The sequence below is a fragment of the Pseudomonas sp. BNK-15 genome, from assembly GCF_047456105.1.
In the GTDB taxonomy this organism is placed as follows: domain Bacteria; phylum Pseudomonadota; class Gammaproteobacteria; order Pseudomonadales; family Pseudomonadaceae; genus Aquipseudomonas; species Aquipseudomonas putida_E.
On sequence record NZ_CP179898.1, the window covers coordinates 4570982 to 5026647 of the forward strand.

Consider the following 455666-nt stretch of genomic DNA (forward strand, 5'->3'; position numbering starts at 1 on the left):
GATGTAGGCATCCTGGATGTCGGCGAACTGGGCGTTCAACGCCGCAGCGATGGCCGCTGCCGACTGGCTCGGGTCCTTGCGCTCATCGAACGGCTTGAGCGGGGTGAACACGATGCCGCTGTTGGGGCTGTTGGTGAAACCGTTGATCGACAGGCCCGGGAAGGCTACCGAGTCGGCCACGCCGGGTTGCTTCAGGGCGATTTCGCTCATGCGCTTGATCACCGCCTCGGTGCGGTCGAGGCTGGCGGCGTCAGGCAACTGGGCGAACGCCACCAGGTACTGCTTGTCCTGCGCTGGCACGAAACCGGTCGGGGTGGACGAGAAACCCAGGTAGGTCAGGCCCATCAGACCGGCATAGACGAACAGGGCGATGCCGCTGGAGCGGATGACCCGGCGCACGCCACCGACGTAACTGTGGCTGGCGCGGTCGAAGAAGCGGTTGAACGGGGCGAACAGCCAGCTGCCCAGCAGTTTTTCCAGCAGCCGCGAGAAGCGATCCTTAGGTGCGTGGTGGTCCTTGAGCAGCACGGCGGCCAGGGCCGGCGACAGGGTCAGCGAGTTGAACGCCGAAATCACCGTCGAGATGGCGATGGTCAGGGCGAACTGTTTGTAGAACTGCCCGGTAAGCCCGGAGATGAACGCGGCGGGCACGAACACTGCGCACAGCACCAGGGCGGTGGCGATGATCGGCCCGGTCACTTCGCCCATTGCCTTTTGCGTGGCCTCCAGCGGTTTGAGGCCCAGCCCGATGTTGCGTTCGACGTTTTCCACCACGACGATGGCGTCGTCCACCACGATACCGATGGCCAATACCAGCCCGAACAGCGACAGGGCGTTGAGCGAGAAGCCGAACAGGTGCATCACCGCGAAGGTCCCGATCAGCGACACCGGTACAGCCAGCAGCGGGATGATCGAGGCGCGCCAGGTCTGCAGGAACAGGATCACCACCAGCACCACCAGCACCAGCGCTTCGAACAGGGTGTGCACCACCGCTTCGATGGAGCCACGCACGAAGATGGTCGGGTCATAGACGATGCTGTAGTCCATGCCTTCAGGGAAATCTTTCTTCAGCTCGGCCATCTTCGCCCGTACTTCGTCGGAGATCTCGATGGCATTTGAGCCCGGGCGCTGGAAGATCGGAATGGCCACCGCCGGCTGGTTGTTCAGCAGCGAGCGCAGGGCGTACTGGCTGGAGCCCAGCTCGACCCGGGCGATGTCCTTCAGGCGAGTGATTTCGCCATCGGCACCGGCGCGGATGATGATGTTCTCGAACTCTTCCTCGTTCACCAGCCGGCCCTGGGTGTTGATCGACAGCTGGAAGCTGGTCGAACCGGGGGCGGGCGGTGCACCCAGCTGGCCCGCGGCAACCTGGCGGTTCTGTTCGCGGATGGCCGCGACCACGTCACCGGCGGTCAGGTTGCGCGAAGCGGTCTTGTTCGGGTCGAGCCACACCCGCAGCGAGTAGTCGCCCATGCCGAACAGTTGCACATCGCCCACGCCGCCCAGGCGCGCCAGTTCATCCTTGATGTTGAGGATGGCGTAGTTGGACAGGTAGAGCATGTCGTAGCGGTTGTCCGGCGAAGTCAGGTGCACCACCATGGTCAGGTCGGGCGAAGCCTTGTCGACGGTGATACCGATACGGGTCACTTCTTCCGGCAGCTTGGGCTGGGTGCGCGTGACACGGTTCTGTACCTGCACCTGCGCGTTGTCCAGGTCGGTGCCCAGGGCGAAGGTGATGGTCAGGGTGAGCTTGCCATCGGCAGTGGATTGCGAGGACATGTACAACATGTTCTCGACACCGGTGATGGCCTGCTCCAGCGGTGCGGCGACGGTTTCGCCGATCACCTTGGGGTTGGCACCCGGGAAGTTGGCGCGCACCACCACGGTAGGCGGCACCACTTCCGGGTATTCACTGATCGGCAACTGGAACAGCGAGATGGAACCCGCGATCAGCAGCACCAGCGACAGCACCGCGGCGAAGATCGGCCGGGTAATGAAGAATTTCGAAAAGTTCATCGGTGTTGTCCCTTAACCGCGCGGCGCTTGGGCGCCGGCGACTTTTGCATGGGTGCCGGCAACCTTCGGCGCCGGGTTGCTGGCTTCCAGAGCCTGGCGCTGCTGGGCGAGGGCGGCGAGGGTCTGCTCGCTGGCCATGGGCGTTTCTTGCGGGGTGACTGGCGAGCCAGGGCGTACCCGCTGCAGGCCCTTGACCACGATGCGGTCATCCTTGCCCAGGCCGCTGCGTACGATGCGCAGGCCTTCGAGCTTGGGCCCCAGTTCCACGGTGCGGTAGGTCGCCTTGTTGTCCTTGTCCATGACCAGTACGAACTTCTTGCCAAGGTCAGTGCCCACGGCTTCATCGTTGATCAGTACCGCGTCGTACTGGGCGCTGCCCACCAGTTTCAGGCGGGCATACAGGCCAGGGGTGAACTGGCCGTCGCGGTTGTCGAACACGGCGCGGCCACGGATGGTGCCGGTGCGCGGGTTGACCTGGTTGTCGACGAAGTTCATGTGGCCCAGATGCGGGTTGCCGGTTTCGTTGGTCAGGCCCAGGTAGACCGGGGTGGCCTGGCCGCGCTGGCCTTCACGCGCCAGCTGGGTGTACTTGAGGTACACGCGCTCGTCGGTATCGAAGTAGGCATAGACCTTGTCGGTGGAGACCACGCTGGTCAGTGGCGTGACATCGGCAGTGACGATGTTGCCGGCGGTGTACTGGGCGCGGCTGACACGGCCGCTGATCGGCGCGGTGACGCGGGTGAAGCTGAGGTTCAGGCGGGCCAGGTCAAGCTCGGCCTGGATCGCATCGACCCCGGCGCGGGCCTCGGCGGCAGCGCTGCTGCGCGACTCGGCAAGCTCGGCGGAGATGGCGTTGCTGTCACGCAGACGCTCGCCACGGCGAGCTTCATTGGCGCTGCGGATGGCGGTGGCCTTGGCCTGTTGCAACTGGGCTTCGAGGCGGCGCACTTCAGCCTGGAACGGGCGTGGATCGATCTGGAACAGCAGGTCGCCTTTCTTGACCTGGGCGCCTTCGGTGAAGCCCACCAGGTCGATCTGGCCGGACACGCGCGGGCGCACTTCGACGGTTTCCGGGGCCTCGAGGCGGCCAGTGAATTCGTCCCATTCGTTGATCGGCTGCTCGATCACCTTGGCGACGGTGACCTTGGGCGCGGCGGGAGCCTGCACGGCATCTGGGGTGCGGCCACAAGCGCTGAGCACCACCACTGCCAGGGCAGCGAGGGGGAAGCGCAAGGGTTTGAGTGAGTGGTCCATGGAGAACTCCGCCAAAGTATTAGTAGTGGGCGGAGTGTGAGTGCCTTGCGCGTGACGCACGAATCGAACGCAGCGAAGGTTATTATCACGCCCAATGATATGTCGGGATATTTCATCGATGGCGGGCATGGTAGGGTGCCAGCTTTGATCCTCCCGCGCATGTGACCCAAGGCCCGATAGTGAACAGCTCCCCTCAACTCCCCGGGCCCCTCGGCATCGTCTGCCTGGGCATACTGCAAATCCTGGTCTGGGGCGGTTCGTTCTTCCTCATGGCGGTGATGGCCGAGCCGATCAGCCGCGACACTGGCTGGCCCAGCCAGTGGGTGTACGGTGCGCTATCGCTGAGTTTGATGGTCTCGGCGCTGTTTGCCCCGCTGTCCAGCCGCCTTGTTGCACGCTACGGTGGCCGTCCGCAGATGGCAGCCAGTGGCGCCGTGGTTGCGGTGGGCTTGCTGATCATGGCAGCCAGCCAGGGCCTGGGGCTGTTTTTGCTGGCTTGGGTGGTGATCGGGGTCGGCATGGCGATGGGGCTGTACGAGGCACTGTTCGCCACCCTTGGCGGGTTGTATGGCGAGGGTGCGGGCAAAGCCATTACGGGTATCACCCTGATCGCCGGTTTCGCCTCGACCCTGTCTTGGCCGACCGTGGCCTTGGCCATCGAACACCTGGGCTGGCGCACCACTTGCGGCTGCTATGCGCTCGTGTTGCTGTTGGTGGTGGCGCCTCTGTATTGGCGCGTGTTGCCGGCCGGAGGGCGGGTTGAGGTACGCAAGGCACAGGATCAAGGCACCGCGACCGGGGTCGACCGCCAGCTTTACCTGCTGTTGACCAGCATGTTCGCTATTGGCGCGATCATCATGACGGCAATTGCCGTGCAACTGGTAGCCGTGCTCCAGGGCCTTGGGCACTCGCTGCCGGTGGCAATTGGCCTGGCGGCGATGCTCGGTCCCAGCCAGGTGGCCTCCAGGGTGTTGCAGATTCTGGCCGGCCAGCGCCATCCGATCTGGACGGCCTTGGCTTGGGTCAGCCTGGTGCTGGTCGGTCTGCTGCTGGTGACACTGGTGCCGGCGGCCACGGCCGTGGGCCTGCTGGTGTTCGGTTGTGGTAATGGCTTGCGGGCGATCGTGCGCGGGCTGTTGCCCTTGGCGATGATGCCGCCCGCGCAATACGTGCTGTTGATGGGGCGCATGTCGCGGCCGTCGCTGATCGGCCAAGCGTTGACGCCGGTGGTGGGGGGCTACCTGTTCGAGCACTTTGGCGCGATGGGGGTGCTGGTGACCTTGTGCCTGTTGGCGCTGGTCAATGTGGTGCTGGTGGGGGTGGTGATGCATCGTGTGCGCAGCGGCGCGTGACGGCCGGCTCCCACTGGGTTAGCGCTGAGCTTGAGAGCAGCGGGGTACCTGTAGGAGCCGGCTTGCCGGCGATCACCGGCAAAGCCGGTGCCCTGCACCGCAGCGTCTGCATCGCGGCAAGCCCACACAGGTTACCGATCAACCGCGGGCAAACTGCAGCAGCCTGTCCCCATCCAGCCGGTACCGCACCCACTCATCCTGCGGCTCGGCCCCCAGCGATTTGTAGAACCCGATCGCCGGTTCATTCCAGTCCAGCACACTCCATTCCAACCGCCCGCAGCGGTTCTCTACGGCTTCGCGGGCAATATGCCGCAGCAGGTCGCGGCCCGCGCCGCCACCGCGCTGCTCAGGCGTGATGTACAGGTCTTCCAGGTAAATACCGTTGCGCCCCAGCCACGTCGAATAGCTGTAGAAATACACGGCAAACCCCACTGCCTGGCCATCGCGTTCGCAGATCAGGCTGTGGACCGTACTGCCTTCATCGAACAGGCTGTGCTCGATATCGGCAAGGGTGGCGATCACTTCATGGCGCGCACGCTCGTACTCGGCCAGTTCGGTGATGAATGCAAGGATCTGTGCGGCGTCAGCGCGTACTGCGGGGCGAATGATAAGGCTCATGCTGGGCTTCCTTGGAAAGCAGTGCGTCGTATCGATACAGTCATGTGTATCTGCGTAATTTAATGTAACTGTACCGGTTGTGCGGAAGGCGACTGCCGTAGTGTGACAGCACTAATAACGATTCTGGAATGCCTGCCATGCTCGCCTCTTTCGACCTGCTGATGGCCTTTATGCTGTTTGCCTTCGTTTCCTCGATAACCCCAGGCCCCAACAACACCATGCTGTTGGCATCAGGGGTGAACTTTGGCGTGCGTCGCTCCATCCCTCACGCCCTGGGCATCAGCATCGGTTTCATGGTCCTGGTCCTGGCCGTTGGCCTGGGCCTTGGCGAGGTGTTCAAGGCCTGGCCTGCGTTGTACACCGTGCTGCGTTACGTGGGCGCTGCCTATTTGCTCTACCTGGCCTGGAAGATCGCCACCTCCGGCCCGTTGAGCGCCGATTCGTCCAATGCCCGCAAGCCGCTGGGCTTCTGGGGGGCAGCAGCGTTCCAGTGGGTCAACCCCAAAGCGTGGGTGATGGCGGTAGGGGCGATCACCACCTACACACCGGCCCAGGGCTATGTGCTGAACGTGATCGTCATCGCGGCCGTGTTCGCCCTGGTCAACCTGCCCAGCGTCGGCGTGTGGGTGATGTTTGGCAGTGCGCTGCGCAACCTGCTGCAGAAACCGCGCTGGCTGATGCTGTTCAATGTCCTGATGGCCTTGCTGCTGGTGATATCGCTTTACCCGCTGCTGTTTGTAGAATCGGCGTTTTCGTAACGCGTCGAGTACGGCAAACCCATGCAGTTGATCCCCTGGTCTCACCAATGCTCCGAAGGTTTCACCCTGCGCGGCTGGCGCTCGCCGGCCAGCGGCAAGCCGCTGCTGCATTTTTTGCACGGCAATGGCTTTTGCTGCCTGGCCTACCAGCCGATGCTGGCGCGCCTCGGCGAGCAGTTCGACCTGTGGCTCAGTGATGTTCAGGGGCACGGCGACAGTGACCATGGCGGGGTGTTCCGGGGCTGGAACCGCACGGCTGAGTTGGCAGTGGAGGCGTTCGAAGCGGGCCGTGGCGAGTATGGCGACGTACCTCGCTATGCACTGGGGCACAGTTTTGGTGGCGTGCTCACCGGGCTGATCCTGGCCAGCAGGCCTGGGTTGTTCGAGCGCGCCGTATTGCTTGACCCGGTATTGTTCAGCCGGCGCATGATCGGGGTCATGGGGGCTGCTGCGCTGGTGGGCCTGCACCGCCGGCATGCCCTGGCGCGCAAGGCCGCCAACCGCCGCAGCCATTGGCCCGACCGCGAAGCGGCAACGGCTTCGCTGCAGGGGCGGGGCATCTTCAAGGGCTGGAGCGATGCAGCGCTGCAGGCCTACATCGAACACGCAATCGGCGATTGCGGTGAGGGCGTGGTGCTCAAGTGCCGGCCCAGCCGTGAAGTGGAAATTTTCAGCTCCTTCCCTGCGCGCATGTGGGCGCATCTCGCCGCCATCCAGGTTCCGACCTGTGTGTTGTATGGCGAACAGACCTATCCTTTCGTGCCACATTCGGTGCAGCGGCTGGCCGCGATCAACCCCAGGGTCCAGGCTCGTCAGGTCGCCGGAGGTCACTGCTTCATGCAGGAGGATCCGGCCGCGGCGGCGCAACAGGTACTGGAGCACCTCAAAGGCTGAGCAACGATCACATGGGCGGGGGCGCTCGACGTCATTGGCACTGTTTATGCGCTACCCGCCCCGCGGTCGCCAGCGCTGACCGCCTGTCGTGAAGTGCCTCGATTGGATCGAACGGTAAGAGGGCTTGCCGGTTCTTCCACTAAGGTGCTAGTTGATCTTGCGCATCATCAATTGCCCCGGCGCATGGACGGCCGCCCGGGCATGGGTATTATCAATTGGCACCCTGCCTGCCAAAGGCGTACTCCGATAAACAGGCCATCCACTCAAGAGAGGGTCTTAACATGTCGTTGATAGGTGTTTCGATGCTGGAAATGCGCCAACTGATCGAACAGGCCTGCCTGCCTGATCTTTGTGAAGTGAGTTGCCTGGATGGCACAAGCCTGACCATTCGCTTGGGTCAGGGGCCAAACATGGAGCAGGGTGTGACGCTTACAGGCGTTCCATTGCAGAACCTGAACAGTTGCCGTGACGTGGTGAAACTGGTTGACCAGTTGCATGCGCTGCGTGACAGCCAGCCAGCGTCGCTGAAGGCGATCGCCTGACCACCCAGGGGCACCGGTCAGCCGAAGCTGGCCGGGCGCCATATTCTGCCGTCAGCCCACCTCGCCGTCGTTGATCGGCTCATTGCAGCTCCAGCAGCAGGTTCAGCCCGCCATCACCACACTTGCCTTGGTCACGGACCACACCATGGTAACTGCGGCCATCCCACACGAAGGCCACGCTGTGCGCCCGCTCGACTTTGTCCGGAAGCGGCGGGCAGATGTGCAGGCGCAGGGCAGGGCGCCCCTGCACGTTCAGTGCAGCGAGTTGGCACTGGCATTCAACGCTCATGGCAATCGGGCCGAACAGCGTGTCGCGCACATAGTCCAGTTGCACGTTGGCGTTGGGGGCACGGCCGGGCATCTTCATCGTTGCGGGGCTCCTGGAAGTTGACGTCGATCAGCATGTGGAAAGCAACTGAGTGCGGACGTTCAACTTTTTATGGGGCCTGTTTACAGGTCGTTTACCCACCCCTGCGGCAAACCATGAGTACCCCATTTTCTGGTGACCCACACCCCCCGCAATGACAACGAATACCATCCCCTGATGTGGGGGGCGCAGCGGGGAATCCACCCCAATCCGGTTCGATTGATCGTCCAAGCCATTGAATAAAAAGGATATTTGCTTCTGGCATACACCTTGCTGACCCTCTTGCACAGTTCCTGTGTCCCGGAGGTGCAGCATGTCGACCCCCAACAAAGGCCCCGTCCTCACATCACTTGTACTGGCCCTGCTGGGCTGGACAGCGACCAGCGAGGCGGCTGTGCAATGCCAGCGCACCTTGGTGGCCAACGTGATCGCCCTGGACCAGCCCCTGATGTTCAACCGCCTTGGCGCGCAAAACGCCAACGGCATGATGTTCGCCCTGCGTCAGGATGTGGTGGACGAGCACTTGGTACCCTTGAGCAAGGGGGGCGCCGCAGTGCTGGGCAAGGTGACCCTGCGCCCGGACAAACGCCCACGTCCCATCGTGCTGCGGGTTGCCGTCGGTGATTGCCTGACGGTCAACCTGACCAACCTGTTGGCTTATCAGGCCAATCCCAACAAACACGGTATCGACCATGATGAGAACGAGTTCGAAGGTGTAGAGGGAGAAGAAGCCGAAGAAGGCGATGAAGCCGAAGAAGCCGAAGAAGCTGCAGAAGTGGAGAATGACGGGGGCGAGCACTTCGTCGCCGACGAGCAGGTCACTGATCGCCACGTCGGCTTTCAGGTCAACGGCCTTCAGGCCGTCAACAGCATCGGCGACATTGCCGCCAACACCGGCCGCAATGGCAACTTCCTGATCGCCCCGGGCGCTACCCGCAGCTACACCCTCTACGCCGAGCGCGAAGGTGCCTTCGCCGCCACCAGCCAGGGTGCCACGTTCGGCGGCCAAGGTAACGCCGGCAACGTCGCCAATGGCCTGTTCGGCCAGGTGGTGGTGGTGCCCAAAGGTGGGCGCACCTATCGAAACACCCTGACCGAAGAGGAAATGCGCCTGGCCAGTACCGGCCGTGCCGCCACCGGCCAGCCCGTGGTCGACTACGAGGCCCGCTACCCACAGGTTGAGCCGTGGATAGCCGAAGGCAAGGCCGGCAAGCCGATCATCGCGATGGTCGACGGCAACGAAATCCTCAGCAGTGAAACCGACGCCATTGTCATGGGGCCCAACCCGGACGGCAGCTTCCCGCGTTCCACCTACCCACTGGAAAGCATCAACAAGCGCAACCCGGCCTTGCCCAACCGCTTGGAAGCGTTCCGCGATTTCGCCTCCCAGTTCGCTGATGAAGTGGCGGCCACCCAGGCCTTCCCCGGCTACTGGGCCGACCCGGTGATGGGGCATGTGCTGGAGCCTGCGCGCGACGCGTTCATGATCAACTACGGCTCGGGGGGCATGGGCGCGGAAGTCGTGGCAAACCGCCTGGGGGTCGGGCCGATGCATGATTGCCTGTCCTGCGCCTATGAAGAGTTCTTCCTCAGCGCGCACACCGTGGGTGATATCGGCACCCTGGTGGATGTGCCGGCCAACATCGGCCTGGAACACATTCGCCCAGGCGAAACCCCACCGGCAAACGCCATTGGCGTCAAGGCCAGCATGGCCCTGTACCCGTCGGAGCCTGCCAACGTGCACCACAGCTACATTGGCGACTTCACCAAGTTCCGCAACACCCACAACGGCCATGAGCAACACATTTTCCACCTGCACGGCCACCAGTGGCTGTTCAACCCCAATGACGACAACTCCGACTACATCGACGCCCAGGGCATAGGCCCAGGTGTGGGGTACACCTACGAGATCGCCAACGGCGGCTCGGGCAACCGTAACCGTGTGGCGGGTGATGCCATTTACCATTGCCACTTCTATCCGCACTTCGCCCAAGGCATGTGGGCCATGTGGCGGGTGCACGATGTGTTCGAGGAGGGTACCCGCCTGGAAGTCAGCGGGCAGGGGGAGGGCGGCTTCCATGACACGCCGTTCGCCTTGCGCAGCGGCAAGCCGGCGGCCGGCGCACGTGCGCTGCCGGACGGCGAAATCATTGCAGGTACGCCGATCCCGGCAATCGTGCCGCTGCCAGGCAAAGCCATGGCGCCGATGCCGGGCAAGGTCGTGGTCGTGCCGAAACTGGCTCAAGAACTGATCGCCGAAGATGACGATGATCACGAAGACGAAGAGCATGGCGATGACGATCACAGCGACGCGCCAGGCGCAGCCAAGGCTGTAGGCTCGCTGGCACTGGTCGACCGCAGCGAAACCAACCGCAACGCTGACGGCACCCTGAAAAACCCAGGTTACCCCTTCTGGATCGGCGGCATGGAAAGCAGTGTCGGCCAGCGTCCGCCGACCCCGCCGCTGGACATGCTCGACCCGGCCATGGCGCGCCAGCTCAAGGACAGCGGCGCAGCACTGTGGGCCAACCTCGATGGCAACCAGGTCGACGGTTGGGACGGCGGCCTGGGCCGTCATGCGCTCGATGGTATGTCCGCTGGGGGTGAAGCCGTGACCACCACCACCAAGCTGGATTTCTCCAAGGTGGTAGAAAAGGCCAAGCCGATCTACCTGCCCGAGGAGGGCACCGACGTCGAGCAGGCCGCCATGCAGTTCCACGCCAAGGCCGAGCACCCAAGCTTTGCCCTGATCCCTGGCAGCCAACCGGTGGCCAAGGCATTTCGCACCAATGGTGCACTGCCAACCGCCGGTGCCCCCTTCTTCGAACCCTGCATGGATGACCGCGGCAAACGCCTTACCCAGGCCTCGTCCACGGGCGAATACTTCAGCGGCGAGAGCCTGGGCGGCATCAACTTCCGTGGCGCCTCCACCTTCACCGCCGACCGCCCTCGCATCTACAAGGCGGCCAACATCCAGTTCGACGCGGTGTACAACAAGGTCGGCTATCACTTCCCGCAGGCGCGCATCCTTGCGCTGTGGGAAGACGCCTGGCCGGTGATCACCAAGCAGCGCCCGCCAGAGCCGCTGGTGATGCGCATGAACACCTTCGACTGCACCATGTACCAGCAGACCAACCTGATCCCGGCGTTCTATGAAATGGACGACTACCAGGTGCGTACACCGACCGATGTGATCGGCCAGCACATCCACCTGCCCAAGTGGGACCTGACCGCAGCCGACGGTTCGGCCAACGGCTGGAACTACGAGGACGGTGTGCTCTCGCCCGGCAGCGTGGTGGAACGCGTGAACGCCATCCGTGCGTTCAATGGCTGTTCACAGGGCGACAGCCGCGACGGCACTGCCGCCTGCCCGACGGCCAAGCTGCACCCGTACTTCGGCCGCTTTGGCCGGGCCGACTGGGTGGGGGCGCGCACAGCCATGCAGCGCTGGTTCGCCGACCCGCTGATCAACGTGCACAACGTCGACCGCGGCCTGGGCACCATCTTCACCCATGACCACTTCGGCCCATCGACCCACCAGCAGTTGGGCCTGTATGCCACTGTGCTGGCCGAGCCTGCCGGCTCCACCTGGCACCACGCCGAAACCGGCGAGCAGCTGTACAACCCCGCACTGCGCCAGGACGGTGGCCCGACCTCGTGGCAGGCGGTGATCAGTACCGGCGACAACGACGGTGATGGCAAGAACGACAGCTATCGCGAGTTCTTCCTTGAGTACAGCGACTTCCAGCATGCCTATGAAGCGGGCGTGTATGTGGGCGCCGGCCCCGATGGTGTGCCCAACGCCCAGGCCTACCCAGCCACGGCCGACAGCTTCCGCTACGCCATCAACCCGCCCGTGCGGCAGAAGGCTTCGAACCTGCTGGAGTCGATCGTCGAATCGCGCGGTGGCCTCAACCCTGGTTGCCCGACCCGGCCATGCCCACAGGCGATCTCGGTGGATGACCCGGGCATGTTCGTCGTCAACTACCGCAACGAGCCGTTGGCCTTGCGCGTGTTCGACCCGAACAAGGTAGCGCCGGACGGCAAACGCGGCATGCAGGCCGACGGCCTCGGGGGCGACCTGGGCTATGCCCTGCAGAGCCGTACCGACCGTGCCATCCCAGCCATGAACCTGGCCCCCTCGGCGATCAACTCTGCGGTCGGCCCTACGGGTGGCACCACCTTGTTCCCGCCGCACATCAACACGGCAGGCAGCGAGCCAGGCGACCCGTTCACCCCGATGCTGCGCACCTACTCTGGCGACAACGTGCGCTTGCGCATGCACGCTGGCGGCTATGAGGAGGAGCACAACGTCACGATGCACGGCGTCAAATGGCTGCAGAACGGCACCGGCTACGGCAGCAGCTCCAACTCGGGGTGGAAGGCCTCGCAGATGATCGGCATATCCGAGCAGCTGGGCTTCCTGGCGCCGGTGTCGATGATCTCCAGCTCCGCAGCCACCAATGGCGACTACCTGTATTCGCTGGACGCAGCGCTGGAAGGCTACTGGAACGGCATCTGGGGCGTCATGCGCAACTACACCGCGCAACGTGCCGACCTGTTCGCGCTGCCGAACAACCCGCAGCCGGTGGCCATGCGCAACACCATCAACTTCGATGGCATCTGCCCGAGAACCACGGCCAACCCCAGCGGCGTCGGCAGCCGGCCAACGGTCAAGCGCAACTACGAAATCGTCGCCGCGCTGGCCAACGACATCCTCGAAAACCGCAACGGTGTCAGCATCAACGACCCGGCCGGTATCGGCCAGCACGTCGGCGGCCCGCTGAAGGCCAATGGCGGCACCCTGGTGTTCAACAGCCGTACCACCAGCATCCCGCAGGTGACGGTGACCGACGAGGAGGATGGCACCACCTTCACCGTGGGCGGGCACAGCGCGCCACTGCACGACCCGACCGCCGTGCTGTATGTGCGCAAGGCCGACCTGGACACCAACACCGGCAAGCTCAAGGCCGGGGTGCCGGTCGAGCCTCTGGTGCTGCGCGCCAATGCCGGCGACTGCATCAGCATCACCCTGGAGAACCGCCTGCCGCTGGTGATGCCGGACCTGCCCAGCACGGCGGTGATGCAGAACGTGGTCAAGCGCGACCGCAATGACAGCGAAGGCGCTACCGCCTTCAACAACAACCTGATCCGGCCCTCCAGCCACGTTGGCCTGCACGCACAGCTGCTGGCCTATGACATCACCAAGTCCGATGGCGTCAACGTCGGCCTCAACCCGGAGCAGACCGTACCGCCGCGCAGCGGTAACAGTGGTGCCTACCCGACCAGGGTGTACCAGTACTATGCCGGGCACCTGGAACGCGAAGGCAAGCCGGTGCTGCAACTGGGCCGCACGGTGGACAACATCCGCACCACGGCAATCGAGTTCGGCGCCCTCAACCTCACCCCGGCGGATGTCATCAAGCAACCGCAGAAAGGCCTGGTGGGCGCCATGAGCATCCTGCCGCAGACCGCGACCTTCACCGAGGACGCGGCCAGCCGGGCCCAGGCCACGGTCAAGGTCAGTGGCCAGCCGGACTACCGCGACTTCGTCACCGTCTGGCAGCGTGCGCTGAACATGCGTTGGGCCGACGGCCGCCCGGTGGAGGGTATCGCCACCGAAGGCAACGGTGTGCCAGGTGACCCCAAAGACAACGGCAACATGGCCATCAACTACAAGACCGAGCCGCTGTGGTTGCGCTTCGGCCTGGCACCGGACGCTCCGTTTGGCCGTGCCGATGGCTTTGGCTTCGCGGATGTACCCAACGCGCACATGGCCTACAGCAATGCCCTGGTGGGCAGCGACCCGCAAACCCCGGTGCTGTATGCCAAACCCGGTCAGCCCGTGCGCAACCATGTGGTGATGCCCAGTGGCGGCAGCCGTGGCATCACCTACCAGCTTGACGGGCACCTGTGGCCACTGCATGCCTACCAGGCCGAGAAAAACGACCTCGATGGCTACCCGATGAAGCAGCCTGGGATCGGGTCGGTGCGCTTTGGCTACAACCCGATGTCGATGTACATCGGTGCCCAGGAGAGCGTGCTGCCCGCCGCGCACTTCAGCTTCATGTTGCCCAGCGCCGGGGGCGCCAACGCGGTGCCGGGCGACTATCTGTTCCGAGACTACGCCGCCTACGGCAATACCTCGGGGCTGTGGGGGATTCTGCGGGTTACCGACGACGCACCGCCGGCAACGGCGCCGGCACAATAAGAAAAGGGGCGCACCAATATGCATAACAGGAAAATCCGCCCCGCCGTGCTGGGGGTATTGCTGGGCACGGCGTTGATCGGCCTGGGCGTGGCCTACGAGGAGCTCTGGTGCGACCCGCGCGAGCTGCTGCAGGAGCCTGCCGACCCGCAGGCGCTGCACCGGCTCAGCCGGGATGGGGTGACCGTGGAGTTCGAAGCCCGGCCCCTGGCCGGCAGCGAGCTGCGCGAAGGCGCCTTCGCCAATATCCGCTTCAAGGTCACCGACCAGAACAGCGGCCAACCGCTGTCGGGGATGGCGCCAGGGGCGTGGATCGACCCGGCGCAGTCGGCCCCGCTGGAAAGCAGCCGCGACCAGAGCTGCAAGGCCCGGGTGGCGCTGTTTCTCAAGAGCAGCATCGGTGCCAGGCCGCTGCTGGACCTGAACAGCTACTTCCTGTTGGTGCTGAACAAGGACGCGAGCCTGACCGTGATCGACCCGACAGTCTCGGTGGGCGGTGTTACCAGCACCCTGGCACGCATCGATTTGCCGGGTCGGCCCATGGACTGGGTGGCTACCGGCGATGACAAGCAGGTATTCGTGTCGATACCCGAGCGCGGCGAGGTCGCGGTGATCGACACCGAAACCTTTACCCGCGTAGCCACCTTGGAGGCCGGCGAGATGCCGCTGCGCGTGGCCCTGCAGCCGGACCAGCGCCGGTTGTGGGTCGGCAACAACAGCGACGACCCGGCCAAGGGCGGGGTGACGGTGATCGATGTGCATAGCCGCACCACGCTCAAGAGCTTCGCCACCGGCTCCGGGCACCACGAAATCGCCTTCAGCGCCGATTCGCGCTACGCCTACGTCAGCAACCGCGACGGCGGCACCCTGAGCATCATCGACATCCCCGAGATGCGCCTGGTGAAAACCCTCGAAGTTGGCCCGCATCCGTTGGCAGTGGCCTACTCGGCGCTGTCCCAGGCGGTGTACGTGAGCGATGGTTCAGAAGGCACGGTGCGGGTGTACGATGCCCGCAGCCATCAGTTGCGCCATACCGTCCAGGCCGAGCAGGGCCTGGGGCCGATGCGCTTCAGCAGCGATGGCCGTTACGGCATCGTCCTCAACACCCTGGAAAACCAGGCCCTGGTGATCGATGCCAGTACCGACAGGTTGATCCACCGCATCCCGGTGGCGGCCGAGCCGTACCAACTGACGTTCACCAAAGGTTATGCCTACGTGCGCGGCCTGGCGTCTTCGAAGGTCAGCATGATCAACCTGAGCAGCCTGGGCGAAGGCCGCCAGCCGATCATCCAGGGCTTCGATGCCGGCCCCGCCGCGCCGCGCCAGGCCGGGGACCTGCCATTGGCCCAGGGGTTGTCGGTGTCACGGGACGACAATTCGGTATTCGTGGTCAATCCGGTGGACAACACCACGTACTTCTATACCGAAGGCATGAATGCCCCGATGTCGGGTTACAACAACCGCGGCCACCAGGCCCGCGCCGCCATCGTCATCGACCGCAGCCTGCGCGAACTGGCCCCGGGGGTGTATGGCTCGACGGTGAAGATGCCGGCGTCAGGCAAGTTCGACGTGGCGTTCCTGCTCAACCAGCCGCAAATCATCCACTGTTTCAGCACCGACGTGGCTGCCGCCCCGGATGCGGTCAAGCGCAAGGGCGCGCATGCCGAGTTCATCGGCCTGGACCAGCCCTTGCCACAGCACCGCGCCATCACCGCCAAAGTGCGCATCCTCGGTGACGACGGCCGCCCGCGCCTTGGCCTGGACGACCTGACCCTGCGCTACTTCCTGGCGCCGTCATCGATGCCGCGCAACCTGCGCCTGGAAGAGGTGGGCGAGGGTATTTACCAGGCTGCACTGATGCTGCCTGAAGCCGGCGCGTGGTACCTGCATGTGCAGTCGCCGTCGCTGGGGCACAAGTTCGCCGAAGAAAACTACACCAGCCTGCGTGTCCTGCCGGCTGCAGCGTCTACTGCTTCCCAGACTGAAGTGAGGAATGTGCAATGAACGCCAGACATTCTTGCAAGCTGCTCGCACTTTCCATGGCCATGGCCAGCCAGCTCGCCCTGGCCCACGCGGGCCATGACCACAGTGGGCATGCTCCGCAGCCGCCTGCGGCACATCAGGAGAAAGCGAGTGTGCGCTTTGCCGATGTTTCACTGCTCGACCAGGATGGCATGCCAGTGCGCCTGGAAAAGGACCTGGTCGGCGATCATCTGGTGGTGATGGGCTTCATTTACACCAGTTGCACCACGGTATGCCCGGTAGTGTCTTCGATCATGGGCAAGGTCCAGCAGCAACTGGGTGGCCGGGTAGGCGAGGAAATCCGCCTGGTGTCGATCAGCGTGGACCCGCAGCGTGACGACTCCAAACGCTTGCAGAGTTACGCCAAGGCCTTCCAGCACGGCCCCGGCTGGAGCTGGCTGACCGGCTCGCCCTATGCCATCACCGAGACCCTCAAAGGCCTGGGCAGCTTCAGTGCCGACCTCAGCCAGCACCCCCCGATGATCATGGTGGGTGACGGGCACAGCGGCCACTGGACGCGTTATTACGGCTTCACCGACCCGGCCGTGCTGATCGACGAAATCAACCGCCTCAGCGCCCGTCGGGTGCATGCCAAGAGTACGGCCATAGCCGAGCACCAGGAGGTGCAACCATGAGCAGCCAAGCGTCCTGTCGCGTCGGCATGCGCAGCTTCGACTGGCTGGCCCTGGCCGGTTGCCTGTGGATCTTCGCGTCGGTCGCCATGGCCCACGAAGGCCATGCACCGAGCGCTCCCAGCCCGCAGCCTTCGCCCCCGGTGATGGCCAGTGGCGAAGGCACCCGCGATGCGCACACCTGGTTCACCGACACCGTGCTCCAGGACCAGAATGGCCGCGCGCTGCGCTTTTACAGTGATGTGCTCAAAGACAAGGTGGTGATGCTCAACGTCATCTTTACCCACTGCACCGATGCCTGTCCGCTGATCACCCGCAAGCTGCGTGAGGTGCGCGAGGCCATGGGCCCGGAGCTGGCCAGCCAGGTGACCTTCGTGTCCATCAGCAGCGATCCGCTCAACGACACCCCGGCAGCGCTCAAGGCCTTTGCTGAAAAACAGGGGGTGGACAGCGCCAACTGGCTGTTCCTGACCGGCGACAAGGCCAGCGTCGATCTGGTGCTGGGGCGTATCGGCCAGTTCCTGCCCAGCCCCGAGCAGCACTCGACCCAGCTGATAGCCGGTGACGTGGCGGGCAAGCGCTGGAGCAAGATCCGCCCCGATGCACCGCCAGCGGCCATTGCCCAACGCATGCAGTTGCTGACCCAGCCGTTGGCCGGACGATAAATGCACTGGCAGGATCTGCGCAGCCGCGCAGAACATAGTGGCAGCACTGACAGGATCTGCGCAGCGGCGCAGAACACAGTGGGAGCCGGCTTGCCGGCGATGAGGCCAGAATGAACACAGCGAGATTACTTTGCTTGGCGCTGGGCCTGACCTGCTGCGCTCAGGCGCTTGCCCTTGACCTCACCGCCCACGAGCAAGCCGGTAAACGCCTGTACCGCCAAGGCCTATCCAGCAGCGACGCGCAATTGTTGGCCCGCGTAGGTGCCAGCGACATGCGCGTGCCCGCCAGCGTGTTGCCCTGCGCCAGTTGCCACGGCAATGATGGCCGTGGCCGCGCCGAAGGCGGGGTGCGCCCGCCCAGCCTCGACTGGCAGCGCCTGGCCCAGGGCCAGGGCGCACGCCAGAGCAACGGGCGCAGCTACCCGGCTTACACCGACAACAGCCTGGCCCGCGCCATCCAGCACGGCCTGGACCCGGCCGGCAACCGCCTGGACCCGGCCATGCCTCGCTTTGAACTGACCCTGGCCGACCAGCGCAACCTCACCGCCTACCTCAAACGCCTGGCTGATGAGCGCGACCCTGGCGTGGAAGAAGGGGTGCTACGCCTGGGTACCCTGTTGCCCGCCAGCGGGCCGTTGGCCGAGGCCGGGCAGGTGGTGCGCGCGGTGCTCGAGGACGGGGTGGCCCAGCTCAATCAGCAGGGCGGCGTTCATGGCCGGCGCCTGGAACTGGTGGTGATCGACCCCGGCAGCGACCTGGCCAGTGCCGAGCATGCGCTGCAGCAGTTGCTCGAGCAGCAGCGGGTATTTGCGCTGATCAGCGCGCTGGCACCGATGCTCGACCCGCGCCTGGCCCTGCTGCTCGAACAGCACGGCGTGCCACTGGTTGGCAGTACACCGCGCGGTGGCGGCAGTGCGCAGATATTCGACCCCATGCCAGGTATCGCCACGCAATTGCTGAGCCTGGCCGTGCATGCCCGCGATACCTTGGGCCTGGCGCCAGATGGCTTGCGTGTGGTGTATGCCGGCGATGACCAGGCGGCGCAAGCCGAACAGGTGCGCGAGCGCCTGCAGCAGCTGGGTTGGGCGCCAGCACCGGTCGAGGCCTTCAAAGGCCAGCCGGTGCAGGGGCAGGGCATTGTTTTTCTAGGCCGCGCCCAGGCCTTTGCCGAGCTGGCCACGGCGTTGCAGGCGGCAGGCCGTGCCCCCTATCTGTTCGCCACCTCCAGCCAGGTGGCCGGTGCCGTGGCCTCGCTACCGGCCCAGTGGTCGCAGCGGGTGTTCCTGGCCTATCCGTTCGTGCCCGCCGACTGGACCGAACAGGGCATGGCGACCTTGGCCGGCCTGCAGCAGCGTCAAGGCCTCGACACGCGTCAGGCCTCGCTGCAAGTCAACACCCTATGTGCCCTGCGCCTGCTTGGCGAAGCCCTCAAGCAGATCGGCCGTGACGCCAGCCGCGAGCGCCTGGTTGCGGCGCTGGAGGGCCTGCATGGCGTCGATACCGGCCTGACCCCGCCGCTGGGCTTCGGGCCGGGCCAGCGCCAGGGCCTGGCCGGCGCCCATGTGGTCGCGGTGGCGCTGCCTGGGCCACGCTTTACAGCTGTCGCCCCGTATCGGCCTGTACCGGTCAGCCCTTGAGTGGAGGTTGCCATGCGTATCCTGTTGCTGTGCCTGTTGCTGCTGGTCGCCAAGGCGGGCTGGGCCGATAGCCCGGCGGCGCGGGTCAATGGTGTGGACATCGGGCTGCTGCGCCTGGAGCGCTATTTCAGCGAGTATCTGCAGGCACAGGGGCGGGCGGTGACCAGTATCCGCAACCCTGCGCTGTACAAACGTCTGCGCAGCCAGGCCCTGGACGAACTGATCGACAAGGAGTTGCTGTGGCAAGAAGCCCAGCGCCGCGGCATCGCCATCAGTGATGAACAGGTGTCGGCGCAGCTAGGTGAAGTCGAGGCGGCATTCGCAAGCCCGGCGCTGTTTGAAAGACGGCTTGCAGAGGCAGGGTTCGACCGCGCAGCATACGCTGACTACCTGCACCGGGAGCTGGCAGCGCAACAGGTGTATGCCCAGCTCAGCGCGGTAGCCGAACCCACCCAGGCCGAGGTGGAAGCGTTTTATCAGGCCAACCAACAGAGACTGCAAGGAGCGCAGAACCAAAGTGATAATTCTTCGGTCATACGCGAACAGGGCCTGGTGCTGGCCAGGGCCTCGCTCATCAGCCAGTTGCAGGCACAGTCACGGCAAGCGGCGCGCCAACGTTTGCGCGAATCCGCTAAAGTGGAAATCGCTGACTGAAGCCTGCGATGGCGTTTCCCCAAAGCTGGGGAATAACGGCTTGGCAAAGTGCCATCAGGTGCCCCGGATGTGGGGCAGCGGGCCTGAGCCTGTTCGTAGGGCTATCAAAGGTGCCAGCAAAATCAATAACTTGACGTGGTGCAACATGACTATTCATGCCTGGCACGAAGCCTGCTCAAGCCTTACCAAGGCCGCACTTCGCAGACCGGGTAACCGGGCAGTTCTTGGGAGTCGACCTTGGTGAACAGAGTATTGGTAGTCGATGACGAACAGACCCTTGCGCAAAACCTGCAAGCGTACCTGCAGGCGCAAGGCCTGGAAGTCCATGTTGCCCACGACGGTGCCAGTGGTATCGGCCTGGCTGAGTGCCTGGCACCGGATGTGATCGTGCTGGATTACCGCTTGCCCGATATGGAGGGTTTTCAGGTCCTGGAGACTGTGCGCAAGAACAGGCAGTGCCACTTCGTGCTGATCACCGCCCACCCGACCGCCGAGGTCCGTGAGCGAGCCGCCGAACTTGGCGTGACCCATGTCCTGTTCAAGCCGTTCCCGCTGTCGGAACTGGCGCGCCCGATCTTCGACCTGATGGGCATCGAGCGCCGGCGCAGGGCCACGGACAACCCGGCAGAAGGGTTCGTCGAACGACGCCAGAACAGGAACGAATCGTTCCCCTTGCAGTTGTACGATGGTAGCTGGGTACTGGCCGACCGCCGCCGTAATGGCGCCAAGCCCCCTGGACCCGACGACGACCAACTGCTCACTGGGGAATAGCGGCGCCCGCAGCCCTCACCGAGCCTGCGACGCGCCCCCTGAGCGGAGTCGCAGGCCATGTCCGATGTATTCGACCACAGCGTTTCGGCCTCATCGCCAGTACAGGCTCCGCCAGCCTCAAGCTACCCCCGCGATCTCATGGCCCAGGCCCGCCTGCAAGCCAGCGGCGAGCGCCTGCTCAACTGCCTCGAACGCCTCGCCTGCGACACCCCCGACACCTTCATCCGCCGCCTGGGCAGCACCCTGCATTACCCGGTACTGGACAGCCAGAGCCTGTTGGCCAGCACCCCTCGTTTCGACAAGATCAGCCTGGCCCAATGCCTGAAGCGTGAGTTCGTACTGATAGAGCAGGGCGGTGAACTGCTCGGTGTGTTCGCCGACCCCTTCGACCACGCCCGCCTGGCCTGGATCGACGATGTGCTGCAAGGCGCGCCTTTGTACCTGGCCCACGCCGCTGACCTTGCCACCTTCCTGGCCCGCCACGAAGAAAGCTTTCACGCCGTCGATGCCCTCGATCACGATGCCGAAGCCAGCAGCGAAAGCGACCCGCTGCAACGGCTGTCGCTGACCAGCATCAGCGAAGACCAGAGCAAGGTGGTCAAGCTGGTCAACTCAACCCTTTACGACGCCCTCAAGCAGCACGCCAGCGATATTCACCTGGGCATGACCGGCCAGGGCCTGACCATCAAATACCGCATCGACGGCGTGCTCAACGCGGCCGGCAAGGCCAGTGGCAGCGCCTTCGCCGACCAGGTGATTTCGCGCATCAAGGTCATGGCCGAGCTGGACATCGGTGAAAAGCGCGTGCCCCAGGATGGCCGCTTCAAGGTTGCCGTAGGCGAGCGCCAGATCGACTTCCGGGTGTCGATCATGCCCAGCATCTTCGGTGAAGACGCGGTGCTGCGGGTGCTCGACAAACAGGACCTGTCCGACCGAGTCAGCGGCGTGCAGCTGCAGGCCCTGGGCTTTGCCGATGAAACCCTGCGTGCCTTGCGCCGCCTGGCCGCCGAGCCCTACGGCATGATCCTGGTCACCGGCCCCACCGGCAGCGGCAAGACCACCACGCTGTACGCCATGATCAGCGAGATCAACCACGGTGTGGACAAGATCATCACCATCGAAGACCCGGTCGAGTACCAGTTGCCCGGCGTGCTGCAGATCCCGGTCAACGAGAAGAAGGGTTTGACCTTCGCCCGTGGCCTGCGCTCGATCCTGCGCCACGACCCGGACAAGATCCTGGTCGGCGAAATCCGCGACCCCGACACCGCGCAGATCGCCGTGCAGTCGGCACTTACCGGCCACCTGGTGTTCACCACCATCCACGCCAACAACGTTTTCGATGTGATCGGCCGCTTCAGCCAGATGCAGGTCGACCCCTACAGCTTCGTCTCCGCCCTCAACGCCGTGCTGGCCCAACGCCTGATCCGCCTGGCCTGCCCGCATTGCTGCACGCCGTGCGAGGCCGATGACGAGATTCTGGCCGCCTCCGGCCTTTCCCGTGACGGCGTGCAGGGCTGGACGTTCGTCCGCGCCCAGGGCTGTGGCCAGTGCCGCGGCAGTGGCTACCGCGGCCGCAGCGCCATCGCCGAACTGCTGCACCTGGACGACGACCTGCGGCAGATGATCGTCGAACGACGCCCGCTGGCGCAGATCAAGGCGCTGGCTTGCCAACGCGGCCTGCGCCTGCTGCGCGCATCCGCCCTGGACCTGGTCCGCGAGGGCCGTACCACGCTTGAGGAGATCAACCGTGTCACATTCATTGCGTGATCATGCCTCTACCCGTTACTGCGCCGTGCTCGGCGCCGAAGGCGTCGGCCTGGGCCGCTGGGACGGCAACCAGCACCAATGGCTGGGCAGCCGCGCCTTCACCGGTGACGCCGGGCAACCGGCCTGGGATGCTGCCCTGCAGGCCCTGGCCGCGCTGCTGGGCGAGCATGCCGTGCGCGGTGGCCAGTGCCAGGTGCTGCTGTCGGCGCGCTACAGCCGGTTCTGCCTGGTGCCTTGGAGCGCTGCCATCAGCCATCCACGCGAGCTTGAGGCCTACGCCCGGGCCTGCTTCGAGAACCTCTATGCCCAGCCGCTCGACGACTGGCGCATCGCCCTTTCGCCAGAGCCGGCCGGCGCTGCGCGTATCGCCACAGCGCTGCCTGAGGCACTGCTGCAGGGGCTGCAGGCACTGGCCCGGGAAAATCGCTTGCGCCTGCGTTCGGTGCAGCCGTACTTGATGGCTGCCTACAACCGCTGCTCATCGCAGCTGCAGGCGGGCGATTTCCTGTTTGTCCTCGCCGAGCCACGGCGCAGCGTGCTGCTGCTGGCCGCCGGTGGCGCCTGGCAGCAGGTGCTGACGCAGGGTTGCGCCGACAGCGACCAAGCCCTGCAGGCGCTGATCGAACGGACCTGCGAGCTGTATGGCGAGCACATGCCGCAGGTCTACCTGCATGCCCCGGGCCGGGGCGACGTGCCGCAACTGGCGGCGGTGCAGCTGTGCCAGCCGGCCAGCGAAGCCGACCCGCTGTGCGCCATGTGGCGGGCGGTGGCCTGACATGCGCCGCCTTGACCTGGAATTCCAGCCCCGGCGCAGCAGCCCGCTGGCCTGGTCGCTGCTGGCCCTGGGCGGCGCGGTGGTAGCCGTGCTGGTACTGCTGCAACAGCACCTGCAAGCCGAGCAGGTTCACCTTGAGGCCCGGCTGCACAGCCTGGAGCTGCAACTGGGCCGCCGCCCGGCCACGGTCGCCCCGCAGAACAGCGCCGCCAGCCGCGAGCAGGCTGAACGCCTGGCGCAGATGCGCAGCGTTTCCCAGCAACTGCAACGGCCCTGGCAGCAACTGTTCGCCATGCTTGAAGCGCAACCCCAGGAAGACGTGGCCCTGCTCAGCCTGACGCCCGATGCCCGCAAGGGCCAGGTGCGCATTGCCGCCGAGGCCCGCAACCTGGAAGCGATGCTGCAGTACCACCACCGCCTGGAACAGAGCACCGAGCTCAGCGATGTATCGCTGCTCAACCACGAGGTAGTGGCGGGCCAACCCGAGCACCCGGTGCGCTTCACCCTTACCGCCACCTGGGAGACCGGCCATGCGCGCCCCTGACTCGATAAACAGCCTGATCCTTCAGGAGCAGTTGCGCCGTATCGGCCCGGTCGGCCTGGCCGGTGCCGCAATGGCCGTCCTGGCAGTCGCTGTAGCGCTGGCCGGGGTGCTGCCGCAGTGGCAGGCCCTGCGCGAGCTGCGCGCCAGCGAGGCCGATGCCAGCGCCCAGGTCGAGCGGGTCAGGCGCGGCGAGCTCAAAGTCGCCGTCAAGCCTGAACAGCAAGCGCTGGACAGCCTGCGCCAGCAACTGCCAGGGCAACCTGAAGCCAGCGAGCTGATCGAGCGCCTGTACCACCTGGCCAGCGCCCAACGAATCAGCCTGGCCCGTGGTGAGTACGCCCTGGGTGTCGACCCCAAGACCCAGCTGGCGCGTTACCAGATCGTCCTGCCGGTACGCGGCAGCTATCCGCAGATCCGCGGCTTTGTGCGCGGCCTGCTGGGCCAGTTGCCGACCCTGGTGCTGGAAGACCTGGAGCTGCAGCGCAAGCGCATTGGCGACAGTGAACTCAATGGCCGCCTGCGCATGACCCTTTACCTGTCGAGGTCGTGATGAACACTCAGCGTGCAGTGGTGTGGGTGGGGTTTCTGGGGCTTGCCGGGGCGTTGGCCTGGGCGCCTGGGCACTGGTTCGGCGAGGACAGCGAGGAGGCCCTGATCGCCGGCAAGCCGGCGCCCACACAAGCGGTTTCTGAGAGTGCCGGCGTACCGGTGATGAAGCCAGAACAGGCCTCGCGCGACCTGTTCCCCCGCCAGCAATGGACCAAACCCAAGGCCCTGGCCACGGTCACCGAACAACCTGTGGTCGCCACCTCGGTGGTAGCCGCTGCCCCCGCAGCCCCGGCGCTGCCTTTCCAGTTCGTCGGCCGCCTGGGCGATCGCGATGACCTGCAGGTCTTCCTGCGCAGCGGCGAAAAACTCTACGTCGTGCGCCAGGGCGACGTGATTGACGACACCTACCGCCTCGATCGGGTTTCGGCCAATGAGCTGGGCCTGGTCTACCTGCCTTTGCACCAGTCACAGACTCTGTCTGTCGGGAGCGCACCATGAAGCCATCGAAGTTGTGCAAGCCTGCTCCGTTCATGCTGCTGGCGCTCTGCGTGGCCATTGCCGGCTGCGGTTCGAGCGCGGTGCGCAAGGACAGCCAGGCGCTGATGAAAGAAGGCCAGTACGAGGCCGGTATCGCTCGCCTGGAAGAGGCGCTGCGCGACGACCCGCGTGACACCGACCTGAACATTGCCCTGGCCCAAGGCCGCCAGCACGCGGTCGAGGCGCTGCTTGGCCAGGCCGACAGCGACCGCATCCGCCACGACTTCGCCGGCGCGCGCCTTGGTTATGGCCGCGTGCTCACCCTGGAACCGAACAACCGCCGCGCGCATGAGGGCATCCGCCAGCTGGAACTGATGCGCACCCTCGATGACCGTGTTGCGCTGGGCCAGGCTGCGCTGCGCCAGGGCGACCTGTTCGGTGCCGAGCGTTACATGCGTGAGGTGCTGCGCCTGGACCCGCAAAACCAGAAGGGCATCATGCTGCGCAGCGATATCGAGAACGTCCAGGCCCGCACGGCGCAGCCCTTCCCGCAACTGCGCAGCAAGCTGGAACGCCCGGTGACCTTGGAGTTTCGCGATGCCGAGCTCAAGGTCATTTTCGAAGTGCTGTCCCAGGTGGCCGGCATCAACTTCATTTTCGACAAGGACCTGCGCCCGGACATGAAGGCCACCATCTTCGTACGCGAGGTGCGCATCGAGGATGCCATAGCCCTGTTGCTGGAACAGAACCAGCTGCGCCAGAAGATCGTCAACGACAACACCTTGCTGGTCTACCCCGACTCGCCGCAGAAGACCAAGGACTACCAGGAACTGGTCATGCGCACGTTCTACCTGACCAGCATCGATGCCAACACCGCACTGAACATGGTCAAGACCATGCTCAAGACCCGCGATGTATTCGTTGATGAGCGCCTCAATACCCTGACCATGCGCGACACCCCCGACGCCGTGCGCATGGCCGAGAAGCTGCTGCAGTCGCAGGACCAGTCCAACCCCGAGGTGGTGCTGGAAGTGGAGGTGATGGAGGTGGCCCGCTCGCGCATCCTCGACCTTGGCCTGCAATGGCCCAATACCTTCGGGGTGCTGAGCGATGAGGGCAACCCGGTCAGCGTGCTGGACCAGTTGCGCGGCATCAACTCCGGGCGTATCAGCATCTCGCCGGCGCCCCAGGCCAAGATCAACGCCCAGGACAAGGACATCAACACCCTGGCCAGTCCGGTGATCCGCGTCAGCAACCGCGAGCAAGCGCGCATCCACATCGGCCAGCGTGTGCCGATCATCAGCGCCACCTCGGTACCTTCCACCCAAGGGCCGGTGATCACCGAAAGCGTCACCTACCTGGATGTCGGTCTGAAGCTTGAAGTGCAGCCTACCGTGCACCTGAACAACGAGGTGGCGATCAAGGTGGCGCTCGAGGTCAGCAACGCCACCCCGCTGGAGCCGACCCGCCAGGGCACCATCCCGGTCCAGGTCGACACCCGCAACGCCCAGACCAGCCTGCGCCTGCACGACGGCGAAACCCAGGTGCTGGCGGGGCTGGTGCGCAACGACAAGACCTCCAGCGGCAACAAGATCCCGGGCCTGGGCGACATCCCTGGCCTGGGCCGGCTGTTCGGCAGCAACCGCGATGACATGAGCAAGTCCGAACTGGTACTGGCGATCACCCCGCGGATCGTACGCAACCTGCCTTACCAGAGCCCCTCGGACATGGAGTTCGCCACCGGTACCGAATCGAGCATGCAGGTGCGCCAACTGGCCCTGCCTTTGCCAGCCGGCGCGCTGCCGGCCGATGAGCCGGGCCAGGCGCCTGGCGATGCACCGGTTGTCGACAGCCAGATGGCGGTGGTGCCTGCCGGCAAGGGCCCACGGCCATGAAACGCCGCGTGCAAGGCTTCAGCCTGATCGAGGTGGTGCTGACCCTGGCATTGCTCGGGCTGCTCGCCAGCATGGCTGCACCGCTGACCGAAACCGTGGTGCGCCGCACCAAGGAGCAGCAATTGCGTCAGGCGCTGTACCAGATCCGCGATGCCATCGATGCCTACAAGCGGGCCTTCGACGCAGGTTTCATCGAAAAAGGCCTGGATGCCAGTGGCTACCCGCCAAACCTGCAGGTACTGGTCGACGGGGTGCGCGATGTACGCAGCGCCAAGGGCAACAAGTTCTACTTCCTGCGGCGCATCCCGCACGACCCGCTGGTGGCGGCAAAAGACGATGACGGTGGTGGCTGGGGCTTGCGCGCCTATGACAGCGGGCCGGACAACCCGCGTGACGGCGAAGACGTTTACGACGTGTACTCCAAGGCCCGCGGCAAAGGCCTCAACAACATCCCCTACGGGCAATGGTGATGGCCATGAAACGCAGCCGAGGTTTCACCCTGATCGAACTGCTGGTGGTGATGGCGATCATCGCCACGCTGATGACCATTGCCATGCCACGTTACTTCAACAGCCTGGAAAGCTCCCGTGAGGCTGCCCTGCGCCAGAGCCTGGCGGTGCTGCGTGAGGCGCTGGACCACTACTACGGCGACACCGGCCGCTACCCCGACTCGCTGGAACAACTGGTCGAGCAGCGCTACCTGCGCAACACCCCGATCGACCCGATTACCGAACGCGGTGATGCCTGGCAACTGGTGCCGCCGCCAGAAGGGGTGGCCGGAGGCGTGGCCGACATCAAGAGCGGTGCGACAGGGAGGGCACGTGATGGCAGCCACTTCGCACAATGGTAAGGCCTGCAACGGCTTCACCTACCTGGGTGTATTGCTGCTGATCGCAGCCAGCAGCGTGGCCCTGGCGTCCAGCGGCACGCTGTGGTCCAGCGCGGCGCAGCGCGAAAAGGAGCGTCAGTTGCTGTGGGTGGGTGGCCAGTATGCCCAGGCACTGCGCAGCTATTACCGCGCTTCGCCAGGCCTGGCGCAGTACCCGCAGGCGCTGGCCGACCTGCTTGAGGACAACCGTTTTCCCGAGCCGAAACGGCACATCCGCCGGTTGTACCCGGACCCGGTCACCGGCAGTGATGAATGGGGGCTGTTGCGTTCGATCGACGGGCGTATCACCGGTGTGCACAGCCGCTCCGACGCCACCCCGTTCAAACGCAGCGGCTTCGACACGCAGTGGTCCGGCTTCGAAGGCCTCGAGCACTACAGCGACTGGCAGTTCGTCGCCGAGCAGGCCTTCAACGAAAGCGCCAGTGGCGCACAGACCCACAGCAGCCCGGGGGACGCGCCATGAAACGCCTGAACGTGTTTTGCCTGAGCCTTGGCCTGCTGCTGGCCGCCGGGGTATCCGATGTGGCGCAGGCCGATGCCGAAGACGAGATGAAGGGCTTTATCGTCGACAACACCATCTCGCACATCGGCCACGACTTTTACTACTACTTTGCCGACCGCCTGCGCGCCACCAGCCGCCTGGATTTCAACCTGGTGGTGCGCGAACGCCCGGATGCCCGCTGGGGCAGCCTGATCACGGTGGAATTCGAGCGCGATGTGCTGTACCGCCGCTTCCTGCCGCCCAATGTCACCCAATTGAAAGAAGAGGCCATCGCGGCCGCCGACCTGGTCAAGCAGGAGGTCATTCAACGCAAGCTGCAACGCCTGCTGCAAGACACCACTGATCTGGAGAGGGACGAGCTATGAACACGCGTATACCCCACTGCATCGCCGCCTGTCTCGTGGCCTGCGCCGTTACCGCCCAGGCCACGGAGCTGGTGTACACCCCGGTCAACCCGGCGTTCGGTGGCAACCCGCTCAACGGCACCTGGTTGCTGAACAATGCCCAGGCGCAGAACGACTATGACGACCCCGACCTCAAGGACCGCACCTCCGCCTTTGGCGGTACCTCGGCCCTGGAGCGCTTCAGCAACCAGCTGGAGTCGCGGATGTTGTCGCAGTTGCTGGACAACATCAGCAATGGCCAGACCGGCAGCATGGCCACCGATGCCTTCCTGATCGATGTGATCGATGACTCCGGTGCCCTGAGCATCAAGGTCACCGACCGCGTCACAGGAGAAATTTCGATCATTGAGGTCAGCGGCCTGAACCCCTGAGAGGGACGGGTTGTTATCTGGGGAGAGAACACCATGAAACGTCTGCTGAGCACTTTGCTGATCCTCGCCGCCCTGCAAGGCCTCCAAGGTTGCGGCCTGCGCGAACCGATGTCGGCCGAACAGGACTCGGAAAGCCCGACCCTGACCCCGCGCGCTTCGACTTACTACGACCTGATCAACATGCCACGCCCCAAGGGCCGGCTGATGGCGGTGGTGTATGGCTTCCGCGACCAGACCGGGCAGTACAAGCCGACCCCGGCCAGCTCGTTTTCCACCAGTGTCACCCAAGGGGCGGCGAGCATGCTGATGGATGCCCTCAATGCCAGCGGCTGGTTCGTGGTGCTGGAGCGTGAAGGCCTGCAGAACCTGCTGACCGAACGCAAGATCATCCGCGCCTCGCAGAAAAAGGCCGACGTACCGGAGAACATCCAGACCGAGCTGCCGCCGCTGCAAGCGGCCAACCTGATGCTCGAAGGCGGCATCATCGCCTACGACACCAATGTGCGCAGCGGCGGGGAAGGGGCACGCTACCTGGGCATCGACATCTCCCGCGAGTACCGGGTCGATCAGGTCACGGTCAACCTGCGGGCGGTGGACGTACGCACCGGGCAGGTACTGGCCAACGTGATGACCAGCAAGACCATCTACTCGGTGGGGCGTAGCGCCGGGGTGTTCAAGTTCATCGAGTTCAAGAAGCTGCTCGAAGCAGAAGTGGGCTACACCACCAACGAACCCGCGCAGTTGTGCGTGCTGTCGGCTATCGAGTCGGCGGTAGGGCATTTGCTGGCACAGGGGATCGAGCGGCGGTTGTGGCAGGTGGCGGGGGATGCAGGGGATGGCAAGGCTGGGGTGGACAAGTACCTGAGCCAGTCTCAGGCGCAATGACCATGGAGACGAGATCGTCCCTCGCCGGTACAGCGGCGTCCGAGCGCGCTGTACCTCGAGGTGCCATCCTTGTCCACGTACAGCCTGCCTTCAGGACGTCGCCTTGGCAGGCTCCGGGATCCATGTTTTCTGCGCTTCACACTGAACGCCGATCTGCAGGTTGGTTTCGTCCCTATACGGGTTCCCTTTTTCGTCGATCAGGTAGAACACCTCATGCAGGTACTGCTTACCCTGCTTATCCCGGTAACATCTGAACGCCGTGTTCTCAGGGAAGACCTCGCGAATCTTCGAAAACTCGGTAGCGTGCCCTACCATCGCCTGGAACGCGTCATTGTCAAAACTGACCACCTTTCTCAAGTCGACGAAGTCCTGAAAGTACGCCTGCATATCCTTGCCCGAGCAGGTGCCGTGTTTTTGCCATTCATGCGCCAACATACCCTTGGGCTCGCGGGTAACGATGTCCCGCAGGGCTTTGTTGGCAAGCACTGCACTCATCTCATCGGCCCTCATTGCACAGGCTTCGCCGTTGGTGCAGTCAGGGGACTTGGTGCAGTACTGGGGGTGACGATTGGTGAGGTTGCCAATGCTTTCGCTGTAGGGCCAGACACCGTGGGTGAGAAAGCGTTGCGGTGCCTGGTCACAGCCTGGCGTTGAGGGCCGCATGATGCAGAAAGTTGGTTGCCAAGTGACGGAGTAGACCAGGTACTTGGCGGGCGGCGCATCGGCATAGGCCTCTTCATTGGCATCGAGCGCCATGACGCGGCTTGCCCCGAAGAGGGTCAGCACTAGCAGGATTGTGATCAACATGCGCATGGGTTCACTCCCTTGAACGAGGCCGCTCTGGTAGTGGCGGCGTCAGCCCAATTAACCGGGAACAGGAGGGCGCGCGTCTACTGGCAAAAATGTCGGGTGGCTATTTGACTGCATCACCCCGCCTTGCGCAAAGTCAGGTTGATCCGCCGCTCGCCCATCCGCGGATGCACGCCCGGCTTGATCGGCAGTACGCCATGAAAGCGCAACCGGTCCTCACCTCCCCAGACCAGCACATCGCCATGGCTCAACGCTATTCGCCGGGTCTTGTCCGAGCGCTGGAAACCACCCAGCAGGAACACCGCCGGCAACCCCAGAGATACCGACACGATCGGCTGGCCGAAGTCCGCTTCGTCGCGATCCTGGTGCAGGCTCAGGCGGGTACCGGGCAGATAGTGGTTGACCAGGCAGGCATCAGGTACGAACGCGTCGAAGCCTGCCGCGGCCGCAGCACGCCCGGCCAGGTCAAGCAGGGCTTCAGGCAGGGCTGGCCAAGGTTCGCCGCTGACGGGGTCGGTCGGGCTGTATCGGTAGCCCTTGGCATCGCTGACCCAACCCAGCGAACCGCAGTTGGTCAAGGCCACCGCCATGTGCAGCCCGCCAGGCGTACGCATGTGCCGGAAGGGGGCTGCGCGAAGCACAGGGCGCAGAGCGTCGAGCAGCCGCTCGACTTGCGCAAGGGCAAAGCCGGGCAACAGCACGGTGTGGCTGGCCAGCCGTTGTGGCTGGGGGCCGAACAGGTCGAGATCGGACTGGATCATGGTCGTGATGTCGAGGGATGTGTGTGGCCATTCTAACCCGCTCAGCAGGCAGGCCAGGGTTTTTCACTGCTATAGAACACGGCGAGCCACACGGTATGGGTGCCTTGTGCGGTCCATTCCACGCGATGGCGGCAATGGGCCGGGATGTCCAGGCAATCACCCGGCGCCAGCAGCCGTGTGTAGGCTTCATGCTCGAGGCGCAGGCCGGCACTGCCGCTCAGCAGCACGATCCATTCGCCTTCGGGCTGGTCGTACCAGAACCCGGCAGGGCTGCACTGGCCGCTTGAAACAATGCGCTCGATACGCAGGCCCGGGCGTTGCAGGAGGTCATCGACCCGTTCCGGTGTGGCAGGGTCACACGGTGGGAGGGTGGTCAGCACGTTGGCAGGTGTCATAGCGCATCTCGCTGTATGGGAGGTATTTCACTATGGACTGGATCGAAAGGTCGCGCGCTTCTTGACCACCTATCTCGAATGTAGGGATTTTCTGAGATTTATCGGCCGAACGGCAACGCCACTCCGATCAACGCGAACAAGCCCCCGCAGCACCGATTGAAACCCTTGCCAGCTTTGGCCAGCCAAGGCCTGATACGGAACGCCAACCGAGCCAGCAGGTATTCGACTACGAACTCCACGCTGGCGAAGGTGGCGGCCATGATCACAAACTGCATGAGCAAGCCGCGCTGCGGGTCGATGAACTGCGGCAGGAATGCGCCATAGAACAGCAGCACCTTGGGGTTGGCCATGGCCGACAGCAGGCCCTGGCGGAACAGACCGGCATTGCTCAGCTTTGCGGGGCGCGTGTTCATTTCAAGGTGCAAGGCCGGGCTGCGCCAGAGCGTAATCCCCAACCACACCAGGTAGGCGCCACCTACCCACTTCAATACCGTCAGCAATGCCGCTGACGTTTGCAGCAGGGCCGTCAGGCCGAACATGGCTAGGGCGATCAGCGCGCTGAAGCCGAACACACCGCCAACGATGGTGAACAAGGTACGGTGAGCGCCATACAGCGCGCCATGGGTCAACGCCAGTAAGCTGTTCGGCCCTGGGGTCAGCGACAGGCCGATGCTTGCCAGCAGGTAAATGAGCCAGGTATCCAGAGCCATGCAACGCGCCTTTTTCGATCAGTGTTCAGGTGTCCAGTCTAAGCGACGGCGTGGCTGGGGCAGGGTATGATCTGGACATTCGAAGGTACTTTCTGGACATCCTCGCATGGCCCCCGATATTCGCCTGCTGATCCTGCCCTTGCCGGATTTCGCGTTGCTGCCCTTTGGCGCATTTCTGGACAAGCTGCGTTTCAGCGCCGATGACGAAGATTACAGCCGCCAGCGCTACTGCAGCTGGACACTCGGCGGGCTGACCGGGGAACCTGTGGTTTCCAGCAGCGGCGCGGTGGTGCAGGTGGCGGCGATTACCGATTCGCTGGCGCTGGAGGGTTTCGATTACCTGGTGCTGTTCGGCAGCCGCAACGCGCAGGCAACTGCCGGGTTGGCTCCTCGCTACAAGAGCCTGCTCAAGCGCGCAGCCAGGGCTGGGGTGAAATTGGTCGGCGTCGACAACGCGGTTTTCCTGCTGGCGGCCTGTGGTTTGCTGGAGGCGCACAGGGTGGTTGTGCACTGGCGTCACGAAACCGAGTTCCGCGCATTGTTCCCGCACCTTCAGGTACTGCGCGAGCAGCTGTACTGCATCGACGGGGCCCGTATTACATGCGCCGGTGGCACGGCAGCCATCGACCTGGCGGTGGCGCTGTTGTCAGAGGCCTGTGGCCGCGCTCGCGCGCTCAAGGGGTTGGCCGACATGCTGGTGGATGAGACCCGTGACAGCCGCCATGCCCTGCGCTCGCTGGAGGCCGGCGCAGGGCAGGGGCGCCAGGTGCAGCGTGCGCTGGCGTTGATGCGCCACCATATGGGGGCGCGCCTGTCCATCGAGCGATTGGCGGCAGAGCTGGGGATCAGCCGGCGGCAACTGGACCGCCAGTTCCAGGCCAGCCACGGCATGAGCGCCAAGGCCTGGTGGCTGGAAATGCGCCTGCAACAGGCCCGCTGGCGGCTGTGCAACTCCAGCCATGGCCTGGCACAGATTGCCGAGGAAGTAGGGCTTGGAGATGCCAGTTACCTGGGCAGGCGCGTGCGACAGCGCTTTGGTTGCACCGCGCAGGCGCTGCGCAAGGCGGCTCATTGCGGTGTGCCGAACAACGCCGTCCAATAGATGCCCGCATCGCTCTTGGGGTCCACTGCATAGGCAGCCCCCATTTCGCGGAAGTCTGGGTTCATCAAGGTTGCGCAATGCCCAGGGCTGGCCAGCCAGCCATCTACCACCTTTTGTGCCGAGTCACGCCCGGCTGCGATGTTCTCGCCAATCTGCTGGTACAGGTAGCCGGCCAGTTCGGCACGGTCACCCGGCGTGCGGCCGTCGCGGTCGATGTGGTCGAAGAAATTCTGGTTGGCCATGGCCCTTGTATGGTTGGCCGCCACCCCCGCCAGCACGGTGCTCCAGCCAAGCGCGGGTGCTGCGGCAAAGGGTTGGCCGCCGCATTGTCGTGGGGCCTTGCGCGCAGCGTTGATCGCCTGCAGCACATTTTGCCCCTCTGCCTGCCAGTCGCCCAGGCGCCCGCTGAGCAATGGGCGCGCCAGTACGATGCGCCAGTCGCGGCCTTCCTGGCTGACGCCAATGTCGACGAACTGCGGGTCGAGCACCACCTGGCAGAAGCTTTCCTGGATGGCATGCATCGCGGCGCGGGCGTCGCGCGGGCCGGACAGGCTGATCGCCTGTACGTTGACCATGGGGTAGGCCGCGCGGGTCATGGCCTGCTGCAGGTCGCGCGTACCTTCGGGCGACAGCGCCAGGCGGGTGTCGCTGTTGAGCGGCGGCAGCTCGAGCGATGCTCCATCGCCGCAGGGTTGGGCCTGGCTGCGGTAGGCATTGATCGAATCGATCAGTTGCGCCTCTTCGCCGTTGGCAGCCAGGCTCGAAGTCGAAACGGCCAGGCTTAACGACAAGGCGGCAACGGATGACAGGACGCGCATGTGGATCTCCCTGTGACTGGCAGCGTCTTGGTATGCGCTGCTCATCCTACACAAGCCCAAGGCTTTTGGCCCGGTGTCGTGCAAAGCAATGAAAACAAAACACCAGCAATGGCTTGCAGGCGACAAAAGAGGTGGTAGACCGCGGGTTGCCTGAAAAGTGCGATGCGTTGCCCATCATTGTCGGGGCTTGAGTTTGACTGCGCGCTGTGTGCAAACGTTCGCCGGTGTCAGGGGCTGCGCAACAGTCACCCGGCTCAGCGCGCCAACGCCGGGTTGGGTTTGTAGAACAGAAAGAGCCTTGTCTGGGCGGTCCTGCGGTAGGCTTTGGCCCAGTCGGGGCGCACTGTGCGGTCATGGAAGTAAAGCGCGCCGCCGGTGGTGTCTTTGAGCTGCTGGTTGAGCGCCTTGCGCGCGATCTCCTTGGCGATGTCGTAGCGCTGCGGCTCCTCGACCTGGTCGGAGCGCCCGTCACACCACCAGGAAAACTGGCAGGACTTGCTTTCAACCCCTTGCTTGACCACACCACAGATGGTGTTGGGGAAACCGTCCTTGCCAAGGCGGTTGAGCACCACGCTGGCCACAGCGCTCATGTCTTTTTCATCGGCACCTTTGGCTTCCCAGTAGATCGTGCGTGCCAGGCAGGTGATGCTGTCGTCCAGCGGCGCCTGGCCTGCGGGGTCGACTGCCTTGACTTCACTGGGCGTCAGGGTTTCGGCTTTTTTCGGTGCTGGCGCATCGTCGGCCACCTTCTCTTCAAGCACCTCGGCCTTTTCCTCGGCAACAGTGGCCTTGGCAGTGTCGGCGGCATTCAATGGGCCTGCGAGCAGGGCCGAGGTGAAGCCGATCACCATCCACGATAGGCGCATGGTCCAGGTTCCGAAGTGTTTGCTGATCCTCAGTCTAGCCAAGCGTTTTCAATTGAGCGAAAGCATTAACATCAAGGGTAGGGTCACCGCGGCGGCCACGGTCTGCAAGGCGATGATGGTCGCCATCAACGGTGCGTTGCCGCCCATTTGCCGCGCCATGACATAGGACGACGATGCTGTAGGCAATGCCTGGAACAGCACCGCCACCACCGCCGCCTGGCCGCTCAGGCCGAGCAGGCGGCACAGGCCCCAGGTGGTCAGCGGCATGACCAGGAACTTGAACGTCGAAGCCGCCAGCAGCGGGCGTACCTGTTGGCCGACGCTGGCGCCGCCCAGTGCTGCGCCGACACACAAAAGGCCCAGGGGCAGGGCGGCCTGGCCCAGCGCCTTGACTGTCGGCTCGATGCCGGCAGGGAGCCCCAACCCGGTGACGCGCAGCAGCAGCCCGCCAGCACACCCCACGATCAACGGGTTGGCGAAGATCGCCCGCAGCACGGTGACCGGGGAACTGTGGCGTGCGCTGAAACGGGCGAACACCAGCACGCAAAGCAGGTTCACCAATGGCACGATGGCGGCGTTCGCCACCGCCGCCAGGGCAATGCCCGCACTGCCGTAGAGCCCGGCGGCCAGGGTGGCGCCAATATAGTTGTTGAACCGCACGCCACCCTGGAACACCGAGGTGAAGTCTGCGCCATCGTGGTTCACCGCACCTTGATACAGCACCAGCAGCGCGGCGCCGAGCAAGGTAGAGAGCATCAGCACGCCGACCATGCCCAGCACCGGCACCCCGTCCAGGTTGGCGGTGGCCAGGCCATGAAGGAACAGCGATGGCAGCAGCACGTAGTAGCTCAGGCGCTCGGCACCAGGCCAGAAGGTTTCAGCCAGAAAACCGCGTACGCGCAAAAATGTGCCCAGGGCGATCAGCAGGATGATGGGAGCCAGCGTGGTCAGCAGGAGGTGGAGCATGGGCGGGGTCCGTGGCCGGGTAACGGCCACAGGTTAGCGCGGCTGGCGGGTTGGTAAAAACGCTTATTTGGGCTTTGCAGAATACGCTGACCGGTTCTGGTAGGAAGTATTTCATTCTGTGGCTGGATTGAATGCCTGCCAACCTGTGCAGTCCCACCTGTTATGTGGGTATGACACCCGCTCACCTCAAACCATGGAGATTCATCATGAAAGCACTGGTATTCAGCGCCTTGCTGGCCTCGGCCGGCCTCGCCCAGGCAGCGCAGACCGTGGAACTGAAGCTGGCCGCCGCGGACGGCCCGGGCAAAGTGATCGGCACCGTCAGCATCGAGCAGAGCAAGTACGGCGCCGTGCTCACCCCGGACCTCAAAGACTTGCCACCGGGTGTGCACGGCTTCCACCTGCACCAGAAGCCTTCTTGCGCACCTGCCGAGGAAAATGGCAAACCTGTGCCTGCAGGTGCAGCGGGCGGCCACTGGGATCCGGACTCGACCAATGCACACAAGGGCCCTTACGACGATAGCGGCCACCGCGGCGACCTGCCGGCGCTGTATGTGGGCGCAGATGGCAAGGCCACCTACCCGGTACTGGCGCCACGCCTGAAGGCTTCGGACTTCAAAGGGCACGCGCTGATGGTGCATGCAGGGGGCGACAACCACAGTGACCACCCCGAGAAGCTCGGTGGCGGCGGTGCACGGGTCGCTTGCGGGGTGGTTCAGTAGGCTGCCTCAAGGCTGGCGCTCGGCCACAGCCCGAAGGGTGCGCAGCGTCACTACCGGCGCATCCACCACGAAGCGGTTGGCCAGCCAGCCTGGCACATCCCCGGCCGGATCGGCCTGTAGCTGATAGGTCACCTCGGTCGTGCGCTCGCCCAGCGGCTTCATGACCCACTCGCCACTCAGGTGCTGCACACGGATCAGCCCCGGCTGCTCCGGCAACTTGTTCGGCTCGGCACTCAAGTGGCGTACCAGGGTGCCGTCGTCGAGCCGTTCGCTGGTGACTTTGAGAATGACGTCGCGCGGCAGGGTAGGCCATGGCAAGTCGGTGGTCAGGTAGACCCAGGTGCTGTCGCCCGCGACTTCCAGCAGGCGCATCTGCGCGCAGGCATACAGCCATTTACAGGCGACGCGTAGATTTTCCTGCAGGTCGGTGAGGGTGCGCACGCTGGCCTGCATGGTGCTGACCCCGCGGAACTGCTGATAGGGTGAGCCGGTCACGCCGCGCAGGTACACGCGAATGCCTTCGCGGTCGTAAGCCAGGCTCCAGTCATCAGCAGCTTGCACGCAGGTGAAGGCCAACAGGGCAGCAAACAGGGTACTGCGGTTCATGGCGTGCACCGCGAAGTGGGTAGGCCCTTGAGTATGTGCGGCAAACACAAAGCCCGCCAGGTGGCGGGCTCTGCTACAGCATTCAGGCCTTAACGCTGCGGGTTCAGCGTCAGGTGCACGTGACGGTTCACGTCTTTGTACAGCAGGTAGCTGAACTTGCCTGGGCCGCCTGCGTAGCAGGCTTGCGGGCAGAATGCACGCAGCCACATGAAGTCGCCCGCTTCCACTTCGACCCAGTCCTGGTTCAAGCGATAGACCGCTTTGCCTTCCAGCACGTACAGGCCGTGTTCCATGACGTGGGTTTCAGCGAACGGAATCACGCCGCCCGGCTGGAAGGTCACGATGTTGACGTGCATGTCGTGGCGCATGTCGGCCATGTCGACGAAGCGGGTGGTGACCCAGCGGCCTTCGGTACCCGGCATTTCGATGACGGTGGCGTTGTCGCGGTGGGTAACGAACGACTCAGGGATGTCCAGGCCTTCAACCTTCTGGTAGTGCTTGCGCAGCCAGTGGAAGGTGACGTTGGACTTGCTGTTGTTGCGCAGGCTCCACTCGGCGCCCGGGGCAAGGAATGCGTAACCGCCCTGGCCCAGGGTGTGGTGCTTGCCTTCGACGGTGATGTCGATTTCGCCTTCGACGACGAATACGACGGCTTCGGCATTGGGGTCCAGTTCAGGGCGCTCGCTGCCGCCTTCCGGGGCCACTTCGACGATGTACTGGGCGAAGGTTTCGGCAAAGCCGGTGAGTGGGCGGGCGATGACCCACATGCGCATCTTGTCCCAGAACGGCAGGTGGCTGGTGACGATGTCACGCATCACGCCTTTGGGGATGACGGCATAGGCTTCGGTGAACATGGCACGGTCAGTCAGCAGCTCGGTTTGAGCCGGGTGCCCACCGTGGGGGGCGAAGTAGGAGTGATTCGACATGAACGATCTCGACTTGTTGTTCTCTCCCCATGCCTTGGACCACACCGGCCGGTGCGTGCAGGGGATGCACGGACAGCATAGGGGCCAGCCCCGCGCATCCACAAATTAAATGTTGGAATGCGCGGTATTTAGTTACTGAATGTGAGCCAGCTACGCTGTGCACGCCTTGGCCAAGGGGTTGCCCCTGGCTATGTGCGCAGTCAATCAATCCGATCAGCCACCAGTAGCAATGACTGCGGCCCTGTACTCTGTGGGTGTTGCGGCTCCTGCAGGCTCGCCAACCTGAAACCTGCCATTTCCAGCGCGTTCAACCAGCTGGCCAGGGTGCGGAAGTACCAGGGCATCGGCTGCCACTTGCCGGCAACACCGGCAAACGATTCCTCGCGCCAGCCATCCTGGTAATCACCGTGCGCCTCACTCCAGGGGTGCAGTGTCTGGATCACCAGCGCACCGCCGGGTGCCAGCAGTGCGCCAAGCGCCGCCAGCAGGGGGATGATGTCTTGTTGCAACAAGGCGAAGTTGCTGCAGATCAGGTCGTAACCGCTGCCAATCTCCACCGCGCGATTGCACAGCTGCTCATAGCTTGCCAGGTGCACCTGTGGCGAGCCGGCTACCCGTGCCGCCTCGACCAGCGAAGCATCGCCATCCACCCCGGTGGCGTCGATACCACGCTCGGCCAAGGCGCGCAGCAGCCACCCTTCACCACAGCCCAGGTCGAGAACATGTTCGGGCCGGCGGCCGAGTATGGCCACAAGGATGGCTTGATCGGTAACTTGCCGGCGGCTTTCGATGGCGCCGCTGCGCACGGCTTCGATCCAGGTTTTGGCGTTTTGCTGCCAGCTGAGGCACAGGGCTGTTTCAGGTGAGGGCATGGTGGCCTCCGGGTTTGCCTGCGAAAAAAACGGCGCCTTCAACCTCAATGTCCATACCGGCCAACAAGGCTCTGCGCACCCAAGGCATGCCCTTGCAGCAACTCCATCAGACCATTGCGGTCCAGCCCCTCGGGCAATACGCCGATGGGTATGTCAGTCGCTATCAGTGTCAACGCATAGTGGTGCGGGTTGTCCCCGGCTGGCGGGCACGGCCCACGGTAGGTGAGGGTGCCGCGCGAATTGCGGCCCACGGTCACACCCTTGGTGGTCAAGGCGTACTTGCCTTCTTCCAGGCTACCCAGTTCAGGGTCGATGTTATAAGCGACCCAATGCACCACCCCGATACCCTTGCCGCCGTCCGGGTCGAACATCACCAAGGCCAGCGAGCGCGTGCCGGCAGGCAAGTTCGCCCAGCTCAACTGCGGGGAACGCTGCTCGCCAGCACCGCAGGCCGGGTCGGGCCCGACCTGCTGCAGGGCGATGACGCCGCCATCGGTGAAAGACGCGGAGCTGATCGACAGCGCACCGGAGCCGCTGCCCGCGGCCAGTGCAGTGCAGGGCAGCAGCGCGGCGAACAGCCAGGGTTTGAGGTTCATGGCGATTCCTTGGCAGGGCGACTCGCCGCAGTGTAGCCCAGGCTGCTGTCAGCGGCTGTCCTGGTCTTCGGCGGTGCCGCCGGTACGCCCGGCGCCAGACCCCGTTGCTTCGCCAGTGCTGTTGGAGCCGCCTGCGGCGCCATCGGCCGCATCACCGCCGGTGTCGGCGCTGTCGTTGTCCTGGCTACTGCCGGGGCTGTTGACGCTGCTGCCCTCACCGGCAGTCTTGCCGCCTTGCTGGTCGGTTTTCGGGTAGGTGTCGGTGTTGGTGTTGGAGGTATCGGAAGCAGCGAAACTGGTGGCCGAGCCCAGGCCCAAAGCGAGCGTGAAGAGCAGGGGGAGGGGACGAATGCGGATCATGGCGAATCTCCTGTGCGGATGATCTGTCATTCGTTTGGCTGGCCAGTGATGGCGGGGTGCCCTTGGGGCGACGGGCGGTCACCATCAGGGGCTGCCCGGCAGCCCCCTGGGTTCAGTGTGCGTTGACGCTTGGCGCCTGCGCCTCTGCCGGCTCCAGCGGCGGGTGCTCCTGCGCCGCCTGCTTCAGGTCTTCGGTCACCCGCAACTCGGCACCGGTCGGCGAGAACGTGGTCGAGGCAGTGAACGGTGCCGGGTGCTCCGCCGCCGGGCGTTTGCCCCGGCGCCACAGGAAAAAGCACACCATGCCCAGGTTGACCACGGCAAATGCCCAGAACAGCCCGGCCTCGCCAAACTCGGTCATGGCCGGCGAAATCGCCAGCGGGGCCATGGCCGACCCCAGCGAGTTGATCAGCAGCAGGCCCTGGATCATCGGCACCAGCGCATCGGACGGGGCCCGGTCGGCCGCATGGCTGACCGCCACCGGGTACAGCGCGAACACCCCGCCACCGAGCAGGAACAGCATCACCGGCAGCAACGATGACTGCGACGGCAGGAACACGGTGATCAGCGACAGCACCACGCAAAGCGCTGCCAGGGCGATCAGCACATCCTGGCGGTCCTTGCGGTCGGACCAGCGCCCCACCGGATACTGCAACAGCATGGCGCCGAGGATTACCCAGGCCATCATGTTGCCGACTTCGCCCACGTCCAGGCCGATGCGCTGCAGGTACAGCGGCAGCAAGGCGTAGATCCCGGCAATGGCCACGCCCGAGCCGAAGCAGCCGACCAGCCCGGACGGCGCCACACCGAGCAACTGGCGCGGCTTCAACGGTTCGACCTGGTCCAGCAGCGGCGATACCCGCGGCAGGATCACGATCGGCAGCACCGACAACGCGGCGAGCATCCCGGCCAGCATGAACGGAGCGCTATCACCCAGGTGAGTGATTTCGCCCAAACCGGCCTGGGCAATCACCCCGGCGCCGTAGAAGGCAATCATGTACAGCGCCAGCAACCGGCCGCGGATTTTCGCGTCGCCGGCCAGCAGCAGCCAGCTCTCGATCACCAGGAACACACCGACCGCCGCCCAGCCGTTGATCAGGCGCAGGATCGACCACCAGGTGGTGTCGTAGAAAAGGCCCTGCAGCAGGATGGTCGCGGCGATCAGCGCGGCGAAGCTGGAGTAGGCGCGGATATGGCCGATGCGCAGGATCAGCCGGTCGTTGAAGATCGCGCCCAGGGTCAGGCCCAGGAAGTAGCTCGACGACACGATACCGATCATCGTTGCCGATTCACCGGCAGCGCCAAGGCGCAGGGTCGTCAGGGAAGACATGAAACCGTTGCCCAGGGCAATGATGAAAAGCCCGAGCAGGGGCGCCAGCGCCATGGCCAGCAAACGCGCAGACATACAAACCTCAAGTTGGAGTGGCGGTTGGGAGCGCCTTTTCGAACGCGCACGCCAAACAGGCCCAATGAGGGCCGCAAGGCTGCACGGGTGTGCCTGGGCTGGATGCGACCTGGGCAAGACTCAACCGCTGGCCGCACAAAGAGCTGGGCCGGGCGGGGTCGGTTGAGCCTATTTCACATGGACGGGCATGTGGTCAGGCACGGACTCTGTCGTTGCTGCCGGTTGCCACCGTTCAAGGCGACGGGCGAAAAGGAGGCGCGATTCTACGGCCTGCGAGGGGTTTGCCCAAGGGGGTGTAGAGTGCGACAGGACGCCGCAGGTCGGAATACTTCGGCTTCGTGTCTGGAGCCGACATTGTGTGGGGCTGCTTTGCAGCCCAATCGCTGGCAAGCCAGCTCCCACCCCGACAGCGTGATCCCAAGCATACTGCTGTCCCTGTGTGCCGGCTTGCCGGCGATAGGGCTGCAAAGCAACCCCGCGATGTTGAAGGCTGCGGCATACTGTCGCCCAAACGCTCCAAGGAAGGCCTACCCCATGCTCGCTTCACTGTTCGCCGTTCTGGCCCCGGTCTTCATAGTCGCCGGCATCGGCTACGCCTGGGCCCGCAAGGGCCTGGACTACCCCACCGCATTCGTCGCCCGCATGGTGATGACGGTGGGCACCCCTTCGCTGGTACTGTCGACTCTCAGCCGCACCGAGCTGGATCCGGCAGCCTTCACCAGCATGGCAATCGCCTGCCTGCTGTGCACGCTGGCGATGGCGTTGGGCGGCTGGCTGGTGTGTCGCGCCTCGGGCCAGCACTGGCGCGTGCTGATGCCAGCGTTCATGTTCCCCAATACCGGCAACATGGGCCTGCCCATCAGCCTGTACGCCTTCGGCGAGCATGGGCTGGCGTTGGCGGTAGCGTTCTTCCTTACCCTGTCGATCGTGCAGTTCACCCTCGGCATGGCCATCGCCGGTACGGCGGCCTCGTTCAAGGCGCTGCTGCGCAACCCCATCGTCATCAGCCTGGCTGGGGCCATGCCGATCATCTTCCTGGACTTCGAGCTGCCGCGCTGGCTGGCCAACACGGCAGACCTGCTTGGTGGCATGTCGATCCCGCTGATGCTGCTGACCCTGGGTGTATCGCTGGCGAGCATCCGCGCGCAGCACATCGGCAGCGGCCTGGTGCTGGGCGGCCTGCGCATCGTGCTGGGGGCGGCGGTGGGTTGGGCAGTGGGCATGGCACTGGGGCTGGAGCAGTTGGAGCGCGCGGTGCTGATGCTGCAGTCGGCGATGCCGGTGGCGGTGTTCAACTACCTGATGGCAGTGCGCGCCAACCGGGAGCCGGAGCAGGTAGCCAACCTGGTGATGTGCTCGACAGTGCTGTCGTTTGCCTGGTTACCGCTGGTGCTGGCCTGGTGGCTGTGACGGGACCGGCCCCGCGAAAGGGCCGGTAGGCACCCTCATTTATCAAACAGGCGCTCGTGCACCCAGCCCTTGTTGGTCAGCACCATCGCCCGTGTCTCCTTGGCCGGGGTCTGGTTGGTGGCCACGGCCTCACGCAGCGGGGGGATGTTCGCTTGCACTTCGTTGTTAGCCGCCCAGGCCGGCAGGCCGGTGATCGTGTAGGCATAGGTGACGTTGGAAATCGTCTGGCCCATCACTTCACCCGGCTCGGTGAAACGCTCGATCGCAGTGACCTGCGCCTTGCCGAAACACAGCCCGCCGCGGGTGCTGCCGTTGAGCATCTTCTGCGCATCGGCCTTGTAGTACTTGCGGCCTTCAGCGGTAAGGTCGTAGGCGTAATAGATGTCGGTGCGTGCCGGCTGCCACAGGCGTTCCGGCACTTCGGTGCGGGAGATTTCCTTCTCGCTGACCACGCCGACTTGCGCCAGCGCATGCAGCGCCTTGTTGGTGCCGTTGGTATCGAAGTCCTGGGTCTTGGCGGGGAAAGATGTGACCACGAAGCAATGGGGGTACTGGGTGTCGAGGTAGGCCTGCGCTGCTTTCTGGAAATGGGTTTCGCTGGTGTCCGTGGTGTCCGAGCAGCCGGCCAGAGTGGCCAGTAGCGCCAGCGGTACGAGCTTCCTGTACATGATCAAGCGTCCTTGGATGGCGAAGATAAAACCGGTGGGTCAGAATTAGAACCCACGGGCTAGAGCGGCGCAATCGTGGCAGGACGGCATCTCGACGCGGTTCTCAGATTCACCCCGCGCGGGGCCAGTCATTTTTCATCACGGGTATCGATACTCACCACCACCGACATCCCTGGGCTCAGGCGCCTCGCCGCTGGCTGGTCGGCATCGACAGTGATCCGCACGGGTATCCGCTGGGCGATCTTGACGAAGTTGCCGGTGGCGTTGTCGGCCTGCAGCAAGGCGAACTCGGAGCCTGTGGCCGGTGAAATCTGCTGCACATGGCCCCGCAGCTTCAGGTGGTTGAGGGCGTCCACGGTGAAGGTCACCGGCTGGCCGATGCGCACATTGGCCATTTGGGTTTCCTTCATGTTGGCAATCACCCACACGGTATCGGGCACCAGCGCCATCAGTTGTGCGCCGGAGTTGACGTAGGCGCCCAGGCGGGTGCCGATCTGCCCCAGCTGGCCATCACGCGGCGCAGTGACCCGGGTGTTGTCGAGGTCGATGCGGGCCAGCTCCACGGCCGCCTTGGCGTTTTCAACCGAGGCCTCCAGCGCGGCGCGGTTGACGATGACCGTCTCGCGGTCCTGGCGGGCGATGGCCAGCGCGGCCTTGGCCTGGGCCAGGGTGGCGACGGCGGCAGCCTGGCTGGCGCGGGTAACGTCCAGGTCGCGGCGCGACACCGAGCCATCGCTGACCAGCGCCTGGTTGCGGCTGAGGTCGGCGCGGGCCTTTTCCGCCTGGGCCTTGGCATCGCCAATGGCGGCCTGACGCTGGGCGATGGTGGCTTCGGCGCTATTGCGCTGCTGCAGGTTGTTGGCCAGCGCCGCCTGCTCCTGTTGCAGTTGGGCGATGGCCTGGGCCAGGCGCTGTTTGTAGATGCGGTCGTCCAGTTGCACCAGCAAGTCGCCGGCCTTGACGAACTGGAAGTCATGCACAGGTACATCGACCACATAGCCGCTCAGTTGCGGCCCGATGATGGTGACCTGGCCGCGTACCATGGCGTTTTCGGTACTTTCTATGGCACTGCCGAACGGCGGCAGGCGCCAGGCATAGAGCACCAGCAGGATGCCGGCCAGAGCCACGCAGGCGAACATGACCGAAGACAGGATGCGCACCCTTCGCGTGCGTACCGGGCTGGTCGGTTCGCTGGGCGGTGCGGCGCCTTCCGGGGTTTCGGCAAGGGCAGTGGTGGTGGTTGTGCGGGTTTGGTCGGTCATCGGTTGGCAGTACCGCTGGTGGAGTCGGGTGAAGCGGCCTGGCGGGCTGTGTACCACAGCCAGGAACCGCGGATGCAAATCCAGATCATGGTGAGGATAGCGATGCTGCCGATCAGCATGAACACATCGTTGTAGGCCATGACGTTGGCCTCACGCGTGGCCGCGTTGGCCAATACGCGCAGCCCGGCCTCGCTGCGCAGGGCCGGGTCGGCGAGGATGCCGGCATAACCACCGCCACCGCTTTGCACGCGGGCGTTGACCAGCGGCTCGAGGTAGCTGAGGCGGTCGACCAGGTGGCTGGAATGGAATTTTTCGCGCCAGGTCTGGAAGGTACCCAGCAGCGCGGCGCCGATCAGGCCTCCGAGGTTGTTGCAGATGCCGAACAGCACCGAGAAGCTCACCAGGTTGCGCGGGTTGGCGCGCACGTGGCTGATGCCCAGGGCCATGGACGGGCCGAGGAAGAAGGTGCTGCCAAAGGCCAGCAGGAACTGGCTCAGGTACATCTGCGCCGGCCGCGTGAGGTTGCTTGAGCTGCTGTCCATGAACGCCCCGGTGGCCATGGCCAGCAACGAGATGAACAGCGGGATGACCAGGTGGTTGGGGCTGATGGTCAGCGCGCTGCTGGCCAGGCCCGCCACCGCGCCGAGCAGCATCACCCAGTACAGCGTGCGCATCTGCTCGCTGCCCATGTTCAGCACTTGCAGAAAACCCACGGCGCCGGTGGACTGCTCGGAGGTGACCATGCGGATCAGGATCACGCACAAGCCCAGGCGGATGATGGCGCCGCTGCCCAGCCACCGCGTCATCAGCAGCGGGTTCTGGCGGTTGTGCTCGATGGCCAGGCCACTGAACACCAGGGCGATCGACGCTGCCAGGGCGACCCCGATCCATGGCGCCTCCAGCCACCACTCGATGCGCCCCAGCGACAGGGCGGCGCAGAGCAGGGCGGTGCCGCCGGCCATCAGGGTGAAGGTCAGAAAGTCCAGCGGCTCGAAGGTTTTGAAGCGGTCGCCCGGGGGCAGCTTGAGCAGCAGAACGCAACCGAGCGCGGCCAGCGCCAGGCCCAGTTCGAACAGGTACAGGCCGCGCCACTCAGCGATTTGCAGCAGGTCTTCGGAGAAAATCCGTGCCAGCGGCAGGGCCAGCTGCGAGGCGCCCAGGCCCAGCACCATGGCCTTGAGGCGCCACTGCGCCGGGAACGCCTGGATCATGTAGTACAGGCCCAGCGAACTCAGCGCGGCACCCACCATGCCGTGGGCGGCCCGCACGGCGATGGCCGAGTTGAGGTCGTTGACGAACAGGTGGGCGAAGGTGACCAGTGCGTAGAGCACCAGAAACACTTCGGTGAAGGCGCGCAGGCCGAACTGCTGGCGAAACTTGACCAGCAGCAGGTTGATCGACACGTTGGTCATCACGTAGGCGGCAGGCAGCCAGGCCATTTCTGCGGTGGTTGCGCCCAAGGCACCCTGCAGAAACACCAGGTTGGCGGTGACCAGCGCATTGCCCAGGCCGCCGGTGATCGCCACCAGCAGGCCGACCACACCGAAGGCCAGGCGTTTGGCCGGGGTATGCAAGGGCGTGGAAGGGGAACCGGGCAGGCTCGGCTTTTCGTGCGGGAGCCACTGGTGAGGGGTGTATTTATCCATGGCGCAGACTGTACCCACAGGCCCTACGGCCAGCAAGCCGGCTCACTGGGTTTGCGCTGAGCTTGAGAGCAGCGGGGTACTTGTGGGAGCCGGCTTGCCGGCGATAGGGTCAGTAAAGGCGCTAAAGTGCTCTGGCCAGAAACTCGGCTGTGCGGCTTGCACAACACCCCGCAACATCCCGAGGCGTACCACTCACCACCACCGTGCCCCCCGCATCCCCAGCCCCCGGCCCAATGTCGATCACCCAGTCGCTCTGCGCTACTACGCGCATGTCATGCTCGACCACCACCACACTGTGCCCGCCGTCGACCAGGCGGTTGAGCTGCACCAGCAAGCGGTCGATGTCCTGCGGGTGCAGCCCGTTGGTGGGTTCATCCAGCACATACAGCGTGGCGCCGCGGGCGGTGCGCTGCAGTTCGGTGGCCAGCTTGATCCGCTGCGCCTCGCCGCCGGACAGCTCGGTGGCCGGCTGGCCCAGGCGCAGGTAGCCCAGGCCGATGTCCTGCAGCACCTGCAGGCAGCGCCGGGCCGAGGGCTGTTCGGCAAACACTTCAAGCGCCTGGTCGACGGTCAATTGCAGCACCTGGGCGATGGTCATGCCTTGCCATGTCACGGTCAGCGTCTGTGGGTTGTAGCGTGCGCCGTGGCAGGTCGGGCAGGGCGCATAGACGCTGGGCATGAACAGCAGCTCGACACTGACGAAGCCTTCGCCCTCGCAGGTCGCGCAGCGGCCCTTGGCGACGTTGAACGAGAAGCGCCCGGCATCGAAGCCAAGGGCCTTGGCCTGCTCGGTAGCGGCGAACAGTTTGCGCACATGGTCGAACAGCCCGGTGTAGGTGGCCAGGTTGGAACGTGGCGTGCGGCCGATGGGTTTCTGGTCGACCTGCACCAGCCGCTTGATGCACTCCAGCCCCGCGCTCACGCGCCCGCTGCTGGGCTGCTCGGGCGCGTCTTCAAGGCTCTGTTCCTCGGCCTCGGCCGGCTGTGCGGCATGGCCCAGGTGTGCACTCACCAGCTCCAGCAAGGCCTGGCTGACCAGGCTCGACTTGCCCGAGCCGGAAACGCCAGTGACCGCGGTGAAGCAGCCCAGCGGAAACTGCGCACTGAGCTCACGCAGGTTGTTGCGGGTAATGCCTTCAAGCCGCAACCAGGCCTGCGCCGGGCGCGGCGTGCGGCTGGCCGGCTGTTGCCCGGCGAACAGGTAGGCGCCGGTGCGCGACGCCGCAACCTGTGCAAGGCCCGGTGGCGGGCCGCTGTAAAGCACTTGCCCGCCGTGTTCACCCGCCGCAGGGCCGACATCTATCAGCCAGTCGGCCCTGCGCATGGTGTCCAGGTCGTGCTCCACCACATACACCGAGTTGCCCGCCTGTTTTAGCCGCTGCAGCGCCTCGAAAAGCGCCTCGCTGTCGGCCGGATGCAGCCCGGCCGACGGCTCGTCGAGCACATAGATGACGCCAAACAGCTGCGAGTTGAGCTGCGTGGCCAGGCGCAGGCGCTGCAGTTCGCCGGAAGAAAGCGTCGGTGTGCTGCGCTCCAGGGCCAGGTAGCCGAGCCCCAGGTCGATCAGCGGCGCGATGCGCTCCAGCAACTCGTGGGCGATGCGCTGTGCGGCCAGGCGTTTTTCCAGCGTCAGGGTGTCTTCATGCTGCTCCAGGTAACCGGGTGCCGCCACTGTGCGCAACACCTCGGCCAGTGCCTGCAGCGGCAGGCGCGACAGCTCGCCGATGTCGCGGCCGGCGAAGGTGACTGCCAGCGCTTCACGCTTCAGGCGTTTGCCTTGGCACAGCGGGCAGGGGCTGGGGCGCATGAACTGGGAGACGCGTTTGCGCATCTGCGCACTCTGCGAGTGCATGAACGTGTGCATCACATAGCGCCGGGCACCGCTGAAGGTGCCCTGGTAGCTGGGTTCGAGCTTGCGCTTGAGCGCGGCGCGGGTCTGCGCCGGGGTGAGGCCGGCGTACACCGGTACGGTGGGTGTCTCGTCGGTGTAGAGGATCCAGTCGCGTTGCTCTTGGGGCAATTCACGCCAGGGGATGTCGACGTCGTAGCCCAGGGTCACGAGAATGTCGCGCAGGTTCTGCCCCTGCCAGGCCATTGGCCAGGCTGCCACCGCCCTTTCACGTATGGTTAGCGACGGGTCGGGGACCATGGTCGCCTCGGTCACCTCATAGACCCGGCCCAGGCCATGGCATTCGGGGCAGGCGCCCTGGGGCGTATTGGGCGAAAAGTCCTCGGCATACAGCATCGGCTGGCCCGCCGGGTAGCTGCCGGCGCGGGAGTAGAGCATGCGGATCGAACTGGCAAGGGTGGTGACGCTACCCACCGACGAGCGCGCACTAGGGGTACCGCGTTGCTGCTGCAGGGCCACGGCTGGCGGCAGGCCCTCTATGGCGTCGACATCCGGCACGCCGACCTGGTCGATCAGGCGCCGGGCATAGGGCGCGACCGATTCGAAGTAGCGGCGCTGGGCTTCGGCGTAGAGGGTGGAGAAGGCCAGCGAGGACTTGCCTGAGCCAGAGACGCCGGTGAATACCACCAAGGCGTCGCGGGGGATGTCGACGTCGATGTTCTTGAGGTTATGCTCACGGGCGCCACGTACGCGGATGAAGCCTGGCGGGGTGGGGTGGCGTGGTGGCATGGGGCTTTCCTTCGCGGGGGGCAAGCCTCAAGTTTGCACCATTTGTGCGGGTAGTGCAGGCCTCAGGAGCGCTGCTCACGTGTCCCCAGCACGTCGCGGATGTTGTCCACCACATTACTGTCCTTGATCACATCGCTCAGCCAGCCCTCAAGCGGCATGTTGCCCCACTTGATGGCGCGCTCTATCAGGTACGGTACCGGGCTTTGCGGCTCGGTCTGTTTGAAGAACTGGGCAATGCCGGCGAGCATCGTGAAGGCTTCGTCGCGGGTCAGTGGCGTGGTGCGCATGGGCGCAGGCGCTGCGGCCTGAACGGGCGTATTCATAGGTTCACCTGGCTCGCTGGCTGCGCTGAGGGTGACGGCAGGCTCTGGCTCTGCGGCGACAGGGTGCAGTTCGACGCCGCGGTCCTTGAGCAGTTTCTCTGCCAGTTGGCTGGCCCGCGACAGCATGTCGGCGAGGCTGGCAAAACTTGGCGCTTCGGTACCGAACAGCCGGTCGGTGGTCGCTTGCAGGCGTTGGCAGGCCTGCAGGCTGGCGGCGATCTGCACCGCTTTGGCCTGCAGGTGCTCGGTGTCGCTGAGCACCACCGAGCGCTGGAAGATCTCGGCGTTGATCTTGCCCTCGTTGAGCGCGGTTTGCATCGCCTTGGGGTTCTGCAAGGCAAGGTTTTCTACATGGCGTGATTCGTCGTAACGCAGCACGCCGAAATTCTGCCCTTGGGTAATGGGCAAGCCACCGACAATGTCGGTGAGGGTGGTCTTGAGCCAGGACAGCCGCGCAGCGCGCTCGTCCAGGCCGTCTTCGAGTGACGGGTAGGCACTCTCCCAGAATGTTTCCAGGATACGTTCGCACAGGGTCAGGCCGAAGGTGATGCCTTGGAAGTGATCGCGCTGGGCCAGGCCTTCGTTGAGCCAGGCGACCAGCATCAGGTCCTTGCTCTGCTGCTCAAGCCCTTGGGCCGACAGGTTGATGACCTTTTCCCAGTCGGCGGTTTTCAGGTCGGTCTGCCAGTCGCCCTGGGTCAGGTAGTCAGGGTCTGCCCGGCGCGCCTCCTTGATCTGGTCGAACAAGGCAGAGAAGCTCAAGTCTTCGCCGCTGCCACCGTCGATCGGCGCGGCCAGCTCGGCCAGCGAAAGGCCGTTGAGGAATTCAGGCATAAAACACTCTGATCAGGGGTGAAGAGCAACGTGCCGGGAGGCCCGGCACGCCGCAGGGTATGGGCCGCTTGCGCGGCCCAGGCCAAACAAGTGCTTAGGCAAACACTTTGTTCGCGGTGCGGTCCCAGCCACCGACGATGTTGCCGCCAGCCTGGCCGTCGGTACGGTTCTGCTGGGTGTAGGTGGTTTTGATGCGGGCGAAGTTGAAGCTGATTTCTTCAATCGGCAGGTCGCTTACCGCTTTGTCTTCACCGCCCTGGTTGCCACCGGCGACGAACTTGACCGAGGACACCACCACTTCTTCCATGTCGATGGTCAGGTAGGTGACCTTGTCACCACCGGCACGGTTGACGTTCAGCTTCAGCTTGGCGATGTGCTTGCCGGTGCAGCAGTGCTCGAACAGTTTGGCCGAGGCCTTGTCGACTGCCTTGCGGATCTTGAAGTCGGTCAGCGACACGCGCTCGGAGGATGCACCGCCCGAGGAGCTGGCAGTGGCCGAAGTGGCCTGGGTGGCGCCGTACTCGTAGCCCAGCACTTCGATCCAGTCCTTGTGTTTTTCATCCAGAACTTCGCCCGGGATGCCGTCGATTTGGATATACGCGTCAAATGCCATTGTAAAACTCTCCATTAACATCAATTAAAGGCCGCTCATGCGTCCCTTCGTGTTGACCTCGCCGAACCTGTCAGCAGAGGTAGCTTGCCGCCACCCGGGCCTCCTCCTGTGAGGCCCGGGTGGCCGGTTCTTGCAGCGCGGCCTCAGTTGAGCCCGCGCACTTCGATTTCCACCCGCCGGTTGGGCTCCAGGCACTTGATCAGCTGCGCCCGCGGTTGTTGCATGTCGCAGTTGACCAGCGGTTTGCGGCTGCCTTCGCCCTGTGCACTTACCAGCTCGGCGGGTACGCCCTTGCCGACCAGGTAGGTGCGGATGGTTTGCGCCCGTTGCCGGGAAACCTGCAGGTTGCCTTGGGCATCGCCGAGCTGGTCGGCGTGGCCCGAGATGATGATCTTGCCGATGTTCGGGGTGTTCAGCAGTTTGCTGGCGATAGCGCTCAGCTGGTTCTGGCCTTCGCTCTTGAGGCTCTGGAAGTCGGCGCGGGCAAAGGCGAACAGGGTGTCGGACTCCAGCGTGATGGTTTCGATCGAGCGCAACGACTGGGTCAGCAGGCTGTTGATGTAGTTGCGCGAACTGGACATCAGGAACGCGTTGTCGAGAATGCGCGGCACATCGGGTTCGCGGATCTGGTCGCTGTAGAACACGATCTGGCGGCTGGCGTACAGGTAGTCCTGGTTGGCAGGGCTTTCGCTGCCGGCGGCGTCCATGCGCTTGCCAGTGTGGCGGGCGATGGCCGGGTACCAGTAGTCCGGTAACCTGGCCTTGAGCAATGCCGGGTCGGCCTTTTCCCGCTGGGCAGGTGACAGCATCACGTAGGTGTCCAGCGCTGCCTTGCCGAAGTCGGCGATCGACTGGGCACGGTTGTCATGGGGCAGGGCTTCTGGCTCGACACTGTCGACACCGGTCACCGGCTGCAACTCACGGGTATTGCGCTGGTAGACCTTCAGTGTAGTCAGCAGGTACAGGGTGCGTGTCAGGTTGTCTGCCGTGGGCTTGAGCATCACGTTCTGCAGGGTGGCGAAGTAGCGCGCACGCGCTACCGGCTCGACCGCATGGCCCTGGTACAAGCCCAGGCGCATGCCCAGCGGCACGGCGTGCTCGTGGTGCTGCTGGTAGTAGTGTGCGGCCCAGAAGCGCAGGCGGTCGAGGCTGTGCCAAGGGGCGTACTGGCCAGGGTTGGCCTGGTCTTCGCGCTTGGCCTGGGCCAGTTCGGCGGCCATGGTGTCGAGGGTGTTGCGGTTGTTCATGTACGACCAGCCCCACAGGCTGCACAGCAGCAATCCCGCCAGGCTGGCGGCACCCACCCAGGCGGCCTTGCGCTGGCGTTCACGGCGGTTGCTGGTGTACACCGCCACCAGGTGCTGGTCGGGGATGATCACTTTGCGGAACAGGCTGTTGATGAACAGCGGTGCCGGCTGGCTGTTACCCCCGCTAAGGTCCTGGCCGTGCGCCAGGGCGAAACGCTCGGCGACGTGCTGGCCATGGCTGCCCCACAGGGCGTCGTCGGCTTCCAGCGCGGCGGTGAAATAAAAACCACGCAGCAGTTCGGCGTTCTGGTACGGGTTGGCCCGCAGCAGGCTGTCGACGAATTGCTGCAAGCGTGGCTTGAGCGCAGCCAGTTCGAGCGGGAAGCGGTAGGCGGCATTGTTCTGGCGGGTTACCTGAATATCCTGCTGCATCAGTTGCTGGCTCGCCACCTGCTGCCAATAGCCGGTCAGCTCGTCCATAGCCTTGCCGAAGCGCTGGCCCCAGTCGGCTTGTTCATAGCCTTTGTGCGAGAACGTCTTGCCCATCACCTCGCCGCGCGCTGCGTCATCCAGCTGGCGGTAGAAGGGTGTGAAGCCCGGGATCAGGTCGCATTTGGTGAACACCAGGTAGATGGGCAGGCGTACTTCCAGCAGGGCGCAGCTTTCCTGGATACGCTCGCGCAGGCGCTTGGCCACACGCTCCTGGTCTTCGGCCGAGCCATGCAGGATATCGGCGATGCTGACGCTGACGATCAGCCCGTTGAGTGGCCGGCGCTGGCGGTGCTGGCGTAGCAGCTGCAGAAAACCACGCCACTTGCCGGCTTCCTCGGGGCTGTTCATGTAGCGGCCGGCGGTGTCCAGCAGCACCGCTTCGGAGCTGAAGAACCAGTCGCAGTTGCGCGTGCCGCCCAGGCCTGCAACCCGCGCACCTTCGCGCTCGGCGTAAGGGAAATTGAGCCCGGACTGCAGGATCATGGTGCTTTTGCCGGCGGCTGGTTGGCCGATCACCAGGTACCAGGGCAGGGCGTACAAAGCGTCCTTTGCAGGGGTGGCGCGTGGTTTGTTGCTGTGCAGGCGCTCGATGCTCTGCAGCAGGCGCTCGCGCAGCAGGCTGATTTCTTCGCGGTCGGCCGGGCTGGCGTTGAGTACCGCCTGGTCTGCGTCATCACGCAGCAGCGCCTCAAGGTTGTGGTGCTGGCCTGCGCCACGGTAAAGCAGCAGTACATAGCCCGCCGACAGCAGCAGGAACACGCCAATGCCCGCCAGCAGGCTGTGCAGCGAGGCAAAACCCAGGGCACGGCCCAGGGCCCACACCACGAAGATCGCCAGGAAGAAGGCCAGCCCTAACAGGTAGGGTTGATAGCGCAGGCAGTAGTACTTGATCTTGTTCATACAGGCGTCGCATCCAACGCATCGACAAAGCGGTCGATGACGTGTTCTAGAGGTCGGTCGTAGTCGTGCACGGGCGTTTGTGGCGGCAGCGGGCTGAGCAGGTCCAGGCGTTGGCCGGCTGCCGCCGTGCCGCTGAGCAGGCGATACGCTGTGCCGGTATGGCGCGACGGGAAGCAGTACAGCCGCGGGTGCATGAAATCGTCGGCCAGCAAGGTTACCGCCGGTACGTCATAGCGCCTGGCAATGCGCGTCAGCCAGCTCAGCCACAGGTCGGCGGTGGGGTTTTTCAGGCCACGCTCGGCCGGCAACGGCAGCTCGATACCGCCGTCGAAGTCGCCGTGCAGCGCCAATTGCGTAGCCCGCAAGCGTGCCAGCGCGGTAGCACTGTCGAAGGCCGGCCAGGAGCCCTGCAGCGCACGGGCGATGTCGCTGAAGCTGAAATCATGCAGGAACTTGCCGTGCACACGCCGGAACAGGTCCAGGTCCTGGGCCTGCAGCGGGCGCAGGGCCTTGATGCGTTCGAACAGGCTGGCGCGCTCGGCGCCTTGCACGGCCTGATGCAGCAAAGGCTTGATCTGCGCACTGAACAGCTCGCCGAGGGTGAACGGGTTGAGCAGCGTTTCACCTTCCTGGCCCTTGAGCAGCTGGAAGATGAAGAACGGGTAGCGTCGGGCACTGGCATCGCGGGAGCTGAGCAGGCCGCCCAGCAGCCAGTTGCCATTGCGCGCGCGGTAGCAGAAGAAGCACATCGGCAGTGCATCGAACAACGCCTGCCAGTCCTCGCGGTGGCGCATTGCCGCCAACGAGGCCTGCAGCCAGGCGTCGAACTCGCAGACTTCTTCCGCCGCGCCATGCAGGCTGACGAAGTCCGCGCTCGACGGCAGCTTGCCGAAGCAGCCGATCATCGTGCGCCCCTGCCAGCGTCGTTGAGGGCACTCAGCGCCTTGACGTCGCCCAGGTCGGTGAGTTTGACCCCGCCGAAGTTGCGCACCACCAGGCTGACCCGGCCGTTGGCCGTGTTCCAGCTGAAGCGCTGCTGGATGCCGTCCAGGTCATCGACCCGGGCGCTTTCGTTCATGCGCAGCAGGCCCCAGCGCCCCGGGAAGTCGAACACGGTGATGCGTGCACCGCTGAGGGTGACCACGTCCAGGCGTGCGCCCGGTGCGCTGTTGGTGCCTGGCCAGGCAAAGCGGCTCCAGCTGCTGCGGCCGTTGCGGTAGTGCTGCTCCTGGCCATCAAGGGTGAACACGATGTCGGTAAAGTTGGCCGACGGCTCAAGCATGATCTCGAAGCCGTTGTCGCGGTCCGACAGGCTGGCGATCACCTGACCCACGTTGCTGGCCTTGTCGATGCTGTTGAGCATCCCCGGGTTGACCAGCGCCGGCGCCTTGCCGTTGCTCAGGCCCAGGCCTTCACCGCCGGACAGGTTGCCGATTTCGTTGCGCTTGAAGGTCGGCAGCAGGCCGCTTTCGGGGTCGACGAAACGCTGCAGGTCCTTGACCGAAGCTTCGTTGCGGCTGCCGGTGGCGATCGGGTAACGGTGCGCCATGACCTGCTCCCAGGGCTTGGCGATCTGCTGCTTCCAGGCTTTGGCGATCTGTTGGCCGGCCGGGTCGCGCAGGGTTTCCCAGGCGTACTGGATCGGCAGGCTGAACAGGCCCTGCAGCGAACGCGACAGGCCGTCCTGGCTGGTGTCGACGCTGGTTTCCACGTAGTTGCGCACGGTGGTCACCTCGCTCGGCTGGCCTTCCAGGGTTTCGCTGATCAGCTGCTTGCTGCTTTTACCGACATCCTGCGAGCGCTGGATGTTGTTCATGCGCACCTTGAGCTTGCGCAGCGCGGCCAGGTAGCGGTCCATGATGGTGCTGTCGGCGCCTTCGGCGTTGTTGGCCGCGAACACCCGGGCGACCGGCTCGAAACGCTTGGCCAGGCTGCCGTCGTCCACGGCCGGCAGGCTAGGGGCCATGGCGTCAGGCGCTGCGTCCTTGGCTTCGTCGATCAGGCCGGTGACCTTGCTCCAGAAGCCGTCCGCGCGGGCATTGCCCGTGGGCGTGGCGTCGCGCTTGACCGGCAAGTCCCACTGGGTGTTGTCATTGACCGCTGCCAGCAGGTTCTTCACCGGCGAGTTCTGCACATCGCTGAGCAGCCCGAGGTGTTCTGTGGCCGAGGCCAGGTCGGCGAAGTGGCGCACGCCCACGCTGCTGACCATCTTGTACCAGGCCTGGGTGTAATCGCGTTTGTAGCGGGCCATGAACTCGCGCACGAAGTTGGCTTTCTGCACGATGGCATCGCCGCCTTCGCCGTCGAGCACCCAGTCCGACTCGTTGCGCAGGTTGCCCGACACCAGCTTGATCAGCTCGGGCTTGACGAAGGTGTCCCAGCCCTGGCGGGTATAGATCGCCGGCACGCCGGCAGAGCTGTACAACAGGTTACGGCCAGGCGTTGGCACCAGGTCGTTGAGGCTCAGCGCCGGGAACTGGCGGCTGGACTCCAGTTGCAGGCGCAGGTATTCGCGATCCACCAGCGAGCTGGAAATCATGAATGCCTTGAGGTTCTGCCGGGTTTCGTCGATCAGCTGTTGGTTACGCGGCAGCGACGGCGCCTGGCCTTGCTCCAGCAATTGAACGTACAGAGGGGCGTTTTCGCTGATGACCGCAGCGTCGGTGGGGGAACCTTGGGTTGCGGCGCCTGCCCAGGCCTGCGGCAGGCTGGCGGCGACGAAGGCTGGGTCGGGGTGGGCTTGTGGCTCGGTCAACAGCAGGTACAGCTTGAGGGTGTTGTAGGCCTCGATGATCGACGCCACCTGCTGTTCGTCCAGGCGGCCGAGCATCTCTTCGGACAGTGACAGGCCGCCGGTGGTGGCGGACAACTCGGCCGCGTCGCTGGCCGTGGCCAGGTTGACCTTGGACGCGTAGGCGCCGGCACGGGTTTTGGTCAGGGCCGCCTGGGCCTTGGCCGCCAGGCGAGGCGCCAACGGTTTGCCATTGCGGCTTTTCGGCGCCGGGGTGAACTCCAGCTCCTGGTTGATGCCGCTGGCAAAGGTGTTGAACGCACGCATCTGCATCTGCAGGCTGCGGGCAATCGGCTCCAGTGCCTGGCTGCGCAGTTGCGCCAGGTAGGCGTTGCGGGCCACTTGGTGAATCGCCTCGCCGTGGTACAGGCCGGCGCTCAATTGCAGCGGTACACCCTGCTGGCGATGGGCCTCGACCGTCGCCATCTGCCCGCGCAGCACTTCCAGGCCTTTACCGGCAGCCAACAGCTGTGCGCGGTCATCGGCGCGTTCGATCTCGGCCAGTTGGCCACGCAGGCTGTCCAGCCACTGGCGGTTGTTGGCGAACGATAGCGCCTGCCAGCCGATAAAGGCCACCCCGGCGGCAGCGGCCAGGCCCAGCAACAGGGGGCTGAAGCCTGCCTTGCGGCCCAGGCGCGACTGGTACAGGGTCAGGTCGCGGTCGGGGAAAATCACCTGGCGGAATGTGTCGGTGATGAAGTAACTGCGGTTGCCCTGCGTGTTGCTGGCCGGCTGGGCGCCTTCGTCGTGGGCCGCTTGCAGGGCAAAGTCGTCGGCGATGACGTCTTCGTACACCTGGCCCAGTTGCTGCTCGGTCTGCAGCGCACTGGTGAAGTACAAGCCGCGCAACAGCAGCGGGGCAGCGCCACCCTGGCCGCGGGTGAAGTGCTCAAGGAACTGCTCCAGCACGCCATTGAGTTCTGCGAAGTACTGGGGGAAGTTGAGCAGTGTGCTGTCGGCATCTGCGCCGAGGCTGATCATCTGCGCATCGACGTGGCGGCGGATGTGGCTTTGCAGGTTTTTCAGGCGAGTGTTGAGCACTGCCTGCAAACCGTTGTTGCGGATTTCCGACAGGCCAAAGGTCATGCCCAGCGGCTGCTGGCGCTGGTGCAGGTCCAGGCCTTCGAAGGCCTGGTTGAAGCCGGGCAACTGGTCGGTCTTGCTCAGCATCAGGTACACAGGCGGGTTGGTGCCCAGGCACTCGGCGTATTCCTCCACGCGCGCCACCAACTGCGCGGCAAGCGCGTTACGCCCGTCGCTGTTGGCCGCCAACAGTTCAGGCAGGCTGACCACCAGCACCAGGCCGTTGATCGCTGCCTTGCCGCGTTGCTTGCGTAGCATGCGCAGGAAGGCTGAAAACTCGCTGGCAGACTGATCGTCGCGCAGGTAACGGCCTGCGGTGTCGATCATCACTGCGTCGGGGCTGAAATACCAGTCACAGTGCTGGGTGCCACTTTCGCTGTCATTGGCGGTGGCGATGCTGGCCGAGAGGCCCGAGTGGGTCAACAGCGAGGTTTTGCCTGCAGCCGACATGCCGATCACCAGGTACCAGGGCAGGTCGGACAGGGCCGCCTTGCCACCGCCACCGGCGGAGCGGTCGGTGCGTAGCATGGCGATGGCATGCTTGAGGCGCTCGCGCAGCACTTGCTGGTCGCGGAATTCACCGGTGGCGTTCCACGAGCGATCGACCTCGATCTGCAGCAGGTTCTCCAGGTTATGCTCGGCGCGGATGCGCTGGTACTGGCGCAGCACGATCACCAGCAGGAAGCAGGCGCTGATGATGGCCAGCGCTTCGGGCACATGGTGGCGCAGCCAGGGCACCATCGGTGCCACCAGCCAGCAGATCAACAGGGTCACCAACCACAGCAGTGGCAGGAGAATCCAGAAACTCTTCAACAGACGCAGTAATGTTTTCATGTCTTCCTGACTCGGCTACCTGAGGTGTGCTCAGGCACTGAACAGCTGGCGGATTTGTTCGGAAAGGGCGGCGACATCCTTGTCCAGCAACCAGTCGAGCGTCAGGTACACCGCGACACAGACCAGCGCAATCAACACCAGGTACACCCACAGCGGTACTTCGTGGCGCAGCATCTGCGACACCTGGTCGGGCAGGGCCCAGTCCGGCGAGAGGGTTTTGGGTGGTTTGCGGTAGCGCGCGATGTCCTGGCCCAGGGCGTTGGCCAGGTAGCGCAGCTGGTCTTTCTGGCCGAGGCTGAACTTGCCCTCGAAACCCAGCGCCAGGCACAGGTGGTAGACCTCCAGCACATCGAGGTTCTGTTTGACGTCGGCGCGCAACGCTTCGACCTTCTCGAAGAAGCCTTCACCGGCCAGGTGCACGCCAAAGTAGCGGAACTGCAGCGGTTGCAGCTCGAAGTGCCCGCGCAGTTCGTTGTCGCCGGAGCGCAGCACGCTTTCGTCGAGGAACGCGCATAGGGCGTATTGGGTGTCCTTGACCTGCTCGACGCTGTAGTTGGCGGCGCGGGCATCGCGCTCCAGGTTGGCGAAGAAGCGGTCGACGCTGGCTTCGAAGGCTTGTACTGACGTGACCTGGCGGCCACGGCGGACAATCAGCGCCATGCTGATGAAGTCCTGTACCAGGCCCTTGAGGGTCGGTTTGTCGCTGGCGGGCGCAACGGCGCCCTGTTGCAATACGGCTTCGGTCATTTGAGCACCGCCATCAGTTCAAGCTTGAGGTTGGTAAAGGCGCTGGGCGCATAGAAGCAGATGGTCTGGGCGTTCATCATTCGCTCGTAGACATGGCCATGCGGCTCGATGGCGAAGTACTGGTTGTCCAGGCGTACCGGAATGGCGTTGGGCAACCGCGCAGCATGGTTGAGGGTGACGCCGGGCATGGCGCTGTTGACCACCACTTCGATGTCTTCCGGCGAGCCCACCTTGAACGCCCGTGGCACCAGCTCCAGCAGGCTGGCACCGGGCATGTCGGCGTGTACCGAGATATAGAAGTCGGCCTCGACCAGGCGCGGGTCGCGCAGTTGCCCCTGCCAGTACGACGGCTTGGTCTGGGTGAGGTTGATGACGATGCACTGGTTGGGCACGACATTGTCGAGCATCACCCGGATCATCTCGTCCAGTTTGACCAGTGATGCCGCCGGGTCGTGGTGATCGTATTCGGGGACATCACTAAGCTGGGTGTCGAGGGTGAACGTCAACAGCCCGCCGGCAAGGTCGGCCAGGAACAGGTACAGGCGCTCGGGGTGCAGCCGCGGGTGGGCCAGCAGGTGGGCCAGTTGCGGGTGCGCACGGTTGACCGTGTTCAGCAACCAGAACAGTGTGACGTCGCTGGAGCCGAATTCGGCGATCTGGTCGGCGCGCTCACGGCGCCGGCCCGACAACGCCTTGCTCTTGGCCTGCAGGGCACCGAGCAGGCGCTTGCCGATGCCGGCCAGGGTCTCGTGGCTGCCCAGGTGCAGGGTGGGGTGGACGAAGTGCGGGTCCAGGTTGAAGCCGCCCATGCTGTTGCGGGTGAGTTTGGCCAACGGGCAATGGCTGTAGCCATCGAGGCTGTCGCCATCGACCAGCAGCACCACATTCAGGCGCAGGCTGGTGATTTCGTTTTCCAGTTCACCTTCGTTAAGGTCCGGCAGGGTGTCGAACTGCTTGCGAAAGCGCCGCGCCGCCTTGTGCTCCTGGCCATCTTCGACATAGTTCAGGCCGAAGGGCTCGGGCAGCTTGAGTGCGGCGTAAACCTTCAGGTCGTTGGCCTTGAGCAGGTCCTTGAGGTCGCGCGCGGCCGGCAGCGGGTCGTGCTGCGGCGCGTCGTACAGGCTGCCGTCCGGAAACACCAGTTTCAGGCGCTTGAGCTGCAGCGAACCGTTGGCCAGGGCATCTTCGTCCACCTGCAGCGCCTGCACGCCCCAATGGAACGGGGTGCCGCGCAGGGTGGCCTCGGCCAGCTGGTGCTGGTGGAACTCATCCTGGTATTGGAAGTGCTGGGGCAGCAGGAACATGCCTTCCGACCACATCACCCGGCTCTGCTTGCTCATTTGACGCTGTCCACTAAAGAGTTGAAGGTTGAATCCATGGCGTTGCTGGCCGATTTACCCGCAGCGTCGGTGGCCTTTTCGATCACGGCGTCCTGCACTTTGTCGGTGAGGGCAGGCGGCGCATCGTCGGCCTTTTGCGCAGCAGCCAACTGGTCGGCGGTGGGCGGCTTGTTCAGCACATCGACGCCACGCAGGGCGCTGATTTCGGTGTTGTCCACCAGTACCCGCAGGCCATCGGACGAGAACCAGATACCGTCCTTGCGCAGCGACTCGGCATCGAATGCGACCTTCCAGCGGGCATCCTGCTCATTGCGGAAGAACGCTGCCACGCCGACATAGCGGGCGGTCTTGGCCAGCGGCCACTGGTCGGTCTGGCCGATACCCGGCAGCAGGGTCAGCTCGCGGGCTTCGACCAGCGTGTTGCCCAGGGCTTTCTCCGGTGCGTCCCAAAGCGTCTCGGCGTCGGTGGCTGCAAAGCGCTCGAGGTCGGTCAGCTGGTACACGCGCATCACCACCGACAACGGCTTGCCCTCGGCGTCGGGGTTGAGCTGGTTACCGCCGTCGGAGGTCAGGATGACCTTCTCGCTGTCGGCCAGCATGTCGGCCGCCCAGCTGTCTTCCATGCGCTTGCCGATACGGTCGGTGACGCCGCAACCGGCCAGTGCCAGCAGCAGGGCTGCGACGGTCAGGCGCTTCAGGGCAGTGTGTGTGTGGTACATGACTGGCAAACCTCCGGGTACTCGTTCAGGCCAGGCGATAGGCGAAATCGCCATCGCTGCCCAGCTCGATCGTCAAGCGCTCGATCGGCGCGTCCTGGGCCATGCGCTCGAGAACGTGCTGGGCAAGCTCGGGCATCAGGGTGCGTGACAGGATGTTGTCGATGTTGCGTGCGCCGCTGTCGACCTCGGTGCAACGTGCCGCGATGGCCTTGACCAGGGCGTCGTCGTAGCTCAGCTCAGCCTGGTGGTTGCGGGCGAAACGTTTGGCGATACGCGCGAGCTTGAGGGCAACGATGCGCTCGAGGATCTGGTCCTGCACCGGGTAGAACGGCACGATGTTCAGGCGGCCGAGGAAGGCCGGTTTGAAGACGTGGTTCAGCTCGTCGCGCAGGCCTTCGACGATGGCCTCGGGGGTGGGCAGCGTCTGGGCATTCAGGCAGGTCTGCATGATGCGCTCGGTGCCGGTGTTGGACGTGAGGATGATCACCGTGTTGCGGAAGTTGATCTCGCGGCCTTCGCCATCGTCCAGCACGCCTTTGTCGAACACCTGGAAGAACAGCTCGAGCACGTCGGGGTGGGCCTTCTCCACCTCGTCGAGCAGCACCACGCTGTAGGGCTTGCGGCGCACGGCCTCGGTCAGCACGCCGCCTTCGCCGTAACCGACGTAGCCGGGTGGCGAGCCTTTGAGGCTCGACACGGTGTGGGCCTCTTGGTACTCGGACATGTTGATGGTGATCAGGTTGCGCTCACCGCCGTACAGGGTGTCGGCCAACGCCAGCGCGGTTTCGGTCTTGCCGACGCCGCTGGGGCCCAGCAGCAGGAACACGCCGATCGGTTTGTTCGGGTCTTCCATGCGGGCGCGGGAAATCTTGATGCGCTTGCCGATTTCGTGCAGTGCGTGGTCCTGGCCCAGCACGCGTTCACCGAGCAGCGCAGGCAGGCGCTGCACGGTGTCGATCTCGTCACGCAGCATCTTGCCCAGCGGGATACCGGTCCAGCCGCTGATCACCTGGGCGATGGCGCCGGCATCGACCAAGGCGTGGACCAAGGGCTGGTCGCCCTGCACATTGCTCAGCTCGGCGCGCAGGGCGTTGAGCTGGGCGGCGTCGGTGTCCTTGGCGCTGTCCAGGGCTTTGAGTTGCTCGACCAGGCCCAGCTCCTGCTGCCACTGGGCGCTCAGGCGCTGTTCGTGCTCCTGCTCGGCCTGCAGGGCGGCCTGCAGCTCGGCCAGGCGCCGGGCATGGTCGTGGCCCTTGCCGGCTTCGTGGTCGAGCACGGCGATTTCGGCCTGCAGGTTGTCGATATGGCGGCGGCAGTCTTCCAGCGCGCCGGGTTGTGACGACTGCGCCAGGGCGATGCGTGCGCAGGCGGTATCGAGCACGCTGACCGCCTTGTCGGGCAGCTGGCGGCCGGTGATGTAGCGGTTGGACAGGCGCACGGCCTGTACCAGTGCTTCGTCCATCACCGCCACCTTGTGGTGCTCGCGCATCTTGCCGAGCAGGCCGCGCAGCATGTGGATGGCCTTGTCTTCGTCAGGCTCTTCGACCTTGACTACCTGGAAGCGACGGGCGAGGGCGGCGTCTTTTTCGAAGTACTTCTTGTATTCGGCCCAGGTGGTGGCAGCGATGGTGCGCAGCTCGCCACGGGCCAGGGCTGGCTTGAGCAGGTTGGCGGCATCGTTCTGCCCGGCCTGACCACCAGAGCCGATCAGGGTGTGGGCTTCGTCGATGAACAGGATGATCGGGTGCAGGCTGCGCTTGACCTCTTCGATCACCGCTTTGAGGCGGTTTTCGAACTCGCCCTTGACCCCGGCACCGGCCTGCAGCAGGCCCAGGTCGAGGGTGTGCACGGCGACGTCCTTGAGTGGGGCCGGCACATCGCCCTGGGCGATGCGCAAGGCCAGGCCTTCGACCACTGCGGTCTTGCCGACGCCGGCTTCGCCGGTGAGGATCGGGTTGTTCTGGCGGCGACGGGTGAGGATGTCGACCATCTGCCGCACTTCGAACTCGCGGCCAAGCACCGGGTCGATCCGGCCGTCCCGGGCGCTTTGGGTGAGGTTGACGGTGTACTGGTCCAGGGCCGGGGTCTTGCCGCCAACCTTGCCGGTGCCTGCCACTGGCGCCGAGGGGCTGGCCAAAGGGCTGGCGAGCCGGGATTCGGCACTGCCTTCGACCAGTGCGCTGAGGTTCAGGCGCAGGTCGTCGGCGTTGATCTTCTCAAGCTCCGGTGCGGAGGCGATGACCACCCGGCGCAGTTCGGCGTCATCGAGCAATGCTTGCAACAGGTGCGCACTGCGCACCTGGCCCACACCATACTCGATCGAGGCCAGTACCCAGGCCTGCTCGATCATGCGGGTGATGTGCGGGGACAGCGCCGGGGTGCGGGTGTTGCCCTTCTTGAAGGTACCCAGGGCGGTCACCAGTTGCGCCTGCAGGCGCTCGGCGACCACGTCGTAGTGGCGCAGGATCAGCGGCAGGTCACTGTCGCTGTTGTCCAGCAACTGCAGCAGCAGGTGTTCCACCTCGACGTCGTAGTGGTGCTCCGACAGGCACAGGGCCGCCGCGCTTTCAGTGGCCGTGCGGCTGGTTTCGTTAAGCTTGGCGAACAGAGACTTCAGGTTCACAAGGCGACCCCATCGTAAGGAATGTGGAAGACGGCGCAACGCGAAGGCTCCGCGTCACGGCCAGGGCGTTTGAGCCAGCCCAGCCAGCCCAGCGCGACATTGCCGCTGCGGCCCAGTTGGGCACGGGGCACGGCCTCGCGTTTGAGCAGCGGGGCGATTTCGAAATCGAGCTCGGCGCCTACATAGAAGCGCACCAGCTCGACCAGCTTGCGGTAGTCGTCGGTGCCAGGCTGGAACCGCCGGTAATCGGCCAACGCCAAGGGGCCGAGCTCGATACGGATGCACGACTGGTAGTCCCACACGCGGTTGCCGGCCACGGCGCTGATGCCGAGCTGGGCGTTCTTGCGGCCCAGCTGGGTGCACTGTTCGGGCTGCAGGTTCAACCAACGGCCGGCGAACTGCCTGACCTTGATCGGCAGGGAGAAATAGAAGCCGAGCATCCGCTCCAGGTTCAGCGCGTTGCGTGGCTTCTGGCTGAGCAGCCCGGCAAAGTAGCTGAACAGCTCGCGGCGCAGCACCGGTTGCTGGCGTTCGAACTTCAGCTGCTGGGCGCGCGGGCCCAGGCCGACCAGGTTGAGCAGGTAGCCATCGAAGCCCGAGGTACCGTTGCGCTCGTGCTCGATATGGAATTTGTACTTCTGCCAGGCTTCGTAGAACAGCGTGGTCATGCGGTGCGAGAAGATGTCGAGAAACGCATGGGCGGCATCGTCGCGGTACTGCACGTGGCGCTCGAGCAGCAGCTCGGTGTACGGGCGAGGCAATACGCCCGACGGGCCCACCAGGCCCATGAAAGTGACCTGGACTTCCGACAGCGGCAGGCCTGCCGTCGACACCTTGCCCTCACGCTCGAACTGCAGGTCGCTGACCTCGCTGGCCGGAAACGCCAGCGACAGCTGAGTGCGGAAACGCAGCGGGTCTTCGTGCGGCCGGGTTGCCAGGTCCATGCGCCCGGTGCGGCTGTAGTGCAGGCGAAGCAGGCGCACCAATTGAAAGAATTCGAATCGGTGCGGCTCGGCTCTGGCTTGATCGATCAGACCAGGGGCTGATCGCCAGTACGTGCTGGCCATTGGACGACTCTCTTTTCTCGTTGTTGGGTACGCAGGGTCAGTTGGGTGAAGCTGTTCATCGAGCAGTACTGGCCAAAGAAGTGGTCCAGCACCATGGCGAACAGGAACACGCCGCTACCGGTGAACTGACTTTCGTCGAAGGTCAGGGTGATGCCCACGCCGCGCACGAAATTCGGCCGCGGATGGCCGATGCGCGCTACCACCGGCTCGCTGCTGATTGCCTTGATGCCGTTGATCTGTTTGCGGATGGCCGAGACGTTGCGGTAGTTGTAAAGCGACAGCAGCTCGAGCAGCACTTCGCGGCCCTGGCTCACCAGCGACAGGTGGTTGAGCGACAGGTGCGCGATCAGCCGCCAGATCAGGCCTTTGCCCAGCGGGACGCGCACCGTGGCGGTGGGCTTGCGCAGGCAGCGGATGTCTTTGATCACCGAGTTGGCCGGGATGTTGAAATCACCGCGCTCGCCACCGAACGGCAGCAGCAGGGGTACATCACGGTTGCTGCAGGTCAGGCTGATGCTCAGGGTGTCGCTGGTGCCGTCGATCAACTCCAGGTCGCGGTCGACCACGCGGATGCTCATCGCCGTGGCATCGCCCTGGTTGCGCCGGCGGGCAATCCAGAAGCTGTTGTGCGGGTCTTGCTCGCCACGCGGCTCGAAGAACGGCTGGCAGGTGCCGACGTGGTCGATGCCACCGAGCTTGCGCACGCGCCGCACCCGGTCGATCGACACCACTTCCGCCGCGTTGTGCAGGCGAATGTCCGGGGTGACCGGGTATTCGTGCTGGGTGTGGGTGAGCTTGATCGGCTCGGCCTGCTGGCGGAACAGGTTGATGATCGGCGTGCAGTTGAGCTTGAAATTGTTGCGCCCGATGTTCTGGGCCAGCCGCGCCAGGCGCTCGCTGAGGTCGTAATCGTTGAAGTAGAAGTTGATCTCGACCTGCTCGATGGCCTTGCCCTGCAGGATGCGGGCAAAACCTGAGAGGTCGAAGAACATGAATTTGTCAGGGAACGTGAAGTACTCGTGCAGCAGGCGGTAACCGAGGAACGAGCGCTCGGAGTAATCCACCAGGCCTTCGTCGCGGGCATAACCCACCGCTTTCAGGGCGTCGGCGGGCAGTGCGACTTCACGGCTGCGGCCTTCGTCCTGGAAGCTGAGTGTGGCCTTGGCGAGGTTGTTGAACAGCAGCTCGTAGAGCTGGTGCATCAGCGTTGCTTCGCCGTCGAGGAAGAAGCGCAGGCGGTCAAGCTCCATCTGGCCGAACAAGGCGTCGCCGGTGGCTTGCAGGCGGATGCGCAAGCGCGCCACCAGATCGGCGCTGTGGCCGTTGAAGGCCGAGCGTTCCATCTCGGTGAACGAGGCCTGCTGCACGGCAACCGGCCACAGCTCCACCGGGTAGCAGGTGCGGAACTTGCACACCACGCCTTCAACGGCATTGGCGTGCATCTCGGTGTGCCGCGCCACGCGGTAGGCTTCGGTGACCTTCTCCTGCTTGCCAAGGCTGAGCTCGGCGATCGACATCGACGGGGTAGGGCGCAGGTAGTGCGGGTACAGCACCTCAAGGAACGACTCGACAATCTCCGGGAACTCGTCATCGAGCTTTTTGTGCACCCGCGCCGAGAGGAACGAGAACGCCTCGATCAGGCGCTCGGTATGCGGGTCCTCACAGTTGTCGCCCTCGATCAGTAGCCGCGAGGCAATTTTCGGGTACTGCGCAGCAAACTCCTGGCCGAGGAAGCGCAGGTGCGACAGTTCCTTTTCGTAGTAGGGCAGCAGTTCGTCGAGCATCAGTTGAGGTTCTGCACTTTGTATTCCTGGGTGTTGACCTGCAGCACGGCGTCAAACGACACCTGGCGGCTGATGTCCTGCAGACGCAACACGGCGTCCACGCGGAAGGTCAACATGCGATGGCCGTTCTGCTGGGCCAGCAGCTGTACGCGCACCCGGCGAAAACGCCGGTCGCCGGTACTGATCGCGCGCTCCAGCTGTTGCTGGATCAGCCGCCGGTCGTGCGGGTCGAGCACGCTGCGGCTGATGAAGTCGGGCATGCCGTATTCAAGGATGGAGCCACCGAGCTGGCTGAAACCTTCGATCTGCTCGGCGACCAGGGACTGGCGGGTATTCACCAGCACCTCGAGGTCGCGCACGATGCTGGCCTTGTATTCGGCCAGCGAGCAGCTGCGCTGCACAGCCGGCTCGGCCGACTGAAACGGACGGTCGTCCAGCAGCCGGTCGAGCAGCGAGGGCAGCAGGCGGGCCTGATTACTCATGTGTCATCCTTGAACACGCAGGCCGGTCAGCCGCGAGCGCCTTGCGGCAGCTCTGCGACCAGGCGCAGCGAAGCGGTCAGTTCGTCGAGCTGGTAGTGCGGGCGCAGGTAGGTCACGGCCTTGTACACACCTGGCTTGCCTGGCACCTCGAACACTTCGGCACGGGCTTCGCGCAGCGGGAACTTGGCCTTGGCTTCCTGGCTGGCAGTGTCGTCAAGCAGCACATAGCTGGCCAGCCACTGGTTTAGGAAACGCTCGACGTCCATGCGCGAGGCGAAGCTGCCAATCTTGTCGCGCATGATCGCCTTCATGTAGTGGGCAATGCGCGAGGTGGCGAAGATGTACTGCAGCTGCGCCGACAGGCGTGCGTTGGCATTGGCGATGTCGGTGTTGTACTGCTTCTGCTTCTGCGCCGACTGGGTGCCGAAGAACGCGGCGTAGTCGGTGCCTTTGCAGTGCACCAGCGGGATGAAGCCAAGGTCCGACAGCTCTTTTTCACGGCGGTCGGTGATGGCGATCTCAGTTGGGCATTTGAGGGCAATTTCGCCGTCATCGGTCTTGAAGGTGTGGGTTGGCAGGCCTTCTACCAGGCCGCCACCTTCGACACCGCGGATGGCCACGCACCAGCCGTAACGCGAGAAGGCATCGGTGACGCGGGTGCCCAGGGCGTAGGCGGCGTTCATCCACAGGTACTTGTTGTGGTCACGGCCGTCGACGCTTTCGACGAAGTTGAATTCTTCCACCGGGGTGGTATCAGGGCCATATGGCAGGCGGCCGAGCACGTGCGGCAGGGTCAGGCCGACATAGCGCGAGTCCTCCGAGGCGCGGAACGACTTCCACTTGGCGTATTCGACCGTGTCGAAGATTTTCGCCAGGTCACGCGGGCCGGACATGTCGGTGAACGAGTCCCAGCCAAACAGCTCGGGCGATGCGGCCGAAATGAATGGCGCATGGGCCGCGGCGGCCACGTGCGAGATCTCTTCGAGCAGGTACATGTCTTCGGGGTTGCGGTTGAATTCGTAGTCACCGATCAGCATGCCGAACGGGGCGCCACCGAAGGTGCCGTACTCTTCTTCGTATACCTTCTTGAACAGCGCGCTCTGGTCGAATTCGCTGGCGGCCTTGAGGTCGCGCACCAAGTCCTTCTTCGAGGCGTTGAGCAGGTGGATCTTCAGCGTGGTGCTGGTTTCGGTCTGGTCGACCTGGTACTTCAGGCCGCGCCACGAGGCTTCCAGCTGCTGGAATTCGCGGGCGTGCATGATCTCGTTCATCTGCTCGGAGAGCATCGAGTCGATCTCGGCGATGCGCGCGTCGAGCACGGCGATCAGGTCCTTGCTCGGGGTCATCTCGCCCTCGAGCACCTGGTTGACCAGCTCTCCGATCAGGTCACGGGTGCGGTTGCGCTCGGTGTCGGAGCGGGCCACACGGCTTTGCGAAATGATGCTGTCGAGCAGCGAGGCCTGCGGGGCGAAGGTTTCCACCTCGACCAGGTCGGTGTCCTGTTGTGGCAGTGTTTGCTTGTCGGTCATCGTCTGGCTCCTGCTTACTCTTTGCCATCGGCGGCGGGTACGGCGGCTTCGCGACCGAATTCCTTGCCCAGGGTTTTCAGCTTCTCGGTGTTCTGCAGCACGTCCATCAGCAGCTCTTCGAGCTTGTCGTTGCCGCCCATCTTGTTACGCAGGTCGGCCAGCTTGTTGCGCACTTCCAAGAGCTTGCGCAGCGGCTCGACTTGCTTCACCACGTTCTGTGGCTCGAAGTCTTCCATGCTGTTGAAGTTCAGCTCCACGCCCAGCTGGGTGCCGTTTTTGGCCAGGGTGTTGTCGACGCGGTAGGTCAGGCGCGGCTTGATGCCTTTGAGCACGCCGTTGAAATTGTCGCGGTCGATGAAGACGAACTTGCGGTCCTTGAGCTTGGGCAAGGGCTCCAGCGGGTTGCCGGAAAAATCGCCCAGCACGCCAACGACAAAGGGCAGCTCCTTTTTCTCGATCGCATCACCGATGTCCACGTCGTAAGTGATGTGAACCCGCGGCGCGCGAACGCGGTCGAGTTTGTGCTGGGTACTTTCCTTCTTCGCCATCGTGTTCTCCAGTGCGAGCAATTCGCTGCGAATCATGGCGCGGCCCGGCGGGGGCCTGCGCGTTACAGTCCTTCGATCGTCAGCAGCAGGCGCTGACGGATTTCGTCGTTCATTTCCAGAATGTTGTCGCGGCCCACCAGCTCTTCGAAACTGGTGTTGCCGGCAATTTGCGTGCTGCTACGGATGACCGAATCGTCGGGAAGTTCCGAACGCACCGGCGAGCTGATGACGCAGAAGGGCAGGTCACCCATGCCCTTGAGGCGTTCGAAGCTCAAGCCAAAGCGCAGGCCTTCGAACAGGCGGCCAAGGCCAGGCGACTTGCTCAGGCAGTAGAACAGCACCAGATAGTGCACCACGAAGCGGTACAGCTCGGCGCTGCTGCGGTTGGGGTCGTGGATGACATTGCGAAAGCGCGCCAGCTCAAAGCCCTGAAAACCCACGACCCAGCGCACCGGGCTGGTGATGCGGATGACCTGGCCGCTGGGGACCAGGGCCTTGTCGTATTCCAGGGGGAACAGTTCGGGGGTGGTGCTGATGAGGTTGAGCGGCACTTCCAGCTCGCTGACCAGCTGGAAGGGCGCGGCCGAGCCGATGCGCTCGTAGAGTTCGATAAGCGACTGGAAGTGGCCCTGGGTTTCGCGCCCGCTGCTGCGTTGCGCCCCCTGCAGGTATTCACCGAACAGCGTTTGCGGACGGATCAGCGGCGCCGCGGTGGCGAGGTAATCGGCCGCCTGCGCCTTGAGCGCATCGGAGATTGCCCGCGTTTGGCTACGCAGCTTGATCAGTGCTTCGACATCAAACGTCTGTGTCATCGGTACATCGTCCATGAGCCTTTTTGAATCGTCCTGATACGCCGCTGGCGTGGACTGGAAACTCGGTACTGGCACATGAATATCGTGTTGCCAGTAATGCCGTGTAGGGCACCCTGCTGTAGGAGAAGTTCCCGCCGGGGCAGCGATTTTTTCCCTGTTTGTGACGCGGCGCAATGATGTCGTATTGATATTGGCCAGGGGTTTTGGGTGCGTAAAATCAGGGCTTGGGCCCGTGGGGAAGGGGTTTGAAGCGTGGGAAAACAGCTGAAAAAGAGGTTGGAAAATATTTTTCAAAAGGTGAAGCAGGTCGCATTTCTGGTTGGGTCGGGCGGTGATGCAAGGGCTTTACGGCGGGCCTTCCAATGATGGCAATGCGACGGAATACGCCGCATGTAGCAGGCGGTGGCGAGGTTTTTATGATCCAAGAGCCGGCATATTTGAGCTGCGTGTTCGACAGGATGACTGGCACGGGCTGCGCCCGTGATCGCCGGCAAGCCGGCCCACAGGGAGGGAGGTGTAGGCTTTGGATATTTGACTCAGGCCGCTATTGGCACGCTGGTCGCAACCGCTTGTGCGTCATCAGCGCCGACGATTGTGGCACCGCTTGCCTGGCGCTTTTCCAGTATTGATGAGATTTATCCAAGGGCAGTCCACACCCCTGTGGGAGCAACTGTCTTGCTCAACCTCTAAAAGCTGGCGCGATCCCTGTGGGAGCCGGTTTGCCGGCGATGGGCCGCAAAGCGGCCCCAGATGCTCGCTGGTCCCGTCGAGCGCGCTCGGGCTATTACAGCTCCGCTATGGGGCTGCTGCGCAGCCCATCGCCGGCAAGCCGGCTCCCACCGCGGCCGCGCAGTTCTTCAGCCCTGCGCTTTACCTGTGTAAGCAACCGTCTTGCCCAGTTTCTAAAAGCCGGCGCAATCCATATGGGAGCAACTGTCTTACCCAATTTCTAAAAGTTAACCCAATTCCTGTGAGAGCGGGTCCGCTGCGATCACCGGCAAAGCCGGTGCCATCCCCCTCGATCGTGTCGTTCGGCGGCAGGTTGGGGCGTTGCTACCTACCGTCCACCTGGACGCAAATAGTCTTGTTCCCGACAACTTTGCATGGCCAATGGTCGTTGATGTAGGAATCGGGCGTAAAGCATATGCGCTCATCGTTCACCCAGAACATCTGCCATGCGGAGCCTGAAATACGGAGCTTTGGGCAAGACCAGTAGCCCTTCGCAGAGAGTGTGGCCGTGGTCGCAATGATCATGGCCGGGGCAGCGCAGCACATTATCGCGAACATCAACTGCAACGACCGGATTTCGAACGTGTGAAGCCTGGACTTTTTGGGCGGGTCGAATTTCTGGCCGGTCCATGCCGCGAAGGCGCAGACAACGAGCGAGTAGGGCGTCTCCGGAATCGCCGCGAGTACGAAAAAACTCATGAGCGGCGTTTCCACAACGGGTGCATTTCTGTAGAGGCGGCCATACAGCGGCAGCAGTTCGGCCCACAGTACGTAGAACGCAAGTGCGCACACCGCTAGCATGCACAGCGCAAAGCCGATGGCCACGCAGCGAAAGAGCAGCGGGGATCTGACATGGAGTTCGGGATGAGATTTCATGATGACGTCAGCGTTCCTTGCTGTGCTTGATCGTTGATTATGCCAGATCCTGTCTGGAGCTGTTGTCAGGGGCTGACCAGGTCAGCAAAATGGGCCGATGGATGAGAGCAAGCCTTTGCAAGGAGCCAGCATGATCGACCTGAGAAGTCCGGACGCAGTCCTGAGCGAATACGCCCAGCGCTACATCGACCTGGTCCCCGACGTATCCCCCCAGTTACAGCAGCGCATGGAGTACATATACGATCCAGACGCGCCCATATTGCCACGCATCAAGCCAGCCTGGCTTAGCGACAGGCCTTGCACGCTTTCACGCGAACAAGCACTCGACCGCGCACAGGGCGCACTGCTGGGCCTGGCAATCGGTGATGCGGTGGGGACCACACTGGAGTTTCAGCGCCGCGGTCAGGGCCAGGTTACAGACATGGTCGGTGGTGGCCCATTCCGTCTGGCGCCCGGCCAGTGGACCGACGATACCAGCATGGCGCTGTGCCTGGCGGATACTTACGAGGCCAAGGGCAGGTTCGATTTCGCGACTTTTGCAGACGCACTGGTGCGTTGGTATCGCCAGGGCGAGAACAGCGTCAATGGGCGCTGTTTCGACATCGGCAATGTCACTCGGCGCGCGCTCGAAGGGTGGGAAACTGAGGGGCTTGCTTGGCAAGGGAATGCCGAGCCCTCGGCTGCTGGCAACGGTTCGTTGATCAGGCTTGCGCCCACTGCCATTTTTCGGCGCCACTCGCTCTCGGCGACTTGTTTATGAGTGACGATGCAGCGGGTTGTGGGACCGACCTCGGCAATTTCCTGACGGGCAAAGAATAGAATTATGTTTACTACTGAACGTTTTTTTACCAAGATTTGGGCTGCTTGGTTTTTGATGGTTATGCTCTCCGTATTTCTCGCTGGCGTAGGACCAAAACTACTTACTATTCCAGCGGCTATCGCAGTCGTATTGATGACTTTATGGTGTGTTGAGTGTGCTTATCGTACCGAGCGCTTCGTTAATTACGCTAACCTTCGCCTGTTCTATAATTTGGCAATTGCTCCGTTTTTCGCAACGGTGACGATGGTTGCCATTGCCTACAAAAAAATGAAGTTGGATGCAGCGACTTCGCTTGTTCTTGGTTTGGCTCCCGTCGTGCTGGCGCTGGTGGCGTACGGATTGGCATATTACTGGCGTAGCAAGAGTAGCGTGTTGCAATTCAAGGGTAATCGCGTCGAGTCCAACGAACCGCCGCAAAGTGTTCAATGGTGGCAGGCGGGAGTATCGGCTGCGTTGAGTGGACTGGCTTACCCCTTGATGAAAATTAATGATGTACCTATGACCGGATTGGTCTATGCATTTGTTTTTATTTCCCTATTTATGATTTTTTATAATCGTGACAAGATTTCGGCGCTCAAAGAGCTGAAGGCGCGGGAGGTGCGGGAGAATCGTCGTTATACTTTCATGGATATAGAGGGTCTTCAAAGCATGCGCGCCGCGTCCTGGCTAGGTCGGCTATTTGCAGTGAGGACTCGTTGATGATTTTTTTACAGGGAGTAATCAATGTTAACCGACGTCCTTTCCATGCTGGCTCCTCAGAACAGGCGTCTGTTCAAACTCCACTTATTGTCGCATAGTGCCAGCGACGAGTTTTTGCTAGAGCACTTCTCTGGTAATGAAGCCTTGTCCAAGCTCTATGAGTTCGATCTCGCACTGCTTAGCCATCAGAGCGATGTGAAGCTCAAGTCCCTCATTGGCGTCCCGGCCACCGTTGAGATCGAACTGGCGGATGGGTCATTCATTGCAGCACGCTACTTTTGCCGGGCCGGTAATATGCCAATCCGTACGCCACCAACGCCAGCGCGGTGGTAGCCAAGCCAAGAGCAAGTGCGGGCCCTGCATCCAGGCAATCGTGCCCGAGGCCTCAGACCGTCGCTACTCGTCCATGTTTACGCAAAGTTTTTTGCCGTCTATATTTTTGCAGGGCCATCGATTTTCGGTATAGCTGTCCGGTTTAAAACAAAAGCCGGGATGGTTTATCCAGTAGGTCTGCCATGCCGATCCCGATTTTCTGAGTTGCGGGCAGGTTGTATAGTCTAATGCGTTTAGTGCAATTGTCGTGCTGATAGCAGTGAGTGGTGCAAGGCCTATGAGTGAATAGACTGAGGCCTTCATCAGGCCTGTCTGAAGTTTCGCAAGCGCGGATTTTTCCGGTGGATCAAATCGTTTGCCTGTCCATATGGCGAATGCGCTGGCTACTGTACAGGCAAGCATAACAGGTGGTGCCATGATGAGGCCGAAAGCCATGTATGGGACCTCGATGGCCGAGGCGCGACGCCACATTTGTCCATATATTGGCAGGACATGTGCAATCAACCAGTACGTAGCGAATACCCCTACTGTCGCACAGAGCAAAAGTGTCAAGGCAGCGAGCAGTCTGAATTTAAGAGAGACAAATGTCGGGTTGTTAGAATTCATTTCCAATGCTCAGAGCTTGGGAAGGATCATGGTCAGATCAGCGAGAGTCAGCGCTTGGCCATTGCGCCTGAAGCTAGGCGAGTGGGTCGACTATACGAGTACGGCGCTTTGCTTGGCAGCGACCTGCGATGACGAGTACCGGCCCGATTATGCGGTGCGCGAACTGTTCTTGCGCAGAGCATTAGCCCTCCGGAGCTTCGTAGCCCATCTCCAGAATTAGTTACCGATCCTCAAATTGTACGCATACATTTTTATCCCCGATACGCTTGCATGGTTGGTTGTCGTCAGTGTAGGAGTCAGGTTTGAAACAGTACCGCGCATCGTTCACCCAATACACTTTCCACGCCGACCCGGAGATCAGCAATTTTTGACATGGCGTGTATCCCTTCGCCCATAAACCTAGCGTTACAAGTATCGCCAATGCCGGCGCTATACAAATCATTGACCATAGTGTCAATTTATAAGATTGATACTGGAATCGGTAAAGGCGAGAGTTGATGGGCGGGTCAAATTTTTTGGCGCGCCAGCATGCGTAAGCGGAGGTTATGATAAGTATGGGGCTAACGGTGCACATGGCAATGAGCATAAACCCCAAATAAGGCGTGACTACAATGGGTGTATCTGTAAACAGACTGCCGAATAACGGCAGTATGTCGCTTGCAAGCCAGCGGGCCGAAAGGAAGCCTAAAGCGGCAGTGAATAGGCAGGTAATAAAAGCCACGAGGCGGAAAATATAGGGTGAGCGCTCGTGAAATTCATAGGGGGGATGTGTGGTCATTGTTAGAATTTTGGTAGATTGAAAGTCGGGAGGTCGGGCAGGGATGGTAGCTCAGGCAAAGACGGCCACCCAGAACGGAATACGGCGCATTGCGTGGATCCCAGGCGGCCATGGCTGCTGGACCGCCCCAAGTGTTGTTGACAACCGTATGAGGTAGGCCTTTGGAGGCTGTCTTGATGCTTTGCCCGATGCCGTTGCACCGAACCGCTACCCACGGGATCGGAATGGTAAATGATGTGGGCAGTTCCATGTAGGTATCCTCGTCAAATGCATCCATTTCATTTCTCGATATGCTCGAGCCACGTATTGAATTCGAGGGCTTGCTCAGGCGTATTGAGCTGAGTAATCCAGGTGATTTCTTCCGGCACACTGAGAAAGTCAGAGACTGCGAAGACATAAATGGCGTTGTCAAATGCGCACGTCGTCAGCGGCTTCAAGGCGGCAACACAATGTTCGAAAACGCGCGCGTGGTGGCGTTCATAATCTTCATCGGCAATCGAATCAGTCAAGCCCCACAGCAGGCTGTTCAGCCTGCACGCGCGCCAAGTGATCGGCCGTGTTGAGCGCCGGCACTAGCGTCCGCGCATCGGCGTCTGAATACAAGGCAAACCACATACAGTAGCGGTGGGGTGCGCTTGGCGAAATTGCTCGATGGCCTTCTTGCATGCTACCTGCATATCTCGTTGAAAGTCGTCGTTGATCTGTCCCGCGTCACTCATGCAAAAAACACATGAATTCATCCACAAGCCACTTAGCCCTTGTAGTAAAAGTGCTGCAGAGGGTATATGGAAAGCGTTTGTAAAGTATATTCCCGCTTTAAGCCCCGCCGTTGGTTTTACGACCATGCTCGCCTTCAGCCGGCGCAGGGTAGGGGGCTGGCCACCCGTCAACTCGATACGAAACTCTGCAAAGGCGTGCTCAAGTTCGGTGTACTGCTGCAGCCCTTCTTCGGTGAACAGGTAGCGGCCTGGGATGTCGCGCCATTCCATCGGGGTGTGTATCAGTTCTCGGTCAGTCGCATTCAGCAAGGGCTCCAGTTCGATGCCCAGCTTCAGGGGCGCGGGGGCTTTTGCCTTCAGGCTGTCGATGATCAGGCGAAGTTTCAGTGGCTGCTGTGTGAGCGTTTCGGTGTTCATTTTCAGCCTTGGTTGGAAATCGTGCCTATCAATTTCGGAGTGCCACGTTCGCCACGGTTTGGGGTGAGGTACTGCATCGCCTCGCCCGTGCGCGAGATTGCGTCACTCAGCTCGGTGGGGAGCAGCTTTACTCATAAAAACCTCGGCTGGCTGTAGCGGCGCCAATTCGAAAATCGTGTACCGAGTCGACTCGCTGCCCAGTGGCAAGCCAAAGCTGTCGGCAAGGGTCTTGCCGGACCTGGCTGCCGCCTGCAGTTCTTCGTGGGTTGTGAAGAACGGTCCTTTTTGCCAAGGGTTCTGCATGGCCTATGATCATGATGCTCAACCCTTTGGATGCAGTACTAACCATTTGCCATCATTGCCTGATCGCAATTCCCTGCGGAAAATGCCGCAGCCGGGAAATTTATCTCACGAACGGTGGTCACACATCTGCATAGCGGCCATACGCTATCAATGGCTCCACTTACGCCCCCCCCCTGCAGTGCTTGCCGGGGCACGTGGCAGGCACGCCACTCTTCAAAGGACTGTGATGTAGAAAATGGACCTTTTAGCCAACGTCCCCAACTGGAGCGACATCGAGCGCAACCTCGACCAGAAGTTCAGTGAGGTGAACCAGAGCATCAACCAGGGGTTGCAGAGCGCCCATGACAGTTGGGATGGCTTCACCCGACGCGTCAGTGTTGGCGCCAGCCAGGCCTATGGCTACATGGGTGGCCACCGCATCGACAACGTGCAGCACGCGCTGGCGATGTCGTATCCGATCTTCCAGGAAGACCTCAAGCGCAAGTGGGCCTCGATCGGTATCGAGCAGATCCTGCCAGTGCTGCTGCAGTTGGTGAAGGACGTGTCGATGATCCTCGGTGGCAGCATTGCAGTAGGCTCTGCAGCAGGCGGCGCAATCGGTGCCCTGGCCTTTGGTGTGGGTGCGGCGCCTGGTGCCGTGGCGGGAGCTGGGATCGGCCTGGAAGTTGGCAACCTGATCCTCCTGGCGCTGGGCCTTTCGGCAATCGCCGAGTACTTCATCAAAGGCTTGCCCGCCTGCCTGGCCACGCTTCAGGAGGGGATCGCCACCGCCTGGAATGCCGAAGAAGGCGTCAAGCCTGCCGGGCTGGACCCAACGGGAGGCTCGGCGGCGCTGATCCAGGAGCGCATAGAGCGTGCCGCCCGACAACTGGCTCGTGGCCAGGAACAGTTGGTGCTGCTACTGCTGGTAGGCATCGTCACCTACCTGCTGCGTGGGCAGATGAAGGCCGGCATCATGGGCAGCTTGGAGAGCGTCGCCAGCCGCAGTGCTAGGCTTCAGGCGGATATCGCCAACAAGCAGTTTGGCACCTGGCTGGCGAAGAACGAAGCCAGGCTGCTGGCCCATCCGGACCTGCAGATCAAAGACCCGACCCCTCTCAAAAAGCCTGAACTGCCAGAGCCAGTTCGTCGCCCGGAACCAGCACCTGCGGCCAAGCCCGTCGCCAAGCCGGCGGTCATGTCCTTGCGCGATGCTGTGGGGAGTCAGACCGCAGACCGCTGGATCTCAACGGGGAGGCGTACTGCCGACTTCACTGACCCCAAGCGTTCTGCCATGCTGACGGACGACCAGATCGGCGCGTTGCATGGTTATACAACCAATGAAGGTTACCAGTGGATCAACCCGGCGCTGCGCGGGCAAACCCCGCTCAGCCCGCAGATGGAAGCGTTCGTCGCGCATGCGAACGACGGCCTTGCGAAGCTGCCATCCTACGTGTTGGGTGACACCTACCGCGGTACCACACTACCGGGCGATGTCCTGTCCAGGATGCAGGTTGGGCTGCCAACCAGTGATGCAGCTTTCTTGAGCACATCTGCAGACCCGGCCCTGGCCTTCAGCGGCCATGTGAGGATGACGGTGCAGGGCGTCACTGGCAAAGACATCAGCTTTCTCTCGGGCCACAAGGAAGCTGAGGTATTGTTTGGGCCTGGCACGCGCTTCAATGTTGTCGACAGGGTCGACAATGGCTCCGTTACCCAATTCATTCTCAAAGAAATCCCATGATAGATCTAAGAAGCTCAAACGCATTGCTGGCCGACTACGTGCAACGTTATGCGCATCTGTACCCGGAACCTTCCCGGCAGTTGCAGCAGCGGATGGACTACAGCCTGCAGTCGGATGCGCCTGCGACGCAGAAGGTCAAGCCGCGCTGGCTGCAGTCAAGAATCTGCACGTTGACATCCGAGCACGCTTTGGACCGCGCCAAAGGCGCGCTACTGGGCTTGGCCATTGGCGATGCAGTCGGCACTACGCTCGAGTTCCTGCCGCGTGACAGGGAGCACGTCAACGACATGGTGGGTGGTGGGCCGTTCAAGCTGGCTGCAGGCGAGTGGACAGATGACACCAGCATGGCCTTGTGCCTGGCAGACACCTATGTAAGCCAAGGCAAGTTCGACTACGCCACCTATGCGGATGCGCTGGTGCGCTGGTATCGGCGCGGGGAAAACAGTGCCAACGGCCGCTGTTTCGACATCGGCAGCGCCACACGCAACGCTCTCGAGGGCTGGCTGCGCGAAGGCATTACCTGGCAAGGCAACTACGACCCGTCCACTGCAGGCAATGGCTCGCTCATCCGCCTCGCGCCCACGGCGATCTTCCGACGGCACTCGCTGTCTGCGAGCTGGTGGGAAAGTGTGACGCAGAGCAGCGTGACCCACAATGCCGACGAGGCAACGAACTGCTGCCAGCTGCTTGCTGCGCAACTTCATCTGGCGCTCAACGGTGCAGACAAGGAAGAGACTCTGGCACCGGCCGTGCGGTCGTTGCGCCCCCGCCCGATGATCATCAATGCGGGTGAGTACAAACAAAAGAGCCGCGGGCAGATCCGCTCCTCCGGCTATGTGGTCGACACCTTGGAAGCCGCATTGTGGGCGGTTTGGAGCACCGACAACTTCAAGGACGCGATCCTCATGGCAGCCAATCTTGCCGATGATGCCGACAGTGTCGCAGCCACCGCCGGCCAGCTGGCGGGTGCGCTGTACGGCGTGTCAGGCATGCCGCCGGAGTGGGTGGAGAAGGTTGCCTGGTCGCAACATATCCAGGCATTGGCAGCCAAGTTATTCGAGCTTTCGCCGCAATTGGACGAGCTGGACGGATTGCTTTACGGGCAGCGCTGAAAGTGCAGGCAAAAATGTGAGCTGCGCCACGAATTGGTACATTTTTTTCTGGCGGCTGCGGATGCCGCAACAGTTGCGATGCGTGATTGAAGTCGAACTAATCGACGGCCTTGGCGACGACCGCACAAAGCCATGCAGGTAGCCGCCTAAGCCGGCACAGCAGGCGTGCAAGAAACAGCGCAAGCTGCGTGGATGATGGCTATATGGCATTGCACTGATTGCATGCAAGTCACGGATTTCGCGGCCCGCAGCAAGTTGACAGGGTAGCCTTTGGCGGTGTTTTCTTTGTCCTTTACTGGTCGGCGATGTGCCCGAACGTGACAGGCGTCGCGTTTCTGGCAACGCGGCACGGCACTTTTCCGGGTGCTGACGGTCGCATGAACCCGCGGGACGCGCGCGACTCACGCCCCCGCATGAACATAGTTGTCGCTGAGCATCGCAAGTGCGTGCTGGCCGTGTTTTCAAGGAGATTTCGCATGATCATGGACCTGGCCTCCGCGCTGCTTTCGCCGCAGAACCGCCGCCTGTTCAAGTTTCATAACCTGGCCAATCCAGAGCAGGAACTGCTGCTGGAAACGTTCAAGGGCGTCGAAGCCCTGTCGCGGGCCTTCAACTACGAGTTGCTGCTGGTGTGCGAAGACTCTGGCGTGCCACTGAAGTCGATGATGGGCCAACTGGTCAGCATTGAAATCGAGCTTGCCGAAGGCGGTCCACGGTACATCACTGGCTACCTCACGCGCTTTTCCAACATCGGCAGCGACGGCGGCATGGCCCGTTACACGGCCACCCTCAACCCGTGGTTCTCGATGCTCAAGAATCGCTTCGACACGCGTATCTTCCAGGGCAACACGGTCGAGGAAGTGGTCACCGAAGTGTTCGCCCTGTGCCCGTCATTCTCCCGTCATGAGTTCCGCCTGACCCGCCCACAGAAGCGCTATACCTACATTACCCAGTACCGCGAAACCGACTTCAACTTCGTCCAGCGCCTGCTGGAGGAAGAGGGGATGTTCTACTACTTCGAGCACACCGCCGAAGGCCACACCATGATCATCTGCGATGACTCCAGCACGCTGGTGGACATCCCCGAGCAACCGCAAATCCGCTTCCACAGCGCCTCGGTAACCGAGACCGCCGACTCCATTACCCAGTGGAGCGGCAACCGCCAGTTGCAGGCCGGCAAGATGGCCACGCAAACCTTTGACTACCGCCAGCCGAGCAACCGCCTGCCGGTGGCGATGAACAGCAAGAACAAGCAGGGCGAGGTGGAAAGCTTCGAGGTCTACGACTTCCCCGGCCAGTACACCCACGGCACCTACGACGAAGGCGAAACGCTGCTGCGCCTGCGTATCGAAGCCCTCGAACTGCGCGGCAAGAAGTTCGAAGGCGCCAGTAACTGCCGGGCCATGAAGCCTGGGTTTACCTTTGAATTACTGCAGCACTACGCTCACGACCAAGGCGCCGTTGAAGACCGCCAATTCCTGCTGATGAGCGTGGAAAGTGAAGGCCACAATAACTACCTCAGCGGCCAGCAGGCCAGCTATTTCAACACCTTCACCTGCGTGCGCAAGAAGATCCCGTTCCGCCCGCAGCTGAGCACCCCACGGCCGACCATCTCCGGCCCGCAGACCGCCATCATCGTCGGCCCGCCAGGTGAGGAGATCTTCACCGACGAACTGGGCCGGGTGAAGATCCAGTTCCACTGGGACCGCAACGGCAAATACAACGATCACAGCTCCTGCTGGGTACGCGTCGCCCAGTCCGGTGCCAGCGGCGGCTTCGGCAGCATTTTGATCCCCCGCGTCGGCGACGAAGTGGTGGTGGTGTTCCTCGACGGCAATCCCGACCGCCCGCTGATCATGGGTAGCCTGTACAACAGCAGCAACACCCCGCCCTGGTCGTTGCCGGCGAACAAGACCCAGAGTGGCTTCCTGACCCGCTCGATGAAGGGCGACGGCGGTACCGCGAACTTCTTCCGCTTCGAAGACAAGGCCGGCGCCGAGCAGATCATCATGCACGCCGAGCGCAACATGGACACCGAGATCGAACTGGATGAGACCCATGATGTGGGGAACAACCGGACGATCACGGTGGGGGGCGCACACACTGAGACCATCAAGGACAACACGGTGGTCAACGTCAAGGAAGGGTCATACACCCTGCAGGTAGATAACCAGTTCATTCAGGTGGGCGCCAAGCAGCACATCATCCTCCAGGTAGGGGAAAGCAGCATCAAGTTGACGCCGGAAGGCATAGAAATCAAAGGCAAGGTCATTACCACGACCAGTACCGATACCACGCAGATCACCGGCGCGGCAGTGCGGATCAACGACTGAGGGCAGGCCGATGTACAAACCCTCCATCTACGACCGCATTTCTGCCAAGCGTGAAGCGCAGCAAGAGGCCGCGCGCCTCGCCGAGCTGGCCGAGCTTGCGGCCAACCCTGAGCCAGTGCCAGAGCCCGAACCGGTGCCTGTCGCCTTGCAGGACGTTACCAGCAGCTTCACCTTCGGTGGCTTCAATCTGGCGTTCCCGACGGCTTATCGATTCCGTGATATCCAGACCACCCTCGAGCATGAAGGTGAACCGGTCACGCTCAACATTCGCCGCCGTGATGTGCGCGCCAGGCAAACCTTGGAGCAACTGTTCGACGCCGCGATCCAGGCCTTGCGCGAAATGAACCCGCAGTTGCGGGTGATTCGCCAGCAAGATTGCCGCGTCGCGGGTAACCCGGCCAAGGCCGTGGACTTTCATTTCAACGCTGGGCACGAAACCCGGCACGGTCGCCTGGTGGGGGCGCTGGTACCTGTTACCGGCAGCGACAATCTGCAATGGCTGGACATTTCTTGCGTGATCGACCCGACCAAGCCTGGCCTGAGCCTGTGGCTCGCCGACTTTGACCGCATGCTCGATGGCCTGGCACTGCGCTGACCCATCCCCAATTTTGCTATCAGGAATTTTTATCGCATGGACTATGAGTTGCAAGAAGGCGGGATCTCGCTGCCGGACGGGTTTGATGACCGCACTGTAAACATGTTCGTTCTCGGTGCCAGTGTGCCAGCGCCCTTGAGCATCACCATTTCGCGCGACACGCTGTTGCCCGACGAAGCACTGCAGGCTTACGTCGATCGACAGATCAAGATGCTCACGTCCAAGCTGCGCGGATACACGCGCATGGGCAACAAAGCCGTTGCGCTGTCGACCACCGCACCTATCCCAGGCATCCAGATCGACGCTTACTACATGAACCAGGGCCGCCCGCTGTATCAGCGCCAGGCAGCCTTCCTGATCAGCCCCGGACGTGCGCTGATCTTCTCGACCACCGCACAGGCAGATTTCAGCCCTCAGCAGAACGAGGACTGGGCAAACCTGCTGGCCAGCTTCACCCCGCGCAACCCCGTCGTGACCAGCGCCGAGCCCGGCGAGCAGGAGTAACCCCTCATGTTCGAAGCGGCCAGGTTCGGCGACGATATTTCGCACACTAGCGCTCTGGGGGGCTTCCTGATCGGGGCTGCCCTGGGCATCGCGCTGGTGGCCACGGTGGCCATCGCCACCTTCACCTGCGGGTTCGGCGTGGCCTTGCTCGCCGGCATGGCGGCCGGTATCGGAGGCAGCTTGCTGACTGCGGCCGGGGAGGCGATAGGCAGTATGTTCTCATCCCCCTCAGGGACGATAACCACTGCCTCACCCAACGTCTTCATCAACAGCCGCAAGGCCGCGCGGGTCGAGAAAAGCATCGGTGCCTGTGACAAGCACCCAGGGCCCGTACAGATCGCCGAAGGCTCGACCAACGTCTTCATCAACAGCGTGGCGGCGGCCCGCAAGGGCGACAAGTTGACCTGCGGCGCGACCATCTCCGGCGGCTCGGACAACGTCATCATCGGCGGGGGTACATTCCGCTATCTGCCGGTGGACGACGAAATCCCGAAATGGCTGCGCACGACCGTAGACGTGCTGATGGCCGTTGCCGGTGCCGCCGGCGGTATCGCCCAGCTGATCAAGGCCGGCACCCAGGCCGGCATGAAAGCCGTCATGCCCTGCGCCCTGAAGTTCACCGCAGGCTTTGTAGCCGGCGAAGTCGCCAGCCGCTACGTAGTTGAACCGGTAGCGCAGCGGGCCATGGGCGCCCTGACCGGTAACCCGGTAGACCTGACCACCGGCCGCAAACTCATCCCCGACGAAATCGACTTCAGCCTGCCCGGCCTGATGCCCATCGAGTGGTCGCGTTTCTACGCCAGCGACCTGATGGTCGACAGCGTGCTCGGCCGCGGCTGGGTACTGCCGTGGGAACAAAGCCTGCGCCGCAAGGGCAGCTTCATCTACCTCACCGACAACCAAGGCCGCGAAGTCCCGTTCGTCTCGCTGCAGCCGGGCGAACGCATCTACAACCCGCACGAGCAGGTGTACCTGGTGTGCACCGAGGGCGGCCACTACATTCTGCAGACGCTGGACAACCTGTTCTTCTACTTCGGCGAAGTGCCAGACACCGACACCGACGTGCCGCTGCAGCGCATCGAAAACGCCCTCGGCCACTTCCTGCACTTCACCCGCACCGCCGAAGGCACGCTGACCGACATCAGCGCCACCGGTGGCACCCGCGTGCACCTGCATTACGACAACCCGCTGGGCCGGCTGACCGACATCAAGCGGGTGGTGAACAACGAAGCGGTCGAAACCCTGGCTCAATACCGCTACGACGAACACGGACAGCTCAGCACGGTGATCAACCGCAACGGCGACACCGTGCGCAGCTTCAGCTACGCCGACGGCGTAATGGCAAGCCACAGCAATGCCCTGGGCCTGACCTGCCATTACCGTTGGGAAACCCTCGACGGCCAGCCCCGCGTGGTCGAGCACTGGACCAGCGACGGCGAACACTTCCATTTCCGCTACGACTTCGCCCAGCGCATCAGCTGGGCCACGGACGTACTCGGCCGCGAGCTGGAGGTGCAGTACAACGCCGACCACCGCGTGTTCGCCAGCCGCGACTACGGCGGTGAGCGCTACGCCATCGACCTGGACGATTTCGGCAACATGGTCGGCCTGACCCTGCCGGACGGCAACCAGTTGGGCTTCAAGTACGACGAATACGCCCGCCTGCTCGAAGAGACCGACCCGCTGGGCCGCACCATCGCCTACGAATACCACCAGCTGACCACCCTGGTAACCAAGGTCACCTACCCGGACGGCAGCACCTGGCAGGCGCGCTACGACGACAAGGGCAACCTGCTCGCCGAAACCGATGCCCTTGGCCACCTGACCGAGTACCTCAATGGCGAAGATGGTTTGCCGCACACCATCATCGATGCGACGTACAAGTCCAAGTACCTGTGGTGGAACACCCTTGCCCAGGTCGAGCGGTATCAGGACTGTTCGGGTAAAAACACCTATTACCGCTACGACGACCGCCAGCACCTGGTGGCCGTGACGGATGCGCTGCACCAGACCACCACGCTGGAACGCAAACCGGACGGGGAGGTGGTCAAGGTCAACCATCCGGACGGCACGGCAGAGACGTTTACCTACAACGTCTACGGCCAGGTGCTGACCCACACCGATGGCAAGGGCCAGACCACGCGTTTGCTGCGCACCGCCCGAGGCCTGCCGAGCAGCCGCCAGGATGCCAAAGGTCAGCAAGTTCGCTACGAGTACGACAAGGCCGTGCGCCTGACCGCGTTGGTCAACGAAAACAGCATGCCGTACCGCTTTGCCTACGATGCGTCGGACCGGCTGATTGAAGAAGTGCGGGTGGACAACCTGACCCGGCGCTTCACCTACAACGACGGCGGTCATCTGACTCGGCTGGATGAAATTGGCTACGGTGAGAACGGTGAACAGCCGCAACGCGAAACGCTGTTCGAGCGCGACCCCATTGGCCGGCTGATGGCCAAGCTCAACCGTGATGCGCGACAAGACTATGCCTATGACGATGTTGACCGGTTGCTAAGCATTCAGCGGCAACCCAGCGGCATCGGCAAACAACTCGGCATCACCGAAGAAAAGCTGGAATACGCCTACGACCTGCTGGGGCGACTGACCCAGGAAATCACCCCACAGGGCGTGCTCTGCTACGAATACGACCCACTGAGCAACCTCACTACGCTGACCCTGCCGGACGGGCGCAAGGTCAACCATCTGTACTACGGCAGCGGCCATCTGCACCAGCTGAACCTGGACGGCCAGATCATCAGCGACATGGAGCGTGATGACCTGCACCGCGAGGTGTACCGCACGCAGGGCAAACTCACCAGTTGCTTTGGCTACGACGCCATGGGGCGCAAGGCTTGGCAGTTTGCGTCTACCCTGCCTGCAGAAAAGCTGTCGCAAGTGCAGAACCCCGGCATCAACACCTCACTGCTGGTGGAGCACGCCTACAACCCGATTCACCGTCGCTACCAGTACGACCCGGCGGGCGAATTGGTACGCACGCTGGATAAGCTGCGTGGCGAAATCAAGTACGAATACGAAGCCAACGGCCAGTTGCATAGCCGCGATACCGGCTCGCTTATAGGTAGCGAAGAGTTCCGCTATGACCCGGCCGCCAACCGCCTGGACTTCAATGCGCGGCAGCTGGAGAAGGTCAAGGACAACCGTATCAAGCGTTGGCGGGATCAGGAGTACCGCTACGACCCGTGGGGCAACCTGATCGAGAAGCGCTCGGGACATAGCAAGCTTCAGAGTTTTGCCTATGACTGTGAGAACCGGCTGGTGCGTGCCGAAACGCTGGTCAACGGCAAGCCGGAAAGTACGGGCACTTATCGCTATGACAGCTTGGGGCGGCGGATTGCCAAAACCGCTGAAATCGAAGGCGCGACGGAGCAGAAGCACTTCCTCTGGCAAGGGCTGAGAATGCTGCGTGAGGAGACGCCGGGGCAGAGCATTCTGTATCTCTATGAGCCGGGTAGCTATGCGCCGTTGGCACGGGTGGATCAGGCGGAAGGGGAAGAACAGAAGATCTATTACTTCCATAACGATCAGATTGGTACGCCGCTGGAGCTGACTGATAGTCAGGGCGAGATTGTCTGGCAGGCGACGTATCGGTCGTGGGGGGCGATTGAGCAGCTTGCCGTCCATGAGGTTGATCAGTACCTGCGGTTTCAAGGGCAGTACTTCGATAACGAGACAGGGCTGCACTACAATACCTTCAGATACTATGATGCTGAGAATGGTCGATTCGTTACTCAAGATCCAATCGCACTGTTAGGTGGAGTTAACCTTTATCAGTACGCTCCAAATCCCTGTGTTTGGATTGATCCGTGGGGATGGGCATACAAAGGGGTCGACTTTACTGGGTCTCCTGACTTGTTCCCTGTAAGCGGGAATCAGAAAAATATCGTGACCATAACCATGCAAGGTTCAAGGGGGCGTGATTTTACACAAGCGTTCAAAGAGGCAGGAATCAAGAGTTCAAACCCTGCTGTCGATGATTATACATGGCACCATGTAGATGACTTTGATCCCAATACCGGAAAGACGACGATGCAGCTGGTAAAAACTTCAGCGCACGAAGCGACATTCCCTCACGGCGGGTCAGTATCTCAATTCGAAAAACACTTCGGATTGCGTTCGGGAGAATATGGCAAATCAGAGGCCATTGCGATTTCTCAGGACAAAGGATGGCTAAAAGGTAGAGCGCCAAAAGCAAATGCTGCGACGTGTTAATTTGAGAGGATAATATGCTGCAAGTGAAACTTTCAAGGTCTGAGCGAGAAGTTGATCATAATGATTTGGATCGCCTGGAAGCTCAGCTTTCTGCTCGATTGCCAAGTTCTTTTAAACAATTTTTTTTAGCTAATAATGGTGGGGTATCGGATAGAGACTGGTGGGACAGTGGCGACGATTATGATCCTGTTCGGGTCAAGAGGTTTAAAGCTATTGCTCCTTCTGGAGTTGCAGATGAGTTGGAGACTAAATATATCGGGGGCTGCTATTTGGCGATGACCGGTCGACAAGTTATACCTGTCACCATTTTGCCCTTCGCCATCGATGATGGTGGAAACTTTTTTTGTCTCGATTTAGTAGAAGGTTTTGTATGTTTTTTTGCCGTGGACGGTTTTGATCCTAATTTGTCAGTCGCCGAGAATCACGTGAGAGCCTATCGCTGGCTAACAAGCTCTTTCGAGTTGTTTGTATCGGGCCTCAAAGACGAGTCGGAAGTTGATTTGTAGTGAGTGATCTCAGTCGGCCGAAGGGTTAATTACTTTGAATGCTGTCTAACGGACTCTCAAGCTTCCTGATCTTTAAAAAAAAGTTAAATTTAGGGAGGGGTGCTTCGCCCCTTTCTGAGTAACCACATAGTACCCACAATTATACCCGGGTGGGCGATCACCGCTGCGTAATCGCCAGCCCGACTACGGCGGCGAGCGCTACTCGATCGCGCTGGACGACTACGGCAACATGGTCGGCCTGACCCTGCCGGACGGCAACCAGTTGGGCTTCAAGTACGACGAATACGCCCGCCTGCTCGAAGAGACCGACCCGCTGGGCCGCACCATCGCCTACGAATACCACCAGCTGACCACCCTGGTAACCAAGGTCACCTACCCGGACGGCAGCACCTGGCAGGCGCGCTACGACGACAAGGGCAACCTGCTCGCCGAAACCGATGCGCTGGGCCAGATGACCGAGTACCTCAACGGCGAAGATGGTTTGCCGCATACCATCATCGATGCGACGTACAAGTCCAAGTACCTGTGGTGGAACACCCTTGCCCAGGTCGAGCGGTATCAGGACTGTTCGGGTAAAAACACCTATTACCGCTACGACGACCGCCAGCACCTGGTGGCCGTGACGGATGCGCTGCACCAAACCACCACGCTGGAACGCAAACCGGACGGGGAGGTGGTCAAGGTCAACCATCCGGACGGCACGGCGGAAACCTTCACCTACAACCCTTACGGCCAGGTGCTGACGCACACCGATGGCAAAGGCCAGACCACGCGCCTGCTGCGCACGGCACGCGGACTGCCGAGCAGCCGGCAGGATGCCAAAGGGCAGCGGATTCGCTACGAGTACGACAAGGCCATACGCCTTACCGCGCTGGTTAACGAGAACAACGCGACGTACAGCTTTGCTTACGATGCCTCGGATCGGCTGGTGGAAGAAGTGCGGGTGGACAACCTGACGCGACGCTTCACCTACAACGACGGCGGCCATCTGACCCGGCTGGACGAAATTGGCTACGGCGAGAACGGTGAGCAGCCGCAACGCGAAACGCTGTTCGAGCGCGACCCCATTGGCCGGCTGATGGCCAAGCTCAACCGTGATGCCCGTCAGGATTATGCCTACGACGAAGTCGACCGGTTGTTGAGCATTGAGCGACACCCAACCAGCATCGGTAAGCAGCTGGGCATCGCCGAAGAAAAGCTGGAGTACAGCTATGACCTGCTGGGGCGACTGACTCAGGAAATCACACCGCAAGGCGTACTCGGCTACGAATACGACCCACTGAGCAACCTGACCACGCTGACCTTGCCAGACGGGCGCAAGGTCAACCACCTGTACTACGGCAGCGGGCACCTGCACCAGCTGAACCTGGACGGCCAGATCATCAGCGACATGGAACGCGATGACCTGCACCGCGAGGTGTACCGCACGCAGGGCAAGCTCACCAGTTGCTTTGGCTACGACGCCATGGGGCGCAAGGCTTGGCAGTTTGCGTCTACCCTGCCTGCAGAAAAGCTGTCGCAAGTGCAGAACCCCGGCATCAACACCTCACTGCTGGTGGAGCACGCCTACAACCCGATCCACCGTCGCTACCAATACGACCCGGCGGGCGAATTGGTACGCACGCTGGACAAGCTGCGCGGCGAGATCAAGTACGAGTACGAAGCCAACGGCCAGTTGCACAGCCGCGACACCGGATCATTGGTGGGCAGCGAAGAGTTCCGCTACGACCCGGCCGCCAACCGCCTGGACTTCAATGCGCGGCAGTTGGAGAAGGTCAAGGACAACCGTATCAAGCGCTGGCGGGATCAGGAGTACCGCTACGACCCGTGGGGCAACCTGATTGAGAAGCGCTCGGGGCATAGCAAGCTTCAGAGCTTTAGCTATGACTGCGAGAACCGACTGGTGCGTGCCGAAACTCTGGTCAACGGCAAGCTGGAAAGTACGGGCACTTATCGCTATGACAGCCTGGGGCGGCGGATTGCCAAAACCGCTGAAATCGGCGACACCTCGGAACAGAAGCACTTCCTCTGGCAAGGGCTAAGGATGTTGCGTGAGGAGACGCCGGGGCAGAGCATTCTGTATCTCTATGAGCCAGGTAGCTATGCACCGTTAGCGCGGGTTGACCAGGCGGAAGGGGAAGAGCAGAAGATCTATTACTTCCATACCGATCAGATTGGTACGCCGCTGGAGCTGACTGATAGTCAGGGCGGGATTGTTTGGCAGGCGACGTATCGTTCTTGGGGCGCGATCGAGCAGGTGACGATTAATGAGGTGGAGCAGAATCTGCGCTTCCAGGGCCAGTACTTTGATAGCGAAAATGGTCTAAATTACAACACTTTCCGATATTACGATCCGGAAGTAGGTAGATTTACCACTCAAGATCCCATTGGAATTGATGGTGGATCCAATCTTTACTTCTATGCTCCCAACGCTGTAGCGTAGGTCGATCCATTAGGGTGGGTAGCGGAAACTGCACCTGGTTATTTTGTTTACGCTTTGTATGATAAAGGCGTTAAAGATCCCTACTATATTGGGATTACTGATAACGTAACGAGACGCCGTGGTGAACATGCTGTCAGCGGCAGATTGAATGGCGGAAAGATGAAGGTTCTTGATCGTAATGTAACCTACGGGCAGGCGCGTGGCTATGAGCAAGCCTATATTGAGCATCATGGAACTAAAACTGGTGTTGTAGGTGAGGCAATATCGGATAGCAATAGAGGCAACAAAATCAACTCTTATGATCATCAAAGCAAAACAAGATCAGCGAGTCGACAGCAATATTTCGAAAATAGCTACAATGAAAAGACATCTAGTCTCGGTGGTAAGAAGTCAACGTCGAGCGCCGTTGCCTGTTGAGGAGGTTAATGATGGGATGGTGGAATGTGCCCGGAAATAACGAATTAGTTGTCGGAGATATTCCTTTAGACCGAATTGGGAAGCTGATGGAGGAGCTTCAGGAGCTTTATCTCGAATCCTTGGGTAGACGTCCTGCGCTTGGTGAAGTACGTTATATGATTGAGTTATCTCTCAAGGTTAATGGCCCCGGCTTGTTTGATGATATGGAAACTGGCTCAGATAAATGTGAGGATGCTTTACTGCGCAAAAATAAAACCATCAAATATACTTCGGGCGATATCCTTGCTTTTAAGATTGATGAGAATGAGTATGGGTTTGCGAGGCTGATAAGAAAGATAGAGCTGGGTTATGTCTCTGAAATTTATTGTGAGACTGCTGCGTCGCCCAGTGAGGGGTTATCTGTCATAAAAAAAATAAAAAAATTCCCGGTTATATTAGATACTTTCTCCTTGTTGGAAATGGGAGAGGGGGAATGGTCTGTGATCGGCAATGCGAAAGGAGAAAATGATGATAAAGTAGATGGGTTGAGGTTTGTGTTTGGTACTCCACCATTCGACTTGAAAAGTATTGATGTAAATGAGGATGAGAAAAAAATATCAGAGAATGATTCTTTAGGCCTGCCTCCTTATGAGCAGATGGGCGACGAAGATGTTAAGGAGCTTTTTGAGGTGAGTTGAATTATATTGTTGGCGTGGCGTTTTGAATTATTTCATGGGCGAAATTTAAACTCGAATGCAGTATTGGCCCTGTCTGTAGCTTGATGATGATGGTCTGGTAAATGAGTTGCGATGGTATAAGTTTTTATTTTCTTCACTTCCTGTAAGTCTTTGAGTCTCGGTGTCGATTTAGAGTGATGCTCAGCTGCTGATTAAATACTTGAGTGACGATCTTTAAAATTGTTGAACCGGAGGCGGGTGCCGACTTTGTTTCATTCGCTTCCATTTTTCTTGAGGGCCGTCTGACCGGTCTAACGGGTGGTCAACAAGCAGGCCGTGGAAACCCTGGCTCAATACCGCTACGACGAACACGGACAGCTCAGCACGGTGATCAACCGCAACGGCGACACCGTGCGCAGCTTCAGCTACGCAGACGGCGTAATGGCAAGCCACAGTAATGCCCTGGGCCTGACCTGCCATTAACGCTGGTAAACCCTCGACGGCCCCTGGTTTTGGGTGTTAAAAATATTCAAAGCTGGGCGAGCTCCGGGCTTCAAAACGGGCTGTTTAAGACCGATCCATCTCTTTTAGGTTGCTGTGAGTTCTTATGAAAGAATTTTATCTGCTCAGTGCTGCGGAAGGCGACGATGTTCCGCTTTTCTTTGATGAGAAGTGGATCCCGGAATTGCCGGAGTTCAATCAAGTAATTGCGAATCCTGACGTATTGGATTTTTCAAGCTCCTATGAAATGAAAGCCGACTTGAATAATCTTCACGTCGATGTGATATTTGAGCAGTATCTCGCGTCATCGGAATTCATTCGAATGTGCGAAAATTTTCATTGTAAGTTTCTGAGCATTCCTGTGATGATTTCGCTTCGCGGCTCTGCGAAGCCTAAAAAGGATTATAGATTTTTCTGCGTCCTTAGTAGATGTTCATTGCTAGATGTTGATCGATCTACTTTTGAATTGGTGGGTGACGGACTTTTGCGCCCAGAAAGCGAGCGCCAACATATGTTGCCATTATATGCTCGAATAGATAGGTTTTCCCCGAGATCAGATGTAGAGTATGATTTATTCTACTGTGAAGAATTGAAACAAATGGTCTGTTCTTCTGTGTTTAGAGAGGCATACTTAAAAAATAGTTTCATAGGGCTCTATTTTGAGAAAATTGATGAGGGATTTGTATATGCTCCGTGGGGTTGATTTCGCAAGGTCAAGCACTTCTAAGACCGCACGGGCAGAAGCACCCACTACCGTTACATGAGGAGCTATATAGATTAATTGGAAATGAAAATCATCGCGAGCGTGGAACCTTTAGCATGTAGTGAGCGCGTATTTGATGATGGAGTAACTGAGTTGAAATATGCTCTGGGTACCAGGTCTCCGCTGTAACGAAGACAACCGCGTCGTCGCCAGCCGCGACTTTGGCGGCGAGCGCTACGGCATGGACTTCGATGCGTCCGGCAACATCATCGGCTTCACCTTGCCGGACGGCAATCGCCTTGGGCTCAAGTACGATGACTTTGGCAGGCTCGTCGAGGAAACCGATCCACTGGGCCGCAAGATCAGCTACAAACACCACCTCGCCACGCCACTGGTAACTGAAACCCGCTTCCCCGATGGCAGTATCTGGAAGTCCCGTTACGACGGCAAAGGCAATCTGATTGCCGAGATCGACCCACTTGGCCACAAGACCGAGTACCTCAACGGTGAGGATGGCCTGCCGCACACGATCATCGATGCGAACTTCAAGTCCAAGTACCTGTGGTGGAACACCTTCGCCCAGGTCGAGCGCTTTGAAGACTGCTCGGGCAAGAGCACGTACTACCGCTATGACGAGCGTCAGCACCTGATAGCCGTCACCGACGCGCTGAACCAGACCACCACGCTGGAGCGCAAGCCGGATGGAGAAGTGCTGTGCATCCACCACCCGGACGGCACAGCAGAGAGCTTCACCTACAACACCCTTGGCCAAGTGCTCACCCACACCGACGGCAAAGGCCAGACCACACGGCTGCAGCGTACGTCGCGCGGTTTGCCCAGCAGCCGCCAGGATGCCAAAGGGCAGTGGGTTCGCTACGAGTACGACAAAGCGCTGCGCCTGACCGCCCTGGTCAACGAGAACAGCGCAGCCTACCGCTTTGCCTATGACGCCTCGGACCGCCTGAGTGAAGAAGTGCGGGTGGACAACCTGACCCGGCGCTTCAGTTATGACGCTGGCGGCAATCTGGTTCGCCTGGACGAAATCGGCTATGGCGAAAACGGCGAGCGCCCGGAGCGCGATACCGTATTTGAGCGCGATGCGATTGGCCGCTTGCTGGCCAAGGTCAACCGCGATGCACGCCAAACCTTCGAGTACGACGAAGCCGACCGGCTGCTGAGCATTCAACGCCACCCGACGGATGCCGGCAAGCAGCTCGGGGTCACCGAGGAAAAGCTGGAATATGCGTACGACTTGCTCGGCCGGCTGACGCAGGAGATAACCTCCAACGGCAAGCTGGGCTACGAGTACGACCCGCTCAGCAACCTGACCACGCTGACCCTGCCAGACGTGCGCAAGGTCAACCACCTGTACTACGGCAGCGGGCACCTGCACCAGCTGAACCTGGACGGCCAGGTCATCAGCGACATGGAACGCGATGACCTGCACCGCGAGGTGTACCGCACGCAGGGCAAGCTCACCAGTTGCTTTGGCTACGACGCCATGGGGCGCAAGGCGTGGCAGTTTGCGTCTACCCTGCCTGCAGAAAAGCTGTCGCAAGTGCAGAACCCGGGCATCAACACCTCGCTGCTGGTGGAGCACGCCTACAACCCGATTCACCGTCGCTACCAGTACGACCCGGCGGGCGAACTGGTACGCACCCTCGACAAATTGCGTGGCGAGATCAAGTACGAGTACGAAGCCAACGGCCAGTTGCACAGCCGCGATACTGGTTCCCTCGTAGGCAGCGAAGAGTTCCGCTATGACCCGGCGGCCAACAGGCTCGACTTCAACGCTCGGCAGTTTGAGAAGGTGAAGGACAACCGCATCAAGCGTTGGCGCGATCAGGAGTACCGCTACGATCCGTGGGGCAACCTGATCGAGAAGCGCTCGGGGCATAGCAAGCTGCAGAACTTTGCCTATGACTGTGAGAACCGGCTGGTGCGTGCTGAGACAGTGGTCAACGGCAAGCTGGAAAGTACGGGCACTTATCGCTATGACAGCCTAGGGCGGCGGATTGCCAAAACCGCTGAAATCGAAGGCGCGACGAAGCAGAAGCATTTCCTCTGGCAAGGGCTGAGGATGTTGCGTGAGGAGACGCCGGGGCAGAGCATTCTGTATCTCTATGAGCCGGGTAGCTATGCGCCGTTGGCGCGGGTGGATCAGGCGGAAGGGGAAGGGCAGAAGGTCTATTACTTCCATACCGATCAGATCGGTACGCCGCTGGAGCTGACTGATAGTCAGGGCGAGATTGTCTGGCAGGCGACGTATCGGTCTTGGGGGGCGATTGAGCAGCTGAAGATCAGTGAGGTCGAGCAGAATCTGCGGTTCCAGGGCCAGTACTTTGATAGCGAAACGGGGCTGCATTACAACACTTTCAGGTTCTATGATCCTAATGTTGGCCGATTTTTGACGCAGGATCCTATAGGTTTGGCAGGCGGCTTGAATATATATTCGTACGCTGAAAATCCTATTCAAGAAATCGATCCCCTGGGGTGGTGCTCTACGAAACTGGGCAATAACATGGGGGCCAGAAAGGGCGATGGAATGGCTAATCATCATTTAATCCCCGAAGAAATCATGAAAAAGCCTCGTTACGCGAAAATGTTTAGCAAACTTCGATCAATGGGTTTTAATGATGATGGTGCTTCCAATGGTATATTTTTACCGGGTAGTAAGAAGTTAACGCAAAATATAGATTTGCCTGGGCATTGGTCAAATCATGCTAAATATACTAAGATCGTGGAGACTAAGGTTTCTGCTTTGAATGACGCCTTTAGGGCTGGTAAGATTTCTGATACGCAATTGGTCTTAGGTATAGGTAAAATTCAAAGTTTCGCGAGAGAAAACCTTACAAATAATACATTTGTAGTGGATGCGATCACTGGGAGGCTTTTGTGAGTAGTTCCAATTATTACGTTTTGCGCTATAATCCGAAAGATAGTGGCTGTCCAGTCGTGCTGTCGGGCTTCTTTAATTGTACTGAATTTGAATGGGATCCATTTGAACCAAACCCTATGGGGTTGAGTGTAGAAAAGAAATATGTTTTAAAGCTGTCCGGATTGGAAATGGAGTTATCTGAGTTAGAGTTTGATTACTATAGCATAGGTGATACCTATGTTTCTAAAAGGTTTTTAGAGGTTTGCGATAAGGTCGGGGGAAAGTACAAGGCTATTCCTTTGGAGATAACCTATAAGGAACAGTCTAGAAAAGGAGATTTTTTTATTTTCCTTCCTGGTGAAAGTTTGGCGGCTCTGGATAAGGCTGAGTCGTTGTTCGAGACATCCAAGGACCTGGAAACCGGCCTCGAAATTGAAAGTCATATATATCCTGGGGCTGTGAATATTGATGCTATAAGTAAGTTTGTGGTTTCCCCGGAGCTGCAGTCGGAAATTTTTAGATGCCAGGAAACCTTAGAGCTATTTTGTAGTGAGAGCTTTAAGTCAGCGGCAACTGGCTTGAAGGGTGTTTCGTTTGAAATAGTTGATGATACTTACTCGTATGATGCATGGACTGAGTTGAGAGATATTTGAAGGTTTTGAGTGTGTTTTGCAAGGAGTAAGGTATTTTCTATTGTTGTTCATTACGCCAGATCCTTAAAAATATGCAGCTGGGTTGGTGCGGCCTAGCCAGTGGCAGGGCCAGCGTTGTTTTTTTCTGGCGCTTAATGCTGAAAATTAGCACAACGAGGATAGATTTTGTGGTGCGGGGTCTTAGGAGCTATGGCGCGTTTATTCGGATGTCACGAATTCAGAATTTCATGAGCTGATAGCTCTAAATAAATTAATGTATCCTGGGGTGCGTAAATAAAAAGTTGTGTGGCATGAAAGACAACCAGTTTGTAGAGGCAGTGTTTGGCGAGCTTTTTTACAAAAACTTTGAATAATACAAAGAGGCGCTCCTAAAGCCAGTCAACAAGGATGATGATGCATATGCGCGTGCACGAAATGCTTTGTCACTACTTGACAACACTCAAAAGCAAGATGTTATTGGTTTTCTCAAGCTGGTCATTGCAGATAGCGCCTCCGTCATTCTCGGAACCTTAGATGGGGTTCATTATCCAGATAACCTGGTGGGGGATTTTGTATTAAGTTGCGACAGCGAAGAGATTCAAGGTGATTTGCAAGATATTTTCATTGACAAAGCACAAGAGGAAAATGTTTATGGCTGATCGGAGGTGGTCTGTGCCTCCGGTATGGCTGGCTTAGGTGTCGAAAAGTTCTTGATCAAATGGTGTGGTGTTGCGATATGATCTTTAATAAATGGGGTTATTGAAATTAGAAGGGGCTGTAATGGTCCCTTTTTTGTTTATTTTGTTAGGGCTCAGGTGTAATAGCCAGTCACTGGAATCTCATTTTGAGACGTGCCGCTGCAACGCATCGAAAACGCCCTCGGCCACTTCCTGCACTTCACCCGCACCGCCGAAGGCACGCTGACCGACATCAGCGCCACCGGCGGCACCCGCGTGCACCTGCACTACGACCATCCGCTGGGCCGGCTGACCGACATCAAACGGGTGGTGAACAACGAAGCGGTCGAAACCCTGGCTCAATACCGCTACGACGAACACGGCCAGCTCAGCACGGTGATCAACCGCAACGGCGACACCGTACGCAGCTTCAGCTACGCAGACGGCGTAATGGCAAGCCACAGCAATGCCCTGGGCCTGACCTGCCATTATCGTTGGGAAACCCTCGACGGCCAGCCCCGCGTGGTCGAGCACTGGACCAGCGACGGCGAACACTTCCATTTCCGCTACGACTTCGCCCAGCGCATCAGCTGGGCCACGGACGTACTCGGCCGCGAGCTGGAGGTGCAGTACAACGCCGACCACCGCGTGTTCGCCAGCCGCGACTACGGCGGTGAGCGTTACGCCATCGCGCTGGACGACTACGGCAACATGGTCGGCCTGACCCTGCCGGACGGCAACCAGCTGCACTTCAAGTACGACGAATACGCCCGCCTGCTCGAAGAGACCGACCCGCTGGGCCGCACCATCGCCTACGAATACCACCACCTGACCACCCTGGTAACCAAGGTCACCTACCCGGACGGCAGCACCTGGCAGGCGCGCTACGACGACAAGGGTAACCTGCTCGCCGAAACCGATGCCCTGGGCCACCTGACCGAATACCTCAATGGCGAAGATGGTTTGCCGCATACCATCATCGATGCAACCTACAAGTCCAAGTACCTGTGGTGGAACACCCTTGCCCAGGTCGAGCGGTATCAGGACTGTTCGGGCAAGAATACCTATTACCGCTACGACGACCGCCAGCACCTGGTGGCCGTGACGGATGCGCTGCACCAAACCACCACGCTGGAACGCAAACCGGACGGGGAGGTGGTCAAGGTCAGCCATCCGGATGGCACCTCAGAGACCTTTACCTACAACCCGTACGGCCAGGTGCTGACCCACACCGACGGTAAAGGCCAGACCACGCGCCTGCTGCGCACGGCACGCGGACTGCCGAGCAGCCGGCAGGATGCCAAAGGGCAGCGGATTCGCTACGAGTACGACAAGGCCATACGCCTTACCGCGCTGGTTAACGAGAACAACGCGACGTACAGCTTTGCCTACGATGCCTCGGACCGGCTGGTGGAAGAAGTGCGGGTGGACAACCTGACGCGGCGCTTCACCTACAACGACGGCGGCCATCTGACCCGGCTGGACGAAATTGGCTACGGCGAGAACGGTGAGCAGCCGCAACGCGAAACGCTGTTCGAGCGCGACCCCATTGGCCGGCTGATGGCCAAGCTCAACCGTGATGCCCGTCAGGATTATGCATACGACGAAGTAGACCGGTTGTTGAGCATTGAGCGACACCCAACCAGCATCGGTAAGCAGCTGGGCATCGCCGAAGAAAAGCTGGAGTACAGCTATGACCTGCTGGGCCGACTGACCCAGGAAATCACACCGCAAGGCGTACTCGGCTACGAATACGACCCACTGAGCAACCTGACCACGCTGACCTTGCCGGACGGGCGCAAGGTCAACCACCTGTACTACGGCAGCGGGCACCTGCACCAGCTGAACCTGGACGGCCAGATCATCAGCGACATGGAACGCGATGACCTGCACCGCGAGGTGTACCGCACGCAGGGCAAGCTCACCAGTTGCTTTGGCTACGACGCCATGGGGCGCAAGGCTTGGCAGTTTGCGTCTACCCTGCCTGCAGAAAAGCTGTCGCAAGTGCAGAACCCCGGCATCAACACCTCACTGCTGGTGGAGCACGCCTACAACCCGATCCACCGTCGCTACCAATACGACCCGGCGGGCGAATTGGTACGCACGCTGGACAAGCTGCGCGGCGAGATCAAGTACGAGTACGAAGCCAACGGCCAGTTGCACAGCCGCGACACCGGATCATTGGTGGGCAGCGAAGAGTTCCGCTACGACCCGGCCGCCAACCGCCTGGACTTCAATGCGCGGCAGTTGGAGAAGGTCAAGGACAACCGTATCAAGCGCTGGCGGGATCAGGAGTACCGCTACGACCCGTGGGGCAACCTGATTGAGAAGCGCTCGGGGCATAGCAAGCTTCAGAGCTTTAGCTATGACTGCGAGAACCGACTGGTGCGTGCCGAAACTCTGGTCAACGGCAAGCTGGAAAGTACGGGCACTTATCGCTATGACAGCCTGGGGCGACGGATTGCCAAAACCGCTGAAATCGAAGGCGCGACGGAGCAGAAGCATTTCCTCTGGCAAGGGCTGAGGATGCTGCGCGAGGAGACGCCGGGGCAGAGCATTCTGTATCTCTATGAGCCGGGTAGCTATGCGCCGTTGGCGCGGGTGGATCAGGCGGAAGGGGATGAGCAGAAGATCTATTACTTCCATACCGATCAGATTGGTACGCCGCTGGAGCTGACGGATAGCGAGGGTAGGATTGTTTGGCAGGCGACGTATCGGTCTTGGGGAGCGATCGAGCAGCTGACGATCAATGAGGTCGAGCAGAATCTGCGATTCCAAGGGCAGTATCAAGATGATGAGACAGGGCTGCATTACAACACGTTCCGTTATTACGATCCCTTGGTGGGGCGCTTTGTTACGCTAGACCCGATGGGTATAGATGGTGGGCTCAATCTGTATCGGTACGTCCCGAATCCCACTAGCTGGGTGGATCCGTGGGGCTGGGCTTGCAATAGGCCTGGCGGATACAAAGCTGGTGACGTTGATGCTCACGGCAATTTATCACCTCAAGTGAACAGGGCTGTGGGTAATAAGAATATTGCTGCGGATGATTTCGTGCAGTCACACCACTTTATCCAGCATGAATGGGCTAAGCTCAATGTAAAAGGATATAAGAGGAATAGTGCGCCAGCAATTCTGCTCATAAGTAGTTCTGGCGAGTCGCATGCTATGATCTCTGCCATGCAGCGGGCAAGGCGCAAGTCGTTAGGCTTTAGCGGTACATTAAGGGACGAATTCAATGTTGCGTACAAGGAGATGATCGACGCTGGGGTCCTTCCGGATGCTGCGAAACGGGCAGCGGCTAAATAATATAAATATTACGAAGCTTTGGGAGCATTTAACTGATGGTTGTTTTTACTGAGCGTCACGGGGCTGCTTCTGTTGCGAGCATTGAAGCTTTGCGTAACGCTCTTGGTATTTCCAATAGAGCATGGATTGTTGACTTCTGGAGAAAAAGTGATGGAGCACTCTTGAATGATCAGGTCTTGATTTATTCCGTTAGCGATATTGAAGAGCGCAATAATACATTTGAAGTCGAAGATAATTTTAAAGGAATGATTGCCGTTGGAGATGATTCTGGTGGCCGATTAATACTAATAAATAAATGTGGGGAGGGGGATTTTTTTCTTGTGGATTCAGGGAGCACGACTCTGGACGGATGTGACCGATTCGAAACTATCGAAAAGCTTTTAGATTATATTGAGGAGGATGAGGGAGAGGTCGCGACAGCTGGTTTAGGTGACATCTTCAGTAAGGGAAGCTGCAAGCCAAGCATTGAAGAAGTTGTTGATATAAAGAAAATGCTAGGGCTAAATTATTCGATTGTGCAGCTAAAGGCTATATTGGCTGAATCTGGGCAGGTTGTAATGAAATCTGTTTACGCTCAGAAATACCAGGAGGCCCTAAAAAGATTTTCGCATATTATTGAATTTAGGTGATTTTACGATTCTAAGTTATGAGTTACTTCATGGTCGAAATTTACGCCGTTGGTCCTCAGATCGCGTAATCTTTTGTTGTAAAAGATGGTCCTGCCCATTTGGTCGCTTACGGTGGTGCTCTTCAATTTGCTGATTTATAGTCTGAATTTGCTCATTAAATGGAATTTTTAAGGGAGGCGTTGCTGGTTGGGCCCACACTGCGCATTTCTCAGCTGAATGATACTCCTGCTCCAGATGATCTCGTATATGATTGAAGATGAATAGTTTCAAAGGTGCTACAGGAGCAGATGTAGAGTATAAGTGGCCATCTAGTGATGCTAAGTCTTCTGGAGTTTGGAGCGCTAAGTCGAAAAAGACTCAGAAGGTATCTGGTTCAGGTTGCGGATAGGTAGGTGTAAATATGAGTGAATTTATTGCATCAACTATAGAGTGTTATGAAGAGGACGGGGTGGTTACAATTGCGCTAGGCGATGATCCTATTGATCCCAATGGTTATATTGTCATAACGCGACTAGATGATGAAGATAATATTTATATTGATGAAGGTATTGGGTTTCAAACCGCTCAGTCTAGCCATGAGGTAGCAAATTCTATCGATGAAGTCATTCTGCATAGTGACGGCTTAGAGGTAGTAGTGAAACAGGAGTTTATTGGGCATTGCGGAGCGGGTAGATTCTTTGGAAGATTCCCTGATGAGATAAATTCATCTAAAGAGAAAGTTGCTTTGTTGCGCTCGTATTTAAAGGATATTTTTGATGGTAGCCATGTAAGGCTCATCATGTAGCAGAGGAGTGGAAAGACCTAAGTGCGAATGCTGTTTATTGTTTTTTGGCGTCCGATTGGTCTTAGATGTATTTAAGGCAGTCGATCGCAAGCCTGCAGTGTTGGCGGAAGTTAGACAAGATCAACTGTATCAACCGCTGGCGAAAACAATAGTATCGCTACGACCCGTGGGGCAACCTGATCGAGAAGCGCTCGGGGCATAGCAAGCTTCAGAGTTTTGCCTATGACTGTGAGAACCGGCTGGTGCGTGCCGAAACGCTGGTCAACGGCAAGCTGGAAAGTACGGGCACTTATCGCTATGACAGCCTGGGGCGGCGGATTGCCAAAACCGCTGAAATCGAAGGCGCGACGGAGCAGAAGCATTTCCTCTGGCAAGGGCTGAGGATGCTGCGTGAGGAGACGCCGGGGCGGAGCATTCTGTATCTCTATGAGCCGGGTAGCTATGCGCCGTTGGCGCGGGTTGACCAGGCGGAAGGGTAGGAGCAGAGGGTCTACTACTTCCACACCGATCAGATTGGTACGCCGCTGGAGCTGACTGATAGCGAAGGCCATATTGTCTGGCAGGCGACATATCGGTCTTGGGGCGCGATTGACCAGCTGATGGTTAATGCAATCGAGCAGAACCTGCGCTTTCAAGGCCAATACTGTGACCTTGAGACAGGACTACATTACAATACTTATAGATATTTTAATCCGCAGATTGGGCGTTTCGTAACGCAAGATCCGTTGAGTATCGACGGTGGAATGAATCTCTATGAGTATGCTCTAAATCCGATCCTATGGTTAGATCCACTTGGTCTGTCCTGTGGGTCCGACGCGAAAAACTTGCAGACAGCCTCGGGAGTAAACCAGTAGGCGGAGGGCAGTATGATGCGCATCACATCATTATGTCCAATTCAAAGGACGTCAGAATGATAGCCTTGAGAAAGCAAATGAAAGAACTGGGAATCGATATAAATGACAAGAAAAATGGAATTTGGTTGCCAAATACAGAATCTGCTAGAGTTCCCGGTACACTGGCAACGCCGCACAAGGGTGCCGGCATACATGGGAATGCCTACAAAACATGTATATGATTCGTTGGTTGGTAGAACAACGAAGAAAGAGTTTTTGAGTGGGCTTGCTGAACTGAAAGAGCAATTAAATAGTGGTAAGACTTTTGCTGTTAGGAGGTAGCTGTGGTTCCCGATCAATTTAAGAGCTTACTTAAGATTCTAAAGTCTAAGCTTGAGGCTGATCTTTCTGAAGGCGCAGATATGCAGTACATTGCAAGTGAAGAGATAAAATGGTCTAAAGGTCCAAGCTTTTCTGTATTGCCTTATGGGCTGGAACTGTCTGGGGTGACTCCGTCTCCGATCCTGAGTTCGGAGCCAAAGAGCAAAAAAAATTGTTTTAAATTTTATTCTGCGGAGCAGTGTGGGTTTTATAAGTCTGATGTATATGGTGTGAACTCTACAGTGATAGAAGCTGAGATATATCAGGTGGAGGGGAAGTCGACTTATTCAGTACGTTTTGACGATGACGGGGAGGCGGTTAGGGCATCTGGGGTTGTATTTGAAGGTGGAGTTCCAAATATATCATGTTGCCTGGACGAAGATGGTGAATACTGGTGTTATGAGTATAGGTGTGAAGAAGGGCGGGTAGTGTCCATGATTACATATGCCAGTAATAGTGTTCCTGGTACAGAGATATTCGTAGAGCGAGATGGTGAAAATGTTACAGGGCTATATTTTCGCAATAAAGATTCAAAAGTTTACGTTTATAGAATCTAGCTATTGGGATTGAGTTATCTCTCAAGGTTAATGGTCCGGCTTGTTCCATGATCTGGAAATTGGCTCAGATAAGTGTGAGGGTGCTTTAGTGCGCAAGAATCAAACCATCAAATACACTTGGGGCGATATCCTTGCTTTTAAAGTTGATGAGAAAAAGTATGGGTTTGCGAGGCTGATAAGAAAGAAAGAGCTGGGTTATGAAGCAGGTCCCGCCTTGGCGTTTGGCCCTCAACTCTTGGTTGATGCCCATGATGCAACAAGCTTCGAGGATTTTCTAAGATATCAATCGAGGGCAGTTCCGAGCCCTTGAAGCACAAATTGCAAACCTAGTTAGTAAAAAAGGGGGCTGTCGACGTTGAACTTAACTTTATTTACGGTAATGGCGGTGCTCGACCTACATCGATAACGTATGATGTATATCGTAAGAGTGAGGAAGTTCTCGAAGGTATATTTGGAAACTGATATGGCCAGAAATGATGTTAAAGAAGGTGTTCCCGAAGAGCTTAAAAAATTCATGCAGGAAATGAATGAGTGGGAGTGTGAGTTTTTTGATAAGCGCAAAGATGGCTTAAGTAAGGGTGAGGATGGGTTAGAGTTGAAAAAGGTTTATGCCTTGAAATTGGAGCGGATACTTGATATGTATGCGTTAAAGGATAAGTCGAATTATGGTAGATTGATTGATCTGGTTTGTACAAGGCCGGCAACTTATGACCCAGTAAGCGACGAGGTTCAGTTAGTATCTGATAGTGATGGTAGTTTGGTAGTGCAAGTACAACAAGTGAAAGGGGCAGAAATTTGTTCTAGATTCTATCTGGTTGTCAAGGGAGGGGAGTGGAAGATAAAAAAGAGGGAGATGTTGAGTTTTGATGAGAAGTGGAAGCGGGTTCCTCTTTAGATACACTAGTGCGAGCGCGATGGCATTGGCCGGATGCTGGCCAAGGTCAACGGCGATGCTCGGTAAGCCTGAGGCTCTGTATGGAAGCCCGAGAAATCCAACCGCCACCCCTCAAGCGCTGAGATTTTGTAGAGTCCTATGCCATCGACGGAAAGGAATCCTGTGATGGCAAAGCGTTACGAACTCTCGGGTGAGGCCAGGGCTGTGGTTGCTGATCTCTTCTCCGAAACCCATGGCCGGGGGAGGTCCCGCCTTCAAGCTTTAATAGGTTCTTTGAGGCTGGAAAGCTATCAGATACCCAGCTAGCATTAGAAATTAGTAAGATTCAAAACTTTGCCAGAGAATGGCTTGAAGCCAACAAATTTGTTGTGGATGCAATTACTGGGCGCCTTTTATGAGTTTGTGTGAGAAAAATTATTACGTTATAAGTTATGACTCGACGGATGAGGGATGCCCCGTAAGCATGGCAGGTTTTTTTAACTGCGAGAAATTTGAGTGGGAACCCTATGAGCCAAATCCTGAGAATTTGAAAATAGAGCATGACTATAGTCTCACTTTGAAGAATTTAGATGTAGAGCTAGAAAGTATAGACTTTGATTTCCATCAGGTTGGCGCTATCTATGTCTCAAAAAGATTCTTAAGTGTTTGCGACCGTCTAGGCGCCAAATATAGGGCTGTTCCGCTTGAATTGAAATCAGGGAAAAAAATTAGGCAAGGTGATTTTTTTATTTTCCTTCCGGGCGAAAGTTTAGCTGGCATGGATAAGGATCAGTCTATATATGAATTATCAAAGGACATTCAGGCTGACGGCGTTATTAATAGTCCGCTCTATCCTGGTTCAATAAGCATTGATCGAATAGATCTGTTTGTACTGTCTGATGCTATAGAAAGTGATATTTTTCGATGCCAGGAGACGTTGGAGTTATTTTGCAGTGAACGGTTCTTGCTAGCTGCAAGTGATTTGAAGGGGATTTCGTTTACAAAGGTTGATAGTGCCTACAGATATGATCCATGGGCCGACCTTGAAGATATTTAAATGCTGTTAGGATGCTAGAAGTGGGTGTGCGGGTGGGGGCAGATCACTATGAGATTTTATGATTAATTTCTATGCTAGGGCTATAGAAACTGATGATGTGCCGCTTTTTTGAAGAGGAATGAAATCCTTCGTTACCAGAGCTCAATCAGGTGATCACAAGGCCTCTAACGTCCTCTATAACGTGTTTAAAAATGGTGATCTGGTCGATGAAAATGTCTTCAGTAACTAATTTGCGTGATGATTATCGAGAGGCGCTGCTAGGATTTATGACTGCCATGAATGAGTGGGAGTCATCTGGCTACAAGAAGAGTTTGCAGGCCTTCACGGATGACTCCTTAGAGGATGGCCTTGAGCAGAGTCTGAGAAATGACCTTTTGGTTGTTTTTAAAAAATATGTAGTAGACGAGGGCCGAAACTATGATCGTGTCGAAAATATAGTTTGCGGCAGATCTCCAGAGTACGATTTGGTTAATGATGACGTTGAGATTTACGATGGCAAGGGAAGTGAGGTCTCAGTCATTATCAGAAAAAATACAGGGTTGCGCGCTTGTTTTAAGTTGAGTCTCATTGTGGAAGGGGGTTTATGCAAGGTTAGTAGGCGAGATCTACAGGATGATAAGAAGTGGCAAAGAACTTATGTTTAGTGACTAGCGTATTGCGTGATATTATTTTGCTTTTGCAAGGTTGTCGTGGCTTGCTGTGATATTGGGGGGATGGTTTTGTATGGAATTAGATTGTCTTAAAGAAAAATTTGAAACAATTAACTCCAGTGCTGCTGAGTCTATGGAGGCGTATTTGTCCGAGGCTCTACCGCTAGTTTCAAAAAAAGTAATAAGCAAAGGAGCTTTTTATAATGTGCGCCCGTATGAGATTGAGCGCGCGGGCTTTAAAAAGGGGCGCCTGCTAAAAAAGTTACCTGCAAACATAAAGAATACCCATGTCTACCACCTGGATGAAAGGGAACGTATTGTGTTTGTAGAGGTGTATGGTCAGTCAGAGAATATAGTAAGTAAAGAGTTTTATAAGTACGATGACGTTTCAATTGAACGTACCCATTTCACCAGTGTCGGTAGGCTAAGAAATATTTCGCTTTCAGTTGTAGAGGGTGAGTTGATTTATCGAGGTCTGAATTGGGGGGCGTTTGGCTGCAGTGACTCGGCATACGCATACTCCGGAACGCAACTGGAGAAAATAATGGTGCGCCAAAAAGAGCATGCCGATAGTGAGTTTTCTGAATTCGAAGTTTTTTTGAGTATAGCGGTGATGAGCTGCTCAGAATTGTAAATGTTTTCCCAAATGGTTATCGGGAACAACGATTTCCATCCTGAGTGGTTAATATGCTTCTTGATGTTTTTGGTGATGGTCCTGGTTAAGTTTCGACAGCTCGTTGGCTATGTGAAATTCTCTACTGAGGGGTGGTGTTTGGCATATTGCAGTGCTGGAATATTTTGCCCCAGAGTAGTGATGGTTTGAAGTTGCGCCCTAGTAATGAGCGGCAGTAGTGTCAATGCCGGTTGGGTTGAGCTCTTTAAGAAGTTAATTGGATAAAATTTAAGGGGGCGCCATTAGTATTTTGATATTGTGTCCTCCTTTTTCGCAAGTAGATGCGCGGAAATCGGTGCGCGCCTTGAGCTCGACACCGTGTTCGCGCGAGATGCGTTTGGCGATTGCTGGCCAAGGTCATCCCGCGATGCACGTCGAACCTTCGAGTACGACGAAGCCGACCGGCTGCTGAGCATTCAACGCCACCCGACGGGTGCGGGCAAGCAGCTCGGGGTCACCGAGGAAAAGCTGGAATATGCTTACGACTTGCTTGGCCGGCTGACGCAGGAGACCACCTCCAACGGCAAGCTGGGCTACGAGTACGACCCGCTCAGCAACCTGACCACGCTGACCCTGCCAGACGGGCGTAAGGTCAACCACCTGTACTATATAGTGCTTCTGACATGAAGTATTTGCTTGATGATTTGATTTCTGGAATATAGGTGGGTATATGTCTGTTGCGTTGGCTTTATACGGTGTTGAAAACGTTAATCCTAAGCTGGCCCTGAAATTTGCTAAGCACTTTTTTGCTTGCATGAATCTGTCGATTACAGGTGCGGGTTATTATACATATTTGAGTGATGAGGATCATGTTGGCGATCACGATCTTGTAGCCTTGGAGTTGGCCGAGCTTGAGGCGAGAGTGAATAACGGTACAGCTACTGCGTTTAGGATATACAACGAGTCACCAGGTGCTATCCCTTGGTTTGCATCCTTTGGTTATTCTACGAATGACTTTGGCAGCTTCTATCACTTTGATGGCCAATGTTCTGAGGGTTCTGTGGGGCTAGAGAGCCTGATAAAATTTGTTAAAGATATCAGTGCTGATATTGTAGTGCCTTATGGGATTATCTATAACTGCGAAAAAGTAAGTAAGGCATTTAGTTACGCTACTGGTAATAATATGGTGGCGATATATCCGTACGAAAATTCATCTGCATTTAAAAAAGAAGTGCCTGGCAGATTTCAGGGGCGAGAGCGCTACAAGGAGGATTTATTGAGGATGGTGTATCCCGTTAATCTATTAAGTAGCCGACATTTGGAGGCGTACGTTGAGGGGGTGGTGCTGAGAGATTGGATTGGTGAGAGTGGCGGGCGAGGATCACTCGAGACATTAACCTCCTCGACTTGGCTGTGGTACGTCGAGGCCGACCAGCTTCAAAACGTAAATAAGTCTCTGGGCGAGGCCGGTATCCTAATTTCATGGAAAAAACCGGATGTCAAAAAGCGTTTTTGATTTTTATTTCGAGCAATTTTTTTGCGAAAGGTACTGCCCGGGCCAGTTATTTGCTCGCAGAGCCTAGCTATATGCTTTGCCTATGACGCATCGGACCGCTTGATTGAAGAAGTGCGGGTCGACAACCTGACCCGACGCTTCAGCTATGACACAGGCGGCTATCTGACCCGGTTCGATGAGATTGGCTACGGCGAGAACGGTGAGCATCCTGAACGGAATACGCTGTTCGAGCGCGATCCGATTGGCTGCTTGTTGGCCAAGCTCAACCGTGATGCCCGTAAGGATTATGCATACGACGAAGTTGACCGGTTGTTGAGCATTGAGCGACACCCAACCAGCATCGGCAAGCAACTGGGCGTGAGCGAAGAAAAGCTGGAGTACAACTATGACCTGCTGGGCCGACTGACTCAGGAAATCACACCGCAAGGCGTACTCGGCTACGAATACTACCTACTGAGCAACCTGACCACGCTGACCTTGCCGGACGGGCGCAAGGCCAACCACCTGTACTACGGCAGCGGCCATCTGCACCTGCATGGAACGCGATGACCTGTACCGCGAGGTGTACCGCACGCATGGCAAGCTCACCAGTTGCTTTGGCTACGACGCGATGTGACGCAAGGCCTGGCAGTTTGCTTCGACGCTGCGTGCAGAAAAGCTGTCGCAAGTGCAGAACCGCGGCATCAACACCTCCCTGCTGGCGGAGCACGCCTACAATCCGATTCACCGTCGCTACCAGTACGACCTAGCGGGTGAACCGGTACGCACGCTGGACAAGCTGCGCGGCGAGATCAAGTACGAGTACGAAGCCAACGGCCAGTTGCACGGCCACGATACCGGCTATTTGGTCGACAGCGAAGAGTTCCGCTACGAGCCGGCTGCCAACCGCCCGGACTTCAATGCGCGGCAGTTGGAGAAGGTGAAGGCCAACCGTATCAAGCGTTGGCGCGATCAGGAGTACCGCTGCAATCCGTGGGTCAATCAGATCGAGCAGCGCTCGGGGCACAGCTAGCTGCAGAGCTTTGCCTATGACTGCGAGAGTTGTCTGGTGCGTGCTGAAATGATCGTGAATGGGCAGCTGCGGAGTGTCGGGACGTACCGCTATGACAGCCTGGGCGGCGGATTGCCAAAACCGCTGAAACCGAAGGCGCGACGGGGCAGAAGCACTTCCTCTGGCAAGGCCTGCGAATGTTGCGTGAGGAGACGCCGGGGCAGAGCATTCTGTATCTCTACGAGCCGGGTAGCTATGCGCCGTTGGCGCGGGTTGACCAGGCGGAAGGGGAAGAGCAGAAGGTCTATTATTTCCATACCGACCAGATCGGAAAGCCGCTGGAGTTGACCGATAGCCAGGGCGAGATTGTCTGGCAGGCGACGTATCGGTCATGGGGCGCGATCGAGCAGATGACGGTCAATGATGTCGAGCAGAATCTGAGGTTCCAAGGACAGTATTGGGACGCAGAATCGGCTTCTTGGCGTCCGTTGTCACGGGACAGGCCCAACTTAACCTTTATCGCTATGCACCAAATCCATCATCGTGGCTGGATCCATGGGGCTGGATGGCATTTTGGAAGCCTCTGAAACCAGACGGTATGGGGCATCATCCTTTTCCGCGCGCTCATGCGAGCGTTCACGGATTTCCAGAACTGGGGACTAAGATAAGGCATATGAAGGCTTTCCTCAGAAAGGAACACTAAAAATCCCGCGCACCGGCGAGGTGCTTGCGAAAAACGTAACAATCGGTGAGGTGCTTACCAAGTCTTTAGGCAAGACTCCAAATATTAATTCTTCAGGAGGATGTGGGTAATGAAGCAAAATGCACAGATTGAATTGTTTTCGCCGGGGATTGTATTTTTTGATCCGACGGTTCTGTCAAGCTTTATAAAGTATAACGGTGTGACAGACGCAAACGTTTTTGAGCGGTTCATTCAAAGCGAGAGCTTAGGCAGGTCAGCCATTGAACAAGGTGTGGTATGCCCACTTTATCAAATATCAGAGCAGGATTACTCAATTTTCATTGAGTGTGTGAATGGTGCTGAGTATGAGTTGCCAGTACCAAAATTCTCTTACTCTGGCTTCCCACTAAAAGTCGAATCGGGTGTTTTAATTGTTTCTGATTTGAATGCTCTTTTTGAGTGGGGTGATGACTTTTTTTTGAACTACAAAGAAAATTATGATTCCCGGCTTCCGAGTAATGACTTCCTTGAAGTTGAATCAGGTGTTTACAACTTAACAATCAACGGGTATGTAGGGCTTCGTAAGCCATTGTCCAACTGCGGCTATGGCTTGGGACTTCAAACCGTGGACAGCTTGTCCGGTGTTTCGGAAGATGCCTCTGTAGATGATGTAAGCTTTGAGTTGGGTGGTTGGTAAAAATCATCGCAGTGATGAGTTGAATTTTATTGGAAACATCATTTGCATGAGCCTGATTCGATCAGAGGTCTTTAGTCGAAAGAGTGAACCATAAATCCAATCATGCACTCTATCATCCAACTGGTAAGGGTGGCCGCGATATATGGGTTGGAGGAGCACCTGGGCGGAAAGGAAAACTAGATGGTGCCACAGGAAAAATCTGTTGTGGCTGAGTGATATAGGAGGATTTATGTTGCCTAGAAATATTTATAAGCAGTTTTTGGAAGCTGCGGACATTGGATGTTTAAGAGGTTTACTATGAGCTACATTGATCTTTTGGAGTTGGAGATTAACTCTAGCGGCGAGGACCCCGCGTTTACTGGTGGGGCGACAGATGAGGTTATAATTGATTTTGAGAATGCGTTAGGAGTTAAATTTCCTAGCTCGTACAAAGAATTCCTCAAAAAATATGGCGCTTTGTCGTTTGTAGGCGATACTTATTACGGAATTACCAAGAGTAGCGTTGACGCTGTTGCTATCCCCAGTGTGGCCTTTGCTACTAGAAGCGCTCGGAAAGATGGAGATGCGGACGCTTCGATGATCGTAGTTAAGGCCTCGGGATATGGGCCTATATATTCAATTGATACCTCTATTATTGGGGCTGCTGGTGAGCCGGTAATAGTAGAGACTGGGCTTTCATTCAAAAGGACAAAGGATAAGAAAGTAATTTATCAAGATTTTCAAGAGTTTTTTAGCGATATGATCAGGCAGGCAATAAAAGAGCTATAGTGGTAAAGTATCGGACCTTGGTTGCTGTAGGTGGCGGGTCTCTTGTAATGAGTCCAGGTGTGTCGTCGGCGTTGTGCTAGTTAGCTGTTGCTAGGCGCGACTGATATGGTTGGCTGTCAGTGACTTTAAGGGTCTCATAGGCTTGCTCAGTTTTTGCCGCCGCCTTGCTTTTAAAATTGATGAGGAAGTGTGAGGCCTTTGAGCAGCAAGTTGAGGTTTTTAATCACAAGCCATGATTTCCATAGCCTGAGAGAGACTGCTAAGACCTGACGAGGTGCGAAAATCTATGCAGAATGGACACGTTATAAAAAGGGTGGGATGAACGTTGAACCTGGCTTCAGAAGTAGTATGATGGAGCGAGCGGCCAAATTAGAGGGTGAATTACAGGAACTGATCGCTGGTTTTTTTGCGGGGAAAGTGAAATGATTACGCTTAATGATATTTTTCAAGATGTTAAGGATGCTTTCTCTGATCGTATAATATGCTTCGATCGCAAGGACGTCCCTCCCGGTATTGGCTTGCCTAAAAGCTGGGAGCAATTTGGGCTCAACCTTGAAGGTTCACCTGTTTATCCTCAGGGTTGGAGTGTGTTTTCAAATGAATTTCCATCCGTAATTGCATTGTTCAACGACAGTTTGCTGGGCACGGCGTTGCTGCTAGGGGATAAAGTTGAACTGCTGTATATCTTTCATGATGCCAGCGGATTCTATTATTACGTAGGTGGGATGCCTGTTGAGGGGGGTATTGAGAGTGGAGAATTCATGAATCTTCCTAGCAGACTCCAAGACTTTTATCGCGATGTGCACGATGGGTACACGTTCTTCCCCGCGCGCTCAATGGGTCCGCTAAGCCTAAGTGACCAATTACGTGTTTCGAATTTAGTTGATGAGGAGGACGACTCTTTTGCTGAAAACTGGATTGCGGTGTTTTCAAACGGCGGCGGGGACTTTATTGCGGTAGATGCTAACCACCAGGATGATACGGAAGGTTTGATATGGTGGCATGAAGATCCTATGGCACCAGAAAAAGGGGTTGACATTTTTCAGGTGATGGATGCCTGGATGGCAATGTTTTTGGAAGATACTAAGTCTCGCGATGAGTTGATTGCCAAGCTTCATTGAACATTAACTTCCCGCTAAAGATGGCGATGTCGGGGTGTTGGTCAAGCTTCTTGCTTAGTCGGTTTTAAATGTAGCCAAACTCTAAGCCTGGTATTTATGTTTGTCGATGCTTGCTCTGGATGGTTCAGATTTTGCGTGTGTACACTAGCAGGCTTTCTCAAGTGGGGATCGCGTCAATGTCGCCGGTGGGATGGCAAGTCACGGCAACGCCCTTGGACGTGACCTACCATTCCCGCTGGGAAACCTTTGGCGGCCAGCCCCGCGTGGTCGAGCACTGGACCAGCGACGGCGAACACTTCCATTTCCGCTACGACTTCGCCCAGCGCATCATCTGGGCCACGGACGTACTCGGCCGCGAGCTGGAGGTGCAGTTTCCGGTATTACGATTCTGAGCTGGGGCGTTTTGTCATGCAAGACTCGGTTGCTCTTCTTGGCGGTATTAATCTTTATCAATATGCAGTCAATCCACTTACTTGGTTAGATCCACTAGGTTGGGCTGGGGCTCCTGCTAATGCGGCACACATTACGTACGAAGGTATAAAAGAAGGCAAACCTTACAGTGGCTATGCAAGTAAGCCTGGTTTAGGTCATTCAGCCCAAGAGGTGCTGAATTACAGATACTCAAGCACTGCGCATTTTGATGTGTCGCCTGTGCCGTTCTTAGTAGGTGATGGTCAAGCAGGAAAAAATATTGCGAGGGGTTTGGAGCAGGGGGTGTTTGAGGATAGAGATGGTTTGAAAGGTGCATCAAACAAACAAAATCCTGTGGGTGTGAATAATCCAAATAGAGATCGTTATCTCGCGGCTGCTGATAAACATAGAGCGCCGAGTGGTGAGGAAAAAGCTGGCGGAAAATTAAAAGGGCGACGGCATGTTGAAATCTTTAAAGTGGCAAGACGGTTTGATTTTAAGCATCAAGGTGAAAGAAGATCTGTATGCTATTTCACAAATGAGGACTAATTATCTCTTGGAGGTTTTTGATATTTTTGTGAGTGATGATGATTGGAGTGGGGTGAACTTAAATAAAACTAATGTGTTGTTCACGATTTTTGTTTCGATAAAGAATATTAAAAAAATATTTTCGGCTCTAGTTTCTTGTGAGTATGCTGCACCAAACGAAAGACCTGTGGAAAAGCGTATGCTATCGGCGATATTTGGTACTCCAGGAAACACTGGCGCAAAACTCATAGAGCTATCAGAAAGTTATTCTAATATTGGTGCGCAAGTAATCAAGGAGGCTCTTTCTCCAGATGATGACTTGAAGTTGATTCACCGATACGAACTATGTGGTATGGTTGGAGATCCTGAGAAGATTGTTTTGCGCATTAAGAATTATCGGGAAACGGGAATCAATTGGGATCCATCTAAAGAGTTTTTGTTCCCCGGCATTCAGCGCCCTCAGCGCTAAATGTGGCTTTGACGTTGCAGGCCTTTATGCGGAGGTTTTTCGAGATCACATGAGTATAATAACCCGGTTATTAACGCAGGAATGAACAGGGCTATGATTCTATTCATGCTGCGCGAAATGATTTCTATAAGCGAAACAAATAATATGACTATTCGGTTGCGTTCTCCTAATAGTTCCTATGGTGCTGAAATGGCCGCTGATGGTGTAAGGTATCGGCAGGACGTAGGCCCCGATTATGAGTGAGGTTGGTATGCTTTCTAAGGATGATCTACTGCAATCGTTCGCTAGCGTGGATGAGTACGCTGGTTGCTATTTTTTTCAGCACAAGCTGCCTAAGTCAACTTATGAATATTGTTTGAAAAACGCAGATGAACAAGATTTACTCGTTATATCTGAAAATATAAGTGATAGGGATTTTTCTGTAGCAGTTGCTGATCAAGCACCAGATTGCTTGAGTCAGGATAAGACTGTCGTATTTGCGATTTCGCCCAATAAATATGGGTTTTCTCATGCGTTAGTCGTACCTAATACCTATCACGGTAGTTTAAAAGGTCGCCTGGAAAGCAAGAGAGGGAATCTATACCTTTGTATTCCGATGCATAGATGCGAGTTTTCAGGTGCTGAATCTGAAGCGGAGTTTAAAGAAATGATTCAACGAATGATCCCCATCTTTCGCTGGGATCGGAATGTTTGCCCTAAAATCAAGGTGTATTTTGATAATCCAGTCACGGAGACTGGTGTTGATGAGGCTGGCGTATTGATGAAGTATCCTGCTCTGCTGGCTGAGATAGATAATCTCAGCGGTGTAGTAAGTGGGTTTATTGAAGTCACGAACTCCAACGGGGATGTGGTGGAAGTTCTTTCTGCAAGCAAAGGCGTGTTTACTCTCATTCGTAACAGAAAAGATGAAGAGGTACTGATCCACTCAAAATTGGTCGAGGCTTTGAATAGCTTTGTACTTATGGGGTCATACCCCAATTCGCGTGGTAGCTTTCATTGCTTCGCGCCAAATAAGTAGTGCGCCTGTACACGATTATGTTGTCGTCTTGAGTTTTAATGTCAAAAGTGTGGTGCTAAACGGAGTTGGTTATATGGAAGGCCTGATTGCGCTTAGGCATATGATTCAAAGCAATGGTTATTTTGAATCAGTTGTCGCGGGTGTCGAGAATTGGGAAGTTATTCTCGGGAAGCGAGATAAGCCACCCTTTGATAAATGTTGGATTGATGCATTCAATGCGGTGCAAGGATTGAATTATCAGGATCCTGATGATGAGGCTGCTATCTCTGCCTTGAGGGAGTTCGCATTTAAACAGACGTATCGTGTCACTAGGATCCCAAAGTAGCAGCATAACTGGGCTTGTCCCAGGCAAGGCTATCTGTGCGTGCCAAGCCGCAATAAGTGAAAAAGGAGATTTCAAATGCCTGCAAGGACGAGCAAACGTACGAAAAAAGCGCAGCACCCCGGCGGTGAAGTCCATGACCACCTTGTAGAACTGGACTTTTGGGTGAAGTGTGCCTACCTGTTTACCCCAGCGTTCCTGGCGCTTTTTGGCGGCCTGGATGCCGCAGGGATAGCCGTATTCATTTATCCCCTGATCAGCATCACGTACTTCATCATTCGCTACCGTTTTCTGAAAAGCGTGCCGCCTGAGCGGCTGGTACATGTAGTGCCTTGGAGCCATATTTATGAAGGTCGCAGGATTTCTGCGTTCATTCTGATCGCTTCTGTACTAGCGTGTGGGTACGCGCTGTATAATCACGTTTGGTAGATAAGTTCCCCACGTGAGATCACGTTGGCTAGTACTCCTTTGGTGCCATAATCGGGCCATTTGAGAGCCCATGATCACCCCATCGCCTTATCGAACTGGCCCATCACTTGGCTTTGTATGAAAACTCCTGAAGGCGCTGACAAGCCAGCTCCAACGGTGGCAGCGATACACAACTTTTCGTACGGAGCCAAGTTGTCCTCGATGGGCGAGCCCGCCGCTTGCTGACCTACCGCTGCATCCCCAACTCGGCATCATCCAGCAGCGCCTTGGCCAGCGCGCTCAGGTAATAGGACGCCCAGATCAGTTGCGGGTTTTCTTCCATCAGCCCGGTGATGGTCAGGTCGCGCACACACCCCATCAGCTCCGAGGCTTGCTCCCGGGCATCTTGGCAGGGGATGCCTGGGGCGATGCAGAACAGGGGTTGGGTTTGGCCCTCTGCCTGGTAGAACATGGTTTTACCGGGTGTGGTGTATTCGTTTGTGCCGTCTTTTGGCATTGGTTGGCTCCCTGAAAATGCGGGTGCCTGGGCTGGCCCTTTCGCTGGCAAGCCGGGCCCACACGGGTTCACCGAGCGCCTAAGGGTCGTCTACAACCTCAGGGGCGGCGCCGTGCGAGTGGTTAGCCTTTGAAAGAGCCAGGCCAGGCCTGACGTGATGCGACTTAGTGCAGCGTTCTCGGCTCTGTCGGCATTTGCACTTGCGCCAAGGCCACCTCAAGCAATTTGCGCAAGGTTTCGAGCTCGTGCATGGAGGTCATGATCAACAAGGAGGAGGGCGATTTGGGTTGCATCATCATCGCCTGCTGGGCAACGGCTTCTGCGCAAAGTGCGTAGTCAGCAGCCATCATGAGTGTGTCTTCCAGGGAGTGGGAAGTGTAGGGTGGATCGGGGACTATCTTCAGCATAAAACCCTCTCAGTGCCTGTAGGGCTGCCGCTAATCCGCTGTCAAACGGAAAGGGTGGCAGCTGTTCGTGGGTTGACAGACCGAGGGCACTGAGAATCCCGGCGCACACAGAGGTGCCCCACGTACAGCTGCCATAACAGGCATTGCACATGCTCTCAGTGACTCACGGTCTGTCAAAACCGTATCGCCGATTGGCAGCGACCGGCCGAGACTATGGCCCACGTTTAGCGCGTGCAACGAAAAACAGGCGTCGGCAGTATCTTTGGGAAACGGACTACAAGAAAGGGAATTAATCTGATTTTTTCAGCCGGTTTCTGTAGGAAAACATCCCCGCCCATGTGATGTTCCACCACGTGAAACCACATTCAATTGTGCTCCCGCCCCACTCGCGCTTATCTGTGCGCAACCACGACCTGCCTCAACCGTCGTGATCTCAAAGCGAACAACAAGAACGGGACCCACCCGCGCGAGGAGATTCCACATGCAGCAACACCAGCACATCCTGGCCTGGCTCAACGACGTGGCCAGCGACCTGCACGCCATCCGCCACGATATCCACGCCCACCCCGAACTCGGTTTCGAAGAAAGCCGCACCGCGGCCCTGGTCGCGCAACTGCTCAAAGACTGGGGCTACGAAGTGCACACCGGCATCGGCAAAACCGGTGTGGTCGGCGTGCTGCGCAATGGCAGCAGCCCACGCAAACTGGGCCTGCGTGCCGACATGGACGCACTGCCCATCGTAGAAGCCACCGGCGCTGAATACACCAGCCGCCACCAGGGCTGCATGCACGCCTGCGGCCACGACGGACACACCACCATGCTGCTGGGCGCGGCACGCTACCTGGCGGCCACGCGCCAGTTCGATGGCACGCTGACGCTGATCTTCCAGCCGGCCGAGGAAGGCCAGGGCGGCGCCGAGGCGATGCTGGCCGATGGGCTGCTGGAGCGCTTCCCGTGTGACGCCCTGTTCGGCATGCACAACATGCCGGGGTTGCCGGCGGGGCACCTGGGCTTTCGAGAAGGGCCGATGATGGCTTCGCAGGACCTGCTCACCGTGACCATCGAAGGCGTCGGCGGGCATGGCTCCATGCCGCACCTGACGGTCGACCCGTTGGTGGCCGCAGCCAGTGTGGTGATGGCCCTGCAAACCGTGGTGGCGCGCAATATCGATGCGCAGGAGGCGGCCGTGGTCACCGTGGGCGCACTGCAGGCAGGCGAGGCGGCCAACGTGATCCCGCAGCAGGCGTTGCTGCGTTTGAGCTTGCGTGCGCTGAACGCCGAGGTGCGCGCGCAGACCCTGGAGCGGGTGCAGGCGATCATCCTTAGCCAGGCCCAAAGTTACGGCTGCACCGCCAGCATCGAACACCGCCCGGCGTACCCGGTGCTGGTCAACCACGCCGACGAAAACGCCTTTGCCCACCAGGTCGGCGTCGAGCTGCTCGGCGCCGAGGCGGTGGACGGCAACACCCGCAAGCTGATGGGCAGCGAAGACTTCGCCTGGATGCTACAGCGCTGCCCCGGCGCCTACCTGTTCATCGGCAACGGCGTGCAGCGGCCGATGGTGCACAACCCTGCCTACGACTTCAACGACGACATCCTGCTGACCGGCGCCGCCTACTGGGGCGCCCTGACCGAGCGCTGGCTCAACTAGGGAAGCTTCAAGCTGCAGCCCGCCGCCGTTTCTGGCCAACAGATTGATGGAGTGTTCCGCATGCAGACTTCACACACAGGCGCGTCGCGTACCCGGCAAGTGGTCGCGGCGGTCATCGGTAATGCCCTGGAATGGTATGACTTTATCGTGTACGGCTTTCTGGCCAGCATCATCGCCCGCCAGTTCTTCCCCTCCGACGACGAGTACGCCTCGCTGCTGATGGCCTTGGCCACCTTCGGCGTGGGCTTTTTCATGCGGCCGGTGGGCGGGGTGCTGCTGGGCATCTATTCCGATCGCAAGGGGCGCAAGGCGGCGATGCAACTGATCATCCGCCTGATGACGGTGTCCATCGCCATGATCGCCTTTGCCCCCAGCTACCTGGCCATTGGCATGGGCGCGCCGCTGTTGATCGTGGTGGCGCGCATGCTGCAGGGCTTTGCCACGGGCGGTGAGTACGCCAGTGCCACGGCGTTTCTGGTGGAAAGCGCACCGGCCCACCGCAAGGGGCTGTATGGCTCGTGGCAGCTGGTGGGGCAGTGCCTGGCGGTGTTCAGCGGGGCGGGGATGGTCGCGCTGGTGACCCACCTGTGCACGCCCGAGGCGCTGGACAGCTGGGGCTGGCGGATTCCGTTCGTGATCGGTTTGCTGATCGGCCCGGTGGGGCTGTGGATTCGCAAACACATGGAAGAACCCGAGGAATTCCTGGAGGCGCGCAAGCAGTCCAAGGGCCAGGCGCCCGGCCTGTGGCAGGTGCTGCGGGAGCATCGGCGCAGCCTTTTGGTCTCGATGGGCCTAGCCTGTGGTGCGACGGTGTCGTTTTACGTAGTGCTGGTGAACATGCCCACCTTCGCCCACAAAAACCTTGGCCTGCCACTGGACCAGGTGCTGCTGGTGCAGATGCTGGCCGTGGGGCTGATGACCGTGGTCATCCCCCTGGCCGGAGCGCTGTCGGACCGGCTTGGCCGGCGGCCGGTGCTGATGGCCTTTACCCTGGCATTTTTCGTGATGGTGTACCCGCTGTACGTGTGGGTGGCCGCAGCGCCGTCGATCGAGCGCCTGCTGGTGATGCAACTGCTGCTGTGCACCGCCATTGGCGGCTTCTTCGGCCCGGCGCCAACCGCCCTGGCCGAGCAGTTCCCGATCGAGGTGCGCTCCACCGGGGTGTCGGTGGCTTATAACGTGGCGGTGATGGTGTTCGGCGGCTTTGCCCCGTTGATTGTCACTTGGCTGAGCAAGGTGCTCGGCACCCCGGTGGCGCCGTCGTTCTATGTGCTGTTCGCCTGCCTGTTGACGCTGCTGGGCACCTATTGCCTGAAAGAAGCACCCCGCGCTGGCAAGGCTGTCGCTTTCAACCTTGGAGTTAAACCGTGAACCCGTTAGCCATCGACCCGATCGTCGCCCTCGATGCCCAGGCGCTGTCCGAGGCGATCCACGCGCGCCAGTTGTCGTGCCGTGAAGTGATGCAGGCCTACCTGGGCCATATCGAGCGCTTCAACCCGCAGGTCAATGCGCTGGTATCGCTGCGCGAGGGCGCGGTGCTGCTGGCCGAGGCTGAGGTGCGCGACCGTGAGCTGGCCGCCGGCCAGTCGCGTGGCTGGATGCATGGCATGCCGCAGGCAGTCAAAGACCTGGCGGCCACGGCGGGGCTGCGCACGACGCTGGGCTCGCCGCTGTTTGCCGAGCAGGTGCCGGCGCATGACGCCATCAGCGTGGCGCGGGTGCGGGCGAGCGGGGCGATCATTGTCGGCAAAAGCAATGTGCCGGAATTCGGCTTGGGCTCGCAGAGCTACAACACGCTGTTCGGCACCACCACCAATGCCTACGACCACAGCCGTGTGGCAGGCGGCAGCAGTGGCGGCGCCGCAGCGGCGTTGGCCATGCGCCTGCTGCCGGTGGCCGACGGCAGCGACATGATGGGCTCGCTGCGTAACCCGGCAGCGTTCAACAACGTGTTCGGCCTGCGCCCTTCGCAAGGGCGGGTGCCGTACGGGCCAACGCCGGAGCTGTTCGTGCAGCAGCTGGCCACCGAGGGGCCGATGGGGCGCACGGTGACGGACGTGGCGCGGTTGCTGTCGGTGCAGGCCGGGCACGACCCGCGCGCGCCCCTGTCGCTCAGTGACGGCCCGCGTGACTTTACCGCCGGGTTGCAGCGCGATTTCAAGGGTGTACGGGTTGGCTGGCTGGGTAACTTTGACGGCTACCTGCCGATGGACGAGGGGGTGATGGGCCTGTGCCAGGCGGCGCTGGCAGACTTCGCCGAGCTGGGCTGCGAGGTCGAGGCGTGCCAGCCGGGGTTCGACCTGGGGCGTTTATGGCAATGCTGGCTCACCCATCGCCACTTCCTGGTGCACGGCAACCTGGGGGCGGCGTATGCCGACCCGGGCAAACGCGCCCAGCTCAAGCCGGAGGCGCAGTGGGAGGTGGAGGGCGGCCTGCGCCTGACCGCAGCGGACGTTTACCAGGCCTCGCTGGACCGCAGCGCGTGGTACCAGGCGCTGGGCAAATTGTTCGAGCGTTACGATTATTTGCTGCTGCCGGCTGCCCAGGTGTTCCCATTCGACGCAGCCGAGCCATGGCCGAAGGTGGTTGGCGGGCAGGCCATGGACACCTACCACCGCTGGATGGAGGTGGTGATTGGCCCGACCTTGGCCGGCCTGCCGAGCATGAGCGTGCCGGTGGGTTTCAACGCCGCCGGGCTGCCGATGGGCCTGCAGATCATCGGCCCGGCCCAGGCCGACCACGCCGTGCTGCAACTGGCCTATGCCCATGAACAACTGACGCGCTGGGTAGCGCGGCGGCCGCCTGGGTGTTTGCAGGCGCGCTGAAAGCCCTGGGCAGGCCCGTATCTTGCTGGGCATGATGACCAACCACGCACAGACAGGGAGGTCGAACCCATGGGTATTACCGCAGACAGCGGTGGCGTGCGCTCGGTGGAGCGGGCACTGGCGATCGTCGAACTGCTTGGCGAGCACCAGGCGCTGGGGCTCGAAGAGCTGCACTACCTGACGGCACTGCCCAAGGCCACGGTATCGCGCATGCTTGCCACCTTGCAGGAACAGGGTTGGGTCTACCGTGGCCTGAGCGACCGCCGTTACCGCTTGTGTGCCCGGCGCCTGTTTGGCGACCGCCAGCTGCGCTTGAAGCGCCAACTGGTGGAACGCGCGGCGCCGTTGCTGCTGGAGCTTTGCGAGCGCACCGGGTTGGTGGCGGACCTTTCTTCTTTCGACGGCGAGCGGCTGGAGGTGATGGAAAGCGCCATTCCGCAGGTGCTGCGCAAGCGCTACCCGCACAACTGCCAGCTCGTCGGGCAGCATGCCAGCTTGTTTCACTCGGCCATGGGCCGGGCGTGCCTGAAGGAGCTGGCGCCGGCTGAGGTGCAGCGCCTGGCGACGCATGAGCGGGTGGGCGATGAAGCACTGTTGCGCGATATCGAGGCCGATGGGCACAAAGGCTTTGGCCAGCGCACCGAAGGGTTTTGGGAATACCCCGTGCGCTTGCCTTTCCTGATCCGGGCGATTGCCTTACCGGTGCGGGTGGAGGGGCGGCTGGCGGGCAGCATTGCGCTGCACTGGCCGCTGGACCAGGCACCGGTGGAGCGGGTGCTGAGCTTGCACCTGAACAGCTTGGCGGCGACGGTGGGGCAGGTGCAGCACGCGTTGGTGAACTGAGGCCAGTGAAAACAGCACAAGCCATTTGCCCCAAAGCGGCGTTTGCAGCTATGCCTACAGTCTGACCCGGCAAATAAGGCCCCCCCCAATGTTGGTCGTCGAGAACCTGTGCAAGTCGTTCGCCACCGCCCAAGGCCCGCTGGAGGTGCTGCGCGGGGTGGACGTGACGCTGGCACGCGGCAGCAGCCTGGCCCTGATGGGCGAATCCGGCAGCGGCAAGAGCACCTTGCTGCACCTGCTGGCGGGGCTGGACCGCGCCGACAGCGGGCGCATCCTGATCGATGGCCAACCCCTGGACAACCGCGGCGAAGCTGCCTTGGCACGTTGGCGGCGCGAGGGTATCGGCCTGGTGTTCCAGCAGTACAACCTCATCAGCAGCCTGGACGTGGCCGCCAACCTGGCCTTCCAGGCGCGCCTGGCGGGGCGCCATGACCCGGTCTGGGTGACGCACCTGGCCACCCGGTTGGGGCTGGCCCCGTTGCTGCAACGCTACCCGGAACAACTGTCTGGCGGGCAGCAGCAGCGCGTTGCCATTGGCCGCGCGCTGGCCAGCAGGCCCTTGCTGCTGCTGGCCGACGAACCCACCGGCAGCCTTGACGAGGCCAGCAGCGACGAGGTGTTGGCGCTGCTGCTGCAGCTGGTGCACGAGGCGGGTAGCAGCGTGCTGATGGTGACCCACAGCCAGCGCCTGGCCGCCATGCTGCAGCGCCGCTGCGTGCTGCAGATGGGCCGGGTGCAGGGGTGATGAACAGCTTGCGGATCACCGTGCAGGCCCTGTGCAGCCATTGGTGGCGTCACCGGCTGCAGTGCATCAGCATCTTCACCGGTTTGTGGCTGGCCACGGCCCTGTGGACCGGCGTTCAGGCGCTCAACACCCAGGCGCGCAACGACTACGCACAAGCCAGTGCGGTGCTCGCCGGGCCTGCCCGCCCGCAACTGGTGGCACGCTCGGGGCAGCGCTTCGACCAGGCGCTGTATGTGCAATTGCGCAGGCTGGGCTGGCCAGTGACGCCGGTGCTGGAAGGGCGCTTGCGCCTGGCTGCAGCGCCGCACGTTACGCTGCGCCTGGTCGGGATCGAGCCGCTTGGCCTGTTGCCGGGCATGGCCGTTGCCGGTGCCGATGTGCAGGATTTTGACCTGCAGGCGTTCGTGGGTACGCCGGGGCAAGCGTGGGTGGGCCCGGACACGCTGCGCCAGCTGGGGCGTCAACCCGGCGAGCAGCTGACCACGGTGGACGGGCAAGTATTGCCGCCGCTTACCCTGCATGCGCAGCTGGCACCGGGTGTGGTGGTGGTCGACATCGGCCAGGCGCAGGCCTTGCTCAATGCCCCCGGGCAATTGTCGTGGCTGCTCAGCGACAGTGACCGGCCACTGCCGCGCGACATTGCGGCGAGCCTGAAGCTGCAGCCGCCCGGCGATGATGCCGACCTGCAGCGGCTGACCGCCAGCTTTCACCTGAACCTCACCGCCCTCGGCCTGCTGGCCTTCGTGGTGGGGCTGTTCATTGCCCATGCGGCCATTGGCCTGGCGCTGGAACAGCGGCGCGGGTTGATCCGCACCTTGCGCGCTTGCGGCGTGAGCTTGCAGGTGCTGCTGGCAGCCCTTGCCCTGGAGCTGGGGTTGTTTGCCGTGCTGGGCGGCGTGGCAGGCGTGGCTGCAGGTTACCTGCTGGCCGCACTGATGCTGCCTGATTTCGCCTCCAGCTTGCGCGGGCTTTATGGCGCCCAGGTGGCGGGGGAGTTGCACTTGCCGGCCACGTGGTGGCTGGCAGGCATTGCCGTCAGCCTGTTGGGCGCGCTGCTGGCGGGGCTCGACAGCCTGCTGCGTGCCGCGCGCCTGCCATTGCTGGCCTTGGCGCAGCCCCAGGCCTGGCGCCTGGCGCAAGTGCCGTGGTTGCGGCGCCAGGGTGGCGCCGGCGCCGTGCTGCTGATGGTGGCGGCAGGCTGCGGCTACCTGGGCAATGGGCTGCCCAGTGCATTCGGCATGCTGGCGGCTTTGCTGCTGGCGGCGGCGCTGGTGTTGCCGGGGTTGCTGGCGCTCTTGCTCGGCGGCCTGGCGCGGGTGTGCAAGCGCCCGCTGGCGCAGTGGTTCGTTGCCGACAGCCGCCAGCAACTACCGGCCTTGAGCCTGGCGTTGATGGCGCTGTTGCTGGCCTTGGCCGCCAGTGTCGGGGTTGGCGGCATGACCGAAGGTTTTCGCCGCACCTTCATCGGCTGGCTGGACCAGCGCCTGGCCGCCGATGTGTACGTCACGCCCCGCGACAGCGCGCAGGCGCAGCAGATCTACGCGCGCTTGCTGGCAGACCGTACCGTCAGCGCGGTGCTGCCCAGCTGGCGGGTGGACTGGCGCCTGCAGCAGTGGCCGGTGCAGGTACAGGGGGTGGATGATCACCCTTTCTACCGCCAGCACTGGCCACTGCTGCAGCAGGCACCGGGCGCCTGGCAGGCGCTGGCCGCCGGCCGTGGTGCAATGCTCAGCGAGCAACTTGCCCGGCGCCTTGGCCTGGCTGTAGGGCAGACGCTGCAGTTGCCTGGCGAGCCGCCCCAGGCCATGACCGTGGTGGGCGTTCATGCCGACTATGGCAACCCCAAGGGCCATGTGCTGGTCAACGCCGCCTGGTTGCGTAGCCATGCACCAGCGGCCAGCCTCGCGGGTTTCAGCCTGCTGGTGCGGCCTGAACGGGTGGCTGCGCTGAAGGATGAACTGCAACGGCGCTATGCCCTGGATGACAATCAGGTGGTGGAGCAGGCCCGCCTCAAAGCCTGGTCCAGCGAAGTGTTCAGCCGCACCTTTGCGGTCACGGCGGCATTGAACAGCCTGACCCTGGGGGTTGCCGGCGTGGCGTTGTTCATCAGCCAGCTGACCTTGAGCCAGCGACGCCTGGGGCAGTTGGCGCCGTTGTGGGCCTTGGGTGTACCACGGCGCTGGCTGGCCTGGCTGAGCCTGGGGCAAACGCTGATGCTCAGCTGCTTCACCGTGCTGCTGGCGATCCCCTTGGGCCTGCTGCTGGCCTGGTGCCTGGTGGCGGTGGTGAATGTGCAGGCGTTCGGCTGGCGTCTGCCTTGGCATGTATTTACCGGGCAACTGGTGCAGCTGGCCGTGCTGGGCCTGTTGACCAGCCTGCTGGCCAGTGCCTGGCCGTTGTGGCAACTGGCACGCAGCCAGCCAGGCGCGCTGTTGAGGCAATTTGCCGATGAAAGCTGAAACCTTGCTATTGATGGCCTGCCTGCTGCTGGCAGGGTGCGACCCGCCTGCACCAGAACCCAAGAGTTATGCGGGCCTGGGCGACGATGCGGCGGCGTTCAGGCAGGTGATACCGGGGCATGCGCTGGCATTCCCACGTGACCATGGCGCGCATGGGGGCTTTCGTATCGAATGGTGGTACGTCACCGCCAACCTGCGCGATGCCCAGGGCCGTGACTGGGGTGTGCAATGGACGTTGTTCCGCTCCGCCTTGCGGCCTGGGCCTGAGACCTGGAACTGGAACAGCCCCAACCTGTGGATGGGCCACGCCGCGCTGACCGGCCCGGGCGGCCACCAGGTCAGTGAAACGCTGGCGCGCGGTGGGGTTGGCCAGGCGGGCGTCGAGGCACAACCGTTCCGGGCGTGGATCAACGACTGGTCGTTGCAGGGCAAACCCGGAGTCGACCGCCTGCAGATGCGGGCCAGGGGCCAAGGGTTTGGTTATGACCTGGCCCTCACCAGCGATCAGCCGCTGCTGCTGCACGGTGTGCAGGGTTACAGCGAAAAATCCGGCAAGGGCCAGGCGTCGTACTACTACAGCCAGCCGTTCTACACGGTCAGTGGCGAGGTCGAGCGAGAGGGGCAGCGTGTCGCCGTCACAGGGCAGGCCTGGCTTGACCGGGAATGGAGCAGCCAGCCGTTGGCCGCCGGGCAAAGTGGCTGGGACTGGTTTTCGCTGCACCTGGGCACGGGCGCCAAGCTGATGCTGTTCCAGGTGCGCGAGGATCAGGGGCCGCCTTACCGCGCGGGCACCTGGGTCGATGCCCAAGGGCAGGCGCGTGCGCTGCAGGGCGGGCAGATCGAGCTGACACCGCTGGCCTGGACGCGGCAGGACAATGGCAAAAAGGTGCCCACCCGTTGGCGGGTCAAGGTGCCAGCGATACAGGTGGATGTCGAGGTGGATGCGCTGGAGCCCAAGGCCTGGATGGGCACGCGCTTCCCTTACTGGGAAGGCCCGGTGCGTGTGGGTAAGGAGGGGCGTGGGTATCTGGAAATGACGGGCTATTGAGGTACTGCACCTGCCTGGGTGCAGTACCTGTGCGGGCATCGGTTTGCCGCTGGTGAGGCCCGGGCAGGCCTACTTGAAGCCCGTCACTGCATGCGGCACGTAGGGCGCTTGCAGGCGCTCCACTTCTTCGGCGCTGAGCTCGAACTGCAACGCGCCAATCGCATCATCGAGCTGCGCCACCTTCGACGCGCCCACGATCGGCGCCGAAACCCCTCGCTTGCCCAGTACCCAGGCCAGCGCCACCTGCGCCATGGGCACGCCACGCTCGCGGGCTATCTGTTCGACCACATCGATCACCCGGCCGTCTTCCACTTCGGTTTTTTCATAGAACGACCGGCCGGAAATGTCGGTGCGGGTACGTTCAGTCTGCTGGCCATGCGGGCGGGTCAGCCGGCCGCGGGCCATCGGGCTCCAGGGCATCAGGCCCACGCCCTGGTCCAGGCACAGCGGGATCATTTCGCGCTCTTCCTCGCGGTAGATCAGGTTGAGGTAGTTCTGCATCGACACGAAGCGGCTCCAGCCGTTGCTGGCCGCCACCTGCTGGGCTTTGGCGAACTGCCAGGCATACATCGAGGATGCGCCGATGTAGCGCGCCTTGCCGGCTTTGACCACATCGTGCAGCGCCTCCATGGTCTCCTCGATCGGGGTGTGGTAGTCCCAGCGGTGGATCTGGTAGAGGTCGACATAGTCGGTCCCAAGGCGGGTGAGGCTGGCGTCGATGTTGGCCATGATCGCCTTGCGTGACAGGCCCTGCTCGTTGGGCCGGGTGCTGCCTTCCCACATGTTGGCCGGGAAGAACACCTTGGTGGCGATCACGGTTTCTTCGCGGCGGGTGAACGCCTTCAGCAGCTTGCCCAGGATCAGTTCCGAGGTGCCGGCCGAGTAGCTGTTGGCGGTGTCGAAGAAGTTGATGCCTTGCTCCACGGCGTGGCGGATGATCGGGCGGCTGTCGGCTTCGCCGAGGGTCCAGGGGTGGGTGCCGGCGCCCGGCTCGCCGAAGGTCATGCAGCCCAGGCACAGTTTCGAAACATCCAGGCCGGTGTTGCCCAACTTGACGTACTGCATCTGCTTCTCCTCGGTGGTCGTTTGCGATGGGGGAAGCTTAGCGGGGCTGTGGGCGTGCGGAAATCCCGTATCGGTGCAGGCGAGCTCTGCAGAAATTCACAAGCGCAGCAGTGGCTTGACCTGTTGCTGCAAAAAATCGGTTACAGCCTTGATGCGCGGTGTGTTGCGCACGTCTTCATGCACGGCCAGCCATAGTTCGATGCTCATGGTCTGTGTTTCCTCCCCGATGGCCTGCAGGCCATGCTCCTGGGCCATGAATGCCGGCAGGCAGGCAATGCCGATGCCGCCTGCAGCGGCCTGGGCCTGGATGCGCAAATCGTTGCTTTGCACTACAAAGGGCTGGTGGTGGGTCTGGGCGAGCAGCCACTGTTGCTGCGCCGACTTGGCCTGGGACTGGTCGTAGCCGATATAGCGCGGCGTGCTGGTGCTGCGCAGGTAGCCGGGGGCGGCGTACAGGCGGTAATCCAGGTAGCCCAGCAGGCTGGCCACCAGGGTGGGCTCGCTGGGCCGGGCCAGGGCCACGCTGATATCGGCCTCGCGGCGCGCCAGCGAGGCGCGCGACTTGCTGCCGACCAGTTTCAGGTGCAGCTGCGGGTAGCGGTTGCACAGCGTGGCCAGGCGCCGCGCAATGAGGCTGCCGAGCAAGGCGGGCGGGGCGGCCAGTACCACCTGGCCTTCAACCTGCTGCTGGCCTGCGCTGGCGAAGTGTTCCAGGGCGAAGGAGGCCTGGGTCATCTGCTCGGCGTACTCGCCCACCCGGCGGCCTTGCTCGGTCAGCACGTAAGCCCTGGGGCGGCGGTCGACCAGCTTGAGGTTGAGCGCAGCTTCCAGTGCGGCGATGCGCCGGGCCACGGTGGCGTGGTCGACGCGCAGCTGCTTGGCTGCGGCCGACAGGGAGCCGGTGCTGATGAAGGCGCAGAAATGGCGCAGGTCTTCCCAATCGAACATGGCGGGCCTCTGTGGTGGAGGGCCATGATAAAGCCTCCTGGCGATTCCCACGACCTGAACCGGCCCCAATGCCGGAATACACGTTTCACGTCAATTTCAAAAGCACCGCCATCGCTACGGTCGAGTTTTGAGGGGTTGGGGGCGGATATGAAACCGGTTTCAAAATGTTTCCGAACCAGCTAGATTACGCGGCTTTCTCAGGGCCTCTCCCTGATCCAAACCCAGACGGCGCAACCCAAGGCCGCCCCAATGCTGATGAGGACTTGCAATGCCTGAGCATGCCCCCGACAACCCGCGCCGGGACTTCCTGCGCAAAACGTTGACCCTTATTCCCGTGGTCACCGTGGCTACCAGCACAGGCCTTGGTGCCGGCCAACTGCTGGCCCAGCCGGCCCGCGAACCCAAGGTGCCTGCTACACCGCCCGCTGGCCATTACCAGCCGACTTTCTTCACCGCCGAAGAATGGGCCTTCGTGCAGGCGGCGGTGTCGCGCATCATCCCCGCTGACGAGCTGGGCCCCGGCGCCCTCGAAGCAGGCGCCGCCGAGTTTATCGATCGCCAGATGAACACCCCCTATGCCACAGGTGCCCAGTGGTACATGCAGGGCCCGTTCAAGGCCGACGCCGCGCCAGAGCTTGGCTACCAGCTGCAACTGAGCCCCCAGCAAATCTACCGCCTGGGCATCGCCGCTGCGGATGCATGGTGCAAAAACGCCAGCGGTAAAACGTTTGCTGAGCAAGATAGCGCTACCCGAGACAAAGTTCTCGGCAAGATCGAAGCCGGTGAGATCGTTTTCGAACAGCTGCCTGCCAAGGTGTTTTTCAGCCTGCTGGTGCAGAACACCCGCGAGGGGTTCTTCTGCGACCCGATTCACGGTGGCAACAAGGGTATGGTCGGCTGGACGCAAATCGGCTTCCCCGGCGCCCGTGCAGACTTCATGGACTGGGTCGAGCGCAATGAGCCTTACCCGTTCCCGGCAGTATCGATTCGTGGCGAGAGGGCGTAAGGCATGGCCAATACAATGAAGAAGGTCGATGCGGTGATCGTCGGTTTCGGCTGGGCGGGCGCCATCATGGCCAAGGAGCTGACCGAGGCCGGGTTGCAGGTGGTCGCGCTGGAGCGCGGGCCGATGCAGGACACCTACCCCGAGGGCAGCTACCCGCAGGTCATCGATGAGCTGACCTACAGCGTGCGCAAGAAGCTGTTCGTGGATGTCTCCAAAGAAACCGTCACCATCCGCCACAGCGTCAACGATGTCGCGCTGCCCAACCGCCAGCTCGGTGCCTTCCTGCCCGGCAAGGGCGTGGGCGGCGCAGGCCTGCACTGGTCCGGCGTGCATTTTCGTGTAGACCCGATGGAGCTGCGCATGCGCAGCCACTACGAAGAGCGCTACGGCAAACGCTTCATCCCTGAACACATGACGATCCAGGACTTTGGCGTGAGCTACGAGGAGCTAGAACCCTGCTTCGACTTCGCCGAGAAGGTCTTCGGCACCTCGGGCCAGGCCTGGACCGTGAACGGCAAGGTGGTCGGCGAAGGGAAGGGCGGCAACCCTTATGCACCGGACCGCTCCAACCCCTTCCCGCTGGTGTCGCAGAAGAACGTGGTGTCGGCGCAGCTGTTCCAGAAGGCAACCGCCAGCCTGGGCTACAAGCCCTACAACCTGCCTTCGGCCAACACATCGGGGCCTTACACCAACCCCTATGGGGCGCAGATGGGGCCGTGCAACTTCTGTGGCTTCTGCAGCGGGTACGTGTGCTACATGTACTCCAAGGCGTCGCCCAACGTGAACATCCTGCCGGCGCTGCGCCAGGTACCCCATTTCGAGCTGCGGGCCAATGCCCATGTGCTGCGGGTGAACCTGGACGACAGCAAGCGCAAGGCTACCGGGGTGACCTACATCGATGCCCAGGGGCGGGAAGTGGAGCAGCCGGCAGACATCGTCATCCTTGCCGCGTTCCAGTTCAACAACGTGCGCCTGATGCTGCTGTCGGGCATCGGCAAACCCTATGACCCGATCAAGAACGAAGGGGTTGTGGGGCGCAACTTCGCCTACCAGAACATGGGCACGGTGAAAGCGTTCTTCGACAAGGACACCTACACCAACAACTTCATCGGCGCCGGCGGCAACGGGGTGGCGATCGACGACTTCAACGCCGACAACTTCGACCATGGGCCGCACGGTTTCGTCGGCGGCTCGCCGATGTGGGTCAACCAGGCTGGCAGCCGGCCGATTGCCGGTATTGCCAACCCGCCCGGCACGCCCGCCTGGGGCAGTGCCTGGAAGAAGGCCACGGCCGATTACTACACCCACCAGCTGTCGATGGACGCCCACGGCGCGCACCAGTCGTACCGCGGCAACTACCTGGACCTCGACCCGACCTACCGGGATGCCTACGGCCAGCCGCTGCTGCGCATGACCTTCGACTGGCAGGAAAACGACATCAAGATGAACCAGTTCATGGTCGACAAGCTGAGCAAGATCGCCCAGGCGATGAACCCCAAGGCCATCGCCGTGCTCGGCAAGAAGGTCCAGGAGCACTTCAACACCGCCAGCTACCAGACCACCCACCTCAACGGCGGCGCGATCATGGGCTCCGACCCCAAAACCAGTGCCTTGAACCGCTACCTGCAAAGCTGGGACGTGCACAACGTGTTCGTCCCGGGCGCATCGGCGTTCCCCCAGGGCCTGGGTTACAACCCCACCGGCCTGGTGGCTGCGCTGACCTACTGGTCGGCGCGGGCCATCCGGGAGCAGTACCTGAAAAACCCCGGCCCGCTGGTTCAGGCTTGAGGAGCGATGGCATGAAAAAACTGTTGATCGCGACCCTGCTGCTGGGCACGGGCCTGGCTGCCCAGGCTGATGAAGCTACCGATGCGCTGGTGAAGAAGGGCGAGTACCTGGCCCGCGCCGGTGACTGCGTGGCCTGCCATACCGCCAAGGGCGGCAAGCCCTTTGCCGGTGGGCTGCCGATGGAAACCCCCATCGGCACCGTGTACTCCACCAACATCACCCCGGATGCCACCGGCATCGGCCAGTACAGTTTCGAAGACTTCGACCTGGCCGTGCGCAAAGGTGTGGCCAAGGACGGCAGCACGCTGTACCCGGCCATGCCGTACCCGTCCTATGCGCGGGTCAAGGACGAGGACATGCGCGCCTTGTACGCCTACTTCATGCAAGGCGTGCAACCGGTGGCGCAGCCTAACAAGGCCACCGACATCCCTTGGCCCGTGAGCATGCGTTGGCCGCTGGCGATCTGGCGTGGCGTGTTCGCACCAGAGGTGAAAGCCTGGCAAGCGCCGGCCGGTGCCGACCCGGTGGTCAGCCGCGGCGCCTACCTGGTGGAGGGTTTGGGCCATTGTGGCGCGTGCCATACCCCGCGTGCCCTGACCATGCAGGAAGAGGCCCTGAGCCCCGCGGATGGCAAGCAGTTCCTGGCCGGCAGTGCGCCACTGGAAGGCTGGATCGCCAAGAACCTGCGCGGTGACCACAAGGACGGCCTGGGCAGCTGGAGCGAGGAACAGCTGGTGCAGTTCCTTAAAACCGGCCGCAGTGACCGCAGTGCCGTGTTCGGCGGCATGAGCGATGTGGTCGAACACAGCATGCAGCACTTGAGCGATACCGACCTGACGGCCATTGCCCGCTACCTCAAGACGCTGCCGGCAAGCAACCCACACGACCAGCCGCATGTGTACGACAAGCACGTGGCAGAGGCTTTGTGGAATGGCGATGACAGCAAGCCGGGTGCGGCGGTGTACATCGACAACTGCGCTGCTTGCCACCGTACCGACGGCCAGGGGTATACCCGCGTGTTCCCGGCGCTTGCCGGCAACCCGGTGGTGCAGACGGCCGATGCCACCTCGTTGATCCATGTGGTGCTGGATGGCGGCACGGTGCCGGCGACGCATACCGCGCCGTCGAAGCTCACCATGCCAGCGTTCGGCTGGCGCTTGAGCGACCAGGAAGTGGCTGAGGTGGTGAATTTCATCCGGACCAGTTGGGGTAACCAAGGCAGTGCTGTTTCGGCCAGTGATGTGAAAGCCATCCGATAACGCTGGCGCCTGGCGCCATACGTTGTGGGGCTTGCCGGCGATGCAGGCGCTGCGGTGTAGGGCACCGGCTTTGCCGGTGATCGCCGGCAAGCCGGCTCCTACAGGGTTGGCGTCGGCTGTAAAAGTTGAGTATGTCAGTGCCACGGAAGGTGGTTAAACCGCTTGGATGCCACTCGATCAGGCCGGTGCAGTACCTTTTGTGGGCCGGCTTGCCGGCGATGCAGGCGCTGCGGTGTAGGGCACCGGCTTTGCCGGTGATCGCCGGCAAGCCGGCTCCTACAGGGTTGGCGTCGGCTGTAGACATTGAGTATGTCAGTGCCACGGAAGGTGGTGAAACCGCATGGATGCCATTCGATCAGGCCGGCGCAGTACCTTTTGTGGGAGCCGGCTTGCCGGCGATGCAGGCGCTGCGGTGTAGGGCACCGGCTTTGCCGGTGATCGCCGGCAAGCCGGCTCCTACAGGTGGGGTGCCGGCAGTGCGCCGGGAAAGGTAGAATCCCGACGAACGGTAGGTGACGAAACCGCGCGGTTTTGATGTATTGAAACCGGTTTCAGTCACCGTCACCGACAATAATCACAAGGGACCGAAATGACCGACTTGCCTGCCCATTCCCGCGAACGCGTGACCATCAGTGAGGTCGCACGCGTTGCCGGCGTCTCCAAGGCCACCGTGTCGCGCTACATTGGCGGCGATCGCCAGTTGCTGGCCGAAGCTACCGCCAAGCGCCTTGAAGAAGTCATCGAGCGCCTGGGCTACCGGCCCAACCAGATGGCCCGCGGCCTCAAGCGTGGCCAGACGCGGCTGATCGGCATGCTGGTAGCAGACATCCTCAACCCCTATTCAGTCGCGGTGATGCACGGCGTTGAAACCGCGTGCCGTCAGCACGGCTACAGCCTGGTGGTGTGCAACACCAACCGCGACGACGAGCAGGAGCGCCATCACCTGGCGGCCCTGCAGTCTTACAACGTCGAGGGCCTGATCGTGAATACCCTTGGCCATCACCCCGGCGAACTTCTCAACCTGCAGCGCGACATGCCCATGGTCCTGGTAGACCGGCAACTGCCGGAGCTGAACGTAGACCTGGTAGGGCTGGATAACGCCCAGGCCATCGAGCAGGCCCTGGACCACCTGCAGGCGCGTGGCTACCGCGACATCCTGGCGGTCACCGAACCACTGGACGGCACCAGCTCCCGGCTCGAACGCACGCAGGCGTTCACCGCCTCGATCAGCCGTCGCGCCGGCATGCGTCAGCAACTGGTGGAGATCGACGGCAACCTGCACGCCCGGCTTGATGCCTTCCTCGGCAGTAATGGGCACGGGCCCCAGGCTATTTTCACCTTCAACGGCGTGGCCACCCTGACGGTGACCCGTGTATTGCACGACGCGGGTTGCAACCTGTTCCAGGACGTCGGCCTGATTGCGCTGGACGAACTGGACTGGTACCCGCTGGTCGGTAGCGGCATTACCGCGCTCGCCCAACCCACCGAACGCATCGGTGTGGCCGCCTTCGACTGCCTGCACGACCGCCTGCGCGGCGAGAGCGGGGCGCCACGGCGCCTGGACTTCAAGGCAGAGTTGATCGTCCGAGGTTCCACTCAACTACGCGAATGAAGAAACGGCCGGCAACGACGCCGGCCATTGTTGCAGCCAAAAAATGAAACCGGTTTCATAAGGACAAGAACAATGCACGAGAACCCCGTTTCCATCAGCCTCTCCAGCTACGGTGCCAGCTTGGTCCGGGAGCGTGGGCAGGAGAGTTTCCTTGAACTGCTGGCCGCTGCCGGCGTGATATGTGTCGAACTGCGCGAAGAGTTGTTCGACGAGGCCCCGGACGCCGCCGCGCTGTCGGCGGCAATCAACGCGCTGCAGTTGCAGTGCCTGTATTCCTCGCCACTGGAGCTGTGGACCCCTGAAGGGCAGCTGGACGCGCGCTTGCCTGCCAAGCTGGCGCTGGCCCGCGCACTCGGCGCCGTGGCGCTGAAGGTGTCGTTGGGGCATTACGCTTGCGCATGCGACCTGGCGGCCTTGCAAGCGCAACTGCGCCCTGGTGACCCGCTGTTGCTGGTGGAGAACGACCAGACCACGCAGGGCGGGCGCATCGCGCCGCTGCTGCAGTTCTTTGAGCGCTGCGAGGCCCAGGGGCTGGCGCTGGGCATGACCTTCGATATCGGTAACTGGCAATGGCAGGGCGAATCCGCCGCGCAGGCAGCGCGGTTGCTCGGCCGCTGGGTGCGTTACGTGCATTGCAAGGCAGTGCAGCGCGAGGCCAGCGGGCGCCTGGTGGCCGTTGTGCCGCAGGCCCGGGACCTGATGGCCTGGGAGGCAATGTTCGCCGAGTTCACCCCCGGGCTGATGCGCGCCGTGGAGTACCCGCTGGCCGGCGCTGACTTACTGGCTTTGACCCGCGCCCAGGTCAACAACCTGGCCCGCATCGGCATGAGCGAGGAGGTGAGCCATGCCTGAGCATGACGTGCTGTGTTTTGGCGAAACCATGGCCATGTTCGTTGCCGAGCAGGCCGGTGACCTGGCGGCTGTGGGGGCGTTTACCAAGCGCATTGCCGGCGCCGACAGCAATGTGGCCATCGGCCTGGCCCGGTTGGGTTTCCGGGTGCGCTGGCTGAGCCGGGTGGGCAACGACTCGCTGGGCCGCTTCGTGCTCGACACCCTGCAGCAGGAGGGCCTGGACTGCAGCCACGTGGAGGTCGATGACCACCACCCGACAGGCTTCCAGCTCAAGGGCCGTTGCGACGATGGCAGCGACCCTGTGGTGGAGTATTTTCGCCGCAACTCCGCGGCCAGCCACCTATCGCTGGCGCAGTTCAGCCCGGCGTTGCTGCAGGCCCGCCACCTGCACGCCACCGGTATTCCGCTGGCGCTGTCGGCCGGCTGCAGGGCGCTGGCCCATGAGCTGGTCGAGCGCATGCGCAGCGAGGGGCGCAGCATTTCCTTCGACCCCAACCTGCGCCCGTCGCTGTGGCCTGACCGCGCCAGCATGGTCCGTGAAGTCAACGCGCTGGCGATAAAGGCGCCCTGGCTGCTGCCAGGGCTCGAGGAAGGGCGGTTGTTGACCGGCCTGCAAACCCCGGCGGACATCGCCGCGTTCTACCTCGACCGTGGTGTCGAGCACGTAGTCATCAAGTTGGGCGGTGAGGGTGCCTACTACCGCAATGCCCAGTGCCAAGGGCAGGTCGCCCCTGTGCCGGTGGCCAAGGTGGTGGACACCGTCGGTGCCGGCGACGCCTTTGCCGTTGGCGTGGTCAGCGGCCTGCTCGAAGGCCGCCCGCTCGCCGAGGCGGTGGCTCGCGGCAACTGGTGCGGCAGCCGCGCCGTGCAATCGCGCGGCGACATGGAAGGCTTGCCACTGCGCCGGGAGCTGGAAGCGTACGCATTACCCAAGAGTGCCTGAAACTTTGATCGCCGGTACGCCGGCCGGTTGCTACAAAAACAACAAGCTCAGGAGCCGCATCATGCAATCGACAAGCCTCGCCCCACGCCGTTGGTGGTACATCATCCCGATCGTCTTCGTCACTTACAGCCTGGCCTACCTCGACCGCGCCAACTACGGCTTCGCCGCCGCCTCGGGCATGGCCGATGACCTGAAGATCACCCCGGCGCTGTCGTCCCTGCTGGGGGCGCTGTTTTTCCTCGGGTACTTCTTCTTCCAGGTGCCTGGTGCCATCTACGCGCAAAAACGCAGCGTCAAAAAGCTGATTTTCGTCAGCCTGATCCTCTGGGGCAGCCTGGCGACCCTGACCGGCATGGTCAGCAATGTCTACCTGCTGATCGGCATCCGCTTCCTGCTCGGGGTGGTCGAGGCGGCGGTGATGCCGGCGATGCTGGTGTACCTGTGCCACTGGTTCACCCGCGCCGAACGCTCGCGCGCCAATACCTTCCTGATGCTGGGCAACCCGGTGACCATCCTGTGGATGTCGGTGGTCTCGGGGTACCTGATCAAGCATTTCGACTGGCGCTGGATGTTCATCATCGAGGGCCTGCCAGCGGTGCTCTGGGCGTTCATCTGGTGGCGCCTGGTGGACGACCGGCCAGCCCAGGTGGGCTGGCTGAGCGAGCAGGAAAAAGCGGCGCTCGAACAGGCCCTGGCCGCTGAACAGCAAGGCATCAAACCGGTTAAGAACTACCGCGAGGCGTTTCGCTCGCCGCAGGTCATCGTGCTGTCGCTGCAGTATTTTTGCTGGAGCATCGGGGTGTACGGCTTCGTGCTGTGGCTGCCGTCTATCCTCAAGCAAGCGGCGAACGTCGACATCGTCGAGGCCGGTTGGCTGGCCTCGGTGCCCTACCTGGCGGCGGTCGTGGCCATGGTCGGGGTGTCGTGGGCCTCTGACAAACTGCAGAAGCGCAAGCGTTTCGTCTGGCCACCCTTGCTGATCGCCGCGTTGGCCTTCTATGGCTCCTACGCCTTGGGCACCGAGCATTTCTGGGCGTCCTATGCGCTGCTGGTGCTTGCCGGGGCTTGCATGTACGCCCCCTATGGCCCGTTCTTCGCCATCGTGCCGGAGATCCTGCCCAGCAACGTGGCCGGTGGGGCCATGGCCCTGATCAACAGCATGGGCGCGCTGGGTTCGTTCGGTGGCTCGTGGCTGGTCGGCTATCTCAATGGCGCCACCGGTGGCCCTGGCGCTTCTTACCTGTTCATGTGCGGTGCGCTGCTGACGGCAGTGGCGCTCACGGCTGCGCTGAAAACATCACAAACCTCCGGCCAGGCCAAGCCCCGCAGCCAGCGCCTGGCAATGAGCCAATAGGAAACGGCTATGAAAAAGCGAATCGTCCTTTACAAGCGCCTGCCCGAGGCCCTGCTGGCGCGCCTGCAACAGCAGGTCGAGGTGACCTGGGTGGATACCTCCGGCAGTGATGGCCTGGCCCGGCTGCGCGATGCCTTGCCCGGTGCCCATGGCCTGCTGGGCGCCAGTTTGCGGCTGGACAGCAGCCTGCTGGACCTGGCGCCACAGCTTGAAGTGGTGGCCAGTGTGTCGGTTGGCGTCGACAACTACGACATTGCCGAGCTGACCCGCCGTGGCGTGATGCTGACCAACACCCCTGATGTATTGACCGAGACCACCGCCGACACCGGCTTTGCCTTGATCCTGGCCACTGCCCGGCGGGTGGTGGAGCTGGCCGGCTGGGTACGTGACGGCCACTGGCAGGCCAACCTTGGGCCGGCGCATTTTGGCAGTGATGTGCATGGCAAGACCTTGGGCATCGTCGGCATGGGGCGCATTGGTGAGGCCTTGGCCCGCCGTGGTGCGGCCGGGTTCGGCATGCGCGTGCTGTACCACAGTTCGCGAGCCAAGCCAGAGGTGGACGCCCGCTATGGTGCCCGGTATCGCACCCTGGACGAGCTGCTGAGCGAGGCGGATTTTGTCTGTTTGACGGTGCCCTTGAGCGCCAGCACCGAAGGCCTGATCGGCGCACGGGAGCTTTCGCTGATGAAGCCCGAGGCGATCCTGGTGAACATTGCCCGCGGGCGTGTGGTGGATGAACAGGCACTGCTTGCGGCGTTGCAGGCCAAGCGCATCCGCGGCGCCGGGCTGGATGTGTTCGTACAGGAACCACTGCCGGCCCACTCACCACTGTTGCAACTGGACAACGTGGTGGCCACGCCGCACATCGGCTCGGCGACCCACGAAACCCGTGAGGCCATGGCGCGCTGTGCGGTAGAGAATCTGTTGAGCGCGTTGGCGGGCGAGCGGCCGGCGAACCTGGTGAATGAGGTGGCTATGGGGGGGTAACGCCTGATTTTTTCAGCGTCGGTGAAAACGAGCGCCGCCCGTGCGGCGCTCGATAGGCGGTAGGCTCCTACTGGCCGCCCTTCATCCGCCGTGCCACCGCATATATCCCCAACCCGACCAGCGCCGCAGCGGCGCCGATATAGCCGGTGCTGGTCCAGCCCAGCCCGGCACTGATGGCCATGCCGCCAAACCAAGGCCCCAGGGCATTGGCCAGGTTGAAGGCTGCATGGTTGGAAGCCGCTGCCAGGCTCGGCGCTTCGTGGGCAATGTCCATCAGGCGGATCTGCAAGGGGGCGGCCAGGGCGATCATGGTGCCGACCAGGCCGATGCCCAGCAGCAGTGTCCACAGCGCATGGGCAGCGATGGTGAAGAACAACAGCACGGCGGTCGACCACACCAGCACGATGCCCACGGCGCGGAACTGCAGCCGGTCGAACAGCTTGCCGCCGGCAATGTTGCCGATGATGCCGCCAATACCGAAGGCGGCCAGGCCAAAGGGGATCCACTGGGGAGCGACCTGAGTCACCTCCAGCATGGTCGGCGCCAGGTAGCTGAACACACAGAACATGCCGGCGAAACCGATCGAGGCGATGGCCAGCGCCATCCACACCTGCGGCAGGGTGAACGCTTGCAGCTCCTTGCGTGGGTCGCTGCGTGTTTCATCGCGCCGCTGCGGCACGTACTGCCAGACCAGCGCGATGGTGCACACAGCGATCAGGCCCACCAGCAAAAACGCCGAGCGCCAGCCGAAGTACTGCCCCAGCAAGGTCGCCACAGGGTTGCCCAGCAACATGGCCAGCGTGAGGCCCATCATTACCCGGGCCACGGCACCGGCGCGCTGGTTGCTCGGCACCATGCTCGAGGCAACCACCGCGGCGATGCCGAAGTACGCCCCATGGGGCAAGCCGCTGATGAAGCGGAAGGCCACCAGGCCTGCGAATGACGGGGCGAACGCGGTAGCCAGGTTGCCGACGGCATACAGCGCCATCAACAAAAGCAGCATGTGCTTGCGCAGCAGCTTGGCGCCGAGAATGGCCAGCGCCGGTGCACCCACCACCACGCCCAGCGCGTAGGCGCTGATCGCATGGCCTACCTGCGGTTCGCTCAGTTGCAGGTTGCCGGCGATGTCCGGCATCAGCCCCATGATCGCGAATTCGCCGGTGCCAATGGCAAAACTGCCCAAGGCCATGGCGGCTTCCATCTTGCCGATTTCGCCTTTGGAGAGGGCGAGCGGCGGTATTTCCTGAACAGACATTTGAGTCCCTATTGAAACATGCTGAAACGTTCAAGTCGGGATCATAGTCAATTCGCGCCCTGAGCGTCGAGGATGACGGCTTGCCGGATCAGTCCGTCATCTGCAGGTCGGGCAGCTTCACCCGGAAGGCGCGGGTCAGCCCCAGCAGGCAGACGAAGCCTGCGGCCATCCAGCACAGGCCGATGGTGAACGACATGCTCGACAGGCTGCTCCACAGCCACAGTGTGCTCAAAAAGCCCAGCGCCGGCAGCGCGCCATATAGCAGGCAGTTGCGTGTGCCACGCAGCTTCTGGTCGACCAGGTAATGCTTGACCACCGCCAGGTTGACTGCAGAGAAGGCGAACAGCGCGCCGAAGCTGATCATGTTGGCGACGGTGTCCAGGGTGATGAACAGGGCGACCAGCGACAAGGTGCTGACCAGCATGATTGCCGTGGCCGGCACGCGCTTTTTCGTCACCAGGCGGCCAAAGGCCCGCGGCAATGCACCGTCGCGGCCCATGGCGAACAGCACGCGGGACACGCTGGCCTGGGACACCATGGCCGAGGCGAAGCAGCCGGCCACGTAGGTGGCGGTAAAGCCGGTCACCAGCAGTTCGCCACCGACATGGCGCATCACATCCACCGAGGCGGAGTCCGGGTCAGCGAAAGATGTCCAATCGGGGAAGACCATCTGGGCGCAGTACGACACCAGCAGAAACAGCAGGCCACCGATCACCGACACTGCCATGATGGCCTGCGGGATACGCCGGGTCGGGTCGCTGGTTTCCTCGGCCATGGTCGACACGGCGTCGAAGCCCAGAAAAGACAGGCACAGCACCGCAGCGCCGGCCATGACCAGCGCAACGCTGAAGCCCTCATGGTGGAACGGTGCCAGCAATGACACCGGCGCGCTCTGGTCGCTGAGGTTGCGCACCGACAGCGCGACGAAGACGACGATGAACACCAGTTGCGCAACCACCAGTATCCAGTTGACCCGTGTGATCGACTCGATGCCGATCAGGTTGAGGAAGGTGACCAGGGCGATTGAGCCGAGCACCCACACCCAGGCAGGCACCGCCGGGAAGTACTCGGACATGTAGATGCCAATCAGCAGGTAGCTGAGCAAGGGCAGGAAGATGTAGTCGAGCAGCAGGGTCCAGCCGGCGATGAAACCAAAGTGGCTGCCGAAGGCTTTGCGGGTGTAGGTGTAGACCGAGCCGGAGTAGGGGTGGGCCTGGACCATGCGGCCGTAACTGTAGGCGGTGAGCAACATGGCGGCGAGGGTCAGCAGGTAGGCGGTGGGCAGGTGCCCTTTGGTCATCTGGGTGACCAGCCCGTAGGTGGTGAACACGGCCAGGGGGACCATGTAGGCGAGGCCGAACAGCACCAGCGCGGTCATGCCCATGGATTTTCTGAAGCGGCCTGAAGCGGTGGGGTGCGACGCAGGGTGGGGCGGATGGGCTGTATTTGTTGTTGTATGCATTGCTGACTCCTGGTTCTGGATGCAGGACGCCGCAATATGCGAGCAGGCTCGATACTGTTGATGGCGTTGGATCAGGGGCAGAGCTTGAGGTGGGACGTGGGAATGCTCCCACACTCGCGGCGCACCCGAAATCACCCTTTGGGGGGAGCCTGTACGGTACCCACACGCAGGTGACGCGCTAGGCCAGCAGGCTTTCCAGGTTGTGCAGGATCGAGGCTGCGTCGTAGGGCTTGCGCACCACCGGCACATGCTTCAAATGGTCGGGGATGTTCATGCTGTCGCCATAGCCGGTGGCGAACAGGAAGGGGATGCCCAGGCTTGTGAGCGCTTCGGCCACGGCAATGGAGGTGCCGGTGCCCAGGTTGATGTCCAGTACTGCGACATCCGGCGTGTGGCTGGCAATCAGCTTCAGGGCTTCGGCTTCAGAGCTTGCGGTGAGCACATCCTGCACCTGCGCATCGGCCAGAATCTGCTCAAGGCCAACCGCAATCACCAACTGGTCTTCGAGTATGAGCACACGCGCATTGACCAGGCTGCTGCAGTCTACCTGTGGCTGCTGTGCAACCGCCGGGGTATCGCTGGCGAGCTCTTCGGCCAGCGTCAGGTGCTTTGCCGGAATCCGGAAGAACCCTTGCAGGCCCTCTGGTCGGTATTCAAGGGTGCTGCTGCCACCGAGGTCGAACGGGATGCTTCGTTCGATCAGAACCGAGCCGAAGCCGCTGCGCGTCGGTGCCCGTACGGTTGGCCCGCCGCTTTCGCGCCATGTGATGTCGCAGGCCCCGCCCGTGTCGACAACCCAGTTGACGGTCAACTTGCCGCCCGCCCTGGACAGGGCGCCGTACTTTGCCGCATTGGTCGCCAGCTCATGAAGCACCAGAGCCATCACCGAATAGGCGCGGGCATCGAGCAGCAGCCCCGGGCCCTTGATCACCAGTGCATCGGCGCTGGTGCGGTACGGCGACAGCTCAGCCTCCAGCAAGCTGGCAAAACGGCCGCCACCGTCACCCCGGACCACCTGATCATGTGCCAGGGACAACGCCTGGATACGCCCCTTGAGCGTCGCCACATAACCACTGAGCGTCTGGTTTTCCGAGGTGGGGTGGGCGACCAGCGCACCGATGAGCGCAAGAATGTTCTTCACCCGGTGGTTGAGCTCCTCGTTGAGCATCCGCTGGCGAACATCCGCCCTGGAACGCTCATCGGCCAGCAGCTCACTGTTATGCAGCGCGACCTCGACCACCGCCGCACGGATGGCTTCGCCAAACTGGCGGTCTTGCTCGGACCAGGGCAGGCAGTGGTGGTGGACTGTCTGCTTCCACACGGCGAAGCTCTTGCGGGGGGTGAGGCGGTCACCCAGGGGGCCGTTCTCGTAGGTCTTGTTGGGGTCACCGGCCCAATCCAGGGTTTCGATCACCTCCTTGCGAAACAGCATGAGGTAGTCCCGTGGGTGCTGCGACATCGGGATGATCAGTACCCCCGAGACCTCCGTGGCATAGTCCTGGGCTGCAGGGTGCGCCAGCGACAGGCAGTTCGACGCCCAAGTGCGGCCTTCGGCGACACCCTCGGCGAAGCTGAGCAGCCCGGGCACCGCCTGCCTTGGCGGCGTCAGCCCGGCTACGGTCCATTGGCCTTGCAACGACATGCCAATGCCATCGCAGGGGATGAGGGCCTGGAAGTCGCTCAGGCGAGCGCGCAGCAGTTCATCGATGGCCGTTGTGCGGTGAGCATCGTGCAGCAGGTTGTCCAGCACCTGCCGGGCGTGGGCAGCGGCCTCCAGGGTTTGCCTGGCCTGCAGTGTCTGGATATGCAGGGAAAAGAACTCGCCGAACATTTCTGCGGCCACCCGTTGGCCCATGCTCAGCGTGCGTGGTGCGTAATGGTGGCAGGCGATCAGCCCCCAAAGGGCACCGTCGACGATCACTGAAATGGACATGGATGCGCCCACGCCCATGTTGTTCAGGTATTCGCAGTGAATCGGTGAAACGCTGCGCAGGTGCGCGTAGGACAGGTCGAGCGGCTCGCCAGACAAATCCAGCACCGGCTCGAGCGGCACGGTCTTGAAGTTGGCGTCGGCAATCACCCTCACAGGGTTGCGCAAATACAGTGCACGGGCCTGCTGGGGAATATCCGATGCCGGAAAGTATTGCCCCAGAAAGCTTTCAAGCCCACTACGCCGGGCTTCGGCTACAACCTTGCCCGCGCCGTCGGCGCCGAGCTGATAGATCATCACGCGGTCGTAACCCAGCAGTGCACGAACACGCTTGGCGGTATCGGCCACAAGCCTGTCGGAGCGGTCGATCTCGCGCAACTGGGCGATGACCGTGCGCACCAGTTCGATCGGTTCGGCGATGCTCTGGCTGGCGGGCTCGAACTCGAGGATGACAGTGCCCTTGAACAGGTGGGCAGACACATCGAACGCCTGGCCTGAAGCCAGCGGCACGCCGAATGACAGCGCTGGCCGGGAAGCTTCCTTCACACGTGCCAGGGAGTTGCGAACCGTGTGGGCAGCCTCTACACCGATGATCGCCTCCAGTCGTTGACCATTGACGCCGCCGGCCACGCTAAGCATTTGGGGGGTATTTGCGGAGTGGCGCAGGACCAGGCTGGCAGAGGCGTCGCAAGCGAGCAGACAGCCGTGTGGCTGAATGCTGCCCGGTATCTGGATCGGCTCGCGATCACAATTGGTCAAGTTGACGTGAGGTTGCAAGGTCATGGGTTCCCGCCGGCAGTGCATAGGCCGGCTGCCTGTGTGACCGCCGAGCATGTTCAAGCAAACGCAGTGTTTACAGTCGTATTCATGGGCGAGTCTAGCCTGCGCCTATGGCTTAGTCACCTTGGCGTCGTAGAGGTTTCGCGAGCTTTTGCCCAAATGGCCATCAGTGGGCACCGGTGTATTGGCGTGGATGTGCAGGCTTGAGCCAAGGACGCCGGGGCGGGCCTACTTATGCCAGAAAGTGCGGTTCGTTGGGCGCATCATTGTGTGCATCCTGGCGGATGTCGAGATATACGGCAGCTGCGCACACGCCGACCAGGCCTACCGTGGCGATCACGATGTCACCCAGCAACATGCCAGCGAGCAGGGTCAACAAACTCAGCCTACAGAACAGCGCCATGGCCACCTCCTTGGCAGTTGGGTTGCGCAATGCCCCGTACCTTACCGCCCAAGGCTCAAGGATGCAGCCTGGCCTGGCTGCTGTGGCACTCCTTGCGCCTGCTTTGGCAGAACAAGCGCCTTCGGGGCACAGCAGTGATGCTCCCATGTGATCCGGTATCCGGGTGGCCAACACGCCGATGCACATCATCACCGGGTGCTGCAGTTTTGCCATGAACCTTTGGTTCAGAAACCTTCCAGCACGACCTTGCCGCGGGCCTTACCGCTTTCGAGCAGGGTATGGGCGCGCCTGAGGTTGTCAGCGTTGATCGTGCCGAAGTGCTCGCCTACGGTGGTTTTGAGCACACCCTCGTCGATCAGGGCCGATACGCGCTCGAGCAACTGATGCTGCTTGATCATGTCTTCGGTGGTGTAAAGCGAACGCGTGAACATCAGCTCCCAGTGCAGGGACAGTGACTTGCGTTTGAGCGGCACGACGTCAAGCTGTACGGGGTCATCGATCAGCGCAAGCTTGCCTTGCGGCCGCAGCACTTCCACCAATTGCGCCAGGTAAGTGTCGGTGTGCGTCAGGCTGATCACGTAATCCACTGGCTCCAGCTTGAGTGCCGCCAGCTGTTGTGGAATCGAAACCGAGTGATCGATGACGTGGTGGGCGCCCACTTCGCTGACCCATTGCTGGGTTTGCGGGCGGGAGGCCGTGCCGATCACGGTCAGTTGGGTGAGCTGCCTGGCCAGTTGCACCAGGATCGAGCCGACGCCGCCAGCGGCGCCAATGATCAGCAGGCTTTGCCCCTTGCCACCGTGCTGCTCGACGCTCAGCCGGTCGAACAGCAACTCCCAGGCGGTGATGGACGTCAGCGGCAAGGCTGCAGCGCTGGCATTGTCCAGGCTGCGGGGTTTGCGCCCGACGATGCGCTCATCCACCAGATGATACTCGCTGTAGCTGCCAGGGCGGTCGATGGCACCGGCATAGAACACCTCGTCACCTGGCTGGAACAGTGTCACGGCATTGCCGACCTCGCGCACGATACCTACCGCATCCCAGCCCAGCACCTGGGGTTGGTCGGCGCTGCGTGACGCGCGCACTTTGGTATCGACCGGGTTTACCGCAATGGCCTTGATTTCGACCAACAGATCACGGGCACCCGGGGTTGGGTTGGGCAGGTCTGCCTCATACAGCGACTGCGGGTCTTCAATCGGCAAACCGGGTTGGGTGAAAACAATGGCCTTCATTGCCATTACCTCGATAGGGAAGGAGTGCTGGTCAGGCTATCTGCATTGTGTTGAGTCAAAAACAGGGGAAATTGGATAAGACTTTCACTTTTCCAGTGAAAGTCAGGCGGGCCCCGCATGTTTCGGTCGGTGCGGATCAAAGCCTCTGCAGTGCCGGCGTTGGCTCACCGCAGAGTGACAGCACCCCTCGTTCTGGCGAGTTGAACATCGACTTGAGGTTGCTTTCGATATTGCGGCAAAAGTCTTCGGTGCGGATGCGGTGCTGGCTGTTGCCGAAAGGCGCCTGAAGGTCCGTGCCGATGCGCTCCATGGCCAGCAGCATGCAGCCCACGACTGTCGACACGACCGGTGTGAACCAGCCCAGGGACGGGACTAGGCTCAGCGGCATGATGATGCAGAACAGCGTGCCAAACAGTCTTGGGAAATACACATAAGGGTAGGGCAGCGGTGTATTGGCGATACGCTCCATGCCACCTTGCCAGTTCGAAAGGTCTACCAGCGTCGACTCGATGCGCGCCAGCCTGATGCTGTCCAGCCGGCCTTCGTTGAACTCGCGCGTGATCAGTTCTGCCGAACCGCTGAGAATGTCGTTGGGCAAATTGCTGGTTCCCGCCAGGCGGGCCCGTTCACTTTCAGTGAGCAAAGCGGCCAGCGCTTCAGGGTTCTTGTCACCGCCCAGGTGCATGCGCAGGGCATGCAGGTAAGCCACATGCCGCCGCATGAGTTGGGCTTTTACCGGGTTCAGGTCATGGGTATCGTCGATGAGGGTAAGTACCTGCCTGCCCAGGCTGCGGGAGCTGTTGACCATCGAGCCCCACAGTGTCCTGGCCTCCCACCAGCGATTGTACGCACTGGAGTTGCGAAAGCTGATAAGCACCACCAGCGCGGAACACAAGAGCGTCAGGGGCATCAGGGGCAGCTCGAGCTCGTAGCCTGTGACCAGCATGGCATCAAACGTAACAACTACGTCCCACAGCAATAACCAGAGCAGCGACCAGCCGACGTATGTCACCGTCCTGGCCAGGCATTTCCATTTCATATCCAGTGCATGGGTCATGGCAGAACTCCTTGTAAGCCCAAAAAAGACGGGGGAAAGCGCCTTTGCTGGGGACAGGTTAAGGTGCCAGACTTAATCGCAGCTTAATCTTGAGCCTAAGTATGGTGAGCCTTCCGGCGCTTGGCGCAGGTATGCGACCATGGCCGACAGTTGCCATTAAGAGACAGGTTATGGATCGCGAACGTCCTGGCATTTACAGCCCTACTGGCGCATCTGCAGCGCAGAGCCAGGAACATGCGTTTCCAACCAATACTGCCGAGCGATTGCAGCTGGCGCTCGATGCAGGCGCGATCATCGGCACCTGGTTATGGGATATCCCCAATAACCAGGTCACAGCCGATGAACGCTTCTCCCGATCCTTCGGGCTGCCCGCCGACAGGTGCATGGCGGGCATACCGATCGAAGAAGCGTTTGCCTCGATTCACCCGCACGACCAAGAGCGTGTCTGGGCCGACATCCAGCAAGCGATGGGCCGCGGTGGTGCGTTCAGGTGCGAATACCGGGTTAGACACGATGATGGCGGCTATCGATGGGTCGAGGCCAATGGCCGTGCACAGCTCGACCCACAAGGTGTGGCAGTGAGGTTCCCTGGCATACTCATGGATATCGAATCGCGCCGCTCGGCAGAGGCTGAGCGCGACAGGATGTCGGCCCTGCTGCGAACATTCACGGCAGCGGTGCCAGGGGTTGTCTATGCCAAGGACCTGGCAGGACGCATGCTGGTGGCCAATCATGGTGCCACGCAACTGATCGGCAAGCCGCCGGAGTTCTACCTGGGAAAGACCGATATCGAGTTCCTGGAGGACAAAGCCCAGGCTCGCCAGGTGATGGAAACAGATCAGCGCATCATGCATGGTGGGGTAGCCGAGCAGATCGAAGAGCAGGTGGACATGCCCGATGGCTCGGCAACTTACTGGCTTTCCATCAAGGCCCCGCTGTTGAGCGACACCGGAGAAGTCATGGGGCTGATCGGGTCCTCTATCGATGTAACGGCCCGGAAAAATGCTGAATCCAAGTTACTTGAGCTCAACCGCACGCTGGAAGCACGCATCGAGCAAGCCGTTGCCGAACGTGAAGCGGCGCAGGCGGCACTTCGTCAGTCACAAAAGATGGAAGCGGTCGGCCAGCTGACCGGGGGGATTGCCCACGACTTCAACAACCTCCTGGCAGGTATCACCGGCAGCCTCGACCTGATCAAGCTGCGCCTGAAACAGGGTCGAGTCGCCGATGTGGAGCGCTACTTGTCGGTGGCGCAGGGGGCGGCGCAGCGGGCTGCCTCGCTCACGCACAGGTTGCTGGCCTTCTCTCGTCGGCAGACGTTGCTGCCCGAGCATACAGATGTGAATACGTTGATCAGCGACATGGAAGAGCTGATTCGTCGGACGGTCGGCCCTTCGATTCACCTTCAGGTGGAATTGGGTGCCCAGGCAAGCACCTGCCTGGTTGACCCGGCGCAAGTCGAAAATGCGCTGCTCAATCTTTGTATCAATGCCCGTGATGCCGGTGGCAGCGAGATAGCCGTCACTACTTCAAACCAGTTTCTGCCGCAGGGGCCTGGGCTGGATCCAGAGCTCAACGCCGGAATGTTCCTGACCATTTGCGTGGCCGACGATGGTATCGGCATGAATGCCGAGACACTCAGCCGCGCATTCGAGCCCTTTTTCACGACCAAACCAGTTGGCGCAGGCACCGGGCTGGGCTTGTCGATGATCTATGGGTTCGCCAAGCAGTCCGGGGGCCAGGTCAAGATTGAATCGCAGGAGGGCGCCGGCACACGCGTCTTCCTTCAGTTACCCAGCCACGCCGCCCAGGTCGACAGGGAGGTGTGTGAGCAAACACCGGTCAAGGTGCCAACAGCGTTGTCCGGTGAAACGGTATTGGTGGTCGACGACGAGCCCTCGGTGCGCATGTTTGTCAGCGAAACCCTGGGCAGCTGTGGTTACGTAGTGATTGAAGCCGCCGACAGCTTGGCGGGCCTGCAACTGCTGCGCTCGGATACCCGTATCGACCTGTTGGTGACGGACATTGGCTTGCCGGGCGGTATTGACGGTCGGCAGATGGCGCAGACCGGCCGCCTTTGCAGGCCGGGGTTGCCGGTGTTGTTCATGACCGGGTATGCGCAACCGAATGTGCTGAGCGACACGCCGATGGAGGCGAATACGGCGGTGCTCACAAAACCGTTCGCGCTCGACGCGCTGACACTGAACGTGAATGTTTTGCTGAAACAGACAGGCCGGTAGTTCTGCACTCGGGCAAACCAGGCTGAGTTATTTTCCCATGCCGACTTTTCTTGCCCGGGTTGTGCGCTAGTCTGATCACGCAGATGTAGGTGAATGGGATGTCACAAGAGTTCAAGGGGTAACACCAGTCAGCCAAGCGATTTGGGCCGCTCTGCGGCCCATCGCCGGCAAGCCAGCTCCTACATGTATAACGCAGGCCTCAAGAACTGCGCGCTCCGGGTGGGAGCTGGCTTGCCAGCGATGGGCTGCGTAGCAGCCCTGATAACCCTGACTGACTGGCATAGCGCCCAACGGGCCGTTTTGAGCATTGACCGTGGAGCTTAAGGATGGGGCGTTGCAACGAAGGGGAAGGCGCGTTTTGGTATTTTGGTATTGGCTGGTGTTTGGCTGTTGTGATCACGCTGTTGCTCGGCCCGAACGCGATAGCGGTTGCGGCTGAAGGCCCTGGCCAGTTACCGGGGCCTGCAAAGGAAACCGAAGGCTATGTGGCGACCGCTACATGCCTTGGCTGCCACACCACGCAGGCCCAGGCCTGGAAAGATTCGGACCACGGCTGGGCCATGCGCGAGGCTACCGAGACCAACGTGCTGGGCAACTTCAAGGACGCCGCCTTCGATGAGGCTGGGGTAAAGGCCCGCTTCTTTCGCAAGGCAGACGGTTTTTTCGTCAATACCGAGGGTGAAGATGGGCAGCCGGCAGACTTCCAGATCCTCTACACCTTCGGCCACTACCCGTTGCAACAGTACCTTGTGGCGCTGCCCAGAGGGCGCCTGCAGGCTCTGACCATCGCCTGGGACAGCCGGGCACAGGGCGAGGGCGGGCAGCGCTGGTTCTCACTGTATCCAGGGCAACGTTTTGCCCCCGACGACCCCTTGCACTGGACCGGCCGCTATCAGAACTGGAACGGTATGTGCGCTGACTGCCACTCCACGCAGTTGCTGAAAAACTACGATGATCGGCAGGACAGCTTCGCCAGCACCTGGAAAGAGCAGAATGTCGGCTGCCAGAGCTGTCACGGGCCTGGGCAGGCGCATGTCGACTGGGCGAAGCAGGCCGCGCCGGGCGACCATGCCCAAGCGTCGGCCAAGGACATGGGCCTTGCGGTGGACTACAAGGCATTGGGCAGCCAAGGCCAGGTCGAACAGTGCGCATTCTGCCATAGCCGCCGGCAAACGCTGGGCGTTGGCCAGCTGCCCGGCCACCCGCAGCTTGACCAGAGTTTGCCGGCCACCTTGCGCACCGGCCTCTATCATGCCGATGGGCAGATTGACGGTGAGGTATACGAGTTCGGCTCGTTCACCCAAAGCAAGATGTACGCCGCCGGGGTGGGGTGCACCGATTGCCACAACCCGCACACCAACAAGGTGAAGGTCGAAGGCAACGGCCTGTGCCTGCAATGCCACAACGGCAATCCACCGGTGGCGCGCTTCGCCTCCCTGCAAGCCAAGGACTACGACACGCCGGCTCACCATCATCACGCGCCAGGCAGCCCTGGCGCACAGTGCGCGAGCTGCCACATGCCGACCAAGACCTACATGGTGGTCGACCCACGGCGCGACCACAGCCTGCGCATCCCGCGGCCGGACCTGGCAAGCAAGGTCGACAGCCCCGATGCCTGCACCGCCTGCCACACGGACCAGCAACCGGCCTGGGCGGCCAAGGCCATCGAGGGGTGGTTTGGCGAGCCGCGTCGGCCGGTGCTGTTTGGCGAGGCTTTCCAGGCGGTACGTAATGGCGACGGCATCCCGTTGAGCCTGTTGGGCACGGTGCTGGCCGACAAGGGCAAGCCAGCCATCGTGCGCGCCACTGCTGCCGAACAGATGGCCGACCTCGGCCCACAGGCTCTAATCAGTCTGGGCTGGGCGTTGAAAGACCCGAGCCCGCTGGTGCGTGCCTACGCGGTGTCGGGGTTTGTCAGCGTGCCTGCGGAGCAGCGCCTCAAGCCGCTGTTGCCATTGCTTGAAGACCCCGCCCTGGCGGTACGCGATGAGGCCGTCCGGGCGTTGGCCGATGTGCCTAAGGCGCAGGTGCCTGCCCAGTCTCTGGACGCGTTCAGCACTGCTCTGGCCGACTATGAGACGCGCCTGCGTGGCAATGCGGACCTGCCCGGCGGGCGCTTGAACCTGGCGGTGCTGCTGAGCAGGCAGGGGCGGCAGGGCGAAGCCATGGACCAATACCGGCAGGCTTTGAGGCTGGACCCGTACTTTGTGCCTGCGCGCGTCAACCTGGCCAACCTTGCAACGGGCGAAAATCAGCTGGATGAAGCGGAAAAGGTCCTGCGCGCAGGCGTGGCACTGGACAAGATGCCGGCCACCGATCGGGGCAACCTGGCTTACATGCTGGCCTTGCTGCTGGTGGAGCGACGCCAGCCCGAAGAGGCGCTGGGCTGGATGGAAACCGCGGCTGTCGCGCTGCCGGGCAACACGCGCATTCGCTACAACCAAGGCCTGTTGCTGTCACGCATGAACCGTCGGGATGAAGCGTTGGTGGCTTTGGAACGGGGCCTTGAGCAGGCACCGGACAACGCCGACCTGCTGTACTCGCTGATCTACCTGCATGCCTTGGCCGGTGAGCGCAGTGAGGCCTACGCCTATGTGCAGCGCATGCGCAAAGTGGCCCCCGATGACCCGCGCCTGCAAGGCATCGAGCCCTATTGGCAAAAATATGAAAGTACCAACTGAACTGGCGCGGGCGCCGCAAGCGTCTAGCTTTACCTCGTCACCTGCAGCAGTTGCAAACATCCAGGGGCCTCCTGCCGAGGCCCCGACTGACTAGGATCGGATCAGTGGATATACGTGAGCAGATAGCAGCGCTTGAAGCCAGTGTGGCGCAAAGCGTACTGGGCCAGGCAGATACCATCCGCCATGTGATCCTCGGCTTGCTGGCCAACGGTCACGTATTGCTGGAGAGCCTGCCGGGGCTGGCCAAGACGCGCACGGTCAAGGCCTTGGCCACGCATCTGGAAGCCAGCATGCGGCGCATCCAGTTCACCCCCGACCTGCTGCCATCGGACATCACCGGTGGCGAGATTCTGCAGCAGACCGCGCAGGGGAACGAAATCAAGTTTCAGCCCGGGCCGTTGTTCGGCAACGTGATTCTTGCCGACGAAATCAACCGCGCACCGGCCAAGGTCCAGGCTGCATTGCTGGAGGCCATGGAAGAACGCCAGATCACCGTGGCCGGGCAGAGCTACCCGATGTCCGGGCTGTTCATGGTGCTGGCAACCCAGAACCCGATCGAGCAAGAGGGCACGTACCCGTTGCCCGAGGCGCAGATGGACCGGTTTCTGATGAAACTGCAACTGGACTATCCCAAAGTCGAGGACGAGACCCAGGTGCTGCGCCTGGTGCGCAACGAAGAACAGCAGGCCGGCCGCCCGCATCAGGCGCCTGAGCGCCTGGCCCAGGAGGTGGTGTTCGCGGCGCGCAGCGCTATTGCTGGCATACAGGTAGCGCCTGCGCTCGACCGTTACCTGATCGACCTGATCAATGCCACACGCCACCCCGCTGAGCATGACCCTGACCTGGCGCGCTGGATCAAGATCGGCGCCAGCCCGCGTGGCGGCATCAGCCTGGACCGGGTGGCCCGGGCCCATGCCTGGCTGGCTGGGCAAGACTTCGTCACCCCTGATGACGTGCGTGCGGTGGTGCACCCGGTGTTGCGCCACCGCCTGCAACTTTCTTACGACGCGGTGGCCGATGGTATTGGCCCCGACCAAGTGATCGACCGGTTGCTGGACACAGTGGCGATCCCGGCCTGAACGGAGCAAGCCGATGCAATCGACCCAGGACGGCTTCGTCCATGCCTCGCTCAGCCAGTTGATGGCGTTCGAACACCACGCGCGCGGCTTGAGTTTCGTTGCCCGCCAACCGCTGGCAAGCATCCTGGCGGGCAACCATGCTTCGCGCCTGCGTGGCCGGGGCTTGAGCTTCGACGAGCTGCGCCGGTATATCCCGGGTGACGACCTGCGCCATCTGGACTGGCGTGCGTCGTTGCGTTACGGCAAACCGTTCGTGCGCACCTTCACCGAAGAGCGCGACCGGCCAACGCTGCTGCTGGTCGATCAACGCATGAGCATGTATTTCGGTTCACAGCGCAGCTTCAAGTCGGTCACCGCCGCAGAGCTTGCGGCGTTGTCGGCATGGATTGCCCTGCAGGCCGGTGACCGGGTAGGCGGGCTGGTGTTCGATGATCAGCAGGTGGTGCACATCAAGCCCTTGCGCAGCCGCGCACGGGTACAAGCGCTTTGTGCGGCCGTGGTGCGCAGCAACAACCGCCTTAGCGCAGATGGCCCGGACAGCGAGCATGAGGGGCAACTCGACAACATGCTGCGCACGGCCATCGGCATCGCTGGGCATGATGCCCTGGTCTGCATCATCAGTGACTTTGCCGGGGTGTCGGAGCAGACCTTGAAGCTGCTGCGACAGTTGAGTGCGCACAATGATGTGATCGCCATGCAGGTGTACGACCCTATCGCGCTTGATGTGCCGGACAAGGGGCGGTTGAGCGTGACCCAGGGTGAAATGCAAGTCGAGCTTGAAGTCGGGCGCCGCCAGGTGCACCGGCCATTGGGCGATTTCCTCTCCGGGCGCCTGCAGGCAGTGGCCCAGTTGCTGCGCCGCAGCCAGATCCCCCTGATGATGATCAGTACCGGCGAAGAGGTGCTGGGCCAGGTGCGACGCGAACTGGGGCGGCTGTCCGGAGGTGCCCGATGAGTGTCCGGCCGCCGCCTCCCGCCATCGACCAGCTCAAGGAGCTGCCACTGCCGGTGCCGCCGTTCAGTTATACCCCGCAAACCTGGGGCTGGGCGGTAGTGCTGGCGATCGTGTTGGTGGCCGGGCTGGCCTGTGCCGCCTATGCCTGGCGCCGTTGGCAGCGCAACCGTTATCGGCGTGAAGCGTTGCTGCGGCTGGACGCGCTCGTGGCGGCACTCAACACCCCCGAGCAGCGCTTGCCGGCCCTGCGTGAGTTGCCGGAACTGCTCAAGCGGGTTGCGCTTTCCATGCCTGATGCGCCGCCGGTGCAAAGCCTGTCAGGCCAGCATTGGCAGGGCTTTCTTCAGCAAAGGGCACGTTTTGCCTTGCCGGTGCAGTTTGCCGCGCAACTGCACACCTTGGCCTATGCACCTGACCTGCAGGTGCAAGCGATTGACGATCAAGAACTCAGCACCTTGGTGCACACCTGCAGGCGCTGGATCGAGGTGCATCATGTGGCAGTTTGACTACCTCTGGGTGTTTTTGCTGCTGCCCTTGCCCTGGCTGGCCTACCGTTTCATGCGGCCTTATCGCGAAGCGCACAGCGCACTGCGGGTGCCGTTTTTCTTCGCCATGAGCCGTGCCGTGAACCAGTTGCCGGGCACCTCGCGAAGGTCGGGCGGGCGCTGGCAGGCGCTCATGAACCTGCTGGTATGGGGCCTTCTGGTGGCGGCCTGCGCGCGGCCGGTGCTGGTGGAGAAGGCTATCGAGCATAATCAGCCGATCCGCGACATGCTGCTGGCGATCGATATTTCTCAATCCATGCAGGCCAAGGACTTCACCGATGCCAATGGCCGGCAGGTGGACCGGTTGACGGCAGTCAAAGCGGTGGTGCGCGACTTCATCGCCCAGCGCAAGCAAGACCGCATTGGCCTGATCGTCTTTGGCACCGGTGCCTACCCGCAGGCACCCTTGACCCTGGACCACGCCAGCCTGTCGCTGCTGCTGGATGAGGTCGGGGTCGGTATGGCCGGGCCGAATACCGCGATCGGTGATGCCATTGGCCTTGCCATCAAGCTGCTGGACCAGGCCAAGGAGCAGGAAAAGGTGATGGTGCTGCTCAGCGATGGCAATGACACCGGCAGCGCGATCACGCCCGAACACGCAGCGGCCTTGGCCCGAGAACGGGGTATCGTGGTACATACCATCGGTATCGGCGATCCGCAGGCCAGCGGTGAGGACAAAGTCGACCTGCAGGCGCTTGAAGGCATCGCACGCACCACCGGTGGCAGGTTCTTCCGTGCCGATGACCGGGGCGCGCTGGCCCAGGTATATGCCACGCTCGACCGGATCACCCCGCACACGGTCAAGACCTTCAGCCATCAGCCCAAGCGTGACCTGTTCTGGTGGCCGCTGGGCGCCGCCCTGCTGTTGCTGGCCCTGAGCCACAGCCTGGCTGCGATAGCCAGCACTGTGCGGGCGCGGCCTGCGCAGGGGAGGCCGTGACATGGACATCGACCTCAGTGCATTGCATCTGCTGCGGCCATACTGGTTGTTGCTGTGGATTCCGGCGGCGCTGTTGCCTTGGGCCTGGCAGCGGCGCCATGACCTGAAACGGCAATTGCAAGGCGTCATCGCCCCGCACCTGGTGCAGCATTTGATCATCACGCCTGAACAACGCCAGCGCGTGCGGCCTGTGCATTTGCTGGCAACACTGCTTGGCCTGGGCGCCTTGGCCGCTGCCGGGCCGACATGGCAGCGGGATATCCCGGCGTTCGTCGACAACCGTGCGCCGTTGATTCTTGCGCTGGACCTGTCGCCGTCGATGGACGCCGACGATGTCCCGCCGAGCCGTCTGCAAGCGGCCAAGCACACCCTGCACGACCTGGTGATGCGCAGGGCGGGTGCGCGCACGGCGCTGATCGCCTATGCCGGCAGCGCGCACCTGGTACTGCCGGCTACCGAAGACCCGCACTTGCTCGACACGTTCTTGCAGGCGCTGAGCACTGATTTGATTGCCAAGCCCGGCAAGGACGTGGCGGGGGTGATCGAGGTAGCCAAACGCTTGCTGGCGGCCGAGCAGGTACCCGGCACGCTGGTATTGCTCACCGATGGCGCTGATGCAGGGCAATTGCCAGTGCTTGCGGACGCGCTCAAGGGCAGCGACCTGCAGGTGATGGTGTTGGCAGTCGGCAGCCACGACAGCGGTGTGCTGCACGACGCCCAGGGCCGTGCCCGAATTGCCGCCGACGGGCGCCCGCTGCAGGCCGATTTCGACCAGGATGGCTTGCGCCAGTTAGCCAAGGCTGTCAGCGCCCCGTTGGGTAGCCTGACCTTGAATGACGATGACCTGGACTGGATCGAACTGCATGCGCAGCAGCATTTTCAGGCGGCCCAGGGCGACCCGCAGCAGGTGCACTGGAAGGACGCCGGGTACTGGCTGTGCTGGCCACTTGCACTGATTGCACTGTTGTGCCTGCGCCGTGGCTGGCAGGTGCACTGGATGGCCACTGTGCTGCTGGCGCTGCTGTTGGGCACTCAGCCGCAAACGGCGCGGGCCGGGCCTGTTGCCGATGCGTTCTTCACCCCTGACCAGCAGGGGCGCTGGGCCTTTGAGCATGGTCATTACCCGCAGGCTGCCGCGCACTTCAGCGATCCCTACTGGAAAGGCCTGGCCGCCTACAGCGCCGCCGACTATGACGTTGCCTTGGCCAGCCTGGGCAAGCTCGATACCGCACAGGCGTTTTTCTACCGGGGCAACATCTACGTGCGCCAGTTCAAGTTTCCCCAGGCGGTCCAGGCGTATGAGCAGGCATTGAAACGGCAGCCGAGTTTTGCCGAGGCCAGTGCCAATCTTGCGTTGGCACAGGCGCTGCTCAAAGACTACGAAGATCAGCAAAAGGCGGGCACGCCGGACGAAAAAGCCGACAAGGTGGTGGAGGACCAGACGCCGTCCACAGGCGCCAAACAGAAGCAGCAGCTAACCCCGCAGGCGGCGTCAGATCAGGTTTGGCTGAATAACCTGACCACCTCGCCGGCACAGTTCCTGCGACGCAAGTTCCTGCTTCAGGATGCTTCACGGCAAGCTGCGGAGGGCACACCATGAGGCGCTTGCTATTGCTGTTCACGCTCTGCCTGCCATTGCTCGCGGTGGCAGCACCCGAGGCGCGGGTGCAGGCTCGCCTGGTGCCGGCCGGCGACACGGTGGTGGGTGCGACGCTCGAGTTGCAGGTCGACCTGCTGGTCGACACCTGGTTCACCCAGCCGGCGGTGCTGCCGGCCATCGGGTTGCCGGGTGCCGTGGTGAGCGCGCCTAGCGGCGAAGCGCAGCATTTGAACGAACAACTCGATGGCAAGACCTTCTTCGGCCTGCGTTATACCTACCAGATCACCCCGCAAACGGCCCAAGCCTTCACATTGCCTGCTCAAGCTTTTCAGGTATTCCCGGGCCAGTCGGACACGCCGGTCACGCTCACCAGCGAGCCGCTGGCATTCGTTGCCAAGGCCTTGTCCGGTGACGCTGCCGTGCACCGCCTGGTCGCGCGCAAGGTCAGCCTTGAGCAACAGACGCAGCTGTCGCATTCACCGTTGCGTGCAGGTGACAGCATTACCCGCCGGGTGCTGACGCGTGCCGAGGGCGCCCAGGCGATGCTGATACCGCCGCCGCCACTGGTGGAGATCGAAGGCCTCAAACGCTATGTGCAAACCCCCCGTATTGCGCCGCTCAGTGATGGCAGAGGGGGCTCGAACGGTGGCCAGCGTGAAGACAGCGTGAGCTATGTGGTAGCCGCCGCCGGTGACTACCAGCTGCCCGCGATCGAGCTGCAGTGGTGGGACGCAGCGACCGGTGAGGCCAGGCACGCGACGCTGCCCGCGATCGATGTCACCGTCATTGACGGCGGCTACAAGGCACCGTTTTCCATCGACCAGGACCTGCGCGCGCTCGGCCGCCAGGCACAGTTGCGCCTTTCCGTCCACTGGCTGTGGGCAGTGGGTTTGCTGGTACTTGGCGTGGGCCTGAGCTATTTCGCACGGCCTTGGCTGCAGGTGGCATGGCGGCATTTCAAGGGCTGGCAAGCCGCGCGGCGCGAGGCGCGGTTACAGTCGGCGGACTACGCCTGGCAACTCGCCCGCGATCAACTTGCAGAAAACCCGCCTCAGCTCGGCGGACTGTACTTGTGGATCCGGCGCGTTACGGGCCTGCGCACAATGTCAGAATTTTCCTCAACTTTGCCGTACTCATTGCGAATACGTCTACTAGACTGGCTCCAGAACCGCTACGGCAAAGGCCGCGAAGGCCAGCAGGCCAAGCCGTCGCTGAGCCCGATTCTGCCAGCGCTGCGGCGAGTGCCAGTGAGTGAACGGCAAGTCAGTCATCGCAACGGTTTGAAACCACTCAACCCATGAGCCTTTGGGCTGGACAGGGTAGGCAGCACCGAGGAGGGATACTTCATGCTCGACCTGCAACGCACACGCTGGTGGATTACGCTGTTGCTCCTGCTGCCCTTGGCGGTGCAGGCTGCGAACCCGTTGCCCTCCTGGCGCGAAGGCACTTCACGCCAGGCCATCGAAGCCTTCGTCACCGCCGTGACCACCGAGGGCAGCAAGGATTATGTGCCTGAGGCCGAGCGCATTGCCGTGTTCGACAATGACGGCACCCTGTGGAGCGAACAGCCGCTGTATTTCGAAGTGCTGTACGCTCTCGACGAGGTCAAAAGGCTGGCCCCGCAACACCCGGAGTGGGCCACTCAGCAACCGTTCAAGGCGGTGCTGGATGGCGACCAGAAGGCCCTCACCGACAGCGGTATGGATGGCATTCTGAAGATCGTTGCGGCTACCCATGCCGGGGTCAGTACCGAAGACTTCATCGCCAACTCCCGGCGTTGGCTGGCAACGGCCGTGCACCCTCGCAGCCACAAGCCGTACACCGAAATGGTCTTCCAACCCATGCTCGAACTTCTGCAGTACCTGCGGGCGAACGGCTTCAGGACTTATATCGTGTCGGGCGGTGAAGTGGCCTTCATGCGTGCTTTCGCTCAAGAGGTCTACGGCGTGCCGCCCGAGCAGGTGATCGGCACCACACTCGATGCCCGCTTCATCGATGACAACGGCAAGCTGTCCATTGAACGGCTGCCCAAGCTGCTGCACAACGACGATGGCCCGGGCAAACCGGTGAGCATCGACGCCCGCATCGGTCGCCGCCCGATATTTGCCTTCGGCAATTCCGACGGCGACCTGCAGATGCTGCAGTGGACCATGGCCGGTGACGGCAAGCGCTTTGCCGGCCTGGTTCACCACACCGACGCAACACGCGAATGGGCCTATGACCGTGACAGCCAGATAGGGCGCCTGGACAAGGCCCTTGACGCTGCCAGGGCCGGTAACTGGACCGTGGTCGACATGGCCCGGGAATGGCAGCGCATCTACCCATTCGATAGCAACCAGGCTCAGTGACAAAGAAACCGCAGGGGCACAGGGACCAGCCGAGCAGTAGGTCGAACGTGCACGTAGTCGTGGCACATGCCAGCAAACGTGATACGGAGAGATCGCCTAATGAAGTCCAGCAGAAGATGGATAACCACATTCGCACTAGCCGCCACAGCGGCGATGGGCGTGTGTACGGCCAATGCCGCGGAAAAACCCAACATCCTGGTGATATTCGGTGACGACATCGGCCAGACCAACATCAGCGCCTATGGCAAAGGGGTAGTCGGTTACCAGACGCCGAACATCGACCGCATCGGTAAAGAAGGCATGATGTTTACCGACTATTACGCAGAGAACAGCTGCACCGCCGGCCGGTCGAGCTTCATTACCGGCCAGACGCCTTTGCGCACCGGGCTGTCCAAGGTGGGCATGCCGGGCGTGCCGGTGGGCCTGCAGGACCGTGATGTGACTATCGCTCAGGCGTTGAAGGCGCAAGGTTATGCCACCGGCCAGTTCGGCAAGAACCACCTGGGTGACCGCGACGAATACTTGCCTACCAACCACGGTTTCGATGAGTTTTTCGGCAACCTCTACCACCTCAATGCCGAAGAGGAGCCAGAGCGGCCATTCTGGCCCAAGGATGACCCGGACTTCGTCAAGGCCGCCTCACCACGTGGGGTGATCAAGTCCAGTGCGGACGGCAAGATCGAGGACACCGGTGCCTTGACCCGCAAACGCATGGAGACCATCGACGATGAAACCACCCAGGCGGCGATCAATTTCATCGACAAGCAGGTCAAGGCCGACAAACCGTTCTTTGTCTGGATGAACACCACACGCATGCATGCCTTCACCCATGTGCGTGAATCGATGAAAGGCCAGAGCGGGATGATCGGCAATGAATACGCCGACGGCATGCTCGAGCACGATGGCGATGTGGGCAAACTGTTGAAGACCCTGGACGACCTGAAGGTTACCGACAACACCATCGTGGTCTACACCACCGACAACGGGCCAAACCAGTGGTCGTGGCCGGACGCGGCAACCACGCCGTTCCGCAACGAGAAGAACTCCAACTGGGAGGGCGCCTATCGCGTGCCGGCGATGATTCGCTGGCCAGGCAAGGTCCAACCCGGGACGATCTCCACCCAGATGTTCTCCGGGCTGGACTGGTTCCCGACACTGCTGGCAGCAGCAGGCGATACAGGCATCAAGGACCGCCTGCTCAAGGGCACCGATGTGGGAGGCAAGAACTTCAAGGTTCACCTCGACGGCTACAACCAGCTCGATTACCTGACGGGCAAAACCGACAAGAGCGCGCGTAAAGAGTTCTACTACTTCAACGATGACGGTGTACTGGTTTCCATGCGCTTTGCAGACTGGAAACTGGTGTTCTGCGAGCAGCGGGCACCCGGTGGGCTGCAGGTCTGGAGCGAACCGTTCACCTGCCTGCGTGTGCCCAAGATGTTCAACCTGCGTATGGACCCTTACGAGCGTGCTGATATCGTCTCGGACCAGTACTACGATTGGCTGACCAAGAACGACTATCTGATCTTCCAAGGTACCCGCAAGGCTGCAGCGTTCCTGCAGACGTTCGTGGAATACCCGCCTAGCCAGCGTCCGGCGAGCTTCAGCATCGACCAGATCCGTGCTGACGTGGACAAGAAAATCGAAGAGAAAATGAAGAAGTAACGGCAATGCCCCGCGCCCGCCCTTGGCGGGCGCATTCTTTCCTATCCATTGCGGACCGGGTTTCAGGTCCGCTAAGGCTTATCGATGCCAGCAGCTGTGAACTCCGCTCGCGCTCATGCCCCTGAAACCACGGTAAAACAGACGCCGCTACAGCTGATGCTGCCAGCGGCGCTGTTGTTCGTCTCTGGCGGCGCGGCGCTTATCTACCAGGTACTGTGGGTCAAGCAGCTGTCACTGGTGGTGGGCGTTGAGGTGTATGCCATCACCGCTGGTATCAGTGCATTTTTCGCCGGGCTGGCCCTGGGCGGCCTGGTGTTCGGGCGCTGGGCCGACCGGTTGCGTCGCCCGGTCAAGCTCTATGCTGGCCTTGAACTGGCGGTGGCAGTGCTGGGAGTAGGGGCAACCCTGGCCCTGGCGCACAGCGCCGCGACGTTTGCCCGCCTGGAGGCAAGCGCAGGCCTGCTGGCCTGGTTGTTGCCCTTCACCTTGGTAGGGCTGCCGGCCTTCTTGATGGGCGGCACCTTGCCGGTGCTGGTGCGTGCGCTGACGCCCACCGAGGGGCAGATGGGCGAGGCGGGCGGTTGGCTCTACGCCGCCAATACCGCCGGGGCAATCTGCGGCACCCTGTTGGCAGCGTTCGTCCTACTGCCGCTGCTGGGGGTTTCCGGGGCGGCGTGCGTGGCCGCCGTGCTGAACCTGTTGGCCGCACTGGGCGCCTGGCTTGGGCGCGCGAAGGATGAGCGTGCCCTGGCCCCTGGCGCAGCGGCATTGCAACCGCGCACGTCCAAGGCCAGGCTGGCCATCGCCCTGTACTGCGTGGCAGGCGGCGTGGCACTGGGGTACGAGGTGGTGTGGACGCAATCGATCGTGCAGTTCATGAGTACCCGCGCTTTTGCATTTTCCGTGGTGCTGGCCACCTACCTGACCGGGCTGGTACTGGGAAGCGCCGTGTACGCCCGGCGAGCGGACCGTATTCGCGACCCTTGGGGGTTGTTCGGGCTGCTGATCGCCGCCGCAGGCCTGCTGGCGTTGCTGCAGATCGCCGGGCTCGGGCGTTGGCTGATCGTGCTGCAGACCACCCTGGAAGCACAGGTTGTGCAACTGACTGGCAATCAACTGGCAGGCATGTGCGCGCGCTTCGCCGCGGCGGCTCTGTGTGTGGTGTTCGTGCCTACCACGCTGCTTGGTGCGGCATTCCCCCTGGCCTTGCGCCTGGCCGTGGACAGTGGCCAAGTGGGCCGAGACGTGGGGGCGGTCGTGGCGCTTAACACGCTGGGCGGTATCGCCGGGGTCATGCTCACCGGCTTTGTACTGGTGCCTGAAGTTGGGCTGGTACGCACGCTGTTCGTGCTCGCCGTCGTGGCCGCAGCCGTCGGTATGGTGGCGGTGTGGCGTGGCCAGGCCGTGGGCAAGGGAATGCGGGTAGCGGTGCTGGTGGTCGGTGCAGCAACCGTGCTCACTGGCGTGCTGACCCCGCCCCAGCGTTTGGCGCACCTGTTGCCCGGAGCCCGCAGTGGCGAGTTGGTGTTCTACGAAGAGGGCCGGGGAGGCACGGTGGCGGTGGTCAACCAGCAGCGCCAGGGCCAGGCCTTCAACCGTTTGTACATCCAGGGGGTATCCAATACCGGTGATGCCATGCCTTCACTGCGCTACATGCGCCTGCAGGCATTGCTGCCGCTGCTGATACACCGCGGCGAACCCCGCTCGGCGCTGGTGATCGGTTTTGGCACTGGCATCACTGCCGGGGCAATGTTGCGCTACCCCGGCCTGGAGCACCCGGTGGTGGCCGAACTGTTGCCGCAGGTGCTGGCAGCGGCGCCGTTGTTTTCCGGCAATTACGATGCGGTCAACGACCCGCGCCTGGACATCCGCCTGCGCGATGGGCGCCGCGAACTGCTGCGCAGCGCACAGCGCTACGACCTGATCACCCTGGAGCCGCCACCGCCGTCCGCAGCCGGGGTGGTGAACCTGTACTCGCGTGATTTTTATCAGTTGGCGGCATCGCGCCTGGAGCAGTACGGCCTGGTTGCCCAATGGTTGCCGTTGCCTACCCAGAACGACGAGGATAGCCGCTCGCTGGTGCGCAGTTTCCTTGATGTTTTCCCCCATGCGTCGTTGTGGACCACCGAGTTTCACGAAATGCTGCTGATTGGCTCGGCATCGCCGATGGCACTGGATGTGCCGCGCATCCGCCAGCGTTTCGAACAGCCTGAGGTTGCCGCTGCACTGGCGCAGGTCGGCGTGGGCTCGGTCGATGCGTTGCTGGCCACCTGGGTGACCAACCGAGAGGGCCTGGAACGCTACGCGGGTGATGCCCAGCCGGTTACCGATGACCGGCCGCGCATCGAATATGCACCGTGGGTCCGTCCGCGGGAGATCACGCGGGTGCTCCCGGCGTTGCTTGCACTGCGCGTACCGCCGCCGCTGGAAAATGCCGGCCGCGCCCAGCAGGGTGCGGTGGAAGATGAGTGGCAGCTGCTTCGGCGGTTCTATGGTTTGTCATTGCTGGCCTACAACGGTAACCGCCAGGCCTGGATGCGTGAGGCGCGGGCATTGGCGCCGATGACCGCGCAGAACCCCTACATGCGCTGGTTCACCGGCGGTGAGCGTTAACGCACCGCCGGTGCCTCAATGGCTATCAGCGTGAGGCGGGGCAGCCAGCGTTTGGCGACATGGCCGCCTGGCTGATCATGGCCACCAAGCGCTTCACGTTGGCCTGCTGGGCGATCACCACCTCATCGATGCTGCCGCCAGATGCGGTTTGCAGGGTGCTGCGACAGGTCAGCTGAATATTGGCCTCCCGGGCCCGCAGGCGCCACCGGGCGTCCAGCAGCGCATACTGCCCAGGCACCGAATCGAAGCGCTGTACATCCACGCGCAAGGACAGCTTGTGTGCGGCGCGCACAGTGCTCAGCTGGTCGACCAGGGCGCTGCGCAACTCATCCACCAGGGTGGCGCCCCACCATTGGGTTTCCAGGATGGCCAGGCTGCTGTCGCCTTGACGGATGACCAGTTGGGGCCGGTCAACCTGCGGCGGTACGCTGACACCTTCGATGAGGATCTCGTCTGGGGCCGTGTGAGAGGAGGGTGCCGGCTGTGCCGGCGTGAGGGTGTGGAACTGGATAGGGTCACTGCGGCAGGCGCCCAGCGCCATCAGCGCGACCAGCAGGGTAATCCTTGGCAACGGGGTCATGCTCAACACTCCTGTGGTCATTTGCGTGGCGGCCCTTGCAGGTCCATTGGCGCGGCGTTGTCCGGGCGGCCACGGATCAGCGACTCGGGGTTGCGGCCTAGGTAGTCGGCGAGTTCGCGCAGCGAGCGCGACATACGGCCGAGCTCGTCGAGGGTTTGCGTCAGTTGCTCCCGTTGCGGCGAATCTTCGGCCAGGGTCGAGTTGGCCGATTTGAGGGTAGTGCTGACTTCGGCCAAGGTGCTCTGTACCCCCGGCAATGTCTTGCCATTGAACTGTGTCAGGCTCTTGCGCAGCTCGACCAGGTTGGCGTCCAGGTTGCTGGCGATACGTTCCAGTGGCAGCCGGTTGACCTTGTCGACCATGGTCTGCAACTGCTCCTGCAGCAGCTCCAGGCTGCCTGGAACGGTAGGGATCATCACAGGTCGCGCAGTCGGGTCGAAGGCCACTTTCTCCGCTTTGGGGAAGAAGTCCAGGGCAATGTACAGCTGGCCCGTTAGCAGGTTGCCACTGCGTGCCTGGGCTCGCAGGCCGTTGTCGATGAACGTCCCCATCAGTTTGGCGGCGGACGCTTCGTCATTGGGATCGTGCTGCAGGGCCTTAAGCATCTTCTCGTGCGCCCGGCCCAGGCGCTGGGGGTAGATCACGATGCCGACATTGACCGGGAAGCTGCGCTGCTTCGCATCGAAGTCTAGGTTCACCGATACGACGCGGCCAATCTCTATGCCCAGAAACTCTACCGGTGCCCCCACTTTAAGGCCGCGCATCGCCTGGTCGAAACGCAGTGCCAGGTACTGCGCCTTGCCAGCAGGCGGTGCCAGCGCGCTGGTTTGGTCGGCGAACAGCTCGAAGCGCTGGTCTTCGCTGGCGACGGTGTCGTTGGGGTTGAAGTCCGGTGCACGGAAGGCGATGCCGCCGACCAGAATGGAAGACAGCGATTCGGTCTTGAGTGCGAAGCCGTTGGCGCCGACCTCTACGTCAATCCCACTGGCGTTCCAGAAGCGGGTATTGGCGGTCACGAAGGCATCGTTGGGTGCGTGGATGAAGACCTCTACGTCAACCCCTCTGCCTTCCTTGTCCAGGGCGTAGGCGACCACCTGGCCGACCGGGATCTTGCGGAAATACACAGGGGAGCCGATGTCCAGCGAGCCCAGGTCCTGGGTGTGCAGGGTGAAATGCTTGCCGGGCTCGCCGTAGGTGATGGCGGGTGGGTTTTCAAGCCCGGTGAAATGTTTGACGCGCGTGTTCGACTGGCCAATGTCGGCACCGATGTAATCGCCCGAGAGCAGGGTGTCTATGCCCGACACACCACCGGCACCGATGCGCGGCCGGACCACCCAGAACTTCGAGTCTTCACGGGTGAAGCCTTCGGCCTGCTTGTCGAGTTTGACGGTGGCGTTGACGTTCTTCTGGTCGTTACTGAGCGCCACCTCGGTAACATGGCCGATCACGACGTTGCGATAGCGCACTTCGGTTTTGTTGGCTGCAAGCCCGGCACCGGTCTTGAAGGTGAGGGTGATGGTCGGGCCTTCCTGCATAAGGTTGTGCACCACCAGCGAGAGGCCGACAAGTACCGCCACGATCGGCACGATCCACACCAGTGAGAAGCTGAACCGACGGGTTTTAACAGGTGCCTTGCCCGGCACTGCTGGGCTGTCATTGCTGGATGGATTCATCCATGAGCTCCTTGTCAGGTGGCGTATCCCAGATCAGGCGGGGGTCGAAACTCATCGCAGAAAGCATGGTGAACACCACCACCAGGCCAAAGAACAGAATGCCGGGGCGCGGCTCGATGTCACCAAGCGCCTGGAACTTCACCAGCGCCGCAACCAGTGCAACCACCAGCACATCGAGCATCGACCAATAGCCGATCAGTTCAACGAACCGGTAGAGCTTCGAGCGCTGCTGTTGCGCCCAGGTGCTGCCACGCTGGACCGTGATCAACAACATCGTCAATGCCATGAACTTCACCCCTGGCACGGCGATGCTGGCAATGAAAATGATCAGCGCGATATCCCAGGCGCCGTGCTCCCAGAACTCGATCACGCCGCTCATGATGGTGCTGTCGGCACCGCTGCCGAGCATCGTGGTGTTCATCACCGGCAGCACGTTGGCCGGTATGTAGAAGGCCAGCGCAGCAAACAGGTAGGCCCAGGTACGGCCCAGGGAGTTGGTCTTGCGCCGATGCAACGGGGCTTCGCAGCGTGGGCACTGATGCGGTTCGTCGCGCATGTCGCAGGCCAGCCCGCAGCTGTGACACAGGCACAGGTTGAGCTCGGTAGCGGTTGGCGGCCGGTTCATGGCATGTCCCACAGGTCGCGAATGTCACGCCCGGCAATGCGGATCATCAGCAGGCTCAGTGCGGCCAGTGCAAGCAGGCCGATACCCGGCAGCACATCGAGCATGCCGGCGAGCTTGAACACGGCCACCATCGCGCCGAGCAGGCAAACTTCCAGCATGCTCCAGGGGCGCAGCGTTTCCAGCCAGCGCATGCACAGCTTGAAGGCCGGTGAACGGCGGGCGGTGAGGGCGTAACCCAGGACCCAGATAAGCAAAAGCACTTGGAAAGCCGGGGCGATGATGATCGAGATGGCCGCGACCATTGCCATGAACGTGATCGGCCCCTGGCTCAGTGCCAATACCGAATCCCACAACGTGGCGCTGTTCTTCAGCCCTTTCAGGCTGATGCTCATCACTGGGTAGAAGTTGGCGAACAGCCACAGCACTGCGGCCGTGAGCGTGAGCGCCAGGCGTTGCTCCACCGTCAGGCCGTTGTGCCGCTGCAGCACACCGCCACAGCGCGAACACAAGGTCTTCTGATGCTTGGCGAGCAAGGCTTTCTCATACACACAATCGCAGTGCTCGCAGATGATCAATTGCTCGGGTGGGGGCATCAAGACGCTCTGGTCAACTTGAAATCAGGCCTTTGTGAATATAGAAGCGCTCCTGTATTAGGCAAATGTTCAGCTAACAATCTGTAAATCTGTCGGCCAGTTCATTGCGCCGGGTCTATAACTACCCTTGCTTGATTGCACTGCATCAGTGGTAGGAAGTGGCCACTGCCACGTTACATTTTCATGTCTGTCACGGCTTGCGCACGTGCGGCCATACAGGAGTTTCGGGAATGAGATTAGCGTTTTTGGCAAGTACGCTGTGTGTCGCTTCGCTTACGCTTGTGGGGTGCTCCAGCAAGTTGACCCAGCCGGATGAATATTCAGGTTTTCTAAAAGACTACAGTCGCTTGAAAGAAGCGGAATCACCTTCAGGCGCGCCGGTGATGCGCTGGGTCGATCCTCAGCTTGATATCAACAAGTACACCGCCTTCTATGTCGAGCCCAGCCAGCTGTATCCCAAGCCGCAACCAACCGAGAAAATCCCCCAGAGCACGCTGCAAGGCATCACCAGTTACTACGACACGGCGCTCAAACGTGAACTGGGCAAATCATTGCCGCTGGCCACTTCACCGGGTGCCGGCACCATTATCGTGCGCCCGGCCATTACCGGGGTAAGCAGCAAGACCAAGGGGTTGCGGCCCTACGAAGTGATTCCGATCGCCCTTGTGGCGGCGGGGGTCAGCGCCGCTACCGGTATTCGCGACCAGGACACGACCATTGCCACGGAGGTGGCTTTCATTGACGCCCAGACCAACAAGGTCATCGCCCAAGGGGTGCGCAAGGGGGCTGGGCAGCAACTGGACAACAGCAGCCAGGTCATGCAGGCCTCGGATGCCAAGAAAGTGCTGGACAGCTGGGCATCCGACGTCCATCAGTACTATCTGCAGATGAAAGCCAAGGCCAAATAGCCCGCTGTTTGCAGTGTACCCAGGCCTGTACTTGGACGCCGTCAATGGGTGTTGGAGTGCAGGCCTTTGCGCTTCCAGGGAGGTGCGGCAATGATCGAATTCATACTTCACGCCTTGCGTGCAAACCCGGAAATTGCCGTGTTCCTGGCCATTGCACTGGGTGTGCTGATAGGCCGGATACGCCTTGGCAGCTTCCACCTGGGCTCGGTGGCCGGCGCTTTGCTCATGGGCCTGGCCATTGGGCAGATCGGACTGGACGTTCCGCATGAGCTCAAATCGGTATTCTTTGCGTTGTTCATCTACGCGGTGGGTTTCAAGAGCGGCCCGGAATTCTTCGGCAGCCTCAACCGCGGCACCTTGAAGCTGGTGCTGCTGTCTGTGGTGTTGTGCGGCACGGCGTTGGCCACCATCCTTGCTGCGCACAGTCTTTATGGTTTCGATGCCGGCTTTACTGCCGGGCTTGGCGCTGGCGCGCTGACCGACACGGCGATCATGGGCACGGCCAGCAGCGCCATTGCCCAGCTCGCGCTCGACGAAGCCGCCAAGGCACAACTGAACAGCCACATGGCGGTGGCGTATGCCATCACCTATGTATTCGGCACGATTGGGTTGGTGGTATTCGTGGGCAGCATCGCACCGCGCCTGCTTCGCGTAGACCTTGCCGCCTCTGCCCGTGAGCTTGAGCGCTCGCTGGGTATCGAACAGGAGGACGCTGCTTTGGGCGTGCCCTACACGCGGATCGTGGTGCGGGCCCACAAACTGGCGGTGACTGAGGCGGAGGGCATGAGCATTGCCGATATCGAGGCCTTGCACCGCAACCTCAGTGTCGAGCGGGTGGTGCGCGACGGTCGGGTGCTTGAGCGCGAAGCACACGTGCGCCTGCAGCGTGGCGATGTGCTGGGCGTTTACGCATTGCGGGAGGCCGTGCCAGCGCTCAGTCAGTGGATAGGCCCGGAGGTGGATGACCCGCTATCGATGTCCTTCGCTACCCGTACGGCGCAGATTGTGCTCACTTCGCGCACCTTTGCCGGCAAAACCCTCCGCCAGATCAAGCAAGAACTGGTCGGCGCCACGCGAATGGGCTGTTACATCGTAGACATCACGCGCCAGGGCCTGGAGCTGCCGCTGTTGCCCGAGACGGTGCTGCGCCGTGGCGATGTGATTACCCTGACCGGGCGCACGAGCAGTGTCGAGGCCCTGGCGGGGCAGGTAGGCCGGGTGCGCCAGAACCTTTACAAGAGCGATATCGCCATTCATGCGCTTGGTCTGGTCGTGGGGTCATTGCTCGGCATGCTGTCCACGCACATCGGTATCATCCCTGTCGAACTCGGTGTGGGTGGCGGGGTATTGCTGGTTGGCCTGCTGATCGGCTGGTACAACTCGCGCCACCCTGACTTCGGTGCGTTACCGCCGGCGGCGCAATGGGCATTTTCGGAGTTCGGCCTTACCGCGTTTGGCGCTGTGGTAGGGTTGCTGGCCGGCCCGGCCGCACTGGCCGCGATCGAAACGCAAGGCCTTGCGTTGCTGGTTTCGGGCGCGGCAGTAACCTTGATCCCGCCCCTGGTGACCTTGTACTTCGGTTATTACGTGCTTCGTTTGCACCCGCTGATCCTGTTTGGGGCCTTGGCCGGGGCGCAAACCGAAGCGGCGTCGATGAACAAGATCCTTGAGCAGTCTGGCAGCAACACACCCGTCATCGGGTTTACTGTGTGCTATGCCATTTCCAATGTGTTGCTCGCGGTCTGCGGGCCGGTAATCATTGCGCTGACGGTCAGCTGACCGGGCCTTGCCCAGGGATTTGGGGATTGGCCGGGGCGGTATGCCACTGCTCTTTGGGTACCCATTTGGCCTGTTCCGGGTCGCCCAGGTAATGCGGCGACATGATCTGCACGCCATATTCGTTGAACACGTCCTGGATGTTGGCGTGCAACAGGCTCAGCAACAGGGCGCGTGGCCGGGGTTCAGAGGGAATGGCCTGCGCGACCAGGCGGTACTCGGGGTAAAAATCCGACAGGGCCGTCTGGAACACCTGTGGTTTGGGCTCCTGTAGTACGCCTTCGGTGCGCCGTGCGGCTTCCAGCAGCATGGCTTCTACTTGGCGCCAAGGCGTGTCGTAGCCGATGGTGACAACCGTGTCCACCACATAACCTTGCCCTTGCACGATACGTGAGTAGTTCTTGGTCACCGCCCCAGTAATCATGGAATTGGGCAGCGTCAGGACCTCACCAAGCCCGGTTCTGATCGTTGTGGTGAACATCCCCACTTCGGTCACTGTCCCTTCGTATTCGCCCACCCGGACGAACTCGCCGACCCGAAGCGTACGGGTGTAGGTAAGGATCAAACCGGCTGCACCCTGGCCGATGACGCTGGTTGCACCCAGTGAAATCATCAAACCGATCAACACAGACAGCCCTTTGAAGGCATCGGTGCCCGAGCCGGGCAAATACGGGTAGGCCATCACCAGCGCGAACAGCCAGATGGCCAGCGAGGTCAGGCGCATGGTGGGTTGTAGAGTTTCGGCTGTGAGCCACGACAAGGTACCCGGGCGGGCCATGCGCCGTAGTACGCGCTTGGAGAAGGCGCTGATGCCGCGGGCGATGAAGAAGATCGAGACGGCCACGGCAAGGCCCGGCATGGCGCGCAGAATGCCGCTGACCAGATAATTGAACAGCTCCATCAAATGGACATTGAGGCTTTCGCCCCAGGAACGGGTGTACGGGAACTGCGACAGCACGAAACCCAGCCACTGGTAGCAGAGCAACAGCACGACCAACCAGTACAACAGCCACAGTGAGCGGTCGATCAGGTAGTAGAGATTCTGCATGTCGAACAGCTGGGTATGGCCGACCTTGAGGCGTTCGGAGTGCTTGCCCATCAGCTTGGGCAACAGCCCCAGAAGCTTGCGGCGGCTGAGCCCTGCGGCCTTGAGCAACAGGAAAAACACCAGGGTGGCGGCCGCCGAGTAGCCAAGGGCCGTCAACAGAAACCTGAGGCTGCGTGCCTGGCGCGTTTCCTCGACCACCAGGCGCAGGTTCTCGGCAGCACGTTCGGCAGCCTCCCTTGGCGTGATGTCGTCGGCAGCGGCATCGAGCGGAGTAACGATGAATGCCCGACGGCCGCCCAGCAGCACCAGATAGCTGTTCAGGATAGGGTCGGTCCTGACCTTGAGATCGTCGTTCTCCTGCAGGGTTTCTTCGATCAGGCTCTTTGCGCGCTGGGCGCGTGCCTTGGGAGTTTCACCCAGCAAGGTAGACCGAAAGACGAACACAGTGCGGTTGATGACCGTGAGTGCGGCTGGTTCGGCGATGACGCCCTCGACGCCTGTGGCGGGCTGAGCGCTATCCGCATGGAGGAGGGGAGAGACTATCATGTGCAACCCCAGAATCAGCCAAGCCGACCATCCTGAACAACGCTTGATCCCCATGCTCCACTCCCGGCGCCCGCGTGCGAATTGCTTCCAGCATAGTCGGATTCGCGCAACCTTCAGTGGTGTTGCAAAGGGGCGGTTTTATTGACTGATGCGGACGTCACCACGCTATAGAATGTTCATCACTGTCTTACGTGAAGGAATCAAGATGCCGTTGCACGATATGCCCCCTGCAAGCGCTGCTTGTCACGCGTTGTGCGAAGCATGAGCCGCTCGCTGTTCATTTCCATGGACGGCCCCAAGGGCACCGGCAAAACCACACTGTTGGAGGCCGTCACCCAAGCACTACGGGCTGACGGCCTGAAAGTCATCCGTATCTGTGAGCGCAAGAGCGATCCCTTCAGGGCGCAAACCATGGCCCTGGTCAACCAGTTCGTCAGAAGCCCCAGCCCGGACCTTGAGCTGGCGGTTTGTGAGCGCTTTGCCCAGAGCCGTGCCTGGATATCCCAGCAGGTGCTGCCCAGACAACCGCCGGGCAGCATCATCCTGATCGACCGCTGGTACCCGTCGGAAGCCGCGTTTCGCCGGCTGATCCCGTTCCCTGAGATCCTGCGCCTCAACATCGCCAGTAATGTGCGTGTACCCGACCTGAGTGTGGGGGTCGTCACCGCCCCGGATATTTCATGGGCGAGGGCGACGGCACGCACGCGCGGGTTGAGCAGCACGGTGATGCACAGGTTCGAAGAGCATGTGGCCTGTACCCAGGCCTTCGAGCGAGCCGTCGCAGAGAACGGCTGGCTGTTGTGCCGCAATGAAGGGACGATCGAAGACGCTACGCTGCAGGTGGTTTCAGCGATTCAAGGCGTGCTTCGATGCCCTTAGAGCGTGCCTGCTTTCAGGCGTCCAGCACCAGGCGCGCACTGCGCGACGCCGAGACGCACGGCGTGATCCATTCGCCGCTGCTGCGTTGAACTTCAGTCAGACACTCGTCACGGTGCTCTGGCTCGCCCTCGATAACCCGGCACATGCACGCACCGCAAATGCCCATGCCGCACGAGATGGGCAGGTCCACCCCGACCCGCGCAGCGGCCTGCAGCAGGCTTTCGCCGGCTTGCACCTGGACCTCACGCCCGCTGCGCTGCAACACCAGTGTGCAGCTGGAGTCGGCCTGGGCTGCAGGTTCGGCAGGCTTGAAGTGCTCGCGGTACAAGGCCGACGCTGGCCAGCCATGGGCGAAAGCGGCCTGCTCCACACTGTCCATGAACCCTGCGGGCCCACAGCAATACAGGCTGGCTTGGGGCTGCCAAACGGGCAAAAGCCCGCTCAAGGCTTGCTTGACCTGCGCGGCGCGCAAGCCGCTGAACACTTCGATCGGCAGGTTCTGGCGCTGGATCAGCGGCAGCTGTCGCGCGTCCTTGGTGAAATACAGCAGGCGCACCGCCCGCCCTTGCGCCAGGCATTGGCGGTACATCGGCAGCAGGGGCGTGATGCCGATCCCGGCCGCCAGCAATGTCACTGGGCCCGCCCCCGGTTGCAGGGCAAACAGGTTGCGCGGGGTGCCGACCTCGATCCGTGCGCCCAGGCGCAGGTGCTCGTGCAGCCACTGTGAACCGCCGCGAGAAGCAGGCTCACGTTTGATGCCCAGGTACAGATGGCCCTCTTCGGGCAGGCTGACCACGGAGTATTGGCGGACCAGGCCGTTGCCCAGGCGCAGGTCGACATGGGCGCCGGCCGCCCAGCTCAGCGGCAGCGGTGCGCCGCCCGGTGTGCCAAGTTCGACACCCAGTACGTCGTCAGCTTCCAGGCGCAAGGCGCGTACTTGCAAGGAGGTCCAACTCATGCGCGCACCCCCGCAGCCCGCTGCAGGCGCAGCACGGCTTCACGGGCCTGGCTACCCAGTTCGGCGAGGTCCAGGCCAGGGATCGTGTCGTTGTCCACGCTCAGGCGCCCACCTACCAACAAGGCGCGCAAGGTCGGCCGGCCACCGCCCACCACTGGCGCAATTCCCGGGTCGTGCAAGCCGAAGTAGCGGGGCTGGTCCAGGCGGTAAACTGCCAGGTCCGCTGCCATGCCAACCTCCAGCGTGCCAAGCGCGTTCAGCCCCAGCACCTGCGCGCCACCGGCGGTTCCCCAACGCACCACGTCTTCCACGCTGGCGGCATGGGCGCCGCCTTCCAGTTCGCCGCCTGCATAGTCGGGCAAAGCCCGCTCGCCGGCCTTGGCCCGTTGCATCAGCCAGGCGGCGTGGGTTTCGCTGATCATGTCGCAGGCTTCGTTGGAGGCTGCGCCGTCCACACCGATCGAGATCGGCATGCCTGCCGCTTCCATGGCCAGGATATCGGCAATGCCGCTGCCCAAGCGCCCGTTGCTCTGCGGGCAGTGGGCAATGCCGGTGCCGGTGGCGCCCAGTAGCCGGATTTCCTCGGGGCTGAGCTTGACCAGATGGGCGAACCACACGTCTGCGCCGAGCCACTCGTGCTCCGCGCAGAACGCCACAGGTGACAGGTTGTAGCGGCGCTGGATTTCGTTCTGGTACTCCACCGTTTCGCTCAGGTGGCTGTGCAGGCGGATGCCCAGCTTGCGTGCGGCGCGGGCGGTTTCGCGCAGGTGCTCTGGCGGCATCGAGTAAGGCGGGCTGGTGGGCGCCATCACCACCCGGCGCCAGGCGTCGGGGGCGGGGTCGTGGTAACTGCGCACCAGCCGCCCGACGTCATCAAGGTATTGTTCGAGGGTTTCTGGGCCGGCACTGGCGGCGCCTTCGGCCTGGCGCACCTGGGTTGCGCCGCCCCGGCAGAGCACGAAGCGCAGGCCCAGCCGTTCTGCCTCCTCGAACAGAATCTGCGCACTGTCGAAGGCCATGCCTGGCAGGTACAGGTAATGGTGGTCGGCGACCGTGCTGCAGCCGGAGCGGGCAAGCTCTACCAGGCCGATACGCGCGGCCAGGCGGAAACTGTGCTCATCGAACAGGCCACGGTAGCGATAGGGTACCGCGCCCAACCACGCTCCAAGGCTTTGATCGATGCCCGCCGGGATCCCCTTGAGCAGCGACTGGAACAGGTGGTGGTGAGTATTCACCCAACCTGGGTAGACCACGCAGTCGGTGGCGTCGAGCACCTGCTCACCCGCCAGCGGTTGCAGGGCACCGAGGGCAGCGATGCGCCCTTGGCTGATACGGATGTCCGGCCCGGCGTGGCGGGCGGCTGGCCCGCGCAGGCCGGTGAGGATGGCACTGGCATTGCGGATCAGCCAGCTGTCGGAATGCTTCATAGGGGGCTCCAAGGGCTTAACCCAGTTCACTTTCGTGCCAGTGGCGCAGGCTCAAACGTGCCAGCAGGGCCATCAGGCTGAACAATGCGACGCCGGTCAGGGCGATCAGCACCAGGGCGGCGAACAGCCGCGGAATGTTGAGCTGAAAGCCCGCTTGCAGGATCTGGTACGCCAGCCCGGCGCCGGTGCCCCCGGTGCCGGCCACGAACTCGGCCACCACGGCGCCGATCAAGGCCAGGCCACTGGCGATCCGCAGGCCGGCGAAGAAGCACGGCAAGGCACTGGGAATACGCAGGCGCAGCAGTACCTGCCAGCGGCTTGCGCGATTGAGGCGGAACAGGTTGAGCAGCCCCGGGTTGACGCTGCGCAGGCCCAGCACGGTGTTGGCGATGATCGGAAATACCGCGACCAGGGTGGCGCAGATCACCAGCGCCAGGGTGGTGTCGCTGCACCAGATGATGATCAGCGGTGCGATCGCCACCACGGGCGTCACCTGCAGCAGTATCGCGTAGGGGAACAGGCTGGCTTCCACCAGCCGGCTCTGCACGAACACGAATGCGGCCAGTGTGCCGATGACGACTGCGAGGGCGAACGAGAGGAAGGTGATCTTCAGGGTCATCCACAGTGCACCGAGCAACATGGGGCCGTCGCTGATCAGCGTGCGGCCAATGTCGGCGGGTGACGGCACCAGGTAGACCGGTACTTGCCAGGCGATGCAGGCCAGCTGCCAGAGGCCCAGCAGCACCGCGCCGACCAGCAGCGGCGAAGCGATGCGCAGTACCGTGGGGTTGTGTAGCCAGGGGGTAGAAGGTCGACTCATGTCAGGGCTCTCAGGTTGTGCTCTGAAGTTGGGCGCTCAAGCAGGTTCGCCGTTGGCCTGGGCCAGCAGCCGGGACAGGTGGGCGCACTGCGCGATGAAGGCCGGGGAGGTGCGGTAGGCCTCGTCCCGCTCCAGCGGGCCGTCGATGGGCACATCGGCGATCACCCGCCCGGGCCGCGCGCCCATCACCACCACCCGCGACGACAGATACACCGCCTCGAAGATGCTGTGGGTGACGAACACCACGGTCAGGTCGCGTTGGGCCCAGAGCTGGCGCAGGTCGCTGTCGAGCTTGTTGCGGGTGAACTCGTCCAGGGCGCCGAACGGCTCGTCCATCAGCAGCAGGTTAGGTTCGGTGGCCAGCGCCCGGGCGATCGATGCGCGCATCTGCATGCCGCCAGACAACTCGCGCGGGTAGGCCCGGCCGAACGCGCCCAGGCCTACCAGTTCCAGCGCAGCCTGTACCTTGGGCTGGCTGTGGGCTTTGGGCGTGCCCGCCAGGTCCAGCGGCAGGCGCACGTTGTCCTGCACCCTGGCCCAGGGCATCAAGGTCGCCTCCTGGAACACCATCGCCAGGCTGCGGCCAGCACCGCTGGCCTGTGGATCGCTGCCTGGGGCATCCTTGCCCCACCAGCGCACATGGCCGGCCGAGGGTTGTTCGAGGCCGGCGAACATTTTCAACAAGGTGCTTTTGCCGCAGCCGGAGGGGCCCAGCAACGACACGAACTCGCCGCGCTGGATCGCCAGCTTGACGCGGTGCAAGGCGACGGTGCCGTTGCTGTAGGTCTTCTCGACCTGGTTGGCGAACAGTGGCGTGTCGCTACCCAAGGCGTCGGCGTTGGGTGGTGCCTGCAGCTGGGCGCAGGTTTCGGACAGGGTCTGCATCAACATGGCGCTCTCCCCAAAGGTCATGAGCGGTTGTGTATGCCCCGGTACACCGGGGCGCCGAACAGGCGGTCAGTGGCTGGCGAACACTTCGCTTTCGCCATGGGCTTCGAGCAGGCCCAGCAGTTGCCGGCGGATCACCAGGCCTGGCTTGTCCGAGGGCATGTGCAGCTCGACACGCCGCCGGGTATCGACGCAGGCGTCCGGGTCGGTGGCCTCGAGGATGTCACGGTCTTCGGCGGTGATCGCCGCGTCCCAGTCGATCAGCGCCTGGGTCGGGCAGTCAGCCTCGCTGTCGTTGCGATAGAGCCACTGCACCAGCATCAACCGGCCGTCATCGATCGGTGTGGCGCAGTTGTAGATGATGTGGTGGATGCCGCTGTCCGGGTACATGCAGCCAAAGCGTCGGGAGAACGGCAGGTAGTAGCGATTGACCAGGTGACGCTCGGTGATCGGCGCACGGGTGCCGGTAATGGCGAAGCTTTCTTCAGGGTTGCGGATAGGCACGCGGGTTTCGGCTTCAAAGCCGTAATCGGTTTCGCGAAACTCATAGCTGGCCGGTTGCGGCTGGTCGAACAGGCCGAAGTTGGCCTTGTGCACGAAGGAGAAATGCGAGTTGTCGAAAGAGTTTTCCATCACCCGCAGCGGGCTGGTTTTCCACTCTTCGTAGAACTGGAAGATGCGCCGGTAGCCGGGGGCGCCGTCTTCCGGGAAGTCGGGGATCGGCTGCAGCGGATCGTCCAGCGCGACCCAGGCATAGCCATACTTTTCCTGGCAATGGTAGGCCTTGACGGCCGCGCCCGGCGGGATCGCCCCAGTCGGGTTCTGCGGGATCTTCACGCAAGTGCCGCTGCAGTCGTATTCCCAGCCGTGGTAGCCGCAGGCGATATTGCCGTCTTCGCTGACAAAGCCCTTGGACAATTTGGCGGTGCGGTGGCAGCAACGGTCGCGCATCGCTACCGGGGTGCCATCGGGGCGCTTCCAGAGGACCAGGGCTTCACCGAGCAAGGTGAAGGGTTTTGGCCCGTCGTCCAGGGCTGTCATGGGCAGCAGGGCGTACCAGAAGCGTCGCAATACAGGTTGTTTGGTGACCAGCATGATCCAGTTTCCTCACGGTATTAAGTGTTGTTGTAAGGCTCAGCGGCTGGCGGCCTGGACGGTGTCGGGCTGCACGTTCAGGCCTTGCACGAAGCGGGTGGTATAGGCCTTTTGCCAAGGGGCGGCGGCGCCGAGCAGGCCGGCCTGGACCATGAAGTCGCGGGTGGCCTGCCAGCGGGCGTCGTTCATCGTGCCGATGCCGTGGCTGGCAGCGTCGCCCCCTGTGACCAGTTGGTATTGCTTGAGCGTCGAGACGCCCCAAGCCAGCAGCTCATCGCTCATGTTGGGGTTGTCGCGCTTGATCAGCGCATTGCCCGCTGCGGGGTTGTCCAGGTAGCGTTTCCAGCCCTCGAGCGAGGCGCGGACAAACCCGGCGACGCGCTCGGGATGCTGGTCGATGACGTCCTGGCGGGTGACCACGGTGGAGCCGTAGGGCGGGTAACCTGCATCGGCGAACAGGAAGAAGTTGGGTTTCTGGCCTGCCTTGATGGCCTGGAACAGTTCCGAACTGGCGTAGGCTTGCTGGGTGGTGTCGGCGCCGGCGAGGAAGGGCTGCAGGTTGAAGGTGTAAGGCCGTGCCTGGCTGTCCTGAAGCTGGTACTTGCCTTTGAGCCAGGGCCACCAGGTTTGCTGGCCGGACGTGGACACCAGCACCTGCTTGTTTTGCAGGCCGTCCAGGCCGTTGACATCGGCGTGCGTCATCAAGCCCTGCGGGTCGCCCTGGAAGGGCGCAGCCACCGCGACCACCGGCAGCCCTTGCTCCACGCTCTTGAGGATCTGCAGGTCGTAGTTGACGATGAAGTCGGCTTGCTTGCTGACCAGCAACTGCATGCCATTGACCTGCGGGCCGCCCATGCGGATGGACACATCCAGGCCTTCTTTCTCATACAAGCCATCGGCCACAGCTTGGTAAAAGCCGCCCTGTTCTGCCTGGGCGTACCAGGAGGTGAGCAACACGACCTTGTCGTTGGCCATGGCCAGGGAGGCGCAGCTGAACACTGCTGCGCCAAGCAGCGAGCGAAGCGGGTAAGTCAAAGCAAAGCGGTTTTTCATGATTGTTCTCCACCTCGATTCGAAATGCGCCAGGTGTTGGGGAACACGCCAGCGAAAACCGAGCGGAGAGAGAACGCAGCAAGAGGAGGGTGCACACAGCATGCAGCAGCCACGGCCGACATTTCTCTACTTGCCCAAGGCCGTGAGGCCGCGCGCAAATCATCCGCTCGGATGTACGCCCAATTCAAGGCGCAAGAGCAATGCCCCATGCCATTTCTGGCACTGACCGCTTCTACTCGAAGGCAGATGAAGCGAGAAGCGTGCCAATGTACGCAAACCGCCAAAGCCGGGCTGTTCAGGGCCGGGCGGGTATTGCAAGGGCAGAGCAGTGATCCGGGAAGGTGCAAGGCAGGAGCGCTCGGCGCCATTAAAGTGCGCAATGCTGAGCCGGCTTGGTGCTCACTAATTTATTAAATTGGCCACAATCACTGAGCTAGACTGTATTCGATCAGTTGGCACGCCCCCTGCTAGGGCACAGTCGAGTAGAAGCGGTCAGTGCCGAAATGGCATGGGACATTGCTCTGGCGGCATCACGCCGCACACCCGGCAAGGGTGGCGCCACGGTTTGCAACGTGGCCAGAGGAGAGGTCTGTCCGCTGAATCCCTTGCTGGTGAACCTCACCGACCTCGACCCAAGGGATGCACATGAAACTCAACCCTCTTGCCTGCCTAAGCTACTGCTTCCTGCCCCTCTGTGCCCTGGCCAGTTCCGGCGCGCAGGCCGGCCCGCTGATGTGGTACGACAACAGCCTGAGCTACCTGTACGGCCACAACTACAAAGTCGACGGCACCGGCAACGACATTCAGCAAACCGTCACCTTCGAACACGCCAGCGGCTGGACTTGGGGGGATGTATTTCTGTTCGTCGACAACAAGTGGTCCAACGGCTTGTCGGGCAATGACGGGCACAGCTACTACGGTGAGTTCTCCCCGCGGTTGTCGCTGGGTAAGGTCAGCGGGCAGAACCTGCGCTTTGGCATCGTCAAGGATGTACTGATTGCCGCTACCTACGAGCGCGGCGAGGGGCGCACTCGCAGATACCTGTTGGGGCCTGCCGTGGACTTGACTATCCCGGGGTTCGATCGCTTCTCGCTCAATACCTATTACCGCAAGCCTGACGGGATTACCGGCAAGGCATCGGGGCAATGGCAGATCAACCCGACCTGGGCAATGACCCTACCGCTAGGGCGATCGGACATCCTGTTTGACGGGTACCTGGAGTGGTATGTGAATGACGTTGGCAGCAAGGGCACGTCGGATTACGTGGCCAAGAGTTTCCACTTCAATCCGCAGTTCAAGTACGACGTGGGCAAGGCCCTCGGGCACACGCCGAAGCGGCTTTATGCGGGGCTGGAGTGGGATTATTGGTCGGACAAGTACGGGATCGAGGATAGCCACGGATTCCCGACGGATCAGAATGCGGTGAGTGTGTTGGTCAAGGCGCATTTCTAAGCAATTACATCAGAATATTACTGTATCTCCATGTTTTTATAGGATATGAAGATCGAGCGTCGTCCGTGCGGCGCTCGATGCCTGCCACCGCAAAACCAATAATGTTCGATTATCGGGCGCTAACTCCCTTCAAGCACTCAACATTGGCCTCTGCATGCCGAACGTAATGGGTAGTACATCCCACTGCCACCCGGATATGTCCTCATGCGCTTGCGCCATCTCAACATCGCTACCCGCTCTTACCTGAGTTTCAGCCTGATCGCCGCCCTGGTCGTGGTGCTCGGGCTGTTTTCCATCAACAAGATCTCCAGCATGCGCGAAGCCGTGGTGTACACCGAGCAGGTGACCAACGTCGGCACCCGCTACCTGGGTGAAGTCCGCAGCCACATGCTGGGCCTGCGCATCATCACCCTGCGCATGGCCATTGCCCGCGAGCCCGCGCAGTTGACGCCTACCCTGGCGCGCCTGGAGGTGCTCAAAGGCCTGCTCGACAAGGGCGTCGAGGGCTACGGTGCGGTAGTGCCGGCGGCGGGCAAGCCGGCCTTTGCCGAGATGCAGCGGTTGATCGACCAGTACCGTGTGCTGCTCGACCAGTACAAGGGGTTGTCCGAGCAAAACCAGGTACCGCAGATGCAGGCGATGCTCAGCGGCGCCATGCAGGACATCTCCAACCGAATCGGTGAGCTGTACGACAACCTGGTCAAGTTCAGCAGCGACACCGCAGAACAGCACACCGCGCATGCCCGCGCCGAGTACCAGCGTGCCCTGTACCTGACCTTCAGTGTGATCGGCCTGGTGCTGGTGCTGACCATCGGCCTTGCCTGGTTGCTGACCCGCAGCATCGTCAGCCCGCTGCGTGAAGCCATTGGAGTGGCGCAGAACATTGCCGACGGCGATCTATCCCATACCGTAAATGCCACCGGCCGCGACGAGGCGACCCAGTTGATGCATGCCCTGGCGGCCATGCAGGCCAGCCTGAAGGATGCCCTGCGGCTGATCGGCGATTCTTCTCATCAGCTGGCCGCGGCCAGCGAGCAGATGTCGGCGATTACCCAGCAAACCTCCCGCGACCTCAACCGCCAGAACGACGAGATCCAGCAAGCCGCTACCGCCGTCACGCAGATGAGCGTCGCGGTGGAAGAAGTGGCGCGCAACACCGTCAGCACCTCCGAAATCTCGCGTCAGTCCGAAGACGCGGCGCGTCGCGGCCGTCAGCGGGTGGGTGAGGCGATCAGTTCGATCGGCAAGATGAGCCACGATGTACATGAGGCGTCGCGGCAGATCGAAGCGCTGTCGGTGCAGTCCCAGGAAGTGGGTAAGGTGCTGGATGTGATCGGTGCAATTGCCGGGCAGACCAACCTGCTGGCGCTCAACGCAGCGATCGAGGCGGCGAGGGCAGGTGAAGCGGGCCGCGGCTTTGCTGTGGTGGCGGATGAAGTCCGCGCGCTGGCGGCGCGTACCCAGAGCTCGACGCTGGAGATCGAGGAAATGATCAATGCCATTCGCAGCGGTACGGCGCGGGTGGTGGAGTCGATGCACAGCAATAGCCAGCAGGTGGGGCATACCCTGCAGGTAGCTGAGTTGGCCGGGCAGGCACTGGATGAGATCACCGATGGTGCGACAACGATTCACGAGCGCAACCTGGTGGTGGCCAGTGCCACTGAAGAACAGGCACAAGTGGCTCGAGAAGTCGATCGTAACCTGTTGAATATTCGGGATCTTGCGGTGCAGACCTCCGAGGGTGCGGGCCAGATCAGCACGGCGAGCCAGGAGTTGGCCAGCTTGTCGATTGGCTTGAACGGGATGATGAAGCGGTTTCGGCTGTGACTACTGCGCAATGATGTCGGCCTGAGTCGAACCATATGCTGACCCTCTGGTCAGGATACTTACCTATCCAGCATCATTGAGGTCAGCATGCACACGTACAACCTGACGTACCTTTTCAAGGGCGAACCGCGTGACCACTCGTTCGAGCTCAAGCAGAGCGGGCTCCCCGTTCACGAAGCAGCGTTGCACTTGATCGTGCTGCATTACGGGGATGGTGAGAATAGCCTCGTGATGCCTGCCGCGCACGCCTCCCCGAAGGAGATTCTGCAGCAGGCCAAGGCGCTGGAAATTACCAAGGTCGAAGTACATCCTGGCAAGTAGGCCTTGTGAGCGGGTTACGGGAGAGCAGGGTGGTCAGCCTGCCTTCAACCCGGCCAGCTGCTGCTGTAGCTCGCCCAGCAACCGTCGACCCGCTGCTTCCAACAGGTCACCATACTGGGCGATGGCATTGCACTCCCTGCAGGTGATAATCGACTTTCTGTGGAGCCTGCCCGGCTTTACCAGATCTTGCCCATCGCACTCGAGGCATTTCAGGGTGACACTCATGATCTTCCTCTCCATGGAACACGCGCAGGATCCTTCATCGCGCCTTTGAATCGACCGGCAATGATGGCGCGGTACATGGAGTGGTCAAGTGGGTAAAACGTTCATTCCGGGGGCAACGAAAACAGGGTGGCGCCTTCAAGAGTTGCCGGCGGACGCCCTGCACGTCTCTAAACCCCCAACAGAATCGGAGATCGCGAAGTGATTGACCATCTGGACCACCTGGTGCTGACCACTGTCGATGTCGACGCTTGTAAAGACTTCTATATCCGCGTGCTGGGCATGCGCCTGGAGACCTTCGGCCAAGGACGTTTGGCGTTCTGCTACGGCAATCAGAAGATCAATGTTCATGTACGGGGGCATGAGTTCGAGCCAAAAGCCCATCTGCCTGTTCCTGGAGCATTGGATTTGTGCTTCATCGCCAGTGTCAGCCTCGAAGAGGTTATCGAGCACCTTGAGGGTCAGCATTGGCCAATTATTGAGGGCCCGATTCAGCGAACCGGTGCGACAGGCCCTATCCGTTCCGTGTACGTACGCGACCCGGATCTCAACCTGATCGAGATTTCCGAGCAGTTGTGACTGGACGTGGCAGTGGTTGAGGACGGCCTCAGCAAGCGTGACGAGACCAACGCCCGGCAAGGGTTTGAAGCGGTTGAAAAGGGTCGCTGGAATAGCGCAGTAGGAAACCGCTTTGGCGGCCATGGGCATTTTCGGCCCCTTCGCCGCCAGGCGGATGCAGACAGTTTGCGTGGCTTACTTGATCAGCGGCACACCACTGAGCTTTTGCAACTCGTCGAAGTCGATGTCAGCGCAGATCTCTACCACTTTCAGGCCGTCGGACGTCACTTCCAGCACGGCCAGGTCGGTATAGATGCGGCTGACGCAGCCGATGCCGGTCAGCGGGTAGGTGCACTCAGGCACGATCTTGCTTTCGCCGGACTTGGTCAGGTGGTCCATCATCACGAACACCTGGCGCGCGCCGGTGGCCAGGTCCATCGCGCCGCCTACGGCCGGGATCGAACCTTCGGCGCCGGTGTGCCAGTTGGCGAGGTCGCCCTTGACCGACACCTGGAAGGCGCCCAGTACGGCGATGTCCAGATGGCCGCCACGCATCATCGAGAAGGAGTCGGCGTGGTGGAAGAAAGCACCACCGGTGAGCAGGGTCACGTGCTGCTTGCCGGCGTTGATCAGGTCATCGTCTTCCTCGCCCGGCGCGGGGCTCGGGCCCATGCCCAGCAAGCCGTTTTCGCTGTGCAGAAACACTTCCTTGTCACCCAGGAAATTGGCCACCAACGTAGGCGCGCCGATGCCCAGGTTCACGTATGCGCCTTCCTGGATGTCTGCGGCCACGCGCTGGGCCATCTGGGTGCGGGAAAGTTTTGTGGTAATGGTCATGGCAGGCCTCAGACAGCGTTGGCGATCGAAGAAGCAGCAGCGCCGGTAACGGCGACCACGCGCTGCACGAAGATGCCCGGGGTGATGATGTGTTCCGGGTCCAGTTCGCCGAGTTCGACGATCTGGTCGACCTGAGCGATGGCGGTCTTGGCGGCCATGGCCATGATCGGGCCGAAGTTACGCGCGGCCTTGCGGTAGATCAGGTTGCCCCAGCGGTCACCCTTGTACGCCTTGATCAGCGCGAAGTCGGCGTGCAGCGGCATTTCCAGCACGTACTGGCGGCCATCGATCTCGCGGGTTTCCTTGCCTTCGGAGAGCAGAGTGCCGTAGCCGGTCGGCGAGAAGAATGCACCGATACCCGAGCCCGCTGCGCGGATGCGTTCGGCCAGGTTGCCTTGCGGCACCACTTCCAGCTCGATCTTGCCGGCTCGGTACAGTTCGTCGAAGACGTAGGAGTCGGACTGGCGTGGGAAGGAGCAGAACACCTTGCGCACGCTGCCTGCCTTGAGCAGGGCGGCCAGGCCAATCTCGCCATTGCCGGCGTTGTTGCTGATGATGGTCAGGTCGCGGGTACCGGTATCGATCAGAGCATCGATCAGCTCGGACGGCATGCCGGCAGTGCCAAAACCACCGACCATGATGGTCGACCCGTCGGTGATGCCTTCCACCGCGCTGGCGATGGACTCATAGGTTTTATTGATCAAAGCGAGCTCCTGGTTGTTCCTGGAGTATGGGTTGTGGGCCTGCCTGGCGCGCCCTTTGACATGGGGGCCAGTCAGCGCTTGGGAAATGTTTGCTGACTGTGCTAAGCGTGCCGCAAGATCGGGCACAAGTAGAGAGGGGGGAAGCGGATGGTGTGCGATTATCGAACTATTGTGCGATCTACGAGCGGTTGTTTGCATCGCGTAGTGGACGGTTTCCTGAGCGCTGGGCTCAGGGCACGCTGGGTGTGGAGGCAGCTGATCTTTCCGCGCTCAGGCGCAGTTCTGCGATATCGCGCTTTGGCGGTGTGCCGAACTGGCGCCCGTACTCGCGGCTGAACTGCGAGGGGCTTTCATAGCCGACCTTGAAGGCCGCGGTGGCGGCATCCAGATGCTCGTTTAGCATCAACCGTTTCGCTTCGTTCAACCTCAGCCACTTCTGGTACTGCAGGGGGCTCATAGCGGTCAGCTGACGAAAATGCTGGTGGAAGGTCGAGAGTCCCATCTGCACCTGGGAAGCCAGCTCGTCCACCCGCAGCGGCGCGGCGTAGTTCAGCTTCATCCAGTCGATGGCCTTGGCGATCCGGTGGCCCTTGCTGCCCACGGAGGCGATGTAGCGCAGGAGGGGGGCCTGGTCACTCAGCAGCAAACGATAGTGGATTTCCCGCTGAATGAGCGGCCAGAGCACAGGTATCGCGTCAGGCTCCTCGAGCAGCTCGATCAGGCGGCTGAAGCTCTCCAGTAACTTCGGGCCTAATTCACCCACTCCAGCGCTGGTGTGAAAGGACTGACCACTCACCGCCAAACGACCATCTTGTGCGATCAGTTCCGCCAGTGTGCGCAGGTCGAGCTTGAATACCAGGCCGAGGCAAGGGGCTTGCTCGCTGGCCATCGTCACCGCCGAGTTAGCGGGGATGTTCAGCGAGGTGACTAGAAAGCGGCTCGTGTCGTAGGGGAAGACCTCGCTACCGATGACCATTTCCTTGGCGCCCTGTACCACCAGCACGACACTCGGCTCGACGATACAGGTAATCGGTGGGGCCGGTGCGTTACGTCGGTAGACGCTGAGATCTGCGATGTGTGTCGTGAAGTCGCCAGCTGTGGGCGCGTGTGCGCCTATTACCTCGCACAGCGTGGCCAGCGGGTTCGCAGGGGGGCGCGGTTGTGTGGTGGCAGGCATAGGAAGCTTCCGATCATCTTGTGGAAAACATTACGGTCGCGTTGCGTCATCTGTCCATGCCCAGCCGGTACGAGCTGGAGATTTAGGCAATAAAACTACCCGTTTGCTCTACTGATGAAGCGGTTTGTGCGACGAAGATGGCTATAGGCGAGGTGGCCAGGGTGCTTAGCAGAGCCTGCCCCTCGCACCATTTCCATTTCGAGCAGACAGGAATGAGTGCATGAAGTCTTTGTTCGTAGCGTTTGCCTTGATGGCCTGTTCACTCACTGCAGGAGCCGCCGATATGTCCCATGGAGCCGACAATTTCTATAAGAGTGACCAGGTATCACTCGAACGGGTTTCCTTCAAAAACCAGTTTCAGATGAATACGGTTGGCAACCTGTTCGTTCCTGAAAACCTGAAACCCAATACCCGTTACCCTGCCATCATCGTCGGCCATCCGATGGGGGCGGTTAAGGAACAAAGCGCGAATCTCTATGCCCAGAAGCTGGCAGAGCAGGGCTTCGTCACCCTGGCCATCGATCTATCGTTCTGGGGTGAAAGTGAGGGGCGTCCGCGCAACCTGGTAGCCCCGGACATCTACGCCGAAGACTTCAGTGCGGCGGTCGACTATCTCGGCGCTCAGGGTTTCGTTGATCGCAACCGGATCGGCGTGCTGGGCATCTGCGGCAGTGGCAGCTTTGCCATCAGTGCGGCGAAGATTGACCCGCGAATGAAAGCCATTGCCACGGTCAGCATGTACGACATGGGCGCCGCCAATCGCAACGGCCTCAAGCACGCGGTCACGGTCGAGCAACGCAAGAAGGCCATAGCTGAAGCAGCAGCTCAGCGGGATGTCGAGTTTGCCGGCGGTGACACCCTGTACACCAGTGGCACGGTCGACAAGCTGACCGAGCACTCCAATGCCATCGAACGCGAGTTTTACGACTTCTACCGCACGCCCCGGGGTGAGTTCACGCCCAAAGGGTTGTCGCCGCTTGTGACGACGCATCCCACGCTGACCAGTAATGTCCGGTTCATGAACTTCTACCCGTTCAATGACATCGAGACGATCTCGCCACGCCCAATGCTGTTCATCGCGGGAGAGGACGCACACTCCCGTGAGTTCAGTGAAGAGGCGTATCGCCTTGCCGGCGAACCCAAGGAACTGGTGATCGTACCGGGCGCTGGCCACGTCGATCTCTATGACCGCGTCGCATTGATTCCCTTCGGCAAGCTGACGTCGTTCTTTGGCGAACACCTCAAGTAACTGACGCCATCGCCAGGCCCAGCCTCTGCCCTGGGCCTGGGCACCTGCGTCTTTGAAATTGTTAAACCGAGATCCGTTATGAGCAGCCCTGCAATACACCTTCAACATACAAGCCGTCAGGTCTGGAGCGCTGTCCTGGCGATGTCGCTCTGTGCCTTCGCCCTGGTGGCTTCGGAGTTCCTGCCAGTGAGCTTGCTCACTCCGATAGCGTCCGATTTGTCACTGACTGAAGGCCAGGCTGGGCAGGCCATTTCCATCTCGGGTTTCTTTGCCGTCGTCACTAGCCTGATGCTGGCGTCCATGACCCAGGGGATCGACCGTAAGCCTGTCCTGTTGGCCACGACCGCGCTGATGCTGATTTCCGGGGGGATGGTGGCATTCGCCCCGAACTACCTGACATTGATGGTGGGGCGCGCCGTGCTAGGAGTCGCCATCGGTGGCTACTGGTCGATGTCCACCGCGGTGATGATGCGCATCGCCCCCGAACCGCTCGTTCCCAAGGCTATTGCCCTGATGCAGGGCGGTACCGCGTTGGCTACGGCAATCGCGGCGCCGGTCGGAAGCTACCTGGGCGGCATGATTGGCTGGAGAGGGGCGTTCTTTTGCGTTCTGCCGTTGGCCGCCTTGGCGTTGATGTGGCAAGCCTTCACGCTGCCAGCGATGCCAAGCGAGCGCAACGCGGCGTCAGCAACCGGATCCCTGCGTTTGCTGGCAGACTCCAGGGTCGCCCTCGGCATGGCGGCAGTTGCATTCCTGTTCATGGGGCAGTTCACACTGTTCACCTATCTGCGGCCCTTCCTGGAAACGGTCACGCATGTGGACGTGCCCAGGCTCTCGCTTCTGCTGCTGATAATCGGCGCCGCAGGGCTGGTCGGTACGATGGTAGTTGGCACGCTCGTTGGTCGACACCTGAACCGCGTTCTTCTGGGAGTACCGTTGATAATGACTGCCATCGCTTTCGCCGTGATCACGGTCGGTAGCTGGGTCGTTCCAGTCGCTGTCTTGCTCGGTATCTGGGGACTGGTCTCCACCTGTGCTCCCGTGGGCTGGTTCACCTGGTTGGCCAAGGCATTGCCGCACCAGGCAGAGGCCGGAGGTGGCTTGATGGTCGCCGTGATTCAGTTGGCCATCACGGCGGGCGCAACTGCGGGCGGGGTGCTGTACGACGGATTCGGCCATCAAGCCACTTTCCTGGCCAGCGGTGTATTTTTGCTGGCGGCAACCGCGCTAAGCGTTGTTACTAATCGAGCGTTGCCTGGTACAAGCCGTACACCCCATGGCACAAGCCAGTGAGACGATCCCCCGGCAGACGGCATGTGCATTGGGTAAACCCTGTCAACTGATCAAGCAGGCCGAGAGTGGGCTCCTTGCGTCCTCTTTGACGCAATTTTGTTCTTCCGCCAGCCCCTAAGGTTCATGAGGCACAGCACGAGCTGCAGCACGATCAAAGCCCACGCTTGAGCGTGCAAGCCCCAGGCCGACCACAGCAGGTTACTGGCGATGAAGCAGCAGAATCCCACTTTACGCCGGCCGGGACGGCGCGAGCCTATACACCAGGCTGCCAATACCGTGACAGCCATGGCAGGCCATTCCAACAAATCGATCCAGTCTTCCATCAGGCACAATCCCAATCGTTTCGCTGCTGTTCACACTCTGCGCAGGTACGCGAAACTCAGCCTGCCAACGCTTTGATCAACTGTTCATTGAAGGCGGGGATATCGTCCGGCTGGCGGCTGCTGATCAGGTTGCCATCCACCACTACCTGTTCATCCACCCACGTGCCGCCGGCGTTGCGAATATCATCCTGCAAGGTCTTGTAGCTGGTCATCCGCTTGCCTTTGGCCAACCCGCTCGATACCAGCAGCCAGGCACCGTGGCAGATGACAGCCAGCGGTCTGCCTGCTGCGTCGTGGCTTTTCACCAGCTTTTGCGCGCCGGGAATCAAGCGAATCGTGTCTGAGTTCTGAACGCCGCCGGGCAGCACCAGGGCATCGTAAAGATCGAGATGGGCACCCTCGAAAGTCGCGTCCACGGCGAATTCGTCGGCGGGCTTGTCATGGTTCCAGCCACGTACCGTACCTTCCTTTTCCCCCAGGATGTCGACCACCGCACCGCTGTTTTCCAATGCGTCGCGAGGGCCGGTCAGTTCCACCTGCTCGAAGCCGTCGGTGACCAGAAAGGCCACGCGTTTACCGTTCAGTTGTGCACTCATCATTCATCTCCTTTACCGATAGACCTTAAATAGGGGCCCGCAATGGCGAGCAAAGTTCCTGCTCGTTGCTCGGTGGTGCGCTTAACGGCGCCTGCGTTGCGAGCGGGTGACGGCCAGCCCGGCGATGACCCCGAGGGCTGCCGCCACGACCCACAACGGCATGTTGCCTTTGCTGGATTTCCAGCCACCGTCCACGCTGCGTCGGCCACTCGGTGGCTCGAACAGGTTGCCGGAAGAAATCTCTGCGTTGGGGCTGCGGCTCAAGGCCTTGCGTGTGAGCCACCCTGAAACCAGCGCCAGGCGCGGGACGACGTAGCTTGCCAAGTGGGCAAGGCGAGCGGCAGCGCCCACCGTGGTGTTGGCGCGTGGGGAGATAGCGCTGGCTACCATGGCCTTGGCTACCCGCTCCGCATCGTAGATCGGCCCGGGTGGTGTGAGCGCATGGCCAGTGTAATTGCCGCCATCCCTGAAGCCTGGGGTGTCCATGACCGCTGGATAAATGTCGCAGACGTGGATGTCGGGGAACTCCGTCAGTTCTCCGCGCAGCGCCTCGGTCAGGCCGCGCAGGCCGAACTTGCTCGCCGAATAGGCGGCCGCGTAGGGCTGGGCAACCCAGCTTCCCAGTGACAGTGTGTTGATGAGGATGCCGCTGCGTTGGGCCTTGAAATAGGGCAGGGCCACGTGGGCGCCGCGCAGGTAACCGATCAGGTCGGTCTGAATGACCTGTTCATGTGCCTCCAGGGGCGTTTGCTCGAAGTTGCCCACCGCGCCAACGCCTGCGTTGTTGACCCAGATATCGATCCGGCCATGGCCAAATTCGGCCGCCTGGGTGGCCAGCGCTTGCACCTGGTCGCTACGGGTGACGTCGGTAATGATTGCCACGGCGTCTGTTCCACAGTCGGTGCATTCGTCCAGCACGTCGAACAACGCCTGCTCATCGCGTGCGGCGAGCACCAGCCGCGCGCCTTTGCAAGCGAAGGCATGCGCGGCAGCCCTGCCTATACCACTCGATGCGCCAGTGATGACCACGACCTTGCCGCGCAACGGGCCCTTTACCGGTGCTGGAGCTTCAGGTTCGTCAGGTTGTGAGGCTTGCTCGATGTTGCCAGCCGTAGGTAGGAGGGTATCACTGGCTGCTATCTTCGAGAGCTGCAGTGCAGTGCCGTCGACCAGCACCAGCTTCATGCCCTCAATGGTGCCCGCCACCCGCTCCGGGAAGACCGGTTCACCTTGCGCATCCAGACTGTCATAGATGAACTTCGTCCCTTCAAGCCAGCCGACTGCCGTGAGCAGCTCGGGGCCAAGGTAGTACTTGCCGTCTTGAAAGAAGCCAGGGAACTGATGAGCGCGCTCGACGTTCTCCACGCAGTAGCGTTCGCCTGGTTTCATGCCTGTCGCTTGATCGATCATGGTAGAAACCCCTTCTCATGAATGCCTGCAATGTGTTGCGTGACTAAGGCAGCTGAATGCTGCAGAGGCAGCAAAGTTCAGAGGAGAGGGCAGGCGGTATCAGCTAACGGTTGCGCAGCGTGTGCAGTGCTGGAGACCAGACAGCATGGCTGCAGCGTTCACACGCGATCGAATCGTGCGACTGATGGTAGGCAGGAAAGCCACAGCCCACACAACAATAGAGGCCAGCCTGGGGCGGTGTTGTGTATTCCGGCCGATGCTCGAATGGAAGTACTGACAGGCCGGCCCTGGTGTCCTCCGGCCCATAGAAATACACGCTGAGTTCTCCGTCGGTTTCCAGCAGACCTAAACGTACCTGGCCCAAGTGCTCGACACCTCGCTGGCGTAGCTCCATGAAGAGCTCGTTCGACGAAATGTTCATATTGCGCAGCGAGTGGATTTCGTACATGCCGTCCTTCACTACTGTTATTGGCAATCCATCAATCAAGGCTTCGCAAGCCTTGCTTCGTTTCATGAGGAAGACGATACCCCGATACAGCAGCAGGAGCGTCAGGAACACCAGTCCCACCGGGAGCAGGGGAACATCCTCGTAGAAGGTCACATCGCCGGCAGCGGAGCCAAGGGTCAGAATGACGACCAGCTCGAAGCGGGAGAGCTGTTTGATCCCGCGTCGGCCACTGAATTTGAGAAAGAAGAATACGGCCGTAAAAGCCGCCAAGACCCTGAAGGCGACTTCGAGAAGAAAGGCGAGAGGCAGCTCGCCGAGGAGCATCCGTTGAAGGTCGAACGGTACCATTCGAGTTCCTTTCCTGCAGGCTGGTGGGTCAAAGGTTTACGGTAAGGGCATCATCACCCATCCCTACCTGAGACACTTCAATGAGGATCAAGATCCCCACCGGGGTTCCAGCGAAGAACTGTAGAACTTTGGGAAAACTATACAAAGTATTGAGATTGTATAGTTTTTCTGCCGATAGTCAGATTCAGTTCTCAATTCACGGACTTTCGATTGTCTGCCTGAACAGGTTCGCTATTTTAAGTATCTAGTAAGAAGGACAGGCCGAATACCGAGGGAGGCTTTATGAGAACTCGAGGACATGTGTAGTGGGACTGGGCAGACCCTAGTCTTCACAATCGCAGCCATGACGAAATTCTTGACGATGGAACTCACATCGACGTGCAAGTCCGGTTATCCCGCACCGGAAACACGCAGATGTTCATAGGCGTCTACGCACCCTCTGGGGCCGCGCTGCACGAAGAAGCTTTCGACTCTCGGCCTGGAGAGTCGATGACCCGGGCATTGGCCTGGGGTGTGGGACGTGCCCGCAAATTTGCTTGCGAACCATCGCTCCTCAAACCTGAGTCAGCTTCGGCGAGTGGACGATGAACTACCTGCTGCCAATCCACGCGCGGGATTGTCGATTCAATTGCTGACGCGCGATTTCATTTTTTCAGGTCTGACTGTAGTACCGGCCCTGAGACGGACAGAGTTTGTCCTCGACGGATTCTGATCGGCGCCTACGGGCCGGAGTCTCTTGCACCAGGCGTGTTGGCGAGGCCGACATGCCATGGCTTGAACTTGCCGAATATTCAGGTAGTCCACCGTTACTCAAGAATGGGTAAAGGAGGTGACCATGCCTAAACAAGGCGAGCTTCGAGCAAGAGCTACAGTGCTTTGCTTTCGCAGCGGCAGGCTATTGCTGGTGCGCCGCAAATCGCGCAAATGGAATTTCCCGGGGGGCGGCGTCAAACCGCACGAGCTTCCCCACAATGCGGCCATTCGCGAACTCCAGGAGGAAACAGGTATTCACCGCCGGCGTCTGGTAGCACTGTGCACTGTCCGTGCAGGTCGTATTGTCCATCACATCTTCACATTGCAGATCGATGAACAAGACCACCCTGTGCCGGGAAACGAAATCGTGGCGTGCAAGTGGGTGCCGCGCGACAAGTTGGCACCGTCCCGCCTCAAGCCTTCAGCTGCCGAACTGCTGGCACGCCAGCTTCCGGCCTTGATCGCCTGACCCGATTCATGGGCTTGAACGACTGTTCGAATCGTTGGCTGTCGGAAGGGCAGCCGGGGCATGATCGTGTTGGCCGGTCGGGTCGGTGATCTGGATGATATTGCCATGCTGCCAGCCATCCGCTGCGGGATCGGCTGGAGGAATGGGGATGTCGGCGCGTAGGGCCTTGCTTTTGCGCATATCCAGCTGCAATCGCTGATTGCGTTGGCGAACCATGGCGGGGTCGGCTTGGCCATCTGCAGTGAAACCCATCATCAACTGCGGCACACCAAGGGGCAGTCGCTTGCCCTGATCGGTGTGCCAGGTATGCCACGTCTTGCCATAGGTGTGGGCCAAGCGTTTCATCAAGGCATGCTCGGCGCTCGCGGGTATCGCCGGTGCGCTCAACTGGCCGGAGGAGACCTCATAGCCATGGCTGTGCCACATGGGCTTTTCAGCGGCAGGCAGTTTGGCGAACAGGCTGGCGTCAATGATGTATTCGACGCCCATGATCTTGGCTGTCTGGGTATTGCCGTCGTAAATCACACATTGAATGACGTCTTCGTTGAGAATCGCGCAGTAGTGATGAGCCTCCATTTGGGCGTCTGGCTGACCGTTATAAAAATGAAACCCGTTGAGGTAGGCGTTGAGCGCATCTATCGGGGGCTTGGCCTGAAGCACCGCAGCGCCTGTTTCAAGCAATTGAGTGCCCGTCGTTGTAGGCCTACCAGGTGCCTCTACGGGGGATTTGGTAGTGGCAGCGCTGCAGCAACATAAACCAAGGCCGCAAGCAACCGGTAACACAGCGTAAAAGACTCTGAGTGCGCGCATGGAACATTTCCCAGGGGACAGGTGATCAGCCATCAGACTGTTCTTCAGGTGGTACCTGACCTTCAGGCCAGTCAGGCGCATCTTCGTCAGGGCCGGGCTCGGGAGCTGGCTCACCCGGGGTCTGAGGGACTTCGTCGACATACGGGTCGTTTTGATCGGAATCTGACATGTCATGGCTCCAGTGCGGTGGGGTTACCTCTGATTAGGCAGCGGTCCCCCAGAGCTGTTCCATTTGAAATTGCCGGCGATCCAGAGCTACCGACCCGCAGGCCGTAGCATGAGCGGAGCGCAGACCACCGGTTGTCACTTTTAGCGATCATTCCGGTGTCAGTTCAGTCAATCGTAAAACTCCCTGGCATCCGGTGACTGAATGGACGCAATCAATCTCTGATGTGCAGGTAGAGCGCCTGGAGCATGACCAGGAGCCCGGCACATCGTCGGGCCATTACCAACAGCCTTGAACCGAACCGGCTTCCCGCAGTAGGCGCAGGCATCAGCGGGTGCGCCAGAAGCCTGCTGGAGTATCTGCTGCGGCCCGGTCAGTCTTGAGGGATTATCGAAATCTTGCCGTTGCGTTCGACGATGGCAAATTTGATCTTGGCGACAGTTTCTATGCCTTGGCTGTCGCGAGCAGACTCAAGTACGTCGTCTTCTGTCAGCCGCGCTTTGCGCATGCGGTGATGAAGAAAGCGTCCTTGTTCAACCACCAGCGTAGCGTGCCCGTCTAGCAGGCGCGCCAGCCGTTTGGAATTTAGCTTGGCCAGCGACAAGCCGACATCCAGCGCGATCAAGGTGGCGATGACCAGCATGGCGTTGGTGAAGGAGAAGTCATCGCCCAGCAAAGCCTGCTGAGTCGCCTCGCCAATTATCAGCAGCAACACGAAGTCAAAAGTGGTCAAGTCCGCAAGTGAACGCCGGCCAGCCACGCGAAACAGCAACATCAGAGCGAGGTACATGCCTGCCGCGCGAAGAATGGAGTCCATGGTCGCTCCTACGGATAAACGAAGGTGGAGAAATGCACTGCGCTTTGCGGGCCGGCGCTGACGATCCCTTCTAGGGGGCCGACGTGTTCGCTGCGCAAGGTGAGGTAGAGCGTGGCCACTCCATCCTTGCTGGTGCCCAACTGCAGCAACAGCGACTCGCCGTGAGAGAACGACTTCTGCGGTTGTGGTTGCAGCATTTCGATACTCGCTTCGCGCAGCAAGTCGCCCCCGAGCAGTATCATCACCGGCTGCCCGGCAATCCCGCGAACAGTGATGCGCACGTTTTCAGATGTACCGCTGCGGCTGAGCCGCTGATACGCCACTGCCACTCGCCCATCTGTACTCACGAGTTGGGCATCACTGAGCGGGCCATTGCCGAACAGCCCCGCAAGCGCCATCAGCACGATCAACACCAGCGCATACCAGCCGACCCGTTCGAAGCGCCACACGCGTTGCTGCATAGGCATGTCTTCCTCGACGGGATGACGCCTGGAAACGCGCTCATCGTCGTTCATGGTGGTGCCCTCACGCGCGCTCACCGCGAAGCCAGCGCTGGTGATAATGCGCCAGACGCGTCAACCCGTAGAGCGCCCCCTCACGCATGACATCGGCGCGCTCACCAAAAAACCGTTGGCTGCGGGTGAACACCGCCAATGGCTCACCCGCAAATGCCCAGGCGAAACAAAGGGTGCCAGGCGCGATACCGTCATGAGGTTCCGGCCCGCTGATGCCGGTGGTGGCGATAGCAACGGTCGCGTCGCTGTGCCCGAGCGCGCCCAAGGCCATTTCCCGAGCGACCGCTTCGCTGGTCAATCCGTAGCGCTCGATGGTTTTCGGGCTCACGCCGAGCAGGCGCTGCTTGGCACTGGGTGAGTAGACTACATAGCCGCTTTCCAGCACCTCTCCGGTCCCCGGTAACGTGGCCAGCAGGGCGATCATCGTGCCAGCCGTACAGGATTCGGCGGTAGTCAGCAGCAATTTGTGCGACTTGAGGTATTCAAGCGTTTCGGACAGGGGAGCGGTAGCCATTGCGCAGCTCTCGTTGCTGTTTTTCGGTGGACGTGCTGGATGCGATGTTGGTTCATTGCCGATGGCCTCCGCTTATCCCGACCGCACAACATCGCCTGAACTTTGCCACGCGCGATGGCTTCTTTTGAGTAAGGGCCGTGATGTACGCGAAGACGGTGCGGCCTGTTCCCCAAGCAGAGGAGAGGCGATCATGACCGAGCCTGTGACATATTTCTGGATTGCGGTGGCGGCGATCATCCTGCTGGTTGATCTATGGGCGATCGTCAGCGTGTTTCGTAGCGACAAGCCCGATGTGACGAAGGCAATGTGGGCGTTGCTGCTGCTGGCGCTGCCAGTTATCGGCCTGGCTATCTGGGGTGTTTTTGGGCCCCGGGGCATCAAGCGCGGTACGGGGCCATCGTCACCTGAACATAGCAAGGGATAGTCTGGATTTTCGACTAATGACTTGCACTCGCATTTCAATACTCGCTGGGTAAAACCTGCAGAATTTGAGAGATACTCAAGACGGCTATCGTGTCACTTAAGGATGGTCTGAAGTAGACCGCTATTTTTCGGCTATTGAGGCATCGGCGCTTTCGAGTAACGGCAGTCGTTCACAATTGATCAAGTCTGCTTCATGTTTCATGCTTTTAGGCTGCTGCGAGCGCCTCACAGCAGCCATTTGTCTCACTAAGGGCGCACCTCTCCTGCGCTGGAGAGCAAATGTCGTCGCGCCAGCCACCGGTTCGACAGGGCGAACAGTGTCACCATCTGGGCAGTGTTGTTCGCCAAGCCTCGGAAGCGCACTATTTAAAAACTGCATGAGGGGCAGATCAGGCGAACAGGCGTATTGCAACGCATTCGGAGTTTAACCGGAGTTTCACGGAAGGACATACGCTTATCACAATTTGATTGAGTACGTCGCGAGAACCCCCAGTTGGTACGGCATGGTCTATCATGAATCTACAGCAGTTTCTGACCAGAAATGGCTTGGCCATTGTGTTTAATGGGTATGTACGGAGATCATCGAATCCAGAGGCGTTTTACGATCGGCTGTGAGGAATGCTGTTCCAGCTTAAAACTGAAAAGGAGTTCTAAAAATGACTGTACGCTTTACAAATCGGCAGAGTGCTACCGAGCAGAGTCAACCCATACCTCTCACTATGAAAGCCCAAACAATCAGACCTGAGCGTTATGGGCAACCACAAAGTGCATTCGCGCTGGAAACGGTGCATGTACCGTCGCTCGCGGCAGATGAATGTCTGGTCAAGGTAATGGCTGCTGGCGTAAATTATATTGGTATTTGGGCGGCGCAAGGTCGGCCAATAGATGTTGTCGCACTTCAAGAAAAAAATGGAGAGAGCCATGGTTTCCATATTGCTGGCTCTGATGCATCGGGCATTGTGGTAGCGGTCGGCGCGGCGGTCGATGATGTGGTTGTCGGAGATGAAGTAGTACTGCACTGCGGTTGGTGGGACGAGGATGCCGTGTCAGATCAGATTATGGATATTTCGGCCAAAATCTGGGGGTATGAAATCAATTTTGGCGCCTTTGCCGAGTACACGCGGGTTAAGCGTCAATCGGTGTTGCCTAAGCCGAAGCATCTAAGTTGGGAACAGGCTGCGTCGTATATGCTTTGCGGTGCCACAGCCTATCGCATGCTCTATGGTTTTGAACCTCATACGCTCAAGGCTGGAGATGTCGTGCTGATCTGGGGGGGCAGCGGTGGTATGGGGTCGATGGCTATTCAATTAGTCAAGGCAGCCGGCGCAATACCTATCGTCGTCGTTAGCAGTGAACACAAGGCAAAATATTGTATGAGTATCGGAGCGAAGGGCACGATAAATCGCAAGGAATTTGCCCACTGGGGCGCTCTCGATAACATTGAAGACTCAGAGAACTACGCATTATGGCTGAGTGAAGCACGACGCTTTCAGGCAGAAATATGGCGACTCGTAGGTGAGCGCAGAAATCCAAACATTGTGATTGAGCACCCTGGTGAAGACACCTTTCCTACATCTACATTTGTCTGTGCTCCGGGTGGCATGGTTGTTATTTGCGCGGGCACCAGCGGATATAAAGGAACCTTTGATATACGTTATCAATGGATGCGGCAAAAAAGATTGCAGGGATCTCATTTTGCTAATCACCAGCAATGTGTGGAGCTCAATAGGCTGATCACGTCGAAGTCAATAAGCCCTTGCATGACTCGGACTTTTGACTTTGAGGAGTTGCCGGCCGCCCATCAAATAATATTGGATAATAGAGAGTCGGTTGGTACGTTCGTCATTCGAATTGGGAGTCGCTATTGTGACTAAAAAAACAGGGTCGCGCGGGAAGAGGTCCACGTCAGACCACATGTTATAGCTATTGAGAATGGTTCGCACTCCATTAGATGAAGCACTTTTACGCACCACGCGCGATGGGTTCTTTATTTTGCGGACAAAAGAAAGCCCGCTGCTAGGCGGGCAAGGTCTATCACACATAGGGGTAGCTTTAGGTTCGCTCGAGCCCTGTGAAATTTAAGTGAAAGAAAAGTCCCCGCAATGTGATGCCCGATAAACAACGGCTCGGTTCACAGGGCAGCTGAAGATGAGGCGATCAAATCACTGAAAACCTCATCCGGCACGCCAAACACCACTGTCACGCTGCTCTTCTTACAGTCACCTGCAGGCAAAGGCCTTTGCCCCGAAAGGTTTTGATCTCGACCGGCGCGTCCAATGTCTTCAGCAGCTTTCTCAGATAACAAATCTGCACGTCGATGATCTTGGTACCAGGATCGAACTGGTACCCCCAGATTTCTCTGTAAATCGTCGGTCTGCTCACGACATGCCCTTGGTTGCGCAAGAGCAATGTCAAAATCCGGCTGGGCGTAGCTTTGACGGGGAAGTGAAGCTGATTGAAGCTCACCACACGGCGGCTGACGTCCACCGTCAGCATCTTAGCTGGCGCCGTAAAGATTGGCAGACCATCGGCAAATCACGCTTCTTGCCCGAACAGCAGGGGAACATTACATGACGCACTCAGCCGCTGCATGTAACCGAGTACCTGTGCCGGAAATGCTATCTGTTGGACGATGGACAGCGATCGCAACACTGGCCAGAGGGTAATGTCGTTGATTCCAAGTGTCGCTCTATCTGCTACCAATGGCGCCAGTGCATCAAGCAGGGGTTGCATTTCAGCGGCCAGTTTCGGCGTTTGCTCCCGTAGCACCTCCAAGTCACCGAAGGCTTGCTCTTCCCGCCGGCGGTAAGCCTCTCTCGCGGCTGGCGTGGCGATCTCCGCAAACTGCCCGTTTACGAACCGCGGAATAAAAAGTTTGAGCGCTGTCGGCCAAGCTTCCTTGACCCATGCGTCGAGTGCGCGATCTTGTGGTGCGACCAGGGCGGTTGGGCCGATGCCGTCCAGATACCGAACAATGTCCAGGCTCTCGCCGATGTGACTGCCATCCTCCTTCTGCAGGATCGGCACGGCTTTCTTGCCGATCAGGCGGGTAGGTGTCTCAGCATCACCCTCCATGATGACTTCAAGCCTTACCGGAAGACGCTTGAGCCCAACGATCATGCGGGCGCGCGTACAGAAGGGGCAGTGTTCGTAGATATAAAGTTTCATCACGTCGATCCTCGCTCCTAGAGCCAATACCGAGGCGGGCACTCAGAACTGCACTGAGCGCGTCAGGCCGCCATCGACCAGAAGGTTGGTACCGGTTGTGAAACTTGCCGCGGGACTGGCCAGGAACACCACCGCTTTAGCGACCTCTTCCGGAGTAGCCATACGCCCCATCGGGTTTTCGGCCAGGCATTTGGCGAAGGTATCGGGTTGTTCTCGTTCGATATCTCCCCACACGCCTTCCGGGAAATACACATTGCCTGGAGAAACGGAGTTAACGCGGACGCCCTCATGGGCATGGCGCACCGAGAGGGTCTTGCCGTAGTGAAGCAAGGCTGCCTTCAGAACGCCATAGGGTTCTGCGAACATATCGACCTCGCGGCCCGAGACGCTCGAGATGAGCACGACCGCTGCCGCTTGTGATTGACGAAGAGCGGGCAGGGCGGCTTTGACCATCGTTGCACTGCCCAACAGGTCGGTGTCGAAGGCTCGCCGCCAGGTCTCCAGGTCATCACCCCCAGCCAAAGCACTGACGTTGGGCACGACGATATCCAGCCCGCCCATATGCTGCGCTGCTTCATTGACCCAGGCCCGAACATGCTCGGGCTGGGTAACATCCACCGCAGTGCCCCAAGCGCGCTCGCCAAACTCGAGCTGCGCGCTCTGAACGCCTGTTTGCCCCCGAGCACAGAATGCGACTTGGGCGCCTTCCTCGAGAAACAACTTCACGATAGCTCGGCCAATGCCCCGGGAGGCGCCGCTGACCAGCACCCGCTTACCCTGCAAGCCTAAATCCATGTTCAATCTCCTTTAACGATTTTGGCGAAGCGGGGCCTGAACAGGCCCCGCCTTGGCGATTACTTGCGCAGCTTGTATGCGATGATTTCGTCGCTGGTTCCGGTTTCCATGAAGGCATGCCCGGAAGCAGAGACAAGGACATACTGCTCACCGTCGACTTCATAGGAAATCGGGTTTGCCTGGGCACCCACCGTCAGCACGTCCTCCCACAGCACCTCACCGGTCGTAGTATCAATGGCACGGAACAGGTTATCGGTTGCCGCCCCGACGAACGTCAATCCACCCGCAGTCACCACAGTTCCGCCGTTGTTCGGCAAGCCGATGTTCAGCGGCAAATGCGATGGGATGCCGAATGGCCCGTTGCGGCGCGCGGTACCCAGCGGCTCGTCCCAAACGGTCTTGCCTGTGTCGAGGCTGATTGCGCGGATTCCACCATAGGGCGGTGCCGAGCATGGGACGCCGGTACCCCAGTTGCGCCAACCCGCATTCACGCTGATCGCGTATGGGGCGTTGACTTGCGGGTAGGTCGAGGCACCGCCTTCGCCTTTGCCTGACTTGCTGCCTGCTTTGTTCAAGGCGGTTTCATCGGGCTTCGGCGCGTAGATGGGTTTGAGCCCCATCTTGTCGGCCTGCTCGCGCGGTATCAGCTGGTTCAGGTTAGGAATGTCGTTGTAGTTGGCAATCAGCAGTCGGCGTACCGGGTCAATGGCTACCGACCCCCAATCCGACCCCCCGTTGTAGCCGGGGTACTGAATCCAGGGACGATCCACTGACGGTGGGGTCAGGTAGCCCTCGTAGTTGGCCTGACGGAACTGGATACGGCACATCAGTTGGTCAAGCGGCGAGAAGCCCCACATGTCCGCTTCTGTTTTCGGTGCCTTGCGCAGGGTGTGCCATTCGGAGGTAGGCTGGGTATCAGCCAAAAACGCCGGCTCCACCGATCCCCCTTTAGGCGCCTTGACCTCACCGATCGGAATCAGCGGCTCGCCGGTGGCACGATCCAGGATGTAGATGTCACCTTGCTTGGTCGGCAGCAACACCGCGGGTACCGGCTTACCGTCTTTGCCTGGGTAATCAAGCATCGTCGGCTGGCTGCCCAGATCATAATCCCACACATCGTGCCGGATGGTCTGGAAGTGCCAGACGTCCTTGCCGGTCTTCACGTCCACGGCCACCAGCGAGGTCGAATATTTGTTCTCGGCCTCACTGCGGTTGGAGCCGTAATAATCGATCGAGGAGTTGCTGATCGGCAGATAGACATAACCGAGCTGCTCATCGCCCACCGCCGCCGTCCACATGTTCGGCGTGCCGCGGGTGTAAGTGCTGCCTTCGGCAGGGCCATGGACATTGTCCGGGTTACCCAGGTCCCACGCCCAAGCCATTTTGCCGGTGACCGCATCGTAGCCACGAATCACGCCCGATGGAGCATCCTCATCCTGACCATCACGGATCTGCGCGCCGGTGACTACGACACCGTTCACGATGGTCGGCGGCGCGGTCACCGCGTACCAGCCAGGAACCTTTTTGCCCAAACCTTCCCAGAGATCGACAGTGCCGTTCTGGCCAAAGTCCTTGCAGGGCTCACCGGTGCCGAGGTCGACTGCTACCAGCCGGGCATCCAGGGTGGCCTCAACCACTCGGCTGCGGCACTGAGCCGTTTCGGGTAGCTGCGGTGCGGTATACACCGCCACGCCCCGGCAGGCTGCCGCGTGAGGAATGGCCTGATCCGGTACGCCCGGATCGTGACGCCAATTCTCTTTACCGGTTGCCGCATTGATCGAAATCAGGATGTTTTTGGCAGAGCACATCAGCAGATCGTTGCCGACCTTAACTGGCGTAGTTTCAGGAGAATAACGGCTCCCAGGATTCGGTAGATCCCGGGTGTGGTACACGAACGCACGCTCCAGGCGACCGACGTTCTCTGGAGTGATCTGCTTGAGGGGGCTGAAGCGCTGGGCGTTATGATCGCCCCCGTAGAATGGCCAGTCGCTTCCGACCTGGGGAATTTCCTGAGCCTTCGCGAACTGCATCTGGAGCGCGCAAGAAATCGCGAGGGCGAGGGCGCCCCCGTATTTGACGGATGTGAACATTACTAACCTCGTTACGCAGCAGTGCGGGTAGTGCGGCGTAGCGCCGGAGATACGATCAGGATCAAAAACAGGATGACGGTCATGGCCACCAGGCGTGGCACCAGGCCCCACCAGTTGAGGCCGACTTCCCAAAGCGCCCAGATCACCGTCAATACCCATATGAGAGCAAACAGGTAAAGGGCGCTGCGGCGTTGACGCCATATAAGGATGGCGCTCAGTACACAACCTGCACCTGTCAGGCCGTAATACCAGCTGCCACCTAGCGCGATCAGCCAGACCCCACCCCCGAACAGAGCCAGGCCAAATACTCCAAGGGTCAACGCCAGCAGAGCAATTGCCAGGCGCCATTTACTGCCGGTACGTAAGTCAGGCTGCGCCTGGAGCTTGCTGGGGGACACGCTACTACGTTGATTCATGACGCTACTGCTTCCTTCATTTACAAGTAATTCAAGCCATGGCCTGTCGACCAGGCGTGGCTATCCCGATCGGGCGACGGGTACAGAACATCGACAGGACGGCGCCAACAACCAACAGCGCGCCTACCACTACGAAAGCCAGGGCAAAGCTCCCCGAACCCGCCACCACGTAGCCGGTCACGATCGGAGCCAGCAGGCCAAAGAGATTGCCGACGGCAGTGATGAAGCCCGCGGCGGTGCCAACATCGTCTTCCGAGCGCACCAGATCGTTCACCAGTGAGAGGTTCAACGAGATCGCAGAAGCGCACGTCGCCAATGACAGCGTGATCACAAAAAGAATGGCCCAGGTGCTGTCGATCGCCGGTACCAGGAAGATCACCGAGGATGCGAGCAACACGCTGGCCACTACCAGGCGGCGTTGGCCCGTCTCGGCAGCGCCGGGGCGCATGGCCTTGTCACTCAGGCGGCCAATGACGATGGCAAGGATGGCCGCGCCCAGGTATGGGATGGCGGTATAAAGGCCACTCGACATAACCGTCAGGCCTTTCTCGGCCTGCAGGTAGCTCGGCAGCCAGGTGAGAAAGAAGTAGGTCGCGTAGACGGCACAGCCGTGCGAGAGCGCGATTGCCCACATGCTGCTCGAACGGGCTAAGCCCTTGAGGCCCAGCGATACCGATTTTTCCGGACCATCAGCGGATCGCGTGCCACCCTCGGCGATTTCAGCGCGCTCGACATCGTCCAACCAAGGCGCTTTTGACGGGTGGCTGTACCATTTCAACCAAGCCGCCAACCAGATGAAGCCCAATGCACCGGCAACGACGAAGGCGATGCGCCATCCGAAGGCGCTGATCAACCAGCCAAAACCGATGGCGCCGATGGCAGGGCCGACCAGGCTACCGCTATGGAATACAGCGGTGGCCAAACCACGTTCATTGAGCGGCATCCATTCACGAATGACCCGGGCGCCAGCGGGGTAGGTAGTCGCTTCGCCCATACCCATGATGAGCCGGCAACTGAGTAACGAGATGAAACCCGTCGACAATGCCGTGCAGGCTGTGGCCACCGACCAGACGCCGATGCCGTAGCCATTGACCTTTTTCGGGCCGAACCTGCCTACGAGATACCCCATGGGAATGAGTGCAAGAAAGTACAGCCAGACGAAGGACGAGAACAGATAGCCCATTGCGACCGGCGAGATATCGAATTCTTCCTTGAGAACTTTGGACGCCACCGAGAGCGAAACGCGGTCGACATAGTTGATCAATGTCAAAGTGAAGAGAAACGCGTAGATCCATACGCGTTTTTTCTTAAGAAAATGGTTGTCTTTTTGCATCGCCATCACCTTGTAGTTATTGGGACGATCCAGGGAAGAAAAGAGTGGTTTCCAGCTCGAAGGGCCACTCACTTCACTCGGGCAGCGTCTATCGCGAAGTGAGCGGGGGTCGCACTACACGAGCGTGCCGTCAGGCCAGCCAACGCTGAATGTTTGCAACCATGACGTCTTTGGATATGCCGTAGCGGTCATGCAGCGTTGGCAACGCCCCGGCATCGAGGAACTGATCTGGCAGCGCCACATGGCGAACTTCCGGTTGCACACGGGCTTGCAGCAAGGTCATGGCGATGGCTTCACCCAGGCCGCCAATCTGCGTGTGGTTTTCCGCAATCACCACCAACCGGCCTTCACGACGGCATTGTTCAATGATGGCCTGGACATCGAGTGGCTTGATTGTCGGCACGTGCAGGACAGCTGTGCCGATCTTGCTCTTGATCAGTTCATCAGCGACTTCCAGGGCACGCATGGTCATAAGGCCCGAGGAAATGATCAGCACATCATTGCCGTCTCGTAGCAAACGGGCTTTGCCGAGCTCAAATTTGTAGTCGTATTCGTCGAGTATCAGCGGTACGCGCCCGCGGGGGAGGCGCATGTAGACAGGGCCATCGTGCTCGGCTATTGCGGCAACGCACTGTTCAGTTTCCAGCGCATCACATGGGTCAATAACCATCATCTGAGGAATGGCTCGCATCATCGCCAGGTCTTCCGTGGCCTGGTGACTTGGGCCATAACCAGTCGTGAGCCCCGGCAGGGCCGCGCAGATCTTCACGTTCAGATTTTCTTCTGCGATCACCTGGTGGATGAAGTCATAGGCGCGACGGGTGGCAAACACCGCATAAGTGGTGGCGAAAGGTACAAAGCCCTCCTTGGCCATACCGCCCGCAGCAGCCATGAGCAGCTGTTCAGCCATACCCATCTGCAGGAAGCGCTCCGGGTAGCGCTGCGCAAAGATATGCATGTCAGTGTATTTGGCAAGATCTGCTGTCATGCCCACGACGCGTGGATTCTTCTGGCCTGCCTTCACCAAAGCATGGCCGAACGGGGCAGGGGTAGTACGCTGCCCTTCAGTGGCGATGGAGGCGATCATGGACGAGGTGGTGAGTTTCGGTTTTGCAGCGCAAGCGTTGGTCATTGTGGGCTCCGGGTCGCGTAGATCTCGTCGAGGTTGGCAAGTGCTTGCTGCCACTCTTCGGGCTCGACCCGGATGAAGTGGTTCTTGTCACGCTGCTCCAGGAAGGGCACGCCCTTACCCATCAGGGTGTCGAAGAGAATCACCCGAGGTTTATCACCGGGTACCGCCCGTGCGATATCGAAGGCAGAGATCACGGCCCGCAAGTCATTACCGTCGACACGTTGCACGTGCCAACCGAACGCCGCCCATTTGTCGATAAGCGGCTCGAACTGGAGGATGTCGTGGGACGGGCCGTCCGCTTGCTGGCGGTTGATGTCCACCAGGTTGATGAGGTTACCCAGCTTGTGATGCGAGGCCGACATGGCTGCCTCCCATACCGCACCCTCGTCCAGTTCGCCATCGGACATTGAGTTGTAGACGAACGCAGCGTTGCCCTTTAAGCGCAGGCCCAGCGCCTGGCCGACGGCAATGGCCAACCCCTGGCCGAGGGAGCCGCCAGAAATTTCCATGCCGGGTGTGTAGGTGGCCATGCCGGACATTGGCAAGCGGCTGTCGTCGCAGCCATAGGTTTCCAGCTCATCTTCCGGCAGAACCCCGGCTTCCAGCAGGGCGGCATACAGCGCGATCGCGTAGTGCCCATGGGAAAGCAGGAAACGGTCACGGCCTTCCCATTCAGGTTGATCTGCGCGGATGTTCATGGCGTGGCAGTAGGCAACAGCCAGTACGTCGGCCCAGCCCAGCGCCTGGCCGACATAACCTTGGCCCTGTACTTCACCCATGCGCAGGGCGAAACGTCGGATTCGCCAGGCATGGGTCGACATCCGGGCAAAGTGCTCATTGCGACTCTCGGTCATATTATTCTCCATTGGTGACCAGCGATCCGGGGCTACTGACGCAGCGAATTCATCAGTAACCAGCCGAATTGAGTTACCCCGAGATGATCATGTAAAAATAAAGGCTCGACAAAAGGTTTAAATTCGCCAGTCAATGATTTGGATTCATCAATGAAGATCTTTAAAAAGGTACCTCTCTCAGCCCTGAGGGTTTTCGAAGCGGCGGGGCGTACATGCTCTTTCGTGGAGGCAGCGAAAGAACTGGATCTCTCCTCAAGCGCAGTCAGCCATGCAATACGCAAACTGGAAGTTGCAGCAGGGGTATCGCTGTTCACCCGCAGTACGCGTCACACGGCGCTGACGTCTGAGGGCTCCATGCTGCTGGATCATGTTCAACGGGGCTTCGAGGAGATGAGCCGTGGGTTGGCGATTGCGACCAATGAGCCCGCAGTGCCGCTGCGCCTTCACGTTGCGCCGACGTTCGCCAGTCAGTGGTTGGTTCCTCGCCTGGCGGGCTTCCTGCACGGTCATCCCGGCATCGACCTGCGCATATCCGCCAGTACTGACTACGCGCGGTTCGACAACGATGATTTCGACCTGGATATCGTTTACGGCGAGCCCAGGCCTTCGTCACACGAAAAGACCCCGCTGCGGATCGAAGAGCTGACGCCGCTGTGCAGCCCTGAGGTTGCCAGGCATCTTCGTTCACCGCAGGACTTGTATTCGCTGTTCCTGATCCAGAGCGACGGGCAGTCAGTGCAGTGGAAAGGCTGGTTCGCGGCCAACGGCATGCAGCCACCGAAAAGCTACGGCTTGGCGTTCGATCGAAGCTCCATGAGTATTTCAGCGGCGGCTGGCGGCCTGGGGGTGGTGCTCGAATCTGACTTGTTAGCTGAGCAGGAGCTGGCCAGCGGTCAGCTGGTCAGCCCGCTTCGGCATGTCAGCAACAGCGTTCGCTACGTTGGCCATTATCTCGTGCATCCTCGGCGGCATCGACAACCGCATGCAGTGACTCAGTTCAAGCAATGGCTGTTCAAGGAGTTGGCTGTGCAGTGAAGAGGAGGGGCAGGCGAAGTCTTCTTCATCGATCTTGCGGTGAGCATCTGCTGTCCGCGCCAATGCTAAGCGGGTGTGCACCGTGAGTGGTAATGAAAACTTCCGGTGAGGGGTCAGCAAGCGAAGAGCGAACATACACGATTTAACATAATATGCATTATGCGCATCTTCGTATGGAGCTTCCGGGCCCGTGGTGGCCAGAATTGTAGCCAGGTGCACGGCCCCGGCTCGCCGCTGGTAACCAAATTCCCGTAAACCTGGACGAAATCCACGACCAATGTTTGCAACATCCGTGCGGCACGGCATGAAGCGCTTCAACTGATCGTGCACGTCACGGCGTTATCTACCACCACCAATCAATGATAGAAAGAACATAGATCCGCCCAACACAATCAGCCCCGCAGCGCAGCTATGCACAATGAAGGTGTCGTATGTAGGCCCCTTGGATTTCCACGGCCTGGCCCATCCGGCATAAACCAGCAAAAGGACGATCGCGATCAGTTCAGCTTGCGCAGTCATGAACCATACATTCGCAAACGCCATACCCGCTGATAACGATTTTTCGTGGCCCAGCAAAATAGTAAATAAGCTGGCTACACCGAGCGGCAACCAGATAGCTATCCCAGCGGCCACCAGCAGGCAACGCTGCCCGAGGTGTGTTAATCGATGTGCGGTGGTGCTCATTCCTTGATCTCCATAAGGTGGCCGCTTTCCCGGGCCATCAACTTCCATTTACCTAATGGGCGTTGTTTCAATTACCTTGGGTGTGTGATAACCATCAATCATTGCATAGTCGGAGTAGATCGCCCAACTGATTGACCTTAATCAGGTGGTGGCCAGGCCTGATTTGCACGGCGCCTACCCTTTACGATATTCTTTAAAGTTATAACTACACTAAATATTCATTTAGTTTAGTTATAAAAAGGGGCTGAGGGAGGATTGTAAAGCGCCTGCCCGACCTGTTTGCTCCAGTGCGCGATGAAAGTTGTGCCAAACTCCCTGTCAAGCATCCGCCTGCACTCTCCAAGGAACTTATGCCATGCGAGCAATGAAGGACCTTAGGCGCAACTTCGTCCGTGAGTTCTGGCGCGGACTGGCCATCGTCTGGCCAATCGTCTCGCTGTTACTGATATTCATGGCCCTGCTCGGCTGGGTTGTTGGGATGCGGGAAGGCTGGCCCTTGGGAGATGGCCTGTATTTTTCCTTCGTGACAGGTTTGACGATTGGGTATGGTGACTTGGTACCTAAAGATGGGTTGGCTCGTAGCCTGGCTGTTGTGATCGGAATGGCTGGCATCGTAATGACTGGATTAATCGTTGCGGTGGGCGTCCATGCGTTGCGCAAAGCACTGGAAGATCAAGGCATTCACTAACGGCCGTTGCCCGGCCGACTTTCACAGCAGTCAGCCAGCCGCTCTTGGTCCGGCAGGCTCAAGCGCCCTCCTCGCCTTTGGCCCTCAAGCCGCGATCCCCCCAACAGCATGGTTTTGATTGCACCGGCAATTGCGCCGCAGCCAACAAGCCAGGTCGCGCCCATGGGCAATGACCCATTGGTCGGTATTTTCAGGACGCAGGCTGATCATCCGTAGCTCAATCACACTCCAAACTGCATCTGACGCCAAGGAGAACCGTGATGAACCAACTAATGAAAATGGGTGGCGGTAATGTCCAGGATGACTGGCCTGAGCTGGATCCGGGCCAGCCTGACGATCGGGTGGACGACCCGGATGCTGACCCGAATGTCACCGACAATGAGGAAAATCGTCCAGGCGTACCAGCAAGCGATCCCGAGTCAGGCGCTTGACCTTAGGGAGCGGGCAAAAGCCCGCTCCTTTCCCCTCAACTGCTAATCGCAGAGTCACTGATCGGCTGGTTGGGTTTTCCCCCGGACAGCCGCCAACTCACTGCGGTAATCCCATAGCGCTCAGCCATTGGCCTGCTGACTTTCTTGATTTTTTCGCGACCGAACTTGGGAATGATGCCAATACCCGCATCACAACTGGCCCAGTGCCAGGCTTCGGTGTTGTCCATCCGCTCCATGCGGATGATGAAACTGCGTGGTTCGCCACGCAGTTGGTAGTCAATGATGTACAGCTGGGGGTTAGGCATCACGGGGCCCTCCTCTTCTCCATGGATGACTCATTCATTGAGTGATGCCCGCCAGGAAAGATTCAAAATAATTGTCCAACAATTCACCCCACACCACTCCCCTCAAGGCAACGGTTCGAGTGCAGCGCCAGGTACCAGGATCACCTTGCGGCAGCGCTCCTGCTGCTCATCGAACAGTTCGTAGCCTCGCGCGGCATCTTCCAGCGCCAGCCGGTGAGTGATGATCGCTTGCGGGTTGAGCCGGCCTGCCTCGATGTGTTCGAGCAACTCCGGCAGGTAGCGATGGACATGCGTCTGGCCCATGCGGAAAGTCAGGCCCTTGTCGAAGGCGTCGCCGAACAGGAAGCCGTGAATGAAACCGGCATAGACCCCCGGCACGCTTACCACGCCACCACGGCGAACCGCAGCGATGCTCTGGCGTAACGCCTTGCCGCTGCTACCTTCGAGTTTCAGGGCCGTCAGCACGGTTTCGGTGGTGCTGCCTTTGGCTTCGAAGCCCACGGCATCGATCACTGCATCGACGCCCCGCATGCCGCGCGTCTGGCGAATGATGGTGTCGGCAGGATCGTCGTCGTGGGCAAAGTCGATAGGAATTACGCCGTAGGCCTGATGAGCATAATCCAGGCGATAGCCGCACTCATCGACCATGAAAATCTGCTCTACCCCCAGCATTCTTGCACAGGCCGCCGACAGCAGCCCGACCGGCCCTGCGCCATAGATGGCCAGCGAAGCGCCCTGTCCGACCTCTGCGTTGAGCACCGCCTGCCAGGCGGTGGGCAGGATATCGGAAAGGAACAGCAGCTGATCATCGGCCAGGTGCCCCGGTACCTTGAACGGCCCGGTGTTGCCTTTGGGAACGCGTACGTAGTCGGCCTGGCCACCTGGCACCCCACCATACAGGTGGCTGTAGCCGAACAAGGCTGCACCCGGCGGGATGACTTTCTTGTTGAGAATCGCCCCGTGGCCCGTATTGGTGGTTTCACAGGCCGCGAACAGCTGGTGCTGGCAGAAGAAGCAGCCGCCGCACGCGATCACGAACGGGATCACCACCCGGTCACCGGGGCGTACGGCTGTCACTGCGCTACCAACGTCTTCGACGATCCCCATGAACTCGTGGCCGAGTATATCGCCCGTCTCGACCAAAGGGATCTTGCCACGATAAAGGTGCAAGTCCGAGCCGCAGATGGCCGTGGCGGTCACACGCAGAAGGATATCGTCATCTTCCTGCAGGTCCGGTTCTGGCACGTTGTCGACACGGACATCGCCAGCGCCGTGATAGGTCAATGCGCGCATGCTTGAGTCTCCCTAAGAGGACATCGGACGAGGCCGACAGGCCTCGGCTAACGCGACTGTTCAATTCGGCTGGCGGCCTCCACCATGGCTGTTCTGCCCGCCCTTGCGGCCAGCTTGCGAGGCGCGCTCTCTATCATTGGCAAAGTTGCCGCCCGACGCCTGCCCGCCCTTCTGGCCTGCACGGGAGGCCCGTTCACGGTCATTGGCAAAATTGCCGGGGTTGGTTTCCTTGGTGCCGCCACGTTGTCCAGTCCGCTCTTGATCACGAGCCATGTCGTTTCTCCTTGCGATGGAATGGTTGGACGCATGAATCTTTGCCATGCCCTTTTTCCGAACCGCCGATGCGCAGGAATGCTCAATTCAATCGCGGGCAGGCGACCGGTGGCACGAAACACCGCCCGGAGAAATGTTTGCGCGCTCCCTTCTTGCCGGTGCTGCGAGCCTTACGCATGCACACTCCACTGTGTCACTTGCGCCTCGATCGGCATTTCATCGATGGCATGGATCAGGCCGCTCTTCAGTGCCTCCTGAGGATCCAGTATTCGCGGATAAGCCATCAGGTAGCGTTGAACGTCCAGTGCTTCGGCGCTGCCAGCGGTTCTTTCAGTGACGATCTGGGCATACAGCCGCAAATCATAATCCAGGCTCATCGCATACTCGGCCATGCGCGCATGGTCCACTGCGCCATGCAGGGTCCAGTGAAACGGGTGAAACAGGAACTTGCTCATGGCGCAGGCGGTACGGTGCTCGCCCGCCAGAAACAGGATGTTGCCCATCGATTCGACGGTGCCGAGGTTGTGCGTGTGCACAGGTACAGGCAAGGCACGCAGGAAGTTGTACAAGGTAAACCCATAGCTGCATTCGCCGCCCATCGTGGCGATGTTCAACTGAAGCACATCGCCCCCCTGCTGCATCACCTTGGAGCAGGTACTGATCAGGTTGCCGCAGGTGGATGAGTTGATCGGGCCGGTGAAGTGAATGATGTGTCGGGCCATGTTTGCCTCCAGGTTAGCGGGTCATTCCCGTGTGCCGAACAAGCCTCCCATTGCGCCATCGCAACGTATTCGTCAGGTCTGCTTTTCGGTGGAAACGTGCGCGGGTGCAAAGTTCCCAGGACAGAGCCAGCCACCACTGGTCAACCATCCTGAACCGTTTGTGATCGCTGCGTGTCGCTAATGAAGGGACAGCAATGAGGACCACAGTGTGAGCGAGATCCGCATCGGCATATCCGGATGGCGCTATGGCCCCTGGCGCAAGGACTTCTACCCCAAGGGCCTGCGGCAGGACGATGAATTGGCATTTGCCTCGCGCGCCGTCAACAGCATAGAAATAAACGGGTCGTTCTACAGCCTGCAGACACCGGAACGCTATGAGCGCTGGCGGGACGATACGCCGGAAGACTTCGTCTTTTCAGTCAAAGGGCCCCGCTATATCACGCATGGCCGGCGCCTCAATGACATCGAAGAGCCGCTGGCGAATTTCTTTGCATCGGGCCTTTTGTTGCTGGGGGACAAGCTGGGGCCGATTCTGTGGCAGTTCCCGCCGAACATGAAATTCGATGAGGATCGTTTCGAGCGGTTCCTCGCGCTATTACCTCACGACCGCGAGGCGGCGCACGCCTGTGCCCGCAACTGCGCTGAGCGTTTACGGGGTAATGGCGGCACTGCCATCGAAGGCAATGCACGTATGCGCCACGCAGTAGAGATTCGTAATGAGAGCTTTTTGTGCGAGGCGTTCGTGCGCATGCTGCGCAAGTACCGGGTGGCGCTAGTAGTCGCCGACAGCGCGGGAAAGTGGCCCTCTGTCGAGGATGTAACCGCTGATTTCGTCTACCTGCGTCTGCACGGGGATGTCGAGCTTTACAGCAGCGGGTATACCGCCCGCGCCTTGCGCCGCTGGAAGCAGCGGATCGAATGCTGGAGTCGCGGCGACCAGCCGAACGATGCCCACCTGATAGTCGATCAGCCGCCACCCCGGCGTGCGTCACGGGATGTGTATTGCTATTTCGACAACGACCAGAAGGTACATGCACCTTACGACGCACGCCGTCTTCTGGACAAACTGGATCTGAACGGCCACTTGGTGACAGAACCGGGTGTGACACCGCAGGTGCAATTGTGAACAAGACACTGCAAACACCCGCCAGCATCATCGACCAGGCCACCGCGGTACATCGTCTCAATGTATTGACGATCAACGTGCACAAAGGCTTCACCGCGCTGAACCGGCGTTTCATCCTGCCCGAGTTGCGCGAGGCGGTTCGAGCCACCGATGCCGATCTTGTGTTCCTGCAGGAGGTGCACGGCAGCCATGAGCACCATGCCGTGCACCATCCCGCGTGGCCCGAAACCCCGCAGTATGAATTTCTCGCCGACAGCATGTGGCCGCAGTTCGCCTATGGCCGCAATGCCATTTACCCGCATGGCGATCATGGCAACGCGCTGCTCTCGAAATTCCCTATCGCCGAGCACCGCAACCTCGATGTATCGATCCATGGCAACGAACAGCGCGGCTTGCTGCACTGTCGCCTGGAGGTGCCGGGCCACGAATCGGTTCATGCAGTCTGCGTGCATCTAGGGTTGCGTGAAGCCCATCGGCAGCGCCAGGTAAGCCTGCTGTTCGACTTGCTCGACAGCTTGCCCGCCGATGCACCGGTGATTGTCGCCGGGGACTTCAACGACTGGCGCTTGAAGGCCGACGCTGTGCTCTCGCAACGCCTGGTAGAAGCGTTCGGTGAGCACTTTGGTAGCCCGGCCCGCAGTTTCCCCGCGCGCCTGCCGCTGCTGCGGCTGGACCGTATCTACTTGCGCAATGCCAAACCGGGCAAGGCGCAAGTGTTGTCCCATTATCCCTGGTCGCATTTGTCTGACCATGCCCCATTGGCTGCGGAGATCAACCTGTGAACAAACCTTGGGTGGATGGCAACAGTGTCGAGCTGTTGATCAATGGCGAAGGCTTTTACCCCCGCGTGTTCGAGGCCATGGCTCAGGCGCGCGAAGAAATCCTGCTTGAAACGTTCATCATCTTCGACGACAAGGTCGGCCAGCAGCTGCAACGGGTGCTGATCGATGCGGCGCGCCGCGGCGTGCGGGTGGAACTGGCGGTGGATGGTTACGGCACAGCCGATCTGCCGGATGCCTTCATTTCGGCGATGACCGAAGCGGGTGTGCGGTTTCACGCCTTCGACCCGCAACCACGGGTAGCCGGCATGCGGACCAACCTGTTCCGCCGCCTGCACCGCAAGATCGTGGTGGTGGATGGCGAACGGGCATTCGTTGGCGGGATCAACTACAGCGCCGATCACCTGGGCGATTATGGCCCGATGGCCAAGCAGGACTACGCGGTGGAGGTTCGTGGCCCGGTGGTCGCGCAGGTGCACGCTTCCAGCCGACGGCTGATGGCCCCGGTCCTCGAACCGCCCAGTCAGGTACAGCCGCTCACCCAGCCCGCAGGCCAAGTAAGCGCCGTGCTGGTCGAGCGGGACAACACGCGCCACCGTAGCGATATCGAGGCCTGTTACCTGCAGGCCGTGCGTACTGCCCGTCAGCGCATCGTGGTTGCCAATGCTTATTTCTTCCCCGGTTACCGCCTGTTGCGCGAGTTACGCAATGCAGCGCGCCGTGGTGTGCAGGTAACCCTGATCCTGCAGGGCCAGCCGGACATGCGCTGGGTACGTGCGCTGTCAAGACTGTTGTACAACTACCTGTTGCGCGACGGCGTGCATATTCACGAATACTGCCAGCGCCCTCTGCACGGCAAAGTGGCGTTGGTGGACGATGAATGGTCGACAGTGGGCTCCAGCAACCTCGACCCGCTGAGCCTGTCGTTCAACCTTGAGGCCAACCTGCTGATACGTGATCGGGCGTTCAACCAGCACCTGTACCAACACTTGGCCTCGCTTGCCAGTGACCAATGCAAGGCGGTGACGCTGGAGCGGATGATCCGCGGCTACTGGTGGCGGGCGCCGCTGATTTTCATCGGCTTTCACCTGACCCGCTACTTTCCGCGCATTGCCGGCTGGTTCCCGGCGCACCGCCAACGCCTGAAATCTGTCCAGCCTGAAGCGCAGGCCCAGGGCGACCTTCACGAGGGCAATACCTGATGAAGCACAAAGCCTGGCATACCTGGGGCAAGCGCCTGCTGACCCTGCTGTTCATCGTGCTGATACCGGCGCTGCTGTACATGCTGGCGCGCAACCTTGACTGGAATGAGGTTCGCCAGTCACTGGTCGCCTACAAGCCAAGCACCCTGATCATCGGCTTGGGCCTGGCGCTGTGCAGCTACCTGACATTCGCCGGCTACGACCTGCTGGCCCGCGCCTATACCGGCCACCACCTGCCAGCGCGGCAAGTGCTGCCGGTGGCCTTCGTCTGCTATGCCTTCAACCTGAACTTCACCACCTGGGTCGGCGGCGTTGCCTTGCGTTACCGGTTATACGGACGGCTGAGCCTGGACACGGGGACCATCACCAAGATCCTGACCCTGGGGCTGCTGACCAACTGGATGGGCTACATGCTGCTTGCCGGTACGGTGTTCGCCCTGCGCCTGGTCAAGTTGCCGGAAAACTGGGCAGTGGGCGTAACCGGGCTGCAGATGATCGGTTTTCTGCTGCTGGGTGTGGCACTGGCCTATCTGCTGGCCTGCGGTTTTGCCAAGCGTCGTACATGGCGGGTGCGCGAGCATGAAATCACCCTGCCCTCGCTGCGCCTGGCGCTGTGCCAGGTGGCGCTGGGGGCCAGCAACTGGGCATTGATGGCAGCACTGATTTACTGGCTGCTGCCCGGTGACCTGTTCTACCCCTCTATTCTCGGCATCTTGCTGATCAGTTGCGTGGCTGGAGTCGTCGCCCACATTCCGGCCGGGCTGGGTGTGCTCGAAGCCGTGTTTCTTGCGCTGCTGCACGGCCAACTGGGCCAGGGCAGCCTGGTGGCGGCGCTGCTGGGCTACCGCACCCTTTACTACCTGATCCCGTTGCTGCTGGCGGTGATTACCTACCTGATACTGGAAAAACGCGCCCGCGCTATGCGCCAACGCGGTGAAGCGACATTACGCAAGACCTGAACACGGGCCCAAGGCCCGGGAGGTGGCACATGCGTTTATCTCTGCTGATGGTGGTGCTGGGCAGCCTGGCCAGCACGCAGGTACTGGCCGACGCGTGCGAGGTGATGACCCGCTCCGCCAGTGAAGCGGTCAAGCCAGTAGAAGGCCGGACCTGCTACAGCTACAGCAACATGCCGGCTGAAGCGATCAATTGGTCGTGCAGCAATGAGAGCAAGGAGATGCTCAGCACCGAGAAGCACAAGGTCCCGCGCTGCGCCGATGGCAGTGTGGGCAGCTGCATCGCGCCGTTGACCCAGGAGACCCTTGCCAACCCGAAATCGGCAGGGCGCGACGAGCCCTCCACACGCCCGACGCTGCCCAAGGACGCTCAGGTAATCACGTATTACTACGACACTCCCAGCCTCGGCCAGGCCCGTACCGACTGCGAGCGCAATAACGGGATCTGGCAGACGCATTGAGGCCCAGGCCTGCCGCGCCCCGGGAGCCGGCATTGCCAGCTCCCGGGGCGCGTGCTGCAGCAGATATCAAGCTGTTCAAAGGGTCAGGGGGAAATCGGGTCGCTGGCCGGGAAGGTTTCATCCAGGGCATTGTCGACCTTGTTTTCATCGGGCTGAGCCGCTTCACCGCACTTGCAATCAGTCATGCGGCACGGCTCACCATTGCGGTGCCCTGATGCACAAGCCTCACAGCAATAGGCTTTGTCATTCTGCATGCGGGCATTCTCGTCCACCGTGCAAGAACAGTTCGCACACGCACATCGTCGCTCATTCGTGGTCATTTCCTCGGCTCGTTATCAACCACTTCATCAGTCCAGGGTTCACCGTCCAGCGGAGCGGACCGTGCCAGCTCAGCTTCGTCCAGGCCAATGCCACCACCGATCTCCTGCTCATCGACCTCACGCAGGCTCTCGTCCGCTGGGCCGTCGTCATCGCCCGGTTCGTAAGGGTCGCGCGCGCCAGTTTCATCCAGCAGGGTGCCGGGGCTAAGGTCATCGTCGGTGACGTTGTCTTCCTGCACGCTGTCCGTCAGTGTCTCACCGCCGGTCATGCCGCCTTCTGCGACGCGCCGCGCAGGGAACTCCTTCGCTACTTCAGCCGCCGGGCGTTCATCCCCTATGCGCCCCTCGGGGCGGTCGTTGAAGTCCAGCTCGTGCACGCTGCCCATGCGGTCCTCGGTGTCATCGATTTCGCTGGGGGTATAGGGGTGGCGATCATCGGGTCGGCTCATTTGGGCTCTCCATCAGGGGTGTGTCCGGTCGACTGTGAGTGGCCCTGGAAAATTCAGAGTTTTTTCGCCCGCCAGCGTGCAATCGATTTTTTGAACTACCGCCCGGCCCGCTGCCTCCCAAATGAGAGACCGCGACCCCTGGGAGCCTTAGATGACGGCCAAGCCCCTGCAGGAATATGAGCGCAAGCGCGACTTCAATGCCACACCCGAGCCCAGTGGCAAGCGCGGCCGTGCAAAACGTAATCATGCCCTGCAGTTCTGCATTCAGAAGCACGACGCCAGCCACCTGCATTACGACTTCCGTCTGGAACTGAACGGTACGCTGAAAAGCTGGGCCATCCCTAAAGGGCCCTCCCTGGACCCCAAGGTGCGACGTCTGGCGGTGCACGTAGAGGATCACCCGCTCGACTACGCCGATTTCGAAGGCAATATCCCGCAGGGTCACTATGGCGCCGGCGATGTGATCGTCTGGGACCGTGGCATCTGGGAGCCAGAGGGTGACGCAAACCAGGCCTATGCCAAGGGCAAGCTGCGCTTTCGCTTGCAAGGGGAGAAGCTGAGCGGCGTGTGGAACCTGTTCCGCACCCGCATGGCAGGCAAGAAAGAGCAGTGGATGCTGGTCAAGTCCCACGATGCTCAGGCACGCAGCGAGGCCGACTACAGCATCGTTGAAGCTCAGCCTGACAGCGTGATCAGCGATCGCACGCTGGTGCCGCGAAGCAGTGCCAGCGCCAAACCTGTGCAACCGCCCAAGCGCAAGCGGGCCGGCGCGGGCAAGAAAGCGACCTTGCCCGGGCAACTGCAACCGCAGCTTGCGACGCTGGTCGATTCACCCCCCGCTGGGGACTGGCGCTATGAAGTCAAGTTCGACGGTTATCGCGTGCTCGCTCGTATTGAAGGCGACGACGTGCGGCTGTTCACCCGCAACGGCCATGACTGGAGCCACAAAATGCCAAGGCAAGTGGCTGCGCTTCGCGCTTTAGGCCTGGACAGCGCCTGGCTTGATGGCGAGATGGTCGTCAACGGCGAGGACGGGGTGGCCGACTTCCAGGCGTTACAGAATGCCTTCGACACCGCCCACGACGAGCGGATCGTCTATTACCTGTTTGACCTTCTTTTCCTGGGTGGCCAGGACCTGCGCGAGCGGCCCCTGGAAGACCGGCGCAAAGCATTGGGTGAACTGCTTGAGCATGACCAGTCCGAGGTTCTGGAGTTTTCTGCCGACTTCGAGCAACCGGTGGAGTCGCTGCTCGACAGCGCCTGCCGCCTGCAGCTCGAAGGGTTGATCGGCAAGCGCGCCGGTAGTCCCTATACGGGCCGGCGCAGCGCGGACTGGATCAAGCTCAAGTGCAAACAGCGCCAGGAGTTCGTCATCGTCGGGTTCACCGACCCCAAGGGGAGCCGCAGCGGCTTCGGTGCCCTGTTGCTCGCCCTGCATGACCCGGACACCGGTGAGCTCCGTTATGCCGGCAAGGTCGGGACCGGCTTCAGCGCCACCACACTCGACAGTATCCATGCGCGCCTCAAACCCCTGGAAATCGGCAAACCCGCCCTGCCCCGGCCACCCACCGGAGCTGAAGCCCGAGGAGTTCATTGGCTCAAGCCGAAACTGATGGCAGAAGTTGCGTATGCGCAAATGACCCGGGACGGCGTGGTTCGCCATTCGGTCTTCCATGGGCTGCGCGACGATAAACCTGCCAGCGCCATCGACCTGGAGCGTGCCATGCCTGCCAAGACCGTGCCCAAAGCCAAGCGTGCCAAAGCTACAGAAGGCCTGGGCGACCTGCGCCTGACGCATCCGGAGCGCATCATCGACGCCAGCATTGGCGCCACCAAGCGCCAGATTGCCGAATACTACGCAGGCGTCAGTCAGTGGATCCTGCCGCAACTCAAGGACCGCCCGGTGGCGCTGGTAAGGGCGCCGGAAGGCCTCGATGGCGAGCTGTTCTTCCAGAAGAACGCCGGCCAGTTGCATATCGCCAATGTGCTCAGTTACGACAAGGCCGAAGCCGGCCAGGCGGCGATGGTCATCAATCGCCCTGATACGTTGCTCGGTGCCGTGCAGATGAACATGCTCGAGCTGCACACCTGGAATGCCACCGACAAGGACTTCGACAAGCCCGACCGTTTTGTGCTCGACCTTGACCCGGACCCGGCACTGCCCTGGAAGGCCATGCTCGAAGCCACTCAGCTCGCCCTCACGCTGCTCGACGAACTGGGCCTCAAAGTGTTCCTCAAGACCAGCGGCGGCAAAGGCATGCACTTGGTGGTGCCATTGACCCGCCGTGCGGGGTGGGACGAGGTGAAAGACTTCAGCCATGCCGTAGTCAATTACCTGGCCAAGCTGTTCCCCGACCGGCTCAGCGCGGTGTCCGGGCCAAAGAACCGGGTTGGGCGGATCTTCATCGATTACCTGCGCAACGGTAAAGGTGCGACCACTGCCTGCGCTTACTCCCTGCGTGCCCGGGAAGGCCTGCCGGTGTCGGTGCCGGTCTGGCGCGAAGAACTCGGCCAGCTCAAGGGCGCCAACCAGTGGCACATCGGCAACCTGCACGAACGCTTGGCCGAGGTCGATGACCCGTGGGCGGACATGGGCAAAACCCGACAGTCGATCACAGCGCGCATGCGCAAACAGATGGGGATGACATGAGCATCATTCAGGATTTTGACCTGAACACACTCGACAGCCTGTTGCGTACGTTCAGCGAGCGCCCGCAGCCTTTGAACCTGGACACCAAGCTTTCGCAACTGATGCAGGCGCTGTTGGCGGACCATCTCGACCTGCTCCCGCTGCCGGGCCAAGGGCATACCTTGCAGCGTTGGCAGACCTTGGCGCGCATTGCCGGCTGCGACCTTGCACTGGCCAAAGTGTACGAAGGCCATACCGACGCGCTGGCGATTCTGGCTGAATGCGGCGCTGCTCACCTGGTGGGGGATGCTGTATGGGGCGTGTGGGCCGCAGAGCCCCCTGAAGCGCGGGCGCGAATCATTGCCCGTGACGGCGACCAGGTGCACCTTGCCGGTAGCAAGGCCTGGTGCTCAGGTGCCTTGCAGATCGACCGTGCGCTGATCACCGCTTGGGCTGAAGATGACCAGCCGCAACTGGTGGCGATCGAACTGGCCCACCCCACCCAGGGCTTGCAGGTCGATCACTGGCAAGCAGTGGGTATGGCCACGACCGCCAGCATTGAAATCACCTTTGAGGGTTCGCCTGGGATCGCCGTAGGCCAGCCAGGGCAGTACCTTTCACGCCCCGGTTTCTGGCACGGCGGTGCGGGGATCGCTGCCTGCTGGTACGGCGCCGCAGAGGCGCTGGCCGATTATTTACGTGAACGTTGCCGCAAAGCACGCCCCGATCCGCACGCCCAGGCGCACCTGGGGGCAGTGGATGCGGCTTTGTACGGTGCCCGTGCAGCACTGCGTGAATGTGCTGCGTGGATAGATCGCCAGCCCAGCGCCGACGCCAGCTTTGAGGTACGCCGTGTGCGTGCCCAGGTAGAGCATGCTGTGGAGCAGGTGATCCACCATGTGGGGCGTGCGTTGGGCGCAACGCCGTTCTGTCGCAGCAGCCATTTTGCACGGCTAAGCGCCGACCTCCCGGTCTTCATGCGCCAAAGCCATGCTGAACGCGACCTGGCCGAACTTGGCCAACAGCTGGCCCAGGTGCCGGCAGGAGCCTGGCAACTATGAGTGAGAACCTGATCAAGGCCAGTGAAGGCAGGCCGTGGGCCGCGTGGCAGCAGTCTGCACACCTGGCGCGGGCGAGCTGGATCACGCCGGACCAGTTGCTACCCGCAGGCCGGCGCTTGGTATTGCTGGCTCCGCACCCCGATGACGAAATCCTCATGGCCGGCGGACTGTTGGCAGGGCTGCACGGCCGCGAGCAGGACGTGCTGCTGATTTCCGCTACCGATGGTGAAGGGAGCCACCCTGAATCCGCGACCTGGACCGAACACCGCCTGCGCCGCCAACGGCCACTTGAAAGCCGGCACGCCCTGCAACAGCTGGACCTGGACCTCAACCGGCTGGACTGGCGGCGCCTGCACCTCAAAGACGGTGCGCTGCCACGAGACGAAGCGTTTCTGCTCAATCACCTTAACCAACTGCTCGAGCCGGATGACGTGCTGATGACGACCTGGCGCGGCGACGGCCACTGCGACCACGAAGCGCTTGGCCGGGCGGCAGCGCAAGCCGCCCTGGCGCGCCAGGTGCAATTGGTGGAAGTGCCCGTGTGGGCCTGGCATTGGGCTCAGCCTGACGACCCGCGCCTGCCCTGGTCGCGGGCGCATCGCATTGCGCTGGATGAAACACGGGTTGCGCGCAAGCGTCTGGCCTTGGCGGCGTATCACAGCCAGCTGGAGCCCGACCAGGGGCGTGCGCCGGTACTGCCCGCCCACCTGCTCGATTGCCTGCTGCAACCCTTCGAACTGGTGTTCCTGTAAAGGAGTTGTCATGAGCCCCGATGCGCAATATTTCGCCGACCTGTATGCCAACAATGACGACCCCTGGGCGTTTCGCACCCGTTGGTACGAGCGCCGCAAGCGCGACCTGCTGATGGCCAGCCTGCCACGCCAGTGCTACCAGCGGGTGTTCGAACCCGCCTGCGCCAATGGCGAGCTGAGCGCCGCGTTGGCGGAGCGCTGTGCCGAGTTGCTGTGCCATGACCTTGACCCTAAGGCAGTGGCACTGGCTCGCCAGCGCCTGGCGGGGTTGCCCAATGCTACCGTCGTCGCTGGGCGCTTGCCGGCGGACTGGCCTGGTGGCAGCTTCGACCTGATCGTGCTCAGTGAAGTGGGTTACTACCTGAACGCTACCGACTGGTTGCAGGTGATCGAGCAGTCGGTAGCGAGCCTGACCTATGACGGCGGGCTGTTGGCCTGCCACTGGCGCCACCCGATTGCTGGGTGCCCACAGGATGGACGTGAAGTGCATCAGTTGTTGGCCAAGCACGTGCCGTTATACCCGGTGTTTCGCCATGAAGAGGCGGATTTCCTGTTGGAATACTGGTCATGCCAGCCCAGCGTGGTCGACCTGGACGAGACATGCCCATGATTGCTGTCGTCATTCCCGCCCATAACGAAGCGCGTCGCCTGGGCCGCTGCCTCAAGGCCATGGCAGCGGCGGTGGCCTTGGCCAGGCAGGCAGGCCATCAGGTCGAGGTATTGGTGGTGCTGGACCGTTGTCGTGATGCCAGTGCCGCTGTGGCCAAGCGTTTCGGTGTGCGCACGCTGGCGGTGGAGGCTGGCAGTGTCGGCATGGCCCGCCGCCTAGGCGCGGCGCTGATGCTGGACCGTGGCGCCCGCTGGCTGGCCTGTACCGATGCCGATAGCCAGGTGCCCTCGCACTGGCTGCTCTGGCAACTGGCCTGCAGTGCAGAGGTGGTCTGTGGCACGGTGCATATCGAGCACTGGCAGCCCTGGCAACGCGCTGCGCTACGCAAGCTGTACCGCAGCGGTTATCAGACATGTGAGGGCCATCGGCATATTCATGGTGCCAACCTGGGTGTCTGTGCCCGCGCTTATGAGCGTGTGGGGGGCTTTCAACCGCTGGCGGCGCATGAGGACGTGCAACTGGTGCGTGACCTGGAGGCTAGCGGCGCACAGATCGTATGGACAGCCAAACACAGTGTGGCAACCAGCAGTCGACGCGACAGCCGGGCTCGGGAAGGGTTTGGGGATTTTCTGGCGGGTCTGCAGGTTCGTCTGGACGGGTGATGGCATGGTGTATCAGTGTTATCGAGATCGAGTACCGCGCCGGCGGCGCTCGATCTCAACGACGCCACAATATTCTAGGCAAGCGCCCCGCCCCCTACAGTCATGAAGCCTTACGCGTACGCTTGCCAGGCTTCTTCTCGGCAGGCGCTTTCTTCGCAGCCTTGCCGCCCAGGCTGCGCTTGAGCAGTTCGGTGAGGTCGATGATATCGGCGCTTTTTTCGGCTTCGCCCCCTTCGCCCTTGTCCACCACGCTGATCTTGCCTTTGCTGGCCTTTTCTTCCACCAGGTCCATGATGGTCTGGCGGAACGCATCATGGTACTCATCCGGAGCCCACGAGCCGCTCATGTCTTCGACCAGCCGCTTGGCCATGTCCAGTTCGCGCTTGTCGAGCTTGGTGTCGGTCACGCTCTTGTCCAGCTCAAGCGTCTCCAGCCCGCGCACCTCTTCCGGCCAGCGCAAGGTGATCATCACCAACGCGTCGTCCAGCGGCCGCAACAATGCCAGGTGCTGGCGTGTATGCAGCACCACCGTGGCCAACGCCACCTTGCCAGTGCTCTCCAGTGTTTCACGCAGCAACGCATAAACTTTGCCGCCGCGACGATCCGGGCTCAGGTAATACGGTGTATCGAAGTGCTGCAAGGGGATCTCGCTGGCAGCGACGAACGAGAAGATATCGATGGTCTGGGTCGCTTCGGGCCGGGCCTTGCGGATCTCTTCCTCGCTGATCACCACATAACGACCTTTCTCATGCTCCACACCTTTGACGATGTTGTCCTTGTCGATTTCCTTGCCGGTCACCTTGTTGATCCGTTTATAACCCACCGGCTCCATGCTGCGTTTGTCCAGCCAGTCGAAATCCACACGCTCGGTGCGCACTGCCGTGTTGAGCGAGACCGGGATATGCACCAGGCCGAAACTGATCGCGCCTTTCCAGATTGCCCTGGCCATGGCGTGCCTCCTATGGTTGCAGGGAATGGCCCGGCTGGCAGTAGCGCAAGGCGCCACAGCGTTCGCAAAGCTGGCATTGCAGCCCGGGCACTTCGGTTTGGGTCATGGCGCGCCAGTGGCAGCCACGCAGCAGACAGACAAAGGTCATCAGCCACCTCCTTGGCCCGGAAATATCGGGCGCTTACCTGAAATGACTGCACGGCGCGCTGAAGGTTTAGCCCGAATGCCCTACGGCTGTCGAAACTACAGTGGCTTGATCGTCATGGCTGATCAGGGTTCGATGGCGAAAAGCACGCGCTTGAACGCCTCGGCGGCCAGATGTACCTGCACAGACCAGTCCTGGGCCGCATCGCTGCCGGCATCATCGGAAATGTATTTCAGGCAAACGAACGGAATGCCTTCATTACGGGCGATCAGCGCCAGAACGTACGCTTCCATGTCGACGATGTCGTATGGAGCATCGCCGTGGCTGACCTCAAAGCTGTCGCCGCTGCCGCAGATGCCCAGCGGCAGCCCATCTATCGGCTGGCCATGCTCGAGCAACACCGGAATATCCGACAGCGGCGTCTCATAGCGGGCGAAGCCCAGCGCAGTGACATCCATGTCGCGTTGCACGAAGCGCGTGCAGCACACCACCTCACCCTTGCCGTATCGCTGGCTGCCCGCCGAGCCGAGGTTGACGATCAGTTTGGGCCGCTGCCGCTCAACCGCCTTGGTCAGGGCGATGGCAGCATTGACCTTGCCGATGCCGGTGAAAACGGTATTGACGTCGGCGAATACCGTGCCGGCTTCCGCCTCGAGGGCGAATACGAACAGGGTGTCGGCCAACGTAATGTCGGGGAATTGCTGGGTCAGCATCATGGCGCAGGGCGTTCCAAATGGCTTGCAAAGGGCGCTGCCATTGTCGGTGAACGCTAACTGATTGCAAGCCCCACCGTGGTGGCAAGTTGCAATAGCGCGTCATGCACTGCGGTTGACAGTCAGCGCCACTGCGGCAATACGCTCGACTTGTTCATAACCTGGCTGCAGCAATTGTTCACCGAATACGTCCGGGTCGACCTCGCGGTACACCCAGGCCCATTCAGGCCCCGCCAGGCGCAGGCGAATGGCCTCGAGCAATGGATCACGACCTTCGACAATCGCCACGCCGGTGTACAGCAGCAGTGACCCGCCTGGGCTCAGACGCTCGCGCGCCTGTTCGATGATGCGCAACGACAGATCGGCGCCCAAAGTATCGCCACCGTGGCGATACGTGCGCTGGCCATGATCGAGCATGTAGGGTGGGTTGGCCACGATGAGGTCGAAATTGCCACTGACCCCGGCAAGCAAGTCACTGTGCGCAATGGACACATTGCTCACCCCCGCCAGCGCAGCATTGATCGCGGTATAGCGCAGTGCCAGAGGGTTGATGTCCACGGCGCTGACCTGGGCATGTTGCGCCGCGCGGGCGATCAGCAAGGCACCGACGCCGCTGCCGCAACCAATGTCCACAGCGTGTTCGACCCGTACCGGGCTGCGTTGTAGATGGTCATGGATGACCTGGGCAAAGCGATAGCTGTCGGGGCCGAAGAACACCGCATCAGCAGCCTCGGTCGGGTAGGCGGAATGCACCAGCAGCAAATCGTCGAGGCTGGACCAGCGTACCTGGCTGCGCAGCAGTGCGCCGTCCTCGTACAGCACCTGCGCGGTGCTGAGCTGGTCCAGTTCGTCGGCGCTGATCAATGACGCCGGGAACGGGCGGCTCCAGCCGAATACGTCGCGCAGGTTGCCGGCCCGCTCTGCACCCTGGCGGGCGTTGTTGCGTGCATGGGTGGCGGGCGTCACGCAGGTGAACTGGTAACCGTCAGCACGCAGGCGCCGGCCAAGTTGCAGCAAGGCTTCATCGGCCTGGGTTCGTTGCGGGTTGAGTATCATCAGTGCGGCCCCTCCTCGCCAAGACCTGTGGCATGCAGGTACGCCCGAGTGGCGGACAAACCCTGCGGCAAGGCGTGCTGATTGCCCGCCATGCGCTCGATCAACGTTTCGATATCAGCGCTTTCATGGCTTTCTTCAATACGTGGTTGCTGGTGCAGGGCAGCTTCCCAACTGCCTGGCGGCAAGCGACGCACTGCGCCCTGCCAGTCGCCGGCGATCCAGTCGTGCCACAGCTGCTTCTCGTAGGCATTGAAGACGCCGAACATGGGGGCGCCAGGCCCATCGATCAGCGACCACCAGCGGCTGTCGGCCGGATTCTGCCCGCGCTTGATCCAGCCCTGGGCCACAAGCGCCTGCAAAAATGCCGGTAGCGCAGCGGGTTCGGACAGCCATTGGTTGACCGTGCGCTGCTGCAATCGGCAGCGGTCAGCGTGCATGAACTGCCCGAACACGCGCTTGCGCTCCAGGGCAGCCAGCAATTGGGCCTCAAGGTCGAAGCCGCCGATTAGCGTGGGCGTGTCAATGCCAAGATCATTGAGGCGGTAGCCATGCCTGACCCGACGGTAGAACACCTCGGCGTCCTGCGCCGGGCACAGTTGCTGCACCGCCTGGATGGCCTTGCTGGCATGGCCGCTGGCAGCATTGTCGATCGTCACGTGAAGCTGGAAATAATGACCGTCGATGCCGAGCTCGGCCAGCTCGTGGGTGGTGATCAGCAGGTGTAACGGTGGCTGCTCGTAACCCAGGTTGTAACCAATGACCTCAGGCAGAAACCACTCCGCGCAGCTGCCCAGCGCCAGTTGTACTGCCCCTTGCAGGTAGCGCTCATCATCCAGAGGCATGCAATCCAAACAACCCAGCCTGCCCAGCAACCTCTGGTAGATAAGCACGTGGTTGCAATGCGGATCGCCGTCACCCAGCTCCTCAAGGTAGGTCCGGATCAGGCCGTGGTAGCGAGGGTCTTGCCAGCGGCGCAGGGCACCGTGAAGCCAGGCACCATCAACGACCTTGGTCGGCGCCACCTGTTGCAGGAACCACAAGGCGTGGGCGCGGTTGGCAAAATAACGGCGAGGCGCGCCTTGACGGCGCTGGGCCAGATAGGCGGCGTGCTCGGCGGCAACCTGTGCGGCGTGTCGTGCACTCCAGTCCTGTAGTTGATCAGGCGTGTCCGGCAGGTCATCGGTCATGGCGTTCGCCTTCGCGAACTGCTCGGCGAGCCACTGGCGCGCAGTGGTGTAGTCGCCGGACAACATCGCGTGGTAGCGGCTGCTCAATGGCCGATGCACAGTCGGCGCCGGCGTCCTGGATGGGTTGTTGCGCATCAGAACCGTCATGCCTCGCTCCTCTCTTGACTATTGGCTCTGGCCTTCCCGTGGCATGGGCTCAGGGTCAGGTGCAGGCTGTGGCGCAGGCTTTTCGTCGGGTTGCTGCATTTGCAGCGAAGGTTTGCTCTGGTCTGCATCCTTGGCCGGATGCTCGGCGTCACGATCGAAACAACCGCCGAGCAGCGTCAGGCTGCTCAACAGAACGATGATGGCTGTAGTGCGCATGGGACGTCCTCTTTACCCGCTTAGTAATCGCGGTGCCGAAGGACCCGGCACCGCGTTCTCGTCAGTTACGAGCGGCCGCCTTTCTGGCCCGACTCGCGGTCCTTGTGCATATCGGCATCCTTGCGGCCCGACTCACGGTCTTGAGCCATGCCGCCGCCAGAGGACTGCCCGCCCTTGCGGCCAGCTTCGGAAGCTTTTTGCCGGTCGTTGGCGAAGTTGCCGGGGTTCTTGGTGCCACCCTGGCCGCCCTGGCTGCCGGTGCGGCTGTTATCTTTGTTAGCCATGGTCTGAAACCTCATATGACTGCTGGATGCACGGCAAGCGCCGTACATAGGTTCGGAGTTCGGTGATATCGAGGGATTCGTTTTATCGCCAGGCGTTCGGACCGGCGGCGTTAAATAACCGGAGGCGATGTATTTTGTGCGCTAGCCGATTGCGTGACGCGGCTATCCAGCAGCCGCTGCCGCCGCCCCAGCCAACCACCCGTCAGGGCCCAGCCCAGAGCGATCGCGGCCCCTAGCAACATCGCCAGTTGCGGATGGTCACCCAGCACATCCAGGGCTCTTTTGACCCACCCGCTCAAGGCGTCGCCGCCACGGTAAACCACGGTATCGATGAAGTTCTTGGCTTTGTATTTGTCTTCGGCGGGCAATACGGTGAACAACATTTCCCGACCCGGCCGCACCAAGGCATATTCGCCTGCGCGGCGCACTACCATCACCACCACGAACACCGCAAATACCGGGGCCAGGGCCAGCCAGACGAAGCCGGCTGCCATCACCAGCGGCACTGCCACCAGCAACACCCCTACCCCCATGCGTTTGGCCAGCCGACCGGTGATGAACACCTGGGTGAGGATGGCCAGGGCCTGAACGACCGTATCGATCAGGCCAAATACCTGAGTCTGACGAGTACGGTCGGTGAACGTTTCGCTGACGATGCGCGCCTGCTCGAAATACAGAAAGGTACTGACACTGGCCAACAGCACCACGAACAGGGCAATACCCAAAAGGTACGGCGAACGCATTACAGCGGTTGCGCCCGCGAACGGGTTACCCCCCAATGGCCGCGACGCTGGCTGCTCGCTCAGCGCAGGCATTGGGTGGCAATCACGCCAGCGCTGCAGGTACGCGGCAGCGGCAATGCTGCCCAGTAAAAACATGGCGGCCAGCGAAACCAGCCCGGCGTGCCCCAGCGGGGCGACCAGCAGCGTACCCAGTAACGGCCCGCTCAAGCCGCCCAAGCTGGCCCCGGCTGCCAGCAGCCCGAACAAGCGCTTGCCTTGCTCGGTTGAGAACAGGTCGGTCAGGACGCTCCAGGCCAGTGAGATGGTCAGTAGGTTGAACACCGACAACCAGATGTAAAACGCCCGCGCATTCCACAAGTCGTCTGGTTTGCTGGCAAACAGCAGCGCAAACAGCAGCAGGTTGCTGGCAAAAAAACCATAGGTCCAAGGCAGGATATGCCGCCGGCGCACCTTGGAGGCCAGCCAGCCGAACAGCGGCAGGCAGCTCAGCGTAGCGATGAAGGTGCCGGTGAACAGCCATTGCAGGTTGTCCACGCCCCCTGCCACGCCCATGGTCTCGCGCACCGGGCGCAGCATGAAGTAACCGGTGAACAGCAGGTAGAACAACGCCAGACCGCCGGCCACAGCCGGCCCCTCGCCGGGCTGGATGTTCAACCCTTGGTCCAGCCCCTTGCGCCAGCTGGCCATGGTGTCAGGCGAACTGCTCGATCAGCGCTTTCTGCTGCGCCTGGGTGAACAAAGGCTCGTGGCCGGCCTTAAGTTGATCGAGTTGGCGGTCAGGACGGCCGGTTGCCGGGATGACCGTTGTAACAGCCCGATGGCTGAAGGCGAACTTGAGGAACACTTGGGCCCAACTGCTGACTCCCGCTTCTGCGGCCCAGGCAGGCAGTGGTTTGTCCTTGACCTTGGCGAACAGACGGCCGTCATCGAATGCGCGGTTGATCAGCACCGCCACGCCCTTGTCCTGGCACAACGGCAACAACTCACTTGCCGCTTGCGGCGCGTTGACCGAATAGTTGATCTGGATGAAGTCCAGCGGTTCGCTGCGCACCAGCCGGGCGACTTCGTCATGACCGCTGTTCAGGTAATGGGTAATGCCTATGTAGCGGGTCTTGCCCTGCTGCTTGAGTTCGCGGGCATAGGGCAACTGTGTCTTCCAGTCTCGCAGGTTGTGGATCTGCAGCAGGTCGACCTTGTCAGTGCGCAGGCTTTTCAGGGTACCCGCCCATTGTGCCTCGGCGTCGGCCCGGCTGTCGGCCGCGATTTTGGTGGCGATGAAGCACTGCTGGTGCCAGCCCCCCTCCTCCAGCAATTGGCCAAGAATACGGTCTGCCCCGCCATAGTTGGGCGAGGTGTCGATGACTTTGCCGCCGCCCTCGAAAAACGCCTTCAGTACGGCCTTCAGCTGCTGGTAATCGGCCGAGCCGGCCTCGACTTCGAAACTGCCGGAGGTACCTGCGCCAATGACCGGCAAGGCCTCGCCTGTGGACGGCACCTTGCGGGTCAGCAAGCCAGTGCTGGGCGCAGCCCGCAACCAAGGGCTGCTGGCCAACAGCCCCAAAGCCGCGCTGGCGCGTAGGACATCGCGACGTGCATACATGGCAAAGCTCCCGTCATAAGTCGGAAACTTTCAAGGCTAGTCGCCCTACCCCCCGATTGCAGGTGATTCTGTTTCTGGATGTTTAGTGTTCAGGCCTTCAGCAGAAGGCTCAGGTCCAGGCCGACGTCGGTCATCGGTGGGCACCAGTAGTAACCACCCGTCAGCGGCCGGCTGAAGCGGTACAGGCCATCGATAATGCCGTCTTCCAGCCCGCTCATACGCCGCAGTTGCACTTCGAAGGCATCGAAGCTTCGACCCAAAGCGACAAACGCCAGGCCTGCGCCACGGTGGTCGGCCCAGGACACGGAGCGACGCACCATGAATGCCTCAGGTGCGAAGCTTTCCTGGGCAGTGCGCTTGACGTGGGCTGAGGCTGGCGCATCGTCGAGCTCTTCGTTATCGCTCAGGCGGCGGCCCATGATGTTGTCCTGGTCTGCCTGGGGCAGCGACTTGAAGTACCCCAGGTCATGCTTCCACAACTGGAAAGCAGCAAAACTGGAGCCTGCCAGGCCCGGCTGCTCGCCCGCGACTACCGCCGCGTCGACGGCATCCTGATCAACCGGGTTTTCAGTACCGTCCTCGTAACCAGTCAGGTCATGGCCGCCACGGTGCAGGAAGCCGTCGATGCTGTCGGTCAGGCGCAGTGCCGGTGCCAAGGCCTGCTCCAACGCCTGGGCCTGCAGCAGCAGGTCACCACGCTCGTTGCCACGCAGCCACAGCCACAAGGCATGCTGGGTGCTCGGGTTTTCCACCGCTGCATCCAACTGAGGGAATGCGCGCAGGCCAGGCACTTCACGGCCCAAGGCCTTTGCCAGAGGCGCGCCTACCCCCACGATCAGGCGCTGGCCATCCACATGGGGCAGCAGCGCATCCAGGGCTGCTGGCAGTGCCTCGGGCGATTGTAGCGTGAAGAACAGGTGGCGGGCTTGGGCCGGCACCGGGGTGGCAAGCAGACCTTGCTGGAACGGCATGACAGGCGAATCCTCGGTAAAAGCGCGAATGCTACTGCGCGCAGCGGCCCGTCGCAACGCGCGATGCAGTCACTTTGCCAGCTGGCATCGTGGCGCTGCCGTAACAAAAGGTTACCAAGTGGTGGCTCATTGCAATTAGCGATCGTTCAGGCCGAGCCTAGACTGGCTTGATCCCTTGCCCGAGTAGCCGCCATGACCGCCTCGCCCTTGCTTACCGCCTTCCTGCCTTTGGCCCTGGGCATCATCATGCTTGGCCTGGGTTTGTCGCTCACATTGGCCGACTTCGCTCGCGTGGTGAAGTACCCAAAGCCGGTGGTCATCGGCCTGGCCTGCCAGATTCTTCTACTGCCGCTGGTGTGTTTCCTGATCGCCAACGGTCTTGGGCTGGAAGCGGCCCTGGCGGTCGGCCTGATGCTGCTGGCCGCGTCCCCGGGCGGCACCACCGCCAACCTGTTCAGCCACCTGGCCCATGGTGACGTGGCCTTGAATATTACCCTCACCGCGGTCAACTCCCTGATCGCCATCCTGACCATGCCGTTGCTGGTCAACCTGTCGCTGATGTGGTTCATGGCGTCAGACCAGGCCATCCCGCTGCAATTTGCCAAGGTCATGCAGGTGTTCGCCATCGTCCTGCTGCCGGTTGCCCTGGGCATGATGATCCGCCGCTGGGCGCCAGGCTTTGCCTCACGCATGGAAAAGCCCATGAAACTGGTGGCGGCGCTGTTTCTGGCATTCACCATTGTGCTGGCCCTGGCCAAGGATTGGCAGACCGTGGTTGCGTACGCCCCCGTGGTTGGCCTGGCCGCACTTCTGTTCAACGTGATCAGCCTGGCCGTCGGCTACTGGGTGCCGCGCCTGTTGAGCATTCCCAAGCGCCAGGCCATTGCCATCGGCATGGAGATCGGTATCCACAATGGCACCCTGGCGATCGCCGTCGCCTTGAGCCCATCGCTGCTGAACAACGCCACCATGGCGGTGCCAGCGGCGCTCTATAGTCTGATCATGTTTTTCACGGCGGCGGGGTTTGGCTGGTGGGTCAGCCGTGGGCATGGCGCAGTGCAGGGCGAAACTGTGAATTGACGCCTTCAGCGGCGATTGCGCCGAGCCTGTAACTGGCGTTTGAGCACCTTGAGGGGAGGTGCGTAGAAAAAGCCGAACGACACGCTGCCCGTGCGCCCCTTGACCGCATGGTGCAGGCGATGGGCACGATGCAGGCGCTTGAGGTAGCGGTTGATCGGCCGCGGCTTGCGCGGCCAATGCCGATGGAAAAACCCGTCGTGGGCCAGCACGTACAATATTCCGTAACTCGCCACACCGCCGCCCACCCACTGCAACGGTGCGTGCCCGGCCTTGCCCAGGGCCACCAGTACCGCAGCAATGATGCCCAGGGCCAGCAGATAGAGGTCGTTGGTTTCCAGCATGCCCAGCTGAGGCTCATGGTGCGAACGGTGCAGCCACCAGCCCCAGCCATGCATGATGTACTTGTGTGCCAGCGTGCCGACACCTTCCATGGCCACCAGAGTGCCGATCAGCACAACAAAATTGAGCAGCATGTAACGGTCCGAGGGATGACAAAGAGTGGCGCAAGGGTAACGAGTACCGGTGTTTTTTGCCATGCGGCCGTGACTTGCTGTAGGGCATTTCCTTATGAAGCCATTGTCATGTTTTCGCCCTTGACCCTGTACAAGCTGCGGCGTATGGTCCACCCGCAATTTCGCATCCCTGAACAGGAGTCCTGCATTGGACAGTAGCCCCAGTCGCTTGCGACAGGCCCACACGGCGAGCTAGTCCGGCAGCTTCCTGCCACTGTCTCGCTATTGGCCAGACGGTGGATTTCTCAGCCCCTGCGGCTTGAGCCCTCCTCGTTCCTCCTCTTGTGGTCCTGCGCATTTCTGGTTTTTAAGCCGCGCCATTTTCGATGGCGTCAGAGCGGGCATGTGCCCGCGCAAGAGGTTCGCTATGGATTGGAAAGTATTTCTGCTGCGTGTCAGCATCGCCTTGCTGCTTGGCGCCCTGATCGGTGCCGAGCGCCAGCTGCGCCAACGCATGACCGGGCTGCGCACCAATGCGCTGGTCAGCACTGGCGCCTGCCTGTTCGTGCTGATGACCCAGGCGGTACCGGGTATGGCCCCCACCGATGCCTCAAGGGTTGCCGCCTATGTGGTATCGGGGATCGGCTTTCTGGGGGGCGGTGTGATCATGCGCGACGGTTTCACGGTGCGCGGCCTGAACACTGCAGCCACACTGTGGTGCACGGCGGCTGTTGGTGTGCTGTGCAGCCTTGGCCTGCTGCTGGAGGCCACGCTGGGTAGCCTGGTGGTGCTGTGTGCCAACATACTGCTGCGCGATATCGCCCAACGCCTGGACCGCCAGGGCGTGGTGCCGGCCAGCGAGGCCGAACAACGCTTCGAGGTGCGCGTGGTTTGCCGTGCCGAAGATGAAATTCAGGTACGCAGCCTGATGCTGCACAGCCTGGGCGACCCGGAACTGCGCCTGCAGTCGCTGCACAGCGAAGACTTGCCCAACCCCGCGCGCCTGGAAGTACGTGCAGAGTTGCTCGGTAACCCACAGGCACCGGCACAACTGGAGCGCCTGGTCAGCCGGGTAAGCCTGGAAAAAGGCGTCAGTTCGGTACGCTGGCAGCTACAGGCACAAGTCATGGCCACCGATTGAGCGCGTCCTGGCTTAGTTACCGGCACTCATCGCCATGCCACCGGCAACGGCATAGCCATCGCGCCCTTGGCGCTTGGCCTGGTACAACGCCCCGTCAGCCGCAGACATCAGGCTTTCGGGGCTGCTTGCGTCCACTGCCGGATGCCCCACAGCAATCCCGGCACTGGCAGATACACGGCCTAGCGGGCTGCCGGCATGCTCGATCATCAGGCGGCGCAACAGTTGCAGAATTTCTGCGACCACTTGTTCGGCGCCCTGTGCGTCAGTGTCAGGAAGTAAAACCGTGAACTCCTCGCCACCGTACCGCACCGCCAGATCCGCCGGGCGCTTCAACACCTGCTGCAGCAATTCGGCAAAGCGGCGCAAGCATTGATCTCCCGCAGGGTGGCCATAGCGGTCGTTGTACAGCTTGAAGAAATCAAGATCGACCATCACCAGCGCCACCGCATGCACCAGTCGCCGGGCCCGGCGGATTTCCGCATCCAGCACCGCATCCAGCCTGCGGCGGTTGCCCAGCCCGGTCAGGCTGTCGGTCAGGGCCAGCGACCTGAGGGTCTGGTGGGCCTGGTGCAACGCCCTTTCGATAGCGATCCGCTCACGCAACTGGCGCAATACCACCCAGCCGAAGCCACTCAATCCAACCAGCAAAAGCAGCAGGATCGCGGCTGACTTGATGACATCGTGCCGCCAGGGCGCAATGATCGACTCACGCGACAAGCCCGCCTCTACCACCAATGGATATCGCGCCAGGGCGCGATAGGCATACAGGCGGGGCGTACCATCAACGACCGCCACCGCTTCAACCAGCCCTTCGCTCGCATGAGGCAGGTGATGTCGGAAGACTTCGCTGTTTGCCAGGCTGTGGCCGACTACGTGTTCCACGAACGGCCGGCGTACCAGGATGGTGCCGTCTCGCTTGGCCAGCACCAGGGCGCCTCGCTCGTCGATCTTGAAATCACCGTAATAGCGCACGAACCAGTCCACCTTGATGGTGCCAAGCAACACCCCGGCAAAGCTGCCATCGCGATTCTCCAGCCTGCGCGAGATTGGAATGATCAGGTCACCGGTGGAGCGGCTGCGTACCACCGAACCGATACGCACCTCACGGTCAGTGTGGGCCTGGTGGTAAGCGAAGTAGTCACGGTCGGCATTGTTGGCCTTTGCCGGGATGGAAGCCTGGTCGGTGACGATCCAGCTGCCATCGGGCCCGTACACGAACAAACCGTGCAGTTGCGGCATGATCGTTTTCTGTTGTGCCAACAGGGCGTGCAAGCGTGTGCGATCGAGATGATCGAAACCATCGCCTTCAAGGCGCTCCGCCAGCACAGCGGTAATCGCGTCCACTTGGCGAATGGCATCTTCGGCGTGCTGCGCCGTAGCCCTGGCCAGGTTGCTGACCATGTTTTCGGCATTGGTGAAAGCTTGCCTGTAGTCGCGCCAGATCCGCCACCCTTCGATAGACACGAAAGTCAGCAGCACAACCGCCATGAACGACAGCACCAGGCGAAACAGCGCCACGGCGCGCCCTTCACCGGTTACGGTGAATAGCCCGTCTTCGTCGTGCTTACCGGCCGCACCCATGGAAGTCCTTGCCCTCAAGCGTTTGCCGCCTGTCACTATAGATCACTGCTACTTTCGCGTACCCAGTTCGATCCATGCCGGTGCATGGTCGCTGGGCTTGGGCTCGTTGCGCACCCACGCGTCTACGCCGCCGGCCTTGAGGTGCGAAGCGATGTCCGGGCTGAGCAACAGGTGGTCGATACGCAATCCGGCATTGCGTGCCCAGTGATTACGGAAGTAGTCCCAAAAGGTGTAGATGCGCTCATCGGGATACAGCTGGCGAATGGCATCGGTCCAGCCCTGCTCGAGCAAGGCCTGGTAGCAGTTGCGGGACTCGGGTTGAAGCAAAGCATCCTTGAGCCAGGATTTGGGGTTGTAGATGTCGAAGTCAGTCGGCACGACATTGAAATCACCGGCCAGCACAGTAGGATGGCCACGGCCCAGCAAGTCGCGCGCATGCGCTACCAGGCATTCGAACCAGCGCAGTTTGTACTCGAATTTCGGCCCCGGTTGCGGGTTGCCATTAGGCAGGTACAGGCAACCTACCAGCACGCCTTGTACCGCGGCTTCCAGATAGCGGCTCTGGCTGTCACCTTCCATGCCTGGCAGGCCGCGCCGGACTTCCAGCGGCTGGCAGTCGCGCGCCAGGATGGCCACCCCGTTCCACGAGGGCTGCCCCATGTACAGGCAGCCATAGCCTGCCGCTTCGATGGCCTCACGGGGAAACTTCGTGTCGGCTGCCTTGAGCTCCTGAAGGCAGGCGACATCGGGCTTTTCCCGCTCCAGCCAGGCGAGCAGCGCCGGCAGCCGGCTGCCGATGCCGTTGATGTTGAACGTGGCGATGCGCAATGGCTTCATGTGCCAGGGTCATCCACATGGCTTTGTACCGCCTCCTGCAGCGCCCCCACATGGGCCTCGTCTGCCAGAGCCTTGAGGGCCAGCCAGTCATCCCAGTCGATGGCCCCGTCATCGCGCAGCGCTTGGGCGGTGCGCAGCAGTTCGTGATGATAGGCATCCGGGGACTCGCGGCGGTAGCTGCCATCGTCATATTGCGCGTACCAGGCCTCAAGTTCGGGAATGCTGCGTTCGATGCTCATGCCCTGCTCCTTCGCGGCAACCTTTGAATGTGTGAGCGCAACTGCTGCGCATCGTTCAACCTTGGGGTCGCGGTGGCCACCTTGCCTGACAAAAAGGCCTGAAAAAAATTAAACCTATACCCACGCCCCAGGCTCAACCGTACGCGACACTGAGGTCGCGCCACCGATAGCAAGGAGTGAAACATGAGCAATCTGTTCATAAAACGCGCAGGTCTGTCGCTGGTGCTGGGCATGGCATCGCTGCAGGCACTGGCGGCTTCCTCCGATGACTTCGTCGATGCAGCCACAGAGGCTGGTATCGCCGAGGTGGTCACCGGCAATCTGGCCCTGGAAAAGAGCCAGAACGCCGACATCAAGACCTTCGCCCAGCATATGGTCACCGATCACACCAAAGCCAACCAGCAACTCGGCGACATCGCCCGCAAGCTGGACATCAGCGTGCCCGATGAAGCGGCGCTGACCGACAAGGTCAAGAAGATGATCCTCGAATGGCGCGAGGAGTCGTTCGACAAGTCCTATGTCAACAACCAGGTCGATGCCCACGAAAAAACCGTGGAGCTGTTCAAGAAGGAAGCGGCATCGTCTGACAAGCCGGAACTGAAGGCTTTCGCCAGTGAAACCCTGCCAACGCTCGAGAAGCACCTGGAACAGGCCAAAGCGCTCCAGGCCAAGCATGGCAAGTGATCGGAGGACACACATGACTAACGATACTTTGCGTAGCGAAATACTGACGCGTCTGCTGCACGCCCACCCACAGGGCTTGGGCAAGGAAGTGCTGGACAATTACCGCGGTGAAAATGCCGTTGCCGATGCACTCAAGACGCTGCAGGAACATGGCCTGATCCACGATGGCAGCGTAACGGTCGACAGTAACCAGCAGTTCAGCGTCAGCTATCCGATCAAGCTTTCAGCTGCGGGTGTCGAGGCTGCCAAGCGGGTGGAAGGCTAACCAACTCTAGCGCCCCATCTTTCGATCCTTTGAGCGTGCGTTGCGGGAGCCGGCTTGCCGAAACCCGCAACGCTTCTTTTAGCGTGTGGTTTGACCCTCCCGAAGCACCTTCAGCGCTTCATCGCGCCTGAGCAGTTCCTCTTCCAGAAACTGCAATTGCCTGCCCTGCTCTGCACAAAGCGCACGTTTGTCTTCCAGGCTTTGGCCCTGCGCCTGCAATTGCCTGCGCATTTCGTCACTGGCCCCCTGCGCTTGCGCCAGGATCGTGCGCAAGCCCTGGATCTGCGTATCACGCTGCTCCAGCAATTCGTCCAGCGCCTTGCGCTCGCTGCTGGCCTGGCGGTGCTCGCCAAGCAATCGTTCGTTGTCCCGATGCAGGCGCGTCAGTTCATCCTGCTTGACGATCATGCCTTGTTGAAGCTGGCGCAGTTCGAGCTGCAACTGTTGCACCTGTGCCTCATGGCGACGCAGGTCCTGCTCGCGCTGCTCGCGGCTGGCGCTTCGGTAATGTTCCAGAGCATCCCTTGCATGCTGATGTTTTTCTTCCAGCGAGCGCACCTGTTCGTCCTTGTCGGCCAAACGCAGCTGCAGTTCACCCAGCGACTGGTTCAGGCTGGCGCCACGCAATTGCTCGGCTTGCAGCGTGCTCTGGGTGGCACTGAGCCGCTCCGACTCGGCGGCCAGCGCTGCGGCCTGGATCTGTTGTTGCTGATGCGCTGCGGCCAACGCCTGCTGAGCCAGTTGCAGCTGGCTCTGGAGCTGCTCCTGTTGCTCTTTGAAGGTCGCTTCAATTTGCTCGATACGCGCATCGGCCTCTTCCTGAAGCTGCTCTGCCAGCTGCGCGACCAGCTTGGCCAGTGTATCGCTCAGTGCCGGCGCGCCTTGAAGCGCCGCAGGCTTTTGGCCTTCCAGCTCTTTCAGGTAACGATGAATGGTGGTTTTCGAGCCCGTATTGCCCAGTTCGATACGTACAGCATCGATGCTGGGGTACTCGCCCCGGGCTATCAGCACTTGCCTTGCCTGCTGCACTACCGCCTTGTTTATGCCGCCCCGGGCCATGATTGCTCCTACTATTTCGTATCATGGTACGTACCATGTATTTACGTATGAATTTTGTCTTTTTTAAGACGCTGACTCAAGGTATTTCTAAGGCGTAATAATCACGGCTTATCGCATGAGAGGGAGTGCGAAGCGGGTTTTAAGTGGGCTGGCGCTGAACTGGCAGTACGAAAGGTGCTGAAAAGTGATTCCTGAAGGTGCCTTGAAGTTGGATAGCGCTTGAGTCCACCATGGACAAAACGGCTATCTGCCAAATCAAGTACCCACGCCCGGCTCAAGATGAACATCGAAAACTACAAGGCAATCGCCGACAGCATCGCGCTGCTGCTCTTCCCCCACGCCGAAGTGATCGTCCACGAGGTACAAAGTCAGACGGTCGTGCACATCGCCAATAATTTTTCCAAACGCAAGATTGGCGATGACTCGGCACTGGACCTGGAGCTGGGCGATTTTCGCAACGCCGCCAAGCTCGGCCCTTACGAAAAGCTCAACTGGAACGGCCAAAAGATCCGCTCCATTACCACGGTGCTTTACAACCAGAACGGTGAAGCCGAACACCTGCTTTGCATCAACCTGAATTTCTCGGTACTGGAACAGGCACGCGAGGCGCTGGATGCGTTTTTCCAGATAAGCCGCCTGGTGCCGCAGCCCGATGCGCTGTTCAAGGATGACTGGCAGGAACGCATCAATACCTTCCTGCACGCCTGGCTCAAGGAGCGCAATTTGTCACTGCGTACGTTGAAGATGAAAGAAAAGCGCGCGCTGGTGGAGGCGCTGCATACCGAAGGGGCATTCGAGGGGCGCAGCGGGGCGGACTATGTCGCCAATGTGCTGAGCATGGGCCGAGCGACTGTTTACAAGTACCTCAAGGAACTGAGGGACCACCCCGCCTGAATGAATGGTCAGCGCTTGTCTCTTATGGATATTGAGTCTATTGTGGAACGCAAATCCACGAATGGACACTGCCACGATGCCTGCCGATGCCACGAACCTGTCTTCCCTCTACCAAGCTATCGCTGATGCACACCAGGCACTGCGCCCTGAGGTGAATGTCACCCCGCTCAATTTCAGCGTCGGGCTTTCGGCAATGACCGAATGCAGCGTGTATCTGAAATGCGAGCACCTGCAACACACAGGTTCGTTCAAATTCCGCGGTGCCAGTAACAAGCTTCGCCTGCTGCCAGCCGAGCAGCGCAAACTGGGCGTCATCACGGCCTCCTCCGGCAACCATGGGCAAGCGCTTGCGCTTGCTGGCAAGGTGATGGGAGTGCCAGTCACCGTTTACACCACCACTTCGGCGTCTGCCTACAAGCTGGGTGCAATTCGCGCGCTCGGCGCCGAAGTGGTAAGCCTCGACCTGGACCCTTTGGGTGTGGAACTGGAAGCGGCGCGTCAGGCTGCCCTCCAAGGCAAGCCTTTTGTATCGCCTTACAACGACCTTGAAGTGATCGCCGGCCAAGGCACCATCGGGATGGAGCTCTTTGAACAGGCACCGGACCTGGACGCAGTGTTCGTGGCGGTCGGCGGCGGCGGCATGATTTCGGGTATCGGCGCGGCACTGCGGGCTCTCAACCCGGGCATCGAGATCATTGGCTGCTGGCCGGCGAATGCCCCTACCCTGCAGCGCTCGCTCGAAGCCGGGGAAATCATCGACATGCAAGAGCAAGACACGATCTCCGACGGTACAGCCGGTGGGGTCGAGCCAGGCTGCATCACCTTCCCCCTTTGCCAGACGCTGCTGTCGCGCACCGTGCTGGTCAGCGAAGAAGAGATAAAGGCGGCGATGCGCGATGTCGCCAACCATGAGCGCTGGATCATCGAGGGTGCTGCCGGTGTGGCGGTGGCCGGCATGCAGAAGATGGCCAAGGCATACCGCGGCAAGCGCGTCGCGGTCGTCATTTGCGGTCGCAACATCGTGCTCGATAAATTCCTCGAGGCTGTTCAATGAAAGTGTTCAGCAAGCAACAGATCACCGCCCGGCTCGATATGGAGCTGGCGGTGCAATGCCTGGAGCAAGGTTTCATCGCGTTCTCCCAAGGCAAGGTCCAGGTGCCACCGGTACAGGCATTCGCTTTCCCCCAGGCCAACGGTGACTGCTGTATCAAGTCAGCGCATGTCGAGGGTAGCGCCACGTTCACGGTGAAGCTGTCGACCGGCTTTTACGACAATCCTTCAAAGGGGCTGCCAAGCAACGATGGCTTGATGCTGGTGGCCTCGGCCAGTACCGGGCAACCCCTTGCCTTGTTGCAGGATGAGGGCTGGCTGACCTGCATCCGCACTGCGCTGGCCGGGCGCATCGCCGCCCGCCTGCTGGCCCCTGCCACCGTGAAAGCGATTGGTATTCTGGGCACCGGCACCCAGGCGCGCATGCAGCTGGAGCAACTGGGTGCAGTCACCCCCTGCCGCAGCGTGGTGGTGTGGGGGCGCGGTGAAGCTGAACTGGCTGCCTACAAAGCCTTCGCCAACGGCCTGGGTTATGAGGCGCGGGTAACGCGTAACGCCGAAGAGGTTGCACGCGCCGCCAACCTGATCGTCTGCGCAACACCTTCACGTGAGCCGCTGTTGCAGCGTGAATGGCTGCAACCTGGCACCCATATCACCGCCGTTGGCGCCGATGCGCCGGGCAAGCAGGAGCTCGACCCCGCGCTGGTTGCACGGGCCGACCTTATCATCGTCGACTCCCTCTACCAGTGCAGCCAGTACGGCGAAGTCTCCCATGCGCTGAAGGCCGGCCTGATCAAGGAGCAGCAACTGGCCGAGCTTGGTGCCCTGCTTGAGGGCCGCGCCACCGGCCGTGAGCATGACGAACAGATCACGCTGGCCGACCTGACCGGGGTCGCCGTGCAGGACGCGCAGATCTCAAGCTGCGTGTTGGCGTCCCTCACCGCGGGTTGACGTACGTAGCCGAGCCCGGTCAATCATGGCTCCGTCACCTGGGCCTTCCTGGAGGCCGGCTTGAGCGAGGATTTCTACTCTTGCACCACGATGTAGAACTCCTCGCCGTGCTTGACTGCGCCATACAGCACCGCCTTTTCGATCAGCTCGCTGCCGCGCAGGTGGCGTAGCATCATAGGGTCCTTGCGCAGGTCACGGTACAGCGCCAGGCACAGCAGCACCATGATCACCACAAACGGCAAGGCCACGACGATGGTCAGGTTCTGCAGGCCTGTAAGCGCCTCCCCGGGGTTACCTGGGTCACCCAGCGCGAGCATGATGGCCGCGACGGTGCCGGTCAGTGCCCCCCAGAAAATCACTGTCGCACGGGACGGTTGCGTGGTGCCGTGCTCGGACAAGGTACCCATCACCAGCGATGCTGCATCGGCCCCAGAGACGAAGAAAATTGCCACCAGGATCATGACCAGCACCGAAGTGGCCCAAGCCCAGGGGTAGCTGTCGAGCAACTGATACAGGGCATGGTTGCTGTTCACTGCACCGTCGATGAGAGCGAAACTGCCTTCGCGCAGTGCATCGATGCCGGCGCCGCCGAAAACGCTGAACCACACCAGGCTGACCAGGCCTGGTACCAGCAACACGCCGCTGACGAACTGGCGGATGCTGCGCCCGCGGCTGATACGGGCGATGAACATGCCGACAAAGGGCGTCCAGGAAATCCACCAGGCCCAGTAGAACACGGTCCAGCCGGCCAGCCAGCTGTCCATCGCATCACCGCCACTGGCGCTGGTACGCGCCATCATCTCGGGCAGTAACTTGATGTAGACCCCGATCGATGTTGGCAACAGGTTGAGCATCAACAGCGTCGGCCCTACCAGGAAGACGAACAGCGCCAGTGCCAAGGCCAGCACCATGTTGGTATTGGACAGCCACTGAATACCCTTGCCGATGCCGGACACGGCCGAAGCGACGAAGGCAATGGTCAGCAAGGTGATGATGGCGATGTAGAACAGCTTGCCCGGGTGATCGATCCAGCCGTTGTATTCCAGCCCACCCGCAATCTGCAGGGCGCCGAGCCCCAGCGAAGCCGCTGAACCGAACAGGGTGGCGAAGATGGCCATCATGTCGATCACCCGCCCGACAGGGCCGTTGGCATGCTTGCCGATCAAGGGCCGGAACGCGGTGGAAATCAACTGCGAGCGGCCACGGCGGAACGTGCCATAAGCGATTGCCAGGCCGACGATGGCGTACATCGCCCAAGGGTGCAGCGACCAGTGGAACAGCGTGGTCGCCATCGCCACCTGCAGTGCCTCGTCAGATTGGCCAGCGGCAGTGCCGGGCGGTGGTGAAACGTAGTGTGACAGCGGTTCGGCGACGCCGAAGAACATCAGGCCGATGCCCATGCCCGCGCTGAACATCATGGCAACCCAGGAGACCGTGCGAAATTCCGGTGCTTCGCCGTCGCGCCCCAGCGGGATTCTGCCGTAGCGGCTGGCAGCCAGCCACAGCACGAAGATGACGAACACGGTAGAGGTCAGGACGAAAAACCAGCCGAAGTTGACGATGACCCAGGATTGCGCAGAGGTAGCGCTCGCGGCGAGGCTGGCTTGGTTGACAACACCCCAGGTGATGAAGGCGATTGCCAGCAGACTGGTGAAGCCGAACACCGCCCAGTCGAGCTTGCCTTCAAGGTGGCGGTCCTGCCTGGCCTCAGCAGTCTTGGACGGGTCGGTGACGCCGAGCGGCGGTGTTTCAACGTTCTCTTGCGTTGCCATCGATGGGCCCTTTTCAGTTTTTGCTGCAGGCTTTTGTTGTTGTAATTGCTAGCGATGCCTGCGCAATAACCGGGGCGGCCGCGCTGAAGGCCCCGTGATTATCCTGTGACCGAAACAGTAGCCCCTATTCCAGGACCGTCCTGGCACATCCTCTGAACGACCTGCCGGTCACATTGTGCCGGCTCCTATCGAACCAGCACAAAACCTGAATTGGCTCAGGCAGCCCCATCCAGCCCCATCTGCCAGAAGTCGGCCTCCAGCCGCGAAGCCTGGCCAAAAATTGCCGCCAGTTCCACGAACCGTTGCTCGGTCATGCTGCGCGCTGCCAGTTCATCAAGGTGCTTGCGTGCTGCGGATGCCACGCTCTGGTAACCCTCGCCGGCGTATTCGCCAATCCACTCACGGTAAGGGTGATCACTCAGGTCACCGATGTGCGCAGCCAGCGTGCGGCCGATTTCGGCGTAGCCGATCACGCAGGGGGCCAACGCCACATGCAGTTCGAGCAGGTCACCGGCGGCGCCGCAATCGAGCACGTAACGGGTGTAGGCGACTGTGGCCTGGTGCTCCGGCGCGGCCTCGATATCGGCCTGCGACAACCCCCAGCGGGCGCACAGGCGCAGGTGCAGTTCGGTTTCGTCGAGGATGGCAGCCAGGCCAGCCTGAGCCGCGCGGATGTCGGCCGGCAGCCTGCTTTTATAAGCGGCAAGCGCCCAGGCACGGGCGAACTGGATGAGGAACAGGTAGTCCTGCACCAGGTAAGTCCGGAACGCGTCTTCGCTCAAGGTGCCCTCACCCATCTGCCGAACGAAGTCGTGGTCCACATAGCTCGACCACTGGGGCGCGGTGGCGGCCTTCAGGCGCTGGAAGATATCCATGCTCAGGCCTCCTGGTCGTAGATGGCGTCGAAGAAGGCCAGCTCAAGCGCCACGGTGCGCTGGTAGAAGTCACTGGCCAGTGCCGGCTCCTGCGGGCCGACGCGGTCCAGTTCGGCCTGGAGGAAGGCGACGAAGTCCTGGAATGCCGCGTTGTCATGCAGGGTGATCCACTCGGCGTGGACGAAGTTGTCCGGCATTGGTTTTGGTGCCTTCAGCGCCCAATCCAGATACAGGCCTTCGGCAACGTTGAGCACTGCCAGCGCCGCCGCATAGGAACGGGTCGCTGCGGCTTCGCGCAGGATGGCCTTGAAGCCTGCGGTCGGCACGGTGTCCTTGGGTTCGGCGCGCTGCTGCGTGCTTACATCCAGCGCCTGGAAGGCACGCAGGAAATAGGTGTTTTCATCGCTACTGATCATCCCGGCAAAACGGCCGAAACGCAGGCGTGCCTCGAAGGTATCGGCAGTGGCGATGGCGGCGCCGAGCAAGGTCAGGAAGCTGTCGAGAAAACGGTGGTCCTGTACCAGGTAGCGGACCATGACCGGGTCCGCCACACTGCCGTTGCACAGTTCAGTGACGAAGCGGTGGCCGACTGCAGCCGACCAGGTCGCCTCGTTCTGGCGGCGCAAGGTTTGGGAAAAACGTTCGGTCATGATGCTGCACTCCATAGGGTGACAGCGAGGCCGTTACGGTGGGGCATGGAGCGGCCTCGCAGTGAGGCCGGCAAAAAGGCAGGTCGGCAGTCCCATCCCTTCGCCGGCATGATCCGGATCAGGTTCTAAGGGTCACCGCGCTGCAATGCCAGCGGTTTCTCAGCCCGTTGCCGGGCTCCCCTTGGTGGTGAGCAGGTATACCGCACCTTCAAGGGCATTGTCACGAGGCAAAACGCCTGGGCTGGAGGCCAACGCTCAACAGGGAAAATCATAGAGGCCAATAGCCACCAGTCATTAGCCTGTCATTTTACTGTCGTATTTTCGGGCTTCACCCAGGGTCGGGAATACCAGTCGTGATACGCCGTTTTCTCTCGTCAGCAGGCCTTCTGCGCCTTTTGATCCTGATGCTCTGCGCAGCCACCCTGACCTTTCTCTGGGGGTTGCACTTCAGCCAGAAGACCGCCGCACGCCAGGATGCGCTGACGGCCAAGGCAGCCGAGCACCAGAACCTCGCCAACATTGTCGCTGAAAGCCTGCGCCAACTGGTCGATCGTGCCCAGGCCGTAGGCCGTGTCACCCAGGACGACATGAAAATGATGCGCCAAGGCAGCCTGAGCCTGGCCCGGGTGCTGGCCGAAGACCCGGTATTCAAACGGATGAGCCTGTATGACAGCCACGGTCAATTGTTGTCGGCGAGCCATACCGATGAAGCTCCCCACCTGCCGGAAGAGTGGTTGCAGCAGCTGAAGCTGCACGTCGCGCATTACGGCTTCAAACCCTTCCTGCCACGCGTCGAACCGGGCTTCACCCCGCCCGCCATGCCGAGCTGGCGCCTGCCCTTCCTCTTGCCGCTGCCCAATGTACCAGGCCGAGAAATCGACAACATTCTGGTAGTGCAGCTCGACATTGGCTATCTCGCCGTGCTGTTCCAGCACATCGACCTGGGCGATACCGGGCTGATGCGCCTGCAGCAGGACGATGGCCAGGAACGCTTGCGTATCGATACCAGCGGTGTGGTCGTGGCCGGCGACGATTTCGAACCCGGCCTGCCAGCACCGGGCAGCGAGACGGGCCGGCTGGTGCAATTTGCCGCAGGCCACTCGTATCAGAGCCTTTACCGCCGTATCGACGAGCGCGGTTTCAGCATCATCGTCAGCCAGCGCATCGACGAAATCCTCGCGGCCTCTGCCCTGGCGTATTCGCGCCAGTTCTGGCTGAACCTGAGCATGACCCTGATGATCCTTGCCAGCCTGGCCTGGACCTTGCGCCTGCTGCGCAAGCGCCAGGAAGCCTTCAGTGCCCTTGAGCACGCACAACAGGTCAACCAGCAACTGATCGGGCGCCTGGAAGACGAACACCGGCGTAGCAGCCATGCAGCCGCCACCGACCATCTCAGCGGGTTGCATAACCGCCGCCAGTTCGTCGAAATAGCAGGCCTTGCACTGACCCACCAACGTGGCAAGCGCCGGCTGATGGCGATCCTGTTCATCGACATGGACCGTTTCAAGTCGATCAACGATTCGCTCGGCCACAAGATCGGCGACTTGCTGCTGCAGGCCGTGGCCGGGCGCATCCAGCGCCTGCTTGAGCCTGGTGATGAGGCCTCGCGCTTCGGGGGAGACGAATTCGTGGTGCTGCTGGCCGGTGAGCGCAGCGAGGAGCAGATCAATGTTTGGGTACGCGAACTGGTGCTGAAACTGTCGGCTACCTACGCCCTCGATGGCCAGGAAGTCAATACCAGCCCCAGCGTGGGCGTCAGCATCTGCCCGCGCGACGGTCAGGACATCGACAGCCTGATCCGCTGTGCCGATGCGGCCATGTATTCGGCCAAGCAGGCCGGGCGCGCCCAGTACCGCTTCTTCGACCCATCGTTGAACCTCTCCGACATCCAGGCCTTTGCCCTGGAACAGGCTTTTGGCTGCGCCTTGACCGAGCGCCAGTTCGTGCTGCACTACCAGCCGCAGATTCGCCTGGATACCCAGCGCGTGCTGGGGTACGAAGCCTTGGTACGCTGGGAGCACCCGGAATTCGGCCTGCTCTACCCGGACCGTTTCATAGACCTGGCCGAGCGCAGTGGCTTCATCATCGAACTGGGCTGGGAAGTATTGCGCCTGGCCTGCGAAGAACTGGCGCGCTGGGATGCTCACGGTCGCGATAACCGCCTTGCGGTGAATGTGTCGGCATTGCAGTTGCGCCAAGCCGATTTCAGTACCCGCCTGCTGGCCAAGCTGCAGCTCTACGGCATCGCCCCGCAACAATTGGAGCTGGAGATAACCGAGACCACCATTCTCGACCCTGAAGGAACGGCTGTCGGTCACCTGCACCGTTTGCGCGCAGCAGGTCTGGGCATCAGCCTTGACGATTTTGGCCGCGGCTACGCCGGCTTCGCTCACCTGCAATCACTGCCACTGAGCAAGCTCAAGATAGACCGCTCGCTGATCGCACCGTTGTCCAACAGCTACGACGACAGCCCGTTCGTCTCATCAACCATCATTCTGGCCAAGCGCTTGGGCCTGGAGGTTGTCGCAGAAGGCGTAGAAACCCGCGAACAGGTGGTGTGCCTGAAACTCGCCGGCTGCGATATCGCCCAGGGCTACCACTTCAGCCGACCGTTGTCGCCGGCCCAACTGCGCGACTACCCACCCTTCAACAACAGGGAGGAAAAGCCATGCGCGCTCTGACGGCCCTCGCCGGCCTGTTGTTTGCCCAGTTGCTGGCAACCAGCGTGCTGGCCGACTGTACGCCCCACAGCTTGCGCCTGGCCGTCATTCCGATCAAAAGCAGCGAAGACATGATGCGCGAGCATCAAGTGTTGCTGCAACGACTGAGCCACGCAGCGGGGGTGCCGGTGGAACTGGTGATCGCCGCGTCCTACGAAAGCGTGGTCGATGCCATCGTTTCCGGCGGTGCCGACATCGCCCGCCTCGGCCCTGCGTCCTATTTGCTTGCCCAACGCCGCGACCCACGTATAGAACCCTTTGCCACCTTCACCTTGAGTGGCGGGCCTTACACCGCTGCAGGCAGCCATTACCAGGCACTGCTGCTGACCCGCGCCGGCAGCCTTGAGGGGATCGAGCCTTTGCGGGGCAAGCGCGTGGCCCTCAGCGACCCGGCCAGCACCTCAGGCAGCCTGGTGCCCAGCGTCGAATTTGCAGGCCAGGTGGGGGCGCCATTGCAACAGTTCTTTGGCTCGCTGGTGTATGCCGGTACTCATGACAAAGCGCTGGACGCGTTGCTGCAGGGCCGTGTCGATGCCGCGTTCGTTGCAAGCGAGCGGGCCGATGCCTACCTGGCCCGGCATGGGTTGGCACCAGACAGGCTCACGGTGCAGTGGCGGTCGCAGCCGATCTACTACGACCCATACGTGTTCAGTGCCCGCCTGTGCCCGGCCCTGAAAAGCCGAATCCGCAAGGCGATGCTCGATGACCCCGAAGCCCTGGCGGCCTTCGTTACCGCCCAGGGTGCCAGTGGGCTGGTGCCGGTGAGCCAGGCCCAGTACGCGCCGCTGCGCCAGATGATGGATGCCGCGATACCGCGCTGAGTCAGAGGACAGATCAGTCATTAGGGTTTATTGTGTCGGCAACACACGCTGACACCCCCTCACATGACCGACATCGAGCGCTACGTCCGCGCCGCCACCCGTGACAACACCCGGCGCAGTTATCAGGCTGCCATCGAGCATTTCGAAGCCCACTGGGGCGGGTTTCTCCCGGCCACTGCCGACAGCATTGCCCGCTACCTGGCCGATCACGCCGGGCAGCATGCGGTCAGCACCCTGCGCCAGCGCCTTGCGGCCCTCAGCCAATGGCACATCAGCCAAGGTTTTCCCGACCCGACCAAGGCACCGCTGGTACGCCAGGTACTGCGCGGTATCCGCACCTTGCACCCGACGCCGCCGAAACAGGCCGCACCGCTGCTGTTGCAGCACCTGCAGACGGCTGTCGAGCGTTTTGAAGAAGAGGCCAGGCTGGCCCGCGAGCAGCATGACCTGCCAGCACTGCGCCGCGCCCGGCGTGACACTGCACTGTTGCTGCTGGGCTTCTGGCGTGGGTTTCGCGGTGACGAACTGGCGCGCCTGCGCGTGGAGCACATCAAGGCCGAAGCCGGCGTGGGTATCAGCCTGTTCCTGCCGCGCAGCAAAGGTGACCGTGAAGCGCTCGGCGTGCAGCACCGCACCCCGGCACTCAAGGCGCTGTGCCCGGTCGCAGCCTACCTGCAGTGGCTCGAAGTGGCGGGCATTGCCCACGGCCCGGTGTTTCGCAAGCTCGACCGCTGGGGCAACCTGAGCGACACAGCGCTCAACAGCAACAGCCTGGTCGGCCTGTTGCGGCGCATGCTCGAACGGGCCGGCGTGCCGTCGGCGCTGTACACCGGCCACTCCCTGCGCCGCGGTTTTGCCACCTGGGCCACGGCCAACGGCTGGGAGTTGAAGTCGCTGATGAGTTACGTGGGCTGGAAGGATGCCAAATCGGCGTTGCGCTATATCGACTCGGCTCAGCGTTTTGGCGAACTGGCCGTATTACCGGCCAGCCAGGGGCAAGTGCTCATTCCTTGAACGCATAGCGGGGAATGCCGCCCACTTCCGGGCGAATCGCATACAGGTCGCCAGCGTCCGGGTAGTGGCGCAGTTCAGTCGGCGACATGCCGACCCGTGCCGTGGTGATGTACAGCGTACTCATACCATCGCCACCGAAACAGCAACTGGTCGGGCGCGGCACCGGCATCACCACCTGTTCGGTCAAATGGCCGTCGCGGTCATAGCGCAGCAGGCAGCTGCCATTGAACTGACACACCCATAACCCGCCTTCACGATCCAGCGCGATACCGTCAGGGCGCCCCAGTTCGGCAGGCGTCTCGGCGAACAGGCTGACCTGCTCCAGGCGCCCTTCGGGCAGATACTCGGCGCGGTAGATCGAGCGTGCAGCGGAGTCGACGAAGAACACGGTCTGGCCATCGGCCGACCAGGCAATGCCATTGGGCAGCGCCATGCCGTCATGGATCACCACATCGTGCAGTTCGCCGTCGAAACGCAGCAGCGCACCGGTCTTGCCACTTGGCCCCTCATCCATCAGCCCGGTGACGAAGCGCCCCTGCGGGTCGCAGGTACCGTCGTTGAAGCGGTAACTCGGGCGGTGATGCACCGGCGCCGAGTACTGGCGCACCTTGCAAGACGACATATCCAGAATGGCAACGCTGGCATCTTCGGTGAAGATCAGGTTGCCCTGGTCGGTCAGTGCCAAGGCACCGATACGTGCAGCGGATTCATAGAGGTTCTCGACCTCGCCATCCGGGAGCAACCGGTGAATCCGCCCGCCGGTGATATCGACGAAATACAACGCGCCCGTGCGCGCATCCCACACAGGGCTTTCACCCAGGTCGGCACGGGTGTTGGCGACCTTGGTCGGCACGTAGTGACATTCCTTGATGAGGCTCCAGCGTTCGGCCACTTCGCCCAGGCTGGAAGCCTCTACCCGCGCCAGGTCACGCGGGTAGCTCACCCCGCTGTTCTCGCTGAAACGCGTGGCGGTGAACTGGCCATTGCTGGCACGCAGGATGTACCCGGTATCCCGGCAAAGCGGGCTGGCCAGGTACAGAACGCCCGGTGTCACCCATTGCGGCTTGAGCTCTTCCGGCGGCTGGGTCACGCCCCACATCCGGGTTTTGGCCACCGGCGAGACCGCATTGACCAGGATGCCGTGTTCCTGCCCTTCCATGCTCAAGGCGTTCATGATGCCCACCTGGGCCATCTTGCCCGCCGAGTAGGCGACCAGGCCTGGCTGGGCATAGCGTTGATACATGGCGCGGTCCGAGGTGGTGAGGACTATGCGTGGTGCCTCGGCTTGCTTGAGGTGCTTCCAGGCATGCTTGGCGAGCCACACCGGGGCGTGCACGCTGATGCCCAGTGCGCGATCGAGAAACGCCTGTTCCTGTGTCTCGATGCCTTGGTAATCGACCCAACCGGCGTTGTGGATGAGAATATCCAGCGCGCCGAAATGCGCGATGGCCAGCTCCACCAGTTCGCGGCATTCTTCTTCGTTTTCCAGGTGGCCGACATGAGCGACCACATCGAAACCCTGGCCCCGCAGGGTTTCGAGTGCGACGCTGACCGCCGCCGGGTTCTGACCTTCGCCCGAGCGGTCAGTGCCCAGGTCGCTGATGACTACCCGCGCTCCCCGCGCGGCCAGCGCCATGGCGTAATCCAGGCCCAGGCCCTGGGCGGCACCGGTGACGATGGCGACTTTATCTTTGAATGGGTCTGTGCTTGGCATTGTAGAGCCCTTCCGATTCTCCTTTTTTACGATAACAATAAAAAAATCAATGACTTAATATTAAAAGCATGCAACTTTGATATCTGCTGGATATCACCTGAGACCCGCCACCTTCCGATGCACCCCGACCGGCAATGTCAAGCCCGGATGAGCCGTTTACAGCAGAGGCTTTGTCGCCGCGATGCCACGCACTATCATGGCCGCCTTGCAGGGTCGGCCGCCGGAGAACGCTTTCCCGGCCCCCGTTCGACTCGATGAAGGAACGTAGAATGATCGAGACACGTTTGCTCAGGCAGTTCATTGCCGTGGCCGAGGAGCTGCACTTTCACAAGGCAGCCATCCGCCTGCACATGGCACAGCCGCCCCTGAGCCAGGCGATCAACCGACTCGAAGAGAAGCTGGGCTTCAGCCTGTTCCTGCGCAACAAGCGCGGGGTCAAGCTCACTGCCGCAGGCATGGCCTTCCTGGAAACCGCCTACCGTACCCTCAAGGAGCTGGAACAAGGCATCGAATACGCCCGCAATGTGTCCGAGGGCATCTGCGGCAAGCTGACCATCACCGCCATTTCCATCGCTTACTACGAGTCGCTGCTCAATACCCTGAAGAAATTCCGCGAAATCTACCCGAACGTGCGGCTGACCATCCGCGAAATGCCTTCGGCCTCCCAGGCCAAGGCATTGATGGCCGGTGAAGCGGACATCGGTTTCATGCGCAAGCTGCCGATGCCCCCAGACACCATCGAATCGAGATTGCTGCTCAACGAGCAGATCGTCATGGCGCTGCCCGCCAGCCACGCCAAGGTGCACCAACCTGTGGTCGACCTGCGGGATTTTGCCGAAGAGGACTTCGTCTTCACCCCGCAAGCGCTTGGCAGCGGTTACCACAGCCAGTTGATTGCGCTGTGCGAATCGGCAGGCTTCTACCCCAAGGTGGTGCAGGAAGCGGCGCAGATCCATACCCTGATCGGGCTGGTGGCCTGCGGTTTCGGCGTTGCCCTGGTGCCTGAATCGATTGCCTACTCGACGCTGCGCGAGCGCGTGCAGTTTCGCCCTCTGCGGCCGATCAAGGACCAGCCCACGCCGACCATGGGGCTGTACATGAACTGGAACATACAGAACGCCTCCCCAGCCCTGGGCAGTTTCATATCCATGCTCGACCTGGGGGCGCCACGGCGGTTTGTCGATACCATCCAGCAACCGTTGATTCTGGATGGCAGCGACAAGCACGAACTACACCGCTAGGCGGTATTCGCGCAGCCAGGCATCCAGTGCCAGAGCGGTCTCCAGGTTGTTACGGCGCAGCTGTGAATTGAAATACCCTTCAGGCTGGCGCAGCTCAGCGCCCAGCCGCACACGGTCGATCACCTGGAACACCGGGCTGCCCGCCTGCTCCACCAGGTGCCGGGCCCGCTCACGCAGGAACCGTTCATAGGCAAGGTTCGCCGAAGTCGGATAAGGGCTCTTGCGTCGCTGCAGTACGGCCGCTGGCAGGATATCGGCGCAGGCCTGCTTGAGCAGCCACTTTTCCACACCATCCTTGCCCTTGATCGACCACGGCACGTTGTACACGTACTCGACCAGCTCATGGTCGGTGAACGGCACGCGCACTTCCAGGCTGGCGGCCATGCTCAGGCGGTCCTTGCGGTCGAGCAGAATCGGCAGCCAGCGCTGCAGGTGCATGTGGCAGATTTCACGCATGCGCCGCTCTTGCGGGCTGTCGCCCGGCAAGTGCTCGACGCTGTCCAGCGCCTGGTGATAGCAACCGTCCTGGTAACTGGCAAAGTCGCACAGCCTGTTAAAGTCCGGGTTGATCAGCTCGGGCTGCAGCAACTGCATGCGCGAAAGCCACGGGAAACGCTGCGCCGCCAGCGCCTGCGGGTCGCGGAACCAGGCGTAGCCGCCAAACACTTCATCGGCTGCCTCGCCGGAAATGGCCACTGTTGAATGGCGGCCGATGGCCTTGAACAGCAAGTACAACGAGGTGTCCACATCGCCGAAGGTGGCCGCCGAATCGTTGGCCCGGTACACCGCGCTGCGCGCAGGGTCGGCCACCAGTTCGCCGTTGTCGATGAGGATGGTCTGGTGGTGGCTGCCAATGTGTTCGGCAGCTGCCAGCGCGTAGGGCTGATCGCGTTCTGGGCGGAAGGTATCGCTCTGGAACTGCTCGGCCTGGCCGACGAAATCCACCGAGAACGAATTGACCCTGCCCCCCTGCTCCGCCGTCAGGCGCTGTTGCGCCATGGCCGTGAGGATGGTCGAGTCCAGCCCGCCGGAGAGCAGCGAACAGACCGGCACATCGGCATGCAACTGCTCGCCCAGCGCTTTGCCGAGTAGCGCTCGGGTGCGCGCCACGGTGCCGGGCAGGTCATCTTGGTGCTCGCGCCGCTGCAACTGCCAGTAGCGGCTGAGTTTGGGGCGCCCGTTTGGGCGCCAGGACAAGCGATGCCCCGGCGGCAGTTCGCTGACCCCGCGCAAGGCCGTGCGCGCCGTGCCGCGAGAAAGGCTCAGCGCGTCCACCAGCCCGACCACATCCAGCGCACTGGCGAACTCCGGGTGCGCCAGGATTGCCTTGATTTCCGAGCCGAACAGCAGCCCCTGCTGGTGGTGGGCGTAGTACAGCGGCTTGACCCCCAGCCGGTCACGCACCAGCAGGAAGTGGCCGTCGCGTCCGTCGAACACAGCGAAGGCGAACATGCCGCTGAGGTGCTCACAGCACTGTTCACCCCATTCCAGGTAAGCGTGCAGCACCACCTCGGTGTCGCTGCGGGTATGGAACTGGTGGCCCGCCTTGCGCAGGCGCTCACGTAGAGCGTCGTGGTTGTAGACCTCGCCGGTGTAGATCAGCGCGACTTCCTCGCCACTGGCGCAGCGGTAGGTCATCGGCTGTACGCCACCGCTGAGGTCGATGATCGCCAGCCGCCGGTGGCCCAGCAGGGCATTGCGATGCTGCCAGCTGCCACTGGCATCCGGCCCGCGCAGTGCCAGCGTATCGGTCATGGCGCCGATAACCTCGCCAGCTTGGGTCAGGTTGCGGGTGTAGTCCACCCAGCCTGTGATTCCGCACATGCTGTGCTCCTTACACCTGAAGACGACGGGTTGGAAGCAGACCGGTCAGGGCCTGCAGGCGCTTGGCGATATCCAGCAACTGCCGCTCGCTGTCACGCCGGCCCATGATCTGCACGGCCAGTGGCGCCTTGCCGTCGGCACTCAGGCAAATCGGCACGGTAATGGCCGGCAGGCCGCTGAAACTGGCCAGCGGGGTGAAGCTGATCTTCTGCTCATAGCCGTCGTCTGCGGGCGAAGGGATGGTCGAGTCCCCTGGCTGCGGGTTGCGCCGGTCGAATGGCCGGTTGGGGTCCATGGGGAATACCACGAAATCCACTTGGGCGTTGTCGAACCAGGCGTCGATACCCGAACGGATCTTGTCCATGCGCTGGTGGATGCGCCGGTAGTCAGCGTCGCTAACGCCCTCACCCACTTTCAGGGCGCTGAGTGTCGACCAATGCAGCTCGCAGTCGAAGCGCCGGGCCCAGGCAGCCGAGGCCAGCCACGCATCCCGTGCGCACAGCTGCCAGGCGTCGCCACGGCAGGCCCACAGGTCCGGCATGGCAACCTCAGCGGGCGCCATGCCCAGGTCTGCCAGTGCGCTGCGTGCCTGGCCCAGCATGTCGAGCATGGCCGCACTGGTCAGCGCCGGGTCCAGCGCGTGCTCCAGCATGGCGACCCGATAGCGCTCTTTGAGTGGCTGTTGCTGGCCGAGCAGTGGCTCCAGGCCCAGCAACGGGAACAGCAGGTCGAGGTCATCGGCGCTGCGGGCGACCCAGCCCAGTGCGTCCATGCGCGGTGACAGCGGAAACACCCCGGCCAGGCTCTCGGCCTTCTGGGTCATGCGCAGGCCGACCATGCCGCAGTGCGAGGCCGGCCAGCGCACCGAGCCGAGTACATCGGTGCCCAACGAGATATCGCAGAGCCCTGCCGCCACCGACACCGCCGAACCGGTACTGGAACCAGACGGATCGATGCTCGGGAAGCGCGGGTTACGGCACCCGGCGCCAAAGGCAATGTTCAGCTCGGTAGTGGCGACCTTGCAGGTCAGGGCGATGCGCGGGTCGAGGAAGGTCAGCGCCTCGGCGCTGCGCTGGGGGTAGTGGCGGTAGCTGCGCAAGCCCAGGCGGGTCGGCAAGCCTTGCACGTCGACAGTGTCCTTCACCCCCAGGCGGTACCACGGTGCCTCGACCTCACGGGTGCTGGTCAGGCAGCGGTAGTGGCTGTCGGCATGCACGGACCATTGTGCGTACTGCGCTGCCCAGTCTGCGGCCATGGCGGGGTTGCGCTGCAGTATTTCATGGCGTTTGCGCAGGCTCAGACCGAGGTATTCGGGCTGCTCGCGGCCGTGGGTGGCGTCGGCGCCGCAGTTGCTGAGGTAGTGGGCGATGGCATCTTGGGTGTCAACGTGGTTCATGGGGTGTATTCCTTGACAGAAGTGGAAGCCGCCCACGGCAGAGGCTTGCCGGTGGCGGACAAAGGCAGCTCGGTGACACGGCGTACCGCAACCGGCCATGGATGGCCCGGCGATAGTTGGCGCAATGCCTCCAGCACCGCGTGTTCGGTGAGGGTGTCGCAGCTGTACAACACCTCGAACGCTTCGACGCGCAGCGCATCGGCCACAGCAACGCAGGCCAGCGCCGGGCAATCCAGGCGCTGAGCAAGGTCACTGGCCAGACGGGCCAGGTCGACGCGCAGCCCATTGACCTTGATCAGGCTGCTGGCCCTGCCCAGCCACTGGAAGCGCCGTGCGTCCAGCGCCAGTACCTGGTCATCGCAGCAATGCGTGGTTGCGGCGTGTGCCTGGCACGGCTGGCGGGCGATGCGCGGGCTGGCCACGTTCAGCGCACAGGGCTGGCCCGGGGGGCTGAGCAGTGTCACATCGCTCAGCAGCGTCCAGGGCTGCTCTGCATCACTGTGCGCATCCAGCTCGCGGTAAGCCATGGCGCCGGTTTCGGTGGAACCGAGCAGTTCGACGAAACGCACCTGTGGCCCGGCATGGCGCTGCACCGTGGCCAGAGCCCCCGGCGGCAGCAACGAGGCGCTGTGCACCACCAGTACCGCACGCTGGGCGCTCAGCCGGGCCAGCAGCGCCGGCAGCACGCGCCAGGTACTGGCAATGGCGAGAATCACGCACGGCCCGTCGCCATCGAGCGCTGGCAGGCGCTGCTGCTCCAGCGAACAAGGGTGCAGCTGCGCGTTCAAAACCCGCGCACCGACCTGGCCAAGGATCATGCCGTAGCTGTGGCTGACTGGCGCAAACGAGAATATCTCCCGTGCATCGGGCGCCCAACGGCCGAGAATCAGCGTTGCCTCGCGCTCCATCTGCACCTGGCTGCGCAGCCATTGCCGGGGCGCACCGGTTGAGCCGGAGGTGGTAAACAGATGCTCGGCGCTCACTCGGTGGCCTGCAGGGTCAGTTGGTCTTCCAGTTTTTGCCCGACGAATTGCTCCATCTTTTCCAGGGTTTCGAACCAGAAGCGCACATCATCGCTGAGGTAGTCCACTTCGATGGCGAAGCAGCCTTCGATGGCGGTGATCACTTCCACAGCCATGAGGCTGTCGAAGCGTTCGCCGAGAAAGTCACGAAAACTGTCGCGTTTATCGATGGCGTCGACGTGCTCGCCAAGCAGCTGGCCGAGGGTGTGGCGGATACGCTGTTCAATGCTGAGGTCGTTCACGAGCCGGTCTTTCCTTGTTGATGGGCAGCGTTGGTCAATTCCGCTCCGGCACTGAAGAACACGTGCTCGGGCAGGATCGGGTCGAAGTGCAGGTAGATGAAGGCATTCGGGTAATGCGTGCGCAGGCAGCCGTGCAGGCCTTCAGCCAGCGCCTGGTGAGCCTGCCGGTCGCGGGCCTGTGACAGGGTGATGCGCACATGGAACTGCGCCGGTGCACCGTCGCGGTCGGCAACGGGCATCGGCATGCCGGCGCTGAACACACTGGCCTCAGGTAACGGGTTGAAGAACACCATGCAATGGGCGGTGTCTGCGCCCAGTTGCTTGAGCTGGCGGGTAAAGGCCAGCGCCAGGCGCTTGCGCTCCAGCGCTTGCAGCGGTGCACAGCAAACAGTGAGGGTGGGCATGGCGGCTCCTTACGACAGCTGCAAGCTGGGCAGTTGCTGGCGCTGGCCTTGGGCAAAGGCGTCAAGCAGGCGGCCCAGGCAGGTGGACAGCGCATCGACCCCTTGCAGAAACAAAGGCGACCAGGCATGGCCGGCAGCGCCGCGCACCTTGTCGAGGAAAAAGCGCAGGTGGGCAAGGTCCACCGGCAGGCCCAGGTCGGCAGCCAGTGCCACGGCCTGGTAGGTGCTGAGCAGGTCGGGAATGCGCTGCCCCTGGTTGGCGAAGCCGCCCTGGCGCACTTTGTGCGCAGCCAGTAACCGGGCGGCAGCGTCAGTGACGTCGTTGCCGATATGGGCCAGGCAGGCCAGTGCCTGCAAACCGGCGCGCAGTGACACTTCGCCACGGGGGAACGATGCGTAGCCATGGGCTTGCCGGCAGCTGAGGACGTAGCGTTCGATGGCCGCGAGGTCTACGCCGCTGTCATCGCCCAATTGCCGCAAGATCGACACGGCCGATGCGGTGGACACCATGTCCGAGCCGCGCCCCTCCCAGAAACCGAAGCCGCCGTCAGGGTTCTGCAGCGAGGCCAGCCAGCGGCCGATCGCCTGGCGGGGCCCTGGCTGGCCAGCGAAGGCGCCCGCTGCAAGGCCCCAATTGGTGCAACGCACCTCGGCACCACGGCCGGGCATGTACATGATCCCTGGCTCGTTGGGCATTTGGCAGCCTTCGATCCAGCGCAGGGCCGCACCGCGCTGCTGCGGCGCCAGGCATTCGCCCAGCACCGCGGCCGCAGTAGTCAGCACGTCGGCGGCGGTATCTGCCCGGCGATAGGAATAGCCGCCTTGGGGCATCGATAACGTGGTGATGAACGCAGCCACGCCGTCGGCCAGATGCGCCACCGGCTCTCCCAGTGCCTTGAGCGAACCCACTGCGCAGAACGCCGCCCAGACGTCCTCACCGTCATAACCGGCCCAGCGCACGAAGGCGCCGGTCGGACCGCGCAAGGCATCGATCCATTCAGCGCAGCGCTGACGGCCCTGCGGTTGCGCCTGCAATGCAGCAAGGCTGGCCGTGGCGCGATAGGTCGCCCACAGGCACGGCACAGCCGCCGCTTCGCTGAAGCGGAAACCACCGCAATCCATCTGCTGTGCCTGTAGCCAGCCGATCAGGCGTGGCAGGTTCCACTGCGGCGCCGGCAAGCCCTGGCGAGCCAGCGCTCGCGCAGCCATCACGCCATAGAAGCAGGCACGGGTGTCGGCCAGGTTGCGTCGGGCGAAATCAGCCGACCAGCTCAGGCCACCATTGGCACACTGCAACCCCTCGAGCCAGGCATACAACGGCCCGGTGTCCCGCACCTGGCCCTGGCACACTTCGATCAAGGTGCGCAGCGCATAGTGGCTGGCCCACACGTCCGCCGTCTGGCCCGGGCACATGGCATAAGCGTCGCCATCGAACAGCGTAGCGATCCAGGCCGCTGTTTCGTCGCACTGTTCAACGGCAACGCCGAGGTCGTGCAGGGTTTCGGTGCAATAGAAAGTGGCCCAGGCATCGGAGGGCATCCCCTTGCTCCAGGCAAACCCGCCATCGCGGTTGCGCCGAGACAGGATGTAGGCCTGTAATACCGGTACATCAACCTGCTCAAGGCGCCCAACCCAGGCCAGGCTGCGTATGGCCGCATAGGTGCACCACAAGTCCGGTTGGCCGTTGCCCAGGCCCTGCCCCAGAGGGAATCGTGGCGGCGTCATTGCTGGCCACCGACAAAGCGCAGGTTGGTCTTCTTCCAGCTCTTTTGCGACCCGCCACTCTTGTTCAGCGCCGACAGGTTGTTGACGAACAGTACGCGGCTCCAGCGCAGCCCCATGTGCTGCTCGCAGCGCTCCAGCAACTGCGCTTGCAGGCGCGCTTCCTGGCTGCTGTCCCAGACGACGTCTCGCTCGAGGATAAGCGCGGCGCTGTCAGCCTGGCGGTCCACTTCGATGACATAACCTGTGGCATCGCAACTGCCGTAGACCACCTCCTCGACCGCGCGGATCTCAAGGCCTACGCCAGCCACGCGGACGCTATCGCTGTCACGCCCGTTTATCAGCAAGGCCGGGCTGACCTGGCCTGGCTGCCAAGGCGAGGTGATGGTCACGCTGTCACCGGTGTCCAGACGCAACAGCGGGCGTGCATACAGGTTGAGCGGTGTAACGACGAGGCGGCCCGTGAGGCCCTCGGCCGGGGTGACCAGCTTGCCGTCGGGTAACAGCAGTTCGAAATAGTTGGTGGCAGTGGCCAGGCGCATCTGCAGGTCTTGGCCCACTGCGGCCAGCGTGCCGGTTTCGGTACTGCCGTAGCTGGCATCGAAAACATCGCATTGCCACCAGCGCGCCAGGCGTTCGCGCAACGGCTGGGTGTTGACCTCGCCAAGCAGCATGATCGAGCGCACCGACTTGGCGAAGGCGTGCAGCAATTCGCGCTGTTTCAGGTAGCGGGTCAGTTGCACCAGCACACCGGGGGCAATGAACAGGACCGTAGGCCGATACGTGTCGAAGGTGTTGCACACCCGCTCCCAGTCGGTAATACCGGTGGTGAAGGGATAGAGGCGCACGTGGGAAACGTCCAGGTACTCGCAGACATTGGCGATCAGGTCACCTACCGGCACGATGTCCGATGGCATCAGGTTGGCCACCCGCGAACCCGGGCGCAGCACTGCCCGCCAATAGCTGGCGACACTGACGGCATTCCAGATGATGTCTTCTTTCAAACGCGGGGTCGGGGTCGGCTCGCCAGTCGTGCCGGTGGTGGCGTAATACTTGGCCGCCTCGCCCAGTTCCACCGTGCAGAACTCGAGCGGCTGGCCTTTGAGCAATGCCTTGGCGGTTACAGGCAACTGCTGGAAGGCCGGGAAACTGTAAGGACCTATGTTTGCGTAATGGGCGCTGTGTTGTGCTCGCGTCCAAATTGCTTGCAACTTGCGTTCATAAAATGCGGCGTCGGGGACATGCCCCGCCTGCAGCTGAAGCTCGCGTTCCGCGGCCTTCAGCACGCCGTAATCCTGGTCGCTGTGAACTAACATCGACTCGCCCTCTCGAATAAACAGCGCAGAGAATTGGCGAGCGTCCGGCTCAAGTAAAATACTTATTTGAAACCGCCGGTGATAGTCACGAGGTATTATTCAGCAACTTCAGCGGGTAAAACCTGATCAGCAAGTGCGATTTTTCCGAGCGCTATTCATTCCTCGCGCCGTGGATCCGGTGGGATATCAGACAAAGATGTTTTGGGTATTTCCGGGGCATGCCACGGGCTGTTTTCAGCAACCTTGAGATCGAGCGCCGCACACGCGGCGCATCGCCATGGGTTTGCCGCAGACGCTTCAGCGCCCGTGGGCGCAACGCCATACCCGCGCAACATCACTGGCCCGGGCCCGCAACAAGTGCGCGGCATCGGCGCAGGCCTGCTCCAGGGTCATCGGCCCGCTGGCCAGGGCGAATGCCGCATCGATACCGTGCGCATACAGCTGCTGATAGCCTTCACCCAAGGTGCCCGCCAGCACCACCACCGGCACCCCATGGCGCTTGGCGACACGCGCCACACCCATCGGCGTCTTGCCCCGCAGGGTCTGGGCATCGAAGCGGCCCTCACCGGTAATCACAAGGTCGGCACCTTTCACCAACGCATCGAGGCCGGCCAACTCCGCCACCACTTCCACGCCCGGGCGGAACTGCGCCCCCATGAAGGCTTTGGCCGCGAACCCCATGCCGCCGGCCGCACCACACCCTGGCTGTTCCCGAACATCTTGGCCCAGCACCTGCGCACAATGGTCGGCAAAGTGGCCCAGCGCTTTGTCCAGGGCCTGGACCTGCTCGGGGCTGGCACCCTTTTGTGGCCCGAAGATCGCCGAAGCACCATTGGGCCCACACAGGGGATTGTCGACGTCGGCCGCCACTTCGACCTGAACCTGCGCCAGGCGCGGGTCCAGGCCGCTGGCATCGATACGTGCCAGCCCGGCCAGGGCCAGGCCGCCCTCTTCCAGTGGCTGGCCATCGGCGGCCAGCAAACGCAGCCCAAGGGCACGCAGCATGCCGCTGCCGCCATCGTTGGTAGCACTGCCGCCGATTGCCAGGACGATGCGCTGTGCCCCTGCGCTGAGCGCGGCGTCGATCAGTTCGCCGGTGCCCCAGGTGCTGCTGCGGCAGGCATCACGCTGCGCACTTGGCACCAGTTGGATACCACTGGCCTGGGCCATCTCGATGATCGCTGTGCGGCTGTCGGCCAGCCAGCCCCAACCGGCCCGCACCCGCTGGCCCAGCGGCCCGCGAACGGTCTGCCGGCGCAGTTCGCCGTGGCTGGCAGCGACAATCGCCTGCATGGTGCCTTCGCCACCATCGGCCATGGGGCACTCGAGCAGCTCAGCGGTCGGCAGCGCCTCGGCCAGACCGGCGGCGATGGCACGGGCGACACCGGCAGCATCAAGGCTGTCCTTGAACGAATCGGGGGCAATGACGATTTTCATGGGGATTCTCCTGTCCAGATGGCCGCATGCTGACAGTTGGCCGGCGTCGGGGCCTCGGTCGGATGCACAAACCGGCCGACAGGTTGTTTGGGCAAATGCCTTTTTGCCCAGGTCAATCCGCTGGTAACAGCTGCAACCCCAGATACAGGCTCAACATGCCCTCCAGGCGCAACGGGTCGACCTCGCCCAGCTCGGCAATGCGCTCCAGGCGGTAGCGCAGGCTGTTGCGGTGAATCCCCAGGGCATCGGCGCAGGCCTGGCTCTGGCCATCATGCGCGCACCAGGCACGCAGGGTGGCGAGCAACTGCCCGCTGGCATCCTTGGCACGCACGCGGTGCAGCGGCTCAAGCAGCTCATCCAGCGCATCTTCATTGCGGTGGCGCCACAACAACGCCGGCAGACGGTAACGCGCAAGGCTCAACAGCTGCTCGCCTGGCAACACTTCGCGGCCATAGGCGAGCAGGTCACGAACCCGCCGGTAACCGCGGCGCAACTGCTCAAGGCTCTGCGCCGGGCTACCCAGCGCCATGCGCTGGATCTGCCAGCCGCTGCGCTGCACGCGCTCGAGCAGGCGCACCTCATCCAGCGCCACCCCGGCCGGGCGGCACCACAGCAAGGAATCGCGTGCCGGGCTCACGCACCAACTGTCCGGGTAACGGCTCATCAACCAGCCAGCCAAGGCCTCGGCCGCCGGGCCGGCACGCAGTTCGAACAAACACGGCACCCGTGGCAACTGCGGCTTCAGGCCCAGTTGCTGCGCTTCGTCCAGCAGCCGCGGCGAGTCGCCCGTACCACCGAGCAGCAACGCCAGCAGGTCATCACAACGCTGGCGCCGCCATTGCTGTTCAACCTGCAAATGGCGCTGGGCCAGCAGCATTTCAGCGGTCATGCGCACCAGTTCGCCGTAGGTGCGCAGTTGCTGTGGGTCACCCGTCAGCCCCAGCACGCCGATCAGCCGCCCATCGAGCATCAGCGGCAGGTTGACCCCCGGCTGCACGCCTTTGAGGCACTTGGCGGCGTCTGCATCCAGCTCGACGATCCGGCCATTGGCCAATACCAGCTGCGCACCTTCGTGGCGGGTGTTGATGCGCCCTGGCTCACCACTGCCCAGGATCAGCCCCTGGCTGTCCATGACATTGACATTGCACGGCAGAATGGCCATTGCCCGATCGACAATATCCTGCGCCAAGTCATGGTCCAGTTCGAACATTCGGTGGTCCTTGAGGGTATTGGGTTGGTCGCGAGCAGGCGCGACACAGGCGACCTTGGCGCAAGAAGCCCGATCATGGCACACGGCTCTATCGCTGACCAAGGCCGAACACGCCCCTCATGAAGCATGGCGCTCCTTCCGGCCGTCAGATCACTGCATCACCCTGTCATCCCAGGCGTCAAATGGTTCCAAGGCCCCCTTTGGAGAATATTCATGACTCAGCACGCCGTGGCTCGCCTCGAGCAACTCGACCCCAAGCGCCCCCTTCGCGTACAAGCCGGCAGCGAAGAAGTGATCCTGATTCGCAGCGCCGGGCAGGTCCGCGCCTATCAGGCCAATTGCCCGCACGCCGGAGCGCCGCTGGAAGAGGGCGTGGTATGCAACGGCCTGCTGGTCTGCCCCTGGCACAAGGCCGCTTTCGCCGTTGACGAAGGCGTGGTTTGCGAGCCGCCGGCCCTGGCAGACCTGCGCCGTTACCGCGCATGGGTCAAGGATGGCGAAATCTGGGTCGATGACCAGCCTCTGCCGCACCCCGAGCCACCGCGTCACAGCGATGCGCGCTGCTTCGTCGTCATCGGCGCCGGTGCCGCAGGCTCGGCGGCGGTTGCCACGCTGCTGGCCCATGGGTTCGGCGGTCGCCTGGTGTGGCTCGACCAGGAGCGGCAACCGGCGTATGACCGTACTGCACTGAGCAAATTCGTGATTGCCGGCGAAATGCCGCCTGACGAAGTGCCAGCGCTGCTTGACGCTGACCAGTTGCGCACAGGCCAACTGGAACGGCGCTCGGGCAAGGTGCGCCTGCTGGATGCCAAAAAGCGCCAGATCACCCTCGCCGACGGCCAGCGTATCGATTATGACGCAGCCTTATTGGCCACTGGCGGCAAGCCGCAACGCCCTGACCTGCCCGGTGCAAGCCTGGCAGGCATCGTGACGCTGCGCTCGCGCGAAGATGCGGCGCGCCTGCTCGATGCCGCCGAACCCGGCCAGCCCGTGGTGATCGTCGGTGACGGGTTCATCGGCCTGGAGGCCGCATCGGCATTGCACACGTACGGCGCACAGGTCCACGTGGTGACCCGCCACGAGGTTCCGTTACGCATGCAGTTGGGTGAACGCATTGGCCGCTCGATTCGTGCGCTGCATGAGCGCGAGGGCGTGATGTTCCATGGCCCGACCGACGTCGAGCGGTTCATCGGTGCGCAACACGTCGAAGCCGTGCTGCTGAGCAATGGCGATAAGATCGAAACATCACTGGTCTTGCTCGGCACCGGCGTCACGCCGGCCACTGCCTTCGTGCAGGGCGTGCAATTGGCCGAGGACCACTCCATAGCGGTCGACGCCGAGCTGCAGGCCGCCGACCGGCTGTGGGCGGCCGGTGATATCGCGACCTTCCCCCTCACCGGCCGCCCGGTGCGCATCGAGCACTGGCGCCTGGCCCAGCAACACGGTGTCATAGCTGCCGCCAACATGCTGGGCGAGCAACGCCGGTATGAAGACGTGCCGTTCTTCTGGACTTATCAGCATGGGCGTACCTATGAAGTACTGGGGCATGCGCGCGGCTGGGACCGCATCGAGTTTGTCGGGGCGCCGGAGCAAGGCGATTTCATTGCCTTGCAATGTGCAGGTGAGCGGGTGGAGGCTGTGATCGCCAAAGGCTATTCGGATGCCATGGCGCAGTTGTCGCAGCGTATGAAGCGGTCACTGAGCCTGGCTCAGGCGCTTGAGCTGATCGGCTGAACGCATTCGCCCCGCACCAGGCCGGCTGCCGATCATGCAAAAATCAGCTATGGTTTTCCCCACCTCAAATAACAAGAATTTCGTGGAGCGCCCATGGCCGCGCACACCGCCTCACCCCATGCCAGTGAGCTGGCCGCGTTCGTCGATTGCCATTTCGCCGAACGTGGCCTGATGCCCGAGCCTGTGATCGCCGAATCCTGGTACCGCAGCATCAACCAGCATCACCTGGACCCTGAACTGCGCCACGTCGACAATATCCTCAGCGCCGCCGAAATCCGCCAGCACCAGGCCCAGCATGAGGCCTACCTGGCCATCGCCAGCCAGGGTGTCAGCGGCCTGGCGCGGCGCGTAGTGGATGCAGGCTTCGCCGTGCTGCTCAGTGACGCCGAGGGTATTACCCTCGATTCCCGCTTGCCGGCCGACCCGCAACGCTATACCCGTTCCGGGCTGATCGTTGGCGCGCGCTGGGACGAGTCGGTGGCCGGCACCAACGGCATCGGTACCGCTCTGGCTAGCCGGCAGGCCCTGACCATCCACCGTCAGGAGCACTTCCTGGCAGCCAACGCCCGCCTGAGCTGCTCGGTGTCGCCGATCTTCGATGCCCACAATCAACTGCTCGGTTGCCTGAATGCCACCTGCCTGTACAACGACGGTCCCAAGCAAGCACAGCACCTGACCTTGCAGTTGGTGACCCTGTACGCACGGCTGATCGAGAACAGCCATTTCCGCGAGCGCTTTCGCGACCGCCTGACCCTGGCGCTGAAACCGCGTGACGAGTTCTCGGACCTGGCGGCCGAGCAGTTGCTTGCGCTGGATGAAGGTGGCCGGGTGATCGGTGCCAATCGGGCGGCCTTCCTTGCGCACAGCGGCAAGTTGCTGGGGGCGCCTGTCGAGCAACTGCTGCACGCCGATATCGACCAACTGCTCGACCTCACCCGTGGCGGCGCCCGCGGTACCCAGTTGCGCGCCCATGCTCAAGCGCTTTTGCTGGACGTCGGCCTGCGCGTCCCCGCCGGCTATCGCCCGCTGCCGGCTGTACCGCCGATGCCCGCACGGGCTCGCCACCCCGGCCTCGAACAATTGGCAGGCCAGGACGCGCAACTGCAACAAAGCGTGCGTCGGCTGCGCAAGGTGCTGGACAAGGACATCGCCATCCTCCTCGACGGCGAAACCGGTACCGGCAAGGAAGCTTTCGCCCGCGCCCTGCACCAGGCCAGCCAGCGCCATGCCAAGCCGTTCGTGGCGCTCAATTGCGCAGCGATACCCGAGTCATTGATCGAAAGCGAACTGTTCGGCTACCGCGCCGGCAGTTTCACGGGTGCCAGCCGCAAAGGCATGAAGGGCAAGCTGGAGCACGCCAATGGCGGCACGCTGTTTCTCGATGAAATCGGTGATATGCCTGCACACCTGCAAACGCGCCTGCTACGGGTGCTGGCCGAACGTGAACTGGTACCACTGGGTGCAGAAACGCCAGTGGCGCTTGATATCCAGGTGATATCGGCGACGCACCAGGACCTGCAGGCCATGATTGGCGAAAAGCGTTTTCGCGAAGACCTTTACTATCGCCTGTGCGGGATGCGCATGAGGTTACCGGCCCTGCGTGAGCGCAGCGACCGCCGCGAGCTGATCGATGCGCTGCTCTCTGGCTTGTCGGCCGGGTCGGGGTTGCGTTTGAGCGCCGAGGCGCATCGTTGCCTGCTGGGCCATGCGTGGCCGGGGAATGTGCGCCAACTGCTCAACGCCCTGCGCCAGGCGGTAGCGCTGGCCGAGGGCGGTGTGATCGAACTGGCCGACTTGCCCCAGGAGTTGCTGGACGGTGCAGCGCCTGCCCAGCCTGCAGCGCTCGAGCAACAGGTGGAAGACCTTCAGGCGCGGCATTTGCTGAAGATCTTGAAGCGTGAGCACTGGAACATGAGCGCAGCGGCGCAGGCGTTGGGCATTTCGCGCTCGACGCTGTACCGCAAGATGAAGCGATACGCGATCGTGCAGCCAAACCTGTTGGGGTGACCGGTGCGCCCCTATCACCGGCGAAGCCGGTGCCATGCACCCCAGCGTCTGCATCGCCGGCAAGACAGGGACGCTGGGGTGAAGACTTACCCCTGGATGTACACCACCTGGGTGCGCGTGTACTCATACAGCCCGTGCTTGCCATCCGCCCCGCCGATGCCGGACTTGCGCGCACCGGCGTGGAAGCCCTGCATGGCTTCGAAGTTCTCGCGGTTGATGTAGGTCTCGCCAAAGTCGATCTCGCGGCAAGCCTTCAGCGCTGCATTCAGGTCACGGGTATAGAGCGATGAGGTCAGCCCATACTCACTGTCATTGGCCAAGGCAATCGCTTCGTCCAGATCGTCGACCACCTGGATCGGCAATACCGGTCCGAAGATCTCCTTGCGCATGATCTCCATGTCCGCAGCACAGCCGGCGAGCACAGTCGGCTGATAATGGAACCCGGCGCCGAGGTCGGCGACCTGCCCCCCGGTCACCAACTGGGCGCCCTGCCCTACGGCCGTGCGCACCATCTGCGCCACCTTGTCGAGGCCGGCCTGGTTGATCAGCGGCCCCATGTCCAGATCGGCCTGGCGCGAGGGGTCGCCATAGCGGATGGCCGCCATGGCCTGGCCTACCTTGTCGACGAAGGCGTCGGCCACCTTGCGCTCCACATACACCCGTTCGGCACAGTTGCAGACCTGGCCGGTGTTGATCACGCGCGAGGCGACGATGGCTTTCACCGCAAGGTCCAGGTCGGCGTCAGCCAGCACGATCGCCGGGGCCTTGCCGCCCAGTTCGAGGTTGAGCTTGGTAATGTTCGGTGCGGCCGCGGCCATGATCCGCGCGCCGGTAGCCACGCTGCCGGTGAAGCTCACCAGGTCGACACCAGCATGGCTCGACAGCCCGTGACCAACGCTCGCCCCTTTGCCACCCACCACGTTGAACACGCCTGCGGGCAAGTCTGTCTCGGCCACCAACTGGGCGAACGCGTAGCAATTGATGGGGGTTTCCTCACTGGGCTTGATCACGATGGTATTGCCGGTGAGCAGCGCCGGCGCCATCTTGCGTGCGATGAGGAAGAACGGGAAGTTCCACGGCAGAATCCCCGCCACCACGCCCAGTGGCTTGCGCATCAGGAAGATGTGTTCGTGGGCGCGGTCGCTGCTGAGTACCTCGCCCTCCAGGCGGCGCGCCCATTCGGCCATATAGTCAAGGTAGTCAGCGGTAAAGTTGACCTCGACCTGGGCCAGCGCCGGCACCTTGCCGCCCTCCTGGGTAATGATCCGCGCCAGGCGGTCGGCATTGGCCCGCACCTTGCTGGCGATCTGGCGCAAGTAGCCTGCCCGTTCAATGGCTGTCTTCGCCGCCCAGCCCTTTTGCGCCTTGCGTGCTGCTGCGATGGCGCGCTCCACCTGTTCGGCCGGTGTTTCTGGCACCCGCCCGAGCAACTGGGCGTTGGCCGGGTTGTAGACCTCGATTAGCGCCTCGCTGGGTACAAACGCGTTGTCGATGAAGTTCTGGTAGGTCGTGTCTGTCATGCTCGTGTCACTCCTGTGGTGTGTTGTCGGCCAGGGGCGGCTGGGCGACGGGCTTGGCGCTGAACCGCTGCCACGCATCGCCTTCGGCCTTCAAGTCATGGGCGCGCTTGATCAGGTACTGGTGCACCTGCTCGACCTGCTCGGGTTTGAGGTTGTCGGCGAACGAAGGCATGCCATCGGGTACCCTGCCGCCATAGAGGATGCCGAGGAACATCTGGTGCTTTTCGGCAGTGAGCTTGCGCAGGTCGGGCAGCACACCACCACTGACGGCGTGGATACCGTGGCATTGCGAGCAGTTGCCGTCATACAGGGCGGCCCCGGCAGCGACCGTTTGCGCATCGGCGGTCAACGCGGGCGGCTCCGGTGCGTCGGCCGGTGGCGCCGGCTCACGCAACTTGGCGGTACCGCCGATCTTGTAGGTCAGCACCTGGGCGAACGGCTGCACCCCGGCGCGCAGCGACAACGCGCCGGCGAAGGTGGAAAACGCCCCGCCCCAGCCGGCCATGAACGTCACGTACTGCTCGCCGTCCACCGAATAGGTGATCGGGGCAGCCATCACGCCGCTGGCGGCGGGCGACTCCCAGAGCTTTTTGCCCGAATCGGCGGCATAGGCGATCACCCGGCCATCGGCGCTGCCTTCGAACACCAGGTTGCCGCCAGTGCTCAGGGTGCCGCCGTTGAAGATGGTGATGTACGGCACCTCCCACGCCGGCGCCTGCTTGACCGGGTCCCAGGCGATCAGCTTGCCCGACCAGCTCTTGGCCATGTCCAGCAGGCCTTCGGCGCCTTCAGGCATCATGCCGGTGCGCAGCCCCAACTGGTAGACGCTCTTGAACGGGTTGCGCTTGGGCGCCTCGGGGATGTGCTCGTAGTAGGCCGACATGATATGCGCCGGGATGTACACCAGGCCCGTGTCGGGGTTGTAGGACATTGGGTGCCAATCATGGGCGCCCCAGAAAGCCGGGGTCACCAGCTTGCGCTTGCCGTCCTTCCAATAGGCCGCCGCCTCATCGTCGATGATCGGCCGCCCGGTCTTCATGTCGATGCCTTTGGCCCAGTTGACCGGCACGATGTTCTTCGCCGACAGCAGCTCGCCGGTGGCACGGTCCAGCACATAGAAGAAGCCGTTTTTCGGCGCCTGCATCAGCACTTTGCGCGGTTTGCCGTCAATGGGCAGCTCGGCCAGGATCATGTGCTGGGTGGCGGTGAAGTCCCAGGCATCGCCTGGCGTGGTCTGGTAGTGCCAGGCGTATTCGCCGGTGTCGGCATTGACCGCGACGATCGAGGAAAGGAACAGGTTGTCGCCCTTGGCCTGGCTGCGCCATTTCGGGTCCCACATCGAGCCATTGCCCACGCCGATATACAACAGGTTGAGTTCCGGGTCGTAGGCGAACGAATCCCAGGCCGTACCGCCGCCACCCCACTCGACATACGCGTCGCCGTGCCAGGTCTTGCTGGCGATCTCCATGGCTTTGTTCTCGGGCGGCAGCTTGGGGTCGCCCGGCACGGTGAAGAAGCGCCAGGCCTGTTTGCCGGTTTCGGCGTCATATGCGGTCACGTAGCCGCGCACACCGAATTCGGCACCGCCATTGCCGATGATCACCTTGCCGTTGACCACCCGCGGCGCCCCGGTGATGGTGTAGCTGCGTTTGTCGTCATCGCGGGTGTCCACCGACCACACGCGCTTGCCGGTCTTGGCATCGATCGCCTCCAGGCGGCCATCGAGCACACCCACGTAGACCTTGCCCTGCCACACCGCCACTCCTCGGTTGACCGCGTCACAACAGGCCTCACCGGCGCGGTGGCGGTCAGACTGCGGATCGTACTTCCACAGCAGCGTGCCATTGCGCGCGTCCAGGGCGTACACCACCGAAAACGGCCCGGTGGTGTACATCACGCCGTCAACCACGATCGGTGTAGCCTCCACGCCACGGTCAAGGTCGAGCTTGTAGCTCCAGGCAAGGCCGAGCTGGTTGACGTTGCCCTGGTTGATCGCCTTGAGCGGGCTGTAGCGCTGCTCGTCGTAGGTACGGCCGTGGCTCATCCAGTTGCCGGGTTCCTTGTCGGCCTCGATGATGCGCTGGCCGTCGACTTCGGCGGCGAAGGCAGGTGCGCTGCACGCCAGGCTCAAGGCCAGGCAGCTCAGCAAGTGCGGCAGAGGCCGACGGTGCGGGCCTGTTCGATTCATGCTCGGTTCTCCGTTCTTGTTATGGACACCGCATCAGGCGTCGCTAACACACAGAGCAACGGCTGTGCCATTGGCACAATGAGCTTGCCAAACCGCCATGCCAGAGCGGTTCGACGCTGCACTGCCGGCAATCGCCAGGCAGCACGGACTGGCGCAACGATGAAACAGCTGCTGCAGACATGACACAGGTGTGCCAGCCGCTCCCTCGGCCCAGAAAAGTGTGTTGACCTGCGTGATCAAAGCCATTGGGGAGCCTGCCGCCGGGGTGCCGGTCCCCCCATTCCCCAATCATCCCGGTATCGTGCGCGCCATTGGTTCTTTCACCTTCGGAGCGGCAATGAAACTCTTCCAACCCTTGCAGATCGGCCCACTGACGTTGCCCAACCGCGTGTTCATGGCGCCCCTCACCCGCCTGCGCAGCCTGGAGCCTGGGGATGTACCCACCCCGATGATGGCCGAGTACTACGCCCAGCGTGCCAGTGCGGGCCTGATCATTACCGAGGCTACGCAAATCTCCTTCCAGGCCAAGGGCTACTCGGGTTCACCAGGCATTCATACCGCCGAGCAGATTGCCGCGTGGCGCCTGGTAAACGAAGGCATTCATGCTGCAGGCGGCCACAGCGCCGTGCAGGTCTGGCACACCGGCCGTGTTTCGCACACGACCTTGCAGCCTGGTGGCCAGGCGCCAGTGGCGCCCTGCGCCCTACCTGCCAATGCCCGTACCACGTTGCGTGACGAGCAAGGCAACCTGCTGCGCACTGAGACCTCCGTACCGCGTGCCCTGAGCGAGGAAGAGATCGCCGGCATCGTCGCCGATTTCGGCCAGGCAGCGGTCAATGCTCGCGAGGCCGACTTCGACTTCATCGAATTGCATGCCGCTCACGGCTATCTGTTGCACCAGTTCCTCACCCCCAGCGCCAACCAGCGCGAGGACCGTTATGGCGGCAGTGTCGAGAACCGCGCCCGTATTGTGCTCGAAGCGGTGGATGCCGCCATTGCCGGTTGGAGCGCCGAGCGCGTGGGTATCCGCATTTTCCCGTTGGGTGGTTTCAATGGCGTGGACAATGGCGAAGATCAAGAGGCAGCAGGGCTGTACCTGATCAAGGAACTGGCCAAGCGCAACCTTGCCTACCTGCACCTGTCCGAGCCGGACTGGGCTGGTGGCAAGCCGCTGCGCGATACGTTCCGTGAGGCTATTCGGGCGGCTTACCCAGGGGTAATCATTGGCGCAGGTGCCTATACCGCAGAGAAAGGCGAAGACCTGATCGGGCGTGGGTTGATCGATGCCGTGGCGTTCGGGCGCAGCTTCATCGCCAACCCGGACCTGGTGGAACGCCTGCGGGTTCAGGCGCCACTGAATGAGCATCGGGCGCAGTTCGACTATGCAAACGGGCCTGAGGGGTATACGGATTATCCGTTCCTGAAACAGGCTTGATGGCATGACGGGCCCCGCGCCTGCGGACCAGACGCTGTAGGTGTGCCGGGAATGAACCCGGCATCAGGGGCCTGACATTCGCGATCACTGCTCCCAAGGCACTCCCTGCTCCCAACTCGCCACCAGCAGGTCGATGAACCCCCGTACTCGCGGAGACAGGTGGCGTTTGCTCGGGTACACCACGCGAATAGGGTCCGCCGGTGGCCTGTAGGCGTGCAACACCTCCACCAGCGTGCCCGCGCGAAGGTCCTCCCCGGTGATGTAGGTGGGCAGGTGAATCAGCCCGAACCCTGCCCGTGCGCCATCGAGCATGGCTTCGGAGCTGTCGATATTGAGCCGCCCGGGCTCCTCGCACAGGTGCAGGCCCTCTGGCGTGTGAAAGCGCCAGGGCATGGATTTTTCACCTGTCAGGAAGGCGATCTTGTCATGCCCGTAAAGGTCTGCCGGCACCTGCGGCACCCCGTGCTGGCGCAAATAATCGGGCGAAGCACAGGTGACGAACTGCTGCCAGGCCACAGTGCGAGTGAGCAACTGTGAGTCTTCCTTGGGTGCGCCGATCCGTACGGCCACGTCCACGCCCTCCTCGACCAGATCGACGAAACGGTCGGTAAAACGAATGTCAGCGCGCAGTTCCGGCCACTGCTTGAGGTAAGCATCGAGGACCGGCAGCACATGCCGCTGGCCCAACGACAGCGGGGCGGTCAGGCGCAGCGTGCCGGTGGGCTTGCCACGCCGCTGGGCCATGGTGCTTTCCACCTCGTCCAGGTCATCGAGAATCTGCCGCCAGCGCTCATACGCCACCAAACCCTCATCGGTCAGGCTCAATTTGCGCGTGGTACGGTTGAGCAGGCGTACCGCCATACGCGCCTCCAGGCGCGCGATGCTCTTGCCCACGGCTGAACGGGTGAGCCCCAGGCTCGCCGCTGCAGCGGTAAAACTGCCCGCCTTCGCCGCACTGACGAAAGCGGTGATGTCGCCGAAGCGGTTGGGTTCCATGTCAGGTTCCTGCGGATACTGAAGACCCGCTTAAATGGGTGCGTATTGCAGTATTGCAAGGGCCTCGTTACAGCATCCACTGCAGTGCCTTGATGACCAGCAAGTGCAACGGGTAGAACAGATACCCCCAGCGCCCCACCGCAGGCACAGGCCAGTGGTCGTGGCGCAGCAACATGCACCCGACAGGTATGGCCAGGGCCGCAGCGGCCATGGTCAGCAAAGTGACCGGTGCCAGCAGGTGCTCGAACAACCAGCTGTTGGTCAGGTTGCCCGCCACAGCCAACAGGCACGGCAGCAGCCAGGCCACTCCCCCTCGGCTGCGAGCCATCAGCCAGGCCGCAGGCAGCAGTACGCCGGGCAACCCGTACATCAGTTGCGCGCTGCACCCGGTTGCAATCAGTACGGCGCCAAGGCCGATTAGCCGCGCTGACGCCGGGGGGTGGTGCACAGCCCAGGCCACCAGCAGCCCCAAGGTCAGAGTGGGGATCACGCTGAAGGTCTGGGTAGCAGGGTCCAGCCAACGATAGGGCCCTTCAGACAGCACCATGAAAGCCAGCATCCAGCCCAGGTAGCGCAGGTTGGCACGGGTAAACAACCGGCCCGGTGGGCTGCGCCCGACATTCACTGCGATCGCCAGGCAGAACAATGGGAAGGCCAGGCGACCGACAATGAACAGCCCCTCGGCAGCCGGCCAGAGGAAACGTACGTGGTCGGCAACCATGGTTACGATGGCCATCCACTTGACCAGGTCCAACCCCGCTGAGCGCACGCCTCAGCGCCCGGGGCCGTCGGCCTGGTGCAGGTATTGGGTGGTCCAGGCGGCCAATGGCAACGGTGGTTGCTGATCCAGGATACGGCGCCAGATCAACGCCAGGTCGTGGCGGTTGAACATCGAGCCTGCTCCGCTGCCGCGCCACGCAGTGGGCGTGTCGGCAACCCAGTGCCCCTTCGCATCGCGATGGCCCATGTTGAAGCGGAAGGTGTAATTGCCCGGGATCCCCATGCGCAGGTCCGTGACTACCAGCGCACCGCCCACCTCGTCGTAGCGCAGCCAGTCATCGGTAAACCAGCGCAGCCGCTGCAACAGGGGGTTATCGGCCAATGCAGTTGCAAGCTGCAGGTTACGCGGCAGTCGCTGCATTTCCGGTGGCGCACGGTCGAATACGCTGCTGACGCCTTCGTAATAATCGCCATCCGGGGTCTTGGCCAGCACGCGCCAGACCAAGCTGTTGAACGCGATCGGTACCGCGCGCACCTCGTTTGCGACAATCCCCTGCTGCTCGAGAGCAGCCTGGAAACGCTGCTCGGCGGCCATGCGGCCGGCCAGGCCGAACCCCAGGTAAGCCGTGCTGAACACCAGGGCCAGGCTCATCAGGCGCAACGCCTTGCCGCTCACGCCCCTGATAGCGGCGTAGAGCACGGCCGCCAGCAGCGGCACGGTGTAGACCGGGTCAATGATGAACACGCTGGCCCAGCTTTGCGGGGTGAACTGCAACGGCCAGAACAGCTGCGTGCCGTATACCGTGAATGAATCGAGGATCGGGTGGGTCACCAGTACCAGCCAGAACGCCAGGAACAGCCTGGGCAAGGTGTAGCCTTTGTCAGGCCAGCGCGTGCGGCCCAGCCGGTTGACCAGCCAGGCGAGCAACAGGGCCAGGCCGGTCAGCACGAAGATCGAGTGGGAGAAGCCGCGGTGGTAGGTCATTTGCGACACCGGGTCGGCGTAGCGGATGACCACGTCCAGGTCCGGCACGGTGCCCAGTGCGGCGCCGTAGATCAACGAGCGGCGGCCCTGGATACGGCCAAGCACTGTGCCTTGCAGCGCGGCGCCGAGTACGGCTTGGGTAATGGAGTCCAAGGGAAGGTTTCCTGAGTGGGCAATACAGGAAACCTAACCCTGCGAACCCCGGTGATGCAATTGCTGCTGTGTGACAACGCGTGGCCGGTACGGGCTTAGAACAGCTGCCAGGTGTACACCAGGATCAACCGGTTTTCATCGATATCGCTACGGTAATTGGACCGCGCCATGGCATTCCTCACCCGAATCCCCAACCCTTTGAGCACACCGCTCTGCACCGCATAACCCAGATCAATATCACGTTCGCGATCCTTGCCCTCGTACCCTTGGCCGGTATCGACGTTGTTACCGGTGAGGTAGCGCACCGTCGCCGTCAGCCCCGGGATGCCCATGGCTGCGAAGTTGTAGTCATAGCGCAGCTGATAGGAGCGCTCATCGGTGTAGGCAAACTCATACGTCGGCACCTCATTGCCCAGCGGCGAAATGTTGGCGAACACCCGAGGGAACGGACTGTCGCCGTACATCGCCTGGTACCCCGCGTGGAAGCTGTGCCCCCCTCGCCTAGCGGTGAGCAGCGAAAAGAAGGCCTGGTTGTCGATGGTGCCCAGCAACGCATCACCTTGCTCACGGGCGGTGAAATAGCCCAGGTTGGCACTGAGCACCCAGTCCCCTATCGGCTTGCTGTGCTTGAACCCGACAAAGCCCTGGGCGTAAACGTCTTGCAGTTGCCCGTACCAGAGGCTGGCACTGCTCTGGTTGCCGTTGAACGCGTAATCGCCCCCCGCATAGTTGAACGCATCGCTCTCGACCTGGCGCTGGGGCACATGGCCGAGCATCGCGTTCATCTTGCCGTCGCCGCCTTCGTTACGTAGGTGCGAGCTACTGAGGTGCCCGGCCTGCACCGTCAGGCCGTCCAGTTCGGACGTGCTGAGGCTGACGCCCTGGTAAGTGGGCGGCAACAGCCGGATATCGCTGAAAGTCAGCACCGGCAGGTTGGGCTGCAGTTCACCGACGCGCAATTCAGTTTTGGATACCCGTGCCTTGAATGTAGGTGCCAGGCGGCTGTATTCGTCGGCGGCCCTGCCATCACCGTGCACGGGCAGCAGCCCTGTATTGGCCCGGTCAGGGCTGCTGTCGAGCTTGATGCCCAGCACGCCCAGCGCGTCGACCCCTACGCCTACGGTGCCTGGCGTGTAGCCGGACTTGAAGTCAAGGATGAAGCCCTGCGCCCACTCCTGGGCCTTGGACTGCTGATTGGCGCCGACGATGTCGGAAAAGTCACGGCTGAAGTAGTAGTTGCGGGCGCTGAGGCTGGCTTTGGCATCCTCGAAGAAACCGCCTTCGGCGGCGGATAACGGTTGGCTGAGCAGGGTCAGCCCGATGGCGACGCAAGGGGTTTGGTTCATTCCGAAGCTCTCTTGATCTTGTTGTTATGGGTAAAGCGTTGGTAATACGAGTTTCAAGGTGAACGGCGCAGGGCCTCCTGGGCATGCGGGCGACGCAGCCTGAGCAGCGCGTGTGCCAGCAGGCCGAACAGCAGCCCCCAGAACGCTGCCGAAAGGCCAAGGAAAGACACCCCCGAAGCGGTGACCAGGAAGGTGAACAAGCCGGCGTCGCGCTCTTGCGGCTCAGCCAGGCTGCGGGCCAAGGCGTCGCTGATCGCGCCATACAGCGCAAGCCCGGCCAGCGCGGCTATCAAAGCAGCAGGAAAGGCGGCGAACAGCGACATCAGTGTCGCCCCGGCGATGCCCAGCAACAGGTACAGCGCACTGCCGGCGACTGCCGCGACATAGCGCCGGCGCGGATTGTCATGGGCCTCGTGGCCCGTGCACAGGCTGGCGGTGACGGCAGCGAGGTTCAGGCCATGGCAACCGAACGGCGCCAACAAGGCTCCGCCGATGGCACTGGCGCTGATCAACGGGCTGGCGGGCGTTGCATAGCCTGCGTTGCGCAGCACCGCCATGCCCGGCATGAATTGCCCGGTCAGCGCCACCAGCACCATCGGCAGTGCCAGGCTGAACAGCGCCGCAAGGCTGAACTGCGGGGTGATCCACTGCGCCGAGGCCAGTTCCAGCACCAGTGCCTCGCTGCGCAGTGCGCCACTGGCAAAGGTGACAACGGCACCCACACACAACACCGCGGCCACGGCGTAGCGCGGTTGCAGCCTGCGCATCAGCACATAGGCAACGAACATCGCCAGCACCAGCCCCGGCTGCACCGGCAATGCCCGGAACACCTCGGTGCCGAAGCTGAACAGAATGCCGGCCTGCATGCCGGCGGCGATCGAGCCCGGCAGGTGCGCAATGATGCGGTCGAAGGCCCCGCTGATGCCGATCAGCAGCAGGACCAGGTTGGCCACCAGATATGCCCCTACTGCCTGCTCCAGTCCCAGTTGGGGCAAGGCCGTGACCAATAGTGCCGAGCCCGGGATGGACCAGGCGATCACTATGGGTACCCGGTAGTACAGGCTCAACAAACCGCCGAGTACAGCGCTGCCCATGGAGATGGACCAAACCCAGGAAGACAGCAGGCCCGGGGCCAAGCCGGCGGCTTCGGCGGCGTGAAAGATGATCACCAGCGGGCCGGCGTAGGAAATCATCGTCGCAAGGCACCCTGCGACGATGGCGGAAAGGGAGCAGTCCTTGATCAGGTTTTTCATGGGCCTCTCGCTGCAGTAGTGGGTTGCAAGGGCTTTGCGCTTGATCGCCGGCAAGCCGCTCCCCAGACACCGCTGAGTTCAGTGCCTGCGCTGTTCCTGCAGGCGCCGGCGTGCCCGCGATCCAGACTTAGCCTTCCTGCAAGGCCCGAGGCCGCCCGCTGCGCTGCTCATCCGCGCCTTGCAGCGCCTTCTGCAACTGGAAGTCGAACTTGAGTTCGGCATAGCGCCCGTCGGCCCCCTCACGGAACACCACCTCACCGACCAGCCCATCGCGCGTGGCATAGGCAAAGTCATCCCACAGGTACTTGTCGCCAGACAGGTTGATCTGTGTGGTCAGGTGCCGGTGCCCCGGCGCCGAGATGAAGAAGTGCACATGCGCCGGGCGCTGGCCATGGCGGCCCAGCAGGTCCAGGCATTCCTGGGTCGGCCCCTGCGGGTCGCAGCCATAGCCCGAGGGCACGATGGAGCGCGCGCGGTAGCGGCCTTCGGCGTCGGTGACGATGCGTCGGCGCAGGTTGTACTCGGACTGGCTCGAGTCGAAGAACGAGTACGTACCACGGGTGTTGGCATGCCACAGGTCAACGGTGGCACCGGCCAGCGGCTGGCCGTGGGGGTCGAGCACCTGGCCTTCGAGGAACATGACCGTGGCCACGCCCTCCTCGCTGCCGTCATCCATACGCACCTCGCCTTGGGCGATGGGCGCGCCGGCAACGTACAGCGGGCCTTCGATGGTGCGCGGGGTGCCACCGCTCAGGCCTGCCTCGGCATCCTTGGCATCCTGCAGCAGGTCGAGGAAGTGCTCGATGCCCAGCCCCGCTACCAGCAGCCCGGCCTCGCCACGGCCGCCGAGGCGGTTGAGGTAGTCCACAGCCAGCCAGAACTCGTCTTCGCTGATTTCCAGGTCTTCGATGAGGCGGGCGGTGTCCTGCAGCACACGCTGAACGATGCGTTTAAGGCGTGGGCTGCCGTTGTCGTTACCAAAACCTGCTGCTTCCTCGAAAAACTTCTGGGCGTCGGCAGTGTGGGAAATTTTCACGGTCATGATGGTTATCTCGTCTTGTTCTTGTGCGAAAGGCGTGTTTCAGCGGTCGTCGGCGTGGATCGATGACGGGTGACGGCACAGGCCGTCGACCTCGATATCCATGTACGGAAACAGCGGCAGCAACATCAGCGTGTCGTGCAGCGCCTCGACGCTGGGCACGTCGAACACGCTGTAGTTGGCGTAGTGCCCGGCGATGCGCCACAGGTGACGCCAGGTGCCCTCGCGCTGCAGGCGCTGGGCAAGTTCCTTCTCGTCGGCCTTCAGTTGCCTGGCCTTGGCCGGGTCCATGTCGACCGGCAGCTTCACGGTCATCTTCACGTGGAACAGCATGGGGTTTCTCCTTTGATGTCAGCGGCGGGCGAAGCGCGCCAGGCGGTGTTCGTCGAGTGTCAGGCCCAGGCCTGGGGTACGTGGCACGTGCAGCTGGAAGTCGTGGTACTGCGGCGGCTCGTTGACGATCTCTTCGGTCAGCAGCAGCGGCCCGAACAGCTCGGTACCCCAGGTCAACTGGCGTACCGTGAGGAAGGCGTGTGCCGAAGCCAGGGTGCCGATAGAGCCTTCGAGCATGGTGCCGCCGTACAGGGCGATGCCGGCCGCTTCGGCAATCTGTGCGGTGCGCAGCACGGCACGCGGGCCGCCGTTCTTGGCGATTTTCAGGGCGAAGATGCTGGCGGCACCGTCCGCAGCCAGGCTGAACGCGTCCTCCACGCTTTCGATGGACTCGTCGGCCATGATCGGCGCAGGGCTGCGCTGGTTCAGGCGCACCTGGCCGCTGCGGTTGATGCGTGAGATCGGCTGTTCGATGAGGTCGATACCGTTGTCACCCAGCACCTGGCAGGCGCGAATGGCCTGGGATTCGTCCCAGTACTGATTGACGTCGACCCGCACACTGGCGCGCTCGCCCAGCTCACGCTTGATCGCCACCACATGTTTCAGGTCCTGTGCCAGGGGGTTGGCGCCGATCTTCAGCTTGAACACCCGGTGGCGGCGAACCTCCAGCATGTGCTCGGCCTCGGCGATGTCACATGCCGTGTCCCCGCTGGCCAGGGTCCAGGCCACCTCAAGGCTGTCGCGCACGCGCCCGCCCAGCAGCTCACTGACCGGCAGCCCCAGGCGTTTGCCCTGGGCATCGAGCAAGGCGCTCTCGATACCGGATTTGGCGAAGGTGTTGCCCTTGGCCAGCTTGTCGAGCTTGAGCATGGCGGCATTGATGTTGTCGGCAGCCATGCCCGCCAGCGCCGGCGCCAGATGCGCGTCGATATTGGCCTTGATGCCCTCGGGGCTTTCGTAGCCGTAAGCCAGGCCGCCGATGGTGGTGGCCTCGCCGATACCTTCCACACCGTCGCTGCAACGCAGGCGCAGGACTACCAGGGTTTGCTGCTGCATGGTGTGCATGGCCAGCTTGTGCGGGCGGATGGTGGGCAGGTCGACGATGATCGCCTCCAGCCGTTCAATGGTTGGGCTTGTCATGAAAAGCTCCCGTTCAGTCAGTAGTAAGGTCAGGCCGTCGCGGCCAGGGCGTGACGCCGGCTGCTGGCCAGGTGCACGGCCATGGCCAGCGCGGCGATTGCACCGGGAATGGCGAAGGCGATGAAATTGAGTTGCAGCGGCAGGTTGATCCCCATCAGCGCACCGCCTAGCAGCGGCCCGACGATGGCGCCATTGCGGCCGATGCCCGAGGCCCAGCCCAGGCCGGTGGAGCGCACCGCAAGGCCGTAAAGCTGCGCAGCACCGGCGTACAGCAGGATCTGCGTGCCGATGGTGGTGGCGCCGGCGATGAAGATCAGCAGGTACAGCACCGGCATCGGGCTGTTGACCCCGAGCAGGCTGATCGACACGGCAGCTGCCAGGAAGAACGCGACTTTCACTTTCACCAGGTTGTAGCGGTCGCCCAGCCAGCCACCCAGAATTGCCCCGGCCATGCCGCCGAAGTTCAGTGCCAGCAGGAAGGACAGGCTCGAGCCCAGGCTGTAGCCGGCGTTGGCCATCAGTTTCGGCAGCCACGAGCTGAGCGCGTAGACCATCAACAGGCAGCAGAAGAACGCCAGCCACAGGGCCAGGGTGCGGGTGGCCAGGCCATTGCGGAACAGGTCCAGCACTGAACCGCCGTTACCTTTGCGGTCAGTCGCCTGCAATTGGTCGTCAGCCTGCACATCGCAGTGCGGGTCCAGGCGCTTGAGCAACGTGCGCGCCTCGTCGGTACGGCCCTGGCGCACCAGAAAGCCGATCGACTCGGGCAGGTAATACAGGATCACCGGCAACAGCAGCAGCGGCACTGCGGCGGCGAAGAACATCGACTCCCAACCGAAGCGTGGCAGCATGAAGATACCCACGCCCGCCGAAAGCATGCCGCCCAGCGAATAACCGCTGAACATGATTGCCACCAGCGTGCTGCGCAGGCGCTTGGGCGCGTATTCGTTCATCAGCGCCACGGCATTGGGCATCAAACCGCCGCAGCCAAGGCCGGCGATGAAGCGATAGATGCCGAACTCGCTGGGGCTGCTGGCAAAGCCGTTGAGGATGGTCGCCCCCGAGAACAGGGCGAAACAGATGGCAATCCCTTTCTTGCGCCCGATCCGGTCGGCCAGGCTGCCGAAAGCCAGGGCACCGAACATCATGCCGAACAGCGCATAGCTGCCCAGGGCACCGGCCTGCAAAGGGGTCAGGCCCCATTCTTTCATGATGACCGGCAGCACCACGCCGTAGATGAACAGGTCATATCCATCGAAGACCAGTAGCAGGCCACACCAGGCCATGACCATCCAGTGGAAGGCGGTGAAACGGGCGTTGTCGATGATCGGGTGAACGTCAAGGGTTCGCATGGCATCTGTCTCTGTTGTTTTTTTTGTGGAGGAAAACTGCCTTTGGGGTGCTGCTCAGCCGAGGTCGCCGCCCCCCACCGGCAGGGTCACGCCGGTGATGTAGGAAGCCTCGTCACTGGCCAGGAAAAGGATCGCGCCAACCTGTTCGTCAATGCTGCCGTAGCGGTGCATCAGGCTGCTGTCCAAGGTCTGGTCGACGATCTGCTGATACCAGCGTTTGTCTTGTTCGCTCTGCTCGGCCTCATTGCGTGGCACGCGCCGTGGCGGCGCCTCGGTGCCGCCGGGGGCGGTAGCGTTGACCCGGATGCCGCGGCCGGCGGTTTCGAAGGCAAGGCACGCGGTCAGTGCATTGACCCCGCCTTTGGCCGCGCCGTAGGGCACGCGGTTGACGCCGCGGGTGGCAATCGAGGAGACGTTGACGATGGCGCCGGTGCCGCGTTCGAGCATGAACGGGAGCGCCGCGTGGCAGCACCACAGGGTGGGAAACAGCGAGCGGCGAACTTCGGCCTCGATCTGCGCCACTTCATAGTGTTCGAACGGCTTGGCCCAGATGGTGCCGCCAACGTTGTTGACCAGAATGTCGATGCGACCGAACGTTTCTACCGCCGAGGCCATGACGCGGGCACAGTCGGTGTATTGCTCAAGGTCGGCGATCAGCGTCAGCACGCCCTCCCCGGCCAGTTCGTGGACCAGTTCGGAGCGGTCCACGGCCACCACCTGCGCGCCTTCGGCCTTGAGCCGCCAGCACACACCACGGCCGATGCCTTGGGCGGCGCCGGTGACCAGGGCTACTTTGTTATGGAATCGGTTGTTCATCTGCTACTTCCTTATCCTGTTATCAGGCACAACCTTGCCTGGCCTGCACTGGACCCATCGCCGGCAAGCCGGCTTCCACAGGTACAGCGGTGCTCTCAGGCCCAACTGCCGGCTTTGGAAGAAAAGGAGGCCACCTTCACCCGCACGATGGGGCGGCCCCAAGGAAACTCAGGCCGCCGCTGCCGCGAACTTCTCGTAGTAGAAGTTGGCCGGGGTGATGCCCTGCTCGCGGATGTACTGGCTGACCGCCTCGACCATCGGTGGCGGGCCGCACAGGTACACGTCGACATCGCCATCATTGAGGTGGCGCGGCTCGATGTGCTGGGTGACGTAACCCTTTTGCGGGTAATGGCTTTCGGGGTTGGCCACACAGGCGCTGAAGGTGAAGTTGGGGATGCGCGCAGCCAGGGCGTGCAAACGGTCCAGCTCGACCAGGTCGAAGTCGTTGGTCACCCCATAGATCAGGTGCAGGGGGTGCTCGCTACCCTGTTCGGCGACCTTCTCCAGCATCGCCGTGAACGGGGCCAGGCCCGTGCCACCAGCCAGCAGCAGCAAAGGGCGCTGGATCGGGCGCAGGTAGAAGCTGCCCAAGGGCCCGGCCAGGCTCATGTTGTCGCCGGCCTTGGCCAGGCTGGTGAGGAAGCTGCTCATCAGCCCGCCCGGCACGTTGCGAATCAGGAAGCTGACTTCACCGTCCTTCTGCAACGAACTGAAGGAGTAGGCGCGGCTCTGGTCGCTGCCGGGCACCGTGAGGTTGACGTACTGCCCCGGCAGGAAAGCCAGCCTGTTCAGCGATTCACCCTTGATCGACAGGGCGATGGTACTGGCCGACAACTGGCGCACGTCACTGATGGCGGCCTGGAAGCTCGCTTGTTCGGTCTTGCACAGTTGCGAAGACGCCGGGATGCGTACCACGCAGTCGCTTTCGGCGCGCATCTGGCAGGTCAGTACATAGCCTTCGGCGATTTCGTCTGCACTGAGGGCGTCTTCGATGAAGTTGTCGCCCAGGTCATAACGGCCGGATTCGGCCTTGCACTTGCAGGTACCGCAGGCGCCATCGCGGCAGTCCAGCGGGATATTGATGCCCTGGCGGTAGGCGGCGTCGGCGACGGTTTCATGGCCGCTGGCCTCGATGAAGCGGGTTACCCCGTCTTCGAAATTAAGCGCGATCTGGAAGCTCATGTTGCACCTCGCGGGCGAACCTGGCCACGGCGCGCCATGGGGCACACCGGGCCGTTCGCGTAACCTCGGTTCAGATGTGGTAGATGTCGATGACCTGGCGCACGTAGTCGTTCTTCAGCACCACCTTCTTGGCCTTGATAAGCGGCTGTTCGCCGCGCAGGTCCAGGGTGTAGAAGCTCGTACCGAAGTAGCTGTCGGTGGTCTTGTAGCGAAAACTCAGCGTGTGCCAGTTGAAGCGCACCTGGCAGTAGCCCTCACCCTGCTCGACGATCTCGATGTTGCTGATGTTGTGCGAGGTGCGGGTGTCGGGCACGGTCGCACTGGAACGCTCGGTCTTTATGCGGAACACCCGGTCCTCGAGGCCGCCACGGTTGCCGTACCAGATCAGCGAGATCTCGCTTTGCGGGTCGGTGGTGAGGCAGTCGTCGTCATCCCACGCGGGCATCCAGAAGCTTGCATCGCTGGCATACATTTCCAGCCACTGGTCCCACTGTGCATCGTCCAGGTAGCGCGCTTCGCGGTACAGGAAGTCGCGCACGGTCTCATGAAGACTCATTGCACGGCCTCCACGGGGATCAGTTGCTGCTCGTCTTCCAGAGCCTTGAGCATGGTGTCCTGCCAGTACTTGTGCTGCAGCACGAATAGGCCCTCGTCCTCAGTGCGCACGCCAGACAGCAGCGGGCTGAGCTCGATTTCGCGAGCGGCTTCGTCGGCCCCCTCGACCCAGTGCGCCGCGCCGCGTGACATGTCGTTCCAGCCGGTACCACCGCCGTAACCGGTCTGGCAGGAGCGAAACTCCTCGAGATCGTCGGGGGTGGCCATGCCACTGACGTTGAAGAAGTCTTCGTACTGACGAATGCGCCTGGCACGGGCCTCGGCGCTCTCGCCCTTGGGCGCGATGCAGTAGATGGTGATCTCGGTCTTGTTCACCGATATCGGCCGAGCGATGCGGATCTGCGAGCTGAACTGGTCCATCAGGTAGACGTTGGGGTACAGGCACAGGTTGCGCGAGTTCTCGATCATCCAGTCGGCACGAGCCTGGCCGAAGTCTGCGGCGAGTTGTTCGCGGCGTTCGAAGGCCGGGCGGTCTTCGGGGTTGGCCCAGCGGGTCCAGAGCAGCAGGTGGCCGTGGTCGAAGGAGTAGAACCCACCCCCCTGCTTGGCCCATGCACCAGCGCTCATGGTCTTGATCTCTTCACCCGCCTCGCGCTGCTTGCGCTGGTTCTGGGTGGCGGCGTAGTTCCAGTGCACGGAGCTGACATGGTAGCCGTCGGCGCCGTTCTCGGCGGTCAGCTTCCAGTTGCCTTCGTAGATGTACGAACTGGCCCCGCGCAGTACCTCCAGGCCCTCGGGGGACTGGTCAACGATCATGTCGATGATCTTGGCCGATTCGCCCAGGTGTTCGGCCAGCGGCTTGACATCGGCGTTGAGGCTGCCGAACAGGAAGCCGCGGTAGGATTCGAACCGGGCAACCTTGGTCAGGTCATGGGAGCCGTCGCAGTTGAAACTGTCGGGGTAGCCGGCGTTGCCCGGATCTTTGACCTTGAGCAGCTTGCCGCTGTTGTTGAAGGTCCAGCCATGGAACGGGCAGGTATAGCTCGCGCGGTTTCCGCGCTTGTGCCGGCAGAGCATGGCGCCGCGGTGGCTGCAGGCATTGAGGAAGGCATTGAGCTCACCGTCCTTGTTGCGCGCGATGAAGATCGGCTGGCGCCCCATGGTCAGGGTGAGGAAGTCGTTTTTCTCGGGGATCTGGCTTTCGTGGGCCAGGTAGATCCAGTTGCCCTCGAAGATGTGTTTCATCTCCAGGTCGAACAGGCGTGGGTCGGTGAACATCTCGCGCTTGCAGCGGTAGATGCCCTTTTCACGGTCGTCCTCGAGCATGGCATTGAGGTAGTCGAATCCCAGGGACATGGCCAGGGTCTCCATTGTTATTGTTCAGACCGGCTCAGGTTAGGGCGTGCCGGCGGGCGGCAATATCCGCTGGGTGCAAAGCGCTATCCGTTTTCTGCAAGGCAAAAGAAATTGATCAGGGGCATGGCAAATTATTCATTGAACGGTGCCTGCCACCTGAAGTAAGCTCGGGCTCATCAACTGGAGAGCAACATGCCGAAACACACCCGCAACCACGCCAACCACACCGGTCGCAACCTGCGCCCTGTGCTGGCCGTTGCCGGCTGCAAGGCTGCTGCCTGCTTTTATTTTGGGTATTGGTTTAGCCACTAGGCGCCGCTGATACCTACACGGCGCCCACCTTCGAGGGGCCGCCGAACATGAGAATACTCAAACCCCCGGTCGGCTCCCCGACCGGGGGTTTTGCTTTTCAGGCCTTTGAACATTCCCGATTCACACTGAGGACACTTTCATGAACTACGCCACCTATTACTACGCAAGCACCTACGCCTGGCGATTTAGCCAATCCCGCTCGGGCCAGCCTGCCGCCTCCGACCGGTCCGTCCACGGTGGCAATGCTGCAGCCAATCTGAATTCAACGATCAGTCGAACACCTCGATAGGGGCCGACTGCGCGGGTCAGAACCCGCCGTCCGCCCAGGGAACCTACGCCATGCAAGCCTCGAACCTCGCTCTGCCCCTGACCCAGCCAAACGCTGCCAACACCACTGTCAGCCGTCGCCTGCCCAGCCCGCACCTGCTCAAGCAGCAGATGCCGCTTTCAATCGAACACGCCCAGCAAGTCCAGGCCCAGCGCCAGGCCATTCGCGCCATCCTCGAAGGCCGCGATCCGCGCCTGCTGGTGGTCGTCGGCCCCTGCTCGATCCACGACCCACGCTCGGCCCTTGAATATGCCGACCGCCTGGCGGCCCTGAGCCGCGAAGTCGACGACAAGTTGCTGTTGGTGATGCGCGCCTACGTGGAGAAACCGCGCACCACGGTGGGCTGGAAAGGCCTGGCATACGATCCGCACCTCGATGGCAGCGACGACATGCATGGCGGCATCGCCCTGTCCCGTGGCTTGATGCTGAACATGATCGAACGCGGCCTGCCGATCGCCACAGAGCTGCTGCAGCCGATGGTCGCCGGTTACTTCGATGACCTGCTGGGCTGGGCGGCGATTGGCGCGCGTACCACCGAATCGCAGGTTCACCGTGAGATGGTCAGCGGCCTGGAGTTACCGGTCGGGTTCAAGAACGGTACCGATGGCGGTGTCGCCATCGCGTGCGACGCGATGCGCAGCGCTGCCGCCGCGCACCGCCATTTCGGTATGGATGCGCAAGGCTACCCGGCGATCATCGAGACCTTGGGCAACCCGGATACCCACCTGGTGCTGCGCGGCGGCCACAAGGGCCCGAACCACGACAGCACCAGCATTGCCCAAGCCCGCCAAGGGCTGGCCAAGGCGGGCCTGCAGGCGCGGATCATGGTCGATTGCAGCCATGCCAACAGCGGCAAGGACCCGGCACGGCAGCCCGCAGTGTTCGAGGACGTGCTGGCTCAGCGCCTGGCCGGCGACACATCGATTGTCGGGGTGATGCTTGAAGGCCACCTGTTCGACGGTTGCCAGGCCTTGGGCAAGGGCCCGCTGAAGTACGGCGTGTCGATCACCGATGGCTGCCTGGGCTGGGAAGCGACACAAACCCTGCTGCGTGAGGCCGCAGCGCGTATGTAGGAAGCGTACAGCAAGCCTTGCGAGACATTTCCCAAGCAAGTGCGCTAGGCTTGCCCTTTTCACCCAAGGAGTAGTACCCATGGCACGCGCCACTGCCCGCCACATCCTCGTCAGCAGCGAAGACAAGTGCAACGAACTCAAAGCCCAGATCGAAGCCGGTGCCGACTTCGCTGAAATCGCCAAAGCCAACTCCACCTGCCCGTCCAGCCGCCAGGGCGGTGACCTGGGCTCGTTCGGCCCAGGCCAGATGGTCAAGGAATTCGATACCGTTGTGTTCAGCGCCCCGATCAACACCGTGCAGGGCCCGGTCAAGACCCAGTTCGGCTACCACCTGCTGGAAGTGACCAGCCGCCAGGACTAAGTCCACGCTGACCATGACCACCTCTGTGGGAGCGGCTTTGCCCGCGAATGCGCCCGTGCAGGCAACGCCGTTGCCTGGCCGGGCCTCTTCGCGGGCAAGCCCGCTCCCACAGATGTTTCTGGGGATCGTGCTGGCCTGCATGGGTTTTACCGCCCTCGCCGAACCGACCCACGCCCTCACCGTTTACGGTGAAGCCCCGCGCTACGCCCAAACGTTCCGCCACTTCGACTACGTCAACCCCGATGCCCCCAAGGGCGGCATCCTGCGCCGCTCGGCCACCGAAATCGGTCAGTTCGACCACATCCTGCCGTACATCGACAAAGGTATCGGCGTCAGCCAGGTCGATGGCTGGCTGTACGCCCCTCTGGCCGTGCGTTCATTCGATGAGCCCTACACCGTCTATGGCCTGATCGCCCGGCGCATGGAACGCGGCCCGCAAGACGCCTGGCTACGTTTTAACATCGACCCCAGGGCCACCTTTGCCGATGGCAAACCCGTGCGTGCCGAGGATGTGCGCTTCAGTTACGACAAGCTGATGAGCGAGGGCAGCCTCAAATACCGGACCCAGTTCGCCGATGTGGCGGGTGTCACTGTCGAAGGCCCGCACCGCGTGCGTTTCGATTTCAAGCAACCCCACGGCCGCACCCTGCCCCTGGACCTTGCCAGTTTGCCGGTCCTGCCCGAACACGACTGGAACAGCCGCGACTTCGCCAACGGCGCCGGCTTCGACACACCGGTCGGCAGCGGCCCCTACCGCATCGGGCGGATCGACAATGGCCGCAGCGTCACCTTCGAGCGTGACCGGCACTGGTGGGCCAAGGACTTGCCCGTCAGCCGCGGCCGTTTCAACTTCGAACGCATTCGCGTCGAGTACTTTGGTGATACCGAGGTGGCGCGCCAGGTACTCAAGGGCGGTGGCTACGACTACAACCGTGAGTTCTCGGCCACAGCCTTCACCCTCGGTTACAACGGTGCACAACTGGATGACGGCCGCCTGCAACGCGCCCACCTGGGCCCGGCCAAGCCACAGACCGCCCAGGGGTTCGTGTTCAACCTCGACCGGCCGCAGTTCAAGGACCGCCGCGTGCGCCAGGCGCTGGCCATGCTATGGGACTTCGAGTGGAGCAACCGCCAGATGATGCGCAACCTGTACATCCGCCAGCAGAGTATTTTTTCCAACACCCCGCTGGCGGCGCGCGAATTGCCGGATGCCGATGAACTGAAACTGCTTGAGCCGCTGCGCGGCAAGGTACCGGGCGAAGTCTTCAGCCAGGTGTTCACAGCCCCCACAACCGACGGTTCGGGGATTATCCGCACGCAGCAACTGCAGGCCCTGGCCCTGCTGCAGCAGGCGGGTTGGCACCCTAAGGGTGATCACCTGGTCAACGCCGAGGGCCAGCCGCTGACATTTACCTTCCTCAACGGCCAGGCCGGCCTTGAGCGTTTGCTGCTGCCGTGGAAACGTAACCTGGCACAGATCGGCGTTACCCTGAACATCCGCAATGTCGACTCGGCCCAGTACGTCAATCGTCTGATGGCCCGCGACTACGACATGCTCGTCACCGGCTACCCGGCCACCCTCTCACCGGGTGCCGAACTCTACAATTACTTCGGGTCTGCAGCAGCCAACGACCCAGGCTCGAACAACCTGATGGTGCTCAAGGACCCTGCGGTGGACAGCCTGATCGACGGGCTGGTGCGCGCCGACACCCAGGCTGACATGCTGCGCCACGCCCATGCGCTGGACCGTGTGCTGCAGTGGAACTACTACTGGATCCCCAACTACTACCCGCCAGGCAGTTCGACCGTGTGGTGGAACCGCTTCGGCCTGCCCAAGGTCCAGCCTGCTTATGACGAAGGGCTGGACAGCTGGTGGGAAATCAGCCCGAACGCCCTGACCAGCGCGCAGATGGCCGAGCGCCAGAAGGCTGCGCCATGACGTCCTATATCCTGCGCCGCCTGCTGCTGATCATCCCCACGCTGCTGGCGATCCTGCTGGTCAACTTCGCCATCGTCCAGGCGGCCCCCGGTGGCCCGGTGGAGCAGGCGGTGGCCAGGCTGCAGGGCATCGGCGGCGGGGCACCGGGCGCCCGGGCCGACGTGGTTCATGGCGAATCCCGCGCCACCCGGGGCCTGGACCCGAAACTGATCGAGGAGATCAAGCGCCAGTACGGCTTCGACAAGTCGGCCCCTGAGCGCCTGTGGCTGATGCTCGGCCAGTATGCACGGCTGGATTTCGGCCAGAGCTTCTTCCGCGGCGCCAAGGTCACCGACCTGATTCTGGACAAGCTGCCGGTGACCCTTTCACTGGGGTTCTGGGCCACGTTGATCACCTACCTGGTGTCGATCCCGCTGGGCATCCGCAAGGCGGTGCGCCACGGCAGCCGTTTCGATGCCTGGAGCAGTGCGCTGATCGTGATCGGTTACGCCCTGCCCTCCTTCCTGTTCGCCTTGCTGCTGATCGTGCTGTTCGCCGGTGGCACCTCGCTGAACTGGTTCCCGGTACGCGGCCTGGTCTCGGAGAACTTCGACCAGCTCAGCCTGCTGGGCAAGGTCGCCGACTACTTCTGGCATCTGGTGCTGCCGGTGGGGGCACTGGTGGTCGGCGGCTTCGCCACGCTGACATTGCTGACCAAGAACGCCTTCCTCGATGAAATTTCCCGTCAGTACGTGGTCACGGCCCGCGCCAAGGGCCTGAGCGAGCGTCGCGTCCTGTATGGCCACGTGCTGCGCAATGCCATGCTGGTGGTACTGGCAGGCTTGCCGCAGGCGCTGATCACGGTGTTCTTCGCAGGATCCCTGCTGATCGAGGTGATTTTTTCACTCGATGGCCTCGGGCGCATGAGCTACGAGGCAGCGGTGTCGCGTGACTACCCGGTAGTGTTTGGCACACTGTTCATCTTCACCCTGGCCGGCCTGCTGATACGCCTGATCGGCGACTTGTCGTATACCTTGCTCGATCCGCGCATCGACTTTGACGCGAGGGCGCACTGATGCTCTCGCCGGTTTCGCGTCGCCGCCTGCAACGCTTTCGCCGCAACCGCCGTGGCTGGGTGTCGTTGTGGCTGTTCGCAGGCCTGCTGCTGCTCAGCCTTGGTGCAGAGCTCGTCGCCAACGACAAACCCTTGCTGCTTGGCTACAAGGGCGAGCTGTACATGCCTGCGCTCAAACGCTACAGCGAGCAGCAGTTCGGTGGCCAACTGCCGTTCCAGCCGGACTACCGTAGCGCGTATGTCCGCCAGCTGATCGAGGGCCAGGGCGGCTGGATGCTGTTCGCACCGATTCCGTTCAGTGCCGACACACCCAACTACGACCTGCAAGTACCCACCCCAAGCCCACCGAGCAGCAGCAACTGGCTGGGTACCGACGACCAGGGCCGCGACGTGCTCGCGCGGGTGTTGTACGGCACCCGGGTATCGCTGCTGTTCGCCTTTGCCCTGACGGTGGTCAGCGTGCTGATCGGCGTGATCGCCGGGGCCTTGCAGGGCTACCACGGTGGTTGGGTGGACCTGCTCGGGCAACGCGTGCTGGAGGTGTGGTCGGGGTTGCCGGTGCTGTACCTGCTGATCATCCTCAGCGGTTTCGTCGAGCCGGACTTCTGGTGGCTGCTGGGGATCATGGCGCTGTTCTCGTGGTTGACCCTGGTGGATGTGGTGCGGGCCGAGTTCCTGCGTGGGCGCAACCTGGAGTACGTGAAGGCCGCCCGCGCGCTGGGCCTGCCTGACAGCCAGGTGATGCTGCGGCACATCCTGCCCAATGCGATGAACGCCACGTTGACCTACGTGCCGTTCATGCTCACCGGGGCCATCACTACACTGACCGCGCTGGACTTTCTGGGCTTTGGCATGCCGGCCGGGAGTGCTTCGCTGGGTGAGCTGGTCACCCAGGGCAAGCAGCACCTGGAGGCCCCTTGGCTGGGCTTCACAGCGTTCTTTGCGCTGGCGGTGGTGCTGTCATTGCTGGTGTTTATCGGGGATGCCTTGCGCGAGGCCTTCGACCCGAGAGTTTAGGCTGGTACTGCCATCACAGGTTTCAGGGAACTGCCATGCAAGAAAGCAATACCCTCAAGGACTATCCTCAGGTACGGCAACTGGCGATCCGCTCGCTGTTCGAAATCATCGAGCAGTCCAGCGAGGGCACGGTGATCGTCGACCGCGAGGCGCGAATCGTGTGGATGAACGAACGCTATGCCCGCCGTTTTGGCCTGGCCGATGCCGCCAGTGCCATCGGCCAGCCATGCGAAACGGTGATCCCAGGCAGCCTGATGCGCGAGGTGGTGAGTAACGGCCGGCCGATCCTGCTGGACATGCTCGACACCGCCAAGGAGCCACTGGTGGTCATGCGCCTGCCGATCCACGATGCCCAGGGGGCGCTGATCGGTGCCATCGGCTTTGCCCTGTTCGACGAATTGCGCAGCCTGTCGCCACTGCTCAAGCGCTATTCGAGCATGCAGCAGGAACTGGCCACGACACGCTCGCAACTGCGCGCGCGCCAAGCCAAATACAGTTTTGCCCAGTTCGTCGGCAGCAGCGCGGCGAGCCTTGAGGCCAAGCGCCGTGCCAGGCGTGGCGCGGCCAGCGAATCGCCGGTGTTGTTGCTCGGCGAAACCGGTACCGGCAAGGAGCTGCTGGCCCATGCCATTCACACAGCCTCGGCACGTGCGCACAAAGCCTTTGTCAGCATCAACAGTGCAGCGATCCCCGAGGCGCTGCTGGAAGCCGAGTTCTTTGGCACGGCCCCGGGCGCCTTTACCGGCGCTGACCGTAAGGGGCGCAGCGGTAAGTTGCAGTTGGCCGAGGGTGGCACCTTGTTCCTCGACGAAATCGGCGACATGCCCCTGGCCCTGCAAAGCAAACTGCTGCGCGTACTGCAGGAGAAGGAATACGAACCGGTGGGCTCGAACCAGATGCTGCGCAGCGACGTGCGCATCATCGCTGCCACGTCAATCGATTTGCAGGCGGCCATGGCCCGCGGGGCGTTTCGCGCCGATCTGTATTACCGCCTGAATGTACTGCCAATCCAGGCACCGCCGCTGCGCGAGCGCCTCGAAGACCTGCCCGCGTTATGCGAGGCGATCCTGGCCGAACTGGGCAGCCAGTTCGAGCTGGAGCCCGATGCGCTGCAATTGCTGGCACGCCATGCCTGGCCAGGGAACATCCGTGAGCTGCGCAACGTGCTGGAACGGGCAACCCTGCTGGCAGACCAGCCGCGCCTTACCGCCTTGGACTTGCGCGAGGCACTAGGGCCGGTGGCGCCGCTTGCCACGACTACCGTTAGGCAAAGCTACCGCGATGCCTGTGCGCAATTCGAGCGCAAACTGATTGCCGACACGTTGGCCGAACACGCCGGCAATGTGGTGGAAGCAGCCAAAGCATTGGGTTTGGGCCGTTCGACGTTCTACAAGAAGCGGGTGGCTTTGGGCGTCTGAGTCTCTCATCAGAGACTGATGTTTCGCAATGGAGACTACTGCGGGCGCTCTGCCCTGAAACGCGGTTGGGAGCAATAGCTGCCGCAGCTAATCTCAAATGAGAGACACAGCAATCTTCCACTTGTAAAAATACTATATAAATCAACAGGTTAAATATTGGCACGATTCCCGCTATCTCCCGGTCACCGATAACAAAAAGACCTACCCAGGAGATCTACCCGATGACCGTGCTCATCGCCCTCGCCGCTTTGGCCCTGCTGATGCTGGCCGCCTACCGCGGTTACAGCGTGATCCTCTTCGCTCCCATCGCCGCCCTCGGCGCGGTGCTGCTGACCGACCCCGCCGCCGTGGCGCCCGCCTTTACCGGGGTGTTCATGGAAAAGATGGTCGGTTTCATCAAGCTGTACTTCCCGGTGTTCCTGCTTGGCGCGGTGTTCGGCAAGCTCATCGAACTGTCCGGTTTCTCGCGCTCGATCGTCGCCGCAGCCATCCGCCTGCTCGGCACCCGCCAGGCCATGCTGGTGATTGTGCTCGTTTGCGCTTTGCTCACTTATGGTGGGGTATCGCTGTTTGTGGTGGTGTTCGCGGTGTACCCGTTCGCCGCCGAAATGTTCCGCCAAAGTGATATTCCCAAGCGCCTGATCCCGGCAACCATCGCCTTGGGCGCCTTCTCGTTCACCATGGACGCCCTGCCCGGCACCCCGCAGATCCAGAACATCATCCCCAGCACCTTCTTCAACACCACCGCCTGGGCCGCGCCCTGGTTGGGGCTGATCGGCACGGTGTTCGTGTTCTGCAGCGGCATGCTTTACCTGCAACGCCAGCGTAACAAGGCCCAGCGCGCCGGCGAGGGCTATGGCAGCAACCTGCGCAACGAACCGGAAACCGCCGCCGATCTGACCTTGCCCAACCCATGGCTGGCGCTTTCGCCGCTGGTACTGGTGGGTGTAATGAACCTGCTGTTCACCCACTGGATCCCGCAGTGGTATGGGGCCAGCCATACCCTGCAGCTGCCGGGCATGAGTGCGCCGGTGAACAGCGACGTGGCCAAGCTGACGGCGATCTGGGCAGTGCAGGCCGCGCTGCTGGTGGGCATCCTGATGGTGCTGGTGTGCGCCTTCGGCGCCATTCGTGAGCGCCTGGCCGAAGGCACCAAAAGTGCCGTCGGGGGCGCCTTGCTGGCCGCCATGAACACGGCCTCCGAGTACGGTTTTGGTGCTGTGATCGCTTCGCTGCCAGGCTTTCTGGTACTGGCCGACGCCCTGCGCGGCATCCCCAACCCACTGGTCAATGAAGCGATCACCGTGACCTTGCTGGCCGGCATCACCGGCTCCGCCTCTGGCGGCATGAGCATTGCCCTGGCGGCCATGGGCGACAGCTTCATCGCCGCGGCAAACGCCGCCAACATACCGCTCGAGGTGCTGCACCGGGTGGCCGCGATGGCCAGTGGCGGCATGGACACCCTGCCGCACAACGGTGCGGTGATCACCTTGCTGGCTGTCACCGGCTTGACCCACCGCGAGGCCTACAAGGACATTTTCGGTATTACCCTGATCAAGACCCTGGCGGTCTTCGTGGTCATCGCCACGTTCTACGCCACCGGCATCGTCTAAGGAGCTTTTGCATGACCCTCAAAGGCAAGACTGCACTCGTCACCGGTTCCACCAGCGGCATCGGCCTGGGCATCGCCCAGGTGCTGGCCCGCGCTGGCGCCAACATACTGCTCAACGGTTTCGGCGACCCGGCACCGGCTCTGGCCGAGGTTGCGCAGCATGGGGTGAAGGCTGCGCACCATCCGGCCGACCTTGGCGAGGTGGCCCAGATAGAAGCATTGTTCGCGTTCGCCGAGCAGACCTTCGGCGGCGTCGACATCCTGGTCAACAATGCGGGCATCCAGCATGTGGCGCCGGTCGAGCAGTTTCCGCTGGAAAGCTGGGACAAGATCATCGCCCTGAACCTGTCGGCGGTGTTCCATGGCACGCGACTGGCGCTGCCGGGCATGCGTGAGCGTAACTGGGGGCGAATCGTCAATATCGCCTCGGTGCACGGGTTGGTCGGCTCCATCGGCAAAGCCGCCTATGTGGCAGCCAAGCACGGCGTGGTCGGCCTGACCAAGGTGGTGGGGCTGGAAACAGCGACTGGCAATGTCACCTGCAACGCCATCTGCCCGGGCTGGGTGCTGACCCCGCTGGTGCAAAAGCAGATCGACGAACGCGCCGCCAAGGGTGTCGACCCGCAGCAGGCGCAAGCGGATTTGCTGGCCGAGAAGCAACCTTCATTGGCCTTCGTCACTCCTGAACACCTGGGCGAGCTGGTACTATTCCTGTGCAGCGAGGCCGCAAGCCAGGTCCGCGGCGCCGCCTGGAATGTCGATGGTGGCTGGCTGGCCCAGTGATGGGCGGCCTGGGCCTGGTGCGGGTCTTGCCATCGTTCAACTGCAAGGAGGCCCTATGCGCCCAACCCCCCTGTCCGCGATCCTGGCCCTGACCCTGGCGGCCACTGCCCCAGCGATGGCCGCCAGCCTGAAGGACATCGCGCCTTACCCCGAGGCTGAAAAAGGCTTTACCCGGCAGGTCATCCACCTGCCCGCACAACCCGACGAGCAAGCCTACAAGCTGGAAATTCTGGCTGGCAAGACGCTGCAGGTGGACTGTAACCGCCAGCGCCTGGCCGGCAGCCTGGAGGAACACACCCTCCAAGGCTGGGGTTACAGCTATTACCGCCTAGACAAGGTCGGCGGGCCGGCCAGTACCCTGATGGCCTGCCCGGATGGCAAAAAGACCGAGGCGTTCGTGCCGGTGGTCGGTGAAGGCTTCCTGCTGCGCTACAACAGCAAGTTGCCTGTCGTGGTGTATGTGCCTGATGGCGTGCAAGTGCGTTACCGCGTGTGGTCGGCATCGCAGGACGTGCAACAGGCCAAGGTGGAGTAAATTGAAGCGTAGCGGTGCTTGATCGCCGGCAAGCTGGCGATCAAGCGCGTCTTGGCAATGGGAGGTATGGCATGAATGATGTGCTTTGGTGTCCTGCTGCGGCGCAAATCGAGGCCAGCCGAATGGATGCCTTTCGCCGCTGGATCAACCTGCGCTACAACCTGCAGCTCAATGATTACGCAGCACTGCACAGCTGGAGCATCGAGCAGCGCGCCGCTTTTTGGGAATCCATTGCCGACTATTTCCAGGTGTTGTGGCATAGCCCACCCAGCCAGGTACTGAGCGAAGGTGCACAGATGCCCGATGCTCGGTGGTTCGCCAAGGCCACCCTCAACTTCGCCGAACACCTGCTACGCCGGCGTGACGATCACACTGCGGTGACGGCCGTGCGCGAAGACGGCGAGCGCCGCTCACTGAGCCACGCGCAACTGGCCGCTGAGGTAGCCGGGCTGCAGAAGGCCTTCAAAAATGCCGGTATCGAGCCAGGTGACCGCATTGGCGCAGTGATGCCCAACACCTGGGAAACCCTCGTGGCCATGCTCGCCTGCACCAGCCTAGGCGCCGTCTGGTCGACGTCATCGCCGGAGTTTGGCCTGCACGGCATCATCGACCGTTTCGGCCAGATCGAGCCCAAGCTGCTGATCGTCTGTGCCGGTTACCAGTACGCCGGCAAGCAGATCGACCAGGTCGACAAGATCAACCAGGTCTGCGCGCAGTTGCCCGGGCTGCAGCAACTGATCGTGGTGCCCTACACGCGGCCGGACACCCAGGCCGACGAATTCAGTACCCCTGCCAAGGTCAGCCTGTGGGGCGACTTCTACCACGCAGGAGGTGAGCCAGGCTTCACCCCCTTACCGTTCGATCACCCGCTGTACATCCTCTATTCCAGCGGCACCACGGGCGTGCCCAAGTGCATCGTCCACAGCGCCGGCGGTGTCCTGCTGCAACACCTCAAGGAACACGGCCTGCACAATGACCTCAAGGCCGATGACGTGCTGTTCTACTACACCACCTGCGGCTGGATGATGTGGAACTGGCTGGCCAGTGGCCTGGCAGTAGGGGCCACTCTGGTGCTGTATGACGGCTCCCCCTTCCACCCGGGGCCTGAGCGCCTGCTCGACCTGATCGACGCCGAAGGCATCCAGGCCTTCGGTACCAGCGCCAAGTACCTGGCCGCACTTGAACAGGAAGGCCTGGAGCCGGCACGCAGTCATCGACTGGCCAGCCTGCGCCTGATCCTCTCCACCGGCTCACCGCTGTCGCCGCACAGTTACGACTACGTTTACCGCAAGATAAAGGCCGATCTGTGCCTGGCGTCCATGTCCGGTGGTACCGATATCGTGTCCTGCTTCGTGCTGGGCAACCCGACGCTGCCGGTACGCCGTGGCGAAATTGCCTGCAAGGGCCTGGGCATGGCGGTAGAAGTGTGGAATGAGCACGGCCAGCCGGTGACCGGTGAAAAAGGCGAGTTGGTGTGCACCCGCCACTTCCCGTCGATGCCCCGGGGGTTCTGGAACGACAACGATGGCAGCCGCTACCGCGAGGCCTACTTCAGCCAGTTTCCCGGTGTCTGGGCGCAGGGCGACTACGCCGAGCAGCTCACCACAGGCGGCATGGTGATCCATGGGCGTTCCGATGCCGTGCTCAACCCCGGTGGTGTGCGTATCGGCACGGCGGAAATCTATCGGCAGGTAGAAAAGGTCGAGCAGGTGCTGGAAAGTGTCGCCATCGGCCAGCAATGGAAAGGCGATGTGCGCGTCGTGCTGTTCGTGCGTCTGCGTGATGGCCTGGCGCTCGATGAGCCGTTGCAACAGCGCATTCGCCAGGTGATCCGCCAGTACACCACGCCGCGCCATGTACCGGCGGTGATCCTGCAGGTCAGTGATATTCCACGTACCATCAGCGGCAAGCTGGTGGAGCTGGCGGTGCGTAATGTGGTGCACGGGTTACCCGTGAAAAATACCGACGCGCTGGCCAACCCGGAAGCACTTGAGTTTTTTCGTGACCGCACGGAGCTGCACGTTCAGGCATAATGGCGCCCTTTTTTCACCCAGAAGCACAGGTGTCCCATGAAAGCTCAAGCCCGCCACATCCTGGTCAAGACCGCTGAGGAGGCCGAAAAGCTCAAACAGCGCATCGCCAATGGCGAGGCCTTCGACGTGCTGGCCAAGAAGTTTTCTACCTGCCCTTCAGGCAAGCGTGGCGGCGACCTGGGCGAAGTGCGCCCGGGGCAGCTGGTGGGGGCGATCGACCAGGTAATTTTCAAGAAACCCCTGCGTGTGGTGCACGGGCCGATAAAGAGCAAGTTCGGCTATCACCTGGTGCAGACCTTCTACCGCGACTGAACAGCGCCGTTAACGGCGTGCGGCCAGCAAACCGAGGCCAGCGCAACCGAGCAGGCAGGCGCTGACCCGGTTGAACAGCCGGCGCGGCCCCGGCTGGCTGAACCAGCGCTGCAGGTAGGCGCCAAGGCCGGCATAGATGGCAATCGCCGCCCACTCCAGGAGCAGGAACAGTACCCCCAGCCAGAGGAACTGCTCACTGACCGGGGTGGGGCTGCCCACCGAGACGAACTGCGGCAGGAAGGCGGTAAAAATCAGGATTGCTTTCGGGTTGCCTGCGGCCACCCAGAACTCCTGCCGCGCCAGGCGCCAAACGCCACGCGGTTGCTCGCTCGCCACCAGCGCCTCGCCCACCGGAGCGCGCCACAGCTGCCAGGCGATGTAGAACAGGTAGGCCGCACCCACCACCTTGATCACCAGGAACAGGTACTCACTGGTGTGCAGCACCACCGCCAGGCCCATCGCCGCCAGGGCAATCATGCCGCTGAAGGCGAGAATGCGCCCGCCACCTGCCACGCATGCGGTACGCAGGCCATAGCGGCTGGCATTGTGCAACGACAACAGGTTGTTCGGCCCCGGTGCCATGTTCAGGGCGAAGCAGGCGGGGATGAATAACAGCAGGCTCGACAGGTCCATTTCGTTCTCCTGGAAATCTGCCACCAATGTCGATGCTTGAGCGGTACCGGTCAAGGTACAGCCACAGGGAAAAACTGTACGGCAGCGCGTTCGGCGCTGTTAAGCTGCCAGCCTCAACGAGGGCTCCAGCATGCACCCTACCCGCTCCTCACTCTGGCGCGATCCGGCCCTGCCCTGGGTGGAAAGCCGCCGGGCCTGCCACAGCCGCGCCTGTTACAAGGCTCATAGCCACCCGACATTCTCCATCGGCGCGGTGGATGCGGGGTGCAGCGTCTTCACTGGCGCAGGTGATGGGCAGCAGCGGCTGACCCCAGGCACGCTGGTGTTGGTGCCGGCGCAGCGGGTGCATGCCTGCAACCCCGAGCCCGGCCAGGCATGGAGCTACCAGATGCTGCATGTCGAGGCCCAGTGGCTTGCGCAGCTGCGCCTGGAGTCGGGGCTCGACGCGGCCGGGCCGGGGGCGCCGGCGCGCATCAGCCGGCTGCCTGCGTTGTACCGCGCGTTCTGCGGGTTGAATGAATTGCTGTTCTCGGGTGCGAGCAGCGGCGAAAAGGAAGCCGCACTGATCGCCTTCATGGGTGATCATGATTTTGCCCAACATCCTCACCTGGCGGCTGCGCCAGCGCCAGCATTGGGCACGCCGGCCCTGCGTGGCCTGATCGAGTGCATCGAAGCTCAAGACCCGGCCCGCTTGAGTCTTGAAGTGCTTGCCCGGCAAGCAGGGCTTGGCCGTTATCAGTTGATCCGTGCGTTCCGCGCGGCCACCGGGCTGACGCCGCATGCCTACCTGATCAATGCCCGCATCAACCGGGGCCGGCGGCTGCTGCGCGACGGGCTGGCGCTGGCCGAGGTGGCCTATCGACTGGGGTTTGCCGATCAGAGCCATTTTCAGCGGGTATTCAAGGCGCATGTGGGCGTGACGCCGGGGCAATATCGGCTGAGTCTGGATTAGAGTCCCTGGGCCACCTGCAATAATCTTCAATACCTGGTCCTGCCCCGCCTCCACACTGCGGCTTTATCACTCGAGATAGCCCGCACCATGGAGCAGTTTCTGATCGTCGCCCTCGCCCACTTCCTGGCCCTGCTTTCCCCAGGCCCGGACTTCTTCCTGGTCGCTCGTACCTGGATCAGCGCCGGTTGGCGCGTCGCCAGTGGCACCTGCCTGGGCATCGCTCTGGCCAATGGCCTGTTCATCAGCCTGGCCTTCGCGGGCCTGGCGGTACTGCAAGAAGGCAGCCCGGTGTTCATCGCCTTGCAGTTGGCCGGCGCGGTTTACCTGCTTTATATAGGCGCGCTGTTCCTGCGCCATGCCGGGCAGTCCGGCCTGGCTGCGGTGGATACCCTAGGGGCAGTGAGCGGCTGGTGGCGAGGGCTGGGCATGGGCCTGGTATCAGGCGGTCTCAACCCCAAGAACGCACTGTTCTACGCCAGCCTCGCCAGCATGGTCGCCAACAGCGGTGCTGCCTGGAAGTGGGCCTATGGCGCCTGGATGTTCACCATCGTTCTGCTGTGGGATTTGCTGGTGGCAGCGGCCATCGGCAACAAGCGCCTGCTACGGCGCTTTTCTCATGCCCTGCCCTGGCTGGAGCGGGCCTCGGGGATGATGCTGATTGCACTGGCAGGTGCATTGCTTTTCAGCCTGGTGCAGGGTTGAGCAGCGCCAGGCTGGCCAAGTCCATCAGGCTGAAATGGCCACTTGCCCAACCACCGGTGTCCAGGTGCCAGACGTTACCCAACCGTTTGGCCTGGAGCACCGGCGTATGGCCCACCAGCAGGGCACGCACGCCTTCGACGGCGCCGGTATCCCCTTCTTTGAGCCGCCGGCGCGACCACTGGCAGACTTCACGCACCCCCGGGTCATCATCCTCCAACAGACTGGCGCGCAGCTCGGCCCAGTCTGCAAACGGGGTGTCGGCATGCAGCACGCCAATCAACCCGGCCTCTGTCTGTACTTCCATGGCTATCGGCAACTGCAGGAACTGTTCGACGAAAACCGCCTGCTCATCCTTTGGCAGATCGAGAAACCAGCCACCGCCCGCTGCCCGATACATGTCCAGATCCAGCCGCCCACCGTACAGGCAGGTGATGGCCAGCGACTCATGGTTGCCCTGCACGGCATGGAACCAAGGCTTGGTCAGCCACGTCAGGGCCTCGATACTGTGCGGCCCGCGGTCGACCAGATCACCAACACTGAATAGCCGATCCACCGCAGGGTCGAACCCTACCGCCTCCAGGCACTGCTCCAGGCGCCGAAAATGCCCGTGAATATCGCCAACAGCCAGGTCACGCCCGTGGCTGTTGGCGGCTACCCGCCGAAACCGGCTCATTGCATTGTTCCTCTGTTGCCGCACGTTGGGGAGCGGATGATGGCTACCGCTCTCGTGCATGACGTGCTCATGGCCCTATCAACCAACAGCATGGCACAAGGCACAGCACCTGCGCAGTTCGAACTGGTTTCGCCAATGTTTCGCCACGCCCGCGGCCTCCTGAAATACCCTTCACTGGAACAGGTGATCCTGCCGATAGTATGCTCGGCCTTTCGATCTGTACCAGGGAAGGGAATTACCCATGAAACTCTGTGCCGTACAGCTGGCATCAGTCAAAGGCGAACTACAAGTCAATCTCGACCGCCACCTGCACTGCATAGAGCAGGCCGCAGACCTGGGCGCCGAACTGGTGGTGTTCCCCGAGCTGTCGCTGACTGGTTACGAGCCTACCCTGGCAAGGCAGGTGGCCTTGCCGCTCACCTCTGCCCGGCTCGATCCGCTGCAGCGAATCTGCGACCGCCTGGAAATCTGCGTAGCCGTGGGCCTGCCACTGCCCACCGCAGATGGCATTCAGATCGCAATGCCGATCCTGCGCCCCGGCCAGCCGCGGCTGGCCTACGCCAAACAACGGCTGCACGAGGACGAGCTGGCGTTTTTCTCGGCCGGTGACCAGCCCTTGGTTTTCACCGCAGGGCAACTGCAGATAGCACCCGCCATCTGTTACGAGTCGATGTTCTTCGCGCATGCAGCACGAGCCCGCGACAGGGGCGCAGAGCTGTACCTGGTGAGCGTGGCGAAGACGGCGAAGGGCATCCGTGAAGGCAATGAGCACTACCCGCAAGTCGCTCGCACTTTGGGTATCCCGGTATTGATGGCCAACTGTGTGGGCCCGGCCGACAACTTCGTGGGTGCCGGCGGCTCGGCGGCCTGGGACAGCCAGGGTAACCTGCTGGCGGCGCTGGATGGCCGCCAGGAAGGCATCATCTTGCTGGATACCGCGAACTCCAGCGCCATCGGCGTACCGCTGAGCGTGCCTTCTGCATGAAGTATCTGCTTTTGATAGTGGCCAGCTTTGCCAGCACCTATCATCTGGTGGGGCTGTTGATCAACAGCCAGCTGAATGAGCTGGCCGAGGGGTTGCGCCATCGCCCGGATGCGCCACCGCCCGGGCAGTACCTGCGCGAAGTAAGGCCACAGGCCCGCCGGGCGCATCAGCAGTACACGCTGATGGCGGGCTCGACGTTGGCAGTGGTGGTGTGCCTGGCCGTGTATTGGGTCAGTTGAGTTTTCAGGTTCAGTCGCGACCTTTGCGGACAATGCATGGCTAAAGGTCCAAAGTCAGGCTTTGTTGCCCCTCAAGCGCCAAGAGGTACTGCTTGGCCGGCATCCCCCCGGCAAAGCCGGTCAGGCTCCCGGATGCGCCAATCACCCGGTGGCACGGGGCAATGATCGAGATCGGATTACGGCCGTTGGCCGCACCGACCGCGCGTACGGCGCTCGGGTTACCGATCTGCCGGGCGATATCGCTGTAGCTTCGGGTCTGGCCGAACGGAATGGTGAGCAACGCCGCCCACACCTGGCGCTGAAAGGCGGTGCCGGCAAAATCCAGTGCCAACTCGAACCGTTGGCGCTTGCCGGCAAAGTACTCTTCCAACTGGCGAGCGGCTTCGCGCAGTATTGGCTGCTCATCATCCCGATGCACCTCACCCAGGCGAACGCGGTTTTCCCGCTCCTCTTCCCACAGCACGGCGGCCAGGCGCTCGCCGCGGGCCACCAGGGTCAAGGTGCCGACCGGGGACTGCATCAGGGTGAAGGCGCTGGACATGCTTGTTTCTCACTGCAGGGCTAGGTCCGGGCACTTTAGCGCCGGCCCACACCTCGCGCATCCGCTTTCTTGCTCAGGCAATCACTCAGCTCGCGATGCGGCGGGCTTGGGCCAGGTCGATTTTGGGGATCAACGCCGCAGGTATGCGAGAAACCTCGGACAGGTTGTAAACCCGGAATCGCTCGCTGACAACCTGCTCGGCCATCAGCGTCAGCGACGGCAGTATGCGGCTCTCCCAGTGCTGGTCGAGCCCACAGGGGGAAGGCTGCCCCTCACCGTTCTCGTAAAAGCGCCCTAATGACTGGTCCAGGTCAACACCCACCAGCAACACCTGCTCGAACCCCAGGTGATACGCCAGTTGCAGGGCGACATAAACCACTGTCCGGGCATCGAAGTAGCCGCTTGAGAGGTCTTTGCTGAAGGCGATCGACCGCGCCCGCTTGCTCCACAACGCCCTGCTGCAGACATGGGTTGCGCCGTGCCCCCGCAACCCGTCGAGCATGCCGGGGTTGTCGGCTTTATGCAGCGGATAACACTCGGTGTCGGGCGGGATGTCAGCGCCGACGAACTGCTCTGGCCACAGTGCCAAGCGCTGGCTATCGCGCAACGCCAAGGCAAACAGCTCTGGCTGCTGTGTGCGAAAGCTTTTGTCGGTGCAGATGTAAAAGAACGGCTTCACGGCACACGCAGCGGTGAGGGAAACCGAACCATTCATGGCAATCACAGGGAGGTGTGAAAATTCAAGCAGGGGGAACTGTTTGGCAGAAGCGCCCGACGCAAGAATCACCACCGGCCCTTTCTGGGTGTTTCGGCACGCCTCGAAACCTGAGAACGCGCCGCGCTCGGCATCGAGCTGTGACGGAGATATATTCATCGCGCCATCATCGGTTTGGAGTACCTAAAACACAATACCCCTCGGACACCGAACGATCCCTTTTACAAAGCCCTTACACAATCTGACCAACGTCTTGCCGTTCGTTTCACGCGACGACTCTCTTTTATGCATGAGTCGCCTTGCCGGTTACCCCTGGCGGTACTAATACTTAACTCTCTGCCTGGGGAGGCACGAACAATGCAACCAAGATTCGTTATCGTTCCCGCAGTGCCTATCGAAAGGGAATCCTTCCGCGTCGCTGGTCGCTATTACGCAGCTACCGTCTGCGGCGGCTACGACATCTACGACAATCAAGCAAAGGAGCGTCTCAAGCCCAGTTACTCCTGCAAAGAAGATGCGCAGGTGCAATGCCGTCAGATGAACCTGAAAGCGTAGAAGCCATGGGACTGCCAGGGGGCAGGCATCACCTCAATCCAGGCATTCCCGGGCCGCCAGCCGCAGCTTGTTGCCCGAGAGGAAACTGCCTTTGTAGAAAGTCGCCCGGCTGCCCTCACCGGACTCCAACACTTCCAGGACTTCATCAGAGGTCACTGCGCTGGGTGCGGTCAGGCGGTAGCCATGTGAAATGGATTTTTGCGTCGTGAGTGGCGCCAACGCTTGCCACTTGGGCAATACACAGGCGGCATAGACTTCTGGCGATTTGCGGGTCAGCTTGCTGGCTGTTGGCTTTCCTGGGTTTGCACAACCGGCCAGGGTGACGACCAGTGCGTAGCAAAAAGAGATGCGAAAGTTAGGCATTTGCATTTGACTCAAGTGGACAGGATGCATTTTAACCATGGTTTTGCATGACAAAAAGCCCGCGCATCTGGGGCGCGGGCTTTTGTACTCAGGTTTTGCCGCGGGCTGGCTAGGCCTTCGAACACATGAGGGCTGCATCGAGCAGCCGCCCGTGGTCATACCAGGCATCGCGCTGATAGGCCATGAACTGCTGACGCGTGCCGTAGCTGCGCAACTCTACAAGGCCATTGGCTGTGTTGGGGTCAGTACTGTCGACGAACAGACGCACCGAATCACCACTACCCACCTCATAGGTGGTTGCACTCCCATGCATCTCTTCCTTGACGCACCCTAGATAATCCGGCGGGCTCTTCTCGGTGATACCGGAGGTATGATCATGCCCATCCCGAACATCGGGGTTCTGTGCACACCCCGTCATAAAAGTTGCAGCCAACGCTGACATCAGTATTGCGCTTGCGAGCGATCTAGAGTTCTTCACGCGACACACTCCGGCGCCCCCTTCAACAACCCTTTGAAAATAGCTAACGAGCAACGCCCTTTTTCGTTTTTTTGGCCAATCCCATATTAACCCTCAGTCATAACCGAGCAATATTCTTCTTCGCTATAGGGGATGTGGCAACGCCCTACCCTATTTGCAAGCTGACGGGAACACGCCATGCCGCTTTGCCATTAGCACCGCTCAATCTTGCTCGGCCACCTCACAAACGCCATTTGCACGCCCCTTGCCGGTGTACGAGACCCCCACAGACTCATCCGGGTTGACCATGATAGAGACGGTAACCCCATCGCCCTTGGCTTCGTAGTACGCGTCACTGAATTTCTTCAGTTTTGCCTCCTTGGCATTAATGTAGACAGGGCCGCCTTCATCCGCGTGCACTTCGATTCCGCCCGGGCATGTGGCATTCACCAATGGGATGCCTGCGTTGGCCATCCCTGCAACAGAAATCAGAACAACGCCCAGCACTCGCCTCTTCATTCAAACCTCCTGATCCGGTTAATCCTTATATACAGTGATAGACGAAGGCCCTGGAACCGGACCATTGCCGGCCAGAAATGCTTTCGCATCGAGCGGTGAGCATCATGCTCTGCCCGCCTGGCTCTGCACATACTGCTCAGCCATCACTTTGCCTTCGAGTATGGCCTCCGTCGAGGACGAAAATGCCCGACTCACTCGCAGCGTTCTCGAGACGCTGCCGGGCCGGCCGACCTCCACCAGCATTCCGGTCGGTGAGTCAGTGCACGACTCCCACAGAACGTAAATGGATGCCTGGTAACCAAGGTACGAATGCACATAAAGATCATGACTGGTGGACTGAAGGTTCATCTGATTCTCCAACGGGGCGCCCTGATTGCACCTTTGCTGCAAATACGACTGGTGCGTTCACGCGTGCGTTCCGTTGTCCTCGTCAAGTTACCTGCCCCGGTGAAGCCGGACCAGCACGTCAGAGTACATCTGTACTCCTGCGCAATCCTTACTATTTCAAGCAGGTTGCGGGCCTACCCATAGCAACCAGACCCTCGGTGGCAATTCGGCGTGCACGCCCCACGCCCCACGCCAGCGCTCTGGTCATCGACTCGCCGGGCCTCGAGTCGAAAGCCTCCTCGTGAAGCGCGGTACCAGCGGCCGCATAGACGCCGATGAACATCTGCGTAGCGCCTGTGCGCGACAGCCTCACCTGAACATCGATAACCGTGCCGTTATAAAGAGCCTCATCGTGCTCCCGGTGATGCAGGGTCGGGTCCGCCCACAGCCAATAAGTTTCTCCGCGAATTCGCATGCCGCCTCCTCCGACTGATGTCTATTTGGAATGGCCAAATACCACCATAGCGAAGCGGTACGACCGCACAACCGGTACACGCGCAACTGTGGGCTGAATCGGACCACCGGTTAAATAACCGTTACAAAATCAAGGATTTGTACAACTTCAGGCCGGGCGCGGCAGCTCGATGATCGCCGAGGGCTTTGCAGGGAAAAATTCTGGTGGTTCGCTGCGACGGACAGGAACGACCACAGCTAAGCGCCGTGGCCAACCTTCTCCATCATTTGATAAAGCGAACCTGTGAGTTGATTTTTTCGATCACCGAGCCTTTGCGCTCGTTGAAGCGCAGCTTGTTTTGCTCGAACAGGTTATTACCCTTGGTATCGATGGAGATAATCAACGGGCCAAACTCCCGTACGCGATTGACCCAAAGCGTTTCGGGCATCCCCAAATCTTGCCACTCAGCCCGCTCGATCTCTTCCACCTGGGTTGCGGCGAGTACTGCACAACCGCCGGGGAACACCGCATGCACAGCCTTGTTTTCCAGGCACCCAGTGGTGGTTTCGGGGCCCATGCCGCCCTTGCCGACGATCAGCTTTACGCCAGTCTGCTCAATGAATTCCTTCTCGAACTTTTCCATCCGCATGCTGGTGGTCGGGCCGATGGAAACCATCTCGAAGGTGCCATCGTCTTTCTCGCGCACGATCGGGCCAGCATGAAATATGGCCCCACCGCGCAAGTCGACCGGCAGTTCACGCTTGAGCTCGATCAGGCGACGGTGTGCCACGTCGCGACAGGTGACCAACTGCCCTGTCAGGTAAATCACATCACCAACGTTAAGGTCTGCGAGATCTTCGTCCTTGATCGGGGTGCTGAGGATCTTTTTCACAGAACAACTCCTTCGTGGGACAGAATGTCGTAAGACAGGTCGGCGTTGATACGGATCTTGCCGCGCCGGTGTGCCCAGCAACCAGTGGACACGGCCACGCCAATGGTTGATGGGTGGCGAGCGGACGATTCGATGTTCACGCCCATGACGCTGCTATTGCCGGTCAACCCTTGCGGACCGATACCAATCTCGTTGAGGCCCTCTTCAAGCAACTGCTCCATCAAGGCCGCACTTTCATTGGGGTGGCTGGAGTCCACCGGGCGCAGGATTGCCCGCTTGGACAGACGCGCAGCGGTTTCCACTGATGTTGACACGCCGACGCCAACCAGCAACGGCGGGCACGCGTTGATGCCCCGCGAGGTGATCACATCAAAGACAAATTCGGTGACGCCTTCATATCCTTGACCCGGCATCAACACTTTGGCCGAACCAGGCAGCGTGCAACCGCCACCGGCCATGTACACGTCCACGATTGCATAATCGGCGTTGGGGATGATCTCCCAATCCAGCCATGGAATTTTCGAACCGGTATTGGTACCCGTATTCTTTTCGATAAAGGTCTCTACCGCGTTGTGACGCAGCGGGCCCTTGATAGTGGCTTCCTTGGTGGCGTTCTCGAGGATGCCCTCAAGCTCGCTGAGCAAGGGGAAGCTCGCGCCTGCCGAGATGAAGTACTGGATCACGCCGGTGTCCTGGCAGCTCGGGCGGTCGAGTTTGTCGGCGTAGTCCTGGTTCTCAGCCATTGAGTCATAGACAGCAATGGCGAGCGGGTTGGTTTCCGCGGCCCGCAATTGCGCGGTTTTTTTCTTCACGTCGGTTGGCAGGCGTTTGCCGATATAGGCGGTAAACTTCGCCATCGTCTCGGTAAGCGATAGTACAGCTGACTCTTTATCCATCATTTTCTCCTCACAGCATCACTGGGCTATTCGTGCGGGCTCAAAAGGCCAGCTATTGGTGTTTGCACTGCTCGATTCGATGCACCTGATTGTTGCTCAGTCGAGTCTGGCGCCGCGGCTGGCTGAGTATTCAGGGCCAGGTCCATTTGCTTTTTATCGAGTGCTCCGACCCATTTGGCGATCGCCATGGTGCCAACTGCATTTCCGATCGTATTGGTGATAGCGCGGGCTTCGGACATGAAACGATCCACCCCGAGCAGCAGCACCATGCCGGCTACCGGAATCTTGTCCATCGTCGCCAGGGTGGCTGCCAGTGTGATGAAACCGGACCCGGTGACACCCGCAGAACCCTTGGAAGTCAGCAACAACACGCCCAGCACGATCAACTGGTCCATTAGGGTCAGAGGCGTGTTGGTAGCTTGGGCGATGAAGATGGCTGCCATGGTGTAGTAGATGCACTGACCATCGGGGTTGAACGTCAGCCCGGACGGAATCACCAGGCCGACTACCGGCTTGGACACCCCTGCCTTTTCAAGTTTGTTCATCAGTTGCGGCACGACCGACTCTGAAGAACTGGTACCCAGGACAGTGAACAGTTCTTCCTTTAGGTACTTGAGAAACTTCCACAGGCTGAAGCCGGACAAGCGAGCGATGAAACCGAGCACGACCACGACAAACAGGAAACAGGTGACATACATAGTCGCCACCAACTTGCCAAGCGATACGATCGAACCCAGACCGTACTTGCCAATGGTGAAAGCCATGGCGCCAAACGCCGCCAGCGGTGCAAGCCGCATGATCATGCCGACAATGTAGAACATGCCGTGGGAGAAAGACTCCAGCACATCGACCATGGGTTTGCCACGCGGCCCCAGATGCGCCAACGCGATACCGAACAAGGTAGAGAACAGCAGAATCGGTAAAATCTGGTTCTGCGCAAACGCATCGGTGATACTGGCCGGGATGATTTTCATCAAGAACTCAGTGATACCGTCGCCACCCTGTGCAGCCGAGGTGTAGGTAGCGATGCTGGAGGCGTCGAGGTGCGCCGCATCAATGTTCATTCCGGCGCCTGGCTTGACGAAGTTGACAACCAGCAGGCCCAGGATCAGGGCGAATGTAGAAAGCACTTCAAAGTAGATGAGCGCTCGAGCGCCCACACGGCCGAGCTCCTTCATGTTCTCCATCTTGGCGATGCCCAACACCACCGTGGCGAAAATGATGGGTGCGAATACCATCTTGATCAGCTTGATGAACGCATCGCCAAGCGGTTTCAGGTCAGTGCCGATATCCGGCCAAAAAACACCTAGCAATACACCGGCGGCCACCCCGATCAGTACTTGGACATATAACTTACCCAGAATGCTTTTCATGACAGGACCCCTGAATTTTTATTCTTGTCAGGTAATACCGAGAAGACAGATCAACGACCCGTCTCTCGGCGCATTGTCTAAATTACGGTTCTGTTCAATCAGCGATCAATCAGCGCGATGACCGCATCGGTGATCTGGCGAGTAGTCGCTGTGCCGCCCAGATCGGGGGTTTGCAGGCCACTTTCGGTGACTGCTTCGATGGCCGACATCAACTGCCTGGCGGCAGCCCCCTCACCCAGGTGCTCGAGCATCAATGCCGCAGTCCAGAAGGTCGCAATCGGGTTGGCTACGCCTTTGCCGGTGATGTCGAAGGCAGAACCATGGATAGGTTCGAACATCGAAGGGAATTGACGCGACGGGTTGAGGTTGGCGGTCGGTGCGATGCCCAAGCTGCCAGACAACGCGGCGGCCAGGTCGGACAATATGTCGGCGTGCAGGTTGGTGGCGACAATCACGTCCAGTGTGGACGGTTTTAGGACCATGCGCGTGGTCACTGCGTCAACCAGTTCCTTGTCGATCTTCACATCCGGGAAGTCCTTGGCGACTTCGTAGAAGATCTCGTCCCACAGCACCATGCCATGACGCTGAGCGTTGGACTTGGTCACCATGGTCAGTTGCTTGCGTGGGCGACTCTGTGCCAGCTGGAAAGCAAAACGGTGAATGCGCTCGACACCGGCACGGGTAAATACCGATACCTCGGTAGCCACTTCTTCTGGCAGGCCGCGGTGCACGCGGCCACCATTACCGGAGTACTCACCCTCTGAGTTCTCACGCACGACGACCCAGTCGATCTGGTCGCCGTTATGCAACGGGCTTTTCACGCCCGGCAGTACACGAGCCGGACGCACGTTGGCGAACTGGTCGAAACCCTGGCAAATCGGCAGACGCAGGCCCCATAGGGAAATATGGTCCGGTACATTCAGGGCACCCACGGCACCGAAGAAAATAGCGTCGAAGCTTTTCAACTCCTCCAGCCCACCCTCAGGGATGTAATGGCCATTCTTCAGGTAGCTCTCCGAGCTCCAATCAAAGTCTTTGAAGGAGATTTCGAACCCACATTTTCTTGACAGCGCTTTCAGTACTTCAACGCCTGCGGCAATAACCTCAATACCAATTCCATCGCCTGGGACAGCTGCAATGTTGTACGCATGCATGAGTAGACACCTTCATTTGGATATTCTTGTTTTCCCTGCCGATCACACCAAGGCGACAGGATGTGAGCAGAGTGTAAGCAGAAATCCCAAGGAAATAAGCTACTCAAAATAACTTCAAAAGTTACTTGAGGTTATCAATCATGGGGCACATTCTGTACGAGCCCATCGTCGCTTCGAGCCAGCCATGAATCAGACATTTGACCTTTCGTTTTTCCACCTGCTCGCCACCCAGGGCAGCCTCGCGGCCACGGCACGCGAACTCGGCGTAACCCCCCCGGCAGTGAGCAAACGCCTGGCAGCGCTGGAGGCACGGTTTGGTGTTCGCCTGGTCAACCGCACCACCCGCTCGATGAGCCTGACCTCGGAGGGCGAGCTTTACTTTTCTCACGCTGCGCGCATCCTCACGCAAATCAATGAGGTAGAGCAGATGGTCGTCAGTAGCCGCGCGACGCCCAAAGGCCTTATCCGCGTGAACGCCTCCCTCGGCTTTGGTCGACGGCATATCGGGCCGGCCTTGGCAGCGTTCTTCAGCCGTTATCCGGAGGTGGAAATTCAGCTGGAAATCACCGACCATCCCTTGGATCTGGCAACCCACGGTTTTGACCTCGGGATCCGCTTCGGTACACTGCCGGATGCCGCATTCCACGCCCGCAAGATCGCCTCCAATCGCCGACTGGTGTGCGCCTCGCCGCTTTATCTGGAAAAGCACGGCACGCCGATGCGCCTGTCTGATTTGCAACAGCACAACTGCATCTTCATCCGGCAGAACGAAACGCCTTATGGCGTATGGAGTTTCACCACTGGCAGCCGTACGCAGAACATCAAGGTCCGCGGTGCCCTGGGCTGCAATGACGGGGAGGTGGCCCTGAACTGGGCGTTGGAAGGTTACGGGATACTGATGCGCGCCGAATGGGATATAGCCCGCTATGTACGCAGCGGCCGGTTGCGCCTGGTGCTGGAAGACGAAACACCAACCCGGGCAGATGTCTATGCGGTTTATCCTCAGCAGCTACACCTGTCAGCGCGGTTGCGCAGCCTTATCGACTTTCTCGTGGAGCGCTTCGCTCATATTGATCATGTGGAAGATGCCGAGTGAATGGCAGATGGCCTTGCAGCACCACCGGCTTACCGTTCATGCGTCGGCTTGGATGCCCCTCGATAAACGCAAAAACCCCTTTGTGAAGCGGGCAACTGGCCTTGTCGCCCAGCACCGCTGGCGTTTTACCGTTGACGGTGTGGGTGCCAGCCAGTTGGCATGACAGCACGCTGCCCCCGCTGCTGGTGGGGTCGCCCAGGCAGATGGGAGGGTTCATGCCTTGGGTCGCCCGACACTTGGGAGGCCATACTTGAAGGGGTCAGCACCACGGTTGCGCTGGTTCTTCACTTTGCGTGCCTCATCTGGCGGGCTGATCATCTGCACGGTGAGGCTGCCGTCGCTGCCGGCGTACACCACGGCACTGGCACCGCCGTCGTGGTAGCTGGCGATGGTGGCCAGGTTGATTTCCACCAGCGCGCTGCTGACGCCGGTATTGCCCAGGCGTCGACCGATGTCATAGCCCTCGTCGACATTGCTCACATCCAGGCCTTGGCCGTCGGTATTGAGGCTGTGCAAGGCGTTGGTCAGGGCGATTTCTGCCTCAGCGTTGTTAGTGGTGTCGTAGAACACGCGCACCGGTTTTTGCCCATCGGGCAGCGTGTCGAGGGCCTTGAGCCAACCTGCCTGCAAGGCCTTGGCCTGCAACGCGGGTTTGAGGCGCTTGCCGTGCTCGTCCTGCATGGAAACCTTGATTGGACGGTGCAAGTAGCCCAGCACTGGCGCTGCGTCGAACTCCTTCAACTGGTGTTCGGTCCAGCGCACGGGCAGCCAGGGCGACGGTTCGAAATGGCCTGGGCCGCGGTTATTGAGGGTTTTCCACAAGGTGGGTAGTTGCGATGATCATCTGAGAAAACCCGGTGCAGCGAACCGCTCGAAAAACAAAGTTAACCAGGAGTTTTGGGCCAGCACCTCGGTGTATTGCTGGCACATTGGACTATTGATAAGGTGGTTTCATCGTCCGCTTGTCAGATTAATATTGCCTCCAACGTGTCCTGGCAGGTGCGAGGGCGGGCATAACTATCTCATGCAGTGGCCATACTTCGGTGTGTTTCAATCAGACGAAGTACAACCCCTGGATCGGCAAGCGTCGAGATGTCTCCTAACCCCTCATACTCCGCAGCCGCGATCTTGCGCAGGATTCGCCGCATGATCTTTCCCGAGCGGGTCTTGGGCAGCCCTGGCGCCCACTGGATCACGTCCGGCGAGGCAATCGGGCCGATCTCCTTGCGCACCCAGTTCTTCAGCTCCAGGCGCAGCGCCTCGTCCGGCACCTCGCCAACGTTGAGGGTGACATACACGTAGATGCCCTGCCCCTTGATGTCGTGCGGCACGCCCACTACCGCCGCCTCGGCGACTTTCGGGTGCGCGACCATGGCACTCTCGATCTCGGCGGTACCCATGCGGTGGCCGGAAACGTTGAGCACGTCGTCCACCCGGCCGGTGATCCAGTAGTAACCGTCCTCGTCGCGGCGAGCACCGTCACCGGTGAAATACATGCCACGGAAGGTCTTGAAGTAGGTGTCGACGAAACGGTCGTGGTCGCCATACAGCGAACGCGACTGGCCCGGCCACGAGTCGAGGATTACCAGGTTGCCCTCGGCGGCACCTTCGATCAGGTTACCCAGGTTATCCACCAGTGCCGGCACCACACCGAAGAACGGACGGGTCGCCGAGCCCGGCTTGAGCGCCGTGGCGCCGGGCAGCGGGCTGATCAGGACACCACCGGTCTCGGTCTGCCACCAGGTGTCGACGATCGGGCAACGCTGCTTGCCGACAGTCTGGTAGTACCAGTTCCAGGCCTCGGGGTTGATCGGCTCGCCCACCGAGCCCAGCAGGCGCAGGCTCGAACCGTCGGCACCGGCCACGGCGGCCTGGCCCTCGGCCATCATGGCGCGGATCGCGGTCGGCGCGGTGTAGAGGATGTTGACCTTGTGCTTGTCGACGATCTTCGAAACCCGGGTGATATCCGGGTAGTTCGGCACGCCTTCGAACAGTAAGGTGGTCGCACCGTTGGCCAGCGGGCCGTAGACGATGTAGCTGTGGCCGGTGACCCAGCCGACGTCGGCGGTGCACCAGTAGGTTTCGCCCGGGCGGTAGTCGAACACCCGCTCATGGGTCAGCGCGGCATACACCAGGTAGCCGCCGGTGGTGTGCAGCACACCCTTGGGCTTGCCGGTGGAGCCGGAGGTGTAGAGGATGAACAGTGGCTCTTCGGCGCCCATTTCCTTCGGCGCACAGTGGCTGGAGGCCACTTTCATCAGGTCTTCGTACCAGATGTCGCGGTGCTGGTGCCAGGCAATGTCGCCACCAGTGCGCTTGCACACGATGATCTTCTGCACGCTGCTGGTTTCCGGGTTGGTCAGCGCCAGGTCGACGTTGGCCTTGAGCGGGGTACGCCGGCCACCGCGCACGCCTTCGTCGGCGGTGATCACGATCTTGGACTTGCAGTCGATGATACGGCCGGCCAGCGCCTCGGGTGAAAAACCGCCGAACACTACCGAATGGATCGCACCGATACGGGCACAGGCGAGCATGGCGACCACGGCCTCGGGGATCATCGGCATATAGATGGTGACCACGTCACCGCGGTGCACATCCTGGCCACGCAGGGCGTTGGCGAACTTGCAGACTTGCTCGTGCAGTTCGCGGTAGGTGATGTTGCGGTGCTCGGAAGGGTCGTCGCCTTCCCAGATGATGGCCAACTGGTCGCCGCGCTCTTCGAGGTGGCGGTCCAGGCAGTTGGAGGAAACGTTCAGAGTGCCGTCGGCGAACCATTTGATATCGACGTGATGGTCGTCGAAGGAGGTCTGCTTGACCTTGGTGAACGGCTTGATCCAGCGGATGCGCTGGGCCTGCTCACGCCAGAAGCCGTCCGGGTTGATCACCGACTGCTGGTACATGGCCTTGTAGGTGGCCTCGTCGGTCAGGGTGGTGGCCGCAACCTCGGGACGAACGGGATACAGTGGAGCCGCACTCATCTGTGTTACCTCGGTGTCAAAATTGTTTTTGTTGGATCAGCTGAAGCTGCACACGAGCTCACGCAAAGCGATCAAATACTGAATCGCCCCAGCAGCCTATCTTGCTCCCCGACATGCTCGACCATGGCCGAGCACTGGTTGGCCTGCTGTTCCGCGCTACCGGAAACTTCAACGCTGATATCGCGGATCGTTGTGGTATTCCGGTTTATTTCCTCGGTCGTAGCACTCTGCTGTTCAGCCGCCGCAGCGATCTGCAGGTTCATCTCGTTTATCCGGTTGATCGCTTCCCGTATGCGTTCAAGCATCCCGTTAGCAGCGATCGCGTCTTGCGCCGTTTTGCTGGCTGTGTCCCGGCTGAATTGCATACGTGATTGCGCTTGTTTAACGCCCGACTGCAACTGGTCGATCATCTGGCGTATCTCCTGAGTGGAGTGCTGGGTTCTCGACGCAAGCGACCACACCTCATCGGCAACCACGGCAAAGCCGCGCCCGGATTCGCCCGCGCATGCCGCTTCGATGGCGGCGTTGAGCGCGAGCAGATTGGTTTGATCGGCGATGCTGGTAATCACCGAGAGAATCGACTCAATGTTCTGGCTGAGCAGGGACAACTCATTGATGGCACAGCCGGTAGCGTCCATTTCCTCTGCCAGACGCAGAATTGCGTTGGTCGAGCGCGAAACAAGGGCAACGCCGTTGACAGTCTGCTCATCAGCGGTCACCGCCGCCTGCGCATTGCCGGCGACCTCTTCCGCGGTGGAAGCCATCTCCTGCATGGCCGTGGCCAATTGCTCCAGTTCCTGCAGTTGCGTCTGCACGCGGTCGGCCGTCTGGCTGGCCTCCACCGAGGCCACCGTCGTGCTTTCACGCACGTGCTGGGCACTGCTCACCACATCGCCAATGAGCGTCCGGAGATTTTGCAAAAACCGGTTGAACTGTGCCGAAACCAGCGATATTTCATCGTTGCCGGTAACGGGCAGCTCACGGGTTAGGTCGCCTTGCCCGTCATTGATGTCTATCAACGAGTCTTTCAGGCGGTCCAGTGGACGCAGCAACATTTTCACCCAGACCCCGAGGAGCAATAGGCTGATCAACACGCCAAGGCCGGTGCCGACAACCGCGCGCCAGCCCAGAACACGGGCAGCGGCCATCACCACCCCTTCATCCAGAACGATGCCAATGTACCAGTCCATGCCCTTGAGTTGGCTAAGGGGAATGAAAGCGACGAGAAGGGTCTTGCCGTCGTGGTTGATCTCGCGCAGCTTGCTCTCAAGAGGCGGAAGATCACCGGCAAAAACCTCACCGTAGGACTTGCCATTCAGTTTGGTTTGCGGGTGCGAAATAATGTTGCCGTCCTTGCTTAGCAGAAAGGCATAGCCGGCACCACCGAAGTCTAGGGTGTTTATAGCGTCTGCTACCGCCTTCAAATGAATCTGCCCGCCGAACACGCCGATAGTCTGGCCAACATCACTGACCTTGCTCACCGCAGATATCAGAATCTCGCCGGTGGTGGAATCGGGGTAGGGCTCAGTAAACACGGCATGATTGGCAGCTTTACCCACCCCATACCATGGCCGCGTACGCCCATCATAATCAGCCTGGGGGTTCCAGGAAGCGCTGGTAATCAGCGGCTTTCCGGTGGAATCGTAGGCGCCGAAGACAATTTTGAATTCTGTGTTGAGCACCGGCGAATCGAGAACGCGTTGAGTGGCCTCGGGACTGTACTGGCTATTGATGGCCTGGCCAGCCAGATCAATCAACAGCAATTTGCCATTGAGCCAGTTCTCAATCTGCCTGGCCATGGTATTGCTGGTTTCCGCGATGTTCGCCTCTACCTGCTCGCGCAACAGTTCGCGCACTTGAGTAATCTGCAGCAGCGACAACAGGCCAGTGGTGACGAACAGCACACAGGCGGCCACAAGACTTACCTTGTAACGGATCTTCATCAAGAACTCCAACGAGGCGGGCTGATCGCATTGCCCGCGCCCGGCAGCGCGTGCGAATGGCTGCCGAGAGCGCTTACCAAGGGATTAGAAGAAGCCGAGCGGATTGATGTCGTAGCTGACCAGCAGGTTCTTGGTTTGCTGATAATGATCGAGCATCATTTTGTGGGTTTCGCGACCGACGCCAGACTTTTTGTAGCCACCGAACGCGGCGTGAGCCGGGTACAGGTGGTAGCAGTTGGTCCATACGCGGCCCGCTTTGATGCCCCGGCCCATGCGGTAGGCGCGGTTGATGTCGCGGGTCCACAGGCCTGCACCAAGGCCAAACTCGGTGTCGTTGGCAATCGCCAGGGCTTCCGCTTCGTCCTTAAAGGTAGTGACGCCGACGACCGGGCCAAAGATCTCCTCTTGGAACACACGCATTTTGTTGTGGCCCTTGAGCAGGGTCGGCTGGATGTAATAACCCGCCGACAAGCTGCCCTCGAGCTTCTCCACCGTGCCGCCAGCAAGCAGTTCAGCGCCTTCCTGTTCGGCGATTTCCAAATAGGAAAGGATCTTGTCGAACTGCTGCTCGGACGCTTGGGCGCCGACCATGGTGTCGGTGTCCAGCGGATCGCCGCGCTTGATCTGGTTGATCTTCTTCAACACTTCAGCCATGAACGCCGGGTAGATCGACTCTTGAACCAAAGCTCGCGATGGGCAGGTGCACACCTCGCCCTGGTTGAAGAATGCCAGCACCAGGCCTTCGGCGGCTTTTTCAATAAAACTGGGCTCAGCCTGCATGATGTCTTCAAAGAAGATATTCGGCGACTTGCCGCCCAGCTCTACCGTAGAAGGAATGATGTTCTCGGCAGCACATTTCATGATGTGCGAGCCCACTGGGGTAGAACCGGTGAAAGCGATCTTGGCAATGCGCTTGCTGGTGGCCAGTGCCTCACCGGCTTCACGGCCGAAACCATGCACGATATTGAGCACGCCAGGCGGCAGTAGGTCGCCAATCACTTCTAGCAGGACAGTGATGCCCAGCGGCGTTTGCTCCGCCGGCTTGAGCACGATGCAGTTACCCGCAGCCAGGGCGGGTGCCAGTTTCCAGGCAGCCATCAGGATGGGGAAGTTCCACGGGATGATCTGTCCGACTACTCCGAGCGGCTCGTGAATGTGGTAAGCCACGGTGTTACCGTCGATCTCAGCAGCACTGCCCTCTTGGGCGCGTAGGCAACCGGCGAAGTATCGGAAGTGGTCGGCGGCCAACGGAATATCGGCGTTGAGCGTTTCGCGGATCGGCTTGCCATTGTCCCAGGTTTCAGTAATGGCCAGCAGCTCAAGATTCTGTTCGATGCGATCGGCAATTTTTAACAGTATGGTCGAGCGTGTCAAAACCGACGCACGCCCCCAAGCATCTGCAGCGGCATGCGCCGCATCCAGAGCGCTTTCGACATCGTCAGCGCCAGAGCGCGGAAACTCGGCAATCGGCCGGCCATTGACCGGAGACGTGGTAGTGAAATATTCAGCGTTGATCGGACCGACGAACTCGCCGTTGATAAAGTTGCCGTAGCGAAGCTTGAAGGAAACCTTGGAACCTTCAGTACCGGGATGTGCGTAGCGCATTATTGTTTCCTAGTTATTGTATTTAGCTGGAGGAGCCTGGGACGGGGCGTGTCAGGTAAAACTTCCGCCTGGATTAGCGGGTGGCCCACCGCCATCGCGTTGGTGCCGCTATAGAGTTATCAGGTGTTGGCTCAAGCTCAAATCGATTATTCGAAGGGCTTGAACGGCTGGAGCGATACGACGGCAAAAGGGTGCGAGCTACTGGACCGGTGGCTGGGCGCTCTCCTCAAACAGTTCGGAAATCATCGGCCGGTTGCGACGGGTTTGCAGGCAGCAGAGGTAATAGCTGATGGTAAAAGGTTGTTCGACAAAGGCGATCGCCTTGGTCCCGGGCCGATCTGCATACTCCACTGATGATACGAATCCCACCCCGATGCCATGAACGACCGCATGAACAATGGCTTCTCGACTGTTTAGCTGCATCGTGCAGTTAAGTTTTACGTCATGAGCCGCGCAGCCCTCCTCCACTAATTGCCTTGTGCGCGAACCCTCCTCCCGTAGTACTACAGGTTGGCCAACAATATCTTTTACACTTACTACGTCCTGGCTTGCCCACGGGTGGTCATCTCGCACTACCGCCAGAATCGGACAGGTCCGATACAACTGGGTACTAAGGCGAGGGTCAAACTCGGACAACGCCAATATGGCAATATCAATATCAAAGTTATACAGCCGGTCAAGCGTTCCCGTTTCCGTTGTGAACGAAGTTTCCAATTCTACGTCTGGATGCTTCTGCATCAGCGAATAGGTGAGGCTCATGGCAATCGGCGGTGAAACGGCACCAATCCGCAACATCCCGTGCTTGCGCTGACGAAAACTCTGCAACAACTGGATCGCTTCATCTTCCTGCCCAAACAAGCCCTGCGTTATATCGTATAGCATATGTCCGGAAGCACTTAGCTCGATATATCGGCCGCGCCGGTGAAACAGCTCTACGGAAAATTTTTTCTCCAGTGCGCTGACTTGCTCACTGATGGTAGATTGGCCCACGCTCAAGTATTCCGACGCCAGGGTAAAACTTCCTGTACGTGCGACAGCATGAAACGAACGTAGCCATTTATGATACTGATACATGTTTAATCTCTTTGTTAGAGCATCTGATCGTCAATCCAAAAGGCATATACCCGCAAGGGCCAGATGATAGGGTCCTTGCCTATAGCATAGACCGTTTTTCTGATTAAAAAGAGGTCGCCGACCATCCACGTATTTTCTACGAGGGGGGATTGGCACGCAAAGGGTCGACGACCTAGAGGGAAACGTTTGTTTTACAGCAGCACGCGGCCAATGCATGCAAAGCAGAATCGACAGCCCATAATTTAGAAATTTATCACATAACTGGCGATCACCCGGTTTTCATCGCCACTGTCCGCATAGTTTGAACGATTGGTCGCGTTTCGCCACCGAAGCGAAAAATTCTTCAGTGGACCGGATTGAACAACGTAGATGATATCGGTGCTGCGCTCCCACTCATGCCCCTCTTCATCCAGGGCTCGCAACGCGGCAGACTTGGATGTCTTGATGTTGGTCGGGTCAACGCCGTCACCCTTGACATAACGCAAGTTGAACGTCAGGCCAGGGATACCCAGTGCAGCGAAGTCGTACCCGTACCCCGCGTAGATAGCCTGTTCATTGGCCAACGAGAAGGTGCTCACTAGCATTTCGGCAAACAGGTAGGTATCGGTACCGGAAATATAGGGAAACGCAGTATCGCCAGAGCTCTTTTGATAACCACCGCTCAGGGTGTGCCCAGCAATGGTGTAGCCCATGTTGCTACTGAATGTGCGGTTCTCCACCTCGCCGACAAGCTTGCGTCCGGTTTCACGAGCGTCAAAGTAGCGGGCTTCGACAAAGGCTTTACCTGCGCCTAGCGGCGTGTGGAACTTTATCCCCAGATAGTCCCGGCGAACAATATCATCAAGCTCACTCAGATGATAAGAAAGTGTCAGGTTGGGGAGCACCTGATAGTCCAGGCCACCATAGGAATAGTGGTCACCAGTTACTGCAGCGTAACCTCCAAACTGGGAGGTCAATGTGAGATCATCGGAACTGGATGAATCTCGCTGCTTAACTGAGTCGACCTGTCCCGCCGTAACGTTCAGGCCGGTAATGTCCTTAGAGACAAGATGGGCACCATTAAATACCTGGGGCAACAAGCGGCTATTGTTCGACGACAACAGTGGCAGTACCGGATTCAACCCACCAATACGCAACTCTGATTGCGCAAAGCGTGCCTTGGCGGTTACTGCCAGCTTTGAATAATCATCTTCAGCGCGTTTCTCGGACCCACGCGGCAGCAAACCTGTGCCGGTGCGGGCTGGGCTGGAATCAAGTTTCAACCCGAGCATCCCGATCGCGTCGACACCAAAACCAACCGTACCATCGGTAAAACCCGACTGTAGGTTCAGGATAAAACCTTGAGCCCACTCCTCGCGCTTTGATTGACTCGGAGCACCATCGCGAAAGTCGCGGCTGTAATAAAAATTTCGCAGCTCCAGTGAACCTTTACTGTCACCGATAAAGTCCGCGAAGGCGCTAGATGCACATGGCACCAGGGTTATGCACGCTGCGGTTTTCAGGTAGTGATGAGGTCTTGCTTTCATTATTGTTTGATCTCTACGTTGAGTAATACACCCAAGCACACGGGTGCGCTGGTGGCAGCCCATACAATCAGGTTTCGGCGAACAAACGGTTGAGTAAGGCAAATAAAGATTTTCGGCGTTCACAAGCATGTTAGTTGCTGCATTACATCTACAGCCAGGTCAAACACGTGATAATAATTTAGAACACGCGCCGCAGCACGCATGCGGTATTTTATTGTTCAGCGGGCGATTGATAATCACAGGGAAAGTGGCTTCGGACAATCCACCCTGGGCACATTACCGGTGCCATGCAAACCCTCCAGATTTGTTCAAGATTGGTTCAACCCCGTCGATGGCGCCGATCCTTGCCATGATGGCTTCTGGACTGGCGTTGCCACGGCACTCGGTTTTTCATGCAAGGTGCAGGGGCGTGCGGCTTCTGCGGAAAAACTGATTTGGCCAGGGCCGGCAGTTAGGCCTTTGCCCAGCTGTCGACGCCATTTTTCTTCGGCGTTGACGGACACCACAGTGGCGCCGGCGTGAGCAAAGCCGGCAAGAACGGTGTCGCAACGCAGCAATTCCGGGCCGGCCTTCACCACAGGTCGCCACGTCTCGATATCCAGATAGTAGTTACCGGAAATGCCGTGTTTGGGCGGAGGTCTCCCCGTGATGATAGACATGTTGCTTGTGCAGGTGAATAAAGATATCAAACCATTAACCGCCCTGGAAAAGCCTTGTTTGATAAAGTTTTGAATGCCGGGTATCGAGGCCTGTCCGAGACAACGCTGTAAGTAACTCTGATCGCTGCCATCGATGCAAATAACGACAATCGGTCGCTTTGGCCAGCTATATTTGGTTCCATTGACACTTACAGCATTGGTCATGTGAATGTCCTTCTGTAAAATGCTGCCTGCTGCTGCCAGGAGCAGAAGCAGGCAGCGCCCTGCGAACTAATTCACACTTAGCTCGATTGTGGCATTTCACCGCGTTCCAGACGCTTGTTGATGTCTTCGATCACTGCCGGCAGGTCGGCGATGGTGTCGATCAGGTAGTGCGGACGCGAGCCTTCGAACATCTTGACAATACGCGCGCGCTCTTCTGCCAGGACCTCCAAAGACAAGGATTTGTATTGGTCATAGGTCAAGCCGAGAGCGTTACCCGAACAGGTCAGCGCCACCGTCCACATGCCTGCGCTGCGACCTTCGAGGATACCTGGCCAGGTGTCGTCAACCTTCACGCAGGCCGCGACGTCGTCGATACCTAAGGCGATCACGTTAGCCAGCGCTTGTGCGGGATAAGGACGACCGTTCGGCACTTCGTCGGTAGCTACCACATGGTCAGTGACATAGCCGTTCTCACGGGCCAGATCGACGACCTTCTGCATGACCACCGCGGGATAACCGGAGCACGAACCGATTTTCAGACCTTTGCTACGCAGCGTGGCGATGGCATCCAGAGCGCCTGGAATCAATGCCGAGTGCACCGCAATCTTTTCGATCTGCAGCGGCATGAAGCGCTCATAGATGGCGGTCACGTCGTCGTCAGTCGGAGTACGTCCGAAGGCCGCGCGATAACGTTCGGCAATTTCCGGCACATCGCAAAGAGTACGGATATGATCCCATTTGCCCATGCCCATTGGGCCACGGGCTTCTTCAAGAGTAACTGCAACACCGAACTCGCCAAAGGCTTCGACAAAAATCTGAGTCGGCGCGAAAGAGCCGAAATCTACAACAGTGCCAGCCCAGTCCAGAACGACAGCTTTAAGTTGATTCGGTTGTTCGTAGTTCATATTGATACTCCACTTAGTTTTTAATGATCAACCCCGAAGATCATTAGCCATGCTACAGGGCTGTATACAGGTTTTAACGCAATAGCTGTTCAGCACTCGCATCACTGAAAAGTTTTCAATCAGTGATCGTTGACGACAAATGCGCAGACAGCATAAGTAGTACTCAATATGTAGCGGCTCATTGATAAAGCTCACCGGACATGCTCCGGGTAACGCGATATATTCCACAACAGAGACGAAACCGATACCAATGTTTTGCATGATCGCGTGAGTTATCGCCTCACGACTGTTCAATTGCATCACGCAGTTGAGTGTTACACCGTGCTGCTGGCAATAGTCTTCGAGCCGCTGCCGGGTCCGCGATTGTGATACGCGCAACACCAGCGCCCGTCGCGGTGGAAAAGCTCCACCGCGAATTTCTCCTCAAGAGCACCGACTTGTTCGCTTACAGTCGGCCGACCGACGCTGAGGTACTCAGCGGCGAGGGCGAAACTGCCCGTACTTGCCACGGTATGGAAGGAGCGGAACCACTCATTGTGTTGATACATATGAGGCGCCTAGATAAGCGAGTCAGCGTACAAGTTGCAAGCTTCAGCGCCGGATGAACAGGGCTACGGTTGCGCTGGAAAGACAGGCCGCAGTCACTACGATAAAGATCAGCGAAGTGTTACCGGTGCTGTCGAGCATTGAACCAATTAGCGGCTCTGCCAAGCCTGCGAACAGGTAGGAAGAAAAGTTCATGATCCCGGTGGCTGTGCCAGCACGTTTGGCACCGACTAGATCAGGGCACAGTGCCCAGAAGCTGGAAGCAGGGCCGTAGACGAAGAAGCCGCAAAGGAACAGGGCTACCAGACCAATACCGCTGTGGGAAGGCAGACTCCACATCCACAGGCTGGTTGCAGCGCCGAGGAACATGTAGAGCATGATCGCCAGATAACGCTTGGAGCCAAACAGCTTGTCGGATACCCAACCATTGCTCAGTGCACCGACTGCCATGCCTACCGGCAATGCAACGGTGATCCATTTAGGGTCGATGAAGCCGTCACCATGTTTCCAGTCAGCGCCCATGAAGTGCACCGGCACCCAGACGATCAAGCCATAGCGGGCGGCGTTCTGGAAGCCAAGGGATACAGCCGCAATAATCAGACGGAAGTTTTTCAGCACAGCTTTGTAACGCTGCGCCGAAGTTTCCACTTCACCGTCGGCAACTTCGTGGTCCTTATCGCCAGCATTGGCCACACCGGTGTCGGCAAGTGGTTCAAAGCCGAGGTCCTGCGGACGTTCACGAGCGACCAGGTAGAACAGGATGCCACCTGCCAGCATCAACAATACTGGCAGCCGGAAGATCCACCGCCACTCGAGCTGGAAGACCTCCAGGACAACGATCGAGGTGATGTACGACAGTACCGATGCACAGCCGGCGGCGAATACATAGAAGCCATAGACCTTGCCGCGTTCGCCGGCGCTCCACCAGTTCGACAGCAAGCGGCTACCCGGCGCCCAGCCCAAAGCTTGGAAGTAACCGTTGATACCCCATGGCAGGATCAGGCTGGCGAGGCCGCCGGCGAAACTGGTTACCCAGTTGGCGCCACAGGACAGTACCGCGCCCAGACTCATGATGCGCCGGCCGCCGAACTTATCGGCGAGATTGCCATTAATGGCCTGACCGATGGCATACGCCCATAGCATGACGGCCGATGCCCAGCCCAGGGTTTCTTTGGTAAAACCAAACTCAGCCTGAATGCCGGGGATGGCAAAACCGAAGGTTTGTCGCCCGGTATAGAAGAATAGGTAGCACAACATAGCAGCCAATAGCATGCGCCATTGAGCCACGCGGAAGGATGACGTCGGCACTGCAAGAGCGGACAGGGTGTCGGCACGATTCATGATGTTTTCCTTTTTGTTCGTTCCCACCAGCCGTTAACAGGCGGGGGTGGCACTCTTTTTTGGTGCATCAGGAAACCGCTGCAACAAACGCCGCAGCTAATGGAAATTCGTTCCTAGGCGGCTTGAGCGCCGATGAAGTTCTTGCCTCGCGCGCCTTGCATGGCAAACGCGATAATTTCTTCCGCCTCCTTGGCCGACACGCCATAGTCGGTAAACTCGGTCTTTACCTGCAAAGCGTGAAGGAACGCACGCAGTTGCGACTGCGCGGTACTGAGGTCGCTGCCAAATACTTGTTGCAGGGTACGGTCGCGCGCTTCATCCCGGCCCCAGGCCAAGCCCAGGACCAGCGGCAGTGTGAAGGAACAGGCGATGCCATGAGGTAGCCCATAACGCAGGGTCATTTCGTAAGAAATGGAGTGGGCAAGTGCCGTTTTGGTATTAGAGAAAGCCATACCAGCCTTAAGCGCAGCCAGCGCCATGCGCGAACGCAACTCCTTATTGGAGAGATCGCGATAGAGCTGCGGCAAGCACTCAAGGATGTCGTGGATGGCGGAAATGGCGAAGTTATCCGAGACTGGATTGGCATTGACATTCCAAATCGATTCCAGCGCATGAGACAACGCGTCTAAGCCGGTTGAGACAGTAACGCCAGCCGGCACGGTCAACATCAATTCTGGGTCAACGATAGCAACCTTGGGCCAGGTGCAGTCCAGGTGCAGCGAGTACTTCTTCTGGCTCGCGTTATCCCAGATCGTCGCCCACGGGGTTACTTCACTGCCAGTTCCCGCGGTAGTAGGTACTGCGATAAGTGCCTTAGTCCAAGCAGGCACGAAAGGCTTACCTGTTGCCAGCAATCGCAGCAACTCATCAAAGGTGCCGCTTTCGGTGCCTACGATCAACGCTTTCGCAGTGTCAATGGCGCTACCCCCACCAACGGCGATTACGGTTTCACAGTCTGCAGCCTCGCGCCAGAAGCGCTCATAAGTGCCGCGCAACTGAGCCACATCTGGGTTAGGCTGCACATCTTCGATGAGGTATACCAAGCGATCGCCCAGCAGACCCTGAATACGTTCCAAGAGACCCAGGCTACGAGCTTCCGGAAAAATGACCAGCGCGACTTTTTGATGGTCTGTGAGGGAAACCAGTTCCTTCAGGCTGCCATAGCCGTAGCGCGTATCGACCGGGTTGTGGAAACGAGCAGTCATGACGACTCCTTGGTTTTATTGTTGTTGGAAGGTGTGGTCATATTCAGCGCCACGGTTATATAGCTCAAATCGATTGTTTGAAGGTCGCTATCGGCTCAACCGATTACATGGTGCAGCCCTAGCTGCGCGGCTTCCGGAAACGTTACTAAAGCGACTTTGCTTGGGCACAGCTCGGCGATGCGTGCCAGCGCCGAATACGGTCGAGACAGGATTGTGGAAACCGGCACGCATAGGCAGTTCCTTGTTGTTGGTGGGGAGCGGAAAAATCAGTGACGAGCCGAGCCCTGGATGGCTTGGCGCAGGCGGCTGGAAAGCAGGTCGGCGAGCACCACCATCAAGGTAATCAGCAGAATACAGGTGGCGGTTTCCTGGTACTTGAACAGCTTCAGGCTGCTTACCAGCTCAAAGCCGACGCCACCCGCGCCGACCATGCCCAGCACCGTCGCCGAGCGTAGGTTGACCTCGAAGCGGTACAGCACCACCGCAATCCAGGCTGTAATCACTTGCGGTAATACACCGAAGACAATCACCTGCAGCGGTCGAGCGCCCGTTGCCTGCAATGCCTCGATCGGGCCCTGGTCGATTTCCTCGATACTTTCCGCGAAGAACTTACCGAGCATGCCCACACCGTGCAGCGCTAGGGCCAGCACGCCAGGGAACGGGCCTAGGCCCACCGCGGAAACGAACACAAGCGCCAGGATCAGTTCGTTAATGCTACGAATCACGTTGAGCAGTTGCCGGGTGCCCTGATACAGCCAACGCTTGTCGTGAAGGTTGCGCGCGGCAAGCAAGCCCAGCGGGATGGCACCGATAATCCCCAGCAGGGTGCCCCAGAGCGCGATCTGCAGGGTTTCCAGCGCTGGACGCCAGAGGTTTGGGAGGATACTCAGGTCCGGCGGCAGCGAGCGGCCGAGAAAGTCGCCAATCTGCGGCAGGCCGCTGGCCAGCTCGCCCCAGCTCAATTGCGCACCTTCGGCGCTCCAATGCAGCACGCAAAGGACCACTGCCAGCAATACAGCGCTGACCAGCCACCCGCGTGATGTCGTCGGCGTACGCACCAGCCATTGGTGAGTTCGTGGATTCATGTTCAGGCCCTCGTGCCAGCCGCGATGACAGGATGTTCAGCCACTGGGGAATCGCCTGCCTGACGAGGCCCGCCACTGTGGTAGATGCGCTGCAGTGCGGCGTCATCCAGGGTCTGCGCCGGGCCGTCGAATACCAGACGGCCACTGGCCAGGCCCACGATGCGGTCGCCGAATGCCCGTGCCAAGTCCACTTGGTGCAAATTGCACACCACCGTGATGCCAAGTGTGCGGGTTGCCTCGCGCAGATAACGCATGACCAGGTGTGCCGTGTTTGGGTCTAGGCTGGCCACCGGTTCGTCAGCCAGGATCACCTCCGGACGCTGGGCCAGCGCCCGGGCGATGCCGACGCGCTGCAGTTGCCCGCCTGATAGCGAATCTGCGCGCGCACCGGCCTTGTCGCTCAGTTCGACGCGGCTCAGGCAATCACGGGCCAGCTCTATGTCCTCTCGACGAAAGAGCTGCAGCAGCGAGGCCAGTGTGCTGCAGTGGGCCAGGCGTCCGGTCAGCACGTTCTTCAACACTGAAAGGCGCGGCACCACGTTGTGGTGCTGGAAGATCATCGCTACGCGCCGGCGCAGTTCGCGCTGCTGTGAAGCTTGCATGGCGTCCACCCCGCCGACTTCCAGCACGCCACTGTCAGCGTGAGCCAGACGGTTGATACAGCGCAACAAGGTGGACTTGCCGGCACCGGATTGGCCGAGGATCACCACGAACTCGCCTGCCGCGACCTGCAGGTCGATACCGCGTAATACCGGATTGTCGGCATAGCCCTTGACCAATTGCTGGATGCGGATCATTTCAGCCTCCGCAAGTCGAGGTCGAGCACCTTGGCGGTATCACGAACCACGTCATAGGCCGCGTCGCTGGTGGGCTGAAACCCGTCGAGCATGCCCTGGTCGCCCCATGGGACATCCTTGATCGCAGCGAATGCATTGCGCAATTTGGCCTGCAACTCAGGATCGAGGCCTTTGCGCCAGACCATCGGCGACTCGGGAATGTCCGGCGAGGTCCACACCACGTGGAAGTCCTGCTGCTTGACCTGTCCGTTGTGCGCCGCGCTCGCGAGGATGCGATCGGCCACCGCTGCGGCGTCCACTTTGCGGTTTTCCACCGCGAGGATGCTCGCGTCGTGGGATCCAGAGAAAATCACCCGTGAGAAAAGCGTTTTAGGGTCGTGGCCAGCCTGCTCCAGGCCCGCCTTGGGAAACAGGTGCCCCGAAGCCGAGCTGGGGTCGACAAAGGCGAATGTCTTGCCGTGCAGGTCTTGCAGGCTGCGGATGCCACTGTCGTTACGGGCGATGATCAGGCTGTGATAGGCGCTGCTGCCGGTTTTACGGGTCACGGCCACGGCAAACGCCTCGGCATCAGCCATCTGCTTAGCCAGCACATAAGAGAACGGCCCCAGGTAGGCAACATCCAATTTGCCCGCACGCAGGGCTTCGATCACGCCGTTGTAGTCTGTGGCAACGAAGGGTTTGACCGGCATGCCCAAGCGCTGCTCAAGCTGGTCGAGCACCAACTGGCTGCTTTTGATCATCGCTTGAGAGTCTTCGGAAGGTATCAGGCCGACGGTCAGGATCTCCTGGGCCTGTACGGCTGAAGTAAACATCAGAGGCAGCAGGATAAAGCGGGCAGAACGGCACAGGCTGGCAAAAGAGATCATGGCGTCACCGCAGGGTTGTTTTTGGTGAGGCCAAAGCTAGGGCTGTCATGTGACAGTCAACGCATCAGTTCAATATGGTTTTCGAGCGCTTTCCATTCAAAGGATCTATAGATGTCATCTGCCCGACTGCGTACGTTTCTTGCCGTTGCCCGCCATGCCAGCTTCAGCGCTGGAGCGAGAGCCATCGGCCTGAGCCAGCCGACAGCCACCAATCAGGTTCAGGCCCTGGAACGCGAATTCAACGTCGAGCTGTTCCACCGGCGCGGACGGCGTATCGAACTGACCACAGTGGGCCGTGCATTGCTGCCCATCGCCGGTCAACTGGCGCTGCTAGAAGCCGAAGCTGCCAACCTGCTGCGCGATGCTGGCAAGCTCAACCGCGGGCAACTGCGCATCGGCGCGGTCGGCCCGTTCCATGTGATCGAAATGGTTGACCGTTACCAGGCCCAGTATCCGCAGATCGATGTCTCTATTCGTGTCGGCAACTCAGCCTCAGTGCTGGCCGATCTGGAAAACTACGTGAGCGACATCGGTGTACTGGCGGGGCTGCAGGACGATCCTGCATTCGTCGCCCAGCGCTACGCGCGTCATCCGGTCATTCTCTTCGCCCATGTCGACCACCCGTTTGCCCGGCATGATGAGGTGCCGCTGCAAGCCCTGCAGGGGCAGCCTCTTCTACGTCGCGAGCAAGGATCGACCACCCGATTGGCACTGGAACAGGCTCTGGCCGAGGCTGACGTCAGCCCACGAATTGCCATGGAAATCGGCAGCCGCGAAGCATTACGCGAAGCGGTCATTCGTAAGCTCGGCATCGGCGCAGTGTCGGAAGCGGAATACATTGCCGACCCGAGCCTGAAAGTCATCCGCATCGCTGGCGACGCAGTTTTCACTGAAACCTATTTGTATTACTTAGCCGAGCGTCGCAGCAGTCGAGTCATCGACTCCTTCCTATCGATTGCCTTGCAGTGAAAGTGGAAAGTTGGCGCTCCATCGACTTCAGTGCCACTGTGCCACTGTGCCACTGTGCCACTGTGCCACTGTGCCACTGTGCCATTAGCATGACGTCTTAACGTCCAAGGCGAGTGCAGGACGTTCCGGGCATCGAACCCCTATCGGTTTTCCAAGGCAGGTGGTCGAGCCGAGACAGTGGTGACGGGCACGTTTTTCAAAGGACTTTGGCCGGGGGGAGAGCCTTGGCGCCGGCCAAAGGCTGGTTCGAATGGATACCCGATCCAGCGGAGCCGAAGCGCAAGCAGCCGTACTACATTACCAGCGCTGATGGAGGGCCACTCTACTTCGCAGCGCTCGCTGAGGTGCATCAGAGCATTGAGCCGGATGAGCGCGATGGGTTCGTTATCATCACCGCAACTGCGGACGAGGGCCTGATCGACATCCACGACCGAAAGCCCTTGGTGTTGACCCCTGAGCTTGCCCGGGAATGGATCGCCCCAAGCACATCACCAGAGCGGGCTTCGGCGATCGTGGAACAGGGCTGCAGGCCGGCAGCGGACTTTCGTTGGTTTCCAGTAGACAAGGCGGTGGGCAATGTCAGGAATGAGGGTGCATCGTTGGTTGCACCGATAAACAGCGAAGACCGGCAGGGTCAGCTAGAGTTTTGATATGTTCAAGCACCGTGAGATAACGATCATGCTAAAACAAGAAGCAGACGACGTGATTGAGCGTATCAGGGACGATCTGAAAAGGCATGGTGTGCTGATCGGCTACGATCCAGAGTTTACCACTGCCGATTTCGGTTGCGACCTGGACCACCACGTCGCTCAGGTCAGAGAGGATCCGGAAAACCGCGTCGTGTGTATCGTGATACATGACGAAGGCTTGTGGGCACAGCTCAGGCAGGGGTCCGTTTATCGCTGCGTCGTCAGTGAATGTAAAGGGAAGCTATTCGGCATGCCGATTACCATTGACCCTCAAACGGATGCGTCGTACACCATTCAGTACAAGCCCTGAAGTGTCTGCAGGGCAGTCTGCCAGCCAGGGTCACCCTCTGCCTGCCAAGTAGAACATCCCTCCGGCGAGCGTCGTTAAAACGATGCCGTCGAATACATCGCCAAAAGCGGCTTTATCCGAGAGCCATGCGTCGATCTGCGCGACCAGAAAGCAGACCGCGATGAATAAAACGGCGCCCGCGATGCGCCAATGCCGCCGCACCTATGCGACAATACGCTCAATGTCTGGTCTCAACCCCACATTTATCGCCCAACAGCTCGGGCATGGCGTGCAGATGCTCTCATCGACTTATGCGCGCTGGATTAACTCGTCCAACGACTGGCAGGAGCGGGAAACGCTCCAGATTGGTCCAAAATTGGTCCGCAGCTGCGAAGAAGCCACGTAAGTTATTGATAGGTAAGCTCCTTGATCTCCACCGCTAACATCACCATGCAGTTCGGCTCCAAGCCCCTGTTCGAAAACGTCTCGGTCAAATTCAACAACGGCAACCGCTATGGCCTGATCGGCGCCAACGGTTGTGGCAAGTCGACCTTCATGAAGATCCTCGGCGGCGACCTGGAGCCTTCCGGTGGTCAGGTCATGCTCGAGCCGAACACCCGCCTGGGCAAGCTGCGTCAGGACCAGTTCGCCTACGAGGAATTCACCGTTATCGACACGGTGATCATGGGCCACGCCCAGCTGTGGAAGGTCAAGGCCGAGCGTGACCGTATCTACTCGCTGCCGGAAATGACCGAGGAAGACGGCATGGCCGTCGCCGAGCTGGAAACCGAATTCGCCGAAATGGACGGCTACACCGCCGAATCGCGCGCCGGTGAACTGCTGCTGGGCCTGGGTATTCCGCTGGAACAGCACTTTGGCCCGATGAGTGAAGTGGCCCCGGGCTGGAAACTGCGCGTGCTGCTGGCCCAGGCGCTGTTCTCCGACCCGGACGTGCTGCTGCTCGACGAACCGACCAACCACCTGGACATCAACACCATCCGCTGGCTGGAAACGATTCTGACGGCGCGTAACAGCACCATGATCATCATTTCCCACGACCGGCACTTCCTGAACAGCGTGTGCACTCACATGGCCGACCTGGACTACGGTGAGCTGCGCCTGTTCCCGGGCAACTACGACGAGTACATGACCGCGGCCACCCAGTCGCGCGAGCAATTGCTGTCGGACAATGCCAAGAAAAAAGCCCAGATCGCCGAACTGCAGACCTTTGTCAGCCGCTTCTCGGCCAACGCCTCCAAAGCCAAGCAGGCAACCTCGCGTGCCAAGCAGATCGACAAGATCCAGCTGGCCGAGGTCAAGCCTTCGAGCCGGGTCAGCCCGTTCATCCGTTTCGAGCAGACCAAGAAGCTGCACCGCCAGGCTGTCGTCGTGGAAAAAATGGCCAAGGCCTTCGACGACAAGGTGCTGTTCAAGAATTTCGACATCACTGTCGAAGCCGGCGAGCGCGTAGCGATCATCGGCCCCAACGGTATCGGCAAAACCACCCTGCTGCGCACCCTGGTCGGCGAGATGACGCCGGATGCAGGCTCGGTGAAGTGGACCGACAGCGCCGAAGTGGGCTACTACGCTCAGGACCATGCGCACGATTTCGAAGACGACATGACCCTGTTCGACTGGATGGGCCAGTGGACCTCGGGTGAGCAGGTCATCCGTGGCACCTTGGGGCGCATGCTGTTCTCCAACGACGAGATCCTCAAGTCGGTCAAGGTGATTTCCGGTGGTGAACAGGGCCGCATGCTGTTCGGCAAGCTGATCCTGCAGAAGCCGAACGTGCTGGTGATGGACGAACCCACCAACCACCTGGACATGGAGTCGATCGAGGCGCTGAACCTGGCGCTGGAAAACTACCCGGGCACTTTGCTGTTCGTCAGCCATGACCGCGAGTTCGTGTCGTCGTTGGCGACCCGCATCATCGAACTGTCGCCGGACGGTGTGGTGGACTTCAGCGGCACCTATGACGACTACCTGCGCAGCCAGGGTGTGCTGGTCTGAAGTCGCTAGCCGGCCTGGCCCTTTGAGGTGACCAGGCCGGCCTCTTTATATGGCGACCACGCTCCACAGGTACTACGCAGTAACTGTGGAGCGGTTTCCCTTTGAATAACTCGTTAGCCTGCTTTCATTTCCTTCGCGCAACGGCCATGATGGGGCCACGCCCACCGCCCGCCCGCGAACGAGCCAATGACCGCGCCACAGCCCGCCCCCGCCAGCAGCAACGCCTCCATCACCCTGCAGATCCTCTCGATCGTTTTCTACACCTTCATCGCGTTCCTCTGCATCGGCCTGCCGATCGCGGTGCTGCCCAGCTATGTACACGACCAACTGGGCTTCGGTGCGGTGGTTGCCGGGGTAACCATCGGCCTGCAGTACCTGGCTACCCTGCTCAGCCGGCCTTTCGCAGGCCGTGTGGCCGATACGCTGGGCGGCAAGCAAGCGATCCGCTACGGTTTGCTGGGCATCGCGGCCTGTGGAATATTGACGCTGGCCTCGGCCTGGACCTTGAATGCGCCCTTGCTGAGCCTTGCGCTGCTGCTTGGCGGGCGCGTGCTGCTCGGGCTTGCACAGGGCCTGATTGGCGTTGCCACCCTTAGCTGGGGTATCAGCCAGGTGGGGCCTGAACATACAGCCAGGGTCATATCCTGGAACGGCATCGCGTCATATGGTGCCATCGCCATCGGGGCCCCCGTTGGCGTGCTCGCAGTCGATAGCCTGAATTTCAGCGTGCTCGGCCCAGCCTTGATACTGCTCGCCGCCCTGGCAATGCTGGTGCTGCGCAAACGCCCGGACGTGGTGGTGGTGCGCGGTGAGCGCCTGCCGTTCTGGTCTGCGTTCAGCCGTGTGGCGCCTTGCGGCCTTGGGCTGACCCTGGCTTCGATCGGCTATGGCACCCTGACCACCTTCGTCACGCTTTATTATCTGGAACGTGGATGGGCAGGCGCCGCTTTGTGCCTGAGTGCCTTCGGTGTGTGTTTCATCATTTCGCGGCTGTTGTTCGTCAACGCCGTCAACCGCTTTGGCGGTTACAACGTGGCGGTTGCCTGCATGGCCACAGAAGTGCTCGGCCTGAGCCTGTTGTGGCTTGCGCCCTCCCCGCTCTGGGCGCTGGTGGGGGCCGGCCTCACCGGTTTCGGCCTGTCGCTGGTGTACCCAGCCTTGGGCGTTGAAGCCATCAAGCAGGTGCCCAGCAGCAGCCGGGGTGCCGGGCTGGGGGCCTATGCGGTGTTCTTCGACATGGCATTGGCCATCGCCGGCCCGGTCATGGGCGCAGTGGCGGCACACCTTGGCTATGCGTCGATATTCTGCGTCGCGGCCCTGCTGGCCCTTAGCGGGGTTGGCCTGACGTTGTTGCTGGCGCGGCGCAGCCATCGCGGCTGAGCGTTACCCATGAAAAACGGCCGCCGCGCAAGCGACAGCCGTTCGTTTAATACAAGTTGTTCATGCCGTGGCGAACAGCTCACTGGCAATCTGCGCCTGAGCAGCATCGATGGCTTTGCTGCGGTGCTCCGGGCCATAGGCCAGGCCGTGGGCGCGAACGATCTCCAGGTCGGTGATGCCGATGAAGCCCAGGAACACCTTGAGGAAGTCTTCGTGGCCCGCGCCGGTCGGCTGGCCAGCGTGCAGGCCGCCAGCGGTGGAAACCAGTACTACTTTCTTGTCACCGCACAGGCCTTCAGGGCCTGCCTCGGTGTAGCGGAAGGTCTTGCCGGCCACTGCAACGCGGTCGATCCAGGCCTTGAGCTGGGTCGGTACAGTGAAGTTGTACATCGGCGCACCAATCACCACGGCGTCGGCGGCAAGAAACTCGTCCAGCGTTTCGGCGCTGAGCTTGGCTTCGAAGGCAAGGGCTGCATCGCGAACGTCTTCCGGCGTGCCGGCTGCAACCAGGGTGGCAGCAGAGAAGTGGGCAATGGCGTCGGCGGCGAGGTCACGATAGACCACTTCGATGCTCGGGTCAGCGGCTTTCCAGGCCTGGACCACTTCACGGCTCAGTTGGCGCGAGGCGGAATTGTCGCCCAGGATGCTCGAATCGATGTGCAACAGTTTCATGGGACTCTCCTGTGAATGAAGACCGCAGCATTGGGCGATCACGATGGAGAGAATCCTACCGGACCGTCGAATAGCTGAAAAGCCAGCAAAAATGCGTTAGTTTGTCCCACAGATAGAACAGTGAGACAGCCCTCATGCAAGACCTCAACGATCTCTTCTACTTCGTTCGCGTAGTCGAAGCCGGTGGCTTCGCCGCCGCCGGGCGCCAGCTGGGCATCCCCAAGTCGCGTCTGTCGCGGCGCATCGCCGAACTGGAAGAGCGGTTGGGCACGCGGTTGCTGCAGCGCACCACGCGCCAACTGAAGCTCACCGCGGTGGGTGAACGCTATCTGCACCATTGCCAGGCCATGCTGCTGGAAGCCGAGGCCGCTGACGAGGCGGTGGCCAGCATGAGCAGCGAGCCGCGGGGGCGCTTGCGGGTGTCCTGCCCGGTAGCGTTGGCCCATGCGTTCCTGCCGGACGTCATCAGCCGATTTCTGGAGCTGTACCCCCAGGTGCAACTGGACATGGTGTTGCTCAATCGCCGTGTCGACCTGATTTCCGAAGGCATCGACGTTGCCCTGCGCGTGCGAGAGCTGGGCGACGAAGACCCGGCGCTGGTCACGCGCCGGCTGCGCCAGGCGCAGATGCAACTGGTGGCCGCGCCCGGCTTTGCCGATCATGTCCGTGAGCCGTCCGAGCTGGCCTCCTTACCGGTACTGGGCGCTGCTGAAGCAGACAGGCTGGTGCATTTGCGCCTGCTGGGGCCCAATGGTCGCCAACAGGAAATCGCCCTGGAGCCACGGTTGGCCATCGATGATTTTGTGGTGCGCAATGCCGCCGTACGTGCCGGGCTGGGATTTACTGCGTTGCCGAGCATGTTCTGCGAGCATGAACTCGAACGCGGCGAGCTGGTGCGGCTGCTGCCGGACTGGTCGCTGCCGGGGGGCTATCTGCAGGCGGTTTACCCGCATCGGCGTGGGTTGCTGCCTGCAGTACGGGTATGGATCGATCATCTGGCAGCATCGTTCGAAGCGTGTGGAGACCGTTATGTCTAGACAGACCATGACCGCGGAACAGGTGGCGGCGTTTTGCCTGGCGCTGCCCGGCGCACGGGAAGACTACAAGTGGGGCGGAATCCGGGTATTTTCGGTTGCCGGTAACAAGATGTTCGCAGTACTCGACCTGGCGGGGGCTGGCTTGTCGTTCAAGGTGGCCGATGAGCTGTTTCTGGGCTACTGCGACAGGCCAGGCGTGCGCCCGGCACCGTATCTGGCACGGGCGCGGTGGATCAGCATGGCGCCGCCCTACCCCATGGGCCGGGAAGAATTGTGTGACCTGCTGCAGCGCTCGCACCAGTTGGTGGTGCGGCGGCTGGCGAAGCGCTCGCAGGTTGGCCTGCTGATGTGAGGGCCCGCGAAGGGCAGTAAGAGGCCATCACCCCAGAGACAGTACATGCCCACCCAGAAACAGGTGATCAACCCAGAACACCTGATGCAGCAATACAATCGCCCAGAACACCATCTGGTATGAAGCCTTGTGGGTCTTGTGCCGGTAAAGCTGCTGGGCGATCAGCGCACCTGGCCAGCCACCCAGTAGCTCACTGGCATGCAGTACCTTCTCTGGCGTGCGCCAGGCCTGGGTACGGGCCTGCTGCTTGTCCTGCCAATACAGCAGAACTGTAACCAGGCTTACAGCGGGATAAATCGCCAACGGCAGCCATGACTGCCCGCTCCACGCCATCTGCGCCGCGCCCGCCAGCGGCAGCAGGCACAACACCCCAAGCATCAGCAGCTTGAGGCGTACATTGCGTACGCCCTCTGCCTTGCGCGCAGCACGCCGTTCTGCCGTTTGTGTCCGAGCCATATCAGCCGTGCGCCGTCGACCAGTCGACCCAGCCGAACTGCCAGGTGGCCAGGATCAGCAAACCGAAGGCTATGCGGTACCAGGCGAAGGCCGCATAACTGTGGTTGGCGATGAACTTGAGCAGGCCGCGCACTGCGATCATGGCGAAGATGAACGAAGTCACGAAGCCAATCGCGAACACTGGCAGATCGCTCGGCTGGAACAGGTCACGGTATTTGTAACCCGAGTACACTGCCGCACCGACCATGGTCGGCATTGCCAGGAAAAACGAGAACTCGGTGGCTGCCTTGCGCGACAGGCCGAACAGCAGGCCGCCGATGATGGTCGAGCCGGAGCGCGAGGTGCCCGGGATCATCGCCAAACACTGCACGAACCCGATCTTCAAGGCATGCGACCAGCGCATGTCATCGACGTGGTCGACCGCCACGCTGTGGGTGCGGCGCTCGGCCCAGAGCATGATCACACCGCCGATCACCAGCGCCGTCGCCACGGTGATCGGGTTGAACAGATATTCATGGATCAGGTCGGCGAACAGCACCCCCAGCACCACCGCCGGCATGAACGCCAGCAGCAGGTTGGCGGTGAAACGCCGCGCCGCCGGCTGGCTTTTCAGCCCGAACACCACATCGAGGATCTTGCGCCGAAACTCCCATACCACCGCCAGGATGGCCGCCAACTGAATGATGATGTTGAAGGCCATGGCCCGTTCGCCACCAAAGCCGATCAGGTCAGCAACGATGATCTGGTGACCGGTACTGGAGATCGGCAAAAATTCTGTCAGTCCTTCGACCACGCCCAAGATGATTGCCTGAAAGGCAGTCCAAAAATCCATCATTCCCCCGGTTGGAGCGCTGCTGCTTGCAGGCCCCTTGTTCTTGATTTGCTTGTGATTGCCGCATGCGGCGCGGCCTTTTTACAGCGTCAGTTGGGACCCGTGCCAGTAGAAAAGTTCACGTGGCCTAAAGGTTTCATCTCGCGCGGCCGAAATCCTAGCAGAGCGGCTTTGCAAAGGCTTGCCCGGCATGCGGCATCACAGCCATTAACTAGCACTTAGCCATTAGTCGGGTTTGGCCAAGCGCCAAAGCATGCTTGGATGCACCTTCATAAAAAGAACAATGCGGGAGTGCCGTTCATGAAGACCTTGAGGTCAATGTCGATCAGCCGCCGTTTGTGGCTGATACTGCTGGTTGCAGTGGCAATGCTGGTGATGCTCGGCCTGCTGATGCTGCGTCAGATCCATGGCGACCTGTACCAGGCCAAGGCGGAAAAAACCCGCCATGTGGTGCAGACCGCTGCGGGCGTGCTGGCGTATTACCAAGGCCTGGAGGCCGCAGGCACGCTCAGCCGCGATGCGGCCCAGCAACAAGCCCTGCAGGTGGTGCGCGCGCTGCGCTACGACCAGAACGACTACTTCTGGATCAACGACCTGGCGCCGAAAATGATCATGCACCCGGCCAACCCCAAGCTCGATGGCCAGGACCTCTCCGCCATTCGCGATCCTGACGGTTTCGCCGTATTCAACGAAATGGCTGCCCTCGCCCGCAGCCAGGGCGCAGGCCCGGTCAATTACCGCTGGCCCAAGCCTGGTGCCAGCGAACCGGTGGCCAAGACTTCTTATATTCAGCTGTTCAAGCCATGGGGCTGGATCATCGGCTCTGGCGTGTACATCGATGATGTGCAGGCTGAATTCGCCCGCCAGTTGCGCCATGCCTCGCTGGTGGGCCTGGGTATCGCCCTGCTGATGGCTCTGGTGGTCATGCTCATCGCCCGCAGCATCGCGCGCCCGTTGCAGGAAGCGGTACAGGCGATGGGCAACATCGCCAGCGGCGAAAGCGACCTGACCCGACGCCTGGATACCCATGGCCGTGACGAAATCACCCACTTGGGCGAGCACTTCAACCGTTTCAACGGCAAGTTGCAGCGTGTGGTCGGCCAACTGCAGGGCGCGGCGCACTCGTTGGCGCAGTCCGCCGGGCATGTCGGTGACAATGCCGGTGCCGCGCAACAACGCAGCGCACAGCAATCGATGCAGATGGACCAGGTGGCAACAGCGGTCAACGAGGTGACCTACGCGGTGCAGGACGTGGCCAAGACCGCGGAGCAGGCTGCAGGCGAAATGCGCGCAGCGCAGCAGCAGGTGGAGCACGGGCAGCAAGCTATCCATGGCAGCCTGCAGCAGATCGACCGGCTTTCGGCAACTATCGAGCAGGCGGTACAAGTGATCCGTGACCTCGCCGGGCACAGCACGAAAATCGGCGGGGTGCTGGAGGTGATACGCTCGATCGCCGAACAGACCAACCTGCTGGCCCTCAATGCGGCCATCGAAGCGGCCCGCGCCGGCGAGCAGGGCCGTGGCTTCGCGGTGGTGGCTGATGAGGTGCGGCTGCTGGCCCAGCGCAGCGCGCAATCGACGGCAGAGATACACACCATGATCGAGCACCTGCAAGGTCAATCGGACGCCGCGGTCAAGGCCATCGACACCAGCAGCGAAGCTTCGCGCCAGACAGTCGAGCAAGCCCGGGAGGCCGGCTCCAGCCTGGACGCCATCAGCCAGGCGCTGCACAACCTCACCGTGCTCAATGCCACCATTGCCAGCGCGACCTTGCAGCAGTCGCATGTGGTTGAGGAGATCAATCGCAATGTGCTGGACACCGCCGGGTTGTCGCAACAGACCGCCGATGCAGCGCGCCAGTCCAGTGATGCCGGCGTGGCGCTGGGGCGCCTGAGCGAAGAGTTGGAGCAACTGCTGCGCCAGTTCCGGGTATGAGGACACTCGTGGGAGCCGGCCCGTCGGTTCCTACTGGCATGCGCCAGCACGTGCTGCTGGCCTTCTACTCCTTCCTGCGCCCACACGCTACAATCGCGCCCCTTACCCTCTCCAAGGATCGCCGATGTCCGGCCTCGAACTCATCGCCGCCGTGCTTGGCGTCACTGCCGTCTGGCTCACCGTCAAACAGAACGCCTGGTGCTGGCCTATCGGCCTGGTGATGGTGCTCATTTATGGCTGGCTGTTCTTTGAGGTGAAGCTGTACTCAGGGATGCTGCTGCAACTGGCCTACGCCGGTTTGCAGTTGTACGGCTGGTGGCAATGGAAACGACCAGACCGGGTAGAGGACGCACGCGCAGTGTCGCGCCTGCCCGTGAAGGCTGTGTTCACCGGGCTGGCAGCGGGCCTGGTGCTCAGCGTTGCCCTTGGCGCAGCCATGGCCCACTGGACCGACGCCGCTCTGCCCTGGATGGACGCTACGCTGACGGGCTTGAGCCTGGTCGCGCAGCTGTGGATGGCGCAAAAGCGCCTGCAGTGCTGGCCACTTTGGTTGGTGGTCGACCTGTTCTATGTTGGCCAGTACCTGCACCAGCAACTGTATTTCACGGCGGGCTTCTTTGCCGTGCTGACCCTCATCGCCGTGCGTGGCTGGCTGGAATGGGGCCGTGATCCGGCGTTGCAGCCAAGCAAGGTGCAACCATGAAGGTCCTGGTACTGTGCGGCCCGGAGTCCAGCGGCAAAAGCTGGCTTAGCGGCGAAATCCAGGCGCACTTTGGCGGTGTGGTGGTCAGCGAGTACGTGCGGCATTTCATCGACCAGCACTGCCGCGACACCTGCTACGCCGATATCACCCCCATCGCCCGCGGCCAGTTGGCCTGGGAAGACCAGGCCCGGGAGATGGCGCCGCCGTTGCTGATCCTCGATACCCACCTGCTCAGCAATATGCTCTGGAGCCAAGCGCTGTTCCAGGATTGCCCACCCTGGCTTGAACAGGCATTGCTTGCACGCCACTACGACCTGCATCTGCTGCTCAGTCCGCAAGGGGTTGACTGGGTTGCCGATGGCCAGCGCAGCCAGCCCGACCTGGCTGACCGCCAGGCATTCTTCGATGACAGCCTGCAATGGCTGCAACGCCATCGGCAAAAGCTGCAAATCATTGATGGCCACTGGCCCCAGCGTAGCGGCTCAGCATTACGTGCCGTGCAACAGCTGCTGCTGGGCACAGCGCCGCACTGCCCCACCGAGTGTTAAACCGGTGATACACCACGCTGGGCGTTGACCCCCGTATTTGCGCACTTCCCCACCAATTGCGGGGGGAGTGTCAAGCAGGTGAGACATTGTTGAAAAGAGCGCTGCAGGCAATGTGCATAGCGGGCAAAACGGCGAGCGGCGGCAAATCTGTCTCAGCGCTGATACAACAACTTCCAGCCGCTCCCAGCTAGATTCTGCAACCCACTGAATTCAAAGCCTTTTCCAAAAGCGGCACGCCTCCTGCTCTCCTCCTCGCAACGCTGAACTAGGCCAGCGCTCGAAGAAGGAATCGCCGTCGTGAGCACACTGGATAAAGGCATTACCCGCCTCTTGCTTGTCGGTTGCGTACTGGGGGCAAGCATGGCGCTGCCGGTCCAGGCCGACAACGGCATCATCGTCATCACCCGCGATGTACAACCTCGGATGGCGATACGTGCGCCACTGGCGCCTGATCCCAACCCCACTACCGCCAACGCCAACCCATCCGCATACGTGCTCAAACAGAGCAACGAATTGAGCGATGGCGACTTCGCCAACATCACCAGTGGCACGGGAATCTCTTCGCTGATCACCCAGCAGACCGACAACCTGGGCGGCAACATCAGCAACCAGAACCAGCTACCGAACCTGGCAGCAGGCCGTGGCACAGGCTCGGGCAACGGTATTTCCAACATGGTCAACTCAAGTGTTCAGCGTGGCCTCGCCCCTCTGCAGATCCTTACCGGAGGCAAATGAGATGAGGCAGACGCTGTCTATCATGGCCGTGTTGTTCAGTGCATCGGCCCTCGCCCAATCCCCCGTTCCTGTGCTCAACCATGCCACCATCGACAGCTCCGGCGCGCAATACCAAGGCAACTTCAGCGTAAACCAGGCCGCCGGCGACCGGCAGCAACAGGCCAATGCCCGGGCTTTTGCGATGGGCCACGGGGCAGATGCAACCACGCAGATTCGCCAACGCCAGCAGTCGATCGTCGACCCCAACATGGGAGCCACCGCCAGCATTCAGGGCGACGCCTTCAGCCATGGCAGCGGCGCTCTTGGCGTCAACCAGAGCGCAGGCGCCAGCACCCAGCAGGCCAATGCCCTGCGCATCAGCATCAGTACACAACCGCAAAGCATCGATGACAGCGTCCTGTTGCAGCAGAACGTGGCGCTGATCAACAGCTCCGATCCAACTGATACCTCACCCGGCTATCGCCAGGTCACTACCGGTGACCAGGCATTCACCGGTAGTCGCGGGGTCATCCAGCTGAATCAGAGCGCCGGGGTGGGCAACCAGACGGCAAACACCCTGAGCGTACGGGTCGCGAACTGACCCAAACAGGTGAGAACAACACTTAACCTAAAAAGACGGAGAAACACCATGAAACCCTCGATGGCAATCAAGCCTCTGGTTTTCGCAATTGCTGCGGTCATGGCTGTTGCTGCACAAGCGGATCAGAACGACAGGCGTGGCAACGGCCACAACCACAACTACACACCACCGGCAAAAGCCGTGTACACCAGTGCCACTGCTGAAGCGACCGACATTCAGAGGAGCACTAACAACAGCATCCGCAACGAAGGCACCATCAACGAAGCCGAGATGAGCAGCTCCGGTACTGGCGCAAGTGGCAACGTGGGCGTCAACGTGGCAGCCGGTAACGGCAACCAGCAGGACAACGCCGCGGCCATCGCCAACACGTCGTCCGACAATGCCGACATCGACAACAGCTTCGTCTTCGGCACAGCCACCGCAACCGCCGATGTTGTCCAGCGCAGCAACAATAACACCGTCAACAACTGGTCGACCCAAAGCTCTGCGGTCATGAGCGGCTCGGCCGATGGCAGCAGCGGCAACATTGGTATCAACGTGGCTGGCGGCGACCTGAACCAGCAGAAAAATACCATGGCCATTGCCAACAACAGTGCCGGTATCGGTAACTCGACCGCCACCGCTTCGGCCGATCAGAATGGCCCTGGCCTGGAAGTCAACAACCGCGCCGACCGTACCTATACCGTCGATACGTTGACCTTCACCACCAGCAAGAGCGGGTCGTCCTCGCGTAGCGGCTCGTTCGATGCGAGCGTCGACAAGAGCTCCAGCTCGAGCTTCAGCGTGGCTGGCTCCAACAGCAGCAGCGCCAGCGGTTCGAAGAGCAGCAGCTCCAGCGGCTCTAGCAGCATGAACGCCAGCGGCTCCAACAGCAGCAGCGCCAGTGGCACCAACAGCATGGCTGCCAGCGGCTCCAGCGGTTGGGATGCCAGTGGTTCGGCCAGCCGGGACCACAGCTCTTCGTCTAGCGCTTCGCTGAACGCCTCGCTCGATGCCAGCATTGAGGGCAGCGCCTCTTCCTCCGAAACGTTTGGCCGCTTCGAGCGTTCTCGCAGCTCCGACTTCGATGCATCGCTCAATGCATCGCTTGACGCCTCGGTGGACAAGTCGCATGACTCGGCCAGCAACTCGTCGTTCGACAAGTCCTACAACTCGTCCTTCGACAAGGCGTATGACTCTTCGTATGACCGTACCCGTGACTCGTCCTATGACAAGTCTCGCGATACCGCCTACGAGAAGGCACACGATTCGGCATGGGAAAAAGCGAGCGCTTCGGCCTACGAGAAAGCTGGCGAAAAAGCGTCGGAATCTTCGGACAGCATCTCGAAGAGCTTCAGCGAGTCTAGCGAGTTTGCGCTGAGCAACACCGTGTCGTTCCAAGTGCTGACCCCGACCGGCTGGGCCAACCCTGTGACCAACACCGCGACCCTGAGTGGTTCGGTCAATGGTGGCAGCGGCAACCTGGGCGTCAACGTGGCAGCAGGTGTGGGCAACCAGCAAAGCAACTCGCTGGCCATCTCCAACACCTCGATGTAACAACTGCGGCCTGGAGGCCCCCTTCGGGGGGCCTCTTTCTAACAAGAAAAAGCAGGGGGCGTCGAACATGCGCATGATCGCCTTGGCAATGTTGCTGAGCATGGCCGGTGTCAGCGAAGCAGCCCAGATGCCATTGTCCGTGCTACCGGGTGGCGCGGTGATCTACAAACCCATCCAGAGCATCCGCGAGCGCAAGTTCGCTGACCTGGTACAGCAGAAAACCGACTTCAGTTGCGGCGCCGCATCTCTGGCAACCATCCTGCGCCAGGCCTACTGGCTTGACGTCGACGAACAACACGTGATCGAGGGGATGCTGGCACACGCTGACCAGGATCTGGTCCGCACCCAAGGCTTCTCGATGCTCGACATGAAGCGCTACGTGGAAAGCCTGGGCATGCGTGCCCGCGGCTACCGGGTAGCCCCGGACACCTTGCACAGTATCCGCATACCGGTAGTCGTGCTGCTGGACATCCGCGGCTACAAGCACTTCGTGGTGATGCAAAAAGTCGATAAAGGCTGGGTATACGTCGGCGACCCGGTACTAGGGCACAAGCGCTTCAAGATCGATGACTTCGTCAAAGGCTGGAACGGCATCATCTTCGCCGTCATCGGCCAAGGGTACGACAAGAACAATATCCTGCTCGATCCGCCGCTGCCGCTGAGCGCCAAGAACCGTGTCAGCAACTTCACCCCGGTGCAGGACGCCGAGCTGATGGACTTCGGCTTCATCCAAAGCGATTTCTTCTAATGACAATGGGCAAGACGCTCCGGGAGCATCCCATGAAGACTTCAACCTGGCTGGCCGCCATTTGCCTGGCCGCCAGCCTTCCGACACAGGCAGAAACGTTCAAACCGATCGAGCTGAAGGATCAGGAACTGGCCAACCTGCGCGGGCGCTACGTTATGCCTGGGCGCATCGTCAGCTTTGGCATCGTCATGACCAGTACCTGGCAGAACGCCAACGGTGAAGTGATTGGTGCAACCTCCGCGATGCAGATCCAGCAGTCGACCATCAAGCCGCAGTTCTATGTGTCGATGATCAATGAAAAAGGTACAGGCAGGCCGCAATCGGGCAGCGCCGGCACCGGTACCGTCACCGGCGGCGGTGGCCTGAACAGTACCGAAGGCGTAACCCAGGTCGTGCGTGCTGCCGGCGATTACAACACCGCCCATAACAATGTCGACATCAATGTCACCAAGGCCAACGAAGCGTCAGCGGCACAACCCCAAGGCCAGGCCCTGGCCGCAGGTACCACGCTGGTCGGTGCCAATGGCGCAGGCTCGCTGAGCGTTACCTCCAGTGGCCGCGGCGTGCAGCTGAACATCATCGCCAGCAACAACCAGGGCAACACCGTGCAGCGCCTGGGTCAGGGTGGCCTTATGCAGAACACTACCCTGCTCGGCACCAGCAACCGCGTCAGCAACCTGACGTCGCTCAATGTGGTGCTGCGTGATGCGCCCACAGCCGGATCGATGGCCCCAAACCTTGATCAGCTCAAAGGCCTTCGTAATCTCGGATACTGATCTACGCTCAGTCTCATCGTATGTAGTCAGAAGGGACGGCTAACCCATGCACCGTTTGTTGACGTTCAGAGCTATCGTTTGTTTGACAACCTTGGCCCCGGCCACTCTGCTACAGGCGGCAACCGACCCACAGGTCGAAACTCTCAAACAGGAACTGATGGCGCTCAAAGAGCGCTATGAAGCCCAACAGAATGCACTGATGGTACTGGAACAACGCCTGCGCCAGGTGGAGGAGGCGCCGCGAGCGCCAGCGCCCAAACGCCTGACAAAGTCCCCCGCCGAGGGCGTCAAGGGTGGGCAGACCGTGGCATCGGGCGCTCCCGGGACCACCGGCAGTTCCTATGGCCAATCGCTGCAGGACGACTCGGAACCTGCGCAAAGTGTGTCCAACCTGTACGACGAAGCCAGCGGTTTCTTCGGCGGCGGCAAGTTCAGTGTCGAAACCGGGCTGACCTACACCCACTACGACACGCGCGCCTTGACCCTTAACGGCTTCCTCGCCCTCGATTCGATCTTCCTCGGCAACATCAACATCGACCGCATCAAGGCAGACAACTGGACGCTGGACCTGACGGCACGCTACAACGTCGATCAGCGCTGGCAGTTCGACATAAACGTTCCCATTGTCTACCGCGAATCGACCTACTCTTCCGGCGGTGCGGGGGGTGCTGCCGGTGTCAGCTCCGATGGTACCGTTACCCGCGACCCCGCCCTCGGTGATATCAACGTCGGCGTGGCCTACAAGTTCCTGGATGAGTCGGAGAACTGGCCCGACGCAGTCGCCACATTACGCATCAAGGCGCCCACCGGCGACGACCCCTATGGCATCAAACTCATCCCGGTCGCCGGTAATGACAACCTGGCTGTCCCTGAGGACCTGCCGACCGGCAACGGTGTCTGGGCGATCACGCCCGGCATCTCGCTGGTCAAGACCTTCGACCCGGCCGTGCTGTTCGCCAGCCTGTCCTACACCTACAACATGGAGGACTCGTTCAGCGACATCAGCCCCACGGTCAACACCAAGGTGCCTGGTGACGTGAAACTCGGCGACTCTTGGCAGATCGGCGGCGGTATTGCGTTTGCCTTGAACGAAAAAATGAGCATGTCGTTCTCGGTCACCGATCAGTTCTCGAGCAAGAGCAAGATCAAACCCGACGGTGGTGACTGGCAGTCAATCACCAACAGCGACTACAACGCGGCGAACTTCAACATCGGCATGACCTTCGCGGCCTCCAACAACCTGACCATCGTCCCGAACCTTGCCATCGGCCTGACCGATGATGCCCCTGACTTTTCCTTCAGCCTGAAGTTCCCTTACTACTTCTGACGTCACTGTAACCGGGCTCCCGGCGGGCCCGGCTTTTGGTAACCAACCCTTAAGTCAGCCGCTTTCATGACCCCACCCTGCTATGATTGCCCATACATTTGTGACGTTTTAACGGCAATCAAGGAAAGTTTTCGTGAAAAACCCGCACGGCCATCCGCATACCCGGCTCGTAGCCCTTGCGACCCTGGTAATAGTGATACCCCTGGCTGCGCGCACCCTGCTGGGTTGGTCCAACCCGCTTGGCTACCTTTCGGACCTTGCCTTGGGCAGCCTGCTGGTGCTGCTGTTGTACCGCAGGCCCTGGTGGCTGGCCACGCCCGTGCTGCTGGCGTGGGCTGCATTGTGGGTCGCTTCGGCAGAGCTGGTCAGTGCAGTGGGCCGGCTGCCTACCAGTGCCGACCTGAGTTACCTGTTCGATACACAGTTCATGGAAAACTCCACCGACGGCGGGCTTGCCCATGCCTGGCTGCCGTGGGTCATGGGCGCTGGCTTGCTGGTTTGGGCGCGCTCTGCCTGGCGCAGCCGCACAACGCCTGACGCACCGCTGGACCCCAAGGCGCTGGCCATACCGTTGACGTTGTTTGGTTTGCACTGGGGCGCTCAGCATCTGGCGCCGTCCGACGCCGATCAGTGGCGCCAGTACAACCTTCCCCATCAGCTCCTTTCCGTCGGCGTCGGTACGCTGCAGCACAAGGCACTGAGCTGGGCCGGGCAAACGCAACCGATCACCCCCCTTCCCACTGCCGGCCTGACCCAGTCAGACCTGAACGGCCAGAAGTTGCCAAGCGGGCGTGCCCGCAACCTGCTGGTGATCACCCTCGAAGGCATCCCCGGCGCCTACGTGCGGCCCAACCGTCAGGCCCTGCACAGCCGTTTTGATGAAAACCTGATGCCCAACCTCAGCCGCTGGGCAGAGCGTGGCATGAACACGCCAGACTACGTATTGCATACCCACCAGACCATTCGTGGCCTGTATGCGATGCTTTGCGGTGATTACGACAAGCTGGCCAACGGTACCCCAAAGGGCATGGAACTGCTCACCCAGCATCAGCGCAACCAGGCTTGCCTGCCAGCCCAGCTGCGCCAGGCCGGCTTCACCACGCATTACCTGCAAGGCGCTGGCCTGCGCTTCATGGCCAAGGACCGCATCATGCCGCACATCGGTTTCGACTCGGTGCACGGCCTGGAATGGTTCAGCAACGAGAACTACCTGCAATTCCCCTGGGGCAAGGATGACCGCGCGTTCTTCGAGGGCGCGCTTGACTACGTGGGCCAGCTCAGGCAACAGGACCGCCCCTGGATGCTTACCCTGCTGACCGTGGGTACCCACCAGCCATACTCGGCGCCCGCTCAATACCTGGAGCGGCATGACACAGCCAAGCAGGCTGCGGTGGCTTATCTGGATGACGCAATCGGTGCATTTCTCGACAACCTCGAACGCCAAGGCGTGCTTAAAGATACGCTGGTCGTAATAACCTCCGACGAGTCCCACGGTATCGACGGCGTGCGCCTTGCCTCCTCTTGGGGCTTCAACCTGACCTTGGCCCCGGAGCAGGCGCAGCTACCCCATATCAAACATGGCACCTATGGCCATATCGATCTGGCAACGTCCTTGCTCGATTATTTCGCCCTGCCAATACCTGCCGCCTTGGGCGGCCGCTCGCTTTACCGCGATTACGATACGGGTCGCGAGATGATTTCCTACACCAACGGCATGTTGCGCTACCACGATGGCCGGGGTGTATTCACCGAATGTGACTTCCAGCAGCGCTGCCGCCGCTATGCCAGCGAGGGCTTCATTGCCGAAAAGGCCAAGTACCTCGGCGCTGGTGACAGCCGACTCGGTGCTCAACTCGGCGCGCTGGCCGGCGTGCTGGATCAGTCCTTGCTGCAGACGCCGCTCAACCTGCGCTATCAGTTCGGCGGCCCCTCGCCCATCCAGTTGCAAGCGCGAATTCGCGATGACTGGGCCGATAACCTGATTGGCGCGCAGTACCTGGAGATGCCTGGGGGGTCACGCACACGAGTACGGGTCAAGGTACGCGCACTCGATCCACAGCATGCCGCCTATATTCAACTCAAGGCCAAGGAACTGGAGCAGGATGTGCCATTGGGGCTGCCTGACGAAATTCGTGTGACTGCCGCCGAGCCGCTGGAGATGGAGTTCGGCTTCGACAACCCGACGCAGCGCAAGGCGTTTTCGTTCCACCTGCTGGGGTATGGCGCAGGGGAAGTCGAAGTCAGCGATTTCAGTGTGATCACGGCGCTGCCAGGCGAAGAGGAGACGGCCGAAGAGGGTTCGGACGGGCATATCGCTCAGTCGAGCTGATCGGCTCTCTGTGGGAGGCGCCTCCCAAGGTAGGCGCCGCTACAAAAAAATTCAGCGAATCTGGTGCTTGTGCAATAGCCGATAGAACGTAGGCCGTGATATTCCGAGCACCTTTGCGGCAAAGCTCAGGTTGTTGCTGTGCCTGTTGAGCACATCACACAAGGCCTGACGTTCTGCCCGATGCTTGTAGTCTTCCAGGGTACCCAACGGCAGATCTTCCTGTTCCAGTACATGCAGGCCAAGGTCTTGAGCCTCGATCTGTCGCCCTTCTGCCAGCACCAGCCCCCGACGCACGCGGTTGGCCAGCTCCCGCACATTGCCCGGCCAATTATGGCGGCCCATTGCAGCCAAAGCGTGGTCACTGAATGTGCGCGGCCTGCGGCCTGTTTCCAGGCTGTAGAAATGGGAAAAATGGTTGGCCAGCATCGACAGGTCACCATGCCGGTCTCGCAAAGGTGCTGTCACTACCTGCAAGACATTGAGCCGGTAGTACAGGTCTTCGCGAAAGCGGCCTTGTTCGATGGCACGCTCCAGGTCCACGTGCGTCGCCGCCAGCACCCGCACATCGACCGGTATCGGCTGGCTTCCACCTACCCGCTCGATGTGCTTTTCCTGCAAAAACCGCAGCAGGTTAGCCTGTAGTTCCAACGGCAGGTCGCCAATTTCGTCGAGGAACAAGGTGCCGCCATGGGCTGCTTCGATACGGCCGACCTTGCGCTGGTGGGCGCCAGTAAAAGCGCCCTTCTCATGCCCGAACAGCTCCGACTGGATCAGGTGCTCGGGTATCGCACCGCAATTGATGGCGATAAACGGCATTTCGCAGCGCTGCGACTGCCGATGCAGGGTGCGAGCGACCAGTTCCTTGCCTGTACCGCTTTCCCCACGTATCAGCACCGGTGATTCGGTTGGGGCCAGCTTGCCCAGCAGTTTGCGCAATTCGAGAATCGGCCGGCTGTCGCCGAGCAGCTCGTCCTTGAGGCCATCGATCGGCACGGTGCCCTTGCCCCGCAAGCGGGCCATGCCAAACGCGCGCCCCAAGGTCACCAGAACCCGAGACACATCGAACGGCAAGGTATGGAAGTCGAAGAACCACTCGCAAACGAAGTCACCCACATTCTGAATTCGCAGTTGTTCGGCGTTGAGCACCGCGATCCATTCGGTGTTGCTGCGCTTGATCATGTCCTTGACTGCATCCGGGTGTCGCAAATGCGAATCCTGCAAGCGCAGCAGGCCAATATCGCAACGGTGCTCCAGCGCCAGGTCAAGGCTACAGCTGTGAACATCCCAACCGGCGTTTTCAAGGCCTGGCAACAGGCGGTGGCAATCGTCGCAGGGGTCGACGATGAGCAAGCGACGAAGGGATGCGGTTTCGTGCATGACCGTTCCTTGGCGCCAGATTATGGTTTTTTACGAGAAAACAGTAAGTTGCGGCGCCCATTTAACAGTAGCAACGAACTTGACGCTGCCCACTACCGTCTGTCCGCCCATTTCTGACGGTTTTCGGGCATTCGGGAATTTTTCGTAATAAACGGCGTCACAGGCGGCGCAGGAAACAAAAAATGTGTGCGTCGTAAAAAAATTTACAACCACTGTGTGACTTCACCCCTAACTTGGAGCATCAGTACAAATAACCCCGCGCTGCGTATCGCGACAACCTGAAGCGATAGCAGTTACGCGGACTTGAATTTCGATGTTTGGGACCATAGAGAGACCGAACCATGAATGCCCCGCTCCGTGTCAACGAAGCACTGCTGATCGCCGACCACGCCTTCGAACCCTTCCAGTGCGTCGCCTGGGATGCACCCAACGGTACTGGTGAGCTGAGCCTGGCAGTGATCGACCGGACCAGCACCCGTATCGGCAGCAAGCAAGTGTCTTCGCGCATCTATTCCGACCCGGCCCAGTGGGCCAGCCTGATCGAAGAAGTGCGTGCCGAACTGTGCCAGAAAGGCTATGCCCTGCAACCCTGGTCGATGCCGAAGTAATATCAGAGTTTGCGTGCAAGTGCGTGTTCGGCACGCACTTGTGCAACTTTCCAGTACCACTCAGGCAACTTGCACAACTGCGACAAAGTGTCGCCCCACCCTCGCGCAGTGCATCACTCTTTTAGCTTGAATTGCTCGATATGCTGATAGCGTGCTTGCAATTGCATGGCAAGTTGCTGTGCCCGCCCCAGACGAACCGGCGCCATTTCCATGTCCACCAATAGTGTGGCACAGGGCATCGGCTGCAGATCATTTGAGCGCTGCAGACGTCCATCGGTGAATACCAGGCAGCGCTGCTGCTCCTGTGGGTGGGCTTTTTGCCTTGCCTGCAGCCAGCGCCTGCCCTGCTCCAGGGCTGCGATCAGCGGCGTACCGCCGCCAGCACCCAATGCGTTCAACCAGGGTTGCAGTGACGCCGAGGCTTTCAGGCCATGACGCTGCCACTGCGGTGCACCGCCGCTGGCGGTCAGCAAGGCTAGTCGCGCACGCTGGCGGTAAGCCTGGTCAAACAACTCTGCCAGCAGCCCTTTACTCTGTGCCAGTGCCTTGTGCCGGCGGGTGGAGGCCGAAGCATCGACGATCACCAGCCACAGCTGGGCAGCACTGCCTTGGCGCTGTTGCCAGCAAAGGTCTTGGCGCACGCGTGGTCGCCCTTTCAGCAAAGTAGACAGCCAGGCCACGCGGCCCTTCCCCGCTGCACGCACGCGGCCACGGCTGGCACCGCTCAGCTTACCGACCCGGGGCAAGGCATCCGCCACATTAGTGCCTGGCGGGCGGATGCTCAGGGCTTTTTTGCCCAGTTCGGCACCTCACGCCGGGCACCGCTGGCCACAGGCTGCGCAGGCAGCGCGCCCCAATCACCCTGCCCGCCCTGGCTATGCCCATCGCGACCGCCTGCCTCGGGGGGATTGGAAGGTGGTGCCACCTCTGGCGGTACGCGGCGTCGATGGCGCAATGCGAATTCCGCGACCGCATCGACATCAAGCTCCTCGATCGCCTCGCCACCGCGCCAGGCACAATGGGCGCGGGCGGCACGTAGCCAGACCAGGTCTGCACGCAGGCCGTCGACCCCAGCGGCGAAACAGCGCTCGGTGATCCAGGCCAAGGCCTGATCGTCCAGCGCTATCGCTGCCAGCCCCTGACGCGCCGCATGACAGCGTTCGCGCAACTGTGCCTGAGCAGCGGCCCACTGTTCACAGAACGCCAGGGGGTCGGTGTCGAATGCCAAGCGACGACGAATGATCTGCTGGCGCGCCTGTGGCGCGGGCAAGCCATCGAGCACCACATTCAGACCGAAGCGGTCGAGCAACTGCGGACGCAACTCGCCTTCTTCGGGGTTCATGGTGCCAATCAGAACGAAACGGGCACTGTGGCGGTGGGAAATGCCGTCACGCTCTATACGGTTGGTGCCGCTGGCAGCCACATCGAGCAAAAGATCGACCAAGGTGTCGGGTAGCAGGTTGACCTCATCGACGTACAGCACGCCGCCATCAGCCTGGGCCAGCACCCCTGGCGAAAATTGCGCCTTGCCCTGCCCCAGTGCCGCATCGAGGTCGAGCGTGCCGACCAGCCGTTCCTCACTGGCGCCCAGCGGCAGGGTGACGAACGGCCCCTCACCGAGCAGGTCGGCCAAGCCGCGAGCCAAGGTACTTTTGGCCATGCCACGCGGGCCCTCGATCAGCACGCCGCCGATTTTCGGGTCGATTGCGGTCAGGCACAGCGCCAGCTTCAGGTCGTCTGCACCGACCACGGCCGCCAGGGGAAATTGCACGGGTTCACTCATTTCAAGCTTGTTCCTCGCCGTCGAGCAACTGCTCCTCAAGGGCTTCGCGGTATTCACCAGGCGCTTCCCAGAGCCCGCGCTGCTGGGCCTCCAGCAATCGCTCGGTGAGGTCTCGCAAAGCCTCGGGGTTATGCTCACGCATGAAGTCGCGGGTCGCCGGGTCGAGCACATAGGCATCGGCCAGCGACTGATAATGATGGTCATCGATCAGGTGTGTGGTGGCATCGAAAGCGAACAGGTTGTCGACCGTCGCCGCCAGTTCGAAGGCCCCCTTGTAGCCGTGCCGCTTGGCCCCGTCGATCCATTTGGGGTTGAGGGCTCGGGCGCGAATGACCCTGTTCAGTTCCTCTTTGAGGGTGCGGATACGCGGCCGATCGACCTGGCTGTGGTCGCCGTGATAACTGGCCACCACCGCACCGGACAAGGTTTCGGACGCCGCCAGCATGCCACCTTGAAACTGGTAATAGTCGTTGGAATCGAGCAGGTCGTGCTCATGGTTGTCCTGGTTCTGCAGCACCGCCTGGACCTGGCCCAGCCGCCTGGCGAACTGAACACGCGCCGGGGTGCCTTCGTCACTGCCACCGTAAGCGTAGCCGCCATGGTTGAGGTACACCTCGGCCAGATCGTCCCGGCTATGCCACAGGCGGCCATCGATTGCATTCTGCACCCCGGCCCCGTAGGCGCCGGGCTTGGCGCCGAATACCCGCCAACCGGCCTGGCGTGCAGCCTGTTCGGCCTCCACCCCTTCAGCCTGCAGCGCCGCTCGCTCGGCACGCACCCGCGCCGCCAGGGGGTTGAGGTCATCCGGTTCGTCCAGCGCCGCTACCGCCTGTACCGCGGCATCGAACAGGCGGATCAGGTTGCCGAAGGCATCGCGGAAAAAGCCCGAGACACGCAGGGTCACATCCACCCGTGGGCGATCGAGCAGGCTCAACGGCAGGATCTCGAAATCGTCGACACGCTGGCTACCGGTAGCCCATACCGGGCGCACGCCCATCAGCGCCATGGCCTGGGCAATATCGTCACCGCCGGTGCGCATGGTTGCAGTGCCCCACACCGAAAGGCCAAGCTGGCGCAGATGGTCGCCGTGGTCCTGCAAATGGCGTTCAAGGACCAGGTTCGCTGAGGCGAAACCCAGGCGCCAGGCAGTCGTGGTGGGCAGGTTGCGTACATCCACCGTATAGAAGTTGCGGCCCGTGGGCAGTACATCCAGGCGACCGCGGCTGGGTGCCCCGCTGGGGCCGGCTGGTACGAAGCGCCCAGCCAATGCTGCGAGAAGGCCATTGATCTCGGCCGGCCCGCAGGCATCCAGGTCTGGAGCAACCTGCTCCTGTAAGGCCTGCACCACCTGACGTACCGGCTGCCATTGCGCCTCGTCGGGCAATTGCAGAGCGCCGCCCAAAGCTTGCTCGATCACCTGCAGTGCCAGCAGTTCAAGGCGTTCCCGGCTGTCGCCAAAGGTACGCCACGGTGCTTCGCTGACGGCCTGCAGTAGCGCCGGGCGCGGCTCCGCCCAGTTTTGCCCCAGGTCACAGTCCAATGGGTCGAAGCCCAGCACCAAAGCCTTGGCGAGTGTGCGCAACAAACTGGCGTTACCACCCCGACCATCACCGCGCTCGACCCGAAGCAAAGCCAGCAAGGTGTCGATCCGCAGGCGGGCTTGCGGAGACTGGCCAAATACGTGCAGGCCATCACGGATCTGGGACTCCTTGAGATCGCACAGGTAGGTATCCAGGCGTGGCAGCCACACGGCGGCGTCGTCCAGTTGCCCTTCCAGTTGCAGCTCGCGGTCGATGTGGTTGGCCTTGACCAGCTCGAGGATGTCGCGCTGCAGTTCACGGGCGCGGCGCGGGTCGAGCATCTGCGCTTCATAGAACTCATCAGCCAGCTGTTCAAGCTCGCGCAACGGGCCGTAGGTTTCGGCTCGGGTCAACGGTGGCATCAGGTGGTCGATGATCACTGCCTGCGTGCGGCGCTTGGCCTGGGCTCCCTCGCCCGGGTCGTTGACGATAAACGGGTAGATGTTCGGCAGCGGGCCGAGTAGCGCATCCGGCCAGCACTGGTCAGACAGGCCGACGCCTTTGCCGGGCAGCCACTCCAGGTTGCCATGTTTGCCCACATGGATGACCGCATCGGCGGCAAAGGCGTGGCGCAGCCAGAAATGGAATGCCAGGTAGCCATGCGGCGGAACCAGATCCGGGTCGTGGTACACCGCACTGGGGTCGACCTGGTAACCGCGTGCCGGCTGGATGCCGACGAAGGTCAGGCCATAGCGCAGCCCGGCCACCATCAGGCGGCCGCTGCGGTACATCGGGTCCTGCTCGGGCGCCCCCCAGCGTTCCAGCACAGCCTTGCGGTTGGCTTCGGGCAGGCGCTCGAAAGCGGCCTGATAATCTGCCAGGCTCAGGCTCTGGGCGCAGGGGCGCTGGTCGAGGTGATCGAGATCGTTGGTGACGCCGCCGAGCAATTGGTGAATCAGTTGGGTGCCGCTGTCCGGCAATTCGCCCAGCGGGTAGCCTTCAGCCTGCAGCGCCTTGAGAATGTTAAGCGCCGCCGCAGGGGTATCGAGCCCAACACCATTGCCGATGCGCCCGTCCCGGGTCGGGTAGTTGGCCAGCACCAGCGCAATGCGCTTTTGCCCATTGGGCAGGCGCGCCAGCGCCACCCAGCGCCTGGCCAGCTCGGCGACAAAATCCATACGCTCCGGATGGGCGCGATAGCACACCACGTCAGACTGGCTGCGCTCGCTGCGCCAAGCCATGTCCTTGAAGCTCACCGGCCGGGTAATGATGCGCCCGTCCAGCTCGGGCAAGGCAATGTGCATGGCCAGATCGCGAGCGCCCAGGCCTTGCTCGCTGGCTTCCCAACCGGGTTGGTTGTCTTGTGCACAGATGGCCTGCAGCACCGGTATGTCCCGGCGAAACGGCCGCAGGCTGGGACGCTCCGGACTGGACATGGCAAAGCCCGTGGTATTGATCAGGACCTCGGCGCCCGCTTCGTCCAGCCAGTTTTCGACCTGTTCCAGGCAGGCGCTTTCCTTGAGGCTGGCAACGGCGATCGGCAGCGGATTGAGGCCGGCCGCCTGCAGGCGCTGGCAAAACACGTCGATGAACGCGGTATTGGCTGCCTGCAGGTGCGAGCGGTAGAACAGTAGCGGCGCTACCGGGTGCTCCGGGTGCCACTGGGCGTACCAGTCCTGGAGCGTGGCATTGGGAGTACCCGGGTGATACACCGAGGTGCGTGGCAACGGTTGCGGTGCATCCCAGCTGTAATCACGGCCCAGCCACTGGCTGGCCAGGTACTTGAACAGATTGACGGCGTTGGCCTTGCCGCCCTGACGCAGGTAGTGCCAAAGGCGCTCGGCTGGCTCTCCAGTGACGGTGCCAAGCCCGGTCAATTCCGGATCGGGGCGGTCGTCACCGGGCACCAGGATCAATTGCACGCCGCGTGAAGCCAGTTCGACCAGTTGTTCCACCCCATAGCGCCAGTAGCCGACGCCACCGTGCAACGACACCAGGATCACCTTGGCGTGGCGCAGCACCTCGTCGACATACAGGTCGACGGAGGCATGGTTCTGCACCTGCATGGGGTTGGCCAGGCGCAGGCTGGGGTAGTCGTCCGGCAGTTGCTCGGCGGTTTCGGCGAGCAACGCCAAATGCGAGTCGCCGCTGCAGAGGATCACCAGCTCGGCGGGTGTCTGGCCGAGGTCGGCGATGCTGTCGTCCGGCACGAAGCCGCCGGGCTGGGTCCGCAGCAGGTGCATGGGTCAGGCGCCCAGTGCCTGGCGCAGACGCGCTTGCAGATGCGCGGCATCAAGGTCTTGGCCGATCAGCACCAGGCGGGTGCTGCGCGGCTCATCGGCACGCCAGGCGCGGTCGAAGTGCTTGTCGAAACGGGTGCCTACACCCTGCACCAGCAGGCGCATCGGCTTACCGGGAATGGCCGCGAAGCCCTTGGCGCGGAGGATGCCGAACTCCACCACCAGTTGGGTCAGGGCATCGAGCAGCAGCGCTTCGTCGGCCTCTGGCAGGTCGATGGAGATGGAGTCGAAGGCATCGTGATCGTGATCATCGTGGCCTTCACCGTCGTGATGCGAATCATGGTGAGTGCGGCGGCCATCGATGTGCGCCTCGGACTCTGCCCCGACGCCCAGCAGCACGTTCAGCGGCAGGCGGCCGCTGCTGGCCTCGATCACCTTGACCGCAGGCGGCAATTCTTCGGCCACTTCGGCGCGCACTTTGGCCAGGCCTTCGGCGTCGATCAGGTCAGCTTTGTTCAGTACCACCAGATCGGCACTGGCCAGTTGATCGGCGAACAATTCGTGCAGCGGCGACTCATGGTCCAGGTTGGGGTCGAGCTTGCGTTGGGCGTCGACCTGGTCCGGGTAGGCGGCGAAGGTACCGGCGGCGACAGCTGGGCTGTCGACCACGGTGATAACCGCGTCGACGGTGCAGGCGTTGCGGATTTCCGGCCACTGGAAGGCTTGCACGAGCGGTTTTGGCAGTGCGAGGCCGCTGGTTTCGATGAGGATGTGGTCGAGGTCGCCACGGCGCGCCACCAGTTCACGCATGACCGGGAAAAATTCTTCTTGCACGGTGCAGCAGAGGCAGCCGTTGGCCAGTTCGTAGACGCGGCCGCTAGCCTCTTCTTCAGTGCAGCCGATGCTGCACTGCTTGAGGATTTCACCATCGATGCCGAGTTCGCCGAACTCATTGACGATGACTGCGATGCGGCGGCCTTGGGCGTTGTCGAGCATGTGCCGGAGCAAAGTGGTCTTGCCCGAGCCGAGAAAGCCGGTGACGATGGTGACGGGGAGTTTGGCCAGTGTTTTCATGTCGCGTTGCCCTTGGCAGGATGGCGCGGGCATGCGGGACGAAAGCCGCGGCCAGGTCGGCCGGGCTCGTTCGCCACCGGATCACCCCGCCCGGTTGATAGTCGAAAACGTTGCGAGGCAGGTCTCCTGGCTTGCACCGTTGCGGCCCTTTCGATCACGGGGCTGGCGGGATGACGCCTTCCCGCGCTTGGGCGCAGTGGCTGTGTCGATCCGTTACCGGTGCTTACAGTTGCGGGGGCAGCCGCGGCTTGTACCGCGTTCCCGTCTTAGCTTCGGCCTGGCCGAAGAACCTCGAAGCGGCAAGGCTACGCGGGGGGTGGCAGGTGGTCAACTGTTGGCGTGCACCACCCACGCCCCTCTCCAATTAACCCTGCTCTTGCTGTTGCTGTTGCTGTTGCTGTAGCTCTTGCTGTTGCTCTTGCTGTTGCTGTTGCTGTAGCTCTTGCTGTTGCTCTTGCTGTTGCTGTTGCTGTTGCTTTTCTAGCGCGCAAGTACAGGCACCACAGATCGCGACTTCAGGAGGCCGAGCGCAGGTCTTGCGAAGGGAGGTGACGGGCATGGATGCCCGTCAAGCGCTGCGGCCCATGGATGGGCCGTCAGCGCGGTCCTCCCGGGAGCAAGGCCGGAGCGAGGGAACCCCGGAGCGTAGCGTAGGGGCCGGATGATAGGAGCCAGCCTTTTTTGGTTACTTTTTGGGGCGTTTGCCAAAAAGTGACCCGCCGTAAGGGCGGAAAGGTGAGTGAGCGCCGCCATAGCAAATGGATATGCCCGCATGAATCAAAGCCCTCGCATGAGCTTTTGGCTTTTGGCTGGCGTGAATATCCATTGGCCGTGGCGGCGCTCACTCACCTTTCCGCCCTTACGGCGGGTCCCTTTTTGTCTTGGCAAAAAGGAACCAAAAACCGCCCGCTCCCATCATCCGGCCCCTACGCTTCGCTCCGGGGTTCCCTCGCTCCGGCCTTGCTCCCGGGAGGACCGCGCTGACGGCCCATCCATGGGCCGCAGCGCTTGACGGGCATCCATGCCCGTCACCTCCCTCCGCAAGACCTGCGCTCGGCCTCCTGAAGTCGCAATCTGCGGTGTCTGAACTATCGCGCTCTGAAAAGCAAAAGCAAAACAACGGCAACGGCAACGGCAACCAAACAATGACCTGCGATAAGGCCTGCGATTGACGCAAACCCTGCCCCGTGCTCTCCTTGCACCTTGCGTTCAGGTGCCCCCTCTGGGGGTGAAACGGGAAACCGGTGCGTCGCAGGCCCTCGATCAGGGCCGGACAATCCCGGTGCTGCCCCCGCAACGGTAAGCGAGCGAAGCGTCTAGACCACTGTGCCACATCGTACGGCATGGGAAGGTGACGCTTTACCAGGAGCCCTGCTCCTCCTCGCAAGCCCGGAGACCGGCCTGGCGTTCATGAACACCCCGCGGTGGGCGGGCGCTGTCGCATTTCCCTGGGCCATTCAAGCCCGGGGTTGCCGCGCTTGCCTGTTGCTCAATCGGCACAATGCCCTACAAAGCAGAGGAACGCGTCATGCCCGTCACCAGCGCCAAACACGGTATCGCCACCCCCGTCACCCTCAGCCAGCGCGTGGTCATCGCCGCCGCTGCCAGCCTGTTGGGCCTGTGCCTGATCTACTTTGCCGGCTTCTCACACATCGAAGCCGTGCACAACGCTGCCCACGACACCCGCCACAGCGCCGCGTTCCCTTGCCACTGAGACCGCCCCATGATCAAGCGCATTGCCCGCACCGCCGGGTTCAGCGGGCTGCTCGCAGCCTTGTTGTTGACCCTGCTGCAAAGCTTCTGGGTCGCACCGCTGATTCTTGAGGCGGAAACCTATGAATCGGCAGCCCCCACCACCGAGCACCACAGCCACGATATCCAGGCAACCGTTGGGCATGAACATGCTGCGGCGCACGAACACAGTGCCGATGCCTGGTCACCGGAGGACGGCTGGCAGCGCATCCTCGCCACCACCGGTGGCAACCTCGTCGTAGCCGTCGGCTTCGCCCTGATCCTTGCCGCGCTGTACAGCCTGCGTGAGCCCAACCGCGTCACCACCGGCGCATTATGGGGCTTGGCCGGGTTCGCCGTGTTCTGCCTGGCACCCACCTTGGGCCTGCCGCCAGAGCTGCCAGGCACCGCAGCCGCAGACCTCGGCCAGCGCCAGAACTGGTGGATTGGCACCGCCGCCACCACCGCGCTGGGGCTTGCATTGCTGGTGTTCGCTCGTCATTGGCTGCTCAAGGCCCTCGGGGCAGTATTGCTGGTAGTGCCGCATGTGATCGGCGCTCCGCAACCCGAAGTCCATGAAAGCCTGGCCCCAGAAGCCCTGGAAACACAGTTCAAGATCGCTTCGTGGGCAACCAACGCTGCCTTCTGGCTGGCTCTGGGCCTACTCAGCGCCTGGCTGTACCGCCGTTCCAGCCAGGCTTGATGGCAAGCCACCACCCGCTGCCGGCGCTTTACGCCGGCTTTGGTTGCCGCCGGGGCTGCCCGGTTGAGGTCCTGGACGAGCTGCTGCACCAGGCACTTCATGGCCACGGGCTGACGCTGTCGGCGTTGCGCGGCATCGCCAGCATCACGTCGAAAGCCGACGAACCTGGCCTGCGACAACTCGCCGAACGTCACAATTTGCCCCTGCTGGTGTTCGACGCCTCGCAACTACAGGCTTACGAGCCACAACTGAGCCATCGCTCTGCGGTGGCATTCGCCCACAGCGGTTGCTGGGGCGTCGCGGAGAGCGCAGCCCTGGCAATGGCCCATCATGAACGCGGCAACGCCTCGCTTGTGGTGACGCGGCAAACGCTCGGCGCCGCTACCCTGGCCCTTGCCTGCGGCGGATAATTGGCCCACCCATTCACCTGCAAGGATTTTCCATGACGGTCTACTTCATCGGCGCCGGCCCCGGCGACCCGGAATTGATCACGGTCAAAGGGCAACGCCTGATCCGTCAGTGCCCAGTGATCATCTACGCCGGCTCCCTGGTGCCCGCGGCAGTGCTCGACGGGCACCAGGCCGAGACCGTGATAAACAGCGCGGAACTGCACCTGGAGCAAATCGTGGAGGCCATGCACGCGGCCCATGAAAAAGGCCAGGATGTCGCCCGTGTTCACAGTGGCGATCCCAGCTTGTACGGCGCAATCGGCGAGCAGATCCGCCATCTGCGCGAGCTGGGTATCGATTACCAGATCATTCCGGGTGTAACCGCTACCGCTGCCAGTGCCGCGCTGCTGGGCTGCGAGCTGACGCTGCCTGAGGTGGCGCAGACGGTCATTCTAACCCGCTACGGGGACAGCTCACCCATGCCAGCAGGCGAGCAACTGGGCGACCTGGCGCGTCATGGTTGCACCTTGGCGATCCACCTCGGCGTGAAACACCTGGCTCGAATCGTCGATGAGCTTGTCCCCCATTACGGCGCAGACTGCCCGGTGGCCGTTGTTCACCGCGCCACTTGGCCCGATCAGGACTGGGCACGGGGCACCCTCGAGGATATCGTCGAGAAGGCAGCCGCGAAGGGTTTTCGTCGCACCGCGCTGATTCTCGTCGGGCACGTACTGGGCGATGCTCCGTTCGCCGAGTCAGCCCTGTACCGCGCCGGGCATGCGCACCTTTATCGCCGGGGCAGTTGAACATTGCCAAGCTGATACAGACCGTAGCAGACTCCAGGCTCCATCCCGCGGACCGGAGTCGCGCCCATGCTGGAACTACGCCCCAATTGCGAATGCTGCAATAGCGATCTGCCGGGCGACAGCCCTGACGCGCTGATCTGCTCGTTCGAATGCACATTCTGCAAAAGCTGTGCTGAAACCCACTTCAATGGCCGCTGCCCCAACTGCTCAGGTCAATTGGTCGCACGCCCCACCCGGGTTGGTACGGCCTTGAGCAACAACCCACCTGCCACTGAGCGCGTGCTCAAGCCCCACGCCCGCTGTGCTTGAACAACTTGCAGCCACAAGCATCGGCGAAAAAATACCCTGGCGATGCTTGTACTCAGACGATTTTGTAGGACTTTTCAACAAAGTCGTCCTCCTAACTCAACAGATCTATACTCGCCATTACCAAGGAACCGGAATGGACGTATCGTGCTGCGCTGCAGAAAGACCTTGCAGACGTATTCCTGATTAGCCTTAGGAAACGGACCACATTCCGACAGGAGTTAGCCTCATGACAACCGTGCTGATCGTTGACGATCACTCTACCGTTCGATTCGCGCTGCGCATGCTGCTTGAGCGCGAGCGCTTCAAAGTTGTGGGGGAAGTCGAGAACGGTAGCGAAGTGGCGCAGGTAGCACGCAACCTGCGACCCGACGTCGTGATCCTGGATATCGGGCTTCCTGGCCTCGACGGCATGGAAGTCATCAAGCGCCTGCAGCAACTCGAACAGGTCCCCAGGATCATGGTATTGACCGGACAGGCCACCGAGTTGTACGTCCGCCGTTGCCTGGATGCCGGTATAGGCGCATTTGTAACCAAAGATGAAGATCTCGATGCCGTCGTCTTTGCCATGAAAGCCTTGGTCAAGGGGTATTCGACCTTCCCGCAGATGTCGGTGAACAGCAACACTCTGGACAGCGAGCACGGGCGCCTGGGCAGCCTGTCAAATCGGGAGATGGAAGTGCTTCGGCGTCTGGCCCGTGGTGAAAACAACAAGAACATAGGCCATTGCATGAACCTCAGCGCCAAGACCATCAGCACCTACCGTGGCCGCATCATGGACAAGCTCAAGACTGAATCATTGGTAGAAATGGTTGATCTGGCCAAACGCAATAACGTCAATTAGGCGCGTGATCGGCATGAAGTGCGTACTGGTTGCGCTGTTGCTGGCCATTGGCATGGCTGGCTCCGCGCTCGCCGCACCGGCAGATGTCGAAACGCGGCGCTTGTTGGCACGTGCTGTCAGCACCGCTTCGCCACTGCAACTCGATGCCCAGGACCGCCAATGGTTGCAGCAGCGCAAAGTTCTGTTGCTGGGCAGCTCGCGTCCCGATTATCCCCCGTTCGAGATCAACATCAGCCCGAGCGACTATGAGGGCCTGAGCGCAGACTATGCCGGGCTAATATCCGAACTTCTGGAGATACCGATAGAGGTCAGGCGCTTTCCCAGCCGCCATGCGGCGATTGCAGCCTTGCGCGACGGCAAAATCGATTTGCTGGGCAGCTCCAACAGTTTCGAAGCGGCCGATGCCCAGCTGAACCTGAGCCAACCCTACGCAGACGATTTGCCAGTCATCGTCACCCGCGAAGGGCGCACCCTGAAAAACAACACAGACCTCACAGACGTGCGCCTGGGCATGGTCGATCACTACCTGCCGAGCGAAACGGTCCGCTCGCTCTACCCCAAAGCACAGTTGAGCCTTCATCGCTCAACGCTGGCAGGGCTGGCAGCGGTGGAAATGGGAGAGGTGGACGCCTATCTGGGCGACGCTATCAGCACCGATTTTCTTATTGGCAAAAGCTACCAGGGTACGGTGAAGATCGACCATTTCTGCCGTGGGCCAGCGGGCACCTTTTCCTTCGCCCTGGCCAATGACAACCCGCGCCTGCGCCGCCTGATCGACATGGCCCTGGCAAGGATCACAGAAAGCGAGCGTTTGAACATCCTGCGCCGTTGGACAAGTGGCAACACCAGCCTGTTGCTCGAACGCCATCTGTCAGCACTTACCGCGGAAGAACAGACGTGGATAGACCAGAATCCTACTGTCAGTGTACTGATCGACGCCGCACTTGCGCCGCTGACCTTCAACGATGCCCAGCAGCAGCCCAGCGGGATTACCATCGACCTGCTCAAGCAGATAACCCTGCGCACCGGGCTGACATTCAAGCTCATCGAGCGTAACGCCGTGCAGACCATGATCGAACAAGTGGCACGCGGCGAGGCGCAGATGATCGGGGCCCTGGGTTATGGTGCGAAGCGCCAGACGCAACTGCGCTACACCCGCCCCTACCTCGTCAGCCCGAGGGTTCTGGTCACACGCAGCCAGACGCCCTGGCCGCCACAGTCCAGGGGGCTGGAGGGCAAACGTATCGCCCTGCTGCGGGGCTCACCCCTGCGAGCAGAAGTGCAACGCCAGCACCCCAAGGCGGTAGTGGTAGAAGTGAACAATCCGCTAGGTTTGATGGAAGCAGTCGCCAATGGCAATGCTGACGTCGCCTACAGCAGTCATATCAACGCGAAGTACTACATCACTCATGTTTTCAAGGACCAGCTACGCATAGCCACAGTGCTCGGTGATGACCCGGCGACCGCGGCATTCGCCGTCGCCCCTGACCAGCCGCAGTTGCAGGCCATTCTCGACAAAGCCCTGTTGAGCATTCCTCCTGAAGAACTCGACCAACTGATCAATCGCTGGCGTATCAGCACCGTGGTCAGCGACAGCCCATGGCGCAACTACCGCACACTGGCATTGCAAGTGCTGGTGCTTTCTGCGCTGTTGCTGGCCGGCGTGGTGTTCTGGAACAGCTACCTGCGCAAACTGATAAACCAGCGTACCGAGGCGCAGCGCGCCTTGCAGGAACAATTGTCGCTGAGCCGCGGCCTGCTCGAACAGCTGCGCCAGGCCAAGGACGATGCTGAACGGGCCAGCCATACCAAAAGCACCTTTTTGGCGACCATGAGCCACGAGATCCGCACGCCCATGAATGCGGTGATCGGCCTGCTCGAACTGGCGCTGGAAGATAGCCGTAAGGGCCGTTGCGATACTCAGGTCCTGCAGACCGCGCATGATTCGGCCATTGGCCTGTTGGGGCTGATTGGCGACATCCTCGATATTTCCCGCATCGAATCCGGCCACATGAGCCTGCAGCCAGAAGCCACCGACCTGGTCGAACTGGTCCGCACCACCCTGCGGGTCTTCGACGGCAATGCACGAGTCAAGGGCCTGCGCCTGCACTGCGAACTACCCGAAGGGCCCGTCTGGGTGTTGGCAGACGCCCTGAGGATCAAGCAAATCCTCTCCAACCTGCTGAGCAATGCAATCAAGTTCACCGATCGGGGCGAGGTTCACGCAACCTTGGCACTTGAGCCGATAACCGCCGGCAACAGCGTGCAAGTGCAGCTGAGCGTGCGCGACACCGGTATTGGCATTGGTTTGACAGACCAGGCTCGTCTCTTCAGCGCTTTTGCCCAGGCTGATGGCCCGCGGGCGCGACAGGGCGCAGGGCTGGGTCTGGTGATAAGCCGCACCCTTGCCAAACTGATGGGCGGCACCCTTAACCTGCAGAGCGTCGAAGGTGTAGGCACCAAGGTATCGGTCGAGCTGCAGCTGCCGACCTGCAAAGCCCCGTTGCCTGCCGAGCACGCTGTACCCAGCCAAGGTAGTGAAAGCGGGCCCCTGAACATCCTGGTGGTGGATGATTACCCGGCCAACCTGCTGTTGCTGGAGAAACAGCTCAATACTTTGGGCCATCGAGTGACGTTGGCCGAAAATGGCCAAACGGCGCTGGCCCTCTGGCAGGCTGAAGAGTTTGACCTGGTCATCACCGACTGCAGCATGCCAGTGATGGACGGCCACCAACTGGCCCGCAGCATTCGTCTGCAGGAGCATGAATTGGCCAGGTCAGCCTGTACGATCATCGGGATCACCGCCAACGCCCAGGCCCAAGAACATGAGCGTTGCCTGGCCAGTGGCATGGACGACTGCCTGTTCAAACCTGTCGGCCTCAGCGCCCTCAAAGCCCATTTGCCGCAGAACCAAGCCACTCCTATTGCGCCGCAGCCAAAGGCCAGCGGCTTCAACCTCGACGAGTTGCGCCACCTGACCCAGGACGATGAACAGCTTGTCCGCCGCCTGCTTGAACAGCTTTCGCAAAGCGCCAGCGAAGACCTTGCGGCGCTACGCGGCCTGGGCAGTACACCAGACGGCGATGCGGTGCGCGCCGTCGCCCACCGTATAAAGGGCGGCGCCAAGATGCTCAAGGTGCGCGGCGTGGTCACGGATTGCGAAGCCATCGAACAGGCCCAGGCGCGGGGCGTGCCCACCGACGCCCTGCGCCTGCAACTGGAAACCAGCCTGCAGACCCTGCAGCGCGAACTCTCCGACGCCCTCAGTGCAATTGCAACGTAGAATTGATCTGGCTGATCGCGTCAACCACGTGGCGTGACCCCTGCTGGATCTCCATGATCACAGTCCCTGCCTCGTTAGCCAGGGCAACACCTCGCCCCGTGCGTGTCAGGCTCGATTGCATGCTAGCCACTGCCGTGAGCGAAAGATCATGGTTCTGCCGTACCACATCGACGATCTCCAGGGTCGCCTTGCTGGTGCGTGCGGCCAGGCTGCGCACCTCGTCGGCGACCACAGCGAAACCGCGCCCATGTTCACCAGCACGTGCCGCTTCGATCGCGGCATTCAAGGCCAGCAAGTTGGTCTGATCGGCGATGCCGCGAATGGTCAGGACAATCTGCCCGATCACGTCCGATTGTTTGCTGACGGCATCGATGCTGCGCGCCGCGTCATTGAGCTCCTGGGAAATCTGCTCGATGACTTGCACGGTTTGCTGTACCACTTCGGTGCCCTTCCGTGCGCATGCATCAGTCTGTACCGAACTGGCATGGGCCGCTTCAGCGGCGCTTTGCTGCGTACTGACCTGCGCGGTGATGTCGCTGGCGAACTTGACCACCTTGTATAGCCGGCCCTTGCTGTCGAAGATCGGATTGTATGAGGCCTCGAGGTATACCGTCTGGCCTTGCTTGTTGACCCGTTCGAAACGATGGGAGTGATACTCGCCACGGTTCAGCGAAGCCCAGAAATCGCGGTATGCAGACGACTCCCGCTCATGGGCCAGACAAAACAAGCCGTGGTGGCGGCCCACTACCTCTTCCAGGCGATAGCCCATGGTAGTCAGGAAATTCTCGTTAGCCTTGATCACCCGCCCCTGCGGCGTGAACTCGACCACCGCCATGGAGCGACCGATGGCCTTGAGCAGGCTTTCGCTCTCGTGCTCATCCTTGATCCGCTGACTGATATCGGAAGCCACCTTGATCACACTGATGACCTGCTGACGCTCATCGAGCACCGGCATGTAGCTGGCCTCCAGCCAGACTTCACGGCCGGCCTTGTCGATACGCTCGAACGTGCCGCTGATTGGCTTGCCCTCGCCCAACTCGCGCCACAACTGCTGATATTCGGCACTTTTGCTGTAGTCGGGGTCGCAGAACAATCGGTGGTGCTTGCCCCGCAACTCATCGACGCCATAGCCCATTGCCAGGCAGAACTGCGCATTGGCATCGAGAATGGTGCCGTCAGGGCCAAACTCGATCATCGCCATTGAGCGGCTGATCGCCGCGAGTTTTGCCTGGGTTTCTGCCAGAGCCTGGCGAGCGCGCTGAATCTCGAGCAAATCTGACTTGCGATGGAAATCGAACATGGCGCCGGGGTCCTTTATGCGCAGGGTTTTCTGAGCATAGATCGGCGCCGACAGCGTGCAAGCAAACTGCTATCACTTAGTGATTAGTGTATTCGTGCGGCCCATTCCCGCCCCATGCGTGCGGGCTCAGGAACTTTCTCGCACCATCAGCTCAAACCCCAGATCCTGCTGCTCGGTAGCCACTCGCTTGCCATCGAGCAACGCCAGCAGCGCCTGTGCCGCGCCCCGACCAACGGCGGCACGCGGTGTGCGAATGGAGGTCAGACGGGGAACCATATGCGCCGAAGCCGGCAGGTCATTGAACCCGACCATGGCTACTCTCCCTGGAACTTCGATACCTTGGCGCAAGGCCTGCAGCACAGCACCCTGGGCAAGGTCGTCGTTGCAGAAAAAAATGCCATCCACATCCGGTGCCTGCGCCAACAATTGGCTGAACAGTTCACTGCCCAGTGCAATGGACGAGGGTTGCGGCGACAGGACCTCCAGTTCGGTAGCGTGCATGCCGGCTTCAGCCAGCGCCTGGCGGAACCCTTCGGCACGCTGCATCACCCGTGGGTCAAGTTGCGCGGCGATGAACGCCAGGCGCCGCCGGCCTCGCTCGAGCAGGTGCCTGGCAGCAGCCCGACCAGCCTGCTGCTGGGAAAACCCTACCGACAACATGCCAGGCGTGCCACCCAGCTCCATCATGTGGACGCAGGGCACGCCGCTGGCCACCAGCATCTGCCGAGAAGCCTCACTACGCTCGAAACCGGTGAGCAATATGCCGCACGGTTGGTACGCCAGGTAATTGCGGATCAGATTCTCTTCTTCGTCGATATCGTAGTGATAGTTACCGATCAGCACCTCGAGCCCGCGGGGGCGCATCACTTCGTGGATGGCCTCCAGAGTGTCGATGAACAGCTGGTTGGACAACGACGGAATCAGCACAACCACCGACTGGCTGCGTGCAGAAGCCAACGCCCGGGCAGCGGGGTTGGCGATATAGCCAAGGCTCGCTGCCGCGGCCACCACCTTTTCCACCAGTGCCGGAGCCACGGTGCTGACACCGCGCAAGGCGCGGGAAGCGGTAATCGGGGAAACCCCGGAGAGCCTGGCCACTTCTGCCAGGGTGGGTCGACCGGTAGTGCGGGAGCCTGAGCGGGACATGAGTGTTGTAATTTTACTACTTGCCAAGGGAGGGGAACGGCCACTAAGGTAGCGCTGTCTCAGGACGCAAGCAATGTAATCTTTGGTGGTGGCCACTACGCGCCTTCTGCCGAGCGTCCATACTGCGTAACGACAAGATCAACAACACCGGGGAGTTCGCGTTTCGTCAGCGACGAGACAGCGCTATCCCACCCCGCAGGAGGTACTGATGAATTCTCCCCTGTCCGCCATCGTGGTGATGGGCGTGGCCGGTTGCGGCAAAAGCTGCATCGGCGCTGCCATAGCCGCCAGAAGCGGCGGCCGCCTGATCGAAGGCGACGCGTTTCACCCTGCCGAAAACATCCGCAAGATGAGCGCGGGCACGCCGTTGAACGACGACGACCGAGCCGGTTGGCTAGTGCGCTTGGGCCAAGAGTTGCAAGCCACGGTGCAGGCGGGCGAACGCCCGATCCTCACCTGCTCCGCACTCAAGCGCCGTTACCGCGATACCTTGCGCCAGGCCATGCCGGAGCTGGCATTCGTGTTTCTCGAACTCACCCCTGCCGAAGCCGAGAAGCGCGTCCTCGCCCGCCCCGGCCATTTCATGCCGGCGAGCCTGATCGACAGTCAGTTCGCCGCCCTCGAGCCCCCGCATGGCGAGCCTCTGACCCTGCCCCTTGATGCCACGCAGCCGATAGACACGCTGGCCGAGACGGTAGACGCCTGGCTAAAGCCCTGCGGTGAGCGGAACCTGGCGCGGACCGCATGAACCTGGCGGTTTTTCCGGCTCACCAAAGACAGCGCTGTCCCGACGCCTGAAAGCGCCGATAGTTCAATTTCAAGCAACGCCAAAAAACAACGATAAGACCGAGGCCTTAAAACCATGTTCGGACTGGCTACAGATACCTTCCTGCTGCTCGACGCCCTGGTGACCATCATCGGGCTGATCCTGCTGATCACCCATTTCAAAGTCCACCCCTTCGTCGCCCTGACCATCGCCGCCGGTTTCCTCGGCCTGACTTCCGGTATGCCGGTGGCCAAGGTCATGAAGTCATTCCAGGATGGTTTCGGTGGGGTACTGGGCTTTGTCGGGATCGTCCTCGCCCTGGGGACCATGCTCGGCAAGCTGATGGCCGACTCCGGTGGCGCCGACCAGATCGCGCAAACCCTCATTCGCGCCTTCGGCAAGAAGAACGTGCATTGGGCCATGATGTTTGCCGCGTTCCTGGTCGGCATCCCGCTGTTCTTCGAAATCGGCTTCGTACTGCTGATTCCGCTGGTGTTCATCGTCGCCAGGCGCTCGGGTGTATCGCTGATCAAGATCGGTATCCCCCTGCTGGCGGGCCTTTCGGTGGTGCACGGCCTGGTGCCTCCGCATCCGGGCCCACTGCTGGCGATCGGCATTTTCAATGCCGACATCGGCAAGACCATCTTCTATGGCCTGCTGGTGGCACTGCCCACTGCCATCATCGCCGGCCCGCTGTACGGTAACTTCATTTCCCGCTATATCCCGGGTAATCCGTCACAGGAACTGATGGACCAGATCGCCAAGGAGTCCGATCAGGGTAACCTGCCGAGCTTTACCGTCACCCTGGTCACCGTGCTGCTGCCGGTGGTGCTGATGTTGCTCAAGACGTTCGCTGACGTCGTGCTACCGGCCGAGCACATCGTTCGCCAGTGGATGGACCTGATCGGCCACCCGATTACCGCCCTGCTCGCTGCCCTGCTGCTGGCCTTCTACACCTTCGGCTCGGCGCGCGGCTTCAACCGCCAACAGATCATGAAGATGCTCGACCAGAGCCTGGCGCCGACGGCTGCCATCGTGCTGATCGTCGGTGCAGGCGGCGGTTTCAAACAGATGCTGGTCGATACCGGGGTCGGCAATGTGATCGGCCAGATGGCGGTACAGGCAGAAATTTCACCGATCATGCTGGCCTGGCTTGTGGCTGCGGTCATCCGCATCGCCACGGGGTCGGCGACGGTTGCCACCATTACCGGCGCAGGCATCGTTGCCCCGGTGATCGATCTGGTGCCCGGCGTCAACCGTGAGCTGCTGGTGCTGGCCACCGGCGCCGGCTCGCTCATTCTGTCCCATGTCAACGACGCCGGCTTCTGGCTGGTCAAACAGTACTTCAACATGACCGTGGCCGAGACCTTCAAGACCTGGAGCATGATGGAGACCATCCTGTCGGTGGTCGGCATCATCTTCATCATGATGCTGTCAACGGTGGTGTGACCGCTTATCGGGGTAATGGCACCTTGGCGTTTTGAGTAGGGCCCAACGCAAGTACGTGCCCTACCTTCGCAAAGGAGCCTGCCCATGATACGCACAAGCCTGTTACTCGCTGCCCTGTTCGCCTCCCCCCTGGCCCTGGCGGTCGGCACCGGGCCGACCCATCCGGATGATCCGCACAACCCGGCGCCCCAGCCGGGCGTGGACAGCACCCTCAACCCGATCGAGGAGCCCATGCCACGGGATACCGACCCGCGAATACAGGGCAGCGACCCAGAAAGCCCGCCCGCCAGGCAGAATGACAATCGTGATTTGCCTGGGATGGAAGGCAGTGGGTCGGAGGGCGCGGGTGGCCAAGGTGGTAACGGATCGGACGGCGGTCAGCGCTGAGCGGTACCGCCCTCTTCCCGGGCTTGCCCCGTGAAGAGGGCGCAATTGACAACGCAGGAACGCCGCTTCGAACCGCTCACCACTGGCGCTTTTCAGGCCGCGTCAGCCCCAGCTTTTCTATCTTGTAACGCAGCATATCGCGCGATAGCCCCAGCATCCGCGCCGACTTGGTCACGTTCCAATCAGTACGGTCCAGCGTCCTGCACACCAAATCCCGTTCCATGTCCGGCAAACTGGTCCCAGGCTCAGGCTCATGCCGCGGCATCTCGTACACCGTGGCCATCGGCTGCGTGAGGGGTTCATCGACCAGGGTCAGGCACAGATTCAACTGGTGCGCCTGCACCACTTCATTAGGTGCCAGCAACACCGTCTGCTCCAGCATGTTGCGCAACTCGCGCACGTTGCCAGGCCAGCTGTAATTGAGCATCAAGTTCTGTGCCTCGGTACTGAAGCGCAGGTTCGGTTTACCGTACCGACGCCCGTGATGGGCCAGGAAGTGCCGCGCCAACAGCAGGATGTCCTGGCCGCGGGCGTGCAAGCGCGGTACCTTCAGCGCGATGATGCGCAGCCGGAAGAACAGGTCCCGGCGAAACTTGCCCTGCTGCACCATCTGTTCGAGATTGCAGTTGGTGGCGCTGATCACCCGCAGGTCAACCTTGCGCTCCTTGACCGCACCTATGCGGCGGATACTGCGATCCTCCAGCAGTTTCAGCAGCTTGGCCTGTAGCACCAGGTCCATTTCGCCGATCTCATCGAGGAACAGGGTGCCGCCGTCCGCGGCCTCCACCAACCCCACGCGACGTTCCTTGGCGTCGGTGAATGCCCCCTTCTCATGGCCAAACAACTCAGCCTCCAGCAGGTTGGCCGGGATCGAGGCGCAGTTGAACTCGATGAACGGGCCTTTGCTGCGCGAACCATCGAAATGCAGGGCACGCGCAACCAGTTCCTTGCCGGTACCCGTCTCGCCTTCGACCAGCACCGGCGGCAGGTCGTCATTGGCCATGCGGCGTTCAGCATCGAGCACCTGGCGCAGCGTGTGCTTGAGGGTGAGCATCACCGGCGAGTCGCCAATCAGCGCCTGCAGCCCGGACTTCTGCGCCTCGCGCTCCTGGTAGAACGACAGCGTGCGCTCCATCCGCTCGGTGGCCAAAGCCTTTTCCAGTGTCAGTTTGAGCTCGGCCAGCACCACGGGCTTGGTCAGGTAATGGAAAGCCCCCTCTTTCATCGCTTGTACGGCATCCTCTACGTTACCGTAGCCGGTCATCATGATTACCTTGAGCTCCGGCATCTGCGCCACCAGCGTGCGCAGCAGGTCATGCCCATTCATGCCGGGCAGCGAGTTGTCGGTGAGTACCGCGTCGGGCTGGAACCGCTTGATCTGCTCAAGCGCAAGCTCCGCACTGTTACACACCGTCACCTCAAAGCCCTTCAGGTTCAAATAGGTGCGAATGTTGTTGGCAAGGATTTCATCATCCTCGACTACCAGGATGCTGTGCTCCATGTTCCCCTCCCGCTGCGATATTGAAAGTGAGGCTGACGCGGGTTCCTTCCTCTTCACGGCTGCTCAGGCTGACCGAGCCGCCAAAACGTTCCATGATGCGCTGAACCAGCGCCAGGCCTACACCGAGGCCGCCCTGCTTGGTGGTGAAAAACGGTTTGAAGACCATGCGTTGCTGCTGCCTGGTCATGCCCTTGCCTGTGTCACTTAGCAGCAATGCAGCGCGCTGACCTTCCTGTATGCAGACCATGGCACGCAACTCGCCACCCATTGGCATGGCTTCGATGGCATTGGAAAACAGGCTGTTGAGGATCTGCGTCAACTGCAGAGGCTGGCTGGCTACCCACTGCGTCTGGGGCCCGTCGAAGGAAAAGCGGATGCCGTTACGCTCGATCTGCTGGGCAAACGCCAGGCGGGTATCCTTGATGGCGGCTACCAGGTCCACAGCCTCGGGCATATCGCTGGTCGGGCGCAGTGACACCAGCAGTTCGCGCACCCAGCGTGACATGCGGTCCACCTGGCTAATGATGTCGACAATGTTCTGCTGGGCCTGCGGATTGGCGATTTCCTGTGCCAGCTCTGCGCTGGAGCGGATATTGGCCAATGGGTTTCGCAGGCTGTGGGCCACCGCCGAGGACATCTCACCAAGGGCAACATAGGTTTCACTCGCCACCAGCCGATCCTGTTGCTGGTGCAGCATCGACGCTGCGCGACGCACGATCCAGAACAGGCCGAAGTAGATCAGCGCCCCGCCCACCAGGGTCGAGGCCCAGATCAGCACATAACCGCGCTGAATGCGTCGAATGAGGTCCTGTGGCTCTTTGTAAATCTCGACCATAGACAGCACCTGCTCACCTTGGCTGTCGAACAGGGGAATGTAGTTTTCGATGAACAGGTAATTGGGCTCACGCTCGAACTTCTGTTCCTCGCGGTGCTCTTCGACCTTGTGGTAGCTGGCGGACACCGCCTTGCGCGAGCGGAAGGCGTGATCCAGGTCGCCGTCGGCCTCGATGCGCTTGCCAACCAGATCGGGGTTGGTGGACCAGACGATGGTGCGGTCACGGGCATAGACATTGGCCAGCAGCGTGTCCGGAAGATGCTCGACATGATCGAGGAACTCGACCCGAGTCGCCATGGCCAGCCGCGGGCTCACCTGCAGATGCTGCTGGTCCAGGCGCGGATCGAGCAGCTCACCCATGGTGGTGCCAGGTGGCAATTGCGAATGGCGCACTTCGGCCTGGGCCATGGCCTGGATGAATTGGGCGGTGAGCATGGCGTCTCGCTCCACGCTATCGCGGACCACGAAGCGGGTCGATACATAGCCCAGACCACCTGCCACCGACGTGATGATCAGCAAGCTGATCACGGAAAACCAGCGCAGCAGATTGAATTCGCGAAGGGGCGTAGCCAGACCACTGCCGGGCTGGGCGAGGAGCTTGTCGGGAACATCGGTTTCCAGCGTCTGCATCGCGAGGTTCCCGCGCAAGGATTCCGTTCAGAAGGCTGTCACTCATTGCCGTGCGTAGCTAACCGATAGCACTTCGCCACGCCGGCCGCAGCCGCCATTTATCGCCTATGTCTTCCTGCAAAAAGTCAGCCACGGATTTATTTCGAAACTAATTTGAAGATAATCAATCGGTTAGAAACAGAATCTAATCCTTAATCTAGAATAGATCCCCCAGTTTTGGGGAATTTGTACCCAATAATAAAATGTTCTTTTAGAACAATATCTTAGCGTCTACTTCTAGATTTCTACGAAGCTCGCGCAAGCCGAAAGTTGAGCGAAACCTGAGTGCCAAGGCCTTCGCGGCTACTCAACCGAACCGACCCACCGAAACGCTCCATGATCCGTCTGACCAATACCAACCCCACCCCCAGCCCACCTTGTTTGGTTGTAAAGAAGGGCTTGAACGCCATGCGCTGCTGCTGTTCATTCATGCCTTTTCCGGTGTCGGTCAGGCGCAGGGTGACGCTGCGCCTGTCCTGCTTCACCACCTCGACACGCAGCCGCCCACCCTGCTCCATCGACTCCAGAGCGTTGGCGATCAGGCTGTTGAAAATCTGCCCGAGCAATTCCGGCTGTCCCATCACCTGCAGTGCCGGAAGCGGCTTCAGGTCCAGGGTCACGCCACTGCGTGCCAGCGCTATGGCAAAGGTCTGCAAGCTGTCCTGTAGGACTTGGGGAAGGTCGACCGGTATCGTCTTGTCATCCAGTGGCCGCAGCGACTGCAGCAACTGGCGGATCCACTGCGACATGCGGTCGACCTGGCTGATGATCTCGTTGATATTGCGCTGCGCCGGCCCTTCGTCGTACACCTGAGCCAGTTCGGCGCTGGAGCGGATACTGGCCAACGGATTGCGCAAGCTGTGCGCCACGGCCGAGGACACCTCGCCAAGGGCCACATAGGTTTCATTGCTGATCAGCCGCTTCTGTTGCACCGCCATCACCCGGGCGGCGCGGCGCATGATGCCGTACAGGCCGATGTAGACCACCCCGGCACCCACCGTGGTGGCCAGCCAGATGAGGACCAGGCCATGTTCGATGCGCACGATCAGGTCATGGGGTTCCTTGTATATCTCCACCATCGCTACGACGTGTTCGCCATCTGCGTCGAACAGCGGAATGTAGTTCTCGATGAACAACTGCTCAGGTGGCGTCACGAACTTCTGCTCGGAGCGGGCCTCTTCGAAGCCGTGGTAACTGGCCGAGACCCGCATTTTGTGCTCGAACGCCCGATCCAGGTCGTCATCGCCCTGAATCAGCTTGCCCGTCAGCGCCGGATTGCTCGACCAGATCACTGTGCGGTCCGGGGCATAGATGTTGGCCAGCAGCATGTCTGGCAAGTGCGCGATGTGGTCAAGGAATTCGCCGCGGGCCTTGCGCCGCGCCACAGGGTCAACGCCTGGCAAAGGATCAAGGTCCGTACGCGGGTCCAGCAGTTCGCCCATGGTGCGCACATTGGGGATCGCCACATGTCGTACTTCAGCGTCGGCGATCGAGGTGATGAACTGCGCGGTAAGCAGCGCGTCACGCTCGACGCTTTCGTCGATGATGAAACGGCTGGATATCAACCCCAGGCCGGCGGCCACCGACAGGATGATGGCCAGGCTGACCCAGGCGTACCAACGCAGGAGGTTGAACGGCTTGCGCGACGTGCCAGCGTCAGGGCTGGCGGGTGACTCGAGTGGGTCGGAACGGGAGGCGATGTCCATGGCGGCTACCACTGCTGAGCACCTTTGAAAGGTTATAGCCCAGAGTTGGGGAACCCATGGCATTGATTTTCGCAAGGCCGATGCAAGGCTGCCTGCCATCAGGTGCCCATCACAACGGCGAGTCCGCTGCCAGCCCCTGTAACTTGCGGTATTCGCGCAGCACATTGGGCACATACCGTCGGGTTTCGGCGAAGGGCGGCACCGCGCCACGTCGGCGCACAGCATCCGGGCCGGCATTGTAGGCGGCCACGGCCAGGGTGATGTCGTTGTCGAACAGGTTCAGCATGCGTTTGAGGTAGCGAGCCCCGCCCTGCACGTTGTCCTCCGGATCAAGCACATCCTCAACACCCATCTCCTTCGCCGTACCCGGCATCAGTTGCATCAGCCCAAGCGCCCCGGCGGCCGAGCGGGCCTTTGGGTTGTACCCCGATTCTGCCTTGATCAGCGCATGCAGCAATGCCTGCGGCACGTTGTGCATGCGCGCCGCTGCTGCCACCAGGTCGGCGTAGGGCCGCCCGGTGATCAATTGCGCATTGGCCGGGCCAGCCTGCGCAACCGGTTCGCGAATGACCCGTTCATAGTTGCGCCCGGGCCGGTGGACGTTGGTCAGCACGTAACCGCCCTTGTCATCGATGGCAATGTACACATCAGCCTGGGCGGTAGCCCCAGCCAGCCAGATCAGTCCCAGGATAATTCCACGCATGTCGGTCGCCTCCCCGCCGTGCCCCCCGATATGGGGGAAATACCCCGGAAAACCCGGGCTTTTCTGCTACGACGCAAGCACTGTGCCGCTTGCCATGGCGCATGGCGCAAGGCCCCGAGGCAGACGTGCACGGCTGTTGCATGGCAGATGAAAACCTGAAAAGGCATGTCCCCATGCAGGAGGGCTTCACCATGCAGCGCAAACCCAATCGCCAATGTGGCTTCACCCTGCTCGAACTTCTGGTGGTCCTGGTGGTGCTCGGCTTGTTGGCCGGTATCGTCGCCCCCAAGTACTTCAGCCAGCTGGGCCGTTCCGAGGCCAAGGTGGCACGGGCGCAGATCGAAGGGCTGGGCAAGGCCTTGGACCTTTATCGCCTGGAAGTCGGCCACTACCCCAACAGTGAGCAGGGCTTGCAGGCACTGGTTGCCGCCCCCAGTGGCGAAGCCCGCTGGTCAGGCCCTTACCTGCAGAAAGCAATTCCACAGGACCCGTGGGGCCGTGCCTACATCTACCGCCAGCCAGGTGAAAACGGCGGCGAGTACGACTTGCTGTCCATGGGCAAGGACGGCCAGCCCGGTGGCGATGGTGAAAACGCCGAAATTACCAGTTGGCAATGAGGAGCAAGGCCATGCGCTACAGCCTCAAGGCCCTGGGTAGAGAGGGCGTGGTTCAATTGCACATCGATGCCGAGGATGCCGAACAGGCTCGGCGCAAAGTGGAAGACCAGGGCCTGCGTGTCGTCAGCGTACGCAGCCAAGGCGGCACTCTGGTCGGTGTGCCCTGGCGACGCCAGGTCGCCTTTGACCTGTTGCTCTTCAGTCAGGAACTGACCACGCTGCTGCACGCCGGCCTACCCTTGATCGATGCGCTGGAAAGCCTTGCGGAAAAAGCCCCGACCGCGGCAACCCGTAAAGTGCTGGCGGCGCTGGTTGGCCAGTTGTACGAAGGCCGCTCGCTGTCCCAGGCCCTGGCCCAGCAGCCGCGGATATTCCCGCCGCTATACGTGGCCCTGGTGCAGTCCAGCGAGCGTACCGGGGCGCTTGGCGACGCCCTGCACCGCTATATCGGATACCGGCAGCGCTTGGATCTGGTCCGGCAAAAACTGGTGGGGGCTTCGGTCTACCCGCTGCTACTGCTACTGGTGGGCGGTGGCGTCGTGCTGTTCCTGCTCGGCTACGTGGTGCCACGCTTCAGCCTGGTGTTCGAGGGCATGGGCAGCGAACTGCCCTGGCTTTCGCGCATGCTGATGCAGATCGGCCTGTTCCTGCATGCTCAACAGTTGCCCCTGGCCCTGGCAACGGCAGGCGGCATCGGCGCCTTGGTGCTGCTGCGGCGTAACCCCGTTCTGCGGCGTTGGGTGTCGCGCCAGATACGGCGAATGCCAGCCTTGCATCAGCGCCTGATGATGTATGAGCTGGCGCGTTTCTACCGCTCGCTGGGCATTCTGCTGCAAGGCGGCATACCCATCCTGACGGCCATGGGCATGGCCCGCGGGCTGCTGGGAAGCGCTGCGGCACAAGGCCTGGAGCAGGCCAGTCGCGGGGTGGGTGAAGGCCTACCGTTGTCGCAAGCGCTGGAAGCCGGGCAGTTGGTGACACCCGTGTCGCTGCGCTTGCTGCGGGCGGGTGAGCAATCGGGGAACCTGGGCGAGATGCTTGAACGCTGCGCAGACTTTCATGACCAGGAAATAGGGCGCTGGGTAGAGTGGTTCGTGAAGCTGTTTGAACCGCTGCTGATGACCTTCATCGGGTTGCTGATCGGAGTGATCGTCATTCTGATGTACATGCCGATCTTCGAGCTGGCGTCGAGTATCCACTAGCCGTCACCGACCGCGTTGACGGCCGGCTTGCCGACGATCAACGGCGAGGCTGGTGCCATCTGATACGGTGCTGGCCTGATGGGTGAGCCCGCTCGCTCAATAGTCGAACCGGTCCACCGCCCGCCGCCGCTCATTGTCATCGCGCCGATCGTAGCTGGCAGTGGTCTGGATGTTGGCGTGATGCGCCAGCTTCTGCGCGATCGACAGGTCGTGCTCTTCGATCACCCGGGTGATGAACGCCCGGCGAAAATCATGCGGCATGATCTTCACCCCCACCTGCGCCCCGCGCTGACGGGCGATGTAGTAGATCGCATGCTTGGTGATGCGCGCACGGGTAATGTGGTTGCCACGGCGGATGCGGTTGAACAGGAAGGGGTCGTCCGAGGCGCCCTCTGGCAGCGACTGCCGTCGCAGTTCAAGCCAGGCCTGCAGTTTTTCGAAGGCCCAGGGCGGGGCATACTTGATCAGTTGCCGGTTGCCTTTGCCCAGCACCTGCAGGCTGCGCGCCTGGAAGTCGACTTGCTCCAGGTCGATGTCCACCGACTCCGATTTGCGCATGCCGGTGCCATACAGCAGCGCGATGATCGCCGCATCACGAACACCCTGCGGGCGCGGGTCGGCGGTGCACACATCCATCAATTCGCGAATCAGGCTACGGCGCAGGTTGCGCCCTGGCGGCAGGCGGCTGCCGGTTGCCGGCTTGACCTCACGAATACGCAGCAACTGCTCATGATCGATCAGGCCCTGGCGCCAGGCTTCATTCATCACGCCGCGTATTGCGTTGACATAAAGCGACGAACTGTTGGGCGCATAGCCATCGGTGCGCAGTGCTGCAACCAGGCCGATCACATGTCCCGGCTCAAGCTTGTGCCATGGCACATCGGCGAGGTTGCAATCAATGAAACCCAGCCGGTCGGCAGCGTCCTGCAAGATGTAGCGCATGGTTTGCTGGCTGGAAGGCGCCAGCCTGGCGAGGTACTGCAGCAGCGGATTTTGCGAAAGGTCGGACAAAACGTGAATCCTGTAGCGAAGCCCGGAGCGCCATCGGGCCCTCCAGGCGTAAAGCGGCCTGCGTCATTGCCTTGAAGATCAGGGATCTTGGCCACTGACATGAGCTGAAATGGGGGCACATAGGCTATCACTGGTAGGCCTCGTGTCCAACTCGGCAATCCTCGGCTTCACCTTCGATATCCCTGGCGGCCTGCTCGGCCAGTACACGCCTGGCGCAGGCAGCGATGCGGCAGCACACTTCTTCCAACTGTTCGACCGCAAGCACCAGCCCCATGCGCACATGTCCCGTTGCGCTGGGCCCGAATGCATCGCCCGGCAGCAGTGAAACGCCCTCCTCAATCAACAGCCGCTGGGCGAAAGCCTGGGCGCTCAGCCCGGTTTCGCGGATATCAAGCATCACGAACATGCCGCCCGCCGGCCGGTGAGGGCGCACCCCGGGGCAATCGCGCAGGGCCCTGCACACCAGATCACGCCGCTGACGATAGGCCTCGCGCATCTGTTGTACCGCAAGCAGGTTCTGCTCCAGCGCTACGCAGGCCCCCTGCATGACAAACTCCGGCAAGCCAAACAGCATGGCCATTGCCAGATTGGCCAAGTGCGCGATCAGCGCCGGGGGGCCGACCACCCACCCCACGCGCCAGCCGCTCATCGCATGCGACTTGGACACACTGTCGATGATCACGCAACGCTCGCGCATGCCGGGCATTTGCGCCGGGGCAACCGCTTGGCCGTCGTACAGCAGGCCACTGTAGACCTGGTCGCACACCAGCCAAAGATCATGGTCGCGACAAAGCTGCGCGAGTTGCACCATGTCCTCAGGGGAGATGGCGCTGCCGGTCGGATTGTGCGGTGTGTTCAGCAGCAGCCCTCGGGTACGCGGGGTTATTGCTTGCGCCACGGCTTGCGGGTCGAGCCGAAAGCCCTGCTCCGGGCTTACCGCCACCTGTACCGGTTGCGCCCCGCAAGCGCCGAATACAGCGTGGTAAGTGACATACATGGGCTCGGCGACGATCACTTCGTCCCCCGCTCCAAACAGGCATTGGCAGACCGCATACAACGCACACTGTGCGCCAGCGAGCACCATCACCTGCTCGACACTGACCTCAGGGCCACCACGGCGTGCAATCGCCTGGCGCAGCGCAAGGTTGCCACGCACATCACTGTAGTGGGTGTCGCCGCGGCGAAGGCTGAAGACCGCAGCTTCGACAACGGCCGTTGGCGTATCGAAGTCAGGATCGCCCACCGACAGCAGGAAGATTTCGCGCCCTTCGCGACGCAGGGCCTGTGCCTGGTAGTGGATATCCCAGGCAGCAGCGCCATCACCGGCAATGCGTTGGGTGAGCGTGGAATAGCGCATGACTGTCTCCCTGTCTGCCCAACTCGCACCACTGGTCTGAAAACGCTGTGCGCCGAATGAGGTTAAAAATAGCAGAACCCTTCTGCAGCTCTGGCAACACCCGCCAACGAAAACGTTTGCTTGGCCATTTGCCGCCAAACGGCGAAGGAGCCATGTTTGTGACCGGGGTCAAGCGTAGGTGCATTTATCGTTTTTTCGGCAGAACACCAGCCTGACGGATGCTATCTTTAGTTTCCCGACGGCCGCGCTCGCGGCGCCCCGTTCACCGCGTCCGGGTACGGACAAGGAGGCTGGCATGAACAAGATGACGTTCCCCAACGCCTGCCAGGTGATGCGCTGGCACTTCCACCCGCTGGGCTTCGAGGCCACCATGGATGCGCCACGCAGCATGATCGCCCGCCTGTTCGACCGTGCCACGGGCGAAACCTTGCTGGCGATCGCTGGCATCCCCTGCACTGCGATAATGGCGGCAGCCGATGTCGAACGTATCATTGAGGCGGTAGAAGCTGAAATGGATGCTTTCTTACCGGTTCTCGCCCTGCGTGACGCCAGCTAGGCGACCGCCTCGGGGCTTTTGCGCAATACCTGCAATGTCCCCATGAACTGCTCGGCCGGTACCGGCTGGCCCAGCAGGTAACCCTGTAGCGAATCACAGCCCAGACGGGTCAGGAAATCCTGCTGCCCGCCGGTCTCCACGCCCTCGGCAACAATACGCAAGCCCAACGCCTGGCCCAATGCAACGATGGCCGAAACAATGGCTGCATCGTCGCTGTCCTGCTCCAGGTCACGGACGAAACCTCGGTCGATCTTCAGCTCATTGGCGGGTAAGCGCTTGAGGTACATCAGGCTCGAGTAGCCGGTGCCAAAGTCATCGATGGACAGGTCCACGCCCATATCGGACAGGCGCTGCAAGACTGCCAGGCTGGCATCGGCATCGTGCATTGCCGTCGTTTCGGTGATTTCCAGCGTCAGGCGGTTGGCCGGCAAACCGTTCTCGCGCAGGGCGCGGGCAACGCTGTCAACCAGGCCGGCATGGCAGAACTGGATCGCGGACAAGTTGACCGCCATGCGCCAGTTTTCATACCCCTGATCAAGCCACTGGCGCATCTGCCGGCAGGCCTCGTCCAGCACCCATTCGCCAATCGGGATGATCAGGCCGGTTTTTTCCGCCAGGCCAATGAAGCGGTCCGGCAGCAGCAGCCCGTGCTGCGGATGCTGCCAGCGCAACAAGGCCTCGGCGCCGATCGGCTGGCAAGCCTGCGCGGCGAACTTGGGCTGGTAATGCAGGCGGAACTGGCGTTGCTCCAGGGCCATGCGCAGGTCCTGCAGCAGCTGCAGCTGCTGGCGGGCGTTGCTGTTCATGGAAGCATCGAAGAAACTGTAGCCATTCTTGCCGGCGCTCTTGGCGTGATACATGGCAGCATCCGCGTTGCGCAGCAACTCCAGCTGGTCTTGGCCATTACCCGGGTACAGGACAATGCCCAGGCTCGCCGTCAATTGCAGGTCATGCTCGGCCACGCGGAACGCCCGCGACACCAGGTTGACCTGTTTGGCTGCCACATCCATGGCATCCGCGGGCTCCTGCAGTTCCACCAGCAACACAAACTCATCACCGCCAATGCGCGCCAATGTGTCCTGGCTGTGCAAGTGGCCGCGCAAGCGTGTTGCCACTGCCTTGAGCAGCAGGTCGCCCACATGGTGACCAAACGCATCATTGACCGGTTTGAAGCCGTCCAGGTCGATGAACATCAGCGCAAAACAGCCGCCCTGCTCCGCCACCTTGCCGATCGCCTGCTCGATACGGTCAGAAAGCAGCGTGCGGTTGGGCAGGCCGGTCAGCGTGTCATGCAGCGCCAGCTGGGTGAGTTCCTGGTTGGCGAGGGTCAGCGAACGCGCAAGCTCCGCAGTGCGTGCCTCCAGGCGAGCATCGAGCACCGAGGTCAGCAAGGCCACTGCGAGCACCGCCAGGGTAGTGATCAGAACCAGATAGACCAGCCCATCACCTTGCAACCCGCCTGCCAGCGCGCCGCAGAAACTGCCTTGGGGGAAGTTGGCTGCGGCCATGCCGGTGTAGTGCATGCCGACGATGGCGACGCCCATCAGCACAGCCGCCAGTCCGCGGATCTGGCGAACGTAAGGGGTATGCTGACGCAGCCGGAAGGCTATCCACAACGCTGCCGCCGAAGCGCCCACCGCGATCGCCAACGAGGCACCGAACAGCGTTGGGTCGTAGTCAATGCCCGGCAGCATACGCAACGCCGCCATGCCGGTGTAATGCATGCAACTGATGCCAGCACCCATGAAGAGCGCGCCAAACACCAGTTGCAGCCACGGCAGGCTCGGTTGGCTAACCAGCCATAGGGCAAACCCCGAAGACAGCACGGCGATCAGCAATGAGAAGGCGGTCAGGCCAATGTCATAGCCCAGTTCGACCGGCAGGCTGAAGGCGAGCATGCCGATGAAGTGCATCGACCAGACGCCAGTACCCATCGCCAGCGCCCCACCGCCCATCCACAGGTGCACCGCCCTGCCCTGGGCGCTAGCGATGCGGCCGGTCAGGTCGAGGGCGGTATAGGAGGCTAGGATGGCCACGCACAGTGAAATCAGCACCAGCGAAGCAGAGTAACTACCGGTCAGCATTGAGAGTTCCAGCGACGGGACAGGGGCCCGAAAAAGCCGACGATTGTACTCAAGCTTTGGCGAAACGCACGGGATTTCTGAGCGCTCAAATGGATCTGTAATTATCTGCGAGAGTCCACCAGCCCCGCGATAGAGCCCCCCGGCGAACCACTGACATCAAATTGCCATTGGTCGGCTTTTGTCGCGCCTGAAGGGCAGGTGAAAAAAGGTGTTGGCTCATGCCTGAGCGGGCATTTTTTCCACACTAGACCGCGCCTTCACTCCTGACTGGCAAACGCTTGCCCGGCATCCCAGCCGCCGCCCAACGCAGCGATCAGCTGCACACTGGCCACCAGACGCCCCTGTAACAGGTTCAACACACTGCGCTCATTGCTCAGCGCCGTGGTCTGTACATTGACCACGTCCAGATAGCCGATCAGCCCGGCCCTGTACTGGTTGTCGGTCAGGCGCAACGACTCACGCGCGGCATCCAGAGCTTCCTGGCGCACGAGCGCCTCTTCGCCGTAAACCTTGAGTTGCACCAGGTAATTCTCGACCTCCTTGAAGCCGTCGAGCACGGTCTGGCGGTACTGCGCCACGGTCTGGTCGTATACCGCGACAGTGCGGTCAACCTCGGCGCTGCGTTTGCCGGCATCGAAGAGTGTCAGCGCCAGTTGCGGCCCTACCGACCAGTAACGATTGGGCAACTGAATCCAGTCATTGAAGGTACTGCTGGAATAACCACCGCTCATGCTCAGGCTCAAGTCAGGGAAATAGGCGGCCCGTGCCACGCCGATGTTGGCGTTGGCCGCCATCACGTTGCGCTCGGCCGAAGCGATGTCCGGGCGGCGCTCCAGCAGTTGCGACGGTAGGCTTACCGGAATCTGCGGCAAGGCCGGGATGCTTTTGCTGTCGGCGAGGGCAAACTCGGCGGGTGCCTTGCCCAGTAGCACGGCAATGGCGTTTTCGAACTGCGCACGCTGCCAGACCAGATCTATCAGGTCGGCTTGGGTAGTCTTGAGCTGGGTACGTGCCTGGGCCACTGCGTCGGGGCCGGAGACGCCTGCACGGTACTGGTTCTCGGTCATGCGCAACGAACGTTCATACGTCGCGACGGTGGCTTCCAGCAGGCGCTTCTGCTCATCGATTACGCGCAACTGCAGGTAATTCTGCACCAGCTCAGACTGCTGGCTGAGGCGGATCGCGGCGAGGTCGGCGAAGCTCGCTTGAGCACTGGCCTCGTTGGCGTTCATGGTCTCGCGCAACTTGCCCCACAGGTCGATTTCCCAGCTCACCCCAAGCTGCGCGTTGTAAGTGTTGCGAATACCGCTGCTGTTGTTGGAAAGGCTGGAGCTCGAACTGCCTGTGCCCTGGGCCGAGCGGTTCTTGCTGGTGGTCAGGTCCAGGCTTGGGAACAACGACGCACGGCTGCTGCGCACCAGCGCTTGGGCCTGGCGGTACTGGGCTTCGGCCTGCGCCACACTCTGGTTGCTGCGGTTGAGCTCCTCGACCAGAGCGTTGAGCCCCGCGTCACCATAGATTTCCCACCAGGCGCCACGGGCGATGGCATCGGACGGATTGGCCTGGGTCCAGCCCTCGGCCTGTTTGAACTGCGCCGGTGTGCTCAGCTCCGGGCGATGGTAGTCCGGGCTCAGGGTACAGGCGCTTAGCAGCGCCGCACACAGACCGGCACCGACCAGGCGTGAGCCACGCCCGCGGGTCAGCAGTTGCAGGGCGCGGTGGAGTGGGGACTGGGCAAAATTCATAGCGGGGTATCCAGAGCAGCATCGGTGCGCACGCCGCGCCAATGGTTGAATCGGTGGCGCAGGCGGTCGAGGTACAGGTACACCACCGGCGTCGTATACAGGGTCAGGACTTGGCTGAAGACCAGGCCGCCAATGATGGTCAGGCCCAGCGGTTGGCGCATTTCCGCACCCTCGGCGCGGCTGAGCAGCAGTGGCAAGGCGCCGAGCATGGCCGCCAGCGTGGTCATCAGGATCGGCCGCAGGCGCAGCAGGCAGGCACGGCGGATCGACTCTTCCGGTGTCAGCCCCTGATGGCGCTCCAGTTGCAGCGCCAGGTCGATCATCAGGATGGCGTTCTTCTTCACCACGCCAATCAGCAGGAACAGGCCCAGCAGGGATATCAGGCTGAATTCGCCCCCGGTGACATAGAGCGCAAGCAAGGCACCGACGCCAGCCGAAGGCAAGGTCGAAAGGATGGTCAGCGGGTGAATGTAGCTTTCATACAGTATGCCCAGTACCAGATACACCAGCACCAACGCGCCAAGGATCATGAACGGCTGGCCCTGCTGGGTCTTGGCGAAGGCGTCTGCCGTGCCGCCCAGCTTGGCAATCACCTCCTCGGGCAGGCCCAGCTTGGCCACCGCCCGCTCCACCGCCGCCATGGCCTGGTCGGGGCTGTAGCCTTCGGCAACGTCGAAGGCGATGTCTTCGGCAGCGAACTGGCCCTCATGGCTGACCCGGTCGTTTGCCAGGCTGTTCTCGTAATGGGCGATGGTCGACAAGGGCACACGCGCCCCGTCACTGGTGATCACCTGCACCTGCTCCAGGCTGCTTGGGTCCCAGGCGTATTTCGGGTTGATTTCCAGCACCACCTGGTACTGGTTGAGGCTGTCGTAGATGGTCGAGATCTGCCGTTGACTGTAAGCGTTGTTCAGAACGGTGGTGACCATGTCCATGTCGATACCCAGGCGCTTGGCCTGGTCGCGATCGACTACCAGTGTCACCTGCTGGGTACCGGAGCCGTCGCGAGCATCGATGGCGGTCAGCTCGGGCAGCGCGCGCATGGCTGCGACCACCTTGGGGAACCACTGGCGCAACGCTGCCAGATCGCCGCTCTGCAGGGTGTACAGGTACTGCGACGAGGTCTGGTCACGGCCACCGCCGCCCAGCTGCAGGTCCTGGTCAGCCATCAGGAACAGCCGTCCGCCAGGGACCTTGGGCATTTCCTTGCGCAAACGCTCGATGACCTGCTGCGCATCGATCTTGCGCTCGCTGATCGGCTTCAGGCGCACCAGCACCATGGCGTTGTTGGTACCACTGTTGCCACCAATGAAACCGGCAACACTCTGCACGGCCGGGTCGGCCAGCAAGGCACGGCGGTAGATTTCCATCTTCGGCTGCATCACGGTGAACGACAGCCCGTCGTCACCGCGGATGAAGCCCATCAGCTGGCCGGTGTCCTGCTGCGGGATCAGCGTTTTCGGCACGACCACATACAGCACGATGTTCAGGCCGATGGTCGCCAACAGGCTGATCAAGGTCAGGCGCTTGTGGCGAAGGGCCCAACTCAGGCTGCGATCGTAACCTTGGACCATGCGCTTGTGCACATTGTCGCTCCAGCGCTGCAGGCGCGTCTGTTCGGCGCGGTGGGGCTTGAGCCAACGGGCACAGAGCATCGGGGTGAGGGTCAGCGAAACCACCAGCGAGACGATGATCGCCGCCGCCAGGGTAATCGAGAACTCCTGGAACAGGTTGCGCACGATGCCGCCCATGAACAGGATCGAAACGAACACCGCTACCAGCGAGACGTTCATCGACAGCAAGGTGAAGCCGACTTCCTTGGCGCCGAGGAACGCCGCACGCATCGGCGGCTGGCCGTCCTCGATATGCCGCGAAATGTTTTCCAGCACCACGATGGCATCGTCCACCACCAGGCCTGTGGCCAGGATCAACGCCATCAGCGACAGGTTGTTCAGCGAAAAACCGCACAGGTACATCACCGCGAAGGTCCCCACCAGCGATACCGGTACCGCCAGGCTGGGGATCAACGAGGCGCGCAGGCTGCCGAGGAACAGGTAGACCACGAGGATCACCAGCACCACGGCGATCAGCAGTGTGTGCTCGGCTTCCTTGAGGGTGGCCTTGATGACCGGCGAACGGTCCATGGCCACGTTCAGTTGCACGCTGGCCGGCAGCAGCGACTGCAGGGCCGGCAACTGCGCGTGGATCTGGTCGACGGTCTCGATGATGTTGGCGCCGATCTGACGGTTGACCACCAGCAGCACGGCACTCTGATCGTTGAAAAAGCCGCTGTTGTAGCGGTTCTCGACGCTGTCTGTGATGGTCGCCACGTCGGACAGGCGCAGTATCGTACCGTTCTGCTGCCGGATCACGATCGGTTCGTAATCCTTGGCTTTTTCCAGCTGGTCGTTGGCCCGTACCTGCCAGTTGCGCTCGCTGTCCTCGACGAAACCCATCGGCCGGCGCTGGTTGGCGTTGGCCACCGCAGTGCGCACTTCGTCCAGGGACAGGCTGTACTGGTTGAGCAGTTGCGGCTCGACGGAAATGCGCACAGCCGGCAGCGAACTGCCGCCGATCTGCACTTCCCCTACCCCACTTACCTGAGCCAGGCTCTGCGACAGGATGGTGTCAGCCAGATCGTACAACTGGCCTTTCTGCAGCACATCAGAGGTCAACGACAGCACCATGATCGGCGCCTGCGACGGGTTGAGCTTCTTGTAGGTCGGCATGCTGCGCATGCCGCTGGGCAGCAGGTTGCGGGTGGCGTTGATCGCCGCCTGCACCTCGCGCGCGGCGCCGTCGATGTCCCGGCCTTGCTCGAAGCCGATGATTACCCGGGTCGAGCCCTGGTTGGAGCTACTGGTCAGGGTGGTGACACCGGCGATACTGCCAAGCTTGCGTTCCAGCGGCGTGGCTACCGTGGAGGCCATCACCTCGGGGCTGGCGCCAGCCAGGTTGGCTTGAACCACGATCACCGGGAAGTCCATCTGCGGCAACGGCGAAACCGGCAGCAGGCCGAAGCTGACGCCACCAAGCAGCATGATTGCCAGGCTCAGCAGCATGGTCGCCACAGGCCGGCGAATGAAAGGGCCGGACAGGTTCATGCCTCGGCCTGCGTGGTGTCAGCGGCTGGGCGCCAGCGCCGTGCCAAGCGGTCGAAGTACAGGTAGATGACCGGCGTTGTGAACAGGGTCAGCACCTGGCTTACCAGCAAGCCGCCGACCATGACCAGCCCCAGCGGCTGGCGCAACTCGGCACCGGAACCTGTGGCCAGCATCAGCGGTACTGCGCCGAACAGCGCAGCCAGGGTGGTCATCAGGATCGGCCGGAAGCGCAGCAGCGCCGCCTGGTAGATCGCGTCGTGCGGGCTCATGCCTTGGTTGCGCTCGGCCTCGAGGGCGAAGTCGATCATCATGATCGCGTTCTTCTTGACGATGCCGATGAGCAGAATGATGCCAATGATGGCGATCATGCCCAGGTCGTTGCCGCTGAGGATCAACGCCAGCAAGGCACCGACCGCCGCCGACGGCAAGGTCGAGAGGATGGTGATCGGGTGAATGTAGCTCTCGTACAGCACGCCGAGCACGATGTACATGGTCACCACGGCGGCAAGGATCAGCAGCAAGGTGCTCGACAGGGACGCCTGGAAGGCCTCGGCAGCGCCCTGGAAGCGGGTCTGCACGCCGATGGGCATGCCGATTTCCTGCTGGACCTGCTCGATCACCTTGACCGCTTCGCCCAGCGACGCACCATGCGCCAGGTTGAACGACATCATCACCGCGGGGAACTGGCCGATGTGTGAAATCGCCAGCTGCGCCTGGCGCTGCTCGATGCGCGCCAGTGCCGACAGGCGTACCTGACCACCGTCACTGGCCTTGACGTGGATCGACTCCAGCGCCTGTGGGCCGATGCTTGCTGCATCGCGCGACTGCAGCACCACCCGGTACTGGCTGGCCTGGGTATAGATGGTCGAGATCTGCCGCTGGCCGAAGGCGTCATACAGGGCGTTGGTGATTTGCGACACATCGATGCCCAGGCGGCTGGCCATGTCACGGTCGATCACCAGGTACACCTGCAGCCCCTTGTCTTGAAGGTCGCTGGCCACATCCTGCAGTTCCGGCCGCTGTTGCAGCGCATTGACCAGCTTGCCGCTCCACTGCGCGAGCAGGTCGGCGTCGGGCGAGGACAGGCTGAACTGGTACTGCGTGCGGCTGACCCGATCCTCGATGCTCAGGTCTTGCACCGGCTGCATGAACAGGCGGATGCCGACCAGCTTGTCGAGCTGAGGCTGCAAGCGGCTGATCACCTCGCCGGCCGTCACGTCGCGCTCGCCGTGGGGTTTGAGGTTGATCAGCAGACGGCCACTGTTGAGCGTGGCATTGTCACCGTCCACGCCGATGTAGGACGACAGGCTCTGCACGGCCGGATCCTGCAGGATGATCGTGCTCAGCGACTGCTGGCGTTCGCTCATGGCGGCGAACGAGGTGGACTGCGGGGCTTCGGAGATACCCTGGATCACCCCGGTGTCCTGCACCGGGAAGAAGCCCTTGGGCACCACCATGTACAGGAAAACGGTCAGTGCCAGGCTGGCGACCGCCACCAGCAAGGTCAGCGGCTGGTGCCGGAGCACCCATTGCAGGCCACGGCCGTAGTAATCGATCAGCCAGTCGATCCAGGCACCACTGGCTCGGTAAAAACGGCCTTGCTCTTCTTCTTTGGGTTCACGCTTGAGCAGGCGTGCGCACATCATGGGTGTCAGGGTCAGCGAGACCACCAGGGAAATCAGGATAGCCACCGCCAGCGTGATGGCGAATTCGCGGAACAGCCGGCCCACCACATCGGCCATGAACAGCAGCGGGATGAGCACGGCAATCAGCGAGAAGGTCAGGGAGATCAGGGTGAAACCGATCTGCCGCGCGCCCTTGAGCGCAGCCTGCATGGGCGTTTCGCCCTCCTCGATGTGCCGCGAGATGTTCTCCAGCATGACGATGGCGTCATCGACCACAAAACCGGTGGCGATGGTCAGGGCCATCAAAGTCAGGTTGTTGATCGAGAAGCCGGCCAGGTACATCACGCCGAAGGTGCCGATCAGCGACAGCGGCACGGCAATCGACGGGATGATGGTGGCACTGATGCGGCGCAGGAAGACGAAGGTCACCATCACCACCAGGACGATGGCGATCAGCAGTTCGTGCTGCACATCCTTGACCGCGGCGCGGATGGTCTGGGTGCGGTCGGTCAGCACCGACACCTCGAGGCCGGCGGGCAGGTTGTCGGTGATCGACGGCAGCAGGTCCTTGATGCGGTCGACCACCTCGATGACATTGGCACCGGGCTGGCGCTGGATGTTCAGCAGTACCGCCTGGTTCTGGTTGGCCCAGGCAGCGAGGCGTTCGTTCTCGGCTCCGTCGACGATTTCGGCGACGTCCTTCAGGCGCAGCGGCGCACCGTTGTTGTACGCCAGGATCAGGTTGGCGTACTCCTCGGGGGAACGCAGCTGGTCATTGGCATCGAGCATCGACACCCGGGTCGGGCCATCGAAGTTGCCCTTGGGCTGGTTGACGTTGGAGGCGCCAACCAGGGTACGCACGTCATCGAGGTTCAGACCATTGGCGGCCAACGCATCGACGTTGACCTTGATGCGTACAGCCTGGCGCTGGCCACCGGCGATGCTGACCATGCCCACGCCGCCGATCTGCGCGAGCTTCTGCGCCACGCGGGTGTCGACCAGGTCGTTGAGCTTGGGCAGCGGCATGGTTTTGCTGGAAATGGCCAGGGTCAACACCGGGGTATCGGCAGGGTTGACCTTGTTGTACACAGGTGGTGCCGGCAGGTCGCTGGGCAGCAGGTTGCTGGCGGCGTTGATCGCGGCCTGTACCTGCTGCTCGGCAACGTCCATGTTCATGTCCAGGCTGAAGCGCAGGGTCAGCACCGAGGCACCGCCAGAACTGGTCGATGCCATCTGGGTCAGGCCCGGCATCTGGCCGAACTGGCGCTCGAGCGGCGCGGTCACGGCGCTGGTCATCACCTGCGGGCTGGCGCCCGGATACAGGGTCATGACCCTGATGGTCGGGTAATCGACCTGCGGCAAGGCCGAAACCGGCAGCAGCTTGTACGCGATCAGGCCGGCCAGCACGATGGCCAGCATGCTCAGCGTGGTGGCGACCGGGCGAAGGATGAACAGGCGCGACAGGTTCATGCGCCCGCCTTGCCTGCCGTTTCACCGGTCTGGGCCGAGCCTTTGCCGTCCTGCCCCTGCAGGTGCTGGCCGGGGGTGGCCGGTACTTGCGAGCTGTCTTCGACCACTTCGACCTTGGAACCTTCGCGCAGGCGGTCGGTGCCTTCGAGCACCAGGCGGTCACCGGCCTTGAGGCCTTCGAGGATCACACTGTTCTCACCGTCACTGGGGCCCACCTTGAGCTTGCGCACATTGACCGTGTTGTCGGCAGTGACGACATAGGCGAAGGTGCCGTCGTTGCCGAACTGGATGGCCGCCGCCGGTGCCATGACGACCTGCTTGAGGGTGTCGGCCAACAGGCGCACGTTGACGAACTGGTTGGGGAACAGGGCCATGTCCTTGTTCTCGAAGCGGCCTTTGAACTTCAGGGTACCGGTGGTGATGTCTATCTGGTTGTCGATGCTGGCCAGCACGCCAGTGGACTGCAGCTTGCTGTCGCCGCGGTCCCAGGCCTCGACCGGCAGGCTGGCACCGCTGCGGTAACGTTCCAGCACGGTAGTCAGCTCGGTTTCCGGCAAGGTGAAGGCAACGCTGATCGGTTCGGTCTGGGTGATGACCACCAGGGCGGTAGTGTCATTGGCCGCCACCAGGTTGCCCAGGTCGAGCTGACGCAGGCCCACCCGGCCACTGATCGGCGCGCGGATCTGGGTGAAATCAAGGTTCAGGCGGGCATCATTGACCTGAGCCTGGTTGGTTTTCACCAGCCCCTGGAACTGCGCCACCTGGGCTTCGGAGGTATCGAGCGTCTGTTTGGCGATGCTGTCTTCGGCGTACAGGCCTTTATAGCGCGCCAGGTCGACTTGAGCGTTCTTGAGCTGCGCCCGGTTTTGCGCCAGCGTGCCTTCGGCCTGCTGCAGCGCGATGCGGTAGGCGCGCGGGTCGATCTCGGCGAGCAAGTCGCCAGCCTTGACCTGCTGGCCCTCCTTGAAGTGGATTTTCACCAGCTCACCGGCAACACGGCTACGCACGTTGACGGTATTGGTCGCGGTAACCGTGCCAAGCGCCTTGTAGTAGAGCGGAAAGTCGCCCACCCGTGCAGGTTCCACACGCACTGGCACCGCTTCGGTGGAGCCGCCGAAGCCGGGACGGCCCATACCGATGCCCATGCCCTTGCCCGGGCGCCCCCCGCCCGCTTCTTTTGGGGCAGGCGTTGCAGCGGGCCACAACCACCAGGCCAGCAGGGCCACCAGCAGCAGGATCAGCAGGCCAACGAGCCAGCGACGAGGGGATCGGGAGACGGAAACTCGCATGGGTTGAACGAACCTTGTTCGGAATGACGACTTGGGAAGGTGAACGATAAGCACTGGCACTCTTTTAGCAAAGGCCCTTTACCAGAGGTTTACCTTTGCCTGACGTTGCCAAGAGGCTGAACTTTAAATGAAAACGGCCCGGAAAGCGTTCCGGGCCGTTACAGGGTGTTGCTTGGAGAGGCAGCGTACTGAAGAGTTCCGAGGCCGAAACCTTCGATAAAGGCCTTCGTTACGCTCAATGCCAGCCAGCTAAGCGATTTAGGGCCGCTTTGCGGCCCTGACAAGCCCAACTGACTGGCATCAGCCCTGCACCATTCTTTACTTCAACACCGCCAGTGCCGCGTCATAGTTCGGCTCGTCAGCGATTTCGCCTACCAGCTCGCTGTGCAGCACCTTGTCGTTTTCGTCCAGCACTACCACGGCGCGGGCAGCCAGGCCGGCCAGCGGGCCGTCGGCAATGGCAACACCGTAGTTTTCGAGGAACTCGCGACCACGCAGGGTCGACAGGTTCTTCACGTTCTCCAGGCCTTCGGCGCCGCAGAAGCGCGCCTGGGCGAACGGCAGGTCGGCAGAGATGCACAGCACCACGGTATTGGCCACATCGTTGGCCTGGGCGTTGAACTTGCGCACCGAGGTAGCGCAGGTCGGGGTATCGACGCTTGGGAAGATGTTCAGCACCTTGCGCTTGCCGGCGAAGTCCTTCAGCGACTTGTCGGCCAGGCCTTCACCTACCAGGGAGAAGGCCGGAGCCTGGGCACCGGCTTTTGGCAGCTCGCCGTTGACCTGAACCGGGTTGCCTTTGAGAGTCACTTGAGCCATGGACGAAATCCTTATGCGGGGTTTGAAAAGGACACTGAGTTAAGCATGAAGGCGGCCGGGTGCCTATGGGGTTCAGTGAAATTGTTCTATTGCCTGACAGTTTTTGTGGACAAAAAAATGTCCGGGTTGCTACAAGCAGCCCGGACATTTCTCAAAGCGAACGATGGATCAGCCCAACAGGCCGTACACCACAGAAGTCAGCGCAACCAGGCCAACCACCACTACAAAGACGTTGGACAGCGCGCCACTGTACTTGCGCATCGACGGCACGCGGCGGATGGCGTACATCGGCATCAGGAACAGCAGCACGGCGATGATCGGGCCACCCAGCGACTCGATCATACCCAGGATGCTCGGGTTCAGGGTGGCGACGATCCAGCACACCACCAGCATCAGCGCGGCAACCACACGGTCCAGCGCCTTGGCGCCCGGGCGTGCACCGGTTTTGGCGATGATGCCCTTCAGGCCTTCGCTGGCACCGATGTAATGGCCCAGGAACGACTTGGCGATGGCGATGAAGGCGATCAGCGGCGCGGCGAAAGCGATCGTCGGGTTGCTGAAGTGGTTGGCCAGGTACGACAGGATCGACAGGTTCTGCGCCTTGGCCTCAGCCAATTGAGCGCTGTCGAGGGTCAGTACGCAGCTGAAGACGAAGAACAGCACCATGGCCACCATCAGTAGGTGTGCGCGTGCCAGGATCTGGCCGCTGCGCTCGTCGGCGTGTTCGCCATACCGGCGCTTCTGGTCCACGGCAAAGGCCGAGATGATCGGCGAGTGGTTGAACGAGAACACCATCACCGGGATCGCCAGCCACACGGTGTGCAGGAAGGCCGAACCCGATGGCAGTTGGGAAGCGCCGTCGAGGATACCCCCGGTCCAGTGCGGGACCAGGTAAAGGCCCAGAAGCGCCAGGGCGACGATGAACGGGTAAACCAGCAGGCTCATGACCTTCACCGTGGCCTGCTCACCGCAGCGCACGATGGCCAGCAGGCCCAGGATCAGCACGAACGACAACAGCGCCCGCGGCGGCGGGGTCATGTGCAACTGGTGTTCCATGAAGCTGGTGACCGTGTTGGTCAGCGCCACGCTGTAAATGAGCAGGATCGGGAAGATGGCGAAGAAGTACAGCACGGTGATCAGTGCACCGGCCTTGATGCCGAAATGTTCTTGCACCACCTCGGTGATATCCCCGCCACTGCGCCCGGACAGGACGAACCGGGTCAGGCCGCGGTGGGCGAAGTAGGTCATCGGGAAGGCCAGCGCGGCGAGGATCAATAGCGGCCAAAAACCACCGAGGCCGGCGTTGATCGGCAGGAACAAGGTACCTGCACCGATGGCGGTGCCAAACAGGCCCAGCATCCAGGTAGTGTCATGACGGGACCAGCTGCCAAGGGCAGCCGGGGTCGATTCGAAGCGTTGTTCAACGCTTGGGGCCTGCTCGTTCATTCCGGGTGCAACTCCACTCGCAAGACTGCAACAGGGCTGGGAGTGGCGAAACAGAGGCTTCGAGCACCCCAACCAGAAAAGAGGGGCGCGATTGTGCACTGAAAGTGGGCGGTTGCGAAGCCCCGCCCGAGGGACGGTTGCACTTGTCTTTACAAGCGGGGTTGCACTATGGGGCCGCCTTGCGGCCCTTTCCGACCGGTCCGGCGCCCCGGCAAGGCCGCTCAGACGTTCGCGAAGCCTTGCAGGAGCGGCACTGTGCGGTGTTACTTCTGAACGGCAGCGAACGCCTCGGCAACCCGTTGCAGGTTGGCCGGGCGCAGGCCGGACATGCACACCCGGCCGCTGTCGATCAGGTACACACCGAACTCGTCGCGCAGGCGGCGGACCTGCTCGACGCTGAAACCTGTGTAGCTGAACATGCCACGCTGGCGCAGGAAGAACTGGAAGTCCTGGCCTGGCAGCAAAACGGCCAGCGCATCGACCAGGGCCTGGCGCATATCGAGGATGCGCTTGCGCATCACCTCGACTTCAGCGGCCCACTGCGCATTCAGCGCAGCATCGCCCAGCACGCCGGCTACCAGCTGTGCGCCGAAGTTGGGCGGGCTGGAGTAGTTGCGGCGCACAGTCGCCTTGAGCTGGCCAAGCACGCTTTGGGTGGTGTCTTCATCGTCACAGACGACCGACAGGCCCCCTACCCGCTCGCCATACAGCGAGAAGATCTTAGAGAACGAGTTGCTGACCAGGCACGGTACGCCGGCACGGGCCATTTCGCGGATGGCGTAGGCGTCTTCCACCAGGCCCTCGCCGAAGCCTAGGTAGGCGATGTCGAGGAACGGGATCAACTGGCGCGCCTTGACCACTTCCACCACGTGCTGCCACTGCTCCTGGGTAAGGTCGGCACCGGTGGGGTTATGGCAGCACGGATGCAGCAGCACGACGCTGTTGGCCGGCAGGGTCTGCAAAGTCGCCAGCATGCCATCGAAGTCCACGCCACGGCTGGCCTGGTCGAAGTACGGATAGCTGTGCACCTTGAACCCGGCACCTTCGAAGATGGCGCGGTGGTTGTCCCAGGTCGGGTTGCTGACCCAGACTTCGGAGGCAGGGAAGTAACGCTTGAGGAAATCGGCGCCGACCTTGAGCGCGCCGGAGCCGCCGACGGTCTGCACGGTCGCCACGCGCTTGCCGGTGACGGCTGGGTGATCGGCACCGAACAGCAGTGCCTGGATCGCCTGGCGGTAGCTGGCCAGGCCTTCCATCGGCAGGTACAGCGAAGCCTCGTGGGCCACGCCGGCGATGCGTTTTTCAACCGCATCCACCGCTTTGAGCTGCGGCACCACGCCGGCCTCATCGTAATAAAGGCCGATACTCAGGTTGACCTTGTCGGCGCGCGGGTCGGCCTTGAAGGTTTCCATCAACGAGAGGATCGGGTCGCCGGCATAGGCATCGACATGTTTGAACACAGCGTGCAGCTCCTTGGATCAGGACAGTTCGGAAAGGCTCAGGTGAGGATACCCGGACTCGGCGGGCAGGAACATCACCTATTGTGCAAGGTTGTCTATGCAAGATTGCACAGCGGGCATTTGCAGCGTGTCAGCCGGCCAGCGCCTTGAGCTCCTGCAGCTCAACCTCAGTCACCGCCACCCCTTCACGCTGTGCAATTTCCCGCTCCCGGTAGCGCCGCTCGCCCGGCATACGCGACAACCCCACCGCCTGCATCTGCTCGACCAGCTCCCGGCTGCGCTGCGCAAACCGGTCGCCTTCGGCTTTGCTCGGGTCGATGACGATGATCAGTTGCCCGGTCCACGGCGTTTTCGCCCCAGGGTGGCTCGCCCAGTCGAATTCCCAAGAGAAATGCCCACCGGTCAGCGCCGCCGCCAGCAACTCGACCATCATCGACAGTGCCGAGCCCTTGTGCCCGCCGAAGGGCAGCAGCGCACCGCCTTCCAGGATGGCCTTGGGGTCGGTGGTCGGCTGGCCATCGGCGTCCACGCCCATGCCCTCCGGCAGCTGCTGTCCAGCCCGCGCAGCGATCTGCACGTCACCATGGGCCATGGCGCTGGTGGCCATGTCAAAAACGATAGGGTCGTGCCCCGCACACGGCGCGGCAAAGGCAATCGGGTTGGTGCCGAACAACGGCTTGCGCGCACCGTGTGGCACGACACAGGTCATGCTGTTGACCACGCTCAGGGCTACCAGGCCCTCATCGGCAAACGGCTCCACATCGGGCCACAGCGCTGCGAAATGGTGGGAGTTGTGAATCGCCAGTACCGCGATGCCGGCACTGCGGGCCTTCTCGACCAGCATTGCACGCGCCGCGGCCAGGGCCGGCTGGGCAAAGCCCCCGCCAGCGTCTACCCGAACAAAGCCCGCCGCCACGTCAGTCACCTGCGGTATGGCACAACCGTTCACCCAGCCGCTGGCCAGGGTCGAGACATAGCCAGGCATACGAAACACCCCGTGGCTATGGGCACCATCGCGCTGAGCGCTGGCGCAATTGTGGGCGAGCACGCCGGCCACCGCTGCACTGCAGCCGTGACGCTGGAAGATCGATTGCAACAACCCCTGCAGTTCGGCAAAAGGCATGCGCACGACGGGGTGGGTGGAAGGTGCAGACATCTGAAGCTCCTTTCTTGGAATTGGAATGGCAACAGCGTGGGCCGCGACAAAAACTTTCCCGCATGTGACAGCTATCTGTCAAATGTTGACTCTATGACAGAAAACATTCATTTTCTATTCACGCCTCGCCTGGAGCAACAGCATGAGCCAACCGATCAAACAACGCCTGGAACACAGCCTGCAAGCCGCGACTGCTTCAGGCCACAAGATCGCCAGCTACATGCTCGCCAATCTCCAGGAATTGCCGTTCCAGACCTCAGCCAGCATTGCCGCCAAGCTCGGCGTCAGCGAATCCAGTGTCGGGCGTTTCTGCCGCTCACTCGGTTATGCCCATCTCAAGGCGCTCAAGCAAGACCTTCAGAGCGACCTGGGTGATGGCCCATGGCTGGTGGGAGACCGCCTGCAGGAATACCGCCAGCAGCACGACGACAACACCCGCGCAGGCAGCCTTGAGCTGGAAATTGCCGCGTTGGTACGGGTGCACGAATACAGCCGCAGCGAGGCCTGGCACATAGCCGCCCAGCGCCTGGCAGACAGGCCGCGGGTATTCATTGCCGGTTTTCAGACCGAGCGTGGTGTGGCCCAGTGCATGGCCCACCTGCTGCACTACCTGCGCGACGGCGTCCAGGTGGTCGATGGCAGTGCCGGGCACTTCGGCGAGGTGCTGCTCGGGCGCCCGGAAAACAGCGCGCTGGTGGTGTTCGAGGCACGCCGTTATTCCCGCCATGCCTTGCTGCTGTGCCAGAAGGCACGCCAGGCCAGTATCCCGGTCACGCTGGTGACCGACACCTTCTGCGACTGGGCCGATGCCAATGCCGACGAGGTGTTCCGCATCCCCACCGAATTCAATCTGTTCTGGGAGTCCACCTCGGCAATGCTGTCGTGGGTGCACCTGATGGTCAACGAGGTCTGCAAGAAGCTCGGGCCTGATGTTGAAAAACGCTTGGAAGCGACTGCCGCTCTACATAACGAATTCGTCGGCTACACGACGGGAAAACAACAATAGCAAGAGTGCAAGAGGTGCGAGATGAACAAGACCATGGCTATGGTGGGTGCATGTGCCCTGCTGCTGGCGGCTAACGCCAGCGCCGAAACCCTGCGCTTCGCCACCGAAGGGGCCTACCCGCCCTTCAACTATGTGGATGCCGACAACCAGTTGCACGGTTTTGACATCGACATCACCCACGCCCTGTGCGAGCAGATGAAAGTCGAGTGCACCCTGGTGGCGCAAGACTGGGAAGGCATCATCCCGGCCTTGATGGCACGCAAGTACGATGCGGTGGTGGCTTCGATGATCGATACCGAGGAGCGCCGCAAGAAAATCGCCTTCACCGACCATTACTACCGCACGCCGCTGACCGTCGCCGTGGCCAAGGACAGCAAGATCAGTGATGCGCAGAACACCTTCGAAGGCTACACGGTGGGTGCCCAGTCGTCCTCGACCCAGGCGATCTATGCCGAAGATGTGTATGCCAAGGCGGGCGCTGACGTGAAGCTCTACCCGACCATGGACGAGGCCAATGCCGACCTCGCCGCCGGCCGCCTGGACGGGGTGATCGCCGACAAGTTCCCGCTGCACGAGTGGATGAACAAGAACGGCCAGGAATGCTGCAAGGTGCTGGGTGACGTGGCCGGCACCAAGGCTAATGCCGCCATCGCCGTGCGCAAGGACGATGAAGCACTGCGCCAGCGGCTGAATACCGCGTTGGCGCAAATCGTCGCCAACGGTACCTACCAGAAAATCGCCAGCAAGTACTTCGACTTCGATATCTACAACTGATTCCGCCTGCAACGACGCGCTCTCCCGAGCGGCCTTGTGTCGCGAAAGGACCGCAAAGCGGCCCCAGGCTTGTGCAGCGCCACCAGAACCTGTGGGGCTGCTGCGCAGCCCTTTCGCGACGCAAGGCCGCTCCTACAGCGCTTGCGCGTGGAGCAGTCAATTCTAGGGATATGTCATGCTCGATCAATTGTCCTTGCTGTCCTTCGCCAGTGGTGGCTGGGGCCAGGCGCTGCTGGCAGGCGCGCTGGTGACCGTGTCACTGGCCCTCGCCTGCCTGCCCATCGGCTTGCCACTGGGCCTTGTCGTGGCCCTGGCGGCGCGCTCGCGCAAGCGCCTGCCGCGTGCCTGGTCAACCACATTTTCCACCGTGTTCCGCGGCCTGCCCGAGCTGCTGACCCTGCTGATCATCTATTACGGTTGCCAGATCGCCGCACAGCAACTGCTGGCCGCCATGGGCTATCAAGGTGAGTTCCTGATCAATACGTTCCTCGCGGCGATGATCGCTTTCAGCCTGGTGTTCGCCGCCTTTTCCAGCGAGATCTGGCTGGCTGCTTTCAAGACCCTGCCCAAAGGCCAGCTGGAGGCCTGTGCGGCACTGGGCCTGGGCAAGCGCACCGCCTTCTTCAAGGTGGTACTGCCACAACTGACGCGCATCGCCCTGCCGGGGCTCTCCAACAACTGGCTGTCGTTGCTCAAGGATACCTCGCTGGTATCGACCATCTCGCTGGTCGACCTGATGCGCCAGACCAACCTTGCGGTCAGCGTGACCAAAGAGCCGATGTTCTTCTACGGGGTGGCCTGCCTGGGTTACCTGCTGTTCTCGGCGCTATCGGGGCGGGTGTTCGCCTACATCGAACGGCGCAGCAACCGCCACCTGCAAGGAGCACGCGCATGAGTGCCGAACAATGGCTGAGCCTGGTACTGGACCCCGACCTGCTGGAGCGCTACGGGCCACGGTTCATCGACGGGCTGCTGGTAACTGCCAAGCTGGTAGCGATTTCCTTCACCCTCGGCGCCATGCTCGGCCTGCTGCTGGCGCTGGCCCGGATGTCGCGCAACCTGCCGCTGCAGCGCCTGGCGGCCGGCTACATCTATTTCTTCCGTGGCTCCCCCCTGCTGGCACAACTGTTCCTGCTGTACTACGGGCTTGGGTCGTTGAAGGGGTTCTGGCAGGACGTCGGCCTCTGGTGGTTCTTCCGCGAAGCCTGGCTCTGCACCCTGCTGGCCTTCACCCTGAACACGGCCGCCTACCAGGCCGAAATCTTCCGCGGCAGCCTGATGGCCGTGGCGCCAGGGCAGTATGAAGCAGCCAGGGCTCTGAACCTCAAACGCTCCACCACCTTCTTCAAGGTCATCTTGCCGCAATCGTTGCTGGTGGCCATCGGCCCGCTGGGCAACGAACTGATCCTGATGATCAAGGCCAGCGCCATCGCCTCGCTGGTGACCATCTACGACCTGATGGGCGTGACCAAATTGGCGTTCTCGCGCAGCTTCGACTTCCAGATCTACCTGTGGGCCGCCGTCCTCTACCTGGTGATCGTCGAACTGGTGCGGCGCCTGCTGAAACACCTGGAGGCCCGCCTGGGCCGCCACCTGAACTGACCGAAGGATACAATCATGCATTGCCAGACCCTTGTCCTGGGCGCCGGTATCGTCGGCGTCAGCACCGCGCTGCATCTGCAGGCACGCGGGCGCCAGGTAATCCTGATCGACCGAAATGAACCCGGGTGCGGCACCAGCCATGGCAACGCCGGGCTGATCGAACGCTCTAGCGTCATCCCCTATGCGTTCCCCCGCCAATTCGGCAAGCTGCTGCGCTATGGCCTCAACCGCCAGCCGGACGTGCGCTACAGCCTGCTGCACTTGCCCAAGGCCGCGCCCTGGTTGCTGCGCTACTGGCGGCAGTCGGCACCGGGGCGGCTGGCCGGGGCCGCGGCCGACATGCTGCCGCTGGTACAACGCTGCGTAGAAGAGCACGACGCCCTGATCGCCGCCGCCGGCCTCGAAGGGCTGGTGCAGGCCAAGGGCTGGATCGAGGTGTACCGCGACCCGGGGCTGTTCGAACAGGCCAAGGCCGAGGTCAAGGGCCTTGCGCGCTATGGCCTGCACTACGAACTGCTCGAACGCGGGCAACTGCAGGCACGCGAGCACCAGCTCGACAGCACCGTAGTCGGCGGCATCCATTGGCTCGACCCCAAGACCGTGAACGACCCCGGCGCCCTCACCCGTGGTTATGCTGCGCTGTTCGTCCAGCGCGGCGGGCAGTTCCTGCACGGTGATGCGCGCAGCCTGCGCCAGGTCGGCAGCCAATGGCGGGTCGAAAGCCAGCGCGGGCCAGTCACCGCCGACGAAGTGGTGGCGTGCCTTGGGCCACAGTCGGCCGACCTTTATGAGCGCCTGGGCTACACGATCCCGCTGGGTATCAAGCGCGGCTACCACATGCACTACGCCACCCGTGACGGCGCTCAGTTGCAGCACTCGATCTGCGACACCCAGGGCGGCTACGTACTGGCGCCGATGGCCGCCGGCATACGCCTTACCACCGGCATCGAGTTCGCCGCCAGCAGCGCCCCAGGCAACGAAATTCAGCTCAAGCGCTGCGAAGCGCTGGCGCGCACATTGTTCCCTGCACTGGGTGAGCGCCTGGACGACACCCCCTGGCTGGGCCGTCGCCCCTGCCTGCCGGACATGCGCCCCGTGATCGGCCCGGCGCCACGGCACAAGGGCCTGTGGTTCAACTTCGGCCACGCGCACCACGGCCTGACGCTGGGCCCGGTCAGCGGTCGCCTGGTGGCTGAACTGCTGACCGGCGAGCGCCCTTTCACCGACCCTGCGCCTTACAGCGCGGCACGTTTCAACTGACACCACGCGGGAGAACAACAACATGACCGCCCCTTTGAGCGTTGCCAGCCTTGCCCCTGAAAACGACCCACGCCCGGTGCTGATCCGCATCGAGGGCCTGAACAAGCACTATGGCGCTTTCCATGTATTGCGCGACATCGACCTGCAGGTGCGCGAAGGTGAACGCATCGTGCTGTGCGGCCCCTCCGGCTCCGGCAAGTCCACCTTGATCCGTTGCATCAACCGCCTGGAAATTGCCGAACAAGGCAGCGTCCAGGTAGCTGGCACCGATCTGGCCGGCAACACGCGCCAGGCCGCCCAGGTACGCAGCGACATCGGCATGGTGTTCCAGCACTTCAACCTGTTCCCGCACATGAGCGTGCTCGACAACTGCCTGCTGGCTCCCACCAGCGTGCGCGGCCTGTCCCGCAAGGACGCTGAGGAGCGTGCCCGGATGTACCTGTGCAAGGTCGGCATCGAAAGCCAGGCGCACAAATACCCCAGCCAGCTCTCTGGCGGCCAGCAGCAGCGGGTGGCGATCGCCCGCGCCTTGTGCATGAAGCCGCGGATCATGCTGTTCGACGAGCCGACCTCGGCGCTGGACCCGGAAATGGTCGCTGAAGTGCTGGATGTTTTGGTGCAACTGGCGGGCACCGGCATGACCATGCTCTGTGTTACCCATGAAATGGGCTTTGCCAGGCAGGTTGCCGAGCGGGTGCTGTTCCTTGAAGGCGGGCAGATCATCGAAGACAGCCCGCCGCAGGTGTTCTTCAACCAGCCGCGCACTGCACGTGCCAAAAGTTTTCTGGCGCAGATCCTTCATTGAAGCCACTGCCCCCTTCATTGCACGGCTGCAATGACCCAACTGCGTCGTTAAATATAATTGACCTCGCCCCCTGTCAAACCCTTGCCGCCTGAGGCTCGCAAGGGTTTCAGCCCCCGAATTCAGGCGCTTCAGCCCATTTCAGTCGTTTGACATATCGAACGGCTCTGGCAAGCTATCTACAAGCCCCGACCGGCATCGTCGCCTCTGACGAGCCGGCAGTGCTCGGGGCTTCAGGTAGCACACCAGGCCCCGCGCCGTGCACCTGCACAACAACGGCAGGTCGAACCTGCCATAAGGTGACATATGTCCAACAGCAACATTGGCAACAAGCAACCTTCCCTGCGCAAACCCGTCGTCCTGATGACCATGGGCAGCCAAGAGCGCAAAGGCCATGACTACCAGGTCATGACCCACAAATACATCACCCCGCTGGTCGATTTCGCTGATTGCGTCCCGGTACTTGTGCCCACCTGCTGTGGCACCGAAGACCTCGAGACCTATCTGGACATGGCCGACGGCGTATACCTGACCGGTGCCGGCAGCAACATCGAGCCGAGCCTGTATGGCCAGGAAAACCAGACACCAGGCAAAGGCCAGGACGTCAACCGCGACCTGTTCGATATTCCGCTGGTCAAGGCCGCGCTTAAACGTGGCCTGCCCATCTTCGGCATCTGCCGCGGCATGCAGGAAATCAACGTCGCCCTGGGCGGCGATATCTACCAGAAGGTTTACGCCGAACCAGGCTACAACGACCACCGGGAAAACCCGGAAGATCCGGTCGACGTGCAATACGCTCAGGTGCATGGCGTGAAGATCAAGCCGGGCAGCTGGCTGCACGACGCCCTTGGCACCGACGAGATCCGCGTCAACTCGCTGCATGGCCAGGGCCTGCGCACCCTGGGTACAGGCATCGAACCGATCGCCCACGCCGAAGACGGCCTGGTCGAAGCGATTCACGCCCCGAGCATTTCGCCGTTCCTGTTCGCTGTACAGTGGCACCCGGAGTGGCAAGCGGCCAAGAACCCTGATTCGATCAAGATCTTCCAGGCCTTCGGCGATGCCTGCCGCGCCCAGGTGCGCAAATCCCAGATCAAGCGCCAACAGGCCGCCTGACACTCAGCTTCGTCAGTTTTGATCGCGGGGCGGCGCAAGGCCGCCCCCCGCTTCCCCGGTCACCCTCTGCTGGTCCCAGAACACTTCCCGTGGATGCGGGCGGCGGGCTTGCGCCTGTCTCCGCGATCGTTTTTCCCCTCCCGAGAGATACGATGACTGTTTAGATGGTTGTCGTCAGGTTTTCTGCGCCTGGGATATCGCGCGACGCCGCGCCCTACAATCCCGAGCCGCGCGCGATTCCGCCCCACCACAAATCCCCGATTGGCCACGTGCCCCAAAAATTTTCCACGGATGGACTAGTCATCACGCTAGTTGTACGATAACTTACCTCCAACGCAAAACAACACCCTTCACCCAAGCGCCACAGGATGCCAATAACAATGAATCCACAAGAACTGAAATCCATCCTCTCCCACGGGCTGCTGTCTTTCCCGGTCACCGACTTCAATGCCCAGGGCGACTTCAACCAGGCCGGCTACATCAAGCGCCTGGAATGGCTTGCCCCGTACGGTGCCAGCGCCCTGTTCGCCGCCGGTGGCACCGGTGAGTTCTTCTCCCTGGCCGCCAGCGAGTACAGCCAGGTAATCAAGACCGCCGTCGACACCTGCGCCACGTCTGTACCGATCCTCGCCGGCGTCGGTGGCTCCACCCGCCAGGCCATCGAATACGCACAGGAAGCCGAGCGCTTGGGTGCCAAGGGCCTGCTGTTGCTGCCGCACTACCTGACCGAAGCCAGCCAGGACGGTGTCGCCGCCCACGTCGAAGCGGTGTGCAAATCGGTCAACATCGGGGTGGTGGTATACAACCGCAACGTTTGCCGCCTGAACGCCGACCTGCTGGAAAAGCTTGCCGAACGCTGCCCTAACCTGATCGGCTACAAGGACGGCCTGGGTGACATCGAACTGATGGTGTCGATCCGTCGCCGCCTGGGTGACCGTTTCAGCTACCTGGGTGGCCTGCCGACCGCCGAGGTGTATGCTGCCGCTTACAAAGCCCTGGGTGTGCCGGTGTACTCCTCGGCGGTGTTCAACTTCATTCCGAAGACCGCGATGGACTTCTACCACGCCATCGCCCGCGACGATCACGCCACCGTTGGCAAGCTGATTGACGACTTCTTCCTGCCGTACCTGGACATCCGCAACCGCAAGGCCGGTTATGCCGTGAGCATCGTCAAGGCAGGCGCGAAGATCGCCGGTTACGACGCAGGCCCGGTGCGCACGCCGCTGACCGACCTGACTGGCGAAGAATACGAAATGCTCGCAGCCCTGATGGACAAGATGGGCCCGCAATAAGCGGCCCCCGCGGCCTGCCATCGCCGCACCCGGAGTGGGCCACCCCACTCCGGCTACAACTCGTGAGCCCGCACAAAAATAACTAGTGGGAGTATTACCAGCATGCAAGCGACTAAAAAGACGCATGTGCGCTACCTGATCCTGTTCATGCTGTTCCTGGTGACCACGATCAACTATGCCGACCGCGCCACCATCGCCATTGCAGGCTCCAGCCTGCAGAAGGACCTCGGCATTGACGCCGTAACCCTCGGTTATATCTTCTCCGCCTTTGGATGGGCTTACGTTGCCGGCCAGATTCCTGGTGGCTGGCTGCTGGACCGCTTCGGCTCCAAGAATGTCTACGCCTTCAGCATTTTCACCTGGTCGCTGTTCACCCTGCTGCAGGGTTTTGTCGGCGGCCTGCCAGTGGCTTGGGCGGTCGTCACCTTGTTCACCCTGCGTTTTCTGGTTGGTTTTGCCGAAGCACCATCGTTCCCGGGTAACGCCCGCATCGTTGCGGCCTGGTTCCCCACGGCAGAACGCGGCACAGCATCGGCGATCTTCAACTCCGCGCAGTATTTCGCCACCGCACTGTTCGCCCCGATCATGGGTTGGATCGTGTTCAGCTTCGGCTGGGAACACGTATTCGTGGTGATGGGTGCACTGGGTATCGTGTTCTCCATGGTGTGGCTGAAGACCATCTACAACCCGCGCCAACACCCGCGCATCAGCCCGCAAGAACTCGAGCACATCGAGCAGAACGGCGGCCTGGTGGACATGGACCAGAAGCGCGGCAACGACGGCCCGAAATGGGGGTACATCAAGCAACTGCTGACCAGCCGTATGCTGCTGGGCGTGTACCTGGGCCAGTACTGCATCAACGCCATCACCTACTTCTTCCTGACCTGGTTCCCGGTGTACCTGGTGCAGGAGCGCGGCATGACCATCCTCAAGGCGGGCATCATCGCCTCGCTGCCGGCAATCTGCGGCTTCATCGGCGGAGTGCTCGGTGGGGTACTGTCTGACTGGCTGCTGCGCCGCGGCAATTCGCTGACCTTCTCGCGCAAGCTGCCGATCGTCTGTGGTCTGCTGCTGTCGACCACCATGGTCTTTTGCAACTATGTCGAGGCGGAATGGATGGTGGTCGGCTTCATGACCCTGGCCTTCTTCGGCAAGGGCATCGGCGCACTGGGCTGGGCCGTAGTTGCCGATACCTCGCCCAAGCAGATCGCAGGGCTGTCCGGCGGCCTGTTCAACACCTTCGGCAACATTGCTTCGATCACCACTCCTATCGTCATTGGTTACATCATCAGCGCAACCGGCTCGTTCAAGTGGGCGCTGGTGTACGTGGGCGCCAACGCCCTGGTAGCGGTGTTCAGCTACCTGGTCATCGTCGGGCCGATCAAGCGTATCGAGTTGCGTGAGGATGCAAAGCCAGACGCTGAGCCTGCCGCCCCGGGCGAACTGGCCAGCGCACGTCACTGAGTGAACACGCCCGCGCCGGCAATCCCGGTGCGGGCGGATGTACAAAGCCTGAGACCATCACAAACAGGGCCCGAACATGCAGTTGATCGAACATTCCGACTCGCCCCGCTACGTCCGCCTGCACGACGACGATAACGTCGTGGTAGTGGTCAACGATGGCGGCCTGGGCGAAGGCGCGCGCTTCCCCGATGGGCTGACCCTTGTAGAAGGCGTGCCGCAGAGCCACAAAGTGGCCACCGTACGGATCGCCAAGGGCGAGCCGGTGCGGCGCTATGGGCAGATCATCGGTTACGCCCTGGAAGACTTGCGCCAGGGCAGCTGGGTGCAGGAGAGCCAACTGGCCATGCCGTCTGCCCCGGAACTGGACAGCCTGCCGCGCTGCGATGCCGTACCTGCGCCCCTGCCTGCGCTGGATGGCTTCACCTTCGAGGGCTACCGCAATGCTGACGGCACCGTCGGTACCCGCAACATCCTGGGCATCACCACCACCGTTCAGTGTGTGACCGGTGTGCTGGAACATGCAGTCAAGCGCATCCGCAGCGAATTGCTGCCCAAATACCCCAATGTCGATGACGTGGTCGCCCTCACCCACAGCTATGGCTGCGGCGTGGCGATCAACGCCCGTGATGCCTACATCCCGATCCGCACCGTGCGCAACCTGGCACGCAACCCCAACCTGGGTGGCGAAGCGCTGGTCATCAGCCTGGGCTGCGAGAAACTGCAGGCCGGCCAGGTGATGCACGACAACGACCCTTCGGTAGACCTCAGCGAGCCCTGGCTGTATCGCCTGCAGGATGCCAGCCTTGGTTTCACTGAAATGATCGAGCAGATCATGGGCCTGGCCGAGACGCGCTTGCAGAAGCTCGACAAGCGCCGCCGCGAGACCGTACCGGCCAGTGAGCTGATCCTGGGCATGCAGTGTGGCGGCAGCGATGCATTCTCCGGCATCACCGCCAACCCGGCGCTGGGCTATGCCGCCGACCTGCTGGTGCGGGCCGGCGCTACTGTGCTGTTCTCGGAAGTGACCGAGGTGCGCGACGCCATCTACATGCTTACCTCCCGCGCTGAAAACCAGGCAGTCGCGGATGCGCTGGTGCGCGAAATGGACTGGTACGACCGCTACCTGCAGCAAGGTGCGGCCGACCGCAGCGCCAACACCACGCCAGGCAACAAGAAAGGCGGCCTGTCCAATATCGTCGAAAAATCCCTGGGCTCGATCGTCAAGTCCGGCAGTGGCGCCATCCAGGGCGTGCTCGGGCCGGGCGAGCGGGTAAACCGCAAGGGCCTGATCTTCTGCGCAACGCCCGCCAGCGACTTTGTCTGCGGCACCCTGCAGCTGGCGGCCGGGATGAACCTGCACGTATTCACCACTGGCCGCGGTACCCCGTACGGCTTGGCCATGGCGCCGGTCGTCAAGGTGTGCACCCGTACCGAACTGGCCCAACGCTGGCCGGACCTGATCGACATCGACGCCGGGCGCATCGCCAGTGGCCGCTCAAGCATCGAGGAATTGGGCTGGGAGTTGTTCCACTACTACCTGGACGTGGCCAGCGGCCGCAAGCAGACCTGGGCAGAACAACACCGGCTGCACAACGACATCACCCTGTTCAATCCGGCGCCAATCACCTGATGGTTCGGCCTTGCCCGGTACTTCAATGGCACACGCCCGCCTGTGGGAGCCAGCTTGCCGGCTTGCACAGGTCATGCGACACCCACTGATCAACCCTTCCACACACAGGAGCACACCATGCCTGAGATTCTTGGCCACAACTTCATCGCCGGCCAGCGCAGCGCCGCTGGCGAGCAACGCCTGCAGAGCCTGGACGCCACCACTGGCGAGGCCCTGCCCTACAGCTTCGCCCAAGCCACCGAGGCCGAGGTGGATCAGGCGGCCCAAGCGGCGGCAGCGGCCTTTGCCGAATTCCGCCAGCTGGCCCCGGCACGTCGTGCCGAGTTCCTCGACGCCATTGCGGCGGAACTGGACGAGCTGGACGACGCCTTCGTCGCCGTGGTCTGCCGTGAAACCGCCTTGCCCGCCGGGCGCATCCAAGGTGAGCGTGGCCGCACCAGCGGTCAGATGCGCCTGTTCGCCCAGGTGCTGCGCCGTGGCGACTACCTCGGTGCACGCATCGACCTGGCCTTGCCCGAACGCCAGCCGTTGCCCAGAGTTGACCTGCGCCAGATGCGCATCGGCGTGGGCCCGGTCGCCGTGTTCGGCGCCAGCAACTTCCCGCTGGCCTTCTCCACCGCAGGCGGTGATACCGCTGCAGCCTTCGCCGCCGGTTGCCCGGTGGTGTTCAAGGCGCACAGCGGGCACATGGCCACGGCCGACCTGGTCGGTGCGGCCATCGTCCGCGCTGCCGAACGCACCGGCATGCCCAAGGGCGTCTTCAACATGGTGTTTGGCGGTGGCGTCGGTGAGTGGCTGGTCAAGCACCCGGCTATCCAGGCAGTCGGCTTCACCGGCTCGCTCAAGGGCGGGGACGCTCTGTGCCGCATGGCCGCCGAACGCCCGCAACCCATCCCGGTATTCGCCGAGATGTCCAGCATCAACCCGGTGATCATTCTGCCGGGCGCGCTGGCCAAGCGTGGCGACGCCATTGCCCGCGAGCTGGCCGGCTCCGTGTGCCTGGGTGCTGGCCAGTTCTGCACCAACCCTGGCCTGGTGATCGGCCTGCAATCGCCACAGTTCAGCCAGTTGCTCGCCGACCTCGGCCAGCACCTGGACCAGCAAGCCGGCCAGACCCTGCTCAACGCCGGTGGCCTGCGCAGCTACGTGGGCGGCCTGGAGCACCTGCAGGCCCACGCTGGCATCGAACACCTGGCAGGCCAACCTCAGGAAGGTAGCCAGGCGCGGGCACAACTGTTCAAGGCTGATGCCCGTTTGCTGGTGGACGCCGACCCGCTGCTGCAGGAAGAAGTGTTCGGCCCGACTACCGTTGCCGTTGAAGCTCAGGACAACGCGCAGCTGCGCGCCGCCCTGCTCGGCCTGCGTGGTCAGCTGACTGCCACGCTGATCGGTGAGCCTGAAGACTTCGAAGCATTTGCCTGGCTGGTACCGCTGCTGGAGGAAAAGGTTGGCCGCATCCTGATCAATGGCTACCCGACCGGTGTGGAAGTGTGCGACGCCATGGTCCACGGTGGGCCTTACCCGGCCACCTCCGATGCCCGTGGTACGTCCGTCGGCACCCTGGCCATCGACCGCTTCCTGCGCCCGGTGTGCTACCAGAACTACCCGCAGTCGCTACTGCCTGAGGCACTGCGTGACAACAACCCGCTGGGCCTGCGCCGGTTGGTGAATGGGCAGTGGAGTGACGGGGCGATCTGAACGCCCTGATGCGATGAAAGCCCCGTATTTGCGGGGCTTTCTTTTGAGTCTTGCATTGGATTTACCGGCCCTGTCGCCGGCAAGCCGACGCCCACTGGGTTAGCGCTGAGCTTGAGAGCAGCGGGGTATCTGTGGGAGCCGGCTTGCCGGCGATAGGGCCAGCACAGCCACCGGTGAATTCAAACCCCTTGCGCCTCAGCCTCCGCATGCGCCTGGCGCAACCGCTCACGGCTGTTGCTCAGGTGCATGCGCATGGCCATCTTGGCCCCTTCGCTGTCGCTTCGGGCGATGGCTTCGTAGATCGCCTCGTGCTCATGCATCAATCGGCCCATGTAGTGCGCCTGGTCATCATGCGCCAGGCGTGCCGAGTTGAGCCGGGTACGCGGGATGATGCTGGTACCGAGGTGGTTGATGATGTCGGCAAAGTAGTGGTTGCCGCTGGCCTGGGCGATACGCAGGTGGAACTGGAAGTCCGCAGACACCGCATCGGTGGCATGGGCGGCACCCTCGTTGAGTTCGTCCAGCGCCGCACGCATGCCTGCCAGCTCTTCATCGCTGCGCCGTTGCGCCGCAAGGCCTGCCGACTCGATCTCCAGGGCGATGCGCAGCTCCAGTACCGCCAGCACCTCACGCAGCGTGACCACGGTGGCCGGGTCGATGCGAAAGCCCCCCGTGGCAGGCGTGTCCAGCACAAAGGTGCCGATGCCATGGCGGGTCTCGACCTGACCGGCGGCCTGCAGCCTCGAGATGGCCTCACGCACTACGGTGCGGCTGACGCCCTCCTCGGCCATGATCTGCGATTCGGTCGGCAACTTGTCGCCGCGCTTGAGCTGGCCGCTGCGAATACGCTCGGTCAGCACCGTGACCAGTTCCTGGGCCAGACTGCGCGGCTTGCGCCGGGTCTTTGCCTGTACCTGTTGCTCTGTCATGCCCTGTTTTTCACCTTGAAAGACAGCCGTCATGATAGCGCAAGCAGTTGTACGATCACATACACCAGACGCGGTATTTATCAACACAACGTCCCCGGCATAGGGGGATGGCAGAAATAAGGAGTGCGGCAGCGGACCTGCCTGCGAAGAGGCCAGGACAGACGGCATCCATCTCGGTACTGTATACGCATCGATTGGTCACTCCATGGAAGGAAAACCGCTGATGAAAACCTTCGACCGCTGCCTGCTCTGCTGCGGGCTGATCATCCCGCTCTGGCTGCTGCTTGGCGTTTGGTTCACCGCCCAAGCCTACCCGGGCTACGATCATCTGCAGCAGGCCATGAGCCAGCTAGGCGCGGTGGGCGCCCCAACCCAACGCTGGTCACCCCTGCTCAACAACTTCCCCCTCGCTGTGCTGTTTACCCTGTTCGCCTGGGGTCTGGCCCGGCGCTGGCGGGGCTCGAAGCTCGCCCTTGCCAGCGCGGCACTGGTACTGCTGCATGGGCTCGGCAGCCTGGGCACCGGCTTTTTTCCCTGCGATCAAGGCTGTGCGCCTGCGCAACCCTCCCTGTCTCAGCAACTGCACAACGTGTCCGGCTTGCTGATGTTTCTCTCGTTGACCCTGGCCAGTGCGCTCTGGGTATGGGGCGGGAAAGGCGTGGCCGGCTCGCGTGCGTTAGGGGCATTTTCCCTGATTTGTGTGGTGGCTGCGGTAGCCACTGTTGTCCTGATGGCCCAGGCGGCGCAGAGCGGTCGACTGTTCGGCCTGTTCCAACGGCTGAACTATGCCGTTTCCGTGCTCTGGGTCACCGGACTTGCCCTGCACAGTCTGCGGACCACGCTGGCAAATCGCCTGCGCATCGCCACCACCTGACCTGAAAAATACTGGCCCCCCGGCACTTGAAGCGAAGGCAAACTCCGTTCCTCTTCAGATGCTTAGGACAGCAACATGCGAGTATTTCTAGCGATGGTGGCCGGCTGCCTGCTGGCCACGACTGCCTTCGGCGCCCAGGCCAGAGCGCTGAGCCAGAACGACCGCCATGTTTGTGGCTGGGGGTCGCAGATCGCCGCCGAGGCCCAGCAGGCCAAGCTTTCCGGTGTGACCTTGTATGCCACGCGAAAGAAACTTCAAGTACGCCGGTTCGCCAAACCATGGATGCGCATGACCGCCTTCGGCATCACTGAACAGACGTACAACAGCCGCTCGCGGCTCAAGCCGGCAGCCATCAAGCAGACCTACTACGAGCAATGCGTACAGCATGCAGTTGCAAAGCGCTAAAACTATATATATCAGTAATTTATATAGCTTATTTAATGCTTTATCTGAAGCAGGCCAGCCCTAGCGCCGCCATGGCGGGCCCTCCTTGAACTGCTCCGCGACCCATACCTTGAACGCCCCCAACGAGGCCGTGTTCAAGCGTGCCGATGGTCGCACCAGATAGATCCCGGCCGCCGCATCCAACTCCCATTGCGCAAGTACCCGCAGCAGGCGACCGGCGGCCAGGTCCTCACCCATCAACCAGTCACCGCCAGCGAGGATGCCCACGCCCCGGCGCGCCGCCTCTAACAGGGCTTCGTTGTCATTGCTGCGCAATGACCCACTGATCTTCACACTCACCTGATGGTTTCCACGGGTGAGCCGCCATTCAGGAAATGATCGTAAGCCGCTGAATCCCAAGCAATTATGTTTTGCCAAGTCTTCTGGTTTTGCCGGTTCGCCTTGGCGCGCCAAGTAGTCCGGCGAGGCACAGAGGATGCGTACGTGGTCACAAAGCTTGCTGGCCACCAGGCGGTTGTCGGCCAGTTCACCGATGCGTATGGCGGCATCAAAACCTTCCCCGACCAGGTCGACGAAGCGATCGGCATACTCGGCTTCCAGTGTCACCTGCGGATGGGCCAGGACAAAGTCCGCCAGCATGCCGCTCAACCAGCGTCGCCCCATCGCCGCAGGCAAGGCCAGGCGCAGGCGCCCGCGCACCGACGCCGCACCCTCGGTAGCCTCCTGCTCTGCCTCTGCTATCAGCCGGCTGGCCTCGCGCACACGCACCACCAGGCGTTCGCCCTCATCGGTGAAGCGCAGTTGCCGAGTGGTGCGTTCCACCAGGCGAATGCCAAGGCGCTGTTCCAGTGCGCTGAGGCGTTTGGACAGTACTGTGGGGTGGCGCGCCAACTGGCGGCCGGCGGCCGAGAAAGAGCCCTGCTCGTGCAGGGCCAGCAAGGTGGCAAGTTCATCGGCGCGGCGGCTGTCAAAGGCGTCCATGGCAAGGCTCTGTGGCTGGGTCAGTCAAGTGGTGAGAATCAGCGCCCCTTCCGACAGCCCCTGTTCCAGGTCTTCGTGGGCCCTGGCTGCTTCGGCCAACGGGTAGCGGCGCCATACCCGTGGCTGGATGATACCTTCGGCGACTGCCGACAGCACGTCGCCTGCGCGCTGCTGGTATTCCTCCACTGTGCGGGTATGGGCGGCCAGCGATGGCCGGGTCACGTACAACGAGCCTTTAGCGTTGAGGGTGCCAACCTCGATCGCTGCCGGGGTGCCCGTGGTCGCACCGAACGATACCAGCAGCCCACGCAGGCGCAGGCTGTCCAGGGACGCTTGCAGCGAGACCTTGCCGACACTGTCATACACCACATCCACGCCTTGGCCCCGGGTGAGTTCATGCACCTGACCAGCCAGCGTCGAAGCATCGAACACCAGCACATGGTGACAACCCGCTGCCTGCGCGCGCGCCATGCTTTGTGGTCGGGATACCACGCCAATCACCGTTGCGCCCAGGTGCCGCGCCCACGGTACCATCAGCTGGCCGAGCGCGCCGGCGGCGCCATAAAGCAGTATCTGGGTGCCGGGCCCGACCGGGTAAGTCGTCTTGAGCAGGTATTGTGCAGTGATCCCCTTGAACAGGATGGCAGCGGCAGCTTCATAGCTTACCTCCTCCGGCAGATGCACCAGACGCTCGGCAGGATACAACCGGCCGCTCGCATAGCCGCCCACGGGGCCTGTGGCATAACCGACACGGTCGCCGACCTTAACATTGTGTACACCCTCACCCATCGCGACGACGCGCCCGGCACCCTCCAGGCCTAGCCCCGATGGCAGTAGCAGCGGTGCACCGCCTTGACGCTGCAGCACATCCAGCGGGTTGACGCCTATGGCGGCTTGCTCCAGCCAGACCTCGCCAGGCCCTGGTCGTTGGATTTGCAGGGGTTGCAGGCGCATGACGTCGGTAGCGCCGGTAGCGCTCAACACAATTCGGGTCGCCATGTTCGATTCCTTGAGGGAGTGAAAGACCGACTCAGGCTAATTAGTCGGCAGGAATCGAACAATCAGGTTGGGTGCAGATGATTCCTGCACCCGATGAAGCAAAGTGTTATCAGCAGCCCGTCAGCGCCGCTGGCCGGCGCTCACCGGCAAAGAACAATGGGCGCAGACGCACGCCAATGATGTTCCCGGTGTAGGCCGCAACCAGCCACAGCCAGCCATGCACGCTACCCGAAGCGATGCCGCTGAAGTAAGCGCCAATGTTGCAGCCATAAGCCAGGCGCGAACCGTAGCCCAGCAGCAGGCCACCGAGCACTGCGGCTATCAGCGAGCGCAACGGGATGTTCAGGCTCGGCGCAAAACGCCCGGCCAGGCCAGCCGCCAGCAGCGCACCCAGCACGATGCCAAGGTCCATGACGGTGGTCACGTCTTGCCACAACGGGGCTGCCAGCGCCTTGGCGTTGGCCGGCGACTGCCAGAACACCCAGCTGCCGACGTCCACACCCAGGCTGGAGAGGGTCTTGGCGCCCCACAGGGCAAATGCGGAGGTAATGCCCCACGGGCGCCCGGCCAGGGCCAGGGTGGTGTAGTTCAGCAAGGCCAGGGCAATAGCGCCCCACAGCAACGGCCATGGGCCACGCAGGAAGCGTCGCAGGCCTTGGTGCTCACTGCTCACAGGGGCTTCGAGGCCGCCGTGGCGGCGCTTTTCCAGTACCACCGTGGCCAAGGCGATCAGCGCGAACACCGCCACGCTGGCCAGCAGCGCCGGCGCTACCCCCCAGGCCTGGACGATCGAGGTGGCCGGCAACGATGGCAAGGCGAACCACCAGTCAGCATGGTGCGTGGCAGCGACCGAGCCGATGATGAAGAACAGCAGCGTCACCAGCATTCTGGCGTTGCCCCCGCCGACGGTGAACAGCGTGCCCGAGGCACAACCGCCGCCCAGTTGCATGCCGATACCGAAGATGAACGCGCCAAACACCACAGAAACCCCGGCTGGCGCCACCAGCCCGGTCACCGGGTTGCCAAACAGGCTGCCAGCCGACAACGCCGGGAAGAACAGCAGCACGGCCAGGGTCAGCATGACCATCTGCGCACGCAGGCCGGCGCCTCGTCGTTCGTTGATGAATACGCGCCAGGCCGAGGTGAAACCGAACGCTGCGTGGTAGAGCGTCAGCCCCAGGGCGGCGCCGACGATCAGCAGCAGTACCTGCTTGAACCCGGCATTGAGGTTGAGGAACCAGGCACCAGCCAGCAGCAGGGCCAAGGCAATCAAGGGGGCGCCCAGGCGGCGCGGTTCGGGTGTTGCGGTTGCGGAAAGACCCATCGGAATGCTCGGATTACTGTAAAACGGGGGGCGATTATAGCGCCGGGGTTCGATCAATGCTGCTTTGGGTGGCTTTCATAAGTGGCAGCGGGCTGCCCGCTCAGCAGTGCGCACATCTGTTAGGCTGATACGACGCCCCCAAAAGCCACCCTGGCCATTCGCACCATGGATGAACTGCGCAAGATCGACCTCAACCTGCTGCTGGCCCTGCATGCGCTGCTCAGCGAAAAACACGTAACCCGCGCTGCCATCCGCCTGCACCGCAGCCAACCGGCAGTCAGCCATGCCTTGGCGCAACTGCGCGCACATTTCGACGACCCGCTGCTGATCCGCCAGAACGGTCACATGGCCCTGACCGCACGCGCCCAGTCCCTCATCAAACCCTTGCAGGACGCGCTGGGCAGCCTCAACAGCCTGCTGGCCACACCACGCTTCGAACCCGCTCTGGCTCAGCGCAGGTTCCGCCTGTCGTTGTCCGATTACGCCTCGCGGATCATCCTGCCGCCACTGGTCCGTCACCTGCGCCAGGCAGCACCGGGCGTAGACCTTGCCATCAGCCAGGCCAGCCGCGAGGCGATGATGGCGCAGTTACTCGATGGCGAACTTGACCTCGCCTTGGGCATCTTCCCCGAGCTGCCGCAGGGCATTACCGCGCAGACACTGTTCGAGGACAGCTTCGTCAGCATCGCCGACCGTCAGGTGCTGCCGGCCAAAGGTGGCCTTGCACTGGATGACTGGTTGGCACGGCCGCACGTGCTCATGGCCATGCGCCCGGACGCCCATGACGAGATCGAGCGCGCGCTGAGTGAACGGGGCCTGCGCCGGCGCATTGCCCTGGCGCTGCCGCACTGGAGCGCCGCCGTCGAAGTGCTCGGCGGCACCGACCTGATCCTTACCGTGGCCAAGCGCGCGGTGGGCCCAATGCGGCCACACAAGGGCCTGCGCCAGTTCGCTCCGCCCTTGCCAATTCCGAACCTGGCCTATCAGCAGGCATGGCACACCAGAAAAGACAGTGATCCAGGGCATCGCTGGCTGCGGGAGGCGGTCTGGGCCTGTTGCCAGCCCGGTCGCTGATCAGCCTTCGGGCTGTTTGACGATGGCCGTCTTGGCAGCCGCCGGGCCTGCAGCCCAGGTGCTCTGCACCAAGAACACTCCGACGAGTATCAGAACCACCCCCGCAAGCCTTGGCAGGCTCACCGGTTTGCTGGCAACGCCCATCAGGCCGAAGTGGTCGACAATCACCGACGTTAGAATCTGCCCCGCCACCACCAGCACCAGAAAGCCCGCAGTGCCCAGCTTGGGGGTCAAGGCGGCGGCAGCGGCGACGTACAGTGCGCCAAGCACCCCGCCGATCCACAGCCACCATGGGCCTTGCAATGCTTTGCCCAGGTCAGGCAGCGGTACCCGCAAAACCAGCAAGGCTGCGATGACCACAATGGAACTGACCGTCAATGATGTGAACGCGCCCCAAAGCCAGTGCCCGAGCGCACGACCGACGGCCGCGTTGCTGGCGGCCTGGTAGGGCAGCACGACTCCGGCGAGCAGCGCCAAAACCAAGGGAAGAAACGCAATAAGCAGGGCCTTGTTAGGCATGGATGCACTCATCTGAAGACAGGGTCGGTACATCATCTGAAAATCGACGGGCGTTATGGAAATCGAAATCCTGCACTCGGATTATTCGCCACATGAATGATGGATACCGATCGATGACGCCGACCTTTTCGCGGGGTCGCCCGCGAAAAAGCCGGCGAGAGGTCAGCGGGATGTCTCGATCCGCAGTACTTCGGTGTAGATCGCATCGACCGTCTGGTCGACCTTGAGGTTTTTCATTCGGGCCTGCAGTTCAGGGTCCTCGACCTTGACCACCTGCAACTTGCCTTCCGGCGGTAGCAGGCTCACCTCATGGGTCTTGAGGTCGATCTTCTTGATCTGCGACGTTACCCGCACCTGGCGGAATGCCTCACCGCCCGGGTTGGGGTTGTCCTTGGTGGCGCGGATGGTTCCAGACTCATCGCTGGCTTTGGGCGCCCCGCCCACCTCTGTGTTGAGTACATAGGCCACCGCACGGGTCACGTAGATATCGACCTGGTCACCGACTTTGAGGTTGGGCAGCGCCTTGGCCTTTTCCGTGAGCTGGAACGTCACGTCCTTGTCGTCAGGGCCTTTGACCGTGACCTGCCGGTTGGCCTGGTCGATGGCGGTGACCTGTGTGGTCACATGACTTTCCAGTGCTTCATTGGCAATGGGTATATCGGCAGCCTGCACCGTGTAACTGGCGGTACCGACGAGCGTGGCAAGCGCAACAGCGCGAGCGAGTGTACAAAGAGCATTCATAGGCCTGCTTCCCTGTGTTCAAGACCGGACAGGCGCGTGAACGCTTCACGCGCCGCTCCTACACCATAGCTGGACTTACCGATTGCGCGTGACCCGCCATACGGTATTGGCCAAATCATCGGCGATGATCAGTGCCCCCCGAGGGTCAACCGTCACACCGACCGGCCGGCCGCGAGTCTGGCCATCCTCGGCCCGGAAGCCGGTGGCGAAGTCGATCGGTTCACCGGCAGGCTTGCCGTTGCTGAACGGCACGAAGATCACCTTGTAGCCCACAGGGTTTGGCCGGTTCCAGCTGCCGTGCTCGCCCACGAACACGCCGTCGGCAAAGCGCTCGCCCATGGCCGGTATGGAAAAGTCCACGCCCAGCGCGGCCACATGCGAACCGAGGCTGTAATCGGGCTTGATTGCGGCAGCCACCTTGTCCGGGTTCTGCGGTTTCACCCGCTCATCGACGTTCTGCCCCCAGTAGCTGTACGGCCAGCCATAGAAGCCACCTTCGCGCACCGAAGTGAGGTAGTCCGGCACCAGGTCCGGGCCCAGTTCATCGCGCTCGTTGACCACGGTCCACAGCTGCCCGCTGCCAGGCTGGATGGCCAGCGCCGTCGGGTTACGCAAGCCGGTGGCGTAGGGTTTGTGCGCACCGGTGGCAGCGTCGACCTGCCAGACCATGGCGCGATCGACTTCGGCTTCCATGCCCCGCTCGGTGATATTGCTGTTCGAGCCGATACCCACATACAGGTAGCGGCCATCGGGGCTGATGGTCAGCGCCTTGGTCCAGTGGTGATTGATCTGGGCCGGCAGGTCGGTGACTTTGGTCGGCGGGCCGCCCGCCTGGGTCTGGCCTTCCTGATAGTCGAAACGCACCAGCGCGTCCTGGTTGGCCACGTACAGCTTGCCATCAGCAAAGGCCAGGCCATAAGGCGCGTTGAGGTTTTCGGCAAACACCGTCTGCACCTCGTAGGTGCCATCGCCGTCGGCGTCTCGCAGCAGTGTCAGGCGGTTGCCACCCTTGACCTGGGTATTGCCCTTGGCCTTGATCTGGCTGGCGATGACGTCCTTGGGCTTGAGCTTGGCCGCACTGCCGCCCCGGCCTTCGGCCACCAGAATGTCACCGTTGGGCAGTACCAGGCTCTGCCGCGGAATTTTCAGGTCAGTGGCAATGGCTGTGATGCTGTAACCCTCAGGCACGGTCGGCTTCTGCTCGCCCCAGTGTGCGGGCTGGGCGATCTTCATGCTCGGCAACAGGCCACGCTCGGGGGCCGGCAATTTCGGGTCGGGGCCCAGGGCCTGGGTGGCCTCGCCTTCCCCACCGCAGGCGCTCAACAACAGCGCTACACTCAATACAGGCAATGCATGCAAAGGTTTCATGCCGCACCTCCCGAACGCAGGTTGCTCATACCCAGCCAGGCCGCCACGCAGGCCAGCACGGTCACGATCAAAGACAGCACCAGGCCCGCTGGCATCACTGCCCAGGCATCCTTGGCGTGCTCGAAGGCATTGACCAGCCCTAGTACCCAAGTCACCAGCAACAGCAAAAAGTACAGCGTCGGCCGCCCGCCCTTGCGCTCGGCGCGGACCAGGTTGGCCAGCGCGAACAGCAACGTCAGCCCGCAGAACAGCAGGCCGCCGGCAATCAACCAGGAGGCGAAGTTGCTCCACTGGATCTGGTAGCTCTTGAAATAGGCAATGTCACTCAGCAATGCGCCAAGAAACAGCGGGACCGTGCCGGCCAGCAAGATTGCGTGCAGCGGGCTGGGCGTGCATCGGTAGAGGGTTTGCTCGGTAGCGGTCACGGCGCCTCCTTACTCAGTCAGTGACCCGGGGCTGGCGGACAGGCGCGAGTGCCCGGTCCGTCAGGCGTGCGCGGGGTGCGCTTAGCAAAGGATCACCTTGACGTCCGGTTAGTTCACCGCTTGGCTTGATAGAAATATCCTGAAAGACTTCACCCCCTTTCCACCAGAGGCAAATGGCATGAGCGCTGATAAAGCACGACCGTACGCGTTGTGGGCCGCATATGCCCTGCTTAGCCTCAGCATGGCACTGACTGCCGGATGTTCGAACAAGCACAGCCAGGCTCGCTACCAGACAGCGGCATTGGGCTCGAACTGTTTCGCCAAGGCCGTGCCCACTATGGGAGAAGGCGGCCTGGCGTGGGGCGATACCTTGAGCATGGCCCGCCACAAGTCGATGAACAATTGCATCCGCTATGCCGGCCGGTCCGGCGGAACGCCCAGGACCTGCCAGGTGGTCATGGCCAAGTGCAAGAACTAGCGGCTGCCGGGTTCCGCCCCCTCAAGCCGGGCGTCCAGCACGGCTTCCAGATCCGCCAGTTCGATTTCACCGCCGGCCTCCAGCAGCGCACACCGTTTTGTACAGTCGATGATCACGCGTATGCCGTCGCGCGCGCGGTGGCTTGGGTACTTGCGCAATGCCAGTTCGACGGTCGAGCCGCTATGCCAGGTGCTGACGTCCGCTGACCAACAGGTATCCTGGAAGCTCAGCAGGCAAGTGCCTTGGTGGGTATCGAGAACACGCGGGGAATAGACCCAATGCGTATTTCCAGCCTCCCACGGCCTCACCATTACCCGGTAGTGGTCATCCGCTGAGCGGGACTGCACCTCGTCTTCGACTGCAGGCTGGCCATTGGCGGCCACGTAGCGGTCGAAAGCATTGACCTGTCCCGCCGTACGGCAGCCTTCCGAGTAATAGGCCACGTGCCGCCTGTACCGGGCAAACTCGGCGCACTGGGCGCCATCGGCGAACAAGGAGGCGATAGCAGCGCTCTGCACCAACCAGTAGATCTCATCCGAACCTTCGTGGGCTTTGCTGCTGCCCAAGGTGATTGCCTGGCCCAGCAGATCGCTGGCCAGGCGCCGGCCTTCATGACGCACTGCGTCATCGGCCAGCGGCGCGGACCTATTAGCCGCTTGCGCCATTAAGGCCGCGTAGCGCAGGTACAGGGCCTCGCCAATCAGGCCCGGTGCGGGGTAATCGGGAAGAGGCAGGTCGAGCGGCTCGAGCCTTGTCACACCGCCTTGGCCCGGGCGGCATGCAGTTTCTTGTAGCTCTCGATCAAGCGCAGGTGGCGGTCCAGCCCCTCCAGCTTCATGCTGGTCGGGGTCAGGCCATGGAAGCGCACGCTACCGTCCACCGAACCCAGCACTGCATCCATGCGCAGGTTGCCGAACATGCGGCGGAAATTGGCCTCGTAGTCCTCCATCTGAAGCTCATCATCCAACACCACTTCCAACACCACATTCAGGGCCTGGTAGAACAAACCGCGCTCGACAGTGTTGTCGTTGAACTGCAGGAACGCCTCGACCAGCTCCTTGGCGTCCTCGAAACGCTTCAGCGCTAGGCAGATCAGCAGTTTCAACTCAAGGATGGTCAACTGGCCCCACACCGTGTTGTCATCGAACTCGACACCGATCAGCGTGGTGATGGTGGTGTAGTCGTCCACCTCACAGTTGTCCAGGCGCTTGAGCAGCGCCCGCAGTGCACGGTTGTCCAGGCTGTGCAGGTTGAGGATGTCGGCACGGAACCCCAGCGCACGGTTGGTGTTGTCCCAGATCAGGTCCTCGACCGGGTAGATCTCCGAGTAACCCGGTACCAGGATGCGGCAGGCGTTGGCGCCGAGGTTGTCGTACACAGCCATGTACACCTCCTTGCCCATGCCCTCGAGGATGCCGAACAGGGTCGCGGCTTCCTGGAGGTTGGAGTCTTCGCCATGGCCGGAGAAGTCCCACTCGACGAATTCGAAGTCGGCCTTGGCGCTGAAGAAGCGCCACGACACCACACCACTGGAATCGATGAAGTGCTCGACGAAGTTGTTCGGCTCGGTCAGCGCGTGGCTTTCGAAGGTCGGCTGCGGCAAGTCGTTGAGCCCCTCGAAACTGCGGCCCTGCAGCAGTTCGGTAAGGCTGCGTTCCAGCGCCACCTCCAAGCTTGGGTGCGCGCCGAACGAGGCGAACACGCCGCCGGTACGCGGGTTCATCAAGGTCACGCACATGACCGGGAATTCACCGCCCAGCGACGCGTCCTTGACCAGCACCGGGAAGCCCTGCTCTTCCAGCCCCTGGATGCCTGCGACGATGCCTGGGTACTTGGCCAGCACCTCCTGCGGCACATCCGGCAGGCACAACTCGCCCTCAAGGATTTCACGCTTCACGGCCCGTTCGAAGATCTCCGACAGGCACTGCACCTGCGCTTCGGCCAGGGTATTGCCTGCGCTCATGCCGTTGCTGAGGAACAGGTTTTCGATCAGGTTGGACGGGAAGTACACCACCTGCCCGTCCGACTGGCGCACGAACGGCAGCGAACAGATGCCACGCGCGGTATTGCCCGAGTTGGTGTCATACAGGTGCGAACCACGCAGCTCGCCGTCCGGGTTGTAGATCTGCAGGCAGTATTCGTCGAGGACCTCGGCTGGCAGCGCGTCCTTGGGGCCCGGCTTGAACCACTGCTCGTTGGGGTAGTGCACGAACGGCGCGTTGGCGATGTCCTCGCCCCAGAACTGGTCGTTGTAGAAGAAGTTGCAGTTCAAACGCTCGATGAATTCACCCAGCGCCGAGGCCAGCGCGGCCTCTTTGGTCGAGCCCTTGCCGTTGGTGAAGCACATCGGCGACTGCGCATCGCGCACGTGCAGCGACCAGACGTTGGGCACGATGTTGCGCCACGAGGCGATCTCGATCTTCATGCCCAGCCCGGCGAGCAGGCCCGACATGTTGGCGATGGTCTGCTCCAGCGGCAGGTCCTTGCCGGCGATGTAGGTGGTGGTGTCGGCCACCGGCATGAGCAGGCCCTGGGCGTCGGCATCGAGGTTGTCCACCTGCTCGATGATGAACTCGGGGCCGGTCTGTACCACTTTCTTGACCGTGCAGCGGTCGATGGAGCGCAGGATGCCCTGCCGGTCCTTCTCAGAGATGTCCTCCGGCAGCTCGACCTGGATCTTGAAGATCTGGTTGTAGCGGTTCTCGGGGTCGACGATGTTGTTCTGCGACAGGCGGATGTTTTCGGTAGGGATATCCCGGGTCTGGCAGTACAACTTGACGAAATAGGCGGCGCACAGGGCCGATGAGGCAAGGAAATAGTCGAACGGCCCCGGGGCCGAGCCATCGCCTTTGTAGCGGATCGGCTGGTCGGCGATCACCGTGAAGTCGTCGAATTTGGCTTCAAGACGAAGGTTGTCGAGAAAGTTGACCTTGATTTCCATGCGGGAACACCGTGATTTAAGCGTGCAAAACGAAATTGGCCGGCATTATCCGGTTTTTTCGGCTGGAAGTCCTGTTTGTCTGTGCCGCCCACCGCTGCGGCACTTGATTGCGCATTTCGCCGGATTGCTTGCCTGATTCTCTGAACCTGCCGTACACGGCAGGCCGCCGCTCACCCCGCTGTGCTAGCGTTTGCGGATTGGGGAACAACGTATTCCCTGCACGGCAACATAATCACAACCGATGATCAGCAGGTGAGCCATGGAACTTCGAATCAACCAGAAGACCTACCAGGTCGAGGCCGACGCCGACACGCCGTTGCTGTGGGTGATCCGCGACGACCTCGGCCTGACCGGCACCAAGTACGGCTGTGGCCTGGCACAGTGCGGCGCCTGCTCGGTGCTGGTGGACGGCAATGTGGTGCGCGCCTGTGTCACGCCGGTGGCCGGAGTGGTCGGGCGTGAAGTGACCACCATCGAAGCCATCGAGGCCGATGCGGTGGGCAAGCGCGTGGTGGCCGCGTGGGTCGAGCATCAGGTGGCCCAATGCGGTTACTGCCAGTCCGGGCAGGTGATGGCGGCCACCGCGCTGCTCAAGCACACCCCGCAACCGAGCGATGCGCAAATCGATGCGGCGATGGTCAACCTGTGCCGCTGTGGCACTTATAACGCCATCCATGCCGCCGTGCACGAACTCGCCCAAGGGGAGAAGGCCTGATGAATACGCCTGTCGATAACCCTGCAGCGCTGCTCGACCTGCCGCCGGGCGAAACGGTCAACCTGTCGCGTCGGCGTTTTCTCGCCGGTACCGCCGTAGGCGCCCTGGTCCTGGGCTTCGGCCTGCCGCTGGGCGTCAGCCGGGTCCAAGCGGCGACGGCCGCTGCCCAGGAACGCGGCACCCAGGTACCTGCATTCCTGGAAATCCGCCAGGACGGCACGGTACGCCTGCTCTGCCCGTTCATGGAAGGCGGCCAAGGCACCTACACCGCCATGGCGCAGATCGTCGGCGAAGAACTGGACGCGGACCCTGCCACGTTCGTGGTCGACAGTGCCCCGCCGGGCGAAGCCTACGTAGTGATGGAAAACGGCATGCGCATCACCGGCGGCAGCATGTCGGTGCGCATGAGCTACCCGACCATGCGCCGCCTCGGCGCCCTCGCCCGGGCCATGCTGCTGCAAGCCGCCGCCGAGCAATGGGGCGTACCGGTGAGCGAACTGTCCACCGAACCTGGCAAGGTGCTGCACGCCGCCTCGGGCCGTTCGCTGGCCTATGGCGAGCTGGCTGAACGGGCCATGGACCTGCCGGTACCGAACCCAGCGGGCATCACGCTGCGCGACCCCAGCCAGTTCCGCTGGATCGGCAAGCCGGTGCGCCGTGTCGATGCCTACGACAAATCCACCGGCAAAGCGCTCTACACCATCGACATCACGCTCGACGGCATGCTCCACGCCGCCGTGCAGCATGCCCCGCGCCTTGGTATGACCGTGGGCAGCCTGCGCAACGAAGACCAGGTCAAGGCCATGAAAGGCGTGCACTCGGTGCATCAATTGCCAGGCGCCGTTGCCGTGGTGGCCGAACGCTGGTGGCACGCCAAGCGTGCGGTCGAGGCGCTGCAGGTGGACTGGCAGGAGCCGGGCGCCGACAGCCAGGTACGCGCGATGCCCGCCGACTTCTCCAGCGATGCCTGGCGCGAGCACCTGGCCGCCCAGACAGGCCCCGCCAAGGACGACGAAAGCGAAGGCGATGTGGCCGCTGCACTGGGCAATGCCAAAACCAAGGTCGAGGCCACCTACCACAACCAGTATCTCAACCATGCCCAGCTGGAGCCGCCGTCGGCACTGGCGTGCTTCAACCCCGACGGTTCGCTGGAGGTCTGGCTGCCCAACCAGGCGCCGGACATGTTCCGTGACGACATCGCCAAACGCACCGGCCTGGATCCTGCACAGATCACCCTGCACTCGCCGCTTCTGGGCGGGTTCTTCGGTCGCCACTTCCTGTATGACTCGGCCAACCCTTACCCGCAGGCCATCTTGCTGGCCAAGGCCGTCGGCCGCCCGGTCAAGCTGATCTGGAGCCGCGAGGAAGAATTCCTGCGCGATGTGCTGCGGCCGGTTGCGGTGGTCAAGTTCCGCGCAGGGCTGGATGCCGATGGCCTGCCAGTGGCTATCGAAGCGGTGAGTGCCACAGAGGGGCCGACCGAGGCCCTGGCGGGCAAGCAAGGCGAGAAAATCGACCCGACGGCGCTCGAAGGGCTGTCGGGCAAATCCTACGCCATCGCCAACAAGCGCATCGCACAGATCTACGTCAAGGGCCCGGCCATGCTGGGTTACTGGCGCTCGGTGGGCAACTCGCTGAACGATTTCTTCTATGAGTCCTTCCTGGACGAGCTGGCTGACAAAGGCGGTAAAGACCCCTTTGAGTTGCGCCTGCACCTGCTGCGCGACAACCCGCGCCTGACCAACCTGCTGCAAGCGGTGGGTGAACTGTCCGGTGGCTGGAAGCGCGGGCCGTTCACCGCTGCAGACGGCAGCAAACGGGCGCGTGGCGTGGCCATGGCTTCGCCGTTCGGCTCGGAGGCCGCCGTGATCGCCGAAGTGTCGATCGAAGATGGCCAAGTGAAAGTCCACGACATCTGGCAGGCGATCGACCCCGGCAGCATCGTCAACCCAGCGATCATCGAAGCCCAGGTCAACGGCGCCGTGGCCCTTGGCCTGTCGCAGACGCTGGTTGAGGAAGCCGTATACATCGATGGCAAGCCGCGCGCGCGCAACTACGACCTGTATCCGATCCTGCCTGCCTCGCGCATGGCCCGGGTGCATGTGCGCATTGTCGAAAGCGGCGCGAAGATGGGGGGCATTGGCGAGCCGCCGTTGCCTGCGGTGGCGCCAGCAGTGGCCAACGCGGTGGCGCAACTCACAGGCCAGCGCATCCGCAGCCTGCCCATGAGCCGCCATACCTTCAGCTGACCGGACAAGGACCGCCCCATGACCCACAGTCGATTCGCAAGAACCGCAGGCTGGCTGGCGCTGCCGTGCCTGGTCGCTGCAGGCCTGCTGGCCTGGTATGTCACCCGTGAGCCCGCTTCGCCCTTCGTCACCGAACAGAACGCCAGCTTCGACCCGGCGCTGGTCAGCCGTGGTGAGTACGTGGCCAGGCTCAGCGACTGCGTCGCCTGCCACAGCCTGCCCGACGGCAAGCCATTTGCCGGTGGGCTGGAAATGGCCACACCGCTGGGGGCGATACACGCCACCAATGTAACTCCCGACCCCGCGACCGGTATCGGCCATTACAGCCTTGCCGACTTCGACCGCGCTGTGCGCCACGGTGTCGCACCGGGGGGCAGACGGCTGTACCCGGCCATGCCCTACCCCTCATATGCCAAGCTCAGCGATGACGATGTGCGGGCGTTGTATGCCTTCTTCATGAAAGGCGTACAGCCTGCACAACAGGCGAACATCCCCAGCGACATTCCCTGGCCACTGAACATGCGCTGGCCGATCGCGCTGTGGAACGGCGTGTTCGCAGCAGACGAACCTTATGCGGCCAAACCGGCGCAGGACGCGGTGTGGAACCGAGGCGCCTATATCGTTCAGGGCCCCGGCCACTGTGGCAGTTGCCATACCCCACGGGGCCTGGCCTTCAACGAAAAAGCCCTGGATGAAGGTGGCAAGCCGTTTCTGGCCGGCGCGCTGCTCGACGGCTGGTACGCACCCAGCCTGCGTAACGACCACAACACCGGCCTGGGCCGCTGGAGCGAGGCCCAGATCGTGCAGTTCCTCAAGCACGGGCGCAACCAGCATGCGGTGGTCTATGGGTCGATGACCGAGGCGTTCAACAATTCCACCCAGTTCATGAGCGATGACGACCTGGCAGCGATCGCCCGCTACCTCAAATCGTTGCCGGCCGACCCCCAACGTGACGGCGCGCCGTGGCAGTATCAGGCAGTGTCTGCCGGTGAACGCCTGAACAGCCCCGGCGCCCACACCTACGTGACCCGCTGCGCTACGTGCCATGGCCTGGATGGCAAGGGCCAGGCAGAGTGGATGCCGCCGCTGGCGGGGTCCACCTCGGCGCTGGCCAAGGAGAATGCTTCGGCGATCAACATCACCCTCAATGGCTCGCAACGTATCGTCGCCGCCGGGCTGCCGGATGCCTACCGCATGCCTGCGTTCCGCGAGCAGTTGTCGGACCAGGAGATCGCCCAGGTGCTGAGCTTTGTCCGCAGTACCTGGGGCAACCACGGCGGTGCGGTCGACGCGCAGGCCGTCAGCAAGCTGCGCGGGGATACCGACCCGGCCAGCAGCAGCCCGATCATCTTGCACATGCGCTGAGGAAACACTGTCAATGGAAAGCATCGACCTGTTGGTCCTGCGCACCACCCGTGACTGGCTCCAGGCCGGCGAGCGGGTGCTGCTGGCGACCGTAGCCCGCACCTGGGGTTCGTCGCCCAGGCCGGTGGGCTCGATGATGGCCCTGCGTGGCGATGGCAGGGTCATTGGCAGCGTCTCCGGTGGCTGCATCGAGGATGACCTGGTGCACCGCTACACCACTGCCTACAACGGCGAAGGCATGCCGGAAGGGCCGCCGCGCGTGGTGCGTTATGGCGTCAGTGCCGACGAGGCTCATCGCTTTGGCCTGCCCTGCGGCGGGACCCTGGAGCTGATACTCGAGTTCAGCCCTTCATTGCCCAGCCTTGAGCAGCTTCTGCCGCAGCTGGACGCTGGCAACCGGGTCCGTCGCGAGCTGGACCTCGGCACCGGTGGCGTAAGCCTGGCCGCCACGCACGCACCCGAGCAGTTCAGCTTCGATGGCCAACGCATGGTCAATACCCTGGGCCCCGGCTACCGCATGCTGCTGATCGGTGCCGGGGTACTGGCCGAGTACCTGGCGACCATGGCGCTGTTCAACGGCTTCAAGGTGGCCGTTTGCGACCCTCGCCGCGAATACATGGATGGCTGGAATGTCGCGGGCGTGGAGAAGATAGTCGGCATGCCGGACGATGTGGTCAGGGCCTTTGCCCCCGACCTGCGCAGTTGCATCATTGGCCTGAGCCATGACCCCAAGCTGGACGACCTGGCCTTGCTCGAAGCCTTGCACAGCACAGCCTTCTACATCGGTGCGATCGGTTCCCGGCGTAACAGCCAGCTGCGCCGCGAACGGCTGATCGAGCACTTCGGTGAGACGCAAGCCTCACTCGAACGCCTGCATGGCCCCATCGGTATCTATATCGGCAGCAAGACCCCTGCAGAGATCGCGGTCAGCGTCATGGCGCAGGTTCTTGCCATCAAGAACGGCGTTGCCTTGCCCAGCGCGGTCGATGTGACCAAGGCCAAACGGGCTCGGGAAGCCAGTGCATGAGGTGAACGTGCGCCAATGCCAGCACACCGTGCCTCAATGCTGCCCGCCCGCTTGCTCCTGCTTCCAGCGCTCCAGGTTCTTCGCCAGCAGCTGCCCAGGCAGCGGGCCAGAAACGATTTCCTTCATTTTTTGCGCCAGTTGCTCACGCAGCCTGGGCTGGTTGCACGGCGATGCATGGGACAGCGCCAGGTACAGGCCTTCACTGGACACCGGCGGATCGAGCACCTTCAATTGCTTGTCCATACCCAGCGTGCGCGCCAGCGCCATGCCGGGGTACTGCTCATAGATCAGGTAGTCGTTGCGCTTGTGCAGCAGCTTCTCGAACGCCTGCCTGGCACCGGGAACGGCTTCGAGCGTTAGGTTGGCCCTGGCGTAATCGTCGAACTCTTGGCCGTGGCTGTTGCTGACCAGGGTGCCGCCCTTGCGCCCCTTCAGGTCTGACCAGCCACGGTAGGCAAAGGCAGCGTCCTGGCGCACCCAGACAACACTTGGCGTATGCAAGAACGGCGGGCTGATGAAGTCCGCCTCCTGCTGACGCGCCTGGGTCAGGAAGTAACCGGCCATCAAGTCGATACGGCCTTTGCGCACCTGTTCCTGAGCCCGCGACCATGGCCCGCCGTAGACCACCTGCATTTTCACACCGAGCGCCTGGCCCAGGTAGTCAAGCAGGTCGGCGTTGGCACCGATCAGTCGCTGGGGGTCGTTCGGGTCGCGCCACAAGTAAGGGGGATATTCCGGATTGCCGGTGGCCGTCAGTTGCCGACACACATCCTCCGCTGCCCAGGCCTGAGGCAACAGAATCAGGGAAAACGAAAGCAGCAAAGACCGGCCGGACCACCGCTCGACCATCTACAACCCTCGGTGCATGCGGCCTTAGGCGGCCAGCCGTGGTCGCGAAAGGCTGCCACATCCTGTGCACGTCTGCTGTACTGCTGCCCGCATGCTCTACAGAGTCTGGACGAGAATCCGCTGGCTGCCAGAAATTTATCCGGGCATGCGCGCCAAAGACCGCTTGGCGGCCGCCTGGAACACGCCGCGCAGTGCCTTGACTTGCTCTTCGGTGAGCGTTTGCGCGCAGCTCAGCCCCTGCAGGAAGCCTATGCCCCAGTTTTTGGTCTGATCCAGTTGCTGACGGTTTTCCGCTTCGGCGATATCGCCCAGATGCAGCGCGGCGTGGTGTTCGTAACGGTCACCCAGTGCCAACTTGCGCAGTTCACCCAGAGCGACCTTGAATTCAGCGGCGGCAACATCGTCCAGGCCCAGGTGCTCATACTGAAGCAGGCTCAGACGGTCGGTGGCGGTCATCTTCGAATCTCCGTTTCTCTATAAAAGGAGCAGTTGCAGGAAAGTCACCGACCAACCCAGAACGCTTCCAGGCGCCAGGTGATGGTGGTGTGGTAATGAGGGTTGTATACCATAGGTGGGGCCCATCGCCCTAGCGGTGTGCGCCGTCCGGTTGGCTGTAGCCACCAGGGGCGACTACCAGGCCCCTTTCACCGCCAGGTAGATACCCACGTCGCGCACGTCCACCGGAAAACGCCCGCTCGAGTACCTGAGGTTGATACTCGGCTCGTCGTCGACTTGGTCGAGGGCCGCAACCGGCAGCTATGCTGTCAGATGCAATTCCCATTCAGTGGAGGTGTGTCATGCGTCCGTTCACAGGGAGTTTCCTGCTGGTGCTGCTTTGCGTAGCCCCGGCACTGCAGGCCCAGTCGGTAACCCCATTAAAAGGTCAGAGCAGCCAGCAGATGCAGCTGGATATCAATGAATGCAATACCGTGGCAGCCAACGCCGCGAACAACGCCGCAACCACCTCCAGCTCCAATGTCGGTGGCCGGGTCAAAGGCGCGGCTGTGGGTGCTGCAGCCGGTGCCGCTGGCGCCCAGGTACGCAGCAACCAGCATGAAGCGTTGTCTGACCGGGCCGGCGACGACGCCAAAGAAGAGTATCGGCAGAACCGTGCTGGGGAAGTGGCCGCTGCCGGAGCGGTCGTCGGTGGTTCCCGGCAACGCCAGGATCGCCGCGAGGACCGGCGCACCGAGGATCAGGCACAAAGTTCGGCGCAAGCCAGCGCCTACAGCGGTTGCCTGCAAGGGCGGGGATATCAGGTCAATCCTTGATCTGGGGCTGCCGGTTGGTTGGCAGACGAACATTGCCTAACCAACCGTGCGTCGCTTCACGCACGTGTTTCAACCGGTTTTCACCGCGAAGCGTTACCGACGGCGTTTCCACACTCACCTGCACATCCGTCGGCAACACCCCCATCAACGCTGCCAGTGGCAACTGCCCCTGCCCCGGCAATAACCGCCCTTCACGCGCCTCCTGGATAATCAATGCCTCAGCCGGCGCAGTGAGCGGCGCATCGCACAGTTGCACCGCTCGCAGGTAGCGCGGGTCGACTTCGGCAAGTGCCGCTACATCCCCGCCCGAACGGAACAGATGCAGCGCATCCACCAGTACCGCGCTGTTGTCCTGCCCAGCCATGTTCAACACAGCCAGCGCCTGCTGCAAGGTCGCCACCGGTCTCCAGCGCATGAACTCCAGGTCTACACGCAAACCATACTCCTTGGCCATTTCACACAGCGCCGCGAAGTTGTGCGCAAGCCGCACACCGTCTTCATCATCCCCGGATACCGTGAGGCTGGTGGCACCCAGTTCAGCGCCTGCCGCCAGCAACATCGCACAATCGCCAACCTGCACCTGCGGCGTCAGCGAGACGAACTCTATGTCGGCAACGCCTACACCCTCACCTGCCATCACAGCCTTCAGTTCCCGTAGCGCCTGGCCACCAACCGCAAGCGGATACGCTTGCGCACCCGGCATCACCGGGTGCAGCCGCAACCCAACAGTGCTGAAACCGGCCCGGCCGGCTTCACGCACCAGCGCTTCAGGCGCAAGGTCCAGCGCTGTCAGGTGGGCAATCCCTAGCGGCTTCAATAAGTCGCCCTCCCGCCACTGAGGTCGAATACGAAGCCTGTGGTAAAGCTGCATTCCGGCCCGGCGATCCAGGCCACCATGTTGGCAATCTCCTCAGCCTTGAGGAAACGCCCCATCGGGATCTTGGCTTTGCTGGCCGCGATATGCTCCGCAGTCATCTCGGCCATCAACGGGGTTTCGACCATCGCCGGGGCGATGCAGTTGAGCGACACGCCATCCTGCGCCAGTTCCTTGGCTGCGGCCTTGGTGAAGGCGATGACCCCGGCCTTGGCAGCCGAGTAGCCGCTTATGTACTGCACGCCATCCTTGCCCGCCATCGACGCCACGTTGACGATCCGCCCATAGCCGCGCTCGCGCATATGCGGGATGGCCGTTCGACAGCAGTAGAAGACGCCGTTCAGGTCGATGGCGATGACCTTGTCCCAGGCTTCTGGCGGGTATTCCCAGGACGGTACCACCGGCCCATTGATGCCAGCGTTGTTGACCAGGATGTCGACCTGCCCCACACGCGCCAGTACGTCAGCGAATGCCGCCTCGACCGAGGCCAGCGAAGCGACATCCACAACCTGGCGCAGCACTGGCTCGAAACCGTTGTCGACGCTGTCCCAGCCATCCACCGCGAGGTCCCAGATCACCACCTGGGCACCGGCGGTGTGCAGCCGTTGGGCGATGGCCAGGCCGATGCCACGCATGCCGCCAGTAACGATTGCAGTTTGCCCTTGCAGGGGTTGGCTCATTGTTCAGCTCCTTTTTCAACACAGGGAATATCCGGCAGGCGACGCAGGTCGCGCACCATGAACAGGTAACACAGCGCGCCCAGCGCGGTGATCGAGGACACGAACACCAGGGCCCAGACGAATGACCCGGTGGCCGTCACGATCAGGCCGATGGTCAACGGGGTAACGATGCCGGCGGCGTTGGCGAACAGGTTGAACAGCCCGCCACTGAGGCCCAGCAAGCCTTTGGGCGCGATGTCGGAAACGATCATCCAGGCCAGGGCCGACATACCCTGGGCGAAATAGGCAATACAGAGGATGGCGATGACCAGCACGTCCGACTCGACATAGTTGGCCAGGACAATGACCGACGCGGTCAGCAGGCCGGCGATCACCGGCAGCTTGCGCGCCACATTTAGCGAGTAGCCGCGGCGCAGCAAGGCATCGGAGAGCCAGCCGCCGACCAGCGTGCCCAACGAAGCGGCGATGAACGGCAGCACCGCCACCCAGCCGACCTTGAGCCACGGCATATGCCGCTCGGTGACCAGGTAGGTCGGGAACCAGGTGAGGAAGAACACGTTGGTCGAGTTGCAGGCGAACTGCCCCAGGCAGATACCGAGCATGTTGCGGTGCTTGAGCAGCGCCGGGATCTGTGACCACTGGAACACCGTGGCTTTCTGGCCACCATCGACCACGCCACCGCCGGCAGCGATATGGTCCAGCTCCGCCTGGTTGGCGGTGGTCGACTGGTGTGGCTCATGGTATTTGCGCCACCAGACCACGCCGTAGAGCACGCCCAGCAACCCGACCGCCATCAGCAGAAAGCGCCAGCCATAGGCGTGCAAGACCCAAAACAGCAACGGTGTCAGGAACGCAAGGCCGGTGTACTCGGCAAAGGTGTAGATACCCGTCGCCCTAGCCCGCTCGCTTTGCGGGAACCAGGTCGCCACCACGCGGCTGTTGGTGGGGAAGCACGGCGCTTCTGTCACACCGACCAGAAAGCGCATGCCCAGCAAGGACAGAAACCCTTGGGCCAAGCCCTGCAGGCCGGTGAACAGCGACCACAACGTCAGTGCCAACCAGTAGGTGAGCTTGGTGCCCAGCCGGTCGATCAGTATGCCGCCGGGGATCTGCGCCGCGGCGTAGGTCCATGAGAACGCGGAGAAAATCACCCCCATCATCGCCGCATTCAGCCCCAGATCGGCGCTGATGCTTGGCGCGGCGATGCCCATGACGCTGCGGTCCAGGTAGTTGATCATGGTGCCGCCAGAGATCAGCGCCAGGATCATGAAACGGGTACGGGTACGTTGCTGCTGGCGCGCAGGCGTGTCGAACACCCCGGCGCCGCTAGGCTGATCAGCATTCATGACAATTGCTCTCTTGTTATCGGAATGGCGAATGCGCAGGCGTCAGGCGAACCCGAACAGGCGCCTGGGGGTATCCCACATGACGGCCCGCCGCAGGTGCGGGTCTGGCATCAGGCGCTCGGCCAACTTCAGCAAGGGGCCGTAATCCACCCGGGTGTGTTGGCGGATGAACGGCCAGTCCGAACCCCATACACAGGCTTGCGGGCCAAAAGCGTTGATCAACTCGTGCACGTAGGCGCTGCTCTGCTCATGCAGGGCAGCAGCGTCGGCGAATTTCTGCATGCCCGAGAGCTTCACGCAGGCCCGCCCATGCCGGGCCAGCCTGAGCAATGCCTGGAAGCCGGCCTGTTGGGTACCGGCCGCCGCATCCGGGCGCCCGCAGTGGTCGATCAATACCCGCACCGCACTGCGCTCGATCAGGCCGAGCAGTTCGACGAGCTGGTCTTCGCACACCTGGATCTGGGCGAACAGGCCAAGTTCAGCAAGCTTGCCGAACAACGGCCCGACGTCTTGCAGGCTCGCCACGCCATACATTGCCGGGTTGAAGGCCACACCGACCACGCCCTGCTCACGCAGTTGGGCCAGTTGCTCGAGGCTGACCTGACGATCGACCACCGCTATGCCCTTGAAGCGCCCCTGACCGCTGGCCAAGGCATGCAGCAGGCAGCGGTTGTCAGTGTGGTAGCCACTGTTGGGCCCCACCAACAAGGCGTGACGCACGCCATAGGCATCCATCACCTGGTTGAACTGCTCCAGCGGCGCGACCTCCTGACCGGATGGCGCGTACGGCGCATCGGGGTGGTAAGCGAAGCGTGCAGGGTCAAACAAATGGTTATGGCAATCGATCTTCGGTTCATCAAAGATGTTCAAAAGCGGTTCCTTCAAGCGCCACTGCGCTTGCCTGCAGATCTTGTTATTGTTCGCCACCAGGGGCGATTTGCCTGGGTTCACGATACTGCGGGCGTAGCGATAGCGCTCATACACAGATGGCGAAGACCATAACCTAAGGTAATACTCATGCTTCCCGGCAAAGAAGGCAGCGACGCCAGTGCACTGGTGTTCAAACTGCGGCACATGGAGGTGTTCAGGGCGGTGATGCTGACCGGCTCGATCAGCGCCGCCGCGAAGATGCTCTACGTCTCGCAGCCGGCGGTCAGCAAGCTCATCGGCTACATCGAGGGGCGGCTGGCCTACCGCCTGTTCGAGCGCATCAACAACCGCCTGGTACCCACCGCCGAGGCGCAGATCCTGTTCCGTGAGGTCGAACGGGTGTATCAGGCGGCGTTGCAGGTCAATGAGTGCGCAGTGGGGCTGGCCACCGGCACCCAGCGCAAGCTGCGGATTTCCTGCAGCGCCTCGTTGTCGACGGTGGTGATCCCGATCGCCCTGGCCCAGCTCAAGCGTGAGGCGCCCGCACTGCAGATCGAATGGCAGACCTCGCTGATGGGCGAGATGCCCAACCAGATCCTGTCAAAAAAGGTCGACCTGTCGATCGCCGCCCTGCCGGTGGTGCACGATCATTTGCATTCCCAGGCCTTCATGCGTGGGCGCATGGTCGTTGCAATGCCCGTCGATTACCCCCTGGCACAGCAGCCCTCACTGACCCTGCAGCAGCTGGAAGGCCACCCGCTGTTACTGTTCCGTCCGGATATGCCGTTCGGCAAGCTGCTGGCCGAGGAGATAGCGCGCCGCGGCCTTCACCTGGACTCGCTGTTGTCGTTCACCAATGCCAACGAAGCCGTGGCACTGGTCAAGCAAGGCATGGGCATCACCTTGATCGATGAGTTCGTGGCACAGGACAGCGGCCTGGCCGTAGTGCGCTTGGCTGACGAAATTCACTTCGATATCAGCTTCGTCCATTCGCGCTTTGAACCGCCGTCGCAGGCGGCGCTGCACCTGATGCGCGTGCTGCATGGCCAGGCGCTCAAGCTGGGGCGGCAGATCCCCGGGTTCGAGTTGCCCAGCATGTGAAGCCGGCGGGTCTGGATTTACCTTCACTGCCAGATTGGATCCGCAGGCTGGAAAACGCTAACCTTGCACCGCCGCGCAGCGCGTGACGGTGCGCAGGCCTACCCATGCACTCAGGAGATTCACCGACATGAACGTCTCATTCCAGCCCCGCTGGCTGCTCGCCCTCGCCCTGCCCCTGGTACTCGCCGCCTGCGGCGACAGCGAACCCAAGCAACGTGCCGCCTTCAGCGAATTCCTGCAGACCCGTATCGTCGACAAGCCAGGGGTGCATGTGCCCAAGCTGAGCGCAGACGAAACCAAGGCTTTTGGCCCCTACAGCGATCACTATGCAGTCATCACCCAGTTCAACGGCGCGATGGATGCCGCCGTGCAGCCTCTGGGTAACCTGCTGCAAAAAGGCGCGGTTCGCTCGCTCAATGATGTCACTGCCCGCCGTGACGACATAAAAGCGGTGCAGACCGGCCTGAACGACATGGGCAAGCAGTTGCAGGAGCAAAAGGCCAAGGCGGACACCGCCCATGCCCAGCTCAAGCAGCCGCAAGACCTCAAGGTGGTTTACGACAAGGCCTTTGAGCGCACCGTCAGCGTCCCGGCCGACACCTTCCTGGACGTGCTGCCGCAAATCAACGGCACCCTGGACAGCAGCCTGAAGGTGGCCGACTACGTGGATGCGCACAAGGAAAAGATAGAAATCAACGGGGCCATCGTGAAGGTGTCCGACCCGACCGTTCAGGCTGAGTTGAATGCCTTGCTGGCGGACCTGAACAACCAGGCCAAGACCGTGCAGCAGGCGCAGGCAAGGCTGAAGACGGTGATGCTCGGGCGCTAGTCGGCTGCGATTGAGGCGGCGGGTGAGGGTTTGCTCATACCCGCTGCGGCAATTGGATGTTCACCCGCAATCCCCCTCCCTCTCCCGCCTGGGCGGTGATCGTGCCCTGATGCAGCGCGATTGCCCGACGGGCGATGGCCAAGCCCAGGCCAAAGCCATCGCTGCCGCTGTCCATACCCCGGTCGAACGGCTCGAAAATGCTCTGCAGGCGCGCCGGGTCCACACCTGGCCCTTGGTCGATGATGGTCACTTCCAGCTGTTCACCGTCGTCGGCCAGCAGCGCCAGCACCCGTACTTCGGTACCCGCAGCGGTGTAACGCACGGCATTGCGCACCACGTTCTCAAAGGCGCGATACAGCAGCTCCTCATGCCCGCGGGTAAAAAATGCGTCATCCGCGCTCAGCGAAACCTGGCATTGCTTCATGCCGGCCTCGAAACGGGCATCTTCGACTATTTGCGCCAGCAACTCGACCACATCCAGCGCTTCGCAATTGCCATCGCACGGCTGTGACTGGGCACGCGCCAGGGTCAGCAGTTGCTCGATCAGGTCATCCATGCGCCGTGATTCGCGCTCGATGCGTTCAAGCATTTCACCGCGGTCCGGCTGCTGGCGTATCAGGCCGATGGCCGCGTGCATACGGGTCAAAGGCGAGCGCAGCTCGTGAGAAATATCATGCAGCAGTTGCTGCTGGGCCTCGACCAGCGCCTTGAGCTGGCTGGCCATGCGGTCGCAGTCTTCGGCAAGGTCGACGATCTCGTCGCGGCGCTTGCCCAGGCGTGGCTTGACGCGCACTTCGAACCGGCCCTGGGCGACCTGCCCCATGGCCTCGCGCAGCCAGGTCAAGGGCCTGGTCAGGTACAGGCTACACAGCAAGGCAAACAACGCGCTCATCAACGTACCGGTGAGGAGCGGGCCCATGGCGCGGGGGCGCGGCGCCTCGTCAAGGGAGGTTGCCACCGAAGCGCGCAGCACCAGGGCCTGGCCGCCCTGGTCGAGCAGCGCCCGCTCGAAACGAGGCATGGCCACAGCCCTGCCGGCCAGCAAGTGGCCGGTGCCGTCATACAGCCCCACCTGCACACCTTCTGGCTGGGGCGAAACCTGCAACAGCTGGCGGCCGGCCTGCTCGCCGTAGCGGTGCAACATGTTCAGCTCGGTAACCAGCAGCGAACGCAGCGCCGGGGTGTCGCCACGCAGGTCGTCGAGCATGAAGGCCCCCGCGCCCACCAGGAACGTCAGGCTATTGGCCAGCCAGAAGGCCAGAAACAGCTTCCAGAACAGGCGCCGACGCATCATTCGACGATCAGCATGTAGCCCATGCCCCGTACGCTCTGGATCCAGCTGCTGCCGTCGGCGCGTGGGCCGAGCTTCTGACGGATGCTGCTGATGTGCACATCGATGCGTCGATCGTAACGGGTCAGCGGGCGGCCCAGGGCGTTGAGCGACAGGTCTTGCTTGCTCACCAGTTGGCCCGCCTGGCGAGCCAACGCTTCGAGCAGGCTGAATTCAGTCCCGGTCAGTTCCAGAGGAGCAGCGGCCCACTGGGCCTTGCGGCGCCCTGGCCACAACGTCAGCGCCCCACTGCCGATGGCTTCGCCAGCCTGGCTTTCAGCCAACGCGTGCGGTTGCACCCGGCGCAGGATCGCGCGCAAGCGCGCCACCAGTTCGCCCGGGGAGCTGGGCTTGGGCACGTAGTCATCGGCACCCAGCTCCAGGCCGGCAATGCGGTCGATGTTGTCACCACGGGCGGTGAGCAACAGCACCGGAACCTGGCTACGCGCACGAATGCGCCGCAACACTTCGATCCCTGAGATGCCCGGCAGCATCACATCCAGCACCACGATGCGAAAAGCCCCACTCAAGGCTTTGGTCTCGCCCTCTTCGCCGCTAGCCACGGCGGTCGCCTGGAAACCTTCGCGAGCCAGGTAAAGGGCAAGCATTTCGGTGAGTTCGCGGTCGTCATCGACCAACAGCACAGGAATCATGGTGGGTACGCTTAGGCAGGGGTTACAAAGCGCTCATGATCGCCCTGCCGCGCCAGGCTGTCACCGCAAGCTGGGCGAACTTTACACATCTTTACCCTGGGTTAACCGCGCCAAACACAGCCTGCCCTTATCCTCATCGCCCGCTTGCCTGGCAGCCGCCGCGCGCCTTCGCCGAGCCTGCTCAGCCACCCTTACGCCCGCCTGGAACCCCCGATGAACTACCCGCGTCTGTTGTTCTCCATCCTGCTGCTACAAGCCTGCGCGGCCCAGGCGGCGCCGTTCAGGATCGCCGACATCAGGGTCAACGGCCTGCAGCGGGTATCCGCCGGCAGCGTTTTCGGTGCCTTGCCCCTGAACGTGGGCGATCAGGCCGATGACCGGCGCCTGGTGGAGTCCACCCGTTCGCTGTTCAAGACCGGCTTCTTCCAGGATATCCAGCTGAACCGCAACGGCGATGTCCTGATCATCAACGTGGTCGAGCGCCCGTCGGTGTCGAGCATCGAGATCGAAGGCAACAAGGCGATCAGCACCGAAGACCTGATGAAGGGCCTGAAACAGTCGGGCCTGGCCGAAGGCGAGATCTTCCAGCGTGCCACCCTCGAAGGCGTGCGTAACGAACTGCAGCGCCAGTACGTGGCCCAGGGCCGCTACTCGGCCGAGGTCGACGCCGAGGTGGTGCCGCAGCCGCGCAACCGGGTTGCCCTGAAGATCAAGATCAACGAAGGCACCGTCGCTGCCATCCAGCACATCAACGTCGTCGGCAACACCGTGTTCGACGATGAAGAACTGGCGCAGCTGTTCGAGCTCAAGACCACCAACTGGCTGTCGTTCTTCAAGAATGACGACAAGTACGCCCGCGAAAAACTCTCCGGTGACCTGGAGCGCCTGCGTTCCTACTACCTGGACCGCGGCTACATCAACATGGACATCGCTTCCACCCAGGTGTCGATCACCCCGGACAAGAAGCACGTCTACATCACCGTCAACGTCAACGAAGGCGAGAAGTACACCGTTCGTGACGTGAAGCTGTCGGGCGACCTGAAGGTGCCGGAAGACCAGGTCAAGTCGCTGCTGCTGGTGCAGCCGGGCCAGGTGTTCTCGCGCAAGGTGATGACCACCACGTCCGAGCTGATCACCCGCCGCCTTGGTAACGAAGGCTATACCTTCGCCAACGTCAACGGCGTGCCACAGCCCAATGACGAAGACCATACCGTCGACATCATGTTCGTGGTCGACCCGGGCAAGCGTGCCTACGTCAACCGCATCAACTACCGCGGCAACACCAAGACCGAAGACGAAGTGCTGCGCCGCGAAATGCGCCAGATGGAAGGCGGCTGGGCTTCGACCTACCTGATCGACCAGTCCAAGACCCGCCTGGAGCGCCTGGGCTTCTTCAAGGAAGTCAACGTCGAGACCCCGCCAGTGCCGGGTACCGACGACCAGGTCGACGTCAACTACAGCGTCGAAGAGCAGGCATCCGGCTCGATCACCGCCAGCGTGGGCTTCGCCCAGAGCGCCGGCCTGATCCTGGGCGGTTCGATCAGCCAGACCAACTTCCTCGGTACCGGTAACAAGGTGTCCATCGGCCTGACCCGTTCGGAGTACCAGACCAAGTACAACTTCGGCTTCACCAACCCGTATTTCACCGAAGATGGCGTGAGCCTGGGCTACAACCTGTTCTACAGCAGCACCGACTACAGCGATTACTACGATGACGGCGTTTCCTACTACGCCATCAACAGCTATGGCGCGGGCGTGAGCTTGGGCTACCCGATCAGCGAAACGTCGCGCCTGACCTACGGCCTGACCCTGCAACACGATGACATCTCCCCCGGCACCTATAGCGCCGACGAGATCTATGACTTCATCCAGCGCGAGGGCGAAAGTTTCAACAACCTCAAGGCTTCGATCGGCTGGTCCGAGTCGACCTTGAACAAGGGGGTGCTGGCGACCCGTGGCCACTCACAGAGCCTGACGCTGATGGCCACTACGCCAGGCAGCGACCTGTCCTTCTACAAGCTCGACTACAGCGGCCAGACCTACCTGCCGCTGAGCGAACGCACCACATTGCGCCTGCATACCAGCCTGGGCTACGGGGATGGCTACGGCTCCACCGAGGGCCTGCCCTTCTATGAGAACTACACAGCCGGTGGCCAGGGTTCGGTACGCGGCTTCAAGGATGGCTCGCTGGGCCCGCGCAATACGCCGGCGACCGGTACCTATGCAAGTGCCGGTCAAGCCTATTACTCCGACCGCGATACCGATGCACTGGGCGGCAACATCCTGGTGACCGGCGGCGCCGAGTACATTTTCCCGATGCCCTTCATCAAGGACCAGCGCCAGCTTCGCAGCTCGGTGTTCGTGGACGCGGGCAACGTGTTTTCCGACACGTGCTACCTGTCCACCACGCAGGGTTGCGGCAGTGTGGGCCTTGACCAGCTGGCGGTGTCGCTGGGCGTCGGCGTGACCTGGTACAGCCCCATGGGGCCGCTGACGTTCAGCCTTGCCACACCGGTAAAGAAGCCGGAGAACGCCGAGACGCAGATATTCCAGTTCTCGCTGGGGCAGACCTTCTGACTTATCCAGGAGCGGGGTTGTGTCGTGCCGGCAGCGGTCGCGAGCAGGCCGCTTCACGGGAAGCGGGTCTTACCCGCTTTTACCCCGGCTTAACCCAAGTTGACAGTCCGTTTGCCTAAGCTGACTCCCCTAGAACTCGCCTGGCAGGTACCCCTTCATGTTGCAAGAACAACTACCCACCCCGCTGCTGGAGCAGGTGCAGCAACGCCTGGCCAGGTTGCTCGGCCCAAGCTGCATCGTGACGCTGGCCAGCAGCGTAAACGACCAGGGCGTGAGCCACTACCATCTGGCGATCCAGCACGAAGGTCATGGAATATCCCTGGAAGACAGCGGCATCATCAGCGCAGATTTCGCCGATCGCCTGCTTGCCATGGTCGGCCAGGTAAGCACCTTGCTCGATTCAGAAACACTCAAGCGCATGGCCAGCGCTGAGCCATCGCGCCCGCTCGTGTGGATCAGCGACCGGTCAGGACCGTGTCAGACGCAACCTTCGGCCAGCACCTGAGCCCGGGTGATGACATTACCGAAGTGATGCTTCCACAGCTCGATGCCCATTTTCCCTGAACGATCCAGGGAAGACCCCACCGTCAGGTCGGTAATCAACGTCGGCATGAGCCCTTCGTCGAACAGGGCAAAGCCGGCGGCAAGCACGCACGTCTCGGTCTGCAACCCGCAGACCAACACCCGCTCCGCGCCCAGCCCCCTGATGTACTCGATGGTCTCGGCAGTCTGCCTGTAACCCTGTTTGACAAAGACCTTGTCAGCCTCGACCAGGCACTCGTCTTCTGCTGCAGGGTGCCAGCCAAGCTGCCGCTCGAACGGCGTGACCTGTTCATCATGCAACTGGAGCGAGGCAATGGTCGGGATCGTCGCAGACAACGCGCGCACACCATCGACCAGCCACTCGGGCGGGCTGAAGGTGGACTGTATATCGACGATGAGTAAAACCTGCCGCATGGCTGTCTCCGGGGCGCTGGCAAAGGTACGGAGTATACCGTTGCTGGTGGCCGATGACGCCCTTGAACCAGCACCCCGCGTTGCACCACTGATGAGTCAAGTTGCGGTTTTCTAGAACTTTTTTCGGTTTGAAGGTCTATGTGAACAGGCAGATGAAGATTGCCGGCTCCCTCAGGGTTTGCCCGCGACGCCATGGCCCAACGTCCCAATGTCTATCAGAGGTTGTCTTCGCTCATGAAAATCCATGTCCCACGGATAGTGCTCCTGGGCCTGTTCGCGTTCGCGGCAATGGGCTCGGCATCTGCAACACCGGCGAAGGCGTCAATGCCGCTGCTCGCAACCAAGGCCACCTCTTCTCAGGCCCACATCGAGGGCGCCAACAGCCCTTGGCCGAGCCTGGCGAGCGTAGCAGCCGCGCAACCCGCTACGCTGCTGGCCCATGATGACCGTTACCGGCGCGACGGCCACTGGCACGACCGTAGAGACGACTGGCGTCGTGACCAATGGCGGCGCGACCAATGGCGCCGTGAGCAGGCGCGCCGTGAAGCGGAACGCCGCCGCGACTGGCAGCGCCGCCATGAGCGGGCCATGCACCACCGCTACGAAGCCGATCACCACTACTATCGCCGCTGATTCTGGTTGGAATCAAAGCCTCATGGGTCTTTCGTGCAGGGTGGTCCCGAGCACCACGCCTTGAGATTTGAGATTTATCAACAGTTCAAGTCCCAAGGTTTCAATGGTGCCCGGTTCGATGCCGGCACGTGCTGCCAACCCCGCCAGGTGTTCACGCCCGCTCACTTGCCTTTCCTGCAAAGACACCAGCAACGCATGGGCCAGCGGCGCAAGGCGCGAGAAATGCACCTTGTGGTCTGCGCCGCGGCAGGCCAACAGAAGGGTCGGCGTTGTCGGCACCTGCGATGGAATACGCCCAGGGCCGATATGGCTGACCGGCCACGCGTAGGCAAGTGGTGCAGCAAGGCAGGACAATAACGGTACGCCCTGAAGCAGGTCACCGTTCGGGTCATGCGCCAGGTCTGTGCCATCACTGAGCATCAGCACCGTCTCGATCCATTCATAATGGGCCAGTTCGGCCACCCAGCCCGGCTGGTCGGCACGGTTTTGCAGGTATTCGACCAGCTCGCCAGCCACTTCGGTGAACAGCGGCGTCTGGCAGCGATGGTTGGCGTAGAAGCTTTCAATCAGCGCCAGCCACCGCTCAGGTCCCAGGCTAGCCTGCAGCACCGGAAAGCTGCCGGCCAGCAGCGACTGCACATTGCCGAAGAACAGCCGCCGATACACCGCCAGGCGCCGCGCCTCGATGCCCGGTGGCGGCGGGTTGGACTGCGGGTCACGGATGAACCGGGCCATCCGCATCTGCTGCTCGCGCAAGGTATCAGCCATGGCGCACCTGCGGCGCGCTTGCAGCGGTTTGCAGGTCGCGAATGTAATCCACCTCAAGCAACAGTTCGGCCAGCGGCGGCAGGTTGAAATCGCGCTCCAGCAGGGTCGGCACAGCACCCAAATGCTCATAGGCACGGGCCAGCAAGCGCCACACGTCCTCCTTCACGCTCGCACCGTGGGTATCGATCTTCAGATCCGGTGCTTCATCGTAGTGCCCGGCCACGTGCAGGCACACCACCCGCTCGGCCTGCACGCGGGCGAGGAAATCGGCAGCGTCATAGCGGTGGTTGCAGGCATTGACGATCAGGTTGTTGATGTCAAGCAACAGGTCGCAGCCGGCTTCTTCGAGCACGGCGCTCAGGAACTCGATTTCGCTCATCGCCTGGTACGGTGCAGCGTAATAGGAGATGTTTTCCACCGCGATGCGCCGGCCGAGCGCGTCCTGCACCTGATGGATGCGCTCAGCGGTATGGCGCACGGCTTCGTCGGTGAAGGGCATGGGAATCAGGTCGTAGAGATGACCGTCATCGCTACAGTAGCTCAGGTGCTCGCTGAACAGTGGCACGCGATAACGGTCGAGAAAATCGCGGATCTGCCGTAGAAAAGCGCGATCCAGAGGCTCAGGCCCGCCCAACGACAGGGACAAACCATGACAAGCCAGCGGGAAACGCTCAGCCAGGCGCTCCAGGCCTTTGCCATAACTGCCGCCTACACCGATCCAGTTGTCAGGGGCGCATTCGAGAAAGTCCACGGCACCGGGGGCCATGGTCAGCAACTCAGGCAGCAGCGCCCGGCGCAGACCAAGGCCGGCGCCTTGCAAGGGAAGGGATGTGCTCATGGCGTGCTCCTTGAAGCGACCACCCTCCCGGGCCTATCAGCGCAGGGAGGATAGCGCTGGTGGTCAGTCCTGGCCTGGCTCAGTCAGCTACAGATGGGGCGCGCGAGGCATCGCCACACTTGCCTTCACCACACTTGCCTTCGGCCTGGGTAGCCTTGGCCTTGGCATCGCTGGCGCCACATTTGCCCTCGCCGCATTTACCTTCGGTCTGGGTGGCCTTGGCATGGGCGCTGTCGGCGCCGCACTTGCCCTCGCCACATTTGCCCTCCCCGGCCTTTTCGGCAGCAGCGAGCTGGTAGCCCTGCGGCAGTGCTTCGACAGCAAAGGCCGATGCGGTCAGGTTGATGCCGCCCACCAGTGCGATGCTGAGCAGGCCAAGGCGGGTCTTGTTGGGGAACTGGATACGGGACATGGTGCTTCTCCGGATAGGTGCGCGGCCAAGCCGCACGGTCATGCCTCAAGGGCGATTGCGCCAGAACTACAGGCCGTCGGGCTGTTCATTCGGGTTGGCTCATTTGGCCTGAGGCATGTATCCGTGACGTATCGGCAGAACGAGGCATTTGTAAGCAAGTGGCTTGGCAAAGCGCCTTGATACAGAGTGATACACAGGCGTGTCTGCCAAAGCGAAACCGACAGGCCACGTCAGGTCTCACAACACCCATCATCGAGTGCCTCTATCAAACCATCCAGCCTATCGATTTGACTGCGTCAAATTGCCTCAGATAACGTGCGCCGCTCTACGAAGTCGATCGAGCTTGTCTGTTTTGCCCTTCTTCTGAATACCTCGCTAACTGCCCTGCGCGCTCTCTGTTAATCCCGACCCGCTGCATGCCTCACGGCGTGACCGTCGTCCTTGTGTTCGAGTTACTGAAATGTCCGTCAATACGCCCTCCCGCATCACCGAGCTGGTCATCGAAGCCGGCACCCGCAAAGCCCACCTGCCCGCCCGCGCCACGCTCATCCTCGGTTTTCTGGCGGGCGCATTCATTTCAATGGGGTTTCTGCTGCACATCCATGTCAGTACCATGATTCCTGCCCCCTGGGCCTCGTTGGGCAACTTGCTGGGCGCTGCGGTATTTCCGATCGGGCTGATCCTGGTCATCCTGGCCGGCGGCGAATTGCTCACCGGCAACATGATGAGCCTGCCCCTGGCGATGTTCGCCCGGCGCATCCGCCTGGTGGACGTCGCGCGCAACTGGCTGCTGGTGACCGTGGCAAACCTGCTGGGTGCGCTGTTCGTGGCGTACTGTTTTGGCCACTTGCTCGGGCTCACTGAAGGTGCCTACCTGAACAAAACGCTGGCAGCGGCAACCAGCAAGACCAGCGCCGACTTCCTCCACGCATTCGTTTCGGGCATCGGCTGCAACTGGCTGGTGTGCCTGGCAGTGTGGCTGGCGTATGCCAGCCGTGAGATGAGCGGCAAGATTCTCGGCATCTGGTTCCCGATCATGGCCTTCGTCGCCATCGGCTTCCAGCACGTGGTGGCCAACATGTTCCTGATCCCGGCTGCGATCTTCGCCGGTTACCTGAGCTGGGGCCAGCTGGTGCACAACCTTGCAGCAGTCTTCCTGGGCAACGCCGTGGGTGGGGCGATCTTCGTGGGGTTGGCGTACTACGTCTCCTTCGGCACCTCGGTAGAAGAACAAGCCGCCACGCGTTAAGCCCACCGTTTGCCATGGGTGGCGCAGCCTGCGGTCAAGCAGTGGCCGAGACTGCACACTGCCGCAAGCCCCGAATAAAACCTGAACGTTTGCCGAAAGCCTCCAGTCGCAGGAAATAGACGCACTTGATTGCGCGAATGCATTCCTGACCGTGAGGTTTTCCCATGAACACCAACCCCCAACAGGGTGTCGATGGGCATCCCATCAGCCTGACACTCAACGGCGAACGCACGTCGCTACACGTCCAGCCCTGGACGACCCTGCTCGATCTGCTGCGTGAGCAACTCGATCTGATCGGCAGCAAAAAAGGTTGTGACCATGGCCAATGCGGCGCCTGCACGGTGCTGCGCGACGGCAAGCGGATCAATGCCTGCCTGACCCTTGCCGTGATGTGCGACGGCGCCGATCTGGTCACGGTCGAGGGACTGGCCCAAGGCGAGCAACTGCACCCCATGCAGCGTGCCTTCATCGCCCATGATGCTTTCCAGTGCGGCTATTGCACACCTGGCCAGATCTGTTCGGCAGTCGGCCTGGCCCATGAAGGCCGCGCCGTTACCCGTGAAGCCATTCGCGAGCACATGAGCGGCAATCTGTGCCGCTGCGGCGCCTACAGCAATATCCTTGCTGCGGTCGAAGAGGCATTGCCGCTGGTGCAGGCGACCGCCAAGCCTCAGGGAGGGCCGAACCCATGACCCCTTTCAGCTACTGCAGGCCTGCATCGGTCAGTGAAGCGGTAAACATGGCGGACGAATCCACCCGCTTTATTGCCGGCGGCACCAACCTGGTCGATCTGATGAAGGAGAACGTGGTTAACCCGCAGCGCTTGATCGACATCACCGCCCTGGACCTGCACGGCATCGAGCCCACCGCCAACGGCGGCGTTTTGATTGGCGCATTGGTCAGCAACGCCGACCTTGCCTGGAATGCGGTGATCGAACAGCACTACCCGTTGCTGTCACAAGCCATCCTTGCGGGCGCATCACCGCAGCTGCGCAACATGGCAAGTACCGGGGGCAACCTGTTGCAGCGTACGCGCTGCTATTACTTCTATGACACCGGCACCCCCTGCAACAAACGTGAGCCAGGAAGCGGTTGCCCTGCCCGCTCGGGTCTCAACCGCATCCACGCCATTCTCGGCGCCAGCGATACCTGCGTTGCCACGCACCCCTCGGACATGTGTGTGGCGCTGGCAGCACTCGATGCCGTTGTGCACGTGCAAGGCCGCGCCGGCTCACGGCTGATCCCCTTTACCGACTTCCATCGCCTGCCAGGCAACACGCCGGAGCGTGACAACCAGCTGTCAGCCGATGAGCTGATTACCGCGATAGAACTGCCACCTGCTGAGTTTGCGCAGCACTCTCACTACCTGAAGATTCGCGACCGTGCCTCGTACGCGTTTGCACTGGTATCGGTCGCTGCCGCGTTGAAGTTCGATGGCGACGTCATCCAGGAAGCCCGGGTGGCTCTGGGAGGCGTAGCGCACAAGCCTTGGCGAGACACAGCTGTGGAGAAGACCTTGCAAGGTCAAAGGGCTTCCCACGCCCTCTTCGCGCGCGCGGCCCAAGCATGGCTGCAGATGGCAAAACCGCTGAGCCACAACGCTTTCAAAGTGGAACTCGCCAAACGTGCGATCGTCCGTGCGCTCAGTGAAGCCGCAGGCGACGCCAGCATTCAGAGGACGACGCCATGACCCAGACGACCAATGTGGTGGGCAAACCCCTGGACCGCGTGGATGGCGTTGCCAAGGTGACTGGCAAGGCGCGGTACGCCGGTGAGTACCCCGAGGCCGGGCTGCTTCACGCCAGTGTGGTATCGAGCACCATCGCCCGCGGCCGGGTGCGCTCGATCGACGCTAGCCAGGCACTGCAGTTACCCGGCGTGGTCGCGGTGCTGCACCACGCCAATCGCCCACGCATTTCCAGCTATGACGACGACTACAGCGATGCCGACTCAGCCGAAGGCTCCCCGTTCCGGCCGCTATTCAACGACCGTGTGCTGTATAGCGGGCAACCGTTGGCACTGGTGGTCGCCGAGAGCCTTGAACTGGCCCGCCATGCCGGCGCCCTGGTGCGCATCGACTACAGCGAAGAGCCGCACCAGACCGACCTGTTCGCGGTGCTCGACCACACGCACCCGGCACCCGCCCAAACGCCAGAGCCGCGCGGTGATTTCGCAGGGCATTACGCTCAAGCCGCAGTACGTGTCGATGCCACCTACGACACGCCCATCGAGCATCACAACCCGATGGAGCCCCACGCGTCGACCGTTTTCTACAAAGCTGGAGACTCCCTGGAAATTCATGACAAGACCCAGGGTACGCAGAACTGTCAGGACTACCTGCACAAAGTGTTCGGCCTGCCCAAACAGAACATCAGGGTGCTCGCCGCCTTTGTCGGCGGTGCCTTTGGCTCCGGGCTGCGGCCGCAATACCAGTTGCCGTTGGCAGTCATGGCAGCCCTGCACCTGAAACGTTCGGTGCGCCTTGCCCTCACACGCCAGCAGATGTTCACCTTCGGCTATCGTCCCCGTACGCAGCAGCGGCTGCGCCTGGGTGCGGCGACGGATGGCAAGCTGCTGGCAATTGCCCACGACGCGCTCGGCCAGACATCGCGCTTCGAAGACTTCACCGAACACCTGGTGGAGTGGAGCGGCATGCTCTACCACTGCGACAACGTTGCGCTCGATTATCGCCTTGCGCCGCTCGACGTCTATACCCCGCTGGACATGCGTGCGCCGGGTGCCGCGTCCGGCGTGCTCGCACTGGAGTGCGCGATGGATGAGTTGGCATGCGCTGCGAACCTCGACCCGCTCCAATTGCGTCGACGCAATTTTGCCAGCCACAATGGCAACGACGGCAAACCCTATTCCAGCAAAGAGCTGTTGGCCTGTTATGACCAGGGCGCCGCGCGCTTCGGCTGGGGCAAACGCACCCCAAAGCCTCGCAGCATGCGAGAGGGCAACCAATTGATCGGCTGGGGCGTGGCCGGCGGGGTCTGGGAAGCGCTGCAGATGAAGGCCAGCGCCAAGGCCTGCTTCGACAGCCACGGGCATTTGACTGTCAGTAGCGCCACCACTGACATAGGTACCGGTACTTATACCGTGATGACCCAGATTGCTGCGGACGCTGCGGGGGTCTTGCCCGAGGATGTGACCTTCCTGCTGGGCGACTCCTCACTACCGACAGCGCCGTTACAGGGCGGCTCGTTTACGGTGTCTTCGGTGGGTTCGGCAGTGCAGCAGGCCTGTCAGATCCTGCGCACCAAGGTGCTGGAACTCGCGCGCCAGAATTTCCCCGAAATAGCGGCGACGCCGGCAGAGAATGTGGCGTTCGCGCAAGGCTACCTGCAAGCGGGGAAACACCGTATTGCCATCGCCAGCATCGCCGCAACGGCCAAGGACGGCGAGCTGCAGGTGCAGATCGACGCCGAGCCCGGTGCCGGACGCCAGCCGTTCTCCACCGCTACCCATTCGGCCGTCTTCGTAGAGGTACACGTTGACGAAGACCTGGGTACGATCAAGGTCATGCGGGTGGTCAGCGCGGTGGCCGCCGGGCGTGTGGTCAACCCGAAAACCGCCCGTAGCCAGATCCTCGGAGGCGTGGTCTGGGGGTTGGGCATGGCGTTGCAGGAAGAGACGCAAACCGATCATGAACTCGGTCGCATCCTCAACCACAACCTGGCCGAGTATCACATCCCGGTGCATGCCGATATCGCTGACATCGAGGTGATGTTCGTGGAAGAGCACGACGATATCGTCAATGACCTAGGCTCCAAGGGGGTAGGCGAGATCGGCGTCGTTGGAGTCGCGGCGGCGGTTGCCAATGCCGTTTACCATGCTACCGGCAAACGCGTGAGAGCGTTTCCGATATCGCTGGACAAAGTGCTCTAGCAGCGGGCGGGGTTTGCGGGATCGGGCGCCACGCAGGCGGCGCTCGAGTCAAGGGTAGCGAAGATCTCCAGGCATACCTCCACCGCGCCTGAACATCAGAGTTTAAAGCGAACGTGAATGGTGCTTTTATCTGTGCCCCCATCAATCGAGATCGCCGAGCTGCCATAGCCTGAATAACTTCTGACAAGCCGCATGCCAAGGCCCGTTCCGCTAGGTTTGGGATAATTTTCGGGAAAACCGTCACCCTCGTCAGTGACGGTGATCAACGCGTGGTCACCTGCATCCCGCACGCTGACCTCGATGGTGCCTTTGCCGTATTTCAAGGCATTGGTGATCAGCTCGGAGATGACCAGGCCCAACGGCGCCATTCTTGCTGGCAGCAGGGTGAATGCGTCAGCGTCAAGGACGATCTTCCGGTCGGCCAGTGCCCTCCCCAGGTCACCGAGCAAGGCTCCGAGGTAGTCGCCGGCAAGCACCTCTTGATCGGCCGTCTGATAGAGCCGTTCATGCACGCTGGCAATGGTCACAACCCGACCCGCTGCCGTTTCCAGTTGCAGCTTGACCGCGGCATCCGGCGTCAGGTTCGCCTGCAATAGCAACAGGGTATTGACCAGATGCAGGCTGTTCTTGACGCGGTGATGGATTTCTTCGAGGTGCAGGTCGTTCTTGTTGAGCCTGGAGTTCTGTGCATCGATCAGCGACAGCAACTGAGCCTCATAATGGTGCCGTTCGGTGATGTCCCTGGATACCGCAATGAGTTTTTCGACCTGGCCATCGGCGTTCAACACGGGGGCAACGGAGACATCCCACCATTTAGGCGCCTGCTGACCGGTAGGGCAGAACCCTTCGAAGCGGGTCGACTCGCCTCTGGCGACTTTTTCCAAGGCCTCCTGGACGACCGGGCCCGACTCGGCAGGCCAAAGCTGCAACCATGGCTGCCCTTTGATCTCTGCCAGGTCGGCGATATGCATCAACGCCAACCCGGCGTCGTTCATGAACTCGATGTGACCGCTGCTGGACAACACGTTCACACAGTCCGGGCTGGCGTTGAGCATGCTTTCCGAATAGGGGTCGGCCAGCTGAGGATCATCCCCAGCGGTCAGCCGCTCAACCGCCATGGAGATAACGTTGGAGATCCCTTCCAGGAACACCAGATCGCTTTCGATGAAATCCTCACCATCGCTACTGTCTGCCTCAAGTACCCCAAACGGCATCAATGCGCCCCTGATAGGCACGTTGATGGCACGCTCGATACCATACTTTTTCAGCAATTCTGGCGTTCTGAAGCGCTGTTCCTGGCCCAGGTGGTTCGAAATCACAGGCCGATAGGTTTGAATGGCAAACCCGGCAGGGCTGGCCTCGTCGGCCCCCACTGTCGCGTGGCCAATATCGGACTCATCCCACCCTACCCCATGCGACAGCAGAAACCTGTCGCTATCGGGAATCGGCATCAGGACCTTGGCGAATCGGGTGTGCATGCCTTTGGCCACCAGTGTGCAAGCCTGGTCAAGCACGTCATCCAGGTTGGTGGATTTAAGCGACATGACCGCGTACTCGACCACCAGCTCGTGCTGCCTGTGCAGCCGGGCTTGGGATTTCCTGAGTGCGGCACGAATGGTCTCGTCAGGGGGCAGCTGCTGCATCAATAGTCTTCCAGGGCGCTGAGAAATGCCGTTCTAAGGTTAGCCTTTGCAGAAACGGCCGTAGGCTACATCAGATCTGGTGTAACACCGCTGATCGCTTCGGTGCAACCACCAACATTGATGTACGCATGCCCCTTGCCTGCGCTTTGATCATGCAAGCTGGATATAAACCGAATAACTGCCCAGCAACAGCCAGAACCCAAGAAAGATCCAAGGCGTACGCAGCGAAAAAAGCAGGGACTTGCGATGCCCTGCACGGGAGGTTTCCGCCTCGCAAAACAGCGGAGATTCGTCATAAGCCAGGCCCATCATGGGTTCACTGAGCAGAAGATGGCTTTGCTTGAGCTGCCAGTGATCGATGATCCGATAGGCCGCGCGAATGCCAGGCCATGCATTGAGCGTACTCATCACGCCCAGCAATGCGAGAAAGGCGGGCACCAGCAATGTGAACATCTCACCCCAGCTCTGGTTCAGGTTGCCCATGGACGACACGTAAGCGATGACCAGAAACGACTGGGCGGCCAGGTAGGCATCGGTGCGGTTGGCCAGGATGGTGGTCTCGTACTGAATTTCCCTGCGGTAGAAGTCCAGCCGCTCCTTAGGCGAACCGAACATCCTCGCATTGTGTTCATCGATCTCGTGTTCAGGGGTGGTAGGGGTGATGATTCGAGGCACGTGGCGACTCCTGGTGTTCGCTGAGCCATACCGGGTGGCGGTAGGCGCTTGAGCGGTAGAACAGCGCGCACAACGAAAATTCAGTCGCCATGCCCAGGCCAACCGTCCGTCGTTCAAACACCGGATCCCGTCCAACAAACCCTTGTCACATCTTTCGAACAGGTATGAGCCTTCCAACTGCAGGAGCTTGCACCATGCGTGACTACCCTACCCCTCCGTTTCCCTCACAACCGCAAAGCGTCCCGGGTTCGCAGCGCAAGATGGAACCCTCCCCGGACTGTGGCGAGCACACCTACACCGGCAACGGCCGACTCAACGGCAAGATAGCGCTGATCACTGGCGCCGACAGCGGAATCGGGCGTGCAGTCGCCATCGCCTACGCCCGCGAAGGCGCAGACATTGCCCTCGCCTACCTTGATGAGCACGACGATGCGCAGGAAACCGCCCGTTGGGTCCAGGCCGCTGGCCGGCAATGCCTGCTGCTGCCCGGGGATCTGGCGCGCAAACAGCACTGCTACGACATCGTCGACAAGACCGTGGAGCAGTTTGGTCGTATCGACATTCTGGTCAATAACGCCGCGTTTCAGATGGCGCACGACAGCCTCGATGAGATCGACGATGACGAATGGGTAATGACATTCGACGTCAACATCACGGCCATATTCCGCATCTGCCAGCGGGCGCTGCCATCGATGCCCAAAGGCAGTTCGATCATCAACACCAGTTCGGTCAATTCCGATGACCCATCGCCCAAACTGCTGGCCTATGCCACCACCAAAGGCGCCATCGCAAACTTTACCGCCGGGCTGGCCCAATTGCTGGGAGACAAAGGGATTCGGGTCAACAGTGTGGCACCAGGCCCGATCTGGACCCCACTGATCCCTGCCACTATGCCCGATGAGGCGGTGAAAAACTTCGGGTCGAGCTATCCGATGGGCCGGCCGGGCCAACCGGTTGAGGTAGCTCCGATCTACGTCTTGCTCGGCTCCGATGAGGCCAGCTACATCTCTGGCTCACGCTATGCCGTTACGGGCGGCAAACCCATTCTTTGACCCGCAAGGCCGTGATTCCACAACCGCGATGAGGTGCACCATGAACGCTATCGATCTACTGATTCAAGACCACAAACTGGTTAAAAAGCTGCTGGACGAACTGTCTTCAACCACCGAGCGCGCCGTCAAGAAGCGTGCCGAACTCCTGCATCGGATCGAGCAGGAGTTGCAGATCCACACCGCGCTTGAAGAAGAGATCCTGTACCCGGCCATCAAACAAGCCGGGGGCAAGGAAGAAGCGAAGATGTACTACGAGGCAAAAGAGGAACACCGCACGGTCGATGCGCTGGTGTTGCCGGACCTGCTGCACACCGAAACCGGCACCCTCGAATTCGCAGGCCGCGTCAAAGTGATGAAAGAGTTGCTTGAACACCATATCGAAGAAGAGGAGGACGAGTTGTTTCCCACGGCGAAAAAGCTGCTGAGCAAAGATCTGCTGGAAGAAATGGGCCAAGCCATGGAAGCGCATAAAAAGATGCTCAAGGGTGAGCAGCGTGCCGCTTGAATTCAAAGCAGCCAAGCAAAAGGCATGAAATGCCACTGGCAGATGCTGCAAGGAGCCGCGGGCAGGACTATGGCCCCATACGCCTGCCCTGGCCTCAACGTTTGCCTAGCATTCTTGCCAACACGAAGGTTGCCAGCACGGCCAGCACCACTGCGCCAGTAATGGACGGTACCGTACCCAGCGGCTCGATCGAGCTTTTCACCGCCAGGTAAAAGCCCAACACCCCCACAGCGCCAATGGCATTGCCACGCACGATCGCACCCAGCTCCTGGTGACCGCCCTGAACATGGGCGAACACCGCCAGCGGCCAGGCAATCACCGGGATGGGTGCCAGCAGGCCGCTGGCCACCGGCCCAAGCCATTGGGCACTGGCAGTGATCGCCACCAACAGCAGGGTTGCCGTGAGCATGCGCATGGGGATCACCCAGCGAGGCAGCGGCACAACCTTCGCGGCACCGGCCTGCGCATTGTTCGAGGTAAGGATGATGATCAGCGTAAGCAGGAGCAACGTCACGCCGACTGACACCGTCACCATGCCCAAGCGGCTCATTACAAAGGCGGTGACCGCGTAAACCGCCACGCCCGTGATGCAGCCGATAAAAGCGGACACATGCCGGGTCACCAGGTAGTAGAACAGGTAGGTTGCCTGTACGGCGGCCAACCCCGCCAATGCGCCAGGCACCGCCTGCAACGCAAAACCAGGCCCCTGTTCGAGGCTGAGAAACAACATGACCAGGGCCGAGGTGACCGGCAGCCCGGAGAGCAGCCCACCGATCTGGGTACCCCAGCGCCTGGCTGCCAGCGAGATGGCCAGCATGAGGGTCGGGGTGATCAGGAACTTGAGGTAGAAGGCGGTCATTGAGGGCGGCATCGGGTTCAAAAGACAGGAGTGGGCTTATCGCGCCTGGCAGGCGACAGATCGGCACCTCATGCTAATGGAACCGGTGTGGCTTTACTCAGGTTTTTAGCGGACTGCCCTGTACCAAGGGCTTGCAGACGCACAGGGTCATCTTGTGCCAGCCAAGTGCATCTGCCCCTGCAAGAACATCATCAATCCCTGAGCCGCCGGCGACAGGCTGCGCCCCTTACGAGTGAGCATGCCTATGTGCCGCTCGACCTTGGGTTCAGCCAACGGCAGGAACGCGAGCCGTTCGTTTTCTTGTGGAAACGCCAGATACGGCAAGGTACTGATGCCCACACCCTCTTCGAGCATCGCAATCAGCGAAATCATGTTGGAGACAAACAGCCGGCTGTGCGCCAGCAGGCTTTCTGCATCGGTACCCTCAAGCAACCGCGACGTGCCATTGCGGATCATCGGCAACCCTTGCAGCTGCGACCAGTGCAACGTCGCCTCAGCCTGGACCAACGGATGATCGGCCCGGCACACCACGCCTACCTGATCATTGATGATCGGCGCGAAGGCAATCTGCTCATCGAGCGTCCACAGGCTGCTGATGCCAAAATCCACCAGCCCCTGGGCCAGCAGTTGCTGCACACTTTCGGCGGTACCGTCCTGGATGCTGACCTGCACGTTCGGGTGCTCGGCTACAAAACGCGCCAGCGGCGCCGGCAGCAGCCGGCTGGCAACTGACGGCACGGTGGCGATGCTGACCTGTCCGATCTCGTGACGGGCCAGCAAGGTCGCTTCGCGGGCAATGCGGTCATGGTGCTCAAGCAAACTGCGAAACAGCGGCAGGCAATGCTCGCCAAAAGGCGTCAGTTCAACCCGGCCACCGCCCTTCTCCACCAGCGCCTGGTCCAGCTTCTGTTCCAGCTCACGCACTGCCAAGGATATCGCGGGTTGGGTACGGCAGGCCTGACGGGCAGCGGCGTGGAAGCTTTTCAATTCAGCGACCAGGACGAAGTAGCGCAACTGAGTGATCTTCAGCTCGGGCAACATGGTTAGCAATCCTTATCAAAGCATTTTTTTTATTAATTTTTATTTGCCTCATATTGCTCGCAAGATGATTGCCAGGCAAACAGAGGCGTTCATCCATGTCACACCAGACCTACAAGAACTACATCGATGGCCAGTGGTGCGAAGGGCCGACCACCCTCGCCAACCACAGCCCCTCGGACACCCGCGACCTCATCGGTCACTACCACCAGGCCAGCGCCGACCAGGCTCACCAGGCCATCCAGGCAGCCGGCGCCGCGCAACCGAAATGGGCCGCCAGCGGCCTGGAAGCGCGCCAGCAGGTGTTGATGGCCATCGGTGACGAACTGATCGCCCGCAAACAGGAGCTCGGTGAACTGCTCTCGCGTGAAGAAGGCAAACCGCTGGCCGAAGGCATCGGCGAAGTCAACCGCAGCGGCCAGTTCTTCCATTACTATGCCGCCGAAGTGCTGCGCCAGATGGGCGAAACCGCCACATCGGTGCGCCCAGGTGTCGAGATTGAAGTACTGCGTGAACCCGTGGGTGTCGTTGGCATCATCACTCCGTGGAACTTTCCCATGGCCACGGCGGCCTGGAAGATCGCTCCGGCGTTGGCCTTTGGTAACAGCGTGGTGTTCAAGCCGGCCAATCTGGTACCCGCCAGCGCCTGGGCGCTGACCGAAATCATCAGCCGCCAAGGCCTGCCAACCGGCACTTTCAACCTGGTCATGGGCAGCGGTGCCAGCGTCGGCGAAACCCTGGTGCAGTCCGCAGACATCAGTGCCCTGACCTTCACCGGCTCCCTGCAGACCGGCCGGCACGTGGCGGTCGCCACCGCCGGCAACCTGGTGCGTTGCCAGCTGGAGATGGGCAGCAAGAACGCCTTGGTGGTGATGGAAGACGCCGACCTTGATCTGGCCGTGGACTGCGCGCTCAATGGTGCCTTCTACGGTACCGGCCAGAAGTGCACCGCCTCCTCACGCTTGATCGTCTGCGACGCCATTCACGACCGCTTCGTCGAGGCCCTGCGCCTGCGCATGCGCCAGCTCAAGGTTGGCCACGCGCTGCAGGCCGGGGTGCAAATCGGCCCGGTGGCCGAGGCGCGTCAACTTGAGCAGAACCTGGAATACCTGCGCCTGGCCCAAGCCGAAGGCGCCACCCTGATAGAAGGCGGCGAACGCCTGCAACTGGAAACCGACGGCTTCTACATGCGCCCTGCGCTGTTCATCAACAGCCACAACCACATGCGCATCAACCGCGAGGAAGTGTTCGGCCCGATTGCCTGCGTGATTCGGGTCCGCGACTTCGAAGAAGCACTGGCAACGCTCAACGACACCGAGTATGGCCTCACCGCCGGCATCATCACCCAGTCGCTGCACTACGCCAGCGCCTTCAAGCGCCGTGCCCAGACCGGCTGCGTGATGGTCAACCTGCCCACCGCCGGCACCGACTACCACGTCCCGTTCGGCGGCCGCAAAGCCTCAAGCTTCGGCCCGCGTGAACAGGGCCAGTACGCCCGTGATTTCTACACCGTGGTCAAAACCACCTACCTGCGGCCCTGAAGGAGTTCAGACCATGAGCGACATCCTGATGATCGACGGCCTGCAGTATTCCAACTGGAGCCCGGAGATTTTCCAGCAGATGCAGGCCGGTGGCCTGAGCGCCGTACACGCCACCATCGCCTACCACGAAAATGCCCGCGAGACGCTGTCACGCCTGGGCGAATGGAACCGCCGCTTCGAGACCTGGCCCGAGCTGATTCGCCCGGTGCGCTCGGCCGCCGACATACGCCTGGCGCGACAGGAAGGCCGGGTGGGTATCTTCTTTGGCTTTCAGAACTGCTCGCCAATCGAAGACGACATTGCCCTGGTCGAGGTATTCCGCCAACTGGGGGTGTTCGTCATGCAGCTCACGTACAACAACCAAAGCCTGCTGGCCAGCGGTTGTTACGAACGCCAAGACAATGGCATCAGCCGTTTCGGCCGCCAGGTGATCGCCGAAATGAACAGGGTCGGCATGCTCATCGACATGTCGCACAGTGCCGAACGCAGCACCCTGGAGGCCATCGAGCTGTCCAGCCGGCCGGTCATCATTTCCCATGCCAACCCGGCGAGCTTCCATGCTGCCAAGCGCAACAAGTCCGATGCGGTACTGCGCGGCATCGCCGAATCCGGTGGCCTGTTGGGTTTCAGCACCTACCCCTTTCACCTCAAGGGCGCCTCGCAGTGCAGCCTGGAAAGCTTCTGCGACATGGTGGCGCGAACCGCCGACCTGATGGGTGTGGAGCATATCGGCATCGGCACCGACCTGTGTCAGGCGCAACCGCTGGCCGTACTCGAATGGATGCGCAACGGCCGCTGGAGCAAGGACAAGGACTACGGCGAAGGCTCCAAGGACAACGCCAACTGGCCGGCACCCTTGCAGTGGTTCCGCGACAGCCGCGACTTCCCCAACATCGCCCACGGCCTGCGTGCCCGGGGCTTTGCCGAGCAGGACGTTGAAAAGATCATGGGGCTCAACTGGTTGCGCCTGCTGGAGAGCGCCACCACGGCGCCCATCTGAGCCCACTGCACGGACAGCATCAACAATAACAACAATTGCAGGCTCCGGAGGCTTCATGAAAAACCCTACCACCCTGCCGGCCGACGGCCAGGACTTGCGCCTGCCACTGGCACGGGACATCGACTGGCCGCTGTTCCTGATCAGCGGCGGCTTTCTCGGTGCATTCCTGCTTGCGGCGCTGGTCGACATCGATGCGGTTTCGGCCTTGGTCAACACCTTGTTCGGCTGGTCGACCCGGTTCTTTGGCCTGTACTGGCAGTTACTGATGCTAGCGACGTTTGCCGTCAGCCTGGGCATCTGTTTCACCCGTTGCGGACGGGTGCGTCTGGGCGGTGTGACCCAGCGCCCAGACATCAGCACCTTCAACTGGATCGCGGTGATCATGTGCGCCCTGCTGGCAGGCGGCGGCGCCTTCTGGGCCGCGGCCGAGCCACTGATGCACTTCGCCAGCCCGCCGCCGTTGTTCGCAGGCGTGCAACCGCACAGCGAAGCGGCAGCCACCGCAGCGCTGGCACAGGCCTTCGTGCACTGGGGCTTTCTGGCCTGGGCCGTGCTCGGCAGCCTGCTGGCGATCGTGCTGATGCACCTGCACTACGACAAGGGCCTGCCACTGGCACCTCGCACACTGCTCTACCCCTTGTTCGGCCAACGCGCACTGAAGGGCCCGATCGGCACCCTGGCCGACGCCACATCGATAATCGCGGTGGTTGCCGGCACGATCGGCCCGATTGGCTTTCTCGGCCTGCAGATCAGCAGTGCCCTGCACGCCGTCTGGGGCGTGCCCAACGATGTTCTCACCCAGTCGCTGACCATCGTCCTGGTCACGCTGATGTACACCGTGTCTTGCCTGGTAGGCCTGAAAGGCATCCGGTTCGTCAGTGAGATCAACGTGTGGCTCATGATCGGCCTGGCATTGTTCATGGTGGTGTTCGGGCCGACCCTGTTCATACTCGGCGGCTTCCCCGAAGCCTTCGCCCTGCATGTGGAGCAGTTCATCCCCATGACCCTGTTCCGCGACGACCCCAAATGGCTGGACTGGTGGACGGTGTTCTACTGGGGCTGGTTCATCGGCTACGCACCCATGGTGGCGCTGTACGTCGCGCGGATCTCGCGGGGCCGGACCATTCGCGAGATCATCATGACGCTGTCGATCATCGCGCCACTGGTGACCATGTTCTGGTTCACTGTGGTCGGTGGTACAGGCATCGGCCTGGAATTGCAGACACCCGGCATCGTCACTGCCCATGGCTCCCAGCCTGAAGACCTGCTGCTGGGCGTGACGCAAAACCTGCCCTTGGGTGGCCTGATCAGTGCACTGTTCCTGTTCCTGAGCTTCATCTCGGTAGCCACCAACGGCGACGCCATGGCCTTCACCGTAGCCCTGGCGATGTCCAGCAACGACAAGCCGAAGAAATGGCTGTGCGGCTTCTGGGCCATTGGCATGGGCCTGGCAGCGGTGGTGCTGATCACCATCGGTGCAGGTGGGGTCACGGCCTTGCAGTCCTTTATCGTCATTACCGCCGTGCCGGTATCGCTGGTGATCCTGCCGGCGCTGTGGGATGCGGTGCGTATCGCCCGGCACATGGCCCGTGAACAAGGCGTCTGAATCATGATGCATGCAGGTACAACAACAATGTCCAAACCCGCTTTTGCAATGACCGCGCTACGCCCGGCCGAACAGGTCATGGACCTGGCGCGGCTGGGCAGCCAATTCCAGAGCCCTTTGAGCTTCGTGCGCAGCAGCATGCGGCGGATGATGAACCAGCGCTGGCAAGTCCTGCGCACCCGCTTCGACCTGGACGGTGCAGGCTTTGGCACCGCCATTTACCGGATAGAAACACCGAACGCCCATTACCATTGCGTGATCTTCTCGGCCTATCTGCCCCCGGAAAAACGCAGCGACCGGGTTATCGCCGACCAGTGGGATGTAAGCTTCGTGCTGGTTGCCGGCGATGTCGACGATAAGCAACTGGCCGACTTGCAGCGCAACGTGCCCCTGCAGGAAGCCGGGCGCTTCGACGCCCGCGTACTGGTGCTGTCGCGGGCCAACCGCAGCCTGCGCAACTTCGACAAGTTCCTGGCGGCGCTGGCGGAAGGCAACCAGCCTGATCCGTGCCAATTGGCCGAGGTCGGCTACCTGTATCGCACTACCGCCGTGTACGGCAACGGCAAGTTCGGCATTGCCGACTTCGCCTGCCTTCAACGCAACCCGGACTTCAATCAGCCGTTCAGCGCACAGATGTTCACCGTATACCTGTTACGCCACTTCAGCATCCAGCAGGTCGAGCACATGGCGCGCGCCCTGAACCCGCAACGGGCGGTGCCACTGGCCACCGAACTGCAGCGCTACCTGGGCGTCGGCAACGCGACCGGGCTGGGCATGGCGCCATTTCTGATCAACCACCCGCAATTGATCGAACGCTGGATCAGCACACGCGAAACCGC

Annotated in this window: 415 protein-coding genes, 18 pseudogenes and 3 riboswitches (2 of these 436 running past the window's edge); of the genes and pseudogenes, 217 read left to right on the forward strand and 216 right to left on the reverse strand. The window is 61.5% G+C overall.

Annotated elements, in window-relative coordinates; genetic code table 11:
* Both ACMGF5_RS20915 and mexE read right to left on the reverse strand, forming a co-directional pair.
* Positions 1-2016, reverse strand: partial view of an efflux RND transporter permease subunit gene (locus tag ACMGF5_RS20915; RefSeq protein WP_012314307.1) — the 5' portion only. The gene continues 1164 nt to the left of window position 1, outside the view; the window shows 2016 of its 3180 coding nt (coding positions 1-2016); the start codon lies at positions 2014-2016; its stop codon lies beyond the left edge, outside the window.
* Between the two features lie 12 nt (positions 2017-2028).
* The gene (mexE, locus tag ACMGF5_RS20920; protein WP_115275000.1) at positions 2029-3270 is read right to left on the reverse strand and encodes a multidrug efflux RND transporter periplasmic adaptor subunit MexE; all 1242 of its coding nucleotides are present in this window, start codon (positions 3268-3270) and stop codon (positions 2029-2031) included.
* Positions 3271-3500: 230 nt separating this feature from the next.
* Between mexE and ACMGF5_RS20925 the strand changes: the two genes are divergently transcribed.
* Positions 3501-4622: an MFS transporter gene (locus tag ACMGF5_RS20925; protein ID WP_187306346.1), complete on the forward strand. Its 1122-nt coding sequence runs from the start codon at positions 3501-3503 to the stop codon at positions 4620-4622.
* A gap of 138 nt (positions 4623-4760) precedes the next feature.
* On the opposite strand, the gene ACMGF5_RS20930 is transcribed toward ACMGF5_RS20925, so the two are convergent.
* The gene (locus ACMGF5_RS20930; protein ID WP_115274999.1) at positions 4761-5240 is read right to left on the reverse strand and encodes a GNAT family N-acetyltransferase; all 480 of its coding nucleotides are present in this window, start codon (positions 5238-5240) and stop codon (positions 4761-4763) included.
* A gap of 128 nt (positions 5241-5368) precedes the next feature.
* On the opposite strand from ACMGF5_RS20930, the gene ACMGF5_RS20935 reads away from it, so the two are divergent.
* The 3 genes from ACMGF5_RS20935 to ACMGF5_RS20945 all read left to right on the forward strand — a co-directional run bounded on the left by ACMGF5_RS20935 (position 5369) and on the right by ACMGF5_RS20945 (position 7434).
* Positions 5369-5998 (forward strand): LysE family translocator, encoded by a 630-nt coding sequence (locus ACMGF5_RS20935; RefSeq protein ID WP_187306330.1) that lies wholly within the window; start codon positions 5369-5371, stop codon positions 5996-5998.
* Between the two features lie 21 nt (positions 5999-6019).
* Entirely contained in the window at positions 6020-6892 is an 873-nt protein-coding gene (locus ACMGF5_RS20940; protein ID WP_414157151.1) for an alpha/beta fold hydrolase, read from the forward strand.
* A gap of 281 nt (positions 6893-7173) precedes the next feature.
* Positions 7174-7434: a DUF1652 domain-containing protein gene (locus tag ACMGF5_RS20945; protein WP_046787672.1), complete on the forward strand. Its 261-nt coding sequence runs from the start codon at positions 7174-7176 to the stop codon at positions 7432-7434.
* Between the two features lie 79 nt (positions 7435-7513).
* Here ACMGF5_RS20945 and ACMGF5_RS20950 read toward each other — a convergent pair whose 3' ends face one another.
* On the reverse strand, positions 7514-7801 hold the full coding sequence (locus ACMGF5_RS20950; protein WP_046787671.1) for a hypothetical protein: 288 nt from the start codon (positions 7799-7801) through the stop codon (positions 7514-7516).
* 313 nt (positions 7802-8114) lie between these two features.
* Between ACMGF5_RS20950 and mnxG the strand changes: the two genes are divergently transcribed.
* From mnxG to ACMGF5_RS21045, 19 genes are all read left to right on the forward strand, one after another.
* Complete coding sequence (mnxG, locus tag ACMGF5_RS20955) at positions 8115-14012, forward strand: manganese-oxidizing multicopper oxidase MnxG (RefSeq protein ID WP_414157152.1); 5898 nt, start codon at positions 8115-8117, stop codon at positions 14010-14012.
* Between the two features lie 18 nt (positions 14013-14030).
* A complete protein-coding gene (locus ACMGF5_RS20960; RefSeq protein WP_125923065.1) occupies positions 14031-16013 on the forward strand; it encodes a cytochrome D1 domain-containing protein in 1983 nt (660 codons plus the stop codon).
* Positions 16010-16666 carry an SCO family protein gene (locus ACMGF5_RS20965; RefSeq protein ID WP_174141509.1) on the forward strand — a complete coding sequence of 219 codons (657 nt, stop codon included), beginning with the start codon at positions 16010-16012 and terminating at the stop codon, positions 16664-16666. The genes ACMGF5_RS20960 and ACMGF5_RS20965 overlap by 4 nt, the downstream gene beginning before the upstream one ends.
* Complete coding sequence (locus tag ACMGF5_RS20970; protein WP_046787667.1) at positions 16663-17328, forward strand: SCO family protein; 666 nt, start codon at positions 16663-16665, stop codon at positions 17326-17328. The genes ACMGF5_RS20965 and ACMGF5_RS20970 overlap by 4 nt, the downstream gene beginning before the upstream one ends.
* Before the next feature lie 110 nt (positions 17329-17438).
* Complete coding sequence (locus tag ACMGF5_RS20975; protein WP_414157153.1) at positions 17439-18965, forward strand: ABC transporter substrate-binding protein; 1527 nt, start codon at positions 17439-17441, stop codon at positions 18963-18965.
* 12 nt (positions 18966-18977) lie between these two features.
* Entirely contained in the window at positions 18978-19619 is a 642-nt protein-coding gene (locus ACMGF5_RS20980) for a SurA N-terminal domain-containing protein (protein ID WP_119688960.1), read from the forward strand.
* Between the two features lie 237 nt (positions 19620-19856).
* Positions 19857-20390 carry a response regulator gene (locus ACMGF5_RS20985; protein ID WP_042111969.1) on the forward strand — a complete coding sequence of 178 codons (534 nt, stop codon included), beginning with the start codon at positions 19857-19859 and terminating at the stop codon, positions 20388-20390.
* 57 nt (positions 20391-20447) lie between these two features.
* Complete coding sequence (locus tag ACMGF5_RS20990; RefSeq protein ID WP_414157154.1) at positions 20448-22157, forward strand: GspE/PulE family protein; 1710 nt, start codon at positions 20448-20450, stop codon at positions 22155-22157.
* Positions 22138-22932, forward strand: a complete 795-nt coding sequence (locus ACMGF5_RS20995) for a hypothetical protein (protein ID WP_125923069.1) — start codon at positions 22138-22140, stop codon at positions 22930-22932. Before ACMGF5_RS20990 ends, ACMGF5_RS20995 begins: the two co-directional genes overlap by 20 nt.
* Position 22933: 1 nt before the next feature.
* Entirely contained in the window at positions 22934-23476 is a 543-nt protein-coding gene (locus ACMGF5_RS21000; protein ID WP_012314325.1) for a PilN domain-containing protein, read from the forward strand.
* Positions 23463-24026 carry a type 4a pilus biogenesis protein PilO gene (pilO, locus tag ACMGF5_RS21005; RefSeq protein WP_046787662.1) on the forward strand — a complete coding sequence of 188 codons (564 nt, stop codon included), beginning with the start codon at positions 23463-23465 and terminating at the stop codon, positions 24024-24026. The genes ACMGF5_RS21000 and pilO overlap by 14 nt, the downstream gene beginning before the upstream one ends.
* On the forward strand, positions 24026-24523 hold the full coding sequence (locus ACMGF5_RS21010; protein ID WP_414157155.1) for a hypothetical protein: 498 nt from the start codon (positions 24026-24028) through the stop codon (positions 24521-24523). Before pilO ends, ACMGF5_RS21010 begins: the two co-directional genes overlap by 1 nt.
* A complete protein-coding gene (locus ACMGF5_RS21015; RefSeq protein ID WP_125923071.1) occupies positions 24520-26397 on the forward strand; it encodes a secretin N-terminal domain-containing protein in 1878 nt (625 codons plus the stop codon). The genes ACMGF5_RS21010 and ACMGF5_RS21015 overlap by 4 nt, the downstream gene beginning before the upstream one ends.
* Positions 26394-26867 carry a type II secretion system protein gene (locus ACMGF5_RS21020; protein WP_039601768.1) on the forward strand — a complete coding sequence of 158 codons (474 nt, stop codon included), beginning with the start codon at positions 26394-26396 and terminating at the stop codon, positions 26865-26867. The genes ACMGF5_RS21015 and ACMGF5_RS21020 overlap by 4 nt, the downstream gene beginning before the upstream one ends.
* 5 nt (positions 26868-26872) lie before the next feature.
* Positions 26873-27247, forward strand: coding sequence for a type II secretion system protein (locus tag ACMGF5_RS21025; protein WP_039601767.1), 375 nt, complete (start codon positions 26873-26875; stop codon positions 27245-27247).
* Positions 27222-27749, forward strand: coding sequence for a type II secretion system protein (locus ACMGF5_RS21030; RefSeq protein ID WP_046787659.1), 528 nt, complete (start codon positions 27222-27224; stop codon positions 27747-27749). The genes ACMGF5_RS21025 and ACMGF5_RS21030 overlap by 26 nt, the downstream gene beginning before the upstream one ends.
* Positions 27746-28153 carry a curli production assembly/transport protein CsgE gene (gene csgE, locus ACMGF5_RS21035; protein ID WP_115274982.1) on the forward strand — a complete coding sequence of 136 codons (408 nt, stop codon included), beginning with the start codon at positions 27746-27748 and terminating at the stop codon, positions 28151-28153. Before ACMGF5_RS21030 ends, csgE begins: the two co-directional genes overlap by 4 nt.
* Positions 28150-28563 (forward strand): curli assembly protein CsgF, encoded by a 414-nt coding sequence (locus ACMGF5_RS21040; RefSeq protein WP_012314333.1) that lies wholly within the window; start codon positions 28150-28152, stop codon positions 28561-28563. The genes csgE and ACMGF5_RS21040 overlap by 4 nt, the downstream gene beginning before the upstream one ends.
* 33 nt (positions 28564-28596) lie before the next feature.
* Positions 28597-29448, forward strand: a complete 852-nt coding sequence (locus ACMGF5_RS21045) for a CsgG/HfaB family protein (RefSeq protein WP_046787657.1) — start codon at positions 28597-28599, stop codon at positions 29446-29448.
* Between the two features lie 90 nt (positions 29449-29538).
* Here ACMGF5_RS21045 and ACMGF5_RS21050 read toward each other — a convergent pair whose 3' ends face one another.
* The 4 genes from ACMGF5_RS21050 to ACMGF5_RS21065 all read right to left on the reverse strand — a co-directional run bounded on the left by ACMGF5_RS21050 (position 29539) and on the right by ACMGF5_RS21065 (position 32124).
* A complete protein-coding gene (locus ACMGF5_RS21050; protein WP_115274981.1) occupies positions 29539-30261 on the reverse strand; it encodes a ribonuclease T2 family protein in 723 nt (240 codons plus the stop codon).
* A 113-nt stretch (positions 30262-30374) separates the two neighbouring features.
* Positions 30375-31019: a DNA oxidative demethylase AlkB gene (gene alkB, locus ACMGF5_RS21055; RefSeq protein ID WP_281868822.1), complete on the reverse strand. Its 645-nt coding sequence runs from the start codon at positions 31017-31019 to the stop codon at positions 30375-30377.
* A 41-nt stretch (positions 31020-31060) separates the two neighbouring features.
* The gene (locus ACMGF5_RS21060; protein ID WP_115274980.1) at positions 31061-31414 is read right to left on the reverse strand and encodes a cupin; all 354 of its coding nucleotides are present in this window, start codon (positions 31412-31414) and stop codon (positions 31061-31063) included.
* A gap of 98 nt (positions 31415-31512) precedes the next feature.
* Positions 31513-32124: a LysE family translocator gene (locus ACMGF5_RS21065; RefSeq protein WP_115274979.1), complete on the reverse strand. Its 612-nt coding sequence runs from the start codon at positions 32122-32124 to the stop codon at positions 31513-31515.
* A gap of 106 nt (positions 32125-32230) precedes the next feature.
* On the opposite strand from ACMGF5_RS21065, the gene ACMGF5_RS21070 reads away from it, so the two are divergent.
* Positions 32231-33226: a GlxA family transcriptional regulator gene (locus tag ACMGF5_RS21070; RefSeq protein ID WP_119688966.1), complete on the forward strand. Its 996-nt coding sequence runs from the start codon at positions 32231-32233 to the stop codon at positions 33224-33226.
* On the opposite strand, the gene ACMGF5_RS21075 is transcribed toward ACMGF5_RS21070, so the two are convergent.
* From ACMGF5_RS21075 to ACMGF5_RS21085, 3 genes are all read right to left on the reverse strand, one after another.
* Entirely contained in the window at positions 33193-34044 is an 852-nt protein-coding gene (locus ACMGF5_RS21075) for a CAP domain-containing protein (RefSeq protein WP_115274977.1), read from the reverse strand. The two genes, ACMGF5_RS21070 and ACMGF5_RS21075, sit on opposite strands and share 34 nt — an antisense overlap.
* Before the next feature lie 254 nt (positions 34045-34298).
* Positions 34299-34910 (reverse strand): cell wall hydrolase, encoded by a 612-nt coding sequence (locus ACMGF5_RS21080; protein ID WP_046787649.1) that lies wholly within the window; start codon positions 34908-34910, stop codon positions 34299-34301.
* 48 nt (positions 34911-34958) lie between these two features.
* Positions 34959-35876: an AEC family transporter gene (locus ACMGF5_RS21085; RefSeq protein WP_046787648.1), complete on the reverse strand. Its 918-nt coding sequence runs from the start codon at positions 35874-35876 to the stop codon at positions 34959-34961.
* A gap of 206 nt (positions 35877-36082) precedes the next feature.
* On the opposite strand from ACMGF5_RS21085, the gene sodC reads away from it, so the two are divergent.
* Positions 36083-36598 (forward strand): superoxide dismutase family protein, encoded by a 516-nt coding sequence (gene sodC / locus ACMGF5_RS21090; protein WP_046787647.1) that lies wholly within the window; start codon positions 36083-36085, stop codon positions 36596-36598.
* Positions 36599-36604: 6 nt separating this feature from the next.
* Here the strand turns inward: sodC and ACMGF5_RS21095 are convergent, their stop codons facing one another.
* From ACMGF5_RS21095 to ACMGF5_RS21120, 6 genes are all read right to left on the reverse strand, one after another.
* Positions 36605-37204, reverse strand: a complete 600-nt coding sequence (locus tag ACMGF5_RS21095) for an START domain-containing protein (RefSeq protein ID WP_046787646.1) — start codon at positions 37202-37204, stop codon at positions 36605-36607.
* An 89-nt stretch (positions 37205-37293) separates the two neighbouring features.
* Positions 37294-38130 carry a bifunctional allantoicase/(S)-ureidoglycine aminohydrolase gene (locus ACMGF5_RS21100; protein ID WP_012314347.1) on the reverse strand — a complete coding sequence of 279 codons (837 nt, stop codon included), beginning with the start codon at positions 38128-38130 and terminating at the stop codon, positions 37294-37296.
* Positions 38131-38330: 200 nt separating this feature from the next.
* Complete coding sequence (locus ACMGF5_RS21105; RefSeq protein WP_414157156.1) at positions 38331-39002, reverse strand: class I SAM-dependent methyltransferase; 672 nt, start codon at positions 39000-39002, stop codon at positions 38331-38333.
* Between the two features lie 44 nt (positions 39003-39046).
* Positions 39047-39598 (reverse strand): YbhB/YbcL family Raf kinase inhibitor-like protein, encoded by a 552-nt coding sequence (locus ACMGF5_RS21110; protein ID WP_125923078.1) that lies wholly within the window; start codon positions 39596-39598, stop codon positions 39047-39049.
* Between the two features lie 48 nt (positions 39599-39646).
* Complete coding sequence (locus ACMGF5_RS21115) at positions 39647-39958, reverse strand: hypothetical protein (protein WP_125923079.1); 312 nt, start codon at positions 39956-39958, stop codon at positions 39647-39649.
* A 112-nt stretch (positions 39959-40070) separates the two neighbouring features.
* Positions 40071-41363: an MFS transporter gene (locus ACMGF5_RS21120; RefSeq protein ID WP_204917874.1), complete on the reverse strand. Its 1293-nt coding sequence runs from the start codon at positions 41361-41363 to the stop codon at positions 40071-40073.
* Positions 41364-41897: 534 nt separating this feature from the next.
* Here ACMGF5_RS21120 and ACMGF5_RS21125 point away from each other — a divergent pair.
* On the forward strand, positions 41898-42773 hold the full coding sequence (locus ACMGF5_RS21125) for an AEC family transporter (RefSeq protein ID WP_115274973.1): 876 nt from the start codon (positions 41898-41900) through the stop codon (positions 42771-42773).
* 35 nt (positions 42774-42808) lie between these two features.
* Here the strand turns inward: ACMGF5_RS21125 and ACMGF5_RS21130 are convergent, their stop codons facing one another.
* The 20 genes from ACMGF5_RS21130 to ACMGF5_RS21225 form a co-directional block, all read right to left on the reverse strand.
* The gene (locus ACMGF5_RS21130; RefSeq protein ID WP_115274972.1) at positions 42809-43441 is read right to left on the reverse strand and encodes a hypothetical protein; all 633 of its coding nucleotides are present in this window, start codon (positions 43439-43441) and stop codon (positions 42809-42811) included.
* Positions 43442-43569: 128 nt separating this feature from the next.
* On the reverse strand, positions 43570-44703 hold the full coding sequence (locus tag ACMGF5_RS21135) for an HlyD family secretion protein (RefSeq protein WP_115274971.1): 1134 nt from the start codon (positions 44701-44703) through the stop codon (positions 43570-43572).
* Complete coding sequence (locus ACMGF5_RS21140; protein ID WP_251962795.1) at positions 44700-46349, reverse strand: MFS transporter; 1650 nt, start codon at positions 46347-46349, stop codon at positions 44700-44702. The genes ACMGF5_RS21135 and ACMGF5_RS21140 overlap by 4 nt, the downstream gene beginning before the upstream one ends.
* 121 nt (positions 46350-46470) lie before the next feature.
* On the reverse strand, positions 46471-48987 hold the full coding sequence (uvrA, locus tag ACMGF5_RS21145; protein WP_414157157.1) for an excinuclease ABC subunit UvrA: 2517 nt from the start codon (positions 48985-48987) through the stop codon (positions 46471-46473).
* Positions 48988-49049: 62 nt separating this feature from the next.
* Complete coding sequence (tssA, locus tag ACMGF5_RS21150) at positions 49050-50144, reverse strand: type VI secretion system protein TssA (RefSeq protein ID WP_039602990.1); 1095 nt, start codon at positions 50142-50144, stop codon at positions 49050-49052.
* A gap of 94 nt (positions 50145-50238) precedes the next feature.
* Positions 50239-50757 carry an Hcp family type VI secretion system effector gene (locus ACMGF5_RS21155; RefSeq protein ID WP_012314358.1) on the reverse strand — a complete coding sequence of 173 codons (519 nt, stop codon included), beginning with the start codon at positions 50755-50757 and terminating at the stop codon, positions 50239-50241.
* Between the two features lie 143 nt (positions 50758-50900).
* Complete coding sequence (gene tssM / locus ACMGF5_RS21160; RefSeq protein WP_404602204.1) at positions 50901-53396, reverse strand: type VI secretion system membrane subunit TssM; 2496 nt, start codon at positions 53394-53396, stop codon at positions 50901-50903.
* Complete coding sequence (gene tagF, locus ACMGF5_RS21165) at positions 53393-54301, reverse strand: type VI secretion system-associated protein TagF (protein ID WP_414157158.1); 909 nt, start codon at positions 54299-54301, stop codon at positions 53393-53395. The genes tssM and tagF overlap by 4 nt, the downstream gene beginning before the upstream one ends.
* Positions 54298-58104, reverse strand: a complete 3807-nt coding sequence (locus ACMGF5_RS21170; RefSeq protein WP_414157159.1) for a type VI secretion protein IcmF/TssM N-terminal domain-containing protein — start codon at positions 58102-58104, stop codon at positions 54298-54300. The genes tagF and ACMGF5_RS21170 overlap by 4 nt, the downstream gene beginning before the upstream one ends.
* Positions 58105-58134: 30 nt before the next feature.
* A complete protein-coding gene (gene icmH, locus ACMGF5_RS21175) occupies positions 58135-58851 on the reverse strand; it encodes a type IVB secretion system protein IcmH/DotU (protein ID WP_012314362.1) in 717 nt (238 codons plus the stop codon).
* Positions 58848-60191 (reverse strand): type VI secretion system baseplate subunit TssK, encoded by a 1344-nt coding sequence (gene tssK, locus ACMGF5_RS21180; RefSeq protein ID WP_174141527.1) that lies wholly within the window; start codon positions 60189-60191, stop codon positions 58848-58850. Before tssK ends, icmH begins: the two co-directional genes overlap by 4 nt.
* Positions 60188-60910: a type VI secretion system lipoprotein TssJ gene (gene tssJ, locus ACMGF5_RS21185; protein ID WP_161871231.1), complete on the reverse strand. Its 723-nt coding sequence runs from the start codon at positions 60908-60910 to the stop codon at positions 60188-60190. Before tssJ ends, tssK begins: the two co-directional genes overlap by 4 nt.
* Positions 60911-60935: 25 nt before the next feature.
* A complete protein-coding gene (gene tssH, locus ACMGF5_RS21190) occupies positions 60936-63533 on the reverse strand; it encodes a type VI secretion system ATPase TssH (protein ID WP_174141528.1) in 2598 nt (865 codons plus the stop codon).
* Positions 63530-64600: a type VI secretion system baseplate subunit TssG gene (gene tssG, locus ACMGF5_RS21195; protein ID WP_174141529.1), complete on the reverse strand. Its 1071-nt coding sequence runs from the start codon at positions 64598-64600 to the stop codon at positions 63530-63532. The genes tssH and tssG overlap by 4 nt, the downstream gene beginning before the upstream one ends.
* A complete protein-coding gene (gene tssF / locus ACMGF5_RS21200) occupies positions 64564-66384 on the reverse strand; it encodes a type VI secretion system baseplate subunit TssF (RefSeq protein WP_046787630.1) in 1821 nt (606 codons plus the stop codon). Before tssF ends, tssG begins: the two co-directional genes overlap by 37 nt.
* Complete coding sequence (gene tssE / locus ACMGF5_RS21205; protein WP_174141530.1) at positions 66384-66866, reverse strand: type VI secretion system baseplate subunit TssE; 483 nt, start codon at positions 66864-66866, stop codon at positions 66384-66386. The genes tssF and tssE overlap by 1 nt, the downstream gene beginning before the upstream one ends.
* Before the next feature lie 26 nt (positions 66867-66892).
* Positions 66893-68395 (reverse strand): type VI secretion system contractile sheath large subunit, encoded by a 1503-nt coding sequence (gene tssC / locus ACMGF5_RS21210; protein ID WP_012314369.1) that lies wholly within the window; start codon positions 68393-68395, stop codon positions 66893-66895.
* A 14-nt stretch (positions 68396-68409) separates the two neighbouring features.
* Positions 68410-68943: a type VI secretion system contractile sheath small subunit gene (gene tssB, locus ACMGF5_RS21215; RefSeq protein WP_012314370.1), complete on the reverse strand. Its 534-nt coding sequence runs from the start codon at positions 68941-68943 to the stop codon at positions 68410-68412.
* Between the two features lie 62 nt (positions 68944-69005).
* Positions 69006-69755, reverse strand: coding sequence for a hypothetical protein (locus ACMGF5_RS21220; protein ID WP_012314371.1), 750 nt, complete (start codon positions 69753-69755; stop codon positions 69006-69008).
* 1053 nt (positions 69756-70808) lie between these two features.
* Positions 70809-71360: a hypothetical protein gene (locus ACMGF5_RS21225; RefSeq protein ID WP_414157160.1), complete on the reverse strand. Its 552-nt coding sequence runs from the start codon at positions 71358-71360 to the stop codon at positions 70809-70811.
* Between the two features lie 130 nt (positions 71361-71490).
* Here ACMGF5_RS21225 and ACMGF5_RS21230 point away from each other — a divergent pair.
* The 3 genes and pseudogenes from ACMGF5_RS21230 to ACMGF5_RS21240 form a co-directional block, all read left to right on the forward strand.
* Positions 71491-72111, forward strand: a pseudogene (locus ACMGF5_RS21230) (ADP-ribosylglycohydrolase family protein); the annotation flags it as partial.
* Between the two features lie 72 nt (positions 72112-72183).
* Positions 72184-72879 (forward strand): hypothetical protein, encoded by a 696-nt coding sequence (locus ACMGF5_RS21235; RefSeq protein WP_174141532.1) that lies wholly within the window; start codon positions 72184-72186, stop codon positions 72877-72879.
* A gap of 24 nt (positions 72880-72903) precedes the next feature.
* Complete coding sequence (locus tag ACMGF5_RS21240; RefSeq protein ID WP_231386201.1) at positions 72904-73212, forward strand: contractile injection system protein, VgrG/Pvc8 family; 309 nt, start codon at positions 72904-72906, stop codon at positions 73210-73212.
* Positions 73213-73275: 63 nt separating this feature from the next.
* Here the strand turns inward: ACMGF5_RS21240 and ACMGF5_RS21245 are convergent, their stop codons facing one another.
* The 4 genes from ACMGF5_RS21245 to ACMGF5_RS21260 all read right to left on the reverse strand — a co-directional run bounded on the left by ACMGF5_RS21245 (position 73276) and on the right by ACMGF5_RS21260 (position 76035).
* Positions 73276-73647: a hypothetical protein gene (locus ACMGF5_RS21245; RefSeq protein WP_414157161.1), complete on the reverse strand. Its 372-nt coding sequence runs from the start codon at positions 73645-73647 to the stop codon at positions 73276-73278.
* A gap of 1227 nt (positions 73648-74874) precedes the next feature.
* Entirely contained in the window at positions 74875-75105 is a 231-nt protein-coding gene (locus tag ACMGF5_RS21250) for a hypothetical protein (protein ID WP_414157162.1), read from the reverse strand.
* 63 nt (positions 75106-75168) lie between these two features.
* On the reverse strand, positions 75169-75732 hold the full coding sequence (locus ACMGF5_RS21255) for a hypothetical protein (RefSeq protein ID WP_414157163.1): 564 nt from the start codon (positions 75730-75732) through the stop codon (positions 75169-75171).
* Positions 75733-75834: 102 nt separating this feature from the next.
* On the reverse strand, positions 75835-76035 hold the full coding sequence (locus ACMGF5_RS21260; RefSeq protein WP_414157164.1) for a hypothetical protein: 201 nt from the start codon (positions 76033-76035) through the stop codon (positions 75835-75837).
* A 235-nt stretch (positions 76036-76270) separates the two neighbouring features.
* Here ACMGF5_RS21260 and ACMGF5_RS21265 point away from each other — a divergent pair, with 235 nt between their 5' ends.
* From ACMGF5_RS21265 to ACMGF5_RS21445, 37 genes and pseudogenes are all read left to right on the forward strand, one after another.
* Positions 76271-77758, forward strand: a complete 1488-nt coding sequence (locus ACMGF5_RS21265) for a DUF6861 domain-containing protein (protein WP_414157165.1) — start codon at positions 76271-76273, stop codon at positions 77756-77758.
* Entirely contained in the window at positions 77755-78870 is a 1116-nt protein-coding gene (gene tri1, locus ACMGF5_RS21270) for an ADP-ribosylarginine hydrolase Tri1 (protein ID WP_414157166.1), read from the forward strand. Before ACMGF5_RS21265 ends, tri1 begins: the two co-directional genes overlap by 4 nt.
* 476 nt (positions 78871-79346) lie before the next feature.
* On the forward strand, positions 79347-81203 hold the full coding sequence (tssI, locus tag ACMGF5_RS21275; protein WP_414157167.1) for a type VI secretion system tip protein TssI/VgrG: 1857 nt from the start codon (positions 79347-79349) through the stop codon (positions 81201-81203).
* A gap of 10 nt (positions 81204-81213) precedes the next feature.
* Positions 81214-81798, forward strand: a complete 585-nt coding sequence (locus tag ACMGF5_RS21280) for a DcrB-related protein (RefSeq protein WP_039602379.1) — start codon at positions 81214-81216, stop codon at positions 81796-81798.
* Between the two features lie 36 nt (positions 81799-81834).
* Positions 81835-82302: a DcrB-related protein gene (locus ACMGF5_RS21285; protein ID WP_039602378.1), complete on the forward strand. Its 468-nt coding sequence runs from the start codon at positions 81835-81837 to the stop codon at positions 82300-82302.
* A gap of 6 nt (positions 82303-82308) precedes the next feature.
* The gene (locus ACMGF5_RS21290) at positions 82309-86529 is read left to right on the forward strand and encodes an RHS repeat-associated core domain-containing protein (protein WP_414157168.1); all 4221 of its coding nucleotides are present in this window, start codon (positions 82309-82311) and stop codon (positions 86527-86529) included.
* 14 nt (positions 86530-86543) lie between these two features.
* On the forward strand, positions 86544-87035 hold the full coding sequence (locus ACMGF5_RS21295; protein WP_414157169.1) for an SMI1/KNR4 family protein: 492 nt from the start codon (positions 86544-86546) through the stop codon (positions 87033-87035).
* Positions 87036-87216: 181 nt separating this feature from the next.
* Positions 87217-89478: pseudogene (locus ACMGF5_RS21300) on the forward strand (RHS repeat-associated core domain-containing protein); the annotation flags it as partial.
* A gap of 159 nt (positions 89479-89637) precedes the next feature.
* A complete protein-coding gene (locus ACMGF5_RS21305) occupies positions 89638-89895 on the forward strand; it encodes a hypothetical protein (protein ID WP_414157170.1) in 258 nt (85 codons plus the stop codon).
* A gap of 8 nt (positions 89896-89903) precedes the next feature.
* Positions 89904-90572, forward strand: a complete 669-nt coding sequence (locus ACMGF5_RS21310; protein WP_414157171.1) for an Imm26 family immunity protein — start codon at positions 89904-89906, stop codon at positions 90570-90572.
* A gap of 297 nt (positions 90573-90869) precedes the next feature.
* Complete coding sequence (locus tag ACMGF5_RS21315; RefSeq protein WP_231386198.1) at positions 90870-91034, forward strand: hypothetical protein; 165 nt, start codon at positions 90870-90872, stop codon at positions 91032-91034.
* Between the two features lie 124 nt (positions 91035-91158).
* Entirely contained in the window at positions 91159-91755 is a 597-nt protein-coding gene (locus ACMGF5_RS21320) for a hypothetical protein (protein WP_174141382.1), read from the forward strand.
* A gap of 187 nt (positions 91756-91942) precedes the next feature.
* Positions 91943-94654 (forward strand): annotated as a pseudogene (locus ACMGF5_RS21325) (RHS repeat-associated core domain-containing protein); the annotation flags it as partial.
* Positions 94651-95286, forward strand: a complete 636-nt coding sequence (locus ACMGF5_RS21330) for an imm11 family protein (protein ID WP_196914422.1) — start codon at positions 94651-94653, stop codon at positions 95284-95286. The pseudogene ACMGF5_RS21325 and the gene ACMGF5_RS21330, both read left to right, overlap by 4 nt.
* A 290-nt stretch (positions 95287-95576) precedes the next feature.
* Positions 95577-95924, forward strand: a pseudogene (locus tag ACMGF5_RS21335) (hypothetical protein).
* A gap of 192 nt (positions 95925-96116) precedes the next feature.
* A complete protein-coding gene (locus tag ACMGF5_RS21340) occupies positions 96117-99251 on the forward strand; it encodes an RHS repeat-associated core domain-containing protein (RefSeq protein ID WP_414157172.1) in 3135 nt (1044 codons plus the stop codon).
* A gap of 35 nt (positions 99252-99286) precedes the next feature.
* Positions 99287-99880, forward strand: a complete 594-nt coding sequence (locus ACMGF5_RS21345) for an SMI1/KNR4 family protein (protein ID WP_414157173.1) — start codon at positions 99287-99289, stop codon at positions 99878-99880.
* A 256-nt stretch (positions 99881-100136) separates the two neighbouring features.
* The gene (locus tag ACMGF5_RS21350; RefSeq protein ID WP_404601726.1) at positions 100137-100268 is read left to right on the forward strand and encodes a hypothetical protein; all 132 of its coding nucleotides are present in this window, start codon (positions 100137-100139) and stop codon (positions 100266-100268) included.
* Between the two features lie 12 nt (positions 100269-100280).
* On the forward strand, positions 100281-100664 hold the full coding sequence (locus ACMGF5_RS21355; RefSeq protein WP_161872486.1) for a hypothetical protein: 384 nt from the start codon (positions 100281-100283) through the stop codon (positions 100662-100664).
* Between the two features lie 122 nt (positions 100665-100786).
* Positions 100787-101470, forward strand: a pseudogene (locus ACMGF5_RS21360) (RHS repeat domain-containing protein); the annotation flags it as partial.
* Positions 101471-101550: 80 nt separating this feature from the next.
* Positions 101551-101739 carry an AHH domain-containing protein gene (locus tag ACMGF5_RS21365; protein ID WP_231386197.1) on the forward strand — a complete coding sequence of 63 codons (189 nt, stop codon included), beginning with the start codon at positions 101551-101553 and terminating at the stop codon, positions 101737-101739.
* A gap of 102 nt (positions 101740-101841) precedes the next feature.
* On the forward strand, positions 101842-102435 hold the full coding sequence (locus ACMGF5_RS21370) for a hypothetical protein (protein WP_174141380.1): 594 nt from the start codon (positions 101842-101844) through the stop codon (positions 102433-102435).
* 40 nt (positions 102436-102475) lie between these two features.
* Entirely contained in the window at positions 102476-102745 is a 270-nt protein-coding gene (locus ACMGF5_RS21375; RefSeq protein WP_174141379.1) for a hypothetical protein, read from the forward strand.
* A 153-nt stretch (positions 102746-102898) separates the two neighbouring features.
* Positions 102899-103330: an NTF2 fold immunity protein gene (locus tag ACMGF5_RS21380; protein ID WP_231386196.1), complete on the forward strand. Its 432-nt coding sequence runs from the start codon at positions 102899-102901 to the stop codon at positions 103328-103330.
* A gap of 463 nt (positions 103331-103793) precedes the next feature.
* Complete coding sequence (locus ACMGF5_RS21385; RefSeq protein ID WP_174141378.1) at positions 103794-104366, forward strand: imm11 family protein; 573 nt, start codon at positions 103794-103796, stop codon at positions 104364-104366.
* A 206-nt stretch (positions 104367-104572) separates the two neighbouring features.
* Complete coding sequence (locus tag ACMGF5_RS21390) at positions 104573-105010, forward strand: NTF2 fold immunity protein (protein WP_174141377.1); 438 nt, start codon at positions 104573-104575, stop codon at positions 105008-105010.
* A gap of 79 nt (positions 105011-105089) precedes the next feature.
* Complete coding sequence (locus ACMGF5_RS21395) at positions 105090-105650, forward strand: hypothetical protein (RefSeq protein ID WP_414157174.1); 561 nt, start codon at positions 105090-105092, stop codon at positions 105648-105650.
* Between the two features lie 327 nt (positions 105651-105977).
* Positions 105978-106298: pseudogene (locus ACMGF5_RS21400) on the forward strand (sugar-binding protein); the annotation flags it as partial.
* A gap of 61 nt (positions 106299-106359) precedes the next feature.
* Entirely contained in the window at positions 106360-107145 is a 786-nt protein-coding gene (locus ACMGF5_RS21405; protein ID WP_174141376.1) for a hypothetical protein, read from the forward strand.
* A gap of 75 nt (positions 107146-107220) precedes the next feature.
* Positions 107221-108607: pseudogene (locus tag ACMGF5_RS21410) on the forward strand (RHS domain-containing protein); the annotation flags it as partial.
* Between the two features lie 341 nt (positions 108608-108948).
* Positions 108949-109515 (forward strand): hypothetical protein, encoded by a 567-nt coding sequence (locus tag ACMGF5_RS21415; RefSeq protein ID WP_174141375.1) that lies wholly within the window; start codon positions 108949-108951, stop codon positions 109513-109515.
* 297 nt (positions 109516-109812) lie between these two features.
* Positions 109813-110283: an SMI1/KNR4 family protein gene (locus ACMGF5_RS21420; protein ID WP_174141374.1), complete on the forward strand. Its 471-nt coding sequence runs from the start codon at positions 109813-109815 to the stop codon at positions 110281-110283.
* A 422-nt stretch (positions 110284-110705) separates the two neighbouring features.
* Positions 110706-111404, forward strand: a complete 699-nt coding sequence (locus ACMGF5_RS21425; RefSeq protein ID WP_174141373.1) for an SMI1/KNR4 family protein — start codon at positions 110706-110708, stop codon at positions 111402-111404.
* Between the two features lie 184 nt (positions 111405-111588).
* Positions 111589-111778, forward strand: a pseudogene (locus tag ACMGF5_RS21430) (hypothetical protein); the annotation flags it as partial.
* 34 nt (positions 111779-111812) lie between these two features.
* Entirely contained in the window at positions 111813-112364 is a 552-nt protein-coding gene (locus tag ACMGF5_RS21435; protein ID WP_414157175.1) for an RHS repeat-associated core domain-containing protein, read from the forward strand.
* Between the two features lie 7 nt (positions 112365-112371).
* A complete protein-coding gene (locus ACMGF5_RS21440) occupies positions 112372-112812 on the forward strand; it encodes a hypothetical protein (RefSeq protein ID WP_414157176.1) in 441 nt (146 codons plus the stop codon).
* Positions 112813-113047: 235 nt separating this feature from the next.
* On the forward strand, positions 113048-113830 hold the full coding sequence (locus tag ACMGF5_RS21445) for a hypothetical protein (RefSeq protein ID WP_174141369.1): 783 nt from the start codon (positions 113048-113050) through the stop codon (positions 113828-113830).
* A 127-nt stretch (positions 113831-113957) separates the two neighbouring features.
* Here ACMGF5_RS21445 and ACMGF5_RS21450 read toward each other — a convergent pair whose 3' ends face one another.
* From ACMGF5_RS21450 to ACMGF5_RS21460, 3 genes are all read right to left on the reverse strand, one after another.
* Positions 113958-114476 carry a hypothetical protein gene (locus ACMGF5_RS21450; RefSeq protein ID WP_174141368.1) on the reverse strand — a complete coding sequence of 173 codons (519 nt, stop codon included), beginning with the start codon at positions 114474-114476 and terminating at the stop codon, positions 113958-113960.
* Between the two features lie 331 nt (positions 114477-114807).
* Positions 114808-115077, reverse strand: coding sequence for a DUF3077 domain-containing protein (locus ACMGF5_RS21455; protein WP_115274966.1), 270 nt, complete (start codon positions 115075-115077; stop codon positions 114808-114810).
* 164 nt (positions 115078-115241) lie between these two features.
* On the reverse strand, positions 115242-115484 hold the full coding sequence (locus ACMGF5_RS21460; protein ID WP_042111452.1) for a hypothetical protein: 243 nt from the start codon (positions 115482-115484) through the stop codon (positions 115242-115244).
* A 481-nt stretch (positions 115485-115965) separates the two neighbouring features.
* Between ACMGF5_RS21460 and ACMGF5_RS21465 the strand changes: the two genes are divergently transcribed.
* The 7 genes from ACMGF5_RS21465 (at position 115966) to ACMGF5_RS21495 (ending at position 125055) form a co-directional block, all read left to right on the forward strand.
* A complete protein-coding gene (locus ACMGF5_RS21465) occupies positions 115966-117135 on the forward strand; it encodes a M20 aminoacylase family protein (protein WP_115274964.1) in 1170 nt (389 codons plus the stop codon).
* A 60-nt stretch (positions 117136-117195) separates the two neighbouring features.
* On the forward strand, positions 117196-118506 hold the full coding sequence (locus ACMGF5_RS21470; RefSeq protein ID WP_174141367.1) for a citrate-proton symporter: 1311 nt from the start codon (positions 117196-117198) through the stop codon (positions 118504-118506).
* Positions 118503-119960: an amidase gene (locus ACMGF5_RS21475; protein WP_414157177.1), complete on the forward strand. Its 1458-nt coding sequence runs from the start codon at positions 118503-118505 to the stop codon at positions 119958-119960. The genes ACMGF5_RS21470 and ACMGF5_RS21475 overlap by 4 nt, the downstream gene beginning before the upstream one ends.
* 69 nt (positions 119961-120029) lie before the next feature.
* Positions 120030-120803, forward strand: coding sequence for an IclR family transcriptional regulator (locus ACMGF5_RS21480; protein WP_115274961.1), 774 nt, complete (start codon positions 120030-120032; stop codon positions 120801-120803).
* An 88-nt stretch (positions 120804-120891) separates the two neighbouring features.
* On the forward strand, positions 120892-121548 hold the full coding sequence (locus ACMGF5_RS21485; protein ID WP_414157178.1) for an ABC transporter ATP-binding protein: 657 nt from the start codon (positions 120892-120894) through the stop codon (positions 121546-121548).
* The gene (locus tag ACMGF5_RS21490) at positions 121548-124007 is read left to right on the forward strand and encodes an ABC transporter permease (protein WP_414157179.1); all 2460 of its coding nucleotides are present in this window, start codon (positions 121548-121550) and stop codon (positions 124005-124007) included. Before ACMGF5_RS21485 ends, ACMGF5_RS21490 begins: the two co-directional genes overlap by 1 nt.
* Positions 123997-125055 carry a lipocalin-like domain-containing protein gene (locus ACMGF5_RS21495; protein ID WP_414157180.1) on the forward strand — a complete coding sequence of 353 codons (1059 nt, stop codon included), beginning with the start codon at positions 123997-123999 and terminating at the stop codon, positions 125053-125055. The genes ACMGF5_RS21490 and ACMGF5_RS21495 overlap by 11 nt, the downstream gene beginning before the upstream one ends.
* 69 nt (positions 125056-125124) lie before the next feature.
* Here the strand turns inward: ACMGF5_RS21495 and ACMGF5_RS21500 are convergent, their stop codons facing one another.
* Together ACMGF5_RS21500 and ACMGF5_RS21505 are read right to left on the reverse strand one after the other, a co-directional pair.
* Positions 125125-126120, reverse strand: coding sequence for an aldo/keto reductase (locus ACMGF5_RS21500; RefSeq protein ID WP_039601454.1), 996 nt, complete (start codon positions 126118-126120; stop codon positions 125125-125127).
* 96 nt (positions 126121-126216) lie between these two features.
* A complete protein-coding gene (locus tag ACMGF5_RS21505; protein WP_414157181.1) occupies positions 126217-127068 on the reverse strand; it encodes a LysR family transcriptional regulator in 852 nt (283 codons plus the stop codon).
* A gap of 268 nt (positions 127069-127336) precedes the next feature.
* Here ACMGF5_RS21505 and ACMGF5_RS21510 point away from each other — a divergent pair, with 268 nt between their 5' ends.
* From ACMGF5_RS21510 to ACMGF5_RS21545, 8 genes are all read left to right on the forward strand, one after another.
* On the forward strand, positions 127337-128074 hold the full coding sequence (locus tag ACMGF5_RS21510) for a gluconate 2-dehydrogenase subunit 3 family protein (RefSeq protein WP_237858366.1): 738 nt from the start codon (positions 127337-127339) through the stop codon (positions 128072-128074).
* 3 nt (positions 128075-128077) lie between these two features.
* The gene (locus tag ACMGF5_RS21515) at positions 128078-129862 is read left to right on the forward strand and encodes a GMC family oxidoreductase (protein WP_414157182.1); all 1785 of its coding nucleotides are present in this window, start codon (positions 128078-128080) and stop codon (positions 129860-129862) included.
* 11 nt (positions 129863-129873) lie between these two features.
* The gene (locus ACMGF5_RS21520; protein WP_414157183.1) at positions 129874-131121 is read left to right on the forward strand and encodes a c-type cytochrome; all 1248 of its coding nucleotides are present in this window, start codon (positions 129874-129876) and stop codon (positions 131119-131121) included.
* A 589-nt stretch (positions 131122-131710) separates the two neighbouring features.
* Positions 131711-132733 carry a LacI family DNA-binding transcriptional regulator gene (locus ACMGF5_RS21525; RefSeq protein ID WP_115274945.1) on the forward strand — a complete coding sequence of 341 codons (1023 nt, stop codon included), beginning with the start codon at positions 131711-131713 and terminating at the stop codon, positions 132731-132733.
* Positions 132734-132805: 72 nt separating this feature from the next.
* The gene (locus ACMGF5_RS21530) at positions 132806-133585 is read left to right on the forward strand and encodes a sugar phosphate isomerase/epimerase family protein (protein ID WP_115274944.1); all 780 of its coding nucleotides are present in this window, start codon (positions 132806-132808) and stop codon (positions 133583-133585) included.
* Complete coding sequence (locus ACMGF5_RS21535; RefSeq protein ID WP_414157184.1) at positions 133578-134528, forward strand: sugar kinase; 951 nt, start codon at positions 133578-133580, stop codon at positions 134526-134528. The genes ACMGF5_RS21530 and ACMGF5_RS21535 overlap by 8 nt, the downstream gene beginning before the upstream one ends.
* A 61-nt stretch (positions 134529-134589) precedes the next feature.
* Positions 134590-135882 carry an MFS transporter gene (locus ACMGF5_RS21540; protein WP_046786434.1) on the forward strand — a complete coding sequence of 431 codons (1293 nt, stop codon included), beginning with the start codon at positions 134590-134592 and terminating at the stop codon, positions 135880-135882.
* A gap of 9 nt (positions 135883-135891) precedes the next feature.
* The gene (locus tag ACMGF5_RS21545; protein WP_174141358.1) at positions 135892-136869 is read left to right on the forward strand and encodes a 2-hydroxyacid dehydrogenase; all 978 of its coding nucleotides are present in this window, start codon (positions 135892-135894) and stop codon (positions 136867-136869) included.
* A 67-nt stretch (positions 136870-136936) separates the two neighbouring features.
* Here the strand turns inward: ACMGF5_RS21545 and ACMGF5_RS21550 are convergent, their stop codons facing one another.
* The 6 genes from ACMGF5_RS21550 to ACMGF5_RS21575 form a co-directional block, all read right to left on the reverse strand.
* The gene (locus ACMGF5_RS21550; RefSeq protein WP_414157185.1) at positions 136937-138124 is read right to left on the reverse strand and encodes an MFS transporter; all 1188 of its coding nucleotides are present in this window, start codon (positions 138122-138124) and stop codon (positions 136937-136939) included.
* An 88-nt stretch (positions 138125-138212) separates the two neighbouring features.
* The gene (locus ACMGF5_RS21555) at positions 138213-139586 is read right to left on the reverse strand and encodes an APC family permease (RefSeq protein ID WP_115274942.1); all 1374 of its coding nucleotides are present in this window, start codon (positions 139584-139586) and stop codon (positions 138213-138215) included.
* 178 nt (positions 139587-139764) lie between these two features.
* Positions 139765-142299, reverse strand: a complete 2535-nt coding sequence (locus ACMGF5_RS21560; RefSeq protein ID WP_414157186.1) for an HWE histidine kinase domain-containing protein — start codon at positions 142297-142299, stop codon at positions 139765-139767.
* 229 nt (positions 142300-142528) lie between these two features.
* Complete coding sequence (locus ACMGF5_RS21565; RefSeq protein ID WP_414157187.1) at positions 142529-142729, reverse strand: hypothetical protein; 201 nt, start codon at positions 142727-142729, stop codon at positions 142529-142531.
* A gap of 194 nt (positions 142730-142923) precedes the next feature.
* Positions 142924-143931 carry a zinc-binding alcohol dehydrogenase family protein gene (locus tag ACMGF5_RS21570; RefSeq protein ID WP_414157188.1) on the reverse strand — a complete coding sequence of 336 codons (1008 nt, stop codon included), beginning with the start codon at positions 143929-143931 and terminating at the stop codon, positions 142924-142926.
* Between the two features lie 136 nt (positions 143932-144067).
* Positions 144068-144988, reverse strand: a complete 921-nt coding sequence (locus tag ACMGF5_RS21575; protein WP_281869798.1) for a bestrophin family protein — start codon at positions 144986-144988, stop codon at positions 144068-144070.
* Positions 144989-145158: 170 nt separating this feature from the next.
* On the opposite strand from ACMGF5_RS21575, the gene ACMGF5_RS21580 reads away from it, so the two are divergent.
* The 11 genes from ACMGF5_RS21580 to ACMGF5_RS21630 all read left to right on the forward strand — a co-directional run bounded on the left by ACMGF5_RS21580 (position 145159) and on the right by ACMGF5_RS21630 (position 161654).
* Entirely contained in the window at positions 145159-147228 is a 2070-nt protein-coding gene (locus ACMGF5_RS21580) for a PAS domain-containing sensor histidine kinase (protein WP_115274938.1), read from the forward strand.
* Between the two features lie 326 nt (positions 147229-147554).
* Positions 147555-149909, forward strand: a complete 2355-nt coding sequence (locus ACMGF5_RS21585; protein ID WP_414157189.1) for a tetratricopeptide repeat protein — start codon at positions 147555-147557, stop codon at positions 149907-149909.
* 104 nt (positions 149910-150013) lie between these two features.
* The gene (locus ACMGF5_RS21590; RefSeq protein ID WP_119688995.1) at positions 150014-150988 is read left to right on the forward strand and encodes an AAA family ATPase; all 975 of its coding nucleotides are present in this window, start codon (positions 150014-150016) and stop codon (positions 150986-150988) included.
* 13 nt (positions 150989-151001) lie between these two features.
* A complete protein-coding gene (locus ACMGF5_RS21595; RefSeq protein WP_115274935.1) occupies positions 151002-151943 on the forward strand; it encodes a DUF58 domain-containing protein in 942 nt (313 codons plus the stop codon).
* The gene (locus tag ACMGF5_RS21600) at positions 151940-152449 is read left to right on the forward strand and encodes a DUF4381 domain-containing protein (RefSeq protein ID WP_204917923.1); all 510 of its coding nucleotides are present in this window, start codon (positions 151940-151942) and stop codon (positions 152447-152449) included. The genes ACMGF5_RS21595 and ACMGF5_RS21600 overlap by 4 nt, the downstream gene beginning before the upstream one ends.
* Complete coding sequence (locus tag ACMGF5_RS21605) at positions 152436-153428, forward strand: vWA domain-containing protein (RefSeq protein ID WP_414157190.1); 993 nt, start codon at positions 152436-152438, stop codon at positions 153426-153428. Before ACMGF5_RS21600 ends, ACMGF5_RS21605 begins: the two co-directional genes overlap by 14 nt.
* A gap of 1 nt (position 153429) precedes the next feature.
* A complete protein-coding gene (locus tag ACMGF5_RS21610) occupies positions 153430-155028 on the forward strand; it encodes a VWA domain-containing protein (RefSeq protein ID WP_414157191.1) in 1599 nt (532 codons plus the stop codon).
* The gene (locus ACMGF5_RS21615) at positions 155025-156329 is read left to right on the forward strand and encodes a hypothetical protein (protein ID WP_414157192.1); all 1305 of its coding nucleotides are present in this window, start codon (positions 155025-155027) and stop codon (positions 156327-156329) included. The genes ACMGF5_RS21610 and ACMGF5_RS21615 overlap by 4 nt, the downstream gene beginning before the upstream one ends.
* A 45-nt stretch (positions 156330-156374) precedes the next feature.
* A complete protein-coding gene (locus ACMGF5_RS21620; RefSeq protein ID WP_414157193.1) occupies positions 156375-157376 on the forward strand; it encodes an HAD family hydrolase in 1002 nt (333 codons plus the stop codon).
* A gap of 99 nt (positions 157377-157475) precedes the next feature.
* The gene (locus ACMGF5_RS21625) at positions 157476-159041 is read left to right on the forward strand and encodes an arylsulfatase (RefSeq protein WP_115274929.1); all 1566 of its coding nucleotides are present in this window, start codon (positions 157476-157478) and stop codon (positions 159039-159041) included.
* 84 nt (positions 159042-159125) lie between these two features.
* Complete coding sequence (locus tag ACMGF5_RS21630) at positions 159126-161654, forward strand: fused MFS/spermidine synthase (protein WP_376778916.1); 2529 nt, start codon at positions 159126-159128, stop codon at positions 161652-161654.
* A 25-nt stretch (positions 161655-161679) separates the two neighbouring features.
* On the opposite strand, the gene ACMGF5_RS21635 is transcribed toward ACMGF5_RS21630, so the two are convergent.
* From ACMGF5_RS21635 to ACMGF5_RS21650, 4 genes are read right to left on the reverse strand one after another with little or no spacing between them, the layout of a single operon-like run.
* Positions 161680-162234, reverse strand: coding sequence for a membrane integrity-associated transporter subunit PqiC (locus ACMGF5_RS21635; RefSeq protein WP_196998176.1), 555 nt, complete (start codon positions 162232-162234; stop codon positions 161680-161682).
* Positions 162235-162251: 17 nt separating this feature from the next.
* Positions 162252-163907: an intermembrane transport protein PqiB gene (locus ACMGF5_RS21640; protein WP_414157194.1), complete on the reverse strand. Its 1656-nt coding sequence runs from the start codon at positions 163905-163907 to the stop codon at positions 162252-162254.
* Positions 163888-164532 (reverse strand): paraquat-inducible protein A, encoded by a 645-nt coding sequence (locus ACMGF5_RS21645; protein ID WP_115274925.1) that lies wholly within the window; start codon positions 164530-164532, stop codon positions 163888-163890. Before ACMGF5_RS21645 ends, ACMGF5_RS21640 begins: the two co-directional genes overlap by 20 nt.
* Positions 164529-165125, reverse strand: coding sequence for a paraquat-inducible protein A (locus tag ACMGF5_RS21650; RefSeq protein WP_115274924.1), 597 nt, complete (start codon positions 165123-165125; stop codon positions 164529-164531). The genes ACMGF5_RS21645 and ACMGF5_RS21650 overlap by 4 nt, the downstream gene beginning before the upstream one ends.
* Positions 165126-165355: 230 nt before the next feature.
* Here ACMGF5_RS21650 and ACMGF5_RS21655 point away from each other — a divergent pair, with 230 nt between their 5' ends.
* Both ACMGF5_RS21655 and aspT read left to right on the forward strand, forming a co-directional pair.
* Positions 165356-166033: a DUF3313 domain-containing protein gene (locus tag ACMGF5_RS21655; protein ID WP_125923164.1), complete on the forward strand. Its 678-nt coding sequence runs from the start codon at positions 165356-165358 to the stop codon at positions 166031-166033.
* A 90-nt stretch (positions 166034-166123) separates the two neighbouring features.
* Positions 166124-167812 (forward strand): aspartate-alanine antiporter, encoded by a 1689-nt coding sequence (gene aspT / locus ACMGF5_RS21660; RefSeq protein ID WP_414157195.1) that lies wholly within the window; start codon positions 166124-166126, stop codon positions 167810-167812.
* Here the strand turns inward: aspT and ACMGF5_RS21665 are convergent.
* Positions 167805-169457, reverse strand: coding sequence for a mechanosensitive ion channel family protein (locus tag ACMGF5_RS21665; RefSeq protein ID WP_115274921.1), 1653 nt, complete (start codon positions 169455-169457; stop codon positions 167805-167807). The two genes, aspT and ACMGF5_RS21665, sit on opposite strands and share 8 nt — an antisense overlap.
* Positions 169458-169664: 207 nt before the next feature.
* Here ACMGF5_RS21665 and ACMGF5_RS21670 point away from each other — a divergent pair, with 207 nt between their 5' ends.
* Positions 169665-170282 (forward strand): dTMP kinase, encoded by a 618-nt coding sequence (locus ACMGF5_RS21670; RefSeq protein ID WP_204917937.1) that lies wholly within the window; start codon positions 169665-169667, stop codon positions 170280-170282.
* Positions 170283-170295: 13 nt separating this feature from the next.
* Here ACMGF5_RS21670 and ACMGF5_RS21675 read toward each other — a convergent pair whose 3' ends face one another.
* From ACMGF5_RS21675 to ACMGF5_RS21700, 6 genes are all read right to left on the reverse strand, one after another.
* Positions 170296-171240, reverse strand: a complete 945-nt coding sequence (locus tag ACMGF5_RS21675; protein WP_012314440.1) for a PDR/VanB family oxidoreductase — start codon at positions 171238-171240, stop codon at positions 170296-170298.
* A complete protein-coding gene (locus tag ACMGF5_RS21680; protein WP_119689009.1) occupies positions 171237-172667 on the reverse strand; it encodes an amidohydrolase family protein in 1431 nt (476 codons plus the stop codon). The genes ACMGF5_RS21675 and ACMGF5_RS21680 overlap by 4 nt, the downstream gene beginning before the upstream one ends.
* Before the next feature lie 16 nt (positions 172668-172683).
* Positions 172684-173412 (reverse strand): ABC transporter permease, encoded by a 729-nt coding sequence (locus ACMGF5_RS21685; RefSeq protein ID WP_172655317.1) that lies wholly within the window; start codon positions 173410-173412, stop codon positions 172684-172686.
* A 111-nt stretch (positions 173413-173523) separates the two neighbouring features.
* Positions 173524-174378: an ABC transporter ATP-binding protein gene (locus ACMGF5_RS21690; protein ID WP_161872641.1), complete on the reverse strand. Its 855-nt coding sequence runs from the start codon at positions 174376-174378 to the stop codon at positions 173524-173526.
* A gap of 66 nt (positions 174379-174444) precedes the next feature.
* On the reverse strand, positions 174445-175470 hold the full coding sequence (locus ACMGF5_RS21695) for an aromatic ring-hydroxylating oxygenase subunit alpha (RefSeq protein WP_115274915.1): 1026 nt from the start codon (positions 175468-175470) through the stop codon (positions 174445-174447).
* Positions 175471-175509: 39 nt separating this feature from the next.
* Positions 175510-176523: an ABC transporter substrate-binding protein gene (locus tag ACMGF5_RS21700; protein ID WP_414157196.1), complete on the reverse strand. Its 1014-nt coding sequence runs from the start codon at positions 176521-176523 to the stop codon at positions 175510-175512.
* 645 nt (positions 176524-177168) lie between these two features.
* Between ACMGF5_RS21700 and ACMGF5_RS21705 the strand changes: the two genes are divergently transcribed.
* The 3 genes from ACMGF5_RS21705 (at position 177169) to ACMGF5_RS21715 (ending at position 180123) form a co-directional block, all read left to right on the forward strand.
* A complete protein-coding gene (locus tag ACMGF5_RS21705) occupies positions 177169-177975 on the forward strand; it encodes an outer membrane protein OmpK (protein WP_080952116.1) in 807 nt (268 codons plus the stop codon).
* 204 nt (positions 177976-178179) lie between these two features.
* Positions 178180-179802 (forward strand): methyl-accepting chemotaxis protein, encoded by a 1623-nt coding sequence (locus ACMGF5_RS21710; protein ID WP_119689014.1) that lies wholly within the window; start codon positions 178180-178182, stop codon positions 179800-179802.
* Between the two features lie 87 nt (positions 179803-179889).
* Complete coding sequence (locus ACMGF5_RS21715) at positions 179890-180123, forward strand: hypothetical protein (protein ID WP_115274912.1); 234 nt, start codon at positions 179890-179892, stop codon at positions 180121-180123.
* A gap of 33 nt (positions 180124-180156) precedes the next feature.
* Here ACMGF5_RS21715 and ACMGF5_RS21720 read toward each other — a convergent pair whose 3' ends face one another.
* Positions 180157-180348, reverse strand: coding sequence for a hypothetical protein (locus ACMGF5_RS21720; protein ID WP_414157197.1), 192 nt, complete (start codon positions 180346-180348; stop codon positions 180157-180159).
* A 198-nt stretch (positions 180349-180546) separates the two neighbouring features.
* Between ACMGF5_RS21720 and ACMGF5_RS21725 the strand changes: the two genes are divergently transcribed.
* The gene (locus ACMGF5_RS21725) at positions 180547-180924 is read left to right on the forward strand and encodes a VOC family protein (RefSeq protein WP_119689016.1); all 378 of its coding nucleotides are present in this window, start codon (positions 180547-180549) and stop codon (positions 180922-180924) included.
* 174 nt (positions 180925-181098) lie between these two features.
* Here the strand turns inward: ACMGF5_RS21725 and ACMGF5_RS21730 are convergent, their stop codons facing one another.
* From ACMGF5_RS21730 to ACMGF5_RS21740, 3 genes are all read right to left on the reverse strand, one after another.
* Positions 181099-181740, reverse strand: coding sequence for a 3-oxoacid CoA-transferase subunit B (locus ACMGF5_RS21730; protein WP_012314450.1), 642 nt, complete (start codon positions 181738-181740; stop codon positions 181099-181101).
* An 8-nt stretch (positions 181741-181748) separates the two neighbouring features.
* A complete protein-coding gene (locus ACMGF5_RS21735) occupies positions 181749-182444 on the reverse strand; it encodes a 3-oxoacid CoA-transferase subunit A (protein ID WP_414157198.1) in 696 nt (231 codons plus the stop codon).
* A 229-nt stretch (positions 182445-182673) separates the two neighbouring features.
* A complete protein-coding gene (locus ACMGF5_RS21740; RefSeq protein WP_119689017.1) occupies positions 182674-183621 on the reverse strand; it encodes an AraC family transcriptional regulator in 948 nt (315 codons plus the stop codon).
* Between the two features lie 220 nt (positions 183622-183841).
* Between ACMGF5_RS21740 and ACMGF5_RS21745 the strand changes: the two genes are divergently transcribed.
* Positions 183842-184870, forward strand: coding sequence for an alpha/beta hydrolase (locus ACMGF5_RS21745; RefSeq protein ID WP_414157199.1), 1029 nt, complete (start codon positions 183842-183844; stop codon positions 184868-184870).
* Positions 184871-184948: 78 nt separating this feature from the next.
* Positions 184949-186163, forward strand: a complete 1215-nt coding sequence (locus tag ACMGF5_RS21750) for an MFS transporter (protein WP_414157200.1) — start codon at positions 184949-184951, stop codon at positions 186161-186163.
* 50 nt (positions 186164-186213) lie between these two features.
* Here the strand turns inward: ACMGF5_RS21750 and ACMGF5_RS21755 are convergent, their stop codons facing one another.
* From ACMGF5_RS21755 to ACMGF5_RS21770, 4 genes are all read right to left on the reverse strand, one after another.
* Entirely contained in the window at positions 186214-186486 is a 273-nt protein-coding gene (locus ACMGF5_RS21755) for a hypothetical protein (protein ID WP_174141335.1), read from the reverse strand.
* A 56-nt stretch (positions 186487-186542) separates the two neighbouring features.
* On the reverse strand, positions 186543-187082 hold the full coding sequence (locus ACMGF5_RS21760) for a type 1 glutamine amidotransferase domain-containing protein (RefSeq protein ID WP_414157201.1): 540 nt from the start codon (positions 187080-187082) through the stop codon (positions 186543-186545).
* A gap of 81 nt (positions 187083-187163) precedes the next feature.
* On the reverse strand, positions 187164-188492 hold the full coding sequence (locus tag ACMGF5_RS21765) for an SDR family oxidoreductase (protein WP_251962744.1): 1329 nt from the start codon (positions 188490-188492) through the stop codon (positions 187164-187166).
* A gap of 103 nt (positions 188493-188595) precedes the next feature.
* Complete coding sequence (locus tag ACMGF5_RS21770; RefSeq protein WP_115274904.1) at positions 188596-189288, reverse strand: DUF421 domain-containing protein; 693 nt, start codon at positions 189286-189288, stop codon at positions 188596-188598.
* A gap of 282 nt (positions 189289-189570) precedes the next feature.
* Between ACMGF5_RS21770 and ACMGF5_RS21775 the strand changes: the two are divergent.
* Together ACMGF5_RS21775 and ACMGF5_RS21780 are read left to right on the forward strand one after the other, a co-directional pair.
* Positions 189571-189876, forward strand: a pseudogene (locus tag ACMGF5_RS21775) (hypothetical protein).
* Positions 189877-190123: 247 nt separating this feature from the next.
* A complete protein-coding gene (locus ACMGF5_RS21780; protein ID WP_414157202.1) occupies positions 190124-190510 on the forward strand; it encodes an NUDIX domain-containing protein in 387 nt (128 codons plus the stop codon).
* A 6-nt stretch (positions 190511-190516) separates the two neighbouring features.
* Here the strand turns inward: ACMGF5_RS21780 and ACMGF5_RS21785 are convergent, their stop codons facing one another.
* The 5 genes from ACMGF5_RS21785 to ACMGF5_RS21805 all read right to left on the reverse strand — a co-directional run bounded on the left by ACMGF5_RS21785 (position 190517) and on the right by ACMGF5_RS21805 (position 193332).
* The gene (locus tag ACMGF5_RS21785) at positions 190517-191320 is read right to left on the reverse strand and encodes an OBAP family protein (RefSeq protein ID WP_414157203.1); all 804 of its coding nucleotides are present in this window, start codon (positions 191318-191320) and stop codon (positions 190517-190519) included.
* 25 nt (positions 191321-191345) lie between these two features.
* Positions 191346-191489, reverse strand: a complete 144-nt coding sequence (locus ACMGF5_RS21790) for a hypothetical protein (RefSeq protein WP_182445297.1) — start codon at positions 191487-191489, stop codon at positions 191346-191348.
* A 370-nt stretch (positions 191490-191859) separates the two neighbouring features.
* The gene (locus tag ACMGF5_RS21795) at positions 191860-192303 is read right to left on the reverse strand and encodes a YetF domain-containing protein (protein ID WP_119689023.1); all 444 of its coding nucleotides are present in this window, start codon (positions 192301-192303) and stop codon (positions 191860-191862) included.
* An 8-nt stretch (positions 192304-192311) separates the two neighbouring features.
* Positions 192312-192818, reverse strand: a complete 507-nt coding sequence (locus tag ACMGF5_RS21800) for a hypothetical protein (protein WP_119689159.1) — start codon at positions 192816-192818, stop codon at positions 192312-192314.
* Between the two features lie 10 nt (positions 192819-192828).
* Complete coding sequence (locus ACMGF5_RS21805) at positions 192829-193332, reverse strand: CinA family protein (protein WP_046786311.1); 504 nt, start codon at positions 193330-193332, stop codon at positions 192829-192831.
* Positions 193333-193522: 190 nt separating this feature from the next.
* Here ACMGF5_RS21805 and ACMGF5_RS21810 point away from each other — a divergent pair, with 190 nt between their 5' ends.
* On the forward strand, positions 193523-193756 hold the full coding sequence (locus ACMGF5_RS21810) for a PLDc N-terminal domain-containing protein (protein WP_119689024.1): 234 nt from the start codon (positions 193523-193525) through the stop codon (positions 193754-193756).
* 245 nt (positions 193757-194001) lie between these two features.
* On the opposite strand, the pseudogene ACMGF5_RS21815 reads toward ACMGF5_RS21810, so the two are convergent.
* A pseudogene (locus ACMGF5_RS21815) lies at positions 194002-194118 on the reverse strand (IS5/IS1182 family transposase); the annotation flags it as partial.
* Positions 194119-194411: 293 nt separating this feature from the next.
* Here ACMGF5_RS21815 and ccrA point away from each other — a divergent pair.
* Positions 194412-195629 carry a crotonyl-CoA carboxylase/reductase gene (ccrA, locus tag ACMGF5_RS21820; RefSeq protein WP_119689025.1) on the forward strand — a complete coding sequence of 406 codons (1218 nt, stop codon included), beginning with the start codon at positions 194412-194414 and terminating at the stop codon, positions 195627-195629.
* Between the two features lie 325 nt (positions 195630-195954).
* Here the strand turns inward: ccrA and ACMGF5_RS21825 are convergent, their stop codons facing one another.
* The 8 genes from ACMGF5_RS21825 to ACMGF5_RS21860 are packed head-to-tail and all read right to left on the reverse strand — an operon-like array spanning position 195955 to position 203543.
* On the reverse strand, positions 195955-196251 hold the full coding sequence (locus ACMGF5_RS21825) for a winged helix-turn-helix domain-containing protein (protein ID WP_115274898.1): 297 nt from the start codon (positions 196249-196251) through the stop codon (positions 195955-195957).
* A gap of 39 nt (positions 196252-196290) precedes the next feature.
* On the reverse strand, positions 196291-196923 hold the full coding sequence (gene grxB, locus ACMGF5_RS21830) for a glutaredoxin 2 (RefSeq protein WP_119689027.1): 633 nt from the start codon (positions 196921-196923) through the stop codon (positions 196291-196293).
* Positions 196924-196965: 42 nt separating this feature from the next.
* Positions 196966-197718 carry an SDR family oxidoreductase gene (locus ACMGF5_RS21835; RefSeq protein ID WP_119689028.1) on the reverse strand — a complete coding sequence of 251 codons (753 nt, stop codon included), beginning with the start codon at positions 197716-197718 and terminating at the stop codon, positions 196966-196968.
* A 59-nt stretch (positions 197719-197777) separates the two neighbouring features.
* A complete protein-coding gene (locus ACMGF5_RS21840; RefSeq protein WP_119689029.1) occupies positions 197778-199808 on the reverse strand; it encodes a pyrroloquinoline quinone-dependent dehydrogenase in 2031 nt (676 codons plus the stop codon).
* Between the two features lie 11 nt (positions 199809-199819).
* Positions 199820-200224, reverse strand: a complete 405-nt coding sequence (locus ACMGF5_RS21845) for a glucose dehydrogenase (protein ID WP_052750433.1) — start codon at positions 200222-200224, stop codon at positions 199820-199822.
* 31 nt (positions 200225-200255) lie between these two features.
* Complete coding sequence (locus ACMGF5_RS21850; RefSeq protein WP_346640671.1) at positions 200256-201629, reverse strand: MFS transporter; 1374 nt, start codon at positions 201627-201629, stop codon at positions 200256-200258.
* A 58-nt stretch (positions 201630-201687) separates the two neighbouring features.
* The gene (locus ACMGF5_RS21855; RefSeq protein ID WP_115274892.1) at positions 201688-202689 is read right to left on the reverse strand and encodes a transketolase family protein; all 1002 of its coding nucleotides are present in this window, start codon (positions 202687-202689) and stop codon (positions 201688-201690) included.
* A complete protein-coding gene (locus tag ACMGF5_RS21860; RefSeq protein ID WP_046786304.1) occupies positions 202686-203543 on the reverse strand; it encodes a transketolase in 858 nt (285 codons plus the stop codon). Before ACMGF5_RS21860 ends, ACMGF5_RS21855 begins: the two co-directional genes overlap by 4 nt.
* Positions 203544-203693: 150 nt before the next feature.
* Between ACMGF5_RS21860 and ACMGF5_RS21865 the strand changes: the two genes are divergently transcribed.
* Complete coding sequence (locus ACMGF5_RS21865) at positions 203694-204578, forward strand: LysR substrate-binding domain-containing protein (protein ID WP_012314469.1); 885 nt, start codon at positions 203694-203696, stop codon at positions 204576-204578.
* Between the two features lie 339 nt (positions 204579-204917).
* Here the strand turns inward: ACMGF5_RS21865 and ACMGF5_RS21870 are convergent, their stop codons facing one another.
* Positions 204918-205262 (reverse strand): hypothetical protein, encoded by a 345-nt coding sequence (locus ACMGF5_RS21870; RefSeq protein ID WP_115274799.1) that lies wholly within the window; start codon positions 205260-205262, stop codon positions 204918-204920.
* Between the two features lie 355 nt (positions 205263-205617).
* Here ACMGF5_RS21870 and ACMGF5_RS21875 point away from each other — a divergent pair, with 355 nt between their 5' ends.
* Positions 205618-205950, forward strand: coding sequence for a potassium channel family protein (locus ACMGF5_RS21875; protein ID WP_204917966.1), 333 nt, complete (start codon positions 205618-205620; stop codon positions 205948-205950).
* Positions 205951-206210: 260 nt separating this feature from the next.
* Positions 206211-206381, forward strand: coding sequence for a hypothetical protein (locus ACMGF5_RS21880; protein WP_187306350.1), 171 nt, complete (start codon positions 206211-206213; stop codon positions 206379-206381).
* A 35-nt stretch (positions 206382-206416) separates the two neighbouring features.
* Here the strand turns inward: ACMGF5_RS21880 and ACMGF5_RS21885 are convergent, their stop codons facing one another.
* The 4 genes from ACMGF5_RS21885 to ACMGF5_RS21900 form a co-directional block, all read right to left on the reverse strand.
* A complete protein-coding gene (locus ACMGF5_RS21885) occupies positions 206417-206686 on the reverse strand; it encodes a DUF6555 family protein (protein ID WP_115274798.1) in 270 nt (89 codons plus the stop codon).
* Positions 206687-206788: 102 nt separating this feature from the next.
* Positions 206789-207979 carry a zinc-dependent alcohol dehydrogenase gene (locus ACMGF5_RS21890; RefSeq protein ID WP_119687026.1) on the reverse strand — a complete coding sequence of 397 codons (1191 nt, stop codon included), beginning with the start codon at positions 207977-207979 and terminating at the stop codon, positions 206789-206791.
* A 60-nt stretch (positions 207980-208039) separates the two neighbouring features.
* A complete protein-coding gene (locus tag ACMGF5_RS21895; RefSeq protein WP_046786214.1) occupies positions 208040-208252 on the reverse strand; it encodes a general stress protein in 213 nt (70 codons plus the stop codon).
* A 170-nt stretch (positions 208253-208422) separates the two neighbouring features.
* Positions 208423-208974, reverse strand: coding sequence for an ATP-dependent Clp protease proteolytic subunit (locus ACMGF5_RS21900; protein ID WP_046786213.1), 552 nt, complete (start codon positions 208972-208974; stop codon positions 208423-208425).
* 208 nt (positions 208975-209182) lie between these two features.
* On the opposite strand from ACMGF5_RS21900, the gene ACMGF5_RS21905 reads away from it, so the two are divergent.
* From ACMGF5_RS21905 to ACMGF5_RS21925, 5 genes are read left to right on the forward strand one after another with little or no spacing between them, the layout of a single operon-like run.
* The gene (locus ACMGF5_RS21905) at positions 209183-210100 is read left to right on the forward strand and encodes a DUF72 domain-containing protein (protein ID WP_196996323.1); all 918 of its coding nucleotides are present in this window, start codon (positions 209183-209185) and stop codon (positions 210098-210100) included.
* The gene (locus ACMGF5_RS21910; protein WP_204917970.1) at positions 210097-210882 is read left to right on the forward strand and encodes an endonuclease/exonuclease/phosphatase family protein; all 786 of its coding nucleotides are present in this window, start codon (positions 210097-210099) and stop codon (positions 210880-210882) included. Before ACMGF5_RS21905 ends, ACMGF5_RS21910 begins: the two co-directional genes overlap by 4 nt.
* A complete protein-coding gene (clsB, locus tag ACMGF5_RS21915) occupies positions 210879-212081 on the forward strand; it encodes a cardiolipin synthase ClsB (RefSeq protein ID WP_174141196.1) in 1203 nt (400 codons plus the stop codon). Before ACMGF5_RS21910 ends, clsB begins: the two co-directional genes overlap by 4 nt.
* Entirely contained in the window at positions 212081-213040 is a 960-nt protein-coding gene (locus tag ACMGF5_RS21920) for a lysylphosphatidylglycerol synthase domain-containing protein (protein WP_414157204.1), read from the forward strand. The genes clsB and ACMGF5_RS21920 overlap by 1 nt, the downstream gene beginning before the upstream one ends.
* Positions 213041-213069: 29 nt before the next feature.
* Positions 213070-213498, forward strand: coding sequence for a hypothetical protein (locus tag ACMGF5_RS21925; RefSeq protein ID WP_046786208.1), 429 nt, complete (start codon positions 213070-213072; stop codon positions 213496-213498).
* Positions 213499-213581: 83 nt separating this feature from the next.
* Here ACMGF5_RS21925 and ACMGF5_RS21930 read toward each other — a convergent pair whose 3' ends face one another.
* Positions 213582-213818 (reverse strand): metallothionein, encoded by a 237-nt coding sequence (locus tag ACMGF5_RS21930; RefSeq protein ID WP_414157205.1) that lies wholly within the window; start codon positions 213816-213818, stop codon positions 213582-213584.
* Positions 213815-214267 (reverse strand): phosphotransferase system, HPr-related protein, encoded by a 453-nt coding sequence (locus ACMGF5_RS21935; RefSeq protein WP_367903783.1) that lies wholly within the window; start codon positions 214265-214267, stop codon positions 213815-213817. Before ACMGF5_RS21935 ends, ACMGF5_RS21930 begins: the two co-directional genes overlap by 4 nt.
* A 151-nt stretch (positions 214268-214418) precedes the next feature.
* Between ACMGF5_RS21935 and ligD the strand changes: the two genes are divergently transcribed.
* The 5 genes from ligD to ACMGF5_RS21960 are packed head-to-tail and all read left to right on the forward strand — an operon-like array spanning position 214419 to position 219981.
* The gene (gene ligD, locus ACMGF5_RS21940; protein WP_414157206.1) at positions 214419-216917 is read left to right on the forward strand and encodes a DNA ligase D; all 2499 of its coding nucleotides are present in this window, start codon (positions 214419-214421) and stop codon (positions 216915-216917) included.
* Positions 216914-217957, forward strand: coding sequence for an acyl-CoA dehydrogenase (locus tag ACMGF5_RS21945; RefSeq protein WP_414157207.1), 1044 nt, complete (start codon positions 216914-216916; stop codon positions 217955-217957). The genes ligD and ACMGF5_RS21945 overlap by 4 nt, the downstream gene beginning before the upstream one ends.
* Positions 217954-218709, forward strand: coding sequence for a PIG-L deacetylase family protein (locus tag ACMGF5_RS21950; protein ID WP_414157208.1), 756 nt, complete (start codon positions 217954-217956; stop codon positions 218707-218709). The genes ACMGF5_RS21945 and ACMGF5_RS21950 overlap by 4 nt, the downstream gene beginning before the upstream one ends.
* Positions 218710-218719: 10 nt before the next feature.
* On the forward strand, positions 218720-219319 hold the full coding sequence (locus tag ACMGF5_RS21955) for a class I SAM-dependent methyltransferase (RefSeq protein WP_125924140.1): 600 nt from the start codon (positions 218720-218722) through the stop codon (positions 219317-219319).
* Positions 219316-219981: a glycosyltransferase gene (locus ACMGF5_RS21960; protein ID WP_119689044.1), complete on the forward strand. Its 666-nt coding sequence runs from the start codon at positions 219316-219318 to the stop codon at positions 219979-219981. Before ACMGF5_RS21955 ends, ACMGF5_RS21960 begins: the two co-directional genes overlap by 4 nt.
* Positions 219982-220081: 100 nt before the next feature.
* Here ACMGF5_RS21960 and ACMGF5_RS21965 read toward each other — a convergent pair whose 3' ends face one another.
* The 10 genes from ACMGF5_RS21965 to ACMGF5_RS22010 form a co-directional block, all read right to left on the reverse strand.
* Positions 220082-220930 carry a Ku protein gene (locus ACMGF5_RS21965; protein WP_046786202.1) on the reverse strand — a complete coding sequence of 283 codons (849 nt, stop codon included), beginning with the start codon at positions 220928-220930 and terminating at the stop codon, positions 220082-220084.
* Between the two features lie 10 nt (positions 220931-220940).
* Positions 220941-221078, reverse strand: coding sequence for a PSPA7_2676 family Cys-rich small protein (locus tag ACMGF5_RS21970; protein ID WP_168216574.1), 138 nt, complete (start codon positions 221076-221078; stop codon positions 220941-220943).
* A 122-nt stretch (positions 221079-221200) separates the two neighbouring features.
* Positions 221201-221791, reverse strand: coding sequence for a nucleosidase (locus ACMGF5_RS21975; RefSeq protein WP_115274786.1), 591 nt, complete (start codon positions 221789-221791; stop codon positions 221201-221203).
* Positions 221792-221890: 99 nt separating this feature from the next.
* Positions 221891-222844, reverse strand: coding sequence for a methyltransferase (locus ACMGF5_RS21980; RefSeq protein ID WP_119687033.1), 954 nt, complete (start codon positions 222842-222844; stop codon positions 221891-221893).
* Positions 222844-224178 carry an iron-containing redox enzyme family protein gene (locus ACMGF5_RS21985; RefSeq protein ID WP_414157209.1) on the reverse strand — a complete coding sequence of 445 codons (1335 nt, stop codon included), beginning with the start codon at positions 224176-224178 and terminating at the stop codon, positions 222844-222846. Before ACMGF5_RS21985 ends, ACMGF5_RS21980 begins: the two co-directional genes overlap by 1 nt.
* Positions 224179-224196: 18 nt before the next feature.
* Positions 224197-224394, reverse strand: a complete 198-nt coding sequence (locus ACMGF5_RS21990) for a hypothetical protein (RefSeq protein WP_115274784.1) — start codon at positions 224392-224394, stop codon at positions 224197-224199.
* Between the two features lie 65 nt (positions 224395-224459).
* Complete coding sequence (locus ACMGF5_RS21995; RefSeq protein ID WP_012314511.1) at positions 224460-224678, reverse strand: general stress protein; 219 nt, start codon at positions 224676-224678, stop codon at positions 224460-224462.
* Positions 224679-224788: 110 nt separating this feature from the next.
* Positions 224789-226108, reverse strand: a complete 1320-nt coding sequence (locus ACMGF5_RS22000) for an NTP/NDP exchange transporter (RefSeq protein ID WP_115274783.1) — start codon at positions 226106-226108, stop codon at positions 224789-224791.
* A gap of 4 nt (positions 226109-226112) precedes the next feature.
* Complete coding sequence (locus tag ACMGF5_RS22005; protein WP_119687034.1) at positions 226113-227021, reverse strand: aldo/keto reductase; 909 nt, start codon at positions 227019-227021, stop codon at positions 226113-226115.
* Positions 227022-227110: 89 nt separating this feature from the next.
* Entirely contained in the window at positions 227111-227992 is an 882-nt protein-coding gene (locus tag ACMGF5_RS22010) for a Dyp-type peroxidase (RefSeq protein WP_204917982.1), read from the reverse strand.
* A 192-nt stretch (positions 227993-228184) separates the two neighbouring features.
* On the opposite strand from ACMGF5_RS22010, the gene ACMGF5_RS22015 reads away from it, so the two are divergent.
* The gene (locus ACMGF5_RS22015) at positions 228185-229072 is read left to right on the forward strand and encodes a bile acid:sodium symporter family protein (RefSeq protein ID WP_119687035.1); all 888 of its coding nucleotides are present in this window, start codon (positions 228185-228187) and stop codon (positions 229070-229072) included.
* 5 nt (positions 229073-229077) lie between these two features.
* Here ACMGF5_RS22015 and ACMGF5_RS22020 read toward each other — a convergent pair whose 3' ends face one another.
* The gene (locus tag ACMGF5_RS22020; RefSeq protein WP_125924133.1) at positions 229078-229545 is read right to left on the reverse strand and encodes a sterol desaturase family protein; all 468 of its coding nucleotides are present in this window, start codon (positions 229543-229545) and stop codon (positions 229078-229080) included.
* Between the two features lie 406 nt (positions 229546-229951).
* Between ACMGF5_RS22020 and ACMGF5_RS22025 the strand changes: the two genes are divergently transcribed.
* On the forward strand, positions 229952-230665 hold the full coding sequence (locus ACMGF5_RS22025; protein ID WP_119687037.1) for an MgtC/SapB family protein: 714 nt from the start codon (positions 229952-229954) through the stop codon (positions 230663-230665).
* A 12-nt stretch (positions 230666-230677) separates the two neighbouring features.
* On the opposite strand, the gene ACMGF5_RS22030 is transcribed toward ACMGF5_RS22025, so the two are convergent.
* The 3 genes from ACMGF5_RS22030 to ACMGF5_RS22040 are packed head-to-tail and all read right to left on the reverse strand — an operon-like array spanning position 230678 to position 233322.
* Complete coding sequence (locus tag ACMGF5_RS22030) at positions 230678-232246, reverse strand: diguanylate cyclase (protein ID WP_414157210.1); 1569 nt, start codon at positions 232244-232246, stop codon at positions 230678-230680.
* A 48-nt stretch (positions 232247-232294) separates the two neighbouring features.
* A complete protein-coding gene (gene xth, locus ACMGF5_RS22035) occupies positions 232295-233083 on the reverse strand; it encodes an exodeoxyribonuclease III (protein ID WP_414157211.1) in 789 nt (262 codons plus the stop codon).
* Positions 233080-233322, reverse strand: a complete 243-nt coding sequence (locus ACMGF5_RS22040; RefSeq protein WP_115274777.1) for a hypothetical protein — start codon at positions 233320-233322, stop codon at positions 233080-233082. Before ACMGF5_RS22040 ends, xth begins: the two co-directional genes overlap by 4 nt.
* 183 nt (positions 233323-233505) lie before the next feature.
* Here ACMGF5_RS22040 and ACMGF5_RS22045 point away from each other — a divergent pair, with 183 nt between their 5' ends.
* A complete protein-coding gene (locus ACMGF5_RS22045; protein ID WP_115274776.1) occupies positions 233506-234006 on the forward strand; it encodes a DUF4142 domain-containing protein in 501 nt (166 codons plus the stop codon).
* A 13-nt stretch (positions 234007-234019) separates the two neighbouring features.
* The gene (locus ACMGF5_RS22050; protein ID WP_046786187.1) at positions 234020-234271 is read left to right on the forward strand and encodes a hypothetical protein; all 252 of its coding nucleotides are present in this window, start codon (positions 234020-234022) and stop codon (positions 234269-234271) included.
* Positions 234272-234349: 78 nt separating this feature from the next.
* On the opposite strand, the gene ACMGF5_RS22055 is transcribed toward ACMGF5_RS22050, so the two are convergent.
* Positions 234350-235330 carry a DNA-binding protein gene (locus tag ACMGF5_RS22055; protein WP_046786186.1) on the reverse strand — a complete coding sequence of 327 codons (981 nt, stop codon included), beginning with the start codon at positions 235328-235330 and terminating at the stop codon, positions 234350-234352.
* A gap of 279 nt (positions 235331-235609) precedes the next feature.
* Between ACMGF5_RS22055 and ACMGF5_RS22060 the strand changes: the two genes are divergently transcribed.
* From ACMGF5_RS22060 to ACMGF5_RS22070, 3 genes are all read left to right on the forward strand, one after another.
* On the forward strand, positions 235610-236224 hold the full coding sequence (locus tag ACMGF5_RS22060) for a transcriptional regulator (protein WP_046786185.1): 615 nt from the start codon (positions 235610-235612) through the stop codon (positions 236222-236224).
* 76 nt (positions 236225-236300) lie between these two features.
* Positions 236301-237278, forward strand: a complete 978-nt coding sequence (locus ACMGF5_RS22065) for a threonine/serine dehydratase (protein ID WP_119689046.1) — start codon at positions 236301-236303, stop codon at positions 237276-237278.
* The gene (locus tag ACMGF5_RS22070) at positions 237275-238225 is read left to right on the forward strand and encodes an ornithine cyclodeaminase family protein (protein ID WP_414157212.1); all 951 of its coding nucleotides are present in this window, start codon (positions 237275-237277) and stop codon (positions 238223-238225) included. Before ACMGF5_RS22065 ends, ACMGF5_RS22070 begins: the two co-directional genes overlap by 4 nt.
* A 74-nt stretch (positions 238226-238299) precedes the next feature.
* Here ACMGF5_RS22070 and ACMGF5_RS22075 read toward each other — a convergent pair whose 3' ends face one another.
* The 3 genes from ACMGF5_RS22075 to ACMGF5_RS22085 form a co-directional block, all read right to left on the reverse strand.
* Entirely contained in the window at positions 238300-239997 is a 1698-nt protein-coding gene (locus ACMGF5_RS22075; RefSeq protein ID WP_414157213.1) for a BCCT family transporter, read from the reverse strand.
* A gap of 215 nt (positions 239998-240212) precedes the next feature.
* Entirely contained in the window at positions 240213-240872 is a 660-nt protein-coding gene (gene tenA, locus ACMGF5_RS22080) for a thiaminase II (RefSeq protein WP_404601597.1), read from the reverse strand.
* Between the two features lie 2 nt (positions 240873-240874).
* The gene (locus tag ACMGF5_RS22085; protein ID WP_119687041.1) at positions 240875-241522 is read right to left on the reverse strand and encodes a TenA family protein; all 648 of its coding nucleotides are present in this window, start codon (positions 241520-241522) and stop codon (positions 240875-240877) included.
* Positions 241523-241600: 78 nt separating this feature from the next.
* Positions 241601-241714: riboswitch (TPP riboswitch) on the reverse strand.
* Positions 241715-241875: 161 nt separating this feature from the next.
* On the opposite strand from ACMGF5_RS22085, the gene ACMGF5_RS22090 reads away from it, so the two are divergent.
* The 3 genes from ACMGF5_RS22090 to ACMGF5_RS22100 all read left to right on the forward strand — a co-directional run bounded on the left by ACMGF5_RS22090 (position 241876) and on the right by ACMGF5_RS22100 (position 246077).
* Complete coding sequence (locus tag ACMGF5_RS22090; protein WP_414157214.1) at positions 241876-244203, forward strand: EAL domain-containing protein; 2328 nt, start codon at positions 241876-241878, stop codon at positions 244201-244203.
* A complete protein-coding gene (locus ACMGF5_RS22095; protein ID WP_204917991.1) occupies positions 244191-245063 on the forward strand; it encodes a phosphate/phosphite/phosphonate ABC transporter substrate-binding protein in 873 nt (290 codons plus the stop codon). Before ACMGF5_RS22090 ends, ACMGF5_RS22095 begins: the two co-directional genes overlap by 13 nt.
* A 63-nt stretch (positions 245064-245126) precedes the next feature.
* Positions 245127-246077, forward strand: a complete 951-nt coding sequence (locus ACMGF5_RS22100) for a site-specific integrase (protein ID WP_414157215.1) — start codon at positions 245127-245129, stop codon at positions 246075-246077.
* On the opposite strand, the gene ACMGF5_RS22105 is transcribed toward ACMGF5_RS22100, so the two are convergent.
* Both ACMGF5_RS22105 and ACMGF5_RS22110 read right to left on the reverse strand, forming a co-directional pair.
* A complete protein-coding gene (locus ACMGF5_RS22105; protein ID WP_371316877.1) occupies positions 246067-247176 on the reverse strand; it encodes an SMP-30/gluconolactonase/LRE family protein in 1110 nt (369 codons plus the stop codon). The genes ACMGF5_RS22100 and ACMGF5_RS22105 overlap by 11 nt on opposite strands.
* Positions 247171-247791: pseudogene (locus ACMGF5_RS22110) on the reverse strand (SDR family NAD(P)-dependent oxidoreductase); the annotation flags it as partial. The pseudogene ACMGF5_RS22110 and the gene ACMGF5_RS22105, both read right to left, overlap by 6 nt.
* Before the next feature lie 269 nt (positions 247792-248060).
* On the opposite strand from ACMGF5_RS22110, the gene ACMGF5_RS22115 reads away from it, so the two are divergent.
* Positions 248061-249032 (forward strand): LysR family transcriptional regulator, encoded by a 972-nt coding sequence (locus ACMGF5_RS22115; RefSeq protein ID WP_046786177.1) that lies wholly within the window; start codon positions 248061-248063, stop codon positions 249030-249032.
* On the opposite strand, the gene asnB is transcribed toward ACMGF5_RS22115, so the two are convergent.
* The 9 genes from asnB to ACMGF5_RS22160 form a co-directional block, all read right to left on the reverse strand.
* A complete protein-coding gene (gene asnB, locus ACMGF5_RS22120; protein WP_414157216.1) occupies positions 249021-250856 on the reverse strand; it encodes an asparagine synthase (glutamine-hydrolyzing) in 1836 nt (611 codons plus the stop codon). The genes ACMGF5_RS22115 and asnB overlap by 12 nt on opposite strands.
* 10 nt (positions 250857-250866) lie before the next feature.
* Entirely contained in the window at positions 250867-252252 is a 1386-nt protein-coding gene (locus ACMGF5_RS22125; RefSeq protein WP_414157217.1) for an amidase family protein, read from the reverse strand.
* On the reverse strand, positions 252249-253235 hold the full coding sequence (locus ACMGF5_RS22130) for an acyl-CoA synthetase (protein WP_414157218.1): 987 nt from the start codon (positions 253233-253235) through the stop codon (positions 252249-252251). The genes ACMGF5_RS22125 and ACMGF5_RS22130 overlap by 4 nt, the downstream gene beginning before the upstream one ends.
* A complete protein-coding gene (locus ACMGF5_RS22135) occupies positions 253232-253516 on the reverse strand; it encodes an acyl carrier protein (protein WP_039601236.1) in 285 nt (94 codons plus the stop codon). The genes ACMGF5_RS22130 and ACMGF5_RS22135 overlap by 4 nt, the downstream gene beginning before the upstream one ends.
* Positions 253513-253920 carry a hypothetical protein gene (locus tag ACMGF5_RS22140; RefSeq protein ID WP_046786173.1) on the reverse strand — a complete coding sequence of 136 codons (408 nt, stop codon included), beginning with the start codon at positions 253918-253920 and terminating at the stop codon, positions 253513-253515. The genes ACMGF5_RS22135 and ACMGF5_RS22140 overlap by 4 nt, the downstream gene beginning before the upstream one ends.
* 9 nt (positions 253921-253929) lie before the next feature.
* Complete coding sequence (locus ACMGF5_RS22145) at positions 253930-255645, reverse strand: prenyltransferase/squalene oxidase repeat-containing protein (protein ID WP_414157219.1); 1716 nt, start codon at positions 255643-255645, stop codon at positions 253930-253932.
* Positions 255642-256958, reverse strand: coding sequence for a phenylacetate--CoA ligase family protein (locus tag ACMGF5_RS22150; protein WP_414157220.1), 1317 nt, complete (start codon positions 256956-256958; stop codon positions 255642-255644). The genes ACMGF5_RS22145 and ACMGF5_RS22150 overlap by 4 nt, the downstream gene beginning before the upstream one ends.
* 297 nt (positions 256959-257255) lie before the next feature.
* Positions 257256-258395 (reverse strand): glycerate kinase, encoded by a 1140-nt coding sequence (locus tag ACMGF5_RS22155; RefSeq protein ID WP_119687052.1) that lies wholly within the window; start codon positions 258393-258395, stop codon positions 257256-257258.
* A 112-nt stretch (positions 258396-258507) separates the two neighbouring features.
* Positions 258508-259605, reverse strand: a complete 1098-nt coding sequence (locus tag ACMGF5_RS22160) for a sugar diacid recognition domain-containing protein (protein ID WP_404601588.1) — start codon at positions 259603-259605, stop codon at positions 258508-258510.
* Positions 259606-259818: 213 nt separating this feature from the next.
* Between ACMGF5_RS22160 and ACMGF5_RS22165 the strand changes: the two genes are divergently transcribed.
* Together ACMGF5_RS22165 and ACMGF5_RS22170 are read left to right on the forward strand one after the other, a co-directional pair.
* Positions 259819-261339, forward strand: a complete 1521-nt coding sequence (locus ACMGF5_RS22165) for an apoptosis inducing factor family protein (protein ID WP_237858478.1) — start codon at positions 259819-259821, stop codon at positions 261337-261339.
* A gap of 93 nt (positions 261340-261432) precedes the next feature.
* A complete protein-coding gene (locus tag ACMGF5_RS22170; protein WP_414157221.1) occupies positions 261433-263346 on the forward strand; it encodes a sigma-54-dependent Fis family transcriptional regulator in 1914 nt (637 codons plus the stop codon).
* 86 nt (positions 263347-263432) lie between these two features.
* On the opposite strand, the gene aldA is transcribed toward ACMGF5_RS22170, so the two are convergent.
* Positions 263433-264866 carry an aldehyde dehydrogenase gene (aldA, locus tag ACMGF5_RS22175; RefSeq protein ID WP_174141175.1) on the reverse strand — a complete coding sequence of 478 codons (1434 nt, stop codon included), beginning with the start codon at positions 264864-264866 and terminating at the stop codon, positions 263433-263435.
* A 7-nt stretch (positions 264867-264873) separates the two neighbouring features.
* Positions 264874-267054, reverse strand: a complete 2181-nt coding sequence (locus ACMGF5_RS22180; protein ID WP_251962717.1) for a PQQ-dependent dehydrogenase, methanol/ethanol family — start codon at positions 267052-267054, stop codon at positions 264874-264876.
* Positions 267055-267391: 337 nt separating this feature from the next.
* Between ACMGF5_RS22180 and ACMGF5_RS22185 the strand changes: the two genes are divergently transcribed.
* Positions 267392-268489: an alkene reductase gene (locus ACMGF5_RS22185; protein ID WP_414157222.1), complete on the forward strand. Its 1098-nt coding sequence runs from the start codon at positions 267392-267394 to the stop codon at positions 268487-268489.
* Positions 268490-268573: 84 nt separating this feature from the next.
* Here the strand turns inward: ACMGF5_RS22185 and ACMGF5_RS22190 are convergent, their stop codons facing one another.
* From ACMGF5_RS22190 to benA, 13 genes are all read right to left on the reverse strand, one after another.
* Positions 268574-269485 carry a LysR family transcriptional regulator gene (locus ACMGF5_RS22190; protein ID WP_115274755.1) on the reverse strand — a complete coding sequence of 304 codons (912 nt, stop codon included), beginning with the start codon at positions 269483-269485 and terminating at the stop codon, positions 268574-268576.
* Positions 269486-269552: 67 nt separating this feature from the next.
* On the reverse strand, positions 269553-270254 hold the full coding sequence (locus tag ACMGF5_RS22195) for a TraX family protein (RefSeq protein WP_119687058.1): 702 nt from the start codon (positions 270252-270254) through the stop codon (positions 269553-269555).
* Between the two features lie 3 nt (positions 270255-270257).
* Positions 270258-271343: a metal-dependent hydrolase gene (locus tag ACMGF5_RS22200; RefSeq protein ID WP_414156679.1), complete on the reverse strand. Its 1086-nt coding sequence runs from the start codon at positions 271341-271343 to the stop codon at positions 270258-270260.
* Positions 271344-271438: 95 nt separating this feature from the next.
* On the reverse strand, positions 271439-272689 hold the full coding sequence (locus ACMGF5_RS22205; RefSeq protein ID WP_115274753.1) for an OprD family porin: 1251 nt from the start codon (positions 272687-272689) through the stop codon (positions 271439-271441).
* A 53-nt stretch (positions 272690-272742) separates the two neighbouring features.
* Positions 272743-273942, reverse strand: coding sequence for a benzoate/H(+) symporter BenE family transporter (locus ACMGF5_RS22210; protein ID WP_281869969.1), 1200 nt, complete (start codon positions 273940-273942; stop codon positions 272743-272745).
* Positions 273943-274069: 127 nt separating this feature from the next.
* On the reverse strand, positions 274070-274984 hold the full coding sequence (gene catA / locus ACMGF5_RS22215; protein WP_046786159.1) for a catechol 1,2-dioxygenase: 915 nt from the start codon (positions 274982-274984) through the stop codon (positions 274070-274072).
* 39 nt (positions 274985-275023) lie between these two features.
* The gene (catC, locus tag ACMGF5_RS22220) at positions 275024-275314 is read right to left on the reverse strand and encodes a muconolactone Delta-isomerase (RefSeq protein WP_046786158.1); all 291 of its coding nucleotides are present in this window, start codon (positions 275312-275314) and stop codon (positions 275024-275026) included.
* 18 nt (positions 275315-275332) lie between these two features.
* Positions 275333-276454 (reverse strand): muconate cycloisomerase family protein, encoded by a 1122-nt coding sequence (locus ACMGF5_RS22225; RefSeq protein WP_414157223.1) that lies wholly within the window; start codon positions 276452-276454, stop codon positions 275333-275335.
* Positions 276455-276483: 29 nt separating this feature from the next.
* On the reverse strand, positions 276484-277806 hold the full coding sequence (locus ACMGF5_RS22230; protein WP_204918009.1) for an MFS transporter: 1323 nt from the start codon (positions 277804-277806) through the stop codon (positions 276484-276486).
* Between the two features lie 54 nt (positions 277807-277860).
* On the reverse strand, positions 277861-278622 hold the full coding sequence (locus ACMGF5_RS22235; RefSeq protein ID WP_414157224.1) for a 1,6-dihydroxycyclohexa-2,4-diene-1-carboxylate dehydrogenase: 762 nt from the start codon (positions 278620-278622) through the stop codon (positions 277861-277863).
* 168 nt (positions 278623-278790) lie between these two features.
* Entirely contained in the window at positions 278791-279804 is a 1014-nt protein-coding gene (benC, locus tag ACMGF5_RS22240; protein ID WP_046786154.1) for a benzoate 1,2-dioxygenase electron transfer component BenC, read from the reverse strand.
* Between the two features lie 70 nt (positions 279805-279874).
* Positions 279875-280360, reverse strand: coding sequence for a benzoate 1,2-dioxygenase small subunit (gene benB, locus ACMGF5_RS22245; RefSeq protein WP_174141167.1), 486 nt, complete (start codon positions 280358-280360; stop codon positions 279875-279877).
* The gene (benA, locus tag ACMGF5_RS22250; protein ID WP_046786153.1) at positions 280357-281715 is read right to left on the reverse strand and encodes a benzoate 1,2-dioxygenase large subunit; all 1359 of its coding nucleotides are present in this window, start codon (positions 281713-281715) and stop codon (positions 280357-280359) included. Before benA ends, benB begins: the two co-directional genes overlap by 4 nt.
* 651 nt (positions 281716-282366) lie before the next feature.
* Here benA and ACMGF5_RS22255 point away from each other — a divergent pair.
* The 11 genes from ACMGF5_RS22255 (at position 282367) to ACMGF5_RS22305 (ending at position 294492) form a co-directional block, all read left to right on the forward strand.
* Positions 282367-283428, forward strand: coding sequence for a 3-deoxy-7-phosphoheptulonate synthase (locus ACMGF5_RS22255; protein WP_046786152.1), 1062 nt, complete (start codon positions 282367-282369; stop codon positions 283426-283428).
* Between the two features lie 79 nt (positions 283429-283507).
* Positions 283508-283789, forward strand: coding sequence for a peptidylprolyl isomerase (locus tag ACMGF5_RS22260; RefSeq protein ID WP_039602126.1), 282 nt, complete (start codon positions 283508-283510; stop codon positions 283787-283789).
* 13 nt (positions 283790-283802) lie between these two features.
* Positions 283803-285728 (forward strand): extracellular solute-binding protein, encoded by a 1926-nt coding sequence (locus ACMGF5_RS22265; RefSeq protein ID WP_414157225.1) that lies wholly within the window; start codon positions 283803-283805, stop codon positions 285726-285728.
* Complete coding sequence (locus ACMGF5_RS22270; protein WP_039602125.1) at positions 285725-286783, forward strand: microcin C ABC transporter permease YejB; 1059 nt, start codon at positions 285725-285727, stop codon at positions 286781-286783. Before ACMGF5_RS22265 ends, ACMGF5_RS22270 begins: the two co-directional genes overlap by 4 nt.
* The gene (locus ACMGF5_RS22275) at positions 286783-287799 is read left to right on the forward strand and encodes an ABC transporter permease (RefSeq protein ID WP_046786151.1); all 1017 of its coding nucleotides are present in this window, start codon (positions 286783-286785) and stop codon (positions 287797-287799) included. Before ACMGF5_RS22270 ends, ACMGF5_RS22275 begins: the two co-directional genes overlap by 1 nt.
* A 35-nt stretch (positions 287800-287834) precedes the next feature.
* Entirely contained in the window at positions 287835-289217 is a 1383-nt protein-coding gene (locus tag ACMGF5_RS22280; protein WP_414157226.1) for a sigma-54 interaction domain-containing protein, read from the forward strand.
* A 221-nt stretch (positions 289218-289438) separates the two neighbouring features.
* Positions 289439-290830, forward strand: a complete 1392-nt coding sequence (locus ACMGF5_RS22285; RefSeq protein WP_012314567.1) for a GntP family permease — start codon at positions 289439-289441, stop codon at positions 290828-290830.
* 11 nt (positions 290831-290841) lie between these two features.
* Entirely contained in the window at positions 290842-291612 is a 771-nt protein-coding gene (gene hbdH, locus ACMGF5_RS22290; RefSeq protein WP_115274742.1) for a 3-hydroxybutyrate dehydrogenase, read from the forward strand.
* A gap of 55 nt (positions 291613-291667) precedes the next feature.
* Positions 291668-292147 carry a serine protease inhibitor ecotin gene (eco, locus tag ACMGF5_RS22295; protein ID WP_115274741.1) on the forward strand — a complete coding sequence of 160 codons (480 nt, stop codon included), beginning with the start codon at positions 291668-291670 and terminating at the stop codon, positions 292145-292147.
* Between the two features lie 71 nt (positions 292148-292218).
* Positions 292219-294180, forward strand: coding sequence for an acetoacetate--CoA ligase (locus ACMGF5_RS22300; RefSeq protein ID WP_414157227.1), 1962 nt, complete (start codon positions 292219-292221; stop codon positions 294178-294180).
* Positions 294181-294216: 36 nt separating this feature from the next.
* On the forward strand, positions 294217-294492 hold the full coding sequence (locus tag ACMGF5_RS22305; RefSeq protein ID WP_046786145.1) for a peptidylprolyl isomerase: 276 nt from the start codon (positions 294217-294219) through the stop codon (positions 294490-294492).
* Between the two features lie 9 nt (positions 294493-294501).
* Here ACMGF5_RS22305 and ACMGF5_RS22310 read toward each other — a convergent pair whose 3' ends face one another.
* Entirely contained in the window at positions 294502-295125 is a 624-nt protein-coding gene (locus tag ACMGF5_RS22310) for a LysE family translocator (protein WP_046786144.1), read from the reverse strand.
* A 130-nt stretch (positions 295126-295255) separates the two neighbouring features.
* On the opposite strand from ACMGF5_RS22310, the gene ACMGF5_RS22315 reads away from it, so the two are divergent.
* Both ACMGF5_RS22315 and ACMGF5_RS22320 read left to right on the forward strand, forming a co-directional pair.
* Positions 295256-296077, forward strand: a complete 822-nt coding sequence (locus tag ACMGF5_RS22315) for an AraC family transcriptional regulator (protein WP_414157228.1) — start codon at positions 295256-295258, stop codon at positions 296075-296077.
* An 87-nt stretch (positions 296078-296164) separates the two neighbouring features.
* Positions 296165-296779: a LysE family translocator gene (locus ACMGF5_RS22320; RefSeq protein ID WP_414157229.1), complete on the forward strand. Its 615-nt coding sequence runs from the start codon at positions 296165-296167 to the stop codon at positions 296777-296779.
* Here the strand turns inward: ACMGF5_RS22320 and ACMGF5_RS22325 are convergent.
* A complete protein-coding gene (locus ACMGF5_RS22325) occupies positions 296760-297452 on the reverse strand; it encodes a metallophosphoesterase (protein WP_346640437.1) in 693 nt (230 codons plus the stop codon). The genes ACMGF5_RS22320 and ACMGF5_RS22325 overlap by 20 nt on opposite strands.
* A gap of 241 nt (positions 297453-297693) precedes the next feature.
* Here ACMGF5_RS22325 and ACMGF5_RS22330 point away from each other — a divergent pair, with 241 nt between their 5' ends.
* Complete coding sequence (locus ACMGF5_RS22330; RefSeq protein ID WP_414157230.1) at positions 297694-298437, forward strand: carbon-nitrogen hydrolase family protein; 744 nt, start codon at positions 297694-297696, stop codon at positions 298435-298437.
* Positions 298434-298676 (forward strand): hypothetical protein, encoded by a 243-nt coding sequence (locus ACMGF5_RS22335; RefSeq protein ID WP_204918032.1) that lies wholly within the window; start codon positions 298434-298436, stop codon positions 298674-298676. The genes ACMGF5_RS22330 and ACMGF5_RS22335 overlap by 4 nt, the downstream gene beginning before the upstream one ends.
* A gap of 40 nt (positions 298677-298716) precedes the next feature.
* On the opposite strand, the gene ACMGF5_RS22340 is transcribed toward ACMGF5_RS22335, so the two are convergent.
* Positions 298717-299217 carry a methylated-DNA--[protein]-cysteine S-methyltransferase gene (locus tag ACMGF5_RS22340; protein ID WP_046786138.1) on the reverse strand — a complete coding sequence of 167 codons (501 nt, stop codon included), beginning with the start codon at positions 299215-299217 and terminating at the stop codon, positions 298717-298719.
* A gap of 85 nt (positions 299218-299302) precedes the next feature.
* The gene (locus tag ACMGF5_RS22345; protein ID WP_414157231.1) at positions 299303-300091 is read right to left on the reverse strand and encodes a lipopolysaccharide biosynthesis protein; all 789 of its coding nucleotides are present in this window, start codon (positions 300089-300091) and stop codon (positions 299303-299305) included.
* Positions 300092-300289: 198 nt separating this feature from the next.
* Between ACMGF5_RS22345 and ACMGF5_RS22350 the strand changes: the two genes are divergently transcribed.
* A complete protein-coding gene (locus tag ACMGF5_RS22350) occupies positions 300290-300487 on the forward strand; it encodes a hypothetical protein (protein ID WP_046786136.1) in 198 nt (65 codons plus the stop codon).
* A gap of 33 nt (positions 300488-300520) precedes the next feature.
* Here ACMGF5_RS22350 and ACMGF5_RS22355 read toward each other — a convergent pair whose 3' ends face one another.
* The 8 genes from ACMGF5_RS22355 to ACMGF5_RS22390 all read right to left on the reverse strand — a co-directional run bounded on the left by ACMGF5_RS22355 (position 300521) and on the right by ACMGF5_RS22390 (position 306922).
* The gene (locus ACMGF5_RS22355) at positions 300521-300850 is read right to left on the reverse strand and encodes a hypothetical protein (RefSeq protein ID WP_371316878.1); all 330 of its coding nucleotides are present in this window, start codon (positions 300848-300850) and stop codon (positions 300521-300523) included.
* A 109-nt stretch (positions 300851-300959) separates the two neighbouring features.
* On the reverse strand, positions 300960-301292 hold the full coding sequence (locus ACMGF5_RS22360) for a hypothetical protein (RefSeq protein ID WP_080952109.1): 333 nt from the start codon (positions 301290-301292) through the stop codon (positions 300960-300962).
* Between the two features lie 237 nt (positions 301293-301529).
* Positions 301530-301826: a hypothetical protein gene (locus tag ACMGF5_RS22365; RefSeq protein WP_115274735.1), complete on the reverse strand. Its 297-nt coding sequence runs from the start codon at positions 301824-301826 to the stop codon at positions 301530-301532.
* A 499-nt stretch (positions 301827-302325) separates the two neighbouring features.
* Complete coding sequence (locus ACMGF5_RS22370) at positions 302326-302628, reverse strand: hypothetical protein (RefSeq protein WP_046786133.1); 303 nt, start codon at positions 302626-302628, stop codon at positions 302326-302328.
* A 262-nt stretch (positions 302629-302890) separates the two neighbouring features.
* Positions 302891-303499: a L(+)-tartrate dehydratase subunit beta gene (gene ttdB / locus ACMGF5_RS22375; RefSeq protein WP_115274734.1), complete on the reverse strand. Its 609-nt coding sequence runs from the start codon at positions 303497-303499 to the stop codon at positions 302891-302893.
* Positions 303496-304395, reverse strand: coding sequence for a L(+)-tartrate dehydratase subunit alpha (ttdA, locus tag ACMGF5_RS22380; protein ID WP_115274733.1), 900 nt, complete (start codon positions 304393-304395; stop codon positions 303496-303498). Before ttdA ends, ttdB begins: the two co-directional genes overlap by 4 nt.
* A gap of 26 nt (positions 304396-304421) precedes the next feature.
* Complete coding sequence (locus tag ACMGF5_RS22385) at positions 304422-305768, reverse strand: dicarboxylate/amino acid:cation symporter (protein WP_115274732.1); 1347 nt, start codon at positions 305766-305768, stop codon at positions 304422-304424.
* Between the two features lie 98 nt (positions 305769-305866).
* Entirely contained in the window at positions 305867-306922 is a 1056-nt protein-coding gene (locus ACMGF5_RS22390; protein WP_414157232.1) for a tartrate dehydrogenase, read from the reverse strand.
* 184 nt (positions 306923-307106) lie between these two features.
* Here ACMGF5_RS22390 and ACMGF5_RS22395 point away from each other — a divergent pair, with 184 nt between their 5' ends.
* A complete protein-coding gene (locus ACMGF5_RS22395; protein ID WP_115274730.1) occupies positions 307107-308018 on the forward strand; it encodes a LysR family transcriptional regulator in 912 nt (303 codons plus the stop codon).
* Here the strand turns inward: ACMGF5_RS22395 and ACMGF5_RS22400 are convergent.
* The 15 genes and pseudogenes from ACMGF5_RS22400 to phnD form a co-directional block, all read right to left on the reverse strand.
* Positions 307960-308235, reverse strand: coding sequence for a PAAR domain-containing protein (locus tag ACMGF5_RS22400; RefSeq protein ID WP_414157233.1), 276 nt, complete (start codon positions 308233-308235; stop codon positions 307960-307962). The two genes, ACMGF5_RS22395 and ACMGF5_RS22400, sit on opposite strands and share 59 nt — an antisense overlap.
* A pseudogene (locus tag ACMGF5_RS22405) lies at positions 308232-308855 on the reverse strand (hypothetical protein); the annotation flags it as partial. The pseudogene ACMGF5_RS22405 and the gene ACMGF5_RS22400, both read right to left, overlap by 4 nt.
* Positions 308856-309040: 185 nt before the next feature.
* On the reverse strand, positions 309041-310996 hold the full coding sequence (acs, locus tag ACMGF5_RS22410; protein ID WP_115274728.1) for an acetate--CoA ligase: 1956 nt from the start codon (positions 310994-310996) through the stop codon (positions 309041-309043).
* A 71-nt stretch (positions 310997-311067) separates the two neighbouring features.
* Positions 311068-312939: a methyl-accepting chemotaxis protein gene (locus ACMGF5_RS22415; RefSeq protein WP_237858511.1), complete on the reverse strand. Its 1872-nt coding sequence runs from the start codon at positions 312937-312939 to the stop codon at positions 311068-311070.
* 84 nt (positions 312940-313023) lie between these two features.
* Complete coding sequence (locus ACMGF5_RS22420) at positions 313024-314544, reverse strand: aldehyde dehydrogenase family protein (protein ID WP_174141162.1); 1521 nt, start codon at positions 314542-314544, stop codon at positions 313024-313026.
* A 198-nt stretch (positions 314545-314742) separates the two neighbouring features.
* The gene (locus tag ACMGF5_RS22425) at positions 314743-315618 is read right to left on the reverse strand and encodes a LysR substrate-binding domain-containing protein (RefSeq protein ID WP_125924091.1); all 876 of its coding nucleotides are present in this window, start codon (positions 315616-315618) and stop codon (positions 314743-314745) included.
* Positions 315619-315860: 242 nt separating this feature from the next.
* A complete protein-coding gene (locus ACMGF5_RS22430; RefSeq protein ID WP_414157871.1) occupies positions 315861-317144 on the reverse strand; it encodes an OprD family porin in 1284 nt (427 codons plus the stop codon).
* Between the two features lie 308 nt (positions 317145-317452).
* A complete protein-coding gene (locus ACMGF5_RS22435; protein WP_174141161.1) occupies positions 317453-318007 on the reverse strand; it encodes an alkaline phosphatase family protein in 555 nt (184 codons plus the stop codon).
* 77 nt (positions 318008-318084) lie between these two features.
* Positions 318085-318912: a phosphonoacetaldehyde hydrolase gene (gene phnX / locus ACMGF5_RS22440; protein WP_125924089.1), complete on the reverse strand. Its 828-nt coding sequence runs from the start codon at positions 318910-318912 to the stop codon at positions 318085-318087.
* A gap of 27 nt (positions 318913-318939) precedes the next feature.
* Positions 318940-319460: pseudogene (locus ACMGF5_RS22445) on the reverse strand (LysR family transcriptional regulator).
* Between the two features lie 43 nt (positions 319461-319503).
* Complete coding sequence (locus ACMGF5_RS22450; protein WP_115274722.1) at positions 319504-320799, reverse strand: MFS transporter; 1296 nt, start codon at positions 320797-320799, stop codon at positions 319504-319506.
* 113 nt (positions 320800-320912) lie between these two features.
* Positions 320913-322004, reverse strand: coding sequence for an iron-containing alcohol dehydrogenase PsrA (psrA, locus tag ACMGF5_RS22455; protein ID WP_115274721.1), 1092 nt, complete (start codon positions 322002-322004; stop codon positions 320913-320915).
* A gap of 266 nt (positions 322005-322270) precedes the next feature.
* Positions 322271-323089 (reverse strand): phosphonate ABC transporter, permease protein PhnE, encoded by an 819-nt coding sequence (phnE, locus tag ACMGF5_RS22460; protein ID WP_174141160.1) that lies wholly within the window; start codon positions 323087-323089, stop codon positions 322271-322273.
* A gap of 2 nt (positions 323090-323091) precedes the next feature.
* Positions 323092-323886, reverse strand: a complete 795-nt coding sequence (gene phnC, locus ACMGF5_RS22465; protein WP_174141159.1) for a phosphonate ABC transporter ATP-binding protein — start codon at positions 323884-323886, stop codon at positions 323092-323094.
* The gene (gene phnD / locus ACMGF5_RS22470) at positions 323883-324698 is read right to left on the reverse strand and encodes a phosphonate ABC transporter substrate-binding protein (RefSeq protein ID WP_251962699.1); all 816 of its coding nucleotides are present in this window, start codon (positions 324696-324698) and stop codon (positions 323883-323885) included. Before phnD ends, phnC begins: the two co-directional genes overlap by 4 nt.
* A gap of 165 nt (positions 324699-324863) precedes the next feature.
* Here phnD and ACMGF5_RS22475 point away from each other — a divergent pair, with 165 nt between their 5' ends.
* The 6 genes and pseudogenes from ACMGF5_RS22475 (at position 324864) to ACMGF5_RS22500 (ending at position 330092) form a co-directional block, all read left to right on the forward strand.
* Positions 324864-325721, forward strand: coding sequence for a LysR substrate-binding domain-containing protein (locus ACMGF5_RS22475; RefSeq protein WP_174141158.1), 858 nt, complete (start codon positions 324864-324866; stop codon positions 325719-325721).
* Positions 325722-325886: 165 nt separating this feature from the next.
* Positions 325887-326371, forward strand: a pseudogene (locus tag ACMGF5_RS22480) (SOS response-associated peptidase family protein); the annotation flags it as partial.
* 1 nt (position 326372) lies between these two features.
* Positions 326373-326720, forward strand: coding sequence for a hypothetical protein (locus ACMGF5_RS22485; protein WP_231386186.1), 348 nt, complete (start codon positions 326373-326375; stop codon positions 326718-326720).
* 190 nt (positions 326721-326910) lie between these two features.
* Positions 326911-327105: pseudogene (locus ACMGF5_RS22490) on the forward strand (site-specific integrase); the annotation flags it as partial.
* Between the two features lie 20 nt (positions 327106-327125).
* Positions 327126-328712, forward strand: coding sequence for an ABC-F family ATPase (locus tag ACMGF5_RS22495; protein ID WP_012314600.1), 1587 nt, complete (start codon positions 327126-327128; stop codon positions 328710-328712).
* A 186-nt stretch (positions 328713-328898) separates the two neighbouring features.
* On the forward strand, positions 328899-330092 hold the full coding sequence (locus tag ACMGF5_RS22500; protein WP_414157234.1) for an MFS transporter: 1194 nt from the start codon (positions 328899-328901) through the stop codon (positions 330090-330092).
* 60 nt (positions 330093-330152) lie between these two features.
* On the opposite strand, the gene ACMGF5_RS22505 is transcribed toward ACMGF5_RS22500, so the two are convergent.
* On the reverse strand, positions 330153-330764 hold the full coding sequence (locus ACMGF5_RS22505; RefSeq protein ID WP_115274714.1) for an FMN-dependent NADH-azoreductase: 612 nt from the start codon (positions 330762-330764) through the stop codon (positions 330153-330155).
* Positions 330765-330898: 134 nt separating this feature from the next.
* Here ACMGF5_RS22505 and ACMGF5_RS22510 point away from each other — a divergent pair, with 134 nt between their 5' ends.
* Both ACMGF5_RS22510 and ACMGF5_RS22515 read left to right on the forward strand, forming a co-directional pair.
* Positions 330899-331801, forward strand: coding sequence for a LysR substrate-binding domain-containing protein (locus ACMGF5_RS22510; protein WP_046786126.1), 903 nt, complete (start codon positions 330899-330901; stop codon positions 331799-331801).
* A gap of 7 nt (positions 331802-331808) precedes the next feature.
* Positions 331809-332153, forward strand: a complete 345-nt coding sequence (locus tag ACMGF5_RS22515; RefSeq protein ID WP_414157872.1) for an MmcQ/YjbR family DNA-binding protein — start codon at positions 331809-331811, stop codon at positions 332151-332153.
* Positions 332154-332180: 27 nt separating this feature from the next.
* Here ACMGF5_RS22515 and ACMGF5_RS22520 read toward each other — a convergent pair whose 3' ends face one another.
* Positions 332181-332609: a DUF1294 domain-containing protein gene (locus tag ACMGF5_RS22520; RefSeq protein WP_414157235.1), complete on the reverse strand. Its 429-nt coding sequence runs from the start codon at positions 332607-332609 to the stop codon at positions 332181-332183.
* 1 nt (position 332610) lies between these two features.
* Positions 332611-333441, reverse strand: coding sequence for an undecaprenyl-diphosphate phosphatase (locus ACMGF5_RS22525; protein ID WP_012314606.1), 831 nt, complete (start codon positions 333439-333441; stop codon positions 332611-332613).
* A 390-nt stretch (positions 333442-333831) separates the two neighbouring features.
* Here ACMGF5_RS22525 and ACMGF5_RS22530 point away from each other — a divergent pair.
* The 11 genes and pseudogenes from ACMGF5_RS22530 to ACMGF5_RS22580 all read left to right on the forward strand — a co-directional run.
* Positions 333832-334503: pseudogene (locus ACMGF5_RS22530) on the forward strand (cache domain-containing protein); the annotation flags it as partial.
* 138 nt (positions 334504-334641) lie between these two features.
* Positions 334642-335376: a methyl-accepting chemotaxis protein gene (locus ACMGF5_RS22535; RefSeq protein ID WP_414157873.1), complete on the forward strand. Its 735-nt coding sequence runs from the start codon at positions 334642-334644 to the stop codon at positions 335374-335376.
* A 124-nt stretch (positions 335377-335500) separates the two neighbouring features.
* The gene (gene pnuC, locus ACMGF5_RS22540) at positions 335501-336079 is read left to right on the forward strand and encodes a nicotinamide riboside transporter PnuC (protein ID WP_414157236.1); all 579 of its coding nucleotides are present in this window, start codon (positions 335501-335503) and stop codon (positions 336077-336079) included.
* A complete protein-coding gene (locus ACMGF5_RS22545) occupies positions 336076-336627 on the forward strand; it encodes an AAA family ATPase (protein ID WP_414157237.1) in 552 nt (183 codons plus the stop codon). Before pnuC ends, ACMGF5_RS22545 begins: the two co-directional genes overlap by 4 nt.
* 297 nt (positions 336628-336924) lie before the next feature.
* Positions 336925-337362, forward strand: coding sequence for a hypothetical protein (locus ACMGF5_RS22550; RefSeq protein ID WP_046786121.1), 438 nt, complete (start codon positions 336925-336927; stop codon positions 337360-337362).
* A gap of 1 nt (position 337363) precedes the next feature.
* The gene (locus ACMGF5_RS22555; protein WP_115274706.1) at positions 337364-337942 is read left to right on the forward strand and encodes an adhesin; all 579 of its coding nucleotides are present in this window, start codon (positions 337364-337366) and stop codon (positions 337940-337942) included.
* 48 nt (positions 337943-337990) lie between these two features.
* Positions 337991-339478, forward strand: a complete 1488-nt coding sequence (locus ACMGF5_RS22560) for a hypothetical protein (protein WP_046786119.1) — start codon at positions 337991-337993, stop codon at positions 339476-339478.
* 67 nt (positions 339479-339545) lie between these two features.
* Positions 339546-340226 carry a C39 family peptidase gene (locus tag ACMGF5_RS22565; protein WP_046786118.1) on the forward strand — a complete coding sequence of 227 codons (681 nt, stop codon included), beginning with the start codon at positions 339546-339548 and terminating at the stop codon, positions 340224-340226.
* 32 nt (positions 340227-340258) lie between these two features.
* Positions 340259-341002, forward strand: coding sequence for a hypothetical protein (locus ACMGF5_RS22570; protein WP_414157238.1), 744 nt, complete (start codon positions 340259-340261; stop codon positions 341000-341002).
* Positions 341003-341048: 46 nt separating this feature from the next.
* The gene (locus ACMGF5_RS22575; protein ID WP_115274703.1) at positions 341049-342329 is read left to right on the forward strand and encodes a transporter; all 1281 of its coding nucleotides are present in this window, start codon (positions 341049-341051) and stop codon (positions 342327-342329) included.
* Positions 342330-342462: 133 nt separating this feature from the next.
* On the forward strand, positions 342463-344658 hold the full coding sequence (locus ACMGF5_RS22580) for an LTA synthase family protein (protein ID WP_414157239.1): 2196 nt from the start codon (positions 342463-342465) through the stop codon (positions 344656-344658).
* Between the two features lie 51 nt (positions 344659-344709).
* Here ACMGF5_RS22580 and ACMGF5_RS22585 read toward each other — a convergent pair whose 3' ends face one another.
* A complete protein-coding gene (locus ACMGF5_RS22585; RefSeq protein ID WP_119687079.1) occupies positions 344710-346035 on the reverse strand; it encodes a sigma-54 dependent transcriptional regulator in 1326 nt (441 codons plus the stop codon).
* A 341-nt stretch (positions 346036-346376) separates the two neighbouring features.
* On the opposite strand from ACMGF5_RS22585, the gene ACMGF5_RS22590 reads away from it, so the two are divergent.
* Positions 346377-346643, forward strand: coding sequence for a hypothetical protein (locus tag ACMGF5_RS22590; RefSeq protein WP_012314620.1), 267 nt, complete (start codon positions 346377-346379; stop codon positions 346641-346643).
* A 113-nt stretch (positions 346644-346756) separates the two neighbouring features.
* Here ACMGF5_RS22590 and ACMGF5_RS22595 read toward each other — a convergent pair whose 3' ends face one another.
* The 4 genes from ACMGF5_RS22595 to cobW all read right to left on the reverse strand — a co-directional run bounded on the left by ACMGF5_RS22595 (position 346757) and on the right by cobW (position 353260).
* Entirely contained in the window at positions 346757-347347 is a 591-nt protein-coding gene (locus ACMGF5_RS22595; protein WP_161871095.1) for a vWA domain-containing protein, read from the reverse strand.
* Between the two features lie 77 nt (positions 347348-347424).
* The gene (locus tag ACMGF5_RS22600; RefSeq protein WP_119687080.1) at positions 347425-348426 is read right to left on the reverse strand and encodes an ATP-binding protein; all 1002 of its coding nucleotides are present in this window, start codon (positions 348424-348426) and stop codon (positions 347425-347427) included.
* 1 nt (position 348427) lies between these two features.
* Positions 348428-352189 carry a cobaltochelatase subunit CobN gene (cobN, locus tag ACMGF5_RS22605; RefSeq protein WP_414157240.1) on the reverse strand — a complete coding sequence of 1254 codons (3762 nt, stop codon included), beginning with the start codon at positions 352187-352189 and terminating at the stop codon, positions 348428-348430.
* A 3-nt stretch (positions 352190-352192) separates the two neighbouring features.
* Entirely contained in the window at positions 352193-353260 is a 1068-nt protein-coding gene (gene cobW / locus ACMGF5_RS22610) for a cobalamin biosynthesis protein CobW (protein ID WP_346640429.1), read from the reverse strand.
* Between the two features lie 98 nt (positions 353261-353358).
* Positions 353359-353569, reverse strand: a riboswitch (cobalamin riboswitch).
* A gap of 885 nt (positions 353570-354454) precedes the next feature.
* Positions 354455-354680: riboswitch (cobalamin riboswitch) on the forward strand.
* Between the two features lie 108 nt (positions 354681-354788).
* Here cobW and ACMGF5_RS22615 point away from each other — a divergent pair.
* The 7 genes from ACMGF5_RS22615 to ACMGF5_RS22645 all read left to right on the forward strand — a co-directional run bounded on the left by ACMGF5_RS22615 (position 354789) and on the right by ACMGF5_RS22645 (position 361322).
* A complete protein-coding gene (locus ACMGF5_RS22615) occupies positions 354789-354974 on the forward strand; it encodes a CbtB domain-containing protein (protein ID WP_115274697.1) in 186 nt (61 codons plus the stop codon).
* 9 nt (positions 354975-354983) lie between these two features.
* Positions 354984-355694: a CbtA family protein gene (locus ACMGF5_RS22620; RefSeq protein WP_414157241.1), complete on the forward strand. Its 711-nt coding sequence runs from the start codon at positions 354984-354986 to the stop codon at positions 355692-355694.
* A 17-nt stretch (positions 355695-355711) separates the two neighbouring features.
* Positions 355712-356104 carry a cobalamin biosynthesis protein gene (locus tag ACMGF5_RS22625; RefSeq protein ID WP_251962602.1) on the forward strand — a complete coding sequence of 131 codons (393 nt, stop codon included), beginning with the start codon at positions 355712-355714 and terminating at the stop codon, positions 356102-356104.
* A 32-nt stretch (positions 356105-356136) separates the two neighbouring features.
* Positions 356137-356889 carry a precorrin-4 C(11)-methyltransferase gene (gene cobM / locus ACMGF5_RS22630; RefSeq protein WP_119687083.1) on the forward strand — a complete coding sequence of 251 codons (753 nt, stop codon included), beginning with the start codon at positions 356137-356139 and terminating at the stop codon, positions 356887-356889.
* Between the two features lie 66 nt (positions 356890-356955).
* Positions 356956-357198, forward strand: a complete 243-nt coding sequence (locus ACMGF5_RS22635; protein ID WP_046786105.1) for a DUF1272 domain-containing protein — start codon at positions 356956-356958, stop codon at positions 357196-357198.
* A gap of 226 nt (positions 357199-357424) precedes the next feature.
* Complete coding sequence (locus tag ACMGF5_RS22640; RefSeq protein WP_046786104.1) at positions 357425-358039, forward strand: response regulator transcription factor; 615 nt, start codon at positions 357425-357427, stop codon at positions 358037-358039.
* A gap of 13 nt (positions 358040-358052) precedes the next feature.
* The gene (locus tag ACMGF5_RS22645; protein ID WP_414157242.1) at positions 358053-361322 is read left to right on the forward strand and encodes a transporter substrate-binding domain-containing protein; all 3270 of its coding nucleotides are present in this window, start codon (positions 358053-358055) and stop codon (positions 361320-361322) included.
* Here the strand turns inward: ACMGF5_RS22645 and ACMGF5_RS22650 are convergent.
* The 3 genes and pseudogenes from ACMGF5_RS22650 to ACMGF5_RS22660 form a co-directional block, all read right to left on the reverse strand.
* The gene (locus tag ACMGF5_RS22650; protein ID WP_256658456.1) at positions 361303-361761 is read right to left on the reverse strand and encodes a methyl-accepting chemotaxis protein; all 459 of its coding nucleotides are present in this window, start codon (positions 361759-361761) and stop codon (positions 361303-361305) included. The genes ACMGF5_RS22645 and ACMGF5_RS22650 overlap by 20 nt on opposite strands.
* A 78-nt stretch (positions 361762-361839) precedes the next feature.
* Positions 361840-362622: pseudogene (locus tag ACMGF5_RS22655) on the reverse strand (PAS domain-containing protein); the annotation flags it as partial.
* Between the two features lie 126 nt (positions 362623-362748).
* Complete coding sequence (locus tag ACMGF5_RS22660; RefSeq protein WP_046786101.1) at positions 362749-363768, reverse strand: LacI family DNA-binding transcriptional regulator; 1020 nt, start codon at positions 363766-363768, stop codon at positions 362749-362751.
* A 208-nt stretch (positions 363769-363976) separates the two neighbouring features.
* Here ACMGF5_RS22660 and ACMGF5_RS22665 point away from each other — a divergent pair, with 208 nt between their 5' ends.
* The 3 genes from ACMGF5_RS22665 to ACMGF5_RS22675 all read left to right on the forward strand — a co-directional run bounded on the left by ACMGF5_RS22665 (position 363977) and on the right by ACMGF5_RS22675 (position 366370).
* Positions 363977-364516 (forward strand): gluconokinase, encoded by a 540-nt coding sequence (locus ACMGF5_RS22665; RefSeq protein ID WP_046786100.1) that lies wholly within the window; start codon positions 363977-363979, stop codon positions 364514-364516.
* Between the two features lie 114 nt (positions 364517-364630).
* A complete protein-coding gene (locus ACMGF5_RS22670; protein ID WP_046786099.1) occupies positions 364631-365983 on the forward strand; it encodes a GntP family permease in 1353 nt (450 codons plus the stop codon).
* Positions 365984-366067: 84 nt separating this feature from the next.
* On the forward strand, positions 366068-366370 hold the full coding sequence (locus ACMGF5_RS22675; RefSeq protein ID WP_115274692.1) for a hypothetical protein: 303 nt from the start codon (positions 366068-366070) through the stop codon (positions 366368-366370).
* A 76-nt stretch (positions 366371-366446) separates the two neighbouring features.
* Here the strand turns inward: ACMGF5_RS22675 and ACMGF5_RS22680 are convergent, their stop codons facing one another.
* The 4 genes from ACMGF5_RS22680 to ACMGF5_RS22695 form a co-directional block, all read right to left on the reverse strand.
* On the reverse strand, positions 366447-367871 hold the full coding sequence (locus ACMGF5_RS22680) for a sigma-54-dependent transcriptional regulator (RefSeq protein WP_115274691.1): 1425 nt from the start codon (positions 367869-367871) through the stop codon (positions 366447-366449).
* On the reverse strand, positions 367840-369336 hold the full coding sequence (locus ACMGF5_RS22685; protein WP_414157243.1) for a sensor histidine kinase: 1497 nt from the start codon (positions 369334-369336) through the stop codon (positions 367840-367842). The genes ACMGF5_RS22680 and ACMGF5_RS22685 overlap by 32 nt, the downstream gene beginning before the upstream one ends.
* A gap of 284 nt (positions 369337-369620) precedes the next feature.
* On the reverse strand, positions 369621-371081 hold the full coding sequence (locus ACMGF5_RS22690) for an ATP-binding protein (RefSeq protein WP_115275537.1): 1461 nt from the start codon (positions 371079-371081) through the stop codon (positions 369621-369623).
* A gap of 109 nt (positions 371082-371190) precedes the next feature.
* A complete protein-coding gene (locus ACMGF5_RS22695) occupies positions 371191-371784 on the reverse strand; it encodes a lytic transglycosylase domain-containing protein (protein WP_046786095.1) in 594 nt (197 codons plus the stop codon).
* Positions 371785-371975: 191 nt separating this feature from the next.
* Between ACMGF5_RS22695 and gspG the strand changes: the two genes are divergently transcribed.
* Both gspG and ACMGF5_RS22705 read left to right on the forward strand, forming a co-directional pair.
* Positions 371976-372401: a type II secretion system major pseudopilin GspG gene (gspG, locus tag ACMGF5_RS22700; protein WP_039603405.1), complete on the forward strand. Its 426-nt coding sequence runs from the start codon at positions 371976-371978 to the stop codon at positions 372399-372401.
* A gap of 11 nt (positions 372402-372412) precedes the next feature.
* Positions 372413-373603, forward strand: a complete 1191-nt coding sequence (locus tag ACMGF5_RS22705) for a type II secretion system F family protein (protein ID WP_046786094.1) — start codon at positions 372413-372415, stop codon at positions 373601-373603.
* A gap of 96 nt (positions 373604-373699) precedes the next feature.
* Here the strand turns inward: ACMGF5_RS22705 and xerC are convergent, their stop codons facing one another.
* Entirely contained in the window at positions 373700-374614 is a 915-nt protein-coding gene (gene xerC / locus ACMGF5_RS22710) for a tyrosine recombinase XerC (RefSeq protein ID WP_115274689.1), read from the reverse strand.
* 127 nt (positions 374615-374741) lie between these two features.
* Positions 374742-375971, reverse strand: a complete 1230-nt coding sequence (locus ACMGF5_RS22715; RefSeq protein ID WP_115274688.1) for a pyridoxal phosphate-dependent aminotransferase — start codon at positions 375969-375971, stop codon at positions 374742-374744.
* A 295-nt stretch (positions 375972-376266) separates the two neighbouring features.
* Between ACMGF5_RS22715 and ACMGF5_RS22720 the strand changes: the two genes are divergently transcribed.
* Entirely contained in the window at positions 376267-376527 is a 261-nt protein-coding gene (locus ACMGF5_RS22720) for a DUF1652 domain-containing protein (protein WP_119687089.1), read from the forward strand.
* Here ACMGF5_RS22720 and ACMGF5_RS22725 read toward each other — a convergent pair.
* The 9 genes from ACMGF5_RS22725 to ACMGF5_RS22765 form a co-directional block, all read right to left on the reverse strand.
* On the reverse strand, positions 376524-378611 hold the full coding sequence (locus ACMGF5_RS22725; RefSeq protein ID WP_414157244.1) for a putative bifunctional diguanylate cyclase/phosphodiesterase: 2088 nt from the start codon (positions 378609-378611) through the stop codon (positions 376524-376526). The genes ACMGF5_RS22720 and ACMGF5_RS22725 overlap by 4 nt on opposite strands.
* 257 nt (positions 378612-378868) lie before the next feature.
* The gene (locus tag ACMGF5_RS22730; protein WP_119687091.1) at positions 378869-380356 is read right to left on the reverse strand and encodes an efflux transporter outer membrane subunit; all 1488 of its coding nucleotides are present in this window, start codon (positions 380354-380356) and stop codon (positions 378869-378871) included.
* On the reverse strand, positions 380353-383460 hold the full coding sequence (locus ACMGF5_RS22735; RefSeq protein ID WP_046786090.1) for an efflux RND transporter permease subunit: 3108 nt from the start codon (positions 383458-383460) through the stop codon (positions 380353-380355). Before ACMGF5_RS22735 ends, ACMGF5_RS22730 begins: the two co-directional genes overlap by 4 nt.
* A complete protein-coding gene (locus tag ACMGF5_RS22740; RefSeq protein WP_115274685.1) occupies positions 383457-386555 on the reverse strand; it encodes an MdtB/MuxB family multidrug efflux RND transporter permease subunit in 3099 nt (1032 codons plus the stop codon). The genes ACMGF5_RS22735 and ACMGF5_RS22740 overlap by 4 nt, the downstream gene beginning before the upstream one ends.
* Complete coding sequence (locus ACMGF5_RS22745) at positions 386552-387844, reverse strand: MdtA/MuxA family multidrug efflux RND transporter periplasmic adaptor subunit (protein ID WP_161872563.1); 1293 nt, start codon at positions 387842-387844, stop codon at positions 386552-386554. The genes ACMGF5_RS22740 and ACMGF5_RS22745 overlap by 4 nt, the downstream gene beginning before the upstream one ends.
* Positions 387845-388162: 318 nt before the next feature.
* On the reverse strand, positions 388163-388663 hold the full coding sequence (gene tpx, locus ACMGF5_RS22750; protein ID WP_012314653.1) for a thiol peroxidase: 501 nt from the start codon (positions 388661-388663) through the stop codon (positions 388163-388165).
* 168 nt (positions 388664-388831) lie between these two features.
* On the reverse strand, positions 388832-390109 hold the full coding sequence (locus tag ACMGF5_RS22755; protein ID WP_046786087.1) for a serine/threonine transporter: 1278 nt from the start codon (positions 390107-390109) through the stop codon (positions 388832-388834).
* A 263-nt stretch (positions 390110-390372) separates the two neighbouring features.
* Positions 390373-391569, reverse strand: coding sequence for an aromatic amino acid transaminase (locus ACMGF5_RS22760; RefSeq protein WP_414157245.1), 1197 nt, complete (start codon positions 391567-391569; stop codon positions 390373-390375).
* 130 nt (positions 391570-391699) lie between these two features.
* Positions 391700-392725, reverse strand: a complete 1026-nt coding sequence (locus tag ACMGF5_RS22765) for an Ldh family oxidoreductase (protein ID WP_115274682.1) — start codon at positions 392723-392725, stop codon at positions 391700-391702.
* A 142-nt stretch (positions 392726-392867) separates the two neighbouring features.
* On the opposite strand from ACMGF5_RS22765, the gene ACMGF5_RS22770 reads away from it, so the two are divergent.
* The 11 genes from ACMGF5_RS22770 (at position 392868) to ACMGF5_RS22820 (ending at position 405369) form a co-directional block, all read left to right on the forward strand.
* On the forward strand, positions 392868-393731 hold the full coding sequence (locus ACMGF5_RS22770) for a MurR/RpiR family transcriptional regulator (protein WP_414157246.1): 864 nt from the start codon (positions 392868-392870) through the stop codon (positions 393729-393731).
* Positions 393732-393752: 21 nt separating this feature from the next.
* Positions 393753-394505 (forward strand): transporter substrate-binding domain-containing protein, encoded by a 753-nt coding sequence (locus ACMGF5_RS22775; RefSeq protein ID WP_115274681.1) that lies wholly within the window; start codon positions 393753-393755, stop codon positions 394503-394505.
* Positions 394506-394680: 175 nt separating this feature from the next.
* Entirely contained in the window at positions 394681-395400 is a 720-nt protein-coding gene (locus ACMGF5_RS22780) for an ABC transporter permease (protein WP_046786082.1), read from the forward strand.
* Entirely contained in the window at positions 395397-396107 is a 711-nt protein-coding gene (locus ACMGF5_RS22785) for an ABC transporter permease (protein ID WP_046786081.1), read from the forward strand. Before ACMGF5_RS22780 ends, ACMGF5_RS22785 begins: the two co-directional genes overlap by 4 nt.
* Before the next feature lie 15 nt (positions 396108-396122).
* Positions 396123-397367 carry an NAD(P)/FAD-dependent oxidoreductase gene (locus ACMGF5_RS22790; protein ID WP_414157247.1) on the forward strand — a complete coding sequence of 415 codons (1245 nt, stop codon included), beginning with the start codon at positions 396123-396125 and terminating at the stop codon, positions 397365-397367.
* Between the two features lie 22 nt (positions 397368-397389).
* On the forward strand, positions 397390-398172 hold the full coding sequence (locus ACMGF5_RS22795) for an amino acid ABC transporter ATP-binding protein (RefSeq protein WP_414157248.1): 783 nt from the start codon (positions 397390-397392) through the stop codon (positions 398170-398172).
* A gap of 303 nt (positions 398173-398475) precedes the next feature.
* Positions 398476-399285, forward strand: a complete 810-nt coding sequence (locus ACMGF5_RS22800) for a gamma-glutamyl-gamma-aminobutyrate hydrolase family protein (protein ID WP_119687095.1) — start codon at positions 398476-398478, stop codon at positions 399283-399285.
* Between the two features lie 380 nt (positions 399286-399665).
* Entirely contained in the window at positions 399666-400577 is a 912-nt protein-coding gene (kdgD, locus tag ACMGF5_RS22805; RefSeq protein ID WP_046786077.1) for a 5-dehydro-4-deoxyglucarate dehydratase, read from the forward strand.
* 102 nt (positions 400578-400679) lie between these two features.
* A complete protein-coding gene (locus ACMGF5_RS22810; protein WP_012314665.1) occupies positions 400680-402041 on the forward strand; it encodes an MFS transporter in 1362 nt (453 codons plus the stop codon).
* Between the two features lie 76 nt (positions 402042-402117).
* Positions 402118-403671 carry a galactarate dehydratase gene (gene garD, locus ACMGF5_RS22815; protein ID WP_115274676.1) on the forward strand — a complete coding sequence of 518 codons (1554 nt, stop codon included), beginning with the start codon at positions 402118-402120 and terminating at the stop codon, positions 403669-403671.
* A 117-nt stretch (positions 403672-403788) separates the two neighbouring features.
* Positions 403789-405369: an aldehyde dehydrogenase (NADP(+)) gene (locus ACMGF5_RS22820; protein WP_046786074.1), complete on the forward strand. Its 1581-nt coding sequence runs from the start codon at positions 403789-403791 to the stop codon at positions 405367-405369.
* A gap of 179 nt (positions 405370-405548) precedes the next feature.
* On the opposite strand, the gene ACMGF5_RS22825 is transcribed toward ACMGF5_RS22820, so the two are convergent.
* Complete coding sequence (locus tag ACMGF5_RS22825) at positions 405549-406298, reverse strand: FadR/GntR family transcriptional regulator (RefSeq protein WP_046786073.1); 750 nt, start codon at positions 406296-406298, stop codon at positions 405549-405551.
* A gap of 223 nt (positions 406299-406521) precedes the next feature.
* Between ACMGF5_RS22825 and ACMGF5_RS22830 the strand changes: the two genes are divergently transcribed.
* Both ACMGF5_RS22830 and ACMGF5_RS22835 read left to right on the forward strand, forming a co-directional pair.
* Complete coding sequence (locus tag ACMGF5_RS22830) at positions 406522-407172, forward strand: DUF998 domain-containing protein (RefSeq protein WP_039604687.1); 651 nt, start codon at positions 406522-406524, stop codon at positions 407170-407172.
* 75 nt (positions 407173-407247) lie between these two features.
* Positions 407248-407577 (forward strand): hypothetical protein, encoded by a 330-nt coding sequence (locus ACMGF5_RS22835; protein ID WP_012314670.1) that lies wholly within the window; start codon positions 407248-407250, stop codon positions 407575-407577.
* Between the two features lie 60 nt (positions 407578-407637).
* On the opposite strand, the gene ACMGF5_RS22840 is transcribed toward ACMGF5_RS22835, so the two are convergent.
* The 3 genes from ACMGF5_RS22840 to ACMGF5_RS22850 form a co-directional block, all read right to left on the reverse strand.
* Positions 407638-408558, reverse strand: coding sequence for a LysR family transcriptional regulator (locus ACMGF5_RS22840; RefSeq protein WP_346641008.1), 921 nt, complete (start codon positions 408556-408558; stop codon positions 407638-407640).
* A gap of 24 nt (positions 408559-408582) precedes the next feature.
* Positions 408583-409557, reverse strand: a complete 975-nt coding sequence (locus tag ACMGF5_RS22845) for a quinone oxidoreductase (protein ID WP_346641007.1) — start codon at positions 409555-409557, stop codon at positions 408583-408585.
* Positions 409558-409666: 109 nt separating this feature from the next.
* Entirely contained in the window at positions 409667-410881 is a 1215-nt protein-coding gene (locus ACMGF5_RS22850; RefSeq protein WP_414157249.1) for a YeeE/YedE family protein, read from the reverse strand.
* Positions 410882-411046: 165 nt separating this feature from the next.
* Between ACMGF5_RS22850 and ACMGF5_RS22855 the strand changes: the two genes are divergently transcribed.
* The gene (locus tag ACMGF5_RS22855) at positions 411047-411955 is read left to right on the forward strand and encodes a LysR family transcriptional regulator (RefSeq protein ID WP_414157250.1); all 909 of its coding nucleotides are present in this window, start codon (positions 411047-411049) and stop codon (positions 411953-411955) included.
* Here ACMGF5_RS22855 and ACMGF5_RS22860 read toward each other — a convergent pair whose 3' ends face one another.
* The 4 genes from ACMGF5_RS22860 to ACMGF5_RS22875 all read right to left on the reverse strand — a co-directional run bounded on the left by ACMGF5_RS22860 (position 411956) and on the right by ACMGF5_RS22875 (position 415008).
* A complete protein-coding gene (locus ACMGF5_RS22860; protein WP_115274670.1) occupies positions 411956-412474 on the reverse strand; it encodes a DMT family transporter in 519 nt (172 codons plus the stop codon).
* Between the two features lie 162 nt (positions 412475-412636).
* Positions 412637-413215, reverse strand: coding sequence for a hypothetical protein (locus tag ACMGF5_RS22865; protein ID WP_414157251.1), 579 nt, complete (start codon positions 413213-413215; stop codon positions 412637-412639).
* Between the two features lie 75 nt (positions 413216-413290).
* A complete protein-coding gene (locus tag ACMGF5_RS22870) occupies positions 413291-414583 on the reverse strand; it encodes a PQQ-dependent sugar dehydrogenase (protein WP_119687102.1) in 1293 nt (430 codons plus the stop codon).
* On the reverse strand, positions 414580-415008 hold the full coding sequence (locus tag ACMGF5_RS22875) for a DUF2231 domain-containing protein (RefSeq protein WP_039601936.1): 429 nt from the start codon (positions 415006-415008) through the stop codon (positions 414580-414582). The genes ACMGF5_RS22870 and ACMGF5_RS22875 overlap by 4 nt, the downstream gene beginning before the upstream one ends.
* 178 nt (positions 415009-415186) lie before the next feature.
* Here ACMGF5_RS22875 and ACMGF5_RS22880 point away from each other — a divergent pair, with 178 nt between their 5' ends.
* Positions 415187-415486 carry a hypothetical protein gene (locus ACMGF5_RS22880; protein WP_115274668.1) on the forward strand — a complete coding sequence of 100 codons (300 nt, stop codon included), beginning with the start codon at positions 415187-415189 and terminating at the stop codon, positions 415484-415486.
* Here ACMGF5_RS22880 and ACMGF5_RS22885 read toward each other — a convergent pair.
* Positions 415483-416244: a hypothetical protein gene (locus tag ACMGF5_RS22885; RefSeq protein ID WP_115274667.1), complete on the reverse strand. Its 762-nt coding sequence runs from the start codon at positions 416242-416244 to the stop codon at positions 415483-415485. The two genes, ACMGF5_RS22880 and ACMGF5_RS22885, sit on opposite strands and share 4 nt — an antisense overlap.
* Complete coding sequence (locus ACMGF5_RS22890) at positions 416241-418427, reverse strand: OsmC domain/YcaO domain-containing protein (RefSeq protein WP_414157252.1); 2187 nt, start codon at positions 418425-418427, stop codon at positions 416241-416243. Before ACMGF5_RS22890 ends, ACMGF5_RS22885 begins: the two co-directional genes overlap by 4 nt.
* 259 nt (positions 418428-418686) lie before the next feature.
* Here ACMGF5_RS22890 and ACMGF5_RS22895 point away from each other — a divergent pair, with 259 nt between their 5' ends.
* Genes ACMGF5_RS22895 through ACMGF5_RS22910 form a run of 4 tightly spaced genes read left to right on the forward strand, consistent with a single transcriptional unit; the run spans position 418687 to position 423783 of the window.
* The gene (locus ACMGF5_RS22895) at positions 418687-419142 is read left to right on the forward strand and encodes a (2Fe-2S)-binding protein (protein ID WP_046786065.1); all 456 of its coding nucleotides are present in this window, start codon (positions 418687-418689) and stop codon (positions 419140-419142) included.
* Positions 419142-421391: a molybdopterin cofactor-binding domain-containing protein gene (locus ACMGF5_RS22900; protein ID WP_414157253.1), complete on the forward strand. Its 2250-nt coding sequence runs from the start codon at positions 419142-419144 to the stop codon at positions 421389-421391. The genes ACMGF5_RS22895 and ACMGF5_RS22900 overlap by 1 nt, the downstream gene beginning before the upstream one ends.
* 18 nt (positions 421392-421409) lie before the next feature.
* Positions 421410-422756 carry a c-type cytochrome gene (locus tag ACMGF5_RS22905; protein WP_414157254.1) on the forward strand — a complete coding sequence of 449 codons (1347 nt, stop codon included), beginning with the start codon at positions 421410-421412 and terminating at the stop codon, positions 422754-422756.
* Between the two features lie 13 nt (positions 422757-422769).
* Positions 422770-423783, forward strand: coding sequence for an XdhC family protein (locus ACMGF5_RS22910; RefSeq protein WP_414157255.1), 1014 nt, complete (start codon positions 422770-422772; stop codon positions 423781-423783).
* A gap of 33 nt (positions 423784-423816) precedes the next feature.
* Here ACMGF5_RS22910 and ACMGF5_RS22915 read toward each other — a convergent pair whose 3' ends face one another.
* Positions 423817-424632, reverse strand: coding sequence for a substrate-binding periplasmic protein (locus tag ACMGF5_RS22915; protein ID WP_119687109.1), 816 nt, complete (start codon positions 424630-424632; stop codon positions 423817-423819).
* A 135-nt stretch (positions 424633-424767) separates the two neighbouring features.
* On the reverse strand, positions 424768-425088 hold the full coding sequence (locus ACMGF5_RS22920) for a hypothetical protein (RefSeq protein WP_046786060.1): 321 nt from the start codon (positions 425086-425088) through the stop codon (positions 424768-424770).
* A 341-nt stretch (positions 425089-425429) separates the two neighbouring features.
* Between ACMGF5_RS22920 and ACMGF5_RS22925 the strand changes: the two genes are divergently transcribed.
* A complete protein-coding gene (locus tag ACMGF5_RS22925) occupies positions 425430-425903 on the forward strand; it encodes a YMGG-like glycine zipper-containing protein (protein ID WP_204918090.1) in 474 nt (157 codons plus the stop codon).
* Here ACMGF5_RS22925 and ACMGF5_RS22930 read toward each other — a convergent pair.
* Genes ACMGF5_RS22930 through ACMGF5_RS22945 form a run of 4 tightly spaced genes read right to left on the reverse strand, consistent with a single transcriptional unit; the run spans position 425893 to position 429673 of the window.
* Positions 425893-426720, reverse strand: a complete 828-nt coding sequence (locus ACMGF5_RS22930; RefSeq protein WP_414157256.1) for a sugar phosphate isomerase/epimerase family protein — start codon at positions 426718-426720, stop codon at positions 425893-425895. The two genes, ACMGF5_RS22925 and ACMGF5_RS22930, sit on opposite strands and share 11 nt — an antisense overlap.
* Positions 426717-427457: an SDR family NAD(P)-dependent oxidoreductase gene (locus tag ACMGF5_RS22935; protein ID WP_115274659.1), complete on the reverse strand. Its 741-nt coding sequence runs from the start codon at positions 427455-427457 to the stop codon at positions 426717-426719. Before ACMGF5_RS22935 ends, ACMGF5_RS22930 begins: the two co-directional genes overlap by 4 nt.
* The gene (locus ACMGF5_RS22940) at positions 427454-428803 is read right to left on the reverse strand and encodes an MFS transporter (protein WP_125924891.1); all 1350 of its coding nucleotides are present in this window, start codon (positions 428801-428803) and stop codon (positions 427454-427456) included. Before ACMGF5_RS22940 ends, ACMGF5_RS22935 begins: the two co-directional genes overlap by 4 nt.
* A 42-nt stretch (positions 428804-428845) precedes the next feature.
* Complete coding sequence (locus tag ACMGF5_RS22945; protein ID WP_414157257.1) at positions 428846-429673, reverse strand: amidohydrolase family protein; 828 nt, start codon at positions 429671-429673, stop codon at positions 428846-428848.
* A gap of 147 nt (positions 429674-429820) precedes the next feature.
* Between ACMGF5_RS22945 and ACMGF5_RS22950 the strand changes: the two genes are divergently transcribed.
* Together ACMGF5_RS22950 and ACMGF5_RS22955 are read left to right on the forward strand one after the other, a co-directional pair.
* Entirely contained in the window at positions 429821-430774 is a 954-nt protein-coding gene (locus tag ACMGF5_RS22950) for a LysR family transcriptional regulator (RefSeq protein WP_174141121.1), read from the forward strand.
* 127 nt (positions 430775-430901) lie between these two features.
* Positions 430902-431603: a DUF3053 domain-containing protein gene (locus ACMGF5_RS22955; protein WP_119687114.1), complete on the forward strand. Its 702-nt coding sequence runs from the start codon at positions 430902-430904 to the stop codon at positions 431601-431603.
* Between the two features lie 34 nt (positions 431604-431637).
* Here the strand turns inward: ACMGF5_RS22955 and ACMGF5_RS22960 are convergent, their stop codons facing one another.
* Both ACMGF5_RS22960 and ACMGF5_RS22965 read right to left on the reverse strand, forming a co-directional pair.
* The gene (locus tag ACMGF5_RS22960) at positions 431638-432897 is read right to left on the reverse strand and encodes an ATP-binding protein (protein ID WP_046786053.1); all 1260 of its coding nucleotides are present in this window, start codon (positions 432895-432897) and stop codon (positions 431638-431640) included.
* The gene (locus ACMGF5_RS22965) at positions 432894-433586 is read right to left on the reverse strand and encodes a response regulator transcription factor (RefSeq protein WP_119687116.1); all 693 of its coding nucleotides are present in this window, start codon (positions 433584-433586) and stop codon (positions 432894-432896) included. The genes ACMGF5_RS22960 and ACMGF5_RS22965 overlap by 4 nt, the downstream gene beginning before the upstream one ends.
* Before the next feature lie 213 nt (positions 433587-433799).
* Here ACMGF5_RS22965 and bamA point away from each other — a divergent pair, with 213 nt between their 5' ends.
* Both bamA and ACMGF5_RS22975 read left to right on the forward strand, forming a co-directional pair.
* On the forward strand, positions 433800-436163 hold the full coding sequence (gene bamA / locus ACMGF5_RS22970) for an outer membrane protein assembly factor BamA (RefSeq protein WP_414157258.1): 2364 nt from the start codon (positions 433800-433802) through the stop codon (positions 436161-436163).
* 157 nt (positions 436164-436320) lie between these two features.
* Positions 436321-436668: a hypothetical protein gene (locus ACMGF5_RS22975; RefSeq protein WP_414157259.1), complete on the forward strand. Its 348-nt coding sequence runs from the start codon at positions 436321-436323 to the stop codon at positions 436666-436668.
* On the opposite strand, the gene ACMGF5_RS22980 is transcribed toward ACMGF5_RS22975, so the two are convergent.
* Positions 436641-437120, reverse strand: coding sequence for an isochorismatase family protein (locus tag ACMGF5_RS22980; RefSeq protein ID WP_414157260.1), 480 nt, complete (start codon positions 437118-437120; stop codon positions 436641-436643). The genes ACMGF5_RS22975 and ACMGF5_RS22980 overlap by 28 nt on opposite strands.
* Positions 437121-437444: 324 nt before the next feature.
* Here ACMGF5_RS22980 and ACMGF5_RS22985 point away from each other — a divergent pair, with 324 nt between their 5' ends.
* Positions 437445-437753 carry a hypothetical protein gene (locus ACMGF5_RS22985; protein ID WP_348632612.1) on the forward strand — a complete coding sequence of 103 codons (309 nt, stop codon included), beginning with the start codon at positions 437445-437447 and terminating at the stop codon, positions 437751-437753.
* Between the two features lie 12 nt (positions 437754-437765).
* Here ACMGF5_RS22985 and ACMGF5_RS22990 read toward each other — a convergent pair whose 3' ends face one another.
* From ACMGF5_RS22990 to ACMGF5_RS23000, 3 genes and pseudogenes are all read right to left on the reverse strand, one after another.
* Positions 437766-438521 (reverse strand): DUF2063 domain-containing protein, encoded by a 756-nt coding sequence (locus tag ACMGF5_RS22990; protein WP_414157261.1) that lies wholly within the window; start codon positions 438519-438521, stop codon positions 437766-437768.
* Positions 438514-439359 (reverse strand): DUF692 domain-containing protein, encoded by an 846-nt coding sequence (locus ACMGF5_RS22995; protein ID WP_046786046.1) that lies wholly within the window; start codon positions 439357-439359, stop codon positions 438514-438516. The genes ACMGF5_RS22990 and ACMGF5_RS22995 overlap by 8 nt, the downstream gene beginning before the upstream one ends.
* An 82-nt stretch (positions 439360-439441) precedes the next feature.
* Positions 439442-439771 (reverse strand): annotated as a pseudogene (locus ACMGF5_RS23000) (hypothetical protein); the annotation flags it as partial.
* 460 nt (positions 439772-440231) lie between these two features.
* On the opposite strand from ACMGF5_RS23000, the gene ACMGF5_RS23005 reads away from it, so the two are divergent.
* The 4 genes from ACMGF5_RS23005 to ACMGF5_RS23020 all read left to right on the forward strand — a co-directional run bounded on the left by ACMGF5_RS23005 (position 440232) and on the right by ACMGF5_RS23020 (position 444908).
* Positions 440232-441020 (forward strand): formate/nitrite transporter family protein, encoded by a 789-nt coding sequence (locus ACMGF5_RS23005; RefSeq protein WP_046786045.1) that lies wholly within the window; start codon positions 440232-440234, stop codon positions 441018-441020.
* Positions 441021-441184: 164 nt separating this feature from the next.
* A complete protein-coding gene (locus ACMGF5_RS23010; RefSeq protein ID WP_125923670.1) occupies positions 441185-441712 on the forward strand; it encodes a (2Fe-2S)-binding protein in 528 nt (175 codons plus the stop codon).
* Positions 441709-442710 (forward strand): FAD binding domain-containing protein, encoded by a 1002-nt coding sequence (locus tag ACMGF5_RS23015; protein WP_204918107.1) that lies wholly within the window; start codon positions 441709-441711, stop codon positions 442708-442710. Before ACMGF5_RS23010 ends, ACMGF5_RS23015 begins: the two co-directional genes overlap by 4 nt.
* A complete protein-coding gene (locus ACMGF5_RS23020; protein ID WP_414157262.1) occupies positions 442707-444908 on the forward strand; it encodes a xanthine dehydrogenase family protein molybdopterin-binding subunit in 2202 nt (733 codons plus the stop codon). Before ACMGF5_RS23015 ends, ACMGF5_RS23020 begins: the two co-directional genes overlap by 4 nt.
* 95 nt (positions 444909-445003) lie before the next feature.
* On the opposite strand, the gene ACMGF5_RS23025 is transcribed toward ACMGF5_RS23020, so the two are convergent.
* The 3 genes from ACMGF5_RS23025 to ACMGF5_RS23035 form a co-directional block, all read right to left on the reverse strand.
* The gene (locus tag ACMGF5_RS23025) at positions 445004-446551 is read right to left on the reverse strand and encodes a sensor histidine kinase (protein ID WP_125923672.1); all 1548 of its coding nucleotides are present in this window, start codon (positions 446549-446551) and stop codon (positions 445004-445006) included.
* 150 nt (positions 446552-446701) lie between these two features.
* Positions 446702-447226 (reverse strand): hypothetical protein, encoded by a 525-nt coding sequence (locus tag ACMGF5_RS23030; protein ID WP_046786040.1) that lies wholly within the window; start codon positions 447224-447226, stop codon positions 446702-446704.
* Positions 447195-447317, reverse strand: a complete 123-nt coding sequence (locus ACMGF5_RS23035; RefSeq protein WP_256658422.1) for a hypothetical protein — start codon at positions 447315-447317, stop codon at positions 447195-447197. Before ACMGF5_RS23035 ends, ACMGF5_RS23030 begins: the two co-directional genes overlap by 32 nt.
* 103 nt (positions 447318-447420) lie before the next feature.
* Here ACMGF5_RS23035 and ACMGF5_RS23040 point away from each other — a divergent pair, with 103 nt between their 5' ends.
* Positions 447421-448278, forward strand: a complete 858-nt coding sequence (locus ACMGF5_RS23040) for an SDR family oxidoreductase (protein WP_115274645.1) — start codon at positions 447421-447423, stop codon at positions 448276-448278.
* 40 nt (positions 448279-448318) lie between these two features.
* A complete protein-coding gene (locus ACMGF5_RS23045; RefSeq protein ID WP_012314710.1) occupies positions 448319-448783 on the forward strand; it encodes a hemerythrin domain-containing protein in 465 nt (154 codons plus the stop codon).
* 94 nt (positions 448784-448877) lie between these two features.
* Here the strand turns inward: ACMGF5_RS23045 and ACMGF5_RS23050 are convergent, their stop codons facing one another.
* Together ACMGF5_RS23050 and ACMGF5_RS23055 are read right to left on the reverse strand one after the other, a co-directional pair.
* Positions 448878-449642: a hypothetical protein gene (locus ACMGF5_RS23050; protein WP_414157263.1), complete on the reverse strand. Its 765-nt coding sequence runs from the start codon at positions 449640-449642 to the stop codon at positions 448878-448880.
* Between the two features lie 147 nt (positions 449643-449789).
* Positions 449790-450683: a LysR family transcriptional regulator gene (locus tag ACMGF5_RS23055; RefSeq protein WP_414157264.1), complete on the reverse strand. Its 894-nt coding sequence runs from the start codon at positions 450681-450683 to the stop codon at positions 449790-449792.
* A gap of 95 nt (positions 450684-450778) precedes the next feature.
* Here ACMGF5_RS23055 and ACMGF5_RS23060 point away from each other — a divergent pair, with 95 nt between their 5' ends.
* The 4 genes in view from ACMGF5_RS23060 to ACMGF5_RS23075 are tightly spaced (at most 55 nt apart) and all read left to right on the forward strand, a layout consistent with a single transcriptional unit that may run on beyond the window.
* Entirely contained in the window at positions 450779-452221 is a 1443-nt protein-coding gene (locus ACMGF5_RS23060) for an aldehyde dehydrogenase family protein (RefSeq protein ID WP_414157265.1), read from the forward strand.
* 13 nt (positions 452222-452234) lie between these two features.
* A complete protein-coding gene (locus ACMGF5_RS23065) occupies positions 452235-453221 on the forward strand; it encodes a dipeptidase (protein WP_414157266.1) in 987 nt (328 codons plus the stop codon).
* Between the two features lie 55 nt (positions 453222-453276).
* A complete protein-coding gene (locus ACMGF5_RS23070; protein WP_414157267.1) occupies positions 453277-454827 on the forward strand; it encodes a BCCT family transporter in 1551 nt (516 codons plus the stop codon).
* Positions 454828-454854: 27 nt separating this feature from the next.
* Positions 454855-455666: the start of a hypothetical protein gene (locus tag ACMGF5_RS23075; RefSeq protein ID WP_414157268.1), read on the forward strand. 883 nt of this gene lie beyond the right edge of the window; only the first 812 of its 1695 coding nucleotides appear in the window; the start codon lies at positions 454855-454857; its stop codon lies beyond the right edge, outside the window.

Coding starts and splice junctions, on each gene's coding strand:
- mexE (WP_115275000.1), bottom strand. CDS start 3,270: ATGGACCACTCACTCAAACCCTTGCGCTTCCCCCTCGCTGCCCTGGCA.
- ACMGF5_RS20930 (WP_115274999.1), bottom strand. CDS start 5,240: ATGAGCCTTATCATTCGCCCCGCAGTACGCGCTGACGCCGCACAGATC.
- ACMGF5_RS20935 (WP_187306330.1), top strand. CDS start 5,369: ATGCCTGCCATGCTCGCCTCTTTCGACCTGCTGATGGCCTTTATGCTG.
- ACMGF5_RS20940 (WP_414157151.1), top strand. CDS start 6,020: ATGCAGTTGATCCCCTGGTCTCACCAATGCTCCGAAGGTTTCACCCTG.
- ACMGF5_RS20945 (WP_046787672.1), top strand. CDS start 7,174: ATGTCGTTGATAGGTGTTTCGATGCTGGAAATGCGCCAACTGATCGAA.
- ACMGF5_RS20950 (WP_046787671.1), bottom strand. CDS start 7,801: ATGAAGATGCCCGGCCGTGCCCCCAACGCCAACGTGCAACTGGACTAT.
- mnxG (WP_414157152.1), top strand. CDS start 8,115: ATGTCGACCCCCAACAAAGGCCCCGTCCTCACATCACTTGTACTGGCC.
- ACMGF5_RS20960 (WP_125923065.1), top strand. CDS start 14,031: ATGCATAACAGGAAAATCCGCCCCGCCGTGCTGGGGGTATTGCTGGGC.
- ACMGF5_RS20965 (WP_174141509.1), top strand. CDS start 16,010: ATGAACGCCAGACATTCTTGCAAGCTGCTCGCACTTTCCATGGCCATG.
- ACMGF5_RS20970 (WP_046787667.1), top strand. CDS start 16,663: ATGAGCAGCCAAGCGTCCTGTCGCGTCGGCATGCGCAGCTTCGACTGG.
- ACMGF5_RS20975 (WP_414157153.1), top strand. CDS start 17,439: ATGAACACAGCGAGATTACTTTGCTTGGCGCTGGGCCTGACCTGCTGC.
- ACMGF5_RS20980 (WP_119688960.1), top strand. CDS start 18,978: ATGCGTATCCTGTTGCTGTGCCTGTTGCTGCTGGTCGCCAAGGCGGGC.
- ACMGF5_RS20990 (WP_414157154.1), top strand. CDS start 20,448: ATGTCCGATGTATTCGACCACAGCGTTTCGGCCTCATCGCCAGTACAG.
- ACMGF5_RS21000 (WP_012314325.1), top strand. CDS start 22,934: ATGCGCCGCCTTGACCTGGAATTCCAGCCCCGGCGCAGCAGCCCGCTG.
- pilO (WP_046787662.1), top strand. CDS start 23,463: ATGCGCGCCCCTGACTCGATAAACAGCCTGATCCTTCAGGAGCAGTTG.
- ACMGF5_RS21010 (WP_414157155.1), top strand. CDS start 24,026: ATGAACACTCAGCGTGCAGTGGTGTGGGTGGGGTTTCTGGGGCTTGCC.
- ACMGF5_RS21015 (WP_125923071.1), top strand. CDS start 24,520: ATGAAGCCATCGAAGTTGTGCAAGCCTGCTCCGTTCATGCTGCTGGCG.
- ACMGF5_RS21020 (WP_039601768.1), top strand. CDS start 26,394: ATGAAACGCCGCGTGCAAGGCTTCAGCCTGATCGAGGTGGTGCTGACC.
- ACMGF5_RS21025 (WP_039601767.1), top strand. CDS start 26,873: ATGAAACGCAGCCGAGGTTTCACCCTGATCGAACTGCTGGTGGTGATG.
- ACMGF5_RS21030 (WP_046787659.1), top strand. CDS start 27,222: ATGGCAGCCACTTCGCACAATGGTAAGGCCTGCAACGGCTTCACCTAC.
- csgE (WP_115274982.1), top strand. CDS start 27,746: ATGAAACGCCTGAACGTGTTTTGCCTGAGCCTTGGCCTGCTGCTGGCC.
- ACMGF5_RS21040 (WP_012314333.1), top strand. CDS start 28,150: ATGAACACGCGTATACCCCACTGCATCGCCGCCTGTCTCGTGGCCTGC.
- ACMGF5_RS21045 (WP_046787657.1), top strand. CDS start 28,597: ATGAAACGTCTGCTGAGCACTTTGCTGATCCTCGCCGCCCTGCAAGGC.
- ACMGF5_RS21050 (WP_115274981.1), bottom strand. CDS start 30,261: ATGCGCATGTTGATCACAATCCTGCTAGTGCTGACCCTCTTCGGGGCA.
- alkB (WP_281868822.1), bottom strand. CDS start 31,019: ATGATCCAGTCCGATCTCGACCTGTTCGGCCCCCAGCCACAACGGCTG.
- ACMGF5_RS21060 (WP_115274980.1), bottom strand. CDS start 31,414: ATGACACCTGCCAACGTGCTGACCACCCTCCCACCGTGTGACCCTGCC.
- ACMGF5_RS21065 (WP_115274979.1), bottom strand. CDS start 32,124: ATGGCTCTGGATACCTGGCTCATTTACCTGCTGGCAAGCATCGGCCTG.
- ACMGF5_RS21070 (WP_119688966.1), top strand. CDS start 32,231: ATGGCCCCCGATATTCGCCTGCTGATCCTGCCCTTGCCGGATTTCGCG.
- ACMGF5_RS21075 (WP_115274977.1), bottom strand. CDS start 34,044: ATGCGCGTCCTGTCATCCGTTGCCGCCTTGTCGTTAAGCCTGGCCGTT.
- ACMGF5_RS21080 (WP_046787649.1), bottom strand. CDS start 34,910: ATGCGCCTATCGTGGATGGTGATCGGCTTCACCTCGGCCCTGCTCGCA.
- ACMGF5_RS21085 (WP_046787648.1), bottom strand. CDS start 35,876: ATGCTCCACCTCCTGCTGACCACGCTGGCTCCCATCATCCTGCTGATC.
- sodC (WP_046787647.1), top strand. CDS start 36,083: ATGAAAGCACTGGTATTCAGCGCCTTGCTGGCCTCGGCCGGCCTCGCC.
- ACMGF5_RS21095 (WP_046787646.1), bottom strand. CDS start 37,204: ATGAACCGCAGTACCCTGTTTGCTGCCCTGTTGGCCTTCACCTGCGTG.
- ACMGF5_RS21100 (WP_012314347.1), bottom strand. CDS start 38,130: ATGTCGAATCACTCCTACTTCGCCCCCCACGGTGGGCACCCGGCTCAA.
- ACMGF5_RS21105 (WP_414157156.1), bottom strand. CDS start 39,002: ATGCCCTCACCTGAAACAGCCCTGTGCCTCAGCTGGCAGCAAAACGCC.
- ACMGF5_RS21110 (WP_125923078.1), bottom strand. CDS start 39,598: ATGAACCTCAAACCCTGGCTGTTCGCCGCGCTGCTGCCCTGCACTGCA.
- ACMGF5_RS21115 (WP_125923079.1), bottom strand. CDS start 39,958: ATGATCCGCATTCGTCCCCTCCCCCTGCTCTTCACGCTCGCTTTGGGC.
- ACMGF5_RS21120 (WP_204917874.1), bottom strand. CDS start 41,363: ATGTCTGCGCGTTTGCTGGCCATGGCGCTGGCGCCCCTGCTCGGGCTT.
- ACMGF5_RS21125 (WP_115274973.1), top strand. CDS start 41,898: ATGCTCGCTTCACTGTTCGCCGTTCTGGCCCCGGTCTTCATAGTCGCC.
- ACMGF5_RS21130 (WP_115274972.1), bottom strand. CDS start 43,441: ATGTACAGGAAGCTCGTACCGCTGGCGCTACTGGCCACTCTGGCCGGC.
- ACMGF5_RS21135 (WP_115274971.1), bottom strand. CDS start 44,703: ATGACCGACCAAACCCGCACAACCACCACCACTGCCCTTGCCGAAACC.
- ACMGF5_RS21140 (WP_251962795.1), bottom strand. CDS start 46,349: ATGGATAAATACACCCCTCACCAGTGGCTCCCGCACGAAAAGCCGAGC.
- uvrA (WP_414157157.1), bottom strand. CDS start 48,987: ATGCCACCACGCCACCCCACCCCGCCAGGCTTCATCCGCGTACGTGGC.
- tssA (WP_039602990.1), bottom strand. CDS start 50,144: ATGCCTGAATTCCTCAACGGCCTTTCGCTGGCCGAGCTGGCCGCGCCG.
- ACMGF5_RS21155 (WP_012314358.1), bottom strand. CDS start 50,757: ATGGCATTTGACGCGTATATCCAAATCGACGGCATCCCGGGCGAAGTT.
- tssM (WP_404602204.1), bottom strand. CDS start 53,396: ATGAACAAGATCAAGTACTACTGCCTGCGCTATCAACCCTACCTGTTA.
- tagF (WP_414157158.1), bottom strand. CDS start 54,301: ATGATCGGCTGCTTCGGCAAGCTGCCGTCGAGCGCGGACTTCGTCAGC.
- ACMGF5_RS21170 (WP_414157159.1), bottom strand. CDS start 58,104: ATGAAAACATTACTGCGTCTGTTGAAGAGTTTCTGGATTCTCCTGCCA.
- icmH (WP_012314362.1), bottom strand. CDS start 58,851: ATGACCGAAGCCGTATTGCAACAGGGCGCCGTTGCGCCCGCCAGCGAC.
- tssK (WP_174141527.1), bottom strand. CDS start 60,191: ATGAGCAAGCAGAGCCGGGTGATGTGGTCGGAAGGCATGTTCCTGCTG.
- tssJ (WP_161871231.1), bottom strand. CDS start 60,910: ATGTACCACACACACACTGCCCTGAAGCGCCTGACCGTCGCAGCCCTG.
- tssG (WP_174141529.1), bottom strand. CDS start 64,600: ATGGCCAGCACGTACTGGCGATCAGCCCCTGGTCTGATCGATCAAGCC.
- tssF (WP_046787630.1), bottom strand. CDS start 66,384: ATGCTCGACGAACTGCTGCCCTACTACGAAAAGGAACTGTCGCACCTG.
- tssE (WP_174141530.1), bottom strand. CDS start 66,866: ATGAGTAATCAGGCCCGCCTGCTGCCCTCGCTGCTCGACCGGCTGCTG.
- tssC (WP_012314369.1), bottom strand. CDS start 68,395: ATGACCGACAAGCAAACACTGCCACAACAGGACACCGACCTGGTCGAG.
- tssB (WP_012314370.1), bottom strand. CDS start 68,943: ATGGCGAAGAAGGAAAGTACCCAGCACAAACTCGACCGCGTTCGCGCG.
- ACMGF5_RS21220 (WP_012314371.1), bottom strand. CDS start 69,755: ATGACACAGACGTTTGATGTCGAAGCACTGATCAAGCTGCGTAGCCAA.
- ACMGF5_RS21225 (WP_414157160.1), bottom strand. CDS start 71,360: ATGAAATCTCATCCCGAACTCCATGTCAGATCCCCGCTGCTCTTTCGC.
- ACMGF5_RS21235 (WP_174141532.1), top strand. CDS start 72,184: ATGTTTACTACTGAACGTTTTTTTACCAAGATTTGGGCTGCTTGGTTT.
- ACMGF5_RS21240 (WP_231386201.1), top strand. CDS start 72,904: ATGTTAACCGACGTCCTTTCCATGCTGGCTCCTCAGAACAGGCGTCTG.
- ACMGF5_RS21245 (WP_414157161.1), bottom strand. CDS start 73,647: ATGGCTTTCGGCCTCATCATGGCACCACCTGTTATGCTTGCCTGTACA.
- ACMGF5_RS21255 (WP_414157163.1), bottom strand. CDS start 75,732: ATGAACACCGAAACGCTCACACAGCAGCCACTGAAACTTCGCCTGATC.
- ACMGF5_RS21260 (WP_414157164.1), bottom strand. CDS start 76,035: ATGCAGAACCCTTGGCAAAAAGGACCGTTCTTCACAACCCACGAAGAA.
- ACMGF5_RS21265 (WP_414157165.1), top strand. CDS start 76,271: ATGGACCTTTTAGCCAACGTCCCCAACTGGAGCGACATCGAGCGCAAC.
- tri1 (WP_414157166.1), top strand. CDS start 77,755: ATGATAGATCTAAGAAGCTCAAACGCATTGCTGGCCGACTACGTGCAA.
- tssI (WP_414157167.1), top strand. CDS start 79,347: ATGATCATGGACCTGGCCTCCGCGCTGCTTTCGCCGCAGAACCGCCGC.
- ACMGF5_RS21280 (WP_039602379.1), top strand. CDS start 81,214: ATGTACAAACCCTCCATCTACGACCGCATTTCTGCCAAGCGTGAAGCG.
- ACMGF5_RS21285 (WP_039602378.1), top strand. CDS start 81,835: ATGGACTATGAGTTGCAAGAAGGCGGGATCTCGCTGCCGGACGGGTTT.
- ACMGF5_RS21290 (WP_414157168.1), top strand. CDS start 82,309: ATGTTCGAAGCGGCCAGGTTCGGCGACGATATTTCGCACACTAGCGCT.
- ACMGF5_RS21295 (WP_414157169.1), top strand. CDS start 86,544: ATGCTGCAAGTGAAACTTTCAAGGTCTGAGCGAGAAGTTGATCATAAT.
- ACMGF5_RS21305 (WP_414157170.1), top strand. CDS start 89,638: ATGAAGGTTCTTGATCGTAATGTAACCTACGGGCAGGCGCGTGGCTAT.
- ACMGF5_RS21310 (WP_414157171.1), top strand. CDS start 89,904: ATGATGGGATGGTGGAATGTGCCCGGAAATAACGAATTAGTTGTCGGA.
- ACMGF5_RS21320 (WP_174141382.1), top strand. CDS start 91,159: ATGAAAGAATTTTATCTGCTCAGTGCTGCGGAAGGCGACGATGTTCCG.
- ACMGF5_RS21345 (WP_414157173.1), top strand. CDS start 99,287: ATGGTTGTTTTTACTGAGCGTCACGGGGCTGCTTCTGTTGCGAGCATT.
- ACMGF5_RS21350 (WP_404601726.1), top strand. CDS start 100,137: ATGAATAGTTTCAAAGGTGCTACAGGAGCAGATGTAGAGTATAAGTGG.
- ACMGF5_RS21355 (WP_161872486.1), top strand. CDS start 100,281: ATGAGTGAATTTATTGCATCAACTATAGAGTGTTATGAAGAGGACGGG.
- ACMGF5_RS21365 (WP_231386197.1), top strand. CDS start 101,551: ATGTCCAATTCAAAGGACGTCAGAATGATAGCCTTGAGAAAGCAAATG.
- ACMGF5_RS21380 (WP_231386196.1), top strand. CDS start 102,899: ATGGCCAGAAATGATGTTAAAGAAGGTGTTCCCGAAGAGCTTAAAAAA.
- ACMGF5_RS21385 (WP_174141378.1), top strand. CDS start 103,794: ATGGCAGGTTTTTTTAACTGCGAGAAATTTGAGTGGGAACCCTATGAG.
- ACMGF5_RS21390 (WP_174141377.1), top strand. CDS start 104,573: ATGAAAATGTCTTCAGTAACTAATTTGCGTGATGATTATCGAGAGGCG.
- ACMGF5_RS21395 (WP_414157174.1), top strand. CDS start 105,090: ATGGAATTAGATTGTCTTAAAGAAAAATTTGAAACAATTAACTCCAGT.
- ACMGF5_RS21405 (WP_174141376.1), top strand. CDS start 106,360: ATGTCTGTTGCGTTGGCTTTATACGGTGTTGAAAACGTTAATCCTAAG.
- ACMGF5_RS21415 (WP_174141375.1), top strand. CDS start 108,949: ATGAAGCAAAATGCACAGATTGAATTGTTTTCGCCGGGGATTGTATTT.
- ACMGF5_RS21420 (WP_174141374.1), top strand. CDS start 109,813: ATGAGCTACATTGATCTTTTGGAGTTGGAGATTAACTCTAGCGGCGAG.
- ACMGF5_RS21425 (WP_174141373.1), top strand. CDS start 110,706: ATGATTACGCTTAATGATATTTTTCAAGATGTTAAGGATGCTTTCTCT.
- ACMGF5_RS21435 (WP_414157175.1), top strand. CDS start 111,813: ATGCAAGACTCGGTTGCTCTTCTTGGCGGTATTAATCTTTATCAATAT.
- ACMGF5_RS21445 (WP_174141369.1), top strand. CDS start 113,048: ATGAGTGAGGTTGGTATGCTTTCTAAGGATGATCTACTGCAATCGTTC.
- ACMGF5_RS21450 (WP_174141368.1), bottom strand. CDS start 114,476: ATGTACCAGCCGCTCAGGCGGCACGCTTTTCAGAAAACGGTAGCGAAT.
- ACMGF5_RS21455 (WP_115274966.1), bottom strand. CDS start 115,077: ATGCCAAAAGACGGCACAAACGAATACACCACACCCGGTAAAACCATG.
- ACMGF5_RS21460 (WP_042111452.1), bottom strand. CDS start 115,484: ATGCTGAAGATAGTCCCCGATCCACCCTACACTTCCCACTCCCTGGAA.
- ACMGF5_RS21465 (WP_115274964.1), top strand. CDS start 115,966: ATGCAGCAACACCAGCACATCCTGGCCTGGCTCAACGACGTGGCCAGC.
- ACMGF5_RS21470 (WP_174141367.1), top strand. CDS start 117,196: ATGCAGACTTCACACACAGGCGCGTCGCGTACCCGGCAAGTGGTCGCG.
- ACMGF5_RS21480 (WP_115274961.1), top strand. CDS start 120,030: ATGGGTATTACCGCAGACAGCGGTGGCGTGCGCTCGGTGGAGCGGGCA.
- ACMGF5_RS21485 (WP_414157178.1), top strand. CDS start 120,892: ATGTTGGTCGTCGAGAACCTGTGCAAGTCGTTCGCCACCGCCCAAGGC.
- ACMGF5_RS21490 (WP_414157179.1), top strand. CDS start 121,548: ATGAACAGCTTGCGGATCACCGTGCAGGCCCTGTGCAGCCATTGGTGG.
- ACMGF5_RS21495 (WP_414157180.1), top strand. CDS start 123,997: ATGAAAGCTGAAACCTTGCTATTGATGGCCTGCCTGCTGCTGGCAGGG.
- ACMGF5_RS21500 (WP_039601454.1), bottom strand. CDS start 126,120: ATGCAGTACGTCAAGTTGGGCAACACCGGCCTGGATGTTTCGAAACTG.
- ACMGF5_RS21505 (WP_414157181.1), bottom strand. CDS start 127,068: ATGTTCGATTGGGAAGACCTGCGCCATTTCTGCGCCTTCATCAGCACC.
- ACMGF5_RS21510 (WP_237858366.1), top strand. CDS start 127,337: ATGCCTGAGCATGCCCCCGACAACCCGCGCCGGGACTTCCTGCGCAAA.
- ACMGF5_RS21515 (WP_414157182.1), top strand. CDS start 128,078: ATGGCCAATACAATGAAGAAGGTCGATGCGGTGATCGTCGGTTTCGGC.
- ACMGF5_RS21520 (WP_414157183.1), top strand. CDS start 129,874: ATGAAAAAACTGTTGATCGCGACCCTGCTGCTGGGCACGGGCCTGGCT.
- ACMGF5_RS21525 (WP_115274945.1), top strand. CDS start 131,711: ATGACCGACTTGCCTGCCCATTCCCGCGAACGCGTGACCATCAGTGAG.
- ACMGF5_RS21530 (WP_115274944.1), top strand. CDS start 132,806: ATGCACGAGAACCCCGTTTCCATCAGCCTCTCCAGCTACGGTGCCAGC.
- ACMGF5_RS21535 (WP_414157184.1), top strand. CDS start 133,578: ATGCCTGAGCATGACGTGCTGTGTTTTGGCGAAACCATGGCCATGTTC.
- ACMGF5_RS21540 (WP_046786434.1), top strand. CDS start 134,590: ATGCAATCGACAAGCCTCGCCCCACGCCGTTGGTGGTACATCATCCCG.
- ACMGF5_RS21545 (WP_174141358.1), top strand. CDS start 135,892: ATGAAAAAGCGAATCGTCCTTTACAAGCGCCTGCCCGAGGCCCTGCTG.
- ACMGF5_RS21550 (WP_414157185.1), bottom strand. CDS start 138,124: ATGTCTGTTCAGGAAATACCGCCGCTCGCCCTCTCCAAAGGCGAAATC.
- ACMGF5_RS21555 (WP_115274942.1), bottom strand. CDS start 139,586: ATGCATACAACAACAAATACAGCCCATCCGCCCCACCCTGCGTCGCAC.
- ACMGF5_RS21560 (WP_414157186.1), bottom strand. CDS start 142,299: ATGACCTTGCAACCTCACGTCAACTTGACCAATTGTGATCGCGAGCCG.
- ACMGF5_RS21570 (WP_414157188.1), bottom strand. CDS start 143,931: ATGAAGGCCATTGTTTTCACCCAACCCGGTTTGCCGATTGAAGACCCG.
- ACMGF5_RS21575 (WP_281869798.1), bottom strand. CDS start 144,988: ATGACCCATGCACTGGATATGAAATGGAAATGCCTGGCCAGGACGGTG.
- ACMGF5_RS21580 (WP_115274938.1), top strand. CDS start 145,159: ATGGATCGCGAACGTCCTGGCATTTACAGCCCTACTGGCGCATCTGCA.
- ACMGF5_RS21585 (WP_414157189.1), top strand. CDS start 147,555: ATGGGGCGTTGCAACGAAGGGGAAGGCGCGTTTTGGTATTTTGGTATT.
- ACMGF5_RS21595 (WP_115274935.1), top strand. CDS start 151,002: ATGCAATCGACCCAGGACGGCTTCGTCCATGCCTCGCTCAGCCAGTTG.
- ACMGF5_RS21600 (WP_204917923.1), top strand. CDS start 151,940: ATGAGTGTCCGGCCGCCGCCTCCCGCCATCGACCAGCTCAAGGAGCTG.
- ACMGF5_RS21605 (WP_414157190.1), top strand. CDS start 152,436: ATGTGGCAGTTTGACTACCTCTGGGTGTTTTTGCTGCTGCCCTTGCCC.
- ACMGF5_RS21610 (WP_414157191.1), top strand. CDS start 153,430: ATGGACATCGACCTCAGTGCATTGCATCTGCTGCGGCCATACTGGTTG.
- ACMGF5_RS21615 (WP_414157192.1), top strand. CDS start 155,025: ATGAGGCGCTTGCTATTGCTGTTCACGCTCTGCCTGCCATTGCTCGCG.
- ACMGF5_RS21620 (WP_414157193.1), top strand. CDS start 156,375: ATGCTCGACCTGCAACGCACACGCTGGTGGATTACGCTGTTGCTCCTG.
- ACMGF5_RS21625 (WP_115274929.1), top strand. CDS start 157,476: ATGAAGTCCAGCAGAAGATGGATAACCACATTCGCACTAGCCGCCACA.
- ACMGF5_RS21630 (WP_376778916.1), top strand. CDS start 159,126: ATGCCAGCAGCTGTGAACTCCGCTCGCGCTCATGCCCCTGAAACCACG.
- ACMGF5_RS21635 (WP_196998176.1), bottom strand. CDS start 162,234: ATGACCCCGTTGCCAAGGATTACCCTGCTGGTCGCGCTGATGGCGCTG.
- ACMGF5_RS21640 (WP_414157194.1), bottom strand. CDS start 163,907: ATGAATCCATCCAGCAATGACAGCCCAGCAGTGCCGGGCAAGGCACCT.
- ACMGF5_RS21645 (WP_115274925.1), bottom strand. CDS start 164,532: ATGAACCGGCCGCCAACCGCTACCGAGCTCAACCTGTGCCTGTGTCAC.
- ACMGF5_RS21650 (WP_115274924.1), bottom strand. CDS start 165,125: ATGCCCCCACCCGAGCAATTGATCATCTGCGAGCACTGCGATTGTGTG.
- ACMGF5_RS21655 (WP_125923164.1), top strand. CDS start 165,356: ATGAGATTAGCGTTTTTGGCAAGTACGCTGTGTGTCGCTTCGCTTACG.
- aspT (WP_414157195.1), top strand. CDS start 166,124: ATGATCGAATTCATACTTCACGCCTTGCGTGCAAACCCGGAAATTGCC.
- ACMGF5_RS21665 (WP_115274921.1), bottom strand. CDS start 169,457: ATGGGGATCAAGCGTTGTTCAGGATGGTCGGCTTGGCTGATTCTGGGG.
- ACMGF5_RS21670 (WP_204917937.1), top strand. CDS start 169,665: ATGAGCCGCTCGCTGTTCATTTCCATGGACGGCCCCAAGGGCACCGGC.
- ACMGF5_RS21675 (WP_012314440.1), bottom strand. CDS start 171,240: ATGAGTTGGACCTCCTTGCAAGTACGCGCCTTGCGCCTGGAAGCTGAC.
- ACMGF5_RS21680 (WP_119689009.1), bottom strand. CDS start 172,667: ATGAAGCATTCCGACAGCTGGCTGATCCGCAATGCCAGTGCCATCCTC.
- ACMGF5_RS21690 (WP_161872641.1), bottom strand. CDS start 174,378: ATGTTGATGCAGACCCTGTCCGAAACCTGCGCCCAGCTGCAGGCACCA.
- ACMGF5_RS21695 (WP_115274915.1), bottom strand. CDS start 175,470: ATGCTGGTCACCAAACAACCTGTATTGCGACGCTTCTGGTACGCCCTG.
- ACMGF5_RS21700 (WP_414157196.1), bottom strand. CDS start 176,523: ATGAAAAACCGCTTTGCTTTGACTTACCCGCTTCGCTCGCTGCTTGGC.
- ACMGF5_RS21705 (WP_080952116.1), top strand. CDS start 177,169: ATGAAACTCAACCCTCTTGCCTGCCTAAGCTACTGCTTCCTGCCCCTC.
- ACMGF5_RS21710 (WP_119689014.1), top strand. CDS start 178,180: ATGCGCTTGCGCCATCTCAACATCGCTACCCGCTCTTACCTGAGTTTC.
- ACMGF5_RS21715 (WP_115274912.1), top strand. CDS start 179,890: ATGCACACGTACAACCTGACGTACCTTTTCAAGGGCGAACCGCGTGAC.
- ACMGF5_RS21720 (WP_414157197.1), bottom strand. CDS start 180,348: ATGAGTGTCACCCTGAAATGCCTCGAGTGCGATGGGCAAGATCTGGTA.
- ACMGF5_RS21730 (WP_012314450.1), bottom strand. CDS start 181,740: ATGACCATTACCACAAAACTTTCCCGCACCCAGATGGCCCAGCGCGTG.
- ACMGF5_RS21740 (WP_119689017.1), bottom strand. CDS start 183,621: ATGCCTGCCACCACACAACCGCGCCCCCCTGCGAACCCGCTGGCCACG.
- ACMGF5_RS21745 (WP_414157199.1), top strand. CDS start 183,842: ATGAAGTCTTTGTTCGTAGCGTTTGCCTTGATGGCCTGTTCACTCACT.
- ACMGF5_RS21750 (WP_414157200.1), top strand. CDS start 184,949: ATGAGCAGCCCTGCAATACACCTTCAACATACAAGCCGTCAGGTCTGG.
- ACMGF5_RS21755 (WP_174141335.1), bottom strand. CDS start 186,486: ATGGAAGACTGGATCGATTTGTTGGAATGGCCTGCCATGGCTGTCACG.
- ACMGF5_RS21760 (WP_414157201.1), bottom strand. CDS start 187,082: ATGAGTGCACAACTGAACGGTAAACGCGTGGCCTTTCTGGTCACCGAC.
- ACMGF5_RS21765 (WP_251962744.1), bottom strand. CDS start 188,492: ATGATCGATCAAGCGACAGGCATGAAACCAGGCGAACGCTACTGCGTG.
- ACMGF5_RS21770 (WP_115274904.1), bottom strand. CDS start 189,288: ATGGTACCGTTCGACCTTCAACGGATGCTCCTCGGCGAGCTGCCTCTC.
- ACMGF5_RS21780 (WP_414157202.1), top strand. CDS start 190,124: ATGCCTAAACAAGGCGAGCTTCGAGCAAGAGCTACAGTGCTTTGCTTT.
- ACMGF5_RS21785 (WP_414157203.1), bottom strand. CDS start 191,320: ATGCGCGCACTCAGAGTCTTTTACGCTGTGTTACCGGTTGCTTGCGGC.
- ACMGF5_RS21790 (WP_182445297.1), bottom strand. CDS start 191,489: ATGTCAGATTCCGATCAAAACGACCCGTATGTCGACGAAGTCCCTCAG.
- ACMGF5_RS21795 (WP_119689023.1), bottom strand. CDS start 192,303: ATGGACTCCATTCTTCGCGCGGCAGGCATGTACCTCGCTCTGATGTTG.
- ACMGF5_RS21800 (WP_119689159.1), bottom strand. CDS start 192,818: ATGAACGACGATGAGCGCGTTTCCAGGCGTCATCCCGTCGAGGAAGAC.
- ACMGF5_RS21805 (WP_046786311.1), bottom strand. CDS start 193,332: ATGGCTACCGCTCCCCTGTCCGAAACGCTTGAATACCTCAAGTCGCAC.
- ACMGF5_RS21810 (WP_119689024.1), top strand. CDS start 193,523: ATGACCGAGCCTGTGACATATTTCTGGATTGCGGTGGCGGCGATCATC.
- ccrA (WP_119689025.1), top strand. CDS start 194,412: ATGACTGTACGCTTTACAAATCGGCAGAGTGCTACCGAGCAGAGTCAA.
- ACMGF5_RS21825 (WP_115274898.1), bottom strand. CDS start 196,251: ATGCTGACGGTGGACGTCAGCCGCCGTGTGGTGAGCTTCAATCAGCTT.
- grxB (WP_119689027.1), bottom strand. CDS start 196,923: ATGAAACTTTATATCTACGAACACTGCCCCTTCTGTACGCGCGCCCGC.
- ACMGF5_RS21835 (WP_119689028.1), bottom strand. CDS start 197,718: ATGGATTTAGGCTTGCAGGGTAAGCGGGTGCTGGTCAGCGGCGCCTCC.
- ACMGF5_RS21840 (WP_119689029.1), bottom strand. CDS start 199,808: ATGTTCACATCCGTCAAATACGGGGGCGCCCTCGCCCTCGCGATTTCT.
- ACMGF5_RS21845 (WP_052750433.1), bottom strand. CDS start 200,224: ATGAATCAACGTAGTAGCGTGTCCCCCAGCAAGCTCCAGGCGCAGCCT.
- ACMGF5_RS21855 (WP_115274892.1), bottom strand. CDS start 202,689: ATGACCAACGCTTGCGCTGCAAAACCGAAACTCACCACCTCGTCCATG.
- ACMGF5_RS21860 (WP_046786304.1), bottom strand. CDS start 203,543: ATGACCGAGAGTCGCAATGAGCACTTTGCCCGGATGTCGACCCATGCC.
- ACMGF5_RS21865 (WP_012314469.1), top strand. CDS start 203,694: ATGAAGATCTTTAAAAAGGTACCTCTCTCAGCCCTGAGGGTTTTCGAA.
- ACMGF5_RS21870 (WP_115274799.1), bottom strand. CDS start 205,262: ATGAGCACCACCGCACATCGATTAACACACCTCGGGCAGCGTTGCCTG.
- ACMGF5_RS21875 (WP_204917966.1), top strand. CDS start 205,618: ATGCGAGCAATGAAGGACCTTAGGCGCAACTTCGTCCGTGAGTTCTGG.
- ACMGF5_RS21880 (WP_187306350.1), top strand. CDS start 206,211: ATGAACCAACTAATGAAAATGGGTGGCGGTAATGTCCAGGATGACTGG.
- ACMGF5_RS21885 (WP_115274798.1), bottom strand. CDS start 206,686: ATGCCTAACCCCCAGCTGTACATCATTGACTACCAACTGCGTGGCGAA.
- ACMGF5_RS21890 (WP_119687026.1), bottom strand. CDS start 207,979: ATGCGCGCATTGACCTATCACGGCGCTGGCGATGTCCGTGTCGACAAC.
- ACMGF5_RS21895 (WP_046786214.1), bottom strand. CDS start 208,252: ATGGCTCGTGATCAAGAGCGGACTGGACAACGTGGCGGCACCAAGGAA.
- ACMGF5_RS21900 (WP_046786213.1), bottom strand. CDS start 208,974: ATGGCCCGACACATCATTCACTTCACCGGCCCGATCAACTCATCCACC.
- ACMGF5_RS21920 (WP_414157204.1), top strand. CDS start 212,081: ATGAAGCACAAAGCCTGGCATACCTGGGGCAAGCGCCTGCTGACCCTG.
- ACMGF5_RS21925 (WP_046786208.1), top strand. CDS start 213,070: ATGCGTTTATCTCTGCTGATGGTGGTGCTGGGCAGCCTGGCCAGCACG.
- ACMGF5_RS21930 (WP_414157205.1), bottom strand. CDS start 213,818: ATGACCACGAATGAGCGACGATGTGCGTGTGCGAACTGTTCTTGCACG.
- ACMGF5_RS21935 (WP_367903783.1), bottom strand. CDS start 214,267: ATGAGCCGACCCGATGATCGCCACCCCTATACCCCCAGCGAAATCGAT.
- ligD (WP_414157206.1), top strand. CDS start 214,419: ATGACGGCCAAGCCCCTGCAGGAATATGAGCGCAAGCGCGACTTCAAT.
- ACMGF5_RS21945 (WP_414157207.1), top strand. CDS start 216,914: ATGAGCATCATTCAGGATTTTGACCTGAACACACTCGACAGCCTGTTG.
- ACMGF5_RS21950 (WP_414157208.1), top strand. CDS start 217,954: ATGAGTGAGAACCTGATCAAGGCCAGTGAAGGCAGGCCGTGGGCCGCG.
- ACMGF5_RS21955 (WP_125924140.1), top strand. CDS start 218,720: ATGAGCCCCGATGCGCAATATTTCGCCGACCTGTATGCCAACAATGAC.
- ACMGF5_RS21960 (WP_119689044.1), top strand. CDS start 219,316: ATGATTGCTGTCGTCATTCCCGCCCATAACGAAGCGCGTCGCCTGGGC.
- ACMGF5_RS21965 (WP_046786202.1), bottom strand. CDS start 220,930: ATGGCCAGGGCAATCTGGAAAGGCGCGATCAGTTTCGGCCTGGTGCAT.
- ACMGF5_RS21970 (WP_168216574.1), bottom strand. CDS start 221,078: ATGACCTTTGTCTGTCTGCTGCGTGGCTGCCACTGGCGCGCCATGACC.
- ACMGF5_RS21975 (WP_115274786.1), bottom strand. CDS start 221,791: ATGATGCTGACCCAGCAATTCCCCGACATTACGTTGGCCGACACCCTG.
- ACMGF5_RS21980 (WP_119687033.1), bottom strand. CDS start 222,844: ATGATACTCAACCCGCAACGAACCCAGGCCGATGAAGCCTTGCTGCAA.
- ACMGF5_RS21985 (WP_414157209.1), bottom strand. CDS start 224,178: ATGACGGTTCTGATGCGCAACAACCCATCCAGGACGCCGGCGCCGACT.
- ACMGF5_RS21990 (WP_115274784.1), bottom strand. CDS start 224,394: ATGCGCACTACAGCCATCATCGTTCTGTTGAGCAGCCTGACGCTGCTC.
- ACMGF5_RS21995 (WP_012314511.1), bottom strand. CDS start 224,678: ATGGCTAACAAAGATAACAGCCGCACCGGCAGCCAGGGCGGCCAGGGT.
- ACMGF5_RS22000 (WP_115274783.1), bottom strand. CDS start 226,108: ATGGCCAGCTGGCGCAAGGGGCTGGACCAAGGGTTGAACATCCAGCCC.
- ACMGF5_RS22005 (WP_119687034.1), bottom strand. CDS start 227,021: ATGTATGCACGTCGCGATGTCCTACGCGCCAGCGCGGCTTTGGGGCTG.
- ACMGF5_RS22010 (WP_204917982.1), bottom strand. CDS start 227,992: ATGCCGTTCCAGCAAGGTCTGCTTGCCACCCCGGTGCCGGCCCAAGCC.
- ACMGF5_RS22015 (WP_119687035.1), top strand. CDS start 228,185: ATGACCGCCTCGCCCTTGCTTACCGCCTTCCTGCCTTTGGCCCTGGGC.
- ACMGF5_RS22020 (WP_125924133.1), bottom strand. CDS start 229,545: ATGCTGCTCAATTTTGTTGTGCTGATCGGCACTCTGGTGGCCATGGAA.
- ACMGF5_RS22025 (WP_119687037.1), top strand. CDS start 229,952: ATGGATTGGAAAGTATTTCTGCTGCGTGTCAGCATCGCCTTGCTGCTT.
- ACMGF5_RS22030 (WP_414157210.1), bottom strand. CDS start 232,246: ATGGGTGCGGCCGGTAAGCACGACGAAGACGGGCTATTCACCGTAACC.
- xth (WP_414157211.1), bottom strand. CDS start 233,083: ATGAAGCCATTGCGCATCGCCACGTTCAACATCAACGGCATCGGCAGC.
- ACMGF5_RS22040 (WP_115274777.1), bottom strand. CDS start 233,322: ATGAGCATCGAACGCAGCATTCCCGAACTTGAGGCCTGGTACGCGCAA.
- ACMGF5_RS22045 (WP_115274776.1), top strand. CDS start 233,506: ATGAGCAATCTGTTCATAAAACGCGCAGGTCTGTCGCTGGTGCTGGGC.
- ACMGF5_RS22050 (WP_046786187.1), top strand. CDS start 234,020: ATGACTAACGATACTTTGCGTAGCGAAATACTGACGCGTCTGCTGCAC.
- ACMGF5_RS22055 (WP_046786186.1), bottom strand. CDS start 235,330: ATGGCCCGGGGCGGCATAAACAAGGCGGTAGTGCAGCAGGCAAGGCAA.
- ACMGF5_RS22060 (WP_046786185.1), top strand. CDS start 235,610: ATGAACATCGAAAACTACAAGGCAATCGCCGACAGCATCGCGCTGCTG.
- ACMGF5_RS22065 (WP_119689046.1), top strand. CDS start 236,301: ATGCCTGCCGATGCCACGAACCTGTCTTCCCTCTACCAAGCTATCGCT.
- ACMGF5_RS22070 (WP_414157212.1), top strand. CDS start 237,275: ATGAAAGTGTTCAGCAAGCAACAGATCACCGCCCGGCTCGATATGGAG.
- ACMGF5_RS22075 (WP_414157213.1), bottom strand. CDS start 239,997: ATGGCAACGCAAGAGAACGTTGAAACACCGCCGCTCGGCGTCACCGAC.
- tenA (WP_404601597.1), bottom strand. CDS start 240,872: ATGGATATCTTCCAGCGCCTGAAGGCCGCCACCGCGCCCCAGTGGTCG.
- ACMGF5_RS22085 (WP_119687041.1), bottom strand. CDS start 241,522: ATGACCGAACGTTTTTCCCAAACCTTGCGCCGCCAGAACGAGGCGACC.
- ACMGF5_RS22095 (WP_204917991.1), top strand. CDS start 244,191: ATGCGCGCTCTGACGGCCCTCGCCGGCCTGTTGTTTGCCCAGTTGCTG.
- ACMGF5_RS22100 (WP_414157215.1), top strand. CDS start 245,127: ATGACCGACATCGAGCGCTACGTCCGCGCCGCCACCCGTGACAACACC.
- ACMGF5_RS22105 (WP_371316877.1), bottom strand. CDS start 247,176: ATGTGGGGCGTGACCCAGCCGCCGGAAGAGCTCAAGCCGCAATGGGTG.
- ACMGF5_RS22115 (WP_046786177.1), top strand. CDS start 248,061: ATGATCGAGACACGTTTGCTCAGGCAGTTCATTGCCGTGGCCGAGGAG.
- asnB (WP_414157216.1), bottom strand. CDS start 250,856: ATGTGCGGAATCACAGGCTGGGTGGACTACACCCGCAACCTGACCCAA.
- ACMGF5_RS22125 (WP_414157217.1), bottom strand. CDS start 252,252: ATGAACCACGTTGACACCCAAGATGCCATCGCCCACTACCTCAGCAAC.
- ACMGF5_RS22140 (WP_046786173.1), bottom strand. CDS start 253,920: ATGCCCACCCTCACTGTTTGCTGTGCACCGCTGCAAGCGCTGGAGCGC.
- ACMGF5_RS22145 (WP_414157219.1), bottom strand. CDS start 255,645: ATGACGCCGCCACGATTCCCTCTGGGGCAGGGCCTGGGCAACGGCCAA.
- ACMGF5_RS22150 (WP_414157220.1), bottom strand. CDS start 256,958: ATGTTAGTTCACAGCGACCAGGATTACGGCGTGCTGAAGGCCGCGGAA.
- ACMGF5_RS22155 (WP_119687052.1), bottom strand. CDS start 258,395: ATGAAAATCGTCATTGCCCCCGATTCGTTCAAGGACAGCCTTGATGCT.
- ACMGF5_RS22160 (WP_404601588.1), bottom strand. CDS start 259,605: ATGTTCGAACTGGACCATGACTTGGCGCAGGATATTGTCGATCGGGCA.
- ACMGF5_RS22165 (WP_237858478.1), top strand. CDS start 259,819: ATGACTCAGCACGCCGTGGCTCGCCTCGAGCAACTCGACCCCAAGCGC.
- ACMGF5_RS22170 (WP_414157221.1), top strand. CDS start 261,433: ATGGCCGCGCACACCGCCTCACCCCATGCCAGTGAGCTGGCCGCGTTC.
- aldA (WP_174141175.1), bottom strand. CDS start 264,866: ATGACAGACACGACCTACCAGAACTTCATCGACAACGCGTTTGTACCC.
- ACMGF5_RS22180 (WP_251962717.1), bottom strand. CDS start 267,054: ATGAATCGAACAGGCCCGCACCGTCGGCCTCTGCCGCACTTGCTGAGC.
- ACMGF5_RS22185 (WP_414157222.1), top strand. CDS start 267,392: ATGAAACTCTTCCAACCCTTGCAGATCGGCCCACTGACGTTGCCCAAC.
- ACMGF5_RS22190 (WP_115274755.1), bottom strand. CDS start 269,485: ATGGAACCCAACCGCTTCGGCGACATCACCGCTTTCGTCAGTGCGGCG.
- ACMGF5_RS22205 (WP_115274753.1), bottom strand. CDS start 272,689: ATGAACCAAACCCCTTGCGTCGCCATCGGGCTGACCCTGCTCAGCCAA.
- ACMGF5_RS22210 (WP_281869969.1), bottom strand. CDS start 273,942: ATGAAAAACCTGATCAAGGACTGCTCCCTTTCCGCCATCGTCGCAGGG.
- catA (WP_046786159.1), bottom strand. CDS start 274,984: ATGACCGTGAAAATTTCCCACACTGCCGACGCCCAGAAGTTTTTCGAG.
- catC (WP_046786158.1), bottom strand. CDS start 275,314: ATGCTGTTCCACGTGAAGATGACCGTGAAGCTGCCGGTCGACATGGAC.
- ACMGF5_RS22225 (WP_414157223.1), bottom strand. CDS start 276,454: ATGACAAGCCCAACCATTGAACGGCTGGAGGCGATCATCGTCGACCTG.
- ACMGF5_RS22230 (WP_204918009.1), bottom strand. CDS start 277,806: ATGCGAACCCTTGACGTTCACCCGATCATCGACAACGCCCGTTTCACC.
- ACMGF5_RS22235 (WP_414157224.1), bottom strand. CDS start 278,622: ATGAACAACCGATTCCATAACAAAGTAGCCCTGGTCACCGGCGCCGCC.
- benC (WP_046786154.1), bottom strand. CDS start 279,804: ATGAGCTTCCAGATCGCGCTTAATTTCGAAGACGGGGTAACCCGCTTC.
- benB (WP_174141167.1), bottom strand. CDS start 280,360: ATGAGTCTTCATGAGACCGTGCGCGACTTCCTGTACCGCGAAGCGCGC.
- benA (WP_046786153.1), bottom strand. CDS start 281,715: ATGTCCCTGGGATTCGACTACCTCAATGCCATGCTCGAGGACGACCGT.
- ACMGF5_RS22255 (WP_046786152.1), top strand. CDS start 282,367: ATGCAAGCCTCGAACCTCGCTCTGCCCCTGACCCAGCCAAACGCTGCC.
- ACMGF5_RS22260 (WP_039602126.1), top strand. CDS start 283,508: ATGGCACGCGCCACTGCCCGCCACATCCTCGTCAGCAGCGAAGACAAG.
- ACMGF5_RS22265 (WP_414157225.1), top strand. CDS start 283,803: ATGACCACCTCTGTGGGAGCGGCTTTGCCCGCGAATGCGCCCGTGCAG.
- ACMGF5_RS22270 (WP_039602125.1), top strand. CDS start 285,725: ATGACGTCCTATATCCTGCGCCGCCTGCTGCTGATCATCCCCACGCTG.
- ACMGF5_RS22275 (WP_046786151.1), top strand. CDS start 286,783: ATGCTCTCGCCGGTTTCGCGTCGCCGCCTGCAACGCTTTCGCCGCAAC.
- ACMGF5_RS22280 (WP_414157226.1), top strand. CDS start 287,835: ATGCAAGAAAGCAATACCCTCAAGGACTATCCTCAGGTACGGCAACTG.
- ACMGF5_RS22285 (WP_012314567.1), top strand. CDS start 289,439: ATGACCGTGCTCATCGCCCTCGCCGCTTTGGCCCTGCTGATGCTGGCC.
- hbdH (WP_115274742.1), top strand. CDS start 290,842: ATGACCCTCAAAGGCAAGACTGCACTCGTCACCGGTTCCACCAGCGGC.
- eco (WP_115274741.1), top strand. CDS start 291,668: ATGCGCCCAACCCCCCTGTCCGCGATCCTGGCCCTGACCCTGGCGGCC.
- ACMGF5_RS22300 (WP_414157227.1), top strand. CDS start 292,219: ATGAATGATGTGCTTTGGTGTCCTGCTGCGGCGCAAATCGAGGCCAGC.
- ACMGF5_RS22305 (WP_046786145.1), top strand. CDS start 294,217: ATGAAAGCTCAAGCCCGCCACATCCTGGTCAAGACCGCTGAGGAGGCC.
- ACMGF5_RS22310 (WP_046786144.1), bottom strand. CDS start 295,125: ATGGACCTGTCGAGCCTGCTGTTATTCATCCCCGCCTGCTTCGCCCTG.
- ACMGF5_RS22315 (WP_414157228.1), top strand. CDS start 295,256: ATGCACCCTACCCGCTCCTCACTCTGGCGCGATCCGGCCCTGCCCTGG.
- ACMGF5_RS22320 (WP_414157229.1), top strand. CDS start 296,165: ATGGAGCAGTTTCTGATCGTCGCCCTCGCCCACTTCCTGGCCCTGCTT.
- ACMGF5_RS22325 (WP_346640437.1), bottom strand. CDS start 297,452: ATGAGCCGGTTTCGGCGGGTAGCCGCCAACAGCCACGGGCGTGACCTG.
- ACMGF5_RS22330 (WP_414157230.1), top strand. CDS start 297,694: ATGAAACTCTGTGCCGTACAGCTGGCATCAGTCAAAGGCGAACTACAA.
- ACMGF5_RS22335 (WP_204918032.1), top strand. CDS start 298,434: ATGAAGTATCTGCTTTTGATAGTGGCCAGCTTTGCCAGCACCTATCAT.
- ACMGF5_RS22340 (WP_046786138.1), bottom strand. CDS start 299,217: ATGTCCAGCGCCTTCACCCTGATGCAGTCCCCGGTCGGCACCTTGACC.
- ACMGF5_RS22345 (WP_414157231.1), bottom strand. CDS start 300,091: ATGAATATATCTCCGTCACAGCTCGATGCCGAGCGCGGCGCGTTCTCA.
- ACMGF5_RS22350 (WP_046786136.1), top strand. CDS start 300,290: ATGCAACCAAGATTCGTTATCGTTCCCGCAGTGCCTATCGAAAGGGAA.
- ACMGF5_RS22355 (WP_371316878.1), bottom strand. CDS start 300,850: ATGCCTAACTTTCGCATCTCTTTTTGCTACGCACTGGTCGTCACCCTG.
- ACMGF5_RS22360 (WP_080952109.1), bottom strand. CDS start 301,292: ATGTCAGCGTTGGCTGCAACTTTTATGACGGGGTGTGCACAGAACCCC.
- ACMGF5_RS22365 (WP_115274735.1), bottom strand. CDS start 301,826: ATGAAGAGGCGAGTGCTGGGCGTTGTTCTGATTTCTGTTGCAGGGATG.
- ACMGF5_RS22370 (WP_046786133.1), bottom strand. CDS start 302,628: ATGCGAATTCGCGGAGAAACTTATTGGCTGTGGGCGGACCCGACCCTG.
- ttdA (WP_115274733.1), bottom strand. CDS start 304,395: ATGGATAAAGAGTCAGCTGTACTATCGCTTACCGAGACGATGGCGAAG.
- ACMGF5_RS22385 (WP_115274732.1), bottom strand. CDS start 305,768: ATGAAAAGCATTCTGGGTAAGTTATATGTCCAAGTACTGATCGGGGTG.
- ACMGF5_RS22390 (WP_414157232.1), bottom strand. CDS start 306,922: ATGCATGCGTACAACATTGCAGCTGTCCCAGGCGATGGAATTGGTATT.
- ACMGF5_RS22395 (WP_115274730.1), top strand. CDS start 307,107: ATGAATCAGACATTTGACCTTTCGTTTTTCCACCTGCTCGCCACCCAG.
- ACMGF5_RS22400 (WP_414157233.1), bottom strand. CDS start 308,235: ATGAACCCTCCCATCTGCCTGGGCGACCCCACCAGCAGCGGGGGCAGC.
- acs (WP_115274728.1), bottom strand. CDS start 310,996: ATGAGTGCGGCTCCACTGTATCCCGTTCGTCCCGAGGTTGCGGCCACC.
- ACMGF5_RS22415 (WP_237858511.1), bottom strand. CDS start 312,939: ATGAAGATCCGTTACAAGGTAAGTCTTGTGGCCGCCTGTGTGCTGTTC.
- ACMGF5_RS22420 (WP_174141162.1), bottom strand. CDS start 314,544: ATGCGCTACGCACATCCCGGTACTGAAGGTTCCAAGGTTTCCTTCAAG.
- ACMGF5_RS22425 (WP_125924091.1), bottom strand. CDS start 315,618: ATGTATCAGTATCATAAATGGCTACGTTCGTTTCATGCTGTCGCACGT.
- ACMGF5_RS22430 (WP_414157871.1), bottom strand. CDS start 317,144: ATGAAAGCAAGACCTCATCACTACCTGAAAACCGCAGCGTGCATAACC.
- ACMGF5_RS22435 (WP_174141161.1), bottom strand. CDS start 318,007: ATGACCAATGCTGTAAGTGTCAATGGAACCAAATATAGCTGGCCAAAG.
- phnX (WP_125924089.1), bottom strand. CDS start 318,912: ATGAACTACGAACAACCGAATCAACTTAAAGCTGTCGTTCTGGACTGG.
- ACMGF5_RS22450 (WP_115274722.1), bottom strand. CDS start 320,799: ATGAATCGTGCCGACACCCTGTCCGCTCTTGCAGTGCCGACGTCATCC.
- psrA (WP_115274721.1), bottom strand. CDS start 322,004: ATGACTGCTCGTTTCCACAACCCGGTCGATACGCGCTACGGCTATGGC.
- phnE (WP_174141160.1), bottom strand. CDS start 323,089: ATGAATCCACGAACTCACCAATGGCTGGTGCGTACGCCGACGACATCA.
- phnC (WP_174141159.1), bottom strand. CDS start 323,886: ATGATCCGCATCCAGCAATTGGTCAAGGGCTATGCCGACAATCCGGTA.
- phnD (WP_251962699.1), bottom strand. CDS start 324,698: ATGTTTACTTCAGCCGTACAGGCCCAGGAGATCCTGACCGTCGGCCTG.
- ACMGF5_RS22475 (WP_174141158.1), top strand. CDS start 324,864: ATGTCATCTGCCCGACTGCGTACGTTTCTTGCCGTTGCCCGCCATGCC.
- ACMGF5_RS22485 (WP_231386186.1), top strand. CDS start 326,373: ATGTTCAAGCACCGTGAGATAACGATCATGCTAAAACAAGAAGCAGAC.
- ACMGF5_RS22500 (WP_414157234.1), top strand. CDS start 328,899: ATGACCGCGCCACAGCCCGCCCCCGCCAGCAGCAACGCCTCCATCACC.
- ACMGF5_RS22505 (WP_115274714.1), bottom strand. CDS start 330,764: ATGAAACTGTTGCACATCGATTCGAGCATCCTGGGCGACAATTCCGCC.
- ACMGF5_RS22510 (WP_046786126.1), top strand. CDS start 330,899: ATGCAAGACCTCAACGATCTCTTCTACTTCGTTCGCGTAGTCGAAGCC.
- ACMGF5_RS22515 (WP_414157872.1), top strand. CDS start 331,809: ATGACCGCGGAACAGGTGGCGGCGTTTTGCCTGGCGCTGCCCGGCGCA.
- ACMGF5_RS22520 (WP_414157235.1), bottom strand. CDS start 332,609: ATGGCTCGGACACAAACGGCAGAACGGCGTGCTGCGCGCAAGGCAGAG.
- ACMGF5_RS22525 (WP_012314606.1), bottom strand. CDS start 333,441: ATGGATTTTTGGACTGCCTTTCAGGCAATCATCTTGGGCGTGGTCGAA.
- ACMGF5_RS22535 (WP_414157873.1), top strand. CDS start 334,642: ATGGACCAGGTGGCAACAGCGGTCAACGAGGTGACCTACGCGGTGCAG.
- pnuC (WP_414157236.1), top strand. CDS start 335,501: ATGTCCGGCCTCGAACTCATCGCCGCCGTGCTTGGCGTCACTGCCGTC.
- ACMGF5_RS22545 (WP_414157237.1), top strand. CDS start 336,076: ATGAAGGTCCTGGTACTGTGCGGCCCGGAGTCCAGCGGCAAAAGCTGG.
- ACMGF5_RS22555 (WP_115274706.1), top strand. CDS start 337,364: ATGAGGCAGACGCTGTCTATCATGGCCGTGTTGTTCAGTGCATCGGCC.
- ACMGF5_RS22560 (WP_046786119.1), top strand. CDS start 337,991: ATGAAACCCTCGATGGCAATCAAGCCTCTGGTTTTCGCAATTGCTGCG.
- ACMGF5_RS22565 (WP_046786118.1), top strand. CDS start 339,546: ATGCGCATGATCGCCTTGGCAATGTTGCTGAGCATGGCCGGTGTCAGC.
- ACMGF5_RS22570 (WP_414157238.1), top strand. CDS start 340,259: ATGAAGACTTCAACCTGGCTGGCCGCCATTTGCCTGGCCGCCAGCCTT.
- ACMGF5_RS22575 (WP_115274703.1), top strand. CDS start 341,049: ATGCACCGTTTGTTGACGTTCAGAGCTATCGTTTGTTTGACAACCTTG.
- ACMGF5_RS22585 (WP_119687079.1), bottom strand. CDS start 346,035: ATGCACGAAACCGCATCCCTTCGTCGCTTGCTCATCGTCGACCCCTGC.
- ACMGF5_RS22590 (WP_012314620.1), top strand. CDS start 346,377: ATGAATGCCCCGCTCCGTGTCAACGAAGCACTGCTGATCGCCGACCAC.
- ACMGF5_RS22600 (WP_119687080.1), bottom strand. CDS start 348,426: ATGAGTGAACCCGTGCAATTTCCCCTGGCGGCCGTGGTCGGTGCAGAC.
- cobN (WP_414157240.1), bottom strand. CDS start 352,189: ATGCACCTGCTGCGGACCCAGCCCGGCGGCTTCGTGCCGGACGACAGC.
- cobW (WP_346640429.1), bottom strand. CDS start 353,260: ATGAAAACACTGGCCAAACTCCCCGTCACCATCGTCACCGGCTTTCTC.
- ACMGF5_RS22615 (WP_115274697.1), top strand. CDS start 354,789: ATGCCCGTCACCAGCGCCAAACACGGTATCGCCACCCCCGTCACCCTC.
- ACMGF5_RS22620 (WP_414157241.1), top strand. CDS start 354,984: ATGATCAAGCGCATTGCCCGCACCGCCGGGTTCAGCGGGCTGCTCGCA.
- cobM (WP_119687083.1), top strand. CDS start 356,137: ATGACGGTCTACTTCATCGGCGCCGGCCCCGGCGACCCGGAATTGATC.
- ACMGF5_RS22635 (WP_046786105.1), top strand. CDS start 356,956: ATGCTGGAACTACGCCCCAATTGCGAATGCTGCAATAGCGATCTGCCG.
- ACMGF5_RS22640 (WP_046786104.1), top strand. CDS start 357,425: ATGACAACCGTGCTGATCGTTGACGATCACTCTACCGTTCGATTCGCG.
- ACMGF5_RS22645 (WP_414157242.1), top strand. CDS start 358,053: ATGAAGTGCGTACTGGTTGCGCTGTTGCTGGCCATTGGCATGGCTGGC.
- ACMGF5_RS22660 (WP_046786101.1), bottom strand. CDS start 363,768: ATGTCCCGCTCAGGCTCCCGCACTACCGGTCGACCCACCCTGGCAGAA.
- ACMGF5_RS22665 (WP_046786100.1), top strand. CDS start 363,977: ATGAATTCTCCCCTGTCCGCCATCGTGGTGATGGGCGTGGCCGGTTGC.
- ACMGF5_RS22670 (WP_046786099.1), top strand. CDS start 364,631: ATGTTCGGACTGGCTACAGATACCTTCCTGCTGCTCGACGCCCTGGTG.
- ACMGF5_RS22675 (WP_115274692.1), top strand. CDS start 366,068: ATGATACGCACAAGCCTGTTACTCGCTGCCCTGTTCGCCTCCCCCCTG.
- ACMGF5_RS22680 (WP_115274691.1), bottom strand. CDS start 367,871: ATGGAGCACAGCATCCTGGTAGTCGAGGATGATGAAATCCTTGCCAAC.
- ACMGF5_RS22685 (WP_414157243.1), bottom strand. CDS start 369,336: ATGCAGACGCTGGAAACCGATGTTCCCGACAAGCTCCTCGCCCAGCCC.
- ACMGF5_RS22690 (WP_115275537.1), bottom strand. CDS start 371,081: ATGGACATCGCCTCCCGTTCCGACCCACTCGAGTCACCCGCCAGCCCT.
- ACMGF5_RS22695 (WP_046786095.1), bottom strand. CDS start 371,784: ATGCGTGGAATTATCCTGGGACTGATCTGGCTGGCTGGGGCTACCGCC.
- gspG (WP_039603405.1), top strand. CDS start 371,976: ATGCAGCGCAAACCCAATCGCCAATGTGGCTTCACCCTGCTCGAACTT.
- ACMGF5_RS22705 (WP_046786094.1), top strand. CDS start 372,413: ATGCGCTACAGCCTCAAGGCCCTGGGTAGAGAGGGCGTGGTTCAATTG.
- ACMGF5_RS22715 (WP_115274688.1), bottom strand. CDS start 375,971: ATGCGCTATTCCACGCTCACCCAACGCATTGCCGGTGATGGCGCTGCT.
- ACMGF5_RS22720 (WP_119687089.1), top strand. CDS start 376,267: ATGAACAAGATGACGTTCCCCAACGCCTGCCAGGTGATGCGCTGGCAC.
- ACMGF5_RS22725 (WP_414157244.1), bottom strand. CDS start 378,611: ATGCTGACCGGTAGTTACTCTGCTTCGCTGGTGCTGATTTCACTGTGC.
- ACMGF5_RS22730 (WP_119687091.1), bottom strand. CDS start 380,356: ATGAATTTTGCCCAGTCCCCACTCCACCGCGCCCTGCAACTGCTGACC.
- ACMGF5_RS22735 (WP_046786090.1), bottom strand. CDS start 383,460: ATGAACCTGTCCGGCCCTTTCATTCGCCGGCCTGTGGCGACCATGCTG.
- ACMGF5_RS22740 (WP_115274685.1), bottom strand. CDS start 386,555: ATGAACCTGTCGCGCCTGTTCATCCTTCGCCCGGTCGCCACCACGCTG.
- ACMGF5_RS22745 (WP_161872563.1), bottom strand. CDS start 387,844: ATGCGAGTTTCCGTCTCCCGATCCCCTCGTCGCTGGCTCGTTGGCCTG.
- tpx (WP_012314653.1), bottom strand. CDS start 388,663: ATGGCTCAAGTGACTCTCAAAGGCAACCCGGTTCAGGTCAACGGCGAG.
- ACMGF5_RS22755 (WP_046786087.1), bottom strand. CDS start 390,109: ATGAACGAGCAGGCCCCAAGCGTTGAACAACGCTTCGAATCGACCCCG.
- ACMGF5_RS22765 (WP_115274682.1), bottom strand. CDS start 392,725: ATGTCTGCACCTTCCACCCACCCCGTCGTGCGCATGCCTTTTGCCGAA.
- ACMGF5_RS22770 (WP_414157246.1), top strand. CDS start 392,868: ATGAGCCAACCGATCAAACAACGCCTGGAACACAGCCTGCAAGCCGCG.
- ACMGF5_RS22775 (WP_115274681.1), top strand. CDS start 393,753: ATGAACAAGACCATGGCTATGGTGGGTGCATGTGCCCTGCTGCTGGCG.
- ACMGF5_RS22780 (WP_046786082.1), top strand. CDS start 394,681: ATGCTCGATCAATTGTCCTTGCTGTCCTTCGCCAGTGGTGGCTGGGGC.
- ACMGF5_RS22785 (WP_046786081.1), top strand. CDS start 395,397: ATGAGTGCCGAACAATGGCTGAGCCTGGTACTGGACCCCGACCTGCTG.
- ACMGF5_RS22790 (WP_414157247.1), top strand. CDS start 396,123: ATGCATTGCCAGACCCTTGTCCTGGGCGCCGGTATCGTCGGCGTCAGC.
- ACMGF5_RS22795 (WP_414157248.1), top strand. CDS start 397,390: ATGACCGCCCCTTTGAGCGTTGCCAGCCTTGCCCCTGAAAACGACCCA.
- ACMGF5_RS22800 (WP_119687095.1), top strand. CDS start 398,476: ATGTCCAACAGCAACATTGGCAACAAGCAACCTTCCCTGCGCAAACCC.
- kdgD (WP_046786077.1), top strand. CDS start 399,666: ATGAATCCACAAGAACTGAAATCCATCCTCTCCCACGGGCTGCTGTCT.
- ACMGF5_RS22810 (WP_012314665.1), top strand. CDS start 400,680: ATGCAAGCGACTAAAAAGACGCATGTGCGCTACCTGATCCTGTTCATG.
- garD (WP_115274676.1), top strand. CDS start 402,118: ATGCAGTTGATCGAACATTCCGACTCGCCCCGCTACGTCCGCCTGCAC.
- ACMGF5_RS22820 (WP_046786074.1), top strand. CDS start 403,789: ATGCCTGAGATTCTTGGCCACAACTTCATCGCCGGCCAGCGCAGCGCC.
- ACMGF5_RS22825 (WP_046786073.1), bottom strand. CDS start 406,298: ATGACAGAGCAACAGGTACAGGCAAAGACCCGGCGCAAGCCGCGCAGT.
- ACMGF5_RS22830 (WP_039604687.1), top strand. CDS start 406,522: ATGAAAACCTTCGACCGCTGCCTGCTCTGCTGCGGGCTGATCATCCCG.
- ACMGF5_RS22835 (WP_012314670.1), top strand. CDS start 407,248: ATGCGAGTATTTCTAGCGATGGTGGCCGGCTGCCTGCTGGCCACGACT.
- ACMGF5_RS22840 (WP_346641008.1), bottom strand. CDS start 408,558: ATGGACGCCTTTGACAGCCGCCGCGCCGATGAACTTGCCACCTTGCTG.
- ACMGF5_RS22845 (WP_346641007.1), bottom strand. CDS start 409,557: ATGGCGACCCGAATTGTGTTGAGCGCTACCGGCGCTACCGACGTCATG.
- ACMGF5_RS22850 (WP_414157249.1), bottom strand. CDS start 410,881: ATGGGTCTTTCCGCAACCGCAACACCCGAACCGCGCCGCCTGGGCGCC.
- ACMGF5_RS22855 (WP_414157250.1), top strand. CDS start 411,047: ATGGATGAACTGCGCAAGATCGACCTCAACCTGCTGCTGGCCCTGCAT.
- ACMGF5_RS22860 (WP_115274670.1), bottom strand. CDS start 412,474: ATGCCTAACAAGGCCCTGCTTATTGCGTTTCTTCCCTTGGTTTTGGCG.
- ACMGF5_RS22865 (WP_414157251.1), bottom strand. CDS start 413,215: ATGAATGCTCTTTGTACACTCGCTCGCGCTGTTGCGCTTGCCACGCTC.
- ACMGF5_RS22870 (WP_119687102.1), bottom strand. CDS start 414,583: ATGAAACCTTTGCATGCATTGCCTGTATTGAGTGTAGCGCTGTTGTTG.
- ACMGF5_RS22880 (WP_115274668.1), top strand. CDS start 415,187: ATGAGCGCTGATAAAGCACGACCGTACGCGTTGTGGGCCGCATATGCC.
- ACMGF5_RS22890 (WP_414157252.1), bottom strand. CDS start 418,427: ATGGAAATCAAGGTCAACTTTCTCGACAACCTTCGTCTTGAAGCCAAA.
- ACMGF5_RS22895 (WP_046786065.1), top strand. CDS start 418,687: ATGGAACTTCGAATCAACCAGAAGACCTACCAGGTCGAGGCCGACGCC.
- ACMGF5_RS22900 (WP_414157253.1), top strand. CDS start 419,142: ATGAATACGCCTGTCGATAACCCTGCAGCGCTGCTCGACCTGCCGCCG.
- ACMGF5_RS22905 (WP_414157254.1), top strand. CDS start 421,410: ATGACCCACAGTCGATTCGCAAGAACCGCAGGCTGGCTGGCGCTGCCG.
- ACMGF5_RS22910 (WP_414157255.1), top strand. CDS start 422,770: ATGGAAAGCATCGACCTGTTGGTCCTGCGCACCACCCGTGACTGGCTC.
- ACMGF5_RS22915 (WP_119687109.1), bottom strand. CDS start 424,632: ATGGTCGAGCGGTGGTCCGGCCGGTCTTTGCTGCTTTCGTTTTCCCTG.
- ACMGF5_RS22920 (WP_046786060.1), bottom strand. CDS start 425,088: ATGACCGCCACCGACCGTCTGAGCCTGCTTCAGTATGAGCACCTGGGC.
- ACMGF5_RS22925 (WP_204918090.1), top strand. CDS start 425,430: ATGCGTCCGTTCACAGGGAGTTTCCTGCTGGTGCTGCTTTGCGTAGCC.
- ACMGF5_RS22935 (WP_115274659.1), bottom strand. CDS start 427,457: ATGAGCCAACCCCTGCAAGGGCAAACTGCAATCGTTACTGGCGGCATG.
- ACMGF5_RS22940 (WP_125924891.1), bottom strand. CDS start 428,803: ATGAATGCTGATCAGCCTAGCGGCGCCGGGGTGTTCGACACGCCTGCG.
- ACMGF5_RS22950 (WP_174141121.1), top strand. CDS start 429,821: ATGCTTCCCGGCAAAGAAGGCAGCGACGCCAGTGCACTGGTGTTCAAA.
- ACMGF5_RS22955 (WP_119687114.1), top strand. CDS start 430,902: ATGAACGTCTCATTCCAGCCCCGCTGGCTGCTCGCCCTCGCCCTGCCC.
- ACMGF5_RS22960 (WP_046786053.1), bottom strand. CDS start 432,897: ATGATGCGTCGGCGCCTGTTCTGGAAGCTGTTTCTGGCCTTCTGGCTG.
- ACMGF5_RS22965 (WP_119687116.1), bottom strand. CDS start 433,586: ATGATTCCTGTGCTGTTGGTCGATGACGACCGCGAACTCACCGAAATG.
- bamA (WP_414157258.1), top strand. CDS start 433,800: ATGAACTACCCGCGTCTGTTGTTCTCCATCCTGCTGCTACAAGCCTGC.
- ACMGF5_RS22975 (WP_414157259.1), top strand. CDS start 436,321: ATGTTGCAAGAACAACTACCCACCCCGCTGCTGGAGCAGGTGCAGCAA.
- ACMGF5_RS22980 (WP_414157260.1), bottom strand. CDS start 437,120: ATGCGGCAGGTTTTACTCATCGTCGATATACAGTCCACCTTCAGCCCG.
- ACMGF5_RS22985 (WP_348632612.1), top strand. CDS start 437,445: ATGCCGCTGCTCGCAACCAAGGCCACCTCTTCTCAGGCCCACATCGAG.
- ACMGF5_RS22990 (WP_414157261.1), bottom strand. CDS start 438,521: ATGGCTGATACCTTGCGCGAGCAGCAGATGCGGATGGCCCGGTTCATC.
- ACMGF5_RS22995 (WP_046786046.1), bottom strand. CDS start 439,359: ATGAGCACATCCCTTCCCTTGCAAGGCGCCGGCCTTGGTCTGCGCCGG.
- ACMGF5_RS23005 (WP_046786045.1), top strand. CDS start 440,232: ATGTCCGTCAATACGCCCTCCCGCATCACCGAGCTGGTCATCGAAGCC.
- ACMGF5_RS23010 (WP_125923670.1), top strand. CDS start 441,185: ATGAACACCAACCCCCAACAGGGTGTCGATGGGCATCCCATCAGCCTG.
- ACMGF5_RS23015 (WP_204918107.1), top strand. CDS start 441,709: ATGACCCCTTTCAGCTACTGCAGGCCTGCATCGGTCAGTGAAGCGGTA.
- ACMGF5_RS23020 (WP_414157262.1), top strand. CDS start 442,707: ATGACCCAGACGACCAATGTGGTGGGCAAACCCCTGGACCGCGTGGAT.
- ACMGF5_RS23025 (WP_125923672.1), bottom strand. CDS start 446,551: ATGCAGCAGCTGCCCCCTGACGAGACCATTCGTGCCGCACTCAGGAAA.
- ACMGF5_RS23035 (WP_256658422.1), bottom strand. CDS start 447,317: ATGGCGACTGAATTTTCGTTGTGCGCGCTGTTCTACCGCTCAAGCGCC.
- ACMGF5_RS23040 (WP_115274645.1), top strand. CDS start 447,421: ATGCGTGACTACCCTACCCCTCCGTTTCCCTCACAACCGCAAAGCGTC.
- ACMGF5_RS23045 (WP_012314710.1), top strand. CDS start 448,319: ATGAACGCTATCGATCTACTGATTCAAGACCACAAACTGGTTAAAAAG.
- ACMGF5_RS23050 (WP_414157263.1), bottom strand. CDS start 449,642: ATGACCGCCTTCTACCTCAAGTTCCTGATCACCCCGACCCTCATGCTG.
- ACMGF5_RS23055 (WP_414157264.1), bottom strand. CDS start 450,683: ATGTTGCCCGAGCTGAAGATCACTCAGTTGCGCTACTTCGTCCTGGTC.
- ACMGF5_RS23060 (WP_414157265.1), top strand. CDS start 450,779: ATGTCACACCAGACCTACAAGAACTACATCGATGGCCAGTGGTGCGAA.
- ACMGF5_RS23065 (WP_414157266.1), top strand. CDS start 452,235: ATGAGCGACATCCTGATGATCGACGGCCTGCAGTATTCCAACTGGAGC.
- ACMGF5_RS23070 (WP_414157267.1), top strand. CDS start 453,277: ATGAAAAACCCTACCACCCTGCCGGCCGACGGCCAGGACTTGCGCCTG.